Origin of the sequence: Klebsiella sp. K5-204 (assembly GCF_030128585.1) — a bacterium.
GTDB lineage: Bacteria > Pseudomonadota > Gammaproteobacteria > Enterobacterales > Enterobacteriaceae > Klebsiella > Klebsiella quasipneumoniae.
Genome location: NZ_JAKUZS010000001.1, coordinates 566,785 through 1,021,027 on the forward strand (window position 1 = coordinate 566,785; position 454,243 = coordinate 1,021,027).

The window sequence follows — 454,243 nt, forward strand, 5'->3', positions numbered from 1 at the left end:
TATCTATCACCTTCACGGGTTCGATCCGCGCACCGCGCTGGAGGATACCCTGCGCACGCTGGATACGCTGATCCGCGCCGGGAAAATTCGCTATATCGGGGTCTCCAACTACGCGGCCTGGCAGCTGGCGAAGGCGCTGGGGATCTCGGAGCGCCTTGGGCTGGAGAAATTCTGCGTCTATCAGGGCTATTACAATATCGCCGCGCGTGAACTGGAGCATGAGATTATCCCGCTCAGCGTCGATCAGAACGTCGGCATCACCGTCTGGAGCCCGCTGGCCGGGGGCTTTCTCACCGGCAAATACCCACGCAATCAGGCGTTTCCCGAGGGCAGTCGTCTGGCGAACGCCACGCCGTTCGAATCCGCGCCGATCGCCAACCGCGAGCAGGCCTGGCAGACCCTGGAGGTGATGCAGGAGATTGCCCGCCAGCGCAACGCCAGCGTCGCGCAGGTGGCGCTCAACTGGTTGCGTACCCGTCCGGGGATTGCTTCGCTGGTGATCGGCGCGACCAAACTGGCCCAGCTGGAGGATAACCTGGCGGCGCTGAACTGGACGCTGAGCGACGAGGAGACGGCGATCCTCAACAGCGTGAGCGAGAAAGAGAAACCATACCCCTACTGGCATATCTGCAATGTCGCCGGCGATCGTCGTCTGGCCGATGATATCTATCCCTAATCACCCTACACCCAGGCAACACGCGTATGCCCCGCACGGGGCATACAGAGAGGCTCGATCGTGAAAAAAGTACTCATTGTTGGCGCCGGCCCGGTAGGGTTAATCATTGGCTGCTATCTGAATAAGTATGGAATTGATTTTGATATCATTGATAAAAATACCCACAGCACCGCCTGGTCCAAAGCGCTGAGCGTCAGTCCGGCGACCATTAAAGCCTTCCACGGCTTAGGCCTTGCCGGGGAACTGATCGCCCAGGGAAAGCAGGTTCAGTCAGTCTACGCTTACTATAAAAACCGCAAATTTCTGCATATCGATAACCGCCGACTCGCCACCTGTTACCCCTTCCATGTCAGTATCCCGCAGCCGCGGACGGAGAAGATCCTCGAAACGGCGTTGGCCGACGTCGGGCGGGAGGTCAAACGTGGGCACCAGCTGGTCTCCTGGCGCCGGGAGGGGGAACGCTATCACGTCTCCCTGCTCGACGATGCCCGCCGGGCCTGTTCCGCCGCTTATGACTATATTATCGGCGCCGACGGCGCGGCCAGCACCGTTCGCGAGCTGGCCGGGATCGGCTTTAGCGGTCATGACTATCCGCTGCATTTTGTGATGGCGGACGTGCAATTCGACCGCGCGGCGGCGCTCCCGGGAACCTCCTACCATATTGATGAGCAGGGCTTTTTGATTTTCCTGCCCATGCCGGACAATCAGGTCAGGATCGTGATTAAAAGAGCCGGTCGATTACCTTCGCCGCGTCCGGTGCCTGATCTGCAGGAGATTAACGCCGCGCTGGCGCGGTTCTGTCCCGAGGTTCCTCCGGCGCAGGCGCTGACCTGGTCTTCCAGCGCCAATTTCTATAACCGCATCGCCGATGACAATCTGCAGCATCATATTATGCTGGCGGGAGATGCCTTCCACCTGTTCAGTCCCATTGGCGGGCAGGGGATGAACACCGGCGTCCAGGATGCGGTGAACCTCGCCTGGAAGCTGGCTTTCTATCTGCACGGCGTGGCCACTGACCGACTGCCGGCGTCCTATCGCGCCCAGCGCTTCGCGGCGGTGAGCGGCGTGCTTCGCTCCACCGATCGCGATACCGGCCTGATTGCCGGTCTGGTGCCGAGAAATCATATCGACGGGGTCTACTTTCCGGAGTTCTGCAACCGTCACTACTATCGTCACCAGCTGCCGCTGCAGTACGCCGGCTTCACCGCGACGCAGGCGCAGCACCCGGACGGCCTGGCAGGGCACCATGTTCCCTGGTACGTTTTTGCCTCGCCGCAGGCGATGTTTCGCAACAGCTATGACGTCTTCGCCAGCGGTAAGGTGGTGATCTTGTCCGCCCGCGCCGCTTGTCCTCCTATGTCCCGCCTGAAGCAGGCCGGCTGGTTTATATTCTGCCCCCTCGAACCGGCGGACGAGGCGTTTCTCGAAGCGCTACAGATCGGCCCCGATGACTATGCGGTGGTCAATCCCGATGGCTATGTGGGCTTTACCGGCAGCGAAGCCGGGACACGGCAGTATCTTTCCTCGCTCTACGTAATGGAATAATCATGAACAAAGTCTATATCGTCGCGGCCTGCCGTACGCCGGTGGGGCGCTTTCTTGGCGCCCTGAAAACGGTCTCCGCGGTGGAGCTGGCCGCGCTCACCGTCAGGCACAACCTGCAGCAGGCCGGCATTGACCCGGCGTGGATCGATGAGGTGATCTGCGGCTGCGTCCTTGCCGCCGGGCAGGGGATGGGACCGGCGCGTCAGGTTGCGCTGCGGGCGGGGATCCCGGTGCAAAAGCCGGCTTACACCCTGAATATGATCTGCGGTAGCGGCATGAAAAGCCTGACCGAAGGGGCGATCCATATCCAGAGCGGTTATGCCGACCTGGTGGTCGCCGGCGGAATGGAAAATATGAGTCAGGCGCCGTTTTTGCTGCGGGGAGAGATAAGGGGCGGGATGAAATTCGGCGCGTTCAGCAGTGAGGATGTGATCCAGCGCGACGGATTAACCGATCCGCTGCTGCAGATCCCGATGGGGGAAACGGCGGAGGCCATCGCCGCGCAGGAGCAGATCTCGCGCGCGGCGCAGGACCAGTATGCCCTGGAGAGCCATCACAAAGCCTCCGCCGCCAGCCGCGCCGGCTATTTTGACGATGAGATGGTGCCGGTGACGGTCAGCGCGAAGCGGGGCGTCAGCACGGTCCGCGAGGATGAGCCGATCCGCCATGATCTTAGCGCCGAGCAGCTGGCGGCGCTGAAACCGGCCTTTCGCGCCGACGGCAGCGTCACGGCGGGCAATGCCTCCGGGCTGAACGATGGCGCCGCGTCGGTGATCCTCGCGTCGGCGCGCGCCGTTGCCCGCTATGGCCTGCAGCCGCTGGCGGAGATTGTCTCCTTTGGCGAGGGCGGCGTTGACCCGTCCATGATGGGGCTTGGCCCGCTGCCGGCGATAGCGTGCGCCCTGCGCCGCGGGCGTTTTCAGCTCAGCGATATGGCCCGGCTGGAGATCAACGAAGCCTTTGCCGCGCAGGTGCTGGGGGTGGTCAAGGGACTGGCCAGAGCGCATCAGATGACGGAGGAGGAGATTGCTTCCCGGCTGAACGTCCACGGCGGCGCGATCGCCCTCGGCCATCCGCTGGGCAGTTCCGGGACGCGGATTGTGGTCAGCCTGGTGCACGCGCTGCGCCGGGAGAATCAACCGACCGGCCTGGCGTCGCTGTGCATCGGCGGCGGGATGGGGATTGCGTTACTGGTGAAAACGATCTGAGGAGACAAGCGCCATGGAAAAATTAATTGTGGTGGGTGAGAAATTTACCGATTTTGCCCGGCGGCATGAGAATGTGCTGACGGTGAATGAGTTTGAGCGGTTTGTCTGGAGCGGCGAGCTGGCCGGGGTCGATAAAATCGTTATCGGTCAGGGGGTACAGCTCGACGACATCTCCCGCACCATCTGCATTATTCGTCAGCACTATCCGGACACAATGCGCCAGATCGTCAATCTGCAGGATCTCTATTATCAAAACAATCGCGATCATCAGCGGCTGGTACATAAACGTAAAAAAGCGAATATCCTCATCACCTCGCCGGAAAAACGCGATGAGGATAGCTATTGCGCGCGCCTGATCCTGCAGGATGCCTCGGAGCTGCTCTGCGACCACCAGACCGGGCAACATATTCAGGGGATGGTGCTGATCGAGGCGGCGCGGCAGACCATCATCGCCACCACGGAAAAATTCCTGCTGGCGGAGGCCGGCGTGGCGATGGCGGAGAAGTACTTTACCCTGAGCTCGCTGCAGGTGGCCTTTTCCTGCTTTGTTTTTCCGCTGCCGGTGACCATCGTCCTCAACGTGGTGTCGCGCAAAAGTTCAGCCCATGGCCGCTTCACCTGTGAATGCTCGGTGGGGTTTGACCAGACCGGCACCCGCAAAGCGGAAGTTGGCTTTAGCTTCAGCGTCTATGACCTTAACTACATCACTCGCAAAGAGTGCGAGCAGGCGGCGCAGTGCCATCAACATTATCTGGTCAGTATTGAGCAGGGGGGACGGGGATGAGCATCGCCTTTTTTGATGTGGATGAAACGCTGATTACCGGCAAAAGTATGTTCCTGTTTCTGCACCGTTATGCCGCGGAATATCCGCTGCAGTGCGGTTTGACGGCCGCGGCGATTGTCCGGCAGCTGCAGGCGCTCAGCGAAGCAGGTCAGCCGCGGGAGGCGATCAACCGCTACTATTACTCGCTGTTTCGCCACGAGTCGCGCCCCCGGGTGCGGGCGGTCGCCGAGCGCCTGTATCGCGAAGGCGGATATGGTTTTCACCGCGAGGTGGCGGCGCGCCTCAGGCAGCACCAGGCGCGGGGGGATGACGTGGTGTTTGTCTCCGGGTCGATGACCGACATTCTCTGGCCGGCGATGGCGGCGCTGGGGGTGGAACATGCCCTGTGCTCAGAGCCGGTCGTGGTGGATGACCGCTATACCGGCGAGCTCTGGCGGACCGCCATCGGCGAACACAAGGCGGCGCATGCCCAATGCTATGCGCAGGAAAAGGGTCAGCCGCTGGCGGCGTGCTACGCCTTCGGCGATCATATCTCGGATCTGCCGCTGCTCGCCGCGGTCGGCCACCCCTGCGCGGTGAATCCCTCTCCGGGGCTGCTGGCGGAGGCGCAGCGTCGGGGATGGCCAGTGCTGTGGTCCACCGGCGGCTGACGGCGCGACGGCAAAAAAAAGGGGCGGCGCAATGCCACCCCTGATTCACTCCCTGACGGGGATCAGCCCGGGTAGATGCCGCGGTCTTTACGCGCCATCAGGATGCGCTCGCAGGCCACGATATAGGCGGCGGTACGCAGGGTACATTCTTTCTCGGCCGCTTTATCGCAGACGTGAATAATGGCGTCGGTCATGATGCGGTCCATCTTGGCGTTGATCTCCTCTTCGCTCCAGAAGAAGCTGGCCATGTCCTGCACCCACTCAAAGTAGCTGACGGTCACCCCGCCGGCGTTGCAGATAACGTCCGGCACCACGATCACCCCGCGCTCGGCCAGCACATCGTCCGCTTCCGGATAGGTTGGGCCGTTAGCCCCTTCCAGCACCAGTTTGCAGCTCAGCTTCTCAGCGCGCTCGCGGGTGATTTGCCCTTCCAGCGCCGCCGGGATCAGGATGTCCATCGGGGTGGTCCAGAACGCCTCTTTATCGATCTCCTGGGCGCCCGGGAAACCGGCGATCTGCTTTTTCTCCGCCTGCCAGGCGGTGAGGGCGGCCATATCAATCCCGCCTTCGTTGTACAGGGTGGCGGTGTGATCCTGAATGACCACTACGCGGGCGCCGACGCCGGCGAACAGGCGCGCCGCTTCGCTACCGACGTTACCAAAGCCCTGCAGCGCCACTTTAGCGCCTTCAATTTCGATGCCGGCGCGACGGGCCACTTCCCGGCCGGTGACGAACACGCCGCGTCCGGTGGCTTTTTCACGACCGAGGGAGCCGCCGAGGTGGATCGGCTTGCCGGTGACCACGCCGGTGATGGTGGTGCCATGGTTCATGGAGTAGGTGTCCATCATCCACGCCATCACTTTGCCGTTGGTGCCAACGTCCGGCGCCGGAATATCTTTCTGCGGCCCGATGATAATGCCGATTTCGCTGGTATAGCGGCGAGTCAGGCGTTCCAGTTCACCTTCCGACAGCGAGAAGGGGTCGACGCGGATGCCGCCTTTGGCCCCGCCGTAAGGAATATTGACCGCGGCGCACTTAATGGTCATCCAGGCAGAAAGTGCCATGACTTCGTTAAGATCAACATCCGGATGGTAGCGAACACCACCTTTACCCGGCCCACGCGAAAGATTGTGCTGAACGCGATAGCCCTCGAAGTGGCGAATGGTGCCGTCGTCCATCTGCACAGGGATGTCGACGATCAGCGCACGCTTCGGATGGCGCAGGGTTTCCACCCAGTAGGCAAGATCGCCGAGATAAGGCGCGACACGGTCGATCTGGCGCAGGTAGGTGGTCCATGGAGATGTACTACTTTCAGATGCGTAAGATAACTTTTCCATAAGAGTCCTGTTTCTCAGTGTTATTTATGTCGTGTAAAACCGTGGAATAGCTACAGCAGTAAACTCTGTGCAATGAATGGTATCACCAATTTTATAAAGCGGTATTTGACGGCAATTCCGATTTTTAAATTTTTGTTAGAAATTTTATTTTTTAAGTGAATAACTACGCACGAGAACCACCCGCAAGCTGTGCATTTTAATTCACTTTTTATTCACTTAAGTGCATAGGAAAATATTTTTTCTATGTTTTTCATTATCTTGATGATCTTCAAAAAGTGAATAAATTGCGTTTCCCCATATTGACAATCTTATTGTTCACAGGCCAGCATTAGCCCACACAACAACATGGCGTTAACCATGAATTAACAAATACCCGTAAAAAGAATAGGGCTTAAGTTTTCTGTGGTGAATATTTTTACCATCGCAGCGGGCGCGCTCGTGCCCAAAATAAGCCGAGGGTCAGGGTTAATGTCGATTGTCCAACGCGGCGGGAGCGTTTTCCGTCGTCTTACGTTCCGGAGATGAATGATGTCAGGCAGTATGACTCGCGAAGATTTTGACGCTTACCTGGTTCCCTGTTTTGCCCCCGCGCCGTTTATTCCGGTGAGGGCGGCGGGCTCCCGCGTCTGGGACCAGCAGGGGAAAGAGTATATTGATATGGCCGGCGGCATCGCAGTGAACGCCCTCGGCCATGCCCATCCGGCGCTGGCTGAGGCCCTGCAGGGGCAGCTGGCGAAACTGTGGCATATCGGCAATGGCTATACCAACGAACCGGTGCTGCAGCTGGCGAAAACCCTGGTGCAGTCCACCTTTGCCGACAAGGTGTTCTTCTGCAACTCCGGCGCTGAAGCGAACGAGGCGGCCCTTAAGCTGGCGCGGAAATATGCCCACGATAAGTTCGGCGGTGAAAAAAGCGAAATCATCGCCTTCAACCACGCCTTCCATGGCCGCACGCTGTTCACCGTCTCCGTCGGCGGCCAGCCGAAATATTCCAGCGATTATGCGCCGCTGCCGCAGGGCATTACCCATCTGCCCTATAACGATATCGAGGCGGTCACCGCGACGATCTCCTCACGTACCTGCGCGGTGATCGTCGAGCCGATTATCGGCGAAGGCGGGGTGATCCCGGCGGACCCGGCGTTCCTCCAGGCGCTGCGCGCCCTCTGCGATCGCCATCACGCCACCCTGATATTCGATGAGGTGCAGACCGGCGCCGGGCGTACCGGCCATCTCTACGCCTACCAGCATTACAACGTCGTCCCGGACATCCTCACCAGCGCCAAAGGGCTGGGGGGCGGCTTCCCGATCGGCGCGATGCTGGCGAAAGAGGCCTGGGCGCAGGTCTTCCAGCCAGGCACCCATGGCACCACCTTCGGCGGTAACCCGCTGGCGGCGACCGTCGCCAACGCCGTGCTGGCCCATCTGGATGCGCCGCTGCTGGCGGGTGTCGGCGAGCGCCATGCGCTGATCGTCGACCAGCTGAATGCCCTCTCTGCCCGCTACGATGCGTTCAGCGCCGTGCGCGGCGCCGGTCTGCTGATCGGCGCCGAGCTGGCCGGACCGCTGCGCGGGAAGGCCAAAACCCTGACCAACCTGGCGGCGGAAGAGGGGGTGATCGCCCTGATTGCCGGTCCGGACGTGCTGCGCTTCGCGCCGGCGCTCAATATCCCGCTGGCGGATATTGCGCAAGCCTTCGTGCGCCTTGAGCGCGCCGTTGCCCGCTTAACCCGCTAACCGGGAGGACGGCCTGTGATGCTATTTCGTCCCGTAAGGGAAAACGATCTTGACGACATCGTCCGCCTTGCCGCGCGGGCGGGGGTCGGCATGACCTCTTTACCCCATGATGCCGGGCGCCTGGCCGCCCGGATACGCCGCAGCATTGACACCTTCGCCGGCGCGCTACCGCGCGGCCAGCAAGGCTTTCTGTTTGTGCTGGAAGACACCGCGCTGGAGCGGGTGGTGGGGGTCAGCGCCATTGAGGTGGCGGTGGGCCTGGACGAGCCCTTTTACAATTTTCGCATTCAGAAAACGGTCCGCGCCTCGAAAGCGCTGGGAGTCTATAAGCCTCAGGAGCTGCTCAATCTGAGCTATGACCACACCGGTCACAGCGAGCTGTGTACGCTGTTTCTCGACCCCGGGTATCAGCGCAACCGCAACGGTCTGCTGCTCTCCAAGGCGCGGTTTTTGTTTATCGCCGCCTTCCGCGAGTGGTTTTCGCCGCACCTGTTTGCCGAACTGCGCGGCTGCAGCGATGAGCAAGGGCAGTCGCCGTTCTGGGATGCGCTGGGCCATCACTTCTTCGAGATCCCGTTCGCCGATGCCGACCGGCTGACCGGCACCGGCATGAAAACCTTTATTGCCGAGCTGATGCCGGCGTACCCGATCTATATCTCGCTGCTGCCGGAGAATGCCCGTCAGGTCATCGGTCAGGTGCATCCCAACACCGCCCCGGCGCGGGCGATCCTCGAGAAAGAGGGGTTCAGCTGGCGCGGCTCGGTGGATATTTTCGATGCCGGTCCGGTGCTGGAGGCGGAGACCGATCAGATCCGCGCCGTGCGCGACTGCCAGTGCCTGCCGGCTCAGCAGCTGACGGGCACGCTGTCGGCGCCGACGCTGGTCGCCAACGGTCAGTTCGACAATTTTCGGGCGCTGCTGGTGGCCCACGAAGAGCAGGTCTCACTGGACGCCGCCGCGCTGGATGCGCTGCAGGTCACTGAAACCGACCGCGTTTACACGGTAACCCTGAACCCAGAGGAAAACAGATCATGGCGGTAAAAGCACAGTTCATAGCCGGGCAGTGGCAGCCGGGCAGCGGCGCTACGATGAGTAAACTGGCCCCGGAGGATCAATCTCTGCTGTGGCAGGCGGCCAGCGCGGGGGCCGACGACGTCCAGGCGGCCTGCGCCGCGGCGCGGGCGGCGTTTTATCCCTGGTCGCACCGCCCGCTGGCCGAGCGTATTGACGTCGTCCAGCGTTTCGCCGCGCTGCTGGAGATGCACAAAGAGGCGCTGGCGACCCTGATTTCCCGGGAGACCAGCAAGCCGCTGTGGGAGACCCGCACCGAAGTGCAGGCGATGATCGGCAAAGCCGCCATCTCCGTCGAGGCCTATCACCAGCGGACAGGATTTCACGAGTCGACCCTGCCGGACGGTAAAGCGCAGCTGCGCCACAAGCCGCACGGCGTGATGGCGGTCTTCGGTCCCTACAACTTCCCGGGCCATCTGCCCAACGGGCATATCATTCCGGCGCTGATCGCCGGTAACACCGTGGTGTTTAAACCCAGCGAGCTGACGCCGGCCACTGCGGAATTGACGGTCCAGCTGTGGCAGCAGGCGGGCGTCCCCGACGGGGTGATTAACCTGCTGCAGGGCGGGAAAGCCACCGGCCAGGCGCTGCTGGAAAACCGCGATATCGACGGCGTGCTGTTCACCGGCAGCGCGGCGGCGGGTTTCCACTTCCATCGCTACTTCGGCGGTCAGCCGGAGAAGATGCTGGCCCTCGAGATGGGCGGCAACAACGCGCTGATCGTGGCCGACGTGGCCGATGTCGATGCGGCGCTGCATGTGATTATCCAGTCGGCGTTTATCTCCGCCGGACAGCGCTGCACCTGCGCGCGCCGGCTGATCGTTCAGCGCGGCGAGCAGGGGGATGCGCTGCTGCGGCGACTGGTGGAGGCCAGCGCGCAGATCCGCGCCGGGAAATGGGATGACCAGCCGGCGCCGTTTATGGGCGGGGTGATTTCCCTTGAGGCGGCGCAGAACATGCTGGCGGCGCAGCAGAAACTGGAGGCGCTCGGCGGCAAGGTGCTGCTGCGTATGCGCCAGCCTGACCCGCACTCCACGGTGCTGACCCCGGGGATCGTCGACGTCACCGGTATCGAGGTGCCGGATGAAGAGTACTTTGGTCCGCTGCTGACGGTTATCCGTTACGACGACTTCCCGGAGGCGATTCGCCTCGCCAACCAGACTCGCTATGGCCTGGCCGTGGGGCTGATCTCCCGCAATGCGGCGCAGTTTGACCAGCTGGCGGACGAGGCGCGAGCCGGGATCGTCAACTGGAACAAGCCGCTGACCGGCGCTTCCAGTAAAGCGCCGTTTGGCGGGGTGGGCGCCTCCGGCAACCACCGGGCGGCAGCGTGGTACGCCGCCGATTACTGTGCCTGGCCGATGGCCTCTCTGGTCAGCGACACGCTGACGCTTCCGGCGAACGTATCGCCGGGCCTGCCATTCTGATAACGGATCCTGTGAGGACATATGTCTGGTTTTGAAGCTAACTTTGATGGCCTGGTCGGCCCGACGCACCACTACGCCGGACTCTCCGTCGGCAATGAAGCCTCGCAAAATAACCGCGATGGTCTCTCTAACCCGAAAAAGGCCGCGCTGCAGGGGCTGTATAAAATGAAAGCCCTGGCCGATCGCGGATTCGTGCAGGGGATCCTGCCGCCGCAGCCGCGGCCGAACCTGCGCCTGCTGCGCGACCTGGGATTCGAGGGCAGCGATGAGCAGGTCATCCGCCAGGCGGCCCAGGCGGCGCCGCAGCTGCTCTCCGCCTTCAGCTCCGCCTCGTCGATGTGGACCGCCAACGCGGCGACCGTTTCGCCGTCGGCGGACAGCGCCGATGGCAAAGTCCATTTCACTGTCGCCAACCTGAACAATAAGCTGCACCGCATGCAGGAGGCGCCCACCACCTCGGCGATCCTGCGCGCCACCTTCGCCGATCCGCGCTTCTTCGCTCACCACGCGGCGCTGCCGCAGCATGGCGACCTCGGCGACGAAGGGGCGGCCAACCATAACCGCTTCTGCCGGGAGTACGATCGTCAGGGCGTGCAGCTGTTTGTCTACGGTCGACGCGCCAGCGGCGGCATCGCCCCGGTGAAGTATCCGGCGCGGCAGACCCTGGAGGCCAGCGAAGCGGTGGCCCGTCTGCACCAGCTGGATCCGCGCTATACGGTGTTTGCCCAGCAGGCGCCGCAGGCTATCGATCGCGGCGTGTTTCATAACGACGTTATCGCGGTCAGCAATCGCCATGTGCTGTTCCACCATCAGCAGGCGTTTGTCGATCAGTCGACAGTATTGGCGACGCTGCGGGCAAAAAGCGACCGTCTCGATATCCCTTTTACCAGTGTGGAAGTGCCGGACGAGAGGGTGTCGCTCGATGACGCCGTGGCCTCCTATCTGTTCAACAGCCAACTGCTGAGCAAACCCGACGGCAAGATGCTGATCGTGGTGCCAGAGGAGTGCCGGCAGCGGGAAAACGTCTGGCGCTACCTGGGCGACCTGGCGGCTGACAGCGCCTCGCCGATCGATGAAGTGGCGGTTTTTGACCTGCGGGAAAGCATGCGCAACGGCGGCGGCCCGGCCTGCCTGCGGCTGCGGGTGGTGCTCAACGAGGCGGAGCGCGACGCGGTCAACGCCCACAGCCTGATGAACGACGAGCGTTACCAGCAGCTGACGGCGTGGGTGGAAAAACACTACCGTGACCGGCTGCACGCCCGCGATCTGGCGGACCCGCAGCTGCTGCGCGAGGTTTATCAGGCGCTGGATGAGCTGACGCAGATCCTGCGTCTGGGCCCTGTCTATGATTTTCAGCGTTAAGGAGCGGCAGATGGAGCATCTGGTTAACGATTTACTGCACTGCCGCCTGCAGGAGTGGACCTTTCCGGCGGACATCGAGGCCCGCTGGCTGGGCGAGGGCATCCTGCAGCTGCTGCCGTCCACGCCGTGGCGTCAGGCGACGATCCTCTCCGCTGGCGTTCATGGCAATGAGACCGCGCCGACCGAGCTGCTGCTGCAGCTGACCCACGATCTGAGCCAGGGGCGGCAGCCGCTCACCCAGGCGCTGCTGATCGTCTTTGGTAACCTGCCGGCGATCCGCGCCGCGCGTCGCTATCTGCACAACGACCTCAATCGCCTGTTCGGCGGCCGCCATCTGGCGGTCTCCCCGGGCAATGAGTCGCGGCGGGCTTTTGCCCTCGAGCAGGCGGTGCAAGCCTTCTATCGCGCCGCCGATGCGGCGGGGCCGGTCAGCCGCAGCCATCTCGATATGCATACCGCCATTCGCGGGTCGCTGTATCGCCAGTTTGCGCTGCTCCCGGCCCACGCGGAGGATTTTTCGCCCGGCTTCTACCAGCTGCTGCAGACCAGCGGGATGGACGCCATCGTGCGCCATACCGAAGCGGGCGGCACCTTCACTCATTTCACCTGCGAAAAGTTCGCCGCGCAAAGCGCCACCCTTGAGCTGGGAAAAGTGATGCCGTTCGGCGCCAACGATCTCAGCCTGTTCGCCGCCGCCGACGCGGCGATCCGGGCCTGGATTTCTGACGCGCCGCTGCCCCCGCGCGACAAAGCGCCGGTGGATTACTTCCTGGTCGAGGAGAGCATCATCAAGCGCGAAGGGGAATTTACGCTCAATCTGGCGGCCAACGTCGAGAACTTCACCGCGCTCCCGGCAGGGTATGAGATCGCCCGCCAGGCAGAGAAACGGTGGGTGGTGCAGGCCCGGGCCCCCTATATCCTCTTTCCCAATGCCGCGGTCGCCACCGGCCAGCGCGCCGGGCTGCTGCTCCGCGCCGCGGCGCTTCGCCTCCCGCAACCAGCCTGAGGAAACACCATGACTGAACATCAACATCAGGCGCCATCTGCCGCCGGAGGTGAAGGCGCGTCACAGCTTAAGCGCGGGCTTGGCGCCCGCCATATCCAGATGATCGCCCTCGGCGGCGCCATCGGCACCGGGCTGTTTATGGGGGCGGGGCGTAACATCGCCGTCGCCGGCACCTCGATTCTGGTTATCTATGTGCTGGTCGGGTTCTTTACCTATATGGTGATGCGGGCGATGGGGGAGCTGCTGCTCACCCGCCATGACTACCGCTCTTTTGCCGACTTTGTCGGCGAGTATCTCGGACCGCAGGCCAGCTTTTATCTCGGCTGGACCTACTGGCTGAGCTGGGTGGTGACCTGTATCGCCGACGTGGTGGTGTGCGGGAGCTATATGCAGTACTGGTTCCCCGAGCTGTCGGCGTGGATGCCGGCCCTCAGCATGCTGGCTATCCTGTTTCTGCTCAACCTGCTGTCGGTGAAAATGTTTGGCGAGGCGGAGTTCTGGTTCGCCCTGATCAAGGTGATCACCATTATCGCCCTGATCGCCACCGGCGGCTGGATGATTGCCACCGGCTGGACCTCTCCGGACGGCGTGACGGCTTCTCTGAGCCATCTCACCGACCCGACGGCCTTTATGCCTCACGGTATCACCGGCTTTTTCGCCGGCTTCCAGATAGCGATCTTCTCCTTTACCGGCATCGAACTGCTGGGGACGATGACGGCGGAGACCCGCGATCCACAGCGAATTTTGCCCAAGGCGATCAATGCCCTGCCGCTGCGGATTATCATCTTCTATCTGCTGTCGATGGTGGTGATCATCGCTGTCGCCTCCTGGCCGGGAGTGTCGGCGGAGACCAGCCCCTTCGTAACGCTGTTTGCCAAAGCCGGGCTGCCCGCGGCGGCGGCGGTGATTAACTTCGTGGCGCTGACCTCGGCGATGTCCTCGGCCAACAGCGGGGTCTTCTCCAGCACCCGCATGCTGTACGGCCTGTCGGTGGAGAAGCATGCGCACTGGCAGTTCCGTATTCTGTCGCGCAGCACCCGTATCCCGGTGCGCAGCCTGCTGTTTTCCTGCTTCTGTATGCTGATCGGTACGCTGCTGCTGTTCCTGGTGCCGAATGTGATGACCCTGTTTACCATCGTCTCGACCCTGGCGGCGATTATGGTGGTGTTCAGCTGGGGGATGATCCTCGTGGCGTATCTGGTTTATCGCCGTCAGCGTCCGGACCTGCACGCCGGTTCGATCTTTAAGATGCCCTTTGGCGTGGCGATGAGCTGGGTGAGCCTGCTGTTCTTCGCGTTCGCCATCTTCATCATGATCTTTGACCCGGACACGCTGCTGGCGCTGCTGGCTTCTCCGCTGTGGTTTATCGCGCTGTGGGCCTTCTGGAAGCTGAAGCAGCGGCGCGAGGGGCAGCTTCAGCTGGACAATCAGAGCGCCTGACACCCGCCGGCCCTGGCGGCCGGCTACAACTCGTCTTAGCCGTTGTTCTCGTTTGTCTGCCCGGTGGCGGCTGGCGCCTTACCGGGCCTACTGTCTTACTGAGCCTGGGATGAGCGGTTTCCCCCGCGGCGTGATCCCCCCTGTAGGCCCGCGCAAGCGCAGCGCCGCCGGGCGGGATAGTCGGCTTCGCAGCAGCTTTACTGCCCGGTGGCGGCTGGCGCCTTACCGGGCCTACTGTCTTACTGAGCCTGGGATGAGCGGTTTCCCACGTGGCGCGATCTCCCTGTAGGCCCGCGCAAGCGCAGCGCCGCCGGGCAGGATGGTCGACCCGGACCGGCTGCGGTTAGGCGCTTTCCGCCCGGGGGCGCGCCGCGCCTGGGACGGATTTCATCCGGCTGGCGCAGAATATCGCCAGCAGCGAAATCGCCACCGTAACGCCCAGGTAGATGGCCACCGGTCGCCAGTCACCATCGTATTTCGCCAGCAGACCGGTGGCGATAAGCGGCGCGGTGCCCCCGGCCAGCGCGGCGCCCAGCTGGTAACCCAGGGTGATCCCGGTGTAGCGCACATTGGCGCTGAAAATCTCTGAGCACAGGGTACCCAGCACCGCGGTCACCGGCGCCCACAGGATGCCGAAGGCAACGATCGTCGCCAGCATAATGCCCCAGCTGGTGCCGGTGTCGAGCAGCAGGAACCACGGAACGATAAACAGCCCCAGCAGCACCACGCTCAGGGTGTACATCTTTTGCCGGCCCACCTTGTCGGACAGCAGCCCCATCAGCGGGATCATCACGGTGGCCACCAGCGCGCCCAGGGTGACGGATTCCAGCGCCTGCGACTTCTGATAGCTCAGGGTGGTAGTGGCGTAGCTGACCACAAAGGTAGAGAAGATATAGAAGGGGGCGGTCTCCACCACTTTCAGACCCGCGGCGATCAGCACCTCCCGCCAGTGGTGTTTGAGCGTCACGCGCAGCGGAGCCTTCGCCACCTGGCCAGACTGTTTCACCTGCTTAAAGGCGGGCGTTTCGTCGATATCTTTGCGGATCCACAGGCCGAGGAAAACGAGGACGGAGCTGAGCAGGAACGGAATGCGCCAGCCCCAGGCAAGAAACTGCGCCTCATCGAACAGGGTCATCAGCGAGACGATAAAGGTCGCCATCAGCATGCCGATGGTCACGCCGGCCTGAGGAATACTGCCGAAAAAGCCTTTCCGCTTTTCCGGGGCGTATTCGTAGGCCAGCAGCAGCGCGCCGCCCCATTCGCCGCCGATACCCATGCCCTGAATAATGCGCAGGGTAATCAGCAGGGCGGGCGCCCACAGGCCCACCATTTCGTAGGTGGGCAGCAGGCCAATGGCCACCGTGGCGCTGCCCATCAGCGACAGGGTCAGCACCAGCGTCTTCTTGCGACCGATGCGATCGCCGATGTGGGCGAAAATGACCCCGCCGATGGGGCGGATAAAAAAGGTGAGCGAAAAGGAGAGCCAGGAGAGGATCAGACCGATGACCGGGTCGACCATCGGAAAGAAGATTTTGTTGAACACCAGCGCGGCGGCGGTGCCATAGAGAAAATAATCGAACCATTCGATGGCGCTGCCGGTCAGGCTCGCGATCAGGACTTTCTTGTTTTTCTGCAAAATGGATGCAGTGTTGCTTTCTGGATTGCTCATTACGAAACGTTCTCCCGCCACGGTAAAAGGTCAGGTGTCACTCTGTGCGTGCAGGGTGCAACCTGATGTGAAAAAGGTTGTGTAATTGTTAAGCAACTTAGAGTTGATGGATACAATTGGCAAGTTATCCCTTGGCAACGCGGGCGAGAAAACGCGCTTTTGTCTGGTGTAACTGCGAGGTAAATTTTTATTTTCGACCTGTTTTTGCTGTTTTTTGTTATTTTCATGGTCAGTTATTCAGGTGCAACCCGCGTGTTTTTAGATGTTTCTTGTTATTTCAAAATGGTTACAAATCGACGTCGCTTTGCGCCCCGGCAGGCGGCGTTTATGATGGCCGGACTATCCTCTCTGCGCGGCTGAGAGGTGATTAAGGAGATCAGAATGGCAGAACAATTTCCCCCGCTGTCGGCGACGACGCTGGCGGCGGCTAACCTGACTGGCGGCTGGCTGGCGCAGAACGATCTGGCGACGCTGACCGCGCCGCCGGCAGTGGATGTGGTGGTGCTGGCTGGCAATGCCGTGATCCCCACCATCGACGCCGCCTGCCGGCTGGCGAAGGAGCAGGAGGTTCCGCTGCTGATCAGCGGCGGCATAGGACACTCCACCGGTTTTCTGTATGAGGCGGTGCGCGAGGATCCCCGCTACCGTTCGCTCGCGGTGGAGGGCCGCCCGGAAGCGCATATTCTGGCGGATATTGCGCATGACTTCTGGCACATTCCTCGCCCGCGGCTGGTGGTGGAGGATCGGTCGACTAACTGCGGGGAAAACGCGCGCTTTACCCGCACAATGCTGGAGAGCCGGGGGATCCCCCATCGTCGCGGGATCGTCATTCAGGACCCCACCATGCAGCGGCGGACGATGGCCACCTTCGCCCGCGTCTGGCAGGGGGCGACGACGCCGCCGCAGTGGCTGAGCTTTCCCGGCTGCTCGCCGGTGCTGGAGCAGACCGACGGCCAGCTGGGGTTCGCGGGCGGCGGGGCGGGGCTGTGGCCGGTGACCCGCTACCTCGCGCTGCTGCTGGGCGAGCTGCCGCGCCTGCAGGATTCCCCTGAAGGGTACGGTCCGCGGGGGAAAGACTTTATCAGCCACGTGACCTTCCCGCCGGCGATCCTCGACGCCTGGCGACAGCTGCGGGAGGATGACCGGCTTGCCGGGGCGCTGCAGGCCCGCCTCCTCGGCTGAAAAATGCCCGTTTGCGGCAGATTTATCGCAAACGGGCAATTTGTGTTATTGAAATGTAACCTCAACCGGGCATTTTTGGCCCGGTTTTATGAATCAGCTCACAGAAATGCGCCAACGTGCTGCGAAGCCACGGCTTATCCGCCCGATATTTAACAAAAAAATCACTTGTTAAATACAAATGCACCACAGGAGCAGCCATGACAGCACCCGTTCAACACCCAATGTATATTGATGGCCAGTTCGTAACCGGTCGCGGCGACGGCTGGATCGACGTGCTTAACCCGGCGACTGAAGCGCTGCTGTCGCGGATCCCGGACGGGACCGCGGAAGAGGCGCGGCTGGCGATTGACGCCGCAGAGCGCGCCCAGCCGGCCTGGGAGGCGCTACCGGCCATTGAGCGCGCGGGCTGGCTGCGCAAAATTGCCGCCGGCATTCGTCAGCGTGCCGACGACATCGCCGGGCTGATCGTCGCTGAAGGGGGCAAGATCCAGCAGCTGGCGGCGGTGGAGGTTGCGTTTACCGCCGACTATCTCGACTACATGGCCGAATGGGCACGGCGGTATGAAGGGGAGATCGTGCAGAGCGACCGTCCCGGGGAGAATATCCTCGTCTTCAAACGCGCGCTGGGGGTGACCACCGGGATCCTGCCGTGGAACTTCCCGTTCTTTCTTATCGCCCGTAAGCTGGCGCCGGCGCTGATCACCGGCAACACTATCGTCATTAAGCCCAGCGAATTCACGCCCAACAACGCCATCGCTTTCGCCGAGATCGTCCATCAGGTTGGGCTGCCGAAAGGGGTCTTTAACCTGGTGCTCGGCCGTGGGGAAACCGTCGGCCAGGAGCTGGCCGGCAATCCGAAGGTGGCGATGGTCAGCATGACCGGCAGCGTAGCGGCGGGGGAGAAAATCATGGCCGCCGCGGCGAAAAATATCACCAAAGTGTGCCTCGAGCTCGGCGGCAAAGCGCCGGCCATCGTCATGGAAGATGCGGATCTGGAGCTGGCGGTGAAGGCGGTGGTGGACTCGCGGGTGATCAATACCGGGCAGGTGTGCAACTGCGTCGAGCGGGTCTATGTTCAGCAGGGGATTTACGATCGCTTCGTCAACCGCCTCGGCGAGGCGATGAAGGCTGTGCAGTTTGGCGACCCGGCGGCGCGCGATGACATCGCCATGGGGCCGCTGATTAACGCCGCCGCGCGGGATCAGGTGGCGCGCAAAGTGGCAAAGGCGGTGGCGCAGGGGGCACGTGTCGCGCTGGGCGGTCAGCCGCAGGAGGGGAAAGGCTATTTTTATCCGCCGACCCTGCTGCTGGATGTGCGTCAGGAGATGGATATTATCCATGAGGAAACCTTCGGGCCGGTGCTGCCGGTGGTGGCGTTTTCGACGCTCGATGAAGCGCTGGCGATGGCCAATGACAGCGATTATGGCCTGACCTCTTCGATCTACACCCGCGATCTTAATGTGGCGATGAAGGCGATTAAGGGGCTGAAATTCGGCGAAACCTATATCAACCGCGAGAACTTTGAGGCGATGCAGGGATTCCACGCCGGCTGGCGTAAATCGGGGATCGGCGGCGCAGATGGCCGCCATGGCCTGAATGAGTACCTGCAGACTCAGGTGGTCTATCTGCAGGCCTGAGGCTCAATGCAGAATCGGCGGGCAGCGCAGGCTGTCCGCCGTTCACTTAGCGGGCAAATTTCTCCAGCACGCGGATCAGCTGGGTGACAAAGCCGTATTCGTTATCGTACCAGGCGACGGTTTTCACCAGCTGTACGCCGCCGGCCTCCACAATCTCCAGCTGGGTGGCATCGTAGATTGAACCGAAATGGCTGCCGATGATATCGGAAGAGACAATCTCTTCTTCGGTGTAGCCAAAGGATTCATTGCCCTCTGCCGCCTGCTTCATCGCCTGATTGACCTCATCCGCGGTCACTTTTTTCTCCAGCACCGACACCAGCTCCGTCACTGAGCCGGTTTTGGTCGGTACGCGCTGGGCATGGCCTTTCAGCTTCCCGCTCAGGGCGGGGATCACCAGGCCGATAGCCTTGGCCGCGCCGGTAGTGTGCGGGATGACGTTTTCCGCCGCCGCCCTGGAGGCGCGCAGATCTTTACCGCGCGGCCCGTCCACCAGCGACTGGGTGCCGGTATAGGCGTGGATAGTGGTCATGGTGCCTACGGTGATGCCGAAGGCATCCTGCAGGACTTTGGCCATCGGCGCCAGGCAGTTGGTGGTGCAGGAGGCGACGGAGATGATGGTGTCATCCGGCGTCAGGGTGTCATCGTTGACGTTATAGACGATAGTTTTCATCTCGCCGGCGGGGGCGGAAATCAGCACCTTGCGCGCGCCGGCCTGGAGATGGGCCTGCGATTTCTCTGCCGAGGTGTAGAACCCGGTACACTCCACAATCACTTCCGCGCCCGCCGCCTGCCACGGAATATGCTGCGCCTCTTTTTCGGCATACACGGTGATGGTCTTACCGTTGACGATCAGCGCATCTTCCGTGAAGTCGACGCTCCACGGGAAGGGGCCGTAGTTTGAATCATGCTTTAGCAGGTAGGCCAGTACTTTTGGCGAGGTGAGGTCGTTGATAGCCACCACCTCGAGGCTGCTGTCGACTTCTAATAAACGGCGTAACACCAGACGTCCGATACGACCAAAACCATTAATCCCAAGTTTACTCATGGATATTCTCCGGTTGGTAAAACGACTCGATGTGATAAAACTCCTCCAGGCTTAGTCCTGACTCGCAGCCAGGTCAACTGACAATCTGTGCGGTTCGCTGCCGGGCCCGCAGCATGAGCCAGAAAAGTGGATGTTTTGGCGGACTTTTTTATCCGTGACGGCAGGGAATAATTTTTGTTACCGGAGATGAGGGGCCGCCTGCTGGCGAAGCGGTGAAAAGCGTCTATGCTTAACTATTGAATAACTTAGTAAAATGTTGCCGTTAGATGAAGGGAGAGCTTATGGGATTCTGGAGAATCGTTTTTACTATCATTCTGCCGCCGCTGGGAGTACTGCTGGGGAAAGGTTTCGGCTGGGCGTTTATTCTCAACATTATTCTGACCCTGCTGGGCTATATTCCAGGCCTGATCCACGCCTTCTGGGTGCAGACCCGCGATTAAGGGCTGGCCCCTCAGGCCAGGCTTCCCCCTGGGACCCGCTCAGGGGGGAATCAGGCTCTCTTTATACAGCAGCCTGTTTTCCTTCGACCAGTAGTGGCGAGTCTCCTCCTCCAGGTCGACGCTCCACTTAAACACCCCGGCGCTGGCGAGATCCCTGCAGTACTGTTCAAAGTTGATGGCGCCGGCAAAATGGCGGATGACCGCGGCCGAGGTCAGCCGATGGCTGGGGGCGCTGCGCACGCGCAGCAGGCCGCGGGCGCTTTTTATCGTGATCACCTCGTCGTTGGCCATCACGAAATTCATATTGCCGGTAGAGACAAAGTAGATATAACACGAGACCTGATGCCGACGCAGTTCACTGGCGAAGGTGGCAAAATCGGCATCTGAACGCACTTGCTCAAAAAAATGACCCAGCCTGGCCAGCAGTTCCATTTCTATCCTTATTGTGTTGCGGTGCGCGGCTTTGGCCGGTAGCGGCAGAAACCATTCATGAAGTCACTTATTCGTATTTTAATAATATAGGCGCGTTATATTAAGGGTTATTGGATAACTGGAACATCGTTTCAAGTGTTACAATGTATTGCAATCGTTTGCCTGCACGGCCCCTCTGGTGGTGAGGAAATGGCGTGACGGGAGACGCGGAAACCCATGCCGGCGATGAAGGTCGCCGGCGGGGAAACGGGGTTACTTCTGGATCAGATAGCGAATGGTCGGGCCATCCTGCTGAATATCCAGCACCGTATAGCCATGGTTCCTGGCATCAAGCGGAATGTTATTGATCGACTGCGGACAGTCGCTAATCACTTCGAGGATCTCGCCTTTTTGCAGGGAGGGCATCGCCTCCAGGGTGGCGACCGCCGGATAGGGGCAGGGCTCACCGACCATGTCCAGGCGATAATCAGGGATGATGTTTTTCAAGCGCTCTCCTTCACGGTCCGGACCGCTGCCGACTGGCGGCGGAAGAAATGTCTCTCCCAGGCGATCACCAGCAGCAGGGCGATCAGCAGCAGCAGATAGGTCGCCAGCAGTCCGCCGAAGGGACCAAAAGCGTTCAGCAGGTTGACCTTTTGCCAGTGGGTGGCGAGCGGGGCAGCGATATCGTCCCAGCACCAGGCGAGCAGCGTGGAGCCGATAACGTTGCCCAGCCCCACCCACCAGTAGTGAACCTGGCCTTCCACCGCCCGGTACATCCAGCCGGTTTCACAGCCGCCGGCCAGCACGATGCCAAAGCCAAACAGCAACCCGCCAATCGCCGCGTTGGGACCGGCCCACATGATTTTCGGCGCCATCCCCAGTTGCACATAGCTGAAGATGCCGATGGCGCTCGCCGCCATGCCGAAGATTATCGCCTTCGCCATCACCGTCCGGCCGGTGATCCACATATCGCGAAAGGCGGAGGTGAAGCAGATCTGCGCGCGCTCGATAAGCAGACCGAAGCCGATGCCGAACAGCATCGCCAGGCCGAGCGCAGGGTGGTCTGCGGCGGTGAGCAGGCCCCAGCCGATCATGGCGAAAAAGATCACCATGCCCAGGCGGAAACGGCGGCGCGCCTGCTGCGGTTTTTGGGTTAACGGCGAAGCAGCGGATACCTTTTGCATTTTTACCGGTATGCGAAAAAGAGGCAGCAGGGTGAAGCGAGCGCCAAACCAGGAGCCGATGGCGGTGGCGATGGCAAACAGCCAGGCGTGCAGGGAGAACTGCGGAATGCCGGTGAAAAAGGCCGCCAGATTGCAGCCCATCGCCAGCCGCGCGCCGAACCCGGCGATGATACCCCCGGCTACGGCTTGCACAATGCGGATCCGGCTGCGTGGCAAGCGCAATTTGACGTTATTGGCCCACAGCGCCGCGGCCAGGCAGCCGCCGAACATGCCGATGATCATCCTGCCGTCGATGCGGGTCAGCGGCGTCCCGTCGAGATGGATCAGCTGATAATAGCCCCACTGTTCGCTGTGGACCCCCAGCAGCTGCAGCAGCTGGCCACCCCAGCGGGTAAATTCGCCGGTCACCGCCCAGAAGGTGCCGGTGATGCCAAAATAGTAGGTTGAGAGAATGCCCGCGGCGATGACCGCCGGGACGGGGGACCAGAACCGGATAAGCCAGGCCTGTTTGAAGGATTGCCATGTCATAAAAATGCCTCTGAACTCAGAAGGTATTAAAGGTCGATGACCGACCGAAGTGGGCACATAGTATCCGCCTTACCGCCAGCTTTCTCTGTTTTAGATCAAGGCCCTACCCCTGCGTCAGCACCGCCAGCAGCGCCAGCAGCGCGGGCAGCGCCTGAATATAGAGAATTTTGCGGCTGGCGGTCAGCGCGCCGAATACCCCGGCGGCCAGCACGCAGGCGAGGAAAAAGATCACCACCGGCTCGCCGGACTCCCTCAGCCATAGCCCCCACGCCAGGCCGGCGGCCAGGAAACCGTTATACAACCCCTGGTTGGCCGCCAGCACCCGGGTTTCCCGGGCGAAATCGGCGCTGAGGTTAAAGGCCCGGCGCCCGGCGGGCGCTTCCCAGAAAAACATCTCCAGCACCAGGATGGCGAGATGAATAATAGCGACCAGCGCAACGAGGAGAGTGGCTAACACAGCAGTCCTTAATCGATGAGATGAATGTGTCTGCAGTATAGCCGCTGGCGCTCACCAGGCGAGAGGGCGACTGCTATAGTGCATATAGCGTCATGTTTGCCTGCCGCGACGAGCGCCGGTTTATCTGATTGCCCTTTGGTTTAGCTTAGCGGTGATAGTATGCCGGGTTCTTTTTTTACGGGTGTGGCGTAGGTTACTGAATGTTGAATAAATTATGGGTTGTGTTATCCGGGCTGCTGTTGGTTGCCATGCCGTCGGCGCAGGCCGGGGAATTAAATCTCTATTCGATGAATACCGGTTCCTATGTTTATCACATGACCGGCAACCACGGACAATATAACGAGCATTTCAACAACAACTTTTTCTCGGTGGAGCGCAAGTTTTCAGCGGATTCAAAATACAGCGCGCTGGTCGGCACCATGAAAAACAGCTTCGACGATCGCTGTCTGACCCTCGGCGTGCGCCGCGACTGGCTGAAAAACGACACCGGCTGGCTGCTGAAAGGGGTGTATGCCTATACCGGAGAATTTTTCTTTGACGCTTTCAGCCACTGCGGCGACTCAGGCACCTACCGCACCGCCAAAAAAATCACCGGCGTCGGTTTTTCGCCCTATATCTATCATGGTCTGCAGTATAACTTTACCGATTATTTCGGCGTCGAGGGCGGGATTATTCTCCCGGCGATCTTTGTGATGAGTATTCAGTGGAGCTTTCGCTAAGCGCCTGTATCAGGCCGGTAAAGGAGAGGCCACCCTGGGTGGCCTGCTCATGTTGCCCTGGCGGCAGGGATTAATGGAAACCGAGACGGATCAGATCTAACGGACAGAAGCGGCCCTCGCAGCCGTCGATTTCCACGCAGTCCGCCCGACGCAGCTGCTCGGCGGTTTTCCCCTCGCCATGGATCGCTTTAATCACGCCCGTCGTACCGTTACCGGCGATCATGACCATACTGCCGGTGGCAATAGCGTTACGATTACGGTCATAGGTTTTCATGCTCTCCTCCTCAATAAACCAGTGTAAGCAATGATTAAGCGGCCAAATTAATACCGCTTCCTTCCTAAAAAAGTTTTGAGGAATATCAAAATTATTTTAATAATGCCGACATCAGCCGGGCGCGAGAGTCATTCATGGCCGCTACAGGGTTTGCCTGCGCCAGGGGGAAAGCCTCGATCATCCTGCCAGCCATCTGGCAGGCAGGATAGGGTTTGACAACCAGATAATTCACTTTGCCGGCGCATCAGATAAGGCTGCGCAGGGCGGCTATTAGCCCTGCGACACCGCGCTCCAGCTTCTCGCGTGGACAGCCGACATTGAGGCGCAGAAAGCCATTGCCTTCGGGACCATAGGTATACCCCGGCATAATCGCCACCTTCTGCCCGGCGATCAGCGCGTGGTTCGGTCTGCTGCGCGCCGGAAGGCAGAGCGGGGAGGATGGCGTCGACAGCTACTTCGAGCAGCGGGTGGCGCTGGCGGCGTTCGCCGATGTGCCTGAGGCCGCGCTTGACGACCTGCCGCTCACCTGGGTCACCACCCCGGCGCGCGAGATGGGAAAAACGCTGGCGGAGTCGATGCTGCGGCGGCTGGAGGAGGGCGCGGGCGAGACGCGAAATCAGATCATGCCCCCGCGGCTGGTGACGAGAAAATGACGGAGACGGCGCGCGGTGGCCGTCTCCTGAGCCGATAAATTACGGCTGCGGGGCGGCGTCGTCCTGCTGAGGCGCGGCGTCATCCTGCTGCGGCTGGCCCTCCTGCGGCGCGCTGTCCGGTAACGAAGGCGCTTCGAGACCAAACATCGCGGCAAAATCCTCCAGCGGCATTTTCTGGCCGTTCAGCGTCACCTGACCGTTCGCGTACTGCAGGCTGCTGCTGATGGCGTTATCTTCCATGGTGGTGATGCGGAACATCTGGCCCATCGCCGCCAGGCCTTTGACCTGCTGATCGGCGAGTTTGGCGGCGTCGGCTGGCTGGTAGCCTTCCAGACCGGCGATCTTAGTCATAAACTCCGTCGCCATATCCACCGGGATCACCACTTTGCCGTCAAGGGACTGCACCACGCGATCCAGGCTGTCCGCCAGGGTCTGCGGCGGGGCGGTCACCAGGGCCGGATCTTTCAGCAGCACCGAGAGGTTGAGGCTGCTTTCGCCTTTGGCATTGCGCCAGCTCAGCGGTGAGATAGTCACCGACGGATTGCCCTTAAGCAGGATCGGCAGCGCATTGAACAGGGTTTCGGTAAGCGCCTGCTGGTACAGCTCCGGGTTCTGCGCCAGCTCTGGTTTCGCCAGCAGCGCCTGAGACTGCGCGCTGTACTGCTGGCTGAACTGGTGCCACGCCTGACCGTCGACGTTATCCACTTTCAGCGTCAGTTTGCCGCTACCCATATCCTGACCCTGCAGCTTCAGGCTGTTGACGGTGTAGTTCACCTGGCTGTTCACGCCTTTGCCGTCCTTGGTCAGCGTGGAGCCGCCGTCCAGCGCCATGCCTTCAACCAGCGCCAGCTCTTTGCCTTCGACGCTGATGGCCAGTTTATCGAGGGTCATTTTTTGCTGGCCGATACGCTCGTTGAAGCTGGCCAGCTCGGTGGCGCCGTCGGTGGTCAGGTTGACGAAGCGCAGCTGCACCTTCTGGTTATATTCGTTGAGAGCATCGATCTGGCCGCTGCCGGCCTGGCCCTTCAGGCTGATGTTTTTGCCGTCGCGGTCGGCGTCGAGCTGGAACTCGGCGCCGCTGAAGGTGACTTTCTCATCCCCTTTGGCGTAGTCGAGGGCATTGAGAACGATCGCCGACTGGCTGTCGCCGCTGTAGGCGATGCGCGTATCGACGTTAAAGGGGGTATTGCCTTTGGCTATTTCGAACAGCGCCTGGCTGGCGTCGTTTTTCACCAGCGTGGTGTGGACCGAGGCCATCGCCGGGGCCAGATTAAAGGTTTTTAACGAGGCCAGCGGGAAGGGGCCGTGATCGACCACCTCGTCAAGCACCACGCTCTGCCCGGCGGCCAGCCAGCCGTTAGCCTGACCGGCGATCGGCTTCACCACCAGCTGCAGATGGCTGCTGAACAGCCCGCGCTGGTAGTCCTGATAGCTCAGCTCCAGACCTGACTCCGGCGCGCTGCTGCGTAACTGCGCGTTAGCCTGCTGCACCATATCGGCAATCCGGCCTTCCAGCTGTTTGCCGGTGTACCAGGCGCCGCCTGTCCATACCACGCCCAGCGCCACGATGATTCCTGCTGCGACCAGCGATTTTTTCATAGCATTTGTCCATAAATGAAGCCAGGCGGAGAGACCGCCTGGCTGAGTTGTCATAATCAGTAAGCGCGACCTGAAAGGTCTGTCGTTTACTGGAGCTTATTGAACACGCGCGCCACGCGGCCATGGCCGCTGACCTGCACCGGCGATTCATTGGCGGCCACAAAGGCCGATTCGCCCGGCTTGAGGGTCAGGCTCTGGTCGCCTTTGCGCAGCAGGGCTTCGCCGTCGACGCAGAAAACGATCGCCGCGCTCGCCTGGGCCAGATCGCTGGCCTCGGCGGAGAGATCGTGCAGCGAGAAGGCAAAATCTTCCACCGGGATCGGGAAGTCCAGCTCCGCGCCGTGCCGCTGCGGCTGGGTCAGTAGCTCACCCGCCGGTTTAGCCTCGAACTTGACGTTGGCCACCAGCTCAGGGATATCAATGTACTTCGGCGTCAGGCCGGCGCGCAGCACGTTATCCGAGTTGGCCATCACCTCCAGCGCCACCCCCTGCAGATACGCGTGCGGCGTTTCGGCAAACAGGAACATCGCTTCGCCCGGATTCAGCTTCACCACGTTCAGCAGCAGCGGGGAGAAAAGGCCGCTGTCGTCGGGATAAAATTCGGCGATCAGGCGGATGGTCTGCCACGGTTCGCCCTGTTCGCGGTCCAGCACCTCGCGCAGCGCCTGCAGCGCCTGCGCTTTTTCCTCGCCCTGCATATTCAGCAGGCTGGCAAACAGCTGGCTCAGGCGAGCCGCGTCCGGCTGCTGCAGGAAGGCGCCGATCGCCGGGTGCGCGTTAGCCACCGGCTGCAGCAGGCTGACAATCTCGCTGAACTCGCGAAACGCGTTCATCGCCAGGAACGGGGTCAGGGCGAAGACCAGCTCCGGCTTGTGGTTCGGATCTTTATAGTTACGTTCGGCGGCGAAGAGGGGGATGCCGGCGGCGTTCTCGCGGGCGAAACCCTCTTCGGAGGCCTGCTTGTTAGGATGGACCTGAATGGAGAGGGGCTGCGCGGCGCACAGCACTTTAAACAGGAACGGCAATTCACCGAAGCGTTGCGCCACTTTGTCGCCGAGCAGGGCGGCTTTGTCCGCGTCAATCACTTCGCGCAGCGAACGCGGCTGGCCGTCTGCCGCCAGGATCTGCGAGCTGCTCTTCGGATGCGCCCCCATCCACAGCTCTGCCATCGGCAGGTTGTCCGGGTTGGCGATGCCATACAGTTCAGTTAAGGCGGTGTGGCTTCCCCATGCATAGTTCTGCACGGCGTTAATCAGCTTTTGCATTCTCAATCCCTGTTTCAATCAAAGTAAAATTTATCGCCCTATTAAACCAGCAAACGCTGGAGAAGCAACTGCTGAAAGAAAAAGTCGTCCCTGTCTCAGTTTTTGTTAAAAAATTGTGTAAAATTGATCGACTCGCTTTTCTACAGGCACATGGAGTCCCTGCCTGAAACATAATCAGCCAAAGCAGTAAGTGAGAGTACAATGTCGAATAAACCGTTTGTTTACCAGGATCCTTTTCCCCTCAAAAAGGATGACACCGAGTATTATCTCCTCAGCAGTGATTACGTCTCCGTCGCCGAATTTGCCGGCCAGGAAGTGCTAAAAGTTGACCCTCAGGCGCTGACCCTTCTGGCGCAACATGCCTTCCACGACGCCTCCTTTATGCTTCGCCCGGCCCATCAGCAGCAGGTAGCGGATATCCTTAACGACCCGGAAGCCAGCGAAAACGACAAATACGTCGCCCTGCAGTTCCTGCGCAACTCCGATATCGCCGCCAAAGGCATTCTGCCTACCTGCCAGGACACCGGCACCGCCATCATCATGGGTAAAAAAGGCCAGCGCGTCTGGACCGGCGGCGGCGACGAAGCCGCGCTGGCGCAGGGGGTATACAACACCTACATCCAGGACAACCTGCGCTATTCGCAGAACGCCCCGCTGGATATGTATAAAGAGGTCAACACCGGCACCAACCTGCCGGCGCAGATCGACCTCTATGCTACCGATGGCGATGAGTACAAATTCCTCTGTATCGCCAAAGGCGGCGGCTCGGCGAACAAAACCTATCTCTACCAGGAAACCAAAGCGCTGATCACCCCGGCGAAGCTGAAAAACTATCTGGTGGAGAAGATGCGTACCCTTGGTACCGCTGCCTGCCCGCCGTACCACATCGCCTTTGTCATCGGCGGTACCTCGGCGGAAGCGACGCTGAAGACGGTCAAGCTGGCATCCACTAAATACTACGACGGTCTGCCGACCGAAGGTAATGAGCATGGCCAGGCGTTCCGCGACATTCAGCTGGAGCAGGAGCTGCTGGTGGAGGCGCAAAACCTCGGCCTCGGCGCGCAGTTCGGCGGCAAATACTTCGCCCACGATATCCGGGTGATCCGCCTGCCGCGCCACGGCGCCTCCTGTCCGGTAGGGATGGGGGTTTCCTGTTCCGCCGACCGCAACATCAAAGCCAAAATCAACCGCGACGGCATCTGGATCGAGAAGCTGGAGAGCAATCCGGGGAAATATATCCCTGAGCATCTGCGCCAGGCCGGCGAAGGCGAAGCGGTGAAGGTGAACCTTAACCAGCCGATGAGCGAGATCCTGGCGCTGCTGTCGCAGTACCCGGTCTCCACCCGTCTGTCGCTGAGCGGCACCATTATCGTCGCCCGCGACATCGCCCACGCCAAGCTGAAAGAGCTTATCGATAATGGCGAGGAACTGCCGCAGTACGTGAAAGATCACCCGATCTACTACGCCGGCCCGGCCAAGACGCCGGACGGTTACGCCTCCGGCTCCCTCGGCCCGACTACCGCAGGCCGCATGGACTCTTACGTCGATCTGCTGCAGTCTCACGGCGCGAGTAAGATCATGCTGGCGAAAGGCAACCGCAGCCAGCAGGTCACCGACGCCTGCCATAAGCACGGCGGTTTCTACCTCGGCAGCATCGGCGGCCCGGCGGCGGTACTGGCTCAGCAGAGCATCCGCAGCCTGGAGTGCGTGGCGTATCCGGAGCTGGGGATGGAGGCGATCTGGAAAATCGAAGTGGAAGACTTCCCGGCGTTTATCCTCGTCGATGATAAAGGCAACGACTTCTTCCAGCAGATCCAGACGTCGCAGTGCGCCCGCTGCGTGAAATAAACCTGGCCGCCCTTCGGGGCGGCTCTGGCCGATGACAAACTTGTTTTCGTTATCGTGCGCGCCTTCTGCCGGGTGGCGGCTTTCGCCTTACCCGGCCTACGAAAACAGCAATATCAACCGGGTATGCCATTCCCTGTCGGCCCGCGCCAGCGCAGCGCCGCCGGGCAATCGCTGAAGATGGCATGTTGTCAGCCGTCCGGGCCGCCCTTCGGGGCGGCTTTTTTATGCCGCTTTGCGGCACGAACCACCAAAACAACTTATCAATCTGGCCAATACTTACTCTTTTAAGCAGGTGAGCTTTGTCGCTATGACGCACTTTTCATCCAAGGAGAAAGTAATGACAACGCATCGCAGTGAAAAAGACTCGATGGGCGCCATCGACGTCCCGGCCGATAAACTCTGGGGCGCCCAGACCCAGCGTTCGCTGGAGCATTTCCGCATCTCGACCGAAAAAATGCCCGGGGAACTGATATATGCCCTCGCGCTGACCAAGCGGGCGGCGGCGAAGGTCAATCAGGATCTTGGCCTGCTGACGGCGGAGAAAGCCGGGGCGATCGTCGCCGCCGCTGACGAAGTGCTGGCCGGAAAACACCCCCAGGAGTTCCCGCTGGCTATCTGGCAGACCGGTTCCGGCACCCAGAGCAATATGAATATGAACGAGGTGCTGGCTAACCGCGCCAGTGAACTGCTCGGCGGTGAGCGGGGGATGGCGCGAAAAATCCACCCCAATGACGATGTCAATAAAAGCCAGAGCTCGAACGATGTGTTTCCCACCGCCATGCACGTCGCGGCGCTGGTCGCCCTGCGGGAAAAATTGCTCCCGTCGCTGCAGGCGCTGCGGGCCACGCTCAACGAAAAAGCGGTGGCCTTCAGGGATATCGTGAAGATCGGTCGCACCCATCTGCAGGACGCCACGCCGCTCACCTTAGGCCAGGAAATCTCCGGCTGGGTGGCGATGCTGGACCATAGCCTGAAGCATCTTGAAGCCAGCCAGCCGCACCTTGCCGAGCTGGCGCTGGGCGGGACGGCGGTGGGGACCGGGCTGAATACCCATCCGGAATATGCCGTGCGGGTGGCGGCCGAGCTGGCCTCGCTCAGCGGACAGCCGTTTGTCACCGCGCCGAATAAATTCGAAGCGCTGGCCACTGTCGATGCCCTGGTCCATGCCCACGGCGCGCTGAAAGGTCTGGCGGCCTCGCTGATGAAAATCGCTAACGATGTCCGCTGGCTGGCTTCCGGGCCGCGCTGCGGGATTGGCGAAATCGCCATCCCGGAAAACGAGCCTGGGTCATCGATTATGCCCGGTAAGGTCAACCCGACGCAGTGCGAGGCCCTGACCATGGTCTGCTGCCAAGTGATGGGTAACGACGTGGCGGTGAATATCGGCGGCGCCTCGGGTAACTTTGAGCTCAACGTCTATCGGCCGATGGTCATTCACAACTTCCTGCAGTCGGTGCGTCTGCTGGCGGACGGCATGACGAGCTTTAACGAGCACTGTGCGGTGGGCATTGAGCCGAATCGTGAGCGGATCACCCAGCTGCTCAACGAGTCGCTGATGCTGGTGACCGCGCTGAATACCCATATCGGCTATGATAAAGCGGCGGAGATCGCCAAAAAAGCGCACCATGAGGGGCTGACCCTGAAGGCTTCGGCGCTGGCGCTGGGCTACCTGACGGAAGCCGAATTCGATAGCTGGGTGCGCCCGGAGCAGATGGTCGGCAGCCTGGCTACTCGCTAGCCAGCCAGAGGTGCAGGCGTGGGATCAGTAATCTCAGCGCCTGCGCCTCCGGTTTGTAGCGGTATTGCACATTGTCGGCATCGTAGTTGAGCAATTCGCCAATATCCGGCACGCTGACCCCCTGGCTACCGGACATCAGGGCGATCAGCGGGCTGGGGCAGGCGTACTGCACCTGTTTCTGCTCGCTGGCATACCAGACGCGGGCAATCGGCTGCACTTTCACCGGCCGTTTGATTTTCAGCCGCGCCCGCTGCGGCAGGGCGGCGATATCCTGATACTCCCTTTCCAGTTTGCTCTGCCACTGCTCGCGGGTCCAGGGCGGCACCGCCCGCGGCGATTGCAGGCTTTTTTCCAGCATCATCAACACCTGGTCGCGGGTCAGATTTTTGATCACGTGCTTATTGGCCCAGCCGAAGCGGATAGTGCTCGGGTCGAGGAGGGGCGTTAGCGTGCGATAGGCGCTGAGGGTGATTAACCCAGGCAGATGGCGATGCACCCACTCAAAGCGGGTGGTGGGGGGCAGGCCAGCGTCGACAGTGACGATTTTCTCGAAGGTGGCCTTCAGGGCGTTAATCTGCTGAATGCGCGCCAGCAGCGCCTGCTGTTCCGCGGCGGAGACCTTGAGACAGATAGCGCCCGGCAGGCGGACGGCGGCTTTGCTGCTGCGGGTTTCCGACTGCTGCTGGATAAACAGATGGCCGTAGTGGCGCAGGGCGAGATCCAGCGCCGCCTCGCCGGTGTGCTGGACGACCGTAATGTTCGCCAGCGGGTCATGCTCGGCATCTTTACTGATCGCCGGCAGCTCAAACACCCGGCCCGCCAGCAGCCGGCAGGTGGCTAACGCCTGGCGCAGCGCCTGCAGCTCCAGCTCGATCTGGCGAAAGGTATCATTCAGACGTTCAACGAGGTCGTAGCTGGCCATCGCCTTCACCTTAGTTACAACATGCTATTCGATTTTTCCAGCATAGCCAGCCCGCGGCCTCTGCGCAAGTTTTATTCAGGCAGGGGTAAAATCGGGCAACTGATGATAGACCGGCCAGCTAAAGCAGAAGCGGGCGCCGCCGAGTGGACTGGCCTCGCAGCGAACGTCGCCCCCCATCGCCTGGGCGATACTGTGGACAATGGCCAGGCCGAGGCCGCAGCCTCCGGTCGCCCGATCGCGGCTGGGGTCAAGACGAACAAAAGGTTCGAACACCCGCTCGCGCTCCTCGGGGGCAATGCCCGGGCCGTCATCGTCGACCTGCAACGACGCGCGGGAACCCTGCAGGGTCAGGCTGACCGCCACCCGCTGACCGCTGTAGCGCAGGGCGTTGTTCACCAGATTATCCAGCACCCGCTCCATCAACCGCATATCCAGCGCGCCATAGTTGCCGCGGGTCAGCGTCGCCAGGCCGACTTCGCGCTGCGGGTTGACCATCTGGATATCCTCGACGTGGTCGCTGATCCAGGCGGGGAAATCGGGGGTGGTCAGGCTGAGCTCCGTCTGCGGGCGGTCGAGACGGGCGTAGGTCAGGAGCTCTTCTATGAGCGCCTCCAGCTGGCCGATATCGCGGTTCAGCGCCTGCGATTCCGCCTCGGTGAGGTTTTCGCTCATCTCCAGACGGTAGCGCAGGCGCACCAGCGGCGTCCTGAGCTCATGGGCGATGCCGTCAATCAGCTGCTTTTTACTGGCAATGAGGGCATTAATGTTGTCGGCCATCTGGTTGAAGGCCACCCCGAGCCGCTCAAAGCTGGACATGCTGTCAAAATGAATACGCTCGCTGAGGTGGCCTTCGCCAAAGCGCTGGGCGGCGGTCTCAATGCGCAGCATGTCCTGCCAGTGCGGACGCATCCAGATAAACACCGGGAAGGCCAGCGAGATAGCGATAAACGCCATCAGCGCTACGTCCAGGAGACGCATTTCATGCAGAAAATAGAGATAGGGCACCGGGCCCACGGATAACACATAGTGGCTGCGGGGGATGCGCTGGATAAAGGTGTACTGGTCGTCGAGCGCGACGATATCCCCGGCGCGCAGGTGCTGCATCGAGCTTTCCGACAATTTGAATTTGCTCATCGGCTCGATGTGCAGGTCGAACGACAGATTAAGATCCAGTTCTTTCAGCGTTTTGCTCCAGTCGCGAGGCGGAATTTCCCGCAGCTCGCTGCGCATCAGATACAGTGAGCTTTTCATCAGATCGTCAAGCGACTGCCGGCCGGCGCGTTCAGCGGTAAATTTATAGACCAGGCCCACCAGCATGGTCATCACCAGAAAGCAGACGAAGAGCAGAAGGTAGAACTGCACGAACAGCTTTTTCATTACATTACCGCATAGTCAAAAAGAGAAACCTGCCGGCGCCTCGGGACCATCTGCCCGGCGAGGCGGAAACGTCTCGGGTTTACCGGGGCGAGCCGAGGCCCGCGCGGGAGTAACCGATACGCTATCAAAGCAGGGTTTATGTCCCCTGACAATAGCCAGCCGGGGGGGAGCGACGTCGTTGAAAATGTGACGGTGTCACTTATTGCGAGCTTACCTCTGCATTAGGCAAGGATTGTCTCCACTGTCATCTGCACGCCGCTGGGCGCTACTCGCGATAGTAGGGGATATCCACCGGATAGAGGGTGGCCAGGCTCAGCAGTCGACAGCGCACCAGCTGTTTTGCTTCGGCATACCAGTAAGCAAATTCGCCGGTGGTCTGGTGGTAAATCATCTGATCAAGGTTAGCAAACGGGATCACCAGCAGCGGCCCCTGGCGCACGTATCCGCCGCCGGTTTCGAAATGGTGATCTCCCCAGGATTGCTGGGTATGTTGATAGCGGTGGAGGAGCACCTTAATTTGCCCGCGCTGTGGACAGAGGAGCCGGATATCGGCGTTGTCGAGGGAAAAAGCCCAGCCAGAGAGTGACGTGAAGAGGGTAAGTGCCAAAAGTACAACGTATTTCATCATGCAAAAGTCCTGTGTTTTCAGGCTTTATGCCACTCTGAAAACGGTAAGTCCTTGAGCACAATCATATTGAGGGGTTATGTGATGGGCTTCTGTACGGCGAAACATATTGATTTACTCAATATGACAAACTGGCGGCGACCCGCCAGCGCGAAGGCGGCGAAAAACGCGATGCGCATGCCGCCGGGGTCAGGCGGTGAAACGGGCCCCTTTCAGGGCCGCAGAAGGACCGCTCAGTTGTCCCAGGCGTGGGGGGCGAAGAGGTAGCCTTTATTGCGTACCGTCTTAATCCGGTAGGGTTCTGTGGCGTTATCGAGCAGTTTTTTGCGCAGGCGCGAGATGGCGACGTCGACGCTGCGATCCATCCCGTCGTAGGTGACGCCGCGTAAATTTTTCAGCAGGGCGTCGCGGTCCATAATCTGCCCGGCGTGGGTAGCCAGCTCCCACAGCAGGTCGAAATCGGCGGTAGACAGGGCGACGCTTTCTCCGCCGAGCAGCACCTGGCGGTTGACCGGGTCAATGGTCAGTGAGCCAAAGGAGATGGTCTTGTGCGGGGTGAGCGTCGCAGGCGCGCCTGCTCCCGCCGGGGCGATATGCTGGCGCAAATGCAGACGCAGTCGCGCCAGCAGCACCGCCGGCGGGGTGGTTTTCAGGATATAATCGCTGGCGCCCATCTCCAGGGAGAGGATATGGTTCATATCGCTGTCGAGCGAGGTCAGCAGGACAATCGGCCCTTGCCATTGCCCACGCAGATCGCGACAGAGCGTCATTCCGTCCTTGCCGGGCAGCATAATGTCCAGGAGCACGAGGTCCGGTTTCTCCCGCGCGATCACTTCCTCTGCGCGGTCGCCGCGAGGCTCGACCACCACATCCATATCATGCTTGCCGAGATAGGCGGCGATCAGCGCCCCTACCTCAGGGTCATCCTCAACAAAAACGATTTTATTCATGTCTATTGCACATCAGTAAAAGAAGTAACATACACCGCGCCTATTTTACCCGCCATTCCTCTTTTATAAACAGCGCTAATTCCGCTATGCTGCGCTAACTTGTTGATTCATTGTTAAGGCATAAGGACATGGGGCTGTTAATCAAAGGGCTGCTGGGCGCGCTGGTGGTGGTGCTGATTGGCGTGCTGGCGAAAACCAAAAATTACGCCATCGCCGGACTTGTTCCGCTGTTTCCCACCTTTGCGCTCATCGCCCACTATATTGTCGCCAGCGAGCGCGGTATTGAAGCCCTGCGCACCACTATCGTGTTCGGCATGTGGTCGATCGTTCCCTATTTTATCTATCTGCTGTCGCTGTGGTATTTCACCGGGATCATGCGCCTGCCGTTGGCGCTGGCAGGCGCAGTGGGGTGCTGGGGGCTGTGCGCGTGGCTGTTGATTGTTGGCTGGAGCCGCTTCCACTAACGTAGAGGGCGACCGCCGTCGACGGCGAATGACCGGCCGGTCACGTAGCGGCTGGTAAACAGATAGTCGATAAGGTCGCTGATCTCTTTCTCGCCCGGGGCGATTTTCATCAGCGACTTATCCAGCGCCTGCTGACGATAAGCCTCGTCGTCACCTTCATTGAACATGATCAGCGACGGCGCAATGGCGTTGACTTTGATCTCTGGGGCCAGCTTGCGGGCAAAGGAGCGGGTCATGTTGTCCAGCGCGGCCTTGCTGGCGGCGTAGGCGATATGTTTATCGCTCCCGCGCTCCACCACGTAATCGGTGATATGGATAATGTCGCTGGCGGCGTGGCCGTGGCCGCGCAGGAGCTCCTCCAGCGCGTGGTTGAGCAGATAGGGGGCATGGACGTGGATCTGCATCATGCGGTTGATCACCGTGCTGAGCGGTACGCCCGGCTTCTCCGCCATCCAGTCACTGGCGTTGTGGATGATGGCCCGCAGGCCGCTGGTATGCGATTTAACCGCTTCGGCAAAGGTCAGAATGCCGTCATCGCTGCTGAAGTCGGCCTGCAGACAGAGGGCGCCCGCTTCGCGCAGGTCTTCGATCGCCGGATAGGGCGTGCGATAGCTGACGATCACCGGCTGGTGTTGCTGCAGAAAATGGTGCGCTAGCGCGAGGCCGATGCGGCGGCCTCCTCCTGTGATCAGAACCGGGCGGGGCTGTTGTTCAGCCATGGGTATCTCCTTTGATTTCTGCGGCAGGGCGACCGCTTACCCCACCAGCATCCACGTTGCCGGCACAGCGGCAACCAGCAATAAACCAATTAGCGCCAATTCGCGGCGTTTGAGCGAACGATCGTGCTGGTGCGTACGTCGGGCGTACAAAAAGACCAGAAGACCCGGAGCGTAAAGTACCACCGACAACAGCAAATGCACAGGTCCCGACGCGTATAATAACCATAAGCCATAAATGCAGGCGCCGATACCCACCGCTTTATGCAGCGGACGGGTGGCGATTTTGAGCAAAAAGGCGCCGACCAGCAGATAGGGCACGAGGATCATCTCTGAGGCGATGGTCAGCAGGGTGCCGTAGTCCGAACCGGTCAGCCAAATGAGGACCAGCGACGCCTGAACGCTGATATTGGTCAGCCACAGCGAAGCGGAGGGGGCGTTGTTGCGGTTCTGGCGGGCGAACAGGCGCGGGAAGGCTTTGTGGGTGGCGGCGAGGTAAGGCACTTCGGCAGCCATGATCGTCCAGCTGAGATAGGCGCCACACACCGACACGATAAGCCCGGCGGCAATCACAATTTCACCCCACGAGCCCATCAGTCTGACCATCAGTCCCGCCATCGACGGGTTGCGCATTTCGGCCAGTTCGCTACGCGGCACCACGCCCAGCGACAGCAGGGTGACCAGCAGATACACCGCGAGGGCCGAAAGCACCGCCAGCAGCGTCGCGCGGCCAACGTCCCGCTTGTGTCGCGCGCGGGCGGAGACCACCACCGCGCCCTCGACGCCGATAAACACCCACAGAGTGATCAGCATCGTGTTTTTAACCTGCTCCCACACCGGTACGCCCAGCGCCAGGCCGCTGAAATCGAGGCGGAACGTATCCAGCTGAAAGGCCAGGGCGGCGAGGGCGACAAACGCCCCCAGCGGCAACAGCTTGGCGAGGGTGGCGACCAGGTTAATCCCCGCCGCCGTCTGCACGCCACGCAGGACCAGGAAGTGGACCACCCACAGCAGAACTGAAGCGCCAACGATAGACTGCCAGGTGTTGCCATCGCCAAACAGGCGCAGCTCAGGGGTATCGGTGAAGAAACTGAGCGCCGAAAAGACGATCACCAGATAGGAGACATTGGCGATCACCGCGCACAGCCAGTAGCCCCAGGCGGAACAGAAGCCGATCAGCTCGCCGAACCCTTCGCGGGCGTAGGTGAAGATCCCGCCGTCGAGGTCGGGACGAATACGGGTCAACAGCAGCATCGCGAAGGCGAGGAACAGGATCCCGACGCCGGTAATCGCCCAGCCGATGAGCAGAGCGGAAGGGCTGGCCACGGCCGCCATATTTTGCGGCAAACTGAATACGCCAGCGCCGAGCATTGAGCTGAGGACCAGGGCGGTCAGGGCGCTCAGGCCCAGTTTCTTTTCCATTGCATTCCCGAGGTGAAAATGGCTGTTCCAGAATATTTATTTTGCGAAATCGCATAAAAATGGAGGATTGCGCTAAGGCGCGGGATTTTACGGAGTGTCCGAGGGCCATGCAATGGCGGGGGATGAAAAAAAATGAAAAGGCGGCAATGCGCCGCCTTTTTAGCCAGTCAATAGCGATTATTTGTACAAATCGGCGCTGATGGTGATGTTGCCGCCGCGTTCCTGCCACTGGCGGGTAATGTGATAGTACTTCGCCCCTTTCTTCGCCGCGCGTTTTGCCGTCTGATAGGAGATCTCGGTCATGTTGCCGTAGTTGCCGGTGAACTTGATGTTATCGAACGGCACCATTTGCGCCGCAGTCACTTTGTTCACTTCTTCAACTTTGGTGCCGTCCGGCAGCGTGACAGTGTAACGTCCGCCTTTTGACGACTGGGTCTCGAAGAAACGACCTACGCCGGTGCCGGAGCCAACCGCCGCGGTGGTGGCGACGCCCGGGATTTCGACGTTTTTCGCCGCTTCGCCGCCTTTGGCCAGCGCCGCGCGGCCGGCTTCAGAATCAGCCGGGATAGCGTCCGGGCTCTGCAGAACGCGTTTTTCCGCATCTTTTTTGTAGATATAGGCGGTAATGCGCTGATTGCCGCCCTGGTTGGCGTCGACCTGGCGGACGATGAAGAACGCATAGGCGCCTTTCGCTTTCGCCGCTTTGGTGATGGCGTCGTTCACTTCCGGCTGGCTGCGATAGAAGCCCTGGACGGTGACGGTGTCGTAAGGCATCAGCTCAACGGCCTGATCTTTCGGCAGCTCCATCACGCCATTGATGATGCGATTTTTCGGCGCATCCGCTTTCGGCGCGTCGTCTTTATAGAGGTCAGCCGTGACGCGCCAGTTGCCGCCATTGCCGTAATCCGACGTGTCGACAACATAGAATGAGGCCGCGCCGTCTTTGTCAGCTTTGCGCGATACCGCTTGCACCGCGTCGCCAATGGCATTAAACCGGCCGGTGACGACAACGCGATCGTAGGGCTTCAGCGCAGCCGCCTGCTCCGGGGTCAACTCGGTCGCTGCGTGGGCAGACAACGTGGCGGTTGTCAGGAGAGCAGACGCCAGGAGGGTGTTTTTAAGCTTCATAAAAATAATCCTTTGCCTTGCGCAAACCATATACTGGTGTTGTTGTTGACTGAAAACGTTTGATTATTGCATTTAATCGCCGTGACTGTCTGCGTCATTTTTTGCGTGCCGCCCGAATCGTATACTACGGAAAGATAACATTTTTCGATATGTTGAAAAAACAGCCGCTTGACCAGCAAAAACGATAATCGATACCACTTTTATTAGTTAATGTAATGTTAATACAATGATCTCAATGGCGATAAATGGCGTTTTATACCACTGGATAAGCGGATTATCAGGCCTGAGAGGCAAATTCAGGTAAATATTGCTGCCCGGAACCATCTGTGCTGACAATAAGCAATAAAATCAAAATTTCTGTTTTATCGCTGTAGATCACAATCGCTATTTTCAGTAGGTTATAAAAAGTTTGTTACTGTTTCATTTTGCAGACAGCGAAAGATGGCGAGGATGATTTTGCCGTCCTGTCGCTGTTGGTCAGAAAAGTAAACCATCATCAAAAACCGATGGAAGGGAAAACTATGCGTATTGGTGTACCACAAGAAAGGCTAGCCCAGGAGACCCGGGCCGCCGCCACGCCGAAGACCGTTGAGCAGTTGCTCAAACTCGGCTTTAGCGTCGCGGTAGAAAGCGGCGCCGGGAAGCTGGCCAGCTTTGACGATGAGGCCTTTGCCCAGGCAGGGGCTGAAATCGTGACCGGCGACGAGGTGTGGCAGTCTGATGTCATCCTCAAGGTCAATGCCCCGAATGACGATGAAATTGCCCTGTTAAACCCAGGAACCACGCTGATTAGCTTTATCTGGCCGGCGCAAAACCCGCAGCTGATGGAAAAACTGGCGGCCCGTAATATCAACGTGATGGCGATGGATTCGGTGCCGCGTATCTCACGCGCCCAGTCGCTGGATGCGCTCAGCTCAATGGCCAATATCGCCGGGTACCGCGCTATCGTTGAAGCGGCCCATGAATTCGGTCGTTTCTTTACCGGGCAGATCACGGCGGCAGGCAAAGTTCCGCCTGCCAAGGTGATGGTTATCGGCGCCGGGGTAGCTGGACTGGCGGCGATTGGCGCCGCCAACAGCCTGGGCGCGATTGTCCGCGCCTTCGATACCCGCCCGGAAGTGAAGGAGCAGGTGCAGAGTATGGGCGCCGAGTTCCTCGAGCTGGATTTTAAAGAGGAAGCGGGCAGCGGCGACGGCTATGCCAAGGTGATGTCCGAAGCCTTTATCAAAGCCGAAATGGCGCTGTTCGCCGCCCAGGCGAAAGAGGTCGATATTATCGTCACCACGGCGTTAATACCGGGCAAACCGGCGCCGAAGCTGATCACCCGGGAAATGGTTGACTCAATGAAGTCGGGCAGCGTGGTGGTCGATCTCGCCTCGCAAAACGGCGGCAACTGCGAGTACACCGTGCCGGGCGAAGTGGTGACCACCGCCAACGGCGTGAAAATTATCGGTTATACCGACCTCCCAGGCCGTCTGCCGACCCAGTCCTCCCAGCTCTACGGCACTAACCTGGTGAACCTGCTGAAGCTGCTGTGCAAAGAGAAAGACGGCAATATCGTTATCGATTTCGATGACGTGGTGGTGCGCGGCGTGACCGTGGTGCGCGAAGGCGAAATCACCTGGCCGGCGCCGCCGATTCAGGTCTCCGCTCAGCCGCAGGCCGCGGCGAAAAAAGTGGAAGCGCCGAAAGAAGAGGTCAAACCGGCGTCGCCGTGGCGCAAATATGCGCTGATCGCGCTGGCGATTATCCTCTTCGGCTGGCTGGCCAACGTGGCGCCTAAAGAGTTCCTCGGCCATTTCACCGTCTTCGCGCTGGCCTGCGTGGTGGGTTACTACGTGGTATGGAATGTCTCCCATGCCCTGCATACGCCGCTGATGTCGGTGACGAACGCCATTTCGGGCATTATCGTGGTTGGCGCATTGTTGCAGATAGGCCACGGCGGCTGGGTCAGCTTCCTGAGCTTTATCGCGGTACTGATCGCCAGCATTAATATTTTCGGTGGTTTTACCGTGACTCAGCGCATGCTGAAAATGTTTCGCAAAGGATAAGGGGTAGCACATGTCTGGTGGATTAGTTACAGCTGCATACATTGTTGCTGCAATCCTGTTTATTTTCAGCCTGGCGGGTCTGTCGAAACACGAAACCTCGCAGCAGGGCAACTATTTCGGCATCGCCGGGATGGCCATCGCTCTGATCGCCACCATTCTGGGGCCGGACGCCGGCAACGTCGGCTGGATTATCCTCGCGATGGTGATCGGCGGGGCCATCGGTATTCGTCTGGCGAAGAAGGTCGAAATGACCGAGATGCCGGAGCTGGTGGCCATCCTGCACAGCTTCGTGGGCCTGGCGGCGGTGCTGGTAGGGTTTAACAGCTACCTGCAGCATGAACCCGGTATGGAGCAGATTCTGGTCAATATCCATTTGACCGAAGTGTTCCTCGGCATCTTCATCGGCGCGGTGACCTTCACCGGTTCGGTGGTGGCGTTTGGTAAACTGCGCGGCAAGATCTCCTCCAAACCGCTGATGCTGCCTAATCGCCATAAGCTGAACCTGGCGGCGCTGGTGGTCTCCTTCGTACTGATGGTGATTTTCGTGCGCTCCGACAGCACCGGCACCCAGGTCCTGTGCCTGCTGGTGATGACCGCGATCGCGCTGGCCTTCGGCTGGCACCTGGTGGCCTCTATCGGCGGCGCGGACATGCCGGTGGTGGTCTCTATGCTCAACTCCTACTCGGGCTGGGCGGCGGCGGCGGCGGGCTTTATGCTGAGCAATGACCTGCTGATCGTCACCGGCGCGCTGGTGGGCTCTTCCGGCGCCATCCTCTCTTACATTATGTGTAAGGCGATGAACCGCTCCTTTATCAGCGTGATCGCTGGCGGCTTCGGCACCGATGGTTCCTCCAGCGGCGGCGATGAAGAAGTGGGCGAGCACCGCGAAATTAGCGCCGAAGAGACGGCGGAGATGCTGAAAAATTCGCACTCGGTCATCATCACCCCGGGCTATGGTATGGCGGTGGCCCAGGCGCAGTATCCGGTGGCCGAGATCACCGAGAAGCTGCGGGCGCGCGGCATTAAGGTGCGCTTTGGCATTCACCCGGTCGCCGGCCGTCTGCCGGGGCATATGAACGTCCTGCTGGCGGAGGCCAAGGTGCCTTACGACATCGTGCTGGAGATGGATGAGATCAACGATGATTTCAGCGACACCGACACCGTGCTGGTCATTGGCGCTAACGATACCGTCAACCCGGCGGCGCAGGACGATCCGAAGAGCCCGATTGCTGGTATGCCGGTGCTTGAGGTGTGGAAAGCGCAGAACGTGGTGGTCTTTAAGCGTTCGATGAACACCGGTTACGCCGGCGTACAGAACCCGCTGTTCTTTAAAGAGAACACCCATATGCTGTTTGGCGATGCCAAAGCCAGCGTCGATGCGATCCTGAAAGCGCTATAATGTAACATTATTGTTTTACAACGTTTGTTTATAAGCCGTCTCCTGTGAGACGGCTTTTTTATATGCAGAAGGATGCCAGGAATTGTTCATAAAATAAGCGGCGAGAGGTGATATAATGTTCCGGTTCTTACATCAGACAGAGGATATTATGGATACCGAGTTAACCCCAACGCAGATGGCCATCGAATTCTTACGCCGCGACACCACCGTCATGACCCCAGCGCAGTATCTGAAAAAACTTAAACTGCTGGAGCTGGAGTTTGCTGACCTGATGGCGCTCTCCTCGCTGGAGCTGAAAGAAGAGATCGATCTGGCCTGGCGTCTGGGTATCCACTGAGTCGTTCATGATCGCCATGCAATGACGGGGCCGCAAGCGGCCCTTTTTTGTGCCTGAGGGAAAGCGGGCAAAAAAATCCCCCGCGAGGCGGGGGAAGGTGAACGTTCCGGGAGGGAAGGTTAATCGTCGTCGTCGTCGTCCAGTTCCACCGGCGTCTGATAGGCCTCTGGTTTAAGCACCAGCAGATCGCAGCGCAGGTGGTCGACGACCTGCTCCGCGGTATTGCCAAGGAACGCCGCGGAGAGGCCGGTGCGTCCGACCGTACCCAGCACCACGATCCCCGCCTGCAGATGCTCGGCGAGATCCGGGATCACCTCCTCAGGCAACCCTTTTTCCACATGGGTGAATTTCTCGTCAATGCCAAACTTCTGCCGCAGCGCTTTCATCGCCAGCAGATGCTGACCGCGAATGGCGTCGTTGTAGACGCTGGGATCGAAATCCGGCAGCTCAATCGCGATATTGATCGGGGTGACCGGATAGGCGCCGATAACGTGCACTTCTGTGTGGTTGACTTCTTCCGCCAGCGACAGCGTCTCGCGAACCAGCTTCTCGTTGAGGGTGTTGTGATAATTCTCTTCACTGGCCAGATTGACGGCGACCAGCGCTTTACCGCCTTCCGGCCACGGCTGATCTTTCACCATCCAGACCGGGCAGGGGCACTTACGCAGCAGATGCCAGTCGGTCGGGGTGAAGATCACCGCTTCCAGCTTGTCGTGCTGGTGGGCCATCTTCAGCAGCAGGTCGTGTTTCTCACTGATCACTTCCTGAATAATGGCTTCGAAGGGGCGGTTGTGCCACACCACTTTCACGTCAATCGGCACACCGGATTCAAGATAGAATTTCGCCTGCTCGCGGATCCAGGCCGTACGTTGGGCAATGACGCCCTGACGCATCGCCGTCCGTTCGTCCGGCGACAGCAGGGTGGTCATTTCATAAGAAAAATCATAGATCGGCAAAAAGGCTTTGATGCGTCCACCAATCCGTTGGTGCAGGTACACCGCTCGCCTTAGCGCCGGCTGGTCGTCCTGGTTAGGATCGATTACTACCAGCATGCTCTGATACTTCGCCATACAGGGTCTCCTTACAACTGCAGCTACCGTCAGTTATTAAAAAGATAACCTATATGGATGAATTGAAACAGGGGAGGAGCCTGGTCAGATCAACAAATCTGAAAAAAATGCCGATCCTGACCAGGTGTTGCGCGGAGATTAAGCGACGTTGCGCGCCTGACCGGCCAGCTGGGCCAGCAGGTCGCCGTTTTCAATCGTGATGTATTTGCCTTTCACCGCCAGCATGCCGCTCTTCTGGAAACGCCCCAGCAGACGGCTGATGGTTTCGACGGTGAGGCCGAGATAGTTGCCAATGTCGCCGCGGGTCATGGTCAGTCGGAACTCGCGGGGAGAGAAACCGCGCTGCGCGAAACGGCGGGACAGGTTATAGATAAACGCGGCCAGGCGCTCTTCGGCGTTCTTTTTGGAAAGCAGCAGGATCATATCCTGGTCGCCTTTGATCTCACCACTCATCAGGCGCATCATTTGCTGACGCAGATTCGGCATTTTTCCGGAAAGATCGTCGAGGGTTTCAAAGGGGATCTCGCACACCATCGAGGTTTCCAGCGCCTGGGCGAAGCTCGGGTGCAGGCCGGTGCCGATGGCGTCGAAGCCCACCAGATCGCCCGCCAGATGGAAGCCGGTAATCTGCTCATCGCCTTGCTCGGTGATGGTGTAGCTTTTGATGGTCCCGGAGCGAATGGCGTACAACGATTTCAGCTCATCACCCGCTTTGAACAAGGTTTGACCTTTCTGGATGGGCTTTTTCCGCTCGATAATATTATCCAGCTGATCAAGCTCATGCTCGTTCAGAGTAAAGGGGATGCAGAGCTGGCTGATACTGCAATCCTGACAATGGATAGCACAACCGCCAGACTGAATGCGTCGAATAATTCGCTTCTCAGGGATCATATGTCTGCTCAGGCCTTAATTGATATTGGTCAATTTTAACATCTTTTTGATGAGCAGGTAAGTCTTCAGGCTCTGAAACACGTAATATCAGCAGGGTAAATCAACACAGGCTGATATCTGCTTGATTAAAAATAGATTATTCAGCCACATTGGATTGTAAAATTACCTGAAAATTCCGAAAACGCATTTTCAGTCAAAGCAACAGATAGCCCTCGTGGCGCAGAAGCCACTCTTTACGCTGCACGCCGCCGGCATAGCCGGTCATCGTGCCGTTACGCCCGATGACCCGATGGCAGGGCACCACAATACTCACCGGGTTGGCGCCATTGGCGGCCCCCACGGCGCGCGCCGCGCCGGGACGACCGAGCGCCTCGGCCAGCTGACCGTAGTGCATCACCTGGCCGCAGGGGATCTCGCGTAACGCCCGCCAGACCTGGCGCTGGAAAGGGGTGCCGGCGGTGGCGGTAGGCAGGGTCTCGATGACGGCCAGATCGCCGGCAAAATAGTCGTTCAGCTTACTGCTGAGACCGCCTGGATTGCGGCAGTCGACGCGCTGATAGCCTTCCCGGCGATAGTGTACATCGAGCAGGGTTTCCATCCGATCGCGGTGCTCGTCCCACTCGACGGCGCGCAAATTAAACTGTTCGTCGCAGAGCACCCACAGCGCCCCCAGCGGGGTATCCATTTTATCCTGCAGCAAGGTCAACATCGTTTCGGTCATCCACCATCGTACACGAGGGCCACACGATACCACGCGCCGGCGGCGGTCAACTATACTCCCAAAAGATAAACCCGCATCATCGACCGGCAGCCACCGGCCGTTACGTTGATTTATTTTTGGATCGATCCTGGCGGGTTATCGGGCATGGTTTTTGCTACTTTTAAGCTGACGACGCCGGTCCTCCGCGCAGCTTTGCGCGCCCGGGAAGGTGCCGCCGCGTCGGCGCGGCGCGGTTAATAACTCAGAGGTGGGGCTATGCAATATATACTGACTGGCGTAATCGTATTGATCTTCAGCGGCCTGGTTATCCATGGCCTCACGCTGTTGCTCGAACGCGGGTATCGCGCGCTTTTCGGCATCTTCGCCGGAGCCGTGGATCTCCCCCGCAAGGTCAAAGTGAAGGTGCCGCGTTAAGCGTAAGCCGCCGTCCCTGGCGCTCAACGGCTTAAGGAAGCCGCGGATAGATGCCAGGGCCGATGGGCAGTCCTGCCAGATACCAGCCCACCAGCAACAGCAGCCAGACGGCGAGAAAAATCAGCGGGTAAGGGAGCACCAGCGAATAGTATGTCCCGAGGCGGGCGTCCGGTCGGTAGCGCTGTAAAAAACCGAGAAACAGCGGCACAAACGGTGAAACCGGCGCCAGCGGCAGCACCGATGAATCGGCGATGCGAAACAGGATCTGCGCAAACGCCGGGTGGAAGCCCAGCAGCATAAACATCGGCACGAAGATCGGCGCCAGAATCGACCAGATGGCCGAGCCGCTGGCGATAAACATACACAGAAAAGCCGACAGCAGCGCCAGACCGACAAACGCCGGGACGCCGTTCATGCCGGCGCTCTCCAGCAGGTCCGTCAGGCCAACGGCCATAAACTTACCCATATTGCTCCAGTTGAACATCGCCACGAACTGCGCCAGCGGGAAGACCATCACGATAAATCCGGCCATCTCTTTCATCGGCTCAATCATCAGCTGCGGCAGATCGGCCTGGCGGCGAATTTTGCCGGTGGCGATGCCGTAAGCCAGCGACACGACAAAGAAGAAAAAGATAATCAGCGGCACGATGCCTTTGATAAACGGCGAGGGCATGACCGTGTGCTGAACCGGATCGCGAAGAATGCCGTTTTCCGGAACCACCATCAGGGCGATGACCGCCACGAACGCCAGCGTCGCCACGCCGGCGATGCGCAGGCCGAAACGCTCCTCGGCGGTCAGGGTCTGCAGCTTGTCATCACGACTGCCTTGCCATTGGCCCAGCCGCGGCTCCACCAGCTTGTCAGTGATCAAACCGCCGACGAGGGTCAGGAGGATCACCGAGGTTGCCATAAAGTACCAGTTGTCGATCACGCTGACGTGCAGAGAGGCATCGATGGATTTGGCCGCCTCGGTGCTGATCCCGGAGAGCAGCACGTCGGTGGTGACGATCAGTAAATTGGCGGTAAAGCCGCAGCCCACCCCGGCAATGGCCGCCAGCAGGCCGGCGACAGGATGCCGACCGACGGCGAGAAACATCAGCGCCCCCAGCGGCGGCATGATCACCAGCGCGGCGTCGGAGGAGATATGGCTGAAAAAGGCGATAAACAGCACCATATAGCTGGCATAACGGGCGCTAACGTGGGAGGCCATCTTCACCATCAGCGCGGGCAACAGGCCCACCCGCTCGGCAAAGCCGGCGCCCAGCACCAGGGCGAGGATCGCCCCCAGCGGCGCGAAACCGCTGAAGTTTTTAATCACGTTCGGTAGAAACCAGTGCAACCCCTCCACGCTGAGCAGGTTTTTGACCACCACCCGCGACCCGTCCGCAGGGTTTTGGACCCCGACGTTGAAGGCGGAGAGTATCGCCGTGGCGGCGATCAGCGCCACGATAAGATAGATAAACAGCAAAAACGGGTGCGGGACCTTATTACCGATCTTCTCTACCCAGCCATAGCGCTTTCCGGCGGGGGAAGGCGACGGTATGGATGACATACTCATGGGCGTTCCTCTGTTGTCGTTGTTGTGTTAGGCAGGCCTGCTCCCGTACTGCCGGCGGTTATTATGGTCGGTGCGTGCCGCGATGCCGGTCAGCGTCTGTCAGGAGCGGTCTGGTCTGTATGGTTAGCGTAAAACCGACGGTCTCACCTCCGCCGGGATCGGGCAGCGGTAGGGATGTTCGGCCAGCGCTTGCCTGAGCTCTCGCTGGCTGGCCTCCAGCAGCGCGCGGTCGCTGAATAAGCGGATCGCCGTCGCCGCGAGGACTTTCCCCGCCAGCAGCATCCCTTTATGGGCGATGGCGGTGCGTCCCTGGCTCACCAGCTGCCAGCTGTGCAGCGGGGTACCCACCGCGAAGCAGGGGCTGAAGCACTGGGCCACCGGCGCTTTCCAGCTGACATCGCCGACGTCGGTGGAGCCGGCGAGGAGCGTATCCGTGGCCGCCCACGGCGCCACCTCATCAATCAACAGCGTGTCGCGGTGGCGACGAGCGAAGGTTTTCCCCGCCTCGCCGCCGGTGCCGGCGATATTGTTCAGGCTGTTGTTGATATCGTTGTCGCTGAGCGTGGCGCGGATCGCCGCGGCAAAGGCGCGCTCGTCGTCGCTCCATGCCGGCGTGCCGTAATGGCATACCGCCTGGTACATCGCCGCTTCGAGCGTGCGGTTGGGCAGATAGCCCGAGCAGGCTTTTTCAAAGCGGCAGCTAACGTGGGTCTCGGTCATCAGCGCGGCCCCCTGGGCAATCTTCTCAATGCGGGCGAAAATCTGTTCCACGTCGGCCATCTCCGGCGCGCGGATCAGATACAGCACTTCCGCCTGGGCCTGGACGACGTTGGGCGAGACGCCGCCGGTATCGGTAATGGCGTAATGAACCCGCGCCTTCTCGATAATATGTTCATTCAGGAAGTTGCTGCCGGTGGTCATCAGGGTGACCGCGTCCAGGGCGCTTCGCCCCAGGTGCGGCGAATTGGCGGCGTGGGCGGCGGTGCCGGTAAAGCGCCACGCCGCCTGAATGTTGGCGAGGGTGCGGGTGCTGAACATCCCGGCCCAGGACTCCGGATGCCAGGTGAGGGCCGCATCGACGTCATCAAACAGCCCTTCGCGCACCATAAAGGTTTTGCCCGAGCCGCCTTCTTCCCCCGGGCAACCGTAGAAGCGCAGGGTGCCTGCGCCGCCGTGCTGCTGCAGCCATTTTTTAGCGGCCACCGCCGCGGCGAAAGCCGCCGTCCCGAGCAGATTGTGTCCGCAGCCGTGACCGTTGCCCCCCGGCGTCGACGATGTCGGCTCCGCGCTGTGGGCCTGCTGGCTAAGACCCGCCAGGGCGTCAAACTCGCCCAGCAGGGCAATAACCGGTTGGCCCTCGCCGACGCTGGCGATAAAAGCATTGGGGATCCCGCCGGCATCCCGGGTAAGCTGAAAACCTTCCGCTTCCAGGGCGTCCGCCAGCCGGCGGGCGGACCAGAACTCCTCAAAGCGCGTCTCCGGGTGATCCCAGATGTCATCGGCGATAGCGCAATACGTCTCGCGGCTTGCCTCAATCACCTCGTCCACAAACTGAAAGATGGGTTCCATCACACCCCCCGCTGCCAGGGAAAGTTAAGCGCGACGCGCGCCAGGGTGTCGACCGCGACCGTCATTACGCTCTCGTCGAAGTCAAACTTCTCGTTGTGGTGACCGGCGCTCAGTTCGGTGCCGAATATCATGTACGAGGCGAGGCCGCCGCGCGCCTGGACCCGGGCCATCATCAGGGTGGCGTCTTCCGATCCCGCCGGGGCGGCGATGCGATCCACCGCCTGCTGCACGCCGGGCACAAGGGCGGCCTGTTCGCGCAGGTACGCCACCCACGCCGGCGACGGGGCGCTGGCGGTGGCCGCGCCCATCATGCGTAACTCGTACCCGGCTTGATGCATCGCCGCGGCCCCGGCGATGACGTGCTGAGCCCGGTCAAAAACATACTGATTGATGGCTTCGCTTTCGCCGCGGGTTTCCACTTTTAACAGGGCCGAAGAGGGCACCACGTTGCGTCCGGTGCCGGCCTGCATCACCCCAACGTTGACCCGCGACGCGCCGGCGCTGTGCGGTGGGATGGCGTGCAGAGCAAGGGCGGCCTGGGCGGCGGCGAGCAGCGCGTTGCGCCCATCTTCAGGCTTACCGCCGGCATGGGCGGCCACGCCGCTAAAATGCACATCGAATTTGGTGGTGGCCATAAAGTTGTCCCCCCCGCACACCACGGTGCCGACCGGAACGCCGGTGCCGATATGGATGGCGGTGAAATAGTCCACCTCGTCCACCACGCCGGCGGCCACCATCGCGCGGGCGCCGCGGGTACCCTCTTCAGCAGGCTGGAAAATCAATTTAATGACCCCGTTGAGCTGGGCGGCATACTGCTTGAGCACATGCGCCAGACCCAGCCCGATGGCGGTATGTCCATCGTGGCCGCAGGCGTGCATCATGCCGGCGTTGCAGGAGGCGAAATGGTCGCGATGGGGGCGGTGGCTGTCATCGTGCTGCTCATTGAGGTCGAGGGCGTCCATGTCGACGCGAAAGGCCAGGGTTGGGCCGGGACGTCCGGTGTCGAGCGTCGCCACCAGGCCGGCGAACCCGCCTTCAAACGCCGGCAACCAGCGTTCCGGCGCCCCTTGCTCGCGGGCGCGCTCGAAAGCCTGGGTCAGGGTCTCCTCATCCGGCAGCCCCATCCGGCTGTCGGCATCGATGACGTCACGCCCCAGCGCCAGCTGGTAGCCGAGTCCGTCGAGGATCTCCGCCACCTTGCTGGCGGTGCGAAACTCCAGCCAGCCGGATTCAGCGTGCAGGTGAAAATCGCGGCGCCATTGGGTCATGGCTGGCGCCAGCTGGCGCAGGTATTCATCAAGTTGCGGCATAGCTTATCCTGTCATAAGTAAAAAATGTGACGGCGTTCACGATGTGATAGCTTTTGTTTATCACTGACGCGCTACAGGCCTTAACGCTCTTAACCTGCCACAGCCTGATGGATTACAGTAGATGTCATTTTCTTCCGTCTGATAAACAACGGTTATCACCAAAAGCATGGCATTTCAGATTAAATTTCATCAAATTCGCGCCTTCGTCGAGGTGGCCCGGGAAGGGAGTATTCGCGGCGCCAGCCGCTCGCTGGCGGTCTCGCAGCCGGCCCTGACCAAAGCGATTAAAGAGCTGGAGGAGGGGCTTTCCGCTCAGCTGTTCGTCCGCCGCCGCCAGGGGGTGGCGCTGACTGACGATGGCGAAAGTTTTTATCAACATGCGAGCCTGATCCTCGAGGAGCTGCGGGCGGCGCAGGATGAACTGCTGCAGCGCCAGGGAGAGCAGGCCGGGCAGATCAATATTGGCCTTGGCGCCAGCGTCGCCCGGTCGCTGATGCCGTCGGTGATCTGCCGCTTTCATCAGCAGCATCCGCAGGTGAAGGTGCGGATCATGGAGGGCCAGCTGCTGGCGATGATCAATGAGCTGCGCCAGGGGGAGCTGGATTTCACCATCAACACCTACTATCCCGGGCCGTACGACCATGAGTTCAGCTTTGAAAAACTGTTTGAGAAACCGTTCGCGGTCTTCGCCCGCGCGGGGCATCCGGCGGCGCAGGCCACCTCGCTGGTGGAGCTGATGGATCACCACTGGACCATGCCGACGCCGCGTGGCAGCTACTTTAAACAGCTGCAGGACCGGTTTAATCAGGCCGGGCTGGCGCCAAAGGTGGATATTGTGTGCGAGACCTTCTCGTCGTGCATCAGCCTGGTGGTGAAAAGCGATTTTCTCAGTATCCTGCCGGTGGAGCTCGGCAACGATCCGATGATGGCGGACAAGCTGATGATGATCCCCGTCCGCGAAGCGTTGCCGACGGCGGCCTATTTTCTGATCCAGCGGCGCGACACCCGGCAGACGCCGCTAACGGCGTCATTAATCACCCTGTTTCGCCGCCAGAGTCGACAATTGTTTCCTTAACCGCCCGTCGCGCTCACTTTGCCAGCAGACGGGGCTAAACGCGTTGAGGGGGGAGCGCGAGGCGGCTATAGTAGCTGGCGACAGCCGCTGGAGGAGAGCCCATGAACCTTGATGACAAATCCCTGTTTCTTGACGCCATGGAAGATGTCCAGCCCCTGAAACGTAACAATGACGTGCACTGGCATCCCGGGCGCAACAGTCGCGCCCCGCAGCGCGTCGACACCCTGCAACTGGATAATTTTCTCACTACCGGCTATCTCGATATCGTACCGCTCGCCACGCCGCTGGAGTTTAAGCGCGAAGGGCTGCAGAGTGGTGTGCTGGATAAGCTACGGCGGGGGAAATACAGCCAGCAGGCGAGCCTCTCCCTGCTGCGCCAGCCGGTGGAACAGTGCCGGCAGATGCTCTTCGCCTTTATGGTGCAGGCGCAGAAAGAGGGGTTACGCAATGTGCTGATCGTTCACGGCAAAGGCCGCGACGACCAGTCCCATGCCAATATCATCCGCAGCTATCTGGCGCGCTGGCTGGAAGAGCTGCCGGAGGTGCAGGCCTTCTGCGCCGCGCTACCACATCATGGCGGTAGCGGCGCCTGCTATGTCGCGCTGCGTAAATCGGCCGAAGCGAAGCAGGAGACCTGGGAGCGGCACGCCAAGCGCAGCCGTTAGCGCAGCAGCAGCGTCAGCTCGCGAGCGGCTTTTTGCAGCTCCGGCAGCACGCGGTCGATCATCTCGCGGGACGACATCTGGCCCGCATGCACCCCGACGTTCAGCGCCGCCTGCGCCTGCCCCTGGGCGTTAAACAGCGGTACCGCGAGGGAGCGCAGGCCCATCTCCAGCTCCTGATCGTTAAGGGCATACCCCTGCTGATGCACTCGTTTCAGCTCGGCGCGCAGCTTCGCCACCGAATCCACCGTCTGCGGGGTATAGCGGATCATGGTTACCCGGGCCAGCATGTCGTTGAGCTTCTCCTCCGGCTGATGGCTGAGCAGCACCCGACCCATCGAGGTCGCCCACGCCGGAAGGCGGCTGCCGATATCGAGGTCGATGGTCATGATCCGCGAGCTGGAAGCGCGGGCGATATACAGGATATCGTCCCCGTCGAGGGTGGCGATGGAGCAGGACTCATTGAGCATTTCGCTCAGATGCCGCAGCACCGGCTGCGCCGAACGCGCCAGCGGCGTCGAGGCCAGCCAGGCGTGCCCCAGGGCCAGGATCCGCGGCCGCAGCTGAAAATGCTTACCGTCTTCGGCATAAACGAACCCCAGCTTGCTCAGGGTATACAGGCAGCGGCGCACCGCTGCGCGCGGAATGCCGGTCTTTTGACTGATCTGTGAGATAGACAGCAGGGGCCGCTGCGGCGTGAATGCCTGAATCACCTCCAGGCCGCGCGCCAGCGAGGCCATGAAGTTAGGATCGCCCTTAAACGGATCGCCGTCGCCGGTCAGTAAATCGTCTGGATGCTTGTCCATTTCTGTTCCCCATATTTGCCATCGATCACATTCTTTCGCTAAAGATAACCGATGTTCGATTATCGCACCATATTTCGATTATCGCCCTTGACCGACATCGTTAAGCGGGTCACATTTTGTGCGAACAACGATTAAAAGTGCGATTACCGCACATCAATGGAGCGACCTGATGATTGATAAAAGCGTATCGACGCTGAGCGAGGCCATCGCCGGGATCCACGACGGGGCGACTATTATGATCGGCGGCTTTGGTCCCGCCGGCCAGCCGACCTTTCTGATTGACGCCCTGATTGACCAGGGCGCCCGCGACCTGACCATCATTAACAACAACGCCGGCAACGGCGAAGTGGGGCTCGCGGCGCTGCTTAAGGCTGGCCGGGTGCGCAAAATGATCTGCTCCTTCCCGCGCCAGGTCGATTCCCAGATTTTCGATGACCTCTATCGCCGCGGCAAAGTGGAGCTGGAGCTGGTGCCGCAGGGCAACCTCGCGGCGCGGATCCAGGCCGCCGGCGCCGGGCTGGGCGCGGTGTTTACCCCCACCGGCTACGGCACGCCGCTGGCGGAAGGCAAGGAGACACGGGAAATCGACGGCCGCCACTATGTGCTGGAGTATCCGATCAAAGCCGATTTCGCGCTGATTAAAGCCCACCAGGGCGACCGCTGGGGCAACCTGGTGTATCGCAAGGCAGCGCGCAACTTTGGCCCGATTATGGCGACGGCGGCGAAAACCACCATCGTTGAAGTCTCGCAGCTGGTGTCGCTGGGCGACCTCGACCCGGAACACATCATCACCCCCGGCATTTTCGTCCAGCGCGTGTTCTCGCTGGAAAACCTGACTGCCGCACAACGCGCCTGAGGAGCCCGAGATGCAAAAATTGACCCGTGACGAAATGGCCCAGCGCGTGGCCCGCGATATCCCCGAAGGCGCTTACGTTAACCTCGGCATTGGCCTGCCGACCCGGATTGCCAACTACCTGCCTGCCGACAAAGAGGTGTTCCTGCACAGCGAGAACGGCCTGCTGGGCATGGGGCCGAAGCCGCAGCCCGGAGAAGAAGATCCCGAGCTGATCAATGCCGGTAAAGAGTACGTCACCCTCCTGCAGGGCGGCTGCTATTTCCACCATGGCGACTCCTTCGCCATGATGCGCGGCGGCCATCTCGATATCTGCGTGCTGGGGGCCTATCAGGTCTCCGCCAGCGGCGATCTCGCCAACTGGAGCACCGGCGCGCCGGACGCCATCCCGGCGGTCGGCGGGGCGATGGATCTGGCCATCGGCGCTCGCCAGGTGTTTGTGATGATGGACCATCTAACCCGCGACGGCGAGTGCAAGCTGGTGGAACAGTGCAGCTACCCGCTGACCGGCGTCGGCTGCGTGAGCCGGATCTATACCGACCTGGCGGTGATCGACATTACCGACCGCGGCCCGGTGGTGCGGGAAATCTTTAACGGTCTCTCTTTTGAAGAGCTGCAGCGCATCACTCCGGTGACGCTGACCTTTGAACAACTGGCGGAAAGCGCGTAAGGAACCTATGATGAATCAGGCATTTATCTGTGATGCGGTGCGTACACCCTTTGGCCGTTTTGGTGGTACCCTGGCGACGATGCGCGCTGACGATCTGGCGGCGCTACCGCTGAAAGCGCTGCTGGAGCGTAACCCGGGACTGGATCCTTCGCGCATTGACGATGTGATCTTTGGCTGCGCCAACCAGGCCGGGGAAGACAACCGCAACGTGGCGCGGATGGCGCTGCTGCTGGCCGGGCTGCCGGAGAGCGTGCCCGGCAGCACCATCAACCGCCTGTGCGGCTCCAGCCTCGATGCGATCGGCGTCGCGGCGCGGGCGATTAAAAGCGGGGAGACGCAGCTGATGATCGCCGGCGGCGTGGAGAGTATGTCCCGGGCGCCGTTTGTGATGGGTAAAGCGGAGAGCGCCTTTAGCCGCAGCATGCAGATGGAGGATACCACCATCGGCTGGCGCTTTATTAACCCGCAGATGAAAGCCCTGTACGGCGTGCATTCCATGCCGGAGACGGCGGAAAATGTCGCCGATGAGTTTGCCATTTCCCGCGCCGATCAGGATGCGTTCGCCTTACGCAGTCAACTGCGCACCGCCGCGGCCCAGGAGGCTGGGCATTTTGCCGATGAGCTGATCGCCGTCCAGGTGCCGCAGCGTAAAGGCGAGCCGCTGCGGTTTAGTCGCGATGAACACCCGCGCAGCACCTCGCTGGAGGCGCTGGCGAAACTGCGCGGCGTGGTGCGCGCCGACGGCAGTGTCACCGCCGGCAACGCCTCAGGCGTTAACGATGGCGCCTGCGCGCTGCTGCTGGCCAGCGAAACCGCGCTGGCGGCCAACGATCTTCAGCCGCTGGCCCGGGTGGTCGGCGTGGCGACGGCCGGGGTGGCGCCGCGCATTATGGGCTTTGGCCCGGCGCCGGCGGTGCGGAAGGTGCTGGCGCAGACCGGTCTGACGTTAGCCCAGATGGATGTGATCGAGCTGAATGAAGCCTTCGCCGCCCAGGCGCTGGCGGTGACCCGCGATTTGGGCTTACCGGACGATGCCGCCCATGTGAACCCCAACGGCGGGGCGATCGCCCTGGGGCATCCGCTCGGCGCCTCCGGCGGCCGCCTGGCGATGACCGCGGCTTACCAGCTGAAACGGACCGGCGGCCGCTACGCGCTGTGCACCATGTGCATCGGCGTCGGGCAGGGGATCGCCCTGATTATTGAACGTGTTTAAGGAGCCAGAATGAGTTTGTTGACCCCGATGCTGCGCAGCAGTCCGCTCACCGACTGGTTCAGCGACGCGCAGCGGGTGCAGGGCATGCTGGATTTTGAAGCGGCGCTGGCCCAGGCGCAGGCCGCCTGCGGGATGGTGCCGACAGCGGTGGTCGGGCCGATTGTCGCGGCCTGCCGCCACGAGGCGATCGATTTTACCGCCCTGGGCGAGGCGGCTGTGGGGGCGGGTAATCTGGCGATCCCGCTGGTGAAACAGCTGACGGCCAAGGTAAAAGCGCGGGATCCAAACGCCGCGCGCTACGTTCACTGGGGCGCCACCAGTCAGGATGCTATCGACACCGGGCTGGTGCTCCAGCTGCGCGGGGCGCTGGATGCCGCCGAGCAACTGCTTGAGCGACTGTTGGCGGCCCTCGCCGGGCAGGCCGACCGTCATTGCCACAGCGTGATGCCGGGCCGGACCTGGATGCAGCATGCGCTGCCGGTGACCTTTGGTCTGAAGCTGGCGGGCACTCTCGACGCGCTGCTGCGCTGGCAGCAGCGGCTGCGGGAGATGCGTCCGCGTCTGCTGGTGCTGCAGTTCGGCGGCGCCGCGGGGACCCTGGACGCGCTGAAAGCGCAAGGACCGGCGGTTGGCCAGGCGCTGGCGCAGAACCTCGGTCTGTCGCTACCGGATACCCCGTGGCACAGCCAGCGCGATCGGCTGCTGGAGGCAGGCGCCTGGTTCGCTGGCGTCTGCGGCACCCTGGGGAAATTCGCTAACGACTTCTCCCTGCTGATGCAGACCGAAGTGGCGGAGGTGGGCGAGCCGGTAGCGGAAGGGCGCGGCGGCTCGTCGACGATGCCGCATAAGCGCAATCCGGTGGCCTGCGCGGCGATCCTGACCGCCGCCCAGCGCACCCCGGGTCTGATGGCCACCCTCTACGCCTGCCAGATTCAGCAGCACGAGCGGGCGCTGGGCGGCTGGCAGGCGGAGTGGGAGACCCTGCCGGAGCTGATTACCCTGGTGGGCGGGGCGCTGGCGCAAAGCGAGGCGCTGGTGCGCGACATGCAGGTCTTCCCGCAAAAGATGCGCGCCGACCTCGATATCACCCACGGGCTGATCATGGCTGAGGCGGTGACCCTGGCGCTGGCGGAATGCATCGGCAAAGCTGAGGCGCACCATCATATTGAGGCGCTGTGCCGTCAGGCGCTGGACCGCCACTGCCCGCTGGTCGATCTGCTCGCGGCAGACCCGCAGGTTAGTCAGTATCTCTCCCGCGAACGCTTAACCACGCTGCTGGACCCGGCAACGGCGACCGGCAGCGCCGAACGCTTTGTGCGCCAGGTGCTGGCGCGTTATCAGGAGCAACATGATGAATCTTGATTATCAACTCGACGGACCGGAAGGTGCGCCGGTTATCGTTCTCTCCAACTCGCTGGGTACCACCCGGGCGATGTGGCAGCCGCAGACAGAGGCGTTAACCGCCCATTTCCGGGTGCTGCGCTACGACACCCACGGCCACGGTAAAACGACGAAAAATGGCAAAGTGACCCTCGCCCAGCTGGGAGAAGATGTGATTGCGCTGCTCGATCATCTGAATATCGACCGCGCCTGGTTCTGCGGGATCTCGATGGGCGGTCTGACCGGTCTGTGGCTGGGCCGCTTTGCGCCAGAGCGTTTTTATGGTCTGGCCGTCGCGAACACCGCGGCGCGCATCGGCGATCAGGCCAGCTGGCTGTCGCGGGCGCGGGCGGTACGCCAGGAGGGAATGGCGGTGGTGGCCGCCGGGGCGGCGGATCGCTGGTTCACCCACGCGTTTCGCCAGCAGGCGCCGGAGGTGGTGGAGGCCCTGTGTCACCAGCTGACCCATACCGACGCCGAAGGCTATGCCGCCTGCTGTGAGGCGCTGGCCGCCGCCGACCTGCGGGGCGAAGTAGGGCAGATCCCGCTGCCGACGTTAATCATCGCCGGGGAAAGTGACCCTGTCACCACGGTCGGTGACGCTAATTTCCTGCAGCAGCAGATCCCCGCCTCCCAGGTGGTAGTTCTGCCGGCATCGCATCTGTCAAACATTGAGGCGGCGAAAAGCTTTACTTCAGCGCTGCTGAGCTTTTTCCAGGGAGAACGCCATGGAGGATAAACAGCGCTATCAGGACGGGTTGGCGGTGCGGCGCAAAGTACTGGGCGACGCCCACGTCGACCGTACGCTGCAGCATCTGACGCCGTTGAACGAAGAGTTTCAGGACTTTATCACCCGCTACGCCTGGGGTGAGACCTGGACCCGTCCGGGGCTCGACCACCACACCCGCAGTATGATCACCATTGCCATGCTGATTGCTCTCAATCGCGAGGCGGAGCTGAAGATGCATCTGCGCGCGTCGTTTAACAACGGGGTGACCCGCGATGAGCTGAAAGAGTTGATCATGCACTCTGCGCTGTACTGCGGACTGCCGGCGGCCAATGCCACGATGCATCTGGCGCAGCAGGTGTTTGACGACATTGACGCCGCGCAGGGTTGAGTCGTCGTCCAGGTCGGATTGCCCGGCAGTCGTTGTCGGCCGGGTAAGACGCAGCCGCCACCCGGCGGAAATGCCGCTACGTTATCCTTATTTCTCACCCTCCTGCGGCGCGACGGCTGGGGCATCGTCCCGGTCGACCCGAGGGTCAGCATCAACCCGGGAAAGGGAATTATTGTTATTTTTCAGCATCCAAGGGACGACTTGTCGTTGAGCATAGCCGGGCAGGAAGTGAATTCAAGCTGGCGCGGCGCGGGCATAAAAAAAGCCGTCACCTGAACGGCGACGGCCTGCTGTTAGCGCCAGAGGGGGGCGTTAGCCGTGCTGTTTACAGCCGGCGCACTGCGACGTCTGGATCTGCTGGAAGAAATCGTTGCCTTTATCATCGACGAGAATAAACGCCGGGAAATCTTCCACTTCGATTTTCCAGATCGCCTCCATCCCCAGTTCCGGATACGCCACGCACTCAAGGCTCTTGATGCTCTGTTGCGCCAGCACCGCCGCCGGGCCGCCGATGCTGCCGAGGTAGAAGCCGCCGTGTTTGTGGCAGGCGTCGGTGACCTGCTGGCTGCGGTTGCCTTTCGCCAGCATCACCATGCTCGCGCCATGGGACTGCAGCAGATCGACGTAAGAGTCCATGCGGCCTGCGGTGGTCGGGCCGAGGGAGCCGGAGGCGTAACCGGCAGGCGTTTTGGCCGGGCCGGCGTAGTAGATCGGGTGATCTTTCACGTACTGCGGCAGTTCCTCGCCATTATCGATAAGCTCTTTCAGCTTGGCGTGGGCGATATCGCGAGCGACGATAATAGTGCCGTTGAGACTCAGGCGGGTGGAAACCGGATGGGCGGACAGTTGCGCCAGGATCTCGCTCATCGGCTGATTCAGGTTGATGCTGACCACCTTGCCTTCGCCCTGCTGACGCAGATGTTCAGGGATATATTTTCCTGGATTGCTCTCCAGTTTCTCAATCCAGATACCGTCGCGGTTGATTTTGGCTTTGATGTTGCGGTCGGCGGAGCAGGAGACGCCCATGCCGATCGGACAGGAGGCGCCGTGGCGCGGCAGGCGGATCACCCGGATATCGTGGGCGAAGTATTTGCCGCCGAACTGCGCGCCGAGGCCGAGGTTTTGCGCTTCCTGCAGCAGTTCCTGCTCAAGCTGCACATCGCGGAACGCCTGACCGTGCTCGTTGCCTTCGGTTGGCAGACCGTCGTAGTAGCGGGTGGAGGCCAGCTTGACGGTTTTCAGCGTCGCTTCCGCCGAGGTGCCGCCGATGACAAAGGCGATATGGTACGGCGGGCAGGCCGCCGTACCGAGGGTACGCATCTTCTCCACCAGATAGTTTTTCAGCTTCGCCGGGGTGATCAGCGCTTTGGTTTCCTGATAGAGATAGGTTTTATTGGCGGAACCGCCGCCTTTTGCCATGCACAGGAATTTATATTCGTCGCCGTCGACGCTGTAGAGATCGATCTGCGCCGGCAGGTTGGTGCCGGTGTTGACCTCTTTATACATATCCAGCGGGGCGTTCAGCGAGTAACGCAGGTTATCTTCGGTATAGGTGTTGTACACGCCCTGCGCCAGGGCGGCTTCGTCGCCGCCGCCGGTCCAGACGCGCTGGCCTTTTTTACCCATGATGATGGCGGTGCCGGTGTCCTGACAGGTGGGCAGGACGCCTTTGGCGGCGATTTCCGAGTTGCGCAGGAACTGCAGGGCGACATATTTATCGTTATCGCTGGCCTCCGGGTCGAGCAGAATCGACGCGACCTGCTGCTGATGGGAGACGCGCAGCATAAAGGCGGCGTCGTGGAAGGCCTGCTGCGCCAGCAGGGTCAGCGCCTGCGGTTCCACTTTCAGCACTTCCTGGCCGTCAAATTCGGCGACGGAGACGTGCGCTTTGCTGAGCAGATAGTATTCGGTATCGTCGTGCGCCAGCGGGAACGGATCCTGATAAACAAACGGTTTAGTCGACATAATCACTTACTCCATAAAGATAAAACCGCCGGGGTGGTCCCGGCGGTTATGAATCAGAACATCATGGACATCCACGGATAGCCAATCAGCAGCAGGGCGGCCAGGAAGATGGCGCCAAAGATGGTGCCGAGGCGCCAGTAATCTTTGGTCGGCAGATAGCCGCTGCCGTAGTAGATCGGGCTTGGGCCGGTACCGTACGGGGTGATGATCCCCATCACGCCCAGCGAGGTCACCATCAGCAGAACGAACACTTCCATATTCATCCCCGGAATGGTGGCGGCGATGGTCAGCATGGCCGGCAGCAGCGCGGTAGTGTGCGCGGTGGTGCTGGCAAACAGATAGTGCAGCAGGTAGAACGCCAGCAGCAGGACGATGGTCGCCATCCCCGGGGAGATACCGCTCATCAGCGCGCCGCCCTCTTTACCCAGCCAGGCGATAAAGCCGGTAGAGGAGAGGCCGTCGGCCAGCGCCACCAGGGTGGCGAACCAGACAAAGGTGTTCCACGCCGCTTTGTTGTTGGTGATATCGCTCCAGGAGAGCACGCCGGTCCACAGCATCAGCACGATAACCAGCAGGGCGGCCAGAGCCGGTTCAATCCAGTCGGCGGCGAAGATCCACATCATCAGCGCGAAGCAGACGAACACCAGCAGCAGGATCTCATTGCGCGACAGTTTGCCCAGTTTTTCCAGTTCACGAGCGGCCCACAGCGGCACTTCGTTATTGACTTTCACTTCCGGCGGGTAGAACCAGTAGGCCAGCAGCGGCATGGTCAGGATCAGCAGTACGCCAAGCGGCAGGAAGGCGATGAACCAGGTGCCCCAGGAGATGTTGATACCGACGATGCTTTTTACCAGCGCCAGCGCCAGCAGGTTCGGCGCCAGTGCCGACAGGAACATCGAGCTGGTGATACAGGCGGCGGTGATCGCTACCCACATCAGATAGGAACCGATTTTACGCGCGCTCGGATCGTTCGGTTTTGAACCGTACAGCGGCGGCAGGTTGGCGATAATCGGGTAGATGGTGCCCCCGCTGCGCGCGGTATTCGACGGCGTAAACGGCGCCAGCAGCAGATCCGCGAAGGTGATGGCGTAGCCCAGCGTCAGGCTGCGACGGCCGAGATATTTCACCAGAATCAGCGCCAGGCGGCGGCCGAACTGGGTTTTATCGTAGCCGGCGGCGAACATAAAGGCGCCGAAGATAAGCCACACGGTGGAGTTGCCGAAGCCGCTCACCGCCCACTTAAAGGAGGCGCCGGCCATTTTGAAGCCAGGTGCGGCCATCTGTTCCGGACTGAACAGCAGCCACTGACTGCACAGGGCGATGACCACCACGCCGGTGATGCCGATAACGGCGCCAGGCAGTGGTTCAAAAATCAACCCGACGATCACCCCAACGAAGATAGCGAAGTAGTGCCAGGCGTACGGCGGCAGGCCGTCCGGGACCGGGACGAAGAGTAACAGCACGGCAACGATAATCGGCAGCGCCATCATCAGGAGACGTTTTTTATTCGCAGTCGTTGGATTGACTGCACCGGCAGGCGGTATGGTTGTCTTTTTCTCTTTCATAATGAGTATCTGCAAGTTGTTGAAAATAACGTTTACGCCAGCGATGTGCTCAGTGGTTTCTTTAATTACAAAAGTTTCTTTAGTTTTTATTTTGCGTTTCTGAGTATCGTTGGGGCGATTATTTAACGCGATTTGATGGGCGTTAAATTAAATTTATTGGTTATTTATATATTGCGCTTTCAATGGCCGTTGCAATTGATCAAGATCAAGAAAAGCAGGTGATTTCACTATTTTTTTATTATCAGTATAACCCTATGTGATGAGGTGTTATTTTGGCGAAAATATCGGTAAATGTTAAAATAAAAATAAGCAATTAATGCTAATTTTTTCCATGTGTTTCGTAAGTTCCTGAATAATAACTGTAATGAGCGTGAGTTTGGTCGTTGTGAATGTTAACGTAAGTATCTGAAATGTTATCGTTCATTTGTATTATGTAAATGCTATTTAGTATTTTAATAATACAATAGAGGTAGCGATGTTATTGCTGGGGTTAAATAGTTTTATAACTAACGTAATTGATTTAGTAACTAAAAAACCCGTTATATTATTGGCATGACAACAGGAATTAAAAAACCACAACCATTAATGATTCCGTCACCCCATTCTGAATTTTTAATATTTTAAAATCTGGAGCGTAACTTATGACCAGTAACGAACGAATTCTGCAGCCATTTACTTTACCAAATGGTACGGAGCTGAAAAACCGTTTGCTCATGGCGCCGATGACCACCTGCACCGGTTATTTCGATGGGACTGTCACCAGCGAGCTGGTGGAGTACTATCGCGCTCGCGCCGGCAGCATCGGCACCATTATTGTCGAGTGCTGCTTTATTGATGACTACGGCCTGGCCTTCCCGGGTGCTATCGGTATCGATAACGATGAAAAAATCGCCGGCCTGGCGAAAATCGCCGAAGCGATTAAAGCGGAAGGTTCGAAAGCGATTCTGCAGATCTATCACGGCGGCCGCATGGTCGACCCGCAGCTGATCGGCGGTCGCCAGCCGGTGGCGCCGAGCGCTATCGCCGCCCCGCGTGAGGGCGCCGCGATGCCGCGGGCGCTGAGCGGAGACGAAGTGGAAGGCATGATCGCCAAGTTTGGCGATGGGGTCCGTCGCGCTATCCTCGCCGGTTTCGACGGGGTCGAAATTCACGGGGCTAACACCTATCTCATTCAGCAGTTCTATTCGCCGAACTCCAACCAGCGCGACGATGAGTGGGGCGGTAGCCGCGACAATCGCGCTCGTTTCCCGCTGGCGGTGCTCGACATCACCCATAAAATGGCCCGCCAGTACGCTGACGATGCCTTTATCATCGGTTACCGCTTTTCGCCAGAGGAGATGGAGGTCCCGGGGATCCGCTTCGACGACACCATGTATCTGCTGGAAAAACTGGCCGCTCGCGGCGTCGATTATCTGCACTTCTCGGTTGGCGCGACTCTGCGTCCCTCTATCGTTGATACCTGCGACCCAACGCCGCTGATTGAGAAATACTGCGCCATGCGCTCTGACACTCTGGCTCAGGTGCCGGTGATGGGTGTCGGCGGGGTGGTTAACGTCGCCGATGCCGAGCTGGGCCTCGATCACGGCTATGACCTGATCGCCGTGGGCCGCGCCTGCATCGCCTATCCGGATTGGGCGGCTCGTATCGCCGCGGGTGAAGAGCTGGAGCTGTTTATCGACAGCACCCAGCGCGAGGCGCTGCATATTCCGGAACCGCTGTGGCGCTTCTCGCTGGTGGAAGCGATGATCCGCGACATGAGCATGGGCGACGCCAAATTTAAGCCGGGGATGTTTGTTGAAACCGTTCAGGATGACGCCAATGAGCTGGTGATCAACGTCAGCCTCGAAAATGACCATATCGCCGATATCGAACTGGCGGCGAGCCCGGTGCAGACCGTGGAGTTCACCACCAGCTTCGAAGAGATCCGCGAACGTATTCTGACCGCCAATACGCCGCACGTGGACGCTATTTCCGGGGCCACCAGCCAGAGCGAGGCGGTGAAAAAAGCGGTCGCCAAAGCGATGCTGAAATCGAGCAAAGCGCTGGCGGCGGAAGAGGGCGGCAATGACGCCGCGCCGAAAAGCTATGATGTGGTGGTGGTCGGCAGCGGCGGCGCCGGTCTGGCGGCCGCCATTCAGGCTCACGACGAAGGCGCCAGCGTGCTGATCGTCGAGAAAATGCCGACCATTGGCGGGAACACCATCAAGGCTTCCGCCGGGATGAACGCGGCGGAGACCCGCTTCCAGCGCGTGAAAGGCATTCAGGACAGCAAAGAGCTGTTCTATCAGGAAACCCTGAAAGGTGGGCACAATAAAAACAACCCGCAGCTGCTGCGCCGCTTCGTGGAGAATGCCCCGCAAGCCATTGAATGGCTGGCTGACCGCGGCATTATGCTCAACGATATCACCACCACCGGCGGGATGAGCATTGACCGCACCCACCGTCCGCGCGACGGGTCAGCGGTCGGCGGCTATCTGATTAGCGGCCTGGTGCGCAACATCACCAAACGCGGCATCGACGTCCTGCTGGATACCTCGGTGGAAGAGATCCTGATGAGCGGCGATGAAGTCAGCGGCGTGCGTCTGATCAACGACGAAAACGAGATCATTGAAGTCCAGAGCAAAAGCATTGTGGTGGCCACCGGCGGCTTCAGCGCCAACAGCGCGATGGTGGTGAAGTATCGTCCTGACCTCGAAGGGTTCGTCACCACCAACCACAAAGGGGCCACCGGGAGCGGTATCGCGCTGCTGGAGCGTATCGGCGCCGACACGGTGGATATGGGCGAAATTCAAATTCACCCGACCGTTGAACAGCAGACCTCCTATCTGATTTCCGAGTCGATTCGCGGCGGTGGGGCGATCCTCGTCAACCAGCAGGGTAACCGCTTCTTCAACGAAATGGAGACCCGCGATAAAGTCTCCGCGGCGATTATCGCCCTGCCGGAACACTATGCGTACATCGTCTTTGACGAACATGTACGGGCGAAAAACAAAGCCGCCGATGAGTACATCGCCAAAGGCTTCGTCACCAGCGCCAGCTCGCCGCGTGAACTGGCGGAGAAACTGGGGATGGATTACCATGCCTTCCTCGCCACCCTCGAGTGCTACAACGGGGCGGTGGAAAAACAGCATGATGAACAGTTTGGCCGTACCACCGCGCTGCGCGCGCCGATTAACGAAGGTCCGTTCCACGCCATTCGTATCGCCCCGGGGGTGCACCACACCATGGGCGGCGTGACCATTAACACCGATGGCGAAGTGCTGAACGTTGCCCGGCAGCCGATCCGCGGCGCCTACGCCGCCGGTGAGGTGGTTGGCGGGATCCACGGCGGCAACCGTATCGGGGGTAACGCGGTGGCGGATATCATCATCTTCGGCACCCTCGCGGGCCACCAGGCGGCGAAACGCGCCAGAGGATAACACGCCATTGTTGATGCCGGGCCGGCGCTGTCGCCGCCCGGCTTATCCCTACTAAGGAGAGCCCGATGTCTGATAACCGCGTCTATAGCTACTCCGCCGTTCTGATGGGTTCTCCCATCCTGCTCAAACTCTGCTCCCATGATGAGGCGCTGGCCTCCCGCGTATTTCAGTTAATCAAGCGCTACGAAGATCTGCTTACCGTTAACCGCGCCGAGTCGCAGGTGATGGATATCAACCACGCCGCCGGACGTCACCCGGTGACCGTCAGCCGTCCGGTCTTTCAGCTCATTCAGTGCGCCAAAGCCGCTAGCATGGTGCGCGACAGCGCCTTTAACCTCGCGATTGGGCCGCTGGTGAAGCTGTGGCGGATTGGCTTTCAGGGACACAGCGTGCCTGACGCCGGCGAAATCAGGGCCCGGCTGGCGCTGACCCGCCCGCAGGAGGTGATCCTTGATGAGGCAACCTGCAGCGTGTTTCTTCAGCAGCCGGGGATGGAGCTGGATCTTGGGGCGATCGCCAAAGGCTATATCGCTGACCGGGTGCGTGATTATCTGCGTCAGCAGCAGGTGGAAAGGGCGCTGATCAACCTCGGCGGCAATGTGCATACCCTCGGCGAATGGGCTATTGGCCTGAAAAAACCGTTTGCCGATGCGCAGGCGCTGATCGGTTCCCTGACGGTCAACGGACAGTCGGTAGTCACCTCGGGCACCTACGAACGTTATTTCGAGCAGGACGGCAAGCGCTGGCACCATATTCTCGACCCGCGCAGCGGTTACCCGCTGGACAACGAACTCGACAGCGTCACGGTGATTTCCAGCGATTCTTTAGACGGCGATATCTGGAGCACGCTGCTGTTTGGCCTCGGCGTCGAGAAAGGCTGCGCAGCGTTGCGTCATCGGCAGGATATCGACGCGATTTTCGTCACCAAAAATCGCGACATTATACTGTCATCGCCGCAGCGCTTGCGCTTTGCGTCGCTGGACAGCGGCTACCGCGTTACTGACTGTACTGCTTAAGCAAACTGTACTGTTCGGCCACCAGGCGGTAGCGATAGACCGGCCGCCCGGTGGCGCCGTAGTGGATAGTGGTATAGAGAATATTGATCTGCGCCAGCCAGATCAGATACTTGCGGCAGGAAACACGGGAGATATTCACCGCCGCCGCCAGCTCATCGGTAGAGAATTCAACGTTCGGGTGAGCGTCAATCCACTGGCACAGGGTGCGCAGGGTTTGCGCGGTGAGCCCCTTGGGCAGCTTGCGCGCGTCGCTGGCCTCCGGCGCGCCGCCGTGCAGCAGGCGGTCAACGTCGGCCTGCTCGTAATAGGGCTGACCGGTTATCAGCTTGCGCTTCTCCCGCCAGGTGGTGAGCGCCTCTTCAAAACGGGGAAACTGGAAAGGTTTAATCAGGTAATCGACCACTCCGTAATGCATGGCGGTCTGCACCGTGGCGGCATCCGCCGCCGAGGTGATCATGATGACGTCGATGGCGCGCCCCGATTTACGGATAGTCGGCAGCAGATCGAGCCCGCTGTCCTGCTGCATATAGACATCCAGCAGCACCAGATCGATCTCCAGCTGCGGATCGTTAATCATCTCCCGGGCTTGACTGAGCGTCGAGGCGCTCCCGCTGCAACGAAAGCCGGGAACCCTTGCCACGTACAGGCGATTCAGTTCGGCCACCATGGCATCATCGTCAACAATCAACACATTTATCACGCACGTTTCCTTTTACTATCCCAGGGGAGATGAACAAAAAATTGGGTAAATACGCCGGGTTCCGACTCGACGGCGAGGGTGCCGCCCAGCTCGCGTAATTGCTGGTTGGCGAGAAACAGCCCGACGCCGCGATTCTCGCCTTTGGTGGAGAAGCCTTTGTTAAAGATAGCGTCGATGTTGTTTTCCGGGATCCCCGGCCCGTCGTCGCTCACTTCACCGCTTAGCCAGCCGTCCTGATAGTGCAGCAGCAGGCCGATTTCGCCCTCCGCCTGACCGCTCATGGCGTCCAGCGCGTTCTCGATAAGGTTGCCCAGCACCGTCACCAGCACGGTGACCTGCTTCTCATTCGGGCAGTCCGGCACCAGGCTCTCTTCCGCCAGCTTAAGGGTAAAGCCGCACTCGGTGGCGCGCTGCATTTTACTTATCAGAAAGCCGGCCACCACCGGGGATTTAATGCGGTGCTGAATATCGCCGATGTCCGCCTGGTAGCGGTGGGCGGTCTGCAGCACGTACTCCTCGAGTTTGCCATAGCTTTTCATATTCAGCAGGCCGAGGATCACGTGCAGTTTGTTCATAAACTCATGTGAGGTGGTGCGCAGGGCATCCACATAGCTCATCATGCCGTCCAGCCGCTGCAGCAGCTGGCTGACTTCGGTCTTATCGCGGAAGGTACAGATGGCGCCGACCACCGCCTCCTGGCTGCGGATAGGCACCGTGTTGCTGATGAGCAACAGGCCATTGCACCCCAGCTCGCGGTCGTACATCGGCTCGCCGCTGTGCAAAACCGTCTGCAGGTCGGCCAGCAGCGGGGTATGCGCGAGGGTCTTGTCCGGCCCGGAAAAGAGTATCTCGCGCGCCGCCGGGTTGATCAGGTTAACCTCACCATGGGCATCGACGGCCACCACCCCCTCCTTGAGGGCGTGAAGCATGGCCTGACGCTGCTGAAACTGAGTGGAGATTTCGTGCGGCTCCAGCCCCAGCAGGACGCGCTTCAGGCCGCGCACCAGGCTCCAGGTGCCGATGGCGCAGACCAGCGCGCTGAACAGGATGGTCAGCAGCACGTCCCAGCGGCTGTTGGCGATCTGCTCGTCCACTTTACTCAGCGAAATGCCGACCACTACCACGCCAATCTGCTGATGCTGGTCGTTGAACACCGGGGTAAATACTCGCAGCGCCGGGGCCAGCACCCCGTGGTTAATGGCCACGTTCTCTTTTCCCTGCAGCGTCGGCTGGATATCGTGGCCGATGAAGGGTTTGCCAATAATTGAGCTGTCCGGATGCGAATAGCGAATACCGTGCATATCGGTGACGATAGCGTACAGCAGGTCGTTGCGCCGGGTGATGGCCTGCGCCAGCGGCTGAATAATCTGCTGCTGCGGCGGCGCCGCCAGTCCGCGCTTCACCTGCGGCATATCAGCCATGGTGCGCGCCACCGCCAGCGCGGTCTCTTTCAGGCCGTCGCGGGTGGCATTGCTGATCTGCATATACCACAGGGCATAGACCAGCAGCAGCACGGCGCCGATCACGCTGCCAATCATCAAGGAGACGGCGGTGCTCAGCTTTAGCGGTAAGGCGCGTTGACGAACGCGAGGCGGGTGCTCTGATGCCTTCATGACGATCCCGGATAGATTCAGTGAACGATTATTATCGCTGATAGCGCGGCATTCATAAAGCCGTGTAATCAAAGCAAAAGGCCGCTTTTGCTACGGTAGCCTCGGCCCGTCCACGATAAACTGTCGCTTTTCGCCACAGGCTTAAGGCAGACATGATGGAACTGGCATCTCTGGTCCGGGATATCCTCCGGCAACAGCACGTTGAACGACTGACGCAGCATCGTGAACAGGACCGTGAAGCGGAAGCAGAGTGGGAGATCGCGCGCTGGCGGCATCGCAGCGGGGTGGTGATCCAGCACCGCTACGAGCTCGAGCTTCCGCAACAGGATGCCGCCTCCTGCCCGGAGTGCTGGATCGACTGGCAGGTTATCGATAGCGCCGGCCTGAAGGTGAAGCCAATGCGCAAACAATTTTATAACCTCTGTCAGCAATCCTTCTGGCTGGCCATGCAGGCGGAAGGCGAAGATAAGACCTGAGACAGGATTGCTCAGATAATCGGCAATTGCCCGTGAACGGGCGATCGGGACGGTAAACTGTGACCCCGACGGCGGTAAAGCGCGGAAGATTCCCCTTATAGTGGCGACAGAGGTTAAATAGTCCTGATGAATATAAGGATATGCATCAGGCCGCTGATTTCGCCGAGATGCGCTTTTTCTGTCGTAAATGGAGGTTGTTATGAGCAGTTCGCTAACCGCGTCAATGCAGGCACGTCGTCACCCGGATACCACCCACATCGATCGCCTCGCCACCGCCGACATGCTGGCGATGCTGCATCAGGATGATAAGCAGATATCGGAGGCGGTCGGCGCCTGTCTGCCGGATATCGCCCGGTTGATTGATATCGCCACCGCGACAATGAGCCGGGGAGGGCGTCTGGTCATTATCGGCGCCGGGGAATCAGGCCGCACGGCAGTCCAGGCGGTCAGCGACTACTCTCCGGAAGGCAAACACGCGCTGGTGGGGCTGATTGCCGGTGGCCAGACGGCGGCGATGGCCGAGCGGGAGACGGCGGCGAATAATTACGATCTTGGCGCCTTCGAGCTGCAGTCGCTGGACTTTTCCAGCCACGATATGCTGCTGGCGCTGACCGTTAGCGGCAAGACCCCGTGGGTCTGGGGGGCGATGCGCCACGCCTGGTCGCTGGGGGCCCCGATCGCGGTGGTGACCCAGCAGGCGGCCAGCGAGGCGGCGCAGCTGGCGGATATTGTTATTGCTCCGCAGACCGGGCCGGAAGCGGTGGCGGGTTTGACCAATCCGAAGGCCCGGCTGGCCCAGCGGCAGATCCTTAACATGGTGTCGACGGGCCTCGCTATCCGTGACGGCCGGGTGTACAGCAACCTGCGGGTGGATCTGCAGGCTGACACTCCGCACTGGGCGGAGCGGCAGGTGGCGATTGTCATGGCGGCCACCGACTGCACGCGCAGCGAAGCAAAAGCCGCGCTGACCCGCTGCCACCACCATTGCCGCACCGCGATCCTGATGCTGCTCAGCGGGCTGGACGCCTGGCACGCGCGGGAGCTGCTGACCAAACATCACGATCATCTGCGTCTTGCCCTGCGCGAAGCCCAGCGCAGCGCTGTCACTCCCGCCCATTAAGCCTGTCGCCAGGCGCGCACCAACGGTGTGCGCGTCTGGACTTTATTAACTAAAGAAATCCCTCTTTTCTATTTTCCCCGGCAATCGCGCTGAATTTTCAGCGATAATTTTACGGCGACTTTTATTTTTTGCGTCGTTCTGATTTTTTAAGTTAAATAATTATTTGATTAAAAATGCGAGAGTGTAAATGATATTTTAAAATAAAGTAAAAGTGCGTTAATATGCTGCCTCTTATTACCGTGTGCTACGTGATAATTCTATTATGCCTGCAATGAAAAAAACGATTATTTCCTTTACCGCATTAGCGATGTTCGTCAGCGCGGCGACGCATGCTGAAGCGGATACCTCTAAAAAAACTGACTTCCTGCTGATTGGCGGCGGGATCATGAGCGCCTCGCTTGGCACCTGGCTGCAGGCGCTGCAGCCGGACTGGGACCTGACGATGGTGGAGAAACTGGACGGCGTGGCCCTGGAATCTTCCAACGGCTGGAATAACGCCGGTACCGGTCACTCGGCGAATATGGAGCTGAACTATACGCCGGAGCGGGCCGACGGATCGATTGACGTCAGCAAAGCGCTGGATATTAACGAACAGTTTATGATCTCCCGTCAGTTCTGGTCGGCACAGGTGAAGCGCGGTATTTTGCACGATCCGCACTCCTTTATTAATTCCACGCCGCATATGAGTTTCGTCTGGGGCGATAATGTCGACTATCTACAGAAGCGTTATACCGCGCTGCAGCAGACCACCTTATTCCAGGGGATGAAATTCTCCACCGACCACGCGCAAATTAAACAGTGGGCGCCGCTGGTGATGGAAGGCCGCGATCCGCAGCAGAAAGTCGCTGCCACCTGGACGCCGGTAGGTACCGACGTTAACTATGGCGAAATCACCCGGCAGCTGATCGGCAGCCTGAAGAAAAACAGCCATTTCACCCTGCAAACCTCCTCTGAGGTCACCGATTTCAAACGCAATGCCGATAACTCCTGGCACGTGACCATTAAGAACGTGCAGAGCGGGGAAGCGCAGACTATTGACGCGAAATACGTCTTTATCGGCGCCGGCGGCGGCGCGCTGAAGCTGCTGCAGAAAACCGGTATTCCGGAAGCGGACAACTATGCTGGCTTCCCGGTGGGCGGTTCGTTCCTGATGACCGAGAACCCGGCGGTCACCGCGCAGCACCTCGAGAAAGTGTATGGCCAGGCTTCGGTCGGCGCGCCGCCGATGTCGGTACCGCACCTTGACGCCCGCTACCTGGATGGCAAACGCGTGGTGCTGTTTGGGCCGTTCGCCACCTTCTCGACCAAGTTCCTGAAAAACGGTTCCTTCTTCGACCTGTTGAGCACCACCACCACTGACAACGTGCTGCCGATGACCCACGTCGGACTCGATAACTTCGACCTGGTGAAATATCTCGTCAGCCAGGTGATGCTCAGCGATGATGACCGCTTCGCCGCGCTGAAAGAGTACTACCCGGACGCGCGTAAAGAGGACTGGAAGTTGATCCAGGCCGGCCAGCGCGTGCAGATCATTAAGAAAGACGCAGAGAAGGGCGGCGTGCTGAAACTGGGCACCGAAGTGGTGGTCGATCAGCAGAAAACCATTTCCGCGCTGCTCGGCGCGTCGCCGGGGGCTTCCACCGCCGCGCCGATCACCCTCAATGTGCTCAAGCAGATGTTCCCGACGCAGTTTAACTCGCCGGAGTGGCAGACCCGTATCCACCAGATCGTGCCGAGTTACGGTCAGAAGCTGAACGGTAACGTGGCGCTGACCCAGCAGGTTTGGGATGATACCGCCGCGACCCTGCAGCTGACGAAACCGCCGGTGATCCAGATGCCAGCGGCTGCGCCCACCGCGACCGCGAAGCCGGCGGAGCCGCAGCGCGACGCCTCGCCGCAGCACGATATGGCGCTGTAAAATCAAACTCGATAGAGAACAAAAGGGAAGACCACGGTCTTCCCTTTTTTGCGTTCCTTGCCGGCCTAAGCCGCTCTCTGCCTGCAACTTTGCCGTCATAAACGATATACTGATTTGAATTGAAAAAAGAAAAGCAAATCAGGAGTGTGGAAGGGCTATGCAAGACGATATCAACCAGGAGATCACCTTCCGCAAGCTGTCGGTCTTTATGATGTTTATGGCGAAGGGCAATATCGCCAGAACCGCCGAAGCGATGAAGCTTAGCAGCGTCAGCGTTCACCGCGCGTTGCATACCCTGGAAGAGGGGGTGGGCTGCCCGCTGTTTGTCCATAAAGGGCGCAATCTGCTGCCGCTGCAGGCGGCGTGGACGCTGCTGGAATATTGTCAGGATGTGATGAGTCTGATGAGCCGCGGCCTTGAGGCGACGCGCAAAGTCGCCGGCGTCGGCCAGGGGCGGCTGCGCATCGGCACCCTCTATTCCCTGACCCTGGAAACCGTCCCGCGCATTATCATGGGTATGAAGCTGCGTCGCCCGGAGCTGGAGCTGGATCTCACCATGGGCTCTAACCAGATGCTGCTGGATATGCTGGAAGATGACGCTCTCGACGCTATCCTGATCGCCACCAATGAAGGGGAGTTCAACAATACCGCTTTCGACGTGGTGCCGCTGTTTGAGGACGATATCTTTCTCGCCGCCCCGGCGACAGCGCAGCTGGATAGCACACAGCTTGCTGACCTGCGCGATTACGCCGACCGGAAATTCGTCTCGCTGGCGGAGGGGTTCGCCACCTATGCCGGGTTCCGGGAAGCGTTTCATATCGCTGGCTTCGAGCCGACGATCGTCACCCGGGTGAATGACATCTTTTCGATGATTAGCCTGGTGCAGGCGGGCGTCGGGTTTGCGCTGCTGCCGGGGCGGATGAAAAAAGTCTATGAAAAAGATGTACAGCTGTTAAAGCTGGCGGAACCGTACCAGATGCGCCAGCTGATCTCGATTGTCTATTCACACCATCGCGAACGCGATGCCGACCTGCTGGCGCTGGCGGCGGAAGGGAGAATGTACGCCCGGAGCCTTAATCGCTAAGCCGCTGCGCCAGATGGCGGGCGACGTCCACGCCGCTGCGTTCCAGCGAAAGGGTCTCTCCGCGCCAGCCCGCCTGGCGGGTCAGGCAGGTCAATACCCCGCCGGGGGGCATCTCAATGGCTAAGCGCGCGTCGCGCTCATCGGCGGCGATCATCGCCTCCTGCCAGTGGACGGTGCGCGCCATGTTCATCGCCAGATCGTCGGCGATCCGCTGCGGATCCCACAGCACGCGCGCCGTCGAGCCGCTTAAATAGGCGCACTGCGGGCGCGTTAAGGTCAGGTTGGCAAAGGCTTTTGCCAGCGCTGCGGCGGGTTTATCCAGCAGCGCACAGTGCGATGGCACGCTGACCGCCAGCCGCTGCGCCTTGCTGGCGCCCGCCTGCAGCGCCAGCTGTGCCACTTCGGCCATGGCTTCATCGCGTCCGGCGATCACAATCTGCGTTTCGGCGTTGAGGTTGGCGAGATAGACCTCGTGGCCCTGCATCAGCGCCTCAAGCCGCGGGCGGGTCAGGCCCATAATCGCCGTCAGCCCGTAACCTTCAGGATAGGCCTGCTCCATGAGATCGCCGCGCAGGGCTACCAGCCGCAGCGCGCTGGCGAAATCGAGCGCGCCGGCAATGACCGCTGCGGGAAAGGCGCCGATGGAGAGGCCGCTGACCATCTGCGGATTAACGCCCTGGCGCTGTAGCTCGCGCGCCCAGGCTACCCCGACGATCAGCAGACAGAGCTGGACCGCACGGGTGTGTTTTAGCGCATCAGCGCTATCGAGAGTCTCGACTTCATCCCCCAGCACGGCGCGCGCCTGGCTGAGGATCGCTTCGCGGTCGGGGATAGCCGCCAGCATGCCGGGACGCTGGGCACCCTGTCCGGGAAAAGTAAACAAAATCTTCATCATTCCTCCCTGCGCCACGGCGCAGCGGTTAAGCGCGCGCCGCGGGACGTTTTCAGCAGCGCTCGCCCATCGCGTAGCCACTCATTGAGGGCGAAGGCGCCGTATGGCGTTTCGACCTGGGTATCGGCGCGGCACGGGAGCTGTGCCACCCGGGACTGCCATTCCAGCAGCGCCTCGCGGGCCAGCGGCTGCGGGGCGCGGATCAGGAGATCCAGATCGCTTGCCGCATGAAGTACCGGGATTTCGGTCGCCAGCGCGTAGCCGGTGCTGCCGGTGATGCCCCAGCGCCAGGGCCAGTCGCCCAGCGTCAGGGCGATAGCCGCCTGGACCGGCGGCTGCGAAACAAAAGGGGAGCCCAGCAGGCGCTCGCGCTCCACCAGCATCTCCGGGGTGACGCTGCGCACGATATTGTGCGCCTGTACCCAGCCGGCGGCGCGCTGTTCGCGCTTCATGCCCCGCACCCCAACCGGGATGCGGCCCTGGCCGTCAACATCGCGCCTCACCACCACCGGCAGCGCGACTCGCCACTGCTGAGCCACCCACGGCTCGGCTATATCTTCCAGGGCGCTGGCGTGGTTTAACCACACTAAATCGTGGGGACGCGGCGTTGATGACATGGTTTACAGTCCTGAAGTCAAAGAGATAAACAGCGGTAGCGACAGGATACACAGAACCGAGCTCAACAGCAGCACGGCTTCAGCATCCGGGGACTGCACGCCGAAGCGGTTGCCGAAGACCACGCCGAAGAAGCCGGCGGCCAGGGCAATCATCAGGATCGCGGTAATGGCGATAGAGCCGTGCAGACCCAGCAGCATCACCAGACCCCAGGCAATAAACGGCTGCACCAGCAGTTTCACGATGGTGGAGGTGGCGATCAGCGCATTGAGCTGCAGTTTACGCGCCGAGAGGATCACCCCGGTGAGGAACAGCGCCGCGGCGGTGGCGGCCAGGCCCAGCGGTTTGATGGCGGCCAGCAGCAGGTCCGGCATTTTAATGCCGATAGCGGAAAGCACCACCCCGAGCAGCGGGCCCCAGACGATCGGCTTTTTCACCGAACGCCACATCAGCACCGGCAGCATCGCCAGCGTAGAACCGGTGGTTTCCCCCGCGGCGCGGGCTTTTTCACGTTCCAGAATCAGCAGGCAGAAGGGGGTCATCAGTACCGAACCGCAGGCGATAGAGACCGCCACCGACAGCGAAGTCGATGCGCCTTCACCCAGCACGCTGCCGAGGATCGGCAGGCCCAGCGCGGCATAGTTCGGCAGGGCGACGGTGAGGGTCAGCACCGCGGCATCCTGCGGGGTGCGTTTGAAGACGCTGGTGGCGAGGAAGTAAATCCCGGCGTAGGTGATCCACATCGCGCCAGTGAGCACCAGCACCAGTGGCGACTGGGCGACGATACCGGCCCACGGAGTTTGCACCGTGGCGCTGAACAGCGTAGCGGGTAAGGCAAAGTCCATTACAAAGATATTGAGCAGGGAGACATTTTTGTTATCTACCATCCCGGCCTTACCGGCCCAGAAGCCCAGCAGCATAATGACGAAAATCGGGGCAAGAGCATGAATAATCACATAAGTCATAAATCACCTGTAAATAAAATAGAGTACTGGCGCGATTGTTATTTTTTCTAAAAGCCGTCCCTACCCGGCGCGGTTATGACGCGCTCCGGGGGACGGCTTCCGGCAGGTTTTCTTCTACTACTTACGTACGAACGTGTTACCAGCTGGCGCGCATCAGGTCGCGGACCCGCTGCGAGCTGCGGCGGTTTTCCGCACCCAGGCGGCACTTCAGCGAGGGATCCTGGCGCGCGTCAGTGATGGCGTCGCGCAGGGTGTGGCTCACCAGCGCCAGATCGTGGTCGTCAGGGGCGTCCGGATGGCTGATGTCAAGCAGAGCGGAGAGCAGGCCGAGCGTGGCGTAGTTGCTGACGTCATAGGCCATCGGCGGGATGGTCGCCGCCAGTTTCTCCAGTGCCTCCACGCTGCGCAGGGTAATGCGCGCGGCCGACGCTTTACCCATCGCGTGGACCAGTACGCCGCTGTCGTTAAAGGCGATCAGACGGTTGGCCTGGTAGCCGTGGGCCAGAAACGCCCCGGACATCGCTTTGCCGACGATCAGGCCAATCACCGGGTGGCCGGCCAGACGGGCTTTGGCGTAGGCGCCTGCCGCTCCGGCCAGCGCCTGGTGAATACCAAAGGCTTCTTCGCGACGGCCATAGGCCTGGCTCGGCACATCGATCACGGCGACGATCGGCCGTTTGCGGGCCTGGTCGGCGTCGGCGGCGATGGTTTCATTGACCACTTTCGCCAGCGTCCAGCCTTCCAGCAGGCCGACTTCACCGCCGGCGGCGCGCGGGTAGTGGTTGTTGGCGTCAGGCACCACGGCGATAAAGCGGACGCTTTCGCCATCAATCTGGCCATCTGCGACCTGCACGGAAGGGCACAGGCCGCTCATCAGCGGCGCCTCGGGCGCCAGTTTGTTCAGCCATAGCGCGGCGCGGTTTGGGAACTGACTCATTATTTTTCCTCCCGGGCAAAAAGCTGTTTAATCTGCGCGGTATCCGCCTGCTGGCGGGTGTCGAACTGGCTTAAACGGCGCAGATAGTCGTCATAATTGTCGCTGCGGTGCTGCGCCGGTACGCCTTTGGCGATCGCCTCGTTCATTGCGGTTTTAACGGCGTTAACGCCATCGTTAACCAGCGCGTCGACCAGCCCGCTGGCGGCGCGAATTTCACCCCCGGTCATGCTCCAGATAAACGGCCGGTTACGCGAGTCGTACTCTTCAATGCCGGCTTCCTGCTCGATAACCTGCGGGCCGTTGAGGCCGAGACGGGCTTCTCGGGTGACGATGAGATAGCTGCACAGCGCGGCGGCGATGGACATGCCGCCGAAGCAGCCGACGGTGCCAGCGATGATGCCGACTACCGGGGTGTAGCGGCGCAGATCGACAATCGCGGCGTGGATATCGGCGATGGCGGCCAGGCCAAGGTTGGCCTCCTGCAGACGTACGCCGCCGGTTTCGAGGCACAGGACCGCCTGCGTCGGAATACCGTTGCGGTTATCCTCCGCCGCCAGCTCCAGCGCGGCGGCCATTTTGGCGCCGGAGACCTCGCCCATACTGCCGCCCTGGAAGGTGCCTTCGATAGCAATCACCACCGCCGGCTGGCCGTTGATAGTGCCTTTGGCGACCACCATACCGTCGTCGGACTGCGGGACAATGCCCTGCGCGCCGAGCCACGGCGACATAATGCCGTCAAACGGATCCAGCAGTTCACGGTAGCTGCCGTCGTCCAGCAGTGCGTGGGCGCGTTCGCGAGCGCGCAGTTCGATAAAGCTGCGATCGTTACGCATGAGCGGCCTCCTCAAAGACTTGTTCAATACGAATACGGGCGACGCCCGGCGTGGCGCCGAAGTCGTGAATAATCAACTGCCCGGCGGGCAGGCCGTTGATCAGGCTCAGCCGGTCGAACAGCGCCTGCCAGCGCGCCTGGCTGTTATCCACCGAGGTGGTAATTTGCACGCTGAGCGTATCGCTCCCGGCGGCGGTATAGAGCACTTCCATATCGCCTGAACCTACAACCCCTGCCAGCGCTCGGCCGCGGAGGGCGCGGCTGGCAGGAAATGACAATGTAATCTGTTCCATAACATCCTCTGAATGCGTTAGCCGGCAACCCGGTCGAGAAACAGGGTGGCGGCAAGGAGATCGGCGGCGCCGCCCGGCGAGGCGTTGTGCGCCAGCATCTGCGCGTCAAGCCGCGCCAGGGCGGCGCGTCCTTCGACGCTGGCGCAACCGCCGGCCGCCAGCACCGCGCGGGCGCCCTGCTGCATGGTCTGCAGGCCGGTCATGCCGGCGCGCGACAGCACGCAGGTATCGCTCAGCGAGGTCATGATGGCCATCAGCGCGTCAAGTTGCGCCTGCGGCTCGCTGGCGCCCCGGGCGCGGCTTTGCTGTAACTGCGGCAGCGCCAGGGCGGTGATATGCGGGAAACCGCGCTGCGCCTCTTCGCGCGCGCCCGGCACCTGCCAGCGGCGGCTGGCGCGTAGCCCTTTACTGAAGCTTTTCGGCGCCAGGCCGTCGGGCAGGCGGGCGAGGGCGGCGGCGGTGTCGGCGATCGCCTGTGAATGACCCGCTCCCCCCAACATCGCTACCGCGCTGACCAGCAGCCCCAGCGCCCAGATGGCGCCGCGGTGGGTATTGACCCCGCCGGTGGACTGCATCATCTGCGCTTCGCCTTCCCGGCCGAGGCGGCCGACGGTTTCGCGCAGCGCGATATCCGCCGGGCGGCGCCAGCTTTGCTGGGCCAGCGCGTGGAAGGTCGGCTGCAGGCTGCGGGCGGAGCGTTCCATCAGCGCCAGCGTGAGGTCCTGATGCGCGCCGCTGCCGCGGCTGTCGACCAGACCCGGTTTCGGGCTCAGACGGGCTTCGTCAATCAGACAGGCGCTGGCGGTATCCGCCAGCCAGCTGACGCGGCTTTCTGCGTGCAGGGGGGAGAGAATTTTCATTACCAGCTCCGGAATTTTGCCGGTGGGTTGTACAGTCCGTCGGACCATTCCACCAGGTCGGCGACGCTGCCGGCGGCCAGCAGCGAACGGGTGGCCTCGCTGCGGCGAATGCCGAGATCTTCCGGGTAGACCACTTTGCCGCTCTGACGCAGGGCAGCCACGCGTTTCGCGTCCACTCCGAGGCCAATGTCGGTGATCCCGGCCACGGCGGCGACCATCGCCCGGCGCTCTTCCAGGCTTTCCGCACGATACAGGTAGGCGATACCCTCTTCGGTCAGCACGTGGGTGACGTCATCGCCGTAAATCATCACCGGCGCCAGCGGCATGCCGGAGGTTTTGGCGACGTCGACCGCGTCGAGGGTCTCAACAAAGGTCGGCTTCACCCCGGCCTGAAAGGTTTCGACCATCTGCACCACCAGTTTTTTACCGCGCTGCATGGGGTCTGGCTCGGTGATCATATTGAGCCAGGCAGGGGTGGCGTGGCGGCGGCCGTGCGGATCGTGGCCCATGTTCGGCGCGCCGCCGAAGCCGGAAAGGCGGCCGCGGGTGACGGTCGAGGAGTTAGCCAGACCATCAACCTGCAGGGTCGAACCGATAAACATATCCACCGCGTATTGCCCCGCCAGCTGGCAGAAGGCGCGGTTGGAGCGCATGGAGCCGTCCGGGCCGGTAAAGAAGATATCCGGACGGGCGCGGATGTACTCTTCCATCCCCAGCTCGCCGCCGAAGCAGTGCACGCTCTCCACCCAGCCGCTCTCAATCGCCGGGATCAGCGTCGGATGCGGGTTCAGGGTCCAGTGTTTACAGATTTTGCCTTTCAGACCGAGCTGTTCGCCGTAAGTCGGCAGCAGCAGTTCGATGGCGGCGGTGTTGAAGCCGATCCCGTGGTTGAGGGACTGCACCTGATGCTCGGCGTAGATGCCCTTGATCGCCATCATCGCCATCAGAATGTGTTCTTGCTTAATCAGGCGCGGGTCGCGGGTGAACAGCGGTTCAATAAAGAACGGCTTGTCGGCGACCACCACGTAATCAATCCACGAGCCGGGAATATCGACACGGGGCAGATCGCACTCGTCGTCCACCAGTTCGTTAACCTGGGCGATAACAATACCGTCGTGGAAGGCGGCGGCTTCCACCAGTGCCGGGGTATCTTCGGTACTCGGCCCGGTATACAGGTTACCTTTACGGTCGGCTTTGTAGCCGGCGATCAGCGCGACGTTGGGCGACAGATCGACGTACAGGCGGGAGTAGAGTTCGATATAGGTATGAATGGCGCCGATTTCCAGCAGGCCATCTTCCAGCAGCTGCGAAATGCGCAGGCTTTGGGTACCGGAGAAGGAGAAATCGAGTTTGCGGGCGATACCTTTTTCAAACAGGTCCAGATGCTCGCTACGCCCGACGCTCGGCATGATCATATGCAGATCGTGGATTTTCTGCGGATTGACTTCCGCCAGCATGCGGGAGAGGAAATCGGCCTGCTTCTGGTTGTTGCCTTCCAGCACCACCCGGTCGCCGGGGGCGATCAGGTTTTCCAGTACGCTGACCAGCTGGTCAGTGGGGATGACTTTGCCGGGGATGTTGGCCTCGGCCAGCCGCCGCTGCTTTTCCGTCCGGCGACGGTTCCAGACCCGCCCCGTCGTTTGTTCGGCATTCATTATTAACCTCCTGATTCGACAAATCGTTTTGTTTGTCCTGGTGGAGGGTAGTGTGCGATGCGAGGCGCGGAGCATCAATTAAGCACGGCGGCCAATCGTTAGCCTGAGAGTAACAATTGTGATTGGCCCTTTGTGATGAGGATCAATAATACGAAAGGCGTAGTGGTCTACCACAGGTGTCAGGGAGAGGGGGCCGGCCAGTCGCCGGCCCGGGGAAGGGTTACTCTTTGCTCACATCACTTAATAAGAATGCGATGCTCTGGCCGCCGCTGGTCTGCTCGAGGGCGATTTTGACGATGATCGTCAACGGCACCGACAGGAGCATACCGACCGGACCCAGCAGCCAGCCCCAGAAGATCAACGACAGGAATACCACCAGGGTGGAGAGTCCCAGGCCACGCCCCATGATCCGCGGTTCGAGAATATTGCCGAACACCAGGTTAACGATCAGATAGCCGGCCAGCACCACCAGCGCCTCGTACAGACCGCCGAATACCAGGACCTGCAGGATCGGCGGGATGGCCGCCAGCACGGAGCCAATATTGGGAATATAGTTCAGCGCGAAGGCCAGCAGCCCCCACATAAAGGCGAAACGCACGTCCAGCAGAACCAGCATGCCCCAGACCACCAGCCCGGTGACCAGGCTAATCGCGGTCTTCAGCACCAGATAATGCGACACGCTGTCGATGGCGCGCTGAATGGCCCCCATGCCTTCTACCGGGCGGGACATCAGGTGCTGCAGTTTGGCGGGCAGTTGCGGAACCTCCAGCAGCATAAACACCACCGTCAGCAGCAGCAGAAAAATCGAGGACATGGCGTTCGACAGCTGAGTGAGCAGACCGGTGACCAGGGTCATCACGGCGTTGGGGTCGATGTATTTGTTAAGCTCCACCACCGAGACGGTAAAGCCCAGGCGCTGCAGCCAGGGAGCGATGGTTTGCATCGGTTCGTAGAGATAGTTGCGGTACTGCGGCAGGGTGCGCGCCAGCTCGTTAAGCGAGGTCCCCAGCGAGGCCAGCAGCACAACGGCTAACATGACGATAAGGCCGATCAGCAATGAGATCGCCAGCACGCGTGGCACCCGGCAGCGGACCAGCAGCTGGACCAGCGGATTAATAATCACCGCCAGAAAAAGCGCGAGTATAAACGGGACAATAATGTCTGCCGCAAAGCGAATGCCGGTCAGGATGATCACCAGCATGCCCAGCATGATGACCATCTTTAATCCGTTAAGTGTAATAATAGGTTTAGCCATAGGATCCCGTCCTCAATCTTCCTTGCCTGTTAACAGGTTGCGTTACATTAGCATAATGACGTTTTTTTTCAGAAAAAACGCATTGCAGCAAAACCGCGGCGTAAAGAATTGCAAAGTCTTTGAATAAAATGTAGCACTATGCTACAAATCTACCTGTGTTTAACTACTGAGGACAATTTTCATCCGCACCGGACGAGAAGCAACACCGCGGATAATTGTAATTTTATGGACAATCAGTTCAGGATGTATATTTTAAATCACCCCGCAGTATCCCTCACTTTTTCCCGTTTTGCCGGCGAACAGCACTGGCATTCGGCGCTATAGTCACCTTCTTTCTGCCTGAGCTGGCGCCAAGCGCACAGCGAAATCTACGTCAGAAATTTTCCTGTTTACGCGTCGCGTAAACGGTAATGGATTATATTCTCAAGCAGGAGAAGGGATCATGTTTTATTGGATTTTATTAGCTTTAGCGATTATTGCTGAAATTACCGGCACCTTGTCGATGAAATGGGCAAGCATTAGCGGTGGGCATACCGGCTTTATTTTAATGCTGGCCATGATTGCCCTGTCATATATTTTTCTCGCCTTTGCGGTTAAAAAAATTGCCCTCGGCGTGGCCTACGCGTTATGGGAAGGGATTGGTATTTTGCTGATCACCCTGTTCAGCGTACTGTTGTTTGATGAAAGCCTGTCGCTGCTGAAAATAGCCGGTCTGACTACCCTGGTAGTGGGGATCGTCTTAATTAAGTCCGGCACCCAGAAAAAAGCGTCGTCGAAGCCGGAGGTGGCTCATGCAGCAGTTTGAGTGGATCCACGCCATCTGGCTGGCTATCGCCATTGTTCTGGAAATTATTGCCAACGTCTTTTTGAAGTTTTCCGACGGTTTCCGCCGCAAGGTCTATGGCATTCTGTCGCTGGCGGCGGTGCTGGGCGCGTTCAGCGCCCTGTCGCAGGCGGTGAAAGGCATCGATCTGTCGGTCGCCTATGCGCTGTGGGGCGGCTTCGGTATCGCGGCGACCATCGCCGCCGGCTGGGTGCTGTTTGGCCAGCGCCTGAATAACAAAGGCTGGGCGGGAGTCATCCTGCTGGTTGCCGGCATGGTGTTAATTAAACTCGCCTGACGTCGCGCCGCCTGCAAAGCCAGGCGGCAAAACGGGTTCGCTGTAGTATGCTTACTCAAGACCGGCCCCGCAGGTATTGTGCCCGGTGACGATGAGGACTGCGCATGCTCACAGCTTTCGGCTGGCGGAAAATTCCTTCCGCCAGGACGTTGTCAATAATGATTTTTCTCGCCGGGCTCGGCCTCACCGCGTCGGTGATCTCCCTGCTTTACCTCTCGCAACACCTCATTGCCAGCAAATCCAATGAAATTGACCAGCAGCGCTCGGTCCTGTCAGTGGAAGGGGCGGTGCAGACCTCGGTCAACCGGGTGCTGTCGCTGGTGCTGGACAATGCTATCTGGGACGATGCGGTGACCCAGACTTACGCTCCCAGCCTGGATCAAAAATGGCTGTACGACTCCTGGGGATCCGGCTTCAAAATCAACAACCTGTATGACGGCACCTTTGTCCTTGATGAACATTACCACATCCTGTGGGGCGCCTTTCAGAGTCAGGTCATGCCCCGGGCAGACCTCTCATTTCTCGGCGCCGGGCTGACCAGCCTGATCCGCTATCATGCACAGGCTCTGCGCGAGGGGAAAAACGCCTTCGCCGGCATCACACGTACCGAAGCCGGGATCGCTTTCGTCGGCATCGGCCTGATACGGCCGACGAGCGGCCGGCTGCAGGTGGCTGACGAGACCCGACGCTATCTGGTCATTACCCGGCACATCAGCCCTCAGCTGCTGGAGCGTTTAGGCGACACCTTCCAGATAAGCCATCTGCATCTCAGCGACGGCCCAGGCGAACATCGGATCCCGCTGCGCACGCAGGGAGGCGAGGTTCTGGGCTATCTGGCGTGGCAGCCGCGTCTGCCCGGCGCCGAAGCGGCCCTGGCCTCGTCAGGCAGTATGCGGCTGATCGCCGGGGTGGCCGCCAGCCTGATCCTGCTGTTTATTCTGTTCAGCAGCCTCGGCATGTATAAGCTGGCCCGCGGCGAACGTCAGGCGCGGGAGATCGCCCTGATTGACTGGCTTAGCCGCCTGCCCAACCGGCGTGCGCTGCTGCTGCGGCTCAGCCAGGTGTGCGACACGAGTAAGCACGATATGCAGTGCGTGGTGTTTATCGATCTGGACGGTTTTAAGGATGTGAATGATAACTATGGCCACGATGTGGGCGACACTCTGATCCGCCATATCGCCAGCGCGCTGCAAAAACGGGTGCCGGCGGGGGCCATGCTGGCAAGAATGGGCGGGGATGAGTTCGCCATGGCGGTGAGCGGCGAACAGGCGATCGACCGGGCCGCGGCGTTCGCCTGGGCGGCGCTGGAGCTGCTTAAAGCGCCGGTGGCGCTGAGCAAACGCACAATTTATATCGGCGCCAGCATCGGCATCGCCAGCGGTACTCCGGCGGAATGCTCCAGTACCGAACTGTTTCGCCGGGCGGATATCGCCATGTACCACGCCAAGAAGAGCGGCAAGGGGCGGACGGCCTGGTATGACGATGCGCTGGATGCCGTGCGACGTCATCAGCTGATGATTGAGAATGGCATCCGTCAGGGGCTGGAGCAGGATGAATTTGAGGTCTGGTATCAGCCGGTGGTCGATGCCGATACGCTGGCGATGACCGGCGTTGAAGCGCTGCTGCGCTGGCCGCGTCGCCCGCAGGGTGCGCTGGCGCCGGATGCGTTTATCGCCATTGCCGAGAGTAGCGGCCTGATTGACGCCCTCGGCCAGTTCGTCCTGCAACGCGCCTGCAGCGACCTGCAGCCGGTGGGCGATCTGCTGCTGTCGGTGAACATCTCGCCGGCGCAATTTCGCGATCCGGCGTTTGAAAGCCGGGTGATGGAAACGGTCGCTGCCTGCCGCTTTCCGCCGTCGCGCCTGCAGGTGGAGGTGACGGAGAGTTATGTGCTGGAAAATCCGGAACGTTCGCAGGCGGTGGTGGAGAATCTGAAGGCCCAGGGCATCGCCGTGGCGCTGGACGATTTTGGCACCGGTTACTCCAGCATCGGCTATTTACGCCGCTTTCGCTTTGACAGCCTGAAGATTGACAAATCCCTCGCCGGGCGGGTGGATTGCGATGTGCAGGCGGCGGAGATGGTGCGCGGCACGGTGCGCATCGCCCGCGCGCTGGGGATGACGGTCGTGGCGGAGGGGGTTGAAGATCCGCAACAGCTGGCGCTGCTGCGGCGGGCCGGTTGCGACCGGCTACAGGGCTTTTACTTCAGTAAACCGATGCCGATCGCCGACCTGCTGCAGCGGCGTCGGCAGCAGGGGTAATTACTCTCCGGCCAGCGCCTCCAGCTTATCGCGAAAGCCGGTCACCGCGATGGCGCGGTTGTCCGCCCGCCAGCGATCCTGCGGGCCGGGAGCCGAACTTTGCACGGCGATCACTTGCCAGCCGTCCGCGGTTTTCAGCAGCAGCGGCGAGCCGCTGTCGCCGGGCAGGGTGTCACACTGGTGCGACAGGACGCTGTTTTGCGCCCAGCCGGTGACGATGCAATCCTGATGGCTGTAAAGATTGTCCAGATGATCTTCAGGATAACCTGACTGGGTCACTTTCCGGTCCGCCGCCTTAAGCGCGGCGGTTAAATCGGCCTTACTGCCGGGGAAGAGCGGGATCGGCGTGATGCCCGAGGGAGCATAGCGCAGCACGATCAGGCCAAAATCCGAGGGCGCCGCGGCGGAGGGAACGATCCAGCCGTCACCGTCGGCTTTCAGACGCTTGCCTAATCCGGGATCCACGCGTCCGTCAATGCCGTGGATCTCATACACCCAGTTGCCCTTGCGGGAAATAAAGCGCAGAGCGACCGCTTTGTCCGGCTTGCCGCGCGGGGGCGTTAACAGGCAGTGGCCTGCGGTCAGCGCCAGATTGGGGGAGATGAGCGTCGCCGTGCACAGATTGCCGCTGGCGGTCTCCAGCTGGCCAATCGCGTCCCACGGACTCTCCTCCGGGCGGCTCACCGCTTTACGCTCATCGTGGCCGAAAAACAACGTCTTAATATCTTTGGCGCTCAGTCCGCTATCTTCGGCATGTGCGCCCAGAGGTAACAGATAAAATGAACACAGTAATAACAGAACGTCTCTACGCATATCACTCTCTGGGGGAGGCTATGATGTCTATTGACAGTAGCAGGAGATTTAAGTTTTTGAAAGTAAACAATAATTCTAATCAGGCCAAACGGCATGTCTCATCTGCGCGCGACAGGCTCTGGCGCGGGTAAAACCTTCTGATTTCAATCGGTTAATACCATTAACCTTCTGCTGCTATTTCCGCAGAAAGCACGGTCTGGCGCAAGCACATTCGTGTATCAGAACGTACTGAAATTGGCGAATAATGCAGCAATACCTCTTTGAGGTTATTCCTGGTTTGGCAGCATAATGCGCAAAAATAATACTTTTACCCGCCAGAACTTCACCAGAATTCGCACTTCTTTACGCCTCACGTAATTATTTTCAATGCGAAACATTTTCTCACCGAAAACGTTGTTACCGTCACCCGGCCGTTGAGTAAATAGAGAGGTAATACCGGCGATGATAGCCTGAATTCTATTTCCCCGGCGTTCGGAGGGTATATGTCTAAAAAAGGTATTCGCGCACTGGTCTATGTTTCCCTGGTCTCGGTGGCCATCTGGGGCGCAACCGGCTATCTGGTGATGGAAGCGGTACGTGCGTTGTGATGAGTCTGGCCGCCGCGTGGGGGCCAGGCGCGCGATGGTTTATTGCTAACGTGTCTGGCGTCTTCGGGCGCCGGGCATGATTTGCGCCGCTGGCAGCGGCAGGGTAAAAGAGAGTGATAAGGGCGGGCAACAATATTTGCGCGACATTCACCTTCCGTGAAGTCTGAGCCAGGCGGCAAAACGGGAGAGAAAGACGAAATGATTAATAGAGGAAAAAGCGGGTCGCAACCACTGCGCAAATGATTAACAGGATCAGGATGAGCTCAAAACGATAACGCCGCAGCATAGTGCTCTCCAGAAAAAACGGCGCTGAAGCAGCGCCGATTATTTAAGAAGGTTGGTTCACCGGGAGGAATTAGGCTGCCGGCTGTGCAGCAGGTTTAGCGGCCTGGTGTTTGGTGGTTTTGTGGTGTTTTTTCGCTGCCTGAGCTTTCTGGGCTACCGGTTTAGCGGCAGCTTTGTGGTGCTTTTTCGCGGCCTGGGCTTTCTGCGGAGCGGCGGGTTTGGCTTCTGCTTTTTTGTGTTTTTTAGCGGCCTGGGCTTTCTGGGCAGCGGCTGGTTTAGCTTCTGCTTTCTTGTGTTTTTTGGCAGCCTGAGCTTTCTGCTCTGCAGCTGGTTTGGCCGCGGCTTTATGGTGTTTTTTGTGATGGGTGGTCTTGGCAGCAGTGCTGTGGGTAGCAGCTGGCGCCTGAGTGGTGCTTACTGCGTCAGCAGCGAAAGCGGCGGAAGAGAGACCCATAGCAGCGGCAACGACCAGAGCTAATACTTTTTTCATTCTGATATCCTCGAAAAGTTTTCTTAATTTCAACCCCACTGCGGGGCCGGTGAAATCACTATATGCTTGTCTTTTCGGGCTTTCCGTGAGTGTTTGGTATCGGCGTGTAACCGAATGTACAAGGCGGGGAGTGGAAGGACGCGCCGGGCAGCCCGGCGCGGACGATCACAGATAGCGGGCGGTAAGGTGGTCGCGGAAGTAGCGGCTGTTAAGATCCTCGCCGGTGGCCTGCTGGATCAGCTGCGAGGTGGTGAAGCGGCTGCCATGCTGCCAGATATTCTGCCGCAGCCAGTCAAACAGGGCGCTGAAATCCCCTTCCGCGATATCGCGGTCTAACGTCGGCAGCGCGCGACGGGCGGCGGCCATCAGCTGCGCGGCATACATCGCCCCCAGCGTGTAGGAAGGGAAGTAGCCGAAGCCGCCGTCGGTCCAGTGAATATCCTGCATACAGCCGTCCCGGTAGTTGCCGGTGGTCGACAGTCCCAGCCAGTGCTGCATTTTCTCATCCCACAGCGACGGAATATCTTCCACCTCTATCTCGCCGTCGATCAGCGCGCGTTCAATTTCATAGCGCAGGATCACATGCGCCGGATAGCTGACCTCATCGGCATCAACGCGAATAAAGCCTGGTTTCACCCGCTGGTTCCAGGCGATGAAATTCTCCTCGCTAAAGGCCGGCCGATCGCCAAAGCGTTCGCGCACCGCCGGCAACAGGCGTTTAAGGAAGCGCTCGCTGCGTCCCAGCTGCATTTCGAAGAACAGGCTCTGCGACTCATGGATAGCAGTAGAGCGGGCCAGTCCTACCGGCTGGTCGACCCACGGGCGAGGCAGATTCTGCTCATAGCGGGCGTGGCCGGTCTCGTGGATCACGCCGAACAGAGCGCTGAGCAGGTCGTTTTCGTTGTAGCGGGTGGTGATGCGCACATCCTGAGGGACGCCGCCGCAAAACGGGTGGGCACTGATGTCCAGACGCCCGCCGTCAAAGTCAAAGCCGAGGATGCGCATCGCCTGCAGACCCAGTTCGCGCTGCTCAGGGATCGGGAACGGCCCCTGCGGGGCGATCAAGGTTCGCGTCGCCTGCTTATCGACCGCTTGTCGCAGCAGGGAAGGCAGCCAGGACTTGAGGTCGGCAAACAGGCTGTCCAGCCGGGCGCTGGTCATATCCGGTTCGAAAATATCCAGCAGCGCGTCATAGCGTGAGCCGCCCCGGGCGTCGGCGCGGATCTGCGCTTCCTCGCGGCTCAGCCTGACCACCTCGCGCAAATTATCGGCAAAGCCAGCCCAGTCATTAGCCGGCCGCTGACTGCGCCAGGCATGTTCGCAACGGCTACCGGCCAGCGATTTGGCCTCCACCAGGCTCTCCGGCAGCAGCGCCGCCTGATCGTACTGGCGCTGCATTTCCCGCAGGTTGGCCTGTTCGAGGTCGTTGAGATCCTGCTGGCGGGCCGCCTGCAGCCATTGGCCCACTTTTTTATCGGTCAGGATCTGATGCTGTAGCACGCCGAGTTCCGCCAGCGCTTCGCCGCGGGCGGCGCTACCGCCCGGAGGCATCATGGCGAACATATCCCAGCCGGCGATGGCGGAGAGATGCGAAAAGCGCGACAGGCGCTGAAAGGTGCGGGTAAGCTGCTGATAAGGCGTATTTTCAGTCATAGTAGCGTTCGGTCCGTGACAGGTGAATGAACAGATTATCGGTATGCCTCTACACTATCCTGATACGCCTGGCGGGTCGAGCGTGGCGCGCAGAGGGCGGGGTAAAGCATTAGCCGCGTGATAGCAGGAAAAAAAGCGTGGCTCTGTGAGCAGTATTGCAGAAATCGGTAACGCATCGTGACTAAACTGTGATCGATAACGCAAGTCTGGAGGTTCGGGGGTGGTTTATGAATCCGTTCACCTGGCTGTTTATTGCCTTACTGTCCGTTGATGCCGTCAGAGAGCTGATGGGCTTGTCATCTATCATGGGCATGTGGTGAAACGTGGCCCGCAGGCCACGTCACGCGCGATTATTTTAGTCGCCGATACAGGCAAGTGCCGGTCAACAGCGCGGCAAGGAGCAGCAGCGCGATAAATCCGCCGACGCCGTTCCAGCCGTAGCGATGCCAGAACACCCCGCCTAATGTCCCCGCCAGGCTTGAGCCAAGATAATAGCTGAACAGATACAGCGATGAGGCCTGACCGCGGGCGCGGCGCGCGCGCGGGCCAATCCAGCTGCTGGCGACGGAATGCGCGGCGAAGAAGCCGGCGGAGAACAGCAGCATGCCGAGGAAAATAAGCCACAGGGAAGAAAAGAGCGTCATCAGCAGGCCGCAGAGCATCACGCCGGTAAAGCCGAGCATCACCGGACCGCGGCCATAGCGTACGGTCATGGCGCCCGCTTTCGGCGAGCTCCAGGTCCCGGTGAGATACGCCACCGACAGCAGACCCACCACCGCCTGGCTTAACGACCACGGCGACATCATCAGACGGTAGCCAATGTAGTTAAACAGGGTGACAAAGGCCCCCATCAGCAGGAAACCCTCGACGAACAGCAGCGGCAGGCCGCGATCGCGCCAGTGCAGGCGGAAATTAATCAGCAGCGTTTTTGGCCGCAGCGAGGTCGGGCGGAAATGGCGCGACTCGGGCAGGATTCGCCAGAACATAATCGCCGCGGCCAGGGCGAAGCCGCTGATCACCGCCAGCGCCACGCGCCAGCCGAAAAAATCGGTAAAGACCCCGGTGAGCAAGCGGCCGCTCATGCCGCCGATGGAATTGCCGCTGATATAGAGTCCCATAGAGAAGGCCACAAAGCTGGGGTGGATCTCCTCGCTCAGGTAGGTCATGCCGACCGCCGCCACGCCGCTCAGCGACAGGCCAATCAGGGCGCGCATAATCAGGATACCGTGCCAGCTGGTCATCATGGTCGACAACAGCGAGCAGCAGGCGGCCAGCAGCAGCGCGGTGACCATCACCGGCTTGCGGCCTATGGCGTCCGACAGCGGGCCGGTAAACAGCAGGCCCACCGCCAGCATCGCCGTGGAAATGGAGAGAGAAATACTGCTGCTGGCCGGCGATACGCCGAACTCGTTCGACAGCACCGGCAGGATCGGCTGCACGCAGTAGAGCAGGGCGAAGGTGGCCAGACCGGCGGAGAACAGCGCGAGCGTGACGCGCATAAACTGCGGGGTGCCGCGCTTAATAAACGGATCCGGGCGGGATGCACCAGCGACGCTGACCTCGCCCGCCGGCACGGTGTCAACGGTTGTTGTACGACTCACAGAGAATTCCTTGGGTAGAAGTTGCTGCTTACCAACAGAGTGTTGTGACCATTCAGCTCACATTTTTAGGGTATGAAAATGTAAATATTCTGTCTAATATATTAATAATCTCAAATAAGACGTTTTAAATATGAATATCGAGTTGCGTCATTTGCGCTACTTTGTCGCCGTCGCCGAGGAGCTGCATTTTGGCCGCGCCGCGGCGCGACTGAACATCTCTCAACCGCCGTTAAGCCAGCAAATTCAGATCCTCGAGCAGCAGACCGGCGCCCGCCTGTTCGCCCGCACCAACCGCAGCGTCAGCCTGACGGCGGCGGGGAAACAGTTTCTCGCCGACAGTCGACAAATTCTCGCCCAGGTGGAGGACGCGGCCGCCCGCGCCGCCCGTCTGCACCATGGGGAAACGGGCGAACTGCGTATCGGCTTTACCTCCTCGGCGCCTTTTATCAAGGCGGTATCCGATACGCTGTCCCTGTTTCGTCAGCGCTACCCGGATGTGCATATTCTCACCCGCGAGACCAATACCCGCGAACAGATTGTCCCGCTGAGCGAGGGAGCCCTCGACCTCGGCCTGTTGCGCAATACCCAACTGCCGGACACCCTGGCGTGGCAGCGAGTGCTGCGCGAGCCGCTGCTGGCGATGGTCCCGGCGGACCATCCGCTGGCCCGCCAGCCCTCGGTCAGCCTGGCGGCGCTGGCGCGGGAGCCGTTCGTCTTTTTCGACCCGCACGTCGGTACCGGCCTGTATGACGATATCCTTGGCCTGCTGCGCCGCTACGGTCATACGCCGGTGATTGCCCAGGAGGTGGGGGAGGCGATGACCATTATTGGCCTGGTGGCCGCCGGGCTGGGGGTGTCGATCCTGCCGGCCTCCTTTCAGCGCGTGCAGCTCAGCGAAATGCGCTGGCTGCCGATTGACGAACAGGATGCGGTGTCGGAGATGTGGCTGGTGTGGTCGAAACACCATGAGCAGGGGGCGCTGGCAAAACGCTTTCGTGACACGCTGCTGGCCTGGAAAAACGAGCGCAATTGAGGCAAAAAGGGGCTGGAAATGTGCGGTAAATCACAAGGCTAAGCAAAAATTTGACGTTCACCATCGAAGTGCTTCACCATAGCCGAAAGTTTATTTCGAAGCGCGAAAATAAAGGGAGTCAATGGTGGTAGCGGATAGTCAACCAGGCCATATCGATCAAATTAAGCAGACCAATGCGGGCGCCGTCTATCGCCTGATTGATCAGCTCGGCCCGGTATCGCGTATCGACCTCTCCCGATTTGCGCAACTGGCGCCCGCCAGCATCACCAAAATTGTCCGCGAGATGCTGGAAGCGCATCTGGTGCAGGAGACCGAGATTCAGGAGCCCGGCAGCCGCGGGCGCCCGGCGGTGGGTCTGATGGTGGAAACCGAGGCCTGGCACTATCTGGCGGTGCGTATCAGCCGCGGCGAGATCCACCTTTCGCTGCGCGATTTAAGCAGCCAGCTGGTGGTGGAGGAGCAGCTGGAGCTGGCGCTTACCGACAGCACGCCGTTTCTGACGCGGATTATCGACCATATCGATCGCTTCTTTATTCGCCACCAGAAGAAGCTGGAACGCCTCACCTCCATCGCCATAACGATGCCGGGTATCATTGATACCGAAAACGGCATTATTCATCGCATGCCGTTTTATGAAGAGGTCAAAGACGTCCCGTTGGGCGAAACGCTGGCCAACCATACCGGGGTGCCGGTCTATATTCAGCATGACATTAGCGCCTGGACCATGGCGGAATCGCTGTTTGGCGCCTCGCGCGGCGCCCGGGACGTCATCCAGGTGGTGATCGATCATAACGTCGGCGCCGGGGTTATCACCGACGGACGTCTGCTGCACGCCGGCAGCAGCAGCCTCGTCGAGATCGGTCATACCCAGGTCGACCCCTACGGCAAACGCTGCTACTGCGGCAACCATGGCTGTCTGGAAACGATCGCCAGCGTGGAGAGCGTGCTGGAGCTGGCGCAGATGCGGATGGCGCAGTCGATGAGCTCGCTGCTGCATCAGCGTCCGCTGAGCGTGGAGTGGCTATGCCAGGCGGCGCTGCAGGGCGACCTGCTGGCCCGGGACATTATTAGCGGCGTCGGTCATCACGTCGGTCGAATTCTGGCGATCATGGTCAATCTGTTTAACCCGCAGAAAATCCTGATCGGCTCGCCGTTTAACCTGGCGGCAGACATTCTTTTTCCGGCAATTTCCAGCTGCATTCGGCAACAATCACTCCCGGCCTACAGCCAGCATATCGCAGTTGAAAGCACCCAGTTCTCCAACCGCGGAACGATGGCTGGCGCGGCGCTGGTCAAGGATGCGCTCTATAACGGATCCTTACTCATACGACTGTTACAGGGTTAACATTTTTTCATAGTCACACCAAAAATTGCGCTATCTCAAGCTGACCCCCAGCGGCTTCACGTAGACTTTGCCCACTGTTGATTATTTCTCTCCCGTATATTTCATCGACAAAACTGTGGGGTTAGTGATGTTTAAGCGTTTCTTTATTACAGGTACAGACACCTCTGTCGGGAAGACAGTGGTTTCCCGTGCGCTGTTGCAGGCACTTGCTGCCAGAGGCAAAAGCGTGGCCGGGTACAAGCCTGTGGCGAAGGGCAGCAAAGAGACGCCGGACGGTTTGCGTAATAAAGACGCGCTGGTGCTGCAGAGCGTCTCCACGCTGGCGTTACCCTATGAGGCTGTCAATCCCATCGCCTTAAGCGAAGACGAAAGCAGCGTGGCGCACAGCTGCCCGATCAACTACGGTCTGCTGTCGGATGGTTTGCAGCGGCTGGCCGGGCAGGTTGAACACGTGGTGGTTGAAGGCACCGGCGGCTGGCGCAGCCTGATGAACGACCTGCGACCGCTCTCCGAATGGGTGGTACAGGAGCAGCTCCCGGTGCTGATGGTGGTGGGGATCCAGGAAGGGTGCATCAACCATGCGCTGCTGACGGCCCAGGCGATCGCCAATGACGGGCTGCCGCTGATCGGCTGGGTGGCCAACCGCATCAATCCCGGTCTGGCGCACTACGCCGAAATCATTGATGTGCTCAGCAAAAAGCTGCCGGCGCCGCTCATTGGCGAGCTGCCGTATCTGCCGCGCGCCGAACAGCGTGAGCTAAGCCGCTACGTCGACTTAGACATGCTCGGCAACGTGATGGCGATAGATCGAATCCCGGCGTAACGTCCGCGACAGCACCGACGCCACCACGCAGGTGATCAGCAGGCCGGGCAGCAGCACATACTGCCCGGTCATCTCACAAATCATCAGAGTCGACATGATTGGCGCATGGGTAGTGGCGGCAAGAAACGCCGCCATGCCGGTCAGTCCCATCATCATAGCCATCTCCTGCTCCCCCGGTAGCCACAGCCCGCTGAAGCGGGCCATTAGCATGCCCATCGCCAGGCCGACAAACAGCGTGGGGGTAAACACCCCGCCCGGCGCGCCGGAGCCACTGCTGGCCAGCACCGCCAGCAGTTTGCACAGGAATACCGCCACCAGCAGCGCGCCGGGCGGCGGCAGCAGCAGATAGCTTTGCACCACGCTGTAGCCGTTGCCCCACACCGCCGGCGTGATGAGCGATAAGCCGCCGACGATCAGACCGCCCAGCGCCAGCTGCCACGGCGGCGCCAGTTTCAGCCTGACGAACCCGCGGTGGCTGTATTCCATCAGCCAGATAAACAGCGGCCCGCACAGTCCGGCCAGCAGTCCGGTGGCGAGCATCAGGCCATAGTGCAGCGCGCTGAGGTCCTGCTGCAGGACGACATGGTACAACGGCGCGGCGCCGCCGTTGAGAAACTGGGTCAGCAGCAGGGCGATCACTGCCGAGATCACTACCGGCCCAAGCGAGGCCAGCATCAGCGTGCCAAACAGAATTTCAGCGATAAACAGGCTGCCGGCCAGTGGAGCATGATAGGCGCTGGCCATCCCGGCGGCGGCGCCGCAGGCGACCCACAGTTTCCATTCGGCCTGCGGCGTGAAGCGGCGGGCGAACAGCGAGGCCGCCAGCGCGGCCAGCAGGATCATGGCGCCTTCCCGGCCAATCGCGCTGCCGGTGACCACCACCAGCAGCGAGGCCAGCGACTTCACCAGGCTTGCCGGCGTATCGAAGCAACCGTCTCCGGTCTCCAGGGCTTCCATATAATCGGTGGCGGCGTGCGGACGGGCAACGCGGCGTCGTTGCCACAGCCAGAGAAGTGCCCCTGCCGCCAGTCCCCCCAGCGCCGGGGTAATCAGCCGTCGCCACGCCGGCAGCGACTGCGCGGCGTTGACCAGGCTCCCGCTGTCGTTACCGAGAAACAGCGTTTCCAGCACCACCATGGCATGGCGAAACAGGGCCACCGCCAGGGCGGCGAGAAGGCCAATCAGCGTGGCGATCAGCAGGCGACGAAACATCACCTGCACATCTGGATAGGGATGAAGACGGTGCATCGGTCACAGCGAGATTGGGAAAACATGGACTTATTGTGATAGGGAATAAACTTATATGCAAAAGCGATAAGTGCGGGTTACGGAGAGCGAAGCCAGCAAGGAAACCGCGCCGACTCCCGGCGCGGCAAAGGGATTAGCGATAGAGCGGCTTTTCCGCCACCGCGAGGGGCAGACCTGCCTGCCACTGCGCCAGGGTCGCCTGCGCCAGCTGGCCCAGCGCCTGGTAGAAGGGGTGGGCGGCATGTTCGACAAAGACGCTCAGGAAGCGCCCGGACCACGGCAGCAGATGCCAGGCCAGCAGCTGGGCAAACAGCGCCTCCTGTTCCGTTTCGCACAGCCACGCCGCCAGCAGCAGCAGGGTGCCGAAATGGTCTTCCGGCTCGTTGCGTTCGGCGTCCAGTGCGATGCCGTTCGCGCGCATCCATTCGCGCAGGGCCAGTGTGGATTCGCCGAACAGCACCGACTCTTTATCCAGCCAGACGGATCCCCATGGCGGCGCCGGCAGGGCCCACGGTCCGATAAACAGGCGCTGCCAGGCTTCCGGCAACGACTCTTCAACCGACGCGGCAAACCCCGATGCCAGCGGGGCGGCAACCGGGAAGGGCCACTGTTGCTGCCAGCTGCCGTCCTGGAAGGCGGCCACCAGCGGCGCGATTTGCGGGCTATTCGGCGCATAAGAGAACAACGCGCCCAGGGGACGGGCGCTTAAGGCGACAGCGTCGCGGTGAGGGAACGGCATCATCACTTATTCCTTTCTGCGGCGCGCGCCGGCGCGCCGTCACATTAACGGGCAACCGCCATACCGACGGTCATATGGAGCCCATAAAACAGGCCGCGGCCAATACATTCCGCGATCAGGACCAGCAGCAGACCGGCCAGCAGCCCCGCAGCGCGCGGCGGCTGACGGCGGATCAGCGGACACAGCCAGCAGCCGAGTCCCAGCGCCAGCAGGATCAGACGTAAGGCCTGCAGTCTGCCATAATCCGGCAGCAGGGTGGCCGCCTGCTGAACGGCGCTGTGAATGGCGCCGAGCCCGGCGCTTTGCATCACGATAATCGCGGCGCTGATGACCAGCGCGGCCACGCTCAGCCCGGCAATAAACCAGACGTTAACGTCGACTTTCGCCATTCGCAGCAGCAGGGCGGCGAACAGCGGCCCGCTGAGGAGTACCGTCAGGAAGAAGGCGCTGGTGGTGTAGCCAGTGTACCATGTCGGCACGGTATCGATTTGATAAACCCGGGTCATCGCCAGCACAAACACCAGCCCCAACAGCAGGGCGATCGCCAGCCAGACTTTACCCAGCGCCGCCGGCATTTTTTCCAGCACGGCCAGCAGCCACCAGAATCCGCCCACGATGAAAAACAAGGCGCCGCTGGCGATTTCGTTGCTCAGCGCCGAGGCCCCGACGCGGTTCAGCGAATTAAACGCCCGCAGCGGCGAACCGAGATGCATCACTGAGGCGAGAAAACCGATCCCCATCAGCAGCCAGATAAAAAACATGCTGCGCACCAGCCGCTGCCGCGCTTCGCGCTGATCAGCCAGCGCCAGCCAGACCAGACCGCTGACGAGGGTCGCGCCGACCACGCATTGCCCCAGTACCGTAAACAGCACCAGCGGCCATTCCTGCCATCCGCTTCCCATCTCACACCTCCTTCGGATTTGCCAGATAACCGGTGGTATCGCCACACGGCCGGGCGTTGCGGTTAGGTTTGATCGCGATGCTCGGCTGAGTGAAGTGCGCGGAGGGCAGCGGGGCCACCGCCGCCAGCTGGCCGTGCTTAGCGCGCAGTTCGGCAATGGGGCCGAAATCGAGCGCCCGCAGCGGGCAGGACTCGACGCAGATCGGCTTTTTCCCCTCGGCGACGCGCTGATAACAGCCGTCGCACTTGGTCATATGGCCTTTGTCGGCGTTGTATTGCGGCGCGCCGTACGGGCAGGCCATATGACAGTAGCGGCAGCCGATGCACACCTCTTCATCCACCACCACAAAACCGTCTTCGCGCTTGTGCATCGCTCCGCTCGGGCAGACCTTGGTGCAGGCCGGATCGGCGCAGTGGTTACAGGCGATGGAGAGGTAATAGGCGAACACGTTCTGCTGCCAGATGCCGTTGTCCTCCTGCCAGTCGCCGCCGGCGTACTCATAGATGCGACGGAAGCTGACCTCTGGAGTCAGGTTCTTATAGTCCTTACAGGCCAGCTCGCAGGTTTTGCACCCGGTACAGCGAGCGGAGTCGATAAAGAATCCATATTGCGTGCTCATGGTTTACTCCTTAAACCTTCTCGATGTCGACCAGGTTGGTATGCTGCGGATTCCCTTTCGCCAGCGGCGACGGGCGATGGGTGGTCAGGGTATTCATGCAGGCGCCATGGTCAACCCGGTCCCCGGCCATATTGGCGTCGTGCCACGCGCCCTGGCCCATCGCCGACACGCCCGGCATGATGCGTGGCGTCACTTTCGCCGGCAGCCGGATTTCGCCGCGCTGGTTGAACACCCGCACCAGATCGCCGTTTTTAATCCCGCGTTTTTCCGCGTCCAGCGGGTTGATCCACACTTCCTGACGGCAGGCGGCCTGCAGCACGTCCACGTTGCCGTAGCTGGAATGGGTGCGCGCCTTATAGTGAAATCCAAACAGCTGCAGCGGATACTGGCTGCGCAGCGGATCGTCCCAGCCTTCAAATGTGGAGGCATAGACCGGCAGCGGGCTGATGACTTCGTCTTTCTCCAGCTGCCAGCGGGCGGCAATTTCGGCGAGCCGGCTGGAGTAGATCTCAATTTTGCCGGACGGGGTTTTGAGCGGATGCGCTTCAGGATCGCGGCGGAAGTCGCGATAGGCGACGAAGTGGCCGTTCGGGTCCTTGCGCTTGTAGATGCCCATTCGCTTCAGCTCATCGTAGGCCGGCAGCGCCGGATCTTTCGCCACCATTTTGGCGTACAGATGCTGCAGCCACTGCGCCTGAGTGCGTCCCTCGGTAAAGCGCTGGTAGACATCGTCGCCGAGCCGTTTCGCTACTTCGCTTAAGATCCAGTAAATCGGTTTGCGTTCAAACTTCGCCGAGGTGGCGGGCTGGATGAAAATCAGATAGCCCATATTGCCGGCGTAATCGTTGGGAATAATATCTTCCTGCTCAACGGTCATCAGGTCGGGCAGCAGCAGGTCGGCGTATTTCGCCGACGAGGTCATAAAGTTGTCGATGACCACGATGGTTTCGCACTTGCTTTCGTCCTGCAGGATCTCGTGGGTCTTATTGATGTCGGAGTGCTGGTTGATGAGGGTATTGCCCGCGTAGTTCCACAGGAACTTGATCGGCACATCCAGCTTCTCTTTGCCGCGCACGCCGTCGCGGGTGGCGGTCATCTCCGGGCCTCGAGCGATGGCGTCGGTCCAGGTGAAGCAGGAAATGGCGGTTTTCACCGGGTTTTCCAGCACCGGCAGACGCTCGATGGTGATGGTGTAGGTCGATTCTCGGGCGCCGCTGTTGCCGCCGTTGATGCCGACGTTGCCGGTTAAGATCGGCAGCATGGCGATCGCCCGGGCGGAGAGTTCGCCGTTGGCCTGACGCTGCGGCCCCCAGCCCTGGCAGATGTAGGCCGGTTTGCTCATGCCGATGTCGCGCGCCAGCTTAATGATGCGATCGGCGGGGATGCCGGTGATACGCGAAGCCCACTGCGGCGTTTTGGCGACGCCGTCGTCGCCCTCGCCGAGGATATAGGCTTTATAGTGGCCATTCTCAGGCGCCCCGGCCGGCAGCGTCTTCTCATCGTAGCCGACGCAGTATTTATCAAGGAACGGCTGATCCACCAGATTTTCGTTAATCAACACCCAGGCGATACCGGCGACCAGCGCGGCGTCTGTGCCGGGGCGAATGGGGATCCACTCATCTTCGCGACCGGCGGCGGTATCGGTGTAGCGCGGATCGATAACGATCATCCGCGCGTGGGAGCGCTCGCGGGCCTGTTCCAGATACCAGGTAATGCCGCCGCCGCTCATGCGGGTTTCGGCCGGGTTGTTGCCGAACATCACCACCAGCTTACTGTTTTCAATATCCGAAGTGCTGTTGCCGTCGTTACTGCCGTAGGTGTAGGGCATGGCGCAGGCGATCTGCGCGGTGCTGTAGGTACCGTACTGGTTAAGCGAGCCGCCGTAGCAGTTCATCAGCCGCGCCACCGGCGAAGCGGAAGGCGAGGAGCGGGTCATGTTCCCGCCGACGATTCCTGATGAGTAGTTAATGTACACGGCTTCGTTGCCATATTGCGCGACGACGCGTTTCAGACGGTCAGCAAGGGTATCCAGCGCTTCCTGCCAGCTGATACGCTCAAATTTGCCTTCTCCGCGTTTGCCGACGCGCTTCATAGGATAGTTAAGGCGATCCGGGTGGTTGATGCGCCGGCGAATCGAACGCCCGCGCAGGCAGGCGCGGACCTGATGATCGCCGTAGCGGTCGTCGCCGGTGTTATCCGTTTCCACGTAGACCACTTCATCATCACGCACGTGCAGCCGCAGGGCGCAGCGGCTGCCGCAGTTGACCGAACAGGCGCCCCAGACAATCCGGGTGTTGTCGCCGGCAGCCTGCTGTACCGCCGCCGCGGCGTTGCGCAGCGTAAAGGGCAGGGGAAGCCCGCCGGCGGCCAGCGCCAGAGAACCGAGGGCTGTGGATTTAAGTAGCGCGCGTCGGGTGACGCCGCCGGAAGATTCCTGATTCGACATTGCTCACTCCATGATAGTTATGCTGGGCGGAGAAGGGCCGCCGCGTCATTAACAGACGCCGGGGTGAGCGATAATACGTTATGGGTAGCCGGCAGATCTTATCCCTGGTCAATGCAGGGATAAGATCTTTCGTTTGAAAGCGAGGCGGGTTTACTGAGCGTCGTTTTCGGCGGGACTGTCGCTGTTACGGGTGTAGGTGATTTTGAAGGTGTCGTTGGCGCAATGACCCACCACCTGAGCGCCGGGCTGGTCCGCCTGGTCGTTTGGCACGATGGCCAGACTGAAAGCCGTTTCCGGTACGCCATTGTTAATGATCTTCTGTTGAATATCATTTTTGACCCGTTCACAGGAGTCGGGGGCCGCCAGCACGGTCGTGGAGCACAGCAGCAGCGCGGCGCCTGTCCAGAGGGATAGTTTCATCTTACGCTCCTTATCGATGGTATCCAGATTTAAGCATAGCAGAACTGGTGTAAACAATTGTATTTGCTAATATGATTGGATGTACACAAAAGGAATCATCTGTGAAAAGACTGTATTGGCTAATCCCGACCGCGCTGCTGCTGACGGCGTGCGACCGCGAAAGTGCCCCGGAAGCCTTCACCCCGGAGATGGCGAGTTTTTCCAATGAGTTTGAGTTCGATCCGCTGCGCGGTCCGGTGAAGGATTTTAGCCAGACGTTACTGGACGAACACGATGTGGTGGTCAAGAAGGTGAGCGCGCAGCTGTCAAAAGAGGGATGTTTCGATCTGCTGACGCTGGAGGATGTGGAGAATAACACCGGCGCCACGCTGCTGCTGGACGCCAACTATTACGTCGATGGCCGCACCCATGAAAAGCGGCTGCGTCTGCAGGGGAAATGTCAGCTGGCGGAGATGCCCGCCACCGGCGTGAGCTGGGAAACGGATGATAACGGCTTTATTATCAGCGCCCGCGGCAAAGAGACTACCGCCACCTACCGTTACGACAGCGATGGCTATCCGCTGGGGAAAACCACCACCGCCAAAGAGGAGCGATTTACCGTCGCCTCCACGCCGTCGAAGGATCCGCGCAAGAAAATGGACTATACCGCCATCAGCACCTTCAACGACCGCACGCTGGGCACGGTGCGCCAGACCTGCGACTACGATCGCCATGACAATCCGCTGAGCTGTGAGCTGCAGGTGATCGATGAAAGCGTCCAGCCGCCGCTGACCCGTCACTACACGATTAAAAACCGCATTGATTATTACTGAGCCGTCGGCTTCAGCAGAGACGGGCCCGGCGTTTTGTGTTCCGCCAGATACTGATGCTGGAACAGACACATGCGGATGGTGTTGCGGTACTCGCCGTTAATGAAAAACTCATGGATCAGTTCACCCTCGACCATAAAGCCGAGCTTGCGGTAAATATGGATCGCTTTTTCATTCTCTTTATCCACAATCAGATACAGCTTATACAGATTGAGCACGGTAAAGCCATAGTCCATCGCCAGCCGTGCGGCGCGGGTGGCAAGGCCTTTTCCCTGGAAGTCGGGTGAGATGATGATCTGAAATTCGGCCCGGCGGTGCACATGGTTGATTTCCACCAGCTCCACCAGTCCGGCTTTATCGCCATTGCATTCGATCACAAAGCGACGCTCGCTTTGATCGTGAATATGCTTGTCGTACAGATCGGAAAGCTCAACGAAGGCTTCATAGGGCTCTTCAAACCAGTAGCGCATCACGCTGGCGTTGTTGTCGAGCTGGTGAACAAAGCGCAAATCTTCGCGCTCAAGGGGGCGGAGTCTGACGTGTAGCGCGTCGGTCATGGGAATTCCTGTGGTCAAAGTGGAAAAGAGGGGACTGAAAGGCGGCGCCCGCAGGCGCCAGCGTGCTCAGGGATTGATCGCCCGGCCGGTGCGGCGGTCAAGGCAGCGCAGGGTGTTTGGTTCCCAGTAGGCATTGACGTTGGCGCTCTTCTGGCAGTTATCCTGCGCGTCAAAGGCGACATCGGTTTTGTCCCACTCTTTTTCCGCCCGTTTGTTCACCTTCTGGCGCAGGCTGCGGGTGTCGTTCCATTGCTCTTTTTCCATCGACGCCTGCTGACGGCTTTGCGCGCTGTCGCCGGACTCAATCACCAGCCGGTCGGTGGCCGCGAACGAGCTGGAGGTATAGACGACGGCGCTTAACGCCAGAATGGCGGTCAGGCACCAGCGTTTGTTCAGTGTCATGTTCATCACGATTTCCTTTAAGTGATGGGTTAACCCTCAGGTTCAGTTTACTACAGCTCTTTTGCCGGGCATAGCCGACGAAACAGCGTAGGGAAAGGGCTATTATCGCGTAGAATAGTTCAACGCTTTGTCTCTTTTACGAATCTTTTAATGCTCAAAACAACGCTGCTGTTCTTTGCCACCGCCCTGTGTGAAATCGTCGGCTGCTATCTGCCGTGGCTATGGTTAAAGCGCGGGGCCACGCCGCTGCTGCTGATCCCCGCCGGCCTGGCGCTGGGGCTGTTTGTCTGGCTCTTGACGCTCCATCCGACCGCCAGCGGGCGGGTATATGCCGCCTACGGTGGCGTCTACGTTTGTACCGCATTGCTCTGGCTGCGGGTCGTTGATGGGGTCAAATTAACCCATTATGACTGGGCGGGCGCGGCCATCGCCCTGTGCGGCATGCTGATCATCGTGGCGGGCTGGGGACGAGCGTAAGCCCGTCTTATGTGATCCCTGCCACTTTTTTAAACCCTAATTCTTGTATGGTAGTCGACCTGTTGCCTTACTTATCAGACATCATATTGGGTTATGACTCTGTAAGGAATCACGATGGCTATTGAGACATTTGCCCCACAGGCGGGCGCGACGCCGCTGCGCATCCGTCGGGTGCAGAAGATCACCCTGACGCTGCTGTTTATCGCCGGGATCGTTAACTTTCTTGACCGCTCTTCCCTGAGCGTCGCCGGGGAGGCGATACGCGCCGATCTGGGTCTGAGCGCCACCGAGTTCGGGGTGCTGCTCTCCGCTTTTTCGCTCTCCTATGGCTTCGCGCAACTGCCCTCGGGCATTTTGCTGGATCGCCTCGGACCGCGGGTTGTGCTGGGCGCCGGGCTGATATTCTGGTCTGCGATGCAGGCCCTGACCGGGATGGTCAATTCATTCTCGCATTTTATTCTGCTGCGCATTGGCCTCGGGATCGGTGAAGCGCCGTTTATGCCCGCCGGCGTGAAATCGATCAACGACTGGTATGCGCAAAGAGAGCGCGGCACGGCGGTGGGGATATTTAACTCCTCGACGGTGCTGGGGCAAGCCATTGCCCCGCCGGCCCTGGTCATCATGCAGCTGGCCTGGGGCTGGCGGACAATGTTTGTGGTGATTGGTTTGGCCGGTATTCTGGTCGGCCTGTGCTGGTATGTGGGATACCGTAACCGGCGGCAATTTACCCTCCAGGAGGAGGAGCAACGCTATCTGGCCAGCGAGGAGGCGGCCCGGCCGGCGCTGAAACTGAGCGAATGGCTGGCGCTGTTTAAACGGCGTACCACCTGGGGGATGATCCTCGGCTTCTCCGGGGTGAACTATACCGGCTGGCTGTATATCGCCTGGCTGCCCGGCTATTTGCAGGCTCAGCAGGGGTTAAGCCTGGCGCGCACCGGCTGGGTGGCGGCGATCCCGTTCCTCGCCGCGGCGGTGGGAATGTGGGTCAATGGTCTCGTGGTCGACGCCCTGGCGCGCAGAGGCTACGACCTGGCGAAAACCCGCAAAACGGCGATCGTTGCCGGTCTGGTGCTGTCGGCGCTGGGAACGTTGCTGGTGGTGCAATCGTCCACGCCGACCCAGGCGGTGGCGTTTATCTCCATGGCGCTGTTCTGCGTCCATTTCGCTGGCACCTCGGCCTGGGGATTGGTACAGGTGCTGGTGGCGGAGCATAAAGTGGCGTCGGTGGCGGCGATCCAGAACTTTGGCAGCTTTGTGTTTGCCTCCTTCGCGCCGATAGTCACCGGCTGGGTCGTGGATACCACCCATTCTTTCAATCTGGCGCTGGTGATCGCCGCCGGGGTGACCTTCGCCGGGGCGCTGTGCTACTTCTTTATCGTCAAAACCCGCATCGATTAACCGACCAGGAAGCAACAGGCCCGCAGGGAGGCGCGGCCTGCGCCATGCTCCATCTTCTCTTACCGCTTCGCGGCGGATTTTCTTCTGCCATCCCAGAGATTTTGTGATCGCTCGCCAGCGGCCACAACCCGGCAAAAGCTTCTTGTATGGTAGTTGACAGAAATCAAAGATGTTATACCAATTGCGTGAGATGGTTGAGGCACAAAGGCATTCTCCTCGAGAGTTCTCCCAGAGAATGGTTGATGAGCCACATAACAACGAGAGTCATCATGGAAAACACCCTCTTAACCGCTAACGCCATACAGCCGGACTACGATCGCCGCGCGCTGGTCCCCCGTATCGTCCATCTGGGTTTTGGCGCGTTCCACCGCGCCCATCAGGCGGTCTACGCCGATATACTGGCCAGCGAGCACGGCAGCGACTGGGGCTACACTGAAGTCAACCTGATTGGCGGCGAGCAGCAGATCGCCGATCTCCGGCAGCAGGATCTGCTGTACACCGTGGCAGAAATGTCCGCCGACGCGTGGACCGCGCGCGTGGTCGGGGTGGTGAAGCAGGCGCTGCACGCCCAGGTCGATGGTCTCGAGGCCGTGCTTTCGGCGATGTGTGAGCCACAGGTGGCCATTGTCTCCCTGACCATTACCGAGAAAGGCTATTGCCATTCGCCAGCCAGCGGCGAACTGCAGCTCGATCACCCGCTGATCGCCGCCGATCTCGCTAACCCGCGCCAGCCGAAATCGGCAGTGGGCGTGGTGGTGGCGGCCTTAGCGCGTCGCCGGGAGGCAGGGCTGTCGGCCTTTACCGTGATGTCCTGCGATAACATGCCGGAAAACGGTCATGTGATGCGCAACGTCGTCTGCGCCTACGCCCGGGCGCTGGACGCGGACCTCGCCGCATGGATAGAACAGAATGTCACCTTTCCGTCGACCATGGTGGACCGTATTGTCCCGGCGGTGACGGCGGAAACCCTCGATAAAATTGAACAGCTGACCGGCGTGCGCGACCCGGCTGGCGTGGCCTGCGAGCCTTTCCGCCAGTGGGTGATTGAGGATAACTTTGTCGCCGGACGTCCACAGTGGGAGAAAGCGGGGGCGGAGCTGGTCGCCGATGTGGTGCCTTTCGAAGAGATGAAGCTGAGGATGCTCAACGGCAGCCATTCGTTCCTCGCCTATCTCGGCTATCTGGCCGGTTATCAGCATATCAACGACTGTATGCAGGATGACAATTACCGCCGCGCGGCGCTGGCGCTGATGCTGGACGAGCAGGCTCCGACCTTGAAAGTGCAGGGGGTGGATCTGTCACACTATGCCAGTCTGCTGATTGACCGCTACTGCAATCCGGCGCTCAAACACCGTACCTGGCAGATTGCCATGGACGGTAGCCAGAAGCTGCCGCAGCGCATGCTGGACTCGGTACGCTGGCACCTGGCGCACCAGCATGACTTCACGCTGCTGGCGCTGGGCGTGGCGGGCTGGATGCGCTATGTCGGCGGTGTTGACGACGCCGGTCAGGCGATCGAAATTTGCGATCCGCTGCTGCCGGTGATCAAGGAGGCGGTAGCCGCCAGCGCCGATGGCGAAGCGCGCGTCAAAGCGCTGTTGGGCATTGAGGCCATCTTCGGCCGTGAGCTGCCGCAGGAAGCGCGGTTCGTTTCGGCGGTGACCCGCGCCTATGTTGCGCTGCAGCGTCAGGGGGCCAAAGCCACCGTTGCCGCATGGGCTGAGGCGCAATAATCGTTTATTCCCGGTGTCGGTCATGGGATCGACACTGGCTCTTCTGCTGTTTCCGCACGGTTCCGCCGATATTTCTTTTTTTGCTGTCGATCGCTTTTAGCAGACTAAAAATATGATCGAACGCAATGTCCTTACATAACTCTATATTTCCCTGATTTACTAAAGATAATTAGCTGTTATTTTTCCGAATAAAGGCTGGTCATTCACCGCAAAAATGGCATAGTTAAGTTATTGAAAAATCACTTTCTCTGGAAAAGGAGTGCGGGCCATGTATAAAAAGATTTTATTGCCTGTTGATGTTTTTGAAATGGATTTAAGCGATAAGGCAGTGCGTCACGCGGAATTTCTCGCGTCGGCGGAAAATGGCGAAATCACCTTGCTCAACGTTCTGCCGAACAGCAGCCGTTCGTTATTACGCGGGTTTACGGCGGATATTCGTAAATTCGAAGCCTATATGCAGGAAGAGTCGGAGAAAAAGATGCGCGAGGTGGCGCGACTGTTCGACATGCCGATGTCGCGGATCCATACCCGGGTCGTCTTTGGTAACGTGCGCGATGAAATTCTGGCTATCAGTAACAACGAAGCGTTCGATGTGATAGTGATTGGCTCCCGCAAACCGGGGATCTCCACCCATCTGCTGGGCTCCAACGCCGAATCCATTTTGCGCTACGCCAAAACGCCGGTGCTGGTGGTCAGATAATCCTTTCCATTACGACGGCTGCGTCTGCCTTATTTCGCAGCCGTCTGGTCCTTACTCTTCGCTAAACCAGTCGCGATTCTCCTGGCGGATCAACAGCACGGATTCGCTGATTTCATGCAAATGAATACTCATGGCTTTCTCGACCGCCTCGGCGTCGCGTTTTTCCAGCGCGGTGAAAATTTCATGATGCTGGCGCAGCAGCATCTCCGGGGAGGAGACATGGTCGAGGCTCATGTAGCGCACGCGGTCAATAGCGGCTTTGATGTTTTCCACCGTATCCCAGGCCAGCTGACAATCGGCAATAACTGACAACTTCTGGTGAAATTCATCATCAAGCAGGAAAAAGTCGTTTAACTGCTGGCGGTCGACGGCAATACGCTGCTGATGAAGATTCTGCTCCAGCTGATAGACTTGCTCATCGTTAATCATACCAGCGGCACGGCGGACCACCGCGCATTCAATCGCCTGGCGGACAAAGCAACCATTGCGCACCTGAGACAGGGAAATTTTGTTGACGTAGCTGCCGCGCTGGGGACGGATCTGGATAAGTCCATTCTCCGCCAGCTTAATAAAGGCCTCGCGCACCGGCTGACGAGATACCGCAAAACGCACGGAGACTTCTTTCTCCGACAGCGGCGTGCCAGGCGGGATCAGGCAGTGAACGATATCCCGGCGGAGGATGCGGTAAATTTGCTGATTGACGGGTTGCGTCGGATTCAGTTGCGATTCTGCGGCCATTGATGGTTACTTTTTAGGGGGTTATGCGCACTATTTTACGCGTTTTTTGCGGTTCCGCCCATACCCGGCCAGCAGGCCGGGTGGCTGACGGTTAGCCCTGGCGGTGAACGCTGAGTCCGGCAAAGCTCTGGCTCACCGGCATCATCTCCAGGGTGTTGATGTTGACGTGTTTCGGCAGGGTGGCCACCCACCAGACCGCCTCGGTCACATCTTCCGGCGTCAGGGCTTCGGTGTTCTCGTAGGTTTTACCGGCTTTGGCGTCATCGCCTTTAAAGCGGACGTTCGAGAACTCGGTGCCGCCCACCAGGCCTGGCTCGATGTCGGTGACGCGCACCGCGGTGCCGTGCAGGTCGGTGCGAAGATTGAGGCTGAACTGGCGAACAAAGGCTTTGGTCGCCCCATAGACGTTGCCCCCGGCGTAAGGCCAGCTGCCTGCCGTGGAGCCGATGTTGATGATGTGGCCGCGATTGCGCGCCACCATGCCCGGCAGGACGGCGCGGGTCATGTACACCAGCCCTTTATTATTGGTGTCGATCATATCTTCCCAGTCTTCCACGCTGGCGCGGTGCGCCGGCTCCAGACCGAGCGCCAGACCCGCGTTGTTCACCAGCACATCGATTGCCTGCCACTCGGCGGGCAGGTCGGCAATCAGCGTCTCAATAGCGGCGCGGTTGCGAACGTCCAGTTGCGCGATATAAAGATTATCGCCCAGCTCGTCTTTCAGCGTCTTCAGGCGCTCTTCGCGACGTCCGGTCGCAATCACTTTATGACCGTTAGCGACAAAACGGCGAGTAATACTTTCACCAAAACCGGCAGTGGCGCCGGTGACCATGATAATCATCTTACTGTTCCTCAACGCTTTTTGTGTTTTCATACCATAGCACGCACAGGCGGCGACCGGTAACCGAAATCATTGCGACCCCTTAAGGAGAAGCCTAATCTTACAGGATAAGCCTGTACAGGAGAGAAAGATGTCCGAACAAAACCCCTTTTTTAGCGTCAGTCTGTTGCCTTACCAGGCGCCGCGGTTTGATCTGATTGAAGACAGTCACTATCGGCCGGCGTTTGATGAGGGCGTCCGGCAGCAGCGCGAGGAGATCCGCGCCATTATCGACAATCCGCAGCCGGCCAGTTTCGCCAACACGCTCGAGGCGCTGGAGCAGAGCGGACAGCTGCTGGCGCGGGTGACGCGGGTCTTTTTCGCCATGGCCAGCGCTCATACCAACCCTTATCTGCAATCACTGGATGAACAATTTTCCGCCGAGCTCGCCGGGCTGGGGAATGACATCTGGCTCAACGAGGCTTTATTCCAGCGGGTGAACAGCGTCTACGAGCAGCGCGAGACGCTCTCGCTTGACGGCGAATCCCGGCGTCTTCTGACCCTGACATGGCAACGCTTTGTTCACGCCGGGGCAACGCTGGCCCCGGCGCAGAAGGCGGTGCTGCGCGCCCTGAATACCGAAGCGGCCACTTTGCAAAGTCAGTTCCAGCAGCGGCTGCTGGGGGCGGCGAAAAGCGGCGGCCTGGTGGTCGATGACCGGCATCAACTGGATGGCCTGACCGATGAGGAGATAGCGGCAGCGGCCGACGCGGCGCGGGAAAAAGGGCTCGGCGATCGCTGGCTGCTGACGCTGACCAACACCACCCAGCAGCCGCAGCTGCTTGCGCTGCGCGACCGGCAAACGCGGGAGAATCTCTTCGCCGCCGGCTGGACGCGCAATCAACAGGGCGATGAGCATGATACCCGTAGTCTGGTGCTGCGGCTGGCGGCGATCCGCGCGCAGCAGGCGGAACTGCTGGGGGCGACAAATTACGCCAGCTGGGCGCTGACCGATCAAATGGCGGCTTCTCCGGCGGAGGCATCGGGCTTTATGCGCCAGATCGCGCCGGCGGCGCGGGCGAGGGCGGAACGTGAGCTGGCGGACATCCAGCAGGTGATCGACAACGAAGGCGGGGAGTTTCGCGCGCAGGCATGGGACTGGCTCTACTACAGCGAGCAGGTGCGGCGGGCTGCCTATGCCATTGATGACGCGCAGCTCAAACCCTATTTTGCCCTCGAGCGCGTGCTGCAGGACGGCGTCTTCTGGACGGCATCGCAGCTCTTTGGGCTCCGCTTCGTGGAACGCTTTGACATCCCGGTGTACCACCCGGATGTGCGGGTTTGGGAGATCTTCGACCACAATGGCGAAGGGATGGCGCTGTTTTACGGTGATTATTTCGCGCGCGATTCAAAGAGCGGCGGCGCCTGGATGGACGTGTTTGTCGAACAGTCGACCCTGCGGGAGCAGCGCCCGGTTATCTATAACGTCTGCAATTATAGCCGGCCGCAGAGCGGACAGAGCGCGCTGTTGTCATGGGATGAGGTGATCACCCTGTTCCATGAGTTTGGCCACGCCCTGCACGGACTGTTCGCCAGCCAGCGCTATGCCAGCCTCTCCGGGACCAATACCCCGCGGGATTTTGTCGAGTTTCCGTCGCAAATCTTCGAACACTGGGCCAGCCATCCGCAGGTATTCGCCCACTATGCGAAGCACTATCGCTCCGGAGAGCCGATGCCGGAGGCGCTGCGCGACAATATGTTGCGTGCGGCAACCTTCAATAAAGGGTACGACATGAGCGAGCTGCTGGCTGCTGCGCTGCTCGATATGCGCTGGCACACGCTGTCGACCACCGCGTTTCCGGACGAGGTGGATGCATTTGAGCAGAGGGTACTCCGGGAAGAACACCTCGATCTGGCGGCCGTTCCCCCGCGCTATCGCAGCAGCTACTTCTCCCATATCTTCGGCGGCGGCTATGCGGCAGGCTATTACGCCTACCTGTGGACCCAGATGCTGGCCGACGACGGCTATCAGTGGTTCGTGGAGCAGGGCGGTTTGACCCGTGAGAACGGTCAGCGCTTCCGCGAGGCGATTTTATCTCGCGGCAATAGCGCTGATTTAGCTGAACTGTATCGCCAGTGGCGCGGACACGATCCAAAGATTGAGCCGATGCTGAAAAATCGCGGGTTGAGCGCATAGGCCATCGGGCGGTGAGAAGCGATCGATTGGGTGTTTTCCTTATCAGGCGCTTTTCACTGGCCATGCTTTGATCGCAGGGGATTGCGCCAGGCGCCGGTCAGGAGAAATAGCGCGAAAATAATCAAATACACATTTAGAGAAAAGCCACTTAATCCCGTTGCGATATCGAGGTAGTCTTTCAATAACGTCATGCAGGTGGTAATAAAACCACCTGCCACGATATCTCTCCCTGGAAAACGGATAAATAAATGGTTTTGATCGTTACTATGCTTATGTTTGCGCTGGCCCTGTCATTTTCGCCAGGTCCGGTTAATATGGTTATTATCTCTTCCGGCGCTGCGCATGGATTCAGAAAAACATTTTCTTTCGTCTCGGGCGCCACTATTGGTTTTACATTGTTACTGGTCTTTATTAGTTTTGGACTCTACGCGGCCATCGCAACGCACCCCTGGTTTTTTAGCTATCTGAATATCGTTGGTTCGTTATTTATCTTGTTTCAGGGTTATAAAATTGCTACTTCACATCCGGAATGGACACTGAAAAAAGCACAGGCGCCGGGGTTTGTGCAGGGTTTTTTAATGCAATGGCTCAATCCTAAAGCCTGGGCTGCCTGTGCCTCTGGCGTCGCCTTGTTTTCTGAACCCTCGTCGCGCCTGAGTATATCGCTATTTATTATCATCTACTTTTTTGTCTGCTATCTGTCCCTGGCGGTCTGGGCGATATTCGGTGATAAAATGTCAGCGATTCTCAAAAGCAGAGCACAGATCCGCCTGTTTAATCTGGTGATGGGCGGATTATTGTGCATGACTGCGGGTTACATACTGTATTCGCAGTCTATTACCTATTCATAGCGGCTGATGTTCAACGGCATTATAGATATAATTAATCAACTTATAGGCCGCGCCGCTAACTGAAATATTGCCAGGCCATAGGGCATACACTTTTAGCGGGGCTAATGACCAGTCAGGAAGTAGTTCCTGCATGTCGCCGCGGCGGATATCCTCTTCGCAGAGAAAACGCGGCGGAGCGGCCAGGCCAATTTGTTGTCTGGCAAGGGCATAGGCGGCCTCAACACTATCGACATACACGCCGGGTGTATACTTTATTATCGCCCGTTCGCCGTTGCGATGTCTGAACTCGCGCACATTCTCCCTCATCGTCAGCCCAATCCACGGCATTGATTCAAGCATAGCGGGATGATCAACGGGAGGATAGCGCAGGAGAAAGCCCTTTGCTGCCACCAGCTTTCGCGGCAGAACAAACAGGTGCCGGGCCTTGAGAGCGCTATCGGGGAGCTCGCCAATGCGAAAGGCGACATCAATACTGTCGGCAATAATGTCCTCGCGCAGGTCACTATAAGAAATGCTCAGAGCAATATCCGGGTTCTCTTTAATGAAATTTGCAAGATGGTGAGTGAATGGGCTGTTTAAAAAAACGGCAGGTATGGAGATACGCAGCTTACCGGCTGTGGATACCGAACGTTGCTTAAACTCAATGACGCCTTTTTCATAGAGCTCGAGCATCGATCTGGCGGTCTCCAGCACACTTTCGCCATCTTGTGTTAGAGAAAGCTTTCGGGTATTTCTGTAGAGCAAAGCGCTGTTAAGGTTTTTCTCAAGCCTGGATAAATGTGCGCTTGCTGTTGCGGTCGACAACCCTAACGCCGCGGCGCCGCCTGAAACAGAACCGCTCTCGACAATTTTGGCAAAGACTATCAGGTAGCGGATGTCATCGATCATTTACAGTCCTGTGTTCACTCGGTAACGATATGCGTGGCGCCGATAAAAAGGGATCCCGTTTCCGGATTACCATATCCTATTTTTATTGCCGGAAGTATCTGTTTAATCGTGCTTCTCAGTTCCGCTTGAACGAGTACCAGGCATCCACAACGGCAGGGAGGGTTCGCGAAGCGTCGCGGGCCACCTCACTCGTCAAGGAGATACGTTTGCATATTGAGACTCATCGCCTGCGTCTTCGCCCTGTCATGGCTGAAGATGTCGCCGATCTTTACCGAATTTATGGCGATCCGGCGACCAATACCTTTAACCCCGCAGGACTCTACCCGGATATTGACTATGCCAGTACGGTTCTCCAGCGCTGGCTTGCCCACTGGCACGATCGCGGGTTTGGCAACTGGGCCATATCGGCGCGTGATGCCCCGGAAAAAATCATTGGCTTTGGCGGCTTAAGTATTCGCCGCTATAACGATGTCATCCTCAACAATCTTGGCTATCGATTCGCAACAGAGGCATGGGGAAAAGGGCTGGCCACCGACCTCGCGACCTCGGCGGTAAGATATGGCTTCGAGGCGATCAAACTCACGGAGATTTCAGCGGTGGTGAGGGCGAATCACCTGGCTTCGCGAAAAGTGCTCGAGAAAGCAGGCTTGAGGTTCATCAACGAGATTGCCGATATAGAAAATGCGCCGCCGAGTCTGCTTTATTCGTTGACCTTAAGCGAGTGGTTAAGCCAGTCGGGGTAACTCGCGGGGGCTTATTGGCAAGGCTGGATCGCACCGCAGCCGGCGCATCAGGCGGGGGATCGGCCACAGAGTTATGCGCTCACTCTACTGGCTCAATTAACGCTGGCCCCTGATTGTTCACATTGCCGACCGCCCGCGATACCGCGTGCCAGGTGAAATCGTCGGCGGAGACGCTTCCGTCCCTGGCAATCTCCGCCGCTTCTGCGGCGGTGAGATCCTGCCTCATCCATTCCCGGGCGGCTTCCGGCGTCAGGACCAGCGGCCGGCGGTCATGTATATCGACAAGACCGCGATCGGCGGCAGCGGTCACCAGCAAAAATCCTTCGGCGCTGTCCCCGCGTTCGAAGGGGGTGCTGCCAATAGCGGCCATAAATATCGGCTGGCCTTCCTTCCGCTGGATGAAGTAGGGCTGCTTTTTGTCTCCGAGCTTTTTCCATTCAAACCAGCCATCGGCGAAGCAGATCGCCCGCCCGTGCTGCCACAGCGGTTTGAACATCCTGCTGGTGGCAGCGGTTTCAACCCGGGCATTAATCAGCGGTGATTTATCCCACCATCCCGGCGCATAGCCCCAGTGAACGGGATCGAGGTGGAGTTGCTCATTCCTTTCACTCAGGAGTAACACTTTTGTCCCGGGCGCGACGTTATACCGCCCAATGGGCTCCGGGTCCCAGGGGATATCGCGTTCGGCCTCTTCTGCGAGAAACGCCAGGTATGCTTCCCGCGTCTGTGCTTGCGCAAAACGTCCGCACATCGCCACCTCCAGCCAGATGTCTGACTAAAAGTATAGAACAGCGGAAAAAAGGGGACGCCTTGCCAAAAACCACAATCATTCCACAGGGAGAGGCTACCATTTCAGGCCAGCGTCTTGCCAGACGACTCTGTAACAACCGTTCGGTGTGGTACCTGACTTTTTCTCTTTACGATTAATCTTTATTACCCTAATAACCGGGGCTAGAGAGAAGGCTTCTTCTCTTTTTATTGCTTTTCAGAATTATCGTATGTGGCTTTACCTTTGTCTGAAATGGTTGGTACTTGGTTGTGTTTGAAAACTTTTACCCCTTATTATTTAAAAATCATCTTTTACTTTGACAAGGTTGTTTATGAGTAACTGGCTATTATTATCCCTGGCGGTAGTGTTATTATTGATATCATTATTTTTTGGTCTCTCCTATGTTAAAGATCGAAGAAAAATGAAGATGCGATTTAACAAAACTCGACGTTAACCGCTCCTTCCTGAGGACAGCGCAAGAGCAACGGATGAGAATTTCGTTAACTCTTGTTTGGTGGCTATTTGGAATTTTTTCATGATATTGATTTTATGGGAAAAGACCGTTTTATGGCTGATACCCAGTTCTTGCGCTATCTGCTGATTATTCATTCCCGTTCTGATCGCATCGATAATATAAAGTTGTGATTTGGTCAATGTTAATCGAGGGCATTTTACACAGCGTCTGCTGTCTTTTACCTGGCTACTAGCAATCGACGCTGTTGACTCCATGAGATGTTTCGCAATCTGATTTTTTATACGGTGCAATCCGGTGTTGATACTAATAAAAGTAGCATCACGTAGACAATACGGTATCCGATCAACTTGCATAGCACTATCGGTGGGAACGAAAATAAAAATAGATGTGTGTTCGGGGATTTTTTTGAAAACCGGGTGGCATAGATAATGTTCACCGGTCGTCATTTCCGTAAAAAGCATATCTATCTGACCGAGAGTATCTGGTGAGTATTGCAAAATGGAAAAAGGTGTACAGATGTTTTCTTCCTTTGCGACCTCGATAAGAAGTTCACAAACACCTCGATTAAGAAATATGTTTTCAGTATTAATGAAAATATTAGTCATAGTAATGCCGATCGTCAAAATATTAATATTTTTTAAGGGGGAGAGCATTTACAGTATATGGGATTAGGATATTTCTAATAGCTAATAAAATCAATAAATCCATTTTTGAGACTTTATCTGGGAAAGACTTGAAAAAGCATATAAATCAAGGTCTTGATTTTTGCTTTTGCCCTGATGTAGCCGGTGATTTGGCACAAACTGCTTAAATTGTACATATAACAAACATTAATTCTGGATTGGAATGTATTAATTCAAGTGATGTATTTATTGCATGAATCATTTATTCAAAAACGGTTCGGTAAGGGCATACTCTTGTCAATAATGCCTGAGCGGAAGCAGAAGTGGTCCTGACCGGATGCCGGTAGAAGGCGCTATCACGCCGCTGCATCAGTCGAAGAGCAACGGCGTACATAAGGGATTAGTTATCCGGGTTGTTGGAGATGCCTTTCCATACCATCCCCAGACCGATCAACATCGACGCGAAGAGGGCGAACAGGGTGGTAGAGATAAAAATGCCGGTCATAGTGATGCCTCAGAAAGTGCGTATGCAGGTTATTAGGCACGGAGGGAGGTGAAAGGTTCCTTCCCTGACGGCGTAAATTTTCGCCAGGGTCTTCCGGCTGGCGCCAGCGAGGCCAAAGTGATGTCGAGGCCGCCGCTGTTGGCGAAACGATCGTCAGGGGAACCGCATTTCTCGTGGCGCTATTGCAGGGCGACGGGGGAGGGGGCGCGATTCGGGCGTTGACATCCCCTTGAACAAGTAATATATACATGACGCTTCTGTTTATTGAATGTTAAACAGCATCAGTTATGGGACTCAGAAGCACCCCAGCCCCCGCCGTCTGGCGGGGGCACTTTGCCACCTGACCTGGTTATTTCTTTCTGTGGCTGACGATGAAATTTTTTTATTTCGGGTCTTGAAAAACGCGCTTTAGCTATTATTTTATAAAGCGGACAAGCAATGCTTGCCTTTATGTTGAGCTTTTGAATGGATATTCAGGAGGTTAATTATGGCACTCAAAACCTTGTCAGCACTCCCGGTATTTGCTGATTCCCTTTTTGCCGATCGCTTTAACCGTATCGACCGTCTTTTCAGCCAGTTAACGGGCGATACGCCGGTGGGGACCTTACCAGCCTACGATTTACAGAAAGTGGATGACAGTAATTTCCTGCTCAGCGTCAGCGTGCCTGGCTGGAAAGATGATGAACTGGAAATAGAGACCGTAGGCGGTAATCTGCATATTACCGGTAAACGCGCGCAAACCGACAATCATTCCGGAAACAGCCAGGGCTGGATTTATAAAGGCATTCGCCGGGCTGATTTCCAGCTTAGTTTTTCGCTTCCCGAACACGCCCAGATTAATCAGGCGCAACTGGAGAGCGGGATCTTAAAAATCGCTATCCATCAGGAGATCCCCGAGAGCGAAAAACCGCGCAAAATTGCCATTGAGAACCAGGGGCGGGTGATCGAACACAAAGTGTGATTCCGCTTCTGTGCCGAGGGAGTTCCTTTCAAGGCCCGCGCTGCGGGCCTTTATTTTATCCACTCAAGGTGGCGTAAACGGCCTCCAGGCGACGAGAGAAATCACTATGCTATCCTGTTAACAGGGCAGTGAGGCGGTGATACTTTTCAAATTCGGCGAGGAGTCAGAATGGCTGACGAGATCGATAAAGACGCACAACATACTCATCAACTGACCGCCGAGGTGGCCCGCGCGCTTATCGCGCGCGGCTGGCGGCTCACCACTGCGGAATCCTGCACCGGCGGCAATCTGGCGGCAGCGCTCTGCGCTCAGGCTGATACCGCGGCCTTTTATGATACCGGCGTGGTTACCTTCAGCGATGAAGCCAAGCGCAATGTGCTGCAGGTGCGCGCGGAAACCCTGGCGGAACACAGCGCTGTCAGCGAAGCGTGCGTGAAGGAGATGTCCAGCGGTATGCTGGCGATAGCCGGGGCCGACATCGCCATCGCCATCAGCGGCTATGCGGGACCGGAGGGGGGAGAGGATGGTACCCCCGCCGGCACGGTATGGTTTGCCTGGAACTTTCGCGGCCAGATCGAAACCCAACGGCTGCGCTTTACCGGTGACTGCGAGACAGTGGTGGCGAAAGCGGTGCGCTTCGCCCTGGCGGCGCTGGGCGAAAAGCTCCCCCACTGGCAGTGACGCTGCCGCCTACCGCGGCCTTACAGATCCGTGGCCTGACGCGCTATCGGCCAGCAAATTTCCCCGATGCCGTTCAGGCACGGTCGGGAGAAAAGGAACCCCTGAAACAGGCGAATGCCCACCGACTGCAGCCAGCACCACTCTTCCAGGGTTTCGACGCCTTCCGCCACCACCGTGATGCCCAAATCCTCGCAGCAGCGCACGACCGAGGCGACAATCGCCTGCTTGGCGCCGCTGATATGAATATTGCGCACCAGCTCTGCATCCACTTTGATTTTATCGGGCTGAAAGCGGGTCAGTAACGACAGGCCGGAGTAACCCGCGCCAAAGTCGTCGATGGCCAGCTTCATGCCCGCGACGCGCAGCGCTTTGAGCACCTTGCGGAACTGGTCAAAGCAGGTGATCACCTCCGTTTCGGTAACCTCTATCAGCACCTGGTCAGGTCTGAGGCCGGCCGCCAGCAGGCTGTTCATCAGCCAGCCTACGGCGTCAGGGTGGTTATACAGCGAACCGGGCAGCAGGTTAATGGCCAGCTGGTGTTTACCAAGCGGTAACTGACCGGCGAGAGAGAAGGCATACGCTTTGCTCTCAAGGTCGAAACGGTAGCGATCCTCCGCCGGGATGGCGGCAAACATCTCTACAGGAGATCCGCCGGTGGGGCTGCGGATCAGCGCTTCAAAGGAAGAGACCCGCTTTGTGGCCGGCTCGACGATGGCCTGCAGGGCAAACTGGCAAGGTTGATCGGGCAGGTGGCGCGCCGTAGCAGTGGCCGGGGCAGGCATCATCGTCCAGCGAGAAGGCTGCAGCGGCTCGGGTAGACAATAGCGCCCACCGTCGGCGATAAAGGCGCTAATCAGGCGGAACATCCGGTCGTTGACCGGCTCGGTGACCCCAAACGAGCTAAAGCGCAGGAGCTCCTCCAGCGCGCTGTCGGCTTCGAAAAGACGAAGATCCAGCAGGCGCATCCCGGTGTCGTGAAAACGACGGTAGGCCGAATAGTCGCGCATCAGTTCCACCACGTCGCGATGGCGCGGATCGCTCTGTATCTCGTGGAATAACGACTCAAGATCTTCCTCGCTTCCCTCCAGCACCTGGAAGAACTGCAGGCCGTTAAACAGCAGAATACCGGTGATGCCAAGAGGCATGTTTTTCCCGCTGGCGCGATGAATTAAAGCGTCGAGATCGGTGGGCGGGCGGGCAGGATTAACCTGGCTGCGGTATATCAGGGTGGTTAGCATAATCATTCCGGTCGCTGCGGCAGCGCGTAATGGTCCGCACAGCGCGTATTTAGGGAGGTATGGCCAGACCCTCGGAGAAGGGAGGCTGTTTTTTATGACATTTAACCAACCGTGATGTCCGCTACGCGGAACGGGAGCTTCACTTTGTGATTACCTTCACTCTACAGGGAATCTGAGGTTTAGCTATCATTTTCTCATTCCCAATGCAAAAAAGGGCAAACAGGCCACTCATTCCTCCTGCGGTATTGGTCCACCGCCTTAAATTATCGGTTAACATTCGCCACCAGGAATTATCCTGCCATTATATTGCCCGCTCTCAAAAAGAGATGCTGGTCTTGCCTGATTAAAAGCAAATGCATATTATCAACGTAAGTTAAATTCCTTTTTTCAGGTCTGACATGAGCGACTTATTTATTATTTTGTGTTTGATTTTTTGTCCCGTCATTTCTTTGTGGAGTGGTCTTTCTTATATTCAGGAAAGACGCAAAAGACGCTACGTCTTCCGTTCCAGAAGATAATCTGCAGAGGTAATATAATGACGATTGTATTAACGTCTGGCGAGTAGTTTTACGAGGTTGTTAAATTGCTGGCGGCTGTGCAAATTGAACTTGTTCATAATATTCTTTTTATGCGAGTGAATGGTTTTGTGGCTAATTTTTAGCGCCGCGGCAACTTCATGCGGACTCAGACCAATACTGAACGCGTAAATGACTTTGGTTTGCGCATCGCTGACCGACTTGCAGGCGCAATTGATACAACGCCGCAGCCGATTGAAGGCCGGGTCATGCTGAGGAGATAAGGGGCGCTGAATCGCGCTGACTATCTCATCTTTAAGACGCTGCACGGGAGCATGGGGAGGTATAAACACCGCCTGCCGCAGACAGTTGGGTAAGCCCTCTTCGACGGTAGCTTGTTCATTGTCCTGGAAAATAAAAAGCGTGTATTGCTCTGGGGCATGCTGAAACAGGTCATGACACAGGTACCATTCTCCCGCCACCATTTCCGTGAAGAACACCTGAGATTGCGCTATCGACTCCAGGTCCCATTGTTCAGAAAACTGATATGCTGATCCCCCGTAGGTCTTCATCGCTTCATCCACCAGCTCCGCAATAGCGACTCGCAAATAGTGATTTTTTATATTGATCAAAAAATTCGTCATATAACTTCCCAGTGGGGTATGAAAAAGGTGTCAGAATAAATTAAAGAATATAATGGTGATGCGCAGGTCTTTTTTAGCTGGGGTAATCTAAGGGATGTTTTTCGTTAATGCAATATCTGCCAGGAAAAGTGAGATAACGGTGTGTTGGTATGCGAAAGTTCCTAATAAACAAAATGATAAGCCTATATTAGATGGCGTTTTAAGCACTTTAATAATTTTTTATTTTTGCGATGCATAAAAAGCTTAGTGGTAGCCAGTATCTGTTGCTAAAATTAGCGGAGGACAAGATTACAGGAAGTATGCGGTGCTTATGAAGCAAATGCTCTATTTAAAAATGCTGGCGTGGCTGGAGGATAATATCTACTGTAACCCGGCGATCGATGACCTGGCGCAGTATATGGGCTATTCGCGTCGGTTTGTGTACGAGGTGTTTTATCAATATGGCCGGTTACCCATCGGGCAGTATATTCGCCTGCGGCGGCTGACCATCGCAGCGGTCAGTCTGCGTTTAACGCGGCAACCGATCGCCGCCATAGCCTGGCAGTTGAGTTACGATTCGCCGCAGACCTTCTCCCGGAAGTTTAAGAAACGTTTCTCGCTTTCGCCACGGGAGTACCGCTGCGCGGCGCACTGGGACACGGCAAAACTGTTAAAAAAATTCCCCACGGATGATGAGAGCCTGCCTTTGGCTCGGATCTGTTCCCTGCCGGAGCGGGTCTATTATGGCTACCCGATGAAGTATGAACTGCGCCTGTCGGATATGGTGTTGCAAAGTACCGGCAAGACGGCTATCAGACAAAAGGTTGACCGCTTTTTTGCCGCTGGAGGCGGTTCGCTTTCCATACTCTCCGATTACGCGGCAGCGAGTCAAAATGAGCTTAACGTCGAGGTTAACGCCTTTGTCGGTTGTCACGAGGCGCGAAAGCCGTCGTCCGCGTTGACCACCCGGTCGGGGCTGTATGTGGGGGTTGAATTCTACGGCAGCTGGTCACGCTATGCCCGTTTGTCCAGCGATCTCTATCTGGAACAGTTGCCAACGCTGGGGGTAAGCCGTCGGGATGGGCATGACATTGAATGCTTCATGACCCGTCATGCGGAAGGAGGAGAGGCAGAGGAGAAGCGCTATCACGTACGCTATTTTATACCGGTGACGCTGTCAGCGGGAGGCCAGCTGCAGGGCAGCGATAATGAGTTAGTCCCCGCGAAGGGGACACGATAAGGTGGCCGGAGCCACCCGGGTGAATATTACAGTACAAACCACAGCAGCCAGGTGATCAGGAAGCCCGTCACCCCCATGATGGTGGTCAGTACGGTCCAGGTTTTGAGCCCGTCCGGCACCGAGAGCCCGAGATAGCGCGTGACCACCCAGAACCCGGCGTCGTTAACGTGCGATAACCCGAGCGAGCCGAAACAGGTCGCCAGCGTCACCAGCACCAGCTGCAGCGGCTCCAGCCCGACAACCGCCTGTGACAGCAGGCCGGAGGTGGTAAGGATCGCCACGGTGGCCGAGCCCTGCGAGGCCCGAAGCACCAGCGACAGCAGGAAAGCGGCGGGCATCAGCGGCAGATGAATCGTCTCCAGCGCCTCGGCTAAGGCATTGCCGATGCCGGAGGCGACCAGCACCCCGCCAAAGGCGCCGCCGGCGCCGGCGACGAGGATCACGTCCGCCGAGGAGGGGATCGCGCTGCCGGTGACTTCTCCCAACTTTTTCAGGTTCATCCCCCGCCGGATGCCCAGCGTCCAGCTGGCCAGCCCCAGGGAGATCAGCAGGGCGACGGGCGGGGTGCCAATGACGGTCATCAGCTGGCGAATCGCGTTATCCGGCAGCAGCAGGGCCTGGCACAGCGTTCCGGAAACAATCAGCACGATGGGCACCACGATCAGCCCGCCGATAACCAGCGCATTCGGCGGCGCCAGTCGGGTCTGCTGGGCGTTGACGGAGAGGTCGGGCACCTCGGCCGTTTGCTGCTGTTCCAGCACGTTAATCGACAGATGATAATGGCGCTGATTGATAGACCGGGCGACAAAATAGCCCACGATACCCACGACGATCGACACTCCAATTCCCGCCAGCATCAACCAGCCGACATCGCTATGCAGAATACCTGCCGCCGCCGCCGCGCCAGGGTGGGTTGGCAACGCCACATGGACGGTTAACATCACTCCGGCCATCGGCAGGCCAAATTTCAGCGGCGACAGATGGGCGACTTTACTGAAGCCGTAAATTAACGGAATGATGATAATAAAGCCGACTTCAAAGAAGACTGGCGTGCCGAGAATAAAAGCCACGATGGTTAAGGCGGCAATAGTCCGTTTAGAACCCAGCACGCCGGTCAGCGTTTTCGCCAGCGATTCGGCGCCGCCGGATATTTCAATTAGCACCCCCAGCATTGATCCCAAAATAATTATGCTGGCGATGTGGCCGAGCAGGCCGCCCATGCCTTTTTCAATGGTGGTAATGATTTTATCCGCCGGAATGCCGGTGGCGAACGCCACCAGCAGGCTGACGATCAGGAGCGCCACAAAAGGATGCGCTTTCGCTTTGATCACCAACAGGAGCAACAGCACTACGCTGGCTAACGCAATAAGTAACAGCGCCGATGTCGACATAGTTTTGCCTCGGGTATTAACAGGTGTACAGAGAGTTATATTTTTAGAACCGCGCTTTATTTTTTCCGGTAGGGCGAGAACCATTCCAGTCCGGAAAGGGTATCCGCCCTGGGGATATATTCGCAGCCGATCCAACCGTCATAGCCGACGTTATCCAGCAACGCATAGATCCATGAATAATTAATCTCGCCCTCGTCCGGTTCATGGCGGTCGGGCAGGGAGGCTATCTGAATATGACGGTACTGACCGGCATACTCGGTAATAAGGTGGCTTAAATTGCCGTCCACTTTCTGCGCATGAAACAGATCTAACTGCACGGCGATGTTTGGCCGGTCGACCCGCTGCGCTATCTCCAGCGTCTGATATTGACTGTGATAGAAATAGCCCGGTTTGGTCTGCGGATTCAGGGCTTCAATAAGCGCCCGCTTGCCGTGGCGGGCAAAGCGCTCGGCGGCGTAGCGCAGGTTATCGAAAAGCTCCGCCTCGCAGGCCGCGCGATCCATTTCCGGCTGCACCACGCCGGCCATAATATGCACCTGCGGACAATCGAGCTGGCAGGCGTACTCCAGCGCCAGCTCGATATCACGCCGGGCCTCGGCGCTCCTGCCCGGTAGGGCGGCGAGGCCCCATTCCCCGGCGTTAACGTCGCCGGGCGGGGTATTGAACAGCACCAGCTGCAGCTGGTTTTCCTGCAGGCGCTGTTTAATTTCCCCGGCGGCATACTCATAGGGGAACAGAAACTCCACGGCTTCGAAACCGGCGCGGGCGGCGGCGGCAAAGCGGTCCAGGAACGGCAGTTCGGTAAACAGCATGGATAAATTTGCAGCGAATTTTGGCATGGTTTTATCTCAGTTCATCCACTTCGTCAGCGGTCAGGTAACGGATCTCGCAATTGCCGAGGGTAAACATCAGCCGCGCGGTCTCTTCCAGCTCTTCGGTATTATTGGTGGCTTCGCGCAGCGATGAGCCGGTGACCACCGGACCATGGTTGGCCAGTAAAAAGGCGTTATGGCGCGGCGCCAGGCCGGCCAGCGCCTCGGCAATGCGGTCGTCGCCCGGTCGGTAGTAGGGAACCACCGGGACGTCGCCGACCCGCATCACCACGTAGGGAGTAAAGGGGCGAATACAATTCTGCGGATCGAGCCCCTGCAGGCAGGAGAGCGCGGTCAGATAGTGGCTATGCAAGTGGACGATCGCCTTGCAGGCCGGGTTATGCAAATAGACCGCCCGGTGAAAAGCGATCTCTTTCGACGGTTTGTCGCCGGCGATCCATTCGCCTTGCAGGGTGACCACCGACAACCGCTGGGCCTGCAGCTCGCCCAGGCAGGAGCCGGTCGGCGTCGCCAGCAGGTTGCCGTCCGGCAGCAGGAGCGACAGATTGCCGGCGGAGCCGGTGGCATAACCGCGGTTAAACAACGAGGCGCCAATCTGCACCATCTCATCTCGCAGCTGTTGCTCAGTCATGACAAAACTCCTGCTGGGCACGGGCAAAGAACTGGATATCGCCGAAATTACCTGACTTCAGCGCCAGGGAGAGCGGCTGGCGGGTGTCACGCACCCAGGGAACCCCAGGGGAGATCGTCGGCCCGATATGGAACGCCTCGACCCCCAGCGTCTGCGCCACGATGCTCGACGTTTCCCCTCCGGCCACAATAAACCGGGTGAATCCTTTCTCCTTCAGCGCGGCGGCGAGGGCGGCGAACAGCTGTTCCACCCGTTCGCTGCTGGCCTTGTCGCCATACTGCGCCTGGATCCGCTGCAGCGTTTGCGGCTCAGTCGTGGCATAGACCATCGGCGCCAGCGGCGAATCGCGGTTTGCGTCCACCCAGGCCGCCAGCGTCCCGGCATAGCCCTCCAGATCGGTAAAGCAGGCGCTTAAGTCGACGGCGCGGGCGGGAGCCTGTTCACGATAGGCCGCCACCTGGCTGTTGGTCATCAGCGAACAGGAGCCCGAGAGCACTACCGCCGGGCCGGGCAGCGGCATGCCCGCCTGGGCTCCTTCACCCTGGGTTCCGTGGCGCTGCGCCCAGTCGCGGGCGAGGCCGATGGCGAGACCAGAGCCGCCGGAGACCAGCTTCATCTCCCGCAGCGCCGCCCCCTGGGTCAGCAAATGCTGTTCACTGAGGGCGTCGAGCACCACATAGCGCACCGCCGGGTCGCTGATTGCCGCCAGCGCGGCAGCGACCGCCTCCGGCCCCTGATCGATAATCGGCCAGGCGATCAGTGCCGCTTTTCCGCCGCCCTGGCGCTCGATTAAGCGGCCCAGGTGGGCATCCTCCATCGGCGTCACCGGATGGTGGCGCATCCCGGACTCATTGAGTAACTGCTGGCCGACAAACAGATACCCCTGATAGACCGTGCGGCCGTTTACCGGCAGCGCCGGGGAAATCACCGTCCGGGTCTCGCCCAGCTCTGCCAGTAGTGCATCCAGTACCGGGCCAATGTTGCCCTGCGCGGTGCTGTCGAAAGTGGAACAATACTTAAAATAAAATTGCTGACAGCCCCGTGCCTGCAGCCAGCGCAGGGCCGCCAGCGACTGGCTGACGGCGGTTTCCACCGGGCAGGAGCGCGTTTTCAGGCTGATCACCACCGCTTCGCTGGTTAGCGGCAGTTCGTGGGGCGGTACGCCGTTTAGCTGCACCGTCGGCATGCCGTTGCGCACGAGGAAGCTGGCGATATCCGTGGCGCCGGTAAAGTCATCGGCGATGACACCAAGCTGCATCTTGTCTCTCCTCACTGTTTATGGCCCGGCAGCGTAATGCCGTTGAAGATCTTGATCACCGCGCTGTCATCTTCCCGGCCGAATCCGGCGTTGCTGGCGGAGGTGAACATATTCAGCGCGGTGGTGGCGAGCGGCAGCGGGAAGGTCAGCGCCCGGGCGGTGTCATTCACCAGGCCGAGATCTTTGACAAAAATATCGACGGCGGATTTTGGCGAGTAATCGCCATCCAGGACGTGCTGCATACGATTCTCAAACATCCACGAATTACCCGCCGCGTGGGTCACCACGTCGTACATCGTCTCCAGCGGGATGCCGGCGCGGGCGGCGAGGGCCATCGCTTCGGCGGCGACGGCGATATGCACCCCGGCCAGCAGCTGATGGATGATTTTTACCGTCGAACCGAGGCCAATGTCGCTCCCGATGCGATAGACTTTGCCGGCCACCGCGTCCAGCACTGGCGCGAGGCGGGCGAAGACGGCATCGCTCCCGGAGGCCATCACCGTCATGTCGCCGGCGGCCGCTTTCACCGCGCCGCCCGATACCGGTGCGTCGAGCATCAATAGCTGATATTCCGCCAGCGCCGCGGCAATCGCCTGGGCATCGGCGGAGGCGATGGTTGACGACACCATCACTGCGGTACCCGGCTTCAGATGGCCGGCGAGGCCGCTCTCGCCGAACAGGATCCCCCGAACCTGGGCGGCATTGACCACCAGCAGCACGACCGCATCCAGCTCAGCGGCGAAAGGCACCGCGCTGGGGCCTGCGCCTTTGGCGCCCGCCTCCAGCAGCGCGCGGCAGTTGTCGGGATTGATGTCCACCCCCCAGGTGTTCAGGCCCGCCTGCAGGCAGGCGCGGGCGGCGCCCATGCCCATCGAACCCAGTCCAATCACGCAGACGTTAGTGTGTGCAGTCATGCCGGTCTCCTTGTGAATATTCGTTAATTAATGTGATTTAATGATAGAATAAAGCGTTGCCATGTGAATTTATGTGAGAGTTATCACGAATAGCCCACATGAATATAAAAAATTCACAGACGGAAAGTGGCTGCGCGACGGCGATTCTTGCCCTAAAATAGCGTAAAAACAGCGGTCAAGCAGCGATAACAGCACAGGGGATCTTCAGGTTCCCGGCGTGAGTGGTAAGCTCTGGTGTGAAAAAATGGTAAGGGGAGAGCGGTGATTCCAATAGAACGTCATCAGCGTATTTTAGCCCTGGTGGAGCAGCGTGGGGCGGTGAGCATTAATGAGCTGACGGAGATCCTCGGCGTGTCCCATATGACTATCCGTCGCGACGTCAGTAAGCTGGAAGAACAGGGGCTGCTGGTCAGCGTCTCGGGCGGCGTGCGCGCCGTCAGCCGGCTGGCCGCAGAGCCCAGTCATCTGGTGAAAAGCACTCTACAGAGTGAAGAGAAACAGGCCATCGGCGCGCTGGCGGCCAGTCACATCGCCAAAAACAGCTGCATCTATCTCGATGCCGGCACCACCACCCTGGCGCTGGCGCGGGCGATCCTCGACCGGGACGACCTGCAGGTGGTCACCAACGATTTTGAGATAACCCAACTGCTGATCGATGCCAGCCAGTGCGGCGTGATCCACACCGGCGGCACCCTGTGCCGGGAGAACCGCTCCTGCGTCGGCGAGTCGGCGGCGCGGACCTTGCGCCACCTGGCTATCGATACGGCCTTTATCTCCGCCAGCGGCTGGGACAGCCGCGGGATTTTCACCCCTGATGAGAACAAGGTCACCGTCAAGGAGACCGTCAGCCAGGTCAGCGCCAGAAGCATCCTGCTGTGCGACAGTTCGAAATACAATCAGGTGGCCACGTTTATGGCGTTACCCTTGACCCGCTTTACCACCATCATTACCGACCGGCATCTCTCCGATGCTGCCGCCACACATATCGCCCGGCACGCTTGCGAGGTGCTGCGCGCCGGGTAAGGCGCGCGGCCTTCGCCGGGCTAGCGCTGCCAGTGCTCGATCAGCGCCGCGCCTATTTTGGCGATCTGCTGGTTACGCTCGGCCATGGTCGCCGGCGTATCCCGCAGATAGATCACCACGATGCGCTCCGCTTTGCCGTTCGGGCCGAGCAGGGCGACAATGCCGCGTGAGCCCCGCTCGCCGGCCCCGGTTTTATCGGCGATAAACCAGCCCGCCGGCAGCACGGCGCGGATCAGCGGACCGGCCACCTGGTCGTCCACCATCCACTGCAGCAGCTGCTGCTGCGAACGGTCGCTCAGCGCGTGGCTGGTTAGCAGCTTGCGCAGGGTGGCGGCCATGCTGGCTGGGGTGGTGGTGTCGCGCACGTCGCCGGGAAGCGCTTCATTGAGCTCCGTTTCCCAGCGGTCAAGGCGGGTGACGTTGTCACCGATCTGGCGCAGAAAAGCGGTCAATCCCGCGGGGCCGCCAACGCTCTTCAACAGCAGATTGCCGGCGCTGTTGTCGCTCATGGTGATGGCGGCGGCGCAGAGTTCGCCAACGGTCATCCCGTCGGCAAGGTGTTTTTCGCTGACCGGGGAGTAGTCCACCAGATCCTGCTGGCGGTAGCGGATCCGCCGATCCAGCTGTTCGTCTCCGGCATCCACCCGGGCCAGCACCGCGCCGCAGAGCAGCGCTTTAAAGGTGCTCATCAGCGGAAAGCGCTCACTGGCGCGCCAGGCGGCCAGCGTGCGGCCGCTCGCCAGATCCATTTCAACATAGCCCACGCGGCCCGCCAGCTGACTTTCGCTGCGTGTAATTTGCTCAAGCGGCGGAGGGCTGGCGAATACCGCCAGTGGCAGGGCGGCAATCAGGGAGATAAGGCACAGGCGAACATAACGCATAACCGCAATACTTCCTTGAATCAGGGCCATTAAAGGCGAGTAGAGGAGTGATAAAATAGAATAACCTGGCGTTTTGCTGATTCACAATTCCTCTTTTTTCCTTCATCATTTGTCATCTTTTATTTCGAATAATCAATATTTAGCTCAGCCTAAGCACGCTATTTTTTGACTCAAGGCCGCAATGAACTATAAGAAAGTACTTAAGACCGCACTCTGGCTGGCGCCGCTGTTTGCTGACGATACGCCCGCCGCGCTGCGCGGTTTGCCAATGATCTATGCCATCCCGGGAGGAACTGGTGCACCCGATAATTAAGGTCATGCTGGTGGGCGGTAAGGCGGATGGACTGCTGGTCAGCGTCGCCGACGATGCGACCGAGGTCTCAGTGACCCCTGCGCAATACGGTGCGCCGTCCGGCCAGCCGCTCAGCTATCGTATCGTGAGTCAAACCATTGACGATGAACGCTATTTCTTTGGCGTTTTCAGTGACGCCCATCAGGATAGCGACAAGCTGACGCGGGTGGCGCTGACCCGCGGAATGAAAAAAATGTTCTGTTAAACCCGGTCGAAGAGAGGGGGCGATAGTATCCCTGCCGCGGCTTTGCTACTGTGGCAGCCTTCTCTCTCCGGGCCAGGACGCATCATGATTCAGTACATCCGTATTCAAAACTTTCGCTCAGTCAGGGATATCGCGCTGGAGCTGGGGCCGCTGAACATTGTCTTCGGCCCTAACGGCTGCGGCAAATCCAATATTTACAACGCTATCCATCTGTTGACCGCGGCTGCCGACGGCAGGCTGTCGGGATTTATCAGCAAAGAGGGGGGCCTTGAAAATATGATGTGGTCCGGAGATCGTTCCCCCCTCGATCGCCATCCCCGCCGGCTGCAAATCGCCTGTCGGACGGAGAGCTTTGATTATGAACTGCAGGTTGGTTTCCCGGAAAAATTGCCCTATCCGACGCAGTTCATGCTCGATCCCATCGTTAAAGAAGAGAACATCTGGCTGGCGGGCTATTCCCGTCGGCCTTCCTCCCGCGTACTGCAGCGTAAGAATCAGGCGGCGTTCCTCGTCGATGTCGCCGGGGAGAAAAGCACCTTCACCGAGAGTATTTATGAAAACGAGTCGGTGTTCGGTCAGCTTGGCGAGCCGCACCGTTTTCCTGAGGTCTCGCGGGTGCGCGAGACCCTGCGCCGCTGGCGGTTTTACCATGAATTCGCTATCGGCCGCCACTCACCGCTGCGCCAGCCGGCCGTCGGCTACCGTTCGCCGGTGCTCGACAGCGACGGCCATAATCTGGCGGCCGCCTTTCAGACCATTGTCGAGATCGGCGCGGAGGAGATTTTGCACGAGATCCTCGCCGACGCCTTTCCCGGCTGCCAGTTTTACTGTGAAAACGAGCACTCGCGTTTCGCGCTGAAAATGCGCCGGGAGGGGATCCGCCGCCCGCTGCTGGCGGCGGAGATGTCCGACGGCACGCTGCGTTTTCTCTGCCTCGCCGTCGCGCTGCTCAGCCCGCGCCCGCCGGCCTTTCTGGCGATCAATGAACCGGAGAACAGCCTGCATCGCGACATGCTCCCGGCGCTGGCCAGGCTGATCGTCGAGGCCTCCCGCTACAGCCAGATCTGGCTGACCAGCCACTCGGCAGAGCTGGCGGATCTTATCGCCGCCGGGGCTGCCTGCCAGCGCTATGCGCTGGAGAATAGCGGCGGAGAGACGCGCATTGTGGAGTGAACCCCGTCATCCCTGACGGGCGCGCCCGGTCAGGCGGGGGTCTGCGTCTCCGCTGTCGGCAGCAGGCTTTTGCCGCCGCGTAAGGTGATGAACGAGAGCAGGGTAAAGCTCAGGGTGATGCAGCCGAGGATCAGATAGGCCTGATGGAAGCCGACGGTGTCGTACATCCGGCCCACCCAGGCGGAAAGTACCACCCCTGAGAGCTGTTTTGACAGGTTAAAGCCGATCAGAAACAGGGTGGCTGAGAGTCGCGGGTTAAAGGCGGAGGAGATATATTTAAAGGTCCCGACCAGCAGGAAGGGGATCTCAAACATATGCAGCATCTTGAGGATCACCACTTCCACCGCCGATGAGGCAAAAGACGACCCGAGAATACGCACCGACATGATCATCCCCGCGGTCAGCAGGGCGTTTTTGGCCCCGATACGGTTAACGATGGCCGGGGCGCAGAACATGATCACGGCATTGAGCAGCTCGCCACCGGTGGTGACGAAGCCAAACACTTCGGTACCGCGCTGCGGACTGGCGAAGAAGCTTTTGAAAAAGTTAGCAAATTGCTGGTCAAACACGTCGTAGACGCTGGCGACCCCCACCACATAGACGATAAAGCCCCAGAAGCGCGGCATACGCAGCAGCTCTGCCGCCGTGCGCAGCGAAAAGGCCTGGCGATTGGCCCCGAGCGCCTCGATAACCTGGGCGCTGTTGCTGCTTTCCGGACGCGACAGCCAGAGCAGAAGACCCAGCACCAGCGCAAAGCCGGAGGCGATCCAGAAGGTAATATTGGGGTCGATGCCGAACAGCACGCCGGTTATCGAGGCGCACAGCGCCCAGCCGACGCAGCCAGCGACCCGCACTTTGCCATATTCAAAGCGGTTTGCCCGGCTGACGCGCTCGATATAGGCTTCCACCGCCCCGGAGCCGCTGGAGAAAACAATCCCCAGGTAGATCCCGCCCACCAGCGAACCGGCGATAATATTCATCTGCAGCAGCGGGGAGAAAACGAAAATAAAGAACGGCGCGAACAGAATTAACAGCACCGTAATAGTCCACAGCAGATGTTTGCGCAGGCCGAGCTTATCCGACATTAAACCAAATACCGGCTGAAAAATAATCGCGAACAACGAGATGGAGGAGAAGACGATCCCGGTTTCCGTTTTGGTTAAATGGTTAACGTCCGCCAGCCACACCGGGAAAAACGGGAAATAGGCCGACATAATGAAATAGTAAAAGAAAAAGAACAGCAGGAAATAGACAAAATTATGCCGTTCTCGCGGCGCCAGTTCAGAGAATTTCATCACCATGATCCCTTGTTATTCTGTTTGTAGGGTGGGGGCTGCCGCCCCCACGGATTAAAGGCAACGCAATGAGACCTCGTACTGCCAGCGCGTTTGGGTCAGGAGCCACTGCGGAAGCACGCTTGGGGTCCAGGAGTCATCGCCTCCCACCCCCATATGCAGGCCGTCAAGGGTGATCCACACGCCGTCTTCGGCCTGCATCTTGTGCCAGTGGTCGGTCTCCATCAGCTGACGGGTGCTCCACGGCTGAACGGAGAAGTGGAAATGACCGCTGACGTGCCAGCGTCCCCAGTCCAGCGCCTGAGTATCACAGCGCAGGCCGTTTTCCGTCGGGAAGATGTAGGGGGTGGTCATCGCCGCCAGCGGCTGCTCCCAGCGGGCGAAGCAGGCGCTGCTCCGCCGGTCGGGGTAGTTCTCATGCGGCCCCAGCCCCAGCCAGCTCACCGGCGCCTGCTGATCCGCCACCTGGAAGTGCAGCCCGACCCGCGGCAGCGGCGGCAGCGTTTCCGCGCGCTCGCCGTCCACCGCCAGCCGTACCGTTCCGTCCGCGGTAAAGCGCAGGCGCCAGTGGCTGACAATCACCACCTCGTCGCCGCGCAGGTAGTGCCAGCGGCTGTCGACAAGGGTCTCATTCGCCAGACGCTGGGCGTCGCACTGCACGCAGCGCGCCTCAAGGTCGAACAGGCCGGCGCTTTTCCAGCGCTCCACCCAGGCGTTGGGGTCGATGCGCTCCACTTCGCTGACCCCGATGTCGTTGTCGAGCGGCGCACGGATAAACTGATCCCGCAGGGGGGTCAGCAGCTGCTCCTGACCGCCAACCGACCAGCCACTCAGCAAACCGGTCCGGCGATCGACGGTCCAGCACTGCGTGCCGGCGCGGATCTGCCAAGCCTCATCGCTGACGATAAGATCCGGGGCGCCGGCTGGCACCGTGGGCGCAGGCAGCGCCAGCGGCGCCGGCAGGGGATATTGCTGCCAGGCGACGCGATGATCCGCCGGGGACCAGGCTGTCGCCTGGGGCTGGACCACCTCCAGCGTCAGCCACACGGCGCGGGCGCCTGGCGGCAGGATCAGACTGTCGAGCAGCGTTATCTCGTCGCTGCCCTCAGGCGGGAGCGCCAGCGTCAGGTTGCCGTGGTACAGGGTTTCACCAGCTGCCTGCACCTGCCAGCGCAGCGCTTCGTTATTGGTCTGGCGGAACAGGTATTCGCTGGCGATGCGCACCCGCAGCGGCGAGGTTGACAGCAGGGCGAACTGGAAATACTGCTGGGCGTGCTTCGCCTCGACCAGCGACGGATGCGGCGTGCGATCGGGGAACACCAGGCCGTTCATACAAAACTGGCGATCGTTCGGCTTATCGCCAAAGTCGCCGCCGTAGGCCCAGCCGACGCTGCCGTCGTCAAAGATTTTGCGGATCGCCTGGTCGGCCCAGTCCCAGATAAACCCGCCCTGCAGCCGCGGATACTCGCGGAAGGCCTGCCAGTAATCGGCGAAGTTGCCGAGGCTGTTGCCCATCGCGTGGGCGTACTCGCAGAGGATCAGCGGCCGCTGCTCGCCGGGCAGGCTGATCCATTTTTTGATCCCCCACTTCGGTACCGCCGGGATCGGCTGGTCGCGTTCGACGCGGGCGTACATCGGACAGATAATATCGGTGGCGGTGGTATCCGCGCCGCCGCCCTCGTACTGCACCGGACGGGTCGGGTCGTTACGCTTCAGCCAGTGGTACAGCGCTTCGTGGTTGCCGCCGCCGCCGGATTCGTTGCCCAGCGACCAGATGATAATGCACGGATGGTTGCGGTTGCTCTGTACCATCCGGGTGACGCGGGCGCTGAAGGCTGGCAGCCACGCCGGATCGTCGGACAGCCGATTCATCGGCACCATGCCGTGGGTTTCAATATTGGCTTCATCGACCACGTACAGACCGTAGCGGTTGCACAGCTCATACCAGCGCGGGGCGTTGGGGTAGTGCGAGCAGCGGACGGCGTTAAAGTTGTTCTGCTTCATCAACAGAATGTCCTGCACCATATCCGCCTCGCTGACCACCTGACCGCGTAAATGGTGGTGTTCATGGCGGTTAACGCCGCGGATCAGCAGCGGTTTGCCGTTAAGGCGCAGCAGGCCGTCGGCGATCTCGATGCGGCGAAAACCGATATCCCACGCCTCTGCCTCCAGCAATGCCTCGCCGCGCCACAGGGTGACCACCGCCCGGTAGCAATCCGGGGTTTCCGCGCTCCAGTGCGCCGGCGCCGCCACCGCCAGGGAGAAATCGACCCGTTCGGCGTAACGGCCGCGCTCATCCACCGTCGGGGTGCCTAACAGCTGACGGTGGGCAACGACAGGCTGCTCGCCGCGCCACAGGCTAACCCCGACGCTGAGCCCGGCAAGCGCCGCTTCTGTCGCCTCGACGGTCGCCTGGACCTGCAGAGTGCCGTCGCGGCAGAGGGCGTCAAGGGTCGGCGTCAGCTGGACGTCGCTCAGCCGCTGGTGCGGCTTATTCAGCAGCCACACCGAGCGGAAAATACCGCTCATCCGCCACATATCCTGGTCTTCCAGCCAGCTGCCGGCGCTCCAGCGCATGACCATCACGCACAGGCGGTTGTCGCCCGGACGCAGAAAAGGGCTGAGATCGAACGCCGCCGGCAGGCGGCTGTCCTGGGAATAACCGACCCAGGCGCCGTTGCACCAGAGATGAAAGGCCGAGTTAACGCCGTCGAAAATAATCTGCGTCTGCCCGTCCGCGCGCCAGGCGTCATCGATCGCAACGTGCAGGGAGTAACAGCCGGTTGGGTTATCCTCCGGCACCCGCGGCGGGGTGGTGTCGATGGGGTAGCGGACGTTGGTGTAGATCGGCGCGTCATAGCCCTCCATCTGCCAGTTGGAGGGCACCGGCGTGCCGCGGCTGCCCGGCAGGTCCTGCGTCAGCCACTGCGCATCGACGGCAAACGGGCTGCGGGCGTAAGCAAATTGCCACTCGCCGTCCAGCTGACGACGATGGGGCGAAGGATGATTATCGCGGGCGGCAAGCTCATCGCGCCAGCTGGCGAACGCGGGATGGGCCGGCAGGCGGTTGAGATGGGTAATGGTCTGGTTCTGCCAGTCTTCGCGGGCGAGGACGGCGTGGAAGTCAGGCGCGTGGCGGCGACTGGTATCGCTTATTGGCATAGTAATCCCCGGTAAGTCAGAAAATGTCGATCGCTAAACAGGATGAAGAACGTTATCGGGTAATTTGTTTTTTCCAGCAACGACGGCGGAAATGAAATTAACAGACGATCACGAAAGCGGGGGTAATACGCTGTTTTTTGTCGTGCGTTAAACATAAAATGTTAGCGCACGACATTTTGTCGATGAGGAGAAACTATGCCGCGTCGTACCGCAACCCTGGAGGATGTCGCCCGCGCGGCGGGCGTCTCCCAACAGACGGTCTCCCGGGTTCTGAACCGTCCGGAAGTGGTGTCAGCCCGCACCCGCGAGCAGGTGATCCGCGCAATGCAGACGCTGCACTACGTGCCTAACCGCTCGGCGCAGCTGCTCGCCGGCAAAGCGGCGCCCTCCATTGGGCTGATTACCGCCTCGCTGACCCTGCATGCCCCCTCGCAGATCGCCGCCGCGGTAAAGAGCCATGCCAGCCTGCACCAGCTGGAGGTGGCGATTGCGATGCCAGCGCAGGCCGACTTCGCCGCGCTGCAGGCCCGGCTGGACGAACTGCGCGCCCAGCATATTCGCGGGGTGATCGTCAGCCTGCCGCTGGAGAGCGCCACCGCCGAGCGGCTGGTTAAAGAGAACCCGGATATGGCCTGCCTGTTTCTTGACGTCTCCCCGGAGGCCGATGTCTGCTGCGTGCGCTTCGACCATCGCGACGGCTGCGGAGCCTGCGTGCGCCATCTGTGGGAGCTCGGGCATCGCGAATTCGGCCTGCTGGCGGGGCCGGAAAGTTCGGTTTCCGCCCGTCTGCGTCTCGCCAGCTGGCGCGAGGCGCTGCACAGCCTGAACATTGCCCGTTCAACCACGGTGTTCGGTGACTGGAGCGCCGCCAGCGGCTGGCAGAAAACCTTCGAACTGCTGCACCTCCAGCCGCGGATCAGCGCCATTGTGGTGGCCAACGATCAGATGGCGCTCGGGGTACTCAGCGCGCTGGCCCAGCTCAATCGCAGCGGCAGCCAGGCGGTGTCGGTGACCGGCTATGACGACACCGCTGACAGTCTCTACTTTCAGCCGCCGCTCACCACGGTGGCGCAGGACTTTGATCTGCTGGGCAAACGGGCCGTGGAGCGGCTGATTGCTCTGATGGCGGCCCCGCAGATGCGGATCCGCGAGCTGCTGCCGACCCGGCTCATCGTGCGCCAGTCGGCGTGGCCGCTCGCCGCCGCGGAGGACCGGCAGCAGACCCTGGCGCAGCTGAAAGCGTTGGTGGAAAAGCTTTAGCCGCAGGCCGTTGAGGATTTATTGAGGTTGACCATGCTAACCTCGGGATCAAACGTAGAGAGGTCAGGAGCCTCTGCCTGCGAAAAATGCAAAATACAATCTATCCATGCAAGCATTGATTTACCGCCAGTCACATGGCGGTTTTTTTTTGCCTCACTCCCGTTTTCCGCGTTCTTTCGTTGGATTTTTCGCCTGGCATCCACGGCGGTGGCATGCTACATCTTTCTTCCGGGATAGATGCCGAACACGGCGGGAGACAAGGTCATGATGGTGATTGAGGGCAAAGAGGCGATTGCGCGGGTAGACTGGCGGCGGGTGCGGGCCATCGTCGCCGAGGCCGGGCTGAATGAACGTGATGTTCAGCAGCTGGAGCAGGCGTTTCGCCAGAGCACCTTCTGCTGGTTTGGCTATGAGAACGGTCAGCTGATTGCCGTGGCGCGCGCCATCAGCGACTGCACCTGGAGCAGCTACTTGTCGGATGTGGCGATCGTCCCCGACCGACAGGGGCAGGGTTACGGACAACAGCTGATGCTGGCGGTCCGGGAGCAGCTGCTGCCCTTTGGCAAAATTTTTATCTATGCGGTGGCCGATAAAATCGCGTTCTATCAGCGTTTTGGTTTTGCCATGCTGACCACCGGGATGGTCTGCGCTGGCGAGGAGGGCATGCGCAAAATGCACGAGCAGGGCTATATCCGCCAGCCCTGAGCGCGGATGCCGGGCAACGCCTGGCTTGAGCTGCAAACCAGGCGCAGGCTCCGTCAGAGGGGCCTTTCAAGCACAAACAGATACGCTTCCCGCGACCAGAACAGGGCGGTACGGCGGCGCTCCACCGACATGGTTTTTACCTCCCAGCCCTCGCGGGTATAGCTGCTGAGAAACTGGCTCATTTTGTCAGGGTCGGCTTTGGCTTCGCCAAAAAACAGGCTGCCCAGCAGGCCCTCTTTATAGATCACTACCCGACACTCTTTCTTCATCATCGACCATCCTGGCGACCGGTTTACTGTGGCCGTCTATTGTCCGTGGCTGCGAGGATTTTGCAATCGGAGAAGTAGCAAACTGTTTACGGTACTGCAGCGGGCTTAGCGCGAAGCGCAGGCGAAAATGGTGGCGCAGGGTGCCAGCGCTGGCAAATCCGCAGCGCTCAGCGATCTGGTCGATGCCCATCGTGCTCTCCGTCAGGTGCTGACGGGCGCGCAGCAGACGCTCCTCCAGCAGCCAGCGGGCGGGGGTTTTACCAGTGGCCTCTTCAAAGCGGCGCAAAAAGGTGCGCGTCCCCATGCCGGCGCGCTGCGCGAGGGAGGCGACGGTGTGGCTGGCGGCGAGATGCTGGTGCAGATAATCAAACAGCTGGCCAAGGCGCAGACTCTCCCGGCTGCGGGCTACCGGACGCAGGACCTGCTGCGCCTGACCGCCATCGCGATGGGGAGAGACCACCAGGCGGCGAGCGACCACATTCGCTGCCTCGCTGCCGAAATCCTCGCGCACCAGATGCAGACAGAGGTCGATCCCCGCCGCGCTGCCGGCGGACGTCATCAGCAAATCATCGCCCACGTAAAGGACATCCTCCACCACCTGGATCTGCGGAAAACGGGACTGCAGCGCCGCGGTGTAGCGCCAGTGGGTTGTCGCCTGGCGGCCATTGAGCAGCCCGGCGGCGGCGAGAACGAACACTCCGGAACAGATGGAGATTATTCGGCATCCGCGGGCGTGAGCGGCGGCCAGGGCGGCGCACAGCGCTTCGGGGACCGGGGCGTCGATGCCGCGCCAGCCCGGGACCACGATGGTCTGCGCCTGGGCGAGAAGCTCAGGGCCGCCGTCGGTCATCAGGCGGAACCCGCCGGTGGCTCTCAGAGGCCCTTCATCGACGGCGGCGACGGCGAACTGGTACCAGCGCTCGCCCATTTCCGGGCGCGGCAGGCCGAAGATCTCCACGGCCACGCCAAACTCAAACGTGCACAGGCCATCGTAGGCGAGGGCTACCACGCGGTGAGGTGACAGTGTCACCGAAGGGGTTGTCAGGATGTTAGCGTTTTCTGTCATGGTTGCCGGCAGATAAGGGTGATGGGCGTCAGTAAAGTAGTGTTATCACAGACAAGGAGAAGACGCCATGAGTGTAGTAAGCCAATTTACCCCCGCCACCTCCGCCGAGGCTATCCGCTGGTTCCGCCATAAGCTGCATCTCGAGACCGACTGCGCCGATGTGCACAGCGCGCAGCGTGCCGGCGAGGTCGACTTTGTCCTGCTGCACGTGGTCGGCAGCGAGGAGGCCTTCGCCAGGCGTCACCTGCCCGGCGCGCTGCATCTTCCGCACAGCCAGATCAGCGCCGAGAGAATGGCGGCCTGGCCGGCGGAGACCCTGTTTGTGGTCTATTGCGCCGGGCCGCACTGCAACGGTGCCGACGTTGCCGCGCTGAAGCTGGCCGAACTGGGACGGCCGGTAAAAATGATGCTCGGCGGGATCACCGGCTGGGAAGATGAAGGTTATGCGTTTGTCGCCGGTAAGTGAATATATTTCATGTACCATGAAATATTCTCGTTTGCGGCCCGTCGACCTGCATGCCAGTATCTGGACATATAGCCATCCAGAAGTCTAAAAATTCAAATAATGAACTATCACGGTGGGCAACTAACGCGCCCACCGCTAAGGAGACAGCATGCAACGTCAACAGGCCCCGTTCCGCGCAGACATCGTCGGCAGTTTTTTGCGTCCGGACAGTATCAAACAGGCGCGTCAGCAGCTGGCGGAGGGGCTTATCGACGCCGGTCAGCTGCGCGAAATTGAGAATAACGCTATCCGTCATCTGGTCCAGCAGCAGTGCGACTGCGGCCTGCACGTGGTCACCGACGGCGAGTTTCGTCGCGCATGGTGGCATTTCGATTTCTTCGACGGCCTGCAGGGCGTTGAGCGTTACGATGCCGAGCAGGGGATCCAGTTCAACGGCGTGCAGACCAAAGCCCACGGCGTGCGCGTTACCGGCAAGCTGGCGTTCGGCGACCACCCGATGCTGGAGGATTTCCGCTATCTGAAAAGCATCAGCGGCGACGCGCAGCCGAAGATGACCATTCCCAGCCCGAGCGTGCTGCACTTCCGCGGCGGTCGGAAAGATATTGATGCCACCGTTTACCCGGATCTCAGCGACTACTTCGACGACCTGGCCACCACCTGGCGCGACGCGATCCGCGCCTTTTATGACGCCGGCTGTCGCTATCTGCAGCTGGACGATACCGTCTGGGCCTATCTGTGCTCCGATGCCCAGCGTCAGCAGGTGCGCGAGCGCGGCGACGATCCGGATGCGCTGGCGCGCATTTATGCCCGGGTGCTGAACCAGGCGCTGGAGGGCAAACCGGCCGATCTGACGGTGGGCCTCCACGTCTGCCGGGGTAATTTCCGCTCAACCTGGATCTCGGAGGGCGGTTACGAGCCGGTGGCCGAGGTGCTGTTTGGCGGCGTCAATGTCGATGCCTTCTTCCTCGAATATGACAACGACCGCTCCGGGGATTTCGCGCCGCTGCGCTTTATTCGTCCCGGCCATCAGCAGGTGGTCCTCGGGTTGATCACCACCAAAAACGGCGAGCTGGAGAACCCTCAGGGGGTCAAAGCGCGTCTCGCCGAGGCGGCGCAGTATGTTCCGCTTGAGCAGATCTGCCTGAGTCCGCAGTGCGGTTTCGCCTCCACGGAAGAGGGTAACGCCCTCAGCGAAGACCAGCAGTGGCAAAAAGTTCGTCTGGTGACCGCCATCGCCGCCGACGTCTGGTAATGCCTTTCTTAGCGCAGCGTTGCACCGTGATGAGGCAACGCTGCCATCTCCTTCGCCTCCGCCCTCCGCCTGCGCCGCATCCCGCTGTTCTCACAACCTGGCACCGTTTTTGCCTTATCACCTCTGGTTAGCTGTTAATTCTTTATTTTTGCGCTACTCAGGAGTGAATCATGCAACGAAGAACGTTATTAAAAGCTTTTGCACTCTCCGCCTCTGTAATGGCTATGGGTCTCTCATTCCAGGCCTATGCCGCCGACACCATTAAAGTCGGGATTATGCATTCGCTCTCCGGGACGATGGCGATTTCCGAAACGCCGCTGAAGGACGTCGCCCTGATGGCCATCGACGACATCAACGCCAAAGGCGGGGTGCTGGGCAAGAAGCTGGAGCCGGTAGTGGTCGACCCGGCCTCCAACTGGCCGCTGTTCGCCGAGAAGGCGCGCCAGCTGCTGGCCCAGGACAAGGTGGCGGTGGTGTTCGGCTGCTGGACCTCGGTCTCGCGTAAATCGGTGCTACCGGTGTTTGAGGAGTTGAACGGCCTGCTGTTCTACCCGGTACAGTACGAAGGGGAAGAGATGTCCCCCAACGTCTTCTATACCGGCGCGGCGCCTAACCAGCAGGCCATCCCAGCGGTGGAATACCTGCTGAGCGAGGACGGCGGCGGCGCCAAACGCTTCTTCCTGCTGGGAACCGACTACGTCTATCCGCGCACCACCAACAAGATCCTTCGCGCCTTCCTGCATGCCAAAGGGATCCAGGACAAAGATATCGAAGAAGTCTACACCCCGTTCGGCTATAGCGATTACCAGACCATCGTCGCCAATATCAAAAAATTCTCCGCCGGCGGCAAAACGGCGGTGGTCTCCACCATCAACGGCGATTCCAACGTGCCTTTCTACAAAGAGCTGGCTAACCAGGGTCTGAAAGCGACCGACGTGCCGGTGGTGGCCTTCTCGGTGGGGGAAGAGGAGCTGCGCGGCATCGATACCAAACCGCTGGTCGGCAACCTCGCGGCATGGAACTACTTTGAGTCGGTGGATAACCCGACCAATAAAGCCTTTGTCGCCGACTATCGCGCTTACGCCAAAGCGCACAAGCTGCCGAATGCCGATACGGTGGTGACCAACGACCCGATGGAGGCGACCTGGGTGGGTCTGCATATGTGGGCGCAGGCGGTGACCAAAGCCGGCACCACCGACGTGGACAAAGTGCGCGACGCCATGGCCGGGCAAACCTTTAAAGCGCCGTCCGGTTTTACCCTGACGATGGATGCCACCAACCACCATCTGCATAAGCCGGTGATGATCGGTGAAATCGAAGGCAACGGCCAGTTCAATGTGGTCTGGCAGACCGATGAGCCCGTCCGCGCGCAGCCGTGGAGCCCGTGGATCCCCGGTAATGATAAGAAACCTGACCATCCGGTGAAAACCGTCAGCCAGTAAGCGCCAGGGCCGACGGGGCGGGAGCGTCGCGCCCGTCGGCCGCTGACCAGAGGAGAACGACATGAACGCATTGCGTCTCATGAGTGTGTTGGCGCTGCTGCTGAGCTTGCTGCCATGGCGGGCGCAGGCCGCGGAGGCGGATGATTTCGTCGCCGCCAGCCGCAGCCAGCAGGCGCAGCTGTTGACCCAGTGGGCGGCGGCGCCGCAGGCGGATCGCCTGCCGTTGCTGCGGGCGTTAACCAGCGAAAGCCTGGTGATGGACGACGGAAAACATGCCTTCAGCGCCAGACAGGGCGGCTTACAACCGCTGGGCGCCGCCGCCGCGCCGCAGGGCGACACCCGGCCGGTCCGTCTGACCAACCGCCTGCGCAATCTGGCTGCCGGCGCGCTGGCCAGCCATCTTATTTTAAGTGACAACGTCACAGAGCGAGCGTCCGCGGCGCGCACCCTGCAGCGGGAAGCGACCCCGGCCATGGCCGCCCTGCTGCAGCAGCGGCTGAAGGCGGAAAGCGATGATAATGTGCGGGGCCTGCTGGAGGTGGCGCTGGCGCGCCTGCAGTTGACTCAGCCTGAGGCCAGCGCGCGGCTGGCCGCGGTGACGCTGCTCGGCCATTCCGCGGACCCGGAAACCCAGGCGCTGCTGATCCCCTTTACCGATGCCCAGCATGAGCCGGAAGCGGCGGTGCGCGAGGCGGCCAGCGACAGCCTGCAAAAGATCAAACATCGTCTGCTGCTCGGCGATCTGCTGGGCCAGGCCTTTATGGGGCTGTCGCTGGGCTCGGTGCTGCTGCTGGCCGCGCTGGGGCTGGCGATCACCTACGGCCTGCTGGGGGTGATTAACATGGCCCATGGCGAGATGCTGATGATCGGCGCCTACAGCTGCTGGCTGGTACAGCAGGTCCTGGCGCAGCTCGCGCCGCAGTGGCTGGCCTTTTATCCGCTGGTCGCGCTGCCGGTGGCCTTCCTGGTCACCGCCGGGATCGGCATGGCGCTCGAGCGCACCATTATCCGTCATCTGTATGGTCGGCCGCTGGAAACGCTGCTCGCCACCTGGGGGATCAGCCTGATGCTTATTCAGCTGGTGCGGATGCTGTTCGGCGCGCAGAACGTGGAGGTGGCGAACCCCGCCTGGCTCTCCGGCGGCGTGCAGGTCCTGCCGAACCTGATCCTGCCGTGGAACCGGCTGGCGGTGCTGGCGTTCGTCCTGCTGGTGCTGTGCTTCACCTGGCTCATCCTGAACCGTACCCGCCTCGGAATGAACGTCCGCGCCGTGACGCAGAACCGGGCGATGGCCGCCTGCTGCGGCGTGCCTACCGGGCGGGTGGATATGCTGGCCTTTGGTCTCGGATCCGGTATTGCCGGGCTGGGCGGCGTGGCGCTGTCGCAGCTTGGCAACGTCGGCCCGGAGCTGGGTCAGGGCTATATCATCGACTCGTTCCTGGTGGTGGTCCTGGGCGGCGTCGGCCAGCTGGCCGGCAGCGTGGCGGCAGCCTTTGGGCTGGGCATTTTCAACAAAATTCTTGAACCTCAGATGGGCGCGGTGCTGGGCAAGATCCTGATCTTGGTGATGATTATTCTGTTTATTCAGAAACGCCCGCAGGGCCTGTTCGCGTTGAAAGGGAGGGTGATTGACTGATGAGCCAACCCATTACCTTAACGCTGGCGCAGCGCGCGCCGCGGCCTCTGCGCTGGCTGGGGGTCCTGTTAGTGCTGGGGCTGCTGAGCATGCCATTCCTGGCGCTGCTGCCGGCCTCCCATCCGCTGGCGGTGCCGAGCTGGCTGCTGACCCTGAGCGGTAAAATCCTCTGCTACGCCATCGTGGCGGTGGCGCTGGATCTGGTCTGGGGCTACGCGGGTATGCTATCCCTTGGCCACGGGATTTTCTTTGCCCTCGGCGGGTACGCCATGGGCATGTACCTGATGCGCCAGGCGGCGGGGGACGGTCTGCCGGCGTTCATGTCTTTTCTCTCCTGGGACGAGCTGCCCTGGTTCTGGTGGGGCACGCAGCATTTCGCCTGGGCGATGGCGCTGGTGGTGCTGGTTCCCGGCCTGCTGGCGCTGGTTTTCGGTTGGTTCGCCTTCCGCTCGAAGATCAAAGGGGTCTATTTCTCGATCATGACCCAGGCCTTGACCTATGCCGGTATGCTGCTGTTCTTTCGCAACGAGACCGGGTTTGGCGGTAACAACGGCTTCACCGGATTTACCACGCTGCTGGGCTTTCCGGTCACCGCCACCGGCACCCGGGCGGCGCTGTTTATGGCCACGGTCCTGCTGCTGTTGCTGACCCTGTGGCTGGGCTCGGCGCTGGCGCAGAGTAAGTTTGGCCGCATCCTCACCGCGGTGCGGGATGCCGAGAACCGCCTGATGTTCTGCGGGTACGACCCGCGCGGCTTCAAGCTGCTGGTGTGGACGCTGTCGGCGGTGCTCTGCGGCCTGGCGGGGGCGTTATACGTCCCGCAGGTGGGGATCATCAACCCCAGCGAAATGTCGCCGACCAACTCCATCGAGGCCGCCATCTGGGTGGCGCTCGGCGGGCGCGGCACCCTGATCGGCCCGGTGCTTGGCGCCGGGCTGGTCAATGGCGCGAAAAGCATTTTCACCGTGGCGATGCCGGAGTACTGGCAGCTGTTTCTTGGCCTCATGTTCATCATCGTGACCCAGTTTTTACCCCGCGGGGTGATGGGGCTGCTGCGTCGAGGAGACCGCTAATGCAACCGGATGAAGGACTGTTTACCCGCCAGCTGCCCGGAGATCGCTTCCGTGCGCAGACCGACCCGGTACTGCAGCTGGAGAACATTAACGTCAGCTTTGACGGTTTCCGGGCGCTGACGGATCTGTCGCTGGCGATAGGCGTCGGCGAGCTGCGCTGCGTGATCGGCCCCAACGGCGCGGGCAAGACCACCCTGATGGACGTGATCACCGGCAAAACCCGGCCGCAGAGCGGCAAAGCGATCTATGACCAGTCGGTGGATCTGACCACTCTCGACCCGGTGGCCATCGCCCGCCAGGGTATCGGGCGCAAGTTTCAAAAGCCGACGGTCTTCGAAGCGCTGACGGTGGCGGAAAATCTCGCCCTGGCGATGAAGGGGGATAAATCGGTGTGGGCCAGCCTGCGCGCCCGGCTGAGCAGCGAACAGGACGATCGGCTGAATGAGGTGCTGCGCCTGCTGCGCCTCGACGGCGAACGCTACCGTCAGGCGGGTCTGCTGTCCCATGGCCAGAAACAGTTTCTTGAGATCGGCATGCTGCTGGTGCAGGAGCCGCATCTGCTGCTGCTTGATGAGCCAGCGGCCGGCATGACCGATGCGGAAACCGAATATACCGCGGAGCTGTTTCGCACGCTGGCCGGACAGCACTCCCTGATGGTGGTGGAGCACGACATGGGGTTTGTCGAGACCATCGCCGACCGGGTGACGGTCCTGCATCAGGGCCAGGTGCTGGCGGAGGGGTCGCTGCGGGAGGTGCAGGCCAATGAGCAGGTCATTGAAGTTTATCTGGGACGTTAAGGAGCGCCAATGTTACAGGTGAGTCAGTTACATCAGTACTACGGCGGGAGCCACATCTTGCGCGGGGTGGATTTTACCGCCCGTCAGGGCGAAGTCACCTGCCTGCTGGGGCGCAACGGCGTCGGTAAGACCACGTTGCTGAAATGTCTGATGGGGCTTATTCCGGCGCGCAGCGGCGAGGTGCGCTGGCAGGATCAGAACATCACCCACCGTAAACCGCACCAGCGGGTGCAGGCCGGGGTGGCCTACGTCCCCCAGGGACGCGAGATTTTTCCTCGCCTGACGGTGGAAGAAAACCTGCTGATGGGGCTGTCGCGCTTTCCCGCCCGCGAGGCGCAGCAGGTGCCGGAGGAGATTTACCAGCTTTTCCCGGTGCTCAAGACCATGAAGCAGCGGCGGGGCGGTGACTTATCCGGCGGTCAGCAGCAGCAGCTGGCGATCGGCCGCGCGCTGGCCAGCCGTCCGCAGCTGCTGATCCTCGATGAGCCCACCGAGGGGATCCAGCCCTCGGTCATCAAAGAGATTGGCGAGGTGATCCGTCAGCTGGCGAGCCGCGGGGATATGGCCATTCTGCTGGTGGAGCAATTCTATGACTTTGCCGCCGGGCTGGCGGACCACTACCTGGTGATGTCGCGCGGCGCCATCGTCCAGCAGGGAAAGGGCGGAGATATGGAAACCGACGGCGTGCGCGCCCTGGTGACTATCTGATCGGGCCGGCGGCGCGCGCCGCCGGTTTCCATGCTATTTACGCAGCAGCCGCTGCAGGCGCGCCTGGCGCCAGTTTTTGATCCATTCGCCAAAGACGAACAGACGTAATCCTCTCACCACCAGCAGAGCGCCCCAGATCAGGGCGACCCAGCCGGACCAGTAGTACTGCGGGTTCGTGTACCGGTTGAGCACCGCCAGCAGCACGCAGACCACCAGCGCCACCGACAGCGAACGAAAAAAGCGACTCTCCTGCTGCACCCGCGCTTTCGCTTCCTCTATACGCAGATCCAGCGAAGCTTGCGGACCCGGCGCGCCCTCCCGCGAGGCTTCGCCGCCGATCTCGGCCACCGTCACCTCAAAGACCGCGGCGAGGGCGCTGAGGGTCTCCAGCCCCGGGCGTTCGCCATTCTCAATGCGCTGGATCGTGCGGACGCTGAGCCCCGCCATTTCGGCCAGCTGTTCCTGGGACCAGGCGCGCTGCAGCCGTAATTGTTTGACCTGATTGATGCTGTTCATATTCATATGCTCCATGACGTTCTGCGGATGTAAACCTGTGATGGAGTATGGAAAAGCGGGCCGTCAGCCACCACGACAGCGACCCGACAACGGCCCGACAGCAACCTGACAGCCGCATGTCAGCTGGCGTCAGGCCCTGGCCAGCGGAGAATCCGGCTGCCAGGGACGGGCATTCATCCCCCGGAAAATCATCAGCCAGGCGGCGACAATGGCCGCGATAAGAATGACAAACAGCGACCAGTGCGGCAGATGGGTGAGGATCAACCCGGTGAACATCGGGTTGAAGGCCGCGCCCAGCCATCCCAGCGACTGAGCGGAGAAGTAGCTGGCCTTCATTCCCGGCGGGGCGATATGGTCAATCAGCATATACTCGCCGGGGGCATAAATCACCTCGCCAAGGGTGAAGATCGCCGCCGAGATCCCCCACGCCCACAGGCTGGCGCCGGAGAACATAAAGCCCACGAGGCCGATCACAAAGCAGACGGTACCGAAGGTCATCAGCGGGCGGATATTTCTCGCGCTCAGCCGCCGGCCAACGGCGTACTGCAGGGCGACGACCACCGCGGCGTTAACCGGCAGCACCACGGCCACGACTTTCTCGGCGAAGTCGCTGCTGGCGACCACCAGCACGTACTGCGAGATACAGGAGGCGAAGGCGCCGCCGACGAAGGAGGCCAGCAGCCCGGAACAGGTAAACCACAGCAGCGCGCGGTCGCGCAGCAGCACCGAAGGCGTCCAGGCGGCAGCTCCCGGCTGGGCGGCGGCGGCCCCATCCCGCTGGAGAAATAGCTGAATAAACACCAGCGGGAAGGCGGCGCAGGCCGCCGCCAGCCAGAAGGGCAGATTAATGCTGTGCATCACCAGCAGCGTGCCGATAGGCGGCCCGACGGTCCAGCCGATGTTGAGGATGGTGTAGTTCAGCGAGAAGATGCGCGCTTTTTTCTCCGCCGTCAGCCGGTCGGCGAACCAGGCTTTCAGTACGGTGGAAAAGACCGAATAGGCGCAGTTGATCAGCGCAAAGAAGATCACCACCAGGGTCGCGTTATGGACCAGCGGTATCGCGCTGAAACCGAGGATAAATACCAGCACTGACCACACCATATAGCGCTTTTTGTCGAACTTGTCCGCGAGGATGCCAAAGCCCATGCTGAACAGCACGCCGACCACCAGGGCCAGCGACAGGGCGTAGCCGATCACATCCACCTCCAGCTGATAGCGTCGGGTGAGGTAGATGGTCATAAACGGCAGTGTGGCCCCGCGGCCGATAGTCAACAGTAACGACGATGCCAGCAGCGCGATGGTGGAGCGCCGGAGTGTGGTGATCATGATTTCCTTGCCTGTCATGTTGTTATAATTTTATGTCTTCGATCACAAATAACACGGTCATCACGCCTTGTACAGGTCGCCCCGGTCGCGATCGGCACTTCTGAACCTGCCAAAAATAATGATCTATCCTGGCGGCCGCTTTTTCGCTACTTTGATTTTGTTCACAAAAATTCTAATAACGACAGAGGCAGGGGTATGACGAGGAAAGATGGACTGCTGGCGCTGCTGGTAGTGGTGGTGTGGGGGCTTAACTTCGTGGTGATTAAGCTGGGATTGCACAATATGCCGCCGCTGATGCTGGCGGGCCTGCGCTTTATGCTGGTGGCCTTTCCAGCGCTGCTGTTTGTCGCCCGGCCAGCCATTCCGTTGCGCCTGCTGTTGGGCTATGGCCTGACCATTAGCTTTGGCCAGTTTGCCTTTCTGTTCTGCGCTATCGGCCTGGGCATGCCGGCGGGGCTGGCGTCGCTGGTTCTGCAGGCGCAAGCCTTCTTTACCATCATCCTCGGCGCCTTCGTCTTTGGCGAACGCCTGCAGGGCAAGCAGCTGGCGGGGATCGCTCTGGCGATCTTCGGCGTGCTGGTGCTGGTGGAGGGGAGCCTCGGAGGGGAACATGTCCCGCTGGTGGGCTTTATGCTGACCCTGGCGGCGGCGCTCAGCTGGGCCTGCGGCAATATTTTTAACAAAAAAATCATGTCCCAGGCGACCCGGCCGCCGATCATGTCGCTGGTGGTGTGGAGCGCATTGATCCCGGTGCTGCCGTTTATGCTCGCCTCGTGGCTGATCGATGGCCCGCAGTTGATGCTGGCGAGTCTGCGCCAGATCGATGTGCTGACGGTTCTCTCGCTGCTTTACCTGGCGTTTATCGCCACTATTGTCGGCTACGGTATCTGGGGCTCGCTGCTGGGGCGGTATGAAACCTGGCGGGTGGCGCCGCTGTCGCTGCTGGTGCCGGTGGTGGGGATGGCCAGCGCCGCGCTGCTGCTGGGAGAGACGCTGAGCGGGCTGCAGCTCGCCGGGGCGGCGCTGATCATGGCCGGGCTCTATATCAACGTTTTCGGACTGCGTCTGGTGCGGCCGGGCATGGCGCGCGGGTAAAAAAAAGCCCCGGAGACGGGGCTATACACAAGTATGCGTGTAATGGCATCACAGGTCGTGCTGCTGGTAGTACGGCACGCCAAGTTCGTCAGATTTATCATTGCCGGCCGCCATATGATTGAAATCAAACGGCGAGTCGTTATGTTCCGAAGGGATAATCATTGTGTCACGCTGGTTTTGCCGCACCGGCGTGGTGGTTTGCTCCGCATAGCTGAAGCTGGATGCCAGCGACAGAACGACGATGGCTGCGGCAGCGAATAGTTTCATGATTTCCTCAATACGTCTTTAATAATGCAGGCGATTAACAACAGTTATTTAGCGGATGCAGATAGCGGGATTCGCCAGGTACATTCGTTATGCGATATTTGTGGGGCGGAACATCGAAATAGTTTTTAAACGTTCGCGTCAGGGTCTGCTGCGATTCGAAACCGTAGCGTTCCGCCAGGTACAGGATTGGCTCATTGCTCTGCTTGAGCTTTTGCGCAATCTCCGTCAGCTTACGGCTGCGGATGTACTGGCCGAGGGAATGGCCGGTCTCTTTCTTAAACATACGTTGCAGGTGCCACTTGGAGTAACCTGAGCGCTCAGACACTTTTTCCAGCGACAGGGGCGATTCCAGGTTATCCTCGATCCACGACAAAATACTATGGATAGTGATGGCGTCATTATTACGTCTGGACATCATCTTACCTCTTCTTATTTTTACGGCAGGACCTTCTTGAGGAGTTGCTCAAGCATGGCGACTTCGTCCGCCGACAGATTTTTTGTTAACTCCTGGTGTAACTTCTGACCCACAACCTGATGACACTGCTCGCAAAGGGCTGCGCCGTCTGGCGTCAACTGCACCAGCACGCCGCGCTTGTCAGCGGGGTTGGGTAACCGTTCAATCCAGCCTTTACACGCCAGGCGGTCGAGCATACGCGTCATCGCGCCCGGGTCGACGGAAAGCACGGTTTTCAGCTCAACGGGGGTAATACATACCTCGCAACGAATGGAACAGAGCACCCGGAACTGGGTCGCGGTAATATCCATGGGTGAGAGGTAGTCGTTGAGCAGGCGATCTTTTTTCTGGTTAACCATCTGGATCAAGCGGCCCAGCGGGATCATCTCGTTGAACAGGTCGCTGGTACTTTTCATGATGGTTGCCCAGGCAATGATTTAGTTGCGAGTGATACTATTGCCCAGGCAATCATAAGTCAACATTATGAATTGGCCGATGCCACGATTTGCTAAAACAAGAAAATTCGACACGGGTCACTGTTTGTGAATTTTCTAACGCTTGTTAATTTTTGGCGAAGGTGATTGATCAGCAGGCTGGCGTTGGAATTGTTGAAGCCGGTATACTCACGGCGTGAAACCATCCTTAAAAAATGAATATTTACGGGGCTTTTTTTAACTATGTTTGATTTGTTTAAAGCGATAGGGCTCGGCCTGGCGGTGCTGTTACCGCTGGCGAATCCGCTGACTACCGTGGCGCTGTTCCTTGGCCTGGCGGGCAATATGAACAACGCCGAGCGGAACAAACAGGCGTTGATGGCTTCGGTGTATGTCTTCGCCATCCTGATGGTGTCGTGGTATGCCGGCCAGGTGGTGATGAATACATTCGGCATATCAATACCTGGGCTGCGTATCGCCGGGGGGTTGATTGTGGCCTTTATCGGTTTCCGCATGCTGTTCCCCCAGCAAAAAGCCCACGATTCGATGGAAGCGAAGATCAAATCGGAAGAGCTTCAGGATGAGCCAACCGCCAATATCGCCTTTGTGCCGCTGGCGATGCCAAGCACCGCCGGTCCGGGCACCATCGCGATGATCATCAGTTCCGCCTCAACCGTGAAGCACGGCGTGGACTTCCCGGAGTGGGTGGTGCTGGCGGCGCCGCCGATTATCTTTGCCCTGTTGGCGATCATTCTCTGGGGTTGCCTGCGCAGTTCGGGGGCGATTATGCGTCTGGTAGGCAAAGGCGGCATTGAGGCCATTTCGCGGCTGATGGGCTTCCTGCTGGTCTGCATGGGCGTGCAGTTCATTATTAACGGCGTGCTGGAGATCATTTCGACCTGGCATCCCTGACCGCGGTGATGCGCAGAGAGACAAAAGCCCGCCGGCGCGATACCGACGGGCTTTTTTTTTGCGGCTCAATCAAGAGTGGTGCGGTTGGTGCTCTTCCAGCGATACCGGCCAGCGACGGAAGATCAGCAGGGCCCAGATCAGGCCTGCCAGCGCCGGGATGGCGCCGATGTAACCGATGGAGGCCATAGAGAGGTGCAGACTCACCTGGCTGCCCACCAGCGCGCCGGCGCCAATACCGATGTTAAAGATGCCCGAGAACAGCGACATGGCGACGTCGGTGGCGTCCGGGGCGGAGGCCAGCACTTTCACCTGCATGCCGAGACCGATAATCATGATCGCCACCCCCCAGAAGATGCTGAGCAGCATCAGGTGGTGCGGGTTATGCGAGGCCGGCAAAAGCAGCAGCAGACAGGCCAGCAGCAGGCCGATGGCGAGGCTTATCAGCCCCGAAGCGTGCTGGTTACCGAGCTTGCCGAACAGAATGCTGCCGATAATCCCGGCCCCGCCGAGGATCAGCAGCAGTACGGTGGCAAAATTGCCGCTCAGACCCGCCACCGTCTGGACGAAGGGTTCGATATAGCTGTAGGCGGTATAATGGGCGGTCACCACCACCACGGTCAGAATGTACACGCTGACCAGCGCCGGGCGACGGAACAGCACCGGCAGGCTTTTCAGCGAGCCTGAGTGTTCGCTCGGCAGCGTCGGCAGCAGTTTCACCAGGCAGGCCAGAGTGGCTAAGGCGCCGAGGCCGATCGCCAGGAAGGTCATCCGCCAGCCAAAATACTGGCCGATGATGCGGCCGATCGGAATGCCAAACACCATCGCCAGCGCGGTACCGGTGGCGATCAGGCTCAGCGCCTGCGCCCGTTTGCCCGGGGGCGCCATGCGGATGGCCAGCGCCGACGTTATCGACCAGAACACCGCATGGGCGAAGGCGATGCCGATGCGGCTGATGACCAGCACGTCAAAATTCCATGCAAAGAACGACAGCACATGGCTGGCGATAAACAGAATAAACAGGCCGATGAGCAACCGCCGACGCTCCACTTTGCTGGTCAGCAGCATAAACGGCAGCGACATTAACGCCACCACCCATGCGTAGATGGTCAGCATCATGCCCACCTGGGCGGTTTCCATGCCGAAGCTGTCGGCAATATCCGACAGCAGACCGACCGGGGCAAATTCTGTGGTGTTAAAAATAAACGCGGCGATGGCCAACGTCACGACACGTAGCCACGCTACCTTGCGTGAGACCGTATTCGTAGTCATAAGCTCTGGACTGGTGATTCAGGGGAAGATGTGACGCTGATCTTAAAACGTTTGCTGGCGAAAAGACAATCATTTTGTGATCTGCATCTCATTTCACTGCAAACGCCCAGGTGCGGTTAAGCAATTAATTTTGCTATGGATAGTGTCAGGGGGGCGCTTTTATGTCATGTTGAAGGAAAGTAAAAAAAGTAAGGACAGTGTATGCAGGAAATACAATTTTATCTGGTCGATGCTTTCAGCGATAAAAACTTCGGCGGCAATGCCGCGGCCGTTTGCCCCCTCAGCGAGTGGTTAGCCGACGATGTGCTGCTGAAAATGGCCCAACAGCATAACCAGTCCGAAACGGCGTTCTTCGTCCGCACCGACGAAGGCTATGAGCTGCGCTGGTTTACCACCCTTGGCGAGATCAACCTCTGCGGCCACGCCACCCTGGCGACGGCGCACGTTATTTTTGAATATCTCGACCATCCCTCGGCGACGATTACCTTTAGCACCCGTTTTGTCGGCGACCTGCGGGTGACCCGCAGCGGCGACTGGCTGACGCTCGACTTCCCGGCGTGGACGACCACCCCGGTGGCCAATCCGCCGGCGGACCTGCTGGCCGGGCTGGGCCTCGAGGCGGCTGTCGAGGTACGGGAAGGGCGCGATTATCTGGTGCTGCTGGCGGATCGCCGGCAGGTTGAAGCGGTGCAACCGGACATGGCGCGCCTGCAGACGCTCGGCAAAATGATCTGCGTGAGCGCGCCGGATGAGGAATATGACTTTGTCAGCCGCTTCTTCTGCCCGGGAGAAGGGGTGCCGGAGGATCCGGTGACCGGCTCCGCCCACAGCATGCTGATCCCCTGGTGGGGCGACAAGCTGGGGAAAACCACCATGATGGCGCGCCAGGTCTCCGCCCGCGGCGGGGATCTGCGCTGCCAGTGGCAGGGCGACCGGGTGCTGATCGGCGGCCAGGCCACCACCTATCTGCGCGGGACTGTCTATTTGCGTTAATCCTCACCGCCGCGTCGTTCCGTTGTCCGGGGACGGCGCGGCGTGCGTCATCAGGCAAGGGAGGCGCCACCGCACATCACCAGCTCCTGTCCGGTCATCGCCGATGCGCCCTCACTCAATAACCAGCTTATCAGCGAGACCACCTCCTGCGGGGTAATGAGCCGCCCCAGCGGCGGCAGCCGCGGCGGAGAGCTTTCCCTGCCAGGCTGATGGAGCATCGGCGTATCGGTTGCCCCGGGCGCCACCACGTTGACCGTCACTCCAGCGGGCGCCAGCTCTGCCGCCCAGCTTCTGGCAAGGGCGACCAGCGCGGCTTTGGTGGCCGTATACTGGGAACGACCCGCTGCGCCTCGTGATGTTCGGCTTCCCAGCAGAACAACCCTCCCGCCCGGCGCCATGGCCGGGGCGAAGTGATTGACCAGCGTTTGGGCCGCGTCGACATGTAAACGCCACAGCGACTCGCCGCGCAGTGGATCAAGATTGCCCAGGGGCGCGGCGGTCATCGAACCCGCGGCGTGGATGATGGCCTGAGGAGGCTCAATCTGTTCCAGCGCCGCCAGCAGCGCGCTGCGTTGGCTGACATCGACCTCCAGATGGCGAAAGTTCGGCTGTGAGAAGGGCGGCAGCGAACGGCTCATGCCGACCACCTGCCAGCCGTCCTCCAGCAATTGCCTCACCACCGCGGCGCCGATCCCGGAGCTGGCCCCGGTGACTATGGCCCGCTTCATTGCGCCTCCAGCATCGCTGCCGGTATCTTGAATACCGCCTTTCTGACCGGCGCTGGCGTCGAAACCGCACACAGCGCCTGGTGCGGTTCGCCGGGGTAAAAGACCGCGAAGTCGCCGGGACGCAGCAGAATAGAGACACTCTCCGGGGCCGGCTGACAGAGATAGAGGTCGGGCTTAAGCTCATTATCCTGCGGGCGCATCACGGCAGCCATGCCCGCCTGGATCCGCTCCTCGCCGGCCAGGATGACCTGAATATCCGCCCACTGGCGATGATATTCCGTATGCCGCTCGGCCGCAGGCTGGGTTTGCGCCACGCCGAGGGTGCAGAACCACGGCGCGCCGTCGGGCTGGAAGCGGCCATCCTCTCTGGCGCTCAGGGCGGCCAGCGAACAGTCCTCGCTGCTCAAAAGCTGCTTTAACGCTGGCGGCAGACCAGCCTGGTGCAGCGCCTGCAGGGTACCGATAATCATGCGCTTTCTCCTTTCACCCACTGTGGAGAAACGCGAACATACTTGATCGCCTGGCGGTACCAGGTGTAGGCGATATGCAAATTACCGTCTGCTCCCTGTTTGATGCTGGGGTAGGAGAACTCCCGGTTCAGCTTCTGCTCCGAATTATTGGTCATGCAGTAGCCGTCGCCCTCGTCAAGATTACGCAGCCACGGCCAGCTTTTGCCGCCGTCAGGCGAGATCGCCACCGTCATCGGCGCGCGGGGCGCGCCCCAGAAGGCGCTTTTTCCGGTTGTTTCCGGCTCCTTACGGCCATCGTCATCCGCAATTTCATCGTACAGTGAGGCTCGGCGTTCGGTGGCCCCGGCGGCGCTCATATTATTAAACACCAGCGCCAGTTCGCCATTGTCGAGAGTCGTCGCCTGAATGGACGAGTTGTTGTTCGGCAGCGTCGTTGGCACCGGCGCAGACCAGCTTTCACCCTGGTCGCTGGAGCGGCTGAACCAGATGTGATCCGCCCAGCGACTGCGAAAGAAGGCCGCCAGTCCGCCGTCGGGATGCGCGGTGATGCTCATATGGACGCAGCCAAGACTCTCCGGGACCGCCACGTCGCGCCAGCTTCTGCCGCCGTCGGAGGAGATCTTCACCGCGCTGACGTCATTGTTACCCACCCATTTCTCGCCGGGTGCAGTGCGGCAGTAAAACACCGGCAGCAGCCAGCTGCCGTCAGGCATGACGCTAATCGGCTGGCGAATAAAGGTACCGGGCTGATCCAACAGGGTGTCGATGGCTCCCCAGCTTTGCCCGCCGTCGTGTGACTGGCGGTAGCGCACAATGGCGGTATCCTGGTTGCCGGCGAATTGCGCCGTCCATAACAGCCACACTACCTGGTCCGGCGCCTGAAACAGCACCGGATTTTGTTCCGAGCGGTCAGGATCGTCGGAGAGCTTAACCGCTTCGCTCCAGCGATCGCTGCCGGGGGCTAACCGCGAACCCCAGATCGAAATGTCGGCTTTCCCCTCCTGGGAGCCGCCGAACCAGACGCACATCAGGCTGCCATCATCCAGCTGAAGCAGGTTGGCGGCATGATTTTGCGGGCAGGCGTTGGGGAGCATCGCCCATGCGATATGTTCATCTTGCTGGTGCTGGCGAATGACGCCGTCGAAAGAAGGAATTGCGGACATGTTTTAGACTCCACGTTGCTCAACAGGGGCAGGGGATGATTGTGATTTATTCGGGATCAGGCGATCGATGACCATAATGATCGCCGGGGTCGCCAGGGCGATATACATGTTATTGATGCCGAACGGGTCGCCAAGTAAATACCAGACGGAGGTCACCACGCAGGCGCCGATCAGACCGGCATTGGCGCCGCGGGTGCTCCTGAAGAAGGGGGCATAGAAGGCGATGACCGCCACCACGGTAATGGACAGGCGGATGGCGCGGGTGAAGAAGGAGAGTTTCAGCACTTCCGGCACCAGCAGCACAAAGATCAGCGGCAGGAAGCCGATAATTAACGATGCCCAGCGCGTGGCTCTGAACTCCTGATCCGGGGTCGGGTTACGCCATGGTACGTAGAAATCTTTCACCACCAGCGAGGCAATGGCCAGAGCAACGGTACTTACGCTGACGAATATCGAGGCCACAAGTGACGTTGTCACGAGTCCCGCCAGCCAGGGATTCATGTCCTGCAGAAATACCGGCAGGGCGTACAGGCTGTTGATTTCCGGATGCAGATACTTCGCCGCCACGCCGATGATGGCGATGGCAAGGGCGATGGGCAGGCAGAAAAAGAAGGCGATCCACGTGGAGCGCTTTGCTGACCGGACGTCTTTGGTGGAGCTGATCGCCTGGATAACAAACTGGGTGCAGAAGATGGAGCCGATAGTGCCGATAAGCCAGGCGAAGATAGTGCCAGCGCCAATGTTGCCATCCCACGTCCAGTAGTAATCCGGCATCTTCTCAATCATCGGCGTGAAGCCGCCGGTTTTGGACAGAGCAAAACCCAGAATGATCAGCAGACCAGCGTATTTTAACGCGCTGTGTAACATGGTGACCCAGGCGACGCCTTTCATGCCGCCGAAGGCGAAATAGAAGGTACTGACGATGGCGGTAATAAAGGCGGCCACGGGTAAGTTGACTTTTAAGACGGTGGAAATAGCCGCAGCGCCGCTGACGTAGTTGCCTACGTTAACCAGCAACAGCGCATAAATCATGATCAGGGAGATAATATTTTTGGTACTGGTGCCATATTTCTCAGCGATAGCCCCGGATATGGTGATTTTCCCGGTGTTATAGATGCGCTTTACCAGAATCAAACCGAACAGCGGGAAGCCGATGGCCGCCCCCAGCACGGACCATGAGGCGGCAATTCCGCTCTCAAAGGCGGCCTGAGCGGTACCGATGGTTGATTTGGCGCCAATATATTCCGACATCAGTAATATACCGACAATAAAGGCCGGCATGGCGCGCGAGCCTTCCATAAAATCCCCGGAATTCTTACTACGAATACGGAATGTCAGCCAGGTGGTAAACAGAATATAGGCAATGACAATGCCGACAATAATAAAGGTATCTTCAGCGGTAAAATGATTCATCTTAGCCTCTCTCTGGGCGTACGAATCCTGGGTACGGCGGTACCCGGTCTGTTTTATTTACGAAACGCAGCGGGTATTACGCTAAATAACGGGCAATGATGCCGCGTATTTCCTGCAGCTGCTGGTCACTAAACTGCACCGCGTAGCGGCTGTCGCCCACCTCATGGCCCATCAGCTGCAGCGCTTTTTTCACCGCCGCGGGTGAGAACGCTACGTTGTACAGGTCGGTGCGCAGGCCCGTTACCCGCTCCTGCGCCTGGCGCGATCCGGCGATATCTCCAGCATGGAACAGCGACCAGATAGCGTTGATCTCGGCAGGCGCGACGTTGGCAAGCCCCGAGATGCAGGCAGAGCAGCCGTCGACGAACCCCTGATGGATAAGCGAGTCCGGGCCGTTGAGAACGTCGAAACCGTCAATGTCGCGTACCGCGTCAAGAAAGCCTTTCAGACTGTCGTAGCTGCCGGCGCTATCCTTGATGCCAATGATATTGTCGTGCTGCGCCAGCTTACGCGCTGTCTCCGGCGCAAGGGTGTTACCGGTGCGGGCGGGAATGTTGTAAAGAAAGAGCGGGACGCTCAGCGCGTCGGCGATCGCCGTATAGTGGTTTATCAGCTCTTCCTGCTTCAGGGGCACGAACCACGGGGTAATGGCCGATACCGCGTCAACCCCGAGGCGGGCGATCTGCTGGCCAAGCCGGCAGGTCTCCCGCGTGGAAACCTCCCCGATGTGGGCTACCACCGGCGCGCGACCGGCGGCCGCCTCCACGCAGGTTCTGGCGACGGCGATCTTCTCTTCCTCATTGAGGACAAAAAACTCGCCGTTGGTGCCGCCGCAGAATATGCCGTTGCCCGCGGCGATCTGGCGCTGCACCTGCTGCTGCAGCGCTGGCAGGTTAAGGGCTCCCTCGGTGGTAAAGGGGGTAACGATGGCGGTGAGTACGCCGCTAATGGCTCTCCTCATTTGATTTTCTCCTGTTAGGCATGTTCCGGAAACAGCGTCTGGTAGATAGCCGCGATCTCTTCACGGCTGACGCTGCAGGGGGCGTTATTCATCAGGCGTTTAACGTTCTGCGCCGCCGCGCTGAGGGCGGGGATGCTGTCTGCGGGAACGCCGAGCGCGGCGAGGTTATCGGGCAGCGGTAAGCGTTTGACCAGCGCCGCCAGCCATGCCACCAGCGCATGGGATTTCTCTTCCTCGCTGAGGGTGAGGTCCGCGTCGGGGATCAGATCCCAGACCTGAGCGAACTTCGCCACCGCGTGGGGGCGGACCACCCGCATGCAGGGCGCCAGCAGAATGGCGTTGGCCACCCCGTGCGGCAGGTGCCAGGTGCCGCCGAGCGGATAGGAGAGCGCATGCACCAGATGGGTGCCGGCATGGTTGATCGCCGCGCCGCCGTACCACGAGGCCCAGAGCATCTCCAGCTTCGCCGTCAGATCCTGCGGCTGATCCACCGAGCGTTCGATATGACGCACCAGCTTGTGTAAACCGATTAACGCCGCGTTATCGCTTACCGGGTTGGCCACGGTGGAGGTGAAACACTCCAGCAGATGGCACAGAGCATCGATCCCGGTCGAGGCTGCGATGCTGGCCGGCATGCTGGTGGTCAGCTCCGGCAGCAGGGCGACGTAGTCCGGGAGCAGCACCGGGGAGATGATCCCCACTTTGGTCTGCTGCTCGGGGATCGCCAGAATAGCGTTCGGCGTTGCTTCGGAGCCGGTCCCGGCGGTGGCAGGGATCAGCAGGGAGCATAGCCGTCGTTGCGGCTGTTCACCCGCCAGCAGGGCCGTCAGAGTGGGGGCTTGCGGATGCAGCAGCACCGACAGCAGTTTCGCCACGTCCAGTACGCTCCCGCCGCCAATGCCGACGACCATCTGCGGTTGAGAAGCGCCCAGCTGGCTGACGATCTCCGCCACATCCTGATGACTGGGCTCGGCAGGCACACTGTTAATGACCTCAACCTGGCGCCCGTCTGCCGCCAGCAGGCGATGGATCGCCCGGGTCGCCTCCAGCGCCCCGACGTTCTTGTCGGTCACCAGCAGGATACGGGTTTTATCTGCCAGCAGCGGGAGCAGGGCCGATGAGGCGCCAGCCCCGCTGATGATCGTGCTGTGTATCGTCGCCACGCGTTTCTCCTTGGTAGTGGTTGATTGAATTCAATCATTCACGAGTCGTTCTACTCGTGTGGTGGGGAAAAGTTATAATTTATACGGCGGTTTAATAACTTGAGCTTGCTCACATTTAATCAAATATGATTGAATATAATCAATTTCAGGTTTGCAACGTTTACAACGACCACAAGGCAGGACAATGAAAGACGGCAATAACAGCGTGCTGGTGCTGGCAGATGACTTTACCGGAGCCAATGACGCCGGGGTCAGCCTGGCGGAGGCGGGCATGTCGGTAGAAGTGGCATTCTCCGCCGGGCAGGCGTCATCCGCCCGGGCGTTAATACTCAACAGCGACAGCCGGGCGATGACTGCCGGCGCGGCCGCCGACAAGGTCACCGCTCTGCTGCGCGGCGCGGCGCGATTCGCCCCGCGCTGGCAGATAAAGAAGATCGACTCCACGCTGCGCGGCAACCCCGGCGCCGAACTGGAAGCGATGATGACGGCGCAGGGCTGCCGGGTGGCGGTTGTGGCGCCGGCTTACCCGGCGGCCGGGCGGCATACCCGGGACGGACGCTGCTATGTACACGGGATACCCCTCGATCACACCGAATTTGCCAGCGATCCGAAGACGCCGGTTAGCCGGGCGGATATTGCCGGCATTCTCGCCATGCAGAGCCGGCTGCCGAGCCGGTCGCTGAGCGCCGCCCAGCTTCCGGGAGCGTTAGCGACGGCGGGCGAAGCGAGGCAGGTACTGATTATCGACGCCTGGGAAGAGTGTCATCTGGATCAGGTCATTGACGCCGTCGCTCCTCATGCGCAGGAGACCCTGCTGGTCGGCTCGGCAGGCCTTTGCGAGGCGCTGGCGCGCCGCCTGCGCCGCAGCGAGCAGGGGCCGCTGCTGGCGGTGGTCGGCTCGATGAGCGAGATGGCGCAGCGCCAGGTCGCGGCGCTGCAGGCTCATTCCCGAGTGAGAAAGATCGAAATTGATGTCGAACAGGCCTTTAGCGGATCGCCGAAGGAGGAAGCCTCGCGGATCGCCGAGGTGCTGCGTGAGGGTGATCACTGCGTGGTGACCACCCGCCCGAATAACGCCGTCCGGCACGGGATTGAAGCCCAGTGCCGCGAACGCGGTCTCAGCCGTGCGGCCTACGGGGAGCACATCTGCGCCTGGCTTGCCGACGTTACGGCACAGGCGGTGGCGCTGTGTCCCCCTGGCGCGCTGTACCTCTCCGGTGGCGATGTGGCCATCGCCGTGGCTCAGGCGCTCGGCGCCACCGGTTTTCAGATCCGCGGCCGGGTCGCGGAGTGCGTCCCATACGGATATTTCCTCGGCGGCCGCTGGTCGCGGCCGGTGATGACTAAAGCCGGAGGATTCGGCACCGACACCACGCTATTACATGTTGTGAATTTTATTGAGGAGAAACTGAGTGTCTAACATCATTGCAGTCACAATGGGCGACCCGGCAGGGATTGGTCCGGAGATTATTATCAAATCCCTCGCCGAAGGAGCGCTGAGCGGCGCGCCGGTGGTGGTGGTGGGCTGCGCGCAGACGCTGCGGCGTATCCTGGCGTTAAACATCACCCCGCGGGCGGAGCTACGCATCATTGACCATCCCGCCGAGGCAAGCTTTGCCCCGGCGACGATTAACGTCATCGATGAGCCGCTGAGCGACCCGCAGGGGTTGCGTCCTGGCGAAGTGCAGGCCCAGGCCGGGGATCTGGCGTTTCGCTGCATTAAGCGGGCGACCCGCCTCGCGCTGGAGGGCGCCGTCGCGGCCATCGCCACCGCGCCGTTGAATAAAGAGGCGCTGCATCTGGCGGGGCATGCTTTTCCCGGTCATACGGAACTGTTGGCCCACCTGACGCAAACCACCGATTACGCCATGGTGCTGTACACCGAAAAGCTTAAGGTTATCCATATCACCACCCATATCGCCCTGCGCCAGTTCCTTGACACCCTCAACCAGCCGCGGATCGAGACAGTGATTGGCGTGGCGGATCGCTTTCTGCGCCGGGTCGGCTATCAGCGTCCGCGCATTGCGGTCGCCGGCGTGAACCCGCACGCCGGGGAGAACGGCCTGTTTGGCGATGAAGAGATCCGCATCGTCGCCCCCGCGGTTGCCGCCATGCGGGAGCAGGGAGTGGAGGTAACCGGCCCCTGTCCGCCGGACACGGTGTTTATGCAGTGTCATGAGGGGATGTACGACATGGTCGTGGCGATGTATCACGACCAGGGGCATATTCCGCTGAAGCTGCTGGGATTCTATGATGGGGTCAATATCACCGCCGGGCTGCCGTTTATCCGCACCTCTGCGGATCATGGCACCGCGTTTGATATTGCCTGGACAGGTAAAGCGAAGTCTGAGAGCATGGCAACCTCCATTGAGCTCGCCATGCACATCGCGCAGGAATAACATGAAGGGATATAACCGGTTAGAGCAGATTATGGACTTCCTGAAAAGCCATAATCTGGTGACAGTCGACCAGCTGGTGGCGGCGACCAACGCCTCGCCAGCCACCATTCGCCGCGACCTGATCAAACTCGATCAGGAAGGGGTGATCAGCCGCACGCATGGCGGGGTGACGTTGAACCGGTTTATTCCTGCCCAGCCGACGACGCTGGAGAAAGCCCAGCGCAGCCCGCTGGAAAAGCAGGCGATCGCCAGCGCGGCGGCAGCGCTGGTGAAAGCCGGCGACGCCATTGTGCTTGATGCCGGCACCACCATGATTGAACTGGCGCGGCAGATCACCCATCTGCCGCTGCGGGTGATCACCAGCGATTTACATATCGCCCTGTTTTTGTCGGAATTTAAGCAGATTGAAGTGACGATTATCGGCGGGCGCATCGATGACAGCAGCCAGTCGTGCATCGGCGATCACGGCCGCCGCCTGCTGCAGACCATCTGGCCCGATCTCGCCTTCGTCAGCTGCAACGGCTGGGACCTTGAGAAAGGGATCACCGCCCCGACGGAGGAGAAAGCCGCCCTGAAACGCGATCTGATGGCCAATGCTCGCCGGCGCATTCTGCTGGCGGACAGCTCCAAATACGGCGCCTGGTCACTCTTCAACATTGCCCCGCTGGAGTCGTTGACCGATATCGTCACCGACGGCCACCTGCCGGAAGCGACCCGCGAGGCGCTGGCGACCCTTTCCCCTCAGCTGATCATTGCCGACTGATCCAGACGTCGCCGTCTGCCGTCAGGGCAGACGCGCGATATTGGCTTTGATCACCGCAACCGACTGGCTGAACTTCGTCTGTTCTTCGCCGGCCAGCCGCAGTTCGATAATCTGCTCCACGCCCCCCTGGGCCAGCACCGCCGGCACCCCAGCCGCCGCGCCGCTGACCCCGTACTCACCGTCAAGAATGCAGGAGACCGCCAGCGCACGGTGGCTGCCGGTAAAAATATTGCGGCAAATCTCGGCGATGGTGCCTGCCACGCCATATTCCGTACAGCCTTTGCCGGCGTAGATCTCAAACCCCAGCTTGCGCACTTTGTCGGCCATCGCCTCCCGGTCGAGCGGCCGGCCGGTGCGTTGCTGGTAGAGGTCGGCGATCGGCGTGCCATATACCGAGGAGTGCGACCATACCGGAAACTGGGTATCGCCGTGCTCGCCGAGGATAAAAGCGTCGATGCTCTGGGCGCCAATGTTCAGCTCCTGCGCCAGCAGACGACGCAGGCGGGTGGTATCCAGCCAGACGCCGGTGCCCAGCACCTGGCTGCGCGGCAGGCCGGAGAGCTGCCATACCTGCCAGGTGATGATGTCACACGGGTTGGTGGCCACGAGGAAGATGCCGTTAAACCCGTTGGCCATCATGGTCGGCACAATGCTCTTGACGATTTTCGCGGTAGTGGTCAGTTCATCGAGACGGCTCTGGCCGGGGCGCAGCGCGCCGCCGGAGACGGTGATCACCGCGATGTCGACATCGGCGCAGTCGCTGGCCTCGCGGGTGGAGATGGTCATCATCCCCGGCAGATAGGCCGCGGCGTCGCTGAGGTCCTGAGCGTGGGCCTCGGCGCGCGGCTGGTTAAGGTCGACGAGGATCAGCTCCTCACAAATGCTCTGGTTGAGCAGGGCGTAGGCCGCTGACGCGCCGACGTTACCGGCGCCAATAATCATCACTTTACGGGCTTTGGTGCGCATATTCAGGTCTCAAAAACGGACGGCAGGGAATAAAGTTACTGCGTTTCAGTTAGTTAGCGCAAGTGGTGGGCGGCAATATAAGTTAATGCTATGGCGGAAACCGTTCCGGGGCGCGCTACAGTGGCGTAAAAAAAGGAGCTCACCTATGTATACCATCACCGACATCGCCCCCACCGACGCCGAATTTACCGCCCTGATTGCCGCCCTCGACGCCTGGCAGGAGACACTCTACCCGGCGGAGAGCAACCATCTGCTGGACCTCGGCCAGCTGCCGCCGGAGACAGTGATCGCCATGGCGATCCGCAGTCCGCAGGGCGAAGCCGTTGGCTGCGGGGCTATCGTCCTCAGCGATGAAGGTTTTGGCGAGATGAAGCGGGTCTATATTGATCCACAGCATCGTGGGCAACAGCTGGGAGAAAAGCTGCTGGCGGCCCTGGAGGCGAAAGCGCGCCAGCGCGACTGCCATACTCTGCGCCTGGAGACCGGCATCCATCAGCACGCGGCCATCACCCTCTATACGCGCAACGGCTATCAGACCCGCTGCGCGTTTGCTCCCTACCAGCCCGATCCGCTCAGCGTCTTTATGGAGAAACCGCTGTTTGCCGATCTTCGTTCAGCAGCGCTATAAACGCTTCCAGCTGGCGGGTTTTGGCGCCCCGGCGCCACACCAGCCAGGTGGTGAGCCAGCGCCACTCTTCCGCCAGCGGCCAGGCGGAAACCTGCTGATGGCCCGGCATACTCTCCAGCATACTGCGCGGGATCAGCGCCAGCCCGGCGCCGGCGATCACGCAGGCCAGCATCCCGTGATAAGACTCCATCTCATGGATCCGGCCCGGAGTAGCTCTGTCGGCATGGAACCAGCTCTCAAAATGCCGGCGGTAGGAACAGTTGGCGCGAAAAGCGTAGACATTAGCCCCGTTCACTTCGCTGGCGCGGGCGATGGGCGCGTGGCCGTAGGGGGCGACGATCATCATCTCTTCAGGGAACACCGGTAGCCCCTCCAGGCCCGGGTGCACCAGCGGTCCGTCAACGAACGCGGCGCTCAGGGCTCCCTCCAGCACGCCGTCGATCATCGTCCCGGAGGGGCCGGTGGAGAGGGCGAGATGAATTTTCGGGTAGCGCTGATTAAAGTGGGCCAGGGTGGTGGGGATCCGCACCGCCGCGGTGCTCTCCAGCGAACCGAGAGAGAAGAGTCCCTGGGGTTCGTCGCCCGCCACTACCATTCGCGCCTCGTCCACCAGGGCGAGGATCTGCTGGCTGTAGCGTAAGAAGCTGTGGCCCGCGGGCGAGAGGCGCAGCCGCTGGTTCTCGCGGATAAACAGCTCAACGCCAAGATCCGCCTCCAGCTGGCGGATGCGGGTGGTGAGGTTGGACGGCACGCGATGCACTTTCTGCGCTGCCTGGGTGATGCTGCCGGTGCTGGCGACGGCGTTAAACATCTCTAGCTGAGTCAGGTCCATACTATTCTTCTTTTGTGAATGCGTTGCTTAATATTATTCATTTTCAATGAATGGAAAGGTAAGCCAGAATACGTTCACTTCGCAAGCAACGAGAGAGAGAATAACGATGAATTTATCTGCAACGCACGCCGTCTCCGTCAACCCGACTACCGGCGAGGTGGTCTCCTCGCTGCCGTGGGCCAGCGAACGCGAGGTCGACGCGGCTATCGCTCTCGCCGCGGCGGGCTATCGCCAGTGGCGTCAGACGCCGCTCGCCGCACGCGCCGACGCGCTGCGCCGCATCGGGGCCGAGCTGCGCGCCCGCGGTGAAGAGGTGGCCCAGACGATCACTCTCGAGATGGGCAAACCGATTGCTCAGGCTCGCGGCGAGGTGGCGAAATCCGCCAATCTCTGCGACTGGTATGCCGAACATGGCCCGGCGATGCTGGCGACCGAAGCCACCCTGGTGGAAAATAACCAGGCGGTGATCGAATATCGTCCGCTGGGGGCCATTCTGGCGGTGATGCCGTGGAACTTCCCGGTCTGGCAGGTGCTGCGCGGCGCGGTGCCGATCCTGCTGGCCGGCAACAGCTACCTGCTGAAGCACGCCCCGAACGTGATGGGCAGCGCCCGCCTGCTGGGCGAGATTTTTGCCGCCGCCGGCCTGCCGGAGGGCGTGTTTGGCTGGGTCAACGCCACCAATGACGGCGTTTCGCAGATTATCAATGACGACCGCATCGCGGCGGTGACCGTCACCGGCAGCGTCCGCGCCGGGAAAGCGATTGGCGCTCAGGCGGGCGCAGCGTTGAAGAAATGCGTGCTCGAGCTGGGGGGATCCGATCCCTTTATCGTTTTGAACGATGCCGATCTGGATGAAGCGGTGAAGGCCGCCGTCACCGGCCGCTATCAGAACAGCGGCCAGGTGTGCGCCGCGTCGAAGCGCTTTATCCTCGAAGCCGGCATTGCCGAGGCCTTCACCCGCAAATTTGTCGACGCCGTCGCGGCGCTGAAGATGGGCGATCCGCGCGACGAGCAGAATTACGTCGGGCCGATGGCGCGATTCGATCTGCGCGATGAACTGCACCAGCAGGTAACGGCGACCCTCGATGAAGGCGCAACCCTGCTGCTGGGGGCGGAAAAAATCGAAGGGGCGGGCAATTACTATGCGCCAACGGTCCTGGGCAACGTCACCGCCGGCATGACCGGCTTCCGCCAGGAGCTGTTTGGTCCGGTCGCGACCCTGACCACCGCCCGTGACGCAGACCATGCGCTGGCCCTCGCCAACGACAGCGAATTTGGCCTGTCGGCAACGGTCTACACCACCGACGAGGCGCAGGCCCAGCGCTTTGCCCGCGAGCTGGAGTGCGGCGGTGTCTTCCTTAATGGCTACTGCGCCAGCGACGCCCGGGTGGCTTTCGGCGGCGTGAAGAAGAGCGGTTTTGGTCGCGAACTGTCGCATTTTGGCCTGCATGAGTTCTGCAATGCGCAGACCGTCTGGAAAGACCGTCGCTAATCTGCGTTTGCCCCTGACGACCGTCGTTCTCGTCTGCTATACTCGCCCACCAAAATTCGACGGTGGGCAAGGAGCCGCGTGTGGCGACGGTGATCAATAACGCAATGCTGGAAGCCATTCTGGCAGAAATCAGGCCGCTGATTGGCCGCGGTAAAGTGGCGGATTATATTCCGGCGCTGGCCAGCGTCAGCGGCGATAAGCTTGGCATCGCTATCTGTACGGTGGACGGGCAACATTTTGCCGCCGGCGATGCCCATGAACGATTCTCCATCCAGTCGATCTCCAAGGTATTGAGTCTGGTGGTGGCCATGAACCACTATCAGGAAGAAGAGATCTGGCAGCGGGTGGGGAAAGATCCCTCCGGTCAGCCCTTTAACTCGCTTCTGCAGCTCGAGATCGAGCAGGGCAAACCGCGCAACCCGTTTATTAACGCCGGGGCGCTGGTTGTCTGCGACATGCTGCAGAGCCGGCTCAGCGCGCCGCGCCAGCGAATGCTGGAGATTGTCCGCCGCCTGAGCGGCGTGGCCGATATCGCCTACGATCCGCTGGTGGCCCGCTCTGAGTTTGAGCATTCGGCGCGCAACGCCGCTATCGCCTGGCTGATGAAATCCTTCGGCAACTTCCATAATGATGTCGCCACCGTGCTGCAGAACTATTTCCACTACTGTTCGCTGGAGATGAGCTGCGTCGAGCTGGCGCGAACCTTTCTGTTTCTCGCCGACCGCGGCATCGCCCCGCATCTCGAAACGCCGGTTATCGCGCCGATACAGTCCCGCCAGGTGAATGCCCTGATGATGACCAGCGGCATGTACCAGAACGCCGGCGAGTTTGCCTGGCGCGTGGGTCTGCCGGCGAAATCGGGCGTCGGCGGCGGAATTGTGGCAATTGTGCCGCAGGAGATGGCGATCGCGGTCTGGAGCCCGGAGCTTGACGAGGCGGGGAACTCCCTGGCCGGCGTGGCGCTGCTGGAGAAACTGACTCAGCGGATGGGGAGGTCGGTGTTCTGATGGTCGATCAGGATCGATTATTTGCTCGCCTGGCGCGTTCGACGTTTCGTTCACGCTTCCGGCTGGGGATGAAAGAGCGGCAATACTGCCTCGATAAAGGGCCGGAGGTCATCGACCAGCATGCCGCCGATTTTATCCGTCAGCGGCTGGCGTCCGCCGCGCCGGCCAATGATGGCAAGCAGACGCCGATGCGCGGTCACCCGGTGTTTATCGCCCAGCACGCAACCGCCACCTGCTGTCGCGGCTGCCTGGAAAAATGGCACGCCATTCCCCACGGCCGCGCGCTGAGCGAGCAGGAGCAGCGCTATATTGTGCAGGTGATCCACCGCTGGCTGGTGCTGCAGATGAACGGCCCGTCTGTGCGCTAATTTGCATTTGATCGGCGCCGGAGTATGCCTGATAAATATTCTCATGTTATGATAATCCGCTAACTAACTATTAACATAATAATTGCCTGAAACAATTAGACGGATAATTACTGAATGTCTTCACTGTCGATTCGGTCATTTACGCTGTTTCGTGAAGAACAACCCGTGCGCGATGCACTGGTCTTATTTACGTTAACGCTATTGCTGCATTTTCTGGGCGCGATGCTGCGTCTGGTGCAGGAGCTCTCTTTCTTCTGGCCGCTCAACGCAGTGATGGCCGGGATCTTTGCGCGCTACGTATGGCTTAATCGCAGCTATTTTTATGCCGTCTGCTTTGCGGCAATGCTGGTCTATGACGGATTAACTTCGCGCTGGGGAATGGGCTTTGCCTCATTGCTGATTAACTTCTCCAATATTGTCTTTATTGTGACCCTGGCGCAGCTGGTGCTGTGGGATAAACGACGCGCCGACTCGATGCCCGGCCCGATTAACGCGCTTAATTTATTCTGTTTCTGTCTGTTAGCCGCGCTGCTGTGCGCAGCAGTCGGCGCGTTGGGGTCGGTGGACGTCGAGCGCGCCACCTTTATTCCCCAGCTGGCGGACTGGTTTAGCGAGCAGTTCTCGACGGCGGTGCTTATTCTGCCGTTTATTCTGACCCTGACGCTGCCCTCCGCGTTAAGCGGTTTTCGCTTTCGCCAGCTGCTGCCCGCGCTGGCGCTGGTGCTGTCGATTGCCCTCGGCGTGGCGGTGGGCGGCGCCGGCAGCATTACCTTCCCGTTACCGGCCCTGATCTGGTGCGCCGTGCGCTATCCGCTGCCGCTGACCTGCCTGTTGACCTTTCTCACCGGCATCGGCGAGATACTGCTGGTGGCCAACTCGTTAATTCACTTTGCGCCGGATACGCGAATGCAGCCGTGGCAGCTGTTCTCCACTCGCCTGGGGATCGCGGCGATGCTGATAAGTCCGGTGATCGTCGCCTCCAGCGTCGAGGCGATTAACATGCTGGTGAAACAGCTGGCCCTGCGCGCCGATTTTGATTTCCAGACCCGGGTCTATTCCCGTTCCGGGCTGAGCGAGGCGCTGAAGCGTCAGGCCTTGCCGGCCGATAAACTGCTGACGGTGATGGTGCTGGACATCGATGGCTTCAAAAGGGTGAACGATGCCCTGGGCCATGAGGGCGGAGATTGCGTACTGACTCAGTTTGCCCAGCAGGTCAGACAACTGGTGGGCGAGCAGGGTATGGTCGCCCGTATCGGCGGCGAGGAGTTTGCGGTCGCCGCCGTGGTCGACAGCACCCAGCAGGGTTACCTGCTGGCGGAGAAGATCCGCCACGGCGTAGAGTCGCAAGCTTTCGGTTGGGGACATAACCCGATCCACCTGACCATCAGTATGGGACTGGAGACACGCGAGGTGGGCCAGGCCCGTATTACCGAGCTGTTTAACCAGCTGCTGCTGGCGGCGGACGATGAAATGGTCAAAGCCAAACAGACAGGCCGTAACCGCATCTGTATGCCGACGCTGACGGAAAGCGCACCATAAGAAAATCCTATAGGTGTTATGCTTGTGTTAATGCTTGGTTAAAATATAGTGATGTGGTCAAAAACAAGGAGCTATTATGATCACATCATTTTCACTGCGCACGTTATCGCGCGACGATATTCTTCATCACCTTCCGGCATTAAGCGATATCCTGGCGAGCTGCGTGAACGGCGGCGCCTCGGTGAGCTTTATGCTGCCTTTCAGTCAGCAGACGGCGACGACCTTCTGGCAACATGTCGCCAACAGCGTGGCGGCCGGGGAGCGCATCGTGCTGGCCGCCCTTGACGCTGAGGAACGTCCCGTCGGCACCGTGCAACTTATCACCAGCCAACCGGAAAACCAGCCCCATCGTGCGGACGTGGCCAAACTTTTGGTTCACCAAAATGCCCGTCGCCTGGGGATTGCCAACGCGCTGATGGCGGAGCTGGAGCAAACCGCCCGGCGGGTAGGTAAGACGGTGCTGGTGCTGGACACGGCGACCGGCAGTGGGGCGGAACAGTTCTATGTCCGCTGTGGCTGGGAAAAAGTGGGCGAAATTCCGCGCTATGCGCTGATGCCTGACGGTGCAATGACCGCCACTTCACTGTTCTATAAGTTTCTTGCCTGACGGCGGTTATTACAGAATCCTTTGATCAAAACAGGGTTTCACTGGTAGTAAAACCTGATAAGTTATTGGACCAATTACTCAGGTTGTATGACTACTCTTAGAGGGAACCCATTGTGAAAACGTTAAACCGTCGTGATTTCCCCGGCGCGCAGTACCCTGACCGTATCATCCAGTTTGGAGAAGGTAACTTCCTGCGCGCATTCGTTGACTGGCAGATTGACCTGCTCAACACGCATACCGACCTGAATGCTGGCATCGTGGTCGTTCGTCCTATCGCCACCGATTTCCCCCCCTCCCTGAATACCCAGGACGGCCTCTATACCACCATCATTCGCGGTCTCAACGAGCAGGGCGAAGCGGTGAGCGACGCGCGGCTGATCCGCTCGGTCAACCGGGAAATCAGCGCTTACGCTGACTACGACGCTTTTTTACGTCTGGCGCATAACCCACAGATGCGGTTTGTCTTTTCCAATACCACTGAGGCGGGCATCAGCTACCATGCCGGGGATCGGTTTGATGACGCGCCGCCGGTAAGCTATCCGGCAAAACTGACCCGCCTGCTGTTTGAACGCTACCAGCATTTTGCCGGCGCAGCCGATAAGGGATGGGTGATCATCCCCTGCGAACTGATCGATTATAACGGCGAGGCGTTGCAGACGCTGGTGCTGCGCTATGCCTCCGAGTGGCAGCTGCCGCAGGCCTTTATCAACTGGCTGACGTCGGCAAATACCTTCTGTTCCACGCTGGTGGATCGCATTGTGACCGGCTACCCGCGCGATGAAGTGGCGGCTCTGGAGGCGCAAACCGGCTATCAGGACGCTTTCCTCGATACTGCCGAGCACTTTTATTTGTTCGTTATTCAGGGGCCCGCCTCATTAGCCAGCGAGCTGCGACTCGATAAGCTGCCGCTCAATGTGCGCATCGTGGACGATATCAAGCCCTATAAAGAGCGCAAAGTGGCGATCCTCAACGGGGCGCACACCGCCCTGGTGCCGGTGGCCTTCCAGGCCGGGATCGACACCGTCGGCGAGGCGATGAACGATGCGGAAATTTGCGCGTTTGTCGAAAAGGCGATTTATGACGAGATTATTCCGGTGCTGGATCTGCCGCGCGATGAGCTGGTGTCATTCGCCAGCGCCGTGACCGGGCGCTTCCGTAATCCCTATATCAAACATCAGCTGCTCTCGATCGCTCTCAACGGCATGACCAAATACCGCACCCGTATTCTGCCGCAGCTGCTGGCAGGGCAGAAGGCGCATGGCGCGCTGCCGCCGCGCCTGACCTTCGCCCTGGCGGCGCTGATCGCCTTCTACCGGGGAGAGCGGGAGGGGACAAGCTATCCGGTACAGGATGATGCGGAATGGCTGACGCGCTACCAGACGCTTTGGGCCCGCCATCGTGACGGCCAGATATGCACCCGCGAGCTGGTTTCCGCCGTGCTCAGCGTGGAGTCCCACTGGGAGCAGGATCTCAGCCAGATCCCCGGCCTGGTGGAGCAGGTCGCCGCTGACCTTGACGCTATCCTGACCCGCGGTATGCGCGACGCCGTCAGGCCGCTCTGCTGATAGCGGAGTCTATTCACCCGGCTGCGGCCGGGTTTAATCGCACTCGAATTAGTTACAACATACTTTTTTATTAGCCAGATACAGCCAGTCGGCAGCCTCGCTGCAAAAGGCTTTTTAGTGCCAAATCGCCCTGCGCAGGGGGAGAATTGTGGTTAAGCCGCTTGAACAAATACCTGCGCAGGAAAATAATGGCCTTAACACATATCACATATTTCCTGCCAATGTTCGCAGGCTAATTCATTCATCTGTAAGGAAACTCGCATGGTCATCGATATCCGGGAAGTTCGGCCGCATGACAAAGCCGAATGGCTTCAGCTCTGGGAAGGCTATACCCGCTTCTACGGCAGCCCGCAGCCGGAAGAGGTGACCGAATGCACCTGGCAGCGGATGCTGGAGGTGAACTCACCCGTGCTGGGCAGAGTCGCGGTGGTGGATGATACCGTGGTGGGGTTCGCTATCTGCATTCTGCACGAAGGCACCTGGGTCACCACGCCGATCTGCTATCTGGAGGATCTGTTCGTCGATCCTGCCTTCCGCGGACAAGGCATTGCCAGAACGCTGATTAAGTCGCTGCAAACCGAAGGGGCTGAGAAAGGCTGGTCACGTCTGTACTGGCATACTCGCCGTGATAATCCCGCCCGCCACCTGTATGATGAATTCACCCCGGCTGACGATTATGTGCGCTACAGGATCACCCTCGACTCCTGAAGCGATAAGATGTTGTTAAGCTTTTCCCGCTATAACAGGGGAAACAGGCTCAGGAGAAGCAACGATGGAAAAACGTCTCGAAACAGTGGTCAATCTGATAATGTTTCTTTCGCTCTTGGCGACGGCCTGGGATCTGTCACTGGTGCATCATCTCGCCTGGTAGCAACAAAATAGCCTGAATCGCGGCGCCCTGCAGGCGCCGCCTGTCTTATTCACCCGCCATTATGCCGGCGCTGAAACTCCAGTCCTCCAGCTGGTTAAACTGGATCACCACCATCACGTCCTGCGGGCTGACCGCCATCTCATCGGCTAACCGCGCGCACAGCCGACGGTAGAGCCCCTGTTTCTGCGCCCGGCGGCGCGGCTTCCCGGCGAAAATATGAAACAGCACGAAGCGGGCGCTGCGCCCGCCGCTGAGATAATGCGGGTCGTAAATGCGCTGTCCGTCGGCGGTCTGCTCGATAAACTGAAATTTGTCCGCCGGCGGCACGTCAAACTCCGCCACCAGGCATTCATGGAATAGCGCCGACAGTTGAGCAAACTCCGCGGGACGCCAGGCCGCGCCAAGCGAAATACGCGTCAGAGGCATGGCGCCTCCTGCGCGTTCAGGCAGGTCAGGGCGCTGGCCGCCGCCGGCCAGCCGGCGTAAAACGCCAGGTGGGTAAACAATTCGACCATCTCCTCCTGGCTCAGGCCATTTTGATAGCCGTAGGCGATATGCCAGGGCAGTTGCTCCGTTTTGCCCAGCGCCGTCAGGGCGGAGAGGGTGATTAAGCTGCGTTCGCGGAGCGACAGCTCGCTGCGCGCCCAGATATCGCCAAACAGCACCGTTTCGGTCAGTTCGGCCAGTTTTGGCGCAATGGCGGCCAGCGTGTGGCGATCGACAGAGGGGGTATGCATAGTGACTCCCGTTACAGGTTGAAGTGGTCGTCACTGTCGCACGCTGAGGAATGTGTTGAATATCGCAATGTTCAGGATAGTTAATCCTGAAAATCAGGATGGTCAGCTGGCCCGCTCTTATTTTTGTGTTGGTTATGTTTTACGACTTGCTCAGGCCAAGCGTCAGGCGGCTCTTTTTCGCGCCACGATAAACAGACGCGGGAAGCGCAGAAGCACCATTCCGTTACACTGTAACGGATAGTGGTCGGCCAGCAATGCCAAATAGCGGGTCAGAAAGGCGCTCCTGGCCGGTTCATCGAGGCCCGTCAGATAAGGTCGCAGTCCGGTGCCCTGCAGCCAGTCGACGATTGCCTGATGGGAAGCGAGCGGATGAAAATAGGTGGTGCGCCAGATATCAACTTCACAGCCCTGACGGGTGAGCAGATCGTACCAGGCGTCCGGCGGAAGCAAGGGCTGGCGACCACGGTCCGGTAATCCCAGCTCGCTGGCGACCTGACGCATCAGAGTATGGGAGGGCTCCTGCCAGTTATCCGGCATCTGCACCGCCAGCGTACCGTTCTCCGTCAGCTGGTTAACCAGATGCGGAAACAGCGTCTCATGATCCGCCAGCCACTGCAGCGAGGCGTTGGCATAGATCACGTCTGGCGGTTGCGCAGGCCGCCAGCTGGCGATATCGGCCTCGATAAACTCACAGTCAGGTAAGGCCTGCGTCGCCTGGTCCAGCATGGCCGGGGAGTTATCGATACCGACGATCGCCGCCAGCGGCCAGGCGGCACGCAGCAGGCGGGTACTGTTGCCCGGCCCGCAGCCAAGGTCAACGACGCTCTCGACCTGCAGGTGAGCGATACGGGAAAGCAGGTCAGCCGCCGGGCGGGTGCGCTCAGCGTCAAACTGCAGATACAGCGAAGGGTTCCAGTCGGCCATCGGGCGTTGTCCTGTGTAAGGGAGACAGGGCAAAGCATAGAACGCCCGGGGCCGCCTGTCAGGGGGAAATGATCCACTGCAGCATCTGCCTTGCGTGACAGTGTCACCGATAAAATAACCTCAGCAGGCTATCCCGTGCGTGATGGGCATATTGTCAGGGAGTAAGCGGATTGGGCAGCATCTGCGCCCGCAGCGGGCGCAGTGGCTTATTCGGCGTTCTTGAGCGCTTCGGCGCGGCTGGCGGTGGCGTAAACAAAATCCAGCATCGGCTCGAGATCGGTATCGTAGCCGGCCTGAATAATCTTCCCGCGCAGCCATTCGATTTCACTGGTGATATCGGGAGGGAAAATGTTGTTATCCTGCGCCCGGCGCAGCCATTTCAGCAGAAAGTTGTTCTTTCCTCTGATACCGCCCGACTTTTTCGACTTTCCGTGCATCTTCAGCGCGACCAGGACGCAGTAATAGAAATGAACGCGCTGATTAAAACTTTGGTGCATGTCTGTGTTTCCCGCCAGAATCAGGAATTCACCGTGTGGGTCAGTGATTCGGATTGGACTACGGCGGCGGGCCGGATCGTTGCGCGATCTCTGTTGTTTTCCGCCACCGTCCTTGCATCTGTCGCCAGACGCTGAAGGGGATGTTGGCACGGAAGCCGAATCGTCGTCAATTGCCGATTCGTTTTTTGCCGGTGTCGGCGGCTCGCGGCGTTCCGCGAGCCGGGCCTGGCTACGTCCTGACCGCGGCCCGCTGTTGCAGATATACGCGTAAAATCAGCAGGAAAGCGAACACTACGACGATTGCCGCCAGCAGATACAGGGTGGCGAGATCGTAGTACCCGGCGACCCAGCCGGCCAGCGGCCCGGTCAGCCCCAGCGCGAGATCAAGGAACGCCGAGTAGGTGCCAAGGGCGGTCCCCTGGTTTTGCTCTTCCACCTGTTTTACCGCCTCAACCCCCAACGCCGGGAAGACCAGCGAAAAACCCGAGCCGGTGAGAAAGGCGCCGATCCCCGCCACCCAGGCCGACGGCGCCAGCCAGATAAGCAGCAGGCCGAGACATTCGATGACGAAGCAGGCCAGGGATACCGGGACCCCGCCATAGCGAGTGATGGTGTTCCCCAGCACCAGGCGAACACAGATAAAGCCGACGCTGAACAGCGAGAGGGTAAACGCGGCGCCCTGCCAGCTGTGCGCGGCAAAGTAGAGGGTGATAAAGGTGGCAATAACGCCGAAACCGACGGTGCCAAAGGCCAGCCCCAGCCCATAAGGCCAGATTTTGCGCACCACCGCGTGAAAGGGGGCTCTGACGCCGGCGGTCACGCTGACGTCCTGCCGCGTGCGGGCGAACAGCAGTCCGATGGCGGCGACCAGCACCACCACCGTGGCAAAGCCGCTGATGCCGAAATACTGGTTAAGGGTGACCCCCAACGGCGCGCCGACCGCCATCGCCACATAGGTTGCCACGCCGTTCCAGGAGATCACCCGCGACGTATGGATCGCGCCGACGGTTTTGATCCCCCAGAGCGTGGCGCCGGTGGCGGTAAAGCTTTCGCCGACGCCAAGAAACACCCGGCCCGCCAACAGCGCGGCAATCGCCAGCATCGGCATCGCCTGCAACATTACCGCCAGCAGCGTGAAGGCGCCGCTGAGCAGACAGCAGACGATCCCGAGGCTAACCACTTTTTTCGGGCCCCAGATATCGGTGTAGCGCCCGGCGTGCGGCCGGCTTATCAGCGTCGAGATGTACTGCAGGCTGATCACGATCCCGGCGACAAAGGTGCTGTAGCCCAGCTGATAGTGAATATAACCCGGCAGAACGGCCAGCGGCAGACCAATAGAGAGATAACAGATACAGGTAAAAACAACGATCGAAATGATGCGCAGATTAAGTTGCGTGGTGCTGACGGAAGTGCTCATAGGGATAAAGGGTTAATACATAGGGATGTTTAGCATAACGCGCCGCGAAGAGGCTGGCGAGTGGCGAGGGCGTTTTATCCGTGATCGATGGCCTCGCCGCCGTCATTAACGGTGTTGCCGCTGACGCCGGCTTCGGGGCATGATGACGGTATCTTGCCGCCGCCTTGAGGAGAGAATATGTCCCAGGAATTCGCCGATATTGACGTTATGTTCATTGCGGGCTTCGGCCCTATTACCCAAAGCACCGCGCAAAGCCGTGATTTCTATTGTCAGGCATTGGGATTACCGCTGAAGCCGATGCCGGGTAACGAGGCGTATCTGCTTAGCGAGCAGGATGCCATCGGCGGGGTGAAGCATTTTGCGCTGTGGCCGCTGGCGCAGGCGTCGCAGTCCTGTTTTGGTCAGGAGCAGTGGCCGGAGACGGAGCCGGTGCCGCAGGCGTGGATTGAATTTGAGGTTCGCGACCTTGCCGCGGCGACGGCGCGGCTGCAGCAGCAGTGGTACCACCTCCTTGTTGCCGCGCGCGACGAGCCGTGGGGGCAGACCGTCACCCGTCTGCTCAGTCCGGAAGGTCTGCTGGCCGGGCTTACCGTGACGCCGTGGCTGCGGGCGGAACAGGCTTAACGCCCCCGCCGGGCGCGGTGCGGGTCACCTCAGGGAGGTTATTGAGGCTCCTCGTGATGTGAAACGTTTCGCACTTCCCCCCAGGCGCGGTTTTGCAGCACGGTGCGATAGCCGTCGCGGTCGACGAAAGTGACGCCGTTGACCTCCCAGTAGGGGTTGAATGCCGTGACGCGCAGAAACCCGGCGGCGTCCATGGCGCTGCATTGTGCCTTCCAGGCCTCAGGCTGCGGATAGTACAGCACCAGCAGATCTTCATCTCCTGGCGAGGGGGTAACGGGATGGTGGCGGCAGTGGGTGAATTCCAGATGCCAGCTGGCATCCGGCGAACCGATCATCAACCCGCTGAATCCTTCATGATCGGTAAAGCTTCCAAGTTGCTGCAGCCCCAGCCCGGCGCAATACATGCTGGCGGTGCTCTCCAGTTCGCTGACCGGTCTGGCGATGCGCATGTGGCAGAACGACATAATGACTCCCAAAAGGCGTAGGCCGGGTCAGGCGCAGCCGCCACCCGGCAAAAAAGCGGCATCATGGCCGCGACCCGTCGCCCGGCGGCGCTGCGCTTGCGCGGGCCTACGGAGCGGAGGAACCCTATAGCCGGCTAAGCCCCGCCATGTAGGCCGGGTCAGGCGCAGCCGCCACCCGGCAAAAAAGCGGCATCATGGCCGCGACCTGGCGCCCGGCGGCGCTGCGCTTGCGCGGGCCTACGGAGCGGAGGATCCCTTTAGCCGGCTAAGCGCCGCCTTGTAGGCCGGGTCAGGCGCAGCCGCCGCCCGGCAAAAAAGCGGCATCATGGCCGCGACCCGTCGCCCGGCGGCGCTGCGCTTGCGCGGGCCTGCGGAGCGGAGGATCCCTTTAGCCGGCTAAGCCCCGCCATGTAGGCCGGGTCAGGCGCAGCCGCCACCCGGCAAAAAAGCGGCATCATGGCCGCGAACTGGCGCCCGGCGGCGCTGCGCTTGCGCGGGCCTACGGAGCGGAGGAACCCTATAGCCGGCTGAGTGCCGCCATGTAGACCGGGTCAGGCGCAGCCGCCGCCCGGCAAAAAGCGGCATCATGGCCGCGACCCGTCGCCCGGCGGCGCTGCGCTTGCGCGGGCCTACGGAGCGGAGGAACCCTATAGGCGGCTGAGTGCCGCCATGTAGACCGGGTCAGGCGCAGCCGCCACCCGGCAAAAAGCGGCATCATGGCCGCGACCCGTCGCCCGGCGGCGCTGCGCTTGCGCGGGCCTACGGAGCGGAGGCGCCCTTAGCCGGCTAAGCGCCGCCATGTAGGCCGGGTCAGGCGCAGCCGCCACCCGGCAAAAAAGCGGCATCATGGCCGCGACCTGGCGAATACGATTTTGTCGCTCGGGTGGATACTGTAGCGGCAAAACGCTTCTGCGTTTGTCGGTAAGAGCTCAGGTTCGCCTCCGGCGAGTGCGTCGCGGTTTCCTCTTTTAGCTTAGCCGTTCGCGGCGCTTTGCAACAGGATGCGCCACTCGCTGAGGGCGGAGGTGCTGAACCCCTGGCGCCAGATAAGCTGGGTGGTCGCCTCGCACAGCGGTTCGCTTAAGCTGTTTTCGGGAAGCGTCATCAGCGCCAGCACGCTCTGCGGCAACAGGCAGGCGTAGCGCCCGGAGGCCACGCAGGCCAGCATGCTGTGATAGGAGCTCACCTCATGCACCTCCACGGCCGCCTGTTGTTCCGCCAGCCAGCGCTCTCCCAGCGCCCGATAGCTGCAGCCGCTGGCAAATGCCGCGAACCGCAGCGGGCCAGCGCTCTGCGGACGGACCAGCATCAGGGTTTCCTGAAACACCGGGACAGATCCCAGGCCGGGCGGGCAAGCCGGTTGGCCATCCGTCCCTGGCGGCAGGCAGACCAGCGCGGCATCAAGGGCGGCGGTTAATACCCCCTCGGTTAACTGGCGGGTCGGCCGGGTGCTGAGCGTGACATCCACCTGCGGGCACCGCTGTTGGAAGCGGGTGAGCAGCGGCGGCAGACGGCTGGCGGCGGTCGCCTCCATCGCGCCCAGCCGCAGGCTGCCGCCGGGCGTGGTTGGATGCAGACTCTGCTTTGCCTCTTCCGCCAGGCTCAGGATCCGCCGGGCATAGCTGAGAAACTGAAGGCCTGCCGGCGACAGCACCATTTTTTTGTTGCCGCGGACGAAGAGTTCCACGGCAAGCTCCTCCTCCAGTTGCTGAATACGGGTGGTGATATTGGACTGGGCGCGGCCAAGCCGTTTTGCTGCCAGAGTGACGCTTTGCGTGTCGGCCACCTGGATAAAAATCTGCAGTGTGCTGTGGTTCATATTTTTATTCTCAATATGATAATGATGTTGATCTTATCATCTTTAAAAGAGATGGTAAGCCTCCGGCATCGCTCATGAACGAGGAACCCATGCAAAATTCACTGCTTTCGCTTCTTGATATTGACTACCCCCTGATCCAGGCCCCGATGGCGGGCGTCTCTACCCCCGCGCTGGCTGCCGCGGTGAGTCATGCCGGGGCGCTGGGTTCGCTGGGGCTGGGTGCTTCAACCGTTGCCCAGGCGGAAGCGATGATCGTCGCCACCCGCCAGCTGACGGACCGGCCGTTCAATGTCAATCTGTTTTGCCATGCGCCGCCCCGGCGCGACGCCCGACGGGAGGCGGACTGGGCTGAGACGCTGCGCCCCCATTTTACCCGCTTTGGCAGTATCCCTCCGGCGTCGCTTAGGGAGATATACCAGACGTTTATCGGCCACACCGCCATGCTGGAGCTGCTTCTCGATCTCTCACCCGCGGTGGTGAGCTTCCATTTCGGCCTTCCTGAGCGCGAGGCGATCCAGCGCCTGCGACAGCAGGGGATCGTCACTCTGGCCACGGCGACGTCGCTTAAGGAGGCGCAGGTCATTGAGCAGCAGGGGATTGACGTGGTGGTCGCTCAGGGCTTTGAGGCGGGCGGGCACCGGGGGATCTTCGACCCGCAGGAGCCAGATGCGCAGATGAGCACCTTTACTCTGGTGCAACATCTGCGGCGTCGGCTGACCATCCCGGTGGTCGCCGCCGGGGGCATCATGGACGGCGCGGGGATCGCCAGCGTGATGCAGCTGGGGGCGCAGGGCGCTCAGCTCGGCACGGCGTTTTTACTCTGTCCGGAATCGGCCGCCGACGCCGGCTACCGCGCGGCGATCGCTAACAGCATTGACGGGCGTACGGTACTGACCTCAGCGATATCCGGGCGTCCGGCACGTTGTCTGGCGAATACCTTCTGCGCAGTGGGGGAAGCCTGTCCGGCGAGCGCTGTGCCGGATTATCCGCTGGCATATGATATCGGCAAAGCGCTGGCCGCCGCCGCGAAAACCCAGGGCGTCCATGAGTATGGCGCGCACTGGGCCGGGCAGGGTGTGGGGCTGATCCGCGAGTGTGACGCCGCCAGTCTGGTCCGCCAGCTGGCGGCTGAGTGCGGCTGGAATTAATATCTGACGGTTAGCGGCGGTGTGCCAGGCGGCGCACCAGCCGATCGCCGGCCATTTGTACGCCCTGAACCATCGCCACCAGGATCAGCACCGTGCCAAACATCACCTCATTATTGAACCGCTGATAGCCGTAGCGGATGGCGAGGTCGCCGAGTCCGCCGCCGCCGATCACCCCGGCCATCGACGAAAAGCCAATCAGCATCACGATGGTCAGCGTAATCCCGGCCAGCAGCGTCGGCAGGGCTTCCGGCAGCAGAGATTTAAAAATCACGTGCCAGACGTTGCCGCCCATCGACAGAATGGCTTCGATTCTCCCGTAATCCACCTCGTCGAGCGCGTTTTCCGTCAGACGGGCAAAGAACGGAAAGGCGCCGATGGTCACCGGCACGATAGCGGCGGTGCTGCCCAGCGTGGTGCCGACGATCAGGCGGGTAAAAGGGATCAGCGCGATCAGCAGCACGATAAACGGTAACGATCTGCCGATGTTGATCGCCGCCCCCAGCAGCGCGTTCAGTTTCGGCATCGGCGCGAGGCCGTTGGCGCGGGAAATAAATAACAACACACCGGTGGGCAGCCCGATCAGCACGGTAAACAGGGCCGCCAGGCCCACCATATAGAGCGTATCCAGTGTGCCGTCGAGTAATAACGGCCACAAATCTTCCCAGCTCATGCTACTCCGCATAATGGCCTCCCCTGAACGCCGTGACGGGTAAGAAAATCCTGTTCAGCCTGCGGGTCGTGCAGCAGCGACTGACGCAGCCGTGACCACGGGGTCACCAGCAGGTCGGCGAGTTTGCCGCTTTCGACAATTTCGCCCTGTTCCAGCAGCGCCGCGTGGTCACAAATGGTTTTCACCACCTCCAGCTGGTGCGTTATCAGCACAATGGTCAGATTGAGCCGCTGGTTTATATCCGCCAGCAGAGCCAGCACCGAGGCGGTGGTCTCGGGATCCAGCGCGCTGGTCGCCTCATCGCACAGCAGCACCTCTGGTCGGGCGGCCAGCGCCCGGGCGATGCCGACGCGCTGTTTTTGCCCGCCGGAAAGCTGAGACGGGAAGGCGGCGGTCTTGTCGCTGAGATCCACCAGCTCCAGCAGTTCGCGCACCCGCGCTTCGCGAGCGGCCCGCGGCACCCCGGCTATCTCCAGCGGCACCGCGATGTTGTCGGCGACGGTGCGGGCATGCAGCAGATTGAAGTGCTGGAAAATCATCCCGGTACGCAGGCGATAATCCCGCAGCGCCGCCTTGTTCAGCTGTGTAATATCCTGTCCGTTCACCAGAATGCGGCCCGAGGTGGGCCGCTCCAGCAAATTGAGACAGCGGATGAGCGTACTTTTGCCGGCGCCGCTGCGCCCGAGAATGCCGTATATCGCCCCTTTCGGGATCTGTAACGCGATATCGTTCAGCGCCGGTCGGCCGGTTCCGGCGTAGGTTTTGCTCAGCCCTTCGATGGTTATCATGACTGAGGGGCCACCGGGATCACCGAGCCGTTGTAGTTTTTACGGATAAACTCCGCTACCTGCGGCGACGTCAGGTCTTTCGCCAGCGCCTTAATGCGCGGGTCATTGGCCAGGGCTGGGGTGGTCACCAGGATATTGGCGTAGGGGTTATGCTCGGCGCTTTCCAGCCCCAGAGCGTCTTTCGCCGGCACCAGCCCGGCTTCGAGGGCGTAGTTACCGTTAATCACCGCCAGGTCGACATCGTCGAGGGAGCGCGGGATCTGCGGCGATTCAATCTCCAGGATCTTCAGGTGTTTCGGGTTCTCGACAATATCCTTCGGCGTCGCCAGAGTGGTGGCCGGGTCGGTAAATTTAGGGTCCAGCTTGATAAGCTTCTGCGCCTGCAGCAGGAACAGCGCACGGCTCAGGTTGGTGGTGTTATTCGGCACCGCCACCGTGGCGTTGTCCGGCAGCGACGAGAAATTTTTATGTTTGTGCGAGTAGATCCCCAGCGGCTCAATGTGCACGGTGGCCGCGACGGCAAAGGTTTTACCCAGCGCTTTTTCCTGATCCTTCAGGTAGGGAACATGCTGGAAGTAGTTGGCATCCACGTCGCCACTGGCCAGCAGTTCATTGGCGTTGACCCCGCTGGTCAGCTCCACCACCTTCAGATCGAGGCTGGGATCGATTTTTTTGATGTAGTTGAGGATCTCCGCGTGGGGAACCGGGTCCGCGGCGACGCGCAGCGCGGCGGCCTGGGCAGACGTCCATGCCAGAGAAAGAGACAGTGCGACCCCTGCCAGTTTAAAAGCGGCATATTTCATGGTGTGTTCCTTTTTAGTTATGGTTAAACGATCAATTGCTCGGCGCGTTCGCGAAACACGTCCTGATAGTAGCGTTCCGCCACGTCCGGATGGGAACGCAGACGGCCCTTGAGATAATTCCAGCCGACATCGCGCAGCAGCGGATTGTGCGGGTCGCTGTCCGGACCGCGCGCCTCACGCGCCAGCTCGGGCGGCAGGGTATAAACCGGCACCACCGCGTCAAGCTGGGCGCCAAGGAAGAAAGCGATGGAGAGGCGCTGCTGCTGCGCCGGCGGCGACACCACCCGGTGAACGGTAGCGCGCAGATAGCCGTTGGTGGCCAGCTCCAGCAGTTCGCCAATATTGACCACAAAGCTGCCGGCCAGCGGCACAGCGTCGATCCACTGCCCGGGCGCCACCTCAACCTGCAGCCCTTTCTGTTCGTCCTGCAGCAGGAAGCTGAGAAAACCGGAATCTTTATGGGCGCCGACGCCCTGGCTGCTTTGCGTCTCCTGCTGGCCGGGATAGCGGATCAGTTTGATATGCTCGTTGGGTTTGTCGCCATAGAGTTGGTCAAAGGCATTCTCCGGGAGCTGCAGCGCTTCGGCAAAGGCGCGCAGCAGGTGGATCCCCACCTGGGTCATCTGCTGTTGCCAGTGAAGTAATACCGGTTTAAGCGACGGCAGGGCGGCAGGCCACAGATTCGGACCCTGCAGACGCTGCCAGCGCGGGGCGTCATCGCTGAGGGTCAGCGCCGGACGTTCGGCGCCGATATCAAACTGCTCTCGCCAGTCAGGCTGGCCGCGCGTCAGCTCAGAGGCCGCGCGGTTATAGCCGCGAAAATGGGGGGAGTGGATCATCGCCACCTGCTGTTTTTGCGCCTCATCGAGGGCAAAAAAGCGTTGGGACTGGCGCTGAACTTCATATTGAAGCGCGTCGTCGACACCGTGGTTGATCAGATAAAAGAAGCCGATGTCGCGGGCGGCGTGGCGCAGGTCGGCCAGGAAGGCCGCTTTATCCGCGGGGTCCGCGTAGCGGGCCAGATCGAGAATCGGCAGGGTTGTCGCGTTCATGGTGTTCTCCGAAAACGGGATAATATGTTATGGGTCGATTCAGGTTCAGGGTTCGGGCACAACAGCAGCGCATGGTGATTTCCTCTGTTCGGGGCTGAGCACAGCTTGCCTCAGGGCCAGATAATCAACCAATAACGTTATTTTCTAATTTATGTTCGCGCGGGGTTCAGTGCTTTTGCGTTAAATAGATAAAGGCGTAAGGGCGAACTGAAGCCGTTGCGCCCGTCATCGAGAGTCAGTAAGGTGGGCTCACTTTTTTAATGCGGAACGGATGTATCCTCATGCACAGTTCAAAAGATCCCCTGCACGGCGTGACGCTGGAAGCGCTGCTCAATGCCCTGGTCGCGCGCTACGGCTGGGCGGAAATGGCCCGCCAGGTCAACATTAACTGCTTTAAAAGCGATCCCAGCATCAAGTCCAGCCTGAAATTTCTCCGCCGGACGCCGTGGGCGCGTAAAGAGGTGGAGGCGATGTATCTGGCTTCGCTCGACGACGATGCGCCGGCAGAGAAAGCGGATCCATGGGCAAACTGGCAGAAAAAATAACCCTTATCACAGGACATCATTATGCAGAGCTGGAGCAGTAAAGATTTCACCGCCGACCGCGCGTGGGGCGCGCTGGATATCGCCAATTTTTCCGGCACCACCGTGCGCCTGCACTGGACCGACCAACCCTATATCTGGCACATCAACGACGGTCAGGAGGTGTTTGCCGTCATGGATGGTCAGGTGGCGATGCATGTAAAAGTCAACGGCGAGGAGCAGGTGATCGTGCTGAACGCCGGCGATATCTTCTACGCCGAGGTGGGATGCGAGCATGTCGCTCATCCCCAGGGGGCGGCGCGTATTCTGGTGATTGAGAAAGAAGGGTCGGTCTGATCCCGCCGGCGGGCCATTCGTTAGTCCGCCGTTTCATCGCCTGTCAGACTCCATATACCGCGTTGATATAAATCACGTATCCAGCTTTCGATATACTTAATTCTTGTTTGCCATTCCCTTCACCCCGGCACTATCTTTTGCCGCAGACGCCTGAACAGGCACAACCGCGGGAGAGATCATGGCAACCTTGCAGTGGGACCACGCAGTACAGTTTGTGAATCAGCCGGAAGCGGCGATTGAAACCTTTGCCGGACAGCAGCTGCGGGCGGTGGCCGGCGGGCGCCATCCGGGGTGGGGAACCCGCAATGCGCTGAGCTATTTTGGCCTGACCTATATCGAATTCCTCGCCATTTCCGACCCGGACGAACTGCGCGCCGCGACGGACAGGTTTTTGCTCTCACGGGATGCCGCGCGGTTGCTGCCGGAGAACGAAGCGCTGTTTCGCGTCGCGCTGCGCAGCGACGACATCGACGCCACCCATGACCACTTGCGGCGCAAGGGGCTGGCGGTGTCACCGATCGTCGATGGCCAGCGCCACGATCCGCAGGGCAATGTCATCCGCTGGCGGATCTTCACCATTGATGGCGACACCGACGGGCTGGTCTATCCTTTTGTGCTGCAGTGGGGAGAAGACGACGAGACCCGGCTGGCGCGGCTGCGCGCCCAGGGGCTGGACGTGCCTCATCCGCTGGGCGACATTGTGCTCGAGCAGGCGGTGTTCGAGGTGGACAATCCGCAGGCGGTGCGCGATCGCTGGCAGGCGCTGCTGGGCTTCCCGCCACAGGGGGAGCAGGGGCTGGACGTGGGCGGCCAGTGGTTTACTTTCCGCGAAGGAACCGCCAACCAGCTGACCGAACTGGTGTTTCGCGTCGCCAACCCGGCGCTTAAGGGGCAACGCTTTCGCGTTGGCAACGGCGTGTATCGCTTTATATAAAGGCTGACTCTAGCGTGCCGTGGCGCGCAGGGCCCCCGGCGGCTGGCCGGTGATGCGTTTGAAAGCCCGGCTGAAGGCCGCCAGCGACTGATACCCGAGGCGGAAGGCCACCTTTTCCAGCGCCTGGCCTTCGTGGGTGATGTACTGCACCGCCAGCCGCATACGCAGCTCGGCCAGATAGCGGGCGGGGGTGGTGCCGGTGGCGGCAAGAAAACGCTCGGCGAAGAGAGAGCGCGACAGCCCCGCCTCCCGCGCCAGATCTTCCACTTTCCAGTTCACGCCCGGACGCTGATGCATGGCGTAGATCGCTTTCGCCAGCCGGGGATCGCGCAGGACCTGCACCCAGCCGGTGGCGTTACCGCACCCGCATGCCACCCAGCCGCGGACAATCAGCGCAGCCACCACGTCCGCCAGCCGGGCGAGGATCCCGGCATAGCCCGCCTGGCGGGTGAGCGATTCCCGCTCCATTGCGGCCAGCAGCGGCTGGATCTCCGGCCAGGTGTGGAGCAGGCAACTCACCCGCATCACCTCGGGCATGGCCTTCACCAGCGGCTGCATGCCGCCGAGCTCAAAGTCCATGCAACCGCTGAAAATCACGGCGCGCTCCGGGCAGTCAGGCTGGCCGCCAGCGTTGATGCAACTTACCGTGCTGCACACCGTTTCGCTGTTCAGCTGCGCCACATTCACCACCGCGGCCTGCGGATCGGAGAGCAGGGCGTGTCCGTCGCCGTTAGGAATTAACAGCGCGTCGCCGCTCTCCAGGGTGAACTGTTCTCCGCTGGCCATGCGCAGCAGCACCGGTCCGCGGCTGATGAAATGGAACTGGGCTTTGCCCGCCACGGCGCTAAAGCCGACGCCAAACGGGCGGGAGGTTTCGATGCGCCGGTAATTCACGCCGGAGAGGCGCATACCGCGCAGCAGTTCGCTGGTCAGGTCGATTGTAGGCTGGCTCATGGTAATTCCGGACGAATAATCAATAACTGTAGAGTATGCATCATATATCGTCCAGAGGTAAGCCCCTAAGATGACCAGGATGTTAATAAACCTGGAGAGATGTATATGACTTCCTTCATAGCTGCTGACGCAAGCCTGACACCCGTCAGGCCTGCCTGGCGTGCCGTCTATGCCCTGGCCCTCGGGGTGTTCGGCCTGATCGTGGCCGAGTTTCTGCCCGCCAGCCTGTTAACGCCGATGGCCAGCAGCCTCGGCGTCAGCGAAGGGATGGCCGGGCAGGCGGTGACCGCCACGGCGCTGGTGGCGTTAGTCACCGGCCTGCTGATCGCCACCGCCACCCGCAATATCGACCGCCGCTGGGTGCTGATGTTTTTTTCCGTGCTGCAGATTGTCTCCAGCCTGATGGTCGCTTTTGCCGGTTCGCTGGCGTTTCTCCTGCTCGGTCGTCTGCTGCTGGGGATCGCCATCGGCGGTTTCTGGGCGATGTCCACCGCCACGGCGATGCGTCTGGTGCCGGCGGCCCATGTGCCGAAGGCGCTGGCGATCATCTTTTCCGCGGTGTCTGTCGCCACCGTGGTGGCCGCGCCGCTCGGCAGCTACCTCGGGGAGCTGATCGGCTGGCGCAACGTGTTTATTCTCTGCGTGATACCCAGCCTGCTGGCGCTGCTCTGGCAGCTGTGGGTGCTGCCCTCCATGCGCCCGGAAAGCGTTGGCACCTTCTCCACGCTGTTCAGGGTGCTGCGCCGTCCCGGTATGCTGGGCGGCATGCTGGCGTCGATCCTCATTTTCAGCGGCCATTTCGCCTTCTTCACCTACCTGCGGCCGTTCCTTGAGACCGTCGCGCAGGCCAGCGTTGAAGGCGTTTCACTGATTTTGCTCGGTTTCGGTATCGCTAACTTTATCGGCACCTCGGTAGCGAGCTATCTGCTGAGCCGCAGCCTGCGTCTGACCCTGGCGCTGGTGCCGCTGATGATGAGCGTCCTGGCGCTGCTGATGGTGACGTTTGGCCATCTGAGCGTGCTCGACGGGCTGCTGGTCGCCCTCTGGGGGTTTGCCTTCGGTCTGGTGCCGGTGGCCTGGTCCACCTGGCTGGCCACCACCGTGCCGGATGAGGCGGAAAGCGCGGGCGGTCTGCTGGTGGCCTCTATTCAGCTGGCCATCAGCGCCGGCGCCGCCGGCGGCGGGGCGGTGTTCGATCTGCACGGCGCCAGCGGCGTCTTCACCGGCAGCGGTGTGCTGCTGTTGACCGCGATGGTCGTGGTCTTCACCGCCGTGCGGGTGAAACCGGTCGCCCGCGCCGAACAGCCGGAGACCGGTCGCTTATCCCGCGAGATCGATAACTAAATTGGCCGACAGGCTGCGGGAGCAGCACAGCGCAATATGCTGCTCCGCTGCCTGTTTTTCCGCCTCCGACTGCACGGTATCCCGGTGGTCGACCGTTCCCTCCCGCACCGGCGTCAGGCAGGCGCCGCAGATCCCCATCTCGCAGGAGAGCGGCACGTCGACGCCATGCTCCTGCAGCACCCGGGCGATGGTTTTGTCCCCCGGTACCGGCCAGCGCTCCCCGGTGGAGGCGAGGGTGATGGTGAAGGTTCCGTCCGCCGCCGAGGCCGCCGTCGGGGCGGGCGGCTGGAACGCTTCGCTGTGCAGTTGCGCCTCCGCCCAGCCGGCCGCCAGCGCGGTGTCGCGCACCTGCTTCATAAACCCTGCCGGTCCGCAGAAATAGACCTGGGTGTCGGCGTCCGGCGCGCCCAGATCCTGCGCCAGCCGCAGGCGCGGACTCTGTCCGTCGGCAGAGCAGTGGATCAGGCAGGTTCCGCCGGTGAGCTGGCTGGCGATCTCGGTGGCGAAGGCGGCCTCCTGTGCGCGGCTGACGTAGTAGTGCAGCGTAAAGCTGGCGCCGGACGCCGCCCGGGCGTGGGCCATCGCCAGCAGCGGCGTAATGCCGATCCCGGCGGCGAGGAGCACCACGTGGCCGCCCCCGCGCAGGGGAAAGTGGTTGCGCGGGGCAGAGATCAGCAAGGGCTGCCCCGGGCGCAGGGTGTCATGAATATAACGGGAGCCGCCTCGCGACTGCGCCTCGCGGGCGACGCAGAGCAGATAGTGATCCCGCCCGGCCTGGCTGCCGGTCAGCGAATACTGACGGATCAGCCCGCAGGGGAGATGGAGGTCGATATGGGCGCCGGGCGTCCACGCCGGCAGCGGTTGCCCATCGGCGCTCACCAGGCGAACGGCCAGATTTTTCGCGCCCTGGCGCCACAGGCCATCGACCACCACCGGGAGTATGTCGCGCATAAGACCTCCACTCATACCAGAAAGAAATCGCCAAAGCCCATCTTCTTCAGCCCGCGCCGGTAGGCGATAGAGCTGCGGTCTGCCGGAATATGCGCCTCCAGGGTCAGATCCAGCGGCAGCCGCTCCGGGCGCTGGGTCTCAACCATCAGGCGATCCTCCTCAAACACCCGCAGGTTGAACGCATGAACGTCTTCTACCGGCACATGCAGGTCAAAATTGCGGGCGATAGGGGCGAACATCCGCGTCACGCGCGACGACACCGGCGAGGCGGCGTTCATGATCACCAGCTTCGCATCGGCAGGGAAATGGATGGTCAGCGTGGCGGTGAAGGGCAGATGCATTTCAAAGTGACGCAGCCACTGGAACCCTTCCGGCGCGCGGAAATCGGAGCTGGCCGGATAATTGCCCACCGAGCTCCAGTAGTCGGCAACAAAACCGAACGGTGTCTCCTGCGGGATGTAGTCCGGCACCTGCTGATTGTCCGGGTCGGCAAAGGTATCAGTGTGGATCCACGCAAAGTGGGCGACATCGAGAAAGCCTTCGACCTGGCGGCCGGCAAAGCCCTTCACCTCGAAGGCCGGGCAGTTGATTTGCTGAAAGCCGGCGTCGTCCCAGTGCGGCATGGTCGGTAACGGCGGCGGATTGTCCGGATCGCAGGCCAGACAGGTCCAGATCAGCCCGTAGCGCTCCTCCACGGCGAAGCTGGTGAGATGCAGTTTGGCTGGTATGGGTTGCCCCGGACTGGAGGGGATGCGGTTGCAGCGGCCATCCTCGCCAAAGCGCAGGCCATGATAGGGGCAGACGATGCCTTCTTCTTCATGAAACCCCAGGGTCAGCGGGACGCCGCGGTGCGGGCAGACGTCGCGGGCGACCACCACCTGACCTTTAATGCGATAGATAACCAGCTGTTCGTCCAGCAGGGTGGCTTTCACCGGGGCGCCGCCAATATCGCAGGCGCGGGCCACCGGGTGCCAGCAGCGGGCCAGCCGCAGCCAGTCCTCTGGATCAAAGGTGCAATGGGCGGGGGGCGTGGGGATGGTTGTCTTCATGATTTCTCTTCCTGCTCACATCGGTGATTGTTTTATTGTTGTGAGATTATTGTTGTCATATTAGGGTGTTCACATCCATCACCATTAATTCACTCTGCTGTTGCAAAAAAGAGTACAGGGTCGCCATGAGTCCATTTTCCCGTTTCGCCCACTATTTCATCGCCGTGGCCCGCTGCGGCAGCCTGCGCCGGGCCGCCGAGCAGCTGCATATCTCCGCCTCGGCGATTAACCGCCAGATCCTGCAGGCCGAGGAGGCCTTCGGGACACCGCTGTTCGAGCGGCTGCCGGAGGGACTGCGGATGACCACCGCGGGCGAACTGCTGTATGACAATCTGCTGCGCTGGCAGAAGGAGTTTCGCCAGACCCGGCAGAAATTTGATGAGCTGCAGGGGATGAAGCGCGGGAGCGTTAGCGTCGGTATGGTGCAGGCGCTGGCGGAAGGTGGCTTCGCCGCCGCGCTGGCGGAGATTATCGCCAGCTGGCCGTGGCTGGAGCTGGATCTGCAGGTGGCCGACAGCCACACCGTCAGCCAGAAAGTGCGTCAGGCGGATCTGGACGTCGGTCTGATCCTCGATCCGCAGGGGCAGGCAGGACTCAGCGTGCTGGCCTTTGCCGAACTGGAGGTGGGGATTGTGATGCGCCCGGACCACCCCCTGGCGGGGGCGAGGGCCCTGTCTTTGGGCGAGCTCAGCCTCGAGCGGCACATCGTGCCCGGCGCGCCGCTGATCGTTCATGAGCGGGTGGCGCTTCTCTATCGCCACCATGACTTTGCGCCGGAGAATACCATCAGCTGCAATGATATCCGGCTCATTAAGTCGCTGGTGCTGCGCGGCAGCGGCGTGACGCTCCTCAGCCTGCTCGACGTGCTGGACGAGGTTCAGCGCGGCCAGCTGGCCTTTGTCCCGCTGCGCAGTACGCTGCTGCGGCCGCTGACCCTGGCGCTGTGCACCGCGCCTTCGCGTCAGCTATCGCGTCCTGCGCAGATGGCCATTCAGACGCTGAGCGCGGTGATTGAATCCATGGCGACCGTCAGCCCAGCGGCCCGCTGAGGATGGTATCGCACATGCCGTTGATAATCCGCTCGCCGGTCTCCTCCCGCAGCTCCTGGTACCAGGCTTCAGTGAGCTGCATATCCTTTCCGTGGGTGATATCGCAGCGCTTGCGCGCCTTCAGTACCAGATCGCGGACCCGGTCGCAGCGCTGGGCTTCATACTCGCGCAGGGCGGTCGCAATATCGCGGGTCTGGCGGAAAACGGCGCCCAGCACCACCGCATCTTCCATCGCCGCGCATCCCCCCTGGCCAATATCCGGGGTGGTGCTGTGTCCGGCGTCGCCCAGCAGCGCGACGCGACCGCGCACCAGGCGGCTGAACGGTTCGATATCGTGGATTTCAATACGGTTGGTGGTCTGCGGGTCGAGGGCGGCGATCAGCTTCTGCACCGGCGGCGCCCAGCCGGCAAAGTAGCGGCTGAGGTCAGCGCGCAGGGTGTCACGATCCTCCGCCAGACCCGCCGGCAGCGGCACATCAAAGAAAAAGTAGAACCGGCCGGCGGAGACCGGCATCAGCGAGACGCGCTTGCCTTCGCCGACAAAGGTGGTCCACTGATCGCCGGGCGCCAGCGCTTCATCTATTTCCACCAGACCGTTCCAGTTGACGTAGCCGGCGTAGCGGCGCTGCGGGGTAAAGCCGAGCACCCACGGACGCAGCGCGGAATGGCTGCCGTCGGCGGCAATCAGCAGATCGCCGCTGGCGCTGCTGCCGTCGGTAAACCACACCGTCACGCCGTCGACGTTTTCTTCACAGCGGGTGACGCGTTTGCCGAACTGCACGCTTTCCCGTCCCCAGTAATCCAGCATTTCCCGCTGCAGCTCTGCGCGGGAGACCGGGCAGGGGCGGCTGCCGGTACGTTCGATCAGCGGCGCGAGGCTGAACTGGGTCATGTTCTCGCCGCTGCGGAAATCGCGATACGCCATGCGGCGCAGCGGTCCGCCGAAGGTTTCCATGATATCGCCCATACCGAGGTGGGCCATGCACTTCACGCCGTTGGGCCACACGGAAATCGCCGCGCCGACCGGTTTGATCTCTTTCACCGCTTCATAGACTTCGCAGTCAATCCCCGACTGTTTGAGCGCCACTGCCGCACTTAAGCCGCCGATGCCGGCGCCAATCACGATTGCTTTCATTTTTTTCTCCTTCTCCCGATGTTGTGACTGACTACAGCAATTTGCGTACCAGTTCGCCGGAAGGTGAAAAACCGCCGGCCTGAGGCACAGCGATAGGTCATAACGCACCACATCGGTGCAATGTGACGCATTGGTTGCCTTTTTATGAATCAAAAGTTTCTGTATGTTGCATTAAGAATCTATCGTTTCAGCATCCTGGTTCAGCAGCGGTGGGGAGCGAGGCATGGCTGGAGTGATTTAACTTAATGATTTTAAAGTATTAATAAATTTATTCGTTCGCACTGGTCGTCTCTGGCCTGCTTTGTGCAGAAGCTCTTGCACTTCTCTTTGCTACGGGATAACACCATGTCTGACGAACATCACAGCGGCCTGCTTTACGGCCTTGAACAGCGGATCCCACCGCTTGCGGCCTTTTTTAGCGCCCTCCAGCATGTGCTGGCGGGTCTGGTGGGGATCATCACGCCGCCGCTGATTATCGGCGCCACCCTCGGACTTGGCGACTGGCTGCCGTATCTCATCAGTATGTCGCTGCTGGCCTCGGGTATCGGTACCTTTTTGCAGTCCAACCGGGTCTGGGGCATTGGCGCCGGGATGATCTGCATGCAGGGCACCAGCTTCGCCTTTCTTGGCGTGGCGGTAGCCGGAGGGATGTGGGTGAAAGCGCAGGGCGGCGGGCCGCAGGATATTATGGCGATGCTGTTTGGCGTTAACTTTGTCGCCGCCCTGGTGCCGGTGATTGTCAGCCGCTTTATTGAACCGCTGAAGAAAATCTTTACCCCCATTATTACCGGCAGCGTGATTGCGCTGATCGGCATCAGCCTGATCAAGGTCAGCGTTATTAACTGGTGCGGTGGCGAAAAGGCGCAGGATTTCGCCAGCATGAGCAATATCGCGCTCGGGGCGGGTACCCTTGGCGTTATCGTTCTGCTGAGCTGCGCCAAAAACCGCTGGCTGCGGCTCTCCTCGGTGGTGGTGGGCATTGCCGTGGGCTGTGTGGCGGCAGGGCTGAGCGGTCAGTTCCACCTTCACAGCCTGGGCGACACCCTGTTTCGCCTGCCGACGCTGTTTCCGTTCGGCTTTCAGTTTAACAGCACGATTTTTCTGCCGGTGGCGCTGGTGTCGCTGGTCTGTATTCTGGAGGCGGTGGGCGATCTGACGGCCAACTCGCTGATTTCGCAACAGTCTGTTGACGATCGCGCTTTCCGCAACCGGTTGAAGGGCGGTATCCTGGCGGACGGCGTCAGCTGCATGGTGGCCGCGATGCTCAGCGCCTTTCCGAACACGACTTTCGCGCAGAACAACGGCGTGATCCAGATGACCGGGGTGGCCAGCCGCTATGTCGGGCGCTACATTGGCGTGATTCTGATCCTGCTTGGGCTGTTCCCGCCGGTGGGCGAACTGCTGCGGCAGATCCCGGCGCCGGTGCTGGGGGGCGCCACGATGGTGATGTTTGGCTGTGTGGTAGCGGCCGGGATCCGGATCATTACCCAGAACCCGCTCACCCGACGCGATGTGCTGATCGTTGGTCTGGCGTTTGGCGCGGGCCTTGGCGTGGAGTCGGTGCCGGCGTTTCTCAGCCATTTTCCGCCGATGGTCGGCGATCTGTTCGGTTCGGCGGCCACCAGCGGTGGGTTGGTGGCGATAGCGCTGAACCTTGTTCTGCCGCAGGAGCAGGCGGCGACGAAAACGATAAGGAGTCAGGATGATCGCGCTGAGACAGTTTAACCGTCTGAGTCATGATGAGGCAGTGGCGCTGCTGGCCCCCTGCGTGGCGATCCCGGCCTGGAGCGATACGCTGGTGAGCTTGCGACCCTTCGCCTGCCGTGAAGCGCTGCTGCAGGTCGCCCGGGAAGCGATGGCCGACTGGGGGGAGAACGATCTGAACGCTGCGCTCAGCGCCCATCCGCGGATCGGCGAAAAACCGACCGGCAGCCAGGCGCATGCGACGATGTCGCGCCAGGAGCAGTCGGCGGTGGACAGCGATAATGAAAAGCTGGCGCAGGCCCTGCGGGAGGGGAATGCCCGCTACGAGGCTCGTTTTGGCCGGGTGTTTTTAATCCGCGCCAAAGGGCGCAGCGGCGAAGAGATGCTGCAGGCGCTGACGCGCCGGCTGCAGCATACCGCCGACGAAGAAGTGGCTGAGGCGCTTGCCCAGCTGCGGGAAATTACGATGTTAAGACTGGAAGGAGCGATTGGCGAATGAGTACCCTGAGCACCCATATTCTGGATATTTCCACCGGCACGCCGGCGGAAGGCGTGACGGTCAGCCTGAGCCGGGAGGGCGAGACGCTGGCGAACCTGGTAACTAACGCCCAGGGGCGTATCGCCACCTTCAGCGCCGCGCCGCTGCCGGCGGGGCGCTACTGCTTAACCGCGGAAACGGGGGCGTGGTTTGCCCGCATCGGGCGCGAGAGCGTTTTTACCCGGGCGCAGATTGATTTTGTCATTGGCGAGGCGACAGATGACCATTTCCATCTGCCGTTTCTGATAGCCCCGGGCGGGTGGTCGACCTACCGCGGCAGCTAAATCCGGCTGCCCATTGCCGGGCGGCGCTGCGCTTGCCCGGCCTGGATCGTTACGGAGCGGGGAGAGACAGCCCGTAGACCCGGTAAGGCGCAGCCGCCACCGGGCATGTAAAGGTGTCTCCGGCCACCATTCTTCCTGTTTTATCCCCACACAAGGATAATTATACTCCTATCCCCACTAGGGGATAACCTTGACATTATCCCCTGTAGGGTATAAAAGCAGATTTATCCCGATAGGGGGATAAACAATGGTGAGGAACAAGCGATGCATTCCCCGCAGATATACAGTCCCGTTCAGCTGGCCAATTACCTGAAACTGCTGCGCCAGCAAAATCACTGGACTCAGGAGGCGCTGGCCAGCCGGATCGGCATTAAACAGGCGACGCTGTCCAATTTTGAAAATCACCCGGACAAAACCACCTTGACCACCCTGTTCAAGATCCTCCAGTCGCTGGGGGTGGTGATGACCCTGAACGCCAAACCGGCCGAGACGGCGACGGCCCCCGATAACACCACAGATCTGGACTGGTAATGGCGACGCTCACCACCTGGATGAACAATGTGCGCGTGGGAACCTTAACCCGCCAGGCCAACGGGGCGCACAGTTTCCGCTATGATGACGAGTGGTTGCGCAGCCCGCGCGCCAGGCCGCTCTCCCTCTCGCTGCCGCTGCAGTATGGCAATATCACCGCCGACGCGGTGTATCACTATTTTGATAACCTGCTGCCCGACAGCCCACAGGTCCGCGACCGGATCGTCAGGCGCTATCAGGCGCGCTCGAAACAGCCGTTCGATCTGCTGGCCGAGGTCGGCCGGGATAGCGTAGGGGCGGTGACTCTGCTGCCGCCGGGGGAAGAGGCGCATCTTGCAGCGTTGCGCTGGCAGACGCTGGATGAGGCGCAACTGACCGCGTTGCTGACCGCCTACCAGTCGGATATTCCGCTCGGGATGGTGACCGGCCAGGACGATTTTCGTATCTCGGTGGCCGGCGCCCAGGAGAAAACCGCGCTGCTGCGAATGGGCGAGCACTGGTGTATTCCGCAGGGCACCACCCCGACCACCCATATCATTAAACTGCCCATTGGCGAGATAAAACAGCCCAATGCGACGCTGGATCTGCGTGAAAGCGTGGATAACGAATATCTGTGCCTGGCGCTGGCCAGGGCGTTGGGCCTGGCGGTGCCGGAGGCGGAGATTATCACCACCCCGCGGATCCGTGCGCTGGCTGTGACCCGCTTCGACCGGCGCTGGGCGCAGGAGGGGCGCGTGCTGCTGCGGCTGCCGCAGGAGGATCTGTGTCAGGCATTCGGCATCCCGTCGTCGATGAAATACGAGTCTGACGGCGGGCCGGGTATCGCCGCGATCATGACCTTTCTGCTGGGCTCCAGTGAAGCCCTGAAAGATCGCTATGACTTTATGAAGTTCATGGTGTTCCAGTGGCTGACCGGGGCAACGGACGGGCATGCGAAGAATTTCTCGCTCTTTCTGCTGCCCGGCGGCAGCTATCGGCTCACGCCGTTCTACGACATTATTTCGGCATTTCCGGTGCTGGGAGGGACGGGACTGCATCTGCGCGACCTGAAGCTGTCGATGGGGCTCAACGCCACCCGAGGGCGGAAAACGGAGATTAACGCCATCTATCCGCGTCATTTTCTGGCGACCGCCAAAGCGGTTAACTTTCCCCGGGATCAGATGCTGGCGATCCTTGACGAGTTTGCCGACCGCGTGCCGCAGGCCATCGAAAGCGCCCGCCGGACGCTGCCGGCGGACTTTTCCGCCCACGTCTGGCGGGCGATCACGGAGAACATGCTGAAACTGCACGCCCGCCTGCAGCAAGGGCTGCAGGCGCGATAGCGAAGCCGAGTGGCGGTTAGCTCTGCGGCTGCCCCCAGCGGCTGCGCAGGTAGTTAACCGCCTGGCGGGTCTGCGGCTGATTGAGGTTGTTTTCGCGGAACAGGATGGTGCCCTGGATCTGCGGCAGGGACTCATTGAGATCGAGCTGCTTTTTCAGCTCCGGCACGCCGCCATCCACCGTCCAGTCAGGCTCATTTTTGGACGGTTCACCCACCTTGTACAGCGCCACGCCAATATACAGCCGGGTATGCGTGGGCTTAACCACCTCGGCCCACCAGTTGGCCAGCACATCATAGCGCGCCGCATCGCGGGCAAATGGCCAGTAGATCTGCGGGGCGATGTAGTCGAGCAGTCCCTGCTGCACCCAGCTGCGGGTATCGGCATAGGATTCATCATAGGCGGCCGCGCCACGGGTATCAGACCCCGCTGGATCGTGGGAGCGGTTGCGCCATACCCCGGCCGGGCTTACGCCAAACTCGACGTTCGGATTGAGTTTTTTAATGGTCGCGGAGACCTGGGCAATAAGCTGTTGAGTGTTATGCCGCCGCCAGTCGCCCTTCGAGGCATAGCCCTGCCCGTAACGGCGGAAGGTCTCGTTGTCGTTAAGCGGGGAAGCGGCGGTTTCGGTGTAGAAATAGTCATCGAACTGCACGCCGTCAATCGGGTAGTTCTGCACCACTTCAGCGACGATGCTGGTGATCCAGTCACGCGCTTCGGGAATACCCGGGTCGAGAACAAAGCGATCGCTGGCGGTGCGGATCCAGTTACGGTGCAGGACAAACACGCTGGCCGGCACCTGAGTGAGGGTGTTATTCAGCTCGGCAATGGTGGACGGTTTGGTGTTGACCGAGACGCGGTAAGGGTTAAACCACGCGTGGACCTTCATGCCGCGCTTGTGCGCTTCATCCAGCATAAACTGCAGCGGATCGTAGCCGGGATATTCGCCGATTTTGCCGGTCAGCATATCGGACCACGGTAGAATATCCGACCGCCAGAGCGCCGTACCGTCCGGTTTCACCTGGAAAAAGACGGTGTTGATCCCCAGGCGCTGCAGATTATCGAGTTTGGCGATCAGCGCCAGCTTCTGCTGCGTGATGCGGCTTTCCGGCGTACTGGCGATAATCGACCCGACCGGCGGCCAGTCAAGGCGCGAGACGGTGGTCAGCCAGACGCCGCGTACCGGCTCCCGGTGCGTCTGACCGGCTTTAACGGCCGCGCTCTTCGGCGGCGTGACGAGGGATTTCGGGGCCTTACTGGTGCAGCTGAACAGCATGCCGGCGGCGATGAGCGCCGCGCCTGCCAGCGCCACTTTGCTGGCTAAGGGGAATCGACGAGAATGGCTGATGATGAACTCCCGTGTAATCAGATCGTCGCGTGTAGGCGCTATTCTCTTACGATTCGCCGGTCAGAGCAATTCCTTGATCCTCTTCATCCGTCGGTTCGTCATCGCCTAGTCATAATGTAAGGTATAGGTCGCGACGGCCGACACCTGCCCGGCGGTGATCCGGGAACGTGTTTGGTAGTAGCGGGCAGTGAGCGGCAGAGTAAACTGACCCGCGCTCGCGGTGCCCAGCATCATCTCATGATTCAGCGCGACCGGCTGACGATGGTAAAGCAACTGCACGCCGATACCCTGTGCCCGATCGTCGGTGGCGTCATTGCGCAAAACGCCATGCCCCCGGGCGGTAAGGGGCTCCGTGCCGTCAACACGCAGAGAAACCGTGACCGCGCTGTTGCAATCCAGTTGTAGCGCGAAAGGGGTATCGCCGGTGGTTTTGCCGACGCCGCCGAAGCGATCAAGCATCGCTGCAGGTAGCTTAATCAGCGCTGGCGTGGCGTCATTCACAGAACACCCTGCGGTGTTGACCCTGCCGGTTAAGTCTAAGGCTGCCAGCGGGGTATGTTCCGCCATTAAAATGCGCTCGCTGTGATACTCAAGCTCGCCCGGTGTCGTCTTAGAGCCGGTTTTAATGAGCTCAATCGTCAGGCGGAAATAGCCCAGTTTCCACACCGCATCGGGTAAAGCGGCGGGATTGTCCACTCGCAGGCTAAATGGCGACGGCGTTGGTCGGTCAGGAAAGCCGCCATATCCGCCGATAGCGCGCAGCGCTACGCGAACGCCAATGCCAGCGAGATTAGTTTGATAAACCGTCGGTCGCGTCGCCCCCCCGGACAGCAGACTGTCCAGCAGCAGCGGCGACAGCCCATGCGGGTCGTCCGCGCAACGGATCCACTGTTCGCCGCCGTCGCTAAGGCGGTTCCAGGCGAAACTTTTGTGATACAGCGGGGTGCCCGGTCTGGCGTCAGGCGACACCGTAAGTTGCCCCACGTTCAGCCGAAGGGTGGAGGCCTGGCCGCGGACAAACACCGGAGAGCAGGCCCATCCGCTGGCGGTCGGTAACAAGACGAGTAACAGCGTCAGAACGACCCGACGCAGGAGAGTTAAAAAGAACATGATAACGCCTGCTGTAGGATGAGTGGATGGGGTGTCTGCGCCAGCGTCGGGGTGAGATCGTAGCGGGCGCTACAGCGCTGCTGAGGGCCAGGCCCCCATTGCGCATACAGGATGCCTTTTGGCGCAAGGCCGGCCAGATACACCTGACCCTCGCTGGCAACAATGCTGCTGGTGTCCTTGGCGCGAACTTCGCTGCCAAATGGCAGCGGTTGTCCCCGAGACTGCAGCGTAAACAGCGCTTTATAACCAACGTGGGTGTGAAAGCGTGCCAGAACCACCGCGTCTTTGGTGGGGACCAGCGTCACGGTGCTGGTGGCCAGATCCACATTCCCCGGCAGTGAATGGCTGTCGAGAGAGACGTCGTTGCGGTGATAGGCGGTGGCGAAGGGCAGCACGGCGTACCCGTCACGATTGGTGGCGATGGTTTTCTGGTTGGCCAGGGTCACACCGCTGGCGCCACCGGCGTCAATCAGGACGACAGAACCATTCATTTCCGGCGTAAAGACCACCCCGTGGCGGTGAATCAGGATACCTCCGCTGGCGCCGTAGTTCAGACGAGTGGCCTGCGAATCGCGGCTGTAGCCGAGATTCAGATCGCCTCTACCACTGCTGTACCCGGCCGTCAGGCTTCCGCTGTGCCCGTTTTGTTGATCGAGGGTTTGGCTGACGGCGTAGCTAAGCGCATGATTGTCCAGCAAAGTACCGTTGAGACTGACCATCTGACTGGTGGCACTGTGGCGGGAGGTGTTCTGGGTATAGCTGGCGTAGCTCCCCGGGAGCAGGTGGCTTAGCGGCACCGAAAGTGACAACGTCACCACTTTGTCGGAATGCGGCTCGTCATCCACTTCGTCACCATCGCTACTGTGGGAGTCGCTGTAGCTGAGCGACCACGCGATACCGTGAACCTGGCCGCTGATCCCCATATTGGCGGTACGCTGCGGGTCGCCTCCAGACCAGTAGCTGTCCTGATCGAGACTCAGATAGAGGGTGATATCGTACGGCAGGTTCTGGCTGGCGGTGATTTGCAGGGTCGTTTTTTGTTGTCTTTATCCTGCGAGTCGGCGTCGGCGTCGGCGTCGGCGTCGGGGTCTGGGCTGGAATACGCCTCGCTCAGCGTGGCATAGCGCTGATGCGAATAACGCCAGCCGGTGAAGGTGAACTGCGTGCCGAGACGATCAAAACCTTTGCTGTACTGGAGCTGCCAGGCCCGGCCATCGATCGGATCCTGCTGGTGCCGGTCGTGGGCGATTAACAGCTGTAGCGAGATCGCCCCGGCTTCTCCCAGCCCCTGTCCCGCGCCGAGCGAGAAGTTGTGGTATTGCGCCGCGCTTTGCAGTCCGCCCAACAGCGTCAGGTTATGGGCGAACCCGCGCATCAGCGATAGCTGCATCATTAACGGCCGCTGGCTGGCATCGTCGCTATGATAGCGCCCGGCGACCAGGTTGTATTTCAGGTTGCCTTCGCGCTGCATGCTGGTCACCGATGCATACGGCTGGGTGAAGCGGCGGATTTCGCCATCAGACTCTTTGACGGCAACCTCAAGATTGCCGCTACTGGCGGTGGGGTAAAGATCGTCAATCACGAACGCGCCAGGGGTGACGTAGGTTTGATACAGCACGTAGCCATTTTGCCGAACCGTGACCTGGGCGTTGGTTCTTGCTATCCCGCGAATGGTCGGGGCAAAACCTTTCTGCGAGTCCGGGAGCATCGCGTCGCTGGAGGCGAGGGCAATTCCCTGAAACTGTACCGCGTCAAACACATCGCCTGAAGTGAAGGTATCCCCGAGGGTCAGTTCACTTTGCCAGCATGTCAGGTCGCGCTCAAGCCAGGCGCCGCTGGTGGTCCAGTGGGGCTTATCGTCGCTGTTGGCGGTCAGGCCGTTGCTGGCGCGCAAGCGCCATGCGCCGGCGTTCACGCCGCTTTTCAACATCAGATAGTTATCGCGCTCGGTGCTGCCCATGCGGGTACGCTGGCTGGCGCCTGAATAGCGATAGTTACTCTGAAAGGCGCTAATACCTTCGTCCCACAGCGCAGAGGGAACATTATCCCTCGCCCGGTGCGTCATCAGCGCCTGAGGAATGGTCATTACCAGCCGCTGATGGGAGAAATCAAAATTGACCACACTGCCCGGCAGCAGCGTGGCGAGTTCGGGACATGAGCGGGACGTTGCGCCGGGCGCCTGTACCAGCACGGCCGGACTAACCCCAGCCTGCACCAGGTCTTCAGGCTTTAGGCAGGGCGTTAGCTGCCCGCGATCGTTCTGGCGAAACATGACGGTCTTACGAGCATCCAGCGTGACGCCGTTGACCTGCCAGCTCACCGGATACTTGCCTGGCGGCTGGCCCGTCTGTTGATTGAAACGCTGCAGATCCACCGCTGGCAGATGGTCGTTTTTTTCCAGCAGATCCATATTAAAGGTCGCCTGGGCGTGCAAGAGCGCGCTCTGTCCGCCCAACAGGATGGAGAGGCTAACGACGGTAACGGTATGAGCCGGGCCGTGGCGCATGGCGACATCAGACGCCTAGTGCGCCGAAACGGGGGCGCTAAACGACTGCACGGCGCCAAAGTCATCCAGAATGCGCCAGCTCACCTCGTGGGCGCAGGCCTCGCCTGGGAGGGTATACTCTTCACGGCTGTGAGGAGCAATCACGCTGTGCTCAAGCGGCGTTTTCTGGTTCTGGCCCGCGCAGGTGAGCGTGGTAACAGTCACATAATAGGGGGAGGCATTATCCGCCTGCAGGTGGTTGCCGCTGACGCGCCAGCGCAGGTGCTGCGCCGCTTGAAGCGCCGAACCAGGGAGCCCTGCCGGGCGATAAATTAGCTTCAGTTGATTCTTAATAGCAAATTGCAGAATGTTCTCGCCAGCCGGCGCGGTATTGGCAGGGATCACTTTGATGTTTAGGGTGAACAAACTCTCCCGGTCATGGGGCATTTGCGGCGAGGTTAAAAGTACGCGCAGATCGTTGCTGTCTCCGGCATCCAGACGGAACAATGGCGGGGTGACGATAAATGGTGATTTATTATTATCAGCCAGGTCGTCTACCCAGCTCTGAATAAGCACGGGATCGTGAGAGTTGGTGTTTTTTACCGCGATGTCTGCCTCATGACTTTGTTCATTATAAATGACACGTGTGCCGGCAATGGCAACCCCGGCGGCAGACGCCAGGAAAGGGCAAAAGAGAAGGCTCAGGATAAAAGCCACTTTATAACACTGCATAATTGAAGATCCGGTCATGAGGGATGAGAATAAGGGCAGGGGAAGCTGCCCTTGGTAAAGCGGCAATCAGAACATTCTATTCATATACAATATCAATATTGGCCGTAGCATTAATATTGCCGGCAGTTACATCCTGTGAGGAATCGCTTTTCAGATCGGCAATAAAGTTAAATGCAATATCACCGTTTTCGTCGGCTTGCGAAACCGCTGTTTTGCTCTGCTTGTCAAAGGTCAGCTGAGTACCTTCCGTCGAGCCGTCAGGGGAAGAGAAGACTTCAATGCCCACACCTTTGGCGGTATCTGCAGCGTCGGAGAGCGCCAGCACGGCGGCGCTGGTGCCGTTAGCGTTGGTGTCCGGGGTACCCTCCAGGCTGATACTGATGTTCTGTGCCAGCGGGCAGCCGGTCAGGTTGATGGTAAACGGTGTTTCTGCGGTTTTCGCTTCATGTGATTTCAGCGCTGAAATATCGACGTTGCCAAAATCGACATTAACATCGCCACCGTTATTAGCGATCTGGCAGGACTCGTTAATAATTTTACCAGTGAAATTCAGTGTGCCCGCCGCGTGGGCAGTGGTCACAGTAGCCAGACTTAAGGCCAGCAGTGAACCAACAACCAGCAGGGTGCCTTTTTCTTTCATACTCAAACCTTATTAAATAATCACAAGTTAATAAAAGCGCTTAACATTTTTAAAGCATGTTTATTATTTCTGTTCACAAAAAACGGTAAGCATCGCTAATGTATATTACCGTCGGGGGCGGGATTATACGGAGAACATCGTAAAGGCCCATTGATAAGATGTGTTAAGCTGTAACATTATTTATTTTTTAGTGTAAGTATAATCTTACTAAATATTAAAAAGAGGCCCATGCATATAATGAATTATTTCCGGGAGTGGTAACTATTCCGGCAAAATTTTGCGAAAAGTAGCTGTTATTCCCGGCAGATGACCGGGTGGCCCGTAATAACCATTTACGGCGCCGCTATTTTGCAGTAGCGTGGAGTGACGGCAGGAAGCCGCAGGTTGTATGGCACAGAAACGATGCTGTGCCGCGCAGTGTCACCCGCTATCAAGGAAGATTGCTATGTCTCCGCTCCGTCTCGCTCTGTTATGTCTGTGTCTGGCGCCGCAGGCGTCCTCTGCTTCGCTTTCCGGTCAGGTTCATTTTTCAGGGCGGGTCATCAATCCAGCCTGTCTTATCGCTCCGCAGCGCGATCGTATCGATGTTTCGTGTCAGTACCATTCACCGGAACAGATCGCCACGACAGACAACCGCCCTGGCTATGCCATGCCGGACAATCGCGGTGAGGTCAGTATTCACTGGCGAAATGCGCAGCATAGTGAAGCAGATGTTATTATTCGCTATCGCTAAGGCGGGATAGACGTGATGAAGGGTAAGCGGATGCTGAAGGTAAAAGGTAAACCGTTGTGCAGGGTATCCGCGCGTCAGCCGTCACATCCGGGAGACGCGCGTGCAGAAAACCATTCATGGAAATAATTATTGCCGCCATCCGGCGGCAGAACCAGGTATCGTCTGGCTCCCAGGCGAGCACCGGGATCAGAAAGCGACCCACCGTCATACAGAAAGGGAAGATGCTCAGCGGATCCGCGACTGCTCGTCGTCGCGCAGCGTCAGTACCTCAAAACCGTTGGCGGTCACCGCCACGGTGTGCTCCCACTGCGCGGAGAGTTTTTTATCGCGGGTGACCACCGTCCAGCCATCCTTTTTGGTCTTGATACGACTGTCGCCCTGGTTCACCATCGGTTCAATAGTGAATACCATACCTTCCCGCAGCACGGCGCCTTCCCCGGGCCTGCCGTAGTGCAGCACCTGCGGCTCTTCATGCATTTCCTGACCGACGCCGTGACCGCAGTATTCTCTGACCACGCTGTAGCCATGGTCCTCGACCCAGCGCTGAATGGCATGGCCGATGTCGCCCAGCGTCGCGCCAGGTTTCACCACCTCAATGCCTTTCCACATCGCTTCATAGGTGGTCTTTACCAGCCGGCGGGCCAGCGGGGAAACGTCGCCTATCAGGTACATCTTACTGGAGTCAGCGATCATGCCCGCTTTCTCGAGGGTAATATCGACGTTAACGATCATCCCGGAGCGCAGATGCTCGGTCGCCTTGGGGATCCCATGGCAGACCACGTCGTTAATCGAGGTGTTCAACACATAGGGAAAGTCGTATTGCCCCTTGCTGGCCGGGCGGGCGTGCAGCTGGTTGACGATAAAATCTTCCACTCGATCGTTGATTTCCATCGTCGTCACGCCGGGAACGATAAAGGTATCCAGCATGGCAAACACCGATGCCAGCAGCTGGCCGGCATGACGCTGGCGCGCGAGCTCATCGGCGGTTTTAATGATTATTGATGGCATTGATCACCTCCAGCAGACGGTCAGAGCCGGATTTCAGCATCAGCAGTTTGATCTGCTGGTGGTTAAGCTCGGGGTAGAGTTCGCTCATCATGCCCAGACGGATCCAGTATTCCGCCTGCGCATTGACGGAGCGGGACATGGCTTTGCTGGCATCACGAATGTCATCGTGCAGCAGATCGGAGATTTTGACGATTCCCATAGCAACAACCCATATATGATTCGTATATGTATCGTATACAATCCAGCGCGGGTTGTCCCTGGCATTTTGTGGCCTGGGCGGCGAACACCATGCAAAAAAGCCCGACCGGCGGGCTTATTTTTCAGCATGTGTTCGGGTTAAAAACTCGCGCTGTTTACCATGGCGAAAATTACCCATTAGGTTATCAGTATGCGGAATGAAAATAACATGATGGCGACGCATCAATATATTTTATGCAGGTGTTAATTTTGCGTATGAATATTCTCCCGTCAGGCCGGGAATCCGGGGGATTTACAGCGCGTCAGTGAGTTTATCCACCACCACTTTACCCGCATTATCAAACTGCGTAATGCGGAAGCTGTCGCTCCAGGAGCGGCGGGTGGTGAAGCGGTCAAACAGGGATACCCGACCTTTACGCTGGCCATCTTTACTTAAAATAACCCATTCGGTCACCGAAGAATAATGCTGACTATTGTCATGACGACTCTGTTGTTCAACCAGACGATCTTCTTTTTCCACTTTTAAATAATCACGCAACATATTTAACCTCCATAGAAAGTATTATTAACATTACTCCTTTTATTTATTCTTTCAATCAAACTTTTTAATCAATAAAAGTAACTATTAGTGGGCGACCTAAGTGTGAAAATCGCCGAGTTTGTCACTCCCGAAGATGGCCAGGTCCACTACGCTTAACAGGCGTATGCGCCGCGCGGTCGGCGCATGCCCGGGCCGGAAAGGCGACCATAAAACACCTTAACCTTGTATTCATTATGGGCGTGATTCTGTTATATCTAATGCGTTTTGCCACGACCGAGCCACAGAGAGCGCTGTACCATGAGTAACGATCACCTGACGGATATTGCCTATCGCCACTTTATTGAAAGTGTTAAAGATTATGCCATCTATATGTTGAGCGCCGACGGGACGGTCATCAGCTGGAACGAGGGCGCCCGCCGGGCAAAAGGGTACCTGAGCGACGAGATCGTCGGCCGCTACTTCGGTCTCTTCTATAGCGAAGCCGAACAGCTCTCCAGGGTGCCGGCAAAAAATCTGCAAATTGCCCTGCGTAGCGGCCAGTTCGAAGGCGAAGGCTGGCGGTATCGTAAAGATGGCTCCCGGTTCTGGGCGCATGTCATGATCGATGCCATCCGCGATGAACAACATAACCTGCTGGGCTTTGCCAAAATTACCCGCGACATCAGCGAACAGAAGGCGATCAATGACCGCATCGCGTGGATGGCGCGCTACGATGCGCTGACCGGTTTACCCAATCGGGTGGAGTTCTTTGAGCGGGTGGAAAAGCTGATCACCGGTAATGACGCCCGCCGCTTTGCCGTTTTCACCATCGATTTAGATAAGTTTAAAGAGATTAACGATCTGCAGGGCCATCTTATTGGCGATCAGCTGCTGCAGCGCGTGGCAGGCGCCGTGCTGAAAACGCTGCAGAAGGAGGAGATGGTCGCCCGCTTCGGCGGCGATGAGTTTGTGGCCGTCAAACCTTTTGCCGATGAAAGCGAGGTGGACGCCTTTGCCACCCGTCTCTGGCACTGCTTCAGCGGTAAGCAGACGTTTGCCGCGACGGAAGTGATCCTCTCCGCCAGCATAGGTATCTCCGTCTACCCGGAGGACGGGACGGATATTAATACGGTACTGAGCAATTCCGATCTGGCCATGTATCGGGCAAAGAGCAGTCTCGACCACAAGATTTGCTGGTACGAACGTGAGATGGACGACAAGACGCGGCAGCGGAATATGATGGCCGCCGACATCCGCCGCGGTATTCAGGCGGGGGAGTTTTCGCTTCACTATCAGGCGATCCGCAACATTAAAGATCGTCGCATCACCGGTTATGAAGCGCTGTTGCGCTGGCAGCATCCGCAGCTGGGGGCTATCCCGCCGGAGGTGTTTATTCCCATCGCCGAAGAGAGTGGCGCTATTGTGCCATTAGGCTACTGGGTACTGGAGCAGGTGTGCAGCGAATCACTGGATAATCGGCTGAATAAAAAAATCTCAGTCAATATCTCACCGGTACAGTTGCGTCACCGCAGCTTTATCGAAAAAGTCCGCGAGATCCTGATGCGAACCGCTTATCCGGTTAGCCTGCTGGAATTTGAAGTGACGGAGACGGCGTTTATCATCAATAAACAGCTGGCGTTCAGCGTGCTGCATCATCTGCAAAAGATGGGCATCAGTATTGCGCTGGATGATTTCGGCACCGGTTACTCCTCCCTGAGCATGCTGCGCGATTTTCATTTCGACGTCATCAAGCTCGACCGTAGCTTTATGCAGGATGTGGAGAGCAATCCTCAGGTTCGCTCGTTCGTGCGGGCGATTATCTCGCTGGGCAACTCAATCAATACCCCGCTTATCGCCGAAGGGGTAGAAACCGAAGGGCAACGGCAAATCCTCGAAGAAGAGGGATGCGACGAAATGCAGGGCTTTCTGTTCGGCGAGCCGGTCGATGTTAAACATCTGCCACGGCAGAATTAACGCACCCGCCGTTGGCTGGTGGGCGCGGGATCGTTACTGATGCGCTAACGTAGGCTGCCCGGAAAGGTGCAGCAGCGCCGCGCGCAGGGAGACCTCGAACATCTGACCGTGCGTCAGGCCAGGGTAGCGCCAGAATTGCACCGTCAGACCGTTGCTGGCCAGCTGCTGCTGGGTCTGACGCAGTACGCCCAGGGAGGCTTCATGCCCGGAGGGCTCGCCAGCGGCTTTTCCGTCGCCTTCCAGCAGATACAGGGACGTCCCGGTAAACGCGGTGGCATCAAGGGGCTGGGTGTCCTTCAGGGGAGACGTCTGCGCCTGGCCAAGCGACGGGCTGGCAGAATAGTAGATCCTGAAAAGGGAGTGGTTTCGCCACGCGTCGAGTACAAACAGTCCGCCGTAAGAGTGGCCCCAGATAGCGCGCTGGCGGGGATCGATTTTCAGGTTAGCTTCTGTTTGCGGAACCATCGTTTCGCTCAGCAGCTGACGAAACAGATAGTTGCCCCCGGTTTTTCGCGGCGGCAGCGCGGTTTTCCCGGCGCGAGGTTCATGCGTCTTCAGCGGCGGAGTGTAATCCCAGGCCCGGGCGGCGGTATCGAAGGGCAGCGCCGTCTGGTAACCAATAGCGACGATGACCGGCGGGGAAGCGACGGAGAGCTGTTGCAGAAACGCGTCGTTGAGTTTATCCATCACCGCGTTGCCGTCCAGCATATACAGCACCGGGTAACCGGCGGCCGGCGGCGCTTTATCCGGCACCGCGGTCCACACCCGGTAATGGCGTTCGCCATCGGCAGAGTCGTACTGGCGCTGGGTAAAATGATAGAAAGCTGACCCTTTATCCGCAATATTCGGTCCCAGCGGCTGCAGATCCGGCCGGGCGAAACTGCCGCTGCTGTAGAAGAGCGCGCCTATCGCCAGCGTCAGCAATCCGTGCGTCTGCCGCGCTGTGATGATCCCTGAATCCTGCTTCACCTCGTCTGTCCCCCTGTTCTGTGTCATCTGGCGTTTTGCCTGGGCTGACACGTTAGCATAGCTTCATTGATAATGGTTCTCATTTCTTTTTATGCGCGCAGTAGCAGGTGGCATGCCGCTGAGGCTGGTGGCGGAATCAGGGGTCAGTTTGGATATCGAAAATTATTGTACGTTAAGGTTACTTTTTGTACTCATAGGCTGTGGTAAGGGAGATTGACCATGTTGACAGGCAGCTTTGAGCGAAACGGACGCTGACCCAGACACCTAAGTTATGCTCAATGAAGACAAATAATGTTACTGCATCAAATTATCGAAATTGAATCGCAATCAATGTGCCATCTCAAATGTCACATCAATATTACCCGTATGCCTGAAAATCCCAACCCCAGAGTGGATACGGCCCACTTTCTGAAGATTACCGATCTGTTCATTGTTCTGTTTGTACATGATGACGAAGCTGTGGCGGGGTGCCCAGTAAACAATATCTCCCACTTCATAACCGCTGGTTTTCGTTTCGTTTGCGGGCAGCGCATCCGGGAACCGGTAGCACATTTCACGTCCATATAAATCTTCCATGGGCAGCGTCAGCGGGAAACGAGAGACCAGAGCCCGGGTGGTGGCATTGTCATAAAACGTTGCCGTCATCACCTGGTCACCGGCAGTGATCTTGACCCGGATACCTTCGAACTCGGTACCCACAGATGAGAATGACACAGCCGTCAGGGAAGCCAGAGCAAGCATGACTGGTTTGAACATAAAACTCTCCGTTGTTTTTTTTCAGGAATAACGGCACTGCAACAGTGCCGTTCAAATAGCGCATTATTTATCTTTTTTCAGATTGGTGTTAAAAAATGACACCAGCTTGTCCCACGGGATGAGTTCAGTGCGGTCATACAGGTCGATACGGTTAGCCCCCTTAATTTCCACAAGCTCTTTCGGCTCTGCCGCCATTTTATAGGCGGTATCGGTATAAGTGCGTGATGGTGCCGCATCACCCACGACAAAGAGTATTGGTCGCGGTGAAATGGACTCGATATCGATGAACGGATGGAAGTTCATGAATTTCGCATAGGTCGCTGGTGTTGAGCGGCGATCGTTGGATGCCACCTTGCCGCGCTCTGTCTGATAAAAATCATTGGACTCTTTACCTTCGATGAACACCGGATCGTTTTGCCCCGGACCATAGACGGGTTGCCCGGTTTCAGCGGTTTTGTAGCGTTGATCTGCAGCAATCGCCAGGTCCTTGTTTCTCATCTCCAAGGTCCGCTCATGGTTCAGACCAGTACGGAAATATTCGCCCATGTCGTACATGCTAACAGTCGCGAGTGCCTTAATGCGGGGATCAATTTTTGTCGCGGCGATGGCAAAGCCGCCGCTACCGCAGATACCTATCACGCCTATTTTTTCACGATCCACAAATGCGCGCGTTCCGAGGAAATCAACTGCGGCGCTGAAGTTTTCTGCATAAACATCAGGCAGCACGGCGCCACGCGGCGTACCTGAACTCTCTCCCCAGAAGGACTGGTCGAAGGACAGCGCAACAAATCCGGCTTCTGCCATTTTAGTTGCATAGAGGTTAGCAGCCTGCTGTCTTACTGCGGCAAAAGGATGGCCGACAATAAGGGCATCATATTTTTTACCGGCCTCCATAGTGCGGGGAGTAAATAACGTGCCGGTGATTTCCATACCGTAAATATTTTTGAATTTAACGGTTTCAGTCTTCACCTTATCGCTTTTATAGAAATTATTCGCACCGTGGGACATATCAGCAGCGACGGCTGTGCTTGCCCCTATACCCAAAGCAACGCTCAGTATTGTCAGCGCGGCCAGGGTTTTTAATTTCCCTTTTGAATGCAGTTTCATATTACCTCCTGAATTAAATAACGGTGTTAAGACAAACGGAGTGAAGAATCCGGAGAACAATAAACCTCCGGATAGCAGGACCTTTTCAGGCCGGATTTTGTTTACTCTGGTCCGGGCGTTTTAACAGCAGGGATGCCACCACAGCAGTGGACAGCACTGCCAGCGCGCCGGCCAGGAATATCGCGTTCAGCCCAAGATGTCCTCCTACCCAGCCGAGAGCAGGACTGCCGATCGCCATCGCCACGTCAAGAAATGCTGTGTAGATGCCCATCACCATGCCGCGGTTCTGGGGCGTTGAACCACTGATGGCTTCGATACCGAGGCCCGGGTAAACCAGTGAGTAGCCAAAACCGGCTAACGCTGAACCGATAGTCGCAATCAGGGACGTACCCGCAAGCCATATCAGAAAGAGCCCGGCGGCCTGAACGAGCACAAAAATCAGCGCAATACGTGCGCCACCAAAGCGATCTGGCAGATGACCGGCAACGATTCTGGCAACAATCAGCGCAACGCCAAAGGCCGTGAATGCCATCCAGACGGGCTGCCAGTTCATGGCGCTGTAATAAAGTGAGCTGAAGGCCAGGATGGTACAGTAGCCCGTGCTGGCAAGCGCGGCGCCCAGTCCGGGTAACCAGACCGCGTGCATGACGGAGCCAAAGGTTGCCTGCGCGGCATGTGGATGGGGCGCAACTGCGGGCATGCGTGCAAGATACGCCAGTACCAGTAAAGGAAGTAGAAACGTCAGCAGTGCGATCGCCTCAAAGCCGAAAGCATCAAATAACAACGTCCCCACCGGTCCGCCGAGAGCCATAGCGGCAAACATCGCGGTACCCACCCAGGCGATAACCTTACCTGCATGCTCCTTATCCACGAGGGCCAGACCCCATGCCACGGCACCGGTAATGATGAAGCTTTCCGCCCCGCCCAGTATTGCGCGCCCGGCAAGCAAAACACCCACAGACAGTACCGGCATGCCGACGAACCAGAGCGACACCTGGTACAGTAGTCCTGAAACGGCAGCAGCGATAAGCCCGGCCACCACGCCCTTTTTGGCGCCGCGCTTGTCCGAATAGCTCCCGGACCACACCCGGGAAATAAGCGATGCAGCAAACTGTGCCCCGGCGACCAGGCCCACGATAAAGGTCCCGAACCCCAGGTCATTTTTGACATGCAGCGGCAGGACAGGAAGTGCCACACCGATAATAATAAAGCCGACCAGTACCGCAGCCATCACCGGCATCAGTGCAGAGACAACACCGGCACCGGAGATTGTGTGAGAATGTTTTACAGGCATACAAATCAGCCCCTTACCTTTTAATAAACAGAATGTCGTATACGCGTATGGATTTTTCGGGCGCGAAGTAGCCCGCAGAAAATTCGGGTTTGAATTTCCTGTGTTGAAAGATGCGTTATCTGGTAATGCTCTTTTTATATCCGGATGATATAAACTATCCGGATATAAGGCAGACGTCAGCTACCCGTCTGATTGTGTTTTAATAAACCTGTACGGTCGGCCGGAAAAGTATTTCGTTAACATCCACGTCGTCAGGCTGGCTGATGGCAAATGCGACGACCCGTGCAAAAGCCTCTGCAGGGATTGCATTCTCGTAGGTTTTCGACATACCTTTCGCAATATCTTCGTCGGTGATGGTTTTAGTCAGTTCGGTATCTACCGCGCCGGGTGAAACAATAGTTGTGCGGATATTCCAGGGTTTCACTTCCTGACGCAGGCCTTCTGAAATAGCGCGGATGGCCCATTTCGTTCCTGCATATACAGCACCGCCGGGCCCAACCTTATGTCCGGCTACGGACGATACGTTGATAAACTGTCCCGACTTCTGGGCTTTCATATACGGCAGCGCGGCGGCGATACCGTAAAGTACACCCTTAATGTTCACGTCGATCATCCGGTCCCATTCATCCACCTTCAGCTTGTCGAGCATGGAGCTCGGCATTAAGCCGGCATTATTAATAATGACGTCAATACGGCCGTGCAGCTCTACCGCCCGGTCAACAAGGGCCTGGACCTGAGTGCGGTCCGTCACGTCGGTGCGCAGTACTGCTTTGGTATCCAGCCCCAGTTCGCCGGCAAGTTGCTCAAGCTTCTCAATACGTCGCGCGCCCAGAACAACTTTTGCGCCCAGTTTCGACAGGTGTCGGGCTGTTTCTGCTCCCAGGCCGCTGCTGGCACCGGTGATGACGATGATTTTGTTATCAATACCCTGAGACATACTGTCCTCCTGTAAGGAATGGTTATTTCGATTCACGCTGCTCAAACACCGTTTTGAAAATCTGCGCTGCTGAGAAAGCATTAGGCCACCCAGCATAATACGCAAGATGACTCAGTGCGCCTGAAGCCTGCAGCCGGGTCAGGCCGTTATCCATTGCCCGGTTAAGGTGCGGCGAAATTTGCTGTACCTGCCCGTTTGCAATCAGGGCAGACAGGGTCACCAGACTTCTGTCCCGTGGTGCAAGCCCGGGACGCAGCCACAACTCCCGGAAAAGCACGTCGGTGGTGTCGCTGACAAGCCCCGGCACCGCGCTACCGATACTCTGTTCTACGCGTGCAGCGCGAGCTGCTTCAGCTTTTTCATCGATCGGCAGCAGCGCCTCCTCCGCGCGAGGAAGCTGTTCAGCGTTAATTCCTTTTTGCAGGAATATCTCTTTCGTTACCGCTGCGGCCGCAATGGCATTGCCCCAGCCGGCATAGAACGCCAGCTGCGTGATGGTTTCGGAAAGCTCAGCCGGCTTAACACCGTTTTTCAGCGCCAGCTCCAGCTGCTCCGGTAAAAGTACGGTCTGATTCCGGGCAATAACCGCTGCAACGGTAACGAGGCTGCGATCGCGTGGCGACAAATCGTTTCTTTTCCAGAGGTCTCCTGCCAGCCTGGTGCTCGCATAGCGTTCGAGTGCGGGAGATACTGCCTCTGTGTCGGTGTCTGACAGCGGGCCCCGCCGTGCCCCCGTTTCTGCAATGGCGCCAGCCGATCCGAGAGAAAGCGCCAGCGCAACTGCCGTTGAAGTTTTCATCTGACCTCCGGATTACTGATACTGTTCGTCGGAGACGGGCTCCTGCCAGTCCACGTTTTTACCGTCCACCATATACGTCATGGCCAGATGGCTCATGGGGGACGTCGCCGTGGCGCCATGCCAGTGGCGAACGGTCGCAGGGATCCAGACGACATCCCCGGGGGCTATATCCTGACGAGCCTTACCTTCTTCCTGAACCCAGCCTTTGCCTGCCGTAACGATCAGCAACTGTCCGGCAGGGTGAGTATGCCAGGCCGTGCGCGCCCCCGGGGCGAAATCCACCTGGCCCAGATTGGCACGCGTGGACTCGTTTGGCGGCAACAACGGGCTGACAACTGCATGACCCGAGAAGTTATCGGCCTTGCCGACGACAGAAGGGGTCTGCCCGTTACGACGGATTTCGATACTTTCGGCAGAAACCTGGGTGGTACCCAGTACGGACATGGCTGCTGCAGCAATAATCGCTTTCATCTTTCACCTCGCTGGTTACTTTCGGCTAAATGGGTGTCTGCTTACGTAAAGTCCACAACAAAACGATAACGAATGTCTTTTGCTTTGATTCGCTCAAAGGCGCGATCTATCTGGTCGGGCTTTATCAGCTCGATATCGGCCACAATGTTACGGCGGGCACAGAAATCGATGAACTCCTGAGTTTCTGCCATGCCACCCATCAGTGATGCTGAGACCTGCCGACGCTGAAGCCACAGCCCGGAACCGCGGACGTCTTCTATCGGTTCACGGGCTCCGACGATGACGTAGGTACCATCCAGGCGAAGCATATTAGTAATCGGATGAGTGGGGACGCTCGTCGGCACCGTTGATATAAGAAAATCAAACTGGTTCGCATAAGGCTTCAGGGCGTCAGGATCGTTCCAGACAACAGCCTCCCGGGCCCCCATTTTTTTCGCGTCCGTGACTTTTCCTGGAGTGGTGGTGAATACCGTAACATCAGCCCTGCGCGCGACGGCCAGCTTGACGGCCAGATGCCCGAGCCCGCCCATGCCAATAACCCCGACCCGTTGCCCGGCTTCAACCGACCAGTGCTCAAGGGGTGAGAAGGTGGTGATGCCGGCGCACATTAACGGTGCCGCAGCGGCAAGATTCATTCCCGGTGGGATGCGAACGGTAAAACGTTCGGGGATCACCACACGCTGGGAAAAACCGCCATAGTTATAGCCGCCCGAAATTTTATCCGGCGAGTTGAAATTCAGCGTCCAGCCTTTCAGGCAGTACTGTTCCAGATCGTTAACGCAGCTCTCGCATTCTCCGCAGGAATCAATCATGGCACCGGCACCCGCAATATCACCCGGCCGGAATTTCGTCACGGCGCTTCCGATGGCGGCGACACGCCCGATGATCTCATGCCCCGGAACACAGGGATAATTGGTGGCAGGGTAAGGCGCCCCCCATTCCTGCCTGGCGATATGAATATCTGAATGACAGATAGCACAGTACATAATGTCGATGAGGACATCGTTCGGACGAAGTGCCCGGCGGGGAATTTCCAGGGGAACAAATGGCCCCTCCGGATCCCTGTTGCCCCAGGCACGAACACGCCAGGGTCCATTACCTGCCTGAGCGGCAGATTCCTGTGCCTGTACCTTTCCCGGCATGACCGCCAGCGTTGATGCTGCAGCAAGGCCGGCCCCGGCCATCAGAACCTTTCTCCGGGTCGGGGACGCTGGCGCGTCCGGATGACTGTTGTCTTCACATTTTCCGCACATCATTAACCTCCGTTTATCTGCCGTCTTGTTTCATAAATTATTGGCGCATCCGCAATCCGGATTGTGGCATCGGGAATGCTGACGTTTTTATTGCATTACAGTCGTCAGGCCTGATTAATTAGTGAACGGAAGAAAGTATATCGGAGGACTTATTAAGTGATTAGAGGGTAATATGAGATTGAAATTATAAGGAGAGCTTCTTAATGTCCGATCAGAATCTCAATGACCTTGCTGCCTTTATGGTGGTTGCGAAGGAGCAAAACTTTACGCGTGCGGCAAAACGACTGGGCATTTCACAGTCCGCACTGAGCCAGACGGTTCGGGGGCTGGAGGCTCAGCTTGGCCTCCGCTTGCTCAACCGAACCACCCGGCGTGTTGTGCCCACAGAAGCCGGAGAGCGGCTAATGGCCTCCGTGGGGCCGCAAATTGAGGATATCCAGCGCCAGTTAATGGTGCTGAGTGAACTCCGCGATAAGCCTGCGGGTACGATACGGCTTACGGCAACAGAGTATGCAGCAGAGTCAGTTCTGTGGCCGGCGGTATCCCGCCTGGTAAAAGCCTATCCGGATATTAAGGTTGAAATCCTGACGGATTATGGTCTGACCGATATTGTGAGGGACCGTTTTGATGCTGGAGTTCGTCCTGGTGAAACCATTGCAAAGGATATGATTGCCGTTCGTATTGCACCAGATATGCGCATGGCGGTTGCCGGTTCTCCAGCCTATTTCAATGACAGACCTGTACCAGGTACGCCACAGGAACTTACCGATCACAGCTGTATTAATCTTCGACTCTCCGGTCATGGAGGACTCTATGCGTGGGAATTTGAGAAAGACGGGCGTGAGCTGAATGTGCGGGTTGATGGTCAGTTGGTCTTCAACACAGGAAGCATGATACTTAGAGCTGCACTTGAAGGGCGGGGTCTTGCGTATCTTCCTGAAGGGCAGCTGGAACCTTATATCTCATCCGGACAACTGGTTCGCGTTCTGGAAGAGTGGTGTGAACCTTACTCCGGGTACCATCTTTACTATCCAAGCCACCGCCAGCCAACGCCAGCATTTAGCTTGCTGGTTGATGAGCTACGCTATTCAACTCGCAAACAGCTATAAGATAATAAAGAGCAGCATCTAAATTAGAGTTTAGATGGTAAATGAATGTTCGCTTCTGGCACGCAGCGGACTTCATCAGAACGCCAGTAATTGGCGGAAGCCTGCCCCGGAAGCACCAAATCATCACTGGAAGATATCCAGGCATGGTACATCCGCGACGAAACCTATTCAGCAGCCCTCGCAGAGCTGGTAAACGCGCAGGGGAAAAGACCACTGGCGGCATTCTGGGGAGACGGGACAACGTCATCATCAGATGGACAGAATTTCAGAACAGGCAGCTCAGGCCGCTACGCAGGGCAGGTTAACCCGAAATATGGGCAGGAGCCTGGGCGTCAGTTTTATACCCATATATCGGATCAATACAGCCCGTTTTACACCTGTATAATCAGTCGGGTCAGGGATTCAACCCATGTGCTAGATGGCCTGCTGTACCACGAAAGTGACCTGGAAATCAGGGAGCATTACACCGATACCGCGGGTTTCACCGATCATGTCTTTGCCCTGATGCATCTGCTGGGATTTGCGTTCTGTCCACGAATCAGGGATCTCCACGACAAGAAGCTATTTATCAAAGGGAAAGCGGACCAGTACCCGGCGCTTCAGTCACTGATATCAACGACCAGTCTGAATCTGAAAGAGATCGAAATTCACTGGCGTGAAGTGCTGCGTTTGGCGACCTCGATAAAGCAGGGAACCGTGACAGCATCTCTGATGCTGAAAAAGCTAGCCAGCTACCCTAAGCAAAACGGACTTGCCAAAGCACTGAGAGAAATTGGCCGCATTGAGCGAACGCTGTTTATGCTCGACTGGTTCCGCAATCCGGCTCTGCGTCGGCGGGTACAGGCAGGGCTGAATAAAGGTGAAGCCCGTAACGCGCTGGCGCGTGCGGTATTTATGCACCGGCTGGGAGAAATCAGGGACAGAAAACCGGAAAATCAGAGCTATCGCGCCAGCGGACTGACACTGCTGACGGCTGCCATATCCCTGTGGAATACCGTCTATATGGAAAGAGCGGTCGATGCCCTGAAGCGCAAAGGGGTAAAGATCAACGAGCAACTACTATCGCATTTGTCCCCGTTAGGCTGGGAACACATCAATCCGACAGGTGATTATATATGGAAAAGCAACCGAATACCGGCTTCCGGTAAGTTTCGCCGGCTGAGGCCCGCTAAAGTAGAAAGGTCAAAAAATAACCTTAACGTACAATAATTTTCGATATCCAAACTGACCCCAATCAGACCAACAGGAGAAGAGATAGCCGCCTGTTGGCGGCCATGGGAGAAAGGTCAGGAACGATCGTGAAGGGTGCTCAGCAGTTTTTTGACCAGCGGGGTAAGCGCAATAAACAGCAGAGCAATCATCACGACCAGCAAGAGCGCGAGCCCTTTATGGTGAGTGATAAGCACCCACAGCATCGCCAGCGTCATGGGCATGCTCCTTTAATAACGGTATTCACCACCGCTCAGGTGAATGAAATTCAACAGAATGGTCATGACCACCCAGGCCAGCAGCAGAAAGCGTCGTCTGTCCCGCCGCGCTTCCAGGGCGGCGAAATAATTAGCGCTATACCAGGTCGATATAATAATAGCCAGCGTGATGATGACCTGCCAGACCGCTTGACGATAGCCTGTCACGACGCTTATCCCGCGAAAGCAAAGGACGATCGCGATACCGTTAAGCGCGTTACACATCAGCCATCCCCACAGGCTTGCGGGCCGGCTAAATAAATATCCAAATCGTAAAACCAATGTCGTATACACCTTGCCAAAATAATCGCGCTGTAAAATGCATTTTAACCATGAAAGAGGTATTGATTTAAATCAAAACTAATGGGATAGCGCAGGAATTACTGGCGCGCGGCACTCGCGGCCTGATTGAAAAAACAGAGGGTAAAACACTGATCAAATTCTTAACATTTTGTTTTTATTTATGAATTTAGTGCATCAGATAAGGGGGTTGCATAATAAATAGATTTGATAGCAATTTAATATGCGTTAATTTCCCCGGTTATTATTGTGATTGACGTGATAACGGGGAAAATTAGATTTTTCGCAATGTCTGTTTGCTGCCAGACCAATAAATGGAGGGGCCGGGGGCAGCGCCCCGGCCGGTGGCGCACTTAATGGGGCAGCGCGTTATGCTGGAGGATCTTCAGGAAGTCATTTTTGTCAGAGATTAATGACAGCGCATTCGCGATCAGCTCATCGCTGAATATCGAGGCAATTTCTTTGAGCACGTCAATATGCTCTTTCTCTTTCGCAATCACGCCAATGGCAATAAACATCACGTTGCCGCGATCCCAGATAACGCCATCAGGAAACTGAAAGATCTCAATCCCGGTTTTAAGGATGATATCCGTCGCTGATTTCGGCAGATGCGGCAGGGTGATGCCATTGCCCAAAAAAGTGGAAACCTGATGTTCACGCTCCAGCAGAAAGTGAACGCACTCCTGATTGACATAGCCTTTGGCTTTACACTCCGCGCCAATCATGGCGATGACTTCCGCTTTATTACTGGCCTTGCAGCCGATGTGCAGATTATCCAGCGTGATGTTATCGATCATAGCCAACCTCCCTGGTGAGACGAGTGGATTTTTTATCCTCATGATTCGCTGACAGCTCTGCTTCTAACTGCTCCAGCGATTTATTGGAGGTCTCCGGCAGGGCGAACACCACGAACAGAATCGCCAAATAGTTGATGGCCGCGAAGATGAAGAAGACCGGCCCCAGGCCCAGTTTCGCCTGCAGCAGCGGGAACAGGTAGCTGACTACCGCGTTCATGATCCACATGAAAAATACCGAGATCCCCATCGACAGTCCGCGGAATTTCAGCGGGAACAGCTCAGCTAATACCACCCAGGTGATAAAGCCCATCGAGCCCTGCATCACGCCGACGAACAGCGCGCCCAGCAGCCAGATAGCGGTGGCTTTCAGATCGCCCACCAGGGTGTAGTCAACCGCGGCGATAATCAGATGCAGCGTGGCCATAATGGCGAAGCCGTAGATGATGATCGTCTTACGTTTGAAGCGGTCGACAAGGAACAGCACGCCAATCAGCATACCGCCGACGGAGAAGACACCGTTCAGCACGTTACAGATCAGTGAGGTACGCTCTGAGAAGCCGGCGGCACTCAGGATTTCCGTACCGTAATACATAATGACGTTCACCCCGGTGGTTTGCTGCAGTGCGGCCCAGGTAATGCCCACCAGCAAAATTTTGAGGATCCATGGCGTTTTGAGGATAGTGGTGAAGGTGTTCTGAGTGCTGTACTTATTGCCGGCTTCAATTTTGATCAGGGTGGAGATGTCGTCATACTCTTTCTGTGCGCGTTCCGCCGGGCGGATCTGTTTGAGAATATGCAGCGCTTCTTCGTGGCGGTTTTTGCTGATCAGCCAGCGCGGACTTTCCGGCGCGCGCCACATACCAACAAACAGGCAGATAGCGGGGATCGCCTGCACTAACAGCATATAGCGCCAGACGTCCGGCAGATGGCCCCAGATGATGCCAATGATCGCGTTAATGGCAAACGCCGCCAGCTGGCCGATAACGATGGCGACTTCATTCAGGCCGGTCAGCTTGCCGCGCATCTCGGTGGGCGCCACTTCAGAAATAAAGGTCGGAGCGGTAACCGAGGCGCCGCCGACGGCGTACCCCAGCAGGGCGCGGGCAATCAGCAGGGTGGTGATATCGGGAGCCGCGGCGGAAAGCAGAGCGCCGATGAGAAAGATAAAGGAGAGGAAGAGTAAGTATTTGCGCCGGCCGAAGTAGTCGGCAAACTTGCCGCCAAACACGCTGCCCAGCGCGGCGCCGACCAGCAGGACGCTCATCACCAGCCCTTCGGTGGTCGGGGTCAGCGCCATGTACTGCTTCAGTGAGGAAAAGGCGCCGTTGATAACGCCAGTGTCGTAACCGAAAAGCAGCCCGCCGAAGGTGGCCACTAAGGTGATCTGATGAAGTCGTTTTCTCTGTTGCTGGTTCAGGTTTGTTATAAATGACATGGTAGTCCCTTTATTTTGTTGAACGACACAAGATAAAAATACATCTCCCCAGTCAGGATTTATCACGCCTGTGTTGTCGTATCTAACTGAATTCAATGATTTTCTTCTTTGTGTAATTGCTCAGCACATGGCAGGGTACGCTAAGCAATGGCGGTCAAAGAGGTTTACGGCTTGGTGGTGATATGGATGTTGTCGATATCCGTTCTCCTTTTCGGGGTTAGCGGTCTTCAGTGCGTCGGCAGGACAGCGCCCTGGTGTGGCATGTTGCTGTCGTTCCGGCGATTTACTGTGATAAGAATATGGCACAAAGAAATGGAACGAGCATGCTACAAGATCACATTATGAAAATTTAATTTCAAATCAGTGTTGCAGGAAGGTAAATACATGAAGCCAATCACAATGGCATGCAGCGCGATATCCCCATGAAAAGGGGTTAATTTTGCGAGTGAGTAATAATGATGTTGTTTTCAGTGGGTTAATGTAACTCAAAGAATACAACGCAGATCACATTTTTACGCCATAATATCGAAGAATAGAATTTATATTTCATTACTCCGATTAGGGAAAAGCGTGGCTGGCGACTCTGGGGCGTCGGTCTGGAGGGGGTAGCGCAGGCCATTGACGCGTCTGTGCCGAAGGAAGGTTATGAGGCAGGTATCGCGGGACGGGTGCCGCTGATAACCCTGCGGAGAGAAGGTATCCCGGCAGGGTTGCGGCAAAAAATCAGTGCAGCGCGGGCCAGTAACCTTCGTTGGCGACGATCAGCTCATCGAGGATCGCTTTCGCCACCGCGGCGCTGGGCACCGTTTTCGACAGGGTGATGGCCTGCCACAGTTTCTGGTAGCTGCCCTCGATCCAGGCGTCAACCACCAGCTTCTCCACCGCCACCTGCTGCTCCATCAACCCTTTCTGGAACGATGGGATTTTTCCCATCGCCAGCGGTTCCGGGCCGTTGACGCCCACCAGGCAGGGGACTTCCACCATCGCCGTTTCGTCAAAGTTGGCGATTGCCCCGTTGTTCTCCACGATCAACAGCATCCGCTCCTGGGTGTTAAAGGCGATGGCGCAGGCGAGGTCGACGATGAAAGTGGCATGGGCCCCGGCGTGGAAATGCGCGCCTTCCGCGGTGCCGCGACGGGTGATCTCCCGGGCCATATCGAAGACCTCTTTTTCACGCCCGGCCATCACCTCGTTGGCCCGCGTAAAGTCCGGGTCAGAGTGCGCCACCTCGTAGTCAGGGTAGAGGTAGTATTTCAGGTAAGTGTTAGGCAGGGTCAGGGGATCAAGGGCAAACACATCCTTCACCTTTTTAAAGGTCTCGATCCAGCTCGGCGCCTTATGCTGAAAATCCTCTTTTGGGCTACTGTAACCCTGCTCCGCCACGTGACGCTTCAGCGCCGGCATCAGATCGTTACCGGCTTTATCGGTGATGCTGGTCCACCAGCCAAAATGATTCAGGCCATAGTAGCGGACGTTCAGTGCCTTGCGGGACGGCAGACCGAGGATGTCGGCAAACAGCCCCTCGATGGCCACCGGCATATCGCAGATGTTGATAATGCGCGCGTCGGGACGCAGGCGACGGGTCGCTTCCGCGACGATGGCCGCCGGGTTGGAGTAGTTGAGCATCCACGCCCCCGGGGCGTACTGCTGCATATAATCGACCAGCTCCAGTACGCCGGCAATCGAGCGCATACCGTAGGCGATCCCCCCCGGCCCACAGGTTTCCTGGCCCGGCACGCCATATTTCAGCGGGATCTTTTCATCCTTTTCCCGCATCTCATACAGGCCAACGCGAATATGCGCCATCACAAAATCAACGTCGGTGAAGGCCGCCTGCGGATCGGTGGTATAGCTGAACTTCACCTGCGGGAAGCGTTCAGCCACCAGAATGGCGCAGGCGTCGCCGATGGTCTTCTGACGCTCCTGATGGTTATCGTACAGACGGATCTCCCGCAGGGGAAAGCGCGCCATATTTTCCAGCAGCATCATGACAATCCCTGGCGTGTAGGTACTCCCGCCGCCGGCAATCGTGACCACAAAGTTATCTTTCATTTACCACCTCGTTATTCAGTTACACCCAGACTGGCGTTGACCGCCGTTCGAATTTTGTTAACCCCCAGGCCATAGATCACCTGGACATGATTGCCTTTAATCAGCACGCTGCTCCCGCCGCTCTCTTTCAACAGCGTCTGCTTGATGAGAGCAGGGTCGCGCACATCGACCCGCAGACGGGTAAAACAGTTTTCCACCGTACAAACATTCTCTTTACCGCCCAGCCCCGCAATCACCAGCGCGCCTTTGTCTGAATCGCCATGCGCCTGATCCGTCTGTGGGGAAGACGCCGCATCGGCAGCGGCTTCGCGCCCCGGGGTAAGCATTCGCAGGCGGGTAATGCAGAAGGTGCCGACCAGGTACATGGTGGCGGTTTCCAGCAGGCCGAGCAGGACAAATACCGGCCAGCGCGTCACGCTGGCGCCGGCGGGCAGGTTATAGACGACAAAATCGATAAGACCGTTAGTGGCGCAGACCCGCACGTGAAGCAGCCAGGCCAGCATCTGGAAGAAACCGTCCAGCAGGGAGTAGATAAGCCACAGCAGCGGGGCGGTGAAGATAAAGAGAAACTCAAACGGTTCGGTGATCCCCACCAGCACTGAGGTGACAATTAAGGGGATCAGCGTGACTTTGAGTCGCTGTTTATTCTCCGGTTTCGCCGTGCGGTAGAAGGCGAGCGCCATCCCGGCGGTGCCAAAAATCTTCACCATCCCATAGGTTAAAAAGCGGGCGGAATCACTGAGCGCGTCAACGGGATGACGGGCGATTTCGGCGAGGAAAATAGGCTTGGCGCCAATGACGGTCTGGCCATCAATCAGCAACTGACCGCCGATAGAGGTAAAGACGAACGGCGACCAGATCAGATGATGCAGCCCGGTGGGGATCAGGAAGCGGTTGAGGAAGCCGTACAGGAAGACCCCGATGGCGCCAAACGATTTCATAAAGCCGGTCAGCGCCGAGATGCCCAGCTCCACCACCGGCCAGAGATAGACGGTGGCGATAGCAAACAGGCCCACCAGCGGCAGCATCACGATCAGCACCAGCTTGCTGTTGCCGTAGATCGACAGCGCGCCGCGAAATTCGATGCCGACCACGCGATTGTGAACAAAGGCGACAGCGCAGCCAAGGATAATACCGAGGAACACGCCCATATCGATAACCTGAAAACCGAAGATGTAGGTTTGTCCGCTGCCATACAGTTGCGCGTTGGTGGCCCCGGTCGCCAGGCGATGGGTCAGGGTCAGCCAGCTGTTGTTCGCCGCCAGGTAGACCAGCCAGGTCATGGCCGCCACGAATACGGCTTCGGCTTTGCGGGTTTTCGCCAGACCGCTTGCCAGCCCGAGGCAGAACAGAAACCCGAGATTGTTCATCAGCGCCCAGAGCATGCTGGAGACGAATTTCCCTAACAAATAGATCCCGCTGCTTTCCTCCACCCACAGCCGGTTGGTGGTCATGCTGAACAGGGCGATCAACAGGCCGATAGCCGGCAGATACAGCACCGGCCCGATCATCGCCTTGGAAAAGTCCTGAAGCTTTTTCACGCCAATCATGGTTGTCCTCTCGTCTTCATAGCCCGCTGTCATCACCTGATCAATAGGCTTATCAGACTAGGAGCAGACCACCGGGATCCCGAGCAGGAAAAAGGCCATCTGTGACGAAAGTCATATATATTGTTGCAGGAGAGATATATAAATATAGCCATTTTTATAGATGAGTTAACGTCTTATCTCTCGCGTAATAGTTAAATATTGTCTATAAATACAATATGTTATTTGTGGTTATTTCCCACACCCTCCATCTCAACGAGACATCTAAAAGTGATTTATAAAAAGATTGCCAGCGAACTGAAGGCCCGTATCAACAGCGACGACTACGCCGTCGGGGATATGCTGCCCAGCGAAAAAGCGCTGGCTGCGGAGCTGCAGGTCTCGGTGATGACGCTGCGCAAAGCGCTGGCGCTACTGGACGAGGAAAAGCTGATCGCCCGGCGGCACGGCAGCGGAACCTGCATTATGCGTAAGAGTAACTATCATGGCGGCGAGCTGGAGGGGTTTAACTACCAGATGCAGGTGGTGGGGGTCACCAACTACCGTAATAAGGTCATTGAGTTCACCTTGCTTGACGCCCCGCCGGCCATTGCCCAGCAGTTAAAGATCCAGCCGGGAGAGAAAGTCTACTACGTCAGGCGGCTGCGCCTGATTGATGAGGTCCCGATCCTGGTGGAGAACAGCTACATTCCGTACGCCGCTTTTCCGTGGCTCAGCGTGGGTAACCTTGAGCAGTCTAAGTTCAACTATTTCAAAAAAGAGTGCCATATCACCATTATCGAGAGCCACCGCAGCTATACGCCGGTGCTGGCGACCCGCGAGCAGGCGGAGCTGCTGCAGGTGGCGCCTAACAGCCTCCTGCTACGGGTGCAGTCTGTCAGCTACGCCCAGAACCGGACGATCGTTGATTTCTCAGAAATCTACCAGAACACCAGTAAATACAATGTGAAGCACATTACCCGCCGCTAGGCCGATCCCCCCAGCAGCCCCCGGAGGACAAGTTCCAGCCCCAGCGCCAGCAGGAACAACAGAAAGCCCTGACGAAAGCGCTGCGGGCTGAGACGCGAGCGGATCCGCTGTCCCAGCCACATGCCGAGCAGCGCGGGCAACAGCGCCAGCGTCGACAGCAGCAGCGACTCTGCGCGCCAGCCAGCGTGCAGGGAGAGGCCGGCCGCCATCGCCAGAGTGGAGAGGGTGAACGACAGTCCCAGGGCCTGGACCAGCTCGTCGCGACGAAAGCCCAGCGCCTGCAGCCAGGGCACCGCCGGAATAACGAATACCCCGGTCGCCCCGGTGATCAGTCCGGTCAGTCCGCCCATCAGCGGCGACAGGCGCTTTTCCACGCGGGCGGAAACCTGCACCGCCGGACCACGGAGCGCGTATCCGGCATAAGCTATCAGCACGACGCCCAGCGCCAGCGACGACCACCGCGGGTTCAGGTGGATGAGCAGTGACGATCCCGCCAGCGTGCCGATAATCATCCCGGTCATCATTAACCAGAGGCGACGCACAATCTGCGCCAGCGCGGGGCCAGCCAGCAGCTGCCAGAGATTGGTTAACAGCGAGGGGAACACCAGCAGGGCCGCCGCGGCCGGTGGCGGCATCATAAGGCCAAGCAGGCCCATCGCCACGGTGGGCAGTCCCATGCCGGTCACCCCTTTGACCAGCCCGGCGGCGATAAAGATCAGCAGTAAACAGAGAGTGTGAAGATCAAACATCATGGCTCACTTATCGGCTCAGAGAAGGGCATTGAAACAGCTGGTCGCCGGGGAGACAATGCGGTATGTTGCCCGCAGGCTACGGTAAAACCGAAGGGAAAGGAGGGCGTTATGCGACTGGATCTCGCCGATCTGCGACTGTTTATCGCCATCGTGGATAGCGGCAGCATTACCGGCGGGGCGGCGGCGGCCCATCTGGCGCTGGCCTCCGCCAGCGAAAGGCTGCGCAAAATGGAGGCGGAGGTCGGTGTGCCGCTGCTGCACCGTCATGCCCGGGGAGTGACAACGACCGAGGCCGGGGAGGTGCTGGCGCGCCATGCTCGTCCGTTGTTAGAGCAGCAGCGGCGTCTGCGCCAGGCGATGCACGCCTTCGCCCGCGGTCAGCAGGGCACGCTGCGCCTGTTTGCCAATACCTCGGCGATGTCGGCTTTTCTGCCGGGCAAGCTCGCCGCGTGGATGGCCGCGCATCCCGGGATACAGATCGACACCGAAGAGCGCACCAGCGCGGATATTGTCAGCAGCATTCTGGCTGGCGTGGCGCAGGCCGGGGTGGTGTCCGATGCGGTCGACCCCGGGCCGTTGCGCCTGGAGCCCGTCGCGGAGGATCCCCTGGTGCTGATCGTGCCGCCGGCCCATGCCTTGAGTGACGCCGCCAAGGTGGCTTTCGCAACGATCATCCATGAGCCGCTGGTCGCGCTCTATCAGACCAGCGCGCTGCAGCAGCATATCGAAGAGCAGGCCGCCGGAGTCGGCCAGGCGCTGAACGTCCGCATCAGGATGAGCCATTTTGAAGGGCTTTGCGAGATGGTGGCTCACGGCGCCGGCGCGGCGATCCTGCCGCGCGTTATTGCTGAACGCTACCTGCCGCGCTACCGGTTCGCCGTTATCACATTGCAGGATCGCTGGGCGCTGCGTCGGCTGTGCCTGTGCTATCAGGATGACGAACGCCTGTCGCCAGCGATGCGCCGCTTGCTGGAGTGGCTCCGCCAGCCCTGAGCCGCGATAAATGTGGCTATCATATAGTGACAGTGTCACTTTATATGGCGGTTATTGCTACTGACATCCGTGCCAGAGATGCGATAGTAGACGTCCGCCATTTATTAACACGCGAATCAGGACAGACAAGATGAGTACATTACCAAAAGTCGCGGTGCTGGGACTCGGCGCCATGGGACACGCTTTTGCCAGCAATCTGCTGAAGAAGGGCTTTACCGTCGCGGGCTGGAACCGTTCGCCAGCGCGCGGCGAGGATTTACAGGCGCAGGGATTATCCCTGCACGCCACGCCGCAGCAGGCGGTGGCCGATGCCGAGGTGATCATCAGTATGCTCGCCGATGGTCAGGCTACCCTGCAGGTACTGGCGCAAATAGCGCCTGCCTGTCAGCCGCAGGCGATCTATTGCCAGATGGGCACCATCGGCCTGGCGGAGACCCAGGAGGCTATCGCTTTGTTGCGGGAGCGTCAGCCGGCGATGACCTTCGTCGATGCCCCGGTTTCAGGGACCAAAGCCCCGGCGGAGAAGGCGCAGATCCTGGTGCTCGCCAGCGGAGATCGTGAAAAGTGTAGCCCGGCGGAACAGGTATTTGCCGCTATCTCACGTGGGACGCAGTGGTTTGGCGAGGCGGGCAACAGCCAGAAAATGAAGCTGGTCCTCAATGCCTGGCTGATTGCGATGATGCAGGGCATCGCGGAAAGCGCACAGCTGGCGAAGACGCTGGGCTTTACCCCCGACCAGCTGTGGAGCGCCCTGGAGGGCGGCCCGCTGGCGGCGCCCTATGTCAAAGTCAAACTGGACGCCATCGCCAATGAGCAATTCGCGCCGCAGATGCAGCTGGTGCATGCGCTGAAAGATGCCCGGCTGGCCTTGTCCCTGTCCGAGCCGCACACCATGCCGGGACTGGATAACATCGCCGAACTGTGGCAGCAGGCGGCGGATGCGGGATTTGCCGGGCAGGACCTGTCCTCGATATATCAGTGGCTGTCGACGTCGGCGAAAGCATAGTGAAGCGCCCTCAGGAAAAAGTGGCCTCGGCGGCCACTTATCCAGAGGGGAGTTATTTTCCGGAGAGCGCCGGGCGAGTGTCGATCCCTTCGTCAATGCGCTTGATCATATAGGGAAAGAACGGATTGGAAGACTGGCGCATCAGCGAGTCCAGACCCACAACCAGCACAGAACGCTCACCGCGAGCTGCAAACGTGCCAAGGCTGATCCCGTATTGATTCAGCGGATGGGGATAGCGCCCGTACAGCGAATCGCTCAAGGGGAAGGGGAGCGCGACATGAGAAAGAGAGTAGACGTCCGGTAAATAGTGCATTCCCTGCAGCTTTTCCACCGTGGTGTCTGTTTTCCCGGCGCGGGTGGTGCGAATTTCCATCTCTGTACTGGCGGAATTGGCGTTAGTGATGATCGTGGTTTGATAAGCCCGCGGCGCCACGGGCAGCAACCGCGCCAGCGCGGTGTAAGACGTCCGGCGTAATAATGAATTAAACCTGACCGCATGATTTAAATCGAAGAGGACAATTTCACTGCCATTATCCGGCAAGCGGTTATACAGCGCCGTCACGATCGCCCGTGTACTGACCGTTGAATCCACAACGGACTGAAAGGTCAATACCGGCGGTAAGCTGTTAAGCCTATGATTTCTCGAATCCGTCACTATCTGCTTTTGCAGCGCTTTGGTCAGCAGAAACGACTGACGGGCGGCATTCGTCGGGAAGGAGTTATATTTAAACGGATTAAACTCAGGCATGATGTTTAACCATGCGGCTTTCGAGAAGGCGGGAAGAAACGCGGGCCAGCCCGCGAGGCCGGAAAAGCGCGCGAAGCGGGTAATACCGATCATTGGAGAAATCAGGATCACCCGCTGGGGTTTTGCCAGTCCGGCATTATCCAGCGCGTCCAGCGAATACTTCATTGCCAGCGCGCCGCCGTTGGAAAATCCGACGATATGCAGGGGCGCATCATGCCCCGTCAGTCGTTTCGCTTCTCTCACCGCCAGGCGCGTGGCGGCCAGCCAGTCCTGCCAGTCCACGTCGGTCAGCCCGGCGGGTACCGTCCCGTGGCCCGGTAACCTGATACCGATGGCGACATAACCCTGTTGCCGGTAATTTTCGGCGATATGCCGCAGACTGTAGGGTGTATCCGTCAGACCATGCAGCAACACCACAGCGCCTCTCGGTTTGCCATCCGGCATCATAATGTATGACCGATTCCAGTTGGTGGGAAACGAGTCCGGATAGATGGGGCTGTGACTGTAGTAACGATTCAGTTCGGTTTGCTGTTCAGCGTCCAGCTTATCGGAAACCTGGCGTTTTACCTCACCGAAGAGCGCATTCTCTTTTTGGAGGTAATCGTTCCAGTCAGCATTGTCGATTTCATCCGCGTCCATTTCATGCGGAACCCAGGTATGCCAGAGCTGCAGATCGGGCCCGCGCTGTATGTCATAAACGCGTAGTCCCAGAGCGCCAATAGTCAACAGCAGCAGGGACAACACGATACGTTTTAACCAGGTTACCCATTTCAACGCGTGGCTTCCTTTCTTAATGACCTGTTTTCTGAGTATAAATAATCATAGTCAGGGAAGGTTTACTTTTTTGCGCAGGACCGGTCGTGAAGGAGGCTGAGCGGTCCTATGGCATTGGGTTTAGCGATGCAGGACAAGTAGATGGAGCCATCCATGGCCAAAGGCGCTTACTTGCTGATGGCTTCAGCGGGACACCGTCGAGCATTAGCCATTTATGTCATCTCTTAATAAACAATAATTCCAGCGCCGTCCGTCACTGCGCAACTCGGTGATGCTGAGCGAGTGGACGTCAATACGTGCAAATGAGTGAAGTGGGGCGCCGAGAACGGCGAGGATCATGGCACGGATAGTGGAGGCAGACGCAATTACACAGTGTCGTCCTTGAATATCGACGTGTTTTGTCAGCCAGCGGCCACAGCGCGCCAACAGCTGAACACGTGATTCTCCGCCCGGCGGCGCTTCACCCTCCAGCCAGGCCAGGAAAGCGTCGGCGTCTTGCGTCATCACCTCACGTAATGGCCGACCGGCCCAGATGCCGTAGTCGGGCTCCGCCAGCTCCATTACCGGGGTACCCGGTAAAGAGAGCGCTGCGGCAGTTTGTCGGGCGGCGGTCTCCGGGGAGATCCAGACGCGGTGACAACGGGCGACACGGCTTTGTAACTGACGCGCCCGTTGCCATTCCCGCGCCTTCAGAGGGGCATCACAGGGGAAATGTGAACCACTGGACGCTGCCGTTTCTCCCTGACAAATCAGCGTTAGCGACGCTCTCATGATGTTAACCGCGGCGGAAGGCTGGGCGTTGCGCACGTGTCGCCGGCGTACGTTCGGCTAAGGCACCGAACGCCACACCGATGACGCTCCAGAGCACCAGGTGCGTGCCGAAGGAGCTAATACGGAAACGCCATAGGAGGTCCGCCGGGAAGTGTTCGGGCACTTCGTTCACTGTCGGCATCAGGGCACAAACCATGAGCATCAGCGCCATAGCGAACAGCATTGCCCACATCATAGCATTTCCTCTGCCAAGGCGCGGTATTAGCTGATGTGATAACCACGCGGCCGCGATGACAATGCCGATGGAAAGCAACATCATGACGAAGTACAGTTCGGTACGATAGCCGATGGTATCCGGGTTACCGACTGCAGGCGGATTGGGTGGGTATTTCAGACCAGGCATCAGGCTCATGACCAGAAAGCCGACCAGCGCCAGGCATAACGCTAACAGACGCGGGTTCGATGGTCCGAAGCGCTGATAGCTAAAGGCCCAGCTCAGTGCCAGACCGCCGCCCAGCGCTGCGCCGAACAGCACCATACCGGCCATTAGCCCGATCCCGGACTGGGTTTGACGGCTAAACACCTCTTCTTCACCGCCGTCAGCCGACGCGCTGTGTTGGTGTGTATGAGCGGCCAGACTGTCTTCAATCCCAATAGCACGATCGACCTGCGGCTCGCCGAAATGGTGTGCAAAGGCAAATGCCACCAGTCCAGCCAGAATGCCTGCTATCATCCCCTTGAATAATAGTTTCCCAATCATGTCCGCCTCCTCAGTGGCAGGGAAAACCCAGCAGATGGCGTGCGTCGTGGAAGAATTCATGCACCTGGGTGCCGGAAAACATCGACGTCGCACCTTGTTCCGCACCGACGAAATAGATCGCTAACAGCGCCAGCAGGGTGGTGAACAGTGCCCTGGGCAACAGCGCCGCGATCGGTATCGGAGTGGCCGGGGCGTTGGTGGTAAGGGTGATATCGCTCATGATGTAACTCCGTTGTTGATTTTGCTGATGGAAGACTGTGCCGGGCTAACCGTGACCGGAACGCCGAGTGGAAGCGAGTGGTGGTTATGCGCTGGCGGACAGCTGGCATTGGCCAGGACGATCGGCTGACCATGCGGCGTGTTGATATACGCCAGTCGCCATTCCTGTGTCCGTCGGGCAATGTCATCCGGCGCGGTCAGGTGGAGGGCGGTGATCATGTTCTCCATTGCTGTCGCCCACTGGCGATAGTAGGCATCGTTCACGCTTTCGCCGGGCTGCGCCGGAGCAGCCTTGATCGCTTCGCTGAACGTCCGTACCCATTCTGCCCACGGGAACAGCCCCGCCCGGTGCAGATGGACGATCAGGGAGAATGCTTTCGCCTGCCAGGGCTTATCAAACACAGGCCCCTCCTCGTCGCGGGGTAACCCGACGGCGGCGTAATCACGCTGTGTCGCAAGGCTCATGCTTCCTCCAGATAGTCGTCCCACAGATCGATGTAGACTTTGTCCGGGCGCGGCGTGCCCCACAGTTCCAGTGCGCTGAAGCTTACGCTGTAGACGTGCTGAGGATGTTCGCCCAGACCGTGCGCTGCAGTGTCTGGCGTGATGAATACGCCGTGATCGGTCTCAATACGGCCGATTTTCCCACGCACGTAACGCGGCAGGCGGGTGTGGGTGGTTGGGTTAATGTTTTTTGCCCGAACCAGGTCTCCGGCCTTAAAGCGGGGAGCAACATCGTGACTGACGCGCGCGGAGGCACCGGTACTGACAACCGCCGCGACGATGTCCTGCGTCAGCACCGGCGTGCCTGGCGCGCAGGGAGCAGGGGGCGAGCCACCCCAGAGTTCATCGGCGGTGATCACCCCTTTTTCCATCAGCAGCGTTTCAAATGCGTGCAACCAGTGCTCGTAGTAGCTTGCCTCCAGGTAGTGGGCTGGATCCATGCGTTCAATGGCGTGGCGGAATTCATCCACATTGAAATGTCCGCCGACGAACAGCGAGGCGAACAGCGGAAATACCCGGCGCTCCCATTCATGGCGGAAATACGGCTCATTTTCCTCGTTGAGGATCGGGCCGAGGCCGTGCATACCGCCCAGATCATGTATCCCATTCATGGTTTTCTCCTCTTATTATGGCGCGGCGACCAGCCCGGTGCCGATCATTGAATCGCGGGTGACCAGTTCAATCAGCTGCGCTTCGCTCCAGCCGTCGGTACCCGCCGGACGTTCTGGCAGGACCAGATAGCGCAGTTCCGCGCTGCTGTCCCAGACGCGCACCTCTTTACTTTCGGGTATGGTTACCCCGAATTCGGCAAGAACGCCGCGCGGGTCGATAACGATACGCGAGCGATAGGGGGCCGATTTGTACCAGACCGGCGGAAGACCCAGCACCGGCCAGGGGTAGCAGGAACATAATGTACAGACGGTCACGTTGTGCACGTCCGCCGTGTTCTCCACTACCAGCATGTCTTCACCCTGCACGCCGGAGAAACCCAGCTCGGCGATGGCGGCTGTGGCGTCCTCCAGCAGCCGACGTTTATACTCCGGATCACTCCACGCTTTAGCGACCACCTGCGCGCCGTTACGAGGGCCGACCTTGTGCTCGTACGTGTCAATCAGTTCATCCAGTGCCGCCGGATCAATCAGTCCTTTCTCCTGTAGCAGGGATTCCAGCGCCCGGACACGTAGCTCGATGTCCGCAGGTGGTTCAGTATGGTCGTGGTCGTGTTGATGGCTCATTTTATGGTTCCCGATGGTTAAGAGTTAAAACATCCGCCAGTCGCCGGAAGCTTCAAATGCGGCGGCGGCCTGATAAAGGGTGCTTTCGGCGAAGTGGCGTCCTACCAACATCATTCCTACCGGTAAGCCGTCGACCAGCCCACAAGGGAGAGTCATTGCCGGATGGCCGGTAATATCCTGCGGTGCGGTATTGCCGATCATCTCAAATGCGCGGGAGATATATTCGGTAATGGAGCAGTCAGGTTTCGGTAATGGCTGTGCGACAAGCGGTACAGTGGGCATCACCAGCAGGTCGAAGTCCGCCAGCGCCCGGTCATAGCCCGCACGCGCGCGACGCGCGATATTCTGCGCCTTGGCATAGTAGCGGCCATGGTAGCGTTCCAGCCCGTACTGGCCGACGAACATGCATATCTTCAGCGATGGGGAAAGCGCGTCGGCGTCCTCACGCCACCGGGCGTGCTTGTCCAGCAGCGCCACGTCATATTGTCCTTTCCAGTTAAAGCCCATGCCGTTGCCATGCATCATCTGCGCGGTCAGCCCCTCGCAGCCGATAGGGGACCAGAGCGCACCCGCCAGGCTATGCTCCGGTACCGAAATCTCGTCGACCGTAGCACCCAGATCCTGCAGACGGGCGACGGCAGCACGAACTTTCTCCGCGACTCGCGCATCCAGATTCGGCAACTGAAAACCTTCGGCCATAATGCCGATCTTTAAGCCATGTACTCCCTTACCCAGAGCCTCGGTATAAGCTTCTACTTTGGGGGCATACTGACGCGGGTCCAATCCGTCCGCGCCGGCAATGACCTCAAGGACTAAGGCGTTGTCTTTTACGCTGCGAGTCATCGGCCCGGTATGGTCGAAAGTGGCTTCGATCGGCATGATGCCGGTATAAGGCACCAGACCGTGGGTCGGTTTCAGCCCATAGAGGCCGCACCATGCGGCGGGAATACGCGCAGAGCCTCCTTGATCGCCGCCCATCGCCAAATCAACTTCTCCGGAAGCGACCAAAGCGGCGCTCCCAGAAGATGAGCCACCAGCCGAGTAGCCGCGGCGCAATGGGTTATGTACTGGCGCCGGATCGGAGGTGTGACTGCCTCCCGACAAGCAGAAGTGCTCGCAGGTCGCCTTGCCAAGAATAGTCGCGCCGGCATCCAGCAGTCGGGTGGCAACGGTGGCGTCGTAGCCAGGGACGAAGCCTTCAAGCGTCGAGGCTCCGTTCATCATCGGTACGCCAGCCAGCGCGATGTTGTCTTTGAGCACCACGGTGCGGCCAGCCAGCTTACCGGTTGCTGCACCTGTCACCTCGGTCTTGTAATACCAGGCATTGAGCGGATTTTCCTCGCCTTCAGGGCGATAGCCGGCGGCGCGCGGGTAGTGCACCGGGGGGATCTCGTCGGGCAGGGCGTCGATGAGATCATAGGCGTCGAAATTGGCCTGCATCAGCGCCAGATATTCTTCGGCTTGTGCAGGCGTCAATCGTATGTTTAGCCGACTGGCGAGCGCTTGCAGTTGTTCAATAGTAGGACGTTCAATAGCCATGGAGTTCCCTTTGTACGATGTTTGCCAATGCAACCTGTCTTCAACATAAGCCCGAAATGTCATCAATACATGGTTGTGCAGGTCAGTCATTTGGCTGAGACGGACACCCGCCTGTTGCGCGGATGTCCGTCCTCGGTTAAGACGGTTTATCTGTTTTCGGCCAGTGGATGCCGACGCTTTTCATCCCCTTGGTTACGTCCATGTCAGGGTGGGCGAGTACCACATCCCGGTATGAAGGGCTACCGATGACGGCGGGTTTGAACTGGGTCAGGAATGCGGTGACCTCTTCACGAATATCCTGCGGAACGTTGAAGTTCTCGTAGCATTCATTAATAGCCTCGAATACGGCTTTCCAGTGCACTTCGGTCAGCCCCATTCCGCGGTGCGCGGTCACCATATCTCGTCCCCGGTAGACCGTGTTGCCGCCCCAGTGTTTGCACAGAAAATCGACAAAGTTGATATGCTCTTTCTGGAACGACGATTCGGATACATGCGCCCAGATATGGCCGATATCGGGATGCTTCATACAGGTCTTCAACACTTCCCCTGCGAAAGCGTAAACGGCGTCATAACCGCCGAGACGTTCATAGAGTGTGGGTTTTTGCTGCTGATCGGTCATGATGGATTTCTCCGTTGCGGGTGAGTAGTGAGTCTGGGGATGTCTCTGTGCCGATTCGCATCAGAACAGCTTCATCACGCGCAGGGTGGTATGCAGATCTTCCTTAAAACCGCCATCGACGTTGAGGTCGCGCTGGAGCAGACCCTGTACCTGTACCGTGGGGGTGATGAATTTCGATAATTCCAGCCGTACCTGATCGACGCGCGTCGCCTGTCCGTTCTCAATACCGTCAAGCTGCTGTTTGCCGCCCCAGTACTGGGAATAACCGGCGGCCAGGGTCCAGCTCTTATCGGCGGGCGGCGTCCAGTTCACCCAGCCCTGAAACTGATAGGTGTTGTCCTGCTTAAGTCGACCGGTGCCGATGCCCGAGTCGTCGTCGTTGACGCCATACCACATCACATCTGTGGACAGTTGGGTGGCGAAACCGTTACCCAGCTGCTGCACGCCGCCGAGCTGCAGATCGAACTTCCAGCGATTTTCACCAACGTTTAGCGTGCGTCCGGCGTCGTAGGAGCCCGCGGGGAGGTACAGGTAAGGCACAATGGCGAAGGTTGTACTGGGGTTGTTGACCAGCCAGACCGGCGCGGCAAGGATGGGGTCGCCCAGGCCGCTGGCTGAATCAAGTCGAACGCCGTTTAGTGAGCCATTGTAGAGGCGTCCGTAAGGCAGCAGCACTTGCGGCGCAACCGTAAAGCCACCGACGTCCATGTAGTGAACGTAACGAAAGATGCTGACGAAGGAGTCGAGCCCGGTCTCTTGCTTAATTTCACCGCCCCCGGTCGGGGTGAAGCTATCTCTCGTCGCGTAGGTGAAATATCCCAGAATGGCATCGGTGCCGGCAGGGGCTGGAATCAAATCCTGCGAATTGAGATCGACCGCATGGGCCGGGCCGGTTGCCAGCCACAGTGTGCAGGCGGCCAGGCTGATGCGAAACGTAGCGTTGCTGAAAGTCATGACGTTCCCCCTCTTGTCTGATGTCGTGTTATGTCCGGAGCACGGTGTGGCCGGAAGACCTTACGCTTACTGATACTAGGGAGAAATTTGCGGCGTACTTGCTTCAGCAGGACAGTCGTTTGGCTGGAAGGGACATTCGGTTGCGGGCAGCCCCGTCGTGTGATGGTCCGCCATAGTGCAGGCTTCGCACGTTTAGGGTGCGATTCCAGATTTTGTCGTACTGCTATTCAACGCCCTATATGCCAGCAGAAAAGAGGGGCGCGGATTTTCAGTGTTATTTCCCGGTAACTTAGCGCCGATCGGCGAAACTGAAAGAGGGTGTATTAGCTCGTTGGCATGAGAGTTGCTGTCAGCGAAATCGTTTCTGTCGTTTTGGCGGAATACCCGGCGCGAGGTGAATGATGATGAATAGCATGCAGTCTGCGGGCAGTCTCCACTATTCAACCGTTGGCGTAACCGAGTCACGCCGCTTCGAGTACTGGAACGACGTAGTGTTACGTCACTGTATTCCAGCCGCCAGCGCCCCTCTGGCTGGGGTCGACTTTGATGCACGGCTTACGGTACGTGGAGTGGGTCTGGTGGATATGTGTTCACTGTCCGCGCCGCTACACAGTTGGGATCGCACGGCCCGTTTTTTGCGCCAGGGCCCCGACGACGATCTGTGGTTGGGGTATATGCAGGATGGATACGGTCAGCTTGAACAGGGGGGACGCAAGGCGACGCTGGCAGCGGACAGTCTGGTGCTCTACGATGCCGCCCAGACATTCCGCTTCAGTCTTGGCGGGCGCGATAATCATCTGGTGCGGATACCCCGCCATTTGCTGAGCTGTCATTTACCTGGGGTCGAACACCTCACCGCGACAGTGCTCGACGACCGCCGCCCGGGGGTGATCCCCTTGCGCGAAATGCTGCGTCAGGCGGCAACGATACCCGCCTGCCTGGACACTCCGGATATCTCTGGCCGCTTCTCCCGGACGTTGCTGGATCTACTGGTGCTGAGCCTGGAGTTACAGGACCTGAACAACGTTGGTGTTGAGCGCGATCTGTATTCGCGGATGATGAACTACATCCGGCGGCAATTTGTCGATCCAGATTTGAACATCGAAAGCCTGGCACGGGCGCACCACGTTTCCGTTCGCACCGTCACGCGTGCTTTCGCCCGCCACAAAAAAACGCCGATGGCAGTGATTTGGCAGGAGAGGCTGCTGGCGAGCCGAGAGGCTATCGAACGAGGACGTGTCAATAGCGTGTCCCAGGCGGCGCTGGATTTCGGCTTCTCTGATTTTTCTCATTTCAGCCACGCCTTCCGCAAAGCCTTTGGCATTTCACCTCGCTCTCTGTTGCCGAAGAAGCAGTAAAATTTTGTTCTATTATCACGTACTGCGCTGTAGCTCGCGACCCTGCGCCTGAAGGACGGGCTAGACCGCATCGCATTGTGATTGTCATTGTCAGGTTTCCTGTTATCCGGGCGTCGCAGCAGGTGGATGACAGGATGGCGCAAGTGCTTTCTCTTCTGGCGAATAACCTGGCAGAACCCTGAGACGAGAATACGACGGCACGCCACTCATTTTTCATGAATCTCGCCGGAGGAAGTCATTCTCAGCTGTAGCAACAGGCTAAACGATGCAGGTAAAACGGTCAGTGTAACCAGCGTGGCAATCAGTAGTCCCCCGATAATCGCAAAGGCCATCGGTCCCCAGAATACCTGATGAGAAATGGGGATCATTCCCAGAATGGCTGCACAGGCAGTCAGGCAGATGGGGCGCGCACGATGCTCTGCGGCCGCAATAATGGCGGCATCGCTTGCCATCCCCTGAGCAAGATTGCTGTCAACCTCGCTAATCAGTATGACGGCGTTACGAATGATCATGCCAGCGAGCGCAATCACGCCAAGCAGAGCGACAAATCCCATTGGTGTTCCGCCAGGTAACATAGCCAGCACGATACCCGGTAAACCAAACGGGGCCATCAGTATAGCCAACACAATACGGGAATAGTTGCGCAACTGGAGCATCAACAGCAAGAGCATGATGACCAGTGTCACCGGCAGAACCGCATAGACCGAACTATTACCTTTTTCAGATTCAGCAACCGCGCCCCCTTCTTCAATGCTGTAGCCTTCAGGCAGTTCCGCGCGCAACCTGTCTACCGCTGGTCGCAACGCTGCGGATACTGCTTCGGCGCGTAGTCCCGGGGCGAGGTCAGTTTGCACGGTGATGAAAGGCAAACGCTGTCGACGCCAGATAACCGGATCATCCACGCCCCAGACTGGCGTGGCAAAGGCGCTGAGGGGGATTTGTTTACCGTCATTCCCCTGAATAGTCAGCAAAGAGAAGGTGGCGAGGTTAAGACGCTCATTGTCCCTGGCCCGGAGCACTACATCGACAAGGCGGTCATTATCGCGAACCGACGTGACTATACTGCCGGACCAGACGGTATTGAGCATCCGGGCCAGACTTTCTGACGACACGCCCGCAGCCCGGGCGGCGGTCTGATTGACCTTGAGGGTAATGACTCTCTCCGGTTCGCCTGCCGTCTGATTAACCTCGCGGGAGGAGGGTGACCGGCCAATGACATCGCTCAGGTGGTTCGCGATCGACCTGACCTTCAGATAATCTGGCCCACTCACCCGGTATTTGACTGGCCAGCCGACGGGGGGCCCAAGTTCCAGGGGCGATACGCGAGTGATGATGTCGCTAAAGCGCGTAGCCAGTATCCTGTTTAACTGTCGATGAAGACGATCCCGCGCTTTAAGATCTTTAGCCACCACCACCATCTGGGCGATATTTTCATTTGCCAGAAGCACATCCATAGGCAGGTAAAAACGAATCGCTCCCGACCCAACGTATGTCGAAAAGCGCTCAACGTTGCGGTTGCCTTCCAGGGCCTTCTCCAGCTGTTCAGCCCTATTTTGCGTTTCCGACTGCGAGGCATTGGCCGGTAGCGTCAGGCTGACCAGCAATTCAGGCCTGTCGGAGGCGGGGAAAAACTCCCCCTGCATAAAGGTTGTTCCGTAAACGGACAGACCAAGCGCAATGAGAGCAATACACACGGTGGCGAAGCGGTGACGCAACGCCTTGCGCAGTAGCCACTGGTATCCGCGGGCCATCCGTCCAGGACCTTTCGCCTTCTGTCTGATGTTGTCAGATAACAGCCACGTCCCGGTTAACGGTGAAAACAGGATCGCGACAACCCATGAGCACAGCAGGGCGATGAGCACCACGGCAAACAGGGAAAAGCAATATTCACCGGCGCTGGACGCAGCAAATCCCACGGGAATAAACCCGGCAATCATCACAAGGGTGCCCGTCAGCATCGGAAATGCGGTCGTTTTAAAAGCCCGGGTAGCCGCCTGCCGGCGGGAATCCCCGGCTTCCAGACCAGAGACCATGGTTTCCACAGTGATCATGGCGTCATCGACCAGCAGACCCAGCGCGATAATCAATGCGCCGAGAGAAATACGCTGCAGACCTATTCCTGCCAGCATCATTCCCGTAAAGGTCATGGCCAGAACCAGTGGGATGGCCGCAGCCACGACCAGTCCGGCTCGTAAACCCAGCGAGACAAACGAAACGGCCAGGACGATCGCCACGGCTTCGATAAGCACCCGGATAAACCCGCTTACGGCATCGCTGACCACCGCTGATTGATCGGCAACCTTGACCATCTCAATACCGTGCGGCAGCGTGACGCTGATGGCATGCATTTTTGCATTCAGCGCGGCGCCGAAACGCAGCATATTACCCGTCGGCGCCATCGAGATAGCCAGCCCGATGGCGGGTTTGCCGTTAACCCGGTAAACCGGCTGGGGAGGCTCGGCGTTTTCCCGGCTAACGGTGGCAATATCCGTCAGCGGAAGGTAATGATCGTTAATACGCAGCGTGACGGCACGTAAGCTAGCTTCAGAAGTCAGTTCCCCGCTGACCTTTATCGCCATATTTTCCTGTCCGGTGCGGATCATACCTGCCGGGACAACCGCATTTTGTGCTCTGAGGGCATCCGCTACCTGCTGGATGTTCAACCCCATACTTGCCAGACGCGCTGGAGAAAAAGAGAGAACTATCTGTTCCTGCTGCTCACCCAGCAGGCTGGTTTTTCCGATATCCGGTAACGACATGAGTTCCCGGCGGATTGTCTCAACACGGTCCCGGACCTCCCGCAGGGTATAGCCCTCAGGTATAAATCCATAAATCGTACCGAACGTATCATCAAATTCGTCGTCGACGACGGGGCCCTGAACGCCTTCTGGCAACGACGGGGCAATATCCTGCATTTTCTTACGTACCTGATACCAGATATCCGGCACCTTTTGCGGCGGGGTATCGTCACGGAGATTGACATGAATAACGGAGCTCCCGGCACGGGTTTCACTTTCGAGATAATCAAGCCAGGGGATTTCCTGCAGCTTTTTTTCCAGCGTATCGGTCAGCAGTCGGGTGGTATCCGTTACGGATGCCCCGGGCCATTGCGCAGAAACAACGGCCGTTTTAATCGCAAACGCCGGATCTTCGTTACGTGGCAGGTTCTCATAACAGAACGCGCCCATAACCATGATCAGCAGCATGAAGAAACTGACCATCTGTTGATTATTTAGCGCCCAGGCGGACAGGTTAAATTTCTCATTCAATACGGGTTTCATGATTCGCACTCCCCGGCAATCACCGGCTCGCCGGAGCGTAATTTACTCACGCCGGCGGTAATCACCCGGTCGCCTGGTTCAAGGCCGCCGGAGATAATAACCGCGGTGGCGGTATAGTATGCTGGCACCACCACGCGAAGCTGGGCCTGCGACCGTGGGTTAATTACATAAACCGCCGGTTTGTCGTCGACGCGGCTCAACGCTGAAGCGGGAAGGGCGTATCCATGCGGACCCGTTGCGGGTAACGTGACGGTAACGCTGGCGCCCAGCGCCATTGCCAGCGGTGGGTTTTGCAGGGTAGCCCTGACGCGCCATGTGCGGGTCTGAGGATCGGCCTGCGGGCTAATATCTCTTACGGCGGCGGACGCTTGCACCGACGGGTCGCTGAGGAGGGAAACTCGCAAGCCAGCCTGTTCCTGTGGCGGGATCGCCTCGGGTTTATCGATATCAAACACCACATCGCGGGCTTCACCGGTCGCCAGCGTCAACACCGACTGACCACCACTGACCACCTGACCCGCAGAGGCGCTTACTTCGGTGATCACGCCGCTTTGCGGCGCCATCAGACGCGTCCAGCCAAGGCTTTCCCGGGCATTACGCAACGCGGACTCGCTGTTTTTTAAACGCGCGCGGGCGACAAGCCAGTCTGCGCGGGCGGTATCGAGCTGCGTGCGGGCAATCGCGCCTGTTGGCATGAGCTTTTGCATTCGGTTGAGGTTAAGTGCAGCAACCTGAGCAGCGGCTTTGGCTCCTTCATAATCAGCCTGTGCGCCATCGAGCTGATTCTGACTGGTTGTATTTTCAAGCGTGGCCAGCAGTTGCCCTGCATTGACCCGATCGCCAATATCGACGCTACGCGTCACTATCCGGCCGCCGGTACGAAAGCTGAGAATCGTTTCATCGTGCGCATGGATCTCTCCGGTTCTTTCCAGCGCGGGAAGGGTTTGCGCTGAGCCAACAACAACGTAGCGCACCGTTCGCACAGGATCAGTCGTATTACCATGGTTGTCCCCGCATCCGGGCAGCAGAAAAATCACTACCGAAAGAAGGGTCAGGGGGAGAAAGTGCAGCCAAGAAAGGGTGCGCGCCACGTCGTACAAATGGTGCAGACTGTGGCGGAGGGAGAGTAAAAATTCATCTGACATAACGCCGCTCCATATAGGTTATGGCGTTATTAAATGCGCGCTTAGTCGAGAAAGTTTCGACGTTTCGTCAAGGTATTATCAAGAGCGGCTATTTTCCATTTCAGACGACGTCCAGGGTAACAAAATGCTGACTGCGAGTCCGCCGGTTTCAGGTAACGACGCGCTGATACTGCCACCATGGGCCTGACAAATCGCGCGAGCAATCGACAAACCGAGACCGCTGCCGCCGGAGTGGCGGGCACGCGACTGCTCCTCCCGGCTAAAACGGTTAAACATTTCCGGCAGGAACCGGGAGGATACCCCCGGGCCGTCATCGCGAAATTCGAGGCAATATTGCCCGCTGGCGTAGTGCAGCGTGACATCAAGAAAGCCGCCATCACGCCCGTAACGGAGGGCATTTTCCATAAGGATAGTAAACACCTGGCCCATACGGAACGTATCGCCTTTGAAAGGACACGCCTGAGAATGATGAAGCCTGATGGTAAAACGATGTGCATCAGCCTGGGGCATGATCCATGTCACCCGTTCCTTAAGCAGCTCATCCAGACGAAAGGGTTCGTTTTCCAGAACCAGATTCCCGGCATCAGACAGTGAGAGCAGATGAAGTTCATCGGTCAGGCGATTCAGGTGCTGAAGCTGTTTCATTACCATTGCCAGTTGTTCCGGGCTGGCATCAAACACGCCATCCAGCATGCCCTGCAAACGTCCGATAGCGGCAGTCAGTGGGGAGCGAAGCTCATGCGCCATGGCCACATGAGAGGTACGTAACTCTTTTTCATAGCGGGCCAGTTTCCCCGTCATGGTATTAAAGTCACTGGCAAAGCTGACCATTTCAGCCGGCGCATTCCTGATGAGCTCTGCCTGGCGGCCAAATTGCCCTTCGGCGACGTCCTTTGCCGCATCACGCAACCGGCTGAACTGCAGCGCCAGTGGCCTGGCATATCTCAACCCCATCACCACAATAAAAGGGATCATGACCAGGACCAGTAACGCCACGGTGACCCAGTCTGCCGAGGCGATGGAGGGTGTTGAATAACTCAACCCCCACCAGGTATCGACGATTTGATGGAAGCGCGCCGGGTCCGCCTGCGGGTTCTGGCTGAGCGCAAGAAACTCTTGTCGGACCGATGCCGGCATTCTGCTCATGATCCAGTAATTCTGCACCGCATAACGTAGCCACATACAGGTCGCTATGACAATTACGCTTCCGATGGCCAGCGCTAATATACGTGCGCAAATCCAGCGCCACAGGGAGGAATAGCGGGTTTTTGTCATGGTTGTCTGAACCTGTAGCCTACGCCGCGAACGTTAACCAGCACGCCGGAAATACCCGCCGCTTCGAGTTTTTTACGCAGGTTATAAATATGGGTATCCACCACACGCTCCAGGGCTTCACTTTCCGGCAAACAGTGCTCCAGTAAATGCTGGCGGGAAAAAGGTCGTGAAGGAGAGCGCATAAGCGTGGTCAGTAGTGAAAATTCGGTTGGGGTCAGATCCAACGTCCGCGGTGTGGTGTCCCCGTCGATAATGCTCGCCACGATGGCCGTAACATCCACTTCAAGTGATTGCCAGCGAAGGATCTCTTCCTTTGTTTCCGTTTTATTGCTGCGACGCAATACCGCCTGCACCCGGGCCACAACTTCTCCCGGATGGTAAGGCTTAACAACATAATCATCAGCGCCATAGCGCAGAGCGCCAATACGATCGGGAGTATCTCCCATGGCGGTGACCATGATCACCGGAACATCATTTTTACGACGCAGGCCAGCCAGGACTTCGGTGCCGTTAAGCCCCGGAAGCATCACATCCAGCAGGATCAGATCGGGTTTCCACCGGTGCGCCATATCCAGCCCGGAAAGTCCATCTCCTGTAATGACGACATCGTAATTTTCACGGCGTAAATAGGCCTCGAGCACGCCAGCCGCATCGGCGTCATCTTCAATAATCAGCACTCTTCTGGACAACATCCGTTCACCTTGACCGATTCTTAACACTATCCCGACGATTCATTGATTTTGCCAAATCATACTGCGCCAACATTTTGTGGCAGCTCCTGCCTCAGGAGAAACCAGCATCCGTGAGGAGAACAGTATGATAGCGATAAAAAAAGCCCTGTATATGACCGTACCGCTTTTGACGGCCATCACATCCTGTGTACAGGCAAATGATGACGGCTCTTTCACTATCGGGCTGGGGGGGCGCTACGCTCCGCGATACTCAGGTTCAGACAAGCAGGTATGGCAGGTGGTTCCGGTGCTTCAGGGTCGTAACGGCGCTTTCTTTATTGATACGCAGAAAGGGGTAGGGTATGACCTGCAGAACGCCAGCGGCTGGTACTTCGAACATACGCTGGGATACGATCTGGGAAGGACGGATAAAAACGCCAGCTGGCGGGCAGGGGCAAATAATCTGAAAGGGATGGGAGACATTGACGTCTCACTGAACACGGCCCTTGCCGTTGGCTGGCAGGCGCTTTCGTGGCTCAGTGTTGAAGGTAAAGCAACGCTGCCTTTAACGGACGGTCAGGGGGTAAGTTACCAGACATCCTTCACGTTGATTCCCGTTCAAACCGATCAGGACACGATCGCCTTTCAAACGGCGGCCCTGTTTGGCGACAACCGTTACCTGAATACCTGGTATGGCGTGAATCCGGAGCAGAGCCAGCGCTCAGGTTATAGCCGCTATTCAGCACCGGGGGGATTTTATGGCATAGACAACAGTCTGATCTGGAGTCACCAATTTGATGCCCACTGGGGCACGGTTCTGAGCGCTGACTATACCTGGCTTGGGGAGCATGCCAATCAAAGCCCGATCGTGTTACGACGTAACGAGGCGGCACTGGCAGCAGCAGTTACCTGGACATTTTAGGGCGGAGAAAGTGCGGCGTGCGGTTTGCCGGGAACGGTTAAAATTGAGTGAGTCGGCATTATCTAGCAGATACGCAACCAGAAGCGAAACATGTTGTTAACCGCGCCGGCAGACCTGGTGCGGTCCTAAGTAAAATTGATCAGGCTTATCAGAAAAAGTACTCCAGCAGCAGCTATGTTTCAGCAATGACAGGGACACGCGCCAGAGCGGCCACGATTGAGATTTTACCTTCGTGATTTCCTGTCAAAGTGATACTGGGTGTTCTGTGAGACAAAATCTGCCTGTTTAACTTTAATTTCCCTGAAACTGGAGGCAAGTATGAAACATACATAACCGCCAGTTTCTGGTCCGGTGAAAGTTCATCTTCAGGAAGCATTGTCCATTAAGGTAGGAGTTTGAATATCAGATGACAGGGCGAACATGTGCTATGAACATAACGCAAGAAAAGGGATGTCAGTCATAAATAAGTACCGTGTTGATTTGTTAAGAGGCCGCTGTCAAATATGAAGTTATTGGGTAGCACATGACATTTAACATAATATACATTATGCGCACTTAGATTATGGTGGCTGAGTTGTAAGGTCTGCTCCTGGATAAGTGACCCGTGGATTCACCATGGAGGGATTCTGATGACGGCTTATGCAGCGGACGTTTTCACTTTGGACGAAGTTAACCGACTCAAAATCATTCAGGACGTTGTCGACCGGAGTCTGACCACACTTGATGGCCACACAGCGCCTGAGTATATCTGATCGCCAGTACCGACGCCTTCTGTTGCACTGCCGTGAATCAGGCTCGCCAGATATCGCTAACCGCCGTTGTTGAAATCTCAGCAATAACCAGCAGCCTGATGACCTTGCACAGTACGCGCTCAATAATATCCGCGAGCGCTATACCGACTTTGGGTCTACGCTGGCGTGTGAGAAACTCGCAGAACTGCATGATGTTCATCTGTCCAAAGAGACTGTCCGTTCACTCATGGTTAAAGCCGGTCTCTGGATCCCCCGCAAACAACGTGCGCCAAAAATTCAGCAGCCACGTTATCTTCGGGCCTGCTGCGGAGAACTGATCCAGATTGATGGCTGTGACAATCACTGGTTCGAGAACCGTGCACCCGCCTGTACCGCGCTGGTCTACGTCGACGATGCGACGAGCCGCCTGATGCAGCTTCGTTTCGTTAAATCGGAATCGACCTTCACCTACTCATGCCACTTTCAAATGATGGCGTGGAGATCGCTCTGTGGTCCTTACGCCTGATGTCACCTTATATTGATTGAAGCGTCGCAAACGCCGAAAGCAGGATACCGATAACGACCGGATAAAAAACGCAGGAAATCAGGAATTCAGCTACCTTATGACCTTCACTTTGTATATGAATAGTTCTTCCTATACTTATCAGAGAGGCAAAAAAACCGATCGTCGCCACAACGGCGATGAAAGTCAGAATGCAATACAGCGTTAACCCGCCAGCCTCTCTTTTCTCAAGGCAACCAAACATCGCCAGCGCCTGCAACAGGCTTAATGCGATCGCCCCGGAGCAGCTTTCACAAACCCTTCCATAGATACCAAACACTTCCCAGGCACGTTCGTTAATGCGCTTCACTCAGAATTCCTTCTATAAAATAAAAAAATAACAGGCGCTTAAGTTTTTACCTCTTCACCTTTGCAAATCTATATAAAAAATCCATTTAAAAAATGGTGTCCTCTTTTTTCAGGTATTCATAAGGGTTCACCCTTCCCTGCCCCTTTAGCGTAAAAACATCGTTATTTTCCGGCGCAGGAACCATTCAGGATATTATTAACCATCGTCTGGCGCCATGCCTAAACCCCTTTGTAGTGCTCTTTACTCAGGCCATACTTCTTCATTCTGAGATAGAGTTTTTTACGCGGTATCAGCAGATACTCCGCCACCTCATTGATACGTCCCTGGTGGATATTCAGCGCTTCGGTGATGATCTGCCGCTCGACCTCCTCAACCCGCCGATCCAGCGGCGTCGGTTCGCCGACAAGCATCTGCGGATTCACCGTTTCCGCGAGCGGTAAAACCCCCACCGCAAACAGCTCGGCGGCGTTCGCCAGTTCGCGAACGTTATTTGGCCACACCCGCCGCATCATCCCCTTCAACAGACCGGCATCCACCTCCGGGACGGGATGATTCAGCCGTTGACAGGTTTTTTGCAAATAGTGATGAAACAGCGGCTCGATATCATCAGGTCGCTTTGACAGAGGCTGGCAGCCAATTTGCGTCATCGCGAAGCAGTAATAGAGTTCCGCCACTATCTGGCTGCTGGCTGCCAGCGCCACCAGCGAAGCATTACCGATACCAATCAGGCGAAAAGGCCGTTTCTCATGACTCTGCAGCTGTACCAGATGATGCTGTTGCCCGTGAGACAGATGCTCCAGGTGGCTTAAGACCAGCGTCCCGCCCTGGGCTTGCGCGATCAGTTCATTCAGCGTGTGGGCGTTAGCCGTGTTGAGTTCGCAGGAGATAAACGGACCTTCGGCGTGACGCCCTAACTGGTGCAGGTAACGCGCGCCGGTCATCCGGCCGGTTCCCGGCTCGCCGTAAAGCCATACCGCAATATCCGTCTCTGCCAGCTGCTGAAGGCGCTGGCGATACCGATCCGTCCATTGGCTGCGGCCAATAAGCTCAACCTGTAATTTTTGCTGACAATACTGGCGACGGGCGATCACCGATTGCCTCTGACGCAGCGCGGCATCCACCAGCGTGAGCAGCTTGCCTGGATCGATCGGCTTTTGCAGGAAATCCCAGGCCCCTTTTTTCACCGCCTCCACCGCCATCGGCACATCGCCGTGACCGGTGATAAGCAGAATCGGCAGCAGATCGTCATCCTGATGAAACAACGTCATTAAATCGATTCCGGAGCAGCCGGGCATGCAGACATCGCTTAAAACAATGCCGGGCCAGTCCTTCGGCACCCGCTCCCGCGCATCAAAAGGATTATTACAGGCACTGACCTGATACCCCGCTTGCTCAAGCAGCTGCGTATAGGCATCCAGCACATCGGCATCATCATCAATCAGCAGAATCGAACAGTGATTACTTAACATCTTTTACATCCGTCAAATTGAATTCCAGCACCACGCAGGCACTGCGCGTAAACGTCGACGCCAGGCGCAACGCCCCTTCCATTTGCGTCATCAGCGAAACACTTATCGAAAGCCCTATTCCCAGCCCCACGGCTTTGCTGGTAGTGAACGGCTTTAACAGCGAAGGAAGTAAGGCCGCAGGCCAGCCGGGGCCGTTATCGGCAATCAACACGCACAGCCTTTCGCCCTGGATGTGCCAGCTCACGGTGATTTGTGCTGCGTGCGGGCAAGCATCAAGGGCATTTGACAGCACGTTCACCAGCACCTGATGAACACGCACTTCGTCTCCCAGGATCCAGACGGCGTCATCCGGTATCAGCAGCGTCCCCTGCTGAGGTTTATGCCGCATCGCCAGCAGTTCCCACGCCACGGTAAATGTCTGGCGCAAATCGACCGGGTGCAGCGGCGTTTCCAGTTCTGCGCGGCGGGTAAACTGGCGCAGGGAACGGATAATCGCGTCAATGCGGTTGATCAGCCCTTCCGCTTTGCTTAACGTCGTCCGCGCCTGCTCCGTCTGTCCCTGCTCGATTGCCCTTCCTGCGGTAAAAAGATACATCGACAGCGCATTCAACGGCTGATTGATCTCATGCGCCAGGGTGGTCATCGTCTGCCCCACCACCGCCAGTTTAGCAGTCTGGATCAGCTCGTCCTGAGTGGCACGCAGATCGGCCTCAATCGCTTTCCGCTCGCCTATCTCCTGTTCAAGCTGCTGTTTTTGCGCATTAAGCTGACCCAGGGTATGGCGAAGCAAACCGGCAATACGTCCCAGCTCGTCGCGCCCGTAAACCGGAATGGTCGCCTCGGTCTGGCCCAGACCAATCTGCACCACCGCCTGATTCAGCGCGGTAAAGCGTTTCACCAGCCGCGAGCGAATAAAATAATGGTTCAGCCCCCACGCCAGCAGCAGCGCCAGCAGCGTCGCCACCAGGATTAGCCCGCCGCTGACCCGGACAATCTGCCCCATACGCTGATTAAACATCTGCATCTGCTGGTGACTGCTGCCAAGCTGGGCTTCCAGCAGCGTTCTGAAGCGTCCCAGCGTCGCTTCTCTGGCCCGGCTGGCTTCCACGAGCGCTTTTTGCGCGGTAACGTAGTCGCGCATGGTGTCCGGCATCTTATTTTTCACCATGCCAATTTCCAGCAGCTCATCGATCGTTTGTCGCAGGGTAATGGTGCTCGGCCAGTCATCCAGCGCACGAATATTTTCATCCGACGTTTTCTTCAGGTTTTTCAGATAGCGGATATGCGTCTCCACCAGCATGCCGTCATCATTCCCGGATTTCAGTTCATTAAGCCTGTCGCGCAGGTCGTCAACGATCTGATTTTCAATACGCGCCAGCGTATAGACCTGCTGTTGTTCATTCTGCACTTCCCGGGAGCGTTTCAGGTACTGCGCCGCATCCCCCTGTCGGGCTTCAATCTGATCGAGCAGCGTTCCCTGTTGCCAGGTAAAATCCTGCACCAGCGAATTCAGCTCGGTGGTGAAATCATCGTGCAGCCAGTCGATCCGCGCCGAAAGCTCTCCCACCTTTTCGCGAACCAGAAACATGTTGTAGAGCACGCGATCCAGTTCCGCCAGCAGCGCGCGGCTGTCCTGCAAGATCACCGCCAGCTGCTGCCGTTCTGCCGGCGACAACCCCTGGCTCAGCCGCTCTATCTTATCCAGATGCTGGATAATCTGGTTGCGCAGCTGCAGGCGTACCGTGGTATTCGGCGCCAGCAGAAATTCATTGAGTTGATCGACCACCAGGTTGAGATTCCCTTCAATCAGAAAAGCCGAATGGATGCGCGGAAAATACTCATCCAGCGAATAGCGGATCTGCGAACTTTGCTCATGCCATGAATAGAGGCTGACGCTGCTGACAATCAGCGTCAGCAGCGCCCCCATCAGAAAAGCCCCGCGCAGGCTGCTACTGATACTGATTTGCCGCAGACGTTGCAGTATGGACCTGCCCATCATTTCAGTTCTTCCAGTTTATTAATCGCCTGCCGCTGATTGTTGAGAAACCAGAGCTGCCACTCCATCATCTGCTGTTCCGCGAAGCTCTTATTGTCGAACTGAGCCAGCCAGGCTTCATCCTCGCTGCTCGCCGGATCGACCGGCACACGGGTCAGCAACGCGCGAATCTCGGGCAGCGGACGCTTGAGACGGGCCTCCGCGCTATGCAGCGCTCGCCAGGCATCTTTTAGCTGAGCAAGACGAAAGCTGATCGCCGTATCGAACATCCGTTGCACCAGGCGCTGGCGTTTGAGGATCAGCCGATAGTTCAATGGCGGTTGATTCATCAGCACCGCCTGCTGCGCCGCCCGCGGATTGCCCGTCGCCAGGGGCGTTACAGGGTATTTCCCGGTATTGGCATCGGCGAGGATCGTCTGGCCCTCCGGGCTTAACAGATAGCGAATAAACCGCCGCGCCTCGCTGGCGTGCTGGCTGTTTTTAAGCACCGCGACATAGGTCGGCGAAACCGCCGACTGCGGGAAATAGGTAAAAGCCAGGTGCGGATCGTTCATCAGCAGATTGGCGTAGTTATCAATCACCGGACCGGCCACGCCCAGGCCGCTTTTAATCTTATCCGCCACCCCAAAACTGCGGGATGAGATGGTCACGAGATTTCCCGCACTCATCAACAGCGTTGCCCATCCCTTAATCCAGCCTTTTTGTTGCAGCAGCGACTCCACCATCAGATGGTTGGTATCCGAACGCGACGGACTGCTCATCAGCAGCGCCCCCTGATAGCGAGGATCGGTCAGATCATCCCAGTCCGCTGGCGCAGGCAGGTGCCGTGTCATCAGCGCCGGGCGATTAATCAGCAAACCGAACCCGGAAATCGCTACGGCCACGGAGGTGGAGCGAATGGATTCCGGCACCAGTTGTTGGCTGACTGCCGGCGCACCGCTGAACGGTGCCAGCTTTTTATGCTCCTGAAGATGCTGCAGCAGCATCGGCGACGAGGTCAGGATCAGATCGACATTTTCGGCATTTGCCGTGTCTAGCAGCTGTTCCAGCGAGGCGCTGGTGCGGTTGAGCGTCCTGATCGTCACTGACCCCGGCTCTTTCTGCCAGCGATCGATAATCCACACGGTGGCGCTGGGAGAAAATGTCGTCGCCATCACCAGCTCATTGCTTTGCGCCGCACAGGGTCTCAGCCAGGCGGTCAGCAGCAGCATCGCAAGCATTTTGCTCACTATCCCGCCCCGACGAAGAGACATGTTTGTGATCCCGTTCATAAATATTGAAATACCGAAAAAATTACGTTGAGACAAAACTTACCCGTTTATGACAGCTGGCGAATTAATCACCGCGAGCGGAAAAATAGCCAAACGGGCGCCCGGGAATATCGCTAAAGATTACCAGATAATGATTGGGTAATTTGTTAGAGTCCGCACAAGCCGGACATAAAATCAGCGCAACATTAATTCCGCAGGCTCTCGCTCATTCAATATGAGTCAAAATCAACCCATCAATTCATTAGTTTGAGTCAGTTTTGACTCATTTCGACGATTTGTATTTTACGGCCGCTTATTTCACCCTTCAGGCCGAATGCTCCTGATGTTCACATCAATATAAAATACAGGTGACGACATGTTATCATTATTAAAAAAAGGGCCGTCGGCGAATACAGTTCCTGCTGAGAAAATTCAGGCAAAGTATGGTCGATACCGTATGCAGGCGCTGCTAAGCGTATTTCTGGGATATCTGGCGTACTATATCGTGCGCAATAACTTCACCTTATCCACGCCCTATCTGAAAGAACAGTTAGATCTTAGCGCCACGCAGATCGGTTTGCTCAGCAGCTGTATGCTCATCGCGTACGGGATCAGTAAAGGCGTGATGAGCAGCCTCGCGGATAAAGCCAGCCCGAAAGTGTTTATGGCCTGCGGTCTCGTACTGTGCGCCATCGTCAACATCGGGTTAGGATTCAGCACCGCATTCTGGGTTTTTGCTGCGCTGGTTGTCCTGAACGGCCTGTTTCAGGGGATGGGGGTCGGCCCCTCTTTCATTACCATCGCGAACTGGTTTCCGCGCCGGGAGCGTGGCCGCGTAGGAGCTTTCTGGAATATTTCCCATAACGTCGGCGGCGGAATTGTCGCCCCGATCGTCGGCGCCGCGTTTGCGATTCTCGGTACCGAGCACTGGCAGAGCGCCAGCTACATTGTGCCGGCCTGCGTGGCGGTGGTATTCGCCATCAGCGTACTGGTGCTGGGTAAAGGTTCGCCGCGGGAGGAGGGCCTGCCTTCGCTGGAAGAGATGATGCCGGAAGAGAAAGTGGTGCTGAAGACCAAACACGCCCAGAAAGCGCCGGAGAACATGAGCGCATTCCAGATCTTCTGCACCTACGTCCTGCGTAACAAAAACGCCTGGTATGTCTCCCTTGTGGATGTGTTTGTCTATATGGTGCGTTTCGGCATGATCAGCTGGCTGCCAATCTACCTGCTGACGGTGAAACATTTTTCTAAAGAGCAGATGAGCGTCGCCTTCCTGTTTTTTGAATGGGCGGCGATTCCGTCAACCCTGCTGGCCGGCTGGCTTTCCGATAAGCTGTTCAAAGGCCGCCGGATGCCGTTAGCCATGATCTGCATGGCGCTGATTTTCATCTGTTTGATCGGCTACTGGAAAAGCGAATCACTGCTGATGGTCACGGTATTTGCGGCGATTGTGGGCTGCCTGATTTACGTCCCGCAGTTTCTGGCCTCGGTCCAGACCATGGAGATCGTCCCCAGCTTTGCCGTTGGCTCCGCCGTGGGCCTGCGCGGATTTATGAGCTATATCTTTGGCGCCTCGTTAGGCACCAGCCTGTTCGGCGTGATGGTCGATAAAATGGGCTGGCACGGCGGGTTCTATCTGCTGATGGGCGGGATCGTCTGCTGCATCCTGTTCTGCTATCTTTCTCATCGCGGCGCGCTGGAGCTTGAGCAACAGCGTAAAATTACCGAGCAGGAAGAGGCCCGGCTGGCGCTGGCTGACGCTGGCTGACGCACAGTAAGCGCCTGAACCCGGGGAAACAAGAGCCAGCTTGCTGGCTCTTTTGCCGTTGAGAGAGGAATTGATGTCCGCAGCTGCTCCCGACGACGGTATAAAGCAAGTACCCCTGCCATCACTGATGCTACTGCTGAGTGGAATGAACGGCCTACTTCGCCGGGATAATCAGCACTTGACCCGGATAGATTTTATCGGGATGCGTCAGCATCGGTTTATTGGCTTCAAAAATACGTTGATAATCATTGGCAGAGCCATACATCGCTTTGGAGATAGCGCTCAGGGTGTCACCGGATTTGACCGTGTAAAAACGACTTTCCGCCCCGCTTTGCGTCACCTTAACGCCGTCACTGACCTGACCTACGCCAGTGACATTCCCGACCGCTACCAGAATTTTTTCCTTATCCTCCTGCGAAGCAACATCGCCAGTGACCGTGGCGGTGCCATCGTCCGCAACATCAATATTGACCTTTTCGGCGCCAGGCAGATTAAGACCATCGATATGTTTTTTCAGTTTATCGGCCCGCTCTTCTTTACTGTCGCCGGAGACGGCGTCCCATATTTTCTCGCCCGCTTCTTTCACAAAACTTAATAATCCCATCTTTCCATACCTCCTCGACTGTTACATGATCACATCATCATCGGACCTGTTGACCCAATGTCAGGGGGCTGGTTTGCTACCCGCCCTCGCGTCAACTGCCTGAAGCAGCACAAGCCACCATCAAAGTATAATCAATAAGCGTCAAAGTGCAGGATATTTGCCCCACTACGGCAGGAAAGTCTGTATTCCGGCAAGGTGACACGAAATGGAAGCGGACATAGCTCCCCTGCCATGCAGAGAAATGATGGCCCCTCGTCGTACAATGGCTGGAGAGGCAATGCCCGGATAAGACGCGGACTACCTGAGCAAGATTTCAGGAGACGCCGCTTCCGGCGCCTCCTGTGAGTCACCTCGCGGCTATTCCTCGTATGCAGCGTGATGGAAATCAATTTCCCACTGCAGTACTTCACCGTAAAGCGCCGACAGCGCCTGCTTTTCCTTTTCACTCAGCGCCATGGCGCAACGGTCGAGTTCGTTCTTTAGCCAGAGCGCCTGCTGGTAGAATTCGTCCTCCGCGTGCATTTCCACCCAGCGTCGTATATCAGCATCGCTCTGTCGATGTTCGCTCGCCCGTCTGCACCAGCGATAGTACATCCATTCCGCACCGAACATCAGGGTCACGATCTGCTCATAGCTGCCCTCGCGGGCGGTCCGCAGCATACCGTCGCGAAAGCGCCGTACACCGGGCAAATCATCCGGGTACTCAGCGGGATCGATTTGTCGCGCTGACAACACCTGCTCAAACCACGCGATCTGCGTATCAACCAGGGAATTCAGCACGCCAATCAGCCAGCGCTGCTGATGAATACCCGGCGCTTTGCTGACCCCGAGGGCAACAATCGCGATGGCCGTCGCGACAAAGTTGCCCTCAAACACCAGATAGCGGTTGAAGACCGCTGTCGGCAGGCGATCCTGTTCAATATCAGTGACAAACGGGTGCTGCTGCATCGCCTGCCACGCCGGTTGATGTTCGCGCAGCAGGCGTTCGCTAAACGCTTCCATTAGGCTTCCTCCAGCGCGGCCTGAGCGACCGACATAAAATGCTTCACCCGGGCCAGCTCAACATCGTTCCACCAGACGCCATCGACCTTCATCGTACTGGCCACAATGACCCCCTGGGTCCGCCCGAGGATCTGCCTCACGTTAGCCGGCGTTACCCCGGAGCCCACCAGGAGCGGTAGCGCCGTCGCCGCGCGGATCTCGTCAATTTCCGCCATTGTGGCGCTATCGCCGGTGCGCTGGCCGGTGGCGATCACCGCGTCGGCCTCGAAGAAATCGACATCGCGCGTCAGCTCCTGAATCGAACGATCGGCGACAATGGCATGGCTACCGTGCTTGACATGGCTATCGGCAAAAACGCGAATATGCTCAGCGCGCAGCATACTGCGGTAGCGCAGCGCCTTTGCGGCCGCCCCTTCGATAAATCCTTCGTTGGCGATATAGGCGTTGGCCCACTGGTTGACGCGGACGAAATCGGCGCCGCCCGCCAGCGCGATGGCCATGGCCGGGATCGCCGCGTTAGCCAGGACGTTAATACCCAGCGGGACCGCAAACCGCTCACGAACTTTCTCGGTAATGACCGCCATCAGCGCGGAGGTTTCATGGCCGATGTCCTCAGGTTTGGAAAACGGAATATCGCCGTGGTTTTCAATAATCAGACCATGAACACCGCCTGAAATATAATTTTCAGCATCGCGAAGCGCACGCTCAACAATATCGGAGACTGATTTTCCTCGATATTTAGGCGCGCCAGGAAAAGGATCGCAATGAATAACGCCAATAACGGCTTTGTTTCGTGAAAAAATAGCTTGTATTGCATTGGTTTTTTCTGCTGAGATAGCAACCATCTTATCCATCCTGTTAAGGGAACACTATGCGTGTTTACGTTACCGGTAATATTGCCGTCGATGAAACCTGGTCTATTCCGGATATACCGAAAAAAGGCACTTCCATTCACGGCGTTAAAGTTTCGCAGGATATCGGCGGTAAAGGCGCGAATCAGGCGATTATATTATCCCGCTGTGGAATAGAGACGCGTTTAATTGCCGCCACGGGAAATGACAGCAACGGCGCCTGGATCCGCCAGCAGATAAAAAATGAACCACTGACCTTACTTCCCGACGCCCCTTTCAATCAACATAGCGACACCTCGATTATTTTAAATAGCGCTGATGGCGACAATGCCATCATTACCACGACGGCGGCTGCCGACGCCTTCAGCCTTGAGAATATTATTCCGCATATGGCGGATGCCGCCGCCGGCGATATTCTGCTGCAGCAGGGCAATTTCTCCCTCGATAAAACGCGGGCGCTGTTCCGGTACGCCAAAACTCTCGGCATGACCACGGTGTTCAACCCCTCGCCCGTCAATCCTGACTTTTGCCATCTGTGGCCGCTCGTCGACATCGCGGTAGTCAATGAATCCGAGGCCGAGCTGCTTCAGCCCTATGGGGTGAAAACCTTAGTGATAACCCAGGGCGCCGCTGGCGCCTGGCTGGTTCAGGCGGGACAGCGCCAGTTTTGTCCCGCCGTGCCCGCCGAGGCGCTCGATACGACCGGCGCAGGCGATACGTTCCTCGCCGTCATGCTGGCCTCCGCCCTGCTGCGCGGCGTCGCGCCGGATGACCTGGCGCTGGCGCACGCCAGCCGCGCTGCCGCCATAACTGTTAGCCGCCGGGGAACGCTCAGCGCGTTTCCCGGTAGCCATGAGCTCGCCGCCCTGTTAACCCAGGACGGCGCGCGTTGACCTACTTAAACAGCGGACGGTAAGCATCGACGTTCGCTTTGGTTACCACCGTCGCCGGAACCAGAATGGTTTTCGGCACGGTTTTTCCCGACGTGATGCTGTTCAGCGCATTCAGGGCTTCGGCGCCCATCTTTTCCGGATCCTGCTGCAGGACGGCGGTTACGTAGCCGCCGTCAATACCGGAAATCGCCTTCGCCGTCAGATCCCAGCCAAACACTTTAATATCCTTCTGCCGCCCCTGGTTTTCTACGGCGGCGATAGCGCCGAGCAGCGCGGGTTCGCCAGTGGCATAGATTGCTGTCAGATCCGGGTTGCCGGTGATCAGGTTTTCCGCCGCGGTCATCGCTTTATCCTGCACGTTCTGCCCGTCGACCACGTTAGCGATGGTAATGTTCGGATTGCTTTTCAGCGTCTCTTCGAACCCTTTTTGCCGCTGGTTCTGGATGGCCGAATTCAGCGCGCCGACAATCCCCACCCTCGCCTTGCCACCCATCTCTTTCTGCACGTAGTCCACAAAATATTTACCAATAATTCTGCCGCCTTCAATATTGTCCACGCCGACCTGGGCCGCCTGTGGTCCGGCAGGTAATACGGCATCAATCGCAATCACCGGAATGTTAGCGGCGGCGGCTTCTTTTACCGCTGGCATAATTCCGTTAACGTCGATAGCGGCGACCAGAATGCCTTTAACGCCTTGCTGAATATAGTTTTCTATCGCGTCGTTTTGCGCCACGGGATTATCGTTAGAATTGAAAATAACTAAATCCTTGCCGCTGGCCTTAGCCGCATCCTGCGCGCCTTTATTCATCAAATTAAAGAACAGCGCCTGCTGATTGATTTGCACCAGCGCATAAGTCGGACCGGCAGCGCTGGCGGCAGAAATAAAACTTATCGATGCCAGCATCGTCGTGGCGACAGCAAGTAAACGCAGTTTTCCGGTGTGAAATAACATCATCAGTATCCTCGTCGGGAATAGTTGATAGCCAGCAGAGTTCCGCGCCGCATGCGAACGCAGAAGGATTGTTTTTTTGGCGGGCAAATATCGTCTATATGGCCAGAACAATCATCGATCGTTCGGCGGATACCTGCTTAATGTCATCCCGGCAACCGGTCCGTGTCGGTGCGCGACTGGAATGACTTAAACGGGTTTGGGAATGACTTCCCGGATGATGCGGTAAACTGCCTATACAATTCTCTGCTGATTAAAATTTGTCAAGCATTTATTTTCGGTTATTACGCACAGAGAAATTGCTGTATCCACCGCGCTTAACTATGTTACAGATAGCCGATTCTGGCAGAGATGGCGCAGGAAATGAGTATAAAACGCGTATTGTTATCTGATGTGGCAAAGCTGGCGGGGCTGTCGAAAGCGACCCTGTCGCGCTATATGAACAACAGTATTGTGCTGCCGCAGGACACCATCGACCGTATCGAAACCGCCATTCGCGAACTGGACTATCGCGGCAATAGCCTGGCGCGCCGTCTGAGTAAAGGCGGCAGCGAGACGCTCGGCCTGGTGCTCCCCGACATTACCAACCCCTTCTTTGCCGAGCTGGCCGACGCTGCCGAAGAGGCCGCTTCTGCCAGCGGCTACAGCCTGGTGTTGTGTATCACCCGCAACAACCCGGAAAAAGAGTGCCAGTTCATCCGCTGGCTGGATACCTGCCAGGTAGACGGTCTGCTGTTCACCACCAACCGCCCCGATAACGGCCTGCTGCGCAAGGAGATCCAGCGTCACGAACGCATTGTCCTGCTGGATGAAGATATTCCCGGGAGTCAGGTTCCAAAAGTATTTGCCGATAACGTCCAGGGCGGGCGCATCGCCACCGAAAAACTGATCGCCGCCGGGCATCGTCATATCGCTTTCGTCGGCGGCCCGGACAAACTGATGAGCGTCCGTGAGCGCTATCAGGGTTTTTGCACCGCGATGGAGCAAGCCGGCCTGAGCTGGCCGCCCGAATGGGTGATGTACGGCGACTATCAGCGCGAGTTTGGCCAGCAGGCGCTGCGGCACCTCTTCAGCCAACCGGTTCGCCCTACCGCCGTCTTCGCGGCCAGCGACTATCTGGTGCTCGGTCTGCTTGACGGTCTACGCGCCAGCGGGCTCCAGGCGCCGGAGGCGCTTTCGCTAGTCGGCTTCGATGACGCCAATTATGCCGATTTTACCCAGCCGCGGATCTCCACTATCCGCCAGCCCGCCCGGGAACTGGGGCGCACCGCGGTGCACATCATGATGCGCCTGCTAAACGACGATCCGGATATCCCTGCGGAAACCCGCCTGCCGGTTGAATGGATTGGTCGCGACTCGATCAAGATCTGTTAAGCATGTCCCATAATGACGCAAAAGCGCCCGGTTTTGGCGCAAAAAACGATCAATTAACAATTTATTCACTATAATCAGTAAACCGGTTTACCGGATCGTAATCAATAAAACCTATTGAATACATAAGGTTAAGTTACAGGGCTGCTGTGTTGTTCCTGCCCTGGCACGGATGCTGCAATGTTCTTACTGGCGAACAAATATCTTACATAGCGTTTGTCCTGACTGTACTGGCGAGGGCTCTGTTCCGCAGGTAAACCGGTTTACTAGATTGTAAACCGTGTCGGATAGAGTCTCTCCCGCAGGATGGCGAACATTTTCCCGGCAATAGCGATGGGAGTTATCAGATGCAGCAGCCACAAACTACCCCGCCAAGGGTGGAGATGATCAATATCACCAAGACCTACGGGTCGATACGTTCATTGCGCGGCGTTAACCTCGAATTGGCCCCGGGCGAAGTGCTGGGTTTAGTGGGCGATAACGGCGCGGGGAAATCCACCCTCACCAAAGTGCTCTCTGGCGCGGTGATCCCCTCCAGCGGCACGATTCGTATCGACGGTGAACAGCAGCAGTTTACCAATCCGGCCGATTCGCGCCGCTGCCATATCGAGATGGTCTATCAGGATCTGTCGCTCTGCGACACGGTCGACGTCGCGGGCAATCTGTTTATGGGCCGTGAGCCGATGAAATCGGTCCTCGGTATTCCCTTTCTCGACGAGGCCAAAATGCACGCCGATGCCAGAGAGATGCTTAAAGGGCTGGGGATCTCTATTCCGGATACCCGCCTGCTGGTGCGAAATCTCTCCGGCGGCCAGCGCCAGGCTATTGCCATCGCCCGCGCGGCGGCCTTTGACCCGAAAGTCCTGATTATGGATGAACCCACCGCCGCGCTGGCCGTCGCGGAGGTCGAAGCGGTTCTGGAACTCATTCGCCGCGTTTCCGCTCGCGGGGTGAGCGTGATTCTGATTACCCACCGCCTGCAGGACCTGTTCCTGGTGTGTGACCGGATCATGGTGATGTATGAAGGTACCAATGTCGCTGACAGGCGGGTGTCCGACACCAGCCTGAACGATATCGTTAACCTGATTGTGGGCGAAAAATTCACCGCCCGCTCTGCGGCTGCACATTGAGGTAACAGGATGAGTATCATGAACTTAAGCAGCTCCCGCATGATCCAGCATTCGCTGCCGCGCCGCCTGCTGCATAACCACTCGGGCGTGGTCAGCATCGCGCTCTTTTTCGTCTTCTGCTGCGTGGTGTTTTCGCTGATCACCAGCAACTTTCTCACCGGCACCAACTGGCTGAATATCATCCGTCAGAGCGCCCCGCTGCTGATCGTCGCGACGGCGATGACCCTGGTGATTACCACCGGCGGTATCGATCTGTCGGTGGGCTCTACCCTGGCGCTGGTCGGCGCACTCTCCGCTATCGCCCTGAATAGCTGGGGGCTGCCGTGGCCGGTGGTACTGCTCGGCGGCCTGCTGCTCGGCGGCGTCGTTGGCGCCATCAACGGCTTCTTTATTGCCTATGAAGGGATTCCGGCGTTTATCGTCACCCTCGCCACTCTGGCTGTGGTTCGCGGCATCGCGCTGCTGATCACTCAGGGTTATTCGATTCCGGTTCCGGCTGACAGCCTGTTTACCTTTATCGGACGCGCGTGGGTAGTCGGTATCCCCATGCCCGCGCTGCTCGGCATTCTGATTCTGGTGATCGGGCATATCGTTCTTAATCACATGCGTTTTGGTCGCTACGTGACCGCTATCGGCGCCAACGCCGAAGGCGCGCGACGCAGCGGGATTAACACCAAAGCCGTCACGATGAAGGTCTATATCCTCAGCGGTATGGCCGCCGCGCTGGCGGGAATGATCATTACCGCTCGCCTCGGCAGCGGCTCCTCCAACCAGGGTGAAGGCTTTGAACTGCAGGTTATTGCCGCCGTGGTGCTCGGCAGTACCAGCCTGTTTGGCGGCTTCGGTACCATTATCGGCACGCTGCTGGGCGCGCTGTCGATTGCGGTCATTCAGAACGGGCTGATCTTGTCGCATATTTCGCCGTTTTACACCCAGATAGCTACCGGCACCATTATCCTGCTGGCTATCTGGCTGAACACCCGCATTCTCAACCCCACGCGCTCCGCGGCAAAAGGATAGCTGATGAACGGATCAATTTTTCGTCATCCCTCACCGTTGCCGGTTGGCGTCAGCAGCGGTTACGTGATGACAGTGCTTGGCCCGCTGCCGATTAACGAAATGGGCGTCACCCTGATGCATGAGCATATTCTGCTGGATGCCTCCGGCAAATGGGTGCCGCCCTGCTGCTGTAGCGATCGCCATCTTGCCGAAATGCCGGTGAAAATGGAAAACCTTGGCGAACTGTCACTGAATCCGTTGATGAGCCGCGATAACTGTCAGCTGTTTGATGTCGACGTTGCGATTGAGGAACTCACTAAATATCGCGCCCTTGGCGGCGAAACCGTGGTCGACCCGACCAATATCGGTATTGGCCGCGATCCGAAAGCGCTGGCGCGCATCGCGCGTCTGACCGGTCTGAACATTATTATGGGTACCGGCCTCTATCTGGAGCCTTCTCACCCCGAGTGGGTAAGGACCAGCAGCGTTGAACAGCTGACCGAACGGCTGATTTACGATCTTGGCGGCGCGGAGGAGAAACCGGAGGTACTCGCCGGGCTTATCGGCGAAATCGGTATCTCCAGCCGTTTTACGCCGGATGAGGAGAAATCCCTGCGCGCTGCGGGTCGGGCCAGCGCCGCGACCGGCGTGCCGATCGAGGTCCATCTGCCGGGCTGGGAACGGCTGGGTCATCGGGTGCTGGATATTCTCGAGCTGGAAGGTGCCGATTTACGCCATACCGTGCTGTGCCATATGAACCCCAGCTTTGCCGATAAGCGCTACCAGCGCGAACTGGCCCAGCGCGGAGCATTCCTCGAATACGACATGATTGGCATGAGCTATTACTACGCCGACGAGTCAGCGCAGTCGCCCTCCGACGAGGAGAACGCCCGCGCGATCCGCGAGTTAATTGACGACGGCTATATCCAGCACATTCTGTTGTCGCAGGATGTCTTCCTGAAAACCATGCTCACCCGCTACGGCGGCCACGGTTACGGCTACATACTCAAGCATTTTGTTCCGCGTCTGCGGCGCCACGGCGTCAGCGGCGAACAGCTTGAAACCTTAATGATTGGAAACCCCCAGCGGGTCTTTGGCGGATAAAAGGAAACGTCATCATGCAGAAAAAAATCTTACTGGTCGGTGAGTCCTGGACCAGCACCTCAACGCACGTTAAAGGCTTCGACCAGTTTGCCACCGCCACCTGGCACACCGGCGCAACGGATTTTCTGGCCGCGCTCGCCGACAGTCCCTATGCCATTACCTATATGCCCGCCCACGCGGCGGCGACAGACTTTCCGCTGACGCTGGAAGCGCTGGAACACTGGGATGCGATCATCCTTTCGGATATCGGCGCCAATACGCTGCTGCTGCATCCGGACACCTGGCTGAAGAGCCGCCGCACCGCCAACCGTCTAACGCTCCTGCATGATTACGTGGCCGGCGGGGGGGCGCTGATGATGATCGGCGGCTATTATAGCTTCCAGGGGATCAACGGCGGCGCGCGCTACCGTAATACCGCGGTGGAGAAAGTGCTGCCGGTTCGCTGCCTGGCCTGGGACGATCGCATTGAAACCCCGGAAGGCTGCTTTGCTGAAGTGGCGGGATCTCACCCCCTGTTTAACGATATTCCGGGCGAATGGCCGTGGTTGCTGGGCTATAACGAGGTTGAAATGCATCCGGAAGGTAAACTGCTGGCGACCGTGGCCGGTACCGATCATCCTCTGCTGGCCATTCGCGAATATCAGCGGGGGCGCTCGCTGGTGTGGACCAGCGACATGTCGGCGCACTGGCTGCCGGAAGAGTTTGCCAAATGGCCCGGCTATCGCCAGCTGTGGATTAACTGCCTCGACTGGCTGACGGAACGCCGCTGATGACCGCTACCCTTGAGCTCGCCCGGCAACTGCTGGGCTTTAACACCATCAACCCGCCGGGCAGCGAAGCCGACTGCATGCGGTTCTTCGCCGACTGGCTTGCCGATAGCGGTTTTGAGGTGTCGCTGTCGTCATTCGGCGAGGGACGCTGCAATCTTATCGCCAGGCTGCCCGGGTCGAAGAGCGGTAAACCGCTGGCTTTTACCGGACATCTGGATACCGTCCCGCTGGGAAATGCCCGCTGGCAGTACGATCCTTTCGGTGCGCAGATGGAAGACGGGCGTCTTTATGGACGCGGGTCGAGCGATATGAAAGCGGCGATAGCGGCATTTGCCGTCGCCTGCGTTCATCAGCGGCAAACGATTCGCGCCGGGCGCGGCGCACTATTGCTGATCACCGGCGGAGAAGAGACCGGCTGCGACGGCGCGCGGGCGCTGATCGCCTCCGAGACGTTGCCAGAGGTGGGCGCGCTGATCGTCGGTGAGCCCACCGCCAACTACCCGGTTATCGGTCATAAAGGCGCCCTCTGGCTACGCTGCGAAACGCGGGGAAAAACCGCCCACGGCGCGATGCCGGAGCTGGGGATCAATGCTATCTATCTTGCGGCGGATGCGCTGGGTAAGATCCAGCATTTTTCGCCGGGCGCGCCGCATCCGCTGATGAAGCAACCCACCCTCAACGTCGGACGCATAGAGGGCGGACTCAATATTAATTCCGTACCGGACCGCACGCGTTTTGATGTCGATATCCGCAGCGCGCCCAATTTACAGCACGCCGCTATCCGGGAGCGCTTGACGACGCTGCTGGGCGAAAGCGTTACGGTCACCACGCTGGTCGACCTGCCTGCGGTCCTGAGCCGGGAGGATCATGCATGGATTAAGCAGGTTTACCAACGCTGTCAGCCGCTGCACGCTGAGCCGATTACACCGCGCGTGGTGCCCTACTTTACCGACGCCTCGCTGCTGCTGCCTGCCCTGGGCAACCCGCCCTGTATTATTCTCGGCCCCGGGGAGCCGTCGATGGCTCATCAAACCGACGAGTACTGCCTGCTCAGCCGGCTGGCGGAGGCAGAACGGCTATACGGTGACCTGATTCGCGACTGGATGGCCTAACCGTCCGCGACGAAAGCCAAAGATATGTGACGGTGTCACTTAAAGCGAGCACTATGCATTCAGCGTTTGAATAATCTCGCGGAATAACAGAGGATAACCGCCTCGTACACGAAATGTTTCACCACCAGCAAGGAGGCTTACCATGTCCGCGAAAATTAACGCCGTGCTCGTTTGCACCCTCTCTTTACTCCTTTCCGCCTGTTCGGGTCATGCTTCTGCGCCGGACAGCGCCGAAGACGCTCAAATATCGGCAGAAGTGGATAAGATACTTCGCGATTATCAAACGGGTGCAGATACGTCACCGCAGGCCAAAGCCTCACGCTATCTGGCGCGGATCCAGGCGGCTATCTTCGCTAACATAGACCAGCCGGACTCCTGGCAAGGGCAAAAATGCTCGGTGCGCTTTACCCTGCAGCGTGACGGCACGGTGCAGGATCCGGCGGTCGAGAACGGCGATCGGCCATTCTGCGCGCAGGTGATGTCCGCGCTGAAAGTCGCCAAAATTCCGCCTGCGCCAGATGAAAAAACCTATCAAACATTCAGCCATGTCGTTCTGGACTTGAAGGCCTGAGCTTGCCCGTAGAAAGCGCCCCGGCCATCGCCAGGGCAATGGCTAAAAAGATAAGCTTTAACAGACGCTTTTAGGCGATCGGCGAGGAGTGATTCAATGGTGCTTGAGTCGAGGTGATGAGCGGCAAGAGCGCCGGCTGAACGGGACAGCGCATCCAGGTGCGCTGATGATGGCCTCTTATTCATGACTCAATCTCTGATACATGAAATCAATAAGCGCTCTTGTTTTTGCCGGCAAATAACGCCGATCGGAATACAGGGCGAACAATTGCAAGGGGGCCGCCGATTGTTCAAATTCAATTTCGATTAACCGGCCATCGTCAATATAGGGCTGGCAGGCTTGTTTCGACAGGATGGCATAACCGACGCCTGAGATGGCCGCTCGCCCTGCCATCTCCCCGCTGTTGACCCGATAACGACCGTTCACTTTAATCGTCTCGAATCCGCCCTTTTTATTCACAAACTGCCAGGGAGCGCCTTTAAGCGCATTTACCGTTGTAATACAGGGCAATTCTTCAAATTGCTGTATACGAGAAGGCGTGCCATAACGCTGGATAACGGAGGGGGCCGCAACGATGGTGCAAGGGATGGTCACCAGATGACGGGCTATGTAGTCACTGTCATCCATCTGACCACGACTCACAATGACAGCGAGATCCAGATCATCGCGCAGGGATTCATAACCAGACAAATTGGTGACGCAACTTATCTCCAGGTCCGGATGCTGACAGGCGAAATCGGCAACAATAGCGCCCAGCAGTGCAGGACCGATTTCATTGGGAATACAGATACGTAGTGGCCCCTTGAATTGCATTTGCCGCAACGTTAATTCGGTTTCAGTTTGCTCAAGCGCTTCCAGTAATGGCTTCGCCCGGGAATAGAGTAGATGCCCCGCCTGAGTGAGTTTCATATGTCGGGTACTGCGTTCAATAAGCTGAAGATTCAGTTTATCTTCTAGCTGAGCAATGCAACGGCTCACATTTGATGCCGGCATTTCAAGGGCTTTCGAAGCCCCCACAAAACTGTCTCTTTCAACTACAGCGATGAAGACTTTCAGCGCATTAAAATCAAGAACTGGCCGCATCAACTATCCCACATATGATAATAATGAGTGCCATTTTTACCATCTAATCGATAAGTTTGATAGCAGTTAAGCTAGGTTATCTTTCATCAACAGGTCGCTTGCTATGCCACGGGTCACCACAACATTTAATCAAAAGGCGCTGATACGGATAGCGCTGGTCATCGCTTTTGTGCAGTTTACTAATGCGCTGGAATATATGATGTTCAGTCCTGTTTTTACATTTATGGCCGCGGATTTCGCTGTTCCCGTCTCCTTCTCAGGCTATGTATCCGGTATGTACACCTCTGGAGCCGTCCTGTCGGGAATTATCGCCTTTTACTGGGTTGACCGTTGCAATAAGAAGCGTTTTCTTATCGCTAATATGGTGCTGCTAGCCATGGCGACACTGTTGACAACATTCATAACCCGTTTTCCTCTTCTTCTTACCTTGCGATTCTTCGCAGGGCTGGTTGGAGGGACGACAATGGGGGTGGGGATCGGTATTTTGATAAACCACACGCCGGCTGACTTGCGCGGAAAAATGTTGGCGACGGTGATTGCGTCATTTTCGCTGGTAAGCGTTGTGGGGATGCCCGCTATATTATTTTTGTGTACTCATTACGGTTGGCATGTCGCGTTGTGGTTAATCAGCACGCTCTGTTTGTTGGCATTGCCATTGATCGTCACTGTCATCCCTCAGGACCCAGTCACTTTCGACACGTCTCACGCGCTACCCCTCGATGTTGATACTTTACTGTTTGCTTCCGGTAATGCGCTGGTACAGTTTAGTCCAATGCTGATCATTCCTGTTCTGGCGCCGTTAATGACGCAGCTGTTGGGGGCTTCTGAAAGCCTGCTGCCCTGGCTGTTCTTCGGCGGGGGACTGGCGGGGTATCTGTCAACAAGAATGACAGGGGCATTAACCTCTCGTTTTTCTGCCTTGAGTTTGGCGACCGGGTCAACCCTCGTTTTTATTCTGAGCTTGCGGATACCCCTCCTGGGCTATCCGCATCCGGCGCTGTTTATGACGTTATTTCTCGGGGCAGCTTACAGTCGTCTGGTTTCATCTTCGGCGGTTACGATTCAGTTTCCTGATAACAACCAACGAGCGGGATTCTCTTCATTACAGACGTCCATGATGTATCTGATGACGACTGCCGCATTTTTCCTGTCCGCTTTTCTGTTACCTGACCATCGCATGGCGCTCCAGAATATGGATACGTTGCTGGCGCTATGTGCAATTTCCGCATCAGGATCCCCAATTATTATCATCATTTTGCAAAAAAAACTGGCTAAGCGGACGATCCCGCCCGATCGTTGCACCACTGGGTAGAACATGGCGCGCCCTGCCCTGGGCATTAAAAATTATCATTGACCCTGGTGTGGTCGCTAAATGGAGATGAGGGCGTTTTTTTGTCTGACGGTGTCTGAATTTAGTACCTGGCGGGAAGCTTATGGATTTTAATGAGTCTTCCCTCTTCCATTTCGATAAAACCACCCGTTTTTAAATCTGCAAGAATGCGCATGACGCCGCTGCGAGAAAGATGGGTTTTCTCACGGATGTAGAGTTCCGCTGTGACTGCGGCGCGATAACTCTCATCTTCTTCGATTAAATTGAGCAACTGCTGGCGGATCATCTCGTACGCCGTCGGTGCGCCCTGCGGCATCACATTGTTGTAAAGTCGGCCATACACAAACATCAGTTGCTTTGAGAGCAGTCCCCATAACGACTTTTCTTTAATGATGTCATGAACACGAGCGGTGGAGATCTCGCCAATCACGCAGGAGTTGATAGTTTTAATGTAATCATCGAAGTAAATATCCGTCAGATTGGCAAGACCAAACACGGCGGGACTGCGCGCAGTGGACAGCATCATATTATCGTTTCGGCGATAAACCGCTACGGTTCCCTCAAGGATGAGGTAACACATCCCCTGGCCATTCACCTTGAAATCCAGTTGCTCCCCCCTTTCGGTTTTACGTGGCGTGCAATACGGCTGTATATGCATTATCAACTCTTGCGCGTAGGGTGAACCTCTGTGAGGTTTTGCTGAAGAGGACATAACCGATAACCTTTAGATTGACCTGTCTGATTATAGCCTGGCTTCCTGTTGCGGGTATCCTCATCGTCAGTATTTTCGAGGCAAATGGTTGATATCAAGAAGTATACCCCGTTCCATGGTGATGTAGTTCCCGGTTCGCAGCTCTGCCAGAATTCGCATAATCCCGCTCCGTGAAAGATAGGTTCGGCTCTTAATATAGGCTGCAGCCGTAATTTGTTGCCGTATCGCATCCGGCTCTTGCATCAGTTCAACAAGCTGAAAGCGGATGATGTCATAGGCCGACATCTGCGAGATTTGTGCGCAATGCTCATACACCCGGGAGGCCGTGTAAATCAGGAGTTTCGAAAAATGCTCCCATAGATCCAGTTGCGCCACGATGTGATTAAAACAATCCAGTGACACCCGGGCGATCTCTGACGTCTCCAGTGCTCTCACATAGAGATGCTCTGAGGAAAACTGACTACTGACGCCCAGAATAAAGGGTGATGATTCAGAATTTAAAACAATGCCATCGCCGCGACGGTGCAGCGCGACGCTACCTTGCAATAGTAAAAAACATTGCCGGATACCATCTTTATAATAATGCACGACCTCACCTCTGCCGATCACTACTCTTTCTGCTGCTGGCAACACATGATTTATCAGAGTCTCGATGTGCCGAAATGGTTTTAATTCCAGGGCAATTGATTTGTCCTGGTTTTCCGGGGTGGTTAAGCGCGTGTTCATATGCTGCCTCAATTCCTCTACGGTGATCGCTTTATTGATCGACCCGACGAATTATCTTAAAAATGAAGAAACCGCGAAATATTGGTTTAGGGTCCAAAAGTAGACCGTGCTAAAGATGTACTCTAAGTAATTGATTTTGTGCCTCATGACCTTTGAGTCTAAAAATAGACTGGGCCTTAATAAACACACTAATAAAAGGAATGTTACTTATTCGTTAAGTGAGAGTCTACTTATAGACCCACAAATCATTTGAGTTTAAGAAAGTGATTAGATAAATTTTAGCCAGCCAGCAGAACAGTTCATGATCTTACCGTAATTAATTATGGCTGCCATGCTGCACAGTAATAAATAAGGCGCTGGTACAAAAAGAGTGTAACGCTCATCGGCACCCTATTGCCTGAATATAAGTGGCAAACCAAGTTAATAAGGAAACAACGTAATGAAAAAGAGTCTTGTTTTAGTTGCCTTGACCGCAACTGCAGCGCTGTCTATGTCTCACGCTTTTGCTGCCGCTGGCACCGTGAATTTCGTCGGCAATATTCTTGATACTGCCTGTGAAGTCGATGTGGCATCGCAAAACCAGCAGGTCAATCTCGGTAACTTTTATAAAACTGAATTTCCGAACAGTGGCGCAAAAGCGGCTGCAAAGGATTTTAATATCGTGCTTAAAAACTGCCCAACCACAGTGACTTCGACAAAAGTACGCTTTGATGGCACCCCCGATCTGACCAACCCTAACCTGCTGGCTATTGATACCTCAACCTCCAGTGCGGCGTCAGGGGTGGCGATTAACCTGATGACCGCCGATAAAGTCGACCTGCCTTTACACGGTGAGAACAGCTATAACTACACCCTTAGCAGCACCCAGGACAATACGCTGAAATTCTACGCGCAATATATCTCCACCACGGCATCAGTAACGCCGGGTACGGCCAACTCTGTTGCTAACTTCTCCATTGTATATAACTGATTTTCTGTCCAGAAAAGCTGATGGGGTCGATACGGCCCCATGTTTCAGAGGTCTAAAATGAATGTTCTTCGCAGTATCTTGCTTACCACCACGATATTGAGTATTGGCTTATCCGCTGCTCAGGCCGGTGTCGTTATTGGTGGTACGCGGGTCATTTTTGATGGTAATAAAAAAGAAGCCTCAATTGGCATAAATAATCCTGATAAAACCCCCTACCTGATCCAGTCCTGGATCGAAACGCCGGATGGCGGTGCCGAAAAGGCGCCTTTCATCATTACGCCACCGTTATATCGACTGAATAATGGCCAACAAAACGTCGAGCGCATTGTTGCCACCGGAGCATTACCTCAGGATAAAGAGAGCTTATTTTGGCTTAATATAAAAGCCATACCCTCTGCAGCTAAAGTTGACAATACGTTGCAAATTGCCATTAAAACCAGAATCAAGCTCATCTACCGTCCGGCGGCGATGAAAGGCGCATCCCCTGAAGAGCAGGTCGATAAATTACGCTGGCAACGCGTCGGTAATAAGATACAGGTAAACAATCCGACTCGGCATGTCATGAATTTTAACGAAATTTCACTATCAGGTAAAAAATTACCCGATGTCAGTTATGTATTACCCGGTAGCACAGCGACGTTTGATTTACCCTCCGGCGTAACGGGCGGGCCAGTGACATTCAAAATTATCAATGATTATGGCAGTCCCGGGGCAGAACACAAAGCCAGTCTGTAGACCAGCGAAAAGACACTGAGTGGGATTTATGATGATGGCAATGGATTATATAAAAGCACGTTCTCCACGGTTGGCATTATTGATAACCATCGCGCTCTTCAGTAATACGCAAAATAGCTATAGTCGCGATTTTTTTAATCCAGAACTGGTTGAACTGGATAATCCGGGGACAGAAAAAGTCGATCTTTCTGGTTTTGAATCGGGCGCGCAAGCTCCCGGGGATTATCATGTTGATATCGTCCTGGACGATCGGTTAGTTGATACCCGCGATATCAGGTTTGTGTTGCTGAAAGGGCCTGGCGGTGATGACAAATTAGTCCCCTGTTTATCCATTGAGCAATTAGAAAGCTGGGGAGTGAAGACTGGACTTTTTCCCGCGTTAAAAGGCGAAACATCCTGTGCGAACCTGTCCGCGATCCCTCAGGCCAGTACGGATTTCCAGTTTGCCATGCAGCGTCTGGTATTGAGCATTCCGCAAGCGGCACTATCAGCGCAAGCGCGCGGAGCGGTGTCGCCGGATCGCTGGGATCAAGGGATTAACGCCGCCCTGCTCAACTACAGTCTGAGTGGGGCCAATAACTGGGCAAAAAATAGCAACAGCAGCACCAGCGATAATCAGTATGCCAACCTGCGTCCTGGCGTGAATATTGGCCCCTGGCGGTTAAGAAATTACACCACCTGGTCGCGCGATTCACAGGGTCACGATGCCTGGAAGACGGTTTATACCTATGCTCAGCGTACGATAATCCCGTTACAGTCGCAGCTCACGCTGGGTGATAGCTCTGCCCCGGCAGATGTCTTCGACAGCATGCCTTTTCGGGGAGGACAACTTGCCTCCGATGATGACATGCTGCCCGACTCCCTTAAGGGCTATGCCCCAGTGGTGCGTGGTATCGCCCGGACCAATGCCCAGGTGATAATTCGCCAGAATGGCTATCAGATATACCAGAGCTTTGTGGCGCCGGGGGCTTTTGAAATCACGGATATGTATCCTACCGGCGGCGCCGGCGATCTTGATGTCACTATTAAAGAGGCTGATGGCAGTGAGCAGCACTTTAGCGTGCCATTTGCCTCCCTTCCCGTATTACAGCGTGAAGGCCGAATAAAATATGCGTTAACGGGCGGCCAATATCGTTCTTACAACGGCAGCGTGGACAAAACGCCCTTTGCTCAGATGAGCGTTATTCTCGGTTTGCCCTATGGCTTTACGTTTTACGGCGGATTACAGGAGTCGAGTAAGTACCAGTCCCTCGCCGCGGGCGTCGGTAAAAACATGGGTAACTTTGGCGCAATCTCCAGCGATATCACCCAGGGCTGGTCCACGCCGCAAAATATGCCGAAATCCAGGGGGCAATCATGGCGGGCTCGATACAGTAAAAATTTTGCCGCAACGGGCACCAACTTCGCGATTGCCGGCTACCGCTATTCGACCAGCGGCTACTATGGCATGCAAGAGGTCCTGGATTCTTACGGTGACAGTCAGGCGCTTCAGGACCGACGCCGCAACCGTGCTGAGCTGACGTTGAGCCAGGGGTTGGGAGACCATCTGGGATCGTTGATGCTGAACGCCGCGCGTGAAGATTACTGGAATTCGGGTAAGGCAATGGAATCATGGAGCGTTGGGTATAACAACTACTGGCACAGTATCAGTTATGGCCTGACCTGGACGCTGAGTAAGAATGGGAGCGCGGGATCGTACAGCTCAGCCCACAGCGACGATAAAAACCAGATGCTGGCGCTGAATATCAGCATTCCCCTGGAAAAACTGTTGCCGCAGACATGGGCAAACTATGGCATGAATACCAGCAAGAATAACGGTACGACACACAGCGCTGGGTTAAATGGCGTTGCTTTGCCGAATAATGCGCTCAACTGGAATATTCAACAGGGTTTCGGCACTCACGATGCGGCCTACACCGGCAATATGAATGGTGATTATCGCGGCACCTATGGCGAAATCACAGCCGGGTACAGCTATGACAAAAATACCGATCGTCTGAATTATGGGATTCAGGGGGGCGTGGTTGCGCATGCCAATGGCGTGACGTTTTCTCAGCCCCTGGGTGAAACCAACGTGCTGATTGCCGCCCCCGGGGCTGCCGGCGTAGGCATCCAGAATATGACCGGAGCGACAACCGATTATCGCGGATATACGGTTGCCTCTAACTTAATGCCTTATCGCAAAAATGATGTGTCATTAATCACTGAAACATTACCGGCTAATGTTGATTTAGAGCAAACGGTCAAAACCGTGGTTCCTACGCGTGGCGCGATTGTCAGGGCGAACTATCGGGCAAGCGTAGGCGTTCGCATGTTGATGACCTTGAGCCAGCGAAACGGCCAGTTAGTGCCGTTTGGCGCAATGGCCAGCGTTGATGGAACAGATCATAACAGTTTTATCGTGGGTGATAGCGGACAGGTCTATTTGACGGGTCTCGATCCCGAGGTAAACCTGACCGTGAAATGGGGAAATCAATCCGTGAACACCTGCAGGGTTCATTACTCGATAAACATGACGAAGCTGAATAACGATGTGATTATCGATAATGCTGTTTGCCGATAACGTTGAAATGAATTTTTATATCAGGTGCATAGGTATGCGACTTTTCCGATCTGCATTATTAATGCTGGCTGTGTTGTTTCCATTGAGTGGCTTCTGTTGTGATTATACTTACATCGGCTCTCCCTATACCGTGGATTATGGCAATATTATCGTTCAGCGCGATGTTCCCGTTGGCCAGGCGATAAGCAATGAGATATATGGCTCCTTAGCACATGCTTATACCTGCGTCACAACCGGCAATGAAGGGTCTAGCTCAGGAATGAAAAGCGCTATTTTACCCTATGTCGCGACGTACGGCGCGCGGCGCGTTTATCAAACCAATGTGCCTGGGGTGGGTATTTCTTTTGGCTTTTACATGAACTCCAAAGCAGGCGCGTCGACATTTAGCGGCACCGATTATATTGACCGCGGTAACGCTTCAATGTCCAGTTGGTCTTCAAACCCAGGCGAGCTGGTTATTCATGATTATCAGCCGGTTATACAATTCTGGAAGATTGGTGATATTACATCTGGCTCAGTAACGGGGCAACTGGCATCGTTTGTCGCCTTTACGATGCAATATCTCGGCGGAGAACAAGCTCCTGAGATCCCCGTCAATGCGGGGGCCGGATCTATTACCCAGGTGGCATGCGCGGTGACAACGTCGAATATGGTATTTGAACTGGGGGACGTTTTGGTCAGCGAGTTTGGTTCTGCGGTGGGATCAACCCCCGCTAATGCGCAGAAAACGCAGAATCTCATTCTGGACTGTGATGCCGGAGCCAATATTAACGTCATGCTCTCCGGGGCACAAAATCCAGACGTCAGCGATAATACCGTGCTGGCGTTAACCGGTCAGGGAAGCGCAGGCGTCGCACAGGGGGTTGGCGTGCAGCTGGTTTATAACAATACTCCTCTCATCCTTGGCAATAATCTTGTTCTGAAGAGAACCAATGGCGGCCAGGAGATGTTTCCGTTAACCGCACGCTACTATCAGACCAATACAACGGTAACCACCGGCATCGCCAATGCCTCCGCAACGCTGAGTCTTACCTATCAATAAGGACTGTTAAATGAAAATGAATAAACTCGTGTTGCTGATGGCATGCGCAATAGTATTGCCTGCGTTGTCGGCAGACAACGTCGATATCAAAGTCACAGGTCGTATTATCGCAGCGCCCTGCGTCTTTAACGGGGGGAGTGAAAATATGAATGTTGATCTTGGTAATATTCAGGCAACAAACATGTTCACCCCCGGGTCATCTTCCGATCCGGTTACCTTTAATCTCCTGTTTTCCCGCTGTCCGCCGGGTACGCTAAGCGTGACAACCCGTTTTAGCGGAACGCCTGACCCGGAAGCGGGCATGAATTATTACCAAAACAGTGGCACTGCAACCCGTGTGGCCATTGCGATGTCTGATGCTACTACAGGTTTGTTGATGGGCAGCGGATCCAGCATCACGCAAAATATTGCCGCAGACAGAACGGCGACGATTCCGATGAGCGCCATGGTGACCTCAGTGGCGGGAAGGCCAACACCAGGTTCCATTCATGCCGTTGTCGTTTTGACAATGCAATACAACTGACGGGTCGCTGGCTATAGCGGGTCATAGGCGCCTGAGTCGTCTTCCCCTTCAGGAAGCTAACAGGGTAAAAAAGCTGCGTCTATTATTCCCCCAATGCAGCTGCGCTTAATAATTATGTTTCGGTATAGTAAATGGTTAACATTGTAATAAAAGAGTGGGATACCCTCTTTAGGCGTGGACTGACCTTTTTTTTTAATGATTTTTTTTGTCAGCACAACACTAAAGTGAATTTCAGTTTTAACTTTACCTCAGAAAGCGTGAAGGTAGCGGACGTTATTGTGCTGGCATTATGCCCAGGAGAATGTTTTATTTGCCGCCCTGAACTGCGGAGTCGAAAAAAAAGCATTGTGATTGGTATTGTTGATGATGACATGCGTGTCTCAGCGCTACCCTCTTGCTTTCAGGATATTATCTTTCTCTCTCGCCGACATTCCGTGACGCAGTTACGTACAGCAATGCATACCGCCTGGCACCGGCTGCAGCAGACAAATTATCGGCACTCAACCGGATCATGTTGTGATTGCCAGCTTACCAAACTGTCGCCACAGCAAATCCGCATCATGAGCTGTTTAAATGAGGGGATGTCAGTCATGCAAATTGCCGAAGAACTGATGGTGAGTGAGAAAACGGTCTATGCGCATAAATATATGGTGATGAGGAAATTTAACTTACACAGCGATTATGAGTTAATGCTCCTGCTCAATAAACTGACAATAAATAACGACTGGCCCAAGGGCTTTATAAATGTAAATTAATGATAGCTGGCAAGTCACAGAAACAGACCGCCGGGCGTCTTCCCTGCGCCACTTACCATCGCCCCCGGGTCTCAAAGAAAGACCCGAAGGATCGTGGATAACCAGCGCTCAGGATATACAGGCGAATTAATCAAACTGATTCAGGATAAACGCCACACCCACCGTACAAAGGCGGTGATGTCCCTTTACGAGGGCACAAAAAATCATTTGTGCATCCCTCCCCGCGCATTGCACGGCAAAGACATCAGCCATTAGAATTGATAACTATAGTTTACATTAGCAAACCATAAATATGGGTGGTTGTAGCTACCGCTATAGATAGCAGGCGACTGAACGTGAGACGATTGCATATGCAAGTAGGAGACGGCGACGCCAATATTACTCTGCGGTGTAATCTGGTACTGGGCGCCTGTGGCAAAACGCCATTCATCACCCGTCGGTAATGTGAGCGCTACGTCACTCTGCGAATTGTATACCGTGCTGTCAAAGGCAACACCAGCGTTGAGACGCCATTGTTCGGTAGGACGGTACTGCACGCCTAATGCCGTATGCCAGGAATCCTTCAGACGGCTCTTTTTATCCAGTTCCTGCCCCACCACCGCAATTTGTGGGGCGCCAAACTGGCTCCAGTCCTGCCAACCGAGATCGCCCATCACCGACCATCGTTTATTGATATCATGCACCAGGCTCAGCATAATTTGCTGAGGCGCGCGTACCTGCGCTGAGACAGGAAGCTCGTACTCAACGTTGGCTAAATTCGGCAAGCGCGCCTTACCATCAATATCAAAATCGTATTCTGTCTTACTCGTCCATGCTATACCAAGCCGGGTCTGTTCCGTCAGCTGCATCAGCAAGCCAAGACGATACCCTAACGCCCAGTCGTGATCCTTCTGCGTTTCATCAGTATTATCGACGTTACGTGTTAATGACAGGAAGCCATAGTTGATGTTTACAGAGCCGCCCACAGACACTCTATCGCTTAATTTGTAAGCGATTGAAGGGCTGAGTGTCATCGCCACCATGGTGCTTTTCTTGATTAATCTGTCCCCAGCCCACTGACCAAAGTCAATCCCCAGGCCATAGTTGCCGTAAATGCCGAGGCCAGCATAGAGATCATCATTGATTTTTTGCGCATAGAATGCGCTGGCATTAGGGAAGAAGCGCATAATATCCCCAGGGCTCTTACGTCCGGCGTCATCGTTAAGTGAATAAGATACATCACCGTCCATCGCCTGAACTCCCCCGGTAAACATATGGTCAGGCAAACGAGTCATCCCGGCCGGGTTGGTGACAATGGTTGATGCATCCTGAGCGCGAGCAGCCTGCCCTGCGCCTGCCAGTGCTGTATCTTCTGTGCCAATTTCGTAGAAGTAGAGTGCGCTCGCCTGCGTGGTCTGCGAAATAAGGAGCCCAAAACATACCAGTATCAATTTTTTTTTCATGCGCTATCTGCCAATTTATATTACAAAATGTCCCTCTTTATCAGGAAGGACGGAAATAAGTTACGCACTCACATTTTTACTGCCATCAGGAGGAACCGCCGGGGCTGAATACCAGTTTTCTTTGGCAACAGTGACTGAACCCTCGGGTTGCATAACATAATTCGGGGACATAATCTGTACGTTGAATTCGTTAAATACATCCTGAATATGGCTATAAAGTTCATTGCGTGCTGCGGCTAAGGATTGCCCTGCTTTCAGTTGTACCTGTAATTCATAGGCGATATACCAGTCCATCAAACTGAGCTGGCGTACCAGCGGTGGTTGAGCCGGATCGACTGAGCTTGCCCGTTTGGCGGCGAGCTCTAGCATGGCATGAACCTGTCGCCAGGGTGTGTCATAACCAATCGTCACGCTGATGGTCAGGTTGATGCCACCACCGTGAGCATGTGCGCTCAAATTGGTGATTTTTCCACTCACAACCACCGCATTAGGCACCGTGACCACGTAATTTTCTCGGGTAATAATCTTGGTGGCCAACATACCAATTTCACTCACCAGTCCTTCGTTATCGGCCACGCGTATCACATCGCCTTTGCGCAGCGCGCGGGAATAAATCAGTACAAGACCGCTCATGGCGTGGTTCATCACCCCGGCGGAACCTAACGTCAACATCAGACCAAAGAAGACGCTGATCCCTTTAAACGCGAGCGAGTTAGCGCCAGGCAGAAAAGGGTACGCTGCTGACAGCGCAAACAGCCATACCACCACAGCGATCAGTTTACGAGTCGCCCCGACCGTTTCCGGATGAATGCCAGGAAGTTGCAAACGCCCTGCTGCCACCTGATTGAGAACCACTTTAAGCAGTTTCAAAATCACAGCGGTTAGCATAAAAATAATCAGCACAATCATCAGGCCCGGCAAGGCAGATACCACAGCAAGCGCTATGCCCTGAAAAACGCGCACAGACCAATCGCCCAGTGAGGCTCCCCATACGCGTGTCCATGGGAACAGGCTTAATACCCAGCTCAGCCAGACATACAGTGCTATGACGCCCAGCAAGATCATCAATGTGGCATAAAGTCGCGCTTCGATAGCACCGATAAAGCGTCGCCAGCTTTGGGGGATCCAGCTACGATTCTCGATGATACGTCGCCGAAATAGATGTTTTACCCTGCGCCATGAGCGGTATGCACCGTACCAAAGCGCAGCTAGCCCAAGCAGACCTCCAACGGCTTTTATGGCGGAAAGCACTAGCCAGCTGCGGTTATACTGGTCGCGCAGAGCGGTTCTCTGTGCCTCCATACGCGCCATAACCCGCTGCGCAGCCTGATCGAGCGTGAGATCATCCCCTTCGTCAAGATCACCTTCGGTAAGCAGCATAACTGGCTTACCGTTCATCACGATGAGTTTTCCAGGCTGGTTATAACGGGTAACAGACACCAGTTTGAGAGGTTGGCGAACATCCTCCTCAGTGAAATTCCGCAGCGTATTTCTAATTCGCAATACCCGCTCTTCCGGCGTGGTAAGTCCAAATTTAGCCTGCAGCATGACTATCGGCTGATGAAAGATATATACCGTACGGGCACGCTCTTGCGGCGTCGCCTGCTGTCGTGGCTCTGCGGCATGCGAAATGAAACTTGTTATCGTGAACAAGCTCGCCAGACAAATGAACAGAATTTGCTTCATTTCCACCCTCAACCCACGAAACATTGTTGTTATTGTTCTGAAAAGTTTTGAACTATTTCTCTTTAATAATTGAGCATAGACTAGCCGTTCACTTCTGCAATACGCACCAGAAGATATTGTTCGCCTATCTTATATCTCTCCCCCCGCCGACTAACGGATACAACCGACTATTTCGAAGTTGAAAGTGAGTTCACATCAATATTGCCCAAAGGATAACATTTTTCACCAGTAATGCATAATACGTAGTCTATAAAATAATACGATTATTTAATCGATTCAGCATGAATACACTAAACTTTTGCATGATAATAAGTTAAAGGGATATTCGGATTTTCCTTCCATTTATTTGACGCAACGATGGAAGTTATGCTTCGTAACTGACACGGGATGCCGTAGCGCCGCTAATTTATTAATAAACAACATTTCCTTTTATATAGTCTCGTTTTTGAATTAATCTGGTATTCCGATCTGTGACAGAGAATTCACTATAACCGCTAGTAATATTTCATTGACGATACGTGATTTTTCGTCAAGCCTATTAATTTTATTACTAAAATTAATATAAGCTTTTTTACCCGTCTCCTTTCGCCTTCTGGTTCATCATACGGCTCCCGTGTGTGAATATGCCTATGACAAGCTGGTTGATGGATTAACGCAGGCAAAAGCGCATGGCTGGACCGTCGTTGATATGAAGCAAGACTGGAAAACGGTGTTTGATCCGGCACAGTGTGTGACCTGGCCGGGATCGTAGAGCGTGTACCTCAAGATAGCTGAGCAAAGCGCAAAAACAGGGGCAAAGGCCCCTGTTTTATTACCGGCGGCTCATCGCCAGCTTCGCCGCAAAAAGCAGAAACAGGCAGCCGGTCGTTCGATCCATCCATTTCACTACCGCCGTTTTTTTCAGAATACCGGCGGCATAACGAGTGGCGGTAATCAGCGTTAACGACCACAGCGTACCAATCAGTACATGGATAGTAACCAGGAGAAAGGTCCATGTGATGGGGGAATGCCCCGACGGGATAAACTGAGGTAAAAACGAAACGTAGAAGACGCCCATTTTGGGATTAAGCACATTTCCCAGCATCCCACGCAGAAACCAGTTGCTCGTGGCGGTTGCCGCTGCCGGATTGCTGTCAAATTGCTGGCGCGGACGCAGAAGCAGCTGGATGCCCAGCCAACAAAGGTAGCCCGCGCCGCACCATTTCAACAAGGTATATGCCAGCTCAGAAACCGCCAGCAGCGCGCCCAAACCAAAGGCCACCAGCGCGCCCCAGATAAAGCACCCGAGATCGATACCTAACGCGGCATGCAAGGCTTTGCGCCCGCCTTCAGCGGTCGCCGTGCGCAGTATAAGCGCGGTATCCAGACCTGGCGTCAGGGTAAGTAGAGTGGCAGCGAGGGTGTAAGCCAGAAGTGAATCAGTGACGAGCATTTCCTGTCTCCGAAAGAGACAAGGCTACTGAAGCGTTCACATTTTTGCAACAAGAATGATCACCCTGCTCCACCTTCACCTGGGCTTCTGCCAGACGCAAAACACAGCCCATAACCAGGAAACAGTCGGCTATGGGCGGGTGTGCAGGAATAGCACAATGCGATTGATAAAATAATATAGAGGTAAGTTAGCTCACTTTAATATCATCGAGGTCGATATCCTCTTCTTCGTGATCGTTATTAACAATGACATCGCGCGGTATATCTTTTTTGATGACAGCGTAGACTGTAGCGGTGACCACGATATTCACCAGCAGCGCCATAATGCCGGCCATGGGATGTGACATGGTGGGGATCATCAATACCCCACCAAAAGGCACCGTGGCGTCCGCACCATATACCATGGTCACTGCCCCACCGCACGCGCCGCCGATGGCCGCGGCGGCGATACCGCGGACGATATCGTTCATGACGATCGGGATAGAGCCTTCAACGATATTAACAATCCCCATCGGAACCGCCGATTTTAAGGTTTCCACTTCTTCACTGTTATAGATGTTCTTACGCAGAAGCTTGGCAATGAAAAAAGCCAGGCCGAAACCAATAGGCGTTGCGGTGTTAACTAACTGAAGCGCGGTAATCGGCTCATTTATTCCCTGCGCCTGCAGCGTCAGAACGAAGGCAAAGCATGTCTTATTGAGCGGGCCGCCAAAATCAACGATACACAGCGCGCCTATCACTGCGCCCAACACTAAATTCGATGACGTACCCATACTTCTCAGGAAAGACGTAAGCGCTTCCGTAAAGATACCAATAGGCGTACCGATGATATAGACCATAATCAGGCAGCTGATTATGGAAGCAAAAAAGGGCACGATCAACGTCGGCATCAACCCGCGGGCCCAGTCCGGGACCTTCACCTTTTTAATGATCGCCAGCGCGATATAGCCGGCAATGTAGCCCCCGATCATCCCGCCGATAAAGCCAGCGCTGATGGTGTTTGCCGCCAGCCCGACGACAAATCCCGGTGCGATGCCCGGCTTGCCAGCAATCGAGCCGGAAATCCCCACCGCAATGACCACCGGCAGCAGCCCAAGCGCCTTAGCGCCCAGAGTGGCCATCGCCTGCCATAAATCAAATTGCCCCGGAGTTAACGTGTCCTGCACTGTTCCACCAAGCCCCATGCCGATAGCAATAATAAACCCTGCGCCACAGACAATGGGGATCAGAAACGAGATAGCGGTCAGCAGATGTCCTTTAGGATTTGCTGCTTGCCATATTTGTTTTAGAGACATAAGTTACGCCCTTAAGTATAGAGTCAGCAGGCCGAAATAAAATTATGAATTGACTATTTCGCTGAGTTTTTCAATCAGCTTATTGGGAGATTTCACTGCCGTTTCTGTGGCGACTTTGACCACTTTCTTACCCGCAAATCGCTCTTCTCCCGTCACTTTAACATCAGCGGCAAGCAGCACAATATCTGCCATGGCAATCTCATCAGCGGTTAATTGATTCTCAATGCCTATGGTCCCTTGTGTCTCTATTTTAACGTTATGACCGGCTTTTTTGGCGGCTGTTTCAATTTTCTTTTGAGCAATATAGGTGTGTGCAATTCCCACCGTACAGGCGGTAACTCCGACGATATTCATCTCGATTCTCCGTAATTTATTTAATAAGGTACAAAAGGATGTTAACAACTATGTATTACGCATCGGCGCTTTCAGTTTCTGAATTGAAAAGCGCAATGATTTTATGTGGATCAGATTCAACCAGTAACTTAGCAATAATGTCTTCGTCTGCCAGCGATCCGGATACTTGCGCTAACAGGCGAATATGAGTGGCATTTTGATCCACCAGGCAGACAGCAAATAAAATAATACAGCGGACATCGCTACCATCCATTGTCTCCCAGGGGATTTCATGTTGGGTACGACCGATAGCTAATGCGGTTCGGGCCACACCGGAAGATTTGCCATGCGGGATCGCAATATGATTTTCAAAACCGGTTGAGCCTTGCTCTTCACGTAACCAAACATCGCGAATAAAGTCCTCCTTATTGGTCACCGCACCATCCTGTACCAGTAACTCGGTGAGTTCTTCTATCACCTCTTCTTTCGTTCTGGCAGTCATTTTTAGCTTGATGTTCTTTACATTAAGTACTGTAGCAATATCCATAATTCACCCGCATTCATATAGAGTGGTCGTTGAATAACAGAACAGGCATCGCTGGCGTGATGCAGTTTTTTTAAATTCACTTGAATATACACTGTGGTTCGAAATAAATAATACGCAAAAAATGAATCAGGCAGCGACGGTTTCACGCTGGAAAATATCGATCATTCTATCCCACGCCAGGCTGACATCTTCATGAAGAGAAAACAGGCCAGATGTACCAACGATAAATACATCCACCCCAGATTCAGCAATCAGACCAAAGGTTTTTTCATTGCAAGAACCATCAATTTCCGTGAGATAATGATAGCCATTATTTTTGCGCATACTGATGAGCTTTCTTATTTTGTTCAGCGACTCAGGAATAAACTTTTGCCCGGCATAGCCAGGGTCAACTGACATGACCGTCACTTTATCCAGCAGGTGCGCATATTCAGCAATGCTTTCAGCCGGTGTCGCCGGGTTCAGCACCACCCCGCATTGTTTTCCCGCATCCTTGATCTGATTCAGCAGGCGGAATATTTTGTTATTCGCAGTCTCGGGATGGAAGCTAATGATATCGGCTCCTGCGTCGAGACACATTGGGATAATATCTTCCGGGTGGTTCACCATCAGATGGACATCGATGGGGACGGTAGTGATTTTTTTCAGATTCTCAATAAAAAAGGGAGACAGAGTGATATTGCGGACGTAATTGCCATCCATTATATCTACGTGATAAAGATCCGCTTTGTTATTCATGGCTGTGATCTGTTCTTTGAACTGTGTCAAATCCATACACATCAGTGAGGGTGAAAATTTTGCGCCCATAAACCAGCTCCGATAATAAATAGTTAGTTAAACATTGCGATGATATGACCTAAAACGATGCCGACAACGCCAAAGTCTGCATCGCCAAAGGTTGTAGAACCCAGGCCCATATCTCCCATCATTGGCAAAAGGATTGCCGGCAGGAACGAAATGAGCAGACCATGGGCAAATGCCCCCACCACTGCCCCACGACGTCCGCCGGTGATGTTGCCGTAAACGCCAGCCGTTGCCCCGCAGAAGAAATGAGGCACCAGTCCCGGGACGATGACGCTCAAACCGAACAGCGGGCAGAGAAACATGCTGAGCAGGCCTGCAACAAAGCTTGCGAGAAACCCGACGATAACGGCATTGGGAGCAAAGGGAAACACCGTCGGGCAGTCCAGCGCGGGTTTCGCGTCTTTCACGAGTTTGTCTGCAATACCTTTAAACGCTGGCACAATCTCAGCAATCACCATCCGCACACCGGCGAGGATGATATAAACCCCCGCAGCAAAAGTGAGGGACTGAATAATGGCGAAGATAATAAAATTTTGACCGGCACTCAGGGTCTCCTCGACAAAGGTTTTGCCCGCGACGACCACCAGCACCAGGAACAGAATCATCATGGTGAGAGAGATGGCCACCGACGAGTCACGAAGGAAATTGAGTGACTTAGGCACTTTAATTTCTTCAATCGAGGGGCTACCTTTCCCTACGACTTTTCCCACCAGCGCGGAGAGCAGATAACCAATAGAGCCAAAATGGCCGAGAGCCAGATCGTCGGTATTGGTAATTTTTCGGGTAAACGGCTGCAAGATCGCCGGAGAGATCACCATCATCGCGCCGAGAATCACCGCCCCGATGGCCACCACCCAACCACCCGACAAGCCACCTACTGACAAGATCACCGCCAGCATCGCGGCCATATAGAGCGTATGGTGGCCCGTTAAAAAAATGTACTTTAATGGCGTCAGACGCGCCAGGGCGATATTGATCAACATGCCCAGCACCATGATTGTGGCGGTTTCCGTGCCATAATTCTTCTGCGCCAGCGCGGCCATCGCGTCGGTGTTAGGCACCACCCCCTGAATATGAAATGAATGTTCAAATAGTTGGCTAAAAATGGTTAATGTATAGGCAATGATACCGGCGCCAGCCGTTAAAATAACAAAACCCATGATGGTTTTCAGGGTGCCTGAGATAACGTCTGAAATTCCTTTTTTTTGCAACAGCAGACCGATTAGAGAAAACAATCCAACCAGAATCGCCGGTGTCCCTAACACATCGTAAATAAGGAAATGAAGCATATTAAACTCCACGGTTCAGAAAGCCGTTGCTTAAATGTGTTCTGCTAAAATCTCTTTGATTTTATTGTTGTCGAGTAAATTACTTAATCCAACAACCTTCGCGGAATGACCAGTTAAATGTTCGGCAATATCGTTGGCGCTCAGAATAAGGTCCGCAGTTTCGCTTTTCGCAGACGTCAGGTCGGTATGTGCGACTTCAGCCTCTTTATTCATTTCAGCAAGGATTTTTTTGACATTCATTTCAACGATAAAGCTGCTGCCTAAACCATTGCCACAGACGATGAGTACTTTTTTCATTCTCTTTTCCTTCAGTCAATAACGGCCTGAATTGCCTTAATATCATCGGCTTTTAACAATCGTTCTAGCTTTTGCCGATCGCTAAAGAGTTCTGCCAGTTCACCGATCATCGTGATATGTTCATTCCCGGAACAAGCGCATAGCATAATAACCACGTATACCGGGTCGTTCTCAGTCGAGCCAAATGAGATGCCCTCTTTAATATGAAGGAGTGATAATCCATTCCTCAATGCACCTTGCTCGGGGCGGGCATGAGGCATCGCTAATCCTGGGGCTAATAGATAATAAGGCCCAAATTCTTCATGGCTTTTAAAAATCGCCTCAATATAGTGCTCTGCCATATACCCCTGCGCCAGCAAAGGTTCTGCTGAGAGTCGAATGGCATTTTTCCAGTTATCTATTGCGTTAATGACATTAATTTTATCCGGGGTTAACCAGTCTCTAATCATATGCACTCCCGAGGGATTCCATGTGCTGAACTATAAACAGCTAAATAAAATGCAACTGTGATACATCTCTCAAAGTTAGCGCTAACAAGCAAAAATGTTAAAAACAGAGTTACCGCTAACATGTGTTATAATGTGCTTTCCCCTACGCTGTGGTAAGTTATAATGTGTATCAACGATTTACTTTTGTTACTTATTATTTTTCAAACGGTTGGTGATCCTGGTGAAGAGTCTAGACGCAGACAATAGCCCGAAAGAAAAACGTCGTAAGGGAACTGGGAAGATAACCCTGACCGAAGTGGCTGAGTTTGTCGGCGTGAGCGCCATGACCGTCTCCCGTGCGCTGAGAATGCCTGAAAAAGTCAACCCTGACCTTCGCGATCGTATTGATGCGGCAGTCAGTCAACTCGGCTATGTCCCCAATCTCCAGGCGCGTAATCTGGCGTCGGTCCATTCCGATCTCATTTTGGCCGTCGTCCCCACCTTCTCTTCGCCAGGTTTTTTGCCGGTGTCGGAAGCATTACAAAAAATCCTGACTGAACGCGGCTATACCATGATGTTTATGGAATCTGGTCATGACGGTCAAAACGAACAAAAAACGTTTGAAAAAATCCTCGCCTATAACCCGGCAGCGATTATTCAGTTCAATATCGACACCATTGAGAGCTGCACCCAGCTGCTGGCCAATGTAGATGTGCCTATCCTGGAGATTGGCGCGTTAAATACCCAGCCTGTTGGCATGTGCATCGGCGTGGATTACGGTAAGGCAGTGAAACAGATCGTAACCCACCTTGCGGATGCCTCATTAAAAAACATCGCGTTGTTGTGTACCCCAGCCAACAATACGATGTTTCGCCAGCTTCTGAGCGGCTGGAATACGGCGATGTTGGCCCTGAACCGTTCACCACATCGGGTGGTGACCACGCATTTGCCTTCAACCATCGCCACAGGCGTGAATATTTTCAAGGATATGATGATTACCTGGGGCGATCTGGATGCGCTAATTTGCACATCGGATGAAATGGCGTGCGGATGCATGATGGCCTGCCACAGCGCCGGGATCAAAGTGCCCAATACCGTAGCCATTGCGAGTTTAGGCGGCGGGGTATTATCAACAGTCTGTTCCCCTGCCCTGACAACCGTTGAATTTCCCTGGCATGACATTGGGGTGAAGGCGGGCAAAGCGCTTCTCGAGCTGCTTAACGATAAGCCTTGTGAAAAGTTCATAGAAATTCCGTCAGAACTCAAAGTCCGGGCCAGTACCGCGGTATAACCGCCATCCATGGCTTACTCTAGCGGCCCCCCCTGCTTATCGCTTCAATTCGTCCTGCCACAGCGGGGATGACGCCAGCTGATGGCATACCGTGTCGATAAATACCCGGGTCTTGGCGGGAACCAGCGTGCCGGGCGGCATCAGGGCATAAACGCTGACCTTCGCCGCGCTACGCCAGTCGGGCAGCACGCGGACCAGTTCCCCGCGCTGCACCGCCTGGCAAACCATCCACCCCGGCAGCAGTGCGATCCCGGTTGCCCGAATGACCGCCGTCAGCAGCGCTTCACTGATATTGGTGGTGAGGGATTCCGGATTGTCCTGTCCTCACGCAATAAAAACTATGTGGCGGCGCAGGCCGACCAACTGAGAGCGGCTGGATTAGCCGCGGAAGGTCGCGTGGCGGACGCCAGCGATATCACCAGTATCGTGGAACTCATTCGCGAGGTAGAGGTGGAGACCGGCGGCGTGGATGTGCTGCACTTCAACGCCGCGGCCATGCATGACGGTAATCTGGAGACCCAGTCGGTGACAGGCTTCATCCAGGATCTCACCACCAATGTTGGCGCGGTATATGCCGCCATCAAAGCGGTCACTCCGCTGATGGCCGCGCGTGGAGCAGGCGCGATCCTGCTGACTGGCGGGATGTTTGCCACTCAGCCTCATCCGGAGTATCTGACGCTGAGCGTCGGTAAAGCCGGGCTGCTTAACCTGACGCATGCCCTTTTTCCGCTCTTAAAAGCGCAGAATATTCCTCTTTCCATCGTGACGGTGGGGGCGTACGTCATGCCGGGTTCCGCCGAAGCCCAGGAGATTGCCGAACTGTTCTGGCAGCAATACCGCCAGCCATCAGCGCAATGGACAGCGGAAGCGTTTTATCCCGCCCCCCTCCATCAGTAACCTTCCCCGGCCGTCGCTCGGCGTCCGGGAGGCATCGGCCGGACATGTGGAAAAGACATCATCCATCGCTTGCTTTCCCTGTCACCTGGGATCAGGATACGTCGATATTCATGGAGGCTATGTGATGAAATATTTTATCGGTATGGCGGTGACGTTATTGTTGAGCACGCCGGTGCTGGCGGCGGGCGAGCTTGAGATAAACCAGTCTCCTCTGACGCTGGTGCTGAGTGACCAGAATCAGGCACGGGTCTCTTCCTGTGCCGATTTCATTGCGCTGCGTAAAGCGGGAGAGACCGTCGATGCGCTGCCCGGACTTTCCGACCCGGATGGCCGTGCGGCGGAAGCGGCGTTATTCTCCTGCTGGCTACAGGCCTACACTATCGATCACACGTTATTCCCCTCTGCCGCGCCGAAACCGACCCTGGCTGACGTGGTTCAGCACTTTCCTGCCAGCGCGGCGTTTATCGTCAGCGTTGACGAAAAGCAGGACGTCGCCAAAAACTTTGTGGGGAAAACCATCGCGGACTATACCCCGGACCTGAAAGCCAGGGATGATCGTCTGGAATCAGCGGCTAGCGCCAGCGGCTATGTGCTGGATGAATATTATGCGTTTACCGATAAGCAGGGGCATCAGCTCAACATTGTGGCTCTGGTGGGCTACGCCATCGGCGGTACGGCAAGCGTGAAAAGCTACTATCGCATTGATGACACGCACGCCCGCGTCTGGAGCGTCACCCGGCTCGATGAGAACAGCCCGCTATAAGCGAGGGTTCCCTCTGCGGCGCTACCGCAGAGGGTGTTCCGTTTACCTGGCCAGCCACTGACGCCAGCCGCCCCAGGCGGTGATCTCGGTGGCCGCGCCCAGCCCCCCGGCTTCGCAGATAAAGCCTGTCACCCAGCGGCCGTCCGCCAGCTCAATCTGTCCCAGCCCCAGCGGCGCGGGGATGGCGGCCAGCAGCGACCCCACCTCAGCGCTGGGGATCTCCCAGACTTCCACCGCTATCGCAGCCCCCTCTGGCTCGTCACGCACCATCGCCGGGCGCTTGCCATCCGGGAGGGCATACAACCGATAGCGCGGCGCGCTGTGGGTCGCCTGCAGCAGCCGGCCGCCCCGCGCCAGCAATTGGCCGTTCAGCGGCTGGCCGGTCAGGTGGGCGCCGCATACCGCCAGGGCCATCCGATCATGGCCCGCGGGGCGCGCAGGCGGCGGGCTCTCCAGCCGCGCGCCGCCTGCCAGCGGCAGCCGCTCCGCGCGCTGGAAGGCGTCGGCCAGGCTCAGCAAATACTGATCGGTAAAAGCCCGGCCGAACAGCGTGACGCCGGAGGGCAGTCCGTCGGGCATAAACCCGCACGGCACGCTCACCGCCGCATAGTCCAGCAGGTTCATAAAGTTGGTGTAGTAGCCCAGGTCGGCGTTGCGGGCGATGGGCTCCGCCGCCAGCTCGTCCAGCGTTACCGGCCGCGGAACGGTTGGCGTGAGCACGCAGTCCAGCGTCTCGAGGATAGCATCGCACTGCGCTTTATACTCCTGCAGCTGATACATCGCCTTAAAGGTCGCCGTCGCGTCGATATCAGGCGCTTTCGCCAGCACGTCGCGAATAACCGGCAGCACGGCGTCCGGCTGCTGCTCAATCAACGGGCCAGCCACCGCATAGCGTTCAGCGACCCATGGCCCGTCATACAGCAAGCGGGCGGCGGCGAGAAAAGGCGCGAAATCGATCGCCACGGCTTCCCCGCCGAGCGCCGTCAGCCGCTGCACGGCCTGGGCGAACAGCGCTTCGCTGGCGCGGCAGCCGAGGAAGTTAAGCTCCCGCGGGACGCCAAAGCGAAACCCGGCGGACGGCCTGCCGAAGGCCTGACGACTGTTCCACTGGGGATTGCGGCGGCTGTAGCTATCCTGCGGATCGGCCCGGGCAACCAGCGCCAGCAGCTGGCTGGCCTCGTCGGCGGTGGCGCTGAAAAAGGTCACGCAGTCCAGCGTGCGGCAGGCCGGTACCACCCCGGCGGTGGAGATCACCCCTTTCGTCGCTTTCAGGCCCACCAGGTTATTCAGCCCGGCCGGGACGCGACCGCTACCGGCGGTGTCGGTCCCCAGCGCGAAGCTGGCGACGCCCAGGGCTACCGCCAGCGCCGAGCCGGCGCTGGAGCCGCCGGAGGGATAAGCGGGATGGTACGCGTTGCGGCAGCGACCATACGGCGAACGGGTCCCGTTCAGGCCGGTGGCAAACTGATCGAGATTGGTTTTGCCCACCGGCACCGCCCCCAGGGCAATCAGCTGTGCGACAATGGTCGCGCTTTGCGTCGGCCGGTAAGCAAACGCCGGACAGGCGGCAGTGGTGACGATCTCCGCAAGATCAATATTATCTTTGATGGCGAACGGCACCCCGTACAGCGGGAGCGTGTCTGGCGAATGGCCTTCCAGCGCCGCCAGAAACGGCGCCTGCTCCGCTTCGCTCAGGAGATGGATAAACAGATTAAACTCGGGATCCAGCGCTTGCGCCCGCTGGCGGATCTCCGCCAGCAGCGCGCGCGGGGTGGTGTGGCCGTTACGATAGTTCGCCGCCAGAGTCGCCAGGCGTAAATCAAACGTCTGCTGCATCATGCCTTCTCCTCAATAATCACTGCCACCCGCTGCCCGGCACGCACCGCGCTGCCTGGCTGCACATTGACCTGCTGAACCCTGCCATCGCACGGCGCCAGCAGCGGGATCTCCATTTTCATCGACTCAAGCACCACCAGCACATCGCCGGCGCGTACCTGGCTGCCGGCCGCGGTCTGTACCTGCCACAGATTACCGGATACCGGGCTTTCCACGCCCTGCTCCCCCGGCTGCAGCGGCGCATCGCCCGCCTCTTCTGTCGCGCTCTCCTGACTGTCGAAATGGGCCTGGCCGCTGGCGATCCAGCGCTCGCGCTCGTCGTTAAACGCCCGCTGCTGATGGTCGCGAAATGCGCTAATGCTCTGCGCCTCGCGAGAGAGAAACTGCTGGTACTCCGCCAGCCGCAGCGTGCTGTGCTCGATGCGCAGCGGGTAGCGTCCGAGCGGGAAATCGCGGCGAATAGCCAGCAGTTCTTCCGCCGAGACCGGATAGAAACGCAGCTGGTCGAAAAAGCGCAGCAGCCAGGGCTTGCCGGCAAAATCGGCCACCTCGTGATAGCGATTCCACATCTGCAGGGTGCGGCCGACAAACTGATAGCCGCCCGGGCCTTCCATGCCGTAAACGCACAGATACGCTCCGCCGATGCCCACCGAGTTTTCCGCCGTCCAGGTTCGCGCCGGGTTGTATTTGGTGGTGACCAGCCGATGGCGCGGATCAAGGGGCGTGGCCACCGGCGCGCCGAGATAGACATCGCCGAGACCCATCACCAGATAGCTGGCGTCAAACACCGTTTGCCACACCGCCTGCTCATCCGGGAGATCGTTTATCCGGCGAATAAACTCGAGGTTGCTTGGGCACCAGGGGGCGTCCGGGCGGACGGTGGTCATATATTTGTCGATCGCCTTGCGGCAGGCCGGATCGTCCCAGGAGAGCGGGAGATGCACCACCCGTGTCGGAACCTGCAGATCGTCGCTCATGCAGACCGTGGCCCACTCCTCGCGGACCCACGCCAGCAGTGTCTCCAGCGCCAGCGTTTCCGGCTGGAAATGGAGCTGCAGAGAGCGGATCCCCGGCGTGATATCGATGATCCCGTCCCGGGATTGCCCCTCAAGGGCCTGCATCAGGGCATGGATGCGAAAGCGCAGCACCAGATCCAGCTCCGCCTCACCGGCCTCCAGCAGCAGATGGGTATCGCCGGAGAGGCGCGCCACCAGGCGTTTGTCAGCGTCGCCGCAGGTCATCACCACCGGCGAGGTGAGCGGCACAGGCTGCCAGGCAACGTCCTGCGCCTGCAGGGTCGCCAGCTCTGCGCGACGGCCTGCCGCCAGCCGCCGGGCGGTGGGGACGTCAACCGCCACAAAGCGCACCTTATCCCCCGCCTTAAGCTGGCCCAGCTGCCAGAGATCGGCTTCGATCACCGTGACCGGGCAGACAAAGCCCCCGAGGCTTGGGCCGTCCGGCCCGAGGATCACCGGCATATCGCCGGTAAAATCCACCGCCCCCACCGCGTAGGGGTTGTCGTGAATATTCGACGGATGGAGCCCGGCTTCGCCGCCGCTGTCGCGGGCCCAGACCGGCTTGGGCCCGATCAGGCGCACGCCGGTGCGGCTGGAGTTAAAATGCACTTCCCAGTCGGTGGCAAAAAAGGTCGCCATATACGCCGGGGTAAAGAACTCCGGCGCGCCGTGGGGGCCATAAATCACCCGCAGCGTTCGTACTTCCAAAAGCTCAGGGCGCAACCCTGCGGGAAGCGCCGCGCCTTCCATGGTCTCAGCCGGAGGCGCAAGATGCAGCACGTCGCCGGCGCGCAGCGCCCGTCCGCCGTGGCCGCCAAACTGACCGAGGGTAAAGGTGCTTTTACTGCCCAGGTAGTCCGGCACCTGAATGCCGCCGCGCAGGCAGAGATAGCTTCTGACGCCTGGCCCGCTTATCGCCCCCAGCCTGAGGGTCGCCCCCGCCGGAACAGAGAAGACGCCGTCCATCTCCTGGTCAATGCCGTCGAGCGTTACGGGCAGCGGCGCGCCGCAGACCACCGCCTGCACCGCGGTATTAAATTTCAGCGTGGGTCCGCTAAGGGTGATCTCCAGCGCGGCGTCGCCCTCGGCATTGCCCAGCAGACGATTGCCCAGGCGCAGCGCCCGGTCATCCATCGGGCCTGAGGGCGGTACGCCCACCGCCCAGAACCCCAGACGTCCCGGGTAGTCCTGGACGCTGGTCTGGGTGCCGGCGCTGAGTACCTCCACGGTATCGGCCCGGTAGCGCAGTTGCTCCAGACAGCGGGTCCAGGGTTCCCCGGCGGTGAACGGCGCAAAGCCAAGGATCTGCTGCAGGTACTGGCGGTTGGTTTCGACGCCGTACAGGCGGGTCTCCGCCAGTACCTGCGCCAGGCCGTCGATCGCCTCATCGCGGCTGGGGCGCCAGACGATAGCTTTCGCCAGCAGCGGGTCAAAAAACGGCGGTACTTCACAGCCGGCCTCCACCCAGCGGTCGATGCGCAGGGTAGCGCCGTCCGCCGGCGGAAACCAGACGTCGGTTAACAGTCCTGGCGAAGGCTGAAACTGGCGGCCAGGATCTTCGGCGTAAATTCGCGCCTGAATGGCATGCCCCCGGGGCTGTAGCCCGGCGGACAGCTCGCTCAGCGGCGGTAAATCCCCTGCCGCCAGGGCGATCATCCAGCGCACCAGGTCTACGCCCCACACCTGCTCCGTGACGCCGTGCTCCACCTGCAGCCGGGTATTGACCTCGAGGAAATAGAAGCGCTGCGCCGCGCTGTCGTAGACAAACTCCACCGTCCCGGCGCTGCGGTAGTTCACCGCTTTCCCGAGGGCAATGGCCGCGCTACACAGCGCCTGCGCCATCCCGTCCGGCAGATTTGGCGCCGGCGTTTCTTCAATCACTTTCTGGTTACGCCGCTGCAGCGAGCAGTCGCGCACGCCGAGGGCGATAACCGCCCCCTTCCCGTCGCCGAAGATCTGCACCTCGAGATGGCGGGCGCGTTCAATATATTTTTCGAGAAACACCCCGGCGTCGCTGAAGTTGTTTTGCCCCAGCCGCTGCACCGTGGCAAACGCCTCGCTCAGTTCGCGGGCGTCGCGGCAGACGCGCATGCCAATCCCCCCGCCGCCCGCCGTGCTCTTGAGCATCACCGGGTAGCCCACCGCCTCTGCCGCCCGGCAGGCTTCTTCGCTGTCGGCCAGCAGGTCACTGCCTTCCAGCAGCGGAACGCCCTCCGCTTTGGCCAGCGCGCGGGCGGTATGCTTCAGGCCGAAGGTTCGCAGCTGTTGCGGGGTCGGGCCAACAAACGCCAGTCCCGCCGCCTCACAGGCCTCGGCGAAGGCGGCGTTTTCCGACAGAAAGCCGTAGCCGGGGTGGATGGCGCGGGCGCCGCTCTGCCGCGCGGCGGCAATGATCTTCTCTACGACTAAATAGGTTTGCGCTGCCGGCCCCTCGCCAAGGCTCAGCGCCTCATCCGCTTCGCGGACGTGCAGACTGCTCAGGTCGGCTTCGGCGTAAACGGTGACGCCCTTCACCTGCATGGCGCGCAGAGTGCGCAGAATGCGGCAGGCAATCGCCCCGCGGTTGGCAATCAGTAAGGTATCAAACATAAGCGGAACTCACAGCGAAGCGGGTCGTCCCGCAACAATTCGTCTTCCCCTGAGGTCGTCCCCGGGAGAACCGGCGCTTAAAGGTGGCGCGTCGGCGTGTGGTTCAGGCGGTCGGCGCGAACGGCGAACAGCCGAAAGGCCAGCAAACGCCAGCGCTGCCAGCGGGTCAGTTCCATACCAGCACCTCGGCGGGGGTCGGGTTCCAGCCATTGCAGGGATTGTTGAGCTGCGGGCAGTTGGAGATCAACACCATGGCGTTACACTCCGCGCGCAGTTCCACGTATTTTCCCGCCGCCGAGATGCCATCCGCAAACGTCAGACCGCCCTCCGGCGTCACCGGCACGTTCATAAAGAAGTTAATGTTGGCGCCAATATCGCGCTTATGCAGACGACCATCATGCAGACAGGCGCAGAGGAAATTATCCCGGCAGCTGTGCATGTAGCGCTTGTCGAGGGCGTAGCGGACGGTGTTACTCTCCTGGGCGCAGGCGCCGCCGAGGGTATCGTGCCGCCCGCAGGTATCGGCCACGATGGTCATCAGCGGACGGCCAAGGTTGGAATAGAGCACGCTGCCGGCGGTGAGGTAGGCGTTACCCTGGCGGCGCAGCGTGCGCTGCGCATCGTAGCGCTCGCGCGGGTTGTCGGCGTTGTAAAACAGGGTATCAATCGCCTGGTTGCCTTCGAGATCGAGCAGACGCAGGGTTTGCCCTTGTTTAACCTCGAACAGCCACGGCTCCCCGGCGGGGATCACATGGCGATAGACGGCCTCTTCCGGACGTCGGTGACTGGTGATAAGGGTCATAAACGCCTCCTTACAGGGCAAAAAGTTGGGTATTGCGGAACGCGCGCAGGTTCTCATCGCGGGTCAGGAGCGCCTGAGTGGCCGCGTCTTCATCGTCGGCCTGATACCAGCTCAGCTGTACCGGACGGGGGGCATACTCTGTGGCCGGATCCTGAGGATGCGGTAGCGCGGTGAGGACCAGCAGGACGTCCATCGGGGCATACAGTTCCACATAGTCCCCGGCGCGGCTGTTGCCGGAGACAAAGTGAAAGCGCCCCTCGTCATCGACGGTCACTTTGCTGAAGAAGTTGACCACCATCAGCAGATCTTCCAGACCGAGATCCCATTTCCCCATCTCCACCAGCAGGTTATCGACGCCGTTGCGGTAGAAGCCATTGCGTAATTCCTGGTAGCGTCCGGCGCCATATTTGTCGTGCGTCTCTCCGGCGTTGAGGACCCCGCCGAACGGATCGTGCCAGCCGCAGCTGTCGGCGACGATCCCGGCCAGCACCCGGCCCATATCGGAGTAGAAACAGTGCCCGGCGGTCAGGCGCGCGGTATGCTGTCCTTTGAGGGTATCCGGCAGGTTGAGCCGCTCACTTTTCTCATGGGGATTGAGCATCATCATGCTGACGTTTGCCCCGCCGTCGAGATCGGTCAGGCGCAGGATCTGCCCTTTGCGCAAAATCAGCGAGGTGTGCGCCCCGCCGGGAAGCCGCTCTTCGCGCAGGCTGGGGGTGGAGTGAAACAGTTCAGTCATCAATTTATCTCCTTAATGCGTAAACGTTGGTGTCGCTACCGGCGGCCAGTTGCGCCATCCGCGCTTCATTGAGCGGGATGTCGTAGGTAATACGCGCTCCCCAGGCGTTGGGCGCCTGCGGGTCGATGCGCACTTTGTCGAACACCAGCAGCCTCGTGCCCAGGTTGAAGCCTTCGGCCAGGTCGTGGGTGACCATAAACACCGTCATGCGCGTTTCGCTCCACAGCTGGAGCAGCAGCGCATGCATATCCTTGCGAATGCCGGGATCCAGCGCGCCGAAGGGCTCGTCCAGCAGCAGCACCCGCGGCTGCATCACGAACGCCTGGGCAATGGCCAGCCGCTGCTGCATCCCGCCCGAGAGCTGCGCCGGGTATTTATCCAGGGCGTGTCCCAGGCCCACTTTCTCCAGCATTCGCTGGGCCTGTTGCCGGGCCTCGCGCTTTCTGCCGCCAAACAGGCGCCCCAGCAGCGGGGACGCCGGCAGCTCCAGGCCGATGGCGACGTTATCCAGCACGTTGAGATGCGGAAACACCGAATAGCGCTGGAAAACCACGCCGCGACTGCGGTCCGGCTCCGCCGCCAGCGGCTGGCCGTCGAGCAGGATGGCGCCGCGGGTCGGTTGCTCCTGACCGAGCAGCAGACGCAGAAAGGTCGATTTACCGCAGCCGGACGCGCCGACCATTGAGCAAAACTCGCCCTCTTTCACCTGCAGATTAATGCGCTCCAGCACCACGTGGTCGCCGTACTCCTGCCAGATGTTTTTGATGTCGATAAAACTCATCCCCGGCCTCCTTCCGCCCACGGGAAACAGGCTTTGTGCAGCTGACGCAGCGCCAGATCCATCAGCCATGCCAGCAGCGTGATCCAGATGACATACGGAATAATCACGTCCATCGCCATATAGCGCCGCACCAGGAAGATGCGATACCCCAGCCCGGCGGTGGCGGAGATGGCCTCGGCGGAGATCAGGAACAGCCATGCCGATCCCAACAGCAGGCGCAGAGAAGCGATCAGCCGCGACAGCAGCTGAGGAAGCACCACCCGCAGCACCACCGTCCAGCTATTGGCCCCCAGGGTCTGCGCCTTTATAAACAGCTCCGCCGGGATCTCCCGCGCCCGCTGCTCCAGGTCGCGCGCCAGCATCGGCGTAATGCCGATGACGATCAGCATCACTTTCGACAGCTCATCCAGGCCAAAGACGATAAACAGCACCGGCAGGATTGCCAGCGGCGGGATCATTGACACCACCGTCATCAGCGGCGACAGCGCCGCGCGGTACATCGGGAAGACGCCGGCGGCGATACCGATGCCGAGGCCGATCAGCGACGAGACGGCCAGGCCCGTCAGCAGACGGCTCAGGCTGATCAGCGTGTCGGCCCACAGCAGATACTCGCCGCTGCGTTTGTCCGGGGTGAACGCCATCCGGTCAATGGCCGCCGCCATCTGCGACAGGCCTGGCAGCAACTTGTCCTGCGGATTGGCTTCCAGCCGCACCGCCGATCCCATAAACCAGGCGGCGATCAGCAGCACAAACGGCAGCAGCATCAGCGTCAGGCGCATCCCCTTTTGGGGATATCGGTTAATGTGGCGCATGGCGTGGTCTCCCGGCGGCAATCATTACAGCTGGCCCGCGGCGGCCAGCTTCAGGTAGCTGTCGTCAAAGCGCAGTTTGCGGTTGGCGGCATCGCCGAGCGTGACATTGCCCGGGAAGGTCATTCCGATAAAGTCCGCGCTCTGCGCCCCCTCGCCCAGCAGACCTTTATCGAAGGAGAACTGCGCCACACGCTGCATGGTTTTCGCCAGATCCGGCGAGGCGATAAACGCCAGGGTGTCGGCAGGCGTCCAGAAAAGATGAGTGGTTTTGAGCTGCGCCTGGTAGCCGGCGAGATCGGTACCGGAGTCGGCGGCCATAGCGCTCAGCGCCTGGGTATCGCCGGCCTTCATTTTGGCCATCATTTCAAACCACGCGCCGGTCAGCGCTTTGCCCAGCGCCGGGTTATCTTTCAGGGTCTGGGTATTGACCACCATCATGTCGATAAGCTCGCCCGGCACCTGCGAGGAGCTAAACACTTCGCTGGTTTGCGGGGTCTTTTTGATAACCGACAGCTGTGGATTCCAGGCCACCGCCGCCCGCACGCCGCTGGTGCCAAAAGCCGAGACGATATCGGCATCGGAGGTATTCACCACCTTGACGTCTTTTTCCTGCAGCCCGGCTTTTTCCAGGCCGCGCACCAGCAGATAGTGGGAGACCGACAGCGCCGGGAGATACACCGACATCCCTTTCAGGTCGCTGAGCTTTTTATCCGCCCCTTTCAGCACCACCCCGTCGTTACCATCGGAGTAGCTGCCGGTGATCAGCGCCGTGCTGTCGACACCGCCGGCCGCCGGAATGGTCAGGGCGTCCATATTCGTCATCGTGCAGCCGTCAAACTGCCCGGCGGTGTACTGATTGATGGATTCGATGTAATCGTTGAGCTGAACAATATTGATTTTGATGCCGTACTTGCTGGCCCATTTATCGATGATCTTTTCATTGCTGATGGCGCCCCAGGGCATCCAGCCGGCGTAGATGGTCCAGCAGACGTTGAACTCTTTCTTGACGGCGGCAAAGGACGGGACGCTGGTCAATAGCGTCAGCGACAGGACAAGTGAGCGGAGGAGCGGCGATGTTTTCATGGTGGACCTCTGGTTAGCACGAGAAACGGAGCAGCGCGACACCCAACGGTGCTGCTGTCTCCCGGGCTTTTATCCCGCCGTGTAACCTCGCCGAGGTCGCCAGCTCTTGGACCAGACGTTCACCGCGGTGAACCGGAACCCTAGCCAGCTATTGTGTGATCTAAATTGTCTGTTGCGCTGCTTTCTGCTGATGGTCTTGCAAGCGCCATGCCAGGAGCCAGACAGCAGTACTTTCAGTGATTTACCGCCAACCGGCGCATCACCTCCCAAAAATGGGGAGTAAAAGTGGGGCATTGCATGGCTTTGGTGCAAAGGGAAAGCCCACCGCGTTCTGACCAACAACCGGCCGTGGGTCATGGGGGATGAATCCTGTAGCTGATTATCATGGCGCGGGGTAAATGTTTGCCATTACGCCGCTTCGACATGGGGGGATGTCGCAGGCGCTTCTTCCCTGTCCCGTCGCCAGGGGCATCATATTTTTACCGCCTGTTTTACCCGCCTGACGGTAAAGCATTTAAATGTTGAATACATACTAACGCTAAATCGCAGGGTTGTGCGTTTTAACGCACGATGATAATATTGCGCCACGTTAAGTAGAGGGGTGGAATAAATTCACCATTCGTTAACTCAGAATGCTTGGCCTGTTAAATACAAGTTAAAATCACGCCAATGTTATTTAACACAGAGAGGTTCCATGAAAATATTGCTGATGTTGCCCACCCTTTTTCTGTTAAGTGGTTGTGTGGATCTGGGGGATGTGGGCATACACCCGGAAGAAGAAACCTATTACGTTAATCAGGGAAAACATCAGGTGATCGATTGCCTTCATTATGCCGCTTCTAAAGCGAATTTATCGCTGGAATATGATGACACTCTTCCTGAAAACATCGATAAGTACAACCTGATGAATACTGAAAAAACGACTGTCGCGTGGGTGGAAATCAGTAACTTCAACGGCAGGCAGACTTCGGTAGAATTTTATTATGCGCCGCATGCCCCGGATATACATCGGTCGGTCACTACCATTGCTGAACGGTGTTCATAATGCCCGGATAACCAGAGACAGAGTTAAGCTGAAAAGAAACGAATGATGAAAACCTCTCTCCTTTTGCTAATAGCAGTGCTGGTGATTTCTGGCGAGTTACACGCTGATACTGTTTTTTATCAGGATAGCCATTTTGTCGGGCACTCTCTTTTTACAGGCACCGTAAGCAAAGCGAAGCACCATAATAAATTAGCGATGAGTTTTGGCATTTGCCAACTGAGAAAAATCATCAGGAGCGTCACGGATAGCGACGCAAAAAAAGACGCGTAAAGATTGTCCAATAACTGGCCAGTGTATCCCCCTCCCGGCAGACGCACCTCCCCCGTAAAATGAAATACGAGTGACCTACTTCAGATGAGCGTGGTGCTTGACACGGTTGATGTCTGCCGCGCATGCCTCCTCATCATCCAGATGTTATGTTCATCTCGTAACACCTGACGGACGCCTGGTGTTACGCTAATGTCATATAATGCAGATCATCCACACTCGGGATGGTGGTTATTTTGTTAAGCAGTCTTTACCGAAAGCGAGACGGACAAAAGGTATATTCAGTATTTCAGGATCGGCGCTGCTGAAGAACACGTTACCTGTTCGGCTTTCAATGGGTTTGTATTTTTTCAGCATCTCCATTTCAATACCCGTGCTCATAAATGACTTGCCATTTTTATCATACAAAAAGAAGCACATTTTGTTATCTTTGCCAGGTTCAATGCTTTTATCAGAGAAGTTATCAAGCGTAACTTTATAGGTCACCAGATACTTCGCCTCGCCGGTCACGCTATCCCATTCACTTCCGGCGGCCTCCTTTAGGGCAAAAATCTTGATCCCTGAAAAATAAGGATCTGGATTCTTTTTATCAATAGCCTGCACCGTTCCTGAGGCAGCGATGGCTACAGCCAGCGCAATACCTTTGGCAATATAATTATGCATTTCCCACCTCATTCAATTTACTATTAAGTGAACGCTACCATAGATCATGATATTGGTATTATCAATGATATTCTCCGTCATCACTATTTGATGAAAATCCAGTCTGTCATTATATTTAAACTTATAAATCAGTGCATTGAGAAAATAACCATTAAAATAATTCTAATGTGAATTTAATAAATTGTTAACTGTAACTTATTTTTCACTTATTTCTGCGTCATGTTTAAGCAGGGTTTATCTTCAACTTCATCAGCATGCGATTTAAAGCCGTTCGCACCGACCAGGTTAGCGCCTCCTGTATCCATAGCGTGAATATAATCAGCGATCGGGAAGCGGATAAGCAGGAGGGTGCCTGTCCCCCGCCTGAATGCCATGCCTCTTTTTCCATTAGACCTACCATCGGCCTTGAGCCAGTCAATAAGTGAAGCGCACAGCGATGACCCATTTGCACCGACTCAGTGCCGCCTGTTCACCATACTGAATCCCATCCCCTCCCACACTTCCATGTTAACTGTTTGTATATAAAGCACTATTTTAACTGGCACGTTTAATGCTCTGCGGTTGTATACAGCGATGTTGACAAGATCTCAGGCCAGGAGGCGACAACCCATAGCCACCTGCGGTCGCGACGCCAACGCCTTCTTCTCTCCGTGACGCCTCCAGGGCGGATGCGTTTCACGGAAACCTGTTAACTGAAAACGGAGAACAACATGACGACACTCAGCGAACCGTTGGTTACCCCGAAATATGGCAAATGGCGCCAGCTGGTGCTGGGCCTGATCTGTATGGCCGCCATCTCCAGTCCGCAATATGTCTGGACGCTGCTGACGAAACCCCTGGCCGCAAAGCTGGGCGTCGGTCTGCCCGAGCTGCAGGTCACCTTCTCGCTGCTGATCATCCTCCAGACCTTCTTTTCGCCCTTTCAGGGGCGGTTAGTGGAGAAATTTGGCCCACGGCGGCTAATCGCTATCGGCACGGTGATGGCGGGAATGAGCTGGGTGCTTTCCGCACAGGTGAATGGCCTGGCGACGCTGTGGCTGGTTTATGGCTGCATGGGCGGCCTTGGAACCGGGATCGTCTACATCGGCGTTGTCGGCCTGATGGTCAAATGGTTTCCGCGGCGGCGGGGGTTCGCCGCCGGCGCGGTGGCGGCGGGCTACGGGATGGGGGCCATCATAACCACCTTCCCCATCTCCCTGTCGCTGACCACCAACGGCCTTGAACACACGTTGACGACCTTCGGGGTCCTCTTCGCGCTCGTCGGCTTCCTCGCCAGTCAGGGACTGAAGCTGCCGCCGCCTGCTGTCTCTTTGCCCGTCAGCCAGACGGTGGCGCAGAGCAGCAGATCGTTTACCTCCCGGGAAATGCTGCGCCAACCGCTGTTCTGGCTGATGTTTGCCATGATGGCGATGATGTCGACTTCCGGGCTGATGGTCACTTCGCAGATGGCGGTGTTCGCCGAGGACTTCGGCATTAGCCAGGCGGTGGTGTTTGGCATGGCGGCCCTGCCGCTGGCGTTAACGATAGACCGCTTCACCAACGGTTTAACCCGGCCGCTGTTTGGTTTTATTTCCGACCGCTTCGGCCGCGAGCAAACCATGTTTATCGCCTTTGCGCTGGAGGGGGTGGCGATGACGCTCTGGCTGGCGTGCCGGGAAGATCCGCTGCTGTTTGTCCTGCTTTCCGGGGTGGTGTTCTTTGGCTGGGGGGAAATCTTCTCCCTCTTCCCGTCGACGCTCACCGATACCTTCGGCAGCGAACATGCCGCCAGCAACTATGGCTGGCTGTATATTTCTCAGGGCATCGGGTCAATCTTCGGCGGCCCGCTGGCGGCGTTGCTCTATGAGTACACCCACGGCTGGCATGTGGTTTTCAGCTGCGCCATTGGCCTGGATTTTGTCACCGCAGCCCTCGCGCTGTGGGTGCTAAAACCGTGGCGCGCGCGCTTTATCCGCCAGCATAGCTAACGACAAGCCTGGCAGAAGTGACGGCCAGGCCGTCACTTCACTGATATTCGCTGCGCAGCAGCGCGTACAGATACTCATCGCCCCACTGGCCTTTAAAAAAGATATTCTGCCGGTAATGCGCCTCGCGACGAAAGCCCAGCCCTTCCAGGAGTTTGATCGCGGCGGTATTGCGGGTGTCTACCACCGCGATCAGCCGGTGATGGGCCAACGGTTCAAAGAGTAAGGCTATCACCGCCTGTATGGCTTCCCGGGCATACCCCTGATGCTGATACGCCGGGGAAAAGGTCATCCCCAGCTCGGCCTGTCTGCCCTGATCGAAAAAGTGGATCCCCACATCTCCCGCCAGCGCACCGTTGGCCTGGATCTCTACGGCAAGCTGGAACCAACTTTCATCCTCAGCAAAGGCCAGGGAACGCTGTTGTTCATAGAAGGCAGTCGCCTCTGCCATACCGTAATGGCTCCAGCTCTGAAAGCGGGCCACTTCCGACAGGTTGCGATAGCGGCTGAAAGACGGCAGATCTTCCGTTCTGAACCGGCGCAGCAGCAGCCGGGGCGTGGTCAGGGGTAGCAACATCTCTTCTTCCTGGTGAGTGGGGCAATAGCGCGCCATCTTAACCTGCGCAGCCTGACGCCGCTAGCTGCATGGCGGTGCCTCCTCCCAGCGATAGATTTGAGTGGTGGCCAGCGCCAGCATGGCGAAATCTTCCGGCGTATCGCCGTAAGCGAAGATCGCTTCGTAATCGGTCAGGGCGTAGTTCGCCAGGATACGCGCCTTTTTGGCCAGGCCGCTGCAGTCTCCACCCTGATACTTTCCGGTCGCTGCCCCGTTTTGAAATTCCACTTCGCTGCACAGCAGCTCAAGATTATGCTGCTGGCACCACGGTCGAAGGTAGACATTCAGCGAGGCTGAGACCACCACCACGGTGTCCCCTCGCGCCTGATGCCAGGCTATACGCTGCATCGCGTTCTCCCGCAGCGTGCGGGGAATAAACGCCAGGCTATGATCGTTCCCACGCTGCAGGATCTCAGGTTGCGATTTCCCGGCAAAAGCATAATGAAACACTTTTTGCCGGATGGCAGAGGCTGAAAGCCAGCCCATTTTCCAGGCGAGAATATACGGCAACAGCCGCAGTTTGCCCCGACGAATGGCTTTCGCATCGAGGGACTGATAAATGAAAGGGGTAAACGTATCTTCGTGGGTTATCGTGCCATCGAAGTCAAAAAAGGCAATGTTCTTCTTCATCCTTGTCACCTTATACACCAATACCGGCGCCGCGCGAGGCGCGGCTGATTTACTTTTTGCCCGCCTGGCGGCAAGATCCGGCATAATGCACCGCTGTCGCAGGACGACCGGGTCACCGGCAGTCATGACAGCGAACCATTCGACAGGAAAACGCATGAAGCCAAAACAAGCGGACATTCTCCGCCACGCCAGCGCGCTGTTTAATCGCGAAGGATATCAGTCGCCCAGCATCGAGCGGATTGCTGAGCATGCCGGCATCTCCAAAATGACCTTCTACCGCTACTATGCCGATAAAGAGGCGCTCATTCTGGCTATCCTCCGGCAGAAAGAGAGCGAGTTTATGCAGGATCTGACGCAGATCACCGCGGATAAAGCCACCGCGCGGGAGAAGCTGTTCGCCGTGTTCGACTACTATCAGTGCTGGTTGACCTGCGAAACCTTCCACGGCTGCATGTTTACCCGCGCGCTGTTTGAATATGGCGCGTCATCGCCGGCGATCCGGGAGCAGTGCTCCCGGTTCAAATCGCGCCTGTGGCAGTTCTTCCGCGATATTCTGACTCGGGTATTAAAACCAGAGCCTGCCGAACGGGTCGCCATGATGATGGTGATGCTCATCGATGGCGCCATCGCCGCCCAGCAGGCCGAGTCAGCCGAATGCCGGGAGATCCCGCCGGGGACGACCGCCTGGAGCGCGGCCAAAGCGCTGATCTACTCAGAAGGCGGTACGCTGTGAGCTCATGCTGCCGTCCAGCGACTGCAGCGCCGCCAGCAGACCATCATAGTAATCGTTGCAGGTTTGCAGGCGCAGCGCGGCGCCAAAGTAGACCTCCTCCATCGCCGCCGGATGTTTTTTGCCAATCGGCACAATCACATTGTTCAGCCAACCGTCCGCATGGCCGATATCGACCGTGATGTGTTCGGCATAGTAATGCACGTCTCGATCGCTAAGCCCAATCCGCCGACAGCCCGCCACCAGTTTTTCATACTGCGGCGGGTCGAGCAGTTCGGTCATCGCCATCACCCCTAGAGATTTGTAGTAATGCTGACGATTTACGCCGCCGAGCATAAAGGCGTTATACCCGGCCAGCCCCTGCCACTCATAAAGATGGGCAAAATGATTGTCCGGTAAGGCGATATTCCGCCGCTTCAGTAAATCCTTATACAGATTGACGTGGGTGATCTCAGTGCTGCCCTGGCCTATCTCATCCCACAGATTTTGCGCAATCTCGGCGCGGGTTTCCGGCAACGAGCCCACCAGCCCCATCGCCACCAGATCGAAGAAAAGCAGATTCAGCGCGCTGTCGCTTTTGAAGAAATAGTCGATTTGCGCCGCGGAGGCCTCGCTGGCAAGGAAATCGAACAGCGGATGATGAGAGGCCGGGTGCTGCTGGCATAAGGCGCGCAGTTCGTCGACGATATTGCCGGCATTGAGCACCGGCCTCTGGCGGTGGAAACGTTTGCTTTCCGCCCGCAGCCACTCAGACTCAATGTAATTTCGGATCCCGGAGAGCAGCGGATGAAACTGATTGGCAGCCGCCGGCGAGAGCGGGTCGGCAAGCCAGGACTGATAAAGGATGAACAGCGCATGGTGCGCGCGCTTTTTGGCCTGCGGATCGTCAGCGGAGAAGGCGCGGATGCAGGTATTCTCCGTCAGATGCCAGGCTCTGTCGGCGACCAGCGGATTGGCCGTCAGCTTCAGCGACAGCGCGTTGCTGTGCAGAAGCTGGTCAATTAACTCATCCAGCGCCAGCCTGGCTATCACCGCGGTTTGGTCACTACCAATGACCCCATTGTCGGTATTACGCATGAATTTATCCCTGTGAAATGCATGGCGACTATACGGTATAGTACCGCTCACAACGCGGCAACGTAAATTTCAACCACATCGTTAATGCACTGTTTATTACCGATTTTAAATAAAAAGAACAAAAGCCACTAAAATAGTGTTGATATTATAAAAATAATAACGTTACCATTCAGTACAGTGACAAACGACACAAGGAATCACGATGCCCTATCTGTTACTGACGCTGGCCGCCCTGTTCTGGGGTGGGAATTACGTTGTCGGTCACGTGCTGGTTCAGGGCGTGGATCCGATCCTGATGACCGAAGCGCGGTGGGCGTTAACGGCGCTGCTGCTGGGCCTGCTCTACCGTCGGCAGATTGCCGGCAGTCGTCACCTGCTGCGGGAAAACGCCCCGGCGGTGCTGGTGCTCACCCTCTGCGGTCAGGTCAGTTTCCCGCTCACGCTCTATATCGGTCTGCAAACCACCTCCGCCCTCAACGCCGCCATCTATATGTCCGCCACGCCGAGCATGGTGCTGCTGATTAACCGGCTGATTTTTCGCGACCCGGTATCGGCCCGCAACTGGCTGGGGGTGGTCTTCAGCACCCTCGGCGTGATGATCCTCTTATTCCAGGGCAACCCGCTGCATGCCGGCTCGCTGCATACCTTTTCCGTCGGCGATCTGTGGGCGATGGGGTCGGCGCTGAGCTGGGCGCTCTATTGTTCGCTGTTACGTCTCAAGGACCGCCGGATCCCGGCGAATGGCTTTGTCGCCGTCAGCTCGCTGCTCGGCGCCCTGCTCCTGCTGCCGATCGTCGCCTTCTGGCTGATGCGCCACCCGGCGCAGGACTGGGATGCCTGGCGCGAGCCGTTTTTCCTCAGCGGGCTGGCTTATCTGGTGATTTTTCCGTCATGGCTGGCCTATCTGTTCTGGAATAAAGGGATCGCCACCATCGGCGCCACGCGGGGGGAGATTTACACCCACATCATCCCCCTCTCGGGTGGCGTGTTAAGCATCCTCTTCCTGCATACCCAGCCCCATGCCTGGCACCTGTTCAGCGCGCTGTTCATTATGCTGGGGATTGGCATCTGCTCGCTGGAAAAACGCCAGGCGGCGACGGTTCGCCTGCGCGGTTAGCGTGTCTGCCGGGCGCCTGATTACGCCCGGCGTCAGCCCTTAACGGCTGGTGGAGAGCGGCTGGTGACGCGCCGCTCCGGCAGGTTGCGCCACCCGGCCCTCGCGGCCAAAGAAGGTGAGAATGGTAATGACGATCGCCACCGTCCCGGCCACCAGGGCCATCGCCAGGCCGTAGTTATGCCCGTGGTGCTGCGCAATGGAGGCCTGCAGGGTGGCATTCACCGAGGCCAGCAGATTCCCCAGCTGATAGACGAAACCGGGCAGCACCGCCCGGGTGTTGGCCGGGACCAGTTCGTTGAGCCAGGTCGGGATCACCCCCCAGGCGCCCTGCACCATAAACTGCATCAGAAACGCCCCGGCCCCCAGCGCCAGCGAGCCGCTGGCGAAAGCCCACAGCGGGATCACCGGCAGCGCCAGCAGAGCGGCGATCATAATCGCTTTGCGCCGGCCAATCTTCTCCGACAGCGAGCCGAAGAACACCCCGCCGATGATTGAGGCGATGTTGTAGCACACCGCGATAATGCTGACCGTTTCCGGCGCAAACCCGTGCTGGACTTTCAAAAATACCGGGTAGAGATCCTGCGTCCCATGGGAGAAGAAGTTAAAGGCCGCCATCAGCACCACCAGGTACAGGCACAGCTTCCAGTGGCTACGCAGCACCGGCAGCAGAGCCGTGCTCGCTTTACTCTGCCGGGCCGCCAGCCAGACCGGGGACTCCTCGACGCAGAAATAGATAAACGGCAACAGCAGCACCGGGGCGGCGCCAATGACAAACATCCCGCGCCAGCCGAGCTGTGCAAACAGCAGCCCGTAGGCCACGGCCGCCAGCAGATAGCCGAAGGGATACCCCGCCTGGAACAGACCGGACATCAGGCCGCGCGAGCGGTCGGGGATCGTCTCCATCGCCAGCGACGAAGCCACGCCCCAGATCCCGCCCATCGCCACGCCGTACAGCACCCGCAGCAGAAAAAACAGCATCAACGACGGCGCCGCGGCGGAGAGCAGCTCAAAGGCGGAGAAGAAAACGATATTGAGCATCAGAATCGGTTTGCGGCCAAACTTTTCCGCCGCCCTGCCGAAGATCAATGCGCCGACGGGCCGCACGGCCAGGGTCAGCAGAATCGCCAGGGTGACCTCTTCGAGGTCGACGTGAAAGGAGTGGGCGATATCGCTCAGTAAAAAAACCAACAGGAAAAAGTCGAAAGCATCGAGCGTCCAGCTTAAAAAACTGGCGATCGCCGCATTGCGCTGTCGTGAAGTCCAGCCGTGCATCTTGTCATCCCTATCCCGACGGCGTTGCCGGGAGCTTGCGCGGCGTCCGGCAGAGCAGGCAGGTGCCACCGCTTGTGTAAATTGTTTGTATAGAAAGTTGCTCTTTTGTTAATTACACCCCTTTTCCGGCCGTCGGCAAGTTTATTAGCACGCTAATTTGTTTCAAATTGCGTTCGACGGCCCACCGGTTCGCTAATTTTCGACCAGAATTAAGGACAGGCTGGTTTCAGTGCACTGCCCCGATGCCGTATCCACCCACAGGAAGGGAGAGAATCATGAAGAGAATCGCCATCGTCGGCGCCGGGCCGACGGGGATTTACACCTTGTATGAACTGGTGAAGCGCGGTGAGCCGCTATCGATCGCGCTGTTTGAAAAAGAGGCGCAGGCCGGGGTCGGTATGCCCTACAGCGATGATAATACCGCGGCGCAGATGCTGGCCAACATCGCCAGCATTGAGATCCCCCCTATCGACCTGACCTATCTGCAATGGCTGCAGCAGCAGAGCGATGACTGGCTGGCGGCGCGCGGTCTTGAACGGCACGCGCTGCATGAGCGCCAGTTTCTACCGCGGGTGATCCTCGGCGAGTACTACCGCGACCGCTTTCTGTATCTTGTCCAACGGGCCAGAGACGCCGGCTTCGTGGTGAACGTTTGCGAGTCCTGTGAGGTCACGGATATTGCGGTGCAGCCCGTCGGGATCGCCATCCACACCGACAGCGCGGCGCAGCCGGATATCGTCGATCTGGTGGTGGTAGCCACCGGCCATTTGTGGCCTGAAGAAGAACGCGCCAGCCGGCAGTACTTCCCCAGTCCGTGGACCGGCCTGATGGAGTCCCACATCGCCCCCTGTCGGGTCGGGATCCTCGGGACCTCCTTAAGCGCGATTGATGCCGCCGTGGCGGTTGTGGCCCGCCACGGCGTTTTCCATACTGAACATGACAAAACGACCCATTTTTCCCTGCATCCCGGCAGCGAAGCGCTGGAGATCACGCTGATGTCACGCAACGGCGTGCTGCCGGAGGCCGATTTCTACTGCCCGATCCCGTGGGAGCCGCTGGAGTTCGCCACCCCTGCCGCCCTCGAGGCGGCCGTCGCTCAGGGTAGCGACGGCCTGCTGGAGCGGGTGTTTCAGCTGATCGTCCAGGAACTGGAATATGCCGCCCCGGCCTGGTGCCAGGCGATGGGGCTGCGCCAGCTGACGCCTGACAGCATCGCCGACGCCTGGTTTGCCGACCGTCTTACCCATGACCCCTTCCAGTGGGCGCAGCGCAATCTGCAGGAGGTGGAGCGCAATAAGCGCGAGCGCCACACGGTGCCCTGGCGCTATGCCATTCTCCGCCTGCACGAGGCGATTGAAACCGTGGTGCCGCAGCTCAACGACGAGGACAGCCGTCGCTTCCGCCAGGGGCTCGCCCGCGTGTTTATCGATAACTACGCCGCGATCCCGCCGGAGTCCATTCGCCGCCTGCTGGCCCTGCACCGGGCGGGCATTCTGCGAATTGTGGCGCTGGGTGAGGATTACGATCTGCAGCGCGAGTCTGACCGGACGCTAATTGTCCATCATCAGCAGCGCTGTGAATTCGATGTCTTTATCGATGCCCGCGGACAGAAAGCGCTCAAAACCCGGGATCTGCCCTTTCCTTCACTGCGCCAGCAGCTGCTGGCCTGCGGCGACGCTATTCCGGACGTTGGCGATGACTACACGCTGCAGGCGCCGGAGGCAGTGCGCGGCCGGGTCGCCTTCGGCGCCCTTCCCTGGCTGATGCACGATCGCCCCTTTGTCCAGGGGCTGACGGCCAGCGCCGAGATTGGCAGCGCAATGGCCCGCGCGGTGTCACAGCAGGCAACCGGCCGGCGGCGCCGTCTCTGGTTTATCGACTAGCGGGACGTTTAAACGCAATATCCGAATAAAGGGGGGCTGGCAGGCGTGCTATAAACAGTGGCTGTTCGCCCCCGAGCAAGACCACGTCTAACATTTACGAGGTACTCATGAGTCATCTTTTTAGCGCGACGCGTATTGGTCAGTTGACGCTGGATAACCGTATCGTTATCGCCCCCATGTGTCAGTACTCTGCCGACGAGGGGAAGGCGACGTCCTGGCACCGGATCCATCTCGGGCAGCTGGCGTTCTCCGGCGCCGGCCTGTTAATTCTGGAAGCCACGGCGGTAGAGTCGGCGGGACGTATCTCGCCGGGAGATCTGGGGCTGTGGGATGATGAAACCGAAAACGCCCTGCGCGCCGTGGTGGAGGATATCCGGGCCTGGTCACCGATCCCTCTGGGGATCCAGCTGGGGCATGCCGGGCGCAAGGCCTCCTGCGCGGCCCCCTGGCAGGGTGGCCATCAGCTGGCGCTCAACCAGGGCGGCTGGCAGACCGTCGCCCCCTCCGCGGTGGCGTTTCACGACGGCGATCGCGCCCCGGCCGAGCTGAGCCATGCCGATCTGGCGCGCATCAAAGCGGCCTTTGTCGCCAGCGCATTGCGCGCCCAACGCCTGGGCTTTGAGCTGATTGAGCTGCACGCCGCCCACGGCTATCTGCTGCACCAGTTTCTCTCGCCGCTCAGCAATCAGCGCCGGGACGAGTATGGCGGTTCGCTGGAAAACCGCATGCGCTATCCGCTGGAAGTGTTTAAGGCAATCCGCGAGGCGGTGGGCAACGCCATGGCGGTGGGCGTCAGGTTGTCGGCTACCGACTGGGTCGAAGGCGGCTGGGACGGCGAGCAATCCATTCAGTTCAGTCAGCAGCTGGAAGCGCTGGGCAGCGACTATATCCATGTTTCCAGCGGCGGATTGTCGCCGCAGCAGGCAATCACCGTCGGGCCGGGGTATCAGTTGCCTTTCGCCCGCGACATTCGCGAGCAGGTAGCCATCCCGGTGATTGGCGTGGGGCTGATCACCGACCCGCAGCAGGCGGAAGCGGCGCTGGAGAATGGCGATGCCGACCTGATCGCCCTCGCCCGCGCGGTGCTCTACGATCCGCACTGGCCATGGCACGCCGCGGCCAGCCTTGGCGCCCAGGTTCGCGTACCTTCGCAATATCTGCGCTCCGAGCCGCACGGCCTGAAAGGTACCCTGCTTCCAAACCGCTGAACCCGGAACGGGCATAAACAAGGGGTATCGTAAGATACCCCTGAGCAGGATGTTATTGCCGTTCTATGTGCCGGGCGGCGGCAACGTCTTGCCCGGCCTACAATACCCGATCATTGCGCAGCCAACTCGCACCCTTGCAGGCCCGCGCAAGCGCAGCGCCGTCGGGCGCGATATCAGGCTCCACGCTCTGTTTTTACGGACGGCGGCTGGCCAGGCAAACACCGCGAGTTACTGCTGAGCGGCCGGTGGCGTAGCGTTCTGTTTATCCTTCGCGATACTGTCCTGAATGGCTTTGGTTTTGCTCGCCGCTTCCGCCGAAAGCTGATTGGCATCGCCGATGGCGTTGTCTTTGATCTGACCCGCCTCTTTGACGATGCGGTCACTTTCCTGCTTTGCGTTCTGCTTCACCGCATCGGCCTGGGCTTTCGCCTGCTCGGCGATGGCATCCGCTTTCTTGTCCGCCTCCGCCTTGATGGCGCTGGCCTGATCCTTCAGGCGATCGGCCTCGGCGTCGGCCTGGCTTTTCAGCGTATCAATTTGCTTATCCGCATCCTGCTTAATCGCCTGGGCTTTGTCCGCCGCGGCATCCTTCATCTGCTCCGCATTATCTTTGGCCTTATCTAGTTTGTTATCTACTTTCGACGCATCGTCGCAGCCAAACAGGGTCAGGCACAGTGCGGAAGCGAGCAGTGTTTTATTCCAGAGTTTCATCAGCATTCCCTTACAGGTTGAGTCATTATCCAGCCTTGTGATTTATTGCTTTAATAGCATTCACATTTTATATATAAACGCTCAGCCAGCAGAGTCAAGCCGGCGGCGTCCGCGCCAGGGTCGCCACCAGCCCCTGCAGCCAGTCGGCAAAGACCCGCACCTTGTGCGAAAGATGCCGGTGCGGATAGAGCAGCGACAGCGGCCGACGCGGCGCCGGAAAGTCCGGTAAAATTTCCACCAGCTGGCCGCTGTCGATGTAGGGCTGTAAAAAGAAGCGCATCCCCTGCAGCATCCCCAGCCCCGCCAGCCCGGCGGCGGTAAAGACTTCCGAGTTGTCCAGCACCAGCTTGCCGGGAATGGCGACCTGCCGGACGCCCTCCGGGGTCTGGAATCGCCAGGGCATAATCTGCCGGCTGCTGCTGTTCACCCAGTTCACCGCCAGGTGCGACTGCAGGTCCTCCAGCGTGGCGGGCGCCCCATAGCGCGCCAGATATTCCGGACTGGCGCAGGTGGTTAACGCCACCTCCCCCAGCGAGCGCGCCACATAGTCGCCATCCTCCAGTTCACCCACCCGCAGCAGGCAATCCAGGCCATCGCGCAGCATATCCCGGCGCACATCGGAGCTGCTGAGGACAATTTCCACCTCCGGATGGGCCTGATAAAAATCCGCCAGATGCGGGATCACCAGCAGCCGTGCAAAAGCGATCGGCATATCGACGCGTAGCTGGCCGCGTATCGGCCGGTCCGGCGCGAACGACTCCAGCAGATCGTCGGCCTGGGAGAGCAGCGGTTTACTGCGGCGATAAAACTCTTCTCCCTCCGGCGTGAGATACAGGCGCCGGGTGGTACGCTGCAGCAGCCTGACCCCGCTCTCCCGCTCCAGCTGCTGCAGCGCTTTGGTCACCGCCGGCCGGTGGATCTGCAAATTTTCCGCCGCCTGGGAAAAGCTGCCGGCGTCGACGATTTCAATAAAGATTTTAATATTTTCAAACAGATTCATCTGCATAACGGCCCGTCCCCTATCTCATCGCCTGCCGTAATTATTACTAAATTAATAATAGTGATGAAATTTTTCGCTCATTTTTTAAAACAATAAAGGCGCCTACACTGCTCTCATTGCCGTATCGTTGGGGCGAAAAAAAAGATAACTTGTTAACATAAAAGGAAAAATATCATGCAATCTAACCGCGTTGCCCGCATTCTGGGTATTGAAAAACCGGTGGTCCAGGGGCCGCTTTCCTGGCTGACCGATGCGCGTCTGGTGGCGGCCGTCGGCAACGCCGGTGGTCTCGGGGTACTGGGCCCGAACGCCGGGCTGACGGCGGCAACCGCCGTCTCCACGCCGGAAGCGACGGCTGAGAAAATGCGCGAAGAGATCCGCAAAACCAAACAGCTGACCGAGAAACCCTTTGCCGTCAATCTGATCCCGACGGCGGAAAACGACATCTGGACGCCGGCGATCCTGCCGGTGATCAAAGCGGAAGGCGTTAAGGTGGTGGTCTACACCGGCTACGGCGACGGTTCGTTAAAACCGGCGCTCTTTGACGAACTGAAAGCCGCCGGGATCACCATTATCTATCGCGATATTAACCCGACGCCTGAGAACAGCCGCCGCGCGGAGCAGGCCGGAGCGGACATTATCGTCGCCACCGGCTTTGACGAAGGCGGCACGCTGCCGGGCACCGCGCTGGGGACCTTCACCATCGTCCCGCTGATTGTTGACGCGGTACAGCGGGTTCCGGTAATGGCCGCGGGGGGGATAACCGATGCCCGAGGGGCGCGTGCCGCTCACGCCCTCGGCGCGGAAGGCGTCTTCGCCGGTTCGGTATTCATCAGCACCGTCGAAAGCCGGGTTCCCGACTCGGTGAAAGCGAAAATTGTCGCCGCCAACGGCCTCGATCTGCGGCTGTTCCGTACCCTGCCGGACTACTACCGCGCTCTGCCCGGCAAACTGAGCGACACACTGGTGGCCATGGACCGGGCCGGCGCCTCAAAGGCCGAGCTGGCCCAGGCGATGGGCGGTCTGCGAGGAATGCGGCTGGGCATGCTGGAGGGGAATACTGATGAGGGGTATATCTCGGTGGGGGCGGGGATCGGCAATATCCATGCCATCACCTCCGTCGCCGAGGTGGTCAACCGGCTGGCGGTGTAACGCCGCCAGCCGGGGTACGGCAACCGGCGCGATCAGGCGTCGGCCACCTGCTCTACCGCCCGGGAGAACGCGTCGATGGCCAGCCCGACGTCAGCGGTGGTGACCGATTCCGCCGGGTGATGGCTGACGCCCCCCAGGCAGCGCACAAACAGCATGGCCGATGGCCAGCGCTCGGCGATGGCGATAGCGTCATGCCCTGCGCCGCTCGGCAGCGTCAGCGAACGCCCCTGCACCGCCACCACCGCCTCGCTCAGCACCGCCTGCAGCTGGCTGTCGCAGGCGGTGGCGGCGATGCGATAATACTCCTCGGCGCTGAAGCTCAGCTGGCGGCGCCCGGCAATGGCCTGCGCCTCCGCCAGCAGCTCCTCCAGCAGCGCCGCCAGTGGCGCATCCTGCGGGCCGCGAATATCCAGCGTCAGCTGCACCTCGCCCGGTATCACGTTCACCGCGCCCGGCGCACAGCGCAGGGTGCCGACCGTCGCCACCAGATTGCCGCCGCGCTGCCGGGTCAGGCTTTCCACCTGCACCATCCATTCCGCCGCCGCGGCGAGCGCGTCCTTACGATGGAGCATCGGCACCGTGCCGGCATGGCCGGCTTCGCCGGTAAAGCGGCAGTTCAGGCGGCGGGCGCCGTTAATCGCCTCCACTACGCCGAGCGCCAGACCCGCCTGCTCCAGGCTCGGCCCCTGCTCGATATGCAGTTCCAGATAGGCGGCGATATCCTGCGGGCGGCGGGCGGCATGGGCGATCCGCGCCGGATCGAGCCCGGCATTCACCAGCGCCTGGGCGACGCTCACCCCGCCGGCATCGCACTGCGACAGCCAGCTTTCAGGCCAGGTGCCAGTGACGCCGCGGCTGCCAAGCAGGGTGATGCCGAAGCGGGTGCCCTCTTCATCGCCAAAACCGACGATCTCAATAGCCTTTGCCAGCCGTCGCCCCTGCTGGTGCAGACGCTGCACCACCTCAATCGCCGTCAGCACGCCGAGCATGCCGTCGTAGCGCCCAGCGTTGCGCACGGTGTCAAGATGAGAGCCCAGCAGCACCGCCGGCGCGCCCTCCTGCACGCCTTCATAGCGACCGCAGATATTGCCGACGCTGTCCTGCCACACCATCATACCGGCGGCCTGCATCCACTGACCCACCAGCTGGTTGGCCTGCAGATGCTCCGGCGACAGATAGACCCGGGTCAGGGCGTCGGCGGTTTCGCTGAGGGCGGCCAGCTGGTCGGCGCGCGCCATTACCCGGCTGGCGGCCGCCTCTCTCTCCGCCTGCTGGCGGATGGTATCACTCATAGGTTGCCCTCGGTGCGGTAGTGATCCCAGGCCGCCTGCATCGCCGCGCCCTGGGTGGTGGTGAACTTGAGGTAGTTCAGCACCGCCTCCAGCGCACTGAGGGTCTGCATCACGCAGTCTTTACGCGCGTTATAGCCCATGGTGCCAATGCGCCAGACTTTACCGTGCAGCGGGCCGAACGAGGTGCCAATCTCAATGCCGAAATCTTCCAGCATCAGCTTACGCACCTGGTCGCCGTTGACCCCGTTGGGGATCACCACCCCCAGCACGTTGTTCATTTTGTGCCGCAGGTCGCCAAAGGTCTCAAGACCCATCGCCTGGATCCCTTTCAGCAGCGCATCGCCGTGCAGCTTGTGGCGGGCGATGCCGTTGTCGAGTCCCTCCTGAAGGATCAGGCGCGCGCACTCCCGGGCGGCGAACAGCGCCGAGGTCGCTTCGGTGTGGTGGTTAAGGCGCTCCGGCCCCCAGTAATCCATCACCATCCCGAGATCGAAATAGTTGGAGTAGATCATCTCGTCGACGCCATCGTGGTGGGCGTCGGTGCGGATCCCCTGCTCAATGCAGCGGCGGCGGCGGATCGCCTCTTCCATCCGCGGGCTGAGGGTAATGGGCGAGGTGCCGGAGGGGCCGCCCAGGCACTTCTGCATCCCGGCGGACACCGCGTCCAGCTGCCAGGCGTCGGTTTCCAGCGGGTTGCCGCCGAGCGACGCGGTGGCGTCAGTATAGAACAGCACGTCGTGGCGACGACAAATCTCCCCCAGCTCCGCCAGCGGCTGCAGCATGGTGGTCGAGGTATCGCCCTGCACGGTAAGCAGCAGGCGCGGGCGCACGCGCTTGATCGCGTCCTCAACCTGGTCCGGGGTAAAGACTTCCCCCCACGGCACCTCGATGGTGTGTACCTCTGCCCGGCAACGGCGCGCTATTTCGCACAGCAGGTGGCCAAACCGGCCGAACACTGGCACCAGCACCTTGTCGCCCGGACGGATCGCCGACACCAGGATCGCTTCGATACCAGCGCGGGAGGTACCGTCCACCAGCATCGTCCAGCGGTTTTCGGTGCGAAACACGCCGCGGTAGAGCGCCATCACTTCATTCATATAGTGGGTCATCGCCGGATCGTACTGCCCCACCAGCTGGCTCGCCATGGCGCGCAGCACACGCGGGTCGGCGTTGATCGGCCCCGGACCCATCAGCAGGCGCTGCGGCGGGTTAATTTGCGAAAACTGAGTAATATCCATCTGCCATTCCTTACGTTAGTTAAGACCGCGCACCGAGGAGATAAACTGTTTCAGTTCGGTTGTCTGCGGACTGGCGAACAGCGTTTTGCTGTCGCCCTGCTCCCAGACGCGCCCCTGATGCATAAACACCACGCGGTCGCCCACTTCGCGGGCAAAATTCATTTCATGGGTGACGAGGATCAACGTCATGCCTTCCGCCGCCAGCTGCTCCAGCACCTTCAGCACTTCGCCCACCAGTTCCGGGTCGAGCGCCGAGGTGATTTCGTCACAAAGTAAAACCTTTGGCGACATGGCCAGCGCCCGGGCGATGGCCACGCGCTGCTGCTGGCCGCCGGAGAGGTTGGCCGGGTAATAATCCAGACGGTCGCCGAGCCCGACCTTCTCCAGCATCCGCTGCGCCAGCTCGCGACATTCGGCCTGGGACTTCTTCAGCACCCGCCGCGGAGCCAGCATGACGTTCTCCAGCGCCGTCATGTGCGGAAAGAGATTGAAGTTCTGGAACACCATGCCGATGGAGCGGCTGATCTCCCGGGCCTGGGAATCGCGGTCGGTGATGGTCATGCCCCCGAGCTTGATGCTCCCCTCCTGGTACCCCTCCAGGCCATTGATGCAGCGCAGCAGAGTGCTTTTGCCCGAGCCGCTGCGGCCGATGATCGAGATCACTTCCCCCATGTCGATATCCAGATCGACGCCCTTCAGCACATGGTTGTCGCCGTAGTACTTCTGCATCTGATTAATGGTGATGAGAGGCATTGAATTTGTTCTCCAGATAACGGCTGTAGCGGGACAGCGGATAGCACAGAATGAAATAGCCCAGCGCCACCAGGGCAAACACTTTAAACGGCTGGTAAGTGACGTTGGTCAGCATGGTTCCCGCCTTGGTCAGCTCCACAAAGCCAATAATCGAGGCCAGCGCCGTACCTTTGATCACCTGCACGGCGAACCCCACCGTCGGCGCGATGGCGATGCGCAGCGCTTGCGGCGCCACCACCCGGTACAGGGTCTGGCCGAAGCTCAGCCCGAGACAGCGCGAGGCTTCCCACTGGCCTTTCGGCAGCGCGCGAATGCTGCCGAACCAGATATCCAGCAGAAAGGCGCTGGTGTAGAGCGTCAGGGCCACCGACGCCGCGGTCCATGCCGAGACGTCGATGCCGAACAGCGCCACGCCGAAAAATGCCAGAAACAGCTGCATCAGCAGCGGCGTCCCCTGAAACAGTTCGACGTAGCCGCGGATCAGTCGTTTTACCTGCCGTCCGCCGGTCAGGCGCAACAGCAGCAACGGTAAGGTCACCAGCGCCCCGCCGGTGAACGCGACCAGAGACAGCAGCACCGTCCAGCGACCGGCCAGCAGCAGGTTGCGGATAATGTCCCAGTCGGTAAAGGTGGTCATCATGCCTGCACTCCCAGCCATTTACGCCCCGCCGCCATCAGCAGCTGACGCATCGCTATCGATAACGCTAAGTAGATCCCGGTGGTCACCAGATAGACCTCAAAGCTCAAAAATGTCCGCGACTGGATCAGGTTGGCGGCGAAGGTCAGCTCCTCATAGGAGACCTGCGACACCACCGACGAGCCGAGCATCACGATGATGCACTGGCTGACCAGCGCCGGATAAATCCGCTGCAGCGCCGGGGGCAGCACGACGCGAACGAAGGTTTGCGTCCGGCTGAGTCCGAGCACGCGTCCGGCCTCCCACTGGCCTTTCGGCGTCACCTGAATGCCGGCGCGCACGATCTCGGTGCTGTAGGCCCCAAGGTTAACCACCATCGCCAGCAGCGCCGCTTCGCCGGCGGTCATCTTCAGCCCCAGGTTCGGTAAACCAAAGACGATAAAAAAGAGCTGCACCACGAACGGCGTGTTACGAATGATTTCCACATATCCGCCCCAGACCCGGCTGAGTGCGCCCGGGCGGCCGCTGCGGATCGCCGCCCCGAGGATACCGATCGCCAGTCCGCCGATCGTCGCCAGCACCGTCAGCTGCACCGTCACCCACAGGCCGGCCAGCAGCTCCGGCCAGTGCGGCCAGAGCTCAGAAAAATGAAGTTGCTCCGTCATCCACAGACCTTACGCGCCGAGGCTGGCAGGCAGCGGCGCTTTCAGCCACTTCTCAGACAGACCGTTGAGGGTGCCGTCCTTAATGCCCTGCTCAATGAGGGTATCCACTTTCGCCTTCAGCGCTGGTTCGTTCTTTTTCAGCCCGATAAAGCACGGCGAGTCCTTCAGCATAAAGCTCGGCACCGGCGCTTTGTCGGCGTTCTGCCGGGCGATGGCCGCCACCACCAGGTTCCCGGTGGCGACGTACTGCACCTGGCCTGACAGGTAGGCCGACAGGGTGGTATTATTGTCCTCGTAGCGCTTAATCTGCGCCGCCTGCGGCGCCACGCTGGTCAGCACCATGTCTTCCACCGCCCCGCGGGTCACGCCGACGCTTTTACCGCTCAGCGCGGCCGCGTCCTTCAGCTCCGCCCCTTTCGGGCCAAACACCCCGAGGAAGAACGGCGCGTAGGCGCGGCTGAAGTCGATCACTTTCTCACGCTCAGCGTTTTTGCCGAGGCTGGAGATCACCAGGTCCACCTTATCCGTCTGCAGATACGGCACGCGGTTGGCGCTGGTTACCGGGACCAGCTGCAGCTTGAGCTTCATCGACTTCGCCAGATAGCGCGCCATGTCGATGTCATACCCCTGCGGCTGCAGGTCGGTCCCCACCGAGCCGAATGGCGGAAAATCCTGGGGTACGGCAATGCGGATGACGCCGCGTTTTTCAATATCCTGGAGCTGGTCAGCCTGAGCGGCGGAAACAGACGAAAGGAGACAAGCGGCCCCGGCCAGTGCGATCAACAGTTTCTTCATGATGTTTACCCGTTACGTTAGCATGAAACAAAAGATTCTTTGAATCTGTTTTTGCAACTAATGTGCCAGATGCGGCCGATGCGAGGGTTGGCGAGGAATTAACGCAAAAAGTGAGAAAGGACAGGGAGTAAGGAGCAGAAGAGTAAAAATCGACGGCGCCAGAACGCGGAACCAAATGCACCATATTGATGCACAGCACCACGCTGGCGCCCCATCAGCGTTGTTCCAGCTCGTCCAGTTGCTGATAAAGCGTAGCGATATCGTGGATCCGCGGACGACCGCTGTCGAGCGTTTCATGCAGAAAGGCATTGGCCAGCAGATTGATCAGACTGTTGACCGAGGCATAGCTGTCGTAAGCCGAGACGCTGTCCAGCGGCGCGCAGAGCTGCCAGCGGGAGAGCGGGAACAGGCTGTGGGCCTGCGGCTCGCACATTAACAGAACCGGCACCCCATCGCGCTGCAGCTGCTGCAGCAGCGGGCGCACGATCCGCGGCCGCCGGCGAAACGCCATCATCACCACCAGGTCATCGGCGGTCAGGTCGACCAGCTCTTCGCTGAGGCTCTGCCCCGGCTGGGGCAGCACCAGCACCTGACCGCGAGCCTGCAGCAGCTGCTGGCGCAGGTGTAGCGCCGCCGGATAGGCATTGCGCATGCCAATCACCACAATGCGGCGCGCGGCCACCATCGCCGTCAGCGCCTCGGCGAACTGGTGAGCGTCAAGAGCATTGACCCATTGGGTGAGGTTCGCCATCTCCTGCTTATAATGACGCGCCAGCAGCGTGTTACCCTGCACCGCGTCGCGCTGGTCGGTCAGCGGCATTCCGCTCTGGCGCAGGGTGCGCAGTTCATCGCGCATGTCCTTATATTTGTCATAGCCCAGGCGCTTGAACAGCCGGCTGACGGTGGCTTTCGACACGCCGCTCAGCTGCGCCAGCTCGGCGCTGTTGTAGCTTATCAGGTCATCAAAGTGGTCAAAGATGAAATCCGCCACCCGCTGCTCCTGCGGCGACAGCGAGGCATATTGCCCTTTCAGTCGTTCATCGAGTTGTTGCATAGCGCCCCTGTAACTTTCGTTTCATCATCCATCCCTCATCATACTGTATCTGCTATGCCTTACACATAGCGTGCCAGCGGGAAAATTCCGGTCATTGTTTTTATCAATGAAACGAAACGTTCAGAGATGGAACAGCTTTTGCAGTGTTCTGCGGGTGATTCGTTCAGAAAGGATAATTTATGCACAGTAGCAACGTTTCGACCCACGGCATGGCGGTCGCTCCTCACCACCTCGCCAGCCAGAGCGCGCTGGCCATCCTGCGCGAGGGCGGCAGCGCCATTGAAGCGATGGTGGCTGCCGCCGCGGCCATCGCCGTCGTCTATCCGCACATGAACGGCCTGGGCGGGGATGGTTTCTGGCTGATCGTGCCTCCCGAGGGGGATCCCATCGCCATTGACGCCAGCGGTGCGGCCGGCTCGCTGGCCACCCTCGAAGCCTATGCCGGTCAGCGGCATATCCCCCACCGGGGGCCGCAGGCGGCGCTGACCGTCGCCGGCACCGTCAGCGGCTGGGACGAGGCGCTGCGAATTTCACGGGACTTAACCGGCCGCGCGCTGCCGGTGGCGCGCCTGCTGGCCGATGCTATCGGTTATGCCGAAGACGGCATTCCGGTCACCGCCTCCCAGGCCCATGCCACCGCCAGCAAACTGGAAGAGCTGCGCCACCAGCCGGGCTTCAGCGAAACCTGGCTGGCGGCGGGCGAGCCCCCCCGGGCCGGCAGCCGCTTTCGCCAGCCCGCCCTCGCCGGAACCCTGCGCATGCTGGCCAGCGACGGTCTCGACAGTTTCTATCGCGGCCCGCTGGCCGAACGTCTCGCCCAGGGGATGGCCGCGCTGGGGATGCCCGTCACCCTCGGCGACCTGCAGGCCCACCGCGCCCGGCGCCCGGCGCCGCTGACGCTCCAGCACCGACAGGGCACGCTGTGGAACCTCGCCCCGCCGACGCAGGGGCTGGTGTCGCTGGCGATCCTCGGCATCACTGACCGTCTGAACATGGCCGACGCCGACGAGGCGCAAACGGTGCATCGCATCGTCGAAGCCACCAAGCGGGCGTTTGCCCTGCGCGATGCGCATATCACCGATCCGCGCCATCTGGATGTCGACGTTCAGCAACTGCTGACTCCGGAGGCGCTGCAGCCGCTGGCCGACAGCATCGACGACGCCAGCGCTTCGCCCTGGGGCGGCGGCAAAGGCCCGGGCGATACCGTCTGGATGGGCGTCGTGGATAACAGCGGCCTGGCGGTGTCATTCATTCAGAGCATCTATCACGAGTTTGGCAGCGGCGTTGTGATCCCGGAGACCGGGATCGTCTGGCAAAACCGCGGGGCGGCCTTCAGCCTCGATCCGCAGCATCTTCTGGCGCTGGCGCCAGGCAAACAGCCGTTCCATACCCTCAACCCCGCCGCGGCGCGCCTGAACGATGGCCGGGTGATGGTCTATGGCTCGATGGGCGGCGACGGTCAGCCGCAGACCCAGGCGGCGCTGTTTACCCGCTATATCCTGCAGGGGGCGCCGCTGCAGGAGAGCATCTCCCGGCCGCGCTGGCTGCTGGGCCGCACCTGGGGCCAGTCCTCGGATTCACTGAAGCTGGAGGGACGCTTTGCCCCCGCCTGCATCGCTCGCCTGCGCGAGCTGGGGCACGAGGTGGAAGTGCTGGCCGATTTCAGCGAGGCGATGGGCCACGCCGGGGCCATTGTCCGCCATCCCAACGGCCTGCTTGAAGGGGCTACCGATCCACGCAGCAACGGCGCCGCCGCCGGATACTAAGGAGCAGATCATGACCACACAGCCAGACTGGAGCGAGTATCTGACGCAAATGACCCACCTGTTGCGCCTGGAGCTGGATGCGCCGCGCCGTGAGGAGCTGGAGCGCCAGTTTGCCCGCATCGCCGCCATGGCGCAGCCGCTGATGGACTATCCCCTCGGGCCGCGCGACGACATTGCGGGGGTGTATAAAGCATGACACTTCACCATTTCACCATCGCCGAGATCCAGCGTGCGCTGCACGAGGGCGAACTGAGCGCCCGGGAGATCGCCCGCCAGACGCTGGACGATATCGCCCGCGTGAATCCGCAGATCAACGCCTGGACCGAGGTCACCGCCCAGCGCATGCTGGCGGAGGCCGACAGCATCGACGCCCTGCGCCGGGAAAAGCGCCCCCTGCCGCCGCTGGCGGGCATTCCCTACGCGGTGAAAAATCTGTTTGATGTCGCCGGGCACACCACCCTCGCCGGCGCGGAACTGCTGAGCGACCGGCCGCCGGCAGCCAGCGACAGCTGGGCGGTGCGCCAGCTGCACAGCGCCGGCGCCCTGCTCAGCGGGATGCTCAATATGGACGCCTACGCCTACGGCTTCACCACCGAAAACAGCCACTATGGCGCGACGCATAACCCGCACGATCTGTCGCGGATCGCCGGCGGATCTTCCGGCGGTTCGGCCGCGGCGGTGGCGGCCGGGCTGGTCCATTTCAGCCTCGGCAGCGATACCAACGGATCGATCCGCGTCCCCGCGTCGCTGTGCGGGATCTTTGGCCTGAAACCCACTTTCGGCCGCCTCTCCCGCTCCGGCAGCCATCCGTTTGTCGCCAGTCTGGATCATATTGGTCCCTTTGCCCGCCGGGTGGCCGACCTCGCCGCGGTGTATGACGCCCTGCAGGGGCGCGACCCGGCCGATGACTTTCAGGCCGATAAAGCCAGCGAGCGCACCGGCAACCTGCTGGAGCGCGGGCTGGAGGGTCTGCGCTGCGCGCGGCTGGGGGGCTATTTCACCACCTGGTGCGATGACGACGCCCGGGCGGCCGTGGATCGGGTCGCCCACGCGCTGGGCGCCGACAGCGAGCTGCAGTTCGCGGATGCCGCCCTGGCCCGCTCGGCGGCCTTTATCATCAGCGCCAGCGAAGGCGGCAATCAGTATCTGCCGGATCTTCGCCACTCGCCCGAGCGCTTTGAGCCTCACTCCCGCGAGCGGCTGCTGGCCGGGGCGATGATCCCCTCCGCATGGTATCTGCAGGCCCAGCGCTTCCGCCGCCATGCCCGTCAGGCGATGAAATCCCTGTTCAGTCAGGCCGATGTGCTGATCGCCCCGGCCACCCCATGCAGCGCCACGCTGATTGGCGCCGAGGAGATGGTGATTAACGGCCAGCCGCTGCCGGTGCGCGCCAGCATGGGAATGCTGACGCAGCCGATCTCCTTCCTCGGGCTGCCGGTGGCGACCGTGCCCCTGCGTACCGCCAGCGGCAAGCCGATTGGCCTGCAGCTGATTGCCGCGCCGTTTAACGAACAAGCCTGTCTTCGCGCCGCGCGGGCGCTGGAAGCGATGGGCATTACCGATGCCCGAGTGGCGGAGAGTGCAGCATGATCAATCTGGATAATGTAGACCGCCCGGCGATCCTCGCCGAGGTGACGGCGGCGTTTTATCAGTATGAAGAGGCGCTGGTCAGCAATAACATCGAGGCGCTGGATGCGCTGTTCTGGCACGACCCGCGCACCGTACGGCTGGGGGCCGGCGAAAATCTGTATGGCATCGAGGCGATCCGCGCCTTTCGCGCCGCCCGCCCCGCCGCCGGTCTGGCCCGCGATCTGCGCCATACCATCATCACCACCTTTGGCGCGGACATGGCGGTGTGCAGCACCGAGTTCACCCGCGAAGGCAGCGCCCGCCCTGGACGCCAGCAGCAGACGTGGGTGCGCTTTCCCTATGGCTGGCGGATTGTCGCCGCCCAGGTCAGTCTGATGGACTGAGGGGAACAATACCGATTATGGCCAGGTGGATACCGTCTCCACTGGCCATTCCCGAACCGGTAAAAATGGAGTGATTGACGATGGTCAGGATGATTGAGGGCTGCTGAACCAGCAGAGAGTCTTGCGCTGAAAAGGTCATTTCTGCCGCAGGCCTATCAGGCAGCAACAGTCATTACACTTTGCCAAGCAGGATATTTAACATACGGCGCAAGGGTTCCGCCGCGCCCCATAACAGCTGATCGCCCACCGTCAACACCGAGTAGATCGGCTCATTATTTAGCGACATTTTCTTGTAGCGGCCAATACCCACCTGCAGTGAACCGCTAATAGCAGCCGGGGTCAGTTTACTGACACTCTCTGGCTTATTATTGGGGATATAGTTTACCCACGGATGGGAATGGGTCACTAACTCTGCGAATTCCGTTTCGCTGACCTCACGTTTAAGTTTAAGGGTAATGGCAGCGCTGTGGCAGCGGATCACGCCGACCCGAATACATAAACCATTAACCGGGATGGCGCCGGGCGCAAGGCCAAGTATTTTATTGGTTTCCGCCTCACCCTTCCATTCTTCGCGGCTATTTCCATCGCCTAAATCGCTGTCGATCCATGGAATAATGCTGCCCATCAGCGGGACGCCAAAATGCTCCACCGGCATGCCGGCGCTATTAATCAGCTCACTCACTTTATTGACTAAAGGCAGCACGGAACCTGATGCCGCCAGTTCATCAGCGGACAAATACTGGCTGATATACGCGCTTTGGGCGATCAATTCCCGCACCTGTTTGGCGCCCGCCCCGGAGGCAGACTGATAAGTCATGACGCTCATCCATTCGATCAGATCAGCCTTGATCAGCCCGGCCAGCCCCATCAGGCTCAGCGTAATGGAGCAGTTGCCGCCGACAAACAGTTTCACTCCTGCTTTCACCGCACGATCGATATTATCGCGGTTGACCGGGTCGAGAATAATGCAGGCGTTCTCATCCATTCGCAGCGCCGAAGCGGCGTCGATCCAGTACCCTTGCCAGCCAGAGTGAATTAACGCCGGATAGATGGCTTTGGTATAATCCCCGCCCTGACAGGTGATGATAATATCCATTTCGGCGAGGGCGCTAAGGGAATTCGCATCTTTCAGTCTGTCGCTTTTACCATTAATAACCGGGCCCGCGGCACCCGCACTGGAGGTACTAAAAAAATGCGCTGAAATATCGTCGAAATCATTCTCTTCGATCATTCGCTGCAACAATACTGAGCCAACCATGCCCCGCCAGCCAACAATACCCACCTGCTTCATTTATTTAACCTTAAAAAGTTATGAGAATATTAATTTGCGTTCGCCATACCTTATATCGTATCCCCCAATAAAGGTCATTACCCACCACATCGATTTTTATGATTATTAAAATGTTTCATCTGCCATCAGCGGTTTTTATCTCTTATTACGGTAAAGCAGAAATAAGCAGGCGGCGGAGACTGTCCCGCTTTCAGCATTCAAAGGAAGAAATGACGTAGCGGAACGCCAGCGGCTGCTCCCCTGACGGTTATCAATAGTAACTTGCATTTTGATAGTGACTATGTCAATTTGCTGGCAACAGCCACCTGCTCCCTGGACCGCCCATGAAAAATGAACCGCTTTGCCACGCTCCCTGCCCCATCGCCCGTAGCCTGGGCCGCATCGGCGACAGCTGGAGCATCATGATCCTGCGCGACGCCTTTGCGGGCTTTACCCGCTTCGACGAATTTCAGAAAAGCAGCAACGTCGCGCCCAATATTCTGTCGCGCCGCCTGAAGGCGCTGGTCGACGACGGGCTGCTGGAGAAGGTCTGCTATAGCAGCACGCCGCCGCGCTACGAATACCACCTCACCCCGCGCGGCCGCGATTTCCGCATGGTGCTGCTGGCGCTGGCGGAATGGGGTAATCGCCACTTCGCTCCCGAAGGCCGTCAGATGCAGCTGGTGGAAACCGCCACCCAGCGACGGGTGGAGCCAGTCATGGTGGATAAAGCGACCGGGGAAGAGATTATTCCGGGTAAATACGCCATGGTGCCGGGCCCCGCCGCCTCGCCGCTGATGAAATATCGTCATGAATATCTGCTGCGCAAACGCGAAGGCGATAGCGGGCAAAAATTCCAGCCTGAACCTTACAGAGATGCCAGCAATGAATCCGACCAGTAAGAAAAATACTCTTGTCCTGGCGGCACTGGGCGCTGCCGCCCTGGCGGCAGCGAGCTACGGCGCTTACTGGTGGCATACCGGGCGCTTTATGCAGACCACCGATGATGCCTATGTCGGCGGCGACATTAGCGCCATATCCAGCAAAGTCTCCGGCTATATCCAGCAGCTGGCGGTGCAGGACAATATGGCGGTGAAAAAAGGTGACCTGTTGATCCGCATTGACGACCGCGATTATCGCGCCGCCCTCGCGAAAGCCGCCGGAGAAGTGGCGGCGCAGCAGGCCGCGCTGGCCGATATCCAGGCTACCCGCCAGCTACAGCAGGCGACCATTGCCGGCTCTACGGCCTCGTTACTGGCCGCCACGGCGGCAACCGAAAAACTGGCTAACGATAACCGACGCTATAACGCCCTGGCCGCGTCGAGCGCGATTTCCGCACAGATCCGCGATAACGCCTCCGCCGATTATCGCCGGGCGTATGCCGAGCAGGAGAAAGCCAAAGCGGATAAAACCGTGGCCGAACTTCAGCTGGCGGTGCTGGATGCTCGCCAGCAGCAAACCCTGGCTGCCCTGGCGCAGGCCCAGGCTAACCTCGAGATGGCCAGGCTGAACCTCAGCTATACCGACATTCGCGCGCCGTTCGATGGGGTGATTGGCAACCGCCGCGCGTGGTCCGGCTCCTTCGTCAGCAGCGGCACGCAGCTGCTCTCCCTGGTGCCCGCGCACGGCCTGTGGATTGACGCCAACTTCAAGGAAAACCAGCTGGCGCATATGCGTGCCGGCCAGCCGGTGACCATCGTCGCCGATGTGCTGCCGAACCATACCTTTAAGGGGCAGGTCGCCAGCCTGGCGCCGGCGACCGGTTCACGCTTCAGCATTCTGCCGGCGGAGAACGCGACCGGGAATTTCACTAAAATCGTGCAGCGGGTGCCGGTCCGCATTGCGCTGGAAGGTGACGGGGCAAAGCTTGACGTCCTGCGCCCGGGACTGTCGGTGATCGTCACCGTGAACGAAAAGAACCCTCAATGAGCACCGTTCAGGCGCTGTCCGCCCCGCAGGGTCTGTCGATGCCGACGGCGAAGAAGATCTTCGCCTTCGCCAGCATGTGCGTGGGGATGTTTATTGCCCTTATCGACATCCAGATCGTCTCCGCCTCGCTGCGGGATATTGGCGGCGGCCTGTCGGCGGGCGACGATGAAACCGTCTGGGTACAAACCAGCTACCTGATCGCCGAGATCATTATTATCCCGCTTTCCGGCTGGCTGGCCCGGGTCATGTCGACCCGATGGCTGTTTGCCGCTTCCGCGGCGGGATTCACGCTGATGAGCCTGCTGTGCGGCTGGGCGTGGAACATCCAGAGTATGATCGCCTTCCGCGCCCTGCAGGGACTGGCGGGCGGGTCGATGATCCCCCTGGTGTTCACCACCGCTTTCGCCTTTTTCCAGGGCAAACAGCGGGTTATTGCCGCGGCGACGATCGGCGGCCTGGCCTCACTCGCCCCGACGCTGGGTCCAACGGTGGGCGGCTGGATCACCGAAAACTACAACTGGCACTGGCTGTTCTTTATCAACGTTGTTCCGGGGATTTACATCGCGGTGGCAGTGCCGCTGCTGGTGAAAGTAGACAGCGCCGACCCCACTCTGCTGCGCGGCGCCGACTATCTCAGTATTCTGCTGCTGGCCTTGTCACTCGGCTGCCTGGAATATACCCTCGAAGAAGGTCCGCGCTGGGGCTGGTTTGATGACGCGACCCTGACTACCACCGCCTGGGTCGCCCTGCTCTGCGGCGTGGCCTTTGTTATCCGCACCCTGCGCCATCCGCAGCCGGTGATGGATCTCCGCGCCCTGCAGGATCGATCCTTCAGCCTCGGCTGCTATTTCTCGTTTATGGCCGGCGTCGGCATCTTCGCCACCATCTATTTAACCCCGCTGTATCTGGGTAGCGTGCGCGGTTTCAGTGCGCTGGAGATCGGCCTGACGGTATTTTCCACCGGTCTGTTCCAGGTCATGTCCATTCCGTTTTATTCGTGGCTCGCCAACCGCGTCGATCTGCGCTGGCTGTTGATGGCCGGGCTGATCGGCTTTGCGGTGTCGATGTACAGCTTTGTTCCGATCACCCACGACTGGGGGGCGGATCAGCTGCTGCTCCCGCAGGCCTTTCGTGGACTGGCGCAGCAGTTTGCCGTCGCGCCAACGGTGACCCTGACGCTGGGCAGCCTGCCGCCCGCGCGCCTGAAGCTGGCCTCCGGGCTGTTTAATCTGATGCGCAACCTCGGGGGCGCCATCGGTATCGCCCTGTGCGGCACGGTGCTTAACGACAGAACCAATCTGCACTACAGCCGCCTGGCAGACCATCTGAATAACGCCAACCTGGCAATGAGCGATTTTGTTCAGCGCAGCGCGGCAAACTTCACCGGCCAGGGGATCTCGCCGGATGCCGCGCAGACGGCGGCGCTGAAAAAACTTTCCGCGCTGGCGCTGCGGGAGGCGCGGACCCAGGCATTTTCCGATGCTTTCTACCTCATCATGATGGGTTTTTTACTTGCCGCGCTGCTGGTTCCCTTGATGAAAAAGCCGCCGGCACACTGATACTACAGGAGAGTTAACTATGGGCGTTTCCGTTAAACGCATTGTCGTCACCGGGATGGGGATTGTCAGCCCGCTGGGCTGCGGCGTACAGCACGTCTGGCAGTCGCTGCTGGCAGGTAAATCAGGGATCACCCGACTCAGCGAGCAACTGGTCGCGGATATTCCCTGCAAAGTGGCCGGCCAGGTGCCGTCCATTGACAGCGATCCGCTGCACGGCTTCGACCCGCTGGCGACCATCCCGGCGAAAGAGCGCAAAAAGATGGATCGTTTTATCGAGTTTGCGCTGGTCGCCGCGCGTGAAGCGCTGACTCAGGCCGGTTGGTCGCCGGCATCTGCGGCCGAACAGGAACGCACCGCCACGGTGATCGCCACCGGGATCGGCGGGTTCAGCGAGATCGCCAATGCGGTACATACCACCGATGAGCGCGGGCCGCGTCGCCTCTCCCCGTTCACCATTCCCTCTTTTCTGGCCAACCTGGCCGCCGGGCATGTGTCTATCGCCCACGGTTTCCGGGGCCCCATCGGCGCGCCGGTCACCGCCTGCGCAGCGGGCGCCCAGGCCATTGGCGATGCGGCGCGGATGATCCGCAGCGGCGAGGCGGATATCGCCCTCTGCGGCGGCGCGGAAGCGGCAATACATCGCGTTAGCCTTGCCGGGTTCGCCGCGGCAAGGGCGCTCTCCAGCGCCTCCAGCGACCAGCCGGAAGCCGCTTCCCGCCCCTTTGACCGCGACCGCGATGGATTTGTGATGGGAGAAGGCGCCGGGCTTATCGTGATCGAGTCGCTGGAGCACGCGCTGGCGCGCGGCGCCACGCCGCTGGCCGAGCTGGTGGGCTACGGTACCAGCGCAGATGCTTATCACCTGACCGCGGGCCCGGAAGACGGTAACGGCGCGCGTCGGGCCATGGAAACCGCCCTTCGCCAGGCCGGAGTGACCGCTGAAGAGGTTGACCATATTAACGCCCACGCCACCTCGACCCAGGTCGGCGATAAAGGCGAGCTGGCGGCGATTAAAACGCTGTTTGGCGCCCATCCCGTCGCCATTACCTCGACGAAATCCGCCACCGGCCATCTGTTAGGCGCGGCAGGCGGGATTGAGGCCATCTTCACCATTCAGGCGCTGCGTGACCAGGTGGTGCCGCCGACGCTGAACCTGCATCACCCCGATGAAGAGGCGGCAGGTCTTAACCTGGTGGCGCTGGAGGCCCGCCCGCAGAAGATGCGCTATGCGCTGTCGAACGGTTTTGGCTTTGGCGGGGTTAACGCCAGCCTGCTGCTGAAACGCTGGGAATAATCGTCAACTCCCCCGCCGGCGCGGGCTGGCGGGGGAGCTCCACCCGGACACCCTACGCTGTCGCTGGTATCACTTGTCCACCTTGCTCCTGTGTTCTCTGCTGAAGCTGAAAAATTCGCTACCAACGCTGAAGCCGGGTGAGCGGCCCCTTTCTCTTAAGGTCAAAAAATGGGAGCCACTGACGCGTTGCTGCGAAAACGGGTGCGTTAGGGTTTTGGCGTCCTGCAGACCAAAACCGATGTTAATGACGAAGACCTGAGCTTATGTGTTAGCGTTTTCCTGCTGCCTGGGGGGTATCGCCGTTGCGGCTTTTGACCTGCTGCTGGCGTAAATAAAGAACAGCGCAATACCCAGGCAGACAATGGCGCCGATTCGGCTCAGCGAGAATGGAATCGCCGCATTGCCCAGCCAGCCGAAGTTATCGATCAGCATGCTCATGGTTAACTGGCCAAAAATGACGGCGACCGTAGCCACTGCTGCGCCAATACGCTGGACGGCCAGCACCATAATGACGATATACGGCACGCCAAACATTGCGCCCAGCAGTTGCCATTTAGGCACATCCATCAGCGTCAGGGTGTGTTTGGGTTCGAAGAAGAAGATCAGCAATCCCGTCACCAGCGCGCCGACAGAAAATGTCAGGAACGCGCTTTTGAATACGCCGACCTTGCTGCCCAGCTGGCCATTGATAGCCGCCTGGATACTCAGCATGGCGCCACCGGCGACGGCGAGCAGAATCATGATAATAGTCATAATGTTACTTTACCCCTGTGCAACCATAACCAGCGCTGCAATGATGAAAATCAGCGCAATGATACGTTTACTGTCAATTTTCCTGCGCGACGTACCGAGCAGGCCGAAGTGATCAATCATCAGGCTCTTGAACACCTGGCCTGCCAGAATGCCGATCATCGTCATGGCGATGCCGATTGCCGGCGTTACCACGGTGAGGATGATGACGTAGATCGGCCCAAGCACGCCGCCAAGCAGCTGCCACGCTGGTTGCGCAAAGAATGACGGGCTGTTGCGCGGGCTGAAAAAAAGCATCAGCAAAAAGGTCAGTGCCGCACCGACGCCGAATATGCTAAAGGTAGCCCAGAGGTCACCGACCTCCCCACCCAGTGGCCCGAGCAATCCTGCCTCTATGGACAGTCCCATGCCTCCGGCAATGACGATAAAAATCAATATGAGTTGCATAGCAATCAGTCTCCCGTAGTTCAGGCGGAGAAGATTACGACTTAATATGGATGAGAAAAATGCCATAATGAGATAAACACCTGTGCAGGATATGCATTAATGAATGAGCTCGGGAACATCAGTATTCGCGCCCTGCTGATTTTTATAGACGTTTATGAGACGCAGAATTTCTCTGTGGTAGCTCGGCGGGAAGGGATATCTGCCTCTCAGGTTTCGCGCGTCATCCATCAGATGGAGGATGTGCTCGGGCAGCAGCTTTTTTACCGCAATACCCGGGCGATAATTCCGACGGAAAGCGGCCATCTTTTTATCCGCTATGCGCGAGCCATGACTGGCAGCATGGAGGAGGCGCGGCGGGAACTCAACGAGAGAACCCTTGAGCCTTCCGGAATGGTGCGCATAAACGCACCGGTATTCTTTGGACAGCGCCATGTCGCCCCCGCGTTACCCGGCCTGACGGCGCGATATCCGAAGCTCAGCATTGAGCTTACCCTGACTGATGATTACATCGATCCGCACCGCGAGCCGGCTGACGTAATTTTCCGCATTGGCGTGCTGACGGATTCCGCATTTCATGCGCGCGTGTTTGGCCAGCAGTTCTATCATCTTGCCGCGTCACCGGATTACATCCGCCGGCACGGCATGTTGGGATCACCCGAAGAGCTGGCGCGGCATAAATGCCTGGTCTATCGCGGTTCGTCAGGACCAAACCAATGGCTGCTGCGCAGGCACGGAGAAGAATGGGTGCACTACCCCGTCTCGCCCCTGATGTCATCGAATAATGCTGAAACTCTGCTGATTGCCGCGCTCGGGGGGATGGGGATTGTGCTGTTTCCTGACTGGCTGATTGGAGACCGGCTGAAGCGCGGCGAGCTTGTCGAACTGCTGCCGGAGCTGGATACGTCCATAAAAACGGAGCCACAGCATATCGCAGCAATCTATCCGAATGCCCGCCACCCTCCTCTGAACGTTCGGGCGATTATCGATTACTACCTGGACGCGTTTGGTTCACCGCTTTACTGGCAGTCTGAATAAGACAGGCGATGTTATTGCCCGTCCTGAAGTTAATTTCCGTTTCTGGCACAGAGCCAACGAGTTAAATGCCCTTGAGGTCCGTTTTGAGCGAAGACCGGACGACGCTATCTAAAGAAGGGTATCGCTGATAATGTTGGGACCGCTCAGGTTAAAAAAGGTATAACTTACTTTTCATTGACGATAACGAAGGAATTTTCATGGTTGAGGTTGAGGAAATAAAAAGGAAATATCCGGGCGCAGGGGCCTGGCAAATGGGTGACAGTCCGGAACTGGCAAGCGAGCTTGCGGAGCTGATTAAAAAAGGGATCAAAACGGCTTCTTGCGGATCTTTTGCCTCTTATCAGCAGGAAGAGTCTGCCCCGAGGATTGGGGATTATAACATTATTCTTGATGGCCAGAATGTTCCAGTTTGCGTGATCAGACTGGTTTCGATGCAGCTGGTGCGTTTTTGTGATGTGACTGAAGCGTTCGCCCGCAAAGAGGGTGAAGGCGATTTAAGCCTTGAATACTGGCAGAAAGAGCATCAGCGTTTTTTCATTCGTGAAGGTCATTTTTCTGAGGATATGGAGTTGATCGCAGAAGAGTTTGAAGTGGTTGAGGTGCTGTGAGACAAGGTTAACGGGCTGACGTTTTATCAATCGCCACTGATAACACTGTTCGCTTCTGGCGCGGAGCGGACAAGCTATCGAACTAAAGGTTCGCATTGAGCAAGGAGCGGACGTGCCAGCTATAATTGGTAATAAAATGAGAGGAGAGCTATTCTGATTTGTTTATAAAGAACATTTTTACATCCAAGGGCGAAATATTTTTTATGCTATCTTACATGCTATCTCAATATGCCAGGCTACCTGTGCCTGAATTTACCCTACGTTCATGGCTAAAACAATGGTTGTCAGAGCAGGAGTCGAGGTGTACAGACAGAAGTTTCTCGGCGCGATTTCCCTGGAGAGAAACTGGATTATGTCAGGAATATTTTTTACAACGAAAACTCAAAATTGATGGAAAGCAATTTCTTACTGGCCCCCGTTATCAGGGCGGAAATATTAACAAACCTTTTATTGATATTGTAGGTATGGATTCTGACCTAAATCATACTGCATTAGAACTCATTAGTAAGGAATGGTCACAACTCAGAGCTCAGTATGTCCGCATTCTTGTGCCCGGCCAGTCTTTCCCACAGGGTATTCCCGACCAGTATATATACGCCACCTCTTTTTCTGAACCCCCTGAATTTAATGATAAATCTCTTACTTTGCAAGTGGCGACATACGAAGATTTTGACTGGTGTTGTCAGGCTCTGGGCGATGCCTATAAGCATACATGGCAGACAGTTCGCGAACTGTCTGCAAACAATTTGGTAGCAGTTGATGACGAAGAGTTGTGTGACCATATTTCTGAGAGAGAAGTATATATTATCTATGAAAACGACGTTCGCGCCGGGTTGCTAATATGCCAGAAAGGAAACATCGCTTTTCTGAGAGGATATCGTATTACTGACAAAGTAATACTTCCTGCTTTTCGTGGTCGATCATTGTCAGCCCGAGCGCAACGCCTGCTGTACCGATTATTAACTCATTCCGATTCTGAACTATCTTTGTATATGGGCACAATTATTCCGGAGAATATCCCCTCGATGAAAACTGCAGAAAGAGCGGGACGAACTTGCATCCTAAGTTATCAATTTCTACCCATCTGCAGAACCCACGGCTAACAGCAATGCTAATTTATCTTCAGCCTACTTCCGCTTTTGGCACACACGGGACGTCAAGGGCCCGGGTGTACTCCCCTGGACGCATTAATGGGCGGTATGTGATTGTTGTGCAGGCTATCATATGGCCTGAGGTACAGCAGAATCAGGCTTCGTAGAAATGAGTCGGCTCACAGCGTCCGGAATCCACCCGGTGCCGTAAATCACCGCAAGGTCTGTCATAAGGTAATTTCATAACGTATCGCGACACCTTTTTTCTTCACGCAGGCCTTCTCTTTCACGGTTTGTCAGAACTGTGGACCGCAGTAATCTCCACTCCGTGCTTTAATCAATGAGAGTGTGTCGGGTGCAAATTAAACTACCTTTCTCAACAGCAAAGGCGGGATACGCCTACCCTCGCAGGGTTTCTGCGTCTGGTAATATGCCCATGACAGTCTCAAAGACCGCTTTGAGGGTTTCCCGGTTTAAGGCACATAATCGCGCGGCGTTGCCCCCAAAATGCAGCGAAAAGCAGCGGTAAAGGCCGCCGGGCATGAGAAACCAAGCTGGTAAGCGACCTGTTTGATTGGAACGCCGTTCGCAAGAAGATCCAACGAAGCATAAATTCTGGCTCTCTGCTTCCATGTTCGAAAACTAAAGCCTGTATCCTTCATAAACAATCGGGAAAAGGTCCGTTCCGACATGGCCGACCTAAAAGCCAGCTCGCTCAACGATGCTTCCCAGCGCTGATTGACCAGTAGCGATCTGGCCGCGCTAAATAATCGCTCATCATTCGGCATGGGTAGCGCCATCGTTAAAGGTGGCGCCTCGCTGAGAATTTCCAGAAGCAACAACGCTATCTTCCGTTGAATCGGTCTGGCGTAGTCCTCACTGAACAGGCCTGCGATAAGTTCTTTGACTAACGGCGTAGCCGTGATCACATGCACCTGTTGACTCTTCGTAAAGCTCATACATTCTGCGATAAGGCTACTGCTGAAATAGATCGCCCTGAGATCGGTTTGTGAAAGCAGATGGTAACTATGGATATGCAGAGGCGGTAGCCATAATGCCCGCTGAGGAGGGATCACCCAACGGTCACTCTCTGTTTGCACCAGCATCACCCCTCTGGTGGCGAAGAGTAGCTGCCCCTCAACATGATGATGGGGAGGATCTACCTCACCGCGTTGATAGCTTATCGCAGTACTGGACCAGCCTGTGGATTCATCATGTCTTGGCGCTTTATCTATACTACCTGGCATTTCAGATTTAGCCCCTGCATTTATCATATCGAAACTGGAACCACCCGGAGTAGAGCCTTAGGCAATGGGTGCGTGACTTATCATTCTGATCGTCAAAGATATTACAGGAGCTTAACCTCATGCGTGTACACTTTATCGTACATGAAAGTTTTGAAGCCCCGGGCGCATATGAAACCTGGGCAATAAACCAAGGTCATGATGTAACTTACTCACACGTCTATGCAGGCGATCGGCTACCTGCTGACGCCGAAGGCATCGATTTTCTTATCGTGATGGGCGGTCCGCAAGATCCGGACACAACGCTTGAAGCGTGCCCGCACTTTAATGCTAAAGCGGAACAGGCGCTGATTGCTTCCGCGGTTAAAACCGGTAAGGCGGTGATCGGTATCTGCCTGGGTTCACAGCTCATTGGTGAAGCGCTGGGCGCGCCTTTCTCTCATAGCCCGGAAAAAGAGATTGGTAAATTCCCGATCACATTGACCGAAGACGGCAGAAAGGATGAGATGTTCTCTCACTTTGGGAAAACACTGGAAGTGGGTCACTGGCATAACGATATGCCAGGCTTGACGCCGGAGGCCAAAATTATCGCTTACAGCGAAGGCTGTCCCCGGCAGATCGTTGCCTATTCAGACCGCGTCTTTGGTTTCCAGTGCCATATGGAGCTCACATTGGACGTTGTAGAACGGCTGATCGCCCATTCTGAGCAAGAGCTGAGCCGTGCTGCAGACTACCGTTTCGTTGACACGCCTGCAGCGCTCCGGGCCCACGATTACAGTGAAATGAATCAAGTGCTTTTTGGCTTTCTGGATAAGCTGGAAGCGCGTTACAACGCCGCTCAAGCATAATGTCATGCCCGGTGAGCTTGCCATCGGGTTGAGATTGTCATGTCCGCTCCTGGTACAGAGCGGACGAACTAACTGATTTGAAGGTCCGCTATGAGCGAGGAGCGGACATTGGCTTTATATCAAAATAGACATTTTGTGATTGAACCTCGCCACTACCGAATTTTTCCGAATACCGCAGCTGGGAAAACTGCGGGTTTTACCCTGAAAATCACCGCCGATCACTATATCTGACATGCCGTCAAGTTGAGATAGGCATGAGATTTAGTGTTGACCGCCGCAGTGGGGTCCATTCTCCAAAGTTACATTTCAGTCTGAACGAGAAGCGGACAGCGGGTTTACCGGTTGTGTATACCTTAACGGGCGGATGTCGATACTATGCCGGCCCCGCTAAACATCATGCGGATGACAACGCCTGTACACCGCTCCTGCCATTTGATAACGCCCGGGTGTTAAGGACCGTTTCCAAACGTCCCTGATGCCATCGCGACTGAACCCAGGGAAACCATTCCAGCCCGCTTTTTTGATACTCCCCAGGACAAGCAATTGCAACCAGACCGGACCCGCGACGGGAACGACAAACTGAGGAAGAGCAGCAAACATGAAAAGCAGGAATTTGGGGTAAGTCAGACTGTTCAATCCAGGTGACGTAAATGTGTCGCGATCCCCCATCTAAGGGCGGAACACCTTCCATTAACCAGCTCGAAAACGGAGTAACTCGCGTTGGGTTGCGCATACCTGTGAAAATCATCCACAGATCCGCTTTTTAGCATCGCAAGCACGCCCTGAATGACCATCCCGTGAGACACAAGACATATTGTTCGATGATGATGTTTTTTTTCCAGATTGGATAAAAAATGCATAATTCGCTGCGAAGCATGTGAGAGAGACTCCCCCCCTGGCGGACAATACTCTGCATCAAGGTTGAATAATGCTTCTGCGGCGTCTGGATTATTCTGCAGGAGCTCTACGCTTGTCATGCCCTCAAACTGACCAAAAGCCTGTTCTTTCAGAGCTGGTTCAGCTATCAGTGAACAATAAAAACTCTCCGCCAGGCGCTGTCCCATTTGCCAGGCCCGGCCAAGCGGAGAAGCGTAAACACATTCTGCCCGGTAATCACTCGCTGCAAACGCCGCCAGTAAGGCTGATGTTTGACGCTCCCCCCGAAGCGTCAATGCGCTATCATTGTGTCCCTGAATACGACCTTTTACATTCCATTCTGTTTCTGCGTGTCGAACCAGTATCACTTGCATCATTGAAAGGTCACGTATGCTGTTGTTTGAAATGTTACAAACTAAAAACACCCCGTTTATATGCAGGCAAGTTCTCAGCTCTCGGCGAAAAACAGGAACACGTGTCGCTGACAAGGGTTATATTCAGTCGCCCCTGCCCGGGACCGCTATCTCAGTAAAACCTGAATCAGCTGCACGACGATATACACTCCCGCTACCACCTGTATGATCCGAAACCCCCATCTCAGATAGCGCCATTGATGGCGTTCGCTGGCATCAGCGGCTTCAATCGCGGGATCATAACGTTTTCTTTTCCTGGTTCTGAATGTATCGAATCCCCACAGGATGAGAAGAAAGATGATGATAACTTTTTCAACGATAAAATGGTTCACAAAGAGAGACTCCGGTCTTCTCACGGTTACAGGCAGAATAGAGAAACCGCCTGGAGGCAGCCACCACTAAATGTAGGGGTACCTGAAGACGCAAGCCAGGCATACCAGGATTGTCTATCTTATAACTGCGTTAACGCATAGCAACGCCATATAAAGTGACATTCATTTCCGACCCATGCTGCCGGGAGCCCCCTTCCCCGACGCATCAGGCTGGGTGATAAAACGATGGCGGCTGCCCGGTCACGCGGCGGAACATGGTGGTGAAAGAGGACGCATTGTCGTATCCAAGAGATAATGCCACTTCGTTCACCGGTTTCCCTGCTATCAACCATGCCATGGCACTCACCACACAGGCTCGCTGTCGCCAGGCGGAAAATGACAGGCCCAGCTGCTTCAGGAAATGGCGGCGAAAGGTACTAGGACTCATAAACAGCGCCCTGGCCCAGCGCGCCGCAGGATCATGGATAGAGGGGTTAAGCAAAAAAGCCTGACAAAGCGCCAGCAGCGCCGGATGCTGCGGCAACGGAATGTCAAATTCGCGGACCGGCATGGCAGCCAGTTCCAGCAACATCAACTGTATCAGCATGCGATCGCGTGGGCTGTCGTACAACGGTGGCAAATCCACAGCCTCAAGCAGTAGCTGGCGCAACAGCGGCGAGACGCTGATCACTTCGCAACGACGGTGTTTAATGAAAGCGGCCACATAATCTGGCTCAATATATAAGCTACGCGTGGTCACCCCCACAAATCTGACGGCGTGCACAGTTTCAGGAGGGATCCAGACAGCATGTTGCGGAGGAACCACCCATTCTCCGTCCTGAGTGGTGACATTCATCAGTCCGGTCGCGCCATACAGCAGCTGTGCGCGACGATGCTGGTGCGGTGGCAGGATAAACCCTTGCGCATAGTCATTACCTAACGCCACCACTTCGCGATCGAGCCGATCGACTTCGTCAATTTTTACGTTGCGCACACCTGCCTCCCTTTGACCGATTTACAAAGGTAATTGAGCGCTACGCAAATGGGAAGCCGTACGCGACCGGTATAAGCTGCTCGCTCATTTTCAGGTCGGGGATACTCTCTTGAATGAGATCGTTATTATTGCGCTGGCTGGCTTTACGACCGGCATTACCACAGTCCTGTTCGGCTTCGGGGGCGGCTTTGTGGTGGTGCCATTTGTCTATCAACTGATGCTTCGGCAGCCGGAACTCACGGGAAACGCCATGCATGTCGCGGTGGCTACCTCAACGGCGGTGATGATATTTAACGCCGGCTGGGTCAGCTATCGAAACTGGCGGGCTGGCAAGCTTGCCGCGCAGACGCTGTTCCCGTTGTTATGGTTTATTGCCATTGGGGCGGTGGTCGGCTCCTGTCTGGCAGGGATATTGAGCGAGAAGATCGTTCGCGCGCTGTTTATTCTCTATATGCTGGCAACCATCAGCGATTGTTTGTTGCGCAAAGGTATTTTCACGGGCAGCGCTCGGCGTCGCCTGTCCCTGCCAGTGGTCACTGGCGGCGGTATGGTTATCGGCATGATTGCCGCATTGCTGGGCGTGGGTGGCAGCGTCATGACGGTGCCCCTGCTACGGCGACACGGGTATGCGATGCAGGAGTGCGTTAGCGCATCCAACCCGCTTTCTTTGCCCGTGGCGCTATGCGGGGCTGTGACCTATGCCGTCATTGGCTGGCACAGCATTCCGCTGAACGGATTTCTTGGGTTTATCAGCCTGAAAATTTTGGTCCTGCTCGTCCTGACCGGCTGGGCCGGGATAATGTTTAGCCGCCGGGCTATCCCTGCAGTACCAGATGTATGGTATGCACGCATCTATGTGCTGCTGTTGTGCCTGGTACTCCTCGCCATGCTTATTCAATAATCAAAATACATCCTGGTGAACCGGTTCAACAGCCGCGTTCGGGCGATGCCCTCTCCCTGGGGAGAGGGCCTGGTGAGTGGCAGCAAGCTACCCGCGATACGGATGGACCTCGCGCCAGTGGTCGGCGATCTGCTGCCGGGTGCAGACCCATACCTTGTCGTGCTGCTGGATATAGTCAAGGAAACGCTGCAGCGCGCGGAAACGGCCCGGACGCCCCAGCAGCCGGCAGTGCATCCCCACGGACATCATCTTCGGCGCGGTTTCCCCCTCGGCGTACAGCACGTCAAAACTGTCTTTCAGGTAGGTATAAAACTGCTCCGCGGTGTTGAACCCCTGGGCGGTGGCAAAGCGCATGTCGTTGGCGTCGAGGGTGTAAGGCACGATCAGGTGCGGTCGACGGCTGCCGTCGCTGCAGGCCACTTCGCTCCAGAAAGGTAAATCATCGCCGTAATAATCGCTGTCGTAGTCAAAGCCGCCGTGCTCCACCACCAGCTGGCGGGTGTTGGGGCTATCGCGGCCGGTATACCAGCCGGTGGGCGGCTTGCCGAACAGATCGGTCAGCACCTGCACCGCTTTGTGCAGATGCTCGCGCTCCTCGGCGATATCCATGTGCTGATAGTGGATCCAGCGCCAGCCGTGGCTGACCACATCGTAATCCGCGGCCTTGATTGCCGCCACAATCTCCGGATGCCGCGCCAGCGCCATCGCCACGCCGAAGACCGTCAGCGGCAGCCCGCGCTGGCTAAATTCGCGATGGATGCGCCAGAACCCGGCCCGACTGCCGTATTCATAGAGCGAGTCCATCGACATATGGCGCGCCGGGTAGCTGGCGGCGCCGATAATATCGGACAGGAACTGTTCCGAACCCGCATCGCCATGCAGGACGTGGTTCTCAGCGCCTTCCTCATAGTTAAGGACGAACTGCACCGCGATCCGCGCCCCGCCCGGCCAGCGCGCGTGCGGCGGCTGCCCTGCATAACCTCGCAGATCGCGAGGATAGTGTTCCTGGTTCTCAACCATCACCTGCCCCTTTTAAAATGGATTTAACGACTGAAACTGTCCGCTTAACGCTTTTTTCTCCGGGAACGCTAAGTCCCCGTGCTTGCTGGTCGCCAGCCCCAGCGCGACCAGCGACTCGACCATCTTCACCGCCGCGCTGACGCCGTCGATCACCGGCACCCGCAGCTCGCGAGTCAGCTCCTGCGCCAGCGTCGCCATCCCGCCGCAGCCAAGGACAATCGCCCCGCTGCCGTCCTCGTTCAGCGCGCGGATGCAGCGCTCACGCACTTTCTCCTGCGCCAGGCCGCTGCCGTCTTCCAGCGCCAGCACTGGTAAATCAATGGCGTGCAGCGCCGCGCAGTGTTGATGAAAGCCGTACTGGTGCAGCAAATGGCGGGCGATGATCAGCGTGCGCGGCAGCGTGGTCACAATGGAGAACCGGGTGGCGACCATCGTCGCCATATGCATCGCCGCTTCCGCAATGCCGATCACCGGCCCCTGAGCCAGCTCGCGCGCCGCCAGCAGCCCCGGGTCGCCGAAGCAGGCGATCACATGCCCATCCACTCCCTGCTCGCGTCCGGCCCTGATCTGCTCCAGCACGCCGACCGCCGCGATGGCTTCGTCAAAGTGGCCCTCTATTGACGGCACGCCGGCGCGGGGACAGACCGCAAGGATCTCGGTGCCCGGCGCGGCGACCGCACGCGCGGCGGCGCCTATCGTTTCGGTCATCGCCAGGCTGGTGTTGGGGTTGATCACTTGTATACAAACGGAAGACATCACGACTCCTTGTGGCCGGCGAACAGCCGGGAAAAATCGGGCAGACTGACGCCATCGCGCTCGAAGCACAGGCTGGCGACAATATGATCAAAATGGTGCATCAGCGCCTCGCTAAGCGGCTGCAGGGCTTTATCCCGCAGCAAACCGACCAGCTGCTGGTGATCGTCGCAGCGGCAGCCCTGGCGCCAGGGTGCGCCCCACGCGGCAATCACTAACGAGGAGCGCTGGCTGAGGCGGGTCACCATCTCGGTGAGTACCGGGTTGCCGGAGATAGCCTGCAGCTGAATATGAAAGTCAGCGGAGTGGCGGATCGCCGCCGGGCCGTCGTGCGCCTCATGGGCCTTCTGTTCACGCTGGATAATGTTCTCCAGCGCCGCCAGATGCGGCGGCTGACAGCGCGCGATCACATCGGGCAGATTAGCGACCTCAAGCAGCGCCCGGGTACGAAAGATCGCCTGGGACTCTTCCACGCTCGGGCTGGTGACGTGTGCACCACGTTTGGGCGTTAACGTGACCAGTTGCACAGCGGCGAGTCGTTGCAGCACCTTTCTGATGCCGGTGCGGCTCACGGCGAATACTTCCGCCAGCGCCTCTTCCGGCAGTTTGCTGCCCGGCGGCAGCTGATGTTCGACGATAGCCGTCATCAGCGCCTGGTAAATGCTTTCGTCCTTATCCTGCAGCGCTGGCGCGGCCTGGAGACGATGTTCATTATTCATTAACCCACTCCGGTTTCACTTATCGATAGCAGATCGTATACATAAAATTTATTTTTTGTATACAAGATTCATCATTCTGGCCTGGATCCTGCAATAGCCTCAGCAATCCATATCAAAGGGTTTTCATTCAGAGGAGCAGGTTTCATGCCACATTCATCCCACACGCAGCAGACGAAGACTCACGAGGCGGCCGCCGGCTACAGTCCGCGGCTATGTAATGACGATCTGGCGCCCACCCGCGACCAGAACTGGAGCTGGTACAATATCTTTTCATTCTGGATGTCGGACGTGCACAGCATGGGCGGCTACGTGGTGGCGGCGAGCTTCTTTACGCTTGGGCTGGCCAGCTGGCAGGTTCTGCTCTGCCTGCTGGTGGGCATCTGTATTGTGCAGCTGTGCGCTAACCTGGTGGCGAAGCCCAGCCAGATGGCCGGGGTGCCTTACGCGGTGATCTGTCGCCAAGCGTTCGGTGTCTTCGGCGCCAATATCCCGGCGGTGATCCGCGGGCTGATCGCCTTCGCCTGGTACGGTATTCAGACCTATCTGGCGGCAAACGCCCTGATGCTGGTCCTGCTCAAGTTCTGGCCCTCCCTTGCCTCGCTGACCGGCAGCAGTTTCCTCGGGCTGTCGACGCTCGGCTGGCTGAGCTTCGCCACCATGTGGCTGCTGCAGGCGATGGTTTTCTGGCACGGCATGAACGCCATCAAGCGTTTTATCGACATCGCCGGTCCGGCGGTCTATGTGGTAATGCTGGCCCTGGCGGGCTGGATTGTATACAAGACCGGTCTCGACGGGATCTCCTTTACCCTCGCCAGCAAATCCCTGAGCGCCGGAGAGCAGACCTGGCAGATGATCACCGCCACGGCCCTGGTCGTCTCCTACTTCTCCGGGCCGCTGCTTAACTTCGGCGACTTTTCCCGCTACGGCAAAAGCATGGGCGAGATCCGCCGCGGCAACCGCTGGGGACTGCCGTTTAACTTCCTGCTGTTCTCGGTGGTCACCGTGGTGATTGTCTCCGGCACCCAGTCGCTGTTCGGCAAAATGATCACCGACCCGATTGAAACCGTCAGCCGCGTGGGCAACGATCTGGCGGTGGCCATCGGCCTGCTGACTATGATCACCGCCACCATCGGCATCAATATCGTGGCTAACTTTGTCTCGCCGGCCTTCGATTTTTCCAACTGCGCGCCGCAGAAAATCAGCTTCCGCGCCGGCGGGATGATCGCCGCGGTGGGGTCGATACTTCTGACGCCGTGGAACCTGTTTAACTCACCGGAACTGATCCACTATACCCTCGACGTGCTGGGCGCCTTTATTGGCCCGCTGTTTGGCATCCTGATCGCCGACTTCTATTTGATCAAACGCGGCCGGGTGTCGGTGGACGACCTGTTTGACGATACGCCGAAGGGTAAATACTGGTACCGCAACGGCTTTAATCCGAAAGCCATTGCCGCCCTGCTGCCGTCGGTGGGCCTGGGGCTGATTATCAGCTTTATTCCGGCCCTGCACGAAGTGGCGAACTTCAGCTGGTTTATCGGCGTCTTCCTCGGCGCGACCACCTACCGCTGGCTGGCTCGCGACGAGCGTGAAGTGGCGGCGAATGCCGCCTTCCGCTCCGGCGCGGTGGCGCAAAAAGAGTAACCTTCCCCTTCTGCCGCGGCGACTGGCCGCGGCAGGCTGCAAACTGGCACCAATCTTGCTGTTTATCACTATTCCCTGAGCGTTAAGAGAAGGCAGGTTCGATGATGGATTACCAGACCGCGGTGCGCGGTACATTTTTTGATATCGCCGGCGTGGCGGAGACGCCGGATGAGGTGGCCGCCCAGGCCCGCTATCTCAATGATGGCCTGTTGTTCTTGAAGGACGGGAAAATTGTTACGCTGTTGCCATGGCAGGAGGGTGAAGCCTTTCTGCATCCGCTGAAGGGCTATGTTGACCTGCGGGGTAAGCTGCTGTTGCCGGGGTTCGTCGATGCCCATGTCCACTATCCGCAGACTGAGATGATCGGCGCCTTTGGCGAACAGCTGCTGGAGTGGCTTACCACTTACACCTTCCCGGTGGAGAGCCAGTTTGCCGATGCGGAGTATGCCCAGGAGATAGCGCAGTTTTTTGTCAATCAGCTGATTAGCCATGGCACCACCACCGCGCTGGTGTTTTGTACCCTTCATCCGGCCTCGGTGGAGGCGTTGTTCAGCGAAGCGCTGCGCCTTAATATGCGCCTGATCGCCGGAAAGGTGATGATGGATCGCCATGTGCCCGACTATCTGTGCGAAACCGCCGGGGAAAGCTACGAGCAGACCCGGGCGCTGATCCGCCGCTGGCATCAGCGCGGCAGGCTGGGGTATGCCATTACCCCGCGCTTTGCCCCCACCTCGACGCCGGCATTGCTGGAGGCGGTGCAGCGTCTGCGGGCCGAGTTTCCCGATACCTGGCTGCAGACGCATCTCAGTGAAAACCGGGAGGAGATCGCCTGGGTTAAACAGCTGTGGCCGGAGCATGCACGCTATCTGGATGTCTATCATCATTACCAGCTCACCGGCGAACGCAGCGTATTTGCTCACGGGATCCATCTTGATGATGCCGAATGGCAGTGCCTGCATGACACCGGGTCCGCCGTTGCCTTCTGTCCGACCTCGAATCTGTTCCTCGGCAGCGGGCTGTTCCGCCTGCCCGCCTGCTGGCAGCACCGGGTGCGGATGGGCATCGGCAGCGACGTCGGGGCCGGGACCACCTTCAGCATGCTGCGAACGCTGGGTGAGGCCTACAAGGTAGGACAACTACAGAGCTATCGCCTGCGCGCCAGCGAGGCCTTCTATCACGCCACTCTCGGCGGGGCGCGCGCCCTGCGGCTGGAAGAGAAGATTGGCAATTTTCAGCCGGGCAAAGAGGCCGACTTTGTGGTCATTGACCCGGCGGTCACTCCGCTGCAGCGTCTGCGGATGGGCCGCTGCCATGATATTTATGAGCAGCTGTTCGTACTGATGACCCTGGGCGATGAGCGCAATATCAGCGAGACGTGGGTGAACGGCGAGCGGGTGTGGTGTCAGGATTGATCCTCGCCCTGGCCCTCTTCAAAAGGGAGAAGGCGCTGGCTGGGTTAGCGGCATTCAAAAACTCATCGCCAGGCCGAGGCCATAGCCCGTGGTGTTATTGCCGAACATATAGCGCGCCACCAGCCGGGTGCGGGTGATAAAGACCGGGTATTTACTGCTGTCCAGTTCGAGACCAACCCCCAGGGAGGTCAAACCGGTAAAACCCAGCGCCCCTCGCTGGTCGCCGATAAATTCAGTATGCGCGCCCTCCAGCACGTAGCGCAACGGGTTGCCCAGCAGCGTCCAGTCAGCGATCGGCGCGCGGCGGCGCAGATACAGGCCGAGGTTCTCCGCGCTGGCTTCGCCCTGCACCACCTCGGCGCTGCTGCCGAAACTTTGCAGACGCATATAGGAGTAACGCAGTTCGGCATCAATATCCTGGGTGGCGGAGAAGCGTTCATAATCCAGCATCAGCGCCCCGCCCAACCCCCAGGCGTTGAAGCGTCCGCCATCAAGAAACTGCAGATCGGCGTTGGTTTTTCGCTCTATGACCCAGCGGCCAAGGCGTACATCGCTGGCCAGGGTGCCGAGCATCACATTGACGATCGGTCGCAGCACCAGGTTACCTCCGAGGCTGTCCCGGTGCAGCGAAAAATCCCAGCCGACGCCGCCGGTGGTGGTCAGACTGTTCCATTTGGTCGGCACATTCCGCGTCTGTTGGCCATTGCTGACGACGAATCGCGGGTCGTAACGGCTGTAGCCCATTGTGCCTTCGAGGTAAAGAGGAAACGACTCGCTCAGGGTCGCTCCGCCGCCAAACTGGGTGATGGTCAGGTTGTGTTTATCGTTGCTCCCGGAACCGATGTTGAGATCGCTGGCGGTCACGTCGGGAACCACGGTATAGCTCATCAAGGTCAATACCGCATCGGCACGTTGTTTAATCGCGTGCCCGTCCGCCGCCAGCGTCGTCGGCGCAGAAAGAGAGACTACCGACAGCAGAACGAGAAGACGCACCATACGTTGTTTGCCACCTCAAGCACAGGCTAATCTTATTACCACCCGTTACAGCAGGCTGGCTCATCCTCAGTATAGTCGGCGAGCGCGAATCAGGCTGCGCCACCGCTATTGCGCAACAGTTCCGCACTGTCAAAAGGCATGCGCGTTACCCGGTTGCGCCCGTCATTTTTCGCCGCATACAGCGCTTTATCGACGCGGTAAAACAGCTGATCAATCGCTTCACCATCATGATGCTCGGCGACGCCGATGCTGACGGTGACCGACAGCGTCTGATATTCGCTGACCGCCTGGCGGATCGCCTCCGCCACCATCAGCGCGCGGGCGATCGGCGAATGGGGCAAAAAGAGCAGAAACTCCTCGCCTCCCCAGCGATATATCTTATCTTCACGGTCCACCGAGGTTTCCAGAATGCGGGAGATCACCAGCAGAACTTCATCGCCTTTTTGATGACCGTGAATATCATTAATACTCTTGAAATGATCGATATCGATTAACAACAGACAAAAACCATGGGCGATAAACGACGGCGCGTCGACGAGCCGGTAAAATTCGCGACGATTTAACAGTCCGGTTAAGGGATCGTGGGCGGCGGAAAATTCCAGCTCTTTTTTCAGATGCACTTCTTCGGTGATATCGTGAATGATGCATAACATCAGCCGGATATTATACAGCACCACCGGCCCGGCATAGGTTTGAACATGGCGCAGCGAGCCGTCAGCCAGAATATGAGTAAAATTAAGCGGCTTATGCCCGCCGGGCATATTGGCAATATTATTCATAATGGGGATCACATCCCGGCCCAGGGTATTAATTTGCCAGGTATGTTTGGTGCGCATTTCCTCATCGGAATAATGATAAAAGCGCAGCGCGGCAATATTGGCATCGACAATCCGGCCCTCTTTCTGAGGATCGATCAACAGCATCGGCGCGGTATTGGTCATAAAAAAGCGGGCAAAAAAGCCATTGTTCCGCCGCTGGTAGCGGCGAGAGCCGGTATGAATCGACTGATTTTGCGCGAGCAGCTTCACCGCTTCGAATAACAGTAAGGTGCCGCTGTCCTCGGTCTCCACCAGGGTGGTTTTACAATATACCGACTGCAACCCTTTGGCGGTCTGCAGCGTCCAGACTTCAAATATCTCAGTCATGGCGTCGAGATAGCGCAAATAATGCTGCAGCTGCGTTTCCGGGCAGGTGGAATAGATACCGTTGCGCATCTCATTCAGCGACATATCGCCGCTCAGCGTCCGGGAAGCCTGATTGGCATAGACCACACACTCTGTAAAAGGATGGACTACCCAGATCGGGGTGCTTAATACATCAAAAACAGCCAGTTCTTTTAATAACATACAGGCCCCAAACCGACCCACTCCCGGCGCGGAACGGCACATCATTCAGTGCAGCTCTGACGCTGGCATAAAGTGATAGCAAAAATAATCGAGTAACCGTCATTACGCGCGTGCGCGGCAAGTATAGTCGGTTCCTGGCCCAGCGACGCCCACCCGGAGCGACTTTGCGCACGGTTTAATCGACAGAGGAGACACTGCCTTTATTATTAATTTTATTTCAATAGCATAGCAGCAATGCCAGAACGGGTAGTCGCTTTTGATCACAGACTGTGTATACCCGTCACACTTTACGCTGCAGGGGGGCAGGCTTGTGCCGTGGCACGCAGATGGCCGTTGTTCTGCTCAGCGTTACCATGATAGTTTCTATCATAACGCTCATTTTCAATGGTCATCACAGTGAAAAAATCCGCCAGCAAAATCACGCTTGCCGACATTGCGCGCGAAGCCAACGTCGGCGTGGCCACCGTCGACCGGGTACTCAACAAACGCGCGGCGGTGAAGGAATCTACCGCGTACCGCGTGCTGGAGGCCGCCCGACGGCTGGGGTTTACGCTCGAACAGCCGCACTATCGCCTGGCCGCCGGCAAAGCGCCGGTTACCGTCAGGATGGGCTTTATTCTGCTGCAGGAGACCCACTCCTTCTACCTGCCGCTGGCGAGGGCGCTCGCAAGAGAGGCCGCGCCGTGGCTGCCGGCGGGCGAGACGCCGGCGATCCTGCATTTTGCCATTGATGCGGTGGAAGCGATGGCCCAGGCCATTCACCGGCTCAGCGATGAGGTAGAGGTGCTCGGCCTGGTGGCGCTGGATCACCCGCTGATTCGCCATGCGGTGGGTCGGGCCGCCGCCCGCGGCGTTCGCGTATTCACCCTGCTTTCGGATCTGTCGGTTCCCCAGCGCAGCGGCTATATCGGCCTTGATAACCAAAAAGCCGGGCGCACCGCCGCCTGGTTTATCGACCGTTTATGCCGTGGCGAAGGCGAAATAGCCATTATCATTGGCGATAATCGTTTTACCTGTCAGGAAAGCTGTGAGATCAGCTTCCGCTCCTGTCTGCGCGAGCAGGGTAAAGGGCAGCAGATCCTTGAGCCGGTTCGCAGCCATGAACGGGCGGATGTCGCCAGAAGCGTAACGGAACAGCTGCTCAGCCAGTACCCGGCCCTGCAGGCGATCTATGCTCCCTGCGGCGGCATTGAAGGGATTGTCGGGGCGCTGCGCGACAGCGGACGCCAGCAGGCCGTCACCCTGGTCTGCCATGGCCCGCTAAGCGACAGTGAACTGGCGCTGATCGATGGCACCATCGATGTCATTCTCAACCACCGGCTGGATGACTTTGCCGCCGCCACCCTGCGCGCCATGACGGAAGCCGTTTCGCGGCCGCCCAGCGAAGTGATTTCGCACCCACAGCCTTTCGATATCATCACCAAAGAAAATATGTAAACGCCCGCCCCGTCGCCGACGGGGCGGCCTCACGCCTGGACCACGCCTGGACTCATTTTGATAAATAACTATCAAAAACAACCTCAATACAAATCATGACGGCCATCATAAAATTATCATTCCAACATTGTTGGCTATGAAATTTTCATTCAATACTCAGCGGCATCCCCTGTGATAAAAGGAAGCCGACATGACCTATCCTATCGCCAACGCCCCCTGCAGCTGGGGCGTGGATGACCCGAAAAACCCTGACCTTCCCGCCTGGACTACCGTGCTGAAGGAGGCGGCGCAGGCCGGCTATCGCAGCATCGAGCTCGGCCCGTGGGGCTACCTGCCCACCGACCCGAGCAGCCTGTGCGCGGCGCTGGAAAAGCATCAGCTGTCGCTGGTCGCCGGGACAATCTTTGACGCTCTGGTGAGCGAAGACCATTATCCCACTCTGGAGGCGCTGACCCATCAAATCTGCCGCAATCTGTCGCAGGTTCCGACCGCCGCCCCCATCCCGGGACACCCTTTCCAGCCGCCCTATCTGGTGATTATCGACTTCGGCAACCCCGAGCGGGCGCGCTTTGCCGGACGCAGCGCGCTGGCTCCGCGCCTCAATGACGCAGACTGGCAGCGGATGATGGCGCACATTACCGCCCTCAGCACCCTCGCCTGGCGGGAGTACGGCGTGCGGGCGGTTATCCATCCCCACGCCGGGGGCTGCATCGAATTTGCCGATGAAATCGAGCGGCTGGCCAACGCTATCCCGCACGACGTGGCAGGGTTGTGTCTGGATACCGGGCATCTCTACTACGCCGGAATGGATCCGCTCACCTGGCTGGATCGCTATTACGCGCGGCTCGACTACCTGCACTTCAAGGATGTGGATCCGCAGGTTTACCAGCGCGCCATCGCCGAAGGCATCGACTTTTTCACCGCCTGCGCCGAAGGGGTGATGTGCCCGCTCGGCAGCGGCGCCATTGACTACCCGGCCATTAACGATTTTCTTGCCCGCCGCGGCTATCAGGGCTGGATAACCATTGAACAAGAGCGTGATCCGCGCCATGCCGCAGGCAGCCTGCAGGCGGTCACGGAGAGCCTGCGCTATCTGCGCGGCGTTGGATTCTGACAGGAGACACCCCATGATTAACGGTTTAAAACCGCTCGACCGCACCCTGCGCTGGGGCATGGTCGGCGGCGGTGGCAGCAGCCAGATCGGCTATATTCACCGCTCTGCCGCCCTGCGCGATAACACCTTTGCGCTGCTGGCCGGCGCCTTTGATATTGATGCCGATCGCGGGCGCCAGTTCGGCCAACAGCTGGGGGTGGATCCCGCACGCTGTTACGCCGATTACCAGAGTCTGTTTCGCGGTGAGGCTGCCCGCCCGGACGGTATCCAGGCCGTGTCGATTGCCACGCCGAATAACACCCACTATGCCATCTGTCGGGCGGCGCTGGAGGCCGGGCTGCACGTGGTGTGTGAAAAGCCGCTGTGCTTCAGCAGCGAAGAGGCGGACGAACTGGTGGCCCTCAGCCAGCGGCAGCGTAAGATCATCGGCGTGACCTACGGCTATGCCGGTCATCAGATGATCCTGCAGGCCCGGCAGATGATCGCCGAAGGACTGCTGGGCGACATACGTATCGTCAATATGCAGTTTGCTCATGGCTTCCACGCCCAGCCGGTGGAGCAGGAAAACGCCAGTACCCGCTGGCGGGTCGATCCCCGCTTCGTCGGCCCCAGCTATGTGCTGGGGGATCTTGCCACTCACCCGCTGTTTCTGGTCGAAACCATGGCCCCGCAGTTGAAGATCACCCGGCTGATGTGCGCCAGACAAAGCTTCGTCAAAAGCCGCGCCCCGCTGGAAGATAACGCGCATGTGCTGATGGAGTATGACAACGGCGCCGTCGGCTCGCTGTGGAGCTCCGCCGTTAACTGCGGCTCCATGCACGGGCAAAAGGTGCGCATCGTGGGGGAAAAAGCCAGTCTTGAATGGTGGGATGAACAGCCCAACCAGCTGCTCTACGAGGTGCAGGGCGAACCGGCGCGCGTTCTGGAGCGCGGCATGGGCTATCTTGATCCGCTGGCGCGCCAGTACGATCGCATCGGCGGTGGCCACCCGGAGGGGCTGTTCGACGCCTGGTCGAATCTCTATCGCCGCTTCGCCATCGCCATGGACGCCGCTGACCGGCGTGACGAGGCGCTGTTGGCGGACTTCTGGTATCCGGACGCTCGCGCCGGGGCGTTCGGCGTCCGCTGGGTGGAAAACTGCGTACGCTCTGCCGACAACGGCGCCTGTTGGGTCAACTTCCGCTAATTCGCCGGCTCAGGGCCTCGCCCTGAGCCTTTCTCGCTACTTCTCAATGCGCGCCAGCTGGGTTTTATCGGCCTCGCGGGCGCGATCGGCCAGCCCCTGAAACGCGGCAGCGCCATAGTATTGCTCAGGAACCGGCAGCGCCTGCATATCGTGCCCCGGATAGATCTGCAGCTCGCCGAGGTCGCGCAAGCGGAATCCCCCCACCTGCGCGGGCATGGTCAGGCGATATGGCGGCATGGTTTCGAAAGGGACCGGCGTCGGCAGCCGGTTTTCCTGCAGATCGTAATTACGCTTCAGCACCAGAAACTTATCCGGCACCCGGCGGCGACTGTTCCACCAGTCGCCATCGATCCGCTGAAACATCGCTTCCGTCTCCCCTCGCGTGGCCACCATCAGCCGGGTCAGCGCCTTTTTCAGCGCCTTCTCCATGGCCTGGTTATACGCTTCCACTGACCCGCCGTGGCCGCTAAGGATGACGTTAATCGCCAGCCTGGCGCCCAGTAAGTTGGAGTAGAGATCCTCCGGCGAAAACGCGGAGATCTCCTCTGAAAACCCGGGCACTGACTGGAAGCCATACCACTGGGCGATCTCATGCCACTGGGCGATTTCGAAGGCCAGATGCCCGGCGAGCCAGGCCGCCAGCTGATAGCGCTGCCTGACCCCCGCCGGCGGCGTAAAGGCATTGAGCTGAACGCGGCGCACGCCAAGTTCTTCGCTGTAGAATATGCGCCCCGCCTGGCCCAGCGTCGGCGAAATGCGATTGAACAGATAAAAGGTGTAATCCGCCGTGTCGCGCACATGGGCAATATCGATAAACCCGCCGCGACGGGTATAGATAAGCCCGTTCTGCTCCTCGCTCAGCCCCAGCAGATTTTTCACCGCGCCGAGCGCGCTGTCGTTGTAATGGTGCTTGCCCAGGGTATCCAGGGTCAGCACGTTACCAATCTGATACATCGGGATCGGAATGCCCACCGCCCGCACGTGCAGGTCGTAGCCAAAGGCGCAGCATGGCCGCAGCGATTCCGGCGGCGACAGCTCGCCCAGGGTGGGCGCAGGATGGATCGCCGTCACGGCGGGCAACACCGGGTCCTGCGCCAGCGCCGGCAGCGCCAGCGCGAATAACAGCCATAAGGCTTTACGCATCAACAGCCTCTCCACAGCAACAAAAGAGCGCGCATCTTACCGGCAGACGGCGCCTGCAGTTTTAGTTAAAAACGGTATTCACCGGAGACAAAGAAGCTGTTGCGGTCGTTAAAACCGAATTCAGTCAGCACGTTAAAGTTTTTGGTGACCTCATACTGGGCGCCAATCAGCATATTCCACGGCGAGGTCAGCTTCTGCTTAACGTCGAATTTGCCCTCGCCGTCTTTATTGACTGCGGCAATAAGGGGCTGCAGCTCTGGCGGCATGTGCAGGTCGGCGAGATCGCCCTTAAACTCCTGCTGCACGTCCTGATACATGCTGCCGACCCACAGGCTGAGATGGGACGGCCCGTCGATCCCCTGAAAACTGAACCGATAGCCAACGCGCGGCGAAACGGTGACCGCCGAAATGCTGCCGTCGAGGATATCGAAGTCGGTGCGGGTATAGTTAGTATCCACTAACCCAAACCAGTTGCCGTAGCCGCCGGCGAGCGTAAAGCCGGCCCCCCAGGTGGTGCCTTTAAAATCAAGGGTAAAATCAATATCCTGCAACTTCCCGCTCTGATAAAGCTGGTGAACCGCGCCGGCGATGGCCCGATCCAGGCCGCGAAACTGCGACGGGTCTGAATCCACTGATACCTGGGAGACGGACGACCCGCGGGTATGCCCCACCAGTCCGTATACGTTGAGGAACGGAAAGACCCACATATCCAGGCGCAGGTTTTCGGTTTTGCTTTTCTCGCGGGTGTGTCCGGCATCGATGGCGAACATATCGCTGGGAATGGGATGATTGCCGAGCTTAAGCCCGGAAAAGGTAATACTGTCGACCATGATATCCTGGCGGATATTCATATAGCTCAGGTTGACGCCGTAGGGTAACGGAATGGAATATCCTCTGGCGCGAGCCTCATCGCCCCAGATCGGAAAATAGCTGTCGTTCTCGTCCGGCTCCGCAGCCGACGTGCCCCAGGTCGCTAACAGCAGCGTTAACACCGCGCCGGATGCTCTCATTTTTGTTCTCATGTGTAGTTATAAACCCGAACCGACATTGAAATAGACCGCCTGCTCATGCTCGCTGAACGCCACGTCAATCCCGGTACGCAAACCGTACTGTCGCGCGATCAGGTAACGAAAACCGGCCCCCCATGCCATCTCTGACTGTTCCCATAGCGTCTCCGCCGCGTCAGCGGCGCTCCCGGCGCCAACGAATCCCTGCAGGATCCAGCGCGGAGTGACCGCCCAGGCCAGCTGGGTTTGCGCCGTGGCCACATAGTCGCCCTGATAGCGGTAGCGCGAAATCCCGCGCAGCGCGATGTAAGGACGCGCCATCGGCATCAGGTGCTTATCATGGTGGGTTAAGGACTGATAATTGCCCGCGACCGCCAGGGTCAGCGTGTGGCTGAGCGGAATAAACACCTTCCCGTCCAGAGTAAACGTGTTGTAGTGATAATCGCCCCCGAGCAGCGAACGGAAAAACCGATATTCTCCCTTCAGCGCTAACCCATTCTGAGGATAGAAAATATTATCGGTAGTGTCATATTCCGCCACCACCCCCAGCGCCGAAGAGGTGCTGTTTTGCCCGAGCACCTGCTGCCAGACCCGGTTGACCCGCGGATTATCGAAAGAGACATCCGCCCGGGCATACACCTGGGAGGCCCCGAGGAACACCGGCGTATCGCCCACGCGAAACAGCAGCTTTTGCAGCGCGGCGACCCCTTTGGTCTGCGTCTGCACCGGTTTAGCATGGCTGAAGCCGCCGGTATCGCCGGAATAGATATCCAGATTGACGTTAGCGTAGCCGGCTCCCGCCAGGTAACGAATGCGATCATGCCGCCAGGTGTGACGATGGCCGCCGCCAATAAACCAGGTGCCATTCTGCGTGGCGGCCCCGCCGAAAGCGGTGAGCGGCGGAGGAATAAACTGCCCGCCCTCCCGGCTGCCTTTACCGTGTAAAAACAGGCCAAACAGTCCACCGCCATAGCCGATCGCCGGCTCGGTTATCACCAGCGGCACCGGCAGAAAACCGTAACGGTTTTCCGCCAGATAATGACTCATGTCGAGCATGCTATCTTCCGCATCGAAGAGATCGGCGGCATCGCCAGGCGGGCACAACAGGAACAGAAGCGCCAGCGCGGACAGCGGGAATTTCATGCTCACTCCAGGGCGTTGGGGCGCGCACGACACGCGTGGCGAACAGGATTATTACAACGGAATAATGAAAATATAACGTAACCGGAGAACCCTCACCAACGCGCAGCGGCTTGTTTTTCGGGTATTTTTGTACAAAAAAGAGCTGGCCGTCACAGAAAAACGCCTTCGCGCCGCCGGTCGGCGCGATGATTGTATTCATAAGGTGAATGTCGTATAACATAGCGCTACCGAGGGGTGTCCCGTGAGGGCTGAGATGGCGCAAGCCGAACCCTTTGAACCTGATCTGGGTCATGCCAGCGAAGGGACGGGTCGGCAATTTTGCCAGCATTACCGCCATTGCCTGTTCACACCCCTGCACGCCCGGATCTCCCCTGCATAAATGGAGGTCCTGTGATTGTTCCCGCGTTTAGCCAAGGTCTTTATGGCCGTTTACGCCAGCTGGCCGCCGCTGACTGGCAGCACTATGTGGCGCACCCTTTCGTTCAGCAGCTTGCCGAAGGCACCCTGGCGAAAAGCGCGTTCCGTCTCTATCTGACCCAGGATTATCTGTTTCTGATCCATTTCGCCCGCAGCTACGCGCTGCTGGTGAGTAAACTGCGCACGCTGCCGGAGATGCGCGCCGCGGCCGCCTCCATGAACGCCATCCTTAACGAAGTGCCGCTGCACGTCGGCTACTGCGCCCAGTGGGGCATTAGCGAACCGGAGATGGCCGCCCAGCCCGAGGCGCCAGAAACCATCAATTACACTCGCTACGTGCTGGATATCGGTCATTCAGGCGACGCGCTGGATCTGCTGGTCGCCCTGATGCCCTGCGTGGCGGGTTACGCCGAAATCGGTCTGGGCCTGCTGCATCACCCCGCCACCCGCCTGGAGGATAATCCTTACGCCTCGTGGATCCGTAATTATGGCGATGAAGGCTATCTGCAGGGCGTCAGCGCCGCGCTAGCGCTGCTGGAGACCGTGTGGCAACAGCGCGGAAGCGAGGCCCGCCTCGCCGGGCTGAGCGACATCTTCACCACCGCCACCCGCCTGGAGGCGCAGTTCTGGCAGATGGGGCTTAACGCCGCGGCGGAGTCCAGGGCGTGACGGCGCCAGGTATCGAGGTCCGTAAGCTGAGCCTCCATTTCGGCGACCGCCGCCTGTTCGATAACCTGTCGCTGACGGTCCCCGGCGGCCAGTGGGTGTCGCTGCTCGGCGCCAGCGGGGCCGGTAAAACCAGCCTGCTGCGGGTCATGGCCGGCCTGGCCCCCGCCACCCGCGGGGAAGTGGTCGCCAGCGACGGAAAGCCGATACCCGGCCGCCTGGCGTGGATGGGGCAGAAAGACCTGCTTTACCCCTGGCTGAGCGTTCGGGAGAACGTCGCCCTCGGCGCGCGGCTGCGCGGTGAGAAAGTGGATCACGCCCGGGTCGCCACCCTGCTTGAACAGGTGGAGCTCGCCTCCTGCGCTGACGCCCGGCCGGCGACGCTCTCCGGCGGGATGCGTCAGCGCGCCGCGCTGGCCCGCACCCTGTATGAGGACCGGCCCATCGTGCTGATGGATGAACCCTTCTCGGCGCTGGACACCCTCACCCGCACGCGCATTCAGACCCTCGCGGCCACTCTACTGGCGGGGCGCACGGTGGTGCTGATCACCCACGATCCGCTGGAAGCCTGCCGGCTGAGCCACCGTCTGCTGGTCCTCTCGGCCGCCGACGGGGAGATCGACGACAGCCATCACCTCACCGGCGCGCCTCCGCGCGCGCCGGATGCGCCCGAGCTGTTGAACGCCCAGGCGGCGCTGCTGCAGCAGTTGATGAGGGCCCACTCATGACTGGACGTCTCTGGCGCGGCGGCATGGTGTTCTGCGGACTGATGCTTCTCTGGGGGCTGGCCAGCCGCAGCGGCATTCCGCACTTTCTTTTACCCTCCCCGGCGGCGGTCGCCGAGGCGCTGTGGGTCAATCGCGCCTATCTCGGCTGGCACACGCTGATTACCCTCAGCGAGATCCTCAGCGGCCTGGCGCTGGGGGTGGCGCTCGGCGTCACGCTGGCGCTGGGCATGATCCTCTCCCCGCGCCTGCAGCGCTGGCTGATGCCGCTGGTGCTCACCAGCCAGGCGATCCCGGTCTTTGCCCTCGCCCCGCTGCTGGTGCTGTGGCTGGGGTTTGGCATGAGCGCCAAAGTGGCGATGGCGGTGTTGGTGATTTTCTTTCCCGTCACGTCCGCCTTCTTTGACGGCTTGCGACGGGTCAACCACGAGTATCTCGATCTGGCGCGCAGCATGAACGCCTCCTTCGGCGCTCAGCTGCGGCATGTCCGCCTGATGGCCGCCCTGCCGGCGCTGGGCTCGGGCCTGCGCATGGCGGCGGCGGTGGCTCCCATCGGCGCCATTATCGGCGAATGGGTCGGCTCCGCCGAGGGGCTGGGCTACGTCATGCTCAATGCCAACGCGCGGCTGCAAACCGATATCTGCTTCGCCGCGCTGTTTATTTTAGTACTGCTGACCCTCTTCCTGTGGCTGGCGGTAGACACCCTGCTGCACCGGCTGATCGACTGGTCGCCGGAATAATCATGAAGTAATAAAGGAAAACAGATGAAAACGTCGCTTTTCGCCGGAGCAACCCTGACGGCGCTGCTCAGCGGTCACGCGCTGGCCAATGAACCGCTCACCCTGGTGCTGGACTGGTATATTAACCCCGACCATGCGCCGATTATGGTGGCCGAGCAGATCGGCGCCTTTAAGGCCCAGGGTCTGGACGTCAAGATTGTCCCCCCGTCGGATCCGGCGCTGCCGCCCCGCATGGTGGCCGCCCGTCAGGCGGACCTGGCCATCACCTACCAGCCGCAGGTGCACTTCTTCGCTGACGAAGGGTTACCGCTGGTGCGCGTGGGCACCCTGATCGGCTCGCCGCTGAACACGGTGATCGCCCTGGATAAGCAGATCAAAACCCCGGCGGATCTGCAAGGCAAGAAGGTGGGGTACTCGGTCAGCGGCATTGAGCAGGCCACCCTGTCGACCATGGCGCAGCATGCGGGGATCGATCCGGCCAGTATCAAGCTGGTCAACGTCAATTTTCAGCTGACCAGCGCTCTGCTGGCGGGCCAGGTGGACGCGGTCATCGGCGGTTATCGTAATATAGAAGCGCAGGAGCTGAAGCTGCAGGGCAAAGCCCCGGTGGTGATGAACGTTGAGGATTATGGCGTACCGGCCTATGACGAGCTGGTGATTGTCGCCCACCGCGACGCGATTCATGAGGCGAAAATCCGTAAATTCCTCACCGCCCTGCAGGCCGGGGTCAGCTACCTGCGCGAGCATCCGCAGGAGAGCTGGGAGGTGTTCGCCGCCGCGCATCCGGAGCTGAAGACCGAGCTTAACCATCAGGCGTGGCTGCAAACCGTGCCCCTGTTCGCCGCCGATCCGGCGGCGCTGGATAAAGCGCGCTACGACACTTACGAACAGTTTTTATATAACAATAAGTTGGTGAAAAAAGTTACACCTTTAACAAATTATGCGGTTGAGCTGCATTGACTCTTGCTATCGCTGACGGAAGGCTTTCCGTCAGCGCTTTAACGCAGCGGCAATAAAAATATAGAGACTTTCTCACTAATAATTACACTTTAAAGGGTTATCGTTACTCAGGGTTGTTTTATTATAATTCAGCAGGTTACGTTAATTTTTACCCCGGTAAGAATAACGTCAAAATAACGCAATCAATAAAACGTTGAATGCGGATTTAAAAAGCCATATATTGTGCGCGCTTTATGAATGCCAATTCAATTCCTTACACCAATTATTCAACCAGCGTTCAACCGCAATGCTGGTTGTGGGAGTGATATGATGACGGATAAAGTCCGTATTGATACTTTAAGTGCCGATTTATTAGACGCAAACAACGAAACCTTTTTGGCCCGTCAGGCCGAATTCGAATCGAATGTCAGGAGTTACCCGCGTAAGTTACCGCTGGCTATCACTAAAGCTGAAGGCGTGTGGCTGACGGATGCGGATAACAAACAGTACCTGGACTGCCTCGCCGGCGCCGGTACTCTCGCTCTGGGCCACAACCACCCTGATGTATTGCAGAGCATCCAAAGTGTCATTACCAGCGGCTTGCCGTTACATACTCTCGATCTGACTACCCCGTTAAAAGATCGTTTCTCCGAATACCTGCTCTCTTGCCTGCCGGGCGAAGGGAAAGAGTATTGCCTGCAGTTCACCGGTCCTTCCGGCGCTGACGCCGTGGAAGCGGCGCTGAAGCTGGCGAAAAAATACACCGGTCGTACGTCGGTGATCAGCTTCTCCGGCGGCTATCACGGGATGACCCACGGCGCGCTGTCGGTCACCGGCAACCTGTCGCCGAAAGCGGCGGTCAACGGCATGATGCCGGAAGTGCAGTTTATGCCTTACCCGCACCTGTACCGCTGCCCGCTGGGCATCGGCGGCGAAGCCGGCGTCAAAGCGCTGACCTACTACTTCGAAAACCTGATCAACGACGTGGAGAGCGGCGTCCGTAAACCGGCGGCCGTGATCCTCGAAGCCGTTCAGGGCGAAGGCGGCGTGAACCCGGCGCCGGTCGAGTGGCTGCAGCGCATCCGCAAAGTGACCGAAGAGCACGGTATTCTGCTGATCGTCGATGAAGTGCAGGCCGGCTTTGCCCGTACCGGTAAATTCTTCGCCTTCGAACACGCCGGTATTCAGCCGGACATCATCGTGATGTCGAAAGCGGTTGGCGGCGGTCTGCCGCTGGCGGTGCTGGGCATTAAAAAGCAGTTCGACGCCTGGGAACCGGGTCACCACACCGGCACCTTCCGCGGCAACCAGCTGGCGATGGCTACCGGCCTGACCACCCTGCGTCACCTGCGCGACAACAACATTGCCGACAAAGTCGCCGCCCAGGGCGAGTGGCTGAAAGGGAAACTGGCGGAGCTGCAGAAGCGCTACCCGGTCATTGGCCACGTTCGCGGTCTCGGTCTGATGATCGGTATCGAAATCGTCAAGCCGAACGACGCGCAGGATCATATGGGCTGCTACCCGGCTGACGGCGAACTCTCTGCCCTGCTGCAGAAGAAATGCTTCGAAGCGGGCCTGATTCTGGAGCGCGGTGGCCGTCACGGCTGCGTGCTGCGCCTGCTGCCGTCCCTGCTGATCAGCGACGCGGAACTGAATGTGTTCCTCGACAAATTTGAACAGGCCCTGCTGGCCGCCGGTGTGAAACCGGTCTGAGTGGAGTCAGTGACCACCATGTCCACATTGAATCCGATTCTTGCTGGTTCGGCGCAGAGCGTTGAGGCCTATCAGCAGGTTATCGAGCAGACCAGTCAGGCCGTTGTGCAGTGGCTGAAGCAACCTGAGATGTATCAGGGGAAAAGCGTTGACGAACTGCGTGAGCGTATCTCCCTTGAATTTAACGAACAGGGGTTGGGTAACCAGGCGGCGATTGATCGTGCGATCGAGTACTTCCTGAAAGACAGCCTGTCGGTGCATCACCCACAGTGCGTGGCGCACCTGCACTGCCCGAGCCTGGTGATTAGCCAGGCGGCGGAAGTGCTGATCAACGCCACCAACCAGAGCATGGACTCCTGGGATCAGAGCCCGTCGGCGACCATCATTGAGATGAAGCTGATCGAGTGGTTGCGCGCCCGGGTCGGCTATCCGGCAGGCGACGCCGGCGTCTTCACCAGCGGCGGCACCCAGAGCAACCTGATGGGCCTGATGTTGGCGCGCGACGCCTTCTTCGCCCGTCAGGGACACTCCATCCAGCAGGATGGACTGCCGGGGGATATCCGCCAGTACAAAGTGCTGTGCTCGGAAAACGCCCACTTCTCGGTGCAGAAGAACATGGCGCTGATGGGCCTCGGCTACCGCTCGGTTACGCTGGTGAAAACCGACGAATTCGCGCGGATGGACGTGGCCGACCTGAAGGCGAAGATTGCGCAGGCGCAGGCTAACGGCGAACAGATCATGGCGATCGTCGCCACCGCCGGGACCACCGACGCGGGGGCTATCGACCCGCTGCGCGACATCGCTGGTATCGCCGCGGAGCATCAGATCTGGCTGCACGTTGACGCGGCCTGGGGCGGCGCGCTGCTGCTGTCTGAGCAGTATCGCGACTATCTTGACGGTCTGGAGCTGGTGGATTCCGTTACCCTGGACTTCCACAAGCAGTTCTTCCAGACCATCAGCTGCGGTGCCTTCCTGCTGAAGGATGCCCGCCATTACGAGCTGATGCGTTATCAGGCGGCCTATCTGAACTCCGAGTTCGATGAAGAACACGGCGTGCCGAACCTGGTCTCCAAATCGCTGCAGACCACCCGCCGCTTCGATGCCCTGAAGCTGTGGATGGGCCTCGAAGCGCTGGGGCAGAAACAGTATGCGGCGATCATCGATCACGGCGTCACCATGGCGAAAAACGTCGCGGAGTACGTGAAGTCGCAGCCGACGCTGGAGCTGGTGATGCAGCCGCAGCTGGCGAGCGTGCTGTTCCGTTCTCGTCCGGCGCAGATGGCGCAGAGCGACGCGGCGGCTATCGCCCTGCTCAACCAGCGCGTCGGCGACGCCCTGCTGGCTTCCGGCCGCGCCAACGTTGGCGTGACCGAGCACAACGGCGTTACCTGCCTGAAGCTGACCCTGCTGAATCCGGTGGTGACGCTGGATGATGTGAAGGTCCTGCTGAGCCTGGTGGAGCGCACCGCTCAGGAGCTGCTGGCGCAATAATCTGCCTGAGCGAGGCGGCGCCTGTCGCCCCGCTCAGCGGCCAGCCCTGCCTGCACTAAGCCGATAAGTTCCCTTATCGGCTTTTTTTATGCCTGCCTGCGCGACTGGCGCGCGCTTCTACGCTTCTCGCCGCAGGGTCCGTTGACGCCTGCCCGCCGCGATGCCACAGTAAGGTCCCGATAATGGCAATCGCCAGAATCCAACGTCCCGGTAATAAGGATGATAATGGAGAAACGCTTACCCGGCCTCGATCTTGACGCCCTGCGCAGCTTTGTGACCGGCATGGAGTGCGGCAGCTTCGCCCTGGCGGCGCAGCGTCTGGCGCGCTCCACCTCCGCCGTCAGCGCCCAGCTCAAAAAGCTGGAGAGTCAGTGTGGCGCCGCGCTGGTGGTTAAACAGGGGCGTCACCTGGCGCTGACCGCGGAGGGCGAAAAGCTAATGAGCTACGCCAGACGGCTGCTGGCGCTCAATGATGAAACCCTGCGCGCGCTGCAGGGCGAACGACTCACTGGCGAAATTCACCTTGGCATGCAGGAAGATTTTGGCGAATCGCTGATGCCGGGGATCCTTGGGCAGTTTACCCGCCACCATCCGCAGGTGCGCATCGTCGCCAGGGTGGATCGCAATGGCCCGCTGCGCCAGGCGCTGGCGGAGCAGACGCTGGATCTGGCGCTGCTGTGGCAAACCGAAGATCAGGGCCCCGGGCTGGGCCGCTGCCCGCTGGCGTGGATTGCGCATCCTGACTTTGACGTTCGCGCGCGGCTGGCGTCCGGCGAGCCGCTGCCGCTGGTGATGTTCGACAGCCCGTGCCTGATGCGTTCCCGCGCTATTGCCTGTCTCGATGCCGCAGGGATCCCCTGGCAGGTGGTGTTCGTCAGCCACAGCCTGAGCGGCATCTGGGCGGCGGTGCAGGCCGGCCTGGGGCTGACGGTACGCACCCGCATCGGCATGCCAGGCAATCTGCGCCCCGCCGGCGGATCACTGCCATCCCCCGGCAACCTGGCCGTCAGTCTGCAACAAACCCCGCGTCAGGAACCCCATTCCGCCGCGGTCACGCTGCTCGGCGAACTGATGTCCGAGGCCCTGCAGGAGTGGGTTGTTCGGTGACAGTGTCACGCCAGTTTCCCTCACCCTAACCCTCTCCCGGAGGGAGAGGGAACCGTTCGGCAACGTCTGTTACCCCGGCCAAGATTCTGTCTCCACCCGCTACGTAACCCGCCTGGCCGGGCCTACACGCGGCTCCGTAATCCTCCAGGCCGGGCAAGCGTAGCGCCGCCCGGCAACAGGCATTCAGCACCCTTCCCGTTTCAACGCCCGGTGGCGGCTGCGCCTTACCGGGCCTACATTCTCCCTGCGCACTCCTGTAGGCCGGGCAAGCGTAACGCCGCCCGGCAATGAGCATCCAGCGCCGTTCCCGCTTCGATGCCCGGTGGCGGCTGCGCCTTACCGGGCCTACATTCTCCCTGCGCGCTCCTGTAGGCCGGGCAAGCGCAGTGCCGCCCGGCAATGGGCATCCAGCACCCTTCCCGCTTCGATGCCCGGTGGCGGCTGCGCCTTACCGGGCCTACATTCTCCCTGCGCACTCCTGTAGGCCGGGCAAGCGCAGCGCCGCCCGGCAATGAGCATTCTGCACCGTTCCCGCTTCGATGCCCTGTGGCGGCTGCGCCTTACCGGGCCTACATTCTCCCTGCGCACTCCTGTTGCCGGGCAAGCGTAGCGCCGCCCGGCAATGGGCATCCATCACCCTTCCCGTTTCAACGCCCGGTGGCGGCTGCGCCTACCGGGCCTACACGCGGCTCCGTAACCCCGTAGGCCGGGTAAGCGTAGCGCCGCCCGGCAATGGGCATCCAGCGCCGTTCCCGTTTCGACGCCCGGTGGCGGCTGCGCCTTACCTGGCCTGCACGCGGCTCCGTAACCCGCCTGGCCGGGCCTACACGCGGCTCCGTAACCCCGTAGGCCGGGCAAGCGTAGCGCCGCCCGGCAATGGGCATCCAGCACCCTTCCCGTTTCAACGCCCGGTGGCGGCTGCGCCTTACCTGGCCTGCACGCGGCTCCGTAACCCGCCTGGCCGGGCCTACACGCGGCTCCGTAACCCCGTAGGCCGGGCAAGCGTAGCGCCGCCCGGCAACAGGCATCCAGCACCTTCCCGTTTCAACGCCCGGTGGCGGCTGCGCCTTACCGGGCCTACATTCTCCCTGCGCGCTCCTGTAGGTCGGGCAAGCGTAGCGCCGCCCGGCAACAGGCATCCAGCACCCTTCCCGTTTCAACGCCCGGTGGCGGCTGCGCCTTACCGGGCCTACATTCTCCCTGCGCTCTCCTGTAGGCCGGGCAAGCGTAGCGCCGCCCGGCAATGAGCATCGAGCACCCTTCCCGTTTCAACGCCCGGTGGCGGCTGCGCCTTACCGGGCCTACATTCTCCCTGCGCGCTCCTGTAGGCCGGGCAAGCGCAGCGCCGCCCGGCAATGGGCATAAGGGATAAAGGGAACCGTCCGGCAGTCACCGACGTCCGCGGGTCAGGCTTTGCTCTCCTGCAGCAGCTGCTGGATCACCTGCTCCTGGCGGGCATAATCCCCTTCGCCGAAGGCGGTATAGCGCAGTTGCCCACGTGCGTCGAAAATGTAATGCGCCGGCCAGTACTGATTGCCGAAGGCGTTCCAGATGGCGTACTCATTATCCGCCACCACCGGGTAGGTTATCCGCCACGCCTTCACTGCCTCGCGCAGCAGCGGTAGCGAACGCTCCCAGGGATATTCCGGGGTATGGACGCCAATCACCACCAGCCCGGCCGCGCGGTATTTGTTCGCCCAGTCGCGCACGTAAGGCAGGGTATGCTGACAGTTGATGCACTCCCGGGTCCAGAAGTCCACCAGCACCACTTTGCCTTTCAGACGCTCCGGGGTTAACGCCGGGCTATTGAGCCATGCGCTGCCCCCCGCCAGCGAAGGCATCGCGCTGCTGGGCTCGGGCGTCGCGATCGGTTGCAGAACCGTTTTCTGCGTTGGCTGCGGCAGACGGGCGGCCAGCCGCTGCTCCAGCGCCTGACTCCATCCTCCCGCGCTTTGCAAATAGCGGTCGCCGCCGCTGACGATCAGCGCCACCGAGGCCAGCATCGCTACCCCCGCCAGCCGGCGCAGCCGTTCGCCGAACGCCAGCCCGCGACGCAGACGGGCAATCAACGCCGCACCGCACCACCCGAGCAGGAATAACATCAGCGCCCCGCCGCCGCCGTAGGCTAACAGCAACCCGCCGGTGGTCGCCTGGCCCGGCTGCACAAAGCCCAGGCTCAGTATCGCCCCCAGTACCGGCCCGGCGCATGGCGCCCACAGCAGACCCACCGCCAGCCCGGCCAGCAGCGAACCGATCCAGCCGCGCTGGCGTGAGCTGGCGTCGTTAAGCTGATTCCCCAACGCCACCAGGGGTGACGTCAGCCGCTGCGCGACGCGCGGCGAAAGCAGGCTCAGCCCGACAAGGGCGAAGAACGCCAGCGCCAGGCCGCGCCCAGCCAGCGTCAGATTCACGACCCAACCGCTGGCGACCGTCACCAGCCACGACACAGCGCCGAACATCAGCGCCATGCCCGCCAGCATGATCGCCAGTTGCCCCCGGCGGCCCCGGACGCTGGCGAACAGCAGCGGGATCACCGGCAGCGTGCAGGGGCTTAGCAGGGTTAACATCCCGCCCAAAAATGCAATCAATATCGACATCGCCTTCTCCTCATTATGCCATCGCTGCCGAAGGTGGCAGCCACGACATTACAGCAAGGGGATGTAGGGCGGATGTGTCGGGAAAGCGGGAGAATTGTCGGCTTAGTTTTCTATCTGCGCCGGTGATACAGCAGGATACAATCCCTGCGCGGCGAGACGCACGCTGGCATCCAGACCGCCCCGCGGGCGATTGGCCAGGCGCAGCGTGCCGTTCATCTGGCTGACCAGCTGCGCGGCGATCGCCAGCCCCAGGCCGGTGCCGCCGGTATCGCGATTGCGCGAGTCCTCCAGGCGATAAAACGGCTGTAGCACCGCCTGCAGCGACGCCTCAGGGATCCCCGGCCCCTCATCCAGCACATGAATGATGATATCCCCGGCGGCGTCGCGGTTCAGGACGACCGTTACCGTGGCGCCGAATTTCAGCCCGTTATCGATAAGGTTGGTCATCACCCGGCGCAGGGCCTGCGGTGGGATCCACACCACTCCGGCGCGCGCCTCGGGGCAAAACCGCACCGGCCGGCCGACATCGGCATAATCGCAGGCGATGCTGTCGAGAAAGGCGTCAAGGTTCAGCCGCTGGCGCGCCTCCTCCAGCGGCTGCGAGGTGCGAGCGAAGGCGATACCTTCGCGCACCAGGCGGGTCATATTGTCGAGATCCTGCAGCAGTTTGTCGCGCAGTTCAGGCTGGTCGGCCATCTCCACTCGCAGCTTCATCCGGGTGATCGGGGTTTGCAGATCGTGAGAGATGGCGGCGAGGATCCGCGCCCGCTCCTGCAGATGATCGTGGATGCGGGTCTGCATCGCGTTAAACGCGCGGGCGGCACGGCGCACCTCCTCCGGCCCCTGCTCGGCCATGGTTCCCGCCGTGTCGCTGGCCGGCTCAAGCGCATTCACCGCATGGGTAAAGCGAGTGATGGGCTGCAGTACCTGGCGAACCGCGTACCAGGCGCAGGCCAGCAGGAGGACAAACTGAGCGATCAGCACCACCGGCAGCCAGCGGGCGATGGGCGGTAGTTTCGGCCACAGGTCGAGGGTTAAGGGGGCGCCATCGTGGAGGGTAATATGGGCCTGGATATGCTGCCGCGGACCGGGGATCGCCACAATACTCACCGGATACTGCGCGCTCAACGCCTCCTGCAGGGAGCGCGCCGCGTCGCGGGCGCGCCAGCTGTCCGGGTAGTCGCCGCGCTCGCCGGCGTCCAGCTGATAGCGGTAGTTGCCGCGCGCCAGCTTCGGCAGCCACTGCGGGCGTTCAGCGGGCGGCAGACGGTCGAGGATCGCCACGCTGGTGGCGACATCAGAGGCCAGATTGCCCAGCATCACGCTGCGGGCGCTGCTCATACGCTCATAAAACAGCAGCGACAGTGTTAAGGTATTCGCCAGCAGCAGCGCCAGAAACAGCAGCGCCATCAGCCTCGACTGCAGCGAGGCGGGCCAGAACCTCATTCATGCCTCTCGCGGATGGAGACCGGGACCGACAGCACATAGCCTTCGCTGCGCACCGTCTTAATGTAGGCCGGCTCGCGGGCATCCTCCCGCAGGCGCTGACGCAGCCGGCTCACCAGCAGGTCAATTGACCGCTCAAACAGTTCGGCGTCGCGTCCCTGAGTCAGATTGAGCAGCTGATCGCGGTTCAGCACCCGCTGGGGATGGTCGAGAAACACCCGCAGCAGTCGATACTCCGCCCCGCTGAGGGCGACAATCGCCCCGCTGTCGTCCAGCAGATGGCGGGCGGCGGTATCGAGCAGCCAGTCGCCAAACGCGATCAGCCTGCCCGCCTCGGTGATCTGCAGGTTGGGCGGCAGCGCCCGGGTGCGGCGTAAAATGGCTTTGATGCGCGCCAGCAGTTCGCGGGCCACAAAGGGCTTCACCAGATAGTCGTCAGCCCCCATCTCAAGGCCGAGGATCCGGTCGCTGTCGTCGGTGCGGGCGGTGAGCATCAGCACCGGGATATCCTGTTGCGGGTTTGCGCGCAGCTGGCGACAGAGCGTTAAGCCATCCTCCCCCGGCATCATGATATCCAGCACAATCAGGTCGATTTGATGGTTTTTGAGCACCGACCACATGGCTTTGCCGTTCGCCGCGCCGCTGGCGCGGTATCCCGATTTTTCCAGATAGTCGACAATCAGTTCCCGGATGTCGCGGTCGTCATCGACGACCAGGATGTGGTCAATACGCTCCAAAGGCTGCTCCTGCGGCAAATTAGACTCTTCACAAGCATAAGCCGTGTTGCCGGAAGCGCAACGTCGCGCCGCCGGCAAGGCGCGGGTTACAAACGATCGGCATCCACCACCGCCTGCACAAACGCCGTCGGGTCCTCCTGCGGCGGGTTATGGCCCACCGGCCCCTGCAGATCCCGGTGCTCATATTTACCGGTAAATTTGGCCCGGTAGCTGGCGGGAGCCGGATGCGGCGCGCCGTTATTCGCCCCTTCCAGAGTGATGGTGGGCACCGTAATCGGCGGCAGCGCCGCCAGCCGTTGTTCATAGCTGGCATACTTCGCTTCCCCCTTCTCCAGTCCCAGGCGCCAGCGGTAGTTGCTGATGGTGATCGCCACGTGGTCCGGGTTATCCAGCGCCCGGGCGGTTTTGGCAAAGGTTGCGTCGCTGAATGGCCACTGCGGCGACGCCTGATGCCAGATAAATTTCGCAAAGTCATGGGTGTTCTGCCGGTAACCGGCTTCCCCGCGCGGAGTGGCAAAATAGAACTGATACCACCACGACAGCTCCGCCTGCGGCGGCAGCGGTTTTTCGCCAATCTGCTGACTGCTGATCAGATACCCGCTCACCGAGACCAGGGATTTCACCCGCTGCGGCCACAGCGCGGCGACGATATCCGCCGTGCGCGCCCCCCAGTCAAAGCCGGCCAGATCCGCCTGCCTGATGTTCAGGGCATCCATCAGATGGACAATATCGGCCGCCATCGCTGACGGCTGACCGTTACGCGGCGTGCTGGCGGAGAGGAAACGGGTGGTGCCGTAGCCGCGCAGATACGGCACAATCACCCGGTAGCCCTTCTGCGCTAAAGCTGGCGCCACCTGGGCATAGCTCTGAATATCGTAGGGCCAGCCGTGCAGCAGAATCACCGGCTGGCCGTCGCGCGGGCCGATATCCACGTAGCCAATATTCAGATCGCCGGCGTGGATCTGGTGGATCTTGTCGAACGCCCCCGCGTCTTCAGCGGCGCAAACGGCGGCGGACCACAGGGTGGATAACCCCAGCGCCGCGGCGCTGGTATACCGGATCAGGGATAATCTGTTCATCGCTATGTCACCTTTTATCGTCATCAAGAGAGTACGTAACCAGTTAAGCGGAAATTTGTATCCGCCGTGTTCCCGACCGGGGCCGTTTTTATCTCTTCATGTCAGCGATCCGCCGCGGGATACAGTGTGATACATAATCAATGTTGGCAATTGTTGCTGGCTTGTGAATTTCTGCTTGCCCCCGGGCATAAATCCGCTACCGTGACAGCCATTTTTACCACCTGATAACCCAGGAGCCCGCTGTGGCGATTTTTGATGGTCACAATGACCTGCTGCTGAATCTCTGGCTTCACCATCGCGAGGATCCGGTGAACGCTTTCTTTGCCGGGATAGAGAACGGCCACCTCGATTATCCGCGAATTCGCCAGGGCGGTCTGGCCGGCGGCCTGTTCGCCCTCTTTGTACCGCCGCAGGAGTATATCGCCCGCGTGGCGCCCCAGTACGCCAGTCAGGAGTGGGACCCATTAACGATCCTCTGGCAGCAGCTGGCTATCCTCAAGGCGATTTGCGCCCATGACGCCAGCCGCGCGCGGCTGTGCCTGAGCGCGGCGGATATCGAACGCTGCCGTCAGGATAATGCGCTGGCGATGGTGGCGCACATCGAAGGCGCCGGCGGGTTTGACGCCCAGGGCGAAGATCTGCAGGACTTTTATCGCGCCGGGGTGCGCAGCATTGGTCCGTTCTGGAACATCGCCAATCGCTTTGGCTGCGGGGTCACCGGCGCCTTTCCCGGCAGTCCGGACAGCGGGCCGGGTCTTACCGGCGAGGGCATCGCGCTCATTGCCCAGGCCAACGCCCTGAAGATGCAGATCGATGTTTCGCACATGAATGAACAGGCCTTTTGGGATACCGCCCGTCACTCCACCGCCCCGCTGGTGGCCACCCACTCCAATGCCCACGCCCTGTGCCCACAGCCGCGCAACCTGACCGATCGGCAACTGCGGGCGATCCGCGACAGCGGCGGCGTAGTGGGCGTTAATTTCGGCAACGCCTTCCTGCGCGCCGACGGACGGCGCGATAGCGACACGCCCTTCGCCACCATCATCCGGCATATCGACTATCTTATTAACATAATGGGTGAGGATCATGTGGCCCTTGGTTCGGATTTTGACGGCGTCACCCTGCCGGACGCGCTGGGGGATGTGGCCGGCTTACCGCGGCTTATCAATGCCTTGCGTGACAGCGGCTATGATCAATTGGTGCTGGATAAGCTGCTGTGGCGTAACTGGCTGCGGGTATTAAAAAATGTTTGGCAACAATAGGTTATATTGTAAACATAAAGTTAATTCCTTACAGATTCCGGGTTGATCTCTCTCCCGGTGAAGCGCAATATGCGGCGGCCGTCACAGATCCTGCATTATCCGTGAGGCCTGTCGTCATTTTTAAGAGGAACAAAACATGTGGAAGAAACCTGCTTTTATCGATTTACGTCTCGGTCTGGAAGTGACGCTGTACATTTCTAACCGCTAATCGCCCCGCCCGCCGTTCGCGCGGGCCTCTTTTTTCATTACCCGGTCCGTCTTCATGTTCATTAAAGTCCTCGGTTCCGCCGCCGGCGGCGGTTTCCCGCAATGGAACTGCAACTGCGCCAACTGTCAGGGTCTGCGCGACGGCACGATCCAGGCCAGCGCCCGCACCCAGTCGTCGATCATCGTCAGCGATAACGGTCAAGAGTGGGTGCTGTGCAACGCCTCGCCGGATATCAGCCAGCAGATTGCCCACACGCCCGAGTTAAATAAAACCGGCGTGCTGCGCGGAACGCATATCGGCGGCATTATTCTCACCGACAGCCAGATCGACCACACTACCGGGTTACTCAGCCTGCGCGAAGGCTGCCCGCATCAGGTGTGGTGCACCCCGGAGGTCCATGAGGATCTCTCCACCGGCTTCCCGGTGTTTACCATGCTGCGCCACTGGAACGGCGGCCTGGTGCATCACCCCATCGCGCCGCAGCAGCCTTTTACCGTTGACGCCTGTCCTGATTTGCGGTTTACCGCGGTGCCTATCGCCAGCAATGCGCCGCCCTATTCGCCGTATCGCGACCGGCCACTGCCGGGCCATAACGTGGCGCTGTTTATCGAAAACCGCCGCAACGGGCAGACGCTGTTCTACGCTCCGGGGCTCGGTGAGCCGGATGAGACCATTCTGCCCTGGCTGCAAAAAGCGGACTGTCTGCTGATCGATGGCACCGTCTGGCAGGATGACGAACTGCAGGCCGCCGGCGTCGGGCGCAATACCGGCCGCGATATGGGCCACCTGGCGCTCGGCGATGAGCACGGGATGATGGCCCTGCTGGCCTCCCTGCCGGCAAAACGCAAAATTCTTATTCATATCAATAACACCAACCCGATCCTTAACGAGCGCTCTCCCCAGCGTCAGGCGCTGACGCAGCAGGGGATTGAAGTGAGCTGGGACGGGATGGCTATCACCCTTCAGGATATCGCATGCTGATCACCGACACGCTGTCGCCGCAGGCCTTTGAAGCGGCCCTGCGGGCTAAAGGCGCCTTCTACCATATTCACCACCCTTACCACATCGCCATGCATAACGGCGACGCGACCCGCGAGCAAATTCAGGGCTGGGTGGCGAACCGGTTTTATTACCAGACCACTATCCCGCTGAAAGACGCGGCGATCATGGCCAACTGCCCGGACGCGCAGACCCGGCGCAAATGGGTGCAGCGGATCCTCGACCACGATGGCAGCCACGGCGAGGACGGCGGGATTGAAGCCTGGCTGCGGCTGGGGGAAGCGGTCGGTCTGAGCCGCGACGATCTGCTCAGCGAGCGCCACGTGCTGCCCGGCGTGCGCTTCGCGGTGGATGCCTATCTTAACTTCGCCCGTCGCGCCTGCTGGCAGGAGGCGGCCTGCAGCTCCCTGACCGAGCTGTTCGCCCCGCAGATCCATCAGTCGCGCCTCGACAGCTGGCCGCAGCACTATCCGTGGATCAAAGAGGAAGGCTATTTTTACTTCCGCAGCCGTCTGAGCCAGGCTAACCGCGACGTTGAGCATGGCCTGGCGCTGGCGAGGGCCTACTGCGACAGCGCTGAAAAACAGAACCGGATGCTGGAGATCCTGCAGTTTAAGCTCGACATTTTATGGTCGATGCTCGACGCCATGACCATGGCCTATGCCCTGCAGCGCCCGCCCTATCATACGGTCACCGACAAGGCGGCCTGGCACTCGACCCGACTGGTGTAACCATGCAAAAAACCTCCATCGTCGCCTTTCGTCGCGGCTACCGCCTGCAGTGGGAAGCCGCCCAGGAGAGCCATGTGATCCTCTATCCGGAGGGAATGGCCAAACTCAATGAGACCGCCGCGGCGATCCTCGAGCTGGTGGATGGCCGGCGCGACGTCGCGGCGATTATCGCCATGCTCAACGACCGCTTCCCGGAAGCCGGGGGCGTTGATGACGACGTCATCGAGTTCCTGCAGATAGCCTGTCAACAGAAGTGGATCACCTGCCGTGAGCCAGCGTAAACCCGCCGTCAATCCGCCGCTGTGGCTGCTGGCGGAGCTAACCTATCGCTGCCCGCTGCAGTGCCCGTACTGTTCGAATCCGCTGGACTTCGCCCAACAGGAAAAAGAGCTGACCACCGAACAATGGATCGAGGTCTTTCGCCAGGCGCGGGCGATGGGCAGCGTACAGCTGGGCTTTTCCGGCGGCGAGCCGCTGACGCGTAAAGATCTGCCGGAGCTGATCCGCGCCGCGCGCGACCTCGGGTTTTATACCAACCTGATCACCTCCGGGATAGGGCTGACGGAGAGCAAACTCGACGCCTTCAGCGAGGCCGGTCTGGACCATATCCAGATTAGCTTCCAGGCCAGCGATGAAGTGCTCAACGCCGCGCTGGCCGGCAACAAAAAAGCCTTCCAGCAGAAGCTGGCGATGGCCAGAGCGGTGAAAGCGCGCGACTATCCGATGGTGCTCAACTTCGTTCTGCACCGGCACAACATCGATCAGCTGGATAAAATTATCGCGCTGTGCATTGAGCTGGAAGCGGATGACGTAGAGCTGGCCACCTGCCAGTTCTACGGTTGGGCGTTCCTCAATCGCGAGGGGCTGCTGCCGACCCGGGAGCAGATCGCCCGCGCCGAGCAGGTGGTCGCCGACTACCGGCAGAAAATGGCCGCCAGCGGCAACCTCACCAACCTGCTGTTTGTCACCCCGGACTATTACGAAGAGCGGCCGAAAGGCTGCATGGGCGGCTGGGGATCGATTTTCCTCAGCGTCACCCCGGAAGGCACCGCCCTGCCGTGCCACAGCGCGCGCCAGCTGCCGGTGGCGTTTCCGTCGGTGCTGGAGCAGAGTCTGGAGTCGATCTGGTATGACTCGTTCGGCTTCAATCGTTACCGCGGGTATGACTGGATGCCGGAGCCGTGCCGCTCCTGTGATGAAAAAGAGAAAGACTTCGGCGGCTGCCGCTGCCAGGCCTTTATGCTGACCGGCAGCGCCGATAACGCCGACCCGGTGTGCAGCAAATCCCCGCATCATCACAAAATCCTCGACGCCCGGCGCGAAGCGGCCTGCAGCGAGATAAAAGTCAGCCAGCTGCAGTTCCGCAACCGGGCCAGCTCGCAGCTGATCTACAAAACCCGGGACCTGTAATGACGCTGGCGACCCGCACCGTCACGCTGCCGGGCGGCCTGCAGGCCACCCTGGTCCATCAGCCGCAGGCCGAACGGGCGGCGGCCCTGGCGCGGGTCGCCGCCGGCAGCCACCACGAACCGTCGCGCTTCCCCGGGCTGGCGCACCTGCTGGAACACCTGTTGTTTTACGGCGGTGAGCGCTACCAGGATGATGACCGGCTGATGGGCTGGGTGCAGCGCCAGGGCGGAAGCGTGAATGCCACCACCCTGGCCCGCCATAGCGCGTTCTTTTTCGAGGTCGCCGCCGATGGTCTGGCTGACGGTGTCGCGCGTCTACAGGAGATGCTGCAGGCGCCGCGGCTGCTCAGGGAAGATATTCAGCGCGAAGTGGCGGTGATTGACGCCGAGTACCGCCTTATCCAGCAGCATGAGCCGTCGCGCCGGGAAGCCGCCGTTCGTCACGCCGCCAGCGCGCCCGCGGCGTTTCGCCGCTTTCAGGTAGGCAGCGCCGACGCGCTGGCGGGCGATCTCCCTGCGCTGCAGACGGCCTTACGCGATTTTCACCACACCCATTACGTCGCCCGGCGGATGCAGCTCTGGCTGCAGGGGCCGCAGTCGCTGGAGGCGCTCGGCGAGCTGGCGGTCCGTTTCGCCGCCGGGCTTGCCGCAGGCGAGGCTCCGCCGCCGGCGCCGCCGCTGCGCCTGGACGAGACCACTGAACTGCAGCTGGCGGTCGACGCCCAGCCCGCCCTGTGGCGCTGTCCGCTGATCGCCTTAAGTGACAACGTCACCTTACTGCGCGAGTTTTTGCTCGATGAAGCCCCCGGCAGCCTGATGGCCGGGCTGCGCCAGCGTGGTCAGGCGCAAGAGGTAGCGCTGAACTGGCTGTATCAGGATCGGCACCTCGGCTGGCTGGCGCTGGTCTTCGCCAGCGACCAGCCGGAACAGGTCGACCGGCAGATAACCCACTGGCTGCAGGCGCTACAGCGGACGACGCCAGACCAGCAGCAACACTACTATCAGCTCTCCCGGCGCCGTTTTCAGGCGCTGTCGCCCCTCGATCAGCTGCGCCAGCGGGCTTTCGGCTTTGCCCCCGGCGCGCCGCCCGCCGGGTTCGCCGATTTTTGCGCCGCCCTGCAGGCCGCCCCTACGGTCAGCCTGGCCTGCGAGACCCTTTCCCCAGGGGAGCCTGTTGCCACCCAGGGCTTTAGCCTGCCGCTCAGCCGCTGGCGCCGCCGCCCGGTCACTGCCCCGGCGCTGAAATTCGCTTTTTATCCGCAAGCCGCTGGCGGCCTCGTGGCCGAAAGCCCGGCGCAAGCCGCGCCGCTGCTCCACCTCCCGTTACCGGGAGAGCCGCCGAGGCTCCTGCTCCGACCGCCCTTCTCCTGCTCGCCCACTCAGGCCGAGGGGCTGGCGCGCGGGGAACAGCTGCGCCCGCTGCTCGCCGCGCTGCGCCACGCCGGGGGCCACGGCGAGTGGCATCGCTTCGACGGCAGCTGGCAGCTGCTCCTGCAGTTGCCAGCTGCCGGCCGGCGGCCGGAGGCTATTCTGCAGGCCATCGTGCGGCAGCTCGCGCTCCCGGCCGACCCGCTGACCCCGCCGCCGGAGAGTATTGCTATCCGTCATCTCATGGCCCAGCTCCCCGAACGGTTGGTCACATCAGAGCATCAGGCAGGTTGGCTGGCGGCCCTGGCCGGCGGCAGCGCGGAGGATGCGCGGTGGGTCGCGCGCCAGCTGAGCCTGCTTACCGTCCCGGTCAACCCGCCGGGCAGCCTCCCCGGCCCCTGCCGGCGCGGCGTCGAACGGCTGGCTTTCCCCGGGGGCGATACGGCGCTGCTGGTCTTTATTCCGCTGCCGGATGGCGCCTCGCTGGCGGCTCTGCGGGTGCTGGCGCAGCGCTACGAACCGCTCTTCTTCCAGCGCCTGCGGGTAGAGCAGCAGATTGGCTATGTGGTGAGCTGCCGCTATCAGCGCGTCGCCGATCGCGACGGGCTGCTGATGGCGCTCCAGTCCCCGGACCGCCGCGCCGTGGAACTGCTGCGCTGTTGCAAAACCTTTCTGCGCCAGCTGCCGCCGCTGGATGAGGCGGCCTTCAGGCCGCTACAGCAGCGCCTGGCCGCACAGGTCCGCGCCCGGACGCCGCCCGAGGCGCAGGCGCTGGCCGCCCTGCGTCAGAAGTATGCTTTACCGGAGCTGACGGCGCAGGCGGCTGACGCGCTGCGCGTCGAAGCGGTCGTTGACCTGGCCCACGAGATGTCCCGCCGACGTCGCCGCTGGCGGGTGCTGTTCACTGCTGGGGATTAATGGCCGGGTGCATCAGGGGGCAGAAAGGCGCTGACGAAGCGCGTGAGGATTGCCGCGGCCTGCGGGCTCTCCTGCACCTCATTGTATAACCGCTGCGGGTCGATGCCCTCTGCCTGCAGCACCGCCTCCCGGTAGCGGATCAGCGCGCGGGCAATCGGCGCGGTGAACTCCGGGTGAAACTGCGTGGAGACCGCATGCGGCCCGTAGCGCACGATCTGGTGGGGGTCGTGTGCGGACGCGGCCAGCACCGTGGCCCCCTCCGGCAGGCGGGTAATGGTTTGCATATGGCTCAGATGCGCGGGAAAGGCGGCCGGCAGGTCCCGGAGCAGCGGGTCGTCGACACCCCACGGCGATAGCGAAACGGTTTGGTTGCCGCTTTCCCGTCCGGCTGGATGATACGCCACCTCGCCACCCAGGGCATGAGCCATCAGCTGATGGCCATAGCAAACGCCGAACAGCGGCATGCCGATAGCCACCGCCTGACGGATCCAGTCGGCGGTCCGTTCGCTCCACGCCAGGCGGTCGGAAACCATCGCCCAGGAGCCGGTCAGCACCGCCACCGTCTGGCGATCCGGCGCCGGCAGCGGCTCGTCCTCAAACACCCGTACCGCGGTGAGCTGCGCCTGCCACGGCGCCAGCAGCGTGCGGAACCAGCGCGGCAGATCGCCATGCTCCTCGCGGATGGCTGCCGGGGGCGTCCCGGTCTGAACCAGCAATAATCGCTTACGTGTCACCCTTCCTCCTCACTCGTCATGTTCCTTAAAAATACTATGCCGCCGGGAAGATAAGGGGACAAATAACCAATTTCTATGAACGATGCGCCTGCGGAATAAGTCCTGCCGCTTACTGGGCGTCCGCGCTCTCCCGCTGCGGCACGTCGGCGGCCGCCGCCGGCGCCTGCTGCGGGACAAAAATATGGTCCAGGATGGCGCGCGCCGTCGGTCCGGCCACCACCCCGTCCCCGCCGCCGTTCTCCAGGATCAGCGCCATCGCCACCTTCGGATGCTGATAAGGGGCAAAGAGGGTATAGAAAATGTGGTCGCGCAGACGCACCGGGATCATTTTGGCGTTATAGGTCTGGTTTTGCTTCAGACTGAACACCTGCGAGGTCCCGGACTTTGCCGCAATCTGATACGGCGCGGTGTGGAACAGTTTGTAGCCGGTGCCGTTGGGCAGATTCGCCATCCCATACATGCCGTTGCGCACAATGCCCCAGTACGGGGATTTCGGATCGCCGACCTGCGGCAGGTTCGCCGGCTGCTGATAACGTTCCACATGATTGCCCTGCTTCATCGAATAGAGCAGATGCGGATCCTGCACCTTACCGTTGTTCAGCAGCGTGGTGAGCGCTTTCACCATCTGGATGGGAGTGGCGATCCAGTATCCCTGGCCGATGCCGACGGAGATGGTATCCCCCTGATACCAGGGCTTTTTATGCACCCGCTGCTTCCACGCCCGGCTCGGCAGCACCCCGGCATACTCCTCATTGAGATCGATGCCGGTAGACTGGCCGTAGCCGAACTTGCTCAGCCACTCATGGATCCGGTCGATACCCATCTCGAAGGCCACCTGGTAGAAAAAGGTGTCTGCGGACTCTTCAATGGCTTTGGTGACGTTGAGCATGCCGTGGCCGGTTTTCAGCCAGTCGCGATAGCGGCGTTGCGTGCCCGGCAGCGTCCACGTCGGCGCCCCGAAGAAGGTGGTATTCGGCGTGATCACGCCCGCGGAGAGCGCCGAGAGCGCCATATAGGGCTTCACCGTCGAGGCCGGGGGATACAGCCCCTGGGTGACACGGTTGATTAACGGTCGGTCGGGGTTATCCAGCAGCGATTTATAGGCCTGATAGCCGATGCCTTTGACGAACGGGTTAGGATCGTAGCTGGGGCTGGAGACCATCGCCAGTACCCCGCCATCACGAGGATCGACCACCACCACCGCCGCGCGCTGCCCCTTCAGCACCGACTCGATATACTGCTGCAGGTGCAGGTCAAGGGTCAGATAGAGGTTTTTCCCGGCCACCGGCGGTACCTCTTTCAGCAGACGTACCACCCGGCCGTGGTTATCCACCTCCACCTCCTGGTAGCCGGTGGTGCCGTGGAGCGCTTTTTCGTAATAGCCTTCGATTCCCTGCTTGCCAATATTGTGGTCGGCAGCATAGTTCTCCTCTTCACCGTCTTTCGCCAGCCGCTGCAGGTCGCTGTCGTTGATTTTCGACACATAGCCCACCACGTGCGCCAGCTCTGCGCCGTAGGGGTATTCACGCTGCTGGTAGCTCTCCACCGTCACCCCGGGGAAACGGAATTCGTTGACCGCGAAGCGGGCCACCTCCACGTCGCTGAGGTCGGACTTGAGGGTAACCGCTTTATAGCGGCTGCTGTGGTGCATATCGTCGCGGAAACTGGCGATGTCGTCCGGCGTCAGGTCGACAATCGGCGTCAGGCTTTGCAGCAGCGCGGCCATATCGGGAATTTTGCTCGGGATCACCTGCAGGCGATACAGGGTAATATTCTGCACCAGCGGAATGCCGTTGCGATCGAATATCAGCCCGCGGCTGGGGGCGATGGGCAGCATTTTGATATCGTTTTGGTTGGAGCGGGTCTGGTAGAAATCGTGCTGCTCCACCTGCAGATGGTAGAGGTTGAAAATCAGCACGCCAAAGCAGACCACCACCAGCAGAAAGGCGATTGCGGCCCGGCGGATAAACAGCATCTCTTCCGCGGAGTGGTCGCGAATTTCATCTCTCAAAAGGGGCATTAGCGGTACATCACCTGGATCACGGGAAAAACCAACGGCGTAACGGCCGGGAAGCATAGCCTTATCGCGGCGTTAGCCCTACTGAAAGGTTGCTAATGATCTGGCAGAAATGTTTCAGCATGTTAGAGCGTGGAGAGCCTTTCCCTGTGGGAGAAAGGCATCAGGGCGCGAGGTTGGCCAGCGACAGGTCTCGCTGGCTCGCCTTTCCTCGGTAAACCCGGTTATTTTCTGGCCTCAAAAGCGATCTTAACCGCCATCCCGGCCAGTACCGTCGCCATCAGCCAGCGTTGAAATTGTTGCCAGCCCGGCCGCCGACCAAGAAAAAGCGCCACCTGCCCGGCCAGCAAGATAATCAGGCCGTTCACCGCCACGCTGATTAATACCTGGGTACAGCCTAATATTAACGACTGGCTGAGCACGCTGCCGAGTCCGGGGGTGATAAATTGCGGCAGCAGGGACAAATACAGGATGGCAACTTTGGGGTTCGCCAGGCTGGTGATAAATCCCATCAGAAACAGCTTACGCCCACTGTCCGCGGGTAAGTCGCGCACCGCGAATATCGGCCGCCCTCCCGGTTTAATCGCCTGCCACGCCAGATAGAGCAAATAAGCGACCCCGCACAAACGCAATGCATCGTAGGCATAAGGGACCGCGAAAACCAACGCGGTAATGCCGAAAGCGGCACACAACATATAGAAGAAAAAACCCACGGCCACCCCGGCAAGGGAGATAAAGCCAGCGCGTTTTCCCTGGCAAATCGAACGCGAAGTGAGATACATCATATTGGGGCCAGGGGTTAACACTAACCCCAGCGCCACCGCGGCAAAGGCCATTAAAGAAGCTAATTCAGGCATAACTTATCTCCAGATAGCGGTAATGCCCAGGCGCGCGGCGACATTGACCATGCTCCCCAACAGTATTCTGTCTTTAGCGCCAGTCACATGGTGTCTAAGTATTAGCTTATTCTGTGTCTGCAAACAACCCCTGCGTCGGGCATTCGTTACGCTCGCGCAGCGGAAAACCCTCATCCTTTTCTCATAGTAAAATTGTCATATCTCAAACAATTAGCATTCCTTCTACCCGTTTGACACAGATCGTTTCCTTTGCCGTCTCGTTACGACTATGGTTAATGATGAGGTTTATTTTTTACCCCTGGATCCGCCAGGGCATATAAGAGGGTGTTTCGCCCTTCGTTGAACGGAATTAGCTATTAAATCCGTAGACTCATTCAAATATCGCTTATTGGTAGCAGTGTATATCGTAACGGCATTCACAAAAGCAAACGGAGCCTGATATGAGCACGTCTAACGACCCATCCAACAACGCATCCGCCGGAAAGTGCCCTTTCCACGCCGAGACGCCCAAGCAGAGCGCCGGCAGCGGCACCGGCAACCGCGACTGGTGGCCTAACCAGCTGCGTGTCGATCTGCTGAACCAGCACTCCAGTCGTTCCAACCCGTTGGGTGAGGATTTTAACTACAGGGAAGAGTTTAAAAAGCTCGATTACTCCGCGCTGAAGGCTGACCTCAGAGCGCTGCTGACCGATTCGCAAGAGTGGTGGCCGGCAGACTGGGGCAGCTATATCGGTCTGTTTATTCGTATGGCCTGGCACGGCGCTGGCACCTACCGCACCGTTGACGGTCGCGGCGGCGCGGGTCGTGGACAGCAGCGCTTTGCGCCGCTGAACTCCTGGCCTGATAACGTCAGCCTCGATAAGGCCCGCCGTCTGCTGTGGCCGGTGAAACAGAAATATGGCCAGAAAATCTCCTGGGCCGACCTTTACATGCTGGCGGGTAACGTGGCGCTGGAAAACGCCGGCTTCCGCACCTTTGGCTTCGGCGCCGGCCGTGAAGATGTCTGGGAACCGGATCTGGACGTCGACTGGGGCGATGAGAAAGAGTGGCTGGCCCACCGTCACCCGGAAAGCCTGGCGAAACAGGCCATCGGCGCCACTGAAATGGGGCTGATCTACGTTAACCCGGAAGGCCCTAACGCCAGCGGCGAGCCGCTGTCCGCCGCGGCGGCCATTCGCGCCACCTTCGGCAATATGGCGATGGACGATGAAGAGATTGTCGCGCTGATCGCCGGCGGCCACACCCTGGGTAAAACCCACGGCGCAGCCGAGACCAGCCACGTCGGCGCCGAGCCGGAAGCCGCCCCGCTGGAAGCCCAGGGTCTGGGCTGGCACTCCAGCTACGGCAGCGGCGCAGGCGCGGATGCCATCACCTCCGGTCTGGAAGTGGTCTGGACGCAGACGCCCACCCAGTGGAGCAACTACTTTTTCGAGAACCTGTTCAAATACGAATGGGTGCAGACCCGCAGCCCGGCGGGCGCTATCCAGTTCGAAGCCAAAGACGCGCCGGAAATTATCCCGGATCCGTTTAACCCGGGTAAAAAGCGCAAACCGACCATGCTGGTCACCGACCTGACCCTGCGCTTCGACCCGGAGTTTGAGAAGATCTCCCGTCGCTTCCTCAACGATCCGCAGGCCTTTAACGAGGCGTTCGCCCGAGCGTGGTTCAAGCTGACCCACCGCGATATGGGGCCGAAATCCCGTTACCTCGGGCCGGAAGTGCCGAAAGAAGATCTCATTTGGCAGGATCCGCTGCCGGCGGCGACCCATCAGCCGAGCGCGGACGACATCGCCAGCCTGAAAACCGCCATCGCCGGCGCCGGCCTGTCGGTGAGTGAGCTGGTGTCGGTCGCCTGGGCCTCCGCCTCCACCTTCCGCGGCGGTGATAAGCGCGGCGGCGCCAACGGCGCGCGTCTGGCGCTGGCCCCGCAGAAAGACTGGCCGGTCAATGCTATCGCCAGTCGGGTGCTGCCGACCCTGCAGGCGATCCAGCGCGCCTCCGGCAAAGCGTCGCTGGCCGATATCATCGTGCTGGCTGGCGTGGTCGGCGTGGAGCAGGCTGCGGCGGCGGCCGGCGTCAGCGTCAACGTGCCGTTTACTCCAGGCCGCGTCGACGCCCTGCCTGAGCAGACCGACGTCGAGTCGTTTGACTTGCTGCAGCCGCTGGCGGATGGCTTCCGCAACTACCGTCGCATTGAGGGCGGTGTGTCGACGGAAACGCTGCTGATCGATAAAGCGCAGCAGCTGACCTTAACTGCTCCGGAGATGACGGTTCTGGTGGGTGGGCTGCGCGTGCTGGGCGCCAACTACGACGGCAGCAAACACGGGGTGTTTACCGACCGCGTCGGCGTGCTCAACAATGACTTCTTCGTCAACCTGCTGGATATGGCCACCGTCTGGAAAGCGGCCGATGATCGGGCGGAGCTGTTTACCGGCAGCGACCGTAAAACCGGCGAAGCGAAGTACAGCGCCACCCGCGTGGATCTGGTGTTTGGCTCCAACTCGGTCCTGCGCGCGCTGGCGGAAGTCTACGCCTGCGCCGACGGGCAGCAGAAGCTGGTGCATGACTTTGTCGCCGCCTGGACCAAGGTTATGAACCTCGACCGTTTCGACCTGTGATCCCCTCGCCCCGGCACCCGCCGGGGCGTTTTTTTATACCGCCCGCGGCAGCTGTTGCAGGCGGCTCCGCGTTCGCTGAATATCCTCCAGTTCCACCCCGGCCACCAGCGTCTCCAGGTCGCAGCGGGTCACCAGCAGCAGGCGGATCTGCTTTTCATACAGCACATCAATCACGTTGATAAAGCGCTGCTGGGCCGCCGGCCCTACCGTGGCCAGCGGCGGCACCTCGTCCAGCAACCAGACGGCATAACGTTCGCTGAGCGCCAGATAGTCCATCACCGCCGTGGCGGCCTGGCAGAGCTGGGCAAAAGAGAAATGGAGCAAGTCGGGTGACGCCGCGGCCGCCTGCAGCGTGCGATAGCCTACCGCCAGCGGAACCGGTTCGGCAGGCAGCGAGGGCAGATCGTACAGCTGACGCTGTTGTTCGCTCGGGTTAACCCATAGCCGCCCGCTGCAGAAGGCGTTATCCTGGCTCAGGTGCCGTTCGCGATAATCCTCCTCGCCGTTAAGCGCGACGACCGCCAGATGGGCGCGGATCAGCGCGATCGACGGTAAAAAGCGATCGTGATACAGCGGATTAGGCAGCAGCATCTCCGGCGGGTAGTTAGAGGTTGCCAGCAGCACGATGCCCCGTTGAAAAAGGTGTTCCAGCAGCGCCTTTATCAGCATGGCGTCGCCGGGGTCGTGAAGATGAAATTCGTCAAAGCACAGCAGGCGGCAGCCGGAGGTCATCTGCATCATCACCGCCTTCAGGCCGGGCGCGCCGGGGGCATTCAGCCGCTGATGCAGTTCGCGGAAGAAGTGATGAAAATGGACCCGACGCCTGGCGGCGAGCGGCAGGCTGGCAAAAAAGTGGTCGAGAATAAAGCTTTTCCCTCGCCCGGTGCGTCCCCAAACGTACAGTCCCTGCGGCGTGCCGGGCGCGGACAACAGCTGCTGGCCCAGGGCGTCGAGGCGGGCGATGAGCGACAGCTGATCGTCGTCCAGCGTCAGACGGGCACGCGCCGCCTGCTCGGCCATCACGCGGGTAAAGCGAAAATCAGCCGTCGTCATAGTCTGGCCAGATTCCGACGACACACATCCATTATTTAACATTCTTATAACCTCCGGCAGGAGGCCATTCTAGCCGCTTTCCCGCAGGTTGGCGAATCGCGCGGCGAGCGGCCATGTCTGCAGCCCCGCCGCCTGTCTCTACGCTTCTCCAACGCGCCAGTGAACCGCGGTGACGTTCTGCTGGCCGGCCACCTGCGCCATAATCTGCGCCAGCGTTTTGTGATGCTGCTTATGGCTAATCAGCTCCGCACAAATCTCCAGCTGATCCGCCGTATCTGCCGCCGCCGACTGCAGCCCCTGCAGGGTGAACCTCTGCTGCTGAGCAATATTCAGCAGCAGCTGACGCACGGCCTTTTCATGCTCGCGTAAACAGGTGACGCGCAAGATATAGCGTTTCTCTTCGTCTCCAGCGCCCGGCAAGGCATGAATGCGCTGCGCCGCTTCGCGGAGCAGGATATTAGCGCACAGAATAATCAGCGTCGCCGCCGTCGCGTTCCAGAACTGTCCCAGGCCGCAGAGGACACCGATACCGGCCGAGCACCACAGGGTGGCGGCGGTATTGAGGCCGCGAACGTTCATGCCATCGCGCATGATCACTCCCGCCCCAAGGAAGCCGATACCGGAGACGATCTGCGCCGCAATGCGCCCGGGGCTGTCCGGCGACGCCGACATCGCGCTAAGAATAAACACCGCCGCGCCGGTGGCCACCAGCGCATTGGTCCGCAAGCCGGCCATACGTTGCCGCCACTGTCTTTCCGCGCCGATCAGCGCTCCCAGCAGCATCGCCGCGAGTAAATGTGTCATATAAGGAAATACCATCGCGCCTTCCTCCAGATAACAGAAAGCCAAAAATTATTGATGTCGCGCTCAGCCGCGCCGGGCAATTAGCGGGCGGGTGATGGTGGAGGAAATAAGCTGGTGGGAAACAGAAACATAACGGTGCCTCTCGCGTACGGTCGCGAATCACTACATTAAGGGAGGCAATCCGGTAATCAAAGATTGCTGCCCGCCGGTTCGGCAAGCAGCGAAAACAGTCGCGTTAGCTTGCCGGAGAAAAACAATAAGGATGACTGTCCAACGCATGACTCCTGTATGAAAGTGGGCACATTATAGCCCGGCGTAATAGCGGGTAAAGCGGGAAAACGCCGCCGGTGAGGATTCGTTTACTCTGTCTGGCCCGGGCCCTGGGCAGCGCGATAACGCCAGGCGGGGAACATTGCCGCCCACGGTGATTTACTTCAATTCTTCCCCTGGCGTGCGGCGAAAAGCAGCATGAATCTCAACTTTCCTCCTGTACGGCGCGATCTTGCGCTAAAGATTGCCGTTAACGCTGAAGATTAAAAATTTAAAACTATTAACAATCACTTAACATTAGCAGGCAAACCATTCTTCCTGAGGAACACAACACCATGTCTACCACCCAGGTTCTCGGCGAAACGCCCTATGCTTCGCCAGGACAACCGCACGCCAGCTTAACCGGACGCATTGACGCGCTGCCCGCCTCCTTCGGGTTATGGTCGTTTATCACCCTGCTCTCCCTCGGCGGCTTCTTCGAGCTCTATGACTTGTTCCAGACCGGGTACATCAGCGCGGGCCTGCTGGCGGAGGGTATTTTCCACACCGGCGCGGCGGGGATCTTTGGCATCGCCGATCAGGCGGCCTTTGCCTCCGCCACCTTTATGGGGCTGTTTATCGGCGCGAGCCTGCTGGCGCCGCTGGCGGACAAGCTGGGACGCCGGCTGACCTTTATGGTGGCGCTCGCCTGGTACGGCTTTTTCTCGCTGCTGATGGCGACCCAGAGCAGCGCGGAAGGGGTGATCTTCTTCCGCTTTATGGTGGGAATCGGCCTCGGCATTGAGCTGGTGACCATTGACACTTACCTCAGCGAATGGGTCCCTACCCACCTGCGCAATAAAGCCTTCGCCTTTGCCTTCTTTATCCAGTTTCTGTCGGTTCCGGCGGTGGCGCTGATGTCCTGGATATTGGTGCCAACCACCCTCTTCGGCCTCAGCGGCTGGCGCTGGGTGATCATCTTCGGCGCGCTGTTCTCGCTGGCGATCTGGTTTATCCGCAAAAAACTGCCGGAGTCAGCCCGCTGGCTGGAAACCAAAGGGCGGCATGATGAGGCGCATGCGGTGATGTGCGCGATGGAAGCCCGCTGCGGCCTGACGCCGTCGCCGAAGCATGCGCAGGCGGCGGAGAGCGTCGTCAAACGCGGCACCTTCCGCGAAATCTGGGCGCCGCAGTATCGGCAGCGCACCCTGATGCTGATGGTGATGAATTTCTTCCAGGCGATCGGTTTCTTCGGCTTTGGCAACTGGCTGCCGGCATTGCTCTCCGGTCAGGGCGCCAGCATTACCCACAGTCTGCTGTACGCCTTCTTTATCACCCTCGCCTATCCGCTGGGCTGCCTGTTCTGCACCCGCTTCGTGCATCGCTTTGAGAACAAGTGGCAGATCGTCCTCTCCGCGCTGATGACCGTCATCTTCGGCACCCTGTTTGCCCTGCAGAACAGTCCGGTTCTGCTGGTGATCTGCGGGTTTATGATCACCTGGTCCAACGCCTGGCTGACCATCAGCTACCACGCCTACCAGGCCGAGGTCTTCCCGACCCATATTCGCGCCCGCGCCGTCGGCTTCTGCTACTCGTTCAGCCGGCTCTCGACCGCGGTGACCAGCATCCTGATCGGCATTATTCTGCAATATGCCGGCACGCCGGGGGTGATTAGCTTTATCGTCGTCAGTATGCTGATGGTGATGCTGTCGGTGGGGATCTTCGGCCCGAGAACCCGGGGCATTCGACTGGAGAATATCTGATGGCTGTCGCCGCCGCACCTCCGGCGGCGACATATCTTACCTGGCGCGATGCTGCAGCTGACGCTGAACCTCAATCAGTTCCGCGATCAACTCCCGTGCAAGCATGGCGGTCATAATATGATCCTGAGCATGTACAAGAATAAGATTAACCGGCACCTTGCCGCAGCCCTCATCCATACCGATAAGCATGGTTTGTACATCATGCGCGCGTTTTGCGGCATCAGCAGCGCCCTCCATCAGGCTATCAACGTCATGCCATGCCCCTTTTCTGGCGGCCTGCAGCGCCTGCATTGCCAGACTGCGGGATTCACCGGCGTTGATGATGAGTTCCATGACGGTTGCTTCCATATCCATACGGTTTCCCTACTTGTTGAGTGAACGTTCATCAAGCAGCGCCAGCGCCGCATCAAGAATTTTATCGCCACGCATCATGCCGTAATCCATACTATCGATAATGGCGACTTTCTTGCCCACCGCAGTGGCTTTTTTATTAAATTCTTCGAATTTATATTTAATTTGCGGTCCTAAAAGACAGCAATCGTAATTTGGCAACGTGCGGTCAAAATCATCCATTGAAACAGCAATGATATCGACGGCAATCCCTTTCGCCGCGGCCGCTTGCTTCATTTTATTCATTACCATGCTGGTTGACATGCCGGCAGCGCAGCACAAAAATATTTTTTTCATCTTATTGACCTGATCCTATAACGTATTATTGATGCTTACCTTTGAGATTTTTATCTAAAAAATTAATGATAATTTTCGATACTTCAGGCTGATACCACATTAAACCTGCGTGGTCCGCCCCTTGCACCACGTAATGAGTTGACGGTATTTTTTTAGCCACCAGCGCCTCGTGTAAAAGCGTTGACTGGCTGGGTGAGACCACATTGTCGGCATCGCCGTTCATTAGCAGAAAAGGCGGCGTTTTATCCGAAATCCAGGTAATGGGATTAGCCCTTTTGGCCTTTTCGGGATAGGCGGAGATAGCGCCACCACCTTGCCAGGGAATACCATTAACCAGCATCGCCTCAGGAATGGCCGGTGACTGATGCGCTTTTTGAATATCCGCGGAGAAGTCAGCGCCGACTTTCGTCAGGTCAGACAGGCCATAGAGATCAACTACCGCCTGCACATCGCTACTTTGATTTGAATACTCTCCCTGATCAAATTCCTTATGGCCACTGGTGGTGCCCAGCATGGCGGCTAAATACCCTCCCGCCGACTCGCCCATCACAGCGATATGGTTGGGATCGATGCCTAATTTTTCGGCATTGGCGCGTAGAAATCTGACCGCCGTTTTCGCATCTTCAACCATTCCCGGGAAAGTCACATTGGGTACGACTCGATAGGTAATGCTGGCGACGACGTAACCGGCCCGGGCAATATCCACCCGCTGACCGATAAATTTTGATTTGGGCGCATCGAGAAAGCCGCCGCCGGTAATAAATACTACGGCAGGTAATGGTTTATCAGCATAAGGCTTGAGTAAATCCATCGATAACTGGAGCGGTCGCCCCATGATATTTTGCGTAAATGAATAGGCAATATCAGGCACCATCTCAACGGCCAGAGCGCTGGGTTTAATAATAATCGTTTTGCTGTCTGCTAATGGTGTTTGCGCAAAAGCAGGCGGAATAATAAGCATCATCAGCATAGCAGCGACGTGTTTGTTCATAGAGTAATATCCTGTAGTGATGTAGTAATGTTTTAGAACCAGACTTCCATTCGATACCCGATTCGCCACTCCGAGTCTTCCGGCAATAACGTGACCTCTTTATCCCCGCCTGCGTAGGTGACCGTCAAACTGAGAATTGGCGCAACATACGGTAGGACATCCAGCTGTAGTGCCGGTCCGGCGGCAATTTTGTAGCCGACACCGCTGGCGCCTTCGACGCCATTTTTATTGATTGTGTTATTCACCATGACTTCATACAACATGGAAAGATTTTGGTGATGAATACTTTGCTTAACATTTACGCCGGTAAAGATCCCAGTTTCATTTGCGGAACCATAGATCATGTCCCCACCTGAATAGCCTGTATCAGGTATAAAGGTGGTTCGGTCAGTCGTTTTTTCACGCTTAGTATATTCATAGATGAAAGCCGGCGAGACGGCAAAATCATCAAACAACGTCAAGTTTCCGTCGGTGGAAAAGCGCATTGAAGAATCGCCCTCTTCGCTAAGGACGGTAATACGACTGGTGTTCAAATAAGGAGCGATCACCCCTTTGCCGTACTGTAATTTGACGGTAGATTGTCCCTTTGCCACCCCCCAAAAAGACGGCATGCTGTATTTCGCGGAAAAACTGATTGCTTGCTGCTTGCCGGTACCCAATGGGTCATCAATTTCTTTAACATAGGTCATACCCAGTTCTGTCTGATCGAAACGATAAGCCATATCAACGATGCGCCGCGATCCCTCTATCGCCTGCGGCGCGGTATCGCTGGACCAGTCGATCTGGTCGGTACCAACGTTTAAATCAAAATTTTTACTGTTATAACCGAGGCCGGAATCAATATGTACTTCTTTGGTATTGTAGGCGAAGATATTAATACGTTGATCGAGGTAACGACGCCCAGCCCATATGTTTGCGCCCTCGGGGAGAAAGGAGAGTCCGCCAAAGCGCCCATAATTCTGTGCCGTTTCTACCGTTTTATCGCCATAACCCACCATTTCATAGGTATAATCAGCCCATTGTTCGGGGGAAACCAGACCCTGCCATTTTTTGGTTATCGCCATGGATGTCCAGTAATCGTGCCAGAAACTGTTTCCTAAATCGCCCATTTTGCCGCGGGGATCCTGATTAGGACCTGTGGGGTCGGTATGCAACGACATATTTTTTGGCCGGTTTAATTCGCTCTGAAAATCTCCAGCGACCATGCCATATCCATTTAATTTAAAGCTGCCGTCGTCGCTGAGATTTGCCGCATGGCAAAAGGTAGCAGGAAGTAAACATGAGATAACGCCTGGAATAATAATTCTGGGGTTCATTCTTCTGACTCCATCAGGTAAGAGATATAAATAAATCAAATTATTATTTTTATTGCTTAACTGATTTTATTTAAAGAATGCCACCTGCGTTATAACCCTGCTTGCCTTTTTATATATCGGTTGTTGCCGATTTTACTTATTACAAAAACATGCAATAGCATGGACAGTGTGAGCCAATTTTACCATTCAGGAGTTCAGGTCACGATACTCCTTAATACTCATATTATATTTCTCTTTAAATACTTTATAACAATGTGAAGCATTTTCATAACCCGTCATATTGATAACGTCAATAATGGAGTGATTAGTATGCTTAAGAAGGTGGATTAAAACATCTATGCGTTTCTCAACCAACAAATCGCTAAAGTTCTTACCGGTAAAGTCTTTTATCAGTTTACTCACCTTATAATTAGGTTGATTTAGACGACAGGAAATCTCCTTCAGGCTGGCTGTTTTGTAATCTGTATCAATGTATCTCAACACGGCCATGGCAAGAGATTCATTGTAACTCCCATTGATATGATAATCGCTGGCTTGCACATTCGACAGTAACTCCGTCATCAACAGTCCCACCAGGAAATTGACGCGAATCTCTTTTAAGGAGTTATTGCTATAGATTTCGCTGATGATCACATGCATAATGCTTTGAATTGCGTCAATTTCCCCCACTTTAAAGTGAATATGTTCTCCATGTTTTTTCCTGCCATTAATTGCTGAAAGAATAAAACGGGAGATGATGTTATTTTCATCAAAAAGGGACATCAACCGCCCGAAAAACTCAGTCTTAATAATAAAATTGATGATAATATCATTCTGCCCTGCGGCTTCAATTTCGTGCCTGGCAAACTGGTTGATAAGCAGGATCTCACCCTTACCCAGGGTGAGATTTTCGTCATTAATCTTCTGATGCATTTTACCCTGATATATATAAATAAGCTCAATAAATCCATGAGAATGCAACGGAATTTTCGTAAATCGGGTCTGCTTTTCAATATGAATGTAATTATCTTTGAAAAACCTTCGCTCCATATGGCTTTTGAATTTATGACACAGTTGATAGTTAGCGCGAAGCAGTTCGAGTTCTCTATCGGTATAAGCTAGTAGCTTTTCATGAATATCATGATGTAACATAAAAGTACCTAACTGGAGCGAACGTTTGGGTATGCACTATCATTACAATAGTACTTTTATTTCACCTGCATCTGTAATGTCATAAAACTGATGATAGGTGTCACAATCTATCGGCGCAGGTAATTGTTTATTAAGTTGATACGCCTTTGGTAATTTGAGGGTGCATTTTTTGAGGTTAAATGGCACTTTGACGACTAATTCAATTCCTTTCTTATAGCGCCGCCAGCGACATTCAATACGCCCTCTGATGGTTTGATGCCAGCAATCCACAAAGTTAATCGTCTCAGTAAAAGATGGACTGATTAAAATAACATCCGCCCCAACCGCCTCCTCAGCGACGGTAATACCACCTAAAGCTTGAAACAACCAGCTGGTATAGGAGCTGAACATCGCGTGATTATTTGAACCATTCAGATTATCACCAAAAAATTCCTTCAATGTGCTGGCATCATGTTTAAGCATTTTTTTGAATCCGGCTTCGACTCTTAACCATTCAAGGATTAATTCATTATGACCATAGCGGTGAAATATTTCATAGGCAAAACTTTGGCCAAAAATCCCGCAAGTGATAACATTTTGCTCTTTTTTGATGAGATCGATCAGTGCGTTCAATGATTCCTCGACATCATCACACAAATCGAAGTAGATTGCAAAAACATAGCTGGTCTGGCTACGATCGGCAAAACTGCCATCCGCATTCTTATAGAGTGATACAATTTTCTCTCTGAGTTTATTGGCCTTACTAATATATTTTAACCATTTTTCTTTTAACCCAAGATCTTCACATATTTTTGCGATAATTAACAAATGATAATAATAGAAACAAGCACTGGTGAAATGGAGAGCCGGCGAGCCATTTTTGTAATGACGCATATCATGATCGCGGCTTCCCCAGTCACCCAGGCAGCAGGTCACCAGGTCCTCGAAGTTGTGCATTTCCAGTGAAAGGATTTGCTTTTCAAGAAATGGCAGGCTTTCGGCCAGCAGGTTGACATTGCCATAATGTCGATAATGAATAGCAATCAAATAGGGTAATACCAGTTGCCAGCCCAGAGGACCCGCCTCCCCGCCGACTCCATTGGTTTTAATTCCCATAAATGGCGCGGTTTCCGTCACCCCACCACAGGGGCGAATATCATTGATAAAATCAAAAATAGTTTTCTTATAAATAGCGGCAGAGTCAAACTGATACACTTGAGACCGGGCAAGCGCGACGAGATCGCCGCCATAGGCGAAACGTTCACGTGCACAATCCCCGAATACAGAATGAATGTTGTTCAGTTTAGTTCTTTTGGCAACCTCAAAAAGCTTATTAATGTAAGGATCAGAACAATAAAAGCCACCGTTTTCTCTCAGTACAGTATGTACTGAAAGAGCCTGAACATTATTTAATTGTTCGATATTAACACCGCTTATCTGCACATAGCGAAACGAATGACAGGTAAAGGTATTGACAAAATGGTTTTTCCCACTGCGGCATACAAAGGCGTCTTTCTGCTCCGCTCTCGCCGGTGCTCCCATTCCGCCGTCAATGATCACGCCTTCAGCAACCTCTTTGCCGACAAATCCCGCAAGGGTTGAGTCAGTATTCAGTTGGTAGTTTTCATCAACGAGTTCGCTATAGAGCAGTTCGACACGCTGGTTCTCAGACGCGGTAATGGATAAATCGATAAACCCGGTCACGATGGCACCGAAATCAATAATGAATTTCTCTTCGTCTACTACGTGGATATGCTCTGCACCCAGGGATAATGTATGGTTAATTTTTGGAATAAAACTCGAGACCAGACGGCCTTCAGGTCCATTGCTCCGCTCCACATTTTTCCAGTCAGGCATCAGCAAATCAGTCGTGTTGTCTCCACGAAACAAATTCATATCCAGGCGCTCACCCAAATAGATATTGTTAAAGGTATAAGCCCCTTCGCAGTATTGCCAGTCGGCATCGCTACCGAGAGTTATTTCGCGATCTGCAAATTTCATATGGACATCGGCAATGACCTGTGGTTCGCCAATGGTTAATGTCTCTCTAAGATTATATTTACCAAACAATTTAAGCGGCGCAGGATTAAACCAACCATCGGCTAGCTCAACAACCACTTCATTTTTCGGCTTATTGATAAACGGTTTTATACTGTACGTATCGTAATAAATAACTTTAGCGTAATTAGTCCAGTCAGTATTCAGTTCACCGCGGGTTACCTCTTTACCATTGATATACAATTTATAGAAACCAAGTCCGACAATGCTGATATGGGCATCGAGCAGTTCTTCTTCAATATAAATTGTTTTTCTCATCACCACATTACGTTTACCGCGATAGTAATTATCATCATCGGTGAAGTGATGCCCCCCACTTACCCAACGACCGGAAAATTGACCAAGGTTACTGGTTGTAAAACTATTTTTAAAGACATTGCTCTCACCATTTTCACCATGTGTAAGAACTTCTATCGTATAAGAAGTAAAGCATTGTAACGATATTGCATCGAGGGTGATAATTGTATCAGTACCCTCTCTTGTGATAAGAGATATCTGTTCAACACCCTTATAAACTTTTATCAAAAATGACTTTTGAGGATAATCAGTAGACCAGCACACCATAATCGGCAGATGATCGACAATAATATTTTCCGTTTGGTAATTGATACTTAACATCTTTCCCACCATGGCTAAATTGGCGTTGCTGGCGCATTTTTCTGGGACATTCAAATGATATCCGTCTGATTTTCTTCCCGGCAAGCGATAAGGTCGGCAGCCTTGAAGAAGAAATACCATCCTGCAAACCGCACAAAAAGTCCTATAAACTGGAAAGCGGCTATTTTCCAACTCCCCTGCATAAAACCAGAAATAATAATCGGCATACCGGCTGGCGTACTGACACCGGCGACACGCGGCAATACGCCAATGACCGTCAAATACCAGGCAATGCCGAGCATGATGCCATTGATAAAAATATAAGGGATCGCCAGAGTAAAATTCATTACCAGCGGCACGCCATAAGCCATCGGTTCACCAATTGTGAAGATGGCCGGTGGCAAGGCGATTTTCCCGAGCGTTTTATAGCGTGCGCTCTTTGCAAAAAAAGCGAGCATAATAGCCAGCGGTAATAAATCTCCAGCAACGCCATAGGTCATAAAGAACGCGAAGCCAGTAATGTTGGGTAATTCTACGCCTGCAGCATATGCAGCAAGCTGCTGGGCATCCATGGCGAACCAGATCGGCGCGACGATACCGAGCGTAATCGCATGGCCATGTAGACCAAAAAACCATAGCAATTGTGCGACAACAGCAACAAAGATAACTGACCAAATACCGGATCCGAGGGATGTTAGAGGAACCTGGATTAATTTATAAATAATTTCATGAATGCTACCATAACCCACGCTGGTAATGACTGCGGAAATAATTGTAAACAGCGTCAGGATGGCGATACCAGGAACCAATGAAGAGAACGATTTGGATATAAATTCTGGCACGTTTTCAGGCATTTTGATAATTAACCCTTTGCGGGTTATCACCACAAATATTCGTGTTGAAATTATCGCCACCAGAATGGCGGTAAAAAGACCCATAGGCCCTAACCATTGACCAGGAATTGAAAAGGATTGTCCTAACGGCCCTGTCTCCCCGACATCATAAGGCGTTAGAATAAAGAAGGAGATCATGGAAATCAGGCCTGACATAAAGCCATCAACATCGAAATGCTTTGCTAGCGTATAGGCGACGGAGAAAGCGACAATGACGGCTAAAAAATTATTCGTAAAAGTGATCGGGATGTCAAAGAAGCGAGTTAAATTGTGGTGTAACAAAAAATCCTGATACGGTGCGAAGGGAAAAACTTTAATCAAAGTCGCCACAGAACTCATAATCGTGACAGGCAATATGAGCATCATACCGCTCATAATGGACTTAAGATAAATATTTTGACCAATGCTTTGCATCATCTGCAAAGCCTTTTCTTGTAGAATATGGGTGTGAGATGACATGTAAACAGTCCGTAATGTTATTAGTTTCAGACATACTGATTTAACAATTCATATGCCGGCATGACATTAATGCATCATAATCTAACCAGGGAGTCAGCCTAATCTATCATTATGGGGTAATACATATCGGTTGTTGTTAACTTAAATGACGGCTGTTGCCGTAGTTAATATTTGTGATGTATATCGCAGGAAGGAGAAAGGATGGTCATTAAAGCTTGTGTCATTTGAACACTGGTGTGAAGCGCCGCACTATCACTTCTACCCATGCCCATGCCCTTGCTCTGCCGGAGCTCTGCTGGCCCCCACGGGGGACTATATAGACATGGTTGCTGACTAGCCGCCCGGCTAGTCGCGCCACCTCAGCCAAAAATCCCCTGCGCCTCGGCGAAGCATTTTTCCGCCAGCGTCGAGACCGGCTCCTGCTGGCGCATAATCAGCGCCAACTGCGAATCGACCTGGCTTTCGGCGATGGGCAGGATGTCAAGATTGTCGCTGAGGGCTTCCAGGCCGTTGTTGAGCGGCATGATGGCGCAGCAGATCCCCGCCTGCACCGCCTGGATAATCTGAAACGTCGAATCGCTTTCAAAGACAGACTTCGGCGTTAGCCCTTTGGCCTTAAAGCTGATTTCAATGGATTCCCGGTAGTACATTCCCTTGGTCAGAAAGCCAAGGGGCAGCGTCGCCAGCGTATCCCACCCCGGCGTCCCGTCGCTGAAGTCGAAATGGCGTTTATCGTGCAACAGTCCCATCCGGGTTTGCGGCAGCCGGGCGATCTTAAACAGACGTTCATCCAGATGCTGCAGGTAACAGATCCCCAGGTCCAGCTGGTTGCGGCTGACGCCATCGATAATCTGCTCCGAGGTCATTGACAGCAGGCTGAACTGCAGCGCCGGGTATTTCTCCGCGAGAGGTTTAATCAGCTGCATCGGATTGAGGCTCGCCAGCGGCACCATGCCAACCCGCAGCTGACCGACCATCTGTCCTCGACAAATGGCCGCCTCCGCCGCCAGACCGTCATGGGCGGCAAGCACCGCCCGCGCCCAGGCCAGGATCCGCTCCCCCTCCGGGGTAAAACCCTCGAAGCGCTGGCCGCGCTGGATAAGGGTCAGGTTCAGCTCCTCTTCCAGATTACGAATGCGCATGGAGAGGGTCGGCTGGGTAATATGGCAGGCTGCCGCCGCCTGGCCAAAATGGCGCGTCTGATCGAGCGCGATCAAATACTTGAGTTGCTTAATATCCATTCTTTTTCCCGTTTGAACCCCGCCGTTCACCCCCAGGGCCGCGCACAGGTTACCAGAATGTTAGTTTCATAACCGATAAATTCAAGCGAGGAGACGAGGGGGCGACGGGCGCAGGACGGCGCGACGCCGCCCAACGCCCTCCTTCTTTAACGCACGCCGGACAGCGGGCGGATCTCTTTCGAGCGCAGCGTCAGGCGGACGGGGACCGACTTATAGGAGGGCGTTCCGCTCTCTTCATCCAGATAGTTCAGCGGCACCAGCACGTTGGCTTCCGGATAATAGGCGCCGACGGTGCCGGGCGCGATGCCGTAGGCCACCACCGTGATATCTCTGAGCGTCAGCGAGCTGCCCGGCAGCGCAGTGTGGATATCGACCCGATCGCCATGCTCCAGACCCTGGGCGGCCATATCCTGCTCGTTCATAAACAGCACGTCGCGACGGCCGAAGACGCCGCGGTAGCGGTCATCCATGGCGTAGATGGTGGTGTTGTACTGGTCGTGGCTGCGCAGGGTCACTAAGCGCATCACCTCCTCGCCCTCCACCACCACGTTCTCATGCACGCCTTTGAAAACCGAGAACATGGCTTTGCCGGTGGCGGTAGGCCAGATGCGCTCGGTCGGCGGCAGCGGCATGCGAAAGCCCCCGGGGTGGCGAATGCGCTGGTTATATTTCTCGAACCCCGGAATGGTCTGTTCGATCAGATCGCGAATACGGTCGTAATCTTCCACCAGATACAGCCAGTCCACTTTGCTGGCCGGCAGAGTGGCCTTCGCCAGACCGGCGACAATCGCCGGCTCCGAGCGCAGCGTCGGCGAGGCGGGCTTTAGCTTGCCTGACGAGGCATGCACCATCGACATCGAATCCTCGACGGTGATCGACTGTCGACCGCTGGCCTGCAGGTCAAGCTCGGTGCGGCCAAGGCACGGCAGAATAAAGGTCTCTTTCGCCGTCAGCAGGTGCGAGCGGTTGAGCTTGGTGCCGACGTGAACGCTGAGCTCAAGGCCGCGCATCGCCGGGAAGGCGCGTTCGTGATCCGGCATCGCCACGGCGAAGTTGCCCCCCAGGCAGATCAGGGCTTTGGCGTCGCCGGCGATCATGGCCTCCAGCGCCTTCACCGCATCGTGACCATGATGCCGCGGCGGCGTGATCCCCATCACCCGCTGCAGGCTGTCGAGGAAGGCCGCGGAAGGTTTTTCGCTGATCCCAACGGTGCGGTTTCCCTGCACGTTAGAGTGGCCGCGCAGCGGACAGATGCCGGCCCCCGGCTTGCCGATATTGCCGCGCATCAGCAGCAGGTCGGCAATCAGCCGGACGTTGGAAGTGCCTTTATTATGCTGAGTGATCCCCATGCCGTAGGTGACGATGGTGGCCCTGGATTTGGCGTAGGCCACGGCGACCTGGGTCAGCGACTCGCGCGTCAAGCCGGACTCCTGCTCAATGTCCTGCCAGCGGGTGGCGTGCAGATCCTCGGCGAAGGCGGCGAACCCCTGGGTATGTTGCGCAATAAACGCGTGGTCGAGCACCTGGCCCTGCTCCTCCTCCAGCTGCAGCAGCGCTTTGGCGATCCCTTTCAGCGCCGCCGCGTCGCCGCCGGCCCGCACCTGGTAGTAGGTCGAGGCGATCGGTGTCGAGCGATATGTCGCCATCTCCATCACGTTCTGCGGGTCGGCAAAACGCTCCAGCGCCCGCTCACGCAGCGGATTAAAAACGATAATCGGCACGCCGCGGCGGGAAAGCTCATGCAGGGTGCCCATCATCCGCGGGTGGTTGGTGCCCGGATTATGGCCGATAGAGATCACCAGCTCGGTCTGGTCAAAATCGTCGAGGGAAACGGTGCCTTTGCCAATGCCGATCGACTGCGGCAGGCCCACGCTGGTGGATTCATGGCACATGTTAGAGCAGTCGGGAAAGTTATTGGTGCCATACTCGCGGGCAAACAGCTGAAACAGCCACGCCGCTTCATTGGAGGCCCGTCCGGAGGTGTAGAATTCAACTTCATCCGGCTGCAGGCCGCGAAGGATCTCGCCGATACGGGCGAAAGCCTCTTCCCACGCCACCGGGCGCAGCGTGTCGCTGGCGCGGTCGTAAACCAAAGGATGGGTTAAGCGGCCATAGCCCTCCAGTTCAAAATCGCTTTTCGCCAGCAGGGAGGTCACGGTGTTAGCCGCGAGGAACGCTGGCGTCACCCGTTTGGTGGTCGCCTCCCAGGTCACCGCTTTGGCGCCGTTTTCGCAAAACTGAAAAGTGGATTTATGCTCTTTATCCGGCCAGGCGCAGCCCGGGCAATCGAAGCCGTCAGGTTGGTTGGTTCGCAGCAGCGTGGCGGGCGCTTCAAAGGCATCCATCTGGGTACGCACGGCGATGGCCGTCGCCTTCAACGCGCCCCACCCGCCTGCCGGACCGTCATATGGGTGAACACCGGGAACCGCGCGTCTTTTATTGGTCATCTTTTTACTCCTGCTGCTCTGTTCTGGCCGCCGCCGGCGGAAAAAAAGCGTGCGACGTCCCCGGCGACGAGGCGTGGTGTGTGCGGCGTCACCTGATAAGAATGCTGTTTCTCAAGGATAGTACGATGGGAAAGCGTAGGTACTGCGTTTGTTAACCTAATAATAACATACACCACAAATCTGTATAATTGATGTTATCTATCGGGTGTTAAATTTAACTTATTTGCAAATTTTGCTTTTATCGCTCCCTCCGCGCGGCGGGTCGCATGGGCGCGGGAAAGTGATGACCGGGCAGCGGAAACTGCCCGGTGCGCAGGGGCTCAGGTCAGGTTGAAATACCGGTCCGGACGCAGCGTCTCCGGCAGCGGATGTTGACCGGTCATGTCGAGCAGATTGCGCTCAATGGTATTGCACATCGCGTTCAGCGGCAGGTCGTTGGCGGCGGTGCCGAAGGGATCCTCCAGCTCTTCCGCCAGTGAATCCCACGACAAAAAGGTGTAGGAGATAAAGACCGAGACAAACGGCGTCATGTAGTGCAGATCCCCGACCAGGGCGAACGGCAGCAGCGTGCAGAACAGATACACGGTGCGCTGGAGGATCAGGGTATAGGCGAACGGCACCGGGGTGGTGGCCAGCCTTTCGCAGCCGCCCAGCACGTGCGCCAGCTCATCGAGTTTGTTGTCCATCAGCCCATAGGTGATGTCGCTAAGCTTGCCCGCCTCGCGCAGCTGGCCGATTTCGTTGCCGACCAGCAGCAGGATCCGGTTGGTGGGCATTGAGCTGGCGAGGATCTCCGCCACCTGGTCCGCCGGCAGCAACCGCCGCAGGTCAGCCGTCGGATCGGTTTTGCGCAGCTGGTGCTTCAGGCTCCAGCTAAAAGCCACCAGGTAGCTGACGATGCGGCGATGGGCATCGTGTTCGGCCGGCAGGATATTGCGCAACTGGCGCACCAGCGTACGTTCGGCGATAAGCACCGTCCCCCACAGATTGCGCGCCTCGACGAAGCGGCTGTAGCTGGCGCTGTTGCGAAAGCCGAGGAAAATCGCTATCGCGATCCCCAGCAGGCTGAACGGCGCCACCGTTAAGTGGATCCCCCACTGCGCGTACCATTGATAGCTGATAATGGCGATGATGGACATCAGCACATTAAGCAGCAGACGAAAGATGATTTTCGACAGCACGGAGCCGTGCCAGTCAAATAGGCGAAGAAACCAGTGTTGTTCTGGCCGAATGATCATTGTCTGACTTCCTGAATTACCGCTCTGGTTATTATCTCTAAATAAAAAATAGAGAGTATCGATGAACCGATTGGTTTATTTTATCGTTAACTGCAACGGGCAGATCTGCGCCATTATTTAGCGATGGTCATGGCCGGCTCAGTATGAGCCTTATTTATCGTTCGGGCAATCAAAGTGCGAGCGGGTGGCCGAGGAATAATGGCTCAGGGATAAAATAACCGCTGAGCCAGTCTGTTTTCCGCTTATGACGTCAGGCAGTTTGCCTTCCCCGGCGAACCGGCAACCGCCGCGCTGGGATCGAGATGCACCATCACATTGAGCACCGGATGGTGCGCTATGACTCGCGCCCGCGCCTGCCGGGCAATCTGATGCCCTTCGGCTACCGACAGCTCTCCGGCCACCTCGAGATGGACATCCACCAGCACCAGATCCCCCGCCTTACGGGTTTTCAAATCGTGCAGACCCGCTACGCCCGGCGTGGCCCGCAGCGTGCCAGCGATCGCCCGCTGCGTCTCTTCATCGACGGCGCGGTCCATTAAATCGTGCAGCGCGGTGGCGGCGAAACGATAGCCCATCCGCGTAATCACCAGCCCCACCGCCAGCGCGGCGAGCGGATCGAACCAGGCAAACCCGGCCAGATTACCGATGATCCCCAGCGCCACCACCAGGGATGACGCGGCGTCCGAGCGGGCATGCCAGGCGTTGGCGATGAGCAGCGAGGAGTTCAGCCGCCTGGCGGCCGCCAGCATATAGCGAAACAGTCCCTCTTTGACCACCAGCGCCGTCAGCGCCATCCACAGCGCCACGCTGTGCACCGGCGCAATCGTCTGCGGTTGCGCGAGATGACCCGCTGCAGACCACAGCATACCGACCCCGACCAGCGCCAGGATCGCGCCGAGGATCAGAGAGGCGCCGTTCTCATAGCGCCAGTGGCCATAATGGTGATCGTGGTCAGAGGGCCGGCGACTCTTTTTATTCGCCACCAACACAACGCCATCGGCGAGCAGATCGGAAAAAGAGTGCATTCCATCGGCAATTAACCCCTGAGAACCCGAGAATATTCCCACCGCAATCTGCAACGTGGAGAGAAAAATATTGACCACCACGCTAACCAGGGTACTCTTTCGCGCCTGCTCCGAACGCTGATGATATTTATTATCATTGTCAAAATTATGTTGTGTCATTATTTCTCTCCCTCAGTGAGCGGGAAGAATAAACTGACAAGCTGAGTTTATGCTTAACAATATAAAAGTCATTGCCTTGCGGTTTAACGAATTCGCTGCGGTCGTTAACGAATAGATTCTGAAAGTGTGGCCGGAGAGGTACAACCGCGTGCGGATGGACTATCTTATCACTGGCGCCGACAGGTCGGGCCGCCTTCTCTTAGCCACCACAGGAGTCAGCGATGTCAGATATCACACCCTCCCGGCTGCGTTTTGCCATTAATCTGGGCAATGCGGTACTGGCCCATCCTGGCGAAAGGGGCGTGCCGACAGGCATTACCCCCGAGCTCAGCCATCGACTGGCGAAGCGCTGGGGCGTCGCCGCCGAGTTCGTCACCTATCCTGCCGCCGGTAAAGTGGTGGCCGACGCCGGCGGCGAACGTTGGGATATTGCCTTTCTGGCCATCGATCCGGCACGGGAGGCGACCCTGCGCTTTACCTCTCCCTATATCACCATCCAGGGAACCGCGCTGGTGAGAGCCGGTTCGCCCTGCCAGAGCGTGGCCGATATGGATCGCCCGGCAACCACGATTAACGTCGGGCAAAACGCCGCCTACGATCTGTGGCTAACCCGCCATCTGCAGCACGCCAGCCTGAATCGTCTCCCCTCCTCGCAGGAGGCCATCGACGCCTTCCTCGCCGGTGAAGGGGATATGGTCGCCGGCATCCGTCAGCCGCTGGAGGCGACAGCGCGCCGCCATCCGGAGGTGCGGGTCCTGGCGGATAATTTTACCGAGATCCACCAGGCCATCTGCGTCGCCCGGGAAGACGTGGCCCGCTTTAGCGCGGTGAACGACGCGTTGAACGAATGGCGAGCGGACGGTAGCCTGGAGGCGCTGATTGCCCGGCACCTGGGCGAGGCGGGCTGAATCACGCCTCCGCCATCCGGCGCATGGCGCAATGCCAGGCGCCGTTGCGTACCGAGGCGCGCAGCACGCGGGCGATAGCCTGCACCATCAGACGCGTCGTGCGCCGCTGTAGCGGCGTCAGCGACAGTCCCAGCATCTCCTGCGCCCATGGCGGCAGAAGATCGATCCCGGCCCGCATCATCACCTGGCCAACCGGCTGACTCAGGCGACCCGGCAGACGGGTGGTGAGCAGCACCTCGGCCACCTCCCGGGTACGTTCGTCACAGCGCAGCTGCGGGCGCATCGCCTCAAGATAGTCCGCGACCTCATTCGGCGTCCGGGGAATATCCTCGGCCCCCAGCCGGCGAGCGATCTCCGCCGACTCGCGAAAATAGTCCTCCTGGCGCTGGACGCTGACCACCGTGCGCTTATAGCGCAGGTGGGAGGCCATAAAGCGGCTGCACTCGGCGACATGCACCCAGGTCAACAGCGCCGGGTCGCTTGCCTGATACGGCGTGCCGTCCTTATCCACCCCGGCGATCCGCTGATGGATCCCCTGCACTTTGGCGATCAGCCGCTCCGCGTCAGGGGTGGCGGCAAAGGTGGTGGCGGAGATAAACTGACTGGTGCGGCGCAGGCGGCCAAAGATATCCTCGCGAAAACGGGAGTGGTCCCAGACGCCGGCCAGCGCCAGGGGATGCAGCATCTGCAGCAGCAGCGCGCTAATGCCGCCGCACAACATAGAGGTAAAATCGCCATGCACCTGCCAGATGGCTGATTGCGGACCAAACAGCCCCGGCTCCCCTTTGGGCTGTTCAAAATCAATCTCTTTTAGCGCCATGCCGGTCAGGCCGAGCACCTGCGCCTCGATCATCCCGCGAATGCCGATCATGATGGAGTCCTTTACGTTTGCGAAAGGACCCAAGATACCACTATTGCGCAGCGGAGGCAGTGGCGGGGAGAGAGATCGCGGGAACGGTGCCCGCAGAGTGCGGGCACGACAGCTTACGGATTCAGCTGGTAGTCGAGGGTGATATTGGCTTTCAGCACCTGCGATACCGGGCAGCCGGCCTTCGCTTTCTGGATGATCTCATCGAACGCCGCCGGCGCGACGCCCGGCAGGACAATCTGGCTTTGCAGCGCGATGTCGGTTATCGCAAACCCGCCGTCGGTTTTATTGAGGGTGACCACCGCGGTGGTGTCGATGGACGTCGCGGTATAGCCCTCTTCGCTGAGCATCAGCGACAGAGCCATCGAGAAGCAGGCGGCATGCGCGGCGCCGATCAGCTCCTCGGGGTTGGTGCCTTTCACCCCTTCAAAGCGGGTGTTAAAGCCGTAGGGCTGCTGGCTCAGCGCCCCGCTCTCCGTCGACACGGTGCCTTTGCCATGCTTGAGATCGCCTTCCCAGTGCGCCAGCCCTTTCTTATGAATCGCCATATGACTCCTCCTGTGATGATGTCGAACAAAAAGTATAGTGCCTGATGGCGAACCTGCGTCTATTCTGCGGCCCGCCACCCCGGCGCTCCCGAAAAGTTCCCGTTGCGGGTGACGCTAACGGCCATCGTGAGGATGATAAGGATCGGTTTTGTCATCCTCGCTGTCGTCCCGTTTACGCGGCACTTCGCCCTGTTCGCCCGGCGCCTCGCGCGCAGGATGCTTCCCGCGCTCCTCGCCATGCGGGTGAGATGTTGTGCTCATACCGGCAAGCCCCCCTTATTTAGGCGACTGTTTGAGCAGGCGATCGATACGCACTACCGGCGGCGTCATTTTGCGATCAAGGCTACCGTTAATACTGACCAGATCGTCAGGCTCTACATGCTGTTCATTAAACGCGGCAACCGGAATAATGGCGGTGATGGTGCCGCTTTTATCGCGAAACTGATAACGGTCATCTCCCTGCCGGGTCAACAGATTGCCGCGCAGCGAAATCGTGGCGCCGTCGTGCATGGTTTTCGCCTGCTCAACGGTCATGATCCGCCCCTCCTCGACGCCGCGATAGCCGTCATCCAGTTTGTGCGGCGGCGGCGGCGCGGCATCCTGGCTAAAACCGCCCTTATCGTCCGCTTGCGCGACAGCGGCGGCAAACAAACAGGCCATGGCCAAGGCTAATTTTTTCATCATGCCTCCTTGTTTTTGCTGATGAACAGAATAAAGCCTGGCTGAGGCTGGCCATTTTTACAAAGTCAATTGTTCTGATATCGTCTAATATAAGAATGTCCTTATCGTTGCGCTGATGCCGAAACGAAACGCGGGGAAAATAATAATGATTGAGAATCAACAGCCTTGTCCCATCGTCGACGAAAATGAACGAGCCCTCCGCTTTGAATATCGCTTCAGGCGCTATGGGATAATTGCACTCAGCCTCATTATCCTTACCGCGTTAAGCGGCCTGTGGTCCTCTGGTTATTTCAGTGAGGCGCATCGGGAAAGCGCCGGAGGTGAATTAATCGTCGATTACCAGCGTTATGCCAGACTGATGAGTGAAACCGAACTGAATATTCAGATCAACCCCACCCAGGAAAATGACACCACGATCAGCTTCGCCGCCACGTTATTAACTCGCTACCAGCTTGGCGATATCCGCCCGCAGCCGGATAAAATGTACAGTGCCGACGGGAAATTATATCTGGTGTATCAGCGGACGACCAGCCGCTCGCCGCTCTCGGTGTGGTTAGCGATTACCCCCAAAACCATAGGCACTCTCTCCCTGCAGGCGGCCGTCAACGATCGCCCTGCCGTCAGCTGGCAGCAGTTTGTCTATCCGTAGGAGTCGCGATGGAAATGGTCCTTAGAGCCGCAGCAATCTATCTGATATTGCTGATTATTTTCAAGATTGCCGGCAGACGAACCCTGATGCAGTTAACGAATTTTGACCTGATATTGCTGCTGATTATCAGCGAAGCCACCCAGCAGGCGATGCTCAGCACAGATTATTCCGTCACCGGTTCGATGCTGACTATCGTCACCCTGGTCAGTATTGATATTTTATTTGGTTATATTAAGAAAAAATTTGCCCAGGCGGAAAATTTCCTTGATGGCACGCCGGTTATCGTGGTGGAAAATGGTGCTGTCATCGATGAGAAAATCAAGCTCGTCAATATTTCTGTCGATGATATCCTGCTGGCGGCCAGGCAGCACCATGGGATTTATGAACTGAAAGCGATCAAATTCGCTATTCTCGAACGTAACGGCCAGATATCCATTATTCCGCAACAGGAATAACAGCGGAATAGCTATTTATCGCGCTCCGGTTGTTTATCCCCCGATTCCGGGGCGCGGGTGGCGTCATCCTCTTCTTTTTCAACGCTACGCGTGTTTAATGTCAACATTTTTCCTCCTCGCGGGTTGTCAGGGACCTTACAGATTATAGAACCTCAACGCCTGCTTATGCAGAAACAGGCCAGAGTCATCAGGATATGTCGCCTGATTCACACTGCGCTTATTCCAGGATATTTCCCACCTCACCGTTGTTATTTGTGCTTAATAATTATTCGATCCGTGCAGCTTAAATTTACGATAGCGAAGAAATGAATGAGGTCACTATGTCCGTGATGGTTATTACCGGCGGAACCGCCGGGGCAGGAAAAGCCACCGCGCTGCGTTTCGCCCGCGCAGGGTATCACGTGGCGCTGATCGCCCGCGATGAAACGGGTCTGCAGGAGACGCAGCAGGCCTGCGAACGGTTTGGCGTCAAAACGCTGGCGATTAGCGCCGATGTTGCCGATGCCGGGGCTGTGCAGCGCGCCGCCGCCGAGGTGGAAGCCACCCTCGGTGCCATAGACGTCTGGATCAACAACGCCATGACCACCGTGCTGGCGCCCTTTCGTCAGATGAGCGACGACGAATTTCGCCGGGTGACGGAGGTGACCTATCTTGGGTATGTCAACGGCACCCGCGCGGCGCTGGAGGTGATGACGCCCCGGGATCGGGGGGTGATTATTCAGGCTGGATCGGCGCTGGCCTGGCGCTCGATCCCCCTGCAGTCGGCCTATTGCGGAGCCAAAGCGGCCATTCGCGGCTTCACCGATGCCGTGCGCACCGAACTGATGCATGAGAAAAGCCACATCCAGTTGACCATGGTCCAGCTGCCGGGGATGAACACCGCTCAGTTTGGCTGGGCACGCAACAAAATGGATCAGGCCATGCAGCCGGTACCGCCGGTCTATCAGCCGGAGGTCGCCGCCGAGGCTATCTACAGCGTGATCCAGCGGCCGGTGAACGAGCTGTGGGTGGGGAAAAGCACCATCCAGTCGATCCTCGGCCAGGTCTTCTTCCCTCGTCTGCTCGATCGGCTGATGGTGAAGAAAGCGTGGGAGGGACAGTTTACCGGCCAGCCGAAGCCGGCAGAGCACCAGGACGACCTGTTCACGCCGGTGCGCGGCAATCATCCCGGACACGGCCCTTTTAACGAGGGCGCGCGGCGTAAAGCAGTGACCATCAGCGCCGATCTCCCGGGAAAAGTAGCTGCCGGCGTCGGCGTGGCGGTGGCGACGATGGCCCTGCGGGCGTTGTTCCGTCGACCGGGGAGACGGCGCTAAGGCAGGCTGCGGCTGAACCAGCGGTAGCCATACCCTGAGAGCGCCAGCCGCGCCTCTTTCCCGCCGTGCAGCCCGTCCTGGTAGAACTTATCTTCCAGAATCGGGCTCCAGTAGCCCTCGGCCAGCGGCGGGAGCTGGACCTCTACCGCCTGCTGGCCGCAGTTCGCCAGCATCAGCACCTCCCGCGATTCGCTGCGATAGCACAAGCCCAGCACCGCGGCAGGCTTCACCGTAAGGAGGGTTAAAGGGATGGATCCCGGTTCAGTATATTCCGTGCGCGCCAGCACCATATTGCGCACCCGATGCAGTAGCGAGCGGGGGTGGCGCAGCGCCGCTTCGACATTGATCCGCTGGTAGCGAAACCGTCCGCTGGCCACCGGTTTTACCGGCAAATCCTCCCGCGCCGCCCGGGAGAAGCCGCCGTTGGGCGCCGCCGACCACTGCATCGGCGTTCGGACCGCGTAGCGCTCCGGTAAGCGCAGATCGTCGCCCATACCAATCTCGTCGCCATAGCGCATCACCGGCACGCCAGGCAGCGCCAGCAGGATAGCATGGGCCAGCGCGATGCGTCGGGTATCGCCACCCAGCATCGGCGCCAGCCGCCGGCGCACGCCGCGCTGGTAAACCGACATCGATTTATCCGGGGCAAAGGTGCGGATAACCTGGCGCTTGTTGCGTTCGCCAATCCCCTCCAGGTCCAGTTCATCATGGTTACGCAGCCAGTTGACGAAGCAGCATCCGTCCGGCGGGGCCACCATCGCCTGCAGCGCCTTCACCACCGGGGTGGCGCGCTGCTGCGCCAGGCTGACATAGAGGTATTTATTAAGCCAGAAATTGAGCACCATCTGCAGCCGATCGCCGCGGCCGAAATAATGGCGATACGCTTCCACCTCCACGTCCACTTCACCCAGCAGTATCGCGTCGGGGTTGAGGCGCTGCACGACCTGGCGAAGATGCGTCAGCAGCGGGTAGCCCCGCGCCTCTTCGCCCTTCCCGGCCTGCTTCACCAGATGTGACGCCGCATCGAGGCGAAATCCTGACACCCCGGCCTGCAGCCAGAAGGTGATGATGTTTTCTATTTCGGCGATCACCGGCGGATGAGCGAGATTCAGGTCGGGCTCATGCCGATAAAACATGTGACGATAGTATTGTCCGGCCTGGTCGTCCCAGCTCCAGACGCTCTCCTCGACGCCGGGAAACATGGGCGGATCGTCGTTTTCCGGCGGCCGATCGGCCCAAAGATAGTATGGCCGCCACGGCGAGCGGGGATCGCGTCGCGCCGCCTGAAACCACGGGTGCCGGGCGGAGGTGTGCTGGATAACCAGCTCAACGATCACCCGCAGTCCCAGCTCCCGGGCGCGGGCAATCAGCTCAATCACGTCGGCGATGGTCCCGAAGCGGGGATCGGGCTGCAGATGGTCGCTGATATCATAGCCATCATCCTGCAATGGGGTGAGATAGAAAGGGGTCAGCCAGAGCACCGTCGCCCCCAGACTACGAATGTAGTGCAGCTTTTGGCGGATACCGGCAAGATCGCCAAACCCATCGCCATTGGCATCGTAAAATAGAGAACTGTCCACCTGATAGATGACCGCTCTGTGAAACCACTCTTCCTGTTGCATCACTATCACCTTGCGTTCTGCCCGCCACTGTCAGCTTCCTCAGCGCGCCCTCCTGTTCCTGACGTCTGCTTTGCGACAGGCGATACGGGATCGTGCTCTGCAGGAGGGGCCCTGTTCGCCACCGCGTCCACCAGCGCCTGCTGCCTGGCGGTTAATTTCAGCGGAACCGCTTTCTCCGTGGCGAGCAGCGCGATGGTGTGGCGCTTAACCATAATTGACTCCGGCGGCTTATTGTCCGGCCTCAACGCCGGGCAGATTGTTATGCATCAGATATTGCCCGGTCAGCGCCGGCAGATGATGCAGCAGCCAGTCAGCCATCCCTCTCTCTTCGGCAAGGATCCCTTCCAGAGTAGGCATCGCGCTATGGTCCCCCACTCGCTTCGCCGCCGTTAATAAAGCGGTATAGCAGGCGACCTCAAAATGGGCAAAAACGTAGGCGGTGATAATCAGTTTAATGAGCTCATCGCCGGGCAGCATGATGCCAATAGTCTGGCCCAGGGCTGCGACCCGGCTCATCGCATCCTTCAGCGCCGAGCGGGAAATGTGGTTGCGGGCGATAAGGTCCTGCAGGGCCGACAGTTGCCGACGGGTTTCATAGAGATGTTGTTCAAGGCGGGTCCGTAATTGCGGTTCATTATCGAGGCGTCTGATGGTGGCCATAAGCAGTGACTCGGCCTGTTTTTCCATGGCATGGGCATCGCGAAGCCAGTTATGGTAATTTTCACTATCCGTCATATCCACCTCTGATCATTAATTTTTTATTTTGACGGGGAATCTTCATTCTCTTCCGCCGCCTGGTCAGCTCGCGCTGCGCTATATCCAGATAAATGCCCAACAATATTAGCGTAAATACTGATAAGAATGACCCACAGGACGCTGTCTTTCCACCAGATTAACGAGGGTATCGCCAGACCTACCCACATAACGGCGGCCACAAGATGACAACGCTTAATAAATACCGGCGTCAGTTTCATTTTATTACCTTAGATCTGAACAATATTTAGCAAGCGGAAGTGTTGCTGCCCACCCCTGGCATCCTGCGGTTAATGCCTGGCTGACAATATCTTCCCTTTCCACAGCCATAAAAATAGTGCCGCCATTTACTCGCCCTTACCGCTTCGCCGGCACATTGCCGCTGCGGTAAACAGCGCTTAATAATTAAGGTTGCTATAATTTAATTATCCTGCTCCTTTTCTTCCATTGCGGACAATAGACGATGGGTGAAGGAAAGCGTTCGCAAATAAACAGAAACCTGCGGACCGCCAGGCCCACAGGTTTCTGTCCCGACGCCGTCGAAACGGCGTCACGGGTCATCAGTCGCTAGCTGTCGCCGGCTTTACGGCCGCCGCCATGACTGTTCTTACCACCCTTTTTACCGGCTTCGGATGCACGCTCAGGATCATTTTTAAAGTTCCCGCCGCTGTGCTGTCCACCTTTACGCCCGGCTTCGGATGCTTTTTCACGATCTTCTGCAAAATTACCTGAACCGCCTCTATGCTCTGCCATAATGTTCACCTTTGGTTTGATCAATATCGGTTGGTAAATGGAAAATGACCCTGTTACAAATCATCGCCCTCGATATCTAACACTAGAGGAATACCCGCAGGAGTCAAATTAATTCCGGCCATTAATCAGCGTTACCAATAAATAAATTAACCACAGCGAAGCGGCACTAAAAATTAATCTTTCCGCAACCCCTTCTTCGCTTTGGATTATATGCCCATTATGGTCTGTTCTGCGGACAGCGATCCTCGTTTGTAAACAAATGAAAATAAAGTGATGAATAAATATTTCTTCCACTCCCGGACAGCCACCCTTACAAAAAATACCACCTAAGAGGCATGGCGTTATTAGCCATGCGTAGCGGGTTAACTTAATATTCCCTTTTTCACGACGCGTCTTCCTCTCCGTCTTTAAAAAATTTTTCCCGGGGAGAAAAATAGCCCAGCCACGTTAAATATTGATGGAATAATCCTAATTTCACCCCAGCGATATTAACGCAGCGCTATTCACTTAAATACGCCGGGGATCAGTCGGTTAAGGAATAACAGTACCTCTTTTCCCGGGCATTCACTGGCCCTGGGCGAGTCGCCCGGGGTCTGGCGATGGGGGAACCTGACCTATCCTTACAGCTGGCCCGTTCTGTCTGAAGGAGATGACTATGCAAGATGAAAAACCGCCAATGAAGAAATTACCCACCTCCATGTTGCCAGAAGAGACGGCTCCACGTCCGGAGTTCCCGGAGCAAGAACAAAACCCGCCGGGTCTGGATGCGGAAATGGAGCCGTCACCGGACCATGGGGAAACCAGCTACACCGGCACCGGGCGGCTGGCCGGTAAGAAAGCGCTCATTACCGGCGGTGACTCCGGCATTGGCCGCGCGGTGGCGATCGCCTTTGCCCGCGAAGGGGCCGATGTCGCCATAAGCTATCTGCCGGAAGAGCAAGAGGATGCCGATGAAGTCATCGCCCTGATTAAAGCCGAAGGCCGCACCGCGGTGGCCCTGCCGGGGGATATTCGCTCCGAGTCCTTCTGTCAGTCGCTGGTGGCCGATGCGGTGGAACAGCTGGGTGGCCTGAGCATCCTGGTCAATAACGCCGGGCGTCAGCAATATTGTGAGACTCTCGAGGAGCTCACCACCGAAGACTTTGACGCCACCTTTAAAACCAATGTCTACGCGCCGTTCTGGATCACCCGCGCCGCGCTGCCCCATCTCCAGGCCGGGAGCGCGATCATCAACACCACCTCGGTGCAGGCCTATAAACCCAGTCCGATCCTGCTCGATTACGCCCAGACCAAAGCCTGCCTGGCGATCTTCACTAAATCGCTGGCCAAACAGGTGGCAAAACGCGGCATTCGCGTTAACGCCGTGGCGCCAGGCCCTTACTGGACGGTACTGCAGTCCAGCGGCGGTCAGCCGGACGAGAAAGTGAAACAGTTCGGGAAAGACACGCCGATGGGGCGTCCGGGACAGCCGGTCGAGATCGCCCCGCTGTACGTCACCCTGGCATCCGATGCCTGCTCTTATACCTCCGGCCAGGTTTGGTGCTCTGACGGTGGGGACGGGGTAGTCTAAGCCTCCCGGCAGACCGGCGTGCGACATCGCGCGCCGGTTTTACCTTCCGCTCCCCGGGGATCGGTATCTGCCCTCTCGCCTCGCCGGCGCGGCGATTTTTCCTCTCCTGCAGCCTACCGGCCGCATGCTATGATACTCGCCCGCCGCTGTGCGCTAACCCCGGCCCTGACGCCAATCCTGAGGACGACAGATGAGTAATGACATCCCCCTGAAATTTTATGACATCGTGGACGAATACGAGACCGAAGCGGCTGCCCCGGTTAAGGATGAGGAACGCGATGCGCTGGCGCGCTATTTTCAGCTGCTGATTGCGCGGTTAACCAATAACGAAGAGATCGACGAAGAAGCGCAGCAGGAGATGGCCCGCGAGGCGGCCGTTGACGAGCGCCGTATTGACGATATCGCTAACTTCCTCAATCAGTGGGGCAACGAGTAAGTCTTATCGTCAGCTCACCGGCAGGGCCGCCGCCCGCCGGTGTTGCCGCTGAAGGCGACGCCGCTGCTCAGGCATCGGCGAGCGTCTCCCCCAGACGTCGCTGCAGCGCATCCAGAAACAGCGGCAGTCCATCGGGCTGATAGTCGCGGGAAAGATAGATGCCGTAAACGCTCAGCGCCTTCGGCGTCCAGTCAGGCAGCACCACCTCCAGCGCGCCGCTGGCAATCGCGCCCCGCGCCTCCAGTTCGGGGAGCATCGCGATACCGCACCCGGCGACCGCCGCCTCCAGCAGCAAGGAAGAGATCCCCGCGCTCAGATTACCGTTCACCGACACCGACGCCTCCTGCCCCTGCGCATCGCTGAACTGCCAGCGCTGGCCGGCAAAATGGCTGTATAACAGGCAGTTATGCTGTTGCAGATCGTCAAGCGTCGTCAGCGGACCATGCTGGCGGAGCCAGCGCGGCGCAGCGCAAAGTAGCGACCGGCACACGCCGAGACGGCGAGCGATAGCCCCGGCCTCCGGATTATCGGTAATGCGAATGGCCACGTCGATGCGCTCGCCGATCAGGCTGACCGGATGGTTATTGATATCCAGCTCCAGGCGCAACAGCGGATAGCGAGCGAGAAAGTCCGGCAGCAGCGGGGAGATCAGCTGCATCGCGGTAAAATGCGCGCACGCCACCCGCAGCGTGCCGCTGGGGTCGGCCCGCTGGCGCTCGCCGGCGATTTCATCGGCGATCCGCGTCAACCCGCGGGTCTTGAGCAACACCTTCTCCCCCGCCGGGGTCAGCGTCAGCCGCCGGGTTGAGCGATGGATCAGCCGGGCGCCGGCCCAGCTCTCCATCTGTTCCAGATAGCGGCTGACCATCGGGCGCGACATCCCCAGCGCGCGCGCCGCGGCGCTGAGGCTTCCCAGTTCGCAAATCCGCAGATATACCTGCGCCGCAATCACCCTGTCCATCACGCCCCCTTCATCTGCACGATTTATGAAACTCAGCATCTCTTATTTCAGGAATTCTATCAAATAGCGAAATCCGTACAATGCTACGCATTCCCCTGTGACTGAGAATAAATGATGAAATTATCTGCCCTTGCTATTGCCACCGCCCTGTTCAGCGGCGCGGTCTTCGCGGCGCCGCTGACGCTGCAGACTTACAACCCTCAGGAGAAAGGTATTTTTGCCGTCAACTCCACCCTCGTTTCCGGCCCGCATGAAGCGGTGCTGTTTGACGCCCAGTTCAGCGTCAAAGACGGCGAAAAGCTGGTGGACATGATCAAGAAAAACGGCAAACCGCTGTCGCGGATTGTGATCACCTCCGGCGATCCTGACTTCTACTTTGGCCTTGAGCCGTTGGTGAAAGCCTTCCCGCAGGCGGAAGTGGTCGCCACGCCGGAAGTGGTTAAACATATTGAAGCCACCAAAGCGGCAAAGCTGGCGTACTGGGGCCCGCAGATGAAAGACGGCGCGCCGACGCAGGTATACGTCCCGCAGGCGCTGAAAGCCAACAGCTTTACCATCGATGGCGAAACAGTGACGATTATGCAGCCGCATGACTACGCGGCGTTCGTTTGGATCCGGGCGAACAAAACGATCCTCGGCGGCACCGGCGTGGCGTGGGGCATGCATCTCTGGACCGCCGACACCCAGACGCCGGCCAGTCGCCAGCAGTGGCGCACTACGCTGGACCAGATGATTGCCCTGCACCCGCAGCAGGTGATCCCGGGGCATTACCTCGGCACGCCGCCGGAGGGTGACCGCGCGGTGCGCTTTACAAAAACCTACCTCCAGCAGTTTGAGCAGGCGCTGAAGACACATAAGGATTCCGCCGGGGTGATCAAGGCCATGGAGACGCAGTGGCCGGGGCTGGCGGAAACCAGCTCGCTGGAGCTTAGCGCCAAAGTTAACACCGGCGAGATGAAGTGGTAATGCCGGCGCTGCGCGAGGGAGACTGTTCTTAATCTGGCGCGCTAAGGTTGCTATTGCCCTGAAAATGGACCACCCTACCTGAGGCCGCATAAAAAACGTGCGGCCAACTTTGGGTTACATTTCATCCGGTCATCACCGGGTTTGCCCTTGAAACCAGAACAGGATAAAGGAGTCAGAATGAAATCGAACCATCAGGCACGTCATCTTCTCGGTCTGAACTACAAGCTTTCCCAGCAGAAAAAAGTGGTGCTGGAAGGCGATGAAGAAACCACCCTCAACCATATCCATGCTACCGGCCGCAAACGCCGCGGTGGTTAATTTTCAGCCTGAGTGATGATAAACAACACCGTCCTGTTGCCAGGATGGTGTTTTTTTATGGCAATTGACGGCTTGTTTACCCGCTTGAAGACCTTCTGCTCTATACTCTGCCCGCTGCTTTTCCACCCGCCCTTCGCTTATCGCCGCGCCGGGACTGTGGACACGATCAAGGAGTTAGTGCGATGCAATTTACCCATAAGAAAAACCGTTCCCTGTACATCCCCTACGCGGGCCCCGTTCTGCTTGAATTCCCTCTGCTCAACAAGGGCAGCGCCTTCAGTATGGAAGAGCGCAGCAGTTTCAACCTGCTTGGCCTGCTGCCGGAAGTGGTTGAAACCATCGAAGAGCAAGCGGAACGCGCCTGGATCCAGTATCAGGGATTCAAAACAGAAATCGACAAACACATTTACCTGCGTAATATCCAGGACACCAACGAGACCCTTTTCTATCGCCTGATTGGCAACCATCTCGAAGAGATGATGCCGGTTATCTATACCCCGACGGTGGGCGCCGCCTGCGAACGTTTCTCCGAGATTTACCGTCGCGCCCGCGGCGTCTTTATCTCCTACCAGAATCGCCATAACCTTGACGACATTCTGCAAAACGTCCCGAACCATAATGTCAAAGTGATTGTGGTGACCGATGGCGAGCGTATCCTCGGCCTCGGCGACCAGGGGATCGGCGGGATGGGGATCCCGATCGGTAAACTGTCGCTGTACACCACCTGCGGCGGCATCAGCCCGGCTTACACCCTGCCCATCGTGCTGGACGTCGGGACAAACAACCAGCAGCTGCTGGACGATCCGTTGTATATGGGCTGGCGTCATCCGCGTATTACCGACGACGAGTACTATCAGTTCGTTGACGACGTGATCCAGGCGATTAAAGCCCGCTGGCCGGACGTGCTGCTGCAGTTTGAAGACTTTGCGCAGAAGAACGCCATGCCGCTGCTCAACCGCTACCGCAATGAGATCTGCTCCTTTAACGACGATATTCAGGGCACCGCGGCGGTCACCGTCGGGACGCTGATCGCCGCCAGCCGCGGCGCCGGCAGCCAGCTGAGCGAACAGAAAATCGTCTTCCTCGGGGCGGGCTCCGCCGGCTGCGGCATCGCCGAGCAAATTATCGCCCAGATCGTCCGCGAAGGACTCAGTGAAGAAGAGGCCCGCCAGCGCGTATTTATGGTTGACCGCTTCGGCCTGTTAACCGACGGCATGCCTAATCTGCTGCCGTTCCAGAACAAGCTGGTGCAGAAGCGTGAACATCTGCAGGGCTGGGATACCACTAACGATGTCCTGTCCTTGCTGGACGTGGTGCGCAACGTGAAACCGAACATCCTGATCGGCGTTTCGGGTCAGCCGGGGCTGTTCACGGAAGAGATTATCCGCGAGATGCACAAGCATTGCCCGCGGCCGATCGTGATGCCGCTCTCCAACCCAACGTCACGAGTGGAAGCCACGCCGCAGAATATCCTGAGCTGGACCGACGGCGAGGCGCTGGTCGCCACCGGCAGTCCGTTTGCCCCGGTCACCGTGAAAGGCAAACAGTATCCCATCGCCCAGTGCAACAACTCCTATATCTTCCCGGGCATTGGTCTGGGGGTGATCGCCTCCGGCGCGTCGCGGGTCACCGACGAGATGCTGATGGCCGCCAGCGAAACCCTGGCGAAACACTCGCCGCTGGTGAACAACGGCGAAGGCCCGGTTCTGCCGGAGTTGAAGGATATCCAGACCGTCTCGCGGGCGATCGCCTTCGCGGTCGGTAAGGTGGCTCAGGAGCAGGGCGTGGCGGTGAAAACGTCCGCGGAAGCGCTGCTGCAGTCCATCAGCGATAATTTCTGGCTGCCGGAATATCGTAATTACCGCCGCACCTCAATTTAATCGCGCTCACCGGGCCGCACGATCGGCCCGGTTATTAATAGCGTCCGGATAATATTCCCTGCCACTGAAACGCCTTTTTCGCCCATATTCATTTATCGTAAAAATAGAAACCAGATAGCATTTGCCGCGCGCCCTGTGCCACGCAAAATCATGGCCTCTTCCCTCCTCGTAGACGCTCCGCAGGCAGAAACTGCAGCCGCGCGGGGCGGGACAATCGATATCCGACGCTTCTCCACACCCTGCCAGTTTTGTCACTGGCGCGCTTTTCCTTTCCCCACTACACTGCCATCACCCATTCACTTACTGAATATAAAAGGAGGCCCCCATGCTGTATTGTGAAATGTTTATTGTTTCACATGCCTTAGGCAATGGCGCCAGCTCAAGCGTTATCGGTATCGTGCTGCGATAACTTTGGCTTGAGCGAAGACCCTTCACAGAATCCCTTCTCTCCGGCTTACCGGGTTATCGTCAGCGAGTTTTGACGAGGCATTCGCATGCCTGTAACTCTTGAGTAAGTTGACTATGAGTACATTACTAACTGCCCATGCGCTCCACGTGGAGACTGCCTTTGGGCCGCTGTTTAATACCCTCTCCTTCACCCTGAAGAAAGGCGACCGTATCGGTCTCATCGGCCATAACGGTTGCGGCAAAAGCACCCTGCTGCAGGTGCTGGACGGCACCCTCGCGCCCACCTCGGGCAGCGTCTCACTCGCCGGTCAGTGTCTGATGGCCCGCGTTGAACAGCATCTGCCGGAGGCGCTGCGTTCGCAGTCGCTGCTGCAGGCGGTGCTGGACCTGTTACCCGCCGACGCGCGGGAAGCACAGCGCTGGCTGGCCGAACGCCTGCTGGCGCAGATGGACTTCACGCCGGCGGTGATGGAGCAGCAAACCAGCACCCTGAGCGGCGGACAGCATACGCGCCTGCTGCTGGCCCGGGCGCTGATCCGCCAACCTGACCTGCTGCTGCTGGATGAGCCCGGCAACCATCTCGATCTGCCCACCCTGCTGTGGCTGGAAAGCTTCTTGCAGACCTGGCAGGGGAGCTTCGTGCTGGTGTCACACGACAACGCTTTACTGGATGCTGTAACTAATGCCAGTTGGATCCTCCGCGACCAGACGCTGCACAGCTTCGCCTTGCCCAGCAGCGCTGCCCGTCAGGCACTGCAGGAGCAGGATGAAAGCGCCGCGTTACGTCATAAGGCGGAGCAAAAAGAGATCAACCGGGTCAGCGCCAGCGCCCGGCGGCTGGCCACCTGGGGGCGGGTGTATGACAACGAAGATCTCGCCCGCAAAGCCAAACAGATGGAGAAGCAGGTCGCCCGCCTGAAAGACGAGCAGACCGAGCTCAGCATCGGCCCGCCGTGGCGCCTGGTGTTGCAGGGGGACGCCCTGCCGGCGGACCGCCTGCTGGAGATGGACAGGCTGCCGGTGGCTCCCGCGCCGGGACTACCGGCCCTGTTCACCACCGGCGTGGCGCGACTGCGCAGCGGCGATCGCGTGGCCATCATGGGCCGCAACGGCGGCGGTAAATCGTCCTTGCTGCGCCTGCTGTGGCAGCAGATGAACGACGCATCGCCGCTTCCGGGGCTGCGTCTGCACCCCCGGCTTCACCCTGGGTACTACGACCAGACCCTGGCGCAGTTGCCGGACGAGGCCAGCCTGCTCGACGCCCTGACGCCGTTCGCCCCGTCGGCGGACACCCGTAAACGGGCGCTGATCGCCGCCGGGTTTGGCTGGGCGAGGCATGGACAGAAGGTCTGCACCCTCAGCGGCGGCGAGCGGTCGCGGCTGCTGTTCGTCGGCCTGTCGCTGGCGCGCTACAGCCTGCTGCTGCTGGATGAACCCACCAACCATCTGGATATGGAGGGCAAAGCGGCGCTGGCGCAGACGCTCCGCGACTATCCCGGCGGCGTGCTGCTGGTCAGTCATGACCGCCAGCTTATTAGCGAAAGCTGTAACCGCTTCTGGCTGATCGACAGCGCCGGGTTAACGGAGTGGCACAGTCTGGAGGAGGTCTATGCCCGTCTGCAGGCGCAGACCCCCACCCTGACGGCGGCCTCCTCATCCCAGGAGCCGTCACTCGCGGCTGATGATGAAGAGGCGCTGCTGACGCGCCTGATAGCCCTGGAGCAATGGTTGGCGGACGATATGGCCCGTAAGCCGAAACATCAAAAGCCCTCGCTGCAGACCCAGTGGCGAGAGGAGATCGCCCGGCTGCTTAACCAGCTGGCGTAATCTTCGCGCTCTCCGCCGGCCAGGAAACGCCCTTAGCCGGCGTTTCCTGGCCGGGTAAACTGCTGCTCGGTCATCATCTTTCCCCACTGGTCCCCCTGCCATTCGCGGGTTAACGTGAAGCCAAAGGACTCATACAGTTTGCGGGCCGCGTCCAGACCTTTAAACGTCCACAGCTGAACGGCGCTGAACTGACGACTATCGCAGAAAGCCATCGCCTCACTGAGCAGCCGCCTGCCAATGCCGGTTCCCCGGCAGCTGTCATCGAGAATGAACCAGCGCAGATGCGCCTGCTGCTGGCCGAGATCCTCGCCATCGATCGCCACCGAACCGACAATCTTCCCCTCGCGCATCGCCAGCCAGATCTGGTTGACCGGCGAGGAAAGCCGGGTGGCGAATTCCGCGACGCCGCTGGCAACCTTGCCTTCAAAAAAAGCGCCGAAATCATGGTGCCGGGCGTAATACTCCCCGTGCATCTGGGCTATCCGGCCAATCGCCCCCGGCTGATAGCCGGTCACCAGCGAAATTTGCGGCGTCGTTTCCGCAAGCGCAGCATCCCGACACTGCGCCAGCGCCTGAGCATAGGCCGCCAGTCCGCTGGCGACGGTCCGCTGCTGCGTCTCATCGAGATGCGCTAACGCCTCCACCACCCGGCGGGTACCGTAGGCGTTAATCGTTGCCACCGTGTCGTGCCCTTTCGCGGTCAGCGCCAGCGATTTAGATCGCGCGTCCTCCGCGCAGGGGCGCTCCTCCAGCTCTCCGGCGGCCAGCAGACGGGCGACCATCCGGCTGACGCTCGATTTTTCCAGCCCGAGCAATGTGACCAGCTGCGCGGCGGTTATCGTCCCCCTGACCGACACCTCCAGCAGGGTATGCACCGCCGAGGGTGAAAATAGTGGGTGGCGGCCAGCGTGGTGTTCATAAAACCCAGCTCGCGCACCATTAACCGCGAGGCCGTTCGAATTTGTTGGATTAAAGGCGTGTCAGACATAGTGAGGCGTCCAGTGAAGTAGATAGTTGTATAATACAACCATCATCTGCATCGTTCGTCAAGGCTCACTGACCCGGGGAAATCTTTGCAGCTACCGTGTTAAGTTCCATGGTGTCGCTGGAATAACTGAAAAACATTCCTCCTGATTGTCAGCGGCAAGCTGCCGGCGCTAAGGCCCCTGAAACCTCTGGCGTCTGAACCCTCTTTGACAGTTACCGATATGTCACCGCGTGTTTACTCTGATTTTTAAATAATGCAAATTTACGGATGCTCACCCGTGCAGATTATGGCGGGAACTCATAACAAGGTCTGCAGGCATCTCATCGTTTTTTTACATTGCCCGGCTCTGCTTTATTGGCAATGTTTCCATAAAGAAGGCAACGTGAAGCATTATATATTAATTCAGTGAATGCGCAGCCACTCATGATTTATATGACATATTATTTTCCCTATGAAATTAATGCAAAGTATTTATGAAGTGATCTAATTCACATTCTTCACAGTTAACTATATATATTGTGATTTACAGCATTCAATTACCAAAAGGAGATTTAATATGGAAAGCAATGAAATTATGTGTAATGTAGAACGCTGGTTGGATAATCAGGCTGTTAATTCAATTGGTATATGCTTAGATGGTCTAAACACCACCGGCAACACGCATATTTCGGGTGGTTCTTCCGTGCTTACTGGTTCTGCCGCAACGCAGGAGCGTGAAATTGGTAAGGAATTAAGCCTTATTACTGATATTGATGAACTTGCGGAAAAACTGGTTTCCAGCCCTGCAAATTTTGTCACCACAGTCATGGGGATAGCGCAAAGTCGCTCCGGGTGGAAACCGCTTGAACCTGAAAGTGCAGACAATGCTGAGAATTTCAAAAAATATATTGATCAGATAATGAAATTCCCTTTAATGATTGTAACCAAAACTGACACGACCACAGTGACCTATTCCGAAGGAAATTATGATTCTTTAATTGATAATATAGCCGACATTTACTCCGGCATGAGCGATGGAGATAAAAACTCCGTTAAGGCAGGGCTTACATCACTGGCGAAAAGTTGTATGAGTCGGGTAAATGAAAAGCAAAAGAAAGTGTTATTTACTCAAAGCACAATGTGTGTAAATGATGAAGTGACTACATCCTTTTATTCATCTAATGTTGCAATGGAGAAGAAACACAGTAGCGGCAAGAATGCTCCGGCAGATGAATTTAGTTCAGAAGTACAGGTCAGCAGAGTAGAGGTTAAATTTAACCGTATGGCGCTGAATAAGAATATTGCTAAAAAACTATGTTCACTTCTGTTCAAGTCAATTGATGACTGGCTCGAAGAGACAAATACTAAGCAAACCGATAAGAAAATCGAATTTTGTTTTGGTGACTAACATTGGTGTCTGGTAGCACCTCATCTTCCCCGGTACTCACCGGGGATGTTTATATAATGAAATGATATTAGCGCAACTCTTTGGTACCTTGACATTGACATCCTCCCTGCAGACTAACCTCCCCCAATTTTAGTCATGTTGCGATCGGTGGTGTGAACCGTTCCAGTTTCGGCTTTTCGCTCATCGTGGACTGCGCTCATTTACTGCTATGAGCGCTTTATTGAGTTCAGTGCCCGCCTGGTACAATCAGGTTGATAGTTCTTGTTACAGGCCTTCGTCATTAAAAACGGTTCCTCTCATCAGGACGCCATAATACCCGTGCGCCCGTTTCCGCAGGACTTCGCCAGACAGGGAATGATAAGCAGGATCGCCGCGGGCGCCGGACTGCGCCCGCGATGAGTATTATTGCGGGTTCTTCGCCTTCCAGGCCTCCCAGGCCGATTTGATCTCCTGCTTCGCGGCGGCGGCATCATTAAAACCGGCCAGCTCGACCTTTTTCCGCCCCTCTGGTAGTTCTTTATAGACCCGGAAGAAGGCCTCCAGCCGCTGCTGCTCGATTTTCGGCAGATCGGTGATGGTCTGAATGTCGTCATAGGTCGGATCAATTTTACTGGCCGGGACGGCGATGATTTTGTCGTCTTTCTCACCGCCGTCTATCATCTTAAGAACGCCGATCGGCCGCAGCTTAATCAGCGTGCCCGGGGCCATCGGCGCGCGGGTGTAAAACACTACGTCCAGCGGGTCGCCATCCCCGGCCAGCGACTGGGTTAATGAACCGTAGTTCGCCGGGTAAGCCACCGGCATCGACTGAAAGCGGTCGGCGACGATAAACCCCGTTTTAGCGTCGGTTTCATACTTAATGATCCCGCCTGCCGGGATCTCGGTGACTGCGTAAAACTCTTCCGGATTGTTTTCCGGCTGCGGGAATTCCAGCACATTGTGAGCCTGCGCGGCGGCGGAAAAAAGCAGACCGGCGGTGAGGAGCGTTTTGACCAGATGCATTGTTGTATCACTCTGTTGTTATAAGAAATTGATGCGCAAAACAATAGAGTTGGGTGATGAAGAAAACATGACTATTCCGTGACGCTATTATTACCTACCAAAATTAGAGGTATTGTCTGAATTTTGTGCTACCGCTGTAGCAAAAAACCACATCCTGTACTAAAGCGCCTTGTTTTTTTCTCCATAGCGTCTAATCCTTATTGGGTAATATTGCATTAATAAAATTAATCAATCCCCTCTCAAGGAGACAGGCATGAAGGCAGCTGTTGTTACTCACGACCATCAGGTTAACGTTACGGAAAAAACGCTGCGCCCGCTGGAATACGGCGAAGCGCTGTTGAAAATGGAATGCTGCGGCGTGTGTCATACTGACCTGCACGTGAAAAACGGCGATTTTGGCGATAAAACCGGCGTTATTCTCGGTCATGAAGGGATCGGGGTAGTACAAAAAGTCGGCCCTGGCGTCACCTCCCTGAAGCCGGGCGATCGCGCCAGCGTGGCGTGGTTCTTCGAAGGCTGCGGCCACTGCGATTACTGTAACAGCGGCAACGAGACGCTGTGCCGCTCGGTGAAAAACGCTGGCTATACCGTCGACGGCGGCATGGCGGAAGAGTGCATCGTCACCGCCAACTACGCGGTTAAAGTCCCGGACGGCCTCGACTCCGCCGCCGCCAGCAGCATTACCTGCGCTGGGGTCACCACCTACAAAGCCGTTAAGGTCTCCCACATCAAGCCGGGCCAGTGGATCGCTATCTACGGCCTCGGCGGGCTGGGCAACCTGGCGCTGCAGTATGCCAAGAATGTCTTTAACGCCAAAGTGATCGCTATCGACGTCAACGACGGCCAACTGGAGCTGGCGGCGTCGATGGGCGCTGACCTGACCATCAACTCGCGCAATGAAGATGCGGCGAAAGTGATTCAGGAAAAAACCGGCGGCGCCCACGCTGCGGTGGTGACCGCGGTGGCCAAAGCGGCCTTTAACTCGGCGGTGGATGCCGTTCGCGCCGGCGGCCGCGTGGTGGCGGTAGGCCTGCCGCCAGAGGCGATGAGCCTCGATATTCCACGTCTGGTACTTGACGGCATCGAGGTGGTCGGCTCGCTGGTCGGCACCCGTCAGGATCTGGTGGAAGCGTTCCAGTTCGCCGCCGAAGGCAAAGTGGTGCCGAAAGTCACCCTGCGTCCGCTGGAAGATATCAATGCCATCTTCAAAGAGATGGAACAGGGTCAGATCCGCGGCCGTATGGTTATCGATCTGCGTAGCTAATCGCCAGCGCCTCTCCCGCCCGGGCGAGGCGCTTCCCCTCGCTTCCCGCCGCGTAAAGTAAATGCAATTTCCGCAAATGCTTAGCGCAATTCCTTGGTTCCTTTGTTTTTAGCCGCGCCCGATGATGGCAACACAATAGATAACAAAGGAATTCACCATGCATCGTCATTTTCGCCTGCCCGCGCTGGCCGCGCTGTTTCTCTCCGGCGCCTTTTCCGTCTGGGCCGCCGACACGCCGGTTAAAGGCGGTACCTTGATTTATCTGGAGCAGCAACCGCACACCAATCTCTATCCACCCGCCGGCGGCTTTTATCCCAATGGCGGCATACTCAATCAGATCACCGACAAGCTGACCTGGCAGAACCCGAAAACGCTGGAGATTGAGCCGTGGATCGCCGAAAGCTGGACCAGCAATGCCGATAAAACCGAGTACACTTTCCACCTGCGAAAAGGGGTCACCTTCTCGGATGGCACGCCGCTGGACGCCGCCGCGGTCGCCAAAAACTTCGACACCTATGGGCTGGGGGATAAAGCCCATCGCCTGCCCGTCTCGGAGGTGATCAATAACTACCAGCGCAGCGAAGTGATCGACCCGCTGACGGTGAAATTCTACTTCAACAAGCCGTCGCCGGGCTTCCTGCAGGGGACCGCCACCATCGGCTCCGGCCTGGTCTCCCTCAGCACCCTGCAGCGCAATTTCGAGGAGCTGGGCGATGCCCGGCACATCATCGGCTCCGGTCCCTTCGTGGTGCAGGATGAAAAACCGGGCCGCGAGCTGACGCTGGTGGCGCGCAAGGATTATCAGTGGGGGCCGAAAAACATCGCCCAGCAGGGCCCCGCAAACCTCGACGGCATCACCTATATCGTCACCCCGGAAGACAGCGTGCGCATCGGCGCGCTGCTGGCGGGCCAGGCGGGCTTTATTCGCCAGGTGCAGGCCTACGATGAAAAGCAGGCGACCGATCAGGGATTTACGGTCTACGCCGCGCCTACCCGCGGGGTCAACGACAGCCTCAGCTTCCGCCCGGATAACCCACTGGTCGCCGACCTGCGGGTGCGCCAGGCCCTGCTCCATGCCACCAACGCCCGGCAGGTGGTGGAGACGCTGTTCTCCGCTAACTACCCGCAAGCCACCTCCGTGCTGGCCAGCTCCGCCGCCGGCTATGTCAATCTGAGCGATAAGCTCACCTTCGACCAGGCCAAAGCCCGGCAGTTGCTGGATGAGGCCGGCTGGAAACCCGCCGCCGACGGCATTCGCAGCAAAGACGGGCAGCGGCTGGCGCTGACGGTCTATGAGTCGCTCCCGCAGCCGCAGAATAAAGAAGTGCTGCAGCTGATCGCCCAGCAATGGCGCCAGGTGGGGGTAGCGTTAACGGTCAAAGCCGGGGACGCCGGCAGCCGGACGCTCGATAACCTCGACCCGCAGAAAACCCCGCTCACCGTCTCGGAAGTGGGCCGCGCCGACCCGGATGTAGTGAAAAGCATGTTCTTTCCTAACAACCGTGACGCGCTGCTGCAGAAAGGCGGCTCCAGCGATAAAGTGCAGCACTTTCGCGATGATAAGCTGAACGACCTGCTGACCGGCATCTCCGCGGCGGTGGAGCCGCAGCAGCGCCTGCAGTTAACCGGCGATGCCCAGCGCTATCTGATCGATAACGCCTATGTGATCCCCATTTTCGAAGAGCCGCAGGTGTTCGCCGGCGCGCCGTGGGTGAAAGGCGTCAGCTTCGAAGCCGTCGGGCGTCCGTCGTTCTACGGCGCCTGGCTGGATAAACACTAAGAGGCCGGATATGAGCGCTTATCTTCTGCGACGGTTCGGCCAGGGGCTGCTGGTCCTGTGGGCGGCGTTTACCCTCACCTTTTTCCTGCTGCAGGTGCTGCCGGGGGATGCGGTGCTGATCAAGTTTCAGAACCCGGACCTCGGTCTGAGCCCGGCGCAAATCGCCGACATGCGGCTGGCCTACGGCGCCGACAGCCCGCTGTGGCGCCAGTACCTGCACACGCTGCTGGCGATGCTGCACGGCGACTTTGGCTATTCCCTGCAGGCGGGTCTGGCGGTCAGTAGCCTGATTGCCAGCAACCTGCCGGATACCTTAAGCCTCGCCCTGCCGGCCTTCCTGCTGGCCGTGATCCTGGCGTTTGCCCTCGCTTTCGCCTCACGTCTGCCGGGGCTGCGCTGGCTAAGCAACCTCCTGCAGTCGCTGCCGGTGCTGTTTATCTCGCTGCCCACCTTCTGGCTGGGTATCGCCCTGATCCAGCTCTTTTCGTTTCAGCTGCGCTGGATCCCGGTGATCAACCCCGGTCCGCTGGAGGGGCTGATTTTACCGGTTATCGCCGTCGCGCTGCCCATCTCCGCCCCGCTGGCGCAGATCCTGATGCGCAGCATGGATCAGGTGGCGGTTCAGCCCTTCGTCGCGGTCGCCCGCGCCAAGGGAATGAGCGAGACCGGCGTCCTCTGGCGCCATGTGATGGGTAACGCCCTGCTGCCGGCGCTGAATATAGCCGGGCTGCTGCTGGGCGAGCTGATTGCCGGGGCGCTGATCACCGAGACCGTCTTCGGCCGCAGCGGCCTCGGCCAGCTGACCCAGCAGGCGGTGAATAACCAGGATATCGCCGTGCTGCAGGCGGTGGTGATGATCTCAGCTCTCGGTTTTGTCCTGATCAACCTGCTGGTCGACCTGGTCATGCCGCGGCTGGATCCCCGACTCCAATTACAGACCGGAGGTGCGAAATGAGCCTGGTCGACTATGCCATCGCGGTTCGCCGCCGCCCGGAGTGGCGCAAAGTGCGTCTGCAGCCAGGCCTATGGCTGGCGTGGGCGGTGATGATCACCGCCCTGTTAATGGCCCTTGCCCCACAGTGGTTTACCTCCGCTAACCCGCTGGAAGGGATCCCCGGCGCTCAGCGCCTGGCGCCGCAGGCGCACTACTGGCTGGGTACCGACCAGCTGGGCCGCGACCTGTGGACGCGGGTGGTTTACGGCGCGGTACATTCTCTGTCGGCGGCGCTGATCGCCGTCGCCATCGGTCTGGTGGTGGGCACCGCCCTTGGCACCCTCGCCGGGGCGCTGGCCGGCCGCGTGGAATCAACCATCATGCGCCTGGTGGATGTCCTGCTGGCTATCCCTTCCCTGCTGCTGCAGCTGACGGTGATCATTCTGCTGGGTTTTGGCACGGTGAATGCGGCGGTGGCGGTCGGCGTGGCGGCCATCGCCAGCTTCGCGCGCCTGGCGCGGGCGGAGGTGGTGCGCGTGCGCCACAGTGATTACGTCGAGGCGGCCCGGGGCAGCGGCGGCACCTTTCTCGCCATCTTCTGGCGTCATATCCTGCCCAACTCGCTCACCGCGGTACTCGCCTTCGCCACGCTGCAGTTTGGTCAGGCGATGCTGGCGCTGGCCACCCTCAGCTTCCTTGGCTACGGCACCCCGCCGCCGGTCCCGGAGTGGGGATTACTGATCGCCGAAGGTCGTAATTACCTGTCGACCGCCTGGTGGCTGACCACCTTCCCCGGCCTCGCCGTGGTCGCGGTGGTCCTGGCCGCCAATCGTCTTAGCCGCCAGTGGAGTGGAGTACGCCCATGAACGTTCTCTCTGTTGAAGATCTGCGCATCAGCTACCGGTCGCGGGGCGAATGGCGCGAAGTGGTGCATAACGTCAGCTTTTCCATTCAGCGCGGCGAAATGCTGGCCTTCGTCGGTGAATCCGGCTCGGGGAAAACCACGACCGCGCAGGCCATTATCGGCCTGCTGGCGGATAACGCCCGCCGCGACGCCGGGCGGATTATCCTCAATGGCGAAGTGATCAGCGACTGGTCGGCAAAACGCCTGAACCGCCTGCGCGGGGTGAGCATCAGCCTGGTGCCGCAGGACCCCGGCAATTCGCTTAATCCGGTAAAAACCATTGGTCAGCAAGTGGAAGAGATCCTGCGGCTGCATCAGTCCCTTTCCGCCGCCGAACGCCGGCAGCAGGTTCTCAACCTGCTCGCTAAAGTCGGGCTCAGCCACCCGGAACAGCGTTTTGACCAGTACCCGCATCAGCTGTCGGGCGGGATGAAACAGCGGGTGCTGATCGCCATCGCCATCGCCCTGCAGCCGGATCTGATTATTGCCGACGAGCCCACCAGCGCCCTCGACGTTACGGTGCAAAAGCGCATCCTCGATCTGCTCGACATCCTGCGGCGCGAGTCGGGAACCGCCGTGCTGTTTGTCACTCACGATCTGGCGCTGGCCGCCGAACGCGCCGACCGGATCATGGTGTTTCGCCAGGGCGAGATTCAGGAACAGGGCGCCACCGAGGCGATTGTCCGGCGTCCCCAGCACCCTTACACCCGCCAGTTGCTCCACGATCTGCAGGACGCGCCGCTGAGGCTGACGGCGGATCGTCACCGTCCGCTGGCCACGCCGGCCATTCGCGTCGAAGAGATCAGCAAACGCTTCTCGCTGGGCAAACAGGCCCTGCAGGCGCTCGACAGCGTCAGCTTTGAGGTCAGACGCGGCAGCACCCATGCGCTGGTGGGCGAATCCGGCTCCGGGAAAACCACCCTGGCGCGGATCCTGCTGGGCTTCGAGCGCGCCGACGCCGGACAGGTGACCATCGACGGTATTGACGCCGGGCATCTCAGCCGCGAGGCGCAGCGTCAGCTGCGGCGCAAAATCCAGTTCGTCTACCAGAACCCCTTCGCTTCGCTCGACCCGCGCCAGACGCTGTTTGCGATTATCGAAGAGCCGTTAAAAAACTTTGAGCGCCTCAGCGCGGCGACGCGTCGCCAGCGTGTGGAGAGCGTCGCCGCCCGGGTAGCCCTGGCCCCGGAGCTACTGTCGCGGACGCCGCGGGAGCTTTCCGGCGGCCAGCGGCAGCGGGTGGCGATTGCCCGGGCGCTGATCCTCGAGCCGGCGATACTGGTTCTTGACGAAGCGACTTCGGCGCTCGATGTCACCGTTCAGGCGCAGATCCTCGCCCTGCTGCAGCAGCTACAGCAGCAGCTTGGTCTGAGCTACCTGTTCATTACCCACGATCTGGCGACGGTGAGGCGGATTGCCGACAGCGTCACGGTGCTGCGCGCCGGCCAGGTGGTGGAGCATGGCGACGTTGGGCGCCTGTTCGCCGCTCCGCAGCAGGCCTACACCCGCGAACTGATCGCCGCCATTCCCCAGGTATCCCCACGCCTGGCTCAGGCCCACATGGAGAACGCATAATGCCTAAACGCCTCGGCTTTTTTACCCGTCTGCTCGATCAGGGCTCCGCACAAACGCGCTACCGGCTGGCGGCCGAACAGATCCGCCACGCGGAGCGCGTCGGCTTCGACAGCGCATGGATTGCCCAGCACCATTTTCATGAACAGGAAGGCGGCCTGCCTTCCCCGCTGGTGTTCCTCGCCCACGTGGCGGCGCAGACTGACCGCATTCGCCTCGGCACAGCGATTATCACGTTGCCCATGGAGAATCCGCTGCGCGTCGCCGAAGACGCGGCGGTGCTGGATTTACTCACCGACGGGCGTCTGGAGGTGGGATTTGGTTCCGGCGGCACGCCAACGTCGTTTCTGCCCTTCGGCCTGACCAGCGAGCAGCGCGGGGCGGTGTTTGCCGACCATCTGCACCTGATCCACAGCGCCTGGCGCGGCGACACCCTCAGCCACCCGGACAACCGTCTCTATCCGCCCGCGCCGCAGCTGGCGGCGCGCATCTGGATCGCCACCTTCTCGGTGGAAGGCGCCATCCGCGCCGGTCAGGCGGGGCACGGGCTGATGCTGTCGCGCACGCAGCCCCGGCCGCCCGGTGAGCCGCGCCTGCCGCTGGACGCCATTCAGAACCCGATCGTCGACGCCTATCTGGCGGCGCTGCCGGACGGCGTTGCGCCGCGGATCCTCGCTTCGCGCACCGCCTTCGTCGCCGACAGTCACGCCCACGCCCTGCAGGTCGCCGAACCCGGCCTGCGCAAGCAGGCGGCACAGCACCGGGCTGCGGGTCATCTGATAGAAGGTGACAGTGTCACTGACTATCTGCAACAGCTGGATGCCCACGTGGGCGATCCTGAGCATGTTGTTGCCTCCCTGGCGCAGGACAGCGTGCTGGCCCGCGCCACCGATGTTTCGTTCCAGGTGCACTCGGTGGAGCCTTCGCACCGGGATACGCTGCGTTCCATTGAGCTGATCGCTCAGCATATTGCCCCCCACATCAGATAAGGAGTCACCATGACGCTGAGTCAGGATATTCTGGCCGAACTGGCGGAGATCGCCGCCGGTTCCCCGCTCGACCAGGCGCGCGCAGTCCGCGATGCCGCTACCCGACATGCGCAGGGAAGTTATGAAGTGCTGTTCAGCCAGCAGGACGCCGATTTTCCCCTCGATGAACGCTTCGCGGTGGCGGCAAAGGTGGCGAAGCTCCATCAGGCGGACGCGCTGGCGGCGCACTATGCCGGCTTCGGCCTGGCCGATCCGACCACGGATCGTCTGGTTCCGGCGCTGGCCTTTGCCCGCCTGCTGACCTTCACCCCCGTCGAAGCGACACCCGGCGCGCTGCAGGTTCTGACAAACGCAGGCTGGAGCCTGCGGGGCATCGTCACCCTGGCGCAGCTGGTGGCCTTTGTCAGCTTCCAGAGCCGCCTGCTGCTGGGTCTGCGGGCGCTCAACCACCAGCCCATCGTCAGCGCCGATACGCCGGTGGTGGCCGGGTACTGGCACACCACCCCGCACGCGCAGAGCGGTAAAGCGGCCCCGGTGCGCTTCACCCGCGAGGAGCTGCACTGGGAACCCTGGCTGGCGGATAAACCGCTGGCGGAATTTAGCGCTGAAGAACAGGCGATTCTGGCCAAATATGGCCATAGCGATTCACCCTACTTCCGCCTGCTGGCGCGCAACCAGCCGGTGCTGGAGCAGCGGACGCTGACCGATAAAGGCATTTTCTATACCCCGGGGGGATTACCGCGCGCCGAACGTGAACTGGCCGCCACGGTGGCCAGTAAAATCAACGGCTGTATTTACTGCGCCTCGGTGCATGCCCGCAAAGCGGCGCAGCTGGCGAAGAACGAGACCGCCGTCGACACGCTGCTGGCGGTGACGCCGGGAGAGGATCTGCGCGGTGGGCAGTCGCCGCGCTGGCAGGCGGAAATCGCCGCCGCCGCCGCGCTATCGGTGACGCCGCCGGCGCTGAATGCCAGCCATCTGGCAGCGCTTGATGAACAGGGCTTAGATACTCTGGCCCAGCTGGATCTGCTGCAGTCAGCGGCCTTTTTCGCCTGGGCCAACCGGCTGATGCTGACGCTCGGCGAGCCCTGGCGTGAGTAAGCGTCGTTAGCAAGCCTGTCGGCGCTGATGGCGGCCGTAGATGAGCAAGGCGCTCATCGCCAGAAACGACAGCGTGGCGGCGGGGAGCGCCACGCTGTTCCAGCCGAAGCCCTGGGCAATCATCATTCCGCCGCAGAAGGCGCCGATGGCGCTCCCGAGGTTAAAGGCGATCTGCCCCCCTGCCGCCCCCAGCATCTCGCCGCCTTTGGCGTTCTGCAGCAACAGGATCTGCAGCGGCGCCGACAGGGCAAAGAGCCCGGCACAGCAGAAAAACGCCAGCGTCAGCGAAGCGATTTTATGCTCCCCGAAGGCAAAGATCAGCAGCAGCGTCACAGCGATCGCCCCGTCGGTGATGGCCGCGATGCGCAGCGGACTGTAGCGCCCGGAAATTTTGCCGCTGAACAGGTTGCCGACCACCATCCCCAGCCCCGCCAGCATCATAATCAGCATCATCCGGCTTTCGGCAAAGCCGGAAACGTTGAGCATAAAAGGCTTGATATAGCTGAACCACGCGAACACCCCGGCGTTGCCGAACATGGTGGCGGCAAAAATCAGCCACGGCGCCGGGGAAGCGAGGAAACGGAACTGCTCGCGCAGCCGGGTGGTGGCCCGATCATACAGCGTAGGGACCCAGCAGAAGATGGCCATAAACACCGCGACGTTAAACACCGCGATGAGCGCGAAGGTATAGCGCCAGCTAAAATGATGCCCAAGCCAGGTGCCCCCGGGAACGCCCACCAGGTTAGCCACCGTCATGCCGCCGATCATCCCCGCCACCGCGGCGGTCACCCTCCCCGGCGGCGCGATTTTCGACAGGATGATCGCCCCCACGCCAAAGAAAGCCCCGTGGGGAAACCCGGAAACCAGCCGGCCAAGCGCCAGCATGGCGTAGCTGCTGGAGAAGGTAAACAGGGTATTGCCGAGAATGCACAGGGCGGCGAGAAACAGCATCACCGATTTCAACGAAAACCGACTGGAGAGCAACGCCATGATCGGCGCGCCGATCACCACGCCGAAGGCATACCAGGCAATCATATTGCCGGCGGCGGGGATTGAAATCCCGACATCGCGCGCCATGTCCGGCAGCACGCCCATAATACCAAATTCCGCCATGCCGAGTCCGAAAGTGCCCAGCGCCAGTGAAAAAATCGTTTTTTTCATACATCTTATAGGGGTATTGAGAGACGGCCGGCATTATTGACCATCCCGCCTCGCCACACCAGCTAAAAACGCCCGACGGCAGTATCCTCCATACAACGGCCTGATTCGTTCATGCGCTCGCCAGCGCCACCATGGCGGTCCTGCTGGCGGCAGAGGCGCCGGGCGGTGGATAATTCCCTGTAAAAATTGGTGGGCACGCAGGGACACATTGTGGATTGATCTCAAGTTAACTTGAGGTTGTAAAGTCGAGACATCGTTCACCTCGGGAGAATCATCCATGCAAAATGTTGATGTTGGCTTTACCCATGTCGCCTTTACCGTCCGCTGTCTGGCCAGCAGCATCGATTTTTATACCCGCTACACGGCGATGACCGTTATTCACCAGCGCGAACCCAACCTCCCCTCGGCGCGTAAAGTGGCGTGGCTCAGCGATCGCACCCGACCTTTCGCCCTGGTGCTGGTGCAAAGTGATGACCCTGCCGACACGCCGCTGGGTCCGTTCGGCCATCTCGGCGTCGCCTGCGCCACCCAGGCGGAGATCGATGAGAAGGTCGCCCAGGCGCGGCGGGAAGGCGTTCTGCGCCGGGAACCGGAGCAGCTGGGCGATCCTGTGGGCTATTTCGCTTTCTTTGCCGACCCGGACGGTAACACCCTGGAGCTGTCATGGGGGCAGCGAGTGGGGCTGGAAGTCATTGCCGCGGGGAACGTCAGCTAGCCCGTCCCGGGCGCGAATATTTTCCACCGCCACGCCAGTGAAGGATTACACTTCAAAGGGATACCTCGGCAACACGGAGCATGGCGATGGGTAATAAGAAAAGCGGTCATCCTGTCGACGCGGCGGTGAAGATCGCCCCGCTCGACAATAAAGCGTACGAGAAGGCGCTGCGCAAGCTCCACGTTGAGCTGGTAAAACTGCAGCGCTGGGTGGTGCATAAAGGGCTGAAGGTATGCATCGTCTTTGAAGGCCGGGACGGCGCCGGCAAAGGCGGCACGATTAAGGCGATCACCGAGCGCGTCAGTCCGCGGATCTTCCGGGTCGTCGCCTTACCCTCGCCCACCGAACGCGAGAAAAGTCAGCTCTATTTTCAGCGCTATATCAAGCACCTCCCGGCGGCTGGCGAAATCGTGATTTTCGATCGCAGCTGGTATAACCGCGCCGGCGTCGAACGGGTGATGGGCTTTTGTACCCCGGAGGAGGTGCAGAAGTTCCTCGACGGCGCGCCGATGGTGGAGCGCGGCATGGTCGAGTCGGGCATTATCCTGCTCAAGTACTGGCTGGAGGTCTCTCCGCAGGAGCAGGAGCGGCGCCTGCGGGATCGCATCGACGACGGGCGCAAGATCTGGAAGCTCTCGCCGATGGACATCAAGTCTTTCAACCGCTGGGATGAATATACCGCTGCCCGCGACGCCATGTTCGCCGCCACCGACACCGCCTGGGCGCCGTGGTTCGTCGCCCGCTCCGAAGATAAAAAGCGGGTGCGTCTGAATATCATCACCCACCTGCTGTCGCAGATCCCCTACGAAGCCTTGCCAGTGGAGCATGTCACGCTGCCGAAGCGCAAAATGGGCAAAATGAAACAGACCAATTTCCCCTTCCGCTTTATTCCGGAGAAGTTCTGATTATTTCCCGCCGCGCTGGTTAACGCCAGCGCCGGGTTTATTACCATAACCATGAATATTTCATGCGGTTGCTTTCCTCTGGAAGTTGCTTCGCAAAATAAAAAACAAATCCGAACCAGGTATTTCTTTTCATCGCACACCGCGTGATAATCAGCTCGCCAACAACAAGGAGCAGATAATGAAACAGAATGCCGTTAACAACTCACAGACTCGCGATCGTACAACAACGGTTAACCCGCAAAACCAGGCACTTACCATCGTCGATGCGGACAAACGCCGAAAAGACCAGGAATTCATTAAGGCACTGAATGAGTTCACTGCCCGTGCAGGGTTGTTGTCAGAGGATCCTTTTTTCGGAGGGATTTAATGGCGGCACAATTTGATATCTTTCGTAACCCATCATCGAGAACCAATGCGTTTCAACCTTATTTAATGGTAATCCAACATGATTATTTTAATGACCTTGGTACACGTTTAATTGTGCCGCTGAGCTATCATTCTCATTTGACCGGCCATTATCATGCTGCCGCCCCGGTTATTAATATGGAGTTTGAGAAACTGTTCATCAACACGCCGGCAATCACCAGCGTGGCAAAGCAAAGGCTGGATAAAAAATATTTTATCTGCAATTTGGCTAAAGAAAGAACGACCGTGATATCAGCGATGGACGCATTAATCACTAACACATAAACCCGCTCCAGCAAAACTGGAGCGGGCCTCCTGGCCAGACGGCTTACTTCATCCCTTCGCGACTCTCTTTGATCGCCTCCAGACGTTCGACATCGCGATACCAGCGCGGGTGATGTTTCTTCGCCCAACGGCGGCTGACCTTGCCTTCAATCATCCCCTTAATCGACCCCTTCACCCAGAACGCCATATACATATGGATAAGGATCGCGTGGATCAGAATAATGGCCGACGTCGCGTGAATTAACAGGCTGTAGCGAATCACCTGAATCGGGAAATAGTGGGCAAACCAGGGACGCCAGATAATCACGCCGGTCACCAGCAGCACAAAAATCATGCTCATGATGGTCCAGAACATCATCTTTTGCCCGGCGTTATATTTACCGACCCGCGCCACTTTATGCTCGTTGCCTTTCAGCACCTCCACAATGCCTTTCAGCCAGGGGATATCCTGTTTATCAGGGATGTTGTGATGGACAAAACGCACGAACATAAACATCAGGGCGATAAAAATCAGCACTCCGAAGAAGGGGTGCAGAATACGCCCCATCTGCGGGGTACCGAAGGTTTCCGTCAGCCACTGCAGGGTCGGGAAGAAAAACGAAATACCCGATAGCGCCACGAGGAAGAAAGCGATCACCACCGTCCAGTGACAGGCGCGATCGATAAAGGTCGTGCGCACTATCATCTTCGATTTACTCATCATGCTCCTCCTCGTCGTCGTCAACTTCCTTATTTGGCCCGATACCGATGTAGTGATAGATAAGCCCGGCAAAGGTAGCGATAAAGCCCGCCGCCGACAGCGGCTTCAGGATCCCTTTCCACAGCTCCACCGAGGTATCAATCTTCGGCGCAGCAGGCAGCTTGTGATAAAGCTCGGGCTGGTCGGCATGATGCAGGACGTACATCACATGGGTGCCGCCGACGCCCTGCGGGTTGTAAATCCCGGCCCTGGCATAGCCGCGTTTTTTCAGCTTAGCCACCCGCTCCTCGGCCACCTCCAGCATCTCTTTCTTCGTACCGAAGTGGATCGCGCCGGTCGGACAGGTTTTCACGCACGCCGGTTCCTGACCGACGCTGACCCGGTCCACGCACAGGGTGCATTTATAGACCCGGTTATCCTCTTTATTGAGACGCGGGACATTAAACGGACACCCGGCAATGCAGTAGCCGCAGCCGATGCAGTTTTCCTGCTGGAAATCGACGATGCCGTTGGCGTACTGAATAATCGCCCCGGCGGACGGGCAGGCCTTCAGGCAGCCCGGCTCTTCGCAGTGCATACAGCCATCCTTACGGATAAGCCACTCCAGTTTGCCGTTCTGTTCGGTCTCGCTAAAGCGCATCACCGTCCAGGATTTAGCGCTGAGATCCGCCGGGTTGTCGTACACCCCGACGCAGTGCCCCACCTCATCGCGGATGTCGTTCCACTCGGAGCAGGCCACCTGGCAGGCTTTACAGCCCACGCAGGAGGAGACATCGATAAGCTTGGCGACTTCCGCCTTATGATCCCGCGCGCGCGGCGCGGGCGTGATCGGGTTGGTCGCGGAGCGTTTAATAATGTCTTGTGTTTCCATCGCCATTGAATCGCTCCTTACGCTTTCTCGATGTTGACCAGAAACGCCTTGTACTCCGGCGTTTGCGAGTTGGAATCGCCGACGTTCGGCGTCAGGGTGTTGGCGATATAGCCTTTGCGAGCCACGCCTTCAAAACCCCAGTGCAGCGGGATCCCGACGGTCTCCACCTGCTGGCCGTTGACGTTGAGGGTTTGCAAACGGCGCGTCACCACCGCCACCGCGCGAATAAAGCCGCGCTGGCTGCTGACTTTTACCCGGTCGCCGTTGGCGATGCCTTTCGCTTTTGCCAGCCCTTCGCTGATTTCGACAAACTGTTCCGGCTGCGCGATGGAATTGAGCAGCGCATGCTTGGTCCAGGTATGGAAGTGTTCGGTCAGACGATAGGTGGTCCCGACGTACGGGAACTTATCCTTCTTACCTAAGCGAATGGCGTCCTCTTCATACACACGCACCACCGGGCTGGAGACCACCTTCGGGTGCAGCGGGTTAGTGCCAAGCGGGGTTTCCATCGGCTCGTAGTGTTCCGGGAACGGTCCTTCCGCCAGCTTATCCAGTGCGAACAGGCGACCCAGCCCCTCCTGCTGCATGATAAACGGCCCGGTGTTGCTCCCCGGCGGCGCGGTATTGAAGTCCGCAATATCATTCCCGACCCACTTGCTGCCGTTCCACTGGATCAGCATCCGCTTCGCATCCCACGGCTTGCCGTTGATGTCGGCTGACGCGCGGTTATAGAGCACCCGGCGATTGAGCGGCCACGCCCAGGCCCAGCCCAGCGTATTGCCCAGACCCGACGGGTCGGCGTTATCGCGGTTCGCCATCTGGTTGCCCTGCTCCGTCCAGCTGCCGCTGTAGATCCAGCAAGACGACGCGGTGGTGCCGTCATCGCGCAACAGCGCAAAGCTGTTCAGTAATTGGCCTTTCTTCGCCACCAGAGCACCGCTGGCGTCATACAAGTCCGCCAGCGCGTAGCCGTTGTTTTCTTTGGCAACTTCTTCCGATTCCGGATGGTCCGGTTGTTTGTAGTTCCAGCTCATCTTCAGCAGCGGCTCAGCGCCTTTACCGCCTTCGGTGCGGTACAGTTCGCGCAGGCGATGGTAAATCCCGGCCAGGATTTCGCCATCGTTGCGCGCCTCGCCCGGCGCGTCCTGCCCTTTCCAGTGCCACTGCAGCCAGCGGCCAGAGTTAGCGATCGAACCGTCCTCTTCGGCAAAGCAGGTCGATGGCAGGCGGAAGACTTCCGTCTGAATCGTCGACGGGTCGACATCGTTCGACTCGCCGTGGTTTTGCCAGAAGGTGGAGGTTTCAGTCACCAGCGGGTCGATAACCACCATGTACTTCAGCTTGCTCAGGCTGCGAACCACCTTGTTTTTATCCGGGAACGACGCCACCGGGTTAAAGCCCTGGCAGATATAGCCGGTGACGTTGCCGTTATCCATCATGTTGAAGTACTTGATCACGTCGTAAGCCTGGTCCCACTTCGGTAACCACTCAAAGCCCCAGTCGTTCTCTTTTTGCGCCGCCTCGCCGTAGAAGGACTTCATCAGGCTGACAAAGAATTTCGGGTAGTTGCTCCAGTAGTTCACCTGGTCCGGCAGGGTCGCTTTTGGCGTGTTGGCCGTCAGATACGTCTGCAGATCCGGCTGCTTATCAGAAGGCAGCGTCAGGTAGCCCGGCAGGCTGGTGGACAGCAGGCCAAGGTCGGTCAGTCCCTGAATATTAGAGTGACCGCGCAGGGCATTCACGCCGCCGCCGGCCATACCCATATTGCCGAGCAGCAGCTGGATCATCGCCATGGTGCGAATGTTTTGCGCGCCGACGGTGTGCTGCGTCCAGCCCAGGGCATACAGGAAAGTGGTGGTGCGATCGGCGGCGCTGGTTGAGGCCAGCACGTCGCACACCTTGAGGAAGTCCGCTTTCGGCGTACCGCAGATGTTTTCGACCACCTCCGGCGTGTAACGGGAAACGTGCTGCTTCAGCAGGTTCCACACGCAGCGCGGATGGCTGAGCGTCTCATCGCGTTTGGCGTAGCCGTTTTCATCGAACTGGTAGTTCCAGGACGATTTATCATACTGGCGTTTGTCCGCATCATAGCCGCTGAACAGCCCCTCTTCGAAGGCAAAATCATCCCGCACCAGCAGGCTGGCGTTGGTGTAGTGCTTCACGTACTCGGCATTGATTTTGTTATGTTCGATCAGGTACAGCAGGACCCCCGACAGGAAGGTAATGTCGGTACCGGAGCGAATCGGCGCATAGATATCCGCCACCGACGCCGTACGCGTAAAGCGCGGGTCGACAACGATAAGCGTGGCGTCGTTGTTATTTTTCGCTTCCATCGCCCAGCGGAATCCCACCGGGTGGGCTTCCGCGGCGTTGCCGCCCATCACCACCACGACGTTCGCGTTTTTGATATCCACCCAGTGGTTGGTCATCGCACCGCGACCAAATGTTGGAGCAAGACTTGCTACCGTTGGTCCGTGTCAGACGCGTGCCTGGTTGTCTACCGCCAGCATGCCGAGCGAACGCACAAATTTTTGCGTCAGCATGCCGGTTTCATTACTTGCTGCCGAAGCGCACAGCATGCCGGTGGAAAGCCAGCGGTTAACCGTCACGCCCTGTTCGTTCTTTTCCATAAAGTTGGCGTCGCGGTCGGCTTTCATCAGCCGCGCGATGCGGCTGAAGGCTTCATCCCAGGAGAGTCGCTGCCATTTATCAGATCCCGGCGCGCGGTATTCCGGGTAGCGCAGGCGGTTGTCGCTGTGGACATAGTCCAGCAGGCCGGCGCCTTTCGGGCATAACGCGCCGCGGCTCACCGGATGGTCCGGATCCCCTTCAATATGGTAAATCGCTTCTTTGGCGTTTTTCGCGCCGTCGCCGAGGCTATACATTAATAGCCCGCAGCCAACGGAGCAGTAAGTGCAGGTGTTGCGGATCTCTTTCGCACGCAGCAATTTGTAGTTGCGTGCCTGAGCCAGCGCCATTTTGGGGGCAAAGCCCAGGGCGGCAGCTGTGGTTCCGGCCATACCGCCTGCGCAGATCTTAAAGAACTTTCTGCGGCTGACGTCCATTGCATTCCTCCATGCAGGATGTTGATTCATCGCGCGGAGGAAACTAACAGCAAAATCCCGGGAAAATTTGCGTCAAATCAAGGAGCAAAACCAACGCCCCCTTAATCGCCAGCCGCGGCCGTTTTCACTAATCCCTAGGGGTTACCCATGGCGGAAAATTTCGCCCCGCGGCGGTAAAAAGATGATATATATGCCGGCTGCATTTGCGTAACCCTCAGGATAAGCATGGAGAAAAAGAGAGCCACGACCATCGGCTTCGCCGCCATTATTTTATGGAGCACCATGGTCGGATTGATTCGCGGCGTCAGCGAAGGACTGGGACCGGTCGGCGGCGCGGCGATGATTTACAGCCTCAGCGGCCTGCTGCTGATTTTTACCGTCGGTTTCCCTAACCTGCGCCAGATCCCGCGCCGCTATCTGCTGGCCGGCAGCGCGCTGTTCGTCAGCTATGAAATCTGCCTCGCGCTATCCCTGGGCTATGCCGCCAGTCGTCAGCAGGCCATTGAAGTGGGGATGGTCAATTACCTGTGGCCCAGCCTGACCATCCTGTTCGCCATCCTGTTTAATGGTCAGAAAAGCAGCTGGCTGGTGATCCCCGGTTTGCTTCTCGCCCTGCTTGGCGTCGGCTGGGTGTTGGGGGGTGAGCACGGCCTGCAGCTGGACGAGATTATCAGCAACGTCATCTCCAGTCCGCTCAGCTATCTGCTGGCCTTTATCGGCGCCTTTATCTGGGCGGCCTACTGCACGGTGACGGCCAAATATGCCCGCGGCAAAAATGCCATTACCCTGTTCGTCCTGTTAACCGCGCTGACGCTGTGGCTGAAGTTTCTCGCCACGCCGCAGCCGCCGATGGTCTTTAGCTGGCCGGTCAGCATCAAGCTGCTGACGGTAGCGGTGGCGCTCGGTCTGGCCTACGCCGCGTGGAACGTGGGGATCCTCCACGGCAACGTCAGCCTGCTGGCGGCGGCCTCCTACTTCACGCCGGTGCTCTCCTCCGCGCTGGCGGCGATCCTGCTTAGCGCCGCGCTATCGTGGCCCTTCTGGCAGGGGGCCGGGATGGTGTGTCTCGGCTCCCTGCTCTGCTGGTACGCGACCCGCCGTTAGCCGAGATCCCCGCCCGCCACCGGGAGGGTCACGCCGGTGATATAGCTGGCCTCATCGCTGGCGAGGAACAGGATCGCATTCGCCTGTTCCGCCAGCGTGCCGTAGCGGTGCATCAGGCTGCTGGCCACCGTCTGATCGACCACCTGCTGATACCACGCCTTCTCCTGATCACCGGGCTGCTCGTCGTTACGCGGCGTCAGGCGCGGCGGCGCCTCCGTCCCGCCCGGCGCGACGGCATTGATGCGGATGCCGCTGCCGCTGTACTCCATGGCGATCGACCGGGTCAGCGCATTGACGCCGCCTTTCGCCGCCGAGTAAGGCACCCGGTTGACCCCCGCCGTCGCCACCGATGAGACGTTGACGATGCTGCCTTTGCCCTGCTTGAGCATCCAGGGCAGCGCCGCGCGGCAGCCCCACAGGGTGGGAAACAGCGAGCGGCGGATCTCTTTCTCAATCTGGTCCGGCTGGTATTCGGCAAACGGCCGCGCCCAGATAGTCCCCCCGACGTTATTGATTAGCACATCGATGCGGCCAAAATGCGCGACCCCGTCGGCAAACGCCTGCTCGGCGCTCGGCCACTGTTCCAGGTCCGCCTCCAGCGCCAGCACCTGACTGCCGGACTGCGCCAGGGTCGCCGCCAGCTCGCGCACCCAGGGCGCGCGATCGATGAGCAGCAGAGCCGCGCCTTCCGCAGCCGCCTGCTCCGCGGTCTGGCGGCCAATGCCCTGGGCCGCGCCGGTGATGGCGACCACTTTATCGCGAAAACGCATACTACCTCCTTAGGCCGCCGCGCTCTGGCTGGCGATAAATTTCTCGTACCAGAAGCCCGCCGGGGCGATCCCTCGCTCGCGCAGCGCCGTGGCGACCGCGTTGACCATCGGCGGCGGGCCGCAAAGGTAGATATCGACCTCGCCATTATTCAGCATGGCGTCGTCAAGATGATCGGTGACAAAGCCGCGCTGCGGGCAGGCGCTGTTTTCCTCCGCCACCACCGGCAGCCAGCGAAAATGGGTTAACTGCTGACGGAATGCCTCCAGCGCCTCGGTCTTCACCAGGTCGCCGTCGCGCGTGACGCCATACAGCAGGGTCACCGGGCGCGAGCTGTTCTGCGCCTGCAGGGTCTCGAGCATGGAGAGCAGCGGCGCCAGCCCGGTACCGCCGGCCAGCATCAGCAGCGGACGTTCGCCATGGCGCAGATAGAAGCTGCCCATCGGGCCGCTGAGGATCAGGCGATCGCCGGGCCGCGCCTGCCGGGTTAACCACTGGCTCATCATGCCGCCGGGCACGTTACGGATCAGGAAACGTCCTTCTGCCGAGCCTGGGCGGGAGCTGAAGGAATAGGCGCGAACGTGCGGCGTGCCTGGCACCTGGATGTTGACGTACTGCCCCGCCAGGAAGTCCAGCGGCTCATCGAGGGCGACCACCAGCTCGACGGCGGTATCGGACAGACAATTCACCTGCCGCACCTGCGCCCCGGTGTTCGTCAGGGCGGTTTTACACTGGGCGGCAGCCACTGGCACATCGATAATGCAGTCGCTGGTGGGCACCATCTGACAGGTCAGCACCTGGCGGGCCTGCGCTTCCTCGTCGCTTAGCGCTTCGTCGAGATACTCGTCGCCGAGAGCGTATTCCCCGCTGGCGCAGTGGCATTTGCAGGTGCCGCACACGCCGTCCGAGCAGTCCATCGGCAAATTCACCTTCTGCCGATAGGCGGCATCCAGGACTTTCTCTCCGGCATGGCATTGAATAAAGCGGGTAATACCGTCCTCAAAATTAAGAGCAATAGTGAAGGTCATAAGCGCCTCTTAAATGTGGTAAACGTCGATCACCTGACGGATATAATCGTTATTCAGGCGCACGGTTTTGCGCACGATCTGCGGCCTGCCGTCCTGCTCGGTCAGCGTGCAGCAGGTGGCGCCGAAAAAGGCGTCGGTGTGCTGATAGCGGTGGCTCCAGGTCACCCAGCTGTAACGCACCTCCAGCCCTTCATCGTTCTCCCCCAGCAGCTCGACGTTGCTGATGATATGGGTGGTTCGCGGCTCCGGCGTGCTGGCCCCTGAGCGCTCGGTTTTAATCCGGTAGACGCGATCCTCCAGCCCTTCGCGGTTGGGATAGTAGATCAGCGAAATCTCTTTTTGCGGATCGCGCGTCAGCTGGTCATCGTCGCCCCACGCGGGCATCCAGTAGACGACCTGCGGGCTGTAGCAGCTGAGCCATTCATCCCACTGACGATCATCCAGCAGACGGGCTTCGTAGTAGAGAAACTGGCGTACCTGTTCGAGGTTCAGCATCAGGCCACCTCCACGCGCTGGGTGATCGACTGGTCATAGCGTTGCTGCTCTTGTTCAATCGCCGCCAGCATCAGCGTCTGCCAGTGATGGTGATGGGCGATATACAGCGCCTCGTCCTCCGATTTCACGCCGCTTAAGCGCGGATGAAATCCGGCGTGCTGCGCATGCTCATCCGGACCGTCGACCCAGCGCAGCGCGCCGCGGCTGAGATCGCTCCACGCCAGATTTTCGCCGAGATAGCCGCGCTGACAGGCGCTGAACTCTTCGAGGTCGTCCGGGGTCCCCATCCCGCTGACGTTAAAGAAATCCTCGTACTGGCGGATGCGCAGGGCCCGCGCCTTGTCGGATTCCCCCTTCGGCGCAAAGCACCAGATAGTGACTTCGGTTTTGTCCACTGCCAGCGGACGAATGACGCGGATCTGGGTGGAGAATTGATCCATCAGATAGACGTTGGGGTACAGGCACAGGTTGCGGGTTTCGTTGACCATCTGGTCGGCGCGGAGTTCGCCGAATTCCGCCTGCAGGCGCTCGCGGTGGGCATACACCGGGCGCACCTCCGGGTTCAGCGCCCGGGTCCACAGCAGCATATGGCCGTTATCAAATCCGTAGCCGCCGCCGAGGCTTTTTGACCAGCCGTTGGCGTCCACCGCATGGGTGCCTTCCGCTTCATAGTTGCGCCGCGACATGGTGGAGGCATAGTTCCAGTGCACCACGCTCACGTGGTAGCCATCAGCGCCGTTCTCTGCGCCCAGCTTCCAGTTGCCCTCGTACACATAGCTCGACGATCCCTTGAGCACCTCCAGCCCCTCCGGCGCCTGGTCGACGATCAGATCGATGATTTTGCAGGTTTCCCCGAGATAGGCTTCCAGCGGCTGCACGTCGGCATTGAGGCTACCGAATAAGAAACCGCGATAGGACTGAAAACGCGGCAGCTTTTGCAGGTCGTGCGATCCTTCCTGTTTGAAAGTGTCAGGATAGCCGCCGGTGCTTTCATCTTTGGCTTTTAATAGTTTGCCATTATTGCTGAAGGTCCAGCCGTGAAACGGACAGGTAAATGAGTTTTTATTCCCGGTTTTCCGTCGACATAACATGGCGCCGCGATGGGCGCAGCTGTTAATTAACGCATGCAGCTCGTTCTTTTTATCGCGGGTAATAATGACCGGCTGACGCCCCAGCGTCAGGGTATAATAATCCCCCGGCTCGGCTATTTGGCTTTCATGGGCGAGAAACGCCCAATTACCTTCAAAGATATGCTTCATTTCAAATTCAAACAGCTGCGGGTCGGTAAATATTGAACGGTGGCAGCGGCAAATATGGTTTTCACGATCGACAATTAAGGCGTTGTTAATTTTGTCTTTAAGCGCTGATAGCGTTTTTTGCATGAGTCAGTCCCTCCTGCAGTATTCAGGATGAAAGAAACCGGGTGAATTGTTTGCTTTCAGGTGCAATGTCTGGCCCGGGCAACCGCGTGCCCGGGGCCGTTACAGCAGATTACGCTTTGGCGCGCAGGCGGGCGCCGCGCTGCTCTTCGTCGGCGCTGAGCGCTTTACACAGGGTGAAATCAAAACAGACCTCAGTGTGCTCTCCCTCAAGGTCGCGCTGCGCGATAGTCTCGCGGTCCGTCACTTTGATCGGGTCGGCAATCAGGCCGTCGCGGGTGGCAAAGGCAAAATCATCCCACAGGTATTTATCGCCGCTGAGGTTGATCTGGCTGGTGAGATGTTTATGCCCCGGCGCGGAGACGAAGAAGTGAATGTGCGCCGGACGGTTGCCATGTCGGCCTAACCGATCCAGCAGCTTCTGCGTCGGGCCATCCGGCGGACAGCCGTAGCCGGATGGCAGGATGCTGCGCACGCTGTAGCGGCCATCGGCGCCGGTGCGGATCCGCCGGCGCAGGTTGTATTCGCTCTGGCTCGGGTCGAAGAAGGAGTAATTGCCGAGGGTATTGGCGTGCCAGATATCGACAATGGCGTTGGCCACCGGCCGGCCCTCGGTATCGTTGACCTGGCCATGCAGCCACATCACTTCCCCGGCGTCGGCGCCATCATCCATCCGGGCGTGGCCGTCGGCCAGCGGCGCATTAGCCACATACAGCGGCCCTTCGATGGTGCGCGGGGTGCCGGTTTCCCGGCGCGCCGCCGCGTCAATGGCGTCCTGACGCAGGTCGAGGAAATGCTCCAGACCCAGTCCCGCCGCCAGCAGCGCCGCCTCCTGACGGCCGCCCAGCGCATGCAGATAGTTCACCGCATGCCAGAACTCTTCTTCGGTAACGTTATAGTCGTCGATCAGCGTACAGATATTCTCCAGCAGACGGTGAATAATGGCTTTAAAACGTTCGTTACCGCCAGGGACATGTAAACCCGCGCCTTCACGTAATAATTTCTGCACGGCTTCTTGTTGTACGAAAGCATTACTCATCATTATTCTCTCTTATCGTTGTAGGGTATTTCCCGGGTCACCCCGGCATAAGGTCAGGTGTTATTATTATTAGCTATCGTCGTCACGAACAGACGAGGGATGACGGCACAGCGCCTCGACGCGAATATCCATAAAAGGATACAGCGGCAATCCCATTAATATTTGATGTAACTCTTCGGCATCGTTGACATCGAAAATACTGACATTGGCGTAAAGACCGGCGACGCGCCAGATATTTCGCCACTTGCCTTCCCGCTGTAATTGTTGTGAATAGGCTTTTTCGCGTTGCTTTATTTCCTCCGCTTCGGCGACGGGAAAACCAAGCGGAATATTCACGGTCATCTCCACTTTAAATAGCATATGTTTCTCCTGTTACCCGCTACGCCTGGCGGGTGTAAAAACGCAGTTTGTCTTCATCCAGCTCGACGCCAAGACCCGGGGTTTGCGGGAGCACCACCTCGCCGACGGCAAAGGAGAGCGGTACGCGGACGATATCGTCTTTCAGCAACAGCGGGCCGAACATCTCGGTGCCCCACTGCAGCGGCAGCGTCGACCAGGCGTGCAGCGAGGCGACAGTCCCCACGGTCCCCTCCAGCATGGTGCCGCCATACAGGCCAATCCCCGCCGCCTGGGCGACGCGGGCCAGCGCCAGTACGCTATTCGGTCCGCCGGCCTTGGCTATTTTCAGCGCGTAAGCGCCGGTAAAGCCCTGCTGCGCCAGTTGATAGCCATCGTAAGCGGTGGCTACCGCTTCGTCGGCGAGGATCGCGGTTTCAATATGCTGGCTCAACCGCACCAGCGCCGCGTTGTCGTGGGCGCTGACCGGCTGTTCGATGAGGTCGACGCCCATCGCCGCCAGCTCGCGGCAGCCTTTCGCGCCGGTCGCCGCGTCCCAGGCCTGGTTGACGTCGACGCGGATGCTGGCGCGATCCCCTAACGCTTCCACAATGGCGCGGGTATGGCGCAGGTCGGTAGCTAATTCGCGGGCGCCAATTTTCAGCTTGAATGCCCGATGGCGGCCCTCTGCTAACAATTTTTCCCCTTCGGCAATATCTTTTGCGGTATCGCCGCTGGCTAACGTCCACAGCACCGGCAAGGACGTTTGCAGCGCGCCGCCGAGCAGCGCCGACACCGGCAGGCCCAGCGCTTTGCCCTGCGCATCCAACAGCGCGGTTTCAATGGCGGACTTCGCAAAGGTGTTGCCTTTAACGGCGCTGTTCATGCGGGCGGTCAGCGCATTCAGGTTATCGGCTGGTTGCCCCAGCAGCAGCGGCGTCAGGTAATGCGTTATCGCCGACGAGATAGCCTCCGGGCTCTCGACGCCATAGCTCAAGCCGCCGATGGTGGTGGCCTCGCCAATGCCGCAGATGCCGTCGGAGCGAGTAAGGCGCACGATCACCAGCGTCTGACATCCCATGGTGGTCATCGACAATTTATGTGGCCGGATGGTTGGGACATCCACAATCCAGCTCTCAATACCTTCTACGGTGGCAGTCATTTTCGCTTCCTGATGAGATGTATAACTTTTTGTACCCACATCCATAACGGGGAGGGCTGTGCCATTGACAATAGGGTTCGGTCTGGCGGGTGGTCAACGGCGATAATCGAAATGTTGTGCGATTATCGGCACGTTTGTTAAAAGGCGGTTAATAATGTGATCGCGGTGGTAAAACCGGCACAATTCAGGACGGTGCGGTTAGCGCACGGTATAGTGATGCCCCGTGAGCTTTGCAATGCAACGGAGAGGGAATCCATGCGTGACCATACCCCCACCACCCTAAGCGCCAGGCAGGCCGAGCACGATCCCAACTTTATGCTGTCTCTGGCTCGCGGGCTGGAGGTGCTTAACGCCTTTACCCCGCAGCGTCAGCGGCTGACCATTTCCCAGTTAAGCCAGAAAACGCAAATTTCCCGCGCGGCGGTACGCCGCTGCCTGTATACCCTCGCCGCGCTGGGCATGGTCCATAGCCCGGATGGCCGCCATTATGAGCTGTTGCCCCGGGTGCTGGCGGTGGGGCATGCCTATCTCGCCGGCACCCCGCTGGCGAAAGTGGCGCAGACGGCGCTGGATAGCCTCGGCAAAGCCCTCGGCGAATCCTGTTCGGCGGCGACGCTCGATGGGGATAACGTGCTCTATATCGCCCGCGCCGCGGTGAATAATTTACTGAGCGTCGATCTCGGACGCGGCAGCCGTCTGCCAGCGTGGGCAACGTCGATGGGTCGGGTATTGCTCAGCGCGCTGCCGGAGGAGCAGCTGGAGGTGACACTGTCACGCGCCGTGCTCATTCGCTACACCCCCCACACCCTGTGCGATATGGCCGGGCTACGCGCGGAGATTGATCGGGTGCGCATGCAGGGCTATGCCCTCGCCGACCGCCAGATAGAGGTGGGCCTGTGCTCGCTGGCGGTGCCGGTGCTGTCGCGTCATGGCCAGGTGGTGGCCGCGCTGAATGTCGGAGTGCCGGCCGCGACGGTCAGCGCCGGGGCGTTAAAAGAGAAGGCCCTCGCCCCGCTACGTCGCGCGGCGATGGACCTGTCGCTACAGCTATAGCGCCGACTACGGATTCGTCGCCGTGGCGAGGCTGCGCCAGATCCCGGCGGCCAGCAGCAGAAGCATGACCCCCGCTGTCGCCAGCACCAGGCTGTGCGCCTGGGTAAAGGCCGCCTTGGCCGCCGCCATTAGCGCTTCCGCCACCCCGGCGGGCAGCGCCTGGGTCAGGCTGACCGCCTCGCCGATCGATGACGACGCCTGCTGCGCCATCGTCTCATTCAGCCCGGACGGTAGCACAATGGTGGCGCTGTAGCTGCGGGTGAGGATCAGGCCGAACAGCGCAATGCCGAGGCCGGCGCCCAGCTCATAGGCCATGGTTTCGATCGCCCCGGCCGCCGCCGCTTTCTCCTTCGGCGCCGCCGCCATAATGGCGGAGCTGGAGGCCAGCAGCGCGCTGGCGACGCTAAAGCCCAGCAGCGTCATCAGCCCCCAGGCCAGCCAGTGTTGAGTGCTGAAATCGGTCAGCGCCAGGCCCAGAAAGCTGAAGGCGCTCAGCAACATCCCGCCGGTAGCCACCTCGCGCAGTCCGAGCTTCGACACCAGCATCCCGGCAATCGGCCCGCTAAAGCCGCTGGCCACCATCACCGGCAGCATAAACATCCCCGCCTCGAACGGCGTTTTCTGATGCACAAACTGCAGCTCCTGCGCCATCAGCAGCTCAAAACCCACCAGGGTAATCAGGGCCGTCATCGCCATCATCACCCCGCTTAAAATAATGCGATGGGTGAACAGGCGCATATCCACCATCGGCCGGGCCGCCGACAGCTGTTTGCGGATAAACCAGGTCAGCATCGCCGCCCCGCCGATCGCCACCAGCGCGGTGAGCCACAGCGCCAGCTGGCCCTTCAGGGCCGATTTGGCGCTAAACACCAGCATCAGGATCGCCGCAATCAAAATGAGCGCCTGCAGCAGGTTCAGCGGCTGGTCGCGGCGCGCGGGCTGGCGCGGCACCACTTTCGCGTTAATGGCGATAACCACCAGCACAATCGGCACGTTGATCAAGAACACCGATCCCCAGTAGAAATGCTCCAGCAGCATGCCGCCCACCAGCGGGCCAAAGGCCGCGCCGCCGGAGCCCACCGCCGCCCACAGCCCCAGCGCCATATTGCGCTGGCTGGCCTCGGCGAAGGTGCTGCGGATCCCGGCAAGCGTCGCCGGAACGATCATCGCCGCCCCCACCGCCAGCAGGGCGCGGGAGGCAATCAGCGTCAGGGCGGTCGGCGACAGCGCGGCGCACAGCGAGGCGACGCCAAAAATAGCGCTGCCGAGCAGCAGCAGACGTTTAAAGCCGATTTTATCGCCAAGGGCGCCCATCGGCAGCACCATCCCGGCCATCACCAATGAATAGATATCAATGATCCACAACAGCTCATTGCCGCTGCTGCCCAGCGCGACGCTGAGGGTCGGCGCGGCCACATGCAACACCGTGGCGTCAATCGCCACCGGAATATAAACCAGCAAAATCGCCATCAGCGTCATCCATTGCCGTGACATAGCGTGTACCTCAATATTAGAACTTGGACACATGTCCAGGATGGCGATCCTGCCGGATTGTTGAACGTATGTCCAACTTTTTGTTACACTCGGTCAAAGCCAGATATCAGCGGGGTTCTATGCACTATTTACAGCGGGATGAGCGACGGGAAGGAATTATGCAGGCCGCCATGCGCCTGGCGCTGCGCGGCGGCTTCAGCGCCATGACCGTCCGGCAGATCGCCCGCGAAGCGCAGGTGGCCGCCGGACAACTGCACCACCACTTCGCCTCCATTGGCGAGCTGAAGTCCCAGGTGTTCATCCGTCTTATCCGCGAGATGCTCGACATGCCGCTGGTGGCGGAGGATGCCAGCTGGCGCGAGCGGTTATTCTCGATGATCGGCAGCGAGGATGGCCGGCTGGAACCCTATATCCGCCTGTGGCGGGAAGGCCAGGTTCTGGCCGACAGCGACCCGGACATCAAAGCGGCCTACCTGCTGACCATGACCATGTGGCATGCCGAGACCGTGGCGATCGTGGAACAGGGTCTCGCCTGCGGTGAGTTTCACTCGAGCGAGCCGCCGATGGATATCGCATGGCGTTTTATCGCCCTGGTGTGCGGCCTCGACGGGATTTACGCCCTCGGCACCCAAACCCTGGACGAGACGGCGTTTAGCCGTTACGTCAATAAGATGATTACGCTGGAGTTATTTTAGTTAAATTTTACATTTAGTAACAATTAATCCCGCTACGCTCTCCACGTGCTCTCCGACAGCACGTTTTTTTTATCTACGCTTTTTAGATAACGCCAATTAAGGGTTATTCACCGTCACCTTGTATTCAGCTGTTGACCTTATTTATTTACTCCATTCCGGGCAATTAGAGGGCAATATGTCGGTACAAAATGAGAAAGATAATCATTACCTTTTGAAAAACTGGCGGCCAGAAAATAAGGCCTTCTGGGAAAACAAGGGTCAGGCCATTGCGAGAAGAAACCTCTGGATATCAGTCACCTGCTTACTACTTGCCTTCTGCGTATGGATGTTATTCAGCGCCGTGGCGGTCAACCTTAATAAGGTCGGTTTTCATTTCACTACCGACCAGCTTTTTTTATTAACCGCACTTCCTTCACTTTCCGGCGCGATATTACGGGTCCCCTACTCCTTTATGGTACCCCTCTTCGGCGGGCGCTACTGGACCGTATTAAGTACAGTGATCCTAATTGTGCCTTGTATTTGGTTAGGCGTGGCGATCCAGAATAGCGCTACTCCATTCTGGGTATTTATTGTTATTGCGCTGCTGTGCGGTTTTGCCGGGGCTAATTTTGCTTCCAGTATGGGAAATATCAGTTTCTTTTTTCCCAAAGCCAAACAGGGCAGCGCGCTGGGGGTCAACGGCGGCCTGGGCAATCTCGGGGTCAGTGTGATGCAGATGGTCGCCCCGGCGGTGATCTTCCTGCCGATCTTCACCTTCCTCGGCGTCCATGGCGTCACCCAGCCCGATGGCTCGACCATGGCCCTGAGTAATGCGGCGCTCGTCTGGGTACCCCTCCTGCTGCTTGCCACCGCTGCCGCCTGGTTCGGTATGAATGATATCGCCAGTTCGAAGGCCTCGATTCGCGATCAGCTTCCCGTACTCAAGCGCCCGCATATGTGGCTGTTGAGCCTGCTCTATCTGGCGACTTTCGGCTCATTTATCGGCTTCTCCGCCGGCTTCGCCATGCTGGCGAAAACCCAGTTTCCTGCGGTCGACATTCTCAAGCTGGCTTTCTTTGGACCGTTTATTGGCGCGCTGGCGCGCTCGTTCGGCGGGATCATCTCCGACCGTCTGGGCGGTGTGCGGGTGACGCTGGTCAATTTCGTGCTGATGGCGCTCTTTACCGGTCTGCTGTTCCTCACCCTGCCGGGCAGCGGATCCGGTAGCTTCCTCGCCTTCTACGTGGTGTTTATGGGTCTGTTCTTAACCGCCGGGCTCGGCAGCGGCTCCACCTTCCAGATGATCGCCGTCATCTTCCGTCAGCTCACCATCGAGAGCGTGAGGCAGCGCGGCGGCAGCGAAGAAGAAGCGCAGCATGAAGCCGTGACCGATACCGCTGCCGCGCTGGGCTTTATCTCGGCAATTGGCGCCATCGGCGGCTTCTTTATCCCGAAAGCCTTCGGCACCTCGCTGGCGATGACCGGTTCGCCGGTCGGGGCGATGAAGGTCTTCTTCGTTTTTTACGTGGTTTGCGTATTGGTGACCTGGCTGGTCTACGGCCGTCGTAAACCCGCTTAACTATAACGATTTATCTGCCGGATGGCGGCTTCCGCCTTATCCGGCGTACGCGTTCGTTCGCTCATCCGGCCGGGTGGCACGATGCCGGACATCATCGGAGCAGGAGAAATGTCATGAGTAAACTACTGGATCGCTTTCGCTACTTTAAGCAGAAAGGCGAAACCTTTGCCAACGGCCACGGTCAGGTCTACAACAACAACCGTGACTGGGAAGACAGCTACCGTCAACGCTGGCAGTTCGACAAAATTGTCCGCTCCACCCACGGCGTGAATTGCACCGGCTCCTGCAGCTGGAAAATTTATGTCAAAAACGGTCTGGTGACCTGGGAAACCCAGCAGACCGATTATCCGCGTACCCGCCCGGATCTGCCGAACCATGAACCACGCGGCTGCCCGCGAGGCGCCAGCTACTCCTGGTATCTCTATAGCGCCAACCGTCTGAAGTACCCGCTGGCGCGTAAACGGCTGATTGCGTTGTGGCGCGAAGCACTGGCGCAGTTTCCCGACCCGGTGCAGGCCTGGGATAGCATCATGCAGGATCCGGCCAAAACCACCAGCTATAAAGCGGCGCGCGGCAAAGGCGGCTTTGTCCGCTCCAGCTGGAAAGAGCTGAATCAGCTCATCGCCGCCGCCAACGTCTGGACCATCAAACACTACGGCCCGGACCGTGTCGCCGGGTTCTCGCCGATCCCGGCGATGTCGATGGTCTCCTACGCGGCGGGTACCCGCTATTTATCCCTTATCGGCGGCACCTGCCTCAGCTTCTACGACTGGTACTGCGATCTGCCCCCGGCCTCGCCAATGACCTGGGGCGAGCAGACCGACGTGCCGGAATCCGCCGACTGGTACAACGCCAGCTACATTATCGCCTGGGGCTCCAACGTGCCGCAGACCCGGACCCCGGATGCCCACTTCTTCACCGAAGTACGCTACAAAGGCACCAAAACCATCGCCATCACCCCGGACTATTCGGAAGTGGCCAAACTGTGCGACCACTGGCTGGCGCCGAAGCAAGGTACCGACAGCGCGCTGGCGATGGCCATGGGCCACGTCATCCTCAAAGCCTTCCACCTTGATAATCCGAGTGATTACTTTCTTAACTACTGCCGCACCTATACCGACATGCCGATGCTGGTGATGCTTGAGCCGCGCGACGATGGCAGCTATGTGCCAGGCCGCATGCTGCGCGCCTCCGACCTGCTGGATGGACTGGGCGAAACGAATAACCCGGAATGGAAAACCGTCGCCTGCACCGCCGACGGCGAACTGGTGGCGCCAAACGGTTCCATCGGCTTTCGCTGGGGCGAAAAAGGGAAATGGAACCTCGAACCGCTGGCTGACGGCAAAACGGTGGAGCTCACGCTGTCTCTGCTGGATATTCGCGACAGCGTGGCGTCAGTCGCCTTCCCCTACTTCGGCGGCAATGAAAACCCGCATTTCCGCAGCGTGCCGCAGGCACCGGTAACCCTTCATCCGCTCCCGGTGAAACAGCTGACGCTGGCCAGTGGCGAAAGCGGCCTGGTGGTCAGCGTATATGACCTGATTCTGGCTAACTACGGCCTGGACCGAGGGCTTGATGATGTCAATGCGGCGAAAGATTTCGCCGAGGTTAAAGCCTATACCCCGGCGTGGGCGGAGCAGATCACCGGCGTGCCGCGCCAGCATATCGAACAAATCGCCCGCGAGTTCGCCGATACGGCGCATAAAACCCATGGCCGTTCGATGATTATCCTCGGCGCCGGGGTAAACCACTGGTACCACATGGATATGAACTACCGGGGGATGATTAACCTGCTGGTGTTCTGCGGCTGCGTCGGCCAGAGCGGCGGCGGCTGGTCGCACTATGTCGGCCAGGAGAAGCTGCGCCCACAGACCGGCTGGCTGCCGCTGGCGTTCGCGCTGGACTGGAACCGCCCGCCGCGGCAAATGAACAGCACCTCCTATTTCTACAATCACGCCAGCCAGTGGCGCTATGAAAAACTGACCGCGCAGGAGCTGTTGTCGCCGCTGGCCGACGCCAGCAAATTTAGCGGCAGCCTTATCGACTTCAACGTCCGCGCGGAACGGATGGGCTGGTTGCCTTCTGCGCCACAGCTCAACGTCAACCCGCTGACCATCAAGCAGCAGGCCGAGGCCGCCGGGCTATCGCCTTCGGAGTTCACGGTGCGGTCGCTAAAATCCGGCGAGATCCGCTTTGCCGCCGAGCAACCGGACAGCGGCAAAAACCATCCGCGGAACCTGTTTATCTGGCGCTCTAACCTGCTGGGATCGTCCGGTAAGGGGCATGAGTACATGTTGAAATACCTGCTCGGGACCGACAGCGGTATTCAGGGGGATGAACTGGGCGCCAGCGATGAGGTGAAACCTGAGGAAGTCGAGTGGCAGACGGCGGCTATCGAGGGCAAACTCGACCTGCTGGTGACGCTGGATTTCCGCATGTCCAGTACCTGTCTCTTTTCCGATATTGTTCTACCGACCGCCACCTGGTACGAAAAAGACGATATGAACACCTCGGATATGCATCCGTTTATCCACCCGCTTTCCGCCGCCGTCGACCCGGCGTGGGAGGCAAAGAGCGACTGGGAGATTTACAAAGATATCGCCAAATCCTTCTCGCAGGTCTGCGTCGGCCATCTCGGGAAAGAGACCGACGTGGTGCTGGTCCCGCTGCAGCATGACTCTCCGGCTGAGCTGGCGCAGCCGTTCGAGGTGCTTGACTGGCGTAAGGGCGAATGCGATCTGATCCCCGGGAAAACCGCTCCGTCGATTGCCCTGGTGGAGCGCGACTATCCCGCCACCTGGGAACGCTTCACCTCTCTCGGGCCGCTGCTCGATAAGCTTGGCAACGGCGGAAAAGGCATCTCGTGGAATACGCAAAGCGAAGTCGATTTCCTCGGCAAGCTTAACTACCTCAAGCAGGACGGTCCGGCCAAAGGCCGGCCGCGGATCGACAGCGCCATTGACGCCTCCGAAGTTATTCTCAGCCTCGCGCCGGAAACCAACGGCCAGGTGGCGGTGAAAGCCTGGCAGGCGCTGGGAGAATTTACCGGTCGCGACCACACTCATCTGGCGCTGAATAAAGAGGATGAGAAGATCCGCTTCCGCGATATTCAGGCGCAGCCGCGCAAGATCATCTCCAGCCCAACGTGGTCCGGACTGGAAAGCGAGCACGTCTCCTACAACGCCGGTTATACCAATGTGCACGAACTGATCCCGTGGCGCACCCTCTCCGGGCGGCAACAGCTGTATCAGGACCATCCGTGGATGCGGGCTTTCGGCGAAAGCCTGGTGGCTTATCGCCCGCCCATTGATACCCGCAGCGTCAGCCAGATGAAGGCCGTGCCGCCGAACGGTTTTCCGGAGAAAGCGCTGAACTTCCTGACCCCGCACCAGAAATGGGGGATCCACTCCACATACAGCGAAAACCTGCTGATGCTGACGCTGTCGCGCGGCGGGCCGATCGTCTGGCTCAGTGAAACTGACGCCAGAGAGCTGGGCATTGAAGATAACGACTGGATTGAAGCGTTCAACGCCAACGGCGCCCTCACCGCCCGGGCGGTGGTGAGCCAGCGCGTGCCGCCGGGGATGACCATGATGTATCACGCTCAGGAGCGGATTATGAATATCCCGGGTTCGGAAGTGACCGGCCGCCGCGGCGGCATTCATAACTCCGTCACCCGCGTCTGTCCGAAGCCGACGCACATGATCGGCGGCTACGCCCAGCTGGCCTATGGCTTTAACTACTACGGCACCGTCGGCTCCAACCGCGACGAGTTCATCATGATCCGCAAAATGAAAAATATTGCCTGGCTGGATGACGAAGGTCGCGATCAGGTACAGGAGGCGAAAAAATGAAAATCCGTTCTCAGGTTGGAATGGTGCTGAATCTGGACAAATGCATCGGCTGTCACACCTGCTCGGTCACCTGTAAAAACGTCTGGAGCAGCCGGGAGGGCATGGAGTACGCGTGGTTCAATAATGTGGAAACCAAACCGGGCATTGGCTACCCAAAAAACTGGGAAGATCAGGAGCAGTGGCAAGGCGGCTGGATCCGCGGCATCAGCGGTAAACTGACGCCCCGCTTCGGCAATCGGGTTAGCGTGCTGTCGAAGATATTCGCCAACCCGGTGCTGCCAGCGATTGACGATTACTACGAACCTTTCACCTACGATTACCAGCATCTGCACAACGCGCCGGAGGGAAAATATCTGCCTACCGCCCGCCCACGCTCGCTGATCAGCGGCGAGCGGATGGATAAAATTGACTGGGGCCCGAACTGGGAGGAACTGCTCGGCGGTGAATTCGAGAAACGCGCCCGCGACCGTAACTTCGAAGCCATGCAGAAAGAGATGTACGGCCAGTTCGAAAACACCTTTATGATGTACCTCCCGCGCCTGTGCGAGCACTGCCTCAACCCGAGCTGCGTAGCCACCTGCCCGAGCGGCGCCATCTACAAGCGTGAGGAAGATGGCATCGTGCTGATAGACCAGGACAAATGCCGCGGCTGGCGGATGTGCATCAGCGGCTGTCCATATAAAAAAATCTACTTTAACTGGAAGAGCGGCAAGTCGGAAAAATGCATCTTCTGCTATCCGCGCATTGAGTCCGGGCAGCCAACGGTGTGCTCCGAAACCTGCGTCGGGCGCATCCGCTATCTCGGCGTCTTGCTGTATGACGCCGACCGTATCGAAGAGGCTGCCAGCGCCGAGCATGAAACCGACCTCTATGAGCGCCAGTGCGAGGTATTCCTTAATCCAAACGATCCGGCGGTCATCGAGGAAGCGTTAAAACAAGGCATCCCCCACAATGTCATTGAGGCGGCGCAGAAATCGCCGGTCTATAAGCTGGCGATGGACTGGAAGCTGGCCCTGCCGCTGCATCCGGAGTATCGCACCCTGCCGATGGTCTGGTATGTGCCGCCCCTGTCGCCGATCCAGTCGGTTGCCGACGCCGGCGGCCTGCCCAACAACGGCGCCATCCTGCCGGCGGTTGAGAGCCTGCGCATTCCGGTCCAGTACCTGGCGAACCTGTTGAGCGCCGGGGATACCGGACCGGTATTGCGCGCGCTGAAACGGATGATGGCAATGCGCCACTACAAGCGCTCGCAAACCGTCGAGGGCGTGACCGATACCCGGGCAATTGAAGAGGTGGGACTCAGCGTTGAGCAGGTCGAAGAGATGTATCGCTATCTGGCGATCGCCAACTACGAAGACCGCTTCGTGATCCCCACCAGCCATCGCGAACTGGCGGAGGATGCCTTCCCGGAACGCAACGGCTGCGGCTTTACCTTCGGCGACGGCTGCCACGGGTCAGATACGAAATTCAACCTGTTTAACAGCCGGCGGATTGACGCCATCGACGTCAGCGGCGTGCGTAAGCATGGGGAGGGCGAGTGATGCGGATCCTGAAAGTGCTCGGTCTGCTGCTGGAGTATCCCGACGAGGTGCTGTGGGAGAACCGCGACGAAGCCCTGGCGCTGGTCAGCGCCGATATCCCTTCCCTGACGCCCTTTGTCGGGGAGCTGCTGGCGGCGCCGCTGTTGGATCGCCAGGCCGACTGGTGCGAGGTGTTCGAGCGAGGGCGCGCCACCTCGCTGCTGCTGTTTGAACATGTGCATGCTGAGTCCCGCGACCGTGGCCAGGCGATGGTGGACCTGATGAATCAGTATCAGCAGGCAGGTCTGCTGATCGATTGCCGTGAACTGCCCGACTATCTGCCGCTGTATCTGGAGTATCTCAGTATTTTACCCCTCGCCGACGCCCGCGAAGGGCTGCAGAATATCGCGCCGATTCTGGCGCTGATCGGCGGCCGCCTGAAGCAACGAGAATGCTCGTATTATCAACTGTTTGACGCCCTGCTGGAACTGGCAAAAAGCCCGCTCACCAGTGACAGTGTCACCAAACAGGTAGCTGGAGAAAAGCGCGACGATACCTGTCAGGCGCTGGACGAAGTGTGGGAAGAAGAGCAGGTGAAGTTTATTGAAGATAATGCGACCGCTTGCGACAGCTCGCCTATGCAAGCTTATCAACGACGCTTTAGCCAGGATGTGGCGCCGCTGTACGTCGACATCCGCGCCGGAGGCCCGAAATGATCCAGTATCTGAACGTCTTCTTTTACGATATCTACCCTTACCTTTGCGGCGCCGTGTTTCTGCTCGGCAGCTGGCTACGCTACGACTATGGGCAGTATACCTGGCGCGCGTCATCCAGCCAGATGCTGGATAAACGCGGGATGGTGCTATGGTCGAACTTGTTTCATATCGGCATTCTCGGCATTTTTTTCGGCCATCTCTTTGGCATGCTGACCCCGCACTGGGTCTACTCGTGGTTCCTGCCAATGTCGCAGAAGCAGCTGATGGCAATGATCCTCGGCGGCGTGTGCGGGGTGCTCACCCTGGTGGGCGGAATCGGCTTGCTGGCGCGCCGCCTGACCAACCCGCGCATTCGCGCCACCTCCACCACGGCAGATATTTTGATCCTGTGCATTTTGCTGATTCAGTGCGCGCTGGGGCTGACGACGATCCCCTTCTCCGCCCAGCATCCGGACGGCAGCGAAATGCTCAAGCTGGTGGACTGGGCGCAGGCGGTGGTCACCTTCCACGGCGGTGCCTCGGCGCATCTGGACGGCGTGGCCTGGATTTACCGCGTCCACCTGGTGCTGGGGATGACCATCTTCCTGATCTTCCCGTTCACCCGTCTGGTTCACGTCTGGAGCGCGCCGGTGGAGTATTTCACCCGCCGCTACCAGGTGGTGCGCTCCCGGAGGTAATATCACTGATTTGGATCAATCACTAAGTAAAAAATATGTTATTTAAATAGTAATGCTTAAAGAAGGACACATATTAGTGCCCTTCTTTTTTATCTCTTAGCTTTAGGGGTTATACCACCTTTCTTTAACATCAATGCAGCAACTCGAAAAAGATCCGGGATATCGATTCGTCCATCTTGCCTATGCTCTATTAATCCTATATTGACCATAGATTCAGCTAAGGCTGCAGTATCCTCAGGATATTTAATTTTTTGTGTTTTGAACGGATATGGTGGTAAAAAACCTGAGATAGGATCTTTAGATGCATCCATGATAACTTTAATTGTATTACTATCCTTCCATCTTGTGTATATTTCTTCAGCTGCGCAAGGAACCCGAAGACCAGCTAATGGGGCCAATGCTCGCTTAACCCATACATACTCAATGCCTAATTGATCTACACGTACTTTTGATGCTTCACGTAAACCATGGCGAATCCCTTCCGGTGATATAACTTTATTCTGCGGTTCTGGCGTATGTTTAGCTGCTTCAGAAAAAAGCTTGATAAAACTTCTAGGAGTAACATTCCCGTTTGCGTCAGCCAAATGTTTATATGGCCAATCATAGGTTCCTCCTTTTTTAAAGTTTGCACCCATATATGGACCGGCAAGAGCTGTCATAGTTTTTTTCTGAAAATCTTTGTTACTTAAAACGTCCCAATTTGTTCTTTGTTTATAGGGCAATTTAATGAATGGAGCTCCAATAGATTTACATAATTCCTGAAAATCGCTATTATCATATGTATAAGCTAATCTCGAGAATAACAAACCATATAGTTCAAGTTGTGTCCATTCTAGTTCAACACGAGAACTTCTAAGTTTCGGCATTTCGACAAATTTTAAATTTTCATCATTTAACTGTTCTGGGCGAATAAATATTTTCGCTTTGATAGCTTTACGAATACGCAAATCCCAAACAACTTCAAATAAAGCATCAAGAATTAGCGTGGATCGACTCCATTCTTTAGATAATTTATCCAAAGCATCGAACGTAATAACTAATGTGATATTTTTTGCTTGTAATTTATTATCTAGCTTATTCAGATAAATATCTAAATCCTCTGGGTCAGAGTATTTTTTAATGTAGTCTGACATTTTTTTCTTAGTTTTATTGGGTGCCAAGCATTCCTCAGCAGCTTTAACTATTGCCGCTTGCCAAAATGAAACCGCCATAGAAGACTCTTGGCCAGAAGGTATTACTTGTTCTAGTATTCTAGAACTTATAAAGCCATTATAACCTTCAGCAACAACTATTTTATCAAGTCCCAAATCTGGATATGATTCTGCCGCCACTTTAAGTGTTTCTTCTTGAGAAAGCACTCCAGCCCAAAAGCTTTTTCCGGTCCCCCGCGCACCTACAACAATCGTCGTGTACGGATCAAGGGCATTCGCATGTTGCTTTGGAGCAAAAATTTCATCCACAGTGGGTTTATGATCTCCACTTGCATCATGATCCGAAGGCAAAGACGCCATATCATTCCTGATTGATGAATAATTAATCAAAATCCACCTCCGTTAATGTATATCCATTAAGTATACCATCAACTTCTTTAATTAGTGAACTGAAAGCTTCTTGATAAAAATCAGAAGTTAATATTCCAGGGTTTTCTAAAGGATCAAAATCATGATAACGAGCATCATAATTAATAGTTATTATGTGTTCATTTTCATCTAACTCTTCAGTTAAATGAATAACATCTTCAGACTCGTTACTCCAGTCTAGTTCAAAAGTGTCTTTTAAAGAATCTAAGTCGATCGAGGTTTCAACTTTAGGAAGGTTATAAAAATATTTTTTTATGTTGGTTTCAATAAGTTCAGGAAAGACTAAATCTTGCTCAGCGCTAGCTTTAGCATGGATGAAACGTAGTTTATTAGCCCACTCTTCATTAGCTGAATTATAGACTTTTAAATGTGAAAAAAGCAATTCAAAACCCAAGATGGTTTGAGGCTGATTTACACCAAAAAAGAATATATTTGCACCTAACCCAACAAGTAATGATGCGGTTGTTTCGTGAAGACCTGAGCGAGCATCAATCAAAATTATATCATAACGATTAATTTGTGAGTAATAGTCCATTAATTTTTGGAGATTAGTCATAAGTAATGATTGATTTATCACATCAGATTCACTTAAGTAAGCTCGGGATATTTTACCCAACACATTTTCAGGGTTTTGTAATGATAAACTTCCAAGTGCGGGAATAACATCAACACGCCCTTTACCATCAGATACCCATGATGACCCTACGAGATCAACCATGAATTTATCATCAGTATTATCTAAACTACTTTCCACAAAATAATCTAGTAAACCAAACTTTGGCATTACATCAGGTTTTATTAGCATTGACCCTAGGCCAGGAGCTTCCAGATCCATATCAATTGTAAGTACTCTCTTGCCCTCGCGAGAAAAATGCGCGGCAATAATGCAAATAGCTGTAGTGCGGCCCACACCACCTTTTATACTTGAAAAAACGATCTTTGCGGGTTTAGAATTTATATTATTAACAGATGTTAACCAATCTGAACCAACAATTCGACGTTCGATTAAATTGATATTGAATGAAACTCCAGAATATGAAACTTTTATCTGTCTCCATTTTTCTTTTTGCTTCAAACTATCATCGAATAAATCATCAGGTGTTGCGATGATGTAATCATCATCTAAATATTGGGATAATTTATTTGATGATTCCTTAATAAATTTATTTACTTTATTGGTTTGCAATAACTTCATTTTGGTAGACAAATGTCAATTTTCCTTGCGCATCACGAAGAAAAACATTCCGCTCCAACACATCTTTTCCAAAGACATTATTAGCTATGCTAACAAAGCAGGCCAATGCATCATCGTAATATATCTTATTCATTTTTTATTCCTTATTCCAGCTGCAGCAAAAATTCTTTTCGTTTGTGAAATCCATTTACTAACATCTTCCGACTGCATTGTCCCATTTGCATAATAACGATAATTAACATCCCATCCTTTTAAAACATCTTCCTTTGAGGAAAGAACGGAAAACAAAGACTTACACTCTCTTCCTGTCAATCTTTTTTTTGCTGCCGCCAATATATAAGGGAAATGCAATTTAGGACTATCATTATTATTTAATTCTATTTTATATTTAATCGCGCACTCTGCTGCAAAACCGATCAGGTGGCCAGCATTATCCACAGAGTTACTGTCTAAAAGTCTTACAGAATCATTTAAATGTCTAATTGCTGCCTCTCGATAGTTTTCCATTTGCACCTACAATTTTATCGAATCTAAATGAACGATTAGTTTTTCACCGTATATGCGTTTTTGTCAAAAGAAAAACACAGTTTTAGGGGATTACCCATAATACACTATGATTATAAAAGAACAAGATTCCATACCTTTTAGAGGCATGTGGTATGTATTGGTAAGATCATGAATGAATTTGAGTGTTGATAATCAACACTCAATTGTATTTACTTCCCGGCTTCCGGATGGGTATCGAACGCCGCCATTACCGCCGCCAGCGCCGCTTCGCTGAAGCCATGTTTAGGATCGTCCACGCCGAGGCCGAAGCGGGTCTGCAGCCCTTCGTACAGCGCGGAGACATCGGCAAAATCGACCTTCTCCACCACGTGGTTATTCTCCCAGTGGGTAAAGTGGAAATTGGTGAGGGTCATTTTGCCGCCGTCAGGCAGATGACGGCACATCAGCAGGTGGTGACGGAAGTGGGACTGCGGCCAGTGCGCCGACCAGAAGTTACCCATCACATAATCAGACGCATACTGGCGGCCTAAATCGAAATGGTACATCGACTGCCAGTGTTCGTGATGGTTGAACTGCAGCGTCCACTCATCCCCTTCATGCACCAGACGATAGCTGCCGTGCGGCGTCTGCTGCGGGATATCGGCCAGCAGCTTGATCGGCGCGGTCAGCGTCTGGCCGCCGAAGCCAACGTCGGCTACCCAGCGCTCACCCGCCACTTCCACCAGCAATAAACGGTGAGTGCGCGGCGGCATCTGCGGCGGATTGGCCAGCACCACCCGGCCAAGCAGGCTGCGAACGTTAAAGCCTATTTCGCGCAGCGCGCGCTCCAGCAGGCCATTTTGTTCAAAACAATACCCTCCGCGGCGGCCGGCGATCAGCTTCTCTTCCAGCGCCAGGTCGTCAAGATGGATCTCGCGCGGCAGCAGGACGTCGAGGTTTTCAAAGGGGATGGCGCTGTTATGCTGCAGATGCAGTTGGCGCAAGGTATCAATGGAAACATCAGGCTCGCCCGTCCAGCCCAGACGGGAAAAATAGGCGCGTAAAAAGGGACTCATCAGGGTCTCCAGCTGTAGGTGTCCGACATTTATAGCCTATTTTTCCGCGCCGACCCTCTTTTTTGTGCGCTTGCCGTTAACCGCGCGTGCTGCGCTGCATCAGCGCCAGCGCCGTCAGCATCAGGACCAGACCGGTCAACAGCGTCAGGCTGGCCATCGCCATGCCCTGACCAACGGATCCCTGTTCAAACTGGCGCCAGATAAACACCGCCACGGTCTGCGTGCCGGCGGGGGACAGCAGCAGCGAGGTCACCAGCTCCCTGGACGCCACCGCGAACACCATCAGCATCGCCGCCAGCAGCGCCGGAAAGACCAGCGGCAGGACAATCAACCGCAGCGCCCGCAGCGGCGACGCGCCGTGCACCCGGGCGGCGGGCTCAAGGTTCGGGCCCAGCTGGCGCAGCGCGCTGCCGACATAGCGCACCGGCCAGGGCAGCAGCAGGCAGCAATAGGAGAGCAGCAGCATCCACAGCGTGTTGTAGGGCGAGCGCGGCCAGAAGGGCTGATTCCACAGCAGGATCAATCCCACCCCCACCACCACGCCGGGCAGCGCCGCCGGCATCAGCGACAACGCATCCACCACCCCGCGCCCTTTGATCTTCTGCACCATTACCAGCCAGGCGGCCAGCAGCCCCAGCGCGCCGACGATCAGTGCCGAACCTAACGCCAGCGACAGGCTGACGCCGAGGGCCGACAGGGCGTCGCCCTGCTGGTCGAACAGCGCCGCGAAGTGACGCAGCGTGACATTCTCCAGGCTCACCCCGCCCGAGAGGGTGCCCATCAGGCTGGTGAGCATCATCGAGACGGCGGGGACCCCGACCGCCAGGCCGCCGACGGCCGCCATCACCAGCAGCGCGGGCAGCGTCATCCAGCCCAGCGACGTTCCGCGGTTTTCTCCCGGTTTACCGGTGACGCTGGTGACCTCCTTCTCCC

Annotated in this window: 437 protein-coding genes, 11 pseudogenes and 3 riboswitches (2 of these 451 running past the window's edge); of the genes and pseudogenes, 200 read left to right on the plus strand and 248 right to left on the minus strand. The window is 58.6% G+C overall.

Annotated features, from left to right (window positions below):
* The 5 genes in view from MKR05_RS02815 to MKR05_RS02835 are tightly spaced (at most 60 nt apart) and all read left to right on the plus strand, a layout consistent with a single transcriptional unit that may run on beyond the window.
* Positions 1-676: the 3' portion of an aldo/keto reductase gene (locus MKR05_RS02815; RefSeq protein ID WP_023289473.1), read on the plus strand. Its footprint begins 389 nt before the window's first position; 676 of the gene's 1,065 nt are visible here — the last part of the coding sequence; its start codon lies off the left edge, out of view; its stop codon occupies positions 674-676.
* Between the two features lie 60 nt (positions 677-736).
* Entirely contained in the window at positions 737-2,221 is a 1,485-nt protein-coding gene (locus tag MKR05_RS02820) for an FAD-dependent monooxygenase (RefSeq protein ID WP_087824899.1), read from the plus strand.
* A 2-nt stretch (positions 2,222-2,223) separates the two neighbouring features.
* Positions 2,224-3,429, plus strand: a complete 1,206-nt coding sequence (locus tag MKR05_RS02825; RefSeq protein WP_087824898.1) for an acetyl-CoA C-acyltransferase — start codon at positions 2,224-2,226, stop codon at positions 3,427-3,429.
* A gap of 13 nt (positions 3,430-3,442) precedes the next feature.
* The gene (locus MKR05_RS02830; protein WP_226327344.1) at positions 3,443-4,213 is read left to right on the plus strand and encodes an AfsA-related hotdog domain-containing protein; all 771 of its coding nucleotides are present in this window, start codon (positions 3,443-3,445) and stop codon (positions 4,211-4,213) included.
* Positions 4,210-4,863: an HAD family phosphatase gene (locus MKR05_RS02835; RefSeq protein ID WP_064154690.1), complete on the plus strand. Its 654-nt coding sequence runs from the start codon at positions 4,210-4,212 to the stop codon at positions 4,861-4,863. The genes MKR05_RS02830 and MKR05_RS02835 overlap by 4 nt, the downstream gene beginning before the upstream one ends.
* A gap of 62 nt (positions 4,864-4,925) precedes the next feature.
* Here the strand turns inward: MKR05_RS02835 and MKR05_RS02840 are convergent, their stop codons facing one another.
* A complete protein-coding gene (locus MKR05_RS02840) occupies positions 4,926-6,200 on the minus strand; it encodes a Glu/Leu/Phe/Val dehydrogenase (protein WP_023289478.1) in 1,275 nt (424 codons plus the stop codon).
* 212 nt (positions 6,201-6,412) lie between these two features.
* Positions 6,413-6,559 (minus strand): annotated as a pseudogene (locus MKR05_RS02845) (hypothetical protein).
* Between the two features lie 169 nt (positions 6,560-6,728).
* Here MKR05_RS02845 and MKR05_RS02850 point away from each other — a divergent pair.
* The 6 genes from MKR05_RS02850 to MKR05_RS02875 are packed head-to-tail and all read left to right on the plus strand — an operon-like array spanning position 6,729 to position 14,240.
* Positions 6,729-7,934 carry a bifunctional succinylornithine transaminase/acetylornithine transaminase gene (locus tag MKR05_RS02850; protein ID WP_226327421.1) on the plus strand — a complete coding sequence of 402 codons (1,206 nt, stop codon included), beginning with the start codon at positions 6,729-6,731 and terminating at the stop codon, positions 7,932-7,934.
* Positions 7,935-7,952: 18 nt separating this feature from the next.
* Entirely contained in the window at positions 7,953-8,975 is a 1,023-nt protein-coding gene (gene astA / locus MKR05_RS02855) for an arginine N-succinyltransferase (protein ID WP_023289480.1), read from the plus strand.
* Complete coding sequence (gene astD / locus MKR05_RS02860; RefSeq protein ID WP_226327346.1) at positions 8,966-10,432, plus strand: succinylglutamate-semialdehyde dehydrogenase; 1,467 nt, start codon at positions 8,966-8,968, stop codon at positions 10,430-10,432. Before astA ends, astD begins: the two co-directional genes overlap by 10 nt.
* A 21-nt stretch (positions 10,433-10,453) precedes the next feature.
* Positions 10,454-11,794: an N-succinylarginine dihydrolase gene (gene astB, locus MKR05_RS02865; RefSeq protein WP_032452675.1), complete on the plus strand. Its 1,341-nt coding sequence runs from the start codon at positions 10,454-10,456 to the stop codon at positions 11,792-11,794.
* A gap of 10 nt (positions 11,795-11,804) precedes the next feature.
* Entirely contained in the window at positions 11,805-12,800 is a 996-nt protein-coding gene (gene astE / locus MKR05_RS02870; protein WP_238875571.1) for a succinylglutamate desuccinylase, read from the plus strand.
* Between the two features lie 9 nt (positions 12,801-12,809).
* A complete protein-coding gene (locus tag MKR05_RS02875) occupies positions 12,810-14,240 on the plus strand; it encodes an amino acid permease (protein WP_032452677.1) in 1,431 nt (476 codons plus the stop codon).
* A 343-nt stretch (positions 14,241-14,583) separates the two neighbouring features.
* Here MKR05_RS02875 and MKR05_RS02880 read toward each other — a convergent pair whose 3' ends face one another.
* Positions 14,584-15,909: an MFS transporter gene (locus MKR05_RS02880; RefSeq protein ID WP_023289485.1), complete on the minus strand. Its 1,326-nt coding sequence runs from the start codon at positions 15,907-15,909 to the stop codon at positions 14,584-14,586.
* Positions 15,910-16,290: 381 nt separating this feature from the next.
* Between MKR05_RS02880 and MKR05_RS02885 the strand changes: the two genes are divergently transcribed.
* Complete coding sequence (locus tag MKR05_RS02885; protein WP_044522681.1) at positions 16,291-17,091, plus strand: YdcF family protein; 801 nt, start codon at positions 16,291-16,293, stop codon at positions 17,089-17,091.
* A 61-nt stretch (positions 17,092-17,152) separates the two neighbouring features.
* On the opposite strand, the gene MKR05_RS02890 is transcribed toward MKR05_RS02885, so the two are convergent.
* Positions 17,153-17,290 (minus strand): hypothetical protein, encoded by a 138-nt coding sequence (locus MKR05_RS02890; protein ID WP_044522685.1) that lies wholly within the window; start codon positions 17,288-17,290, stop codon positions 17,153-17,155.
* Here MKR05_RS02890 and aldA point away from each other — a divergent pair.
* Complete coding sequence (aldA, locus tag MKR05_RS02895; RefSeq protein ID WP_238875572.1) at positions 17,289-18,728, plus strand: aldehyde dehydrogenase; 1,440 nt, start codon at positions 17,289-17,291, stop codon at positions 18,726-18,728. The two genes, MKR05_RS02890 and aldA, sit on opposite strands and share 2 nt — an antisense overlap.
* A 46-nt stretch (positions 18,729-18,774) precedes the next feature.
* Here aldA and gap read toward each other — a convergent pair whose 3' ends face one another.
* Positions 18,775-19,773, minus strand: coding sequence for a type I glyceraldehyde-3-phosphate dehydrogenase (gap, locus tag MKR05_RS02900; protein ID WP_016160929.1), 999 nt, complete (start codon positions 19,771-19,773; stop codon positions 18,775-18,777).
* Between the two features lie 281 nt (positions 19,774-20,054).
* Here gap and MKR05_RS02905 point away from each other — a divergent pair, with 281 nt between their 5' ends.
* Positions 20,055-20,213 (plus strand): YqaE/Pmp3 family membrane protein, encoded by a 159-nt coding sequence (locus MKR05_RS02905; protein WP_002903230.1) that lies wholly within the window; start codon positions 20,055-20,057, stop codon positions 20,211-20,213.
* A 39-nt stretch (positions 20,214-20,252) separates the two neighbouring features.
* On the opposite strand, the gene MKR05_RS02910 is transcribed toward MKR05_RS02905, so the two are convergent.
* The 4 genes from MKR05_RS02910 to MKR05_RS02925 form a co-directional block, all read right to left on the minus strand.
* A complete protein-coding gene (locus tag MKR05_RS02910) occupies positions 20,253-20,645 on the minus strand; it encodes a DUF1398 domain-containing protein (protein WP_048297421.1) in 393 nt (130 codons plus the stop codon).
* Positions 20,646-20,897: 252 nt separating this feature from the next.
* Positions 20,898-21,131: a sulfurtransferase-like selenium metabolism protein YedF gene (gene yedF, locus MKR05_RS02915; protein WP_004204092.1), complete on the minus strand. Its 234-nt coding sequence runs from the start codon at positions 21,129-21,131 to the stop codon at positions 20,898-20,900.
* Positions 21,128-22,339 carry a selenium metabolism membrane protein YedE/FdhT gene (gene yedE, locus MKR05_RS02920; RefSeq protein ID WP_048294706.1) on the minus strand — a complete coding sequence of 404 codons (1,212 nt, stop codon included), beginning with the start codon at positions 22,337-22,339 and terminating at the stop codon, positions 21,128-21,130. The genes yedF and yedE overlap by 4 nt, the downstream gene beginning before the upstream one ends.
* A gap of 103 nt (positions 22,340-22,442) precedes the next feature.
* Positions 22,443-22,796: a DUF1304 domain-containing protein gene (locus MKR05_RS02925; protein WP_023289490.1), complete on the minus strand. Its 354-nt coding sequence runs from the start codon at positions 22,794-22,796 to the stop codon at positions 22,443-22,445.
* 239 nt (positions 22,797-23,035) lie between these two features.
* Here MKR05_RS02925 and MKR05_RS02930 point away from each other — a divergent pair, with 239 nt between their 5' ends.
* A complete protein-coding gene (locus MKR05_RS02930; RefSeq protein WP_162823501.1) occupies positions 23,036-23,515 on the plus strand; it encodes a hypothetical protein in 480 nt (159 codons plus the stop codon).
* Positions 23,516-23,585: 70 nt separating this feature from the next.
* Here MKR05_RS02930 and ydfZ read toward each other — a convergent pair whose 3' ends face one another.
* Entirely contained in the window at positions 23,586-23,789 is a 204-nt protein-coding gene (gene ydfZ / locus MKR05_RS02935) for a putative selenium delivery protein YdfZ (protein ID WP_004151566.1), read from the minus strand.
* A gap of 244 nt (positions 23,790-24,033) precedes the next feature.
* Positions 24,034-24,186, minus strand: a pseudogene (locus MKR05_RS02940) (transcriptional regulator); the annotation flags it as partial.
* Here MKR05_RS02940 and MKR05_RS02945 point away from each other — a divergent pair.
* A pseudogene (locus MKR05_RS02945) lies at positions 24,176-24,442 on the plus strand (substrate-binding domain-containing protein); the annotation flags it as partial. The pseudogenes MKR05_RS02940 and MKR05_RS02945 sit on opposite strands and share 11 nt — an antisense overlap.
* A 39-nt stretch (positions 24,443-24,481) precedes the next feature.
* Here MKR05_RS02945 and MKR05_RS02950 read toward each other — a convergent pair.
* Positions 24,482-26,041: a YdgA family protein gene (locus MKR05_RS02950; protein WP_087824894.1), complete on the minus strand. Its 1,560-nt coding sequence runs from the start codon at positions 26,039-26,041 to the stop codon at positions 24,482-24,484.
* Positions 26,042-26,127: 86 nt separating this feature from the next.
* Positions 26,128-27,306, minus strand: a complete 1,179-nt coding sequence (gene manA, locus MKR05_RS02955) for a mannose-6-phosphate isomerase (protein ID WP_087824893.1) — start codon at positions 27,304-27,306, stop codon at positions 26,128-26,130.
* Positions 27,307-27,507: 201 nt separating this feature from the next.
* On the opposite strand from manA, the gene fumA (MKR05_RS02960) reads away from it, so the two are divergent.
* Positions 27,508-29,154: a class I fumarate hydratase FumA gene (gene fumA, locus MKR05_RS02960; RefSeq protein WP_023289495.1), complete on the plus strand. Its 1,647-nt coding sequence runs from the start codon at positions 27,508-27,510 to the stop codon at positions 29,152-29,154.
* Between the two features lie 337 nt (positions 29,155-29,491).
* On the plus strand, positions 29,492-30,892 hold the full coding sequence (fumC, locus tag MKR05_RS02965) for a class II fumarate hydratase (protein WP_032452692.1): 1,401 nt from the start codon (positions 29,492-29,494) through the stop codon (positions 30,890-30,892).
* On the opposite strand, the gene tus is transcribed toward fumC, so the two are convergent.
* The 4 genes from tus to rstA form a co-directional block, all read right to left on the minus strand.
* Positions 30,882-31,814, minus strand: a complete 933-nt coding sequence (gene tus, locus MKR05_RS02970) for a DNA replication terminus site-binding protein (RefSeq protein WP_104467037.1) — start codon at positions 31,812-31,814, stop codon at positions 30,882-30,884. The two genes, fumC and tus, sit on opposite strands and share 11 nt — an antisense overlap.
* A gap of 75 nt (positions 31,815-31,889) precedes the next feature.
* Positions 31,890-33,191 (minus strand): two-component system sensor histidine kinase RstB, encoded by a 1,302-nt coding sequence (gene rstB / locus MKR05_RS02975; RefSeq protein ID WP_072421730.1) that lies wholly within the window; start codon positions 33,189-33,191, stop codon positions 31,890-31,892.
* Between the two features lie 265 nt (positions 33,192-33,456).
* Positions 33,457-33,819 carry a hypothetical protein gene (locus MKR05_RS02980; RefSeq protein ID WP_023289499.1) on the minus strand — a complete coding sequence of 121 codons (363 nt, stop codon included), beginning with the start codon at positions 33,817-33,819 and terminating at the stop codon, positions 33,457-33,459.
* A gap of 230 nt (positions 33,820-34,049) precedes the next feature.
* A complete protein-coding gene (rstA, locus tag MKR05_RS02985) occupies positions 34,050-34,766 on the minus strand; it encodes a two-component system response regulator RstA (RefSeq protein WP_023289500.1) in 717 nt (238 codons plus the stop codon).
* A 128-nt stretch (positions 34,767-34,894) separates the two neighbouring features.
* On the opposite strand from rstA, the gene MKR05_RS02990 reads away from it, so the two are divergent.
* Positions 34,895-35,230: a GlpM family protein gene (locus tag MKR05_RS02990; protein ID WP_023289501.1), complete on the plus strand. Its 336-nt coding sequence runs from the start codon at positions 34,895-34,897 to the stop codon at positions 35,228-35,230.
* Here the strand turns inward: MKR05_RS02990 and folM are convergent.
* The 3 genes from folM to ydgH all read right to left on the minus strand — a co-directional run bounded on the left by folM (position 35,227) and on the right by ydgH (position 38,496).
* On the minus strand, positions 35,227-35,949 hold the full coding sequence (gene folM / locus MKR05_RS02995; protein ID WP_032452696.1) for a dihydromonapterin reductase: 723 nt from the start codon (positions 35,947-35,949) through the stop codon (positions 35,227-35,229). The genes MKR05_RS02990 and folM overlap by 4 nt on opposite strands.
* A gap of 36 nt (positions 35,950-35,985) precedes the next feature.
* Positions 35,986-37,368 carry an amino acid permease gene (locus MKR05_RS03000; protein WP_044522700.1) on the minus strand — a complete coding sequence of 461 codons (1,383 nt, stop codon included), beginning with the start codon at positions 37,366-37,368 and terminating at the stop codon, positions 35,986-35,988.
* A 177-nt stretch (positions 37,369-37,545) separates the two neighbouring features.
* Complete coding sequence (ydgH, locus tag MKR05_RS03005) at positions 37,546-38,496, minus strand: DUF1471 family protein YdgH (RefSeq protein WP_004887044.1); 951 nt, start codon at positions 38,494-38,496, stop codon at positions 37,546-37,548.
* A gap of 521 nt (positions 38,497-39,017) precedes the next feature.
* Here ydgH and pntA point away from each other — a divergent pair.
* From pntA to MKR05_RS03025, 3 genes are all read left to right on the plus strand, one after another.
* A complete protein-coding gene (gene pntA, locus MKR05_RS03015) occupies positions 39,018-40,547 on the plus strand; it encodes a Re/Si-specific NAD(P)(+) transhydrogenase subunit alpha (RefSeq protein WP_048297428.1) in 1,530 nt (509 codons plus the stop codon).
* A 10-nt stretch (positions 40,548-40,557) separates the two neighbouring features.
* On the plus strand, positions 40,558-41,946 hold the full coding sequence (gene pntB / locus MKR05_RS03020; protein ID WP_284118053.1) for a Re/Si-specific NAD(P)(+) transhydrogenase subunit beta: 1,389 nt from the start codon (positions 40,558-40,560) through the stop codon (positions 41,944-41,946).
* Between the two features lie 148 nt (positions 41,947-42,094).
* Complete coding sequence (locus MKR05_RS03025; protein ID WP_004887037.1) at positions 42,095-42,283, plus strand: YdiH family protein; 189 nt, start codon at positions 42,095-42,097, stop codon at positions 42,281-42,283.
* 119 nt (positions 42,284-42,402) lie between these two features.
* Here the strand turns inward: MKR05_RS03025 and uspE are convergent, their stop codons facing one another.
* The 3 genes from uspE to ogt form a co-directional block, all read right to left on the minus strand.
* Entirely contained in the window at positions 42,403-43,353 is a 951-nt protein-coding gene (gene uspE / locus MKR05_RS03030) for a universal stress protein UspE (protein ID WP_284118054.1), read from the minus strand.
* Positions 43,354-43,491: 138 nt separating this feature from the next.
* Entirely contained in the window at positions 43,492-44,244 is a 753-nt protein-coding gene (fnr, locus tag MKR05_RS03035) for a fumarate/nitrate reduction transcriptional regulator Fnr (protein ID WP_004887031.1), read from the minus strand.
* A gap of 193 nt (positions 44,245-44,437) precedes the next feature.
* Positions 44,438-44,953 (minus strand): methylated-DNA--[protein]-cysteine S-methyltransferase, encoded by a 516-nt coding sequence (ogt, locus tag MKR05_RS03040; protein ID WP_023289506.1) that lies wholly within the window; start codon positions 44,951-44,953, stop codon positions 44,438-44,440.
* A gap of 267 nt (positions 44,954-45,220) precedes the next feature.
* On the opposite strand from ogt, the gene MKR05_RS03045 reads away from it, so the two are divergent.
* The gene (locus MKR05_RS03045) at positions 45,221-45,379 is read left to right on the plus strand and encodes a hypothetical protein (RefSeq protein WP_048297429.1); all 159 of its coding nucleotides are present in this window, start codon (positions 45,221-45,223) and stop codon (positions 45,377-45,379) included.
* Positions 45,380-45,410: 31 nt separating this feature from the next.
* On the opposite strand, the gene abgT is transcribed toward MKR05_RS03045, so the two are convergent.
* The 3 genes from abgT to MKR05_RS03060 all read right to left on the minus strand — a co-directional run bounded on the left by abgT (position 45,411) and on the right by MKR05_RS03060 (position 49,816).
* Positions 45,411-46,937, minus strand: coding sequence for a p-aminobenzoyl-glutamate transporter (abgT, locus tag MKR05_RS03050; protein WP_044522707.1), 1,527 nt, complete (start codon positions 46,935-46,937; stop codon positions 45,411-45,413).
* 123 nt (positions 46,938-47,060) lie between these two features.
* Positions 47,061-48,506 carry a M20 family metallopeptidase gene (locus MKR05_RS03055; protein WP_178944481.1) on the minus strand — a complete coding sequence of 482 codons (1,446 nt, stop codon included), beginning with the start codon at positions 48,504-48,506 and terminating at the stop codon, positions 47,061-47,063.
* Positions 48,506-49,816: a M20 family metallo-hydrolase gene (locus tag MKR05_RS03060; protein ID WP_178944482.1), complete on the minus strand. Its 1,311-nt coding sequence runs from the start codon at positions 49,814-49,816 to the stop codon at positions 48,506-48,508. Before MKR05_RS03060 ends, MKR05_RS03055 begins: the two co-directional genes overlap by 1 nt.
* A 166-nt stretch (positions 49,817-49,982) precedes the next feature.
* Here MKR05_RS03060 and MKR05_RS03065 point away from each other — a divergent pair, with 166 nt between their 5' ends.
* Together MKR05_RS03065 and smrA are read left to right on the plus strand one after the other, a co-directional pair.
* Positions 49,983-50,891, plus strand: a complete 909-nt coding sequence (locus tag MKR05_RS03065; protein WP_044522727.1) for a LysR family transcriptional regulator — start codon at positions 49,983-49,985, stop codon at positions 50,889-50,891.
* A gap of 101 nt (positions 50,892-50,992) precedes the next feature.
* Positions 50,993-51,556: a DNA endonuclease SmrA gene (smrA, locus tag MKR05_RS03070; RefSeq protein WP_032452707.1), complete on the plus strand. Its 564-nt coding sequence runs from the start codon at positions 50,993-50,995 to the stop codon at positions 51,554-51,556.
* Here smrA and MKR05_RS03075 read toward each other — a convergent pair.
* Positions 51,553-52,359: an IclR family transcriptional regulator C-terminal domain-containing protein gene (locus tag MKR05_RS03075; protein ID WP_178944483.1), complete on the minus strand. Its 807-nt coding sequence runs from the start codon at positions 52,357-52,359 to the stop codon at positions 51,553-51,555. The genes smrA and MKR05_RS03075 overlap by 4 nt on opposite strands.
* 169 nt (positions 52,360-52,528) lie before the next feature.
* On the opposite strand from MKR05_RS03075, the gene MKR05_RS03080 reads away from it, so the two are divergent.
* From MKR05_RS03080 to pcaC, 6 genes are read left to right on the plus strand one after another with little or no spacing between them, the layout of a single operon-like run.
* Entirely contained in the window at positions 52,529-53,215 is a 687-nt protein-coding gene (locus MKR05_RS03080) for a 3-oxoacid CoA-transferase subunit A (RefSeq protein ID WP_023289514.1), read from the plus strand.
* Positions 53,216-53,225: 10 nt separating this feature from the next.
* Positions 53,226-53,882 (plus strand): 3-oxoacid CoA-transferase subunit B, encoded by a 657-nt coding sequence (locus MKR05_RS03085; protein ID WP_023289515.1) that lies wholly within the window; start codon positions 53,226-53,228, stop codon positions 53,880-53,882.
* 10 nt (positions 53,883-53,892) lie between these two features.
* Positions 53,893-55,095, plus strand: coding sequence for a 3-oxoadipyl-CoA thiolase (gene pcaF, locus MKR05_RS03090; protein ID WP_023289516.1), 1,203 nt, complete (start codon positions 53,893-53,895; stop codon positions 55,093-55,095).
* Between the two features lie 9 nt (positions 55,096-55,104).
* Complete coding sequence (locus MKR05_RS03095; RefSeq protein WP_284118057.1) at positions 55,105-56,457, plus strand: 3-carboxy-cis,cis-muconate cycloisomerase; 1,353 nt, start codon at positions 55,105-55,107, stop codon at positions 56,455-56,457.
* Positions 56,447-57,214, plus strand: coding sequence for a 3-oxoadipate enol-lactonase (gene pcaD, locus MKR05_RS03100; protein WP_044522740.1), 768 nt, complete (start codon positions 56,447-56,449; stop codon positions 57,212-57,214). Before MKR05_RS03095 ends, pcaD begins: the two co-directional genes overlap by 11 nt.
* The gene (pcaC, locus tag MKR05_RS03105) at positions 57,204-57,593 is read left to right on the plus strand and encodes a 4-carboxymuconolactone decarboxylase (RefSeq protein WP_023289519.1); all 390 of its coding nucleotides are present in this window, start codon (positions 57,204-57,206) and stop codon (positions 57,591-57,593) included. Before pcaD ends, pcaC begins: the two co-directional genes overlap by 11 nt.
* Before the next feature lie 312 nt (positions 57,594-57,905).
* Here the strand turns inward: pcaC and fumA (MKR05_RS03110) are convergent, their stop codons facing one another.
* Both fumA (MKR05_RS03110) and MKR05_RS03115 read right to left on the minus strand, forming a co-directional pair.
* On the minus strand, positions 57,906-59,558 hold the full coding sequence (fumA, locus tag MKR05_RS03110) for a class I fumarate hydratase FumA (protein WP_284118058.1): 1,653 nt from the start codon (positions 59,556-59,558) through the stop codon (positions 57,906-57,908).
* Between the two features lie 53 nt (positions 59,559-59,611).
* A complete protein-coding gene (locus tag MKR05_RS03115; protein ID WP_049092623.1) occupies positions 59,612-61,123 on the minus strand; it encodes an anion permease in 1,512 nt (503 codons plus the stop codon).
* Positions 61,124-61,764: 641 nt separating this feature from the next.
* On the opposite strand from MKR05_RS03115, the gene MKR05_RS03120 reads away from it, so the two are divergent.
* Positions 61,765-64,542: a flavocytochrome c gene (locus MKR05_RS03120; RefSeq protein WP_044522748.1), complete on the plus strand. Its 2,778-nt coding sequence runs from the start codon at positions 61,765-61,767 to the stop codon at positions 64,540-64,542.
* A gap of 65 nt (positions 64,543-64,607) precedes the next feature.
* Entirely contained in the window at positions 64,608-65,558 is a 951-nt protein-coding gene (locus MKR05_RS03125) for an FAD:protein FMN transferase (protein WP_178944484.1), read from the plus strand.
* On the opposite strand, the gene dcuR is transcribed toward MKR05_RS03125, so the two are convergent.
* Together dcuR and MKR05_RS03135 are read right to left on the minus strand one after the other, a co-directional pair.
* A complete protein-coding gene (gene dcuR / locus MKR05_RS03130) occupies positions 65,539-66,258 on the minus strand; it encodes a two-component system response regulator DcuR (protein ID WP_044522752.1) in 720 nt (239 codons plus the stop codon). The genes MKR05_RS03125 and dcuR overlap by 20 nt on opposite strands.
* Complete coding sequence (locus MKR05_RS03135) at positions 66,255-67,871, minus strand: sensor histidine kinase (protein ID WP_023289525.1); 1,617 nt, start codon at positions 67,869-67,871, stop codon at positions 66,255-66,257. The genes dcuR and MKR05_RS03135 overlap by 4 nt, the downstream gene beginning before the upstream one ends.
* Before the next feature lie 155 nt (positions 67,872-68,026).
* Between MKR05_RS03135 and MKR05_RS03140 the strand changes: the two genes are divergently transcribed.
* The 4 genes from MKR05_RS03140 to MKR05_RS03155 all read left to right on the plus strand — a co-directional run bounded on the left by MKR05_RS03140 (position 68,027) and on the right by MKR05_RS03155 (position 72,469).
* A complete protein-coding gene (locus MKR05_RS03140) occupies positions 68,027-68,347 on the plus strand; it encodes a hypothetical protein (RefSeq protein ID WP_044522762.1) in 321 nt (106 codons plus the stop codon).
* Positions 68,348-68,546: 199 nt separating this feature from the next.
* The gene (locus MKR05_RS03145) at positions 68,547-69,467 is read left to right on the plus strand and encodes an N-acetylmuramic acid 6-phosphate etherase (RefSeq protein ID WP_044522765.1); all 921 of its coding nucleotides are present in this window, start codon (positions 68,547-68,549) and stop codon (positions 69,465-69,467) included.
* A 307-nt stretch (positions 69,468-69,774) separates the two neighbouring features.
* A complete protein-coding gene (gene mqo / locus MKR05_RS03150; protein ID WP_135734263.1) occupies positions 69,775-71,385 on the plus strand; it encodes a malate dehydrogenase (quinone) in 1,611 nt (536 codons plus the stop codon).
* A 157-nt stretch (positions 71,386-71,542) separates the two neighbouring features.
* The gene (locus MKR05_RS03155; protein ID WP_023289529.1) at positions 71,543-72,469 is read left to right on the plus strand and encodes a LysR substrate-binding domain-containing protein; all 927 of its coding nucleotides are present in this window, start codon (positions 71,543-71,545) and stop codon (positions 72,467-72,469) included.
* Here MKR05_RS03155 and mdcH read toward each other — a convergent pair.
* The 9 genes from mdcH to MKR05_RS03200 form a co-directional block, all read right to left on the minus strand.
* Positions 72,459-73,361, minus strand: a complete 903-nt coding sequence (gene mdcH, locus MKR05_RS03160; protein WP_284118059.1) for a malonate decarboxylase subunit epsilon — start codon at positions 73,359-73,361, stop codon at positions 72,459-72,461. The two genes, MKR05_RS03155 and mdcH, sit on opposite strands and share 11 nt — an antisense overlap.
* Positions 73,361-73,978 (minus strand): malonate decarboxylase holo-ACP synthase, encoded by a 618-nt coding sequence (locus tag MKR05_RS03165; protein ID WP_101991922.1) that lies wholly within the window; start codon positions 73,976-73,978, stop codon positions 73,361-73,363. Before MKR05_RS03165 ends, mdcH begins: the two co-directional genes overlap by 1 nt.
* Positions 73,979-73,981: 3 nt before the next feature.
* Complete coding sequence (locus MKR05_RS03170; RefSeq protein WP_048297443.1) at positions 73,982-74,941, minus strand: AEC family transporter; 960 nt, start codon at positions 74,939-74,941, stop codon at positions 73,982-73,984.
* A gap of 136 nt (positions 74,942-75,077) precedes the next feature.
* Positions 75,078-75,878: a biotin-independent malonate decarboxylase subunit gamma gene (gene mdcE / locus MKR05_RS03175; protein WP_284118060.1), complete on the minus strand. Its 801-nt coding sequence runs from the start codon at positions 75,876-75,878 to the stop codon at positions 75,078-75,080.
* Positions 75,878-76,711: a biotin-independent malonate decarboxylase subunit beta gene (locus tag MKR05_RS03180; protein ID WP_049003718.1), complete on the minus strand. Its 834-nt coding sequence runs from the start codon at positions 76,709-76,711 to the stop codon at positions 75,878-75,880. The genes mdcE and MKR05_RS03180 overlap by 1 nt, the downstream gene beginning before the upstream one ends.
* Entirely contained in the window at positions 76,704-77,003 is a 300-nt protein-coding gene (mdcC, locus tag MKR05_RS03185; protein ID WP_049013501.1) for a malonate decarboxylase acyl carrier protein, read from the minus strand. Before mdcC ends, MKR05_RS03180 begins: the two co-directional genes overlap by 8 nt.
* 17 nt (positions 77,004-77,020) lie before the next feature.
* The gene (locus MKR05_RS03190; RefSeq protein ID WP_060590803.1) at positions 77,021-77,863 is read right to left on the minus strand and encodes a triphosphoribosyl-dephospho-CoA synthase; all 843 of its coding nucleotides are present in this window, start codon (positions 77,861-77,863) and stop codon (positions 77,021-77,023) included.
* Positions 77,863-79,518: a malonate decarboxylase subunit alpha gene (gene mdcA, locus MKR05_RS03195; protein WP_023289537.1), complete on the minus strand. Its 1,656-nt coding sequence runs from the start codon at positions 79,516-79,518 to the stop codon at positions 77,863-77,865. Before mdcA ends, MKR05_RS03190 begins: the two co-directional genes overlap by 1 nt.
* A gap of 220 nt (positions 79,519-79,738) precedes the next feature.
* On the minus strand, positions 79,739-80,773 hold the full coding sequence (locus MKR05_RS03200) for an AI-2E family transporter (protein WP_284118061.1): 1,035 nt from the start codon (positions 80,771-80,773) through the stop codon (positions 79,739-79,741).
* Positions 80,774-81,215: 442 nt separating this feature from the next.
* On the opposite strand from MKR05_RS03200, the gene kpnE reads away from it, so the two are divergent.
* A complete protein-coding gene (gene kpnE, locus MKR05_RS03205; protein WP_032452729.1) occupies positions 81,216-81,578 on the plus strand; it encodes a multidrug efflux SMR transporter subunit KpnE in 363 nt (120 codons plus the stop codon).
* Complete coding sequence (gene kpnF / locus MKR05_RS03210) at positions 81,565-81,894, plus strand: multidrug efflux SMR transporter subunit KpnF (protein ID WP_023289540.1); 330 nt, start codon at positions 81,565-81,567, stop codon at positions 81,892-81,894. Before kpnE ends, kpnF begins: the two co-directional genes overlap by 14 nt.
* 55 nt (positions 81,895-81,949) lie before the next feature.
* Here kpnF and MKR05_RS26940 read toward each other — a convergent pair whose 3' ends face one another.
* Positions 81,950-82,039: an ArsR family transcriptional regulator gene (locus MKR05_RS26940; protein WP_258315333.1), complete on the minus strand. Its 90-nt coding sequence runs from the start codon at positions 82,037-82,039 to the stop codon at positions 81,950-81,952.
* On the opposite strand from MKR05_RS26940, the gene MKR05_RS03215 reads away from it, so the two are divergent.
* On the plus strand, positions 81,999-84,155 hold the full coding sequence (locus MKR05_RS03215) for a bifunctional diguanylate cyclase/phosphodiesterase (RefSeq protein ID WP_072413147.1): 2,157 nt from the start codon (positions 81,999-82,001) through the stop codon (positions 84,153-84,155). The genes MKR05_RS26940 and MKR05_RS03215 overlap by 41 nt on opposite strands.
* Here the strand turns inward: MKR05_RS03215 and MKR05_RS03220 are convergent, their stop codons facing one another.
* The 3 genes from MKR05_RS03220 to MKR05_RS03230 all read right to left on the minus strand — a co-directional run bounded on the left by MKR05_RS03220 (position 84,156) and on the right by MKR05_RS03230 (position 87,983).
* Positions 84,156-84,968 (minus strand): serine protease, encoded by an 813-nt coding sequence (locus tag MKR05_RS03220; protein WP_044522790.1) that lies wholly within the window; start codon positions 84,966-84,968, stop codon positions 84,156-84,158.
* A gap of 942 nt (positions 84,969-85,910) precedes the next feature.
* Complete coding sequence (asr, locus tag MKR05_RS03225; RefSeq protein WP_004206052.1) at positions 85,911-86,330, minus strand: acid resistance repetitive basic protein Asr; 420 nt, start codon at positions 86,328-86,330, stop codon at positions 85,911-85,913.
* 165 nt (positions 86,331-86,495) lie between these two features.
* Entirely contained in the window at positions 86,496-87,983 is a 1,488-nt protein-coding gene (locus MKR05_RS03230) for a carboxypeptidase M32 (RefSeq protein ID WP_023289544.1), read from the minus strand.
* Between the two features lie 227 nt (positions 87,984-88,210).
* Here MKR05_RS03230 and MKR05_RS03235 point away from each other — a divergent pair, with 227 nt between their 5' ends.
* On the plus strand, positions 88,211-88,303 hold the full coding sequence (locus MKR05_RS03235) for a KPN_01571 family protein (protein WP_004206050.1): 93 nt from the start codon (positions 88,211-88,213) through the stop codon (positions 88,301-88,303).
* A gap of 30 nt (positions 88,304-88,333) precedes the next feature.
* Here MKR05_RS03235 and MKR05_RS03240 read toward each other — a convergent pair whose 3' ends face one another.
* On the minus strand, positions 88,334-89,584 hold the full coding sequence (locus tag MKR05_RS03240) for an MFS transporter (protein ID WP_023289545.1): 1,251 nt from the start codon (positions 89,582-89,584) through the stop codon (positions 88,334-88,336).
* 130 nt (positions 89,585-89,714) lie between these two features.
* Here MKR05_RS03240 and MKR05_RS03245 point away from each other — a divergent pair, with 130 nt between their 5' ends.
* The 3 genes from MKR05_RS03245 (at position 89,715) to bioD (ending at position 92,785) form a co-directional block, all read left to right on the plus strand.
* Positions 89,715-90,617: a LysR family transcriptional regulator gene (locus MKR05_RS03245; protein ID WP_023289546.1), complete on the plus strand. Its 903-nt coding sequence runs from the start codon at positions 89,715-89,717 to the stop codon at positions 90,615-90,617.
* A 124-nt stretch (positions 90,618-90,741) separates the two neighbouring features.
* Positions 90,742-91,962, plus strand: a complete 1,221-nt coding sequence (gene mlc / locus MKR05_RS03250; protein ID WP_048298665.1) for a sugar metabolism global transcriptional regulator Mlc — start codon at positions 90,742-90,744, stop codon at positions 91,960-91,962.
* A 127-nt stretch (positions 91,963-92,089) separates the two neighbouring features.
* The gene (gene bioD / locus MKR05_RS03255; protein WP_023289548.1) at positions 92,090-92,785 is read left to right on the plus strand and encodes a dethiobiotin synthase; all 696 of its coding nucleotides are present in this window, start codon (positions 92,090-92,092) and stop codon (positions 92,783-92,785) included.
* On the opposite strand, the gene clcB is transcribed toward bioD, so the two are convergent.
* The 6 genes from clcB to MKR05_RS03285 all read right to left on the minus strand — a co-directional run bounded on the left by clcB (position 92,738) and on the right by MKR05_RS03285 (position 99,159).
* Positions 92,738-94,033: a voltage-gated ClC-type chloride channel ClcB gene (gene clcB, locus MKR05_RS03260; protein WP_049013498.1), complete on the minus strand. Its 1,296-nt coding sequence runs from the start codon at positions 94,031-94,033 to the stop codon at positions 92,738-92,740. The genes bioD and clcB overlap by 48 nt on opposite strands.
* 133 nt (positions 94,034-94,166) lie before the next feature.
* The gene (dmsD, locus tag MKR05_RS03265; protein ID WP_284118062.1) at positions 94,167-94,775 is read right to left on the minus strand and encodes a Tat proofreading chaperone DmsD; all 609 of its coding nucleotides are present in this window, start codon (positions 94,773-94,775) and stop codon (positions 94,167-94,169) included.
* A gap of 41 nt (positions 94,776-94,816) precedes the next feature.
* Positions 94,817-95,674, minus strand: a complete 858-nt coding sequence (locus MKR05_RS03270; protein ID WP_238875584.1) for a DmsC/YnfH family molybdoenzyme membrane anchor subunit — start codon at positions 95,672-95,674, stop codon at positions 94,817-94,819.
* Position 95,675: 1 nt separating this feature from the next.
* Positions 95,676-96,293, minus strand: coding sequence for a DMSO/selenate family reductase complex B subunit (locus tag MKR05_RS03275; protein ID WP_023289552.1), 618 nt, complete (start codon positions 96,291-96,293; stop codon positions 95,676-95,678).
* A gap of 10 nt (positions 96,294-96,303) precedes the next feature.
* Entirely contained in the window at positions 96,304-98,739 is a 2,436-nt protein-coding gene (gene ynfE / locus MKR05_RS03280; RefSeq protein ID WP_284118063.1) for a selenate/tellurate reductase subunit YnfE, read from the minus strand.
* Positions 98,740-98,889: 150 nt separating this feature from the next.
* Positions 98,890-99,159, minus strand: coding sequence for a DUF1161 domain-containing protein (locus tag MKR05_RS03285; protein ID WP_004206039.1), 270 nt, complete (start codon positions 99,157-99,159; stop codon positions 98,890-98,892).
* 101 nt (positions 99,160-99,260) lie between these two features.
* Here MKR05_RS03285 and MKR05_RS03290 point away from each other — a divergent pair, with 101 nt between their 5' ends.
* Positions 99,261-99,971, plus strand: a complete 711-nt coding sequence (locus tag MKR05_RS03290) for a YnfC family lipoprotein (protein WP_023289554.1) — start codon at positions 99,261-99,263, stop codon at positions 99,969-99,971.
* Here the strand turns inward: MKR05_RS03290 and speG are convergent.
* Both speG and MKR05_RS03300 read right to left on the minus strand, forming a co-directional pair.
* Positions 99,965-100,525: a spermidine N1-acetyltransferase gene (speG, locus tag MKR05_RS03295; RefSeq protein ID WP_004206037.1), complete on the minus strand. Its 561-nt coding sequence runs from the start codon at positions 100,523-100,525 to the stop codon at positions 99,965-99,967. The genes MKR05_RS03290 and speG overlap by 7 nt on opposite strands.
* A 66-nt stretch (positions 100,526-100,591) precedes the next feature.
* Positions 100,592-100,933 (minus strand): DUF1283 family protein, encoded by a 342-nt coding sequence (locus tag MKR05_RS03300; RefSeq protein ID WP_004206035.1) that lies wholly within the window; start codon positions 100,931-100,933, stop codon positions 100,592-100,594.
* A 108-nt stretch (positions 100,934-101,041) separates the two neighbouring features.
* On the opposite strand from MKR05_RS03300, the gene MKR05_RS03305 reads away from it, so the two are divergent.
* The 4 genes from MKR05_RS03305 to MKR05_RS03320 all read left to right on the plus strand — a co-directional run bounded on the left by MKR05_RS03305 (position 101,042) and on the right by MKR05_RS03320 (position 105,235).
* Positions 101,042-101,404, plus strand: a complete 363-nt coding sequence (locus tag MKR05_RS03305; RefSeq protein ID WP_072140454.1) for a YnfA family protein — start codon at positions 101,042-101,044, stop codon at positions 101,402-101,404.
* Between the two features lie 114 nt (positions 101,405-101,518).
* A complete protein-coding gene (locus tag MKR05_RS03310; RefSeq protein WP_023289556.1) occupies positions 101,519-102,802 on the plus strand; it encodes an MFS transporter in 1,284 nt (427 codons plus the stop codon).
* A 269-nt stretch (positions 102,803-103,071) separates the two neighbouring features.
* Complete coding sequence (locus tag MKR05_RS03315) at positions 103,072-104,535, plus strand: mannitol dehydrogenase family protein (protein WP_101990889.1); 1,464 nt, start codon at positions 103,072-103,074, stop codon at positions 104,533-104,535.
* Between the two features lie 268 nt (positions 104,536-104,803).
* Complete coding sequence (locus MKR05_RS03320; RefSeq protein ID WP_023289558.1) at positions 104,804-105,235, plus strand: universal stress protein; 432 nt, start codon at positions 104,804-104,806, stop codon at positions 105,233-105,235.
* A gap of 51 nt (positions 105,236-105,286) precedes the next feature.
* Here MKR05_RS03320 and MKR05_RS03325 read toward each other — a convergent pair whose 3' ends face one another.
* Together MKR05_RS03325 and ydfG are read right to left on the minus strand one after the other, a co-directional pair.
* A complete protein-coding gene (locus MKR05_RS03325; protein ID WP_004206025.1) occupies positions 105,287-105,973 on the minus strand; it encodes a GntR family transcriptional regulator in 687 nt (228 codons plus the stop codon).
* A gap of 91 nt (positions 105,974-106,064) precedes the next feature.
* On the minus strand, positions 106,065-106,814 hold the full coding sequence (gene ydfG / locus MKR05_RS03330; RefSeq protein WP_004206024.1) for a bifunctional NADP-dependent 3-hydroxy acid dehydrogenase/3-hydroxypropionate dehydrogenase YdfG: 750 nt from the start codon (positions 106,812-106,814) through the stop codon (positions 106,065-106,067).
* Positions 106,815-106,944: 130 nt separating this feature from the next.
* Between ydfG and dcp the strand changes: the two genes are divergently transcribed.
* Positions 106,945-108,990: a peptidyl-dipeptidase Dcp gene (gene dcp / locus MKR05_RS03335; protein ID WP_130940624.1), complete on the plus strand. Its 2,046-nt coding sequence runs from the start codon at positions 106,945-106,947 to the stop codon at positions 108,988-108,990.
* 53 nt (positions 108,991-109,043) lie between these two features.
* On the opposite strand, the gene MKR05_RS03340 is transcribed toward dcp, so the two are convergent.
* The gene (locus MKR05_RS03340; protein ID WP_157855516.1) at positions 109,044-109,208 is read right to left on the minus strand and encodes a hypothetical protein; all 165 of its coding nucleotides are present in this window, start codon (positions 109,206-109,208) and stop codon (positions 109,044-109,046) included.
* Positions 109,209-109,238: 30 nt separating this feature from the next.
* Between MKR05_RS03340 and MKR05_RS03345 the strand changes: the two genes are divergently transcribed.
* On the plus strand, positions 109,239-109,841 hold the full coding sequence (locus MKR05_RS03345; RefSeq protein ID WP_130940625.1) for a LysE family translocator: 603 nt from the start codon (positions 109,239-109,241) through the stop codon (positions 109,839-109,841).
* On the opposite strand, the gene MKR05_RS03350 is transcribed toward MKR05_RS03345, so the two are convergent.
* Complete coding sequence (locus tag MKR05_RS03350; protein WP_044522828.1) at positions 109,836-110,729, minus strand: LysR family transcriptional regulator; 894 nt, start codon at positions 110,727-110,729, stop codon at positions 109,836-109,838. The genes MKR05_RS03345 and MKR05_RS03350 overlap by 6 nt on opposite strands.
* A 206-nt stretch (positions 110,730-110,935) precedes the next feature.
* Between MKR05_RS03350 and MKR05_RS03355 the strand changes: the two genes are divergently transcribed.
* A complete protein-coding gene (locus tag MKR05_RS03355) occupies positions 110,936-111,472 on the plus strand; it encodes a GNAT family N-acetyltransferase (RefSeq protein WP_284118064.1) in 537 nt (178 codons plus the stop codon).
* 79 nt (positions 111,473-111,551) lie between these two features.
* Here MKR05_RS03355 and MKR05_RS03360 read toward each other — a convergent pair whose 3' ends face one another.
* The gene (locus tag MKR05_RS03360) at positions 111,552-112,223 is read right to left on the minus strand and encodes an SOS response-associated peptidase (protein WP_130952606.1); all 672 of its coding nucleotides are present in this window, start codon (positions 112,221-112,223) and stop codon (positions 111,552-111,554) included.
* Between the two features lie 349 nt (positions 112,224-112,572).
* Here MKR05_RS03360 and MKR05_RS27020 point away from each other — a divergent pair, with 349 nt between their 5' ends.
* On the plus strand, positions 112,573-112,695 hold the full coding sequence (locus tag MKR05_RS27020) for a small membrane protein (RefSeq protein ID WP_048297460.1): 123 nt from the start codon (positions 112,573-112,575) through the stop codon (positions 112,693-112,695).
* Here MKR05_RS27020 and MKR05_RS03365 read toward each other — a convergent pair.
* A complete protein-coding gene (locus tag MKR05_RS03365; protein ID WP_238875596.1) occupies positions 112,692-113,327 on the minus strand; it encodes a LuxR C-terminal-related transcriptional regulator in 636 nt (211 codons plus the stop codon). The genes MKR05_RS27020 and MKR05_RS03365 overlap by 4 nt on opposite strands.
* Positions 113,328-113,739: 412 nt before the next feature.
* Positions 113,740-113,835, minus strand: a complete 96-nt coding sequence (locus MKR05_RS03370; RefSeq protein ID WP_272482055.1) for a YnaM/YnfT family protein — start codon at positions 113,833-113,835, stop codon at positions 113,740-113,742.
* Here MKR05_RS03370 and MKR05_RS26945 point away from each other — a divergent pair.
* The 3 genes from MKR05_RS26945 (at position 113,795) to MKR05_RS03385 (ending at position 115,486) form a co-directional block, all read left to right on the plus strand.
* On the plus strand, positions 113,795-113,896 hold the full coding sequence (locus tag MKR05_RS26945) for a hypothetical protein (RefSeq protein ID WP_224222711.1): 102 nt from the start codon (positions 113,795-113,797) through the stop codon (positions 113,894-113,896). The two genes, MKR05_RS03370 and MKR05_RS26945, sit on opposite strands and share 41 nt — an antisense overlap.
* 435 nt (positions 113,897-114,331) lie before the next feature.
* Positions 114,332-114,805, plus strand: a complete 474-nt coding sequence (locus MKR05_RS03380) for an Hsp20 family protein (protein ID WP_044522839.1) — start codon at positions 114,332-114,334, stop codon at positions 114,803-114,805.
* A gap of 168 nt (positions 114,806-114,973) precedes the next feature.
* Entirely contained in the window at positions 114,974-115,486 is a 513-nt protein-coding gene (locus MKR05_RS03385) for a 2-oxo-tetronate isomerase (RefSeq protein WP_023289595.1), read from the plus strand.
* Between the two features lie 20 nt (positions 115,487-115,506).
* Here the strand turns inward: MKR05_RS03385 and MKR05_RS03390 are convergent, their stop codons facing one another.
* On the minus strand, positions 115,507-116,724 hold the full coding sequence (locus MKR05_RS03390; RefSeq protein ID WP_044522842.1) for a diguanylate phosphodiesterase: 1,218 nt from the start codon (positions 116,722-116,724) through the stop codon (positions 115,507-115,509).
* Positions 116,725-117,122: 398 nt separating this feature from the next.
* Between MKR05_RS03390 and MKR05_RS03395 the strand changes: the two genes are divergently transcribed.
* Positions 117,123-117,242, plus strand: coding sequence for a small membrane protein (locus MKR05_RS03395; RefSeq protein ID WP_137910593.1), 120 nt, complete (start codon positions 117,123-117,125; stop codon positions 117,240-117,242).
* Positions 117,243-117,271: 29 nt separating this feature from the next.
* Here the strand turns inward: MKR05_RS03395 and kbvR are convergent, their stop codons facing one another.
* Entirely contained in the window at positions 117,272-117,883 is a 612-nt protein-coding gene (gene kbvR, locus MKR05_RS03400) for a LuxR family transcriptional regulator KbvR (RefSeq protein ID WP_048297462.1), read from the minus strand.
* Between the two features lie 310 nt (positions 117,884-118,193).
* On the opposite strand from kbvR, the gene MKR05_RS03405 reads away from it, so the two are divergent.
* Positions 118,194-119,102: a helix-turn-helix domain-containing protein gene (locus MKR05_RS03405; protein WP_238875598.1), complete on the plus strand. Its 909-nt coding sequence runs from the start codon at positions 118,194-118,196 to the stop codon at positions 119,100-119,102.
* 26 nt (positions 119,103-119,128) lie between these two features.
* On the opposite strand, the gene MKR05_RS03410 is transcribed toward MKR05_RS03405, so the two are convergent.
* The 5 genes from MKR05_RS03410 to ltnD are packed head-to-tail and all read right to left on the minus strand — an operon-like array spanning position 119,129 to position 124,129.
* Complete coding sequence (locus MKR05_RS03410) at positions 119,129-120,493, minus strand: GntP family transporter (protein ID WP_023289599.1); 1,365 nt, start codon at positions 120,491-120,493, stop codon at positions 119,129-119,131.
* Between the two features lie 56 nt (positions 120,494-120,549).
* The gene (locus tag MKR05_RS03415) at positions 120,550-121,332 is read right to left on the minus strand and encodes an HPr family phosphocarrier protein (RefSeq protein ID WP_112201585.1); all 783 of its coding nucleotides are present in this window, start codon (positions 121,330-121,332) and stop codon (positions 120,550-120,552) included.
* Between the two features lie 4 nt (positions 121,333-121,336).
* Positions 121,337-121,957 carry an aldolase gene (locus MKR05_RS03420; RefSeq protein WP_238875588.1) on the minus strand — a complete coding sequence of 207 codons (621 nt, stop codon included), beginning with the start codon at positions 121,955-121,957 and terminating at the stop codon, positions 121,337-121,339.
* A complete protein-coding gene (gene otnK / locus MKR05_RS03425) occupies positions 121,950-123,215 on the minus strand; it encodes a 3-oxo-tetronate kinase (RefSeq protein WP_112201584.1) in 1,266 nt (421 codons plus the stop codon). Before otnK ends, MKR05_RS03420 begins: the two co-directional genes overlap by 8 nt.
* Positions 123,216-123,226: 11 nt before the next feature.
* The gene (gene ltnD, locus MKR05_RS03430; protein WP_032452756.1) at positions 123,227-124,129 is read right to left on the minus strand and encodes an L-threonate dehydrogenase; all 903 of its coding nucleotides are present in this window, start codon (positions 124,127-124,129) and stop codon (positions 123,227-123,229) included.
* A gap of 261 nt (positions 124,130-124,390) precedes the next feature.
* On the opposite strand from ltnD, the gene MKR05_RS03435 reads away from it, so the two are divergent.
* A complete protein-coding gene (locus tag MKR05_RS03435) occupies positions 124,391-125,152 on the plus strand; it encodes a DeoR/GlpR family DNA-binding transcription regulator (protein WP_023289604.1) in 762 nt (253 codons plus the stop codon).
* 20 nt (positions 125,153-125,172) lie between these two features.
* On the opposite strand, the gene MKR05_RS03440 is transcribed toward MKR05_RS03435, so the two are convergent.
* On the minus strand, positions 125,173-126,033 hold the full coding sequence (locus MKR05_RS03440; protein WP_063860907.1) for a broad-spectrum class A beta-lactamase OKP-A-9: 861 nt from the start codon (positions 126,031-126,033) through the stop codon (positions 125,173-125,175).
* A gap of 181 nt (positions 126,034-126,214) precedes the next feature.
* On the opposite strand from MKR05_RS03440, the gene MKR05_RS03445 reads away from it, so the two are divergent.
* The 3 genes from MKR05_RS03445 (at position 126,215) to MKR05_RS03455 (ending at position 127,763) form a co-directional block, all read left to right on the plus strand.
* Complete coding sequence (locus MKR05_RS03445; RefSeq protein WP_023289606.1) at positions 126,215-126,346, plus strand: hypothetical protein; 132 nt, start codon at positions 126,215-126,217, stop codon at positions 126,344-126,346.
* Positions 126,330-126,590, plus strand: a complete 261-nt coding sequence (locus tag MKR05_RS03450) for a hypothetical protein (RefSeq protein WP_004205993.1) — start codon at positions 126,330-126,332, stop codon at positions 126,588-126,590. Before MKR05_RS03445 ends, MKR05_RS03450 begins: the two co-directional genes overlap by 17 nt.
* A gap of 84 nt (positions 126,591-126,674) precedes the next feature.
* Positions 126,675-127,763: an AAA family ATPase gene (locus tag MKR05_RS03455; protein ID WP_238875589.1), complete on the plus strand. Its 1,089-nt coding sequence runs from the start codon at positions 126,675-126,677 to the stop codon at positions 127,761-127,763.
* A gap of 29 nt (positions 127,764-127,792) precedes the next feature.
* On the opposite strand, the gene MKR05_RS03460 is transcribed toward MKR05_RS03455, so the two are convergent.
* Positions 127,793-129,058 carry an MFS transporter gene (locus tag MKR05_RS03460; RefSeq protein ID WP_048334863.1) on the minus strand — a complete coding sequence of 422 codons (1,266 nt, stop codon included), beginning with the start codon at positions 129,056-129,058 and terminating at the stop codon, positions 127,793-127,795.
* 54 nt (positions 129,059-129,112) lie between these two features.
* Positions 129,113-132,220, minus strand: coding sequence for a beta-galactosidase (locus MKR05_RS03465; protein ID WP_130952609.1), 3,108 nt, complete (start codon positions 132,218-132,220; stop codon positions 129,113-129,115).
* 195 nt (positions 132,221-132,415) lie between these two features.
* On the opposite strand from MKR05_RS03465, the gene MKR05_RS03470 reads away from it, so the two are divergent.
* Both MKR05_RS03470 and MKR05_RS03475 read left to right on the plus strand, forming a co-directional pair.
* Complete coding sequence (locus tag MKR05_RS03470; RefSeq protein WP_065806123.1) at positions 132,416-133,480, plus strand: LacI family DNA-binding transcriptional regulator; 1,065 nt, start codon at positions 132,416-132,418, stop codon at positions 133,478-133,480.
* A 264-nt stretch (positions 133,481-133,744) separates the two neighbouring features.
* The gene (locus tag MKR05_RS03475) at positions 133,745-134,185 is read left to right on the plus strand and encodes a GNAT family N-acetyltransferase (RefSeq protein WP_131096243.1); all 441 of its coding nucleotides are present in this window, start codon (positions 133,745-133,747) and stop codon (positions 134,183-134,185) included.
* Between the two features lie 53 nt (positions 134,186-134,238).
* Here the strand turns inward: MKR05_RS03475 and MKR05_RS03480 are convergent, their stop codons facing one another.
* Entirely contained in the window at positions 134,239-134,454 is a 216-nt protein-coding gene (locus MKR05_RS03480) for a DUF4177 domain-containing protein (RefSeq protein ID WP_004205985.1), read from the minus strand.
* Positions 134,423-135,520 carry a transcriptional regulator FtrA gene (gene ftrA / locus MKR05_RS03485; RefSeq protein ID WP_130952611.1) on the minus strand — a complete coding sequence of 366 codons (1,098 nt, stop codon included), beginning with the start codon at positions 135,518-135,520 and terminating at the stop codon, positions 134,423-134,425. The genes MKR05_RS03480 and ftrA overlap by 32 nt, the downstream gene beginning before the upstream one ends.
* A gap of 67 nt (positions 135,521-135,587) precedes the next feature.
* Between ftrA and MKR05_RS03490 the strand changes: the two genes are divergently transcribed.
* The 7 genes from MKR05_RS03490 to urtE all read left to right on the plus strand — a co-directional run bounded on the left by MKR05_RS03490 (position 135,588) and on the right by urtE (position 142,894).
* A complete protein-coding gene (locus MKR05_RS03490; RefSeq protein WP_023289613.1) occupies positions 135,588-135,986 on the plus strand; it encodes a rhodanese-like domain-containing protein in 399 nt (132 codons plus the stop codon).
* Positions 135,987-136,134: 148 nt separating this feature from the next.
* Entirely contained in the window at positions 136,135-137,238 is a 1,104-nt protein-coding gene (locus tag MKR05_RS03495) for a cobalamin-independent methionine synthase II family protein (protein ID WP_004205982.1), read from the plus strand.
* Positions 137,239-137,408: 170 nt separating this feature from the next.
* A complete protein-coding gene (urtA, locus tag MKR05_RS03500) occupies positions 137,409-138,680 on the plus strand; it encodes an urea ABC transporter substrate-binding protein (RefSeq protein WP_004205981.1) in 1,272 nt (423 codons plus the stop codon).
* A 61-nt stretch (positions 138,681-138,741) separates the two neighbouring features.
* Positions 138,742-140,316, plus strand: a complete 1,575-nt coding sequence (urtB, locus tag MKR05_RS03505) for an urea ABC transporter permease subunit UrtB (protein ID WP_048297471.1) — start codon at positions 138,742-138,744, stop codon at positions 140,314-140,316.
* Positions 140,316-141,389, plus strand: a complete 1,074-nt coding sequence (gene urtC / locus MKR05_RS03510) for an urea ABC transporter permease subunit UrtC (RefSeq protein ID WP_112201575.1) — start codon at positions 140,316-140,318, stop codon at positions 141,387-141,389. The genes urtB and urtC overlap by 1 nt, the downstream gene beginning before the upstream one ends.
* Positions 141,389-142,186 carry an urea ABC transporter ATP-binding protein UrtD gene (gene urtD / locus MKR05_RS03515; RefSeq protein WP_023289616.1) on the plus strand — a complete coding sequence of 266 codons (798 nt, stop codon included), beginning with the start codon at positions 141,389-141,391 and terminating at the stop codon, positions 142,184-142,186. The genes urtC and urtD overlap by 1 nt, the downstream gene beginning before the upstream one ends.
* Positions 142,187-142,195: 9 nt before the next feature.
* Complete coding sequence (urtE, locus tag MKR05_RS03520) at positions 142,196-142,894, plus strand: urea ABC transporter ATP-binding subunit UrtE (RefSeq protein WP_023289617.1); 699 nt, start codon at positions 142,196-142,198, stop codon at positions 142,892-142,894.
* A gap of 33 nt (positions 142,895-142,927) precedes the next feature.
* Here the strand turns inward: urtE and MKR05_RS03525 are convergent, their stop codons facing one another.
* Together MKR05_RS03525 and ydeE are read right to left on the minus strand one after the other, a co-directional pair.
* Positions 142,928-143,410 carry a helix-turn-helix domain-containing protein gene (locus tag MKR05_RS03525; protein WP_023289618.1) on the minus strand — a complete coding sequence of 161 codons (483 nt, stop codon included), beginning with the start codon at positions 143,408-143,410 and terminating at the stop codon, positions 142,928-142,930.
* 129 nt (positions 143,411-143,539) lie between these two features.
* Positions 143,540-144,736 carry an efflux MFS transporter YdeE gene (gene ydeE, locus MKR05_RS03530; protein ID WP_023289619.1) on the minus strand — a complete coding sequence of 399 codons (1,197 nt, stop codon included), beginning with the start codon at positions 144,734-144,736 and terminating at the stop codon, positions 143,540-143,542.
* A 195-nt stretch (positions 144,737-144,931) separates the two neighbouring features.
* Here ydeE and eamA point away from each other — a divergent pair, with 195 nt between their 5' ends.
* The gene (eamA, locus tag MKR05_RS03535; protein ID WP_023289620.1) at positions 144,932-145,831 is read left to right on the plus strand and encodes an O-acetylserine/cysteine exporter; all 900 of its coding nucleotides are present in this window, start codon (positions 144,932-144,934) and stop codon (positions 145,829-145,831) included.
* Between the two features lie 48 nt (positions 145,832-145,879).
* On the opposite strand, the gene marB is transcribed toward eamA, so the two are convergent.
* From marB to marR, 3 genes are read right to left on the minus strand one after another with little or no spacing between them, the layout of a single operon-like run.
* The gene (gene marB / locus MKR05_RS03540; protein WP_048297476.1) at positions 145,880-146,098 is read right to left on the minus strand and encodes a multiple antibiotic resistance protein MarB; all 219 of its coding nucleotides are present in this window, start codon (positions 146,096-146,098) and stop codon (positions 145,880-145,882) included.
* Positions 146,099-146,132: 34 nt separating this feature from the next.
* Positions 146,133-146,513 carry an MDR efflux pump AcrAB transcriptional activator MarA gene (gene marA / locus MKR05_RS03545; protein WP_004205971.1) on the minus strand — a complete coding sequence of 127 codons (381 nt, stop codon included), beginning with the start codon at positions 146,511-146,513 and terminating at the stop codon, positions 146,133-146,135.
* A gap of 20 nt (positions 146,514-146,533) precedes the next feature.
* Positions 146,534-146,968: a multiple antibiotic resistance transcriptional regulator MarR gene (marR, locus tag MKR05_RS03550; protein ID WP_004143563.1), complete on the minus strand. Its 435-nt coding sequence runs from the start codon at positions 146,966-146,968 to the stop codon at positions 146,534-146,536.
* A gap of 261 nt (positions 146,969-147,229) precedes the next feature.
* On the opposite strand from marR, the gene MKR05_RS03555 reads away from it, so the two are divergent.
* The gene (locus MKR05_RS03555) at positions 147,230-147,898 is read left to right on the plus strand and encodes a MarC family NAAT transporter (protein ID WP_004205969.1); all 669 of its coding nucleotides are present in this window, start codon (positions 147,230-147,232) and stop codon (positions 147,896-147,898) included.
* Positions 147,899-147,967: 69 nt separating this feature from the next.
* Here MKR05_RS03555 and MKR05_RS03560 read toward each other — a convergent pair whose 3' ends face one another.
* Complete coding sequence (locus MKR05_RS03560; protein ID WP_032452773.1) at positions 147,968-149,167, minus strand: sugar transporter; 1,200 nt, start codon at positions 149,165-149,167, stop codon at positions 147,968-147,970.
* A gap of 201 nt (positions 149,168-149,368) precedes the next feature.
* Here MKR05_RS03560 and MKR05_RS03565 point away from each other — a divergent pair, with 201 nt between their 5' ends.
* The gene (locus tag MKR05_RS03565) at positions 149,369-150,160 is read left to right on the plus strand and encodes a PhzF family phenazine biosynthesis protein (RefSeq protein ID WP_023289623.1); all 792 of its coding nucleotides are present in this window, start codon (positions 149,369-149,371) and stop codon (positions 150,158-150,160) included.
* Between the two features lie 50 nt (positions 150,161-150,210).
* On the opposite strand, the gene MKR05_RS03570 is transcribed toward MKR05_RS03565, so the two are convergent.
* From MKR05_RS03570 to MKR05_RS03595, 6 genes are all read right to left on the minus strand, one after another.
* Positions 150,211-150,888, minus strand: a complete 678-nt coding sequence (locus MKR05_RS03570) for an SDR family NAD(P)-dependent oxidoreductase (RefSeq protein ID WP_117128814.1) — start codon at positions 150,886-150,888, stop codon at positions 150,211-150,213.
* Entirely contained in the window at positions 150,885-151,358 is a 474-nt protein-coding gene (locus tag MKR05_RS03575; RefSeq protein WP_032452776.1) for a YhcH/YjgK/YiaL family protein, read from the minus strand. The genes MKR05_RS03570 and MKR05_RS03575 overlap by 4 nt, the downstream gene beginning before the upstream one ends.
* Entirely contained in the window at positions 151,355-152,521 is a 1,167-nt protein-coding gene (locus tag MKR05_RS03580) for an exo-alpha-sialidase (RefSeq protein WP_223065306.1), read from the minus strand. Before MKR05_RS03580 ends, MKR05_RS03575 begins: the two co-directional genes overlap by 4 nt.
* A gap of 3 nt (positions 152,522-152,524) precedes the next feature.
* The gene (locus MKR05_RS03585; RefSeq protein ID WP_032452778.1) at positions 152,525-153,934 is read right to left on the minus strand and encodes a sodium:solute symporter family protein; all 1,410 of its coding nucleotides are present in this window, start codon (positions 153,932-153,934) and stop codon (positions 152,525-152,527) included.
* Positions 153,935-154,010: 76 nt separating this feature from the next.
* On the minus strand, positions 154,011-154,895 hold the full coding sequence (locus MKR05_RS03590; protein WP_049014017.1) for a dihydrodipicolinate synthase family protein: 885 nt from the start codon (positions 154,893-154,895) through the stop codon (positions 154,011-154,013).
* 14 nt (positions 154,896-154,909) lie between these two features.
* Entirely contained in the window at positions 154,910-156,058 is a 1,149-nt protein-coding gene (locus MKR05_RS03595; protein WP_049014016.1) for an iron-containing alcohol dehydrogenase, read from the minus strand.
* Positions 156,059-156,242: 184 nt separating this feature from the next.
* Between MKR05_RS03595 and dtnK the strand changes: the two genes are divergently transcribed.
* The 3 genes from dtnK to MKR05_RS03610 are packed head-to-tail and all read left to right on the plus strand — an operon-like array spanning position 156,243 to position 159,220.
* A complete protein-coding gene (dtnK, locus tag MKR05_RS03600; protein ID WP_238875592.1) occupies positions 156,243-157,478 on the plus strand; it encodes a D-threonate kinase in 1,236 nt (411 codons plus the stop codon).
* Positions 157,471-158,457: a D-threonate 4-phosphate dehydrogenase gene (locus MKR05_RS03605; RefSeq protein WP_032452794.1), complete on the plus strand. Its 987-nt coding sequence runs from the start codon at positions 157,471-157,473 to the stop codon at positions 158,455-158,457. Before dtnK ends, MKR05_RS03605 begins: the two co-directional genes overlap by 8 nt.
* Position 158,458: 1 nt before the next feature.
* Positions 158,459-159,220, plus strand: a complete 762-nt coding sequence (locus MKR05_RS03610) for a DeoR/GlpR family DNA-binding transcription regulator (protein WP_060590747.1) — start codon at positions 158,459-158,461, stop codon at positions 159,218-159,220.
* 21 nt (positions 159,221-159,241) lie between these two features.
* On the opposite strand, the gene MKR05_RS03615 is transcribed toward MKR05_RS03610, so the two are convergent.
* Positions 159,242-160,186, minus strand: a complete 945-nt coding sequence (locus MKR05_RS03615) for an L-lactate dehydrogenase (RefSeq protein WP_050534210.1) — start codon at positions 160,184-160,186, stop codon at positions 159,242-159,244.
* Between the two features lie 145 nt (positions 160,187-160,331).
* Between MKR05_RS03615 and MKR05_RS03620 the strand changes: the two genes are divergently transcribed.
* The gene (locus MKR05_RS03620; protein WP_032452796.1) at positions 160,332-160,814 is read left to right on the plus strand and encodes a GNAT family N-acetyltransferase; all 483 of its coding nucleotides are present in this window, start codon (positions 160,332-160,334) and stop codon (positions 160,812-160,814) included.
* Here the strand turns inward: MKR05_RS03620 and ptrR are convergent.
* Positions 160,768-161,646 (minus strand): putrescine utilization regulator PtrR, encoded by an 879-nt coding sequence (gene ptrR, locus MKR05_RS03625; protein WP_023289635.1) that lies wholly within the window; start codon positions 161,644-161,646, stop codon positions 160,768-160,770. The two genes, MKR05_RS03620 and ptrR, sit on opposite strands and share 47 nt — an antisense overlap.
* A gap of 106 nt (positions 161,647-161,752) precedes the next feature.
* Between ptrR and sad the strand changes: the two genes are divergently transcribed.
* The 7 genes from sad (at position 161,753) to MKR05_RS03660 (ending at position 168,932) form a co-directional block, all read left to right on the plus strand.
* A complete protein-coding gene (sad, locus tag MKR05_RS03630; protein ID WP_004205961.1) occupies positions 161,753-163,138 on the plus strand; it encodes a succinate-semialdehyde dehydrogenase in 1,386 nt (461 codons plus the stop codon).
* An 80-nt stretch (positions 163,139-163,218) separates the two neighbouring features.
* Entirely contained in the window at positions 163,219-164,145 is a 927-nt protein-coding gene (gene glsB, locus MKR05_RS03635) for a glutaminase B (RefSeq protein WP_050534214.1), read from the plus strand.
* Positions 164,145-164,513 (plus strand): DUF4186 domain-containing protein, encoded by a 369-nt coding sequence (locus tag MKR05_RS03640; protein ID WP_023289638.1) that lies wholly within the window; start codon positions 164,145-164,147, stop codon positions 164,511-164,513. The genes glsB and MKR05_RS03640 overlap by 1 nt, the downstream gene beginning before the upstream one ends.
* Positions 164,514-164,627: 114 nt before the next feature.
* Positions 164,628-166,052, plus strand: coding sequence for a GGDEF domain-containing protein (locus MKR05_RS03645; protein ID WP_023289639.1), 1,425 nt, complete (start codon positions 164,628-164,630; stop codon positions 166,050-166,052).
* Between the two features lie 76 nt (positions 166,053-166,128).
* The gene (locus MKR05_RS03650; protein WP_049014010.1) at positions 166,129-166,659 is read left to right on the plus strand and encodes a GNAT family N-acetyltransferase; all 531 of its coding nucleotides are present in this window, start codon (positions 166,129-166,131) and stop codon (positions 166,657-166,659) included.
* A 113-nt stretch (positions 166,660-166,772) separates the two neighbouring features.
* Positions 166,773-168,224, plus strand: a complete 1,452-nt coding sequence (locus tag MKR05_RS03655; protein ID WP_060590741.1) for a tagaturonate reductase — start codon at positions 166,773-166,775, stop codon at positions 168,222-168,224.
* A gap of 261 nt (positions 168,225-168,485) precedes the next feature.
* Entirely contained in the window at positions 168,486-168,932 is a 447-nt protein-coding gene (locus tag MKR05_RS03660; protein WP_032452801.1) for a GNAT family N-acetyltransferase, read from the plus strand.
* Positions 168,933-169,140: 208 nt separating this feature from the next.
* Here MKR05_RS03660 and MKR05_RS03665 read toward each other — a convergent pair whose 3' ends face one another.
* The 5 genes from MKR05_RS03665 to MKR05_RS03685 form a co-directional block, all read right to left on the minus strand.
* Positions 169,141-169,521 (minus strand): tautomerase family protein, encoded by a 381-nt coding sequence (locus tag MKR05_RS03665; protein WP_023289643.1) that lies wholly within the window; start codon positions 169,519-169,521, stop codon positions 169,141-169,143.
* Entirely contained in the window at positions 169,512-169,832 is a 321-nt protein-coding gene (locus tag MKR05_RS03670; RefSeq protein ID WP_044522959.1) for a carboxymuconolactone decarboxylase family protein, read from the minus strand. Before MKR05_RS03670 ends, MKR05_RS03665 begins: the two co-directional genes overlap by 10 nt.
* A 162-nt stretch (positions 169,833-169,994) precedes the next feature.
* Complete coding sequence (gene tam / locus MKR05_RS03675; RefSeq protein WP_132135468.1) at positions 169,995-170,756, minus strand: trans-aconitate 2-methyltransferase; 762 nt, start codon at positions 170,754-170,756, stop codon at positions 169,995-169,997.
* A 206-nt stretch (positions 170,757-170,962) separates the two neighbouring features.
* A complete protein-coding gene (locus tag MKR05_RS03680) occupies positions 170,963-171,253 on the minus strand; it encodes a hypothetical protein (protein ID WP_008804940.1) in 291 nt (96 codons plus the stop codon).
* A gap of 229 nt (positions 171,254-171,482) precedes the next feature.
* Positions 171,483-172,670: an MFS transporter gene (locus MKR05_RS03685; protein ID WP_023289646.1), complete on the minus strand. Its 1,188-nt coding sequence runs from the start codon at positions 172,668-172,670 to the stop codon at positions 171,483-171,485.
* A gap of 177 nt (positions 172,671-172,847) precedes the next feature.
* Between MKR05_RS03685 and MKR05_RS03690 the strand changes: the two genes are divergently transcribed.
* Positions 172,848-173,294: a VOC family protein gene (locus tag MKR05_RS03690; protein WP_238875594.1), complete on the plus strand. Its 447-nt coding sequence runs from the start codon at positions 172,848-172,850 to the stop codon at positions 173,292-173,294.
* A 38-nt stretch (positions 173,295-173,332) separates the two neighbouring features.
* Here the strand turns inward: MKR05_RS03690 and MKR05_RS03695 are convergent, their stop codons facing one another.
* Both MKR05_RS03695 and MKR05_RS03700 read right to left on the minus strand, forming a co-directional pair.
* Positions 173,333-173,758: a VOC family protein gene (locus MKR05_RS03695; RefSeq protein WP_050534219.1), complete on the minus strand. Its 426-nt coding sequence runs from the start codon at positions 173,756-173,758 to the stop codon at positions 173,333-173,335.
* A gap of 973 nt (positions 173,759-174,731) precedes the next feature.
* Entirely contained in the window at positions 174,732-175,577 is an 846-nt protein-coding gene (locus MKR05_RS03700; RefSeq protein ID WP_238875377.1) for a LysR substrate-binding domain-containing protein, read from the minus strand.
* A gap of 89 nt (positions 175,578-175,666) precedes the next feature.
* Here MKR05_RS03700 and MKR05_RS03705 point away from each other — a divergent pair, with 89 nt between their 5' ends.
* Positions 175,667-176,725, plus strand: a complete 1,059-nt coding sequence (locus tag MKR05_RS03705) for an NAD(P)H-dependent flavin oxidoreductase (RefSeq protein ID WP_392389660.1) — start codon at positions 175,667-175,669, stop codon at positions 176,723-176,725.
* A gap of 10 nt (positions 176,726-176,735) precedes the next feature.
* Here the strand turns inward: MKR05_RS03705 and MKR05_RS03710 are convergent, their stop codons facing one another.
* The 4 genes from MKR05_RS03710 to MKR05_RS03725 are packed head-to-tail and all read right to left on the minus strand — an operon-like array spanning position 176,736 to position 180,038.
* Positions 176,736-177,395, minus strand: coding sequence for a methionine ABC transporter permease (locus MKR05_RS03710; RefSeq protein WP_072096700.1), 660 nt, complete (start codon positions 177,393-177,395; stop codon positions 176,736-176,738).
* Entirely contained in the window at positions 177,392-178,183 is a 792-nt protein-coding gene (locus MKR05_RS03715) for a methionine ABC transporter ATP-binding protein (RefSeq protein WP_101867281.1), read from the minus strand. Before MKR05_RS03715 ends, MKR05_RS03710 begins: the two co-directional genes overlap by 4 nt.
* Positions 178,180-178,986: a MetQ/NlpA family ABC transporter substrate-binding protein gene (locus tag MKR05_RS03720; RefSeq protein WP_032452814.1), complete on the minus strand. Its 807-nt coding sequence runs from the start codon at positions 178,984-178,986 to the stop codon at positions 178,180-178,182. The genes MKR05_RS03715 and MKR05_RS03720 overlap by 4 nt, the downstream gene beginning before the upstream one ends.
* 23 nt (positions 178,987-179,009) lie before the next feature.
* On the minus strand, positions 179,010-180,038 hold the full coding sequence (locus tag MKR05_RS03725) for an isopenicillin N synthase family oxygenase (protein WP_072421692.1): 1,029 nt from the start codon (positions 180,036-180,038) through the stop codon (positions 179,010-179,012).
* Between the two features lie 281 nt (positions 180,039-180,319).
* Here MKR05_RS03725 and MKR05_RS03730 point away from each other — a divergent pair, with 281 nt between their 5' ends.
* The 3 genes from MKR05_RS03730 (at position 180,320) to MKR05_RS03740 (ending at position 181,850) form a co-directional block, all read left to right on the plus strand.
* Positions 180,320-180,583 (plus strand): VF530 family DNA-binding protein, encoded by a 264-nt coding sequence (locus MKR05_RS03730; protein ID WP_004205937.1) that lies wholly within the window; start codon positions 180,320-180,322, stop codon positions 180,581-180,583.
* Between the two features lie 21 nt (positions 180,584-180,604).
* Positions 180,605-180,916 (plus strand): cupin domain-containing protein, encoded by a 312-nt coding sequence (locus MKR05_RS03735; RefSeq protein ID WP_023289656.1) that lies wholly within the window; start codon positions 180,605-180,607, stop codon positions 180,914-180,916.
* Positions 180,917-181,094: 178 nt separating this feature from the next.
* Positions 181,095-181,850: a VOC family protein gene (locus tag MKR05_RS03740; RefSeq protein ID WP_060590730.1), complete on the plus strand. Its 756-nt coding sequence runs from the start codon at positions 181,095-181,097 to the stop codon at positions 181,848-181,850.
* 9 nt (positions 181,851-181,859) lie between these two features.
* Here the strand turns inward: MKR05_RS03740 and MKR05_RS03745 are convergent, their stop codons facing one another.
* Positions 181,860-182,804 carry an AraC family transcriptional regulator gene (locus tag MKR05_RS03745; RefSeq protein WP_238875382.1) on the minus strand — a complete coding sequence of 315 codons (945 nt, stop codon included), beginning with the start codon at positions 182,802-182,804 and terminating at the stop codon, positions 181,860-181,862.
* 105 nt (positions 182,805-182,909) lie between these two features.
* On the opposite strand from MKR05_RS03745, the gene MKR05_RS03750 reads away from it, so the two are divergent.
* Positions 182,910-184,148 (plus strand): MFS transporter, encoded by a 1,239-nt coding sequence (locus MKR05_RS03750; protein WP_238875384.1) that lies wholly within the window; start codon positions 182,910-182,912, stop codon positions 184,146-184,148.
* Here the strand turns inward: MKR05_RS03750 and hpxE are convergent.
* Together hpxE and hpxD are read right to left on the minus strand one after the other, a co-directional pair.
* Positions 184,125-185,099, minus strand: coding sequence for a molybdenum cofactor-independent xanthine hydroxylase subunit HpxE (gene hpxE / locus MKR05_RS03755; protein ID WP_238875387.1), 975 nt, complete (start codon positions 185,097-185,099; stop codon positions 184,125-184,127). The genes MKR05_RS03750 and hpxE overlap by 24 nt on opposite strands.
* A gap of 11 nt (positions 185,100-185,110) precedes the next feature.
* Positions 185,111-186,148 carry a molybdenum cofactor-independent xanthine hydroxylase subunit HpxD gene (gene hpxD, locus MKR05_RS03760; protein WP_284118073.1) on the minus strand — a complete coding sequence of 346 codons (1,038 nt, stop codon included), beginning with the start codon at positions 186,146-186,148 and terminating at the stop codon, positions 185,111-185,113.
* A 125-nt stretch (positions 186,149-186,273) separates the two neighbouring features.
* Here hpxD and hpxR point away from each other — a divergent pair, with 125 nt between their 5' ends.
* A complete protein-coding gene (gene hpxR / locus MKR05_RS03765; RefSeq protein WP_023289662.1) occupies positions 186,274-187,197 on the plus strand; it encodes a LysR family hpxDE operon transcriptional regulator HpxR in 924 nt (307 codons plus the stop codon).
* On the opposite strand, the gene hpxO is transcribed toward hpxR, so the two are convergent.
* The gene (hpxO, locus tag MKR05_RS03770; RefSeq protein ID WP_171879000.1) at positions 187,178-188,332 is read right to left on the minus strand and encodes an FAD-dependent urate hydroxylase HpxO; all 1,155 of its coding nucleotides are present in this window, start codon (positions 188,330-188,332) and stop codon (positions 187,178-187,180) included. The genes hpxR and hpxO overlap by 20 nt on opposite strands.
* 345 nt (positions 188,333-188,677) lie before the next feature.
* Between hpxO and MKR05_RS03775 the strand changes: the two genes are divergently transcribed.
* The 5 genes from MKR05_RS03775 (at position 188,678) to MKR05_RS03795 (ending at position 192,711) form a co-directional block, all read left to right on the plus strand.
* The gene (locus tag MKR05_RS03775; protein WP_065812518.1) at positions 188,678-190,057 is read left to right on the plus strand and encodes a nucleobase:cation symporter-2 family protein; all 1,380 of its coding nucleotides are present in this window, start codon (positions 188,678-188,680) and stop codon (positions 190,055-190,057) included.
* Positions 190,035-190,535 (plus strand): 2-oxo-4-hydroxy-4-carboxy-5-ureidoimidazoline decarboxylase, encoded by a 501-nt coding sequence (gene uraD, locus MKR05_RS03780; RefSeq protein ID WP_032452825.1) that lies wholly within the window; start codon positions 190,035-190,037, stop codon positions 190,533-190,535. Before MKR05_RS03775 ends, uraD begins: the two co-directional genes overlap by 23 nt.
* Positions 190,532-190,858, plus strand: a complete 327-nt coding sequence (uraH, locus tag MKR05_RS03785) for a hydroxyisourate hydrolase (protein ID WP_044523006.1) — start codon at positions 190,532-190,534, stop codon at positions 190,856-190,858. The genes uraD and uraH overlap by 4 nt, the downstream gene beginning before the upstream one ends.
* 264 nt (positions 190,859-191,122) lie before the next feature.
* The gene (gene hipB, locus MKR05_RS03790; protein WP_023289667.1) at positions 191,123-191,389 is read left to right on the plus strand and encodes a type II toxin-antitoxin system antitoxin HipB; all 267 of its coding nucleotides are present in this window, start codon (positions 191,123-191,125) and stop codon (positions 191,387-191,389) included.
* Entirely contained in the window at positions 191,389-192,711 is a 1,323-nt protein-coding gene (locus MKR05_RS03795) for a type II toxin-antitoxin system HipA family toxin (protein WP_044523012.1), read from the plus strand. Before hipB ends, MKR05_RS03795 begins: the two co-directional genes overlap by 1 nt.
* 16 nt (positions 192,712-192,727) lie before the next feature.
* Here the strand turns inward: MKR05_RS03795 and MKR05_RS03800 are convergent, their stop codons facing one another.
* From MKR05_RS03800 to MKR05_RS03820, 5 genes and pseudogenes are all read right to left on the minus strand, one after another.
* Complete coding sequence (locus tag MKR05_RS03800; protein WP_044523014.1) at positions 192,728-194,020, minus strand: glycoside hydrolase family 10 protein; 1,293 nt, start codon at positions 194,018-194,020, stop codon at positions 192,728-192,730.
* 141 nt (positions 194,021-194,161) lie between these two features.
* Positions 194,162-195,166, minus strand: coding sequence for a fimbrial protein (locus tag MKR05_RS03805; RefSeq protein ID WP_044523017.1), 1,005 nt, complete (start codon positions 195,164-195,166; stop codon positions 194,162-194,164).
* Positions 195,154-197,672, minus strand: a pseudogene (locus MKR05_RS03810) (fimbria/pilus outer membrane usher protein). The gene MKR05_RS03805 and the pseudogene MKR05_RS03810 overlap by 13 nt, the downstream one beginning before the upstream one ends.
* Before the next feature lie 15 nt (positions 197,673-197,687).
* The gene (locus MKR05_RS03815) at positions 197,688-198,383 is read right to left on the minus strand and encodes a molecular chaperone (RefSeq protein ID WP_101866109.1); all 696 of its coding nucleotides are present in this window, start codon (positions 198,381-198,383) and stop codon (positions 197,688-197,690) included.
* 76 nt (positions 198,384-198,459) lie between these two features.
* Positions 198,460-199,023 (minus strand): fimbrial protein, encoded by a 564-nt coding sequence (locus MKR05_RS03820; RefSeq protein WP_044523030.1) that lies wholly within the window; start codon positions 199,021-199,023, stop codon positions 198,460-198,462.
* 445 nt (positions 199,024-199,468) lie between these two features.
* On the opposite strand from MKR05_RS03820, the gene MKR05_RS03825 reads away from it, so the two are divergent.
* Positions 199,469-199,756, plus strand: a complete 288-nt coding sequence (locus MKR05_RS03825) for a hypothetical protein (protein WP_064154627.1) — start codon at positions 199,469-199,471, stop codon at positions 199,754-199,756.
* Between the two features lie 225 nt (positions 199,757-199,981).
* Here MKR05_RS03825 and map read toward each other — a convergent pair whose 3' ends face one another.
* The 3 genes from map to MKR05_RS03840 all read right to left on the minus strand — a co-directional run bounded on the left by map (position 199,982) and on the right by MKR05_RS03840 (position 201,503).
* Positions 199,982-200,764 (minus strand): type I methionyl aminopeptidase, encoded by a 783-nt coding sequence (map, locus tag MKR05_RS03830; RefSeq protein ID WP_023289670.1) that lies wholly within the window; start codon positions 200,762-200,764, stop codon positions 199,982-199,984.
* Positions 200,745-200,963, minus strand: coding sequence for a ParD-like family protein (locus MKR05_RS03835; protein WP_002904808.1), 219 nt, complete (start codon positions 200,961-200,963; stop codon positions 200,745-200,747). The genes map and MKR05_RS03835 overlap by 20 nt, the downstream gene beginning before the upstream one ends.
* A gap of 291 nt (positions 200,964-201,254) precedes the next feature.
* Positions 201,255-201,503, minus strand: a complete 249-nt coding sequence (locus MKR05_RS03840; RefSeq protein ID WP_004205912.1) for a hypothetical protein — start codon at positions 201,501-201,503, stop codon at positions 201,255-201,257.
* A gap of 297 nt (positions 201,504-201,800) precedes the next feature.
* Between MKR05_RS03840 and MKR05_RS03845 the strand changes: the two genes are divergently transcribed.
* Complete coding sequence (locus tag MKR05_RS03845; RefSeq protein ID WP_064154625.1) at positions 201,801-203,456, plus strand: bifunctional diguanylate cyclase/phosphodiesterase; 1,656 nt, start codon at positions 201,801-201,803, stop codon at positions 203,454-203,456.
* Between the two features lie 33 nt (positions 203,457-203,489).
* Here the strand turns inward: MKR05_RS03845 and MKR05_RS03850 are convergent, their stop codons facing one another.
* The 8 genes from MKR05_RS03850 to MKR05_RS03885 form a co-directional block, all read right to left on the minus strand.
* Positions 203,490-204,425 carry an alpha/beta hydrolase gene (locus tag MKR05_RS03850; RefSeq protein WP_064157618.1) on the minus strand — a complete coding sequence of 312 codons (936 nt, stop codon included), beginning with the start codon at positions 204,423-204,425 and terminating at the stop codon, positions 203,490-203,492.
* A 327-nt stretch (positions 204,426-204,752) separates the two neighbouring features.
* Entirely contained in the window at positions 204,753-205,181 is a 429-nt protein-coding gene (locus MKR05_RS03855) for a cyclophilin-like fold protein (RefSeq protein WP_065812529.1), read from the minus strand.
* 63 nt (positions 205,182-205,244) lie between these two features.
* Complete coding sequence (locus MKR05_RS03860; RefSeq protein WP_101997257.1) at positions 205,245-206,288, minus strand: alpha/beta hydrolase; 1,044 nt, start codon at positions 206,286-206,288, stop codon at positions 205,245-205,247.
* Between the two features lie 85 nt (positions 206,289-206,373).
* Positions 206,374-207,582, minus strand: a complete 1,209-nt coding sequence (locus MKR05_RS03865; RefSeq protein WP_101866600.1) for an MFS transporter — start codon at positions 207,580-207,582, stop codon at positions 206,374-206,376.
* 199 nt (positions 207,583-207,781) lie between these two features.
* Complete coding sequence (locus MKR05_RS03870; RefSeq protein ID WP_065812532.1) at positions 207,782-208,519, minus strand: SDR family oxidoreductase; 738 nt, start codon at positions 208,517-208,519, stop codon at positions 207,782-207,784.
* A 22-nt stretch (positions 208,520-208,541) separates the two neighbouring features.
* Positions 208,542-209,318 (minus strand): carboxymuconolactone decarboxylase family protein, encoded by a 777-nt coding sequence (locus MKR05_RS03875; RefSeq protein WP_101866599.1) that lies wholly within the window; start codon positions 209,316-209,318, stop codon positions 208,542-208,544.
* A 12-nt stretch (positions 209,319-209,330) separates the two neighbouring features.
* Complete coding sequence (locus MKR05_RS03880) at positions 209,331-209,789, minus strand: cupin domain-containing protein (protein ID WP_101866598.1); 459 nt, start codon at positions 209,787-209,789, stop codon at positions 209,331-209,333.
* A gap of 41 nt (positions 209,790-209,830) precedes the next feature.
* Positions 209,831-211,045, minus strand: coding sequence for an NAD(P)-dependent alcohol dehydrogenase (locus tag MKR05_RS03885; RefSeq protein WP_202821060.1), 1,215 nt, complete (start codon positions 211,043-211,045; stop codon positions 209,831-209,833).
* Positions 211,046-211,245: 200 nt separating this feature from the next.
* Here MKR05_RS03885 and MKR05_RS03890 point away from each other — a divergent pair, with 200 nt between their 5' ends.
* Positions 211,246-212,151 carry a LysR family transcriptional regulator gene (locus MKR05_RS03890; protein WP_064157624.1) on the plus strand — a complete coding sequence of 302 codons (906 nt, stop codon included), beginning with the start codon at positions 211,246-211,248 and terminating at the stop codon, positions 212,149-212,151.
* Between the two features lie 90 nt (positions 212,152-212,241).
* A pseudogene (locus MKR05_RS03895) lies at positions 212,242-213,360 on the plus strand (Tn3 family transposase); the annotation flags it as partial.
* A 77-nt stretch (positions 213,361-213,437) separates the two neighbouring features.
* Here the strand turns inward: MKR05_RS03895 and MKR05_RS03900 are convergent.
* The 6 genes from MKR05_RS03900 to MKR05_RS03925 form a co-directional block, all read right to left on the minus strand.
* The gene (locus tag MKR05_RS03900; RefSeq protein WP_064157625.1) at positions 213,438-213,578 is read right to left on the minus strand and encodes a hypothetical protein; all 141 of its coding nucleotides are present in this window, start codon (positions 213,576-213,578) and stop codon (positions 213,438-213,440) included.
* A gap of 12 nt (positions 213,579-213,590) precedes the next feature.
* Positions 213,591-213,842: a hypothetical protein gene (locus tag MKR05_RS03905; protein WP_023289674.1), complete on the minus strand. Its 252-nt coding sequence runs from the start codon at positions 213,840-213,842 to the stop codon at positions 213,591-213,593.
* A 428-nt stretch (positions 213,843-214,270) separates the two neighbouring features.
* Complete coding sequence (locus MKR05_RS03910; RefSeq protein ID WP_032452832.1) at positions 214,271-214,714, minus strand: PTS sugar transporter subunit IIA; 444 nt, start codon at positions 214,712-214,714, stop codon at positions 214,271-214,273.
* Entirely contained in the window at positions 214,704-216,149 is a 1,446-nt protein-coding gene (locus MKR05_RS03915; RefSeq protein WP_023289676.1) for a sugar porter family MFS transporter, read from the minus strand. Before MKR05_RS03915 ends, MKR05_RS03910 begins: the two co-directional genes overlap by 11 nt.
* A 723-nt stretch (positions 216,150-216,872) precedes the next feature.
* Positions 216,873-218,201: a 6-phospho-alpha-glucosidase gene (locus MKR05_RS03920; protein WP_044523044.1), complete on the minus strand. Its 1,329-nt coding sequence runs from the start codon at positions 218,199-218,201 to the stop codon at positions 216,873-216,875.
* An 11-nt stretch (positions 218,202-218,212) separates the two neighbouring features.
* On the minus strand, positions 218,213-219,751 hold the full coding sequence (locus tag MKR05_RS03925) for a PTS transporter subunit EIIC (RefSeq protein WP_238875393.1): 1,539 nt from the start codon (positions 219,749-219,751) through the stop codon (positions 218,213-218,215).
* A 267-nt stretch (positions 219,752-220,018) separates the two neighbouring features.
* Between MKR05_RS03925 and MKR05_RS03930 the strand changes: the two genes are divergently transcribed.
* Positions 220,019-220,717 carry a GntR family transcriptional regulator gene (locus MKR05_RS03930; RefSeq protein WP_101996892.1) on the plus strand — a complete coding sequence of 233 codons (699 nt, stop codon included), beginning with the start codon at positions 220,019-220,021 and terminating at the stop codon, positions 220,715-220,717.
* Here the strand turns inward: MKR05_RS03930 and MKR05_RS03935 are convergent.
* Positions 220,714-221,466, minus strand: coding sequence for a sulfite exporter TauE/SafE family protein (locus tag MKR05_RS03935; protein WP_101996894.1), 753 nt, complete (start codon positions 221,464-221,466; stop codon positions 220,714-220,716). The genes MKR05_RS03930 and MKR05_RS03935 overlap by 4 nt on opposite strands.
* A gap of 111 nt (positions 221,467-221,577) precedes the next feature.
* Between MKR05_RS03935 and MKR05_RS03940 the strand changes: the two genes are divergently transcribed.
* Both MKR05_RS03940 and MKR05_RS03945 read left to right on the plus strand, forming a co-directional pair.
* Positions 221,578-222,462 carry a LysR family transcriptional regulator gene (locus tag MKR05_RS03940; RefSeq protein ID WP_101866811.1) on the plus strand — a complete coding sequence of 295 codons (885 nt, stop codon included), beginning with the start codon at positions 221,578-221,580 and terminating at the stop codon, positions 222,460-222,462.
* Between the two features lie 130 nt (positions 222,463-222,592).
* Complete coding sequence (locus MKR05_RS03945) at positions 222,593-223,468, plus strand: NAD(P)-dependent oxidoreductase (protein ID WP_101866810.1); 876 nt, start codon at positions 222,593-222,595, stop codon at positions 223,466-223,468.
* 52 nt (positions 223,469-223,520) lie between these two features.
* Here MKR05_RS03945 and MKR05_RS03950 read toward each other — a convergent pair whose 3' ends face one another.
* From MKR05_RS03950 to MKR05_RS03995, 10 genes are all read right to left on the minus strand, one after another.
* Positions 223,521-224,990, minus strand: coding sequence for a carboxylesterase (locus tag MKR05_RS03950; RefSeq protein WP_101996891.1), 1,470 nt, complete (start codon positions 224,988-224,990; stop codon positions 223,521-223,523).
* A gap of 204 nt (positions 224,991-225,194) precedes the next feature.
* Positions 225,195-225,761: a histidine phosphatase family protein gene (locus MKR05_RS03955; protein WP_064154773.1), complete on the minus strand. Its 567-nt coding sequence runs from the start codon at positions 225,759-225,761 to the stop codon at positions 225,195-225,197.
* 4 nt (positions 225,762-225,765) lie between these two features.
* On the minus strand, positions 225,766-226,521 hold the full coding sequence (locus tag MKR05_RS03960; RefSeq protein ID WP_087824286.1) for a CbtA family protein: 756 nt from the start codon (positions 226,519-226,521) through the stop codon (positions 225,766-225,768).
* Positions 226,522-226,531: 10 nt separating this feature from the next.
* Positions 226,532-226,741 (minus strand): CbtB-domain containing protein, encoded by a 210-nt coding sequence (locus MKR05_RS03965; protein WP_101866176.1) that lies wholly within the window; start codon positions 226,739-226,741, stop codon positions 226,532-226,534.
* A complete protein-coding gene (locus tag MKR05_RS03970) occupies positions 226,738-227,205 on the minus strand; it encodes a nitrile hydratase accessory protein (RefSeq protein ID WP_064154618.1) in 468 nt (155 codons plus the stop codon). The genes MKR05_RS03965 and MKR05_RS03970 overlap by 4 nt, the downstream gene beginning before the upstream one ends.
* Positions 227,202-227,855 carry a nitrile hydratase subunit beta gene (nthB, locus tag MKR05_RS03975; RefSeq protein ID WP_064154617.1) on the minus strand — a complete coding sequence of 218 codons (654 nt, stop codon included), beginning with the start codon at positions 227,853-227,855 and terminating at the stop codon, positions 227,202-227,204. The genes MKR05_RS03970 and nthB overlap by 4 nt, the downstream gene beginning before the upstream one ends.
* A gap of 15 nt (positions 227,856-227,870) precedes the next feature.
* Entirely contained in the window at positions 227,871-228,479 is a 609-nt protein-coding gene (gene nthA / locus MKR05_RS03980; RefSeq protein WP_065812539.1) for a nitrile hydratase subunit alpha, read from the minus strand.
* A 24-nt stretch (positions 228,480-228,503) separates the two neighbouring features.
* A complete protein-coding gene (locus MKR05_RS03985; RefSeq protein WP_087824284.1) occupies positions 228,504-230,018 on the minus strand; it encodes an amidase in 1,515 nt (504 codons plus the stop codon).
* A 136-nt stretch (positions 230,019-230,154) separates the two neighbouring features.
* Positions 230,155-230,637: a group 1 truncated hemoglobin gene (locus MKR05_RS03990; protein WP_064154614.1), complete on the minus strand. Its 483-nt coding sequence runs from the start codon at positions 230,635-230,637 to the stop codon at positions 230,155-230,157.
* Positions 230,638-230,697: 60 nt separating this feature from the next.
* Positions 230,698-231,591, minus strand: a complete 894-nt coding sequence (locus MKR05_RS03995; protein ID WP_087824283.1) for a transporter — start codon at positions 231,589-231,591, stop codon at positions 230,698-230,700.
* Positions 231,592-231,995: 404 nt separating this feature from the next.
* Between MKR05_RS03995 and MKR05_RS04000 the strand changes: the two genes are divergently transcribed.
* On the plus strand, positions 231,996-232,949 hold the full coding sequence (locus MKR05_RS04000; RefSeq protein WP_238875396.1) for an AraC family transcriptional regulator: 954 nt from the start codon (positions 231,996-231,998) through the stop codon (positions 232,947-232,949).
* A gap of 206 nt (positions 232,950-233,155) precedes the next feature.
* Here the strand turns inward: MKR05_RS04000 and MKR05_RS04005 are convergent, their stop codons facing one another.
* The 4 genes from MKR05_RS04005 to MKR05_RS04020 all read right to left on the minus strand — a co-directional run bounded on the left by MKR05_RS04005 (position 233,156) and on the right by MKR05_RS04020 (position 239,342).
* A complete protein-coding gene (locus MKR05_RS04005) occupies positions 233,156-236,230 on the minus strand; it encodes an efflux RND transporter permease subunit (RefSeq protein WP_284118075.1) in 3,075 nt (1,024 codons plus the stop codon).
* On the minus strand, positions 236,227-237,375 hold the full coding sequence (locus tag MKR05_RS04010) for an efflux RND transporter periplasmic adaptor subunit (protein ID WP_238875399.1): 1,149 nt from the start codon (positions 237,373-237,375) through the stop codon (positions 236,227-236,229). Before MKR05_RS04010 ends, MKR05_RS04005 begins: the two co-directional genes overlap by 4 nt.
* A 78-nt stretch (positions 237,376-237,453) precedes the next feature.
* Positions 237,454-238,650 (minus strand): cell wall metabolism sensor histidine kinase WalK, encoded by a 1,197-nt coding sequence (locus MKR05_RS04015; protein WP_064154610.1) that lies wholly within the window; start codon positions 238,648-238,650, stop codon positions 237,454-237,456.
* Entirely contained in the window at positions 238,647-239,342 is a 696-nt protein-coding gene (locus tag MKR05_RS04020; RefSeq protein WP_064154609.1) for a response regulator, read from the minus strand. Before MKR05_RS04020 ends, MKR05_RS04015 begins: the two co-directional genes overlap by 4 nt.
* Before the next feature lie 124 nt (positions 239,343-239,466).
* Between MKR05_RS04020 and MKR05_RS04025 the strand changes: the two genes are divergently transcribed.
* The 3 genes and pseudogenes from MKR05_RS04025 to MKR05_RS04035 form a co-directional block, all read left to right on the plus strand.
* Positions 239,467-240,243 carry a MipA/OmpV family protein gene (locus MKR05_RS04025; RefSeq protein ID WP_064154608.1) on the plus strand — a complete coding sequence of 259 codons (777 nt, stop codon included), beginning with the start codon at positions 239,467-239,469 and terminating at the stop codon, positions 240,241-240,243.
* Positions 240,244-240,290: 47 nt separating this feature from the next.
* Positions 240,291-240,479 (plus strand): DUF2255 family protein, encoded by a 189-nt coding sequence (locus tag MKR05_RS26950; protein ID WP_257394538.1) that lies wholly within the window; start codon positions 240,291-240,293, stop codon positions 240,477-240,479.
* Positions 240,480-240,872: 393 nt separating this feature from the next.
* Positions 240,873-241,446 (plus strand): annotated as a pseudogene (locus MKR05_RS04035) (ISNCY family transposase); the annotation flags it as partial.
* Between the two features lie 61 nt (positions 241,447-241,507).
* Here the strand turns inward: MKR05_RS04035 and MKR05_RS04040 are convergent.
* From MKR05_RS04040 to pgtC, 4 genes are all read right to left on the minus strand, one after another.
* The gene (locus MKR05_RS04040; RefSeq protein ID WP_124074064.1) at positions 241,508-241,846 is read right to left on the minus strand and encodes a hypothetical protein; all 339 of its coding nucleotides are present in this window, start codon (positions 241,844-241,846) and stop codon (positions 241,508-241,510) included.
* Positions 241,847-242,064: 218 nt separating this feature from the next.
* A complete protein-coding gene (gene pgtA, locus MKR05_RS04045; protein WP_064157862.1) occupies positions 242,065-243,315 on the minus strand; it encodes a two-component system response regulator PgtA in 1,251 nt (416 codons plus the stop codon).
* A complete protein-coding gene (gene pgtB, locus MKR05_RS04050) occupies positions 243,305-245,314 on the minus strand; it encodes a two-component system sensor histidine kinase PgtB (protein ID WP_117133702.1) in 2,010 nt (669 codons plus the stop codon). The genes pgtA and pgtB overlap by 11 nt, the downstream gene beginning before the upstream one ends.
* Positions 245,311-246,531, minus strand: a complete 1,221-nt coding sequence (pgtC, locus tag MKR05_RS04055; protein WP_087824279.1) for a phosphoglycerate transport regulator PgtC — start codon at positions 246,529-246,531, stop codon at positions 245,311-245,313. Before pgtC ends, pgtB begins: the two co-directional genes overlap by 4 nt.
* Before the next feature lie 406 nt (positions 246,532-246,937).
* On the opposite strand from pgtC, the gene pgtP reads away from it, so the two are divergent.
* On the plus strand, positions 246,938-248,329 hold the full coding sequence (pgtP, locus tag MKR05_RS04060; protein WP_130952636.1) for a phosphoglycerate transporter PgtP: 1,392 nt from the start codon (positions 246,938-246,940) through the stop codon (positions 248,327-248,329).
* Between the two features lie 154 nt (positions 248,330-248,483).
* On the opposite strand, the gene lysM is transcribed toward pgtP, so the two are convergent.
* From lysM to MKR05_RS04075, 3 genes are all read right to left on the minus strand, one after another.
* Positions 248,484-248,933, minus strand: coding sequence for a peptidoglycan-binding protein LysM (lysM, locus tag MKR05_RS04065; RefSeq protein WP_023289703.1), 450 nt, complete (start codon positions 248,931-248,933; stop codon positions 248,484-248,486).
* Positions 248,934-249,290: 357 nt separating this feature from the next.
* Positions 249,291-249,935, minus strand: a complete 645-nt coding sequence (locus MKR05_RS04070; RefSeq protein WP_048297511.1) for a TenA family protein — start codon at positions 249,933-249,935, stop codon at positions 249,291-249,293.
* A complete protein-coding gene (locus MKR05_RS04075) occupies positions 249,935-250,780 on the minus strand; it encodes a BtpA/SgcQ family protein (RefSeq protein WP_023289705.1) in 846 nt (281 codons plus the stop codon). The genes MKR05_RS04070 and MKR05_RS04075 overlap by 1 nt, the downstream gene beginning before the upstream one ends.
* Before the next feature lie 26 nt (positions 250,781-250,806).
* Here MKR05_RS04075 and MKR05_RS04080 point away from each other — a divergent pair, with 26 nt between their 5' ends.
* Positions 250,807-251,679, plus strand: a complete 873-nt coding sequence (locus MKR05_RS04080) for a PfkB family carbohydrate kinase (RefSeq protein ID WP_238874993.1) — start codon at positions 250,807-250,809, stop codon at positions 251,677-251,679.
* A gap of 1 nt (position 251,680) precedes the next feature.
* On the opposite strand, the gene MKR05_RS04085 is transcribed toward MKR05_RS04080, so the two are convergent.
* Positions 251,681-252,634: a substrate-binding domain-containing protein gene (locus tag MKR05_RS04085; RefSeq protein WP_238874990.1), complete on the minus strand. Its 954-nt coding sequence runs from the start codon at positions 252,632-252,634 to the stop codon at positions 251,681-251,683.
* Positions 252,635-252,979: 345 nt separating this feature from the next.
* On the opposite strand from MKR05_RS04085, the gene MKR05_RS04090 reads away from it, so the two are divergent.
* The 7 genes from MKR05_RS04090 (at position 252,980) to MKR05_RS04120 (ending at position 259,685) form a co-directional block, all read left to right on the plus strand.
* The gene (locus MKR05_RS04090; protein ID WP_032428845.1) at positions 252,980-254,002 is read left to right on the plus strand and encodes a LacI family DNA-binding transcriptional regulator; all 1,023 of its coding nucleotides are present in this window, start codon (positions 252,980-252,982) and stop codon (positions 254,000-254,002) included.
* A 380-nt stretch (positions 254,003-254,382) separates the two neighbouring features.
* Positions 254,383-255,129, plus strand: a complete 747-nt coding sequence (locus MKR05_RS04095) for an ATP-binding cassette domain-containing protein (protein WP_072199055.1) — start codon at positions 254,383-254,385, stop codon at positions 255,127-255,129.
* An 18-nt stretch (positions 255,130-255,147) separates the two neighbouring features.
* Entirely contained in the window at positions 255,148-256,149 is a 1,002-nt protein-coding gene (locus MKR05_RS04100; RefSeq protein WP_072413205.1) for an ABC transporter permease, read from the plus strand.
* A 3-nt stretch (positions 256,150-256,152) separates the two neighbouring features.
* Entirely contained in the window at positions 256,153-257,232 is a 1,080-nt protein-coding gene (locus MKR05_RS04105; RefSeq protein ID WP_048297514.1) for a phosphotriesterase, read from the plus strand.
* A gap of 14 nt (positions 257,233-257,246) precedes the next feature.
* On the plus strand, positions 257,247-258,002 hold the full coding sequence (locus MKR05_RS04110; RefSeq protein WP_023289712.1) for a glutamine amidotransferase: 756 nt from the start codon (positions 257,247-257,249) through the stop codon (positions 258,000-258,002).
* Complete coding sequence (locus MKR05_RS04115) at positions 258,002-259,114, plus strand: M20 family metallopeptidase (RefSeq protein WP_080820165.1); 1,113 nt, start codon at positions 258,002-258,004, stop codon at positions 259,112-259,114. Before MKR05_RS04110 ends, MKR05_RS04115 begins: the two co-directional genes overlap by 1 nt.
* A 142-nt stretch (positions 259,115-259,256) precedes the next feature.
* Entirely contained in the window at positions 259,257-259,685 is a 429-nt protein-coding gene (locus MKR05_RS04120; protein ID WP_064154600.1) for a cell envelope integrity TolA C-terminal domain-containing protein, read from the plus strand.
* 177 nt (positions 259,686-259,862) lie between these two features.
* Here MKR05_RS04120 and MKR05_RS04125 read toward each other — a convergent pair whose 3' ends face one another.
* Entirely contained in the window at positions 259,863-260,768 is a 906-nt protein-coding gene (locus MKR05_RS04125) for a LysR family transcriptional regulator (protein ID WP_064154599.1), read from the minus strand.
* Between the two features lie 103 nt (positions 260,769-260,871).
* On the opposite strand from MKR05_RS04125, the gene MKR05_RS04130 reads away from it, so the two are divergent.
* On the plus strand, positions 260,872-262,080 hold the full coding sequence (locus tag MKR05_RS04130) for an MFS transporter (protein WP_064154598.1): 1,209 nt from the start codon (positions 260,872-260,874) through the stop codon (positions 262,078-262,080).
* A gap of 100 nt (positions 262,081-262,180) precedes the next feature.
* On the opposite strand, the gene MKR05_RS04135 is transcribed toward MKR05_RS04130, so the two are convergent.
* Both MKR05_RS04135 and MKR05_RS04140 read right to left on the minus strand, forming a co-directional pair.
* A complete protein-coding gene (locus tag MKR05_RS04135) occupies positions 262,181-262,810 on the minus strand; it encodes a helix-turn-helix domain-containing protein (RefSeq protein ID WP_048297519.1) in 630 nt (209 codons plus the stop codon).
* Positions 262,811-262,876: 66 nt separating this feature from the next.
* Complete coding sequence (locus MKR05_RS04140; protein WP_048297520.1) at positions 262,877-263,536, minus strand: winged helix-turn-helix transcriptional regulator; 660 nt, start codon at positions 263,534-263,536, stop codon at positions 262,877-262,879.
* A gap of 439 nt (positions 263,537-263,975) precedes the next feature.
* On the opposite strand from MKR05_RS04140, the gene MKR05_RS04145 reads away from it, so the two are divergent.
* From MKR05_RS04145 to MKR05_RS04170, 6 genes are all read left to right on the plus strand, one after another.
* On the plus strand, positions 263,976-264,506 hold the full coding sequence (locus tag MKR05_RS04145) for a fimbrial protein (protein WP_023289719.1): 531 nt from the start codon (positions 263,976-263,978) through the stop codon (positions 264,504-264,506).
* 57 nt (positions 264,507-264,563) lie between these two features.
* A complete protein-coding gene (locus MKR05_RS04150) occupies positions 264,564-265,241 on the plus strand; it encodes a molecular chaperone (RefSeq protein ID WP_048298670.1) in 678 nt (225 codons plus the stop codon).
* A gap of 28 nt (positions 265,242-265,269) precedes the next feature.
* Positions 265,270-267,804 (plus strand): fimbria/pilus outer membrane usher protein, encoded by a 2,535-nt coding sequence (locus MKR05_RS04155; protein WP_077263838.1) that lies wholly within the window; start codon positions 265,270-265,272, stop codon positions 267,802-267,804.
* A gap of 34 nt (positions 267,805-267,838) precedes the next feature.
* The gene (locus tag MKR05_RS04160) at positions 267,839-268,846 is read left to right on the plus strand and encodes a fimbrial protein (RefSeq protein ID WP_044523267.1); all 1,008 of its coding nucleotides are present in this window, start codon (positions 267,839-267,841) and stop codon (positions 268,844-268,846) included.
* A 10-nt stretch (positions 268,847-268,856) separates the two neighbouring features.
* Positions 268,857-269,369, plus strand: a complete 513-nt coding sequence (locus MKR05_RS04165) for a fimbrial protein (RefSeq protein WP_044523270.1) — start codon at positions 268,857-268,859, stop codon at positions 269,367-269,369.
* 131 nt (positions 269,370-269,500) lie between these two features.
* The gene (locus MKR05_RS04170) at positions 269,501-270,124 is read left to right on the plus strand and encodes a LuxR family transcriptional regulator (RefSeq protein ID WP_048297522.1); all 624 of its coding nucleotides are present in this window, start codon (positions 269,501-269,503) and stop codon (positions 270,122-270,124) included.
* A 251-nt stretch (positions 270,125-270,375) separates the two neighbouring features.
* Here MKR05_RS04170 and MKR05_RS04175 read toward each other — a convergent pair whose 3' ends face one another.
* On the minus strand, positions 270,376-271,566 hold the full coding sequence (locus tag MKR05_RS04175) for an OmpP1/FadL family transporter (protein ID WP_087824271.1): 1,191 nt from the start codon (positions 271,564-271,566) through the stop codon (positions 270,376-270,378).
* Between the two features lie 60 nt (positions 271,567-271,626).
* The gene (locus MKR05_RS04180; RefSeq protein WP_101976437.1) at positions 271,627-273,252 is read right to left on the minus strand and encodes a mechanosensitive ion channel family protein; all 1,626 of its coding nucleotides are present in this window, start codon (positions 273,250-273,252) and stop codon (positions 271,627-271,629) included.
* A 580-nt stretch (positions 273,253-273,832) separates the two neighbouring features.
* Here MKR05_RS04180 and MKR05_RS04185 point away from each other — a divergent pair.
* A pseudogene (locus tag MKR05_RS04185) lies at positions 273,833-274,003 on the plus strand (haloacid dehalogenase-like hydrolase); the annotation flags it as partial.
* Positions 274,004-274,063: 60 nt separating this feature from the next.
* Here the strand turns inward: MKR05_RS04185 and MKR05_RS04190 are convergent.
* From MKR05_RS04190 to MKR05_RS04225, 8 genes are all read right to left on the minus strand, one after another.
* A complete protein-coding gene (locus MKR05_RS04190) occupies positions 274,064-274,684 on the minus strand; it encodes a LysE family translocator (RefSeq protein WP_048297524.1) in 621 nt (206 codons plus the stop codon).
* Between the two features lie 187 nt (positions 274,685-274,871).
* Positions 274,872-275,978, minus strand: coding sequence for a PTS fructose transporter subunit IIC (locus MKR05_RS04195; RefSeq protein WP_044523279.1), 1,107 nt, complete (start codon positions 275,976-275,978; stop codon positions 274,872-274,874).
* Between the two features lie 42 nt (positions 275,979-276,020).
* Positions 276,021-276,332: a PTS fructose transporter subunit IIB gene (locus MKR05_RS04200; RefSeq protein ID WP_004179922.1), complete on the minus strand. Its 312-nt coding sequence runs from the start codon at positions 276,330-276,332 to the stop codon at positions 276,021-276,023.
* A gap of 55 nt (positions 276,333-276,387) precedes the next feature.
* The gene (locus MKR05_RS04205) at positions 276,388-276,858 is read right to left on the minus strand and encodes a PTS sugar transporter subunit IIA (RefSeq protein ID WP_044523281.1); all 471 of its coding nucleotides are present in this window, start codon (positions 276,856-276,858) and stop codon (positions 276,388-276,390) included.
* A gap of 126 nt (positions 276,859-276,984) precedes the next feature.
* Positions 276,985-277,665, minus strand: a complete 681-nt coding sequence (gene alsE, locus MKR05_RS04210; RefSeq protein WP_048297525.1) for a D-allulose 6-phosphate 3-epimerase — start codon at positions 277,663-277,665, stop codon at positions 276,985-276,987.
* 23 nt (positions 277,666-277,688) lie between these two features.
* Positions 277,689-278,951 carry a PTS ascorbate transporter subunit IIC gene (locus MKR05_RS04215; RefSeq protein ID WP_044523287.1) on the minus strand — a complete coding sequence of 421 codons (1,263 nt, stop codon included), beginning with the start codon at positions 278,949-278,951 and terminating at the stop codon, positions 277,689-277,691.
* A 30-nt stretch (positions 278,952-278,981) separates the two neighbouring features.
* Entirely contained in the window at positions 278,982-279,248 is a 267-nt protein-coding gene (locus MKR05_RS04220; protein ID WP_044523289.1) for a PTS sugar transporter subunit IIB, read from the minus strand.
* Between the two features lie 11 nt (positions 279,249-279,259).
* Positions 279,260-279,697, minus strand: coding sequence for a PTS sugar transporter subunit IIA (locus MKR05_RS04225; protein WP_044523291.1), 438 nt, complete (start codon positions 279,695-279,697; stop codon positions 279,260-279,262).
* A gap of 217 nt (positions 279,698-279,914) precedes the next feature.
* On the opposite strand from MKR05_RS04225, the gene MKR05_RS04230 reads away from it, so the two are divergent.
* Complete coding sequence (locus MKR05_RS04230; protein ID WP_238875002.1) at positions 279,915-280,967, plus strand: LacI family DNA-binding transcriptional regulator; 1,053 nt, start codon at positions 279,915-279,917, stop codon at positions 280,965-280,967.
* A gap of 36 nt (positions 280,968-281,003) precedes the next feature.
* Here MKR05_RS04230 and MKR05_RS04235 read toward each other — a convergent pair whose 3' ends face one another.
* A complete protein-coding gene (locus tag MKR05_RS04235; RefSeq protein ID WP_224359595.1) occupies positions 281,004-281,258 on the minus strand; it encodes a LysR substrate-binding domain-containing protein in 255 nt (84 codons plus the stop codon).
* On the opposite strand from MKR05_RS04235, the gene MKR05_RS04240 reads away from it, so the two are divergent.
* Both MKR05_RS04240 and MKR05_RS04245 read left to right on the plus strand, forming a co-directional pair.
* Positions 281,259-281,864, plus strand: coding sequence for an SDR family oxidoreductase (locus MKR05_RS04240; RefSeq protein WP_048298674.1), 606 nt, complete (start codon positions 281,259-281,261; stop codon positions 281,862-281,864). It abuts the gene before it with no gap.
* Between the two features lie 124 nt (positions 281,865-281,988).
* Positions 281,989-282,627, plus strand: a complete 639-nt coding sequence (locus MKR05_RS04245) for a hypothetical protein (protein ID WP_023289730.1) — start codon at positions 281,989-281,991, stop codon at positions 282,625-282,627.
* A 42-nt stretch (positions 282,628-282,669) separates the two neighbouring features.
* Here MKR05_RS04245 and atzF read toward each other — a convergent pair whose 3' ends face one another.
* The 7 genes from atzF to MKR05_RS04280 form a co-directional block, all read right to left on the minus strand.
* On the minus strand, positions 282,670-284,466 hold the full coding sequence (gene atzF / locus MKR05_RS04250) for an allophanate hydrolase (RefSeq protein WP_044523297.1): 1,797 nt from the start codon (positions 284,464-284,466) through the stop codon (positions 282,670-282,672).
* Entirely contained in the window at positions 284,463-288,068 is a 3,606-nt protein-coding gene (uca, locus tag MKR05_RS04255) for an urea carboxylase (RefSeq protein WP_109547326.1), read from the minus strand. The genes atzF and uca overlap by 4 nt, the downstream gene beginning before the upstream one ends.
* Positions 288,069-288,234: 166 nt before the next feature.
* On the minus strand, positions 288,235-288,870 hold the full coding sequence (locus MKR05_RS04260; protein WP_023289733.1) for an urea amidolyase associated protein UAAP2: 636 nt from the start codon (positions 288,868-288,870) through the stop codon (positions 288,235-288,237).
* Positions 288,871-288,880: 10 nt separating this feature from the next.
* Positions 288,881-289,609: an urea amidolyase associated protein UAAP1 gene (locus tag MKR05_RS04265; protein WP_032454968.1), complete on the minus strand. Its 729-nt coding sequence runs from the start codon at positions 289,607-289,609 to the stop codon at positions 288,881-288,883.
* Positions 289,610-289,613: 4 nt separating this feature from the next.
* Positions 289,614-290,390, minus strand: coding sequence for an ABC transporter ATP-binding protein (locus MKR05_RS04270; protein ID WP_044523302.1), 777 nt, complete (start codon positions 290,388-290,390; stop codon positions 289,614-289,616).
* Complete coding sequence (locus MKR05_RS04275) at positions 290,387-291,202, minus strand: ABC transporter permease (protein WP_023289736.1); 816 nt, start codon at positions 291,200-291,202, stop codon at positions 290,387-290,389. Before MKR05_RS04275 ends, MKR05_RS04270 begins: the two co-directional genes overlap by 4 nt.
* A 24-nt stretch (positions 291,203-291,226) precedes the next feature.
* A complete protein-coding gene (locus MKR05_RS04280; RefSeq protein WP_049014076.1) occupies positions 291,227-292,285 on the minus strand; it encodes a putative urea ABC transporter substrate-binding protein in 1,059 nt (352 codons plus the stop codon).
* A gap of 56 nt (positions 292,286-292,341) precedes the next feature.
* Positions 292,342-292,440, minus strand: a riboswitch (guanidine-I (ykkC/yxkD leader).
* Between the two features lie 539 nt (positions 292,441-292,979).
* Between MKR05_RS04280 and MKR05_RS04285 the strand changes: the two genes are divergently transcribed.
* Positions 292,980-293,330, plus strand: a complete 351-nt coding sequence (locus MKR05_RS04285) for a hypothetical protein (RefSeq protein WP_049014075.1) — start codon at positions 292,980-292,982, stop codon at positions 293,328-293,330.
* A 45-nt stretch (positions 293,331-293,375) separates the two neighbouring features.
* A complete protein-coding gene (locus MKR05_RS04290) occupies positions 293,376-293,600 on the plus strand; it encodes a hypothetical protein (protein WP_032428852.1) in 225 nt (74 codons plus the stop codon).
* A 228-nt stretch (positions 293,601-293,828) separates the two neighbouring features.
* Here MKR05_RS04290 and MKR05_RS04295 read toward each other — a convergent pair whose 3' ends face one another.
* The gene (locus tag MKR05_RS04295) at positions 293,829-294,260 is read right to left on the minus strand and encodes a DUF4354 family protein (RefSeq protein WP_238874986.1); all 432 of its coding nucleotides are present in this window, start codon (positions 294,258-294,260) and stop codon (positions 293,829-293,831) included.
* 710 nt (positions 294,261-294,970) lie between these two features.
* On the opposite strand from MKR05_RS04295, the gene oxlT reads away from it, so the two are divergent.
* A complete protein-coding gene (gene oxlT / locus MKR05_RS04300; RefSeq protein WP_238874984.1) occupies positions 294,971-296,227 on the plus strand; it encodes an oxalate/formate MFS antiporter in 1,257 nt (418 codons plus the stop codon).
* A gap of 37 nt (positions 296,228-296,264) precedes the next feature.
* On the opposite strand, the gene MKR05_RS04305 is transcribed toward oxlT, so the two are convergent.
* Complete coding sequence (locus tag MKR05_RS04305; protein WP_284118078.1) at positions 296,265-296,837, minus strand: GNAT family N-acetyltransferase; 573 nt, start codon at positions 296,835-296,837, stop codon at positions 296,265-296,267.
* 24 nt (positions 296,838-296,861) lie between these two features.
* On the minus strand, positions 296,862-297,470 hold the full coding sequence (locus MKR05_RS04310; RefSeq protein ID WP_238874982.1) for an HAD-IB family hydrolase: 609 nt from the start codon (positions 297,468-297,470) through the stop codon (positions 296,862-296,864).
* A gap of 154 nt (positions 297,471-297,624) precedes the next feature.
* Here MKR05_RS04310 and MKR05_RS04315 point away from each other — a divergent pair, with 154 nt between their 5' ends.
* Positions 297,625-298,203, plus strand: coding sequence for a TetR/AcrR family transcriptional regulator (locus MKR05_RS04315; protein WP_023289743.1), 579 nt, complete (start codon positions 297,625-297,627; stop codon positions 298,201-298,203).
* Here the strand turns inward: MKR05_RS04315 and MKR05_RS04320 are convergent.
* A pseudogene (locus MKR05_RS04320) lies at positions 298,179-299,277 on the minus strand (iron-containing redox enzyme family protein). The gene MKR05_RS04315 and the pseudogene MKR05_RS04320 sit on opposite strands and share 25 nt — an antisense overlap.
* Positions 299,278-299,479: 202 nt before the next feature.
* Here MKR05_RS04320 and MKR05_RS04325 point away from each other — a divergent pair.
* Entirely contained in the window at positions 299,480-300,394 is a 915-nt protein-coding gene (locus MKR05_RS04325; RefSeq protein ID WP_044523326.1) for a DMT family transporter, read from the plus strand.
* A gap of 39 nt (positions 300,395-300,433) precedes the next feature.
* On the opposite strand, the gene MKR05_RS04330 is transcribed toward MKR05_RS04325, so the two are convergent.
* Positions 300,434-301,666, minus strand: coding sequence for an MFS transporter (locus tag MKR05_RS04330; protein WP_023289746.1), 1,233 nt, complete (start codon positions 301,664-301,666; stop codon positions 300,434-300,436).
* 275 nt (positions 301,667-301,941) lie between these two features.
* Between MKR05_RS04330 and MKR05_RS04335 the strand changes: the two genes are divergently transcribed.
* Together MKR05_RS04335 and MKR05_RS04340 are read left to right on the plus strand one after the other, a co-directional pair.
* Positions 301,942-303,549 carry an FAD-NAD(P)-binding protein gene (locus MKR05_RS04335; protein WP_248569368.1) on the plus strand — a complete coding sequence of 536 codons (1,608 nt, stop codon included), beginning with the start codon at positions 301,942-301,944 and terminating at the stop codon, positions 303,547-303,549.
* Positions 303,550-303,656: 107 nt separating this feature from the next.
* On the plus strand, positions 303,657-304,757 hold the full coding sequence (locus MKR05_RS04340; protein ID WP_050534103.1) for an NADH:flavin oxidoreductase/NADH oxidase: 1,101 nt from the start codon (positions 303,657-303,659) through the stop codon (positions 304,755-304,757).
* A 228-nt stretch (positions 304,758-304,985) separates the two neighbouring features.
* Here the strand turns inward: MKR05_RS04340 and MKR05_RS04345 are convergent, their stop codons facing one another.
* Together MKR05_RS04345 and MKR05_RS04350 are read right to left on the minus strand one after the other, a co-directional pair.
* Positions 304,986-305,474, minus strand: coding sequence for a hypothetical protein (locus MKR05_RS04345; RefSeq protein WP_032452914.1), 489 nt, complete (start codon positions 305,472-305,474; stop codon positions 304,986-304,988).
* 88 nt (positions 305,475-305,562) lie between these two features.
* On the minus strand, positions 305,563-306,468 hold the full coding sequence (locus MKR05_RS04350) for a LysR family transcriptional regulator (protein ID WP_072199057.1): 906 nt from the start codon (positions 306,466-306,468) through the stop codon (positions 305,563-305,565).
* A 174-nt stretch (positions 306,469-306,642) separates the two neighbouring features.
* On the opposite strand from MKR05_RS04350, the gene MKR05_RS04355 reads away from it, so the two are divergent.
* On the plus strand, positions 306,643-307,620 hold the full coding sequence (locus tag MKR05_RS04355; protein WP_064157875.1) for a nitronate monooxygenase family protein: 978 nt from the start codon (positions 306,643-306,645) through the stop codon (positions 307,618-307,620).
* Positions 307,621-307,652: 32 nt separating this feature from the next.
* Here the strand turns inward: MKR05_RS04355 and hpxK are convergent, their stop codons facing one another.
* The 7 genes from hpxK to hpxU form a co-directional block, all read right to left on the minus strand.
* Entirely contained in the window at positions 307,653-308,912 is a 1,260-nt protein-coding gene (gene hpxK / locus MKR05_RS04360; RefSeq protein WP_284118080.1) for an allantoate amidohydrolase, read from the minus strand.
* Positions 308,909-310,150, minus strand: coding sequence for an alanine--glyoxylate aminotransferase family protein (locus MKR05_RS04365; protein WP_023289753.1), 1,242 nt, complete (start codon positions 310,148-310,150; stop codon positions 308,909-308,911). Before MKR05_RS04365 ends, hpxK begins: the two co-directional genes overlap by 4 nt.
* 15 nt (positions 310,151-310,165) lie before the next feature.
* Complete coding sequence (locus tag MKR05_RS04370; protein ID WP_002905293.1) at positions 310,166-310,903, minus strand: amino acid ABC transporter ATP-binding protein; 738 nt, start codon at positions 310,901-310,903, stop codon at positions 310,166-310,168.
* On the minus strand, positions 310,884-311,540 hold the full coding sequence (locus tag MKR05_RS04375) for an amino acid ABC transporter permease (RefSeq protein ID WP_002905295.1): 657 nt from the start codon (positions 311,538-311,540) through the stop codon (positions 310,884-310,886). The genes MKR05_RS04370 and MKR05_RS04375 overlap by 20 nt, the downstream gene beginning before the upstream one ends.
* Complete coding sequence (locus MKR05_RS04380) at positions 311,540-312,205, minus strand: amino acid ABC transporter permease (protein ID WP_044523341.1); 666 nt, start codon at positions 312,203-312,205, stop codon at positions 311,540-311,542. The genes MKR05_RS04375 and MKR05_RS04380 overlap by 1 nt, the downstream gene beginning before the upstream one ends.
* 9 nt (positions 312,206-312,214) lie before the next feature.
* Positions 312,215-313,000, minus strand: coding sequence for a transporter substrate-binding domain-containing protein (locus MKR05_RS04385; RefSeq protein WP_023289755.1), 786 nt, complete (start codon positions 312,998-313,000; stop codon positions 312,215-312,217).
* Positions 313,001-313,214: 214 nt separating this feature from the next.
* Complete coding sequence (hpxU, locus tag MKR05_RS04390) at positions 313,215-314,054, minus strand: MurR/RpiR family transcriptional regulator HpxU (RefSeq protein ID WP_023289756.1); 840 nt, start codon at positions 314,052-314,054, stop codon at positions 313,215-313,217.
* 179 nt (positions 314,055-314,233) lie between these two features.
* Between hpxU and hpxW the strand changes: the two genes are divergently transcribed.
* From hpxW to hpxZ, 4 genes are read left to right on the plus strand one after another with little or no spacing between them, the layout of a single operon-like run.
* Positions 314,234-315,820 (plus strand): oxamate amidohydrolase, encoded by a 1,587-nt coding sequence (gene hpxW, locus MKR05_RS04395; RefSeq protein WP_107112422.1) that lies wholly within the window; start codon positions 314,234-314,236, stop codon positions 315,818-315,820.
* A 10-nt stretch (positions 315,821-315,830) separates the two neighbouring features.
* On the plus strand, positions 315,831-316,016 hold the full coding sequence (gene hpxX, locus MKR05_RS04400; RefSeq protein WP_023289758.1) for an oxalurate catabolism protein HpxX: 186 nt from the start codon (positions 315,831-315,833) through the stop codon (positions 316,014-316,016).
* Positions 316,013-317,410, plus strand: coding sequence for an AtzE family amidohydrolase (locus MKR05_RS04405; protein WP_064154592.1), 1,398 nt, complete (start codon positions 316,013-316,015; stop codon positions 317,408-317,410). Before hpxX ends, MKR05_RS04405 begins: the two co-directional genes overlap by 4 nt.
* The gene (gene hpxZ, locus MKR05_RS04410) at positions 317,407-317,793 is read left to right on the plus strand and encodes an oxalurate catabolism protein HpxZ (RefSeq protein WP_044523350.1); all 387 of its coding nucleotides are present in this window, start codon (positions 317,407-317,409) and stop codon (positions 317,791-317,793) included. The genes MKR05_RS04405 and hpxZ overlap by 4 nt, the downstream gene beginning before the upstream one ends.
* Before the next feature lie 172 nt (positions 317,794-317,965).
* Here the strand turns inward: hpxZ and asd are convergent, their stop codons facing one another.
* Positions 317,966-319,084, minus strand: coding sequence for an aspartate-semialdehyde dehydrogenase (gene asd / locus MKR05_RS04415; protein WP_130952641.1), 1,119 nt, complete (start codon positions 319,082-319,084; stop codon positions 317,966-317,968).
* Positions 319,085-319,407: 323 nt separating this feature from the next.
* Here asd and MKR05_RS04420 point away from each other — a divergent pair, with 323 nt between their 5' ends.
* From MKR05_RS04420 to fabF, 4 genes are read left to right on the plus strand one after another with little or no spacing between them, the layout of a single operon-like run.
* Complete coding sequence (locus tag MKR05_RS04420) at positions 319,408-319,965, plus strand: helix-turn-helix domain-containing protein (RefSeq protein ID WP_032446066.1); 558 nt, start codon at positions 319,408-319,410, stop codon at positions 319,963-319,965.
* Positions 319,949-320,992, plus strand: coding sequence for an HlyD family secretion protein (locus MKR05_RS04425; protein ID WP_064154588.1), 1,044 nt, complete (start codon positions 319,949-319,951; stop codon positions 320,990-320,992). The genes MKR05_RS04420 and MKR05_RS04425 overlap by 17 nt, the downstream gene beginning before the upstream one ends.
* Positions 320,989-322,551, plus strand: coding sequence for a DHA2 family efflux MFS transporter permease subunit (locus MKR05_RS04430; RefSeq protein WP_130952643.1), 1,563 nt, complete (start codon positions 320,989-320,991; stop codon positions 322,549-322,551). Before MKR05_RS04425 ends, MKR05_RS04430 begins: the two co-directional genes overlap by 4 nt.
* A gap of 19 nt (positions 322,552-322,570) precedes the next feature.
* Positions 322,571-323,845 (plus strand): beta-ketoacyl-ACP synthase II, encoded by a 1,275-nt coding sequence (gene fabF, locus MKR05_RS04435; protein ID WP_049014062.1) that lies wholly within the window; start codon positions 322,571-322,573, stop codon positions 323,843-323,845.
* A gap of 261 nt (positions 323,846-324,106) precedes the next feature.
* On the opposite strand, the gene MKR05_RS04440 is transcribed toward fabF, so the two are convergent.
* Complete coding sequence (locus MKR05_RS04440) at positions 324,107-324,598, minus strand: DMT family transporter (protein ID WP_072413231.1); 492 nt, start codon at positions 324,596-324,598, stop codon at positions 324,107-324,109.
* Between the two features lie 9 nt (positions 324,599-324,607).
* Positions 324,608-325,042 carry a DMT family transporter gene (locus MKR05_RS04445; RefSeq protein ID WP_023289765.1) on the minus strand — a complete coding sequence of 145 codons (435 nt, stop codon included), beginning with the start codon at positions 325,040-325,042 and terminating at the stop codon, positions 324,608-324,610.
* Positions 325,043-325,141: 99 nt separating this feature from the next.
* Between MKR05_RS04445 and MKR05_RS04450 the strand changes: the two genes are divergently transcribed.
* The 3 genes from MKR05_RS04450 to MKR05_RS04460 all read left to right on the plus strand — a co-directional run bounded on the left by MKR05_RS04450 (position 325,142) and on the right by MKR05_RS04460 (position 327,788).
* Positions 325,142-326,077, plus strand: a complete 936-nt coding sequence (locus MKR05_RS04450; RefSeq protein WP_032456087.1) for a LysR family transcriptional regulator — start codon at positions 325,142-325,144, stop codon at positions 326,075-326,077.
* Between the two features lie 251 nt (positions 326,078-326,328).
* Positions 326,329-326,685 carry an ASCH domain-containing protein gene (locus MKR05_RS04455; RefSeq protein ID WP_072199053.1) on the plus strand — a complete coding sequence of 119 codons (357 nt, stop codon included), beginning with the start codon at positions 326,329-326,331 and terminating at the stop codon, positions 326,683-326,685.
* A 203-nt stretch (positions 326,686-326,888) separates the two neighbouring features.
* Positions 326,889-327,788, plus strand: coding sequence for a hypothetical protein (locus MKR05_RS04460; protein WP_072013422.1), 900 nt, complete (start codon positions 326,889-326,891; stop codon positions 327,786-327,788).
* Positions 327,789-328,249: 461 nt separating this feature from the next.
* Here the strand turns inward: MKR05_RS04460 and MKR05_RS04465 are convergent, their stop codons facing one another.
* Positions 328,250-329,050 (minus strand): helix-turn-helix domain-containing protein, encoded by an 801-nt coding sequence (locus MKR05_RS04465; RefSeq protein ID WP_207304225.1) that lies wholly within the window; start codon positions 329,048-329,050, stop codon positions 328,250-328,252.
* 92 nt (positions 329,051-329,142) lie between these two features.
* On the opposite strand from MKR05_RS04465, the gene MKR05_RS04470 reads away from it, so the two are divergent.
* Positions 329,143-329,868, plus strand: coding sequence for a type 1 glutamine amidotransferase (locus tag MKR05_RS04470; RefSeq protein ID WP_044523381.1), 726 nt, complete (start codon positions 329,143-329,145; stop codon positions 329,866-329,868).
* 353 nt (positions 329,869-330,221) lie between these two features.
* On the opposite strand, the pseudogene MKR05_RS04475 reads toward MKR05_RS04470, so the two are convergent.
* The 4 genes and pseudogenes from MKR05_RS04475 to MKR05_RS04490 all read right to left on the minus strand — a co-directional run.
* A pseudogene (locus MKR05_RS04475) lies at positions 330,222-330,507 on the minus strand (LysE family translocator); the annotation flags it as partial.
* The gene (locus MKR05_RS04480) at positions 330,501-331,121 is read right to left on the minus strand and encodes a histidine phosphatase family protein (protein ID WP_101978269.1); all 621 of its coding nucleotides are present in this window, start codon (positions 331,119-331,121) and stop codon (positions 330,501-330,503) included. The gene MKR05_RS04480 and the pseudogene MKR05_RS04475, both read right to left, overlap by 7 nt.
* Positions 331,122-331,264: 143 nt before the next feature.
* On the minus strand, positions 331,265-331,489 hold the full coding sequence (locus MKR05_RS04485; protein ID WP_180401970.1) for a hypothetical protein: 225 nt from the start codon (positions 331,487-331,489) through the stop codon (positions 331,265-331,267).
* A gap of 205 nt (positions 331,490-331,694) precedes the next feature.
* Entirely contained in the window at positions 331,695-332,462 is a 768-nt protein-coding gene (locus MKR05_RS04490; protein WP_087824251.1) for a helix-turn-helix domain-containing protein, read from the minus strand.
* A 109-nt stretch (positions 332,463-332,571) separates the two neighbouring features.
* Between MKR05_RS04490 and MKR05_RS04495 the strand changes: the two genes are divergently transcribed.
* Positions 332,572-333,363 carry a sulfite exporter TauE/SafE family protein gene (locus MKR05_RS04495; protein ID WP_180401972.1) on the plus strand — a complete coding sequence of 264 codons (792 nt, stop codon included), beginning with the start codon at positions 332,572-332,574 and terminating at the stop codon, positions 333,361-333,363.
* Between the two features lie 87 nt (positions 333,364-333,450).
* On the opposite strand, the gene puuE is transcribed toward MKR05_RS04495, so the two are convergent.
* The 3 genes and pseudogenes from puuE to MKR05_RS04510 all read right to left on the minus strand — a co-directional run bounded on the left by puuE (position 333,451) and on the right by MKR05_RS04510 (position 335,855).
* Positions 333,451-334,350, minus strand: a complete 900-nt coding sequence (gene puuE, locus MKR05_RS04500) for an allantoinase PuuE (protein ID WP_223171644.1) — start codon at positions 334,348-334,350, stop codon at positions 333,451-333,453.
* Positions 334,274-335,139: pseudogene (hpxA, locus tag MKR05_RS04505) on the minus strand (allantoin racemase). The gene puuE and the pseudogene hpxA overlap by 77 nt, the downstream one beginning before the upstream one ends.
* Positions 335,139-335,855: a GntR family transcriptional regulator gene (locus MKR05_RS04510; protein ID WP_180401973.1), complete on the minus strand. Its 717-nt coding sequence runs from the start codon at positions 335,853-335,855 to the stop codon at positions 335,139-335,141. Before MKR05_RS04510 ends, hpxA begins: the two are co-directional and overlap by 1 nt.
* A gap of 144 nt (positions 335,856-335,999) precedes the next feature.
* Here MKR05_RS04510 and MKR05_RS04515 point away from each other — a divergent pair, with 144 nt between their 5' ends.
* Both MKR05_RS04515 and guaD read left to right on the plus strand, forming a co-directional pair.
* Entirely contained in the window at positions 336,000-337,496 is a 1,497-nt protein-coding gene (locus tag MKR05_RS04515) for an NCS1 family nucleobase:cation symporter-1 (RefSeq protein ID WP_180401975.1), read from the plus strand.
* 101 nt (positions 337,497-337,597) lie between these two features.
* Positions 337,598-338,908 carry a guanine deaminase gene (gene guaD / locus MKR05_RS04520; RefSeq protein WP_180401976.1) on the plus strand — a complete coding sequence of 437 codons (1,311 nt, stop codon included), beginning with the start codon at positions 337,598-337,600 and terminating at the stop codon, positions 338,906-338,908.
* 54 nt (positions 338,909-338,962) lie between these two features.
* On the opposite strand, the gene MKR05_RS04525 is transcribed toward guaD, so the two are convergent.
* Complete coding sequence (locus MKR05_RS04525) at positions 338,963-339,904, minus strand: hypothetical protein (protein WP_023289776.1); 942 nt, start codon at positions 339,902-339,904, stop codon at positions 338,963-338,965.
* Between the two features lie 89 nt (positions 339,905-339,993).
* Positions 339,994-341,250 carry a sensor domain-containing diguanylate cyclase gene (locus MKR05_RS04530; RefSeq protein WP_032452941.1) on the minus strand — a complete coding sequence of 419 codons (1,257 nt, stop codon included), beginning with the start codon at positions 341,248-341,250 and terminating at the stop codon, positions 339,994-339,996.
* Positions 341,251-341,646: 396 nt separating this feature from the next.
* On the opposite strand from MKR05_RS04530, the gene MKR05_RS04535 reads away from it, so the two are divergent.
* From MKR05_RS04535 to MKR05_RS04545, 3 genes are all read left to right on the plus strand, one after another.
* A complete protein-coding gene (locus tag MKR05_RS04535; RefSeq protein WP_044523405.1) occupies positions 341,647-342,687 on the plus strand; it encodes a LacI family DNA-binding transcriptional regulator in 1,041 nt (346 codons plus the stop codon).
* Between the two features lie 190 nt (positions 342,688-342,877).
* On the plus strand, positions 342,878-343,801 hold the full coding sequence (locus tag MKR05_RS04540) for a TIM barrel protein (RefSeq protein WP_238874968.1): 924 nt from the start codon (positions 342,878-342,880) through the stop codon (positions 343,799-343,801).
* 13 nt (positions 343,802-343,814) lie between these two features.
* Complete coding sequence (locus MKR05_RS04545) at positions 343,815-344,987, plus strand: Gfo/Idh/MocA family protein (RefSeq protein ID WP_238874966.1); 1,173 nt, start codon at positions 343,815-343,817, stop codon at positions 344,985-344,987.
* Positions 344,988-345,023: 36 nt separating this feature from the next.
* Here the strand turns inward: MKR05_RS04545 and MKR05_RS04550 are convergent, their stop codons facing one another.
* The 3 genes from MKR05_RS04550 to MKR05_RS04560 form a co-directional block, all read right to left on the minus strand.
* Positions 345,024-346,130 carry a DUF4056 domain-containing protein gene (locus MKR05_RS04550; RefSeq protein WP_064154581.1) on the minus strand — a complete coding sequence of 369 codons (1,107 nt, stop codon included), beginning with the start codon at positions 346,128-346,130 and terminating at the stop codon, positions 345,024-345,026.
* A gap of 65 nt (positions 346,131-346,195) precedes the next feature.
* Positions 346,196-347,140 (minus strand): hypothetical protein, encoded by a 945-nt coding sequence (locus MKR05_RS04555; protein WP_178944552.1) that lies wholly within the window; start codon positions 347,138-347,140, stop codon positions 346,196-346,198.
* 18 nt (positions 347,141-347,158) lie between these two features.
* Positions 347,159-348,280, minus strand: coding sequence for a BamA/TamA family outer membrane protein (locus tag MKR05_RS04560; protein ID WP_050534077.1), 1,122 nt, complete (start codon positions 348,278-348,280; stop codon positions 347,159-347,161).
* A 220-nt stretch (positions 348,281-348,500) separates the two neighbouring features.
* Positions 348,501-348,602, plus strand: a riboswitch (TPP riboswitch).
* A gap of 68 nt (positions 348,603-348,670) precedes the next feature.
* Here MKR05_RS04560 and tenA point away from each other — a divergent pair.
* The 7 genes from tenA (at position 348,671) to MKR05_RS04595 (ending at position 356,078) form a co-directional block, all read left to right on the plus strand.
* A complete protein-coding gene (gene tenA / locus MKR05_RS04565) occupies positions 348,671-349,366 on the plus strand; it encodes a thiaminase II (protein ID WP_072413241.1) in 696 nt (231 codons plus the stop codon).
* On the plus strand, positions 349,363-350,091 hold the full coding sequence (locus tag MKR05_RS04570; RefSeq protein WP_044523394.1) for an ABC transporter ATP-binding protein: 729 nt from the start codon (positions 349,363-349,365) through the stop codon (positions 350,089-350,091). Before tenA ends, MKR05_RS04570 begins: the two co-directional genes overlap by 4 nt.
* The gene (locus MKR05_RS04575; protein WP_032452953.1) at positions 350,088-350,828 is read left to right on the plus strand and encodes an ABC transporter permease; all 741 of its coding nucleotides are present in this window, start codon (positions 350,088-350,090) and stop codon (positions 350,826-350,828) included. The genes MKR05_RS04570 and MKR05_RS04575 overlap by 4 nt, the downstream gene beginning before the upstream one ends.
* A gap of 24 nt (positions 350,829-350,852) precedes the next feature.
* Positions 350,853-351,788 carry an ABC transporter substrate-binding protein gene (locus MKR05_RS04580; protein WP_064154577.1) on the plus strand — a complete coding sequence of 312 codons (936 nt, stop codon included), beginning with the start codon at positions 350,853-350,855 and terminating at the stop codon, positions 351,786-351,788.
* A 306-nt stretch (positions 351,789-352,094) separates the two neighbouring features.
* Entirely contained in the window at positions 352,095-353,480 is a 1,386-nt protein-coding gene (locus MKR05_RS04585; protein WP_074186127.1) for a diaminobutyrate--2-oxoglutarate transaminase, read from the plus strand.
* Between the two features lie 9 nt (positions 353,481-353,489).
* Positions 353,490-354,971 (plus strand): aspartate aminotransferase family protein, encoded by a 1,482-nt coding sequence (locus tag MKR05_RS04590; protein WP_072413243.1) that lies wholly within the window; start codon positions 353,490-353,492, stop codon positions 354,969-354,971.
* Positions 354,972-355,184: 213 nt separating this feature from the next.
* Positions 355,185-356,078 (plus strand): LysR substrate-binding domain-containing protein, encoded by an 894-nt coding sequence (locus MKR05_RS04595; protein ID WP_032428857.1) that lies wholly within the window; start codon positions 355,185-355,187, stop codon positions 356,076-356,078.
* 1,406 nt (positions 356,079-357,484) lie between these two features.
* Here MKR05_RS04595 and MKR05_RS04600 read toward each other — a convergent pair.
* The 4 genes from MKR05_RS04600 to MKR05_RS04615 all read right to left on the minus strand — a co-directional run bounded on the left by MKR05_RS04600 (position 357,485) and on the right by MKR05_RS04615 (position 361,937).
* A complete protein-coding gene (locus MKR05_RS04600; RefSeq protein WP_072421629.1) occupies positions 357,485-358,675 on the minus strand; it encodes a cytochrome c biogenesis protein/redoxin in 1,191 nt (396 codons plus the stop codon).
* Positions 358,676-358,777: 102 nt separating this feature from the next.
* Positions 358,778-360,121 carry an ATP-binding protein gene (locus MKR05_RS04605; protein ID WP_064154574.1) on the minus strand — a complete coding sequence of 448 codons (1,344 nt, stop codon included), beginning with the start codon at positions 360,119-360,121 and terminating at the stop codon, positions 358,778-358,780.
* Positions 360,118-360,858 carry a response regulator gene (locus tag MKR05_RS04610; RefSeq protein ID WP_017900551.1) on the minus strand — a complete coding sequence of 247 codons (741 nt, stop codon included), beginning with the start codon at positions 360,856-360,858 and terminating at the stop codon, positions 360,118-360,120. Before MKR05_RS04610 ends, MKR05_RS04605 begins: the two co-directional genes overlap by 4 nt.
* A gap of 86 nt (positions 360,859-360,944) precedes the next feature.
* A complete protein-coding gene (locus tag MKR05_RS04615; RefSeq protein ID WP_023289793.1) occupies positions 360,945-361,937 on the minus strand; it encodes an alpha/beta fold hydrolase in 993 nt (330 codons plus the stop codon).
* A gap of 242 nt (positions 361,938-362,179) precedes the next feature.
* Here MKR05_RS04615 and MKR05_RS04620 point away from each other — a divergent pair, with 242 nt between their 5' ends.
* The 7 genes from MKR05_RS04620 (at position 362,180) to pqqF (ending at position 368,832) form a co-directional block, all read left to right on the plus strand.
* Positions 362,180-363,199 (plus strand): dipeptidase, encoded by a 1,020-nt coding sequence (locus MKR05_RS04620; protein ID WP_064154573.1) that lies wholly within the window; start codon positions 362,180-362,182, stop codon positions 363,197-363,199.
* Between the two features lie 136 nt (positions 363,200-363,335).
* Positions 363,336-363,407 (plus strand): pyrroloquinoline quinone precursor peptide PqqA, encoded by a 72-nt coding sequence (gene pqqA / locus MKR05_RS04625; protein WP_002905689.1) that lies wholly within the window; start codon positions 363,336-363,338, stop codon positions 363,405-363,407.
* Between the two features lie 54 nt (positions 363,408-363,461).
* Entirely contained in the window at positions 363,462-364,388 is a 927-nt protein-coding gene (gene pqqB, locus MKR05_RS04630) for a pyrroloquinoline quinone biosynthesis protein PqqB (RefSeq protein WP_048297569.1), read from the plus strand.
* On the plus strand, positions 364,382-365,137 hold the full coding sequence (pqqC, locus tag MKR05_RS04635; protein WP_130952651.1) for a pyrroloquinoline-quinone synthase PqqC: 756 nt from the start codon (positions 364,382-364,384) through the stop codon (positions 365,135-365,137). Before pqqB ends, pqqC begins: the two co-directional genes overlap by 7 nt.
* A gap of 2 nt (positions 365,138-365,139) precedes the next feature.
* Complete coding sequence (pqqD, locus tag MKR05_RS04640; RefSeq protein ID WP_044523416.1) at positions 365,140-365,418, plus strand: pyrroloquinoline quinone biosynthesis peptide chaperone PqqD; 279 nt, start codon at positions 365,140-365,142, stop codon at positions 365,416-365,418.
* On the plus strand, positions 365,405-366,547 hold the full coding sequence (gene pqqE, locus MKR05_RS04645) for a pyrroloquinoline quinone biosynthesis protein PqqE (RefSeq protein ID WP_032452962.1): 1,143 nt from the start codon (positions 365,405-365,407) through the stop codon (positions 366,545-366,547). The genes pqqD and pqqE overlap by 14 nt, the downstream gene beginning before the upstream one ends.
* Entirely contained in the window at positions 366,547-368,832 is a 2,286-nt protein-coding gene (pqqF, locus tag MKR05_RS04650; RefSeq protein ID WP_238875655.1) for a pyrroloquinoline quinone biosynthesis protein PqqF, read from the plus strand. The genes pqqE and pqqF overlap by 1 nt, the downstream gene beginning before the upstream one ends.
* On the opposite strand, the gene MKR05_RS04655 is transcribed toward pqqF, so the two are convergent.
* The 3 genes from MKR05_RS04655 to MKR05_RS04665 all read right to left on the minus strand — a co-directional run bounded on the left by MKR05_RS04655 (position 368,829) and on the right by MKR05_RS04665 (position 372,440).
* Positions 368,829-369,566, minus strand: a complete 738-nt coding sequence (locus tag MKR05_RS04655; RefSeq protein ID WP_284118083.1) for a glutamine amidotransferase — start codon at positions 369,564-369,566, stop codon at positions 368,829-368,831. The genes pqqF and MKR05_RS04655 overlap by 4 nt on opposite strands.
* 109 nt (positions 369,567-369,675) lie before the next feature.
* On the minus strand, positions 369,676-371,586 hold the full coding sequence (gene mrdA, locus MKR05_RS04660; RefSeq protein WP_032452966.1) for a penicillin-binding protein 2: 1,911 nt from the start codon (positions 371,584-371,586) through the stop codon (positions 369,676-369,678).
* A 221-nt stretch (positions 371,587-371,807) separates the two neighbouring features.
* On the minus strand, positions 371,808-372,440 hold the full coding sequence (locus tag MKR05_RS04665) for a LysE family translocator (protein ID WP_023289802.1): 633 nt from the start codon (positions 372,438-372,440) through the stop codon (positions 371,808-371,810).
* A gap of 17 nt (positions 372,441-372,457) precedes the next feature.
* Positions 372,458-372,537: riboswitch (ZMP/ZTP riboswitch) on the minus strand.
* A gap of 343 nt (positions 372,538-372,880) precedes the next feature.
* On the opposite strand from MKR05_RS04665, the gene katG reads away from it, so the two are divergent.
* Positions 372,881-375,058, plus strand: a complete 2,178-nt coding sequence (gene katG / locus MKR05_RS04670) for a catalase/peroxidase HPI (RefSeq protein WP_284118085.1) — start codon at positions 372,881-372,883, stop codon at positions 375,056-375,058.
* Positions 375,059-375,091: 33 nt separating this feature from the next.
* On the opposite strand, the gene zapE is transcribed toward katG, so the two are convergent.
* Complete coding sequence (gene zapE, locus MKR05_RS04675) at positions 375,092-376,153, minus strand: cell division protein ZapE (protein ID WP_049013683.1); 1,062 nt, start codon at positions 376,151-376,153, stop codon at positions 375,092-375,094.
* A gap of 96 nt (positions 376,154-376,249) precedes the next feature.
* The gene (locus tag MKR05_RS04680; RefSeq protein ID WP_064154571.1) at positions 376,250-376,930 is read right to left on the minus strand and encodes an MgtC family protein; all 681 of its coding nucleotides are present in this window, start codon (positions 376,928-376,930) and stop codon (positions 376,250-376,252) included.
* A 590-nt stretch (positions 376,931-377,520) separates the two neighbouring features.
* Between MKR05_RS04680 and MKR05_RS04685 the strand changes: the two genes are divergently transcribed.
* Positions 377,521-378,927, plus strand: coding sequence for an MFS transporter (locus tag MKR05_RS04685; protein ID WP_023289806.1), 1,407 nt, complete (start codon positions 377,521-377,523; stop codon positions 378,925-378,927).
* Positions 378,928-378,963: 36 nt separating this feature from the next.
* On the opposite strand, the gene MKR05_RS04690 is transcribed toward MKR05_RS04685, so the two are convergent.
* From MKR05_RS04690 to MKR05_RS04740, 11 genes are all read right to left on the minus strand, one after another.
* Positions 378,964-379,281, minus strand: coding sequence for a PTS lactose/cellobiose transporter subunit IIA (locus MKR05_RS04690; protein ID WP_105490638.1), 318 nt, complete (start codon positions 379,279-379,281; stop codon positions 378,964-378,966).
* A gap of 9 nt (positions 379,282-379,290) precedes the next feature.
* Positions 379,291-379,614 carry a PTS sugar transporter subunit IIB gene (locus MKR05_RS04695; RefSeq protein ID WP_023289808.1) on the minus strand — a complete coding sequence of 108 codons (324 nt, stop codon included), beginning with the start codon at positions 379,612-379,614 and terminating at the stop codon, positions 379,291-379,293.
* A 25-nt stretch (positions 379,615-379,639) separates the two neighbouring features.
* Positions 379,640-380,605, minus strand: a complete 966-nt coding sequence (locus tag MKR05_RS04700) for an alpha/beta hydrolase (RefSeq protein ID WP_238875656.1) — start codon at positions 380,603-380,605, stop codon at positions 379,640-379,642.
* 32 nt (positions 380,606-380,637) lie between these two features.
* A complete protein-coding gene (locus tag MKR05_RS04705; protein ID WP_065881676.1) occupies positions 380,638-381,921 on the minus strand; it encodes a carbohydrate porin in 1,284 nt (427 codons plus the stop codon).
* 186 nt (positions 381,922-382,107) lie between these two features.
* Positions 382,108-383,052, minus strand: a complete 945-nt coding sequence (locus tag MKR05_RS04710) for a helix-turn-helix transcriptional regulator (protein WP_023289811.1) — start codon at positions 383,050-383,052, stop codon at positions 382,108-382,110.
* A gap of 42 nt (positions 383,053-383,094) precedes the next feature.
* The gene (locus MKR05_RS04715) at positions 383,095-385,707 is read right to left on the minus strand and encodes a family 78 glycoside hydrolase catalytic domain (protein WP_238875688.1); all 2,613 of its coding nucleotides are present in this window, start codon (positions 385,705-385,707) and stop codon (positions 383,095-383,097) included.
* Between the two features lie 50 nt (positions 385,708-385,757).
* Positions 385,758-386,993 (minus strand): PTS sugar transporter subunit IIC, encoded by a 1,236-nt coding sequence (locus MKR05_RS04720; RefSeq protein ID WP_238875689.1) that lies wholly within the window; start codon positions 386,991-386,993, stop codon positions 385,758-385,760.
* A gap of 404 nt (positions 386,994-387,397) precedes the next feature.
* Positions 387,398-388,279: a LysR family transcriptional regulator gene (locus MKR05_RS04725; protein ID WP_023289814.1), complete on the minus strand. Its 882-nt coding sequence runs from the start codon at positions 388,277-388,279 to the stop codon at positions 387,398-387,400.
* A 146-nt stretch (positions 388,280-388,425) separates the two neighbouring features.
* Complete coding sequence (locus MKR05_RS04730; RefSeq protein ID WP_044523429.1) at positions 388,426-390,726, minus strand: FdhF/YdeP family oxidoreductase; 2,301 nt, start codon at positions 390,724-390,726, stop codon at positions 388,426-388,428.
* Between the two features lie 320 nt (positions 390,727-391,046).
* Positions 391,047-391,964: a bestrophin family protein gene (locus MKR05_RS04735; protein ID WP_032452977.1), complete on the minus strand. Its 918-nt coding sequence runs from the start codon at positions 391,962-391,964 to the stop codon at positions 391,047-391,049.
* 242 nt (positions 391,965-392,206) lie between these two features.
* Positions 392,207-393,148 (minus strand): cation diffusion facilitator family transporter, encoded by a 942-nt coding sequence (locus MKR05_RS04740; RefSeq protein WP_048297578.1) that lies wholly within the window; start codon positions 393,146-393,148, stop codon positions 392,207-392,209.
* Positions 393,149-393,369: 221 nt separating this feature from the next.
* On the opposite strand from MKR05_RS04740, the gene MKR05_RS04745 reads away from it, so the two are divergent.
* A complete protein-coding gene (locus MKR05_RS04745; protein WP_023289818.1) occupies positions 393,370-394,056 on the plus strand; it encodes an ABC transporter substrate-binding protein in 687 nt (228 codons plus the stop codon).
* A 1-nt stretch (position 394,057) separates the two neighbouring features.
* Here the strand turns inward: MKR05_RS04745 and MKR05_RS04750 are convergent, their stop codons facing one another.
* The 4 genes from MKR05_RS04750 to MKR05_RS04765 form a co-directional block, all read right to left on the minus strand.
* On the minus strand, positions 394,058-394,927 hold the full coding sequence (locus MKR05_RS04750; protein ID WP_023289819.1) for an oxygenase MpaB family protein: 870 nt from the start codon (positions 394,925-394,927) through the stop codon (positions 394,058-394,060).
* Between the two features lie 113 nt (positions 394,928-395,040).
* Positions 395,041-395,472 carry an OsmC family protein gene (locus MKR05_RS04755; protein WP_004202630.1) on the minus strand — a complete coding sequence of 144 codons (432 nt, stop codon included), beginning with the start codon at positions 395,470-395,472 and terminating at the stop codon, positions 395,041-395,043.
* A 114-nt stretch (positions 395,473-395,586) separates the two neighbouring features.
* Positions 395,587-395,733, minus strand: a complete 147-nt coding sequence (locus tag MKR05_RS04760; RefSeq protein WP_032452980.1) for a hypothetical protein — start codon at positions 395,731-395,733, stop codon at positions 395,587-395,589.
* Positions 395,734-395,748: 15 nt separating this feature from the next.
* The gene (locus tag MKR05_RS04765) at positions 395,749-396,153 is read right to left on the minus strand and encodes a YdeI family stress tolerance OB fold protein (RefSeq protein ID WP_032452981.1); all 405 of its coding nucleotides are present in this window, start codon (positions 396,151-396,153) and stop codon (positions 395,749-395,751) included.
* A gap of 145 nt (positions 396,154-396,298) precedes the next feature.
* Here MKR05_RS04765 and MKR05_RS04770 point away from each other — a divergent pair, with 145 nt between their 5' ends.
* The 3 genes from MKR05_RS04770 to MKR05_RS04780 all read left to right on the plus strand — a co-directional run bounded on the left by MKR05_RS04770 (position 396,299) and on the right by MKR05_RS04780 (position 398,573).
* On the plus strand, positions 396,299-396,802 hold the full coding sequence (locus MKR05_RS04770) for a hypothetical protein (protein WP_284118086.1): 504 nt from the start codon (positions 396,299-396,301) through the stop codon (positions 396,800-396,802).
* Between the two features lie 8 nt (positions 396,803-396,810).
* Entirely contained in the window at positions 396,811-397,257 is a 447-nt protein-coding gene (locus MKR05_RS04775; protein WP_023289822.1) for a DUF421 domain-containing protein, read from the plus strand.
* Between the two features lie 320 nt (positions 397,258-397,577).
* Positions 397,578-398,573: an SDR family oxidoreductase gene (locus MKR05_RS04780; protein WP_085551086.1), complete on the plus strand. Its 996-nt coding sequence runs from the start codon at positions 397,578-397,580 to the stop codon at positions 398,571-398,573.
* On the opposite strand, the gene MKR05_RS04785 is transcribed toward MKR05_RS04780, so the two are convergent.
* From MKR05_RS04785 to MKR05_RS04805, 5 genes are all read right to left on the minus strand, one after another.
* Positions 398,570-400,195 carry an alpha-amylase family protein gene (locus MKR05_RS04785; RefSeq protein ID WP_087824025.1) on the minus strand — a complete coding sequence of 542 codons (1,626 nt, stop codon included), beginning with the start codon at positions 400,193-400,195 and terminating at the stop codon, positions 398,570-398,572. The two genes, MKR05_RS04780 and MKR05_RS04785, sit on opposite strands and share 4 nt — an antisense overlap.
* 5 nt (positions 400,196-400,200) lie before the next feature.
* On the minus strand, positions 400,201-400,407 hold the full coding sequence (locus MKR05_RS04790) for a hypothetical protein (RefSeq protein ID WP_065813110.1): 207 nt from the start codon (positions 400,405-400,407) through the stop codon (positions 400,201-400,203).
* 16 nt (positions 400,408-400,423) lie between these two features.
* A complete protein-coding gene (locus MKR05_RS04795) occupies positions 400,424-400,930 on the minus strand; it encodes a ferritin-like domain-containing protein (RefSeq protein ID WP_023289827.1) in 507 nt (168 codons plus the stop codon).
* 23 nt (positions 400,931-400,953) lie between these two features.
* A complete protein-coding gene (locus MKR05_RS04800) occupies positions 400,954-401,169 on the minus strand; it encodes a hypothetical protein (protein WP_004202641.1) in 216 nt (71 codons plus the stop codon).
* A 346-nt stretch (positions 401,170-401,515) separates the two neighbouring features.
* Complete coding sequence (locus MKR05_RS04805) at positions 401,516-401,701, minus strand: general stress protein (RefSeq protein WP_008804757.1); 186 nt, start codon at positions 401,699-401,701, stop codon at positions 401,516-401,518.
* Between the two features lie 655 nt (positions 401,702-402,356).
* On the opposite strand from MKR05_RS04805, the gene MKR05_RS04810 reads away from it, so the two are divergent.
* Together MKR05_RS04810 and MKR05_RS04815 are read left to right on the plus strand one after the other, a co-directional pair.
* The gene (locus MKR05_RS04810) at positions 402,357-403,271 is read left to right on the plus strand and encodes an SDR family oxidoreductase (protein ID WP_023289828.1); all 915 of its coding nucleotides are present in this window, start codon (positions 402,357-402,359) and stop codon (positions 403,269-403,271) included.
* Between the two features lie 190 nt (positions 403,272-403,461).
* Complete coding sequence (locus MKR05_RS04815) at positions 403,462-403,707, plus strand: YmjA family protein (protein WP_044523445.1); 246 nt, start codon at positions 403,462-403,464, stop codon at positions 403,705-403,707.
* A gap of 67 nt (positions 403,708-403,774) precedes the next feature.
* On the opposite strand, the gene MKR05_RS04820 is transcribed toward MKR05_RS04815, so the two are convergent.
* Complete coding sequence (locus tag MKR05_RS04820; protein WP_044523447.1) at positions 403,775-404,668, minus strand: LysR family transcriptional regulator; 894 nt, start codon at positions 404,666-404,668, stop codon at positions 403,775-403,777.
* A 114-nt stretch (positions 404,669-404,782) separates the two neighbouring features.
* Here MKR05_RS04820 and MKR05_RS04825 point away from each other — a divergent pair, with 114 nt between their 5' ends.
* Positions 404,783-405,634 (plus strand): Vmh family MBL fold metallo-hydrolase, encoded by an 852-nt coding sequence (locus MKR05_RS04825; RefSeq protein ID WP_044523543.1) that lies wholly within the window; start codon positions 404,783-404,785, stop codon positions 405,632-405,634.
* Between the two features lie 177 nt (positions 405,635-405,811).
* The gene (gene sra, locus MKR05_RS04830) at positions 405,812-405,952 is read left to right on the plus strand and encodes a stationary-phase-induced ribosome-associated protein (protein WP_012541615.1); all 141 of its coding nucleotides are present in this window, start codon (positions 405,812-405,814) and stop codon (positions 405,950-405,952) included.
* Here sra and MKR05_RS04835 read toward each other — a convergent pair.
* Positions 405,949-406,056, minus strand: a complete 108-nt coding sequence (locus MKR05_RS04835; protein WP_032425875.1) for a hypothetical protein — start codon at positions 406,054-406,056, stop codon at positions 405,949-405,951. The two genes, sra and MKR05_RS04835, sit on opposite strands and share 4 nt — an antisense overlap.
* Positions 406,057-406,134: 78 nt before the next feature.
* Between MKR05_RS04835 and MKR05_RS04840 the strand changes: the two genes are divergently transcribed.
* Together MKR05_RS04840 and MKR05_RS04845 are read left to right on the plus strand one after the other, a co-directional pair.
* The gene (locus tag MKR05_RS04840) at positions 406,135-407,832 is read left to right on the plus strand and encodes an NAD-dependent malic enzyme (protein ID WP_004202648.1); all 1,698 of its coding nucleotides are present in this window, start codon (positions 406,135-406,137) and stop codon (positions 407,830-407,832) included.
* A 522-nt stretch (positions 407,833-408,354) separates the two neighbouring features.
* A complete protein-coding gene (locus tag MKR05_RS04845; protein ID WP_131096209.1) occupies positions 408,355-410,067 on the plus strand; it encodes an ABC-F family ATP-binding cassette domain-containing protein in 1,713 nt (570 codons plus the stop codon).
* A 32-nt stretch (positions 410,068-410,099) separates the two neighbouring features.
* Here the strand turns inward: MKR05_RS04845 and MKR05_RS04850 are convergent.
* A pseudogene (locus tag MKR05_RS04850) lies at positions 410,100-411,055 on the minus strand (GNAT family N-acetyltransferase).
* A gap of 556 nt (positions 411,056-411,611) precedes the next feature.
* Here MKR05_RS04850 and MKR05_RS04855 point away from each other — a divergent pair.
* On the plus strand, positions 411,612-412,442 hold the full coding sequence (locus MKR05_RS04855; protein WP_044523450.1) for a hypothetical protein: 831 nt from the start codon (positions 411,612-411,614) through the stop codon (positions 412,440-412,442).
* A 402-nt stretch (positions 412,443-412,844) separates the two neighbouring features.
* Here MKR05_RS04855 and MKR05_RS04860 read toward each other — a convergent pair whose 3' ends face one another.
* Positions 412,845-413,444, minus strand: coding sequence for an inorganic diphosphatase (locus MKR05_RS04860; RefSeq protein ID WP_023289834.1), 600 nt, complete (start codon positions 413,442-413,444; stop codon positions 412,845-412,847).
* A 253-nt stretch (positions 413,445-413,697) separates the two neighbouring features.
* On the opposite strand from MKR05_RS04860, the gene adhP reads away from it, so the two are divergent.
* The 7 genes from adhP to MKR05_RS04895 all read left to right on the plus strand — a co-directional run bounded on the left by adhP (position 413,698) and on the right by MKR05_RS04895 (position 421,988).
* Positions 413,698-414,708 (plus strand): alcohol dehydrogenase AdhP, encoded by a 1,011-nt coding sequence (gene adhP / locus MKR05_RS04865; RefSeq protein WP_002906221.1) that lies wholly within the window; start codon positions 413,698-413,700, stop codon positions 414,706-414,708.
* 157 nt (positions 414,709-414,865) lie between these two features.
* On the plus strand, positions 414,866-416,488 hold the full coding sequence (locus MKR05_RS04870; RefSeq protein ID WP_032452998.1) for a TIGR04028 family ABC transporter substrate-binding protein: 1,623 nt from the start codon (positions 414,866-414,868) through the stop codon (positions 416,486-416,488).
* A 10-nt stretch (positions 416,489-416,498) separates the two neighbouring features.
* Positions 416,499-417,443 carry an ABC transporter permease gene (locus MKR05_RS04875; protein WP_023289836.1) on the plus strand — a complete coding sequence of 315 codons (945 nt, stop codon included), beginning with the start codon at positions 416,499-416,501 and terminating at the stop codon, positions 417,441-417,443.
* Positions 417,440-418,288, plus strand: coding sequence for an ABC transporter permease (locus MKR05_RS04880; RefSeq protein ID WP_023289837.1), 849 nt, complete (start codon positions 417,440-417,442; stop codon positions 418,286-418,288). The genes MKR05_RS04875 and MKR05_RS04880 overlap by 4 nt, the downstream gene beginning before the upstream one ends.
* Positions 418,285-419,901, plus strand: a complete 1,617-nt coding sequence (locus MKR05_RS04885) for an ABC transporter ATP-binding protein (protein WP_044523453.1) — start codon at positions 418,285-418,287, stop codon at positions 419,899-419,901. Before MKR05_RS04880 ends, MKR05_RS04885 begins: the two co-directional genes overlap by 4 nt.
* Positions 419,901-420,887 carry a putative FMN-dependent luciferase-like monooxygenase gene (locus MKR05_RS04890; protein WP_048297591.1) on the plus strand — a complete coding sequence of 329 codons (987 nt, stop codon included), beginning with the start codon at positions 419,901-419,903 and terminating at the stop codon, positions 420,885-420,887. The genes MKR05_RS04885 and MKR05_RS04890 overlap by 1 nt, the downstream gene beginning before the upstream one ends.
* Before the next feature lie 9 nt (positions 420,888-420,896).
* Positions 420,897-421,988: an alkylhydroperoxidase domain protein gene (locus MKR05_RS04895; protein WP_049013663.1), complete on the plus strand. Its 1,092-nt coding sequence runs from the start codon at positions 420,897-420,899 to the stop codon at positions 421,986-421,988.
* A gap of 6 nt (positions 421,989-421,994) precedes the next feature.
* Here MKR05_RS04895 and araJ read toward each other — a convergent pair whose 3' ends face one another.
* Entirely contained in the window at positions 421,995-423,149 is a 1,155-nt protein-coding gene (gene araJ, locus MKR05_RS04900; RefSeq protein WP_023289841.1) for an MFS transporter AraJ, read from the minus strand.
* Positions 423,150-423,426: 277 nt separating this feature from the next.
* Between araJ and MKR05_RS04905 the strand changes: the two genes are divergently transcribed.
* From MKR05_RS04905 to MKR05_RS04920, 4 genes are all read left to right on the plus strand, one after another.
* A complete protein-coding gene (locus tag MKR05_RS04905; protein ID WP_023289842.1) occupies positions 423,427-423,864 on the plus strand; it encodes a VOC family protein in 438 nt (145 codons plus the stop codon).
* Positions 423,865-423,950: 86 nt separating this feature from the next.
* On the plus strand, positions 423,951-424,769 hold the full coding sequence (ppk2, locus tag MKR05_RS04910; protein WP_023289843.1) for a polyphosphate kinase 2: 819 nt from the start codon (positions 423,951-423,953) through the stop codon (positions 424,767-424,769).
* A gap of 178 nt (positions 424,770-424,947) precedes the next feature.
* Positions 424,948-425,136, plus strand: coding sequence for a hypothetical protein (locus MKR05_RS04915; protein ID WP_284118089.1), 189 nt, complete (start codon positions 424,948-424,950; stop codon positions 425,134-425,136).
* A complete protein-coding gene (locus MKR05_RS04920; RefSeq protein WP_023289845.1) occupies positions 425,136-425,459 on the plus strand; it encodes a CcdB family protein in 324 nt (107 codons plus the stop codon). The genes MKR05_RS04915 and MKR05_RS04920 overlap by 1 nt, the downstream gene beginning before the upstream one ends.
* Positions 425,460-425,502: 43 nt before the next feature.
* Here MKR05_RS04920 and fdnI read toward each other — a convergent pair whose 3' ends face one another.
* The 3 genes from fdnI to fdnG are packed head-to-tail and all read right to left on the minus strand — an operon-like array spanning position 425,503 to position 430,095.
* Complete coding sequence (gene fdnI, locus MKR05_RS04925; RefSeq protein WP_023289846.1) at positions 425,503-426,159, minus strand: formate dehydrogenase-N subunit gamma; 657 nt, start codon at positions 426,157-426,159, stop codon at positions 425,503-425,505.
* Entirely contained in the window at positions 426,152-427,036 is an 885-nt protein-coding gene (gene fdxH, locus MKR05_RS04930) for a formate dehydrogenase subunit beta (protein WP_032453008.1), read from the minus strand. The genes fdnI and fdxH overlap by 8 nt, the downstream gene beginning before the upstream one ends.
* An 11-nt stretch (positions 427,037-427,047) precedes the next feature.
* Entirely contained in the window at positions 427,048-430,095 is a 3,048-nt protein-coding gene (gene fdnG / locus MKR05_RS04935) for a formate dehydrogenase-N subunit alpha (RefSeq protein WP_115667315.1), read from the minus strand.
* A gap of 225 nt (positions 430,096-430,320) precedes the next feature.
* On the opposite strand from fdnG, the gene yddG reads away from it, so the two are divergent.
* Entirely contained in the window at positions 430,321-431,199 is an 879-nt protein-coding gene (yddG, locus tag MKR05_RS04940; RefSeq protein ID WP_032453011.1) for an aromatic amino acid DMT transporter YddG, read from the plus strand.
* Here yddG and benD read toward each other — a convergent pair.
* The 7 genes from benD to MKR05_RS04975 all read right to left on the minus strand — a co-directional run bounded on the left by benD (position 431,196) and on the right by MKR05_RS04975 (position 437,451).
* Positions 431,196-431,969, minus strand: coding sequence for a benzoate diol dehydrogenase BenD (benD, locus tag MKR05_RS04945; RefSeq protein WP_131096212.1), 774 nt, complete (start codon positions 431,967-431,969; stop codon positions 431,196-431,198). The two genes, yddG and benD, sit on opposite strands and share 4 nt — an antisense overlap.
* A 9-nt stretch (positions 431,970-431,978) precedes the next feature.
* A complete protein-coding gene (gene benC / locus MKR05_RS04950) occupies positions 431,979-432,995 on the minus strand; it encodes a benzoate 1,2-dioxygenase electron transfer component BenC (protein WP_131096213.1) in 1,017 nt (338 codons plus the stop codon).
* A 9-nt stretch (positions 432,996-433,004) separates the two neighbouring features.
* On the minus strand, positions 433,005-433,490 hold the full coding sequence (gene benB, locus MKR05_RS04955) for a benzoate 1,2-dioxygenase small subunit (RefSeq protein ID WP_023289852.1): 486 nt from the start codon (positions 433,488-433,490) through the stop codon (positions 433,005-433,007).
* Positions 433,490-434,872, minus strand: a complete 1,383-nt coding sequence (locus tag MKR05_RS04960) for a Rieske 2Fe-2S domain-containing protein (protein WP_284118090.1) — start codon at positions 434,870-434,872, stop codon at positions 433,490-433,492. The genes benB and MKR05_RS04960 overlap by 1 nt, the downstream gene beginning before the upstream one ends.
* 109 nt (positions 434,873-434,981) lie before the next feature.
* Positions 434,982-435,908 carry a catechol 1,2-dioxygenase gene (catA, locus tag MKR05_RS04965; protein ID WP_048298680.1) on the minus strand — a complete coding sequence of 309 codons (927 nt, stop codon included), beginning with the start codon at positions 435,906-435,908 and terminating at the stop codon, positions 434,982-434,984.
* 69 nt (positions 435,909-435,977) lie between these two features.
* Positions 435,978-436,268, minus strand: a complete 291-nt coding sequence (gene catC, locus MKR05_RS04970) for a muconolactone Delta-isomerase (RefSeq protein WP_131096214.1) — start codon at positions 436,266-436,268, stop codon at positions 435,978-435,980.
* Positions 436,269-436,287: 19 nt separating this feature from the next.
* A complete protein-coding gene (locus tag MKR05_RS04975; RefSeq protein WP_284118091.1) occupies positions 436,288-437,451 on the minus strand; it encodes a muconate cycloisomerase family protein in 1,164 nt (387 codons plus the stop codon).
* 171 nt (positions 437,452-437,622) lie between these two features.
* Between MKR05_RS04975 and MKR05_RS04980 the strand changes: the two genes are divergently transcribed.
* Positions 437,623-438,459: an IclR family transcriptional regulator C-terminal domain-containing protein gene (locus tag MKR05_RS04980; protein ID WP_072096558.1), complete on the plus strand. Its 837-nt coding sequence runs from the start codon at positions 437,623-437,625 to the stop codon at positions 438,457-438,459.
* Positions 438,460-438,465: 6 nt separating this feature from the next.
* On the opposite strand, the gene kmrA is transcribed toward MKR05_RS04980, so the two are convergent.
* Entirely contained in the window at positions 438,466-439,953 is a 1,488-nt protein-coding gene (gene kmrA / locus MKR05_RS04985) for an efflux MFS transporter KmrA (protein ID WP_048297605.1), read from the minus strand.
* A 119-nt stretch (positions 439,954-440,072) separates the two neighbouring features.
* Here kmrA and MKR05_RS04990 point away from each other — a divergent pair, with 119 nt between their 5' ends.
* From MKR05_RS04990 to narI, 6 genes are all read left to right on the plus strand, one after another.
* Positions 440,073-440,648: a TetR family transcriptional regulator gene (locus MKR05_RS04990; RefSeq protein WP_048298681.1), complete on the plus strand. Its 576-nt coding sequence runs from the start codon at positions 440,073-440,075 to the stop codon at positions 440,646-440,648.
* Between the two features lie 175 nt (positions 440,649-440,823).
* On the plus strand, positions 440,824-442,206 hold the full coding sequence (locus MKR05_RS04995) for a NarK family nitrate/nitrite MFS transporter (RefSeq protein ID WP_023289860.1): 1,383 nt from the start codon (positions 440,824-440,826) through the stop codon (positions 442,204-442,206).
* A 113-nt stretch (positions 442,207-442,319) separates the two neighbouring features.
* Complete coding sequence (locus tag MKR05_RS05000) at positions 442,320-446,060, plus strand: nitrate reductase subunit alpha (RefSeq protein WP_044523471.1); 3,741 nt, start codon at positions 442,320-442,322, stop codon at positions 446,058-446,060.
* Entirely contained in the window at positions 446,057-447,601 is a 1,545-nt protein-coding gene (narH, locus tag MKR05_RS05005) for a nitrate reductase subunit beta (protein WP_238875658.1), read from the plus strand. Before MKR05_RS05000 ends, narH begins: the two co-directional genes overlap by 4 nt.
* Positions 447,601-448,296 (plus strand): nitrate reductase molybdenum cofactor assembly chaperone, encoded by a 696-nt coding sequence (gene narW / locus MKR05_RS05010; RefSeq protein ID WP_032453024.1) that lies wholly within the window; start codon positions 447,601-447,603, stop codon positions 448,294-448,296. Before narH ends, narW begins: the two co-directional genes overlap by 1 nt.
* The gene (gene narI / locus MKR05_RS05015; protein ID WP_023289864.1) at positions 448,293-448,973 is read left to right on the plus strand and encodes a respiratory nitrate reductase subunit gamma; all 681 of its coding nucleotides are present in this window, start codon (positions 448,293-448,295) and stop codon (positions 448,971-448,973) included. Before narW ends, narI begins: the two co-directional genes overlap by 4 nt.
* 89 nt (positions 448,974-449,062) lie before the next feature.
* Here the strand turns inward: narI and MKR05_RS05020 are convergent, their stop codons facing one another.
* The 6 genes from MKR05_RS05020 to MKR05_RS05045 all read right to left on the minus strand — a co-directional run.
* On the minus strand, positions 449,063-450,484 hold the full coding sequence (locus MKR05_RS05020) for a P-loop ATPase, Sll1717 family (RefSeq protein ID WP_087824031.1): 1,422 nt from the start codon (positions 450,482-450,484) through the stop codon (positions 449,063-449,065).
* Between the two features lie 22 nt (positions 450,485-450,506).
* Positions 450,507-451,760, minus strand: coding sequence for a KGGVGR-motif variant AAA ATPase (locus MKR05_RS05025; protein WP_284118094.1), 1,254 nt, complete (start codon positions 451,758-451,760; stop codon positions 450,507-450,509).
* Complete coding sequence (locus tag MKR05_RS05030; RefSeq protein WP_284118095.1) at positions 451,726-451,881, minus strand: hypothetical protein; 156 nt, start codon at positions 451,879-451,881, stop codon at positions 451,726-451,728. Before MKR05_RS05030 ends, MKR05_RS05025 begins: the two co-directional genes overlap by 35 nt.
* On the minus strand, positions 451,878-452,255 hold the full coding sequence (locus MKR05_RS05035) for a HEPN domain-containing protein (protein ID WP_087824033.1): 378 nt from the start codon (positions 452,253-452,255) through the stop codon (positions 451,878-451,880). Before MKR05_RS05035 ends, MKR05_RS05030 begins: the two co-directional genes overlap by 4 nt.
* Positions 452,256-452,464: 209 nt before the next feature.
* Positions 452,465-453,310 (minus strand): N-hydroxyarylamine O-acetyltransferase, encoded by an 846-nt coding sequence (gene nhoA, locus MKR05_RS05040; protein ID WP_017900510.1) that lies wholly within the window; start codon positions 453,308-453,310, stop codon positions 452,465-452,467.
* Between the two features lie 76 nt (positions 453,311-453,386).
* Positions 453,387-454,243 carry the 3' portion of an iron ABC transporter permease gene (locus tag MKR05_RS05045; protein ID WP_087824034.1) on the minus strand. The gene runs 799 nt beyond the window's last position, so the window shows 857 of its 1,656 coding nt (coding positions 800-1,656); the start codon falls outside the window, past its right edge; it ends in the stop codon at positions 453,387-453,389.

Bases quoted from the DNA above. Each gene is read 5' to 3' on its own strand.
- MKR05_RS04350 (WP_072199057.1), bottom strand. From the start codon at position 306,468: ATGAATCTGTTTGAAAATATTAAAATCTTTATTGAAATCGTCGACGCC.
- MKR05_RS03870 (WP_065812532.1), bottom strand. From the start codon at position 208,519: ATGTCTCAGGGTATTGATAACAAAATCATCGTCATCACCGGTGCCAGC.
- MKR05_RS02825 (WP_087824898.1), top strand. From the start codon at position 2,224: ATGAACAAAGTCTATATCGTCGCGGCCTGCCGTACGCCGGTGGGGCGC.
- tam (WP_132135468.1), bottom strand. From the start codon at position 170,756: ATGGCCGACTGGAACCCTTCGCTGTATCTGCAGTTTGACGCTGAGCGC.
- sad (WP_004205961.1), top strand. From the start codon at position 161,753: ATGAATTTATCTGCAACGCACGCCGTCTCCGTCAACCCGACTACCGGC.
- narI (WP_023289864.1), top strand. From the start codon at position 448,293: ATGATCCAGTATCTGAACGTCTTCTTTTACGATATCTACCCTTACCTT.
- MKR05_RS04725 (WP_023289814.1), bottom strand. From the start codon at position 388,279: ATGGATATTAAGCAACTCAAGTATTTGATCGCGCTCGATCAGACGCGC.
- ftrA (WP_130952611.1), bottom strand. From the start codon at position 135,520: ATGACAGAAAACGCTAACATCCTGACAACCCCTTCGGTGACACTGTCA.
- MKR05_RS03945 (WP_101866810.1), top strand. From the start codon at position 222,593: ATGAGTACATTACCAAAAGTCGCGGTGCTGGGACTCGGCGCCATGGGA.
- nthA (WP_065812539.1), bottom strand. From the start codon at position 228,479: ATGAGCCATCAACACGACCACGACCATACTGAACCACCTGCGGACATC.
- MKR05_RS03320 (WP_023289558.1), top strand. From the start codon at position 104,804: ATGTATAAAAAGATTTTATTGCCTGTTGATGTTTTTGAAATGGATTTA.
- mrdA (WP_032452966.1), bottom strand. From the start codon at position 371,586: ATGCCCCTTTTGAGAGATGAAATTCGCGACCACTCCGCGGAAGAGATG.
- MKR05_RS04715 (WP_238875688.1), bottom strand. From the start codon at position 385,707: ATGTTAAGTATCAATTACCAAACGGAAAATATTATTGTCGATCATCTG.
- MKR05_RS04580 (WP_064154577.1), top strand. From the start codon at position 350,853: ATGAAAACGTCGCTTTTCGCCGGAGCAACCCTGACGGCGCTGCTCAGC.
- MKR05_RS02835 (WP_064154690.1), top strand. From the start codon at position 4,210: ATGAGCATCGCCTTTTTTGATGTGGATGAAACGCTGATTACCGGCAAA.
- MKR05_RS03900 (WP_064157625.1), bottom strand. From the start codon at position 213,578: ATGACGCTGGCGATGCTGTGGGTGCTTATCACTCACCATAAAGGGCTC.
- MKR05_RS04325 (WP_044523326.1), top strand. From the start codon at position 299,480: ATGCCCTATCTGTTACTGACGCTGGCCGCCCTGTTCTGGGGTGGGAAT.
- hpxR (WP_023289662.1), top strand. From the start codon at position 186,274: ATGAGTCCATTTTCCCGTTTCGCCCACTATTTCATCGCCGTGGCCCGC.
- MKR05_RS04780 (WP_085551086.1), top strand. From the start codon at position 397,578: ATGTCCGTGATGGTTATTACCGGCGGAACCGCCGGGGCAGGAAAAGCC.
- MKR05_RS03310 (WP_023289556.1), top strand. From the start codon at position 101,519: ATGGCTATTGAGACATTTGCCCCACAGGCGGGCGCGACGCCGCTGCGC.
- MKR05_RS04330 (WP_023289746.1), bottom strand. From the start codon at position 301,666: ATGCACGGCTGGACTTCACGACAGCGCAATGCGGCGATCGCCAGTTTT.
- kmrA (WP_048297605.1), bottom strand. From the start codon at position 439,953: ATGTCACGGCAATGGATGACGCTGATGGCGATTTTGCTGGTTTATATT.
- MKR05_RS03905 (WP_023289674.1), bottom strand. From the start codon at position 213,842: ATGTGTAACGCGCTTAACGGTATCGCGATCGTCCTTTGCTTTCGCGGG.
- pcaF (WP_023289516.1), top strand. From the start codon at position 53,893: ATGAATCAGGCATTTATCTGTGATGCGGTGCGTACACCCTTTGGCCGT.
- MKR05_RS04775 (WP_023289822.1), top strand. From the start codon at position 396,811: ATGGAAATGGTCCTTAGAGCCGCAGCAATCTATCTGATATTGCTGATT.
- MKR05_RS04690 (WP_105490638.1), bottom strand. From the start codon at position 379,281: ATGGATATGGAAGCAACCGTCATGGAACTCATCATCAACGCCGGTGAA.
- MKR05_RS04355 (WP_064157875.1), top strand. From the start codon at position 306,643: ATGCAATCTAACCGCGTTGCCCGCATTCTGGGTATTGAAAAACCGGTG.
- MKR05_RS04905 (WP_023289842.1), top strand. From the start codon at position 423,427: ATGCAAAATGTTGATGTTGGCTTTACCCATGTCGCCTTTACCGTCCGC.
- ydgH (WP_004887044.1), bottom strand. From the start codon at position 38,496: ATGAAGCTTAAAAACACCCTCCTGGCGTCTGCTCTCCTGACAACCGCC.
- MKR05_RS03325 (WP_004206025.1), bottom strand. From the start codon at position 105,973: ATGGCCGCAGAATCGCAACTGAATCCGACGCAACCCGTCAATCAGCAA.
- astD (WP_226327346.1), top strand. From the start codon at position 8,966: ATGGCGGTAAAAGCACAGTTCATAGCCGGGCAGTGGCAGCCGGGCAGC.
- MKR05_RS03190 (WP_060590803.1), bottom strand. From the start codon at position 77,863: ATGAAAATTCTCTCCCCCCTGCACGCAGAAAGCCGCGTCAGCTGGCTG.
- MKR05_RS03705 (WP_392389660.1), top strand. From the start codon at position 175,667: ATGCAAAATTCACTGCTTTCGCTTCTTGATATTGACTACCCCCTGATC.
- MKR05_RS04245 (WP_023289730.1), top strand. From the start codon at position 281,989: ATGAAATATTTTATCGGTATGGCGGTGACGTTATTGTTGAGCACGCCG.
- pqqD (WP_044523416.1), top strand. From the start codon at position 365,140: ATGCAAAAAACCTCCATCGTCGCCTTTCGTCGCGGCTACCGCCTGCAG.
- MKR05_RS04135 (WP_048297519.1), bottom strand. From the start codon at position 262,810: ATGTCCTCTTCAGCAAAACCTCACAGAGGTTCACCCTACGCGCAAGAG.
- MKR05_RS03415 (WP_112201585.1), bottom strand. From the start codon at position 121,332: ATGCCAAAATTCGCTGCAAATTTATCCATGCTGTTTACCGAACTGCCG.
- hipB (WP_023289667.1), top strand. From the start codon at position 191,123: ATGCATTCCCCGCAGATATACAGTCCCGTTCAGCTGGCCAATTACCTG.
- fdnI (WP_023289846.1), bottom strand. From the start codon at position 426,159: ATGAGTAAATCGAAGATGATAGTGCGCACGACCTTTATCGATCGCGCC.
- MKR05_RS04115 (WP_080820165.1), top strand. From the start codon at position 258,002: ATGACCGCTACCCTTGAGCTCGCCCGGCAACTGCTGGGCTTTAACACC.
- catA (WP_048298680.1), bottom strand. From the start codon at position 435,908: ATGAGTAATGCTTTCGTACAACAAGAAGCCGTGCAGAAATTATTACGT.
- benB (WP_023289852.1), bottom strand. From the start codon at position 433,490: ATGCTGAACCTCGAACAGGTACGCCAGTTTCTCTACTACGAAGCCCGT.
- MKR05_RS03730 (WP_004205937.1), top strand. From the start codon at position 180,320: ATGCACAGTTCAAAAGATCCCCTGCACGGCGTGACGCTGGAAGCGCTG.
- MKR05_RS03045 (WP_048297429.1), top strand. From the start codon at position 45,221: ATGCAATATATACTGACTGGCGTAATCGTATTGATCTTCAGCGGCCTG.
- gap (WP_016160929.1), bottom strand. From the start codon at position 19,773: ATGAGTAAACTTGGGATTAATGGTTTTGGTCGTATCGGACGTCTGGTG.
- MKR05_RS04070 (WP_048297511.1), bottom strand. From the start codon at position 249,935: ATGGAAGCGTTTAGCGAACGCCTGCTGCGCGAACATCAACCGGCGTGG.
- MKR05_RS04005 (WP_284118075.1), bottom strand. From the start codon at position 236,230: ATGAAACCCGTATTGAATGAGAAATTTAACCTGTCCGCCTGGGCGCTA.
- MKR05_RS04120 (WP_064154600.1), top strand. From the start codon at position 259,257: ATGTCCGCGAAAATTAACGCCGTGCTCGTTTGCACCCTCTCTTTACTC.
- MKR05_RS04820 (WP_044523447.1), bottom strand. From the start codon at position 404,668: ATGGACAGGGTGATTGCGGCGCAGGTATATCTGCGGATTTGCGAACTG.
- MKR05_RS03845 (WP_064154625.1), top strand. From the start codon at position 201,801: ATGAGTAACGATCACCTGACGGATATTGCCTATCGCCACTTTATTGAA.
- MKR05_RS02910 (WP_048297421.1), bottom strand. From the start codon at position 20,645: ATGGAACTGCTGGCCAGGCTGGGTCATTTTTTTGAGCAAGTGCGTTCA.
- MKR05_RS04365 (WP_023289753.1), bottom strand. From the start codon at position 310,150: ATGGATATTACTCAGTTTTCGCAAATTAACCCGCCGCAGCGCCTGCTG.
- MKR05_RS04420 (WP_032446066.1), top strand. From the start codon at position 319,408: ATGAAAAATGAACCGCTTTGCCACGCTCCCTGCCCCATCGCCCGTAGC.
- pgtB (WP_117133702.1), bottom strand. From the start codon at position 245,314: ATGATGGGCAGGTCCATACTGCAACGTCTGCGGCAAATCAGTATCAGT.
- MKR05_RS04890 (WP_048297591.1), top strand. From the start codon at position 419,901: ATGCCTAAACGCCTCGGCTTTTTTACCCGTCTGCTCGATCAGGGCTCC.
- MKR05_RS04790 (WP_065813110.1), bottom strand. From the start codon at position 400,407: ATGGTTAAGCGCCACACCATCGCGCTGCTCGCCACGGAGAAAGCGGTT.
- MKR05_RS03135 (WP_023289525.1), bottom strand. From the start codon at position 67,871: ATGAAGGCATCAGAGCACCCGCCTCGCGTTCGTCAACGCGCCTTACCG.
- MKR05_RS03120 (WP_044522748.1), top strand. From the start codon at position 61,765: ATGACCAGTAACGAACGAATTCTGCAGCCATTTACTTTACCAAATGGT.
- asr (WP_004206052.1), bottom strand. From the start codon at position 86,330: ATGAAAAAAGTATTAGCTCTGGTCGTTGCCGCTGCTATGGGTCTCTCT.
- MKR05_RS04510 (WP_180401973.1), bottom strand. From the start codon at position 335,855: ATGAATAATGAACATCGTCTCCAGGCCGCGCCAGCGCTGCAGGATAAG.
- MKR05_RS03725 (WP_072421692.1), bottom strand. From the start codon at position 180,038: ATGAACGCGACAACCCTGCCGATTCTCGATCTGGCCCGCTACGCGGAC.
- MKR05_RS04980 (WP_072096558.1), top strand. From the start codon at position 437,623: ATGCCCCGTGAGCTTTGCAATGCAACGGAGAGGGAATCCATGCGTGAC.
- MKR05_RS02850 (WP_226327421.1), top strand. From the start codon at position 6,729: ATGTCAGGCAGTATGACTCGCGAAGATTTTGACGCTTACCTGGTTCCC.
- MKR05_RS04130 (WP_064154598.1), top strand. From the start codon at position 260,872: ATGCCACGGGTCACCACAACATTTAATCAAAAGGCGCTGATACGGATA.
- MKR05_RS03985 (WP_087824284.1), bottom strand. From the start codon at position 230,018: ATGGCTATTGAACGTCCTACTATTGAACAACTGCAAGCGCTCGCCAGT.
- MKR05_RS03865 (WP_101866600.1), bottom strand. From the start codon at position 207,582: ATGCCTGTAAAACATTCTCACACAATCTCCGGTGCCGGTGTTGTCTCT.
- benC (WP_131096213.1), bottom strand. From the start codon at position 432,995: ATGACCTTCACTATTGCTCTTAATTTTGAGGACGGTATTACCCGCTTT.
- hpxO (WP_171879000.1), bottom strand. From the start codon at position 188,332: ATGAAAGCAATCGTGATTGGCGCCGGCATCGGCGGCTTAAGTGCGGCA.
- MKR05_RS03080 (WP_023289514.1), top strand. From the start codon at position 52,529: ATGATTGATAAAAGCGTATCGACGCTGAGCGAGGCCATCGCCGGGATC.
- MKR05_RS04095 (WP_072199055.1), top strand. From the start codon at position 254,383: ATGATCAATATCACCAAGACCTACGGGTCGATACGTTCATTGCGCGGC.
- MKR05_RS03840 (WP_004205912.1), bottom strand. From the start codon at position 201,503: ATGTTGCGTGATTATTTAAAAGTGGAAAAAGAAGATCGTCTGGTTGAA.
- MKR05_RS03155 (WP_023289529.1), top strand. From the start codon at position 71,543: ATGCAAGACGATATCAACCAGGAGATCACCTTCCGCAAGCTGTCGGTC.
- fabF (WP_049014062.1), top strand. From the start codon at position 322,571: ATGGGCGTTTCCGTTAAACGCATTGTCGTCACCGGGATGGGGATTGTC.
- MKR05_RS03245 (WP_023289546.1), top strand. From the start codon at position 89,715: ATGAATATCGAGTTGCGTCATTTGCGCTACTTTGTCGCCGTCGCCGAG.
- MKR05_RS03695 (WP_050534219.1), bottom strand. From the start codon at position 173,758: ATGTCGTTCTGCCACATGCGCATCGCCAGACCGGTCAGCGAACTGGAG.
- MKR05_RS03470 (WP_065806123.1), top strand. From the start codon at position 132,416: ATGCCGCGTCGTACCGCAACCCTGGAGGATGTCGCCCGCGCGGCGGGC.
- MKR05_RS03125 (WP_178944484.1), top strand. From the start codon at position 64,608: ATGTCTGATAACCGCGTCTATAGCTACTCCGCCGTTCTGATGGGTTCT.
- MKR05_RS03875 (WP_101866599.1), bottom strand. From the start codon at position 209,318: ATGAAAACTTCAACGGCAGTTGCGCTGGCGCTTTCTCTCGGATCGGCT.
- bioD (WP_023289548.1), top strand. From the start codon at position 92,090: ATGTTTAAGCGTTTCTTTATTACAGGTACAGACACCTCTGTCGGGAAG.
- MKR05_RS04875 (WP_023289836.1), top strand. From the start codon at position 416,499: ATGAGCGCTTATCTTCTGCGACGGTTCGGCCAGGGGCTGCTGGTCCTG.
- MKR05_RS04100 (WP_072413205.1), top strand. From the start codon at position 255,148: ATGAACTTAAGCAGCTCCCGCATGATCCAGCATTCGCTGCCGCGCCGC.
- MKR05_RS04540 (WP_238874968.1), top strand. From the start codon at position 342,878: ATGACCTATCCTATCGCCAACGCCCCCTGCAGCTGGGGCGTGGATGAC.
- MKR05_RS03685 (WP_023289646.1), bottom strand. From the start codon at position 172,670: ATGAGCACTTCCGTCAGCACCACGCAACTTAATCTGCGCATCATTTCG.
- MKR05_RS03220 (WP_044522790.1), bottom strand. From the start codon at position 84,968: ATGCGTAGAGACGTTCTGTTATTACTGTGTTCATTTTATCTGTTACCT.
- MKR05_RS04760 (WP_032452980.1), bottom strand. From the start codon at position 395,733: ATGAGCACAACATCTCACCCGCATGGCGAGGAGCGCGGGAAGCATCCT.
- MKR05_RS03465 (WP_130952609.1), bottom strand. From the start codon at position 132,220: ATGCCAATAAGCGATACCAGTCGCCGCCACGCGCCTGACTTCCACGCC.
- MKR05_RS03495 (WP_004205982.1), top strand. From the start codon at position 136,135: ATGCAACGTCAACAGGCCCCGTTCCGCGCAGACATCGTCGGCAGTTTT.
- MKR05_RS02950 (WP_087824894.1), bottom strand. From the start codon at position 26,041: ATGAAAAAATCGCTGGTCGCAGCAGGAATCATCGTGGCGCTGGGCGTG.
- MKR05_RS03065 (WP_044522727.1), top strand. From the start codon at position 49,983: ATGGCATTTCAGATTAAATTTCATCAAATTCGCGCCTTCGTCGAGGTG.
- MKR05_RS04370 (WP_002905293.1), bottom strand. From the start codon at position 310,903: ATGCCTCTCATCACCATTAATCAGATGCAGAAGTACTACGGCGACAAC.
- alsE (WP_048297525.1), bottom strand. From the start codon at position 277,665: ATGGGCGCAAAATTTTCACCCTCACTGATGTGTATGGATTTGACACAG.
- abgT (WP_044522707.1), bottom strand. From the start codon at position 46,937: ATGAGTATGTCATCCATACCGTCGCCTTCCCCCGCCGGAAAGCGCTAT.
- marB (WP_048297476.1), bottom strand. From the start codon at position 146,098: ATGAAACTATTCGCTGCCGCAGCCATCGTCGTTCTGTCGCTGGCATCC.
- MKR05_RS04920 (WP_023289845.1), top strand. From the start codon at position 425,136: ATGGCGGCACAATTTGATATCTTTCGTAACCCATCATCGAGAACCAAT.
- MKR05_RS03935 (WP_101996894.1), bottom strand. From the start codon at position 221,466: ATGTTTGATCTTCACACTCTCTGTTTACTGCTGATCTTTATCGCCGCC.
- MKR05_RS04220 (WP_044523289.1), bottom strand. From the start codon at position 279,248: ATGAAAAAAGTACTCATCGTCTGTGGCAATGGTTTAGGCAGCAGCTTT.
- atzF (WP_044523297.1), bottom strand. From the start codon at position 284,466: ATGATGCAGCAGACGTTTGATTTACGCCTGGCGACTCTGGCGGCGAAC.
- MKR05_RS04465 (WP_207304225.1), bottom strand. From the start codon at position 329,050: ATGATAAATGCAGGGGCTAAATCTGAAATGCCAGGTAGTATAGATAAA.
- MKR05_RS03300 (WP_004206035.1), bottom strand. From the start codon at position 100,933: ATGAACATGACACTGAACAAACGCTGGTGCCTGACCGCCATTCTGGCG.
- MKR05_RS03410 (WP_023289599.1), bottom strand. From the start codon at position 120,493: ATGTCGACATCGGCGCTGTTACTTATTGCGTTAGCCAGCGTAGTGCTG.
- MKR05_RS04705 (WP_065881676.1), bottom strand. From the start codon at position 381,921: ATGAACCCCAGAATTATTATTCCAGGCGTTATCTCATGTTTACTTCCT.
- MKR05_RS03610 (WP_060590747.1), top strand. From the start codon at position 158,459: ATGAAGGGATATAACCGGTTAGAGCAGATTATGGACTTCCTGAAAAGC.
- pntB (WP_284118053.1), top strand. From the start codon at position 40,558: ATGTCTGGTGGATTAGTTACAGCTGCATACATTGTTGCTGCAATCCTG.
- MKR05_RS04855 (WP_044523450.1), top strand. From the start codon at position 411,612: ATGGAAAGCAATGAAATTATGTGTAATGTAGAACGCTGGTTGGATAAT.
- MKR05_RS04785 (WP_087824025.1), bottom strand. From the start codon at position 400,195: ATGCAACAGGAAGAGTGGTTTCACAGAGCGGTCATCTATCAGGTGGAC.
- catC (WP_131096214.1), bottom strand. From the start codon at position 436,268: ATGCTATTTAAAGTGGAGATGACCGTGAATATTCCGCTTGGTTTTCCC.
- MKR05_RS03395 (WP_137910593.1), top strand. From the start codon at position 117,123: ATGAGCGACTTATTTATTATTTTGTGTTTGATTTTTTGTCCCGTCATT.
- MKR05_RS03405 (WP_238875598.1), top strand. From the start codon at position 118,194: ATGAAGCAAATGCTCTATTTAAAAATGCTGGCGTGGCTGGAGGATAAT.
- MKR05_RS03955 (WP_064154773.1), bottom strand. From the start codon at position 225,761: ATGAGAGCGTCGCTAACGCTGATTTGTCAGGGAGAAACGGCAGCGTCC.
- MKR05_RS04305 (WP_284118078.1), bottom strand. From the start codon at position 296,837: ATGGCGCGCTATTGCCCCACTCACCAGGAAGAAGAGATGTTGCTACCC.
- astA (WP_023289480.1), top strand. From the start codon at position 7,953: ATGCTATTTCGTCCCGTAAGGGAAAACGATCTTGACGACATCGTCCGC.
- MKR05_RS04735 (WP_032452977.1), bottom strand. From the start codon at position 391,964: ATGATCATTCGGCCAGAACAACACTGGTTTCTTCGCCTATTTGACTGG.
- MKR05_RS04425 (WP_064154588.1), top strand. From the start codon at position 319,949: ATGAATCCGACCAGTAAGAAAAATACTCTTGTCCTGGCGGCACTGGGC.
- urtA (WP_004205981.1), top strand. From the start codon at position 137,409: ATGCAACGAAGAACGTTATTAAAAGCTTTTGCACTCTCCGCCTCTGTA.
- MKR05_RS03965 (WP_101866176.1), bottom strand. From the start codon at position 226,741: ATGAGCGATATCACCCTTACCACCAACGCCCCGGCCACTCCGATACCG.
- yedE (WP_048294706.1), bottom strand. From the start codon at position 22,339: ATGACATGGCAATCCTTCAAACAGGCCTGGCTTATCCGGTTCTGGTCC.
- aldA (WP_238875572.1), top strand. From the start codon at position 17,289: ATGACAGCACCCGTTCAACACCCAATGTATATTGATGGCCAGTTCGTA.
- MKR05_RS03925 (WP_238875393.1), bottom strand. From the start codon at position 219,751: ATGATTGGCGTGAAAAAGCTTCAGGACTTTTCCAAGGCGATGATCGGG.
- MKR05_RS05030 (WP_284118095.1), bottom strand. From the start codon at position 451,881: ATGAATAAGATATATTACGATGATGCATTGGCCTGCTTTGTTAGCATA.
- MKR05_RS04080 (WP_238874993.1), top strand. From the start codon at position 250,807: ATGCGTGTTTACGTTACCGGTAATATTGCCGTCGATGAAACCTGGTCT.
- MKR05_RS04025 (WP_064154608.1), top strand. From the start codon at position 239,467: ATGATAGCGATAAAAAAAGCCCTGTATATGACCGTACCGCTTTTGACG.
- nhoA (WP_017900510.1), bottom strand. From the start codon at position 453,310: ATGAGTCCCTTTTTACGCGCCTATTTTTCCCGTCTGGGCTGGACGGGC.
- hpxE (WP_238875387.1), bottom strand. From the start codon at position 185,099: ATGCGCGACATACTCCCGGTGGTGGTCGATGGCCTGTGGCGCCAGGGC.
- MKR05_RS04765 (WP_032452981.1), bottom strand. From the start codon at position 396,153: ATGAAAAAATTAGCCTTGGCCATGGCCTGTTTGTTTGCCGCCGCTGTC.
- MKR05_RS02840 (WP_023289478.1), bottom strand. From the start codon at position 6,200: ATGGAAAAGTTATCTTACGCATCTGAAAGTAGTACATCTCCATGGACC.
- ynfE (WP_284118063.1), bottom strand. From the start codon at position 98,739: ATGTCGAATCAGGAATCTTCCGGCGGCGTCACCCGACGCGCGCTACTT.
- MKR05_RS04730 (WP_044523429.1), bottom strand. From the start codon at position 390,726: ATGACCAATAAAAGACGCGCGGTTCCCGGTGTTCACCCATATGACGGT.
- MKR05_RS03970 (WP_064154618.1), bottom strand. From the start codon at position 227,205: ATGAGCCTTGCGACACAGCGTGATTACGCCGCCGTCGGGTTACCCCGC.
- MKR05_RS03590 (WP_049014017.1), bottom strand. From the start codon at position 154,895: ATGAGGAGAGCCATTAGCGGCGTACTCACCGCCATCGTTACCCCCTTT.
- MKR05_RS04170 (WP_048297522.1), top strand. From the start codon at position 269,501: ATGGTTAACATTGTAATAAAAGAGTGGGATACCCTCTTTAGGCGTGGA.
- hpxD (WP_284118073.1), bottom strand. From the start codon at position 186,148: ATGAAGACAACCATCCCCACGCCCCCCGCCCATTGCACCTTTGATCCA.
- MKR05_RS03480 (WP_004205985.1), bottom strand. From the start codon at position 134,454: ATGAAGAAAGAGTGTCGGGTAGTGATCTATAAAGAGGGCCTGCTGGGC.
- MKR05_RS03455 (WP_238875589.1), top strand. From the start codon at position 126,675: ATGATTCAGTACATCCGTATTCAAAACTTTCGCTCAGTCAGGGATATC.
- MKR05_RS03380 (WP_044522839.1), top strand. From the start codon at position 114,332: ATGGCACTCAAAACCTTGTCAGCACTCCCGGTATTTGCTGATTCCCTT.
- MKR05_RS04915 (WP_284118089.1), top strand. From the start codon at position 424,948: ATGAAACAGAATGCCGTTAACAACTCACAGACTCGCGATCGTACAACA.
- MKR05_RS04280 (WP_049014076.1), bottom strand. From the start codon at position 292,285: ATGAAAACATCGCCGCTCCTCCGCTCACTTGTCCTGTCGCTGACGCTA.
- kpnE (WP_032452729.1), top strand. From the start codon at position 81,216: ATGTTTTATTGGATTTTATTAGCTTTAGCGATTATTGCTGAAATTACC.
- MKR05_RS04140 (WP_048297520.1), bottom strand. From the start codon at position 263,536: ATGAACACGCGCTTAACCACCCCGGAAAACCAGGACAAATCAATTGCC.
- MKR05_RS04215 (WP_044523287.1), bottom strand. From the start codon at position 278,951: ATGCTTCATTTCCTTATTTACGATGTGTTAGGGACACCGGCGATTCTG.
- MKR05_RS03385 (WP_023289595.1), top strand. From the start codon at position 114,974: ATGGCTGACGAGATCGATAAAGACGCACAACATACTCATCAACTGACC.
- MKR05_RS05035 (WP_087824033.1), bottom strand. From the start codon at position 452,255: ATGGAAAACTATCGAGAGGCAGCAATTAGACATTTAAATGATTCTGTA.
- eamA (WP_023289620.1), top strand. From the start codon at position 144,932: ATGACGAGGAAAGATGGACTGCTGGCGCTGCTGGTAGTGGTGGTGTGG.
- MKR05_RS04010 (WP_238875399.1), bottom strand. From the start codon at position 237,375: ATGTCAGATGAATTTTTACTCTCCCTCCGCCACAGTCTGCACCATTTG.
- MKR05_RS03475 (WP_131096243.1), top strand. From the start codon at position 133,745: ATGATGGTGATTGAGGGCAAAGAGGCGATTGCGCGGGTAGACTGGCGG.
- katG (WP_284118085.1), top strand. From the start codon at position 372,881: ATGAGCACGTCTAACGACCCATCCAACAACGCATCCGCCGGAAAGTGC.
- MKR05_RS04295 (WP_238874986.1), bottom strand. From the start codon at position 294,260: ATGCATAATTATATTGCCAAAGGTATTGCGCTGGCTGTAGCCATCGCT.
- MKR05_RS03680 (WP_008804940.1), bottom strand. From the start codon at position 171,253: ATGCACCAAAGTTTTAATCAGCGCGTTCATTTCTATTACTGCGTCCTG.
- MKR05_RS03645 (WP_023289639.1), top strand. From the start codon at position 164,628: ATGTCTTCACTGTCGATTCGGTCATTTACGCTGTTTCGTGAAGAACAA.
- MKR05_RS04885 (WP_044523453.1), top strand. From the start codon at position 418,285: ATGAACGTTCTCTCTGTTGAAGATCTGCGCATCAGCTACCGGTCGCGG.
- asd (WP_130952641.1), bottom strand. From the start codon at position 319,084: ATGAAGCAGGTGGGTATTGTTGGCTGGCGGGGCATGGTTGGCTCAGTA.
- MKR05_RS04740 (WP_048297578.1), bottom strand. From the start codon at position 393,148: ATGACACAACATAATTTTGACAATGATAATAAATATCATCAGCGTTCG.
- MKR05_RS05000 (WP_044523471.1), top strand. From the start codon at position 442,320: ATGAGTAAACTACTGGATCGCTTTCGCTACTTTAAGCAGAAAGGCGAA.
- MKR05_RS04345 (WP_032452914.1), bottom strand. From the start codon at position 305,474: ATGCTGATGAAACTCTGGAATAAAACACTGCTCGCTTCCGCACTGTGC.
- fumA (WP_284118058.1), bottom strand. From the start codon at position 59,558: ATGTCGACTAAACCGTTTGTTTATCAGGATCCGTTCCCGCTGGCGCAC.
- MKR05_RS04015 (WP_064154610.1), bottom strand. From the start codon at position 238,650: ATGACAAAAACCCGCTATTCCTCCCTGTGGCGCTGGATTTGCGCACGT.
- MKR05_RS04020 (WP_064154609.1), bottom strand. From the start codon at position 239,342: ATGTTGTCCAGAAGAGTGCTGATTATTGAAGATGACGCCGATGCGGCT.
- MKR05_RS04825 (WP_044523543.1), top strand. From the start codon at position 404,783: ATGAAATTATCTGCCCTTGCTATTGCCACCGCCCTGTTCAGCGGCGCG.
- MKR05_RS04335 (WP_248569368.1), top strand. From the start codon at position 301,942: ATGAAGAGAATCGCCATCGTCGGCGCCGGGCCGACGGGGATTTACACC.
- MKR05_RS04895 (WP_049013663.1), top strand. From the start codon at position 420,897: ATGACGCTGAGTCAGGATATTCTGGCCGAACTGGCGGAGATCGCCGCC.
- MKR05_RS04685 (WP_023289806.1), top strand. From the start codon at position 377,521: ATGTCTACCACCCAGGTTCTCGGCGAAACGCCCTATGCTTCGCCAGGA.
- MKR05_RS03460 (WP_048334863.1), bottom strand. From the start codon at position 129,058: ATGAAATTCTCTGAACTGGCGCCGCGAGAACGGCATAATTTTGTCTAT.
- narW (WP_032453024.1), top strand. From the start codon at position 447,601: ATGCGGATCCTGAAAGTGCTCGGTCTGCTGCTGGAGTATCCCGACGAG.
- MKR05_RS03490 (WP_023289613.1), top strand. From the start codon at position 135,588: ATGAGTGTAGTAAGCCAATTTACCCCCGCCACCTCCGCCGAGGCTATC.
- rstA (WP_023289500.1), bottom strand. From the start codon at position 34,766: ATGAATAAAATCGTTTTTGTTGAGGATGACCCTGAGGTAGGGGCGCTG.
- MKR05_RS04525 (WP_023289776.1), bottom strand. From the start codon at position 339,904: ATGGTGCGTCTTCTCGTTCTGCTGTCGGTAGTCTCTCTTTCTGCGCCG.
- MKR05_RS04585 (WP_074186127.1), top strand. From the start codon at position 352,095: ATGATGACGGATAAAGTCCGTATTGATACTTTAAGTGCCGATTTATTA.
- fdxH (WP_032453008.1), bottom strand. From the start codon at position 427,036: ATGGCGATGGAAACACAAGACATTATTAAACGCTCCGCGACCAACCCG.
- MKR05_RS04175 (WP_087824271.1), bottom strand. From the start codon at position 271,566: ATGAAAAAAAAATTGATACTGGTATGTTTTGGGCTCCTTATTTCGCAG.
- adhP (WP_002906221.1), top strand. From the start codon at position 413,698: ATGAAGGCAGCTGTTGTTACTCACGACCATCAGGTTAACGTTACGGAA.
- MKR05_RS03860 (WP_101997257.1), bottom strand. From the start codon at position 206,288: ATGAAACTGCATTCAAAAGGGAAATTAAAAACCCTGGCCGCGCTGACA.
- mdcC (WP_049013501.1), bottom strand. From the start codon at position 77,003: ATGGAACAGATTACATTGTCATTTCCTGCCAGCCGCGCCCTCCGCGGC.
- MKR05_RS03960 (WP_087824286.1), bottom strand. From the start codon at position 226,521: ATGATTGGGAAACTATTATTCAAGGGGATGATAGCAGGCATTCTGGCT.
- pntA (WP_048297428.1), top strand. From the start codon at position 39,018: ATGCGTATTGGTGTACCACAAGAAAGGCTAGCCCAGGAGACCCGGGCC.
- MKR05_RS03315 (WP_101990889.1), top strand. From the start codon at position 103,072: ATGGAAAACACCCTCTTAACCGCTAACGCCATACAGCCGGACTACGAT.
- MKR05_RS04125 (WP_064154599.1), bottom strand. From the start codon at position 260,768: ATGCGGCCAGTTCTTGATTTTAATGCGCTGAAAGTCTTCATCGCTGTA.
- hpxU (WP_023289756.1), bottom strand. From the start codon at position 314,054: ATGCAACAACTCGATGAACGACTGAAAGGGCAATATGCCTCGCTGTCG.
- MKR05_RS03665 (WP_023289643.1), bottom strand. From the start codon at position 169,521: ATGCCTCTGACGCGTATTTCGCTTGGCGCGGCCTGGCGTCCCGCGGAG.
- MKR05_RS04445 (WP_023289765.1), bottom strand. From the start codon at position 325,042: ATGCAACTCATATTGATTTTTATCGTCATTGCCGGAGGCATGGGACTG.
- MKR05_RS04275 (WP_023289736.1), bottom strand. From the start codon at position 291,202: ATGCGCCACATTAACCGATATCCCCAAAAGGGGATGCGCCTGACGCTG.
- hpxX (WP_023289758.1), top strand. From the start codon at position 315,831: ATGACCACACAGCCAGACTGGAGCGAGTATCTGACGCAAATGACCCAC.
- fumC (WP_032452692.1), top strand. From the start codon at position 29,492: ATGACAACGCATCGCAGTGAAAAAGACTCGATGGGCGCCATCGACGTC.
- MKR05_RS04270 (WP_044523302.1), bottom strand. From the start codon at position 290,390: ATGAGTTTTATCGACATCAAAAACATCTGGCAGGAGTACGGCGACCAC.
- MKR05_RS04315 (WP_023289743.1), top strand. From the start codon at position 297,625: ATGAAGCCAAAACAAGCGGACATTCTCCGCCACGCCAGCGCGCTGTTT.
- MKR05_RS04150 (WP_048298670.1), top strand. From the start codon at position 264,564: ATGAATGTTCTTCGCAGTATCTTGCTTACCACCACGATATTGAGTATT.
- MKR05_RS03445 (WP_023289606.1), top strand. From the start codon at position 126,215: ATGAACTATAAGAAAGTACTTAAGACCGCACTCTGGCTGGCGCCGCTG.
- uraH (WP_044523006.1), top strand. From the start codon at position 190,532: ATGAGTACCCTGAGCACCCATATTCTGGATATTTCCACCGGCACGCCG.
- MKR05_RS04110 (WP_023289712.1), top strand. From the start codon at position 257,247: ATGCAGAAAAAAATCTTACTGGTCGGTGAGTCCTGGACCAGCACCTCA.
- guaD (WP_180401976.1), top strand. From the start codon at position 337,598: ATGATGGATTACCAGACCGCGGTGCGCGGTACATTTTTTGATATCGCC.
- lysM (WP_023289703.1), bottom strand. From the start codon at position 248,933: ATGGGATTATTAAGTTTTGTGAAAGAAGCGGGCGAGAAAATATGGGAC.
- MKR05_RS03615 (WP_050534210.1), bottom strand. From the start codon at position 160,186: ATGCGCACCAAAGCCCGTAAAGTGATGATTATTGGCGCCGGTAACGTC.
- MKR05_RS04380 (WP_044523341.1), bottom strand. From the start codon at position 312,205: ATGACGGAGCAACTTCATTTTTCTGAGCTCTGGCCGCACTGGCCGGAG.
- MKR05_RS03715 (WP_101867281.1), bottom strand. From the start codon at position 178,183: ATGATAACCATCGAAGGGCTGAGCAAAACCTACGCCGGAACCGGCCGA.
- MKR05_RS02830 (WP_226327344.1), top strand. From the start codon at position 3,443: ATGGAAAAATTAATTGTGGTGGGTGAGAAATTTACCGATTTTGCCCGG.
- speG (WP_004206037.1), bottom strand. From the start codon at position 100,525: ATGACCGACGCGCTACACGTCAGACTCCGCCCCCTTGAGCGCGAAGAT.
- MKR05_RS04375 (WP_002905295.1), bottom strand. From the start codon at position 311,540: ATGACCACCTTTACCGACTGGGACATTATCCGCAACCTGCTGCTGGCC.
- MKR05_RS03880 (WP_101866598.1), bottom strand. From the start codon at position 209,789: ATGAAAGCGATTATTGCTGCAGCAGCCATGTCCGTACTGGGTACCACC.
- MKR05_RS03890 (WP_064157624.1), top strand. From the start codon at position 211,246: ATGTCCGATCAGAATCTCAATGACCTTGCTGCCTTTATGGTGGTTGCG.
- MKR05_RS03995 (WP_087824283.1), bottom strand. From the start codon at position 231,591: ATGACTTTCAGCAACGCTACGTTTCGCATCAGCCTGGCCGCCTGCACA.
- MKR05_RS04430 (WP_130952643.1), top strand. From the start codon at position 320,989: ATGAGCACCGTTCAGGCGCTGTCCGCCCCGCAGGGTCTGTCGATGCCG.
- MKR05_RS04800 (WP_004202641.1), bottom strand. From the start codon at position 401,169: ATGAAACTGACGCCGGTATTTATTAAGCGTTGTCATCTTGTGGCCGCC.
- MKR05_RS04680 (WP_064154571.1), bottom strand. From the start codon at position 376,930: ATGGTATTTCCTTATATGACACATTTACTCGCGGCGATGCTGCTGGGA.
- MKR05_RS03585 (WP_032452778.1), bottom strand. From the start codon at position 153,934: ATGAATCATTTTACCGCTGAAGATACCTTTATTATTGTCGGCATTGTC.
- araJ (WP_023289841.1), bottom strand. From the start codon at position 423,149: ATGAAAAAAACGATTTTTTCACTGGCGCTGGGCACTTTCGGACTCGGC.
- MKR05_RS03710 (WP_072096700.1), bottom strand. From the start codon at position 177,395: ATGAGCTGGGAAGATTTGTGGCCGTTATTACTCGACGGCACACTGGAT.
- MKR05_RS04290 (WP_032428852.1), top strand. From the start codon at position 293,376: ATGAAAACCTCTCTCCTTTTGCTAATAGCAGTGCTGGTGATTTCTGGC.
- MKR05_RS03805 (WP_044523017.1), bottom strand. From the start codon at position 195,166: ATGTTCTTTTTAACTCTCCTGCGTCGGGTCGTTCTGACGCTGTTACTC.
- MKR05_RS04265 (WP_032454968.1), bottom strand. From the start codon at position 289,609: ATGACTGAACTGTTTCACTCCACCCCCAGCCTGCGCGAAGAGCGGCTT.
- MKR05_RS04200 (WP_004179922.1), bottom strand. From the start codon at position 276,332: ATGAATATCGTCGGAGTTACCGCCTGTACGGTGGGAATTGCACACACC.
- MKR05_RS03920 (WP_044523044.1), bottom strand. From the start codon at position 218,201: ATGAAAGATAACTTTGTGGTCACGATTGCCGGCGGCGGGAGTACCTAC.
- dtnK (WP_238875592.1), top strand. From the start codon at position 156,243: ATGAAAGACGGCAATAACAGCGTGCTGGTGCTGGCAGATGACTTTACC.
- MKR05_RS04560 (WP_050534077.1), bottom strand. From the start codon at position 348,280: ATGAAATTCCCGCTGTCCGCGCTGGCGCTTCTGTTCCTGTTGTGCCCG.
- MKR05_RS27020 (WP_048297460.1), top strand. From the start codon at position 112,573: ATGAGTAACTGGCTATTATTATCCCTGGCGGTAGTGTTATTATTGATA.
- rstB (WP_072421730.1), bottom strand. From the start codon at position 33,191: ATGAAAAAGCTGTTCGTGCAGTTCTACCTTCTGCTCTTCGTCTGCTTT.
- MKR05_RS03690 (WP_238875594.1), top strand. From the start codon at position 172,848: ATGTCCCAGGAATTCGCCGATATTGACGTTATGTTCATTGCGGGCTTC.
- hpxZ (WP_044523350.1), top strand. From the start codon at position 317,407: ATGATCAATCTGGATAATGTAGACCGCCCGGCGATCCTCGCCGAGGTG.
- MKR05_RS03720 (WP_032452814.1), bottom strand. From the start codon at position 178,986: ATGAAATATGCCGCTTTTAAACTGGCAGGGGTCGCACTGTCTCTTTCT.
- MKR05_RS03285 (WP_004206039.1), bottom strand. From the start codon at position 99,159: ATGAAACTATCCCTCTGGACAGGCGCCGCGCTGCTGCTGTGCTCCACG.
- MKR05_RS03095 (WP_284118057.1), top strand. From the start codon at position 55,105: ATGAGTTTGTTGACCCCGATGCTGCGCAGCAGTCCGCTCACCGACTGG.
- yddG (WP_032453011.1), top strand. From the start codon at position 430,321: ATGGAGAAAAAGAGAGCCACGACCATCGGCTTCGCCGCCATTATTTTA.
- kbvR (WP_048297462.1), bottom strand. From the start codon at position 117,883: ATGACGAATTTTTTGATCAATATAAAAAATCACTATTTGCGAGTCGCT.
- ydfG (WP_004206024.1), bottom strand. From the start codon at position 106,814: ATGATTATCATGGTCACCGGCGCCACTGCCGGTTTTGGTGAAAGTATT.
- urtE (WP_023289617.1), top strand. From the start codon at position 142,196: ATGTTACAGGTGAGTCAGTTACATCAGTACTACGGCGGGAGCCACATC.
- MKR05_RS03885 (WP_202821060.1), bottom strand. From the start codon at position 211,045: ATGATGTGCGGAAAATGTGAAGACAACAGTCATCCGGACGCGCCAGCG.
- MKR05_RS03235 (WP_004206050.1), top strand. From the start codon at position 88,211: ATGAATCCGTTCACCTGGCTGTTTATTGCCTTACTGTCCGTTGATGCC.
- sra (WP_012541615.1), top strand. From the start codon at position 405,812: ATGAAATCGAACCATCAGGCACGTCATCTTCTCGGTCTGAACTACAAG.
- MKR05_RS04960 (WP_284118090.1), bottom strand. From the start codon at position 434,872: ATGCAAAAAACGCTATCAGCGCTTAAAGACAAAATTAACAACGCCTTA.
- MKR05_RS03580 (WP_223065306.1), bottom strand. From the start codon at position 152,521: ATGTCCGCAATTCCTTCTTTCGACGGCGTCATTCGCCAGCACCAGCAA.
- MKR05_RS03660 (WP_032452801.1), top strand. From the start codon at position 168,486: ATGGTCATCGATATCCGGGAAGTTCGGCCGCATGACAAAGCCGAATGG.
- MKR05_RS04285 (WP_049014075.1), top strand. From the start codon at position 292,980: ATGAAAATATTGCTGATGTTGCCCACCCTTTTTCTGTTAAGTGGTTGT.
- pgtC (WP_087824279.1), bottom strand. From the start codon at position 246,531: ATGCTTGCGATGCTGCTGCTGACCGCCTGGCTGAGACCCTGTGCGGCG.
- MKR05_RS04075 (WP_023289705.1), bottom strand. From the start codon at position 250,780: ATGGTTGCTATCTCAGCAGAAAAAACCAATGCAATACAAGCTATTTTT.
- urtD (WP_023289616.1), top strand. From the start codon at position 141,389: ATGCAACCGGATGAAGGACTGTTTACCCGCCAGCTGCCCGGAGATCGC.
- MKR05_RS04840 (WP_004202648.1), top strand. From the start codon at position 406,135: ATGCAATTTACCCATAAGAAAAACCGTTCCCTGTACATCCCCTACGCG.
- MKR05_RS04710 (WP_023289811.1), bottom strand. From the start codon at position 383,052: ATGTTACATCATGATATTCATGAAAAGCTACTAGCTTATACCGATAGA.
- pqqB (WP_048297569.1), top strand. From the start codon at position 363,462: ATGTTCATTAAAGTCCTCGGTTCCGCCGCCGGCGGCGGTTTCCCGCAA.
- MKR05_RS03085 (WP_023289515.1), top strand. From the start codon at position 53,226: ATGCAAAAATTGACCCGTGACGAAATGGCCCAGCGCGTGGCCCGCGAT.
- MKR05_RS03570 (WP_117128814.1), bottom strand. From the start codon at position 150,888: ATGAAGCGGGCCATAGTCACCGGGGCCAGCTCCGGGATCGGCGCCGCG.
- MKR05_RS02885 (WP_044522681.1), top strand. From the start codon at position 16,291: ATGGCAGAACAATTTCCCCCGCTGTCGGCGACGACGCTGGCGGCGGCT.
- oxlT (WP_238874984.1), top strand. From the start codon at position 294,971: ATGACGACACTCAGCGAACCGTTGGTTACCCCGAAATATGGCAAATGG.
- MKR05_RS04090 (WP_032428845.1), top strand. From the start codon at position 252,980: ATGGCGCAGGAAATGAGTATAAAACGCGTATTGTTATCTGATGTGGCA.
- MKR05_RS04470 (WP_044523381.1), top strand. From the start codon at position 329,143: ATGCGTGTACACTTTATCGTACATGAAAGTTTTGAAGCCCCGGGCGCA.
- MKR05_RS04750 (WP_023289819.1), bottom strand. From the start codon at position 394,927: ATGATCGGCATTCGCGGGATGATCGAGGCGCAGGTGCTCGGCCTGACC.
- otnK (WP_112201584.1), bottom strand. From the start codon at position 123,215: ATGCAGCTTGGTGTCATCGCCGATGACTTTACCGGCGCCACGGATATC.
- MKR05_RS04975 (WP_284118091.1), bottom strand. From the start codon at position 437,451: ATGGATGTGGGTACAAAAAGTTATACATCTCATCAGGAAGCGAAAATG.
- MKR05_RS03670 (WP_044522959.1), bottom strand. From the start codon at position 169,832: ATGCATACCCCCTCTGTCGATCGCCACACGCTGGCCGCCATTGCGCCA.
- manA (WP_087824893.1), bottom strand. From the start codon at position 27,306: ATGCAAAAGCTGATTAACGCCGTGCAGAACTATGCATGGGGAAGCCAC.
- MKR05_RS03350 (WP_044522828.1), bottom strand. From the start codon at position 110,729: ATGATCGATGACATCCGCTACCTGATAGTCTTTGCCAAAATTGTCGAG.
- MKR05_RS03740 (WP_060590730.1), top strand. From the start codon at position 181,095: ATGGCAACCTTGCAGTGGGACCACGCAGTACAGTTTGTGAATCAGCCG.
- MKR05_RS04145 (WP_023289719.1), top strand. From the start codon at position 263,976: ATGAAAAAGAGTCTTGTTTTAGTTGCCTTGACCGCAACTGCAGCGCTG.
- MKR05_RS03270 (WP_238875584.1), bottom strand. From the start codon at position 95,674: ATGGGAAGCGGATGGCAGGAATGGCCGCTGGTGCTGTTTACGGTACTG.
- MKR05_RS03700 (WP_238875377.1), bottom strand. From the start codon at position 175,577: ATGAACCACAGCACACTGCAGATTTTTATCCAGGTGGCCGACACGCAA.
- MKR05_RS03835 (WP_002904808.1), bottom strand. From the start codon at position 200,963: ATGGGAATCGTCAAAATCTCCGATCTGCTGCACGATGACATTCGTGAT.
- MKR05_RS03855 (WP_065812529.1), bottom strand. From the start codon at position 205,181: ATGTTCAAACCAGTCATGCTTGCTCTGGCTTCCCTGACGGCTGTGTCA.
- MKR05_RS04530 (WP_032452941.1), bottom strand. From the start codon at position 341,250: ATGTTATTAAAAGAACTGGCTGTTTTTGATGTATTAAGCACCCCGATC.
- MKR05_RS04720 (WP_238875689.1), bottom strand. From the start codon at position 386,993: ATGCAAAGCATTGGTCAAAATATTTATCTTAAGTCCATTATGAGCGGT.
- ogt (WP_023289506.1), bottom strand. From the start codon at position 44,953: ATGTTGACCTTGCTGCAGGATAAAATGGATACCCCGCTGGGGGCGCTG.
- MKR05_RS03735 (WP_023289656.1), top strand. From the start codon at position 180,605: ATGCAGAGCTGGAGCAGTAAAGATTTCACCGCCGACCGCGCGTGGGGC.
- MKR05_RS03825 (WP_064154627.1), top strand. From the start codon at position 199,469: ATGTCTCCGCTCCGTCTCGCTCTGTTATGTCTGTGTCTGGCGCCGCAG.
- urtB (WP_048297471.1), top strand. From the start codon at position 138,742: ATGAACGCATTGCGTCTCATGAGTGTGTTGGCGCTGCTGCTGAGCTTG.
- pgtP (WP_130952636.1), top strand. From the start codon at position 246,938: ATGTTATCATTATTAAAAAAAGGGCCGTCGGCGAATACAGTTCCTGCT.
- MKR05_RS03345 (WP_130940625.1), top strand. From the start codon at position 109,239: ATGGTTTTGATCGTTACTATGCTTATGTTTGCGCTGGCCCTGTCATTT.
- MKR05_RS04105 (WP_048297514.1), top strand. From the start codon at position 256,153: ATGAACGGATCAATTTTTCGTCATCCCTCACCGTTGCCGGTTGGCGTC.
- MKR05_RS03215 (WP_072413147.1), top strand. From the start codon at position 81,999: ATGCTCACAGCTTTCGGCTGGCGGAAAATTCCTTCCGCCAGGACGTTG.
- MKR05_RS03180 (WP_049003718.1), bottom strand. From the start codon at position 76,711: ATGCGTAACGATCGCAGCTTTATCGAACTGCGCGCTCGCGAACGCGCC.
- MKR05_RS03200 (WP_284118061.1), bottom strand. From the start codon at position 80,773: ATGGCTAAACCTATTATTACACTTAACGGATTAAAGATGGTCATCATG.
- uspE (WP_284118054.1), bottom strand. From the start codon at position 43,353: ATGGCGAAGTATCAGAGCATGCTGGTAGTAATCGATCCTAACCAGGAC.
- MKR05_RS04880 (WP_023289837.1), top strand. From the start codon at position 417,440: ATGAGCCTGGTCGACTATGCCATCGCGGTTCGCCGCCGCCCGGAGTGG.
- MKR05_RS04615 (WP_023289793.1), bottom strand. From the start codon at position 361,937: ATGAACAGATTATCCCTGATCCGGTATACCAGCGCCGCGGCGCTGGGG.
- astE (WP_238875571.1), top strand. From the start codon at position 11,805: ATGGAGCATCTGGTTAACGATTTACTGCACTGCCGCCTGCAGGAGTGG.
- MKR05_RS03815 (WP_101866109.1), bottom strand. From the start codon at position 198,383: ATGCAGTGTTATAAAGTGGCTTTTATCCTGAGCCTTCTCTTTTGCCCT.
- MKR05_RS03750 (WP_238875384.1), top strand. From the start codon at position 182,910: ATGACTTCCTTCATAGCTGCTGACGCAAGCCTGACACCCGTCAGGCCT.
- MKR05_RS03170 (WP_048297443.1), bottom strand. From the start codon at position 74,941: ATGACTTATGTGATTATTCATGCTCTTGCCCCGATTTTCGTCATTATG.
- MKR05_RS04225 (WP_044523291.1), bottom strand. From the start codon at position 279,697: ATGATTAGAGACTGGTTAACCCCGGATAAAATTAATGTCATTAACGCA.
- MKR05_RS04260 (WP_023289733.1), bottom strand. From the start codon at position 288,870: ATGACCCTTATCACCAGTCACCGACGTCCGGAAGAGGCCGTCTATCGC.
- MKR05_RS04085 (WP_238874990.1), bottom strand. From the start codon at position 252,634: ATGATGTTATTTCACACCGGAAAACTGCGTTTACTTGCTGTCGCCACG.
- MKR05_RS03560 (WP_032452773.1), bottom strand. From the start codon at position 149,167: ATGACTACGAATACGGTCTCACGCAAGGTAGCGTGGCTACGTGTCGTG.
- MKR05_RS04195 (WP_044523279.1), bottom strand. From the start codon at position 275,978: ATGTCTCTAAAACAAATATGGCAAGCAGCAAATCCTAAAGGACATCTG.
- MKR05_RS04165 (WP_044523270.1), top strand. From the start codon at position 268,857: ATGAAAATGAATAAACTCGTGTTGCTGATGGCATGCGCAATAGTATTG.
- marR (WP_004143563.1), bottom strand. From the start codon at position 146,968: ATGAAAAGTACCAGCGACCTGTTCAACGAGATGATCCCGCTGGGCCGC.
- MKR05_RS02880 (WP_023289485.1), bottom strand. From the start codon at position 15,909: ATGAGCAATCCAGAAAGCAACACTGCATCCATTTTGCAGAAAAACAAG.
- MKR05_RS04455 (WP_072199053.1), top strand. From the start codon at position 326,329: ATGGGTGACAGTCCGGAACTGGCAAGCGAGCTTGCGGAGCTGATTAAA.
- MKR05_RS04995 (WP_023289860.1), top strand. From the start codon at position 440,824: ATGTCGGTACAAAATGAGAAAGATAATCATTACCTTTTGAAAAACTGG.
- MKR05_RS03820 (WP_044523030.1), bottom strand. From the start codon at position 199,023: ATGAAAGAAAAAGGCACCCTGCTGGTTGTTGGTTCACTGCTGGCCTTA.
- MKR05_RS04550 (WP_064154581.1), bottom strand. From the start codon at position 346,130: ATGCGTAAAGCCTTATGGCTGTTATTCGCGCTGGCGCTGCCGGCGCTG.
- hpxK (WP_284118080.1), bottom strand. From the start codon at position 308,912: ATGAGTGATACCATCCGCCAGCAGGCGGAGAGAGAGGCGGCCGCCAGC.
- MKR05_RS04000 (WP_238875396.1), top strand. From the start codon at position 231,996: ATGAATAGCATGCAGTCTGCGGGCAGTCTCCACTATTCAACCGTTGGC.
- MKR05_RS03940 (WP_101866811.1), top strand. From the start codon at position 221,578: ATGCGACTGGATCTCGCCGATCTGCGACTGTTTATCGCCATCGTGGAT.
- ydeE (WP_023289619.1), bottom strand. From the start codon at position 144,736: ATGATCACCACACTCCGGCGCTCCACCATCGCGCTGCTGGCATCGTCG.
- MKR05_RS04190 (WP_048297524.1), bottom strand. From the start codon at position 274,684: ATGCTCGTCACTGATTCACTTCTGGCTTACACCCTCGCTGCCACTCTA.
- MKR05_RS04815 (WP_044523445.1), top strand. From the start codon at position 403,462: ATGAGTAATGACATCCCCCTGAAATTTTATGACATCGTGGACGAATAC.
- MKR05_RS04805 (WP_008804757.1), bottom strand. From the start codon at position 401,701: ATGGCAGAGCATAGAGGCGGTTCAGGTAATTTTGCAGAAGATCGTGAA.
- MKR05_RS03025 (WP_004887037.1), top strand. From the start codon at position 42,095: ATGGATACCGAGTTAACCCCAACGCAGATGGCCATCGAATTCTTACGC.
- MKR05_RS03115 (WP_049092623.1), bottom strand. From the start codon at position 61,123: ATGAAAGAGAAAAAGACAACCATACCGCCTGCCGGTGCAGTCAATCCA.
- hpxW (WP_107112422.1), top strand. From the start codon at position 314,234: ATGCACAGTAGCAACGTTTCGACCCACGGCATGGCGGTCGCTCCTCAC.
- ydfZ (WP_004151566.1), bottom strand. From the start codon at position 23,789: ATGAAAACCTATGACCGTAATCGTAACGCTATTGCCACCGGCAGTATG.
- clcB (WP_049013498.1), bottom strand. From the start codon at position 94,033: ATGCACCGTCTTCATCCCTATCCAGATGTGCAGGTGATGTTTCGTCGC.
- MKR05_RS04155 (WP_077263838.1), top strand. From the start codon at position 265,270: ATGATGATGGCAATGGATTATATAAAAGCACGTTCTCCACGGTTGGCA.
- MKR05_RS04310 (WP_238874982.1), bottom strand. From the start codon at position 297,470: ATGAAGAAGAACATTGCCTTTTTTGACTTCGATGGCACGATAACCCAC.
- MKR05_RS03650 (WP_049014010.1), top strand. From the start codon at position 166,129: ATGATCACATCATTTTCACTGCGCACGTTATCGCGCGACGATATTCTT.
- MKR05_RS03990 (WP_064154614.1), bottom strand. From the start codon at position 230,637: ATGACCGATCAGCAGCAAAAACCCACACTCTATGAACGTCTCGGCGGT.
- MKR05_RS02990 (WP_023289501.1), top strand. From the start codon at position 34,895: ATGGGGCTGTTAATCAAAGGGCTGCTGGGCGCGCTGGTGGTGGTGCTG.
- MKR05_RS03745 (WP_238875382.1), bottom strand. From the start codon at position 182,804: ATGAGCCAGCCTACAATCGACCTGACCAGCGAACTGCTGCGCGGTATG.
- mqo (WP_135734263.1), top strand. From the start codon at position 69,775: ATGTTCGTCAGCGCGGCGACGCATGCTGAAGCGGATACCTCTAAAAAA.
- MKR05_RS04440 (WP_072413231.1), bottom strand. From the start codon at position 324,598: ATGACTATTATCATGATTCTGCTCGCCGTCGCCGGTGGCGCCATGCTG.
- mdcH (WP_284118059.1), bottom strand. From the start codon at position 73,361: ATGAAGATTTTGTTTACTTTTCCCGGACAGGGTGCCCAGCGTCCCGGC.
- MKR05_RS03910 (WP_032452832.1), bottom strand. From the start codon at position 214,714: ATGATCGATAACATCACGCTGGATAATCTGCACATCGGCTGCAAGGCC.
- narH (WP_238875658.1), top strand. From the start codon at position 446,057: ATGAAAATCCGTTCTCAGGTTGGAATGGTGCTGAATCTGGACAAATGC.
- MKR05_RS03000 (WP_044522700.1), bottom strand. From the start codon at position 37,368: ATGGAAAAGAAACTGGGCCTGAGCGCCCTGACCGCCCTGGTCCTCAGC.
- MKR05_RS04745 (WP_023289818.1), top strand. From the start codon at position 393,370: ATGTCAGATATCACACCCTCCCGGCTGCGTTTTGCCATTAATCTGGGC.
- MKR05_RS04160 (WP_044523267.1), top strand. From the start codon at position 267,839: ATGCGACTTTTCCGATCTGCATTATTAATGCTGGCTGTGTTGTTTCCA.
- MKR05_RS03075 (WP_178944483.1), bottom strand. From the start codon at position 52,359: ATGGACAAGCATCCAGACGATTTACTGACCGGCGACGGCGATCCGTTT.
- fnr (WP_004887031.1), bottom strand. From the start codon at position 44,244: ATGATCCCTGAGAAGCGAATTATTCGACGCATTCAGTCTGGCGGTTGT.
- MKR05_RS04860 (WP_023289834.1), bottom strand. From the start codon at position 413,444: ATGCATCTGGTCAAAACGCTCCTCACCGCCGGTCTGCTTTTTTCCGCC.
- MKR05_RS04405 (WP_064154592.1), top strand. From the start codon at position 316,013: ATGACACTTCACCATTTCACCATCGCCGAGATCCAGCGTGCGCTGCAC.
- MKR05_RS04870 (WP_032452998.1), top strand. From the start codon at position 414,866: ATGCATCGTCATTTTCGCCTGCCCGCGCTGGCCGCGCTGTTTCTCTCC.
- pcaC (WP_023289519.1), top strand. From the start codon at position 57,204: ATGGAGGATAAACAGCGCTATCAGGACGGGTTGGCGGTGCGGCGCAAA.
- MKR05_RS03230 (WP_023289544.1), bottom strand. From the start codon at position 87,983: ATGACTGAAAATACGCCTTATCAGCAGCTTACCCGCACCTTTCAGCGC.
- MKR05_RS02875 (WP_032452677.1), top strand. From the start codon at position 12,810: ATGACTGAACATCAACATCAGGCGCCATCTGCCGCCGGAGGTGAAGGC.
- MKR05_RS03140 (WP_044522762.1), top strand. From the start codon at position 68,027: ATGGAACTGGCATCTCTGGTCCGGGATATCCTCCGGCAACAGCACGTT.
- MKR05_RS02890 (WP_044522685.1), bottom strand. From the start codon at position 17,290: ATGGCTGCTCCTGTGGTGCATTTGTATTTAACAAGTGATTTTTTTGTT.
- MKR05_RS04385 (WP_023289755.1), bottom strand. From the start codon at position 313,000: ATGAAGAAACTGTTGATCGCACTGGCCGGGGCCGCTTGTCTCCTTTCG.
- map (WP_023289670.1), bottom strand. From the start codon at position 200,764: ATGCCATCAATAATCATTAAAACCGCCGATGAGCTCGCGCGCCAGCGT.
- dcp (WP_130940624.1), top strand. From the start codon at position 106,945: ATGTCCGAACAAAACCCCTTTTTTAGCGTCAGTCTGTTGCCTTACCAG.
- MKR05_RS02980 (WP_023289499.1), bottom strand. From the start codon at position 33,819: ATGATGAAATACGTTGTACTTTTGGCACTTACCCTCTTCACGTCACTC.
- MKR05_RS05020 (WP_087824031.1), bottom strand. From the start codon at position 450,484: ATGGCGTCTTTGCCTTCGGATCATGATGCAAGTGGAGATCATAAACCC.
- ppk2 (WP_023289843.1), top strand. From the start codon at position 423,951: ATGGGTAATAAGAAAAGCGGTCATCCTGTCGACGCGGCGGTGAAGATC.
- uca (WP_109547326.1), bottom strand. From the start codon at position 288,068: ATGTTTGATACCTTACTGATTGCCAACCGCGGGGCGATTGCCTGCCGC.
- ptrR (WP_023289635.1), bottom strand. From the start codon at position 161,646: ATGGACCTGACTCAGCTAGAGATGTTTAACGCCGTCGCCAGCACCGGC.
- zapE (WP_049013683.1), bottom strand. From the start codon at position 376,153: ATGTTAAATAATGGATGTGTGTCGTCGGAATCTGGCCAGACTATGACG.
- MKR05_RS03775 (WP_065812518.1), top strand. From the start codon at position 188,678: ATGTCTGACGAACATCACAGCGGCCTGCTTTACGGCCTTGAACAGCGG.
- MKR05_RS04605 (WP_064154574.1), bottom strand. From the start codon at position 360,121: ATGAGGTTCTGGCCCGCCTCGCTGCAGTCGAGGCTGATGGCGCTGCTG.
- MKR05_RS03165 (WP_101991922.1), bottom strand. From the start codon at position 73,978: ATGTCATCAACGCCGCGTCCCCACGATTTAGTGTGGTTAAACCACGCC.
- MKR05_RS03390 (WP_044522842.1), bottom strand. From the start codon at position 116,724: ATGCTAACCACCCTGATATACCGCAGCCAGGTTAATCCTGCCCGCCCG.
- ltnD (WP_032452756.1), bottom strand. From the start codon at position 124,129: ATGACTGCACACACTAACGTCTGCGTGATTGGACTGGGTTCGATGGGC.
- MKR05_RS03060 (WP_178944482.1), bottom strand. From the start codon at position 49,816: ATGCCGCAACTTGATGAATACCTGCGCCAGCTGGCGCCAGCCATGACC.
- fumA (WP_023289495.1), top strand. From the start codon at position 27,508: ATGTCGAATAAACCGTTTGTTTACCAGGATCCTTTTCCCCTCAAAAAG.
- mdcE (WP_284118060.1), bottom strand. From the start codon at position 75,878: ATGAGTCAGTTCCCAAACCGCGCCGCGCTATGGCTGAACAAACTGGCG.
- MKR05_RS03275 (WP_023289552.1), bottom strand. From the start codon at position 96,293: ATGAGCACGCAATATGGATTCTTTATCGACTCCGCTCGCTGTACCGGG.
- marA (WP_004205971.1), bottom strand. From the start codon at position 146,513: ATGTCCAGACGTAATAATGACGCCATCACTATCCATAGTATTTTGTCG.
- smrA (WP_032452707.1), top strand. From the start codon at position 50,993: ATGAACCTTGATGACAAATCCCTGTTTCTTGACGCCATGGAAGATGTC.
- MKR05_RS04795 (WP_023289827.1), bottom strand. From the start codon at position 400,930: ATGACGGATAGTGAAAATTACCATAACTGGCTTCGCGATGCCCATGCC.
- nthB (WP_064154617.1), bottom strand. From the start codon at position 227,855: ATGAATGGGATACATGATCTGGGCGGTATGCACGGCCTCGGCCCGATC.
- MKR05_RS04600 (WP_072421629.1), bottom strand. From the start codon at position 358,675: ATGTCGATATTGATTGCATTTTTGGGCGGGATGTTAACCCTGCTAAGC.
- MKR05_RS04515 (WP_180401975.1), top strand. From the start codon at position 336,000: ATGCCACATTCATCCCACACGCAGCAGACGAAGACTCACGAGGCGGCC.
- MKR05_RS04205 (WP_044523281.1), bottom strand. From the start codon at position 276,858: ATGGATATTGCTACAGTACTTAATGTAAAGAACATCAAGCTAAAAATG.
- MKR05_RS04480 (WP_101978269.1), bottom strand. From the start codon at position 331,121: ATGATGCAAGTGATACTGGTTCGACACGCAGAAACAGAATGGAATGTA.
- dmsD (WP_284118062.1), bottom strand. From the start codon at position 94,775: ATGATGCCGTTCCCTCACCGCGACGCTGTCGCCTTAAGCGCCCGTCCC.
- pgtA (WP_064157862.1), bottom strand. From the start codon at position 243,315: ATGTTAAGTAATCACTGTTCGATTCTGCTGATTGATGATGATGCCGAT.
- MKR05_RS04575 (WP_032452953.1), top strand. From the start codon at position 350,088: ATGACTGGACGTCTCTGGCGCGGCGGCATGGTGTTCTGCGGACTGATG.
- pqqC (WP_130952651.1), top strand. From the start codon at position 364,382: ATGCTGATCACCGACACGCTGTCGCCGCAGGCCTTTGAAGCGGCCCTG.
- folM (WP_032452696.1), bottom strand. From the start codon at position 35,949: ATGGCTGAACAACAGCCCCGCCCGGTTCTGATCACAGGAGGAGGCCGC.
- MKR05_RS04990 (WP_048298681.1), top strand. From the start codon at position 440,073: ATGCACTATTTACAGCGGGATGAGCGACGGGAAGGAATTATGCAGGCC.
- uraD (WP_032452825.1), top strand. From the start codon at position 190,035: ATGATCGCGCTGAGACAGTTTAACCGTCTGAGTCATGATGAGGCAGTG.
- MKR05_RS04845 (WP_131096209.1), top strand. From the start codon at position 408,355: ATGAGTACATTACTAACTGCCCATGCGCTCCACGTGGAGACTGCCTTT.
- MKR05_RS03525 (WP_023289618.1), bottom strand. From the start codon at position 143,410: ATGAACAGCATCAATCAGGTCAAACAATTACGGCTGCAGCGCGCCTGG.
- MKR05_RS04340 (WP_050534103.1), top strand. From the start codon at position 303,657: ATGAGTCATCTTTTTAGCGCGACGCGTATTGGTCAGTTGACGCTGGAT.
- pcaD (WP_044522740.1), top strand. From the start codon at position 56,447: ATGAATCTTGATTATCAACTCGACGGACCGGAAGGTGCGCCGGTTATC.
- MKR05_RS04450 (WP_032456087.1), top strand. From the start codon at position 325,142: ATGAATGAGCTCGGGAACATCAGTATTCGCGCCCTGCTGATTTTTATA.
- benD (WP_131096212.1), bottom strand. From the start codon at position 431,969: ATGCGTTTTCGCGATAAAGTGGTCGCCATCACCGGCGCGGCCCAGGGC.
- tus (WP_104467037.1), bottom strand. From the start codon at position 31,814: ATGGCCAGCTACGACCTCGTTGAACGTCTGAATGATACCTTTCGCCAG.
- MKR05_RS02905 (WP_002903230.1), top strand. From the start codon at position 20,055: ATGGGATTCTGGAGAATCGTTTTTACTATCATTCTGCCGCCGCTGGGA.
- MKR05_RS03420 (WP_238875588.1), bottom strand. From the start codon at position 121,957: ATGACTGAGCAACAGCTGCGAGATGAGATGGTGCAGATTGGCGCCTCG.
- MKR05_RS04770 (WP_284118086.1), top strand. From the start codon at position 396,299: ATGATTGAGAATCAACAGCCTTGTCCCATCGTCGACGAAAATGAACGA.
- MKR05_RS03555 (WP_004205969.1), top strand. From the start codon at position 147,230: ATGTTTGATTTGTTTAAAGCGATAGGGCTCGGCCTGGCGGTGCTGTTA.
- MKR05_RS04695 (WP_023289808.1), bottom strand. From the start codon at position 379,614: ATGAAAAAAATATTTTTGTGCTGCGCTGCCGGCATGTCAACCAGCATG.
- MKR05_RS03565 (WP_023289623.1), top strand. From the start codon at position 149,369: ATGCAGGAAATACAATTTTATCTGGTCGATGCTTTCAGCGATAAAAAC.
- MKR05_RS04180 (WP_101976437.1), bottom strand. From the start codon at position 273,252: ATGAAGCAAATTCTGTTCATTTGTCTGGCGAGCTTGTTCACGATAACA.
- MKR05_RS04545 (WP_238874966.1), top strand. From the start codon at position 343,815: ATGATTAACGGTTTAAAACCGCTCGACCGCACCCTGCGCTGGGGCATG.
- MKR05_RS03145 (WP_044522765.1), top strand. From the start codon at position 68,547: ATGAGCAGTTCGCTAACCGCGTCAATGCAGGCACGTCGTCACCCGGAT.
- MKR05_RS03620 (WP_032452796.1), top strand. From the start codon at position 160,332: ATGTATACCATCACCGACATCGCCCCCACCGACGCCGAATTTACCGCC.
- MKR05_RS04665 (WP_023289802.1), bottom strand. From the start codon at position 372,440: ATGCCTGAATTAGCTTCTTTAATGGCCTTTGCCGCGGTGGCGCTGGGG.
- MKR05_RS04460 (WP_072013422.1), top strand. From the start codon at position 326,889: ATGCTATCTTACATGCTATCTCAATATGCCAGGCTACCTGTGCCTGAA.
- MKR05_RS03575 (WP_032452776.1), bottom strand. From the start codon at position 151,358: ATGATTATCGGTACCCTGCAGGCGCTGCACCAGGCTGGTCTGCCGCCA.
- MKR05_RS04555 (WP_178944552.1), bottom strand. From the start codon at position 347,140: ATGAGAGCATCCGGCGCGGTGTTAACGCTGCTGTTAGCGACCTGGGGC.
- MKR05_RS03915 (WP_023289676.1), bottom strand. From the start codon at position 216,149: ATGTCATTTATAACAAACCTGAACCAGCAACAGAGAAAACGACTTCAT.
- MKR05_RS03360 (WP_130952606.1), bottom strand. From the start codon at position 112,223: ATGTGCGGACGTTTTGCGCAAGCACAGACGCGGGAAGCATACCTGGCG.
- MKR05_RS03640 (WP_023289638.1), top strand. From the start codon at position 164,145: ATGGTCGATCAGGATCGATTATTTGCTCGCCTGGCGCGTTCGACGTTT.
- MKR05_RS03055 (WP_178944481.1), bottom strand. From the start codon at position 48,506: ATGGAACCCATCTTTCAGTTTGTGGACGAGGTGATTGAGGCAAGCCGC.
- urtC (WP_112201575.1), top strand. From the start codon at position 140,316: ATGAGCCAACCCATTACCTTAACGCTGGCGCAGCGCGCGCCGCGGCCT.
- MKR05_RS04755 (WP_004202630.1), bottom strand. From the start codon at position 395,472: ATGGCGATTCATAAGAAAGGGCTGGCGCACTGGGAAGGCGATCTCAAG.
- MKR05_RS03795 (WP_044523012.1), top strand. From the start codon at position 191,389: ATGGCGACGCTCACCACCTGGATGAACAATGTGCGCGTGGGAACCTTA.
- mdcA (WP_023289537.1), bottom strand. From the start codon at position 79,518: ATGAATGCCGAACAAACGACGGGGCGGGTCTGGAACCGTCGCCGGACG.
- pqqF (WP_238875655.1), top strand. From the start codon at position 366,547: ATGACGCTGGCGACCCGCACCGTCACGCTGCCGGGCGGCCTGCAGGCC.
- MKR05_RS04700 (WP_238875656.1), bottom strand. From the start codon at position 380,605: ATGAACAAACACGTCGCTGCTATGCTGATGATGCTTATTATTCCGCCT.
- kpnF (WP_023289540.1), top strand. From the start codon at position 81,565: ATGCAGCAGTTTGAGTGGATCCACGCCATCTGGCTGGCTATCGCCATT.
- astB (WP_032452675.1), top strand. From the start codon at position 10,454: ATGTCTGGTTTTGAAGCTAACTTTGATGGCCTGGTCGGCCCGACGCAC.
- MKR05_RS04810 (WP_023289828.1), top strand. From the start codon at position 402,357: ATGCAAGATGAAAAACCGCCAATGAAGAAATTACCCACCTCCATGTTG.
- MKR05_RS03440 (WP_063860907.1), bottom strand. From the start codon at position 126,033: ATGCGTTATGTTCGCCTGTGCCTTATCTCCCTGATTGCCGCCCTGCCA.